This window comes from Streptomyces tritici, from assembly GCF_048500665.1.
GTDB lineage: Bacteria > Actinomycetota > Actinomycetes > Streptomycetales > Streptomycetaceae > Streptomyces > Streptomyces tritici.
In genome coordinates this window covers 5,876,063-6,323,404 of record NZ_CP183183.1, presented here as the reverse complement: position 1 = coordinate 6,323,404, position 447,342 = coordinate 5,876,063, and the positions used below count along the sequence as shown (strand labels likewise).

Here is a 447,342-nt window from a genome sequence, read left to right as displayed (position 1 = left end):
GTACACGAAGTTCCCCGTCACGCCGAACGCGTCGGTGGTGTTGTCACGCCGCACCGCCGCGACGGTGATGCCCTTGCGGGGCAGGTACCACTGTCCGCGGAGCATCCTCACCCCCAGGACGCCGAGCGTGGTGACCGTCGCGCCGAAGGGGACGACGACCAGGAGGGGGAGCGCGACGGTCGCCGGCGCCACGATCCAGACGGCCGCGGTGAGGAGGACGGCCAGGAGGGCGACGGCCCCGACCCAGCGTCTCAACTCGCGGGTCTTCCTCGTCTGCTGATCCTCGATCCGGGCGCGGACCGTGACGAGGGTGGAGCCGTCGACGGTCTCCCCGGACTCCTCGGCGCGCTCGGGCAGGGTCGCGTTGACCGCGTCGGCGAAGAACGTTGCGGACGCCTCGCTCACGCCGTCGACCCGGTGAACGGCCGGGGTCGTCCCGGCCGGGGCGGTGAGCTCCACGGCGACCGCCCTTCCCTCGGCGCGGATCCGCCGGACGGCCTGGAGCGGAATCCGCGTCTCCACGTCCGCCCGGCTCAACACCAGGGCGTCGCCTTCGAATTGGAGGAGGGCGCCGCCGGATCCACGCAGGACGGGTATGGGCGAGGTGAGAGACATGAGCGCGATCGTAGACGCTGCGTGTTCCCGCCTCTACGCACTCCGTGTCACTGCCTCTACCGGGCTGCGCGGAGATCCGAAGACGCCCCCGGCGCGGGGATCACCACTTGGAGGGTGCGTAGTCCTTCAGGAAGACACCGTACAGGTCCTCGCCGGCCTCGCCGCGGACCACCGGGTCGTAGACGCGGGCGGCGCCGTCGACCAGGTCGAGCGGGGCGTGGAACCCCTCCTCGGCGAGCCGCAGCTTGTCGAAGTGCGGGCGCTCGTCGGTGATCCAGCCGGTGTCGACGGAGGTCATGAGGATGCCGTCGGACTGGAACATCTCCTGGGCGCTGGTCCGCGTCACCATGTTCATCGCGGCCTTGGCCGCGTTGGTGTTGGGGTGCCCCGCGCCCTTGTAGCCGCGGCTGAACACGCCCTCCATGGCGGAGACGTTGACGACGTACGCGCGTCCGCTGGCGGCCTTGCGGGCCGCCTCGGCCATCATCGGGCGCAGCTTGCTGATGAGGATGAACGGCGCGGTGTAGTTGCAGAGCTGGGTCTCGAGCAGTTCGACCGGGGAGATCTGGTCGATGGTCTGCACCCAGGTGTTGGAGTCGACGACGTCGGGCACCAGGCCGCCGGCGTCGATGGCGGTGCCGTCGAGGTGCCGGGCGACGCTGGCGTTGCCGGCGACGAGGGCGAGGTCGGCGACCTTCTGCGCGTCGAGGCCGCTGGTGCCGACGGGCAGCGCGGCGAGCCCGTCGACGGCGCCGGAGTTGAAGGCGCCGATGACGTGGTGGGCGGGCAGTTCGCCGGCCGGCAGCGGGGCGCTCTCGCCCTCGACGAGGGCGGCGTACGCGGAGGGCAGGCGGCGCACGGTCTGCGTCGCGTTGTTGATGAGGATGTCCAGCGGGCCGGCGTCGGCGACCTGGTCGGCGAGGGCGACGGCCTGGCCCGGGTCGCGCAGGTCGATGCCGACGACCTCCAGGCGGTGCATCCAGTCCCCGGAGTCCTCCATCGCCTTGAAGCGGCGGATGGCGTCCTTGGGGAAGCGGGTGGTGATCATGGTGTGCGCGCCGTCGCGGAGCAGCCGCAGGGCGATGTACATGCCGATCTTGGCGCGGCCGCCGGTGAGCAGGGCGCGCTTGCCGGTGAGGTCGGCGCGGGCGTCGCGTCGGGCCCGGTTCAGGGCCGCGCAGGGCTGGCAGAGCTGGTGGTAGAAGTAGTCGACCTCGACGTAGCGGTCCTTGCAGACGTAGCAGGACCGGGGGCGCTGGAGTATGCCCGCGATCTGGCCCTCCTCGGTGACGGAGGAGGGCAGGAGACCCTCGGTCTCGTCGTCGATCCGCTGCGCGGAGCCGGTGGCGGTGGACTCGGTGACGGCCTTGTCGTGCGCGGTCTTCGCGGCCCGGCGCTCCTGCCGGCGGCGCTGCTTCACCGTCCGGTAGATGCCGGCGGTGGCGCGCCGGACGGCGATGGCGTCCGGGTGGTCGACCTCCAGCTTGTCGAGCTCGTCCAGCACGCTCAGGCAGACGGCCAGGCGCTCGGGGTCGATGCCCGGCCCGTAGTCCTGGGATTCCTCAGTCACCGTCATGGCCTTCGCGTTCCTCGATCGCTCCGCGTGCACCTCGATCCGTGCACCTTCGAAAGGGGAACTTTACGGAGCGGACGGCCCTGTCTCCAAACCCGTTCGGGGAGGGTGTTCGAACACACAGTCGCCGCAGAGGCCGCCGCCGGGACACCGGTAGTACAGGCAGCATGTGGTACGCCGCAGGGCGGGCCCCTGGACGGTGCCGGCGAGCTCGGGCTCCCGCAGCAGACCGGCGACCAGCGGCCCGGCCCGGCGGCCGGCCTCGGGCGAGACGCGCGCGATCTGCCGCAGCGCCCCGGCGAGCGCCGCCCCCGCGTTGCCCCACAGCAGCCGGGGCGCGATGCGGCCGTCGCGCCGGAGGGCGTCGTGGAGCGGGACGAGGTGACGTTCGAGGACGACGCGTCGCAGGGCCGCGACGGAGGCCTCGGCGTACGCGTCGCCGGACCACCACAGGTCGTCGGGGGCGCCGAGCGCCCCGTCCCAGTGCAGCTCCTCCGGGTCGAGCGAGGGGACGGCTCCCTCCAGGGCGGCGCAGCCCAGGGCGACCGACCAGAGCCGGGCGGCGAGACCGAGCTGCGCGGTGGAGGCGGCGACCCGCCGCTCGGAGGTCCGCAGCGAGACGGCGACGCGGTCGATCCGGGCGCCCAGCGGCCCCAGGGACCCCTCGTAGAGGCGCGCGAGGGGACGGTGGTCGCCGGCGGGGGGCGCGGTGCGCCTCAGGACGAAGAACCCACCGAGTACGGACGAGCTCACCTCGGCCACGGCTCGCCTTTCGGTCCGGGATCCCCGTCGGTCCGGGATCAGGGTGCTGCGATGATCGCACGAGGCAGTCTCGTCGAGCTGAGCCCGTCCCCGGCCGGGCCAGGCCGGGGACGTCAGTCCCGACCGAAGAGACGCCTCCTGGGCGCCGCGGCTGCAGGGCGGTCGTCGACCGGCGGCGGGACGTACTCCTGGACGTGCACCAATTCGGCCGTGCTGATCCGAGCCAGCCTCGGGCTGTAGTTGTACGTCCGGGAGCCGCCGACCTCGATCAGCCACGATCCGTCCGGGAACCGGCACACGCTCCGGCCGGCGGTGGCACCGGCCGGCAGGTACACCCCGCGGGGAACGTGTTCCATGGCCAGTTCCCGCGCACGGGTGTCGGCGGCGGCACGGTCGCCTTCCATCGGGATCGACTTGACGAGCTGCCAGTGCTGGTCGTCGCCGGTGGGAACCACCTCCTCGACGAGGACGACGTACTGCGGGGCGGCTTGCGGCGTTCGGTCATCGATCACGCACCCAAGGTAAGGCGACGCCCGGGTGCAGGGGACGAGTGGGGCGACCACAATGGGAGGGTCTCCGTCCGGTGTCGGACACCTGGATGCGGGACCGCGCGCCAATCTCTCGGCGTAGTCCCGTACTCCTCCGGCAGTACGCGGAATCGCGTGCTCAGGGTGGACGACGTGAACGTTTCTCGGAGAGATCGTTGACGACATGAGCCCCCTCCTCGCGGCCGTGCTCCTGTCACTGGTCTCCGCCGTCGCCTACGCGGCCGCGGCGATCGTGCAGGAGCGGGTCGCCGCCTCGTCCCCCGGCCACGTGTACGCCCCGTGGCACAGTCCCGCATGGTGGGGGTCGGTGGCCCTCAACTGCCTCGGCGGCCTGCTGCACGTCGCGGCGCTGGCGTACGGCCCGCTGAGCGTCGTCCAGCCGCTCGGCGCGCTGACCATCGTCTTCGCCCTGCCCATGGCGGCCCTGTGCGTCGGCCGACGGGCCGGCCGGACGGCCTGGCGGGGCGCGCTCCTGGCCACGGTCGGCCTCGCCGGGCTGCTGAGTCTCACCGGCGGAGCGCACTCCGAGGCCCCGGCGGGCGGGGAACGGCTGCTGCTCGCGGCGGTGGCCGCGGGGTTCGTCGCCGCGCTGGTCGTCGTGTCCGGGCGGATACGCCGGCCGGTCGCGCGCGGGGTGGTCGTGGCCGGCGCGGCGGGCGTCTCGTTCGGGCTGGCCTCGGTGTTCACCAAGACCGTCGCGGAGGAGTGGACGGCGGACGCGCCGCTCGCCGAGTGGCCCGCCCTGCTGGCCACGGCCGGATTCGCCGTCGCCGGGCTGCTGCTCTCCCAGGCGTCGTACCACCGGGCGGGGCTCGCCGCCCCGCTGGCGACGGTCACCGTCGTGAACCCGGTGGCCGCCGCGATCGTCGGCCTGACCCTGTTCGGCGAGTCCTTCCGGTACGGCGCGCTGGGCGCCACGCTCGCGCTGCTGGCGGGCGCGGTGGCGGCGGCCGGGCTGGTCCTGCTCACCCTCGGCCGGACGGCGGACGCCCTGGTCCCTGAGGTACGGGGGGCGGCGGAGCGGGCGGCGTGGTCGGCCAGGCCGGGGGGCTCGGGCGGATCGGATCGGTCGGATGGACCGGGCGGAGCGGACGGATCGGATGGCTCAGATCGAGACGCCGCCCCGGCGGAGGTACGCGAGCGGGTCGATGTCGGAGCCGTAGCCGGGCCCCGTGCGCACCTCGAAGTGGAGGTGCGGTCCCGAGCTGTTGCCGGTCGACCCTGAGCGGGCGATGCGCTGGCCGGCGGTGACCCGCTGGCCGTCGCGCACGTTGAGCGCGGAGAGGTGCGCGTACTGGCTGTAGCGCCCGTCGTCGTGCCGTATGACGACCTGGTACCCGTACGCGCCGGCCCACCCGGCGGAGACGACCTTGCCGTGCGCGACGGCCTTCACGGAGGTGCCGGTGGGAACCGGGAAGTCCACGCCGGTGTGGTAGCCGCTGGACCAGGCGGAGCCGGCCTTGCGGTACGGCGTGCCGATCCCGGCGTCGACGGGCGCGTGGAGGGTGTTGCTGCTGGTGCCGGTGCGCGGGGTGGTCCGGGAGACCGGCTTGGTGGCGGTGCGGGGGGTCTCGGCCTTGGGCTTCGGCTTGGGCTTGGCCGTCGGGGCGGGCTGCGGTTGCGGCTTGGTCGTCGGCTTGGGCTTGGCCTGCGGCTTCGTCTCGGTGCGCGACTGGGGAGGAACCTGCGACGGCGGGGCGGTGGCGGGCGGCGGGGCCGTCCGCAGGGTGAGGCGCTGGCCGGGCAGGATCAGATCGGGGTCGTCGCCGACGACGCTCCGGTTGGCCTGGTAGAGCCCCTGCCAGCCGCCTGCGACGCGTTCCTCCTGCGCGATGAGGGACAGCGAGTCGCCGGGCTCGACGGTGTACATCTTCCGGACGGTCGGCACGGTGGTCGGCGAGACGGGCGGGGTCTGCCGGGCCTGCGGCTTCTTGGGTGCGGCGTCGGGCGCACGGTCCCGGTCGGCCTTCGGCGCACGCTCCCGGTCGGCCTTGGGCTCGCGGCCGCGGTCGGGGGTGATCTGCGGGGCGTCGCCGCCGCGGGTGAGCCCGGCGCGTACGGAGCAGGTGGGCCAGGCGCCGGGGCCCTGCCCTTCGAGCACCTTCTCGGCGATCGCGATCTGCTGGTCGCGGGTGGCGAGGTCGGCGCGCGGCGCGTAGCGGGTGCCGCCGTACGCCTCCCAGGTGGACTGGCTGAACTGGAGCCCGCCGAAGTAGCCGTTGCCCGTGTTGATCCGCCAGTTGTTGGAGGACTCGCAGGCCGCGACCTTCTCCCACACGTCGAGCGAGGCGGCGTGGGCGTCGCCCGCGCCGATCAGCGGCAGCGCCATGCCGGCGCCGCCCGCCGTGACGGTGAGCGAGGCTCGGTTGATCCGGCTCGGCTGGTATCGGCGGTGTCGTCCGCGTACGGCCATGGGCCCCCCTTGAACGCAGCAGCAGCCGCCCAAGGTAGGGGGTGGGAACAGGCCATGACAAGAGCGCGCACGGAAGCCCAAATACCGCTTGTGTGCCCCGAGCTGACGGACCGGCGGATTTCAGCCAACGGGACTCTGGCCCCTCAGGGCCGACGACCGAGTTGCGCGACGCGTCACAGCGGCAAGGCTGGAACCAAGGGCCCCGACCATGGAGAGTGCCATGCACGACCTCGCCTCACTCGCCGACGAGCACCTGGCCAAGGCCAGGGTGGAACCCCACGGCCGCAGCGCCGAGCTGATCATGCACGACGGCAGCCTGCGACAGAGCATCATCGCGCTGGCCTCGGGCTGCGCCCTGGACGAACACAACACGCCACCCGCCGCGAGCCTCCAGGTCCTGCGGGGCAGGGTCCGCATCACGGCGGGCGACTCGTCGGAGGAGCTCGGCGTCGGGCGCCTCGGCATGCTCCCGAAGGTCCGCCACGGCCTGCTGGCCCTGGAGGACTCGGTGGTGCTGCTGACGGCGGTCAACCCGTAGCGGACGACGTCACGGAGGGCCCGCGGGCCCCGGCTGGGGCGTCGGCTCCGGTTCGGGTACGGGCGCGGGCCCCGGCGGCTGCGGGATCGGGTCGGGCGCCGGACCGGGAGGAGGAGGCCCCGGAACGGGCGCCGGCGGCTCGGGATGCGGCGGCGAGGGCGGCGGCTCCGGCGGGTTCGGCCCCGGCGGCACCGGACTGGGCGGCGGCACCGGCACGGGCGACGGCAGGGGCGGCTGGACGGGGTCGGGGTGCGGTTCGGTCATCGCGGGTCTCTCGATTCGACAAGCCGTAGACAGAAGCCTCTCCGAACCCGCCTGCCCGCACCCGCCGAGCACATGCGCGCGGCCAGACCACCGCCCGGCCGCAGCGGCAGCCGCGAGCCCCGCCTGCCGGTGCCGGCCGCCCCCATAAGGGCGGCGCTCCGCCGAGCGCTTGCGCCTACCTGCGCCCGCACGGCAGACAGAGGCGCATGCCTGAGGGGCGCGTGCCTGCGCCCACGCGCCAGGCAAGACGCACGCGTGAGGTCAGCGCCGCGCGGCTGCGGCGACCGCGGCCAGACCAGCACGGGCGCCGCCCAGCAACCGGCCGCCGGCACCGCCATGCGCATGCACCCGCCTCCGCCCACGCGGCCGACAAAAGCGCACGCGGGAGGTCAGCGGCGCGCGGCCTCGGCGGCAGCCGCGAGGCCGCTCCGGGGGCTGGCCAGTACCGGCAGGCGGGTCGTCACCCGGGTGGCCGCGTCGGCCATGGACGCCTGGGCCAGCACGATCACGTCCGCCTCGTCCTCGGGCACGGCATCGACGGCGGCGACCACCGCGGCCAGGTACCCCTCCCGGTCCCCCGCCTCGAACCGCCGCCACGCCCCGTCCACGAGCCGCGCGTCGATGCGCGGCCCGGCGGCTCCCGCGGCCTCCTCGCGGATCAGCTCGACGGTGGGTCCGAGGGTGCTCTCGACGGCGGCGAGGACCGTCACGCGCCGCGCCTGCGCGGCCCGCGCGGCCATGGGCCGGTCGACCCGGAGCACGGGGACGCCGAGCGGACCGGCCGCGGCCTCGGTGACGCCCCCGATCGTGGAGCAGGTGCAGAGCACCGCGCGAGCTCCTTCCGCGACGGCGCCCCGCAGCAGCCGCACGACGTCCTGGGCGACGGCCTCGGGCCCGCCCTCCCGCGCCCGTGCGAGCAGCTCCTCGGAGACGAGGTGCCGCAGCACGAGCCCGGGATGCTCCGCGTCCCGCAGCCCGTCGAAGACGGGCACGTGAACGGGCGAGGTGTGCAGCAGGGCGAGCACCCCGGACGTCACTCCCTAGACCTGCGCCGGCACGGCGTGCGGGCTGCGCGCCTGGTCGGTGCCAGGGACGGGCGCGGAGGCGTCCGTACCCAGCTCGACGATGCGGTTGTCCGCGTCCACGTGCACCACGCGCGGCACGAGCGACCGCGCCTCGGCGTCGTCGACCTGCGCGTAGCTGATGAGAATCACCAGGTCACCGGGGTGCACGAGGTGCGCCGCGGCCCCGTTGATCCCGATCACCCCGGACCCGCGCTCCCCCTCGATGACGTACGTCTCGAGCCGGGCCCCGTTGTCGATGTCGACGATGTGCACCAGCTCCCCCGGCAGCAGATCCGCCGCCTCCATGAGCTCGGCGTCGATCGTCACGGACCCGACGTAGTGCAGATCGGCCTGCGTGACCGTGGCACGGTGGATCTTGGACTTGAACATGGTACGCATCATCGAGGTACTCCTGGACTTAGGCTCCCTGCCTGCGTTTTTGCAGGTCAAGGGCTGTTTCCACACCCTACAACGAGTCGCGGGCCGGGCAGCATTCCCCACGTCTTCCGGACTCATGCCGACCGCTTGCCGCCTTTCCTGACACATCGTCAGGCGACCGAGAGGGCTTCACTCGCTCTCCCTGGCCCCACCGCGACGACCCCACAAGCCTACGCAGCACACACTCAGGAACCCTCGTGATCACCGTCACTCTCACGGACCGTCGCTCCCTGCTGCCCACGGCCCATAGAGGTCACAAAGGCGCAGAAGGCTTCGCGCCCGGAGGACGCCCGGCGTCCTTGGGGTCGCCGGTACCTGCCGCCAGGTCGGGCAAGCACCGGGCGCCGGGGCGCCGGGTGCGGCGGGTGACCCGATGAGATGCGGACGCCGTCCCCTCCGGGCAGAGTGGGGAAAGACCGGTTCGTACCGGAGGTGGTCCTCTGTGGTCCCGCGTGCTGGAGACGGGACGGAGTGATGCGAGGATCGTCGTGACGTCGGAGTGATCGATGTTCCGCAGACGGCCGGCCGACAACAGCGAGGACCTTCTGGTGCGGCTCGGGTCGCTGACCGCCAGGGCGCGGGAGTTGGCCGAGTCGCAGCGATCCCGTGTCGAGCTCGCCGTGGCCCTGCAGCGGGGCATGCTGCCCTCGGACCTGCCCAGTTTTCCGGGCGCCCGGCTGGCCGTCCGCTATGAGCCCGCCAACCACGGGCTCAACGTCGGCGGTGACTGGTACGACGCCTTCTCCCTGCCCGGCGGGCAGATCGGCATGTCCATCGGAGACGTGCAGGGGCACAACATCGAGGCCGCCGCCTTCATGGGACAGGTCCGCGTGGCACTGCGCGCGCTGGCCTCCGTCACCGGAGACCCGGGAGAGCTGCTCGGTCGCACCAACGACCTGCTGATCTCTCTGGGCACCGACCTCTTCGCCACCTGCACCTTCCTGCGGCTCGACCCCGCTGCCGGCACCCTGGAGTGCGCCCGGGCCGGTCACATCCCCCACATCTGGGCCACCACCGACGGCCGCTCCGGCATCGACCACAGCGAGGGCGGGCCTCCGCTCGGTGTGCTGCGCGACGTCGACTACCCGACCACGCTCCGCCGGCTCACCGCCGACGGTGTCCTCGTCCTCCTGACCGACGGCGTGGTGGAAGGGCCCTCGCTCCACGTCGACGAGGGTCTGGACCGGGTGACGCGGCTCGCCGGGATCACCGCAGTCGCCGGGCTGGACGTCGACGCGCTCGCCACCGCCGTCATGAAGCTGGCGGCCATGGTGGGGCACGAGGACGACGCGGCCGTTCTGGTCGTCGGTCATGACGGCGGTCCGGCCCGCTCGGCGGCCGAGGAGTGAGGGGGCTCGCCTCGGGCCGGGTCGGTCCTCGGACCGGCCCGGGCCCGTGTCGTACGGCGGCGCCCGACACGCAGGGGTCCTTGCCCGGTCGTCGCGGCCCGGCCGGTGTCTGATGGCTGACGTGTTGGACACTCGGCGGTTCCGGCCCTCTACGAAGGCCGCTCTGATGTCACTGGCCGTGGCGCTTTGCTACTACGCGGCCGGACGACTCGGCCTGCTGGGCAGCCTCGTCGTCGAAGGCGTGGTGGTCACCCCCATCTGGCCGCCCACCGGCGTCGCCGTCGCCGCCCTGCTGCTGCTGGGCGCGCGGGTCTGGCCCGGGATCGCCCTCGGCTCCTTCCTGGTCATCGCCTCCCTCACCACTCCGGGGCCCACCACGGTGGTCACCGTGGTGAGCAACACCGTCGCGCCGCTCTGCGCCCTCCTGCTGCTGAGACGGGCCGGCTTCCGGCGCGACATGGCGCGGCTGCGGGACGGACTCTCCCTGGTCTTCCTCGGCGGGTTCGGCGCCATGCTGATCAGCGCGACCGCGGGGGTCGGACTGCAGGTGGCGAAGGGCTCCCTGAACACGAGCGAATTCTGGCCCGCCTGGCTGGCCTGGTGGGTGGGCGACACGATGGGGGTACTGCTCGTCGCCCCGCTCCTGCTCGTCCTCGCGGGGCCGGCCGGACGGTTCCGGTTACGGCGCTGGAAGGAGGCGGTCTTTCTGGGGCTGACGACCCTGGTCCTCATGCCCATGGCCGTGCTCAGCCCGATGAGCATGCTCTTCCTCGTCTTCCCCCTGGTGATCTGGGCAGCGCTCCGCTTCCAGCTCGCCGGAAGCATGCTGTGCGCGCTCTTCGCCTCCGTGCTCACCACCTTCGAGGCGACCTCCGGGCGGGGCGCGTTCCTCCACCTGACGGACGTCGAGATCATGGTCAAGCTCCAGGCGTTCAACGGTTCCGCCGCCCTGACCGCCCTGCTTCTCGCCTCCGTCATCACGGAGCAGCATGCGACCCGCCGGTCGGTACGCCGCGCCTGCGAGGAACTGGCGGAGGTCCTGGAGCACCTCGCGGCGGGTGAGCCCTCGCCGCCCCCGCCGGGTCCACCCGGCGCCACCGAGAGCCGGGACGCCCCACCGGGCGGGCACCGGGATCCGTGACACCCGCGCGGGAGCCGACGGACGACACCTCAGCGAGCGGGGTGTTCAGGGTCCGTCTCTTCCGTGTTCTGATTCGGGTCCCCGTCGGCCGGCCGTCACCGAGGGGGCACCGAGGAGGAGCGATGATCACTTGGTCCGGTCGAGCACGTACGTGAACAGCCTGTCCAATTGCTGTGCGGCGGTGTGCATGAGGGACGCGTCGCTCAGCGCACGGCGGGCGGTGTCCAGGTGCCGGCGCGCTTCGTCGCGGGTCGCGGCCCGTCCGCCCAGTTCCTCCACGAGTGCCGCGACGTATGCGGCGGCCTCGTGGTCGAGCGGCTGGGGAGGGTCGAGCAGCGCCGCCAGTTCGCGTGCGGCCGTGCCCCCGCCTGCCAGTGCGGCGAGCATCGGGTAGGTCTTCTTGCCCCTGCGCAGGTCGGCGTGGACGGGTTTGCCGGTCACGGCGGGGTCGCCCCAGATGCCGAGGATGTCGTCCACCGCCTGAAAGGCGAGGCCAAGATGGCGGCCTGCCCGTTCGAGCGTGGTCACGGTCCGGTCGGGGGCGCCGCCGAGGACCGCCCCGAGCGCAAGGGCGCACCCCAGCAGGGCGCCCGTCTTGTGTTCGGCCATCGACCGGTACTGCTCCGGTCCGACTGCGCCGGGGCCGTGCCACGGAAGGTGTTCGAAGCGCAGGTCCTGTGCCTGGCCGGACACCAGCGCGTTCAGGGTCCGGCAGAGGCAGCGGACCGCGGCCGCCGCGTGCCGGCCCGGCGTCTCGGCCAGGGTGGCCACGGCCTGGGCGAGAAGCGCGTCGCCGGCGAGAACGGCCGGGCCGGTCCCGTACGCCTTCCACACCGCAGGCCGCTGCCGGCGCAGGGCGTCGCCGTCCATGATGTCGTCGTGGAGGAGCGAGAAGGTGTGCACGAGTTCGACGGCCACGGCGCCGGGAACGGCCTCCGCGCCATCAGCCCCGACCGCCTCCGCCCCGAGCACGGCGAGCGCCTGGCGCACTCCCTTGCCCTCGGACCCGCCGGAATCCGGAGTACCGGCCGGGTCTGACCAGCCCAGCGCGTACGCCGCCATCTCACCGGTCCACGGATGAAGGCCGCCCACCGCCTTCACCAGCGCAGGCCGGACGAGCTCACGACAACGCTCCAGGACACGGGCCGGCGCTGCGTCATCAGCGATCTCACGATCGAGCTCGCGATCACGAGAGGACCGCACCGTGGCCACGACTGCGGCGCCCGGCAAGCACACCGGCGAGGACGGTGTCGGGACGGCGCTCACCGCAGGCTCTCCGCATCGGCGGACTGAAGCGCCTCGGCCCCGACCGCCGGCAGCACGGGCCTCGCGCCGCCCTGCTCTTGGCCGTCCTGGGCCGGCAGCGGCCCCACCCCCAGTTCGGCCGCTGCCTTGTCCACCATGTCCCGGGCATGCCGCAACCCGATACGGTCCAGCGTGCAGCGCAGTTCGGCCAGGTCCGCGGCAGTGTGCGCGGCGTCGCGGCCCAGGTGGGCGGAGGCCTTGACGAGCCCCAGTCGCGACAGCGCCGTCCCGCGCGGCTCGTCCATCTCGTGGAACTCCTCAAGGGCCAGCGCGTACATCTCACGGGCCTGCTCGTAGCGGCCCGCCCGGTACAGCACGTTGCCGCGCATCTTGTGGTTGTAGGCGAGCGCACTGGACAGTCGCATCTCCCGGCAGACCTCCTCCGCCTGGGACAGCAGCGACAGGGCGCGCTCCACGTCGGCGTCGCGCACGGACACCACGTCCGCGATGCCGCGCAGCGCCCATGCCCACCCGCGCCGGTCCTCGGCTCGGGACGCCGTCTCGGCCGCCTCCTCGAACAGGGCCAGGGCCTCGTCGTATGCGCCGGTGTTGCGGTGCATCTGCGCGATGCCCTCCAGCGCCCACACCGTATGCCGGGCCTCGCCTCGGCGGCGGGCCTCGGCAAGCAGCTGCTCGTGCAGCCTCCCCACGGCCGCGTAATCGCCCTGGATGCGCCCGGTCTCGGCGAGCCCCGCCAGCGAGTAGCCGCGCACGACGACGTCACCGCCCCGCTCGCCCGTCTCGGCGGCCAGCCTCAGCAACCGGTACGCCAGCCTGAACGCACCGCGCTGCCGGGCCAACGTGCCGCCGCTCCACAGAGCCCACGCCATGGCTCCCTCGTGACCGGCCGAACGAGCCGCCCGGTAGCTCGCCTTCCACGCCCGGTCGGCCTCCTCGACGCGCCCGAGCCTGCGGCATGCCTCTGCCACGGCGAGCCCGCAGCGCGCCTCCTCCCGCCGGTCCCCGGCCCGTTCCGCCGACCGCAGCTCCTCCATGCCCCGCGCCAGCACCTCGGGCAGTGAGGCATTCACCGACAACGATTCGAGAGCGCCCTGGTACTCCGGCGCCGACGCCTTCGCCCGCCTCGTCCCACACACCTGACCTGCCATCACACCCCTCCTCGTGCCGACTCGACGATCAAGTCGACACGAGAACCAAGACGGCGACCGCGGGCGTGGGTTGCCTCTCGGTCGAGAAGTCCGCCTCCATACGGACGAGGGATCGTCCTCAAGTGCTACGCGGCTGTCGACGGCTCCTCAGCGGGATGTACGGCGGGCCCGAGCCGAAGTCCACGTCCTCAGCCGCAAGACGCTCGGCGGGACCCCGGCCGAGCAGCGCTCGTCGAACCGTGCACCACGCCTGGGCAGGCGCGGCCGGGTCAGTCGGCGTCGGTGCCGAGCAGGCCCTCGCGGAGGCGCTTCACGGTGCGGGCGAGCAGCCGTGAGACGTGCATCTGCGAGCAGCCCAGCTCCTCGCCGATCTGGGCCTGGGTCAGTTCCTCGACGAACCGCAGGTGGATGATCCGGCGGTCGCGCTCGTCGAGGTCGGCGATGAGCGGGGCCAGCGAGTGGAAGTCCTCCACCAGCTCCATGGCGGGGTCCTCGCTGCCGATGAAGTCGGCCAGCGACGCGTCGCCGTCCTCGTCCTCGCCGCTGAGGGCGGCGTCCAGCGACGAGGAGTTGTAACCGTTGGAGGCCAGCCGCGCCTCGGTGACCTCCTCCTCGGTGAGGCTCATCAGGTCGGCCAGTTCCTTGACCGTCGGCATCCGGCCGAGGCGGGTGCTGAGTTCCTCGGTCGCCTTGGCCAGCTCCACCCGTGCCTCCTGAAGCCGGCGGGGTACGTGCACCGCCCAGGAGGTGTCCCGGAAGAACCGCTTGATCTCGCCGACGATGTAAGGGACGGCGAAGGTGGTGAACTCGACCTCACGCGACAGCTCGAACCGGTCGATCGCCTTGATCAGACCGATCATGCCGACCTGGACGATGTCCTCCATCTCGTCGGCGCGGTGGCGGAACCGACCGGCGGCGTAGCGGACCAGGCTCATGTTCATCTCGATGAGGGTGTTGCGCGCGTACTGGTACTCGTGCGTCCCCTCCTCCAGCGTCGCGAGCTTCTGGAAGAAGACCTTCGACAGGGCCCTCGCGTCCTTGGGTGCGACCGCCGACGTGTCCGGGATCTGCGGCAGCGTCCCCGTTCCGGACTCGACTCCCGTGGTCGGCATCCCCATGGTCGGCATCGTGGTGACGGTCACACCTTTCCCCTTTCACGTGTGTTCCTCATCGGGACGCATGGCCTGAGGCTGTTCGCGTACCCGGACTTCTCGCTTCCACACCGACCAACTCCTCAGGTGGTTCCGGTCGGTTCCTTTCCCCCGGTCGAGGGCAGACGGACGTCGAACCGCTCGTCCGAAGGAGAGTCATGACACGGGATCCCTCGATGAGGGCCGTCGGCTGGGCGCGGTCCCTGCCGCTGGGCAGCAGCGTGAAGACGGCCCGGGACTGGACGCGCGAGCACCTGGCGGCGCTCGGCTGGGACCGCACCGCCCCCGGCGTGGCGGACTCCGTCGTGCTGACGGTCTCCGAACTCGTCACCAACGCCCATGTGCACGCCCACAGCGACGCGCAGTTGATCCTCACCTGGGACGAGGAGTGCCTGCACGTCACCGTGCACGACGCCTCGCCGCAGGTTCCCGAGCAGCGCAGCCCGGACGAGGGCGCGCTGGGCGGGCGCGGACTGCTCCTGGTCGACGCGCTCGCGGACGACGTGCGGACCCGCCCCTGTCCGCGGGGCAAGGACGTCACGGCCTGTTTCCGCCCGACCGCCCCCGGCCTTTCCGGCTGAGGGAGCCGCACTCCACGCACCGCGCTCAAAGCCTCAGGGACGCGAGCAGCGGTCCCCAGTCGATGTGGCGTTCCTCGGTGCCCTGCGGCACCAGCACGAAGGTGTCGCGCACGAAGCGGCCGAGTGCCTCCTGCTCGCACCTGACGACGGCACTCTGTCCCGCCGGCCCGAGCTGCAGGAGGAGTCCGCCGTCGGGGTCGGGACGGAAACGGATCTCGCCCTCGCCGGTGGGCTGGAGCGATCCGGTGAGGATCATCTCGCGGTCGACGCGCCACACCACCGGGTTCTGGCCGGGGAGGTGGAAGGCGATGCTCAGGGCGTGGGGGTCGCGGGAGTCGTAGCCGACGGTGGTGTCGATCGGGAACGCCGCGTCCGCGGTGAGCAGTTCCATGGCCATGGGCCGGGTGAGGACGCGCGGGGCGGGGAGTGGGGCGACGGGGTGCTGGGGCATGGGGGTCCTCCGGCTGAGGGGCTGTCAGCGAGCGGGTGCGGTCTTCGCTTGACCCGTCCCGTCCCGGTTACACCTCGTGCCGTCGCGGCGGATGTGACGATGCTGTCGTGATTCGGTGAAGGTCGTGAAGGGCCGTCAGGATCGGCGGAAGGCGTTTCGGCGTGGCGTTCGCGGTCAGTCGGATCCTCGAACGCGATCCGCTTCCGGAAGGATTCCGTCGTGCCGGTCATGCTGGTCCTGGTGTTCGGTCTCGGTGTGGCGATGGCGTGGTGGAGCGTCACGCCCATGCCCCGCGGGCCGCGGCGCGGGCCCCGGTGACGCCCCGGGGCGGTCCCGCACCGGGTTTCACGGACGGACGAACGGTCAGGCGAACGGGGACCGAATCCCTCATCCATGTGCCAGGAGGCTCACATGGACGGCTGGCGTGCGGCCGCGGCCTGTCAGGAAGTCGACCCCGATCTGTTCTTCCCGGTGGGGACCGGCTCCTCCGCCCTCGTGCAGGAGGAGGAGGCCAAGAGGGTCTGCCGGCGGTGCCCGGTGCGCGAGCCGTGCCTGCGCTCGGCGCTGGCGCAGCCGCACCCGCCGTCGGGCGTGTGGGGCGGCCTGACCGAGGCCGAGCGGCGTGCGCTGGAACGTCCGGCCCGCCGCTACCGCCTCCGGTGACCGGCCACCGGATCACGGCCCCCGGCGCCTTCCGGGGGCCGTCCCGTCGGGCCGGTGATGTGCCGGTGCGTCAGCGCGCCGACCGGTCCGGCCGGTTGGCCGTGCCGGCGTACTCCGGCAGGAGGGAGAGGCGGGCGCGGACCCGCTTCCCCTGCGGGGCGGGCTCCACGGTCAGGCTCTCGCAGACGGCGACGACGATCTCGACGCCGTGCTGACCGACGCGGCGGGGGTCGGGTCCGCGGGGCACGGGGGCGGCGGCCTCCTGGTCGAAGACCGAGATCTCCAGGGCGTCGCGGCCCAGTTCGAGGAGGAGCCGGCAGGGGCCGGCCGTGTGCCGGATCGCGTTGGTGACGAGTTCGCTGACCACCAGCTGCGCGAGCTCGACGCGCTCCGCACCGACCGGTCCGGGCAGCACGGCCGGGGCGGCGGCGAGGAAATCGGCCGTGAAGGCGCGCGCGGAGGCGATCGCCCCGCCGCGGGAGTCCTCGTCGTAGACGGCGCCCGCGGACAGCAGGGGCTCCGGGACCGCGCGCTCCGCGGTGATCGCGTCCGTCATGGCGCTGGTACTCCCCTCGTCCCGAGGTCGGCGGCTGGGCTCCTCGTACCCGTCTTTCCGCTGTTCATGGTTCCCACACCGCCCGCAACGCGGATCACCACCGGCCGACGGTGCGTCAAGGGCACGCCGGCGCGGGCGGTGTGGGCCCCCCGTGCCGTGCCTCGCCCGGTGGCGCGGCCTCCTGGCCGTGCCAGTCGAGACAGAGTACGAGGACGGCGTCCGGCGCGCCACGGGGTGTCCCGCGCAGCGCCCGTACGACGGCCCGGGGGACGTCCGCGCCCCTCCGGCGGCGTACGCCGGCGAGGGCGCGGGCGACGGGACCGTCCGGCGCCTCGTGCCGGGCGCCGGCCGCCGGCTCTCCGGTGCCGTGGGCGACGAAGACCAGCCGGTCGCCGCGCCGCAGGCGCAGGCGCTGGGGGGTGTAGACGGTGTCCTCGAACATGCCCAGGGGCAGTTGGCGGTCGAGTTCGATGCGCTCGGTCACGGTGGAGCGGACGCGCCAGAGCGTCGGCGACCCGGCGTCCACCACCTCGGCCTCGCCGGTGGTCAGGTCGAGCCGCAGCAGCAGGGCGGAGAGCGGGTGCTCGCCGCGGTACTGCCCGTAGAGCGCCTGGTCGGTGAGGCTGGCCTGGGTCACCAGGTCGAGCCCGGCCCGCCGGGCGTTGCGGATCGCCGTCAGGGCGAGGGTGCTGGCCAGGGCGGCCCGGGTGCCGGGGCCGGCGCCGTCGGCGACGACGATCACCAGGTCCCGTTCGGTGGCGCTCCAGTCCAGGAGGTGTCCTCCGGAGGTGTAGGCGGGCTCCCAGTGGGCGTGGAGGTCGAAGGCCGGTCCGGCGCAGGCGCGGCCCGGCAGGGTGTCCCACTGCATCTCCCCCGCGACGCTGAGGGCGTGTGCCCTGCGGGTGCGGCGGTACAGGTCGGTGTGGCGGTCGGCGACGCGCAGGGCGTGTCCGAGGGTCTCGGCGACCCGGGCGAGGCTCGCGGTGGTCTCCGGGGTGGACCGCTCCGCGGGCAGGACGACGACCAGGACGCCGAATCGGTCGCCGCGGACCGTGACGGGCAGGTAAACGGTCGCCGTGGGCCCGACACCACGGGAAAGATATGGTTGCTGGGTGCGGAAGACGCGGCCGGCGGGGCCCGCGTCCACGGGCGCGTGCGGCATCCCGGCAGGTGTCTGGACGGGCTCCACGGGGCGCAGGGTCGTGAAGCCGTAGTCGACGAGCAGCAGGTCGGCGGAGGTCGCGGCGTACAGGTGCGCGAGACAGGTACGGAGGGAGTCCAGGAGCAGGTGAGGTGCCGCCCCGCGCAGTGCGCCTTCCACCGTGACGTGTCGATCCACCGGATCCGTACCGCCTTCTGGAGAGATGTGGAGATGACCGGACCGTCGCGAGGCCGCTGCCCCCGGCCCCGCACGTCCGAGGAGGGTCGGCAGGCATGAACGGCAACCCCGCCCCGCCGCCACGGGAACCGCAGCGGACGGCAGAGTCCGCCCGGGAGCTCATCGAGCTGCTGGAGGTGCTGTGGGAGCGCGGCCGGGACATGGTGTCGTCGACACCCGTCTCGGCGAGTCAGCTGCGCGTGCTGTACAGCCTGGACCGGGAGGAGGGCATCAGCCTGCGCACCCTGGGCGAGCTGCTCGGCTCCGCACCGCCCTCGGTGAGCCGCATGTGCGACCGGCTGGAGGCGCTGGGCTTCGTGCAGCGACTGCCCAGTTCCGTGAGCCGCCGGCAGCTGGAGCTGCACCTGACCGTCCACGGCAAGGCGTACCTGCGGGACCTCAGGGCCCAGCGCGAGGAGGCCCTGCTCGCGGTCATCGCGGGCATGTCGCCGGCGAGCCGCAAGGCGCTGTTGCGGGGGCTCACCGGGTTCCACGAGGCCGTGGGAAGGAGCGGAGCGGCCGCCTCGTCACCCGCTCGCTCGCCGCTGAAGGACGTCAGCTCGGCCTGATCCCCGCGCGACGCCGGCTCCGGCCGGGCGCCCACCCCATGTCCTCATTGCCACCTCTGGTCGTCCTTGACGGCGTTCTTCCGTGCCCCCGCCAGGTGTTGCCCCAAGGATACAGTTGTCACACGGCAACTGTTGACGCGGTGCCGTGCCAGTCGAGGCAGACGACCAGGGCGTCGTCCTCCAGCGGGCTGCCGCCGTGGTGGACGGCGAGCTCCCGGAGCACCGCCTGCGGCACCTGCGTGGGCGGCAGCAGCCGCGTCCCCCGCAGCGCGCGGGCCAGGGCCCGGTCCCCGTACCTCTCCCCCGCCGGCGAGACGGCCGCGTACACGCCGTCGCTGCCGAACAGCAGCCGGTCGCCCGGCCGCACCGCGAACCGCTCGGGCACGTACACGGTGTCCTCGAACATGCCGAGGGGCAGCTGCGCCTCGAAGCCGATGGACTCCACCGCCTGCCCCCGCTGCCGCCACAGACGGGGCGATCCGGCGTCCACGGCCTCCACCTCGCCCGTGGCCAGGTCGAAGCAGAGCAGCAGCACCGACACGAAGGACTCGCCCCGGTACTGGGCGTACACGGCCTGGTCCGCCAGCGCTGCCTGGTCCGCCAGCGGGAGGCCGGCCCGTCGGGCGTTGCGGAGCGCGTTGATCGCGAGGTTCGTCAGCAGGGCGGCCTCGATGCCCTCGCCCATGCCGTTGGTGACCGTCAGGGTCAGCCGGCCGTCCGAGACCGACCAGTCGTAGTTGTCGCCGAAGATGGCGTAGGCGGGCTCCAGATGGGCCGCGAGGGCGAACTCGGGACGGGCGCAGGAACGGCCGGGCAGCAGCTGCCACTGCATCTCCGCCGCGAGCGTGAGCCGCGTCGCACGCCGCGCCAGGACGTACAGGTCCGTGTCGCGCTCCGCCACCAGGATCTCGTGGCCGAGCGCCTCGCAGACCTGGGCGAGCCCCGGCAGCAGCGGCCTGACGTCGGCCTGCGGGGGCAGCTCGGCCGTCAGCACCCCCAGCCGGTCCCCGCGGACGGTGACGGGCAGGTGGAGCCGAAGCGCCCCGGGCTCCCGGACCACATGCGGCTCCTGGGCGCCGAAGGCACGCCCCTGGGGACTGTCGTGGATCGGCACCGACGGTTCCGCCCCGGAGGCGTGCCCCACCAGCTGAAGCGTCCGCACACCGTAATCGGCCAGGCGGAGTTCCACCCGCAGCACCCCGCAGTGCTGCCTCAGGGCGTCCTCGGCGACCCCCACGAGCCGGTGCGGGGCCGCCCGGCGCAGCGCCTGCTCGATCTCGGCCATCTCGTGCACGGTCGTCCTCTTCCTCTTGCTCTGCCCTGGGGCCGGTCCCGTGCACGGGGGCCGCGCCACCCGTCCGCTATCTCGCGCCGCCGGCGGCGGCCAGCGCGTCCGCCACGCCGTCGTGCGGCGGGATCGTCGTCGTCACGCCGGTGATCTCCAGGATGCGGCGCACGGCCGTGGTCGGCGCGGCGAGATACAGGTCGCCGCCGTTCTCCCGCGCCCTGTTGACCGACCTGATCAGAACGTTCAGCCCCGAGGAGTCCATGAAGCCGAGGGCGGACAGGTCCAGCACGAGGCGGCGCCGCCCCTGGCCGAACTGGTCCGTCACCAGCTCCTCCAGCCGGCCGGCCGTCTCCATGTCCAGCTCGCCCGCCACGACCAGCACCGCCGTGCGGTCGTCGCGGATCTCGACGTCGACATCCAGGTTCGGTTCTCGCTCGAGCATGTTCCCTGCTTTCGATGGGGGTGGGGTCGGTCATGGCGCGGACGGGCGGATCAGGACACCTGGACACCGACCACGCACGTGTCGTCGTCCGTGTCCGACTTGCTGCGCGCCAGCAGCTGGTCCAGTCGGCGTTCGAGGCTGTCGGACGGCTGCCGGGCAACGGTGAGCAGCTGGGCGACGGAGTCCTGGACGGCGGTGTCCCGCCGCTCGACGAGCCCGTCGGTGTACATCAGCACCGTGTCGCCGGGTTCGAGCCGCAGCTCCGTCTCCTCGTACTCGGCCTCCGCGAGGGCTCCGAGCAGCAGCCCGCCCAGGAGCGGCAGGTCGAACGCCTCGTCCCCGCGGACCAGCACCGGCGGAAGGTGTCCCGCGCGGGCCCAGCGCAGCGTGCGGCTCCCGGGGTCGTAGATGCCGCACACGGCGGTGGCCGTCACACGGGCGGTGAGGTAGTGGGCGACGCTGTTGAGCCAGGACAGCAGCTGCCCCGGGCCCGCGCCCGTGACGGCGAGGCCGCGGAGGGCGTTGCGCAGCACCACCATGCCGGTGGCTGCCTCCACGCCGTGGCCGGCGACGTCCCCGACGCACAGGAGCACCTTCTTGGACGGCAGCACGACCGCGTCGTACCAGTCGCCGCCGACGAGGGACTCGGACTCGGCGGGACGGTAGCGCACGGCGACGTGGAGTCCCGGCGCGTCGAGCGGCGGCATGGCCGGCGGCATGATGGCGTGCTGGAGCTGGAGGGTGAGCCGGTTGCGTTCCTCGGCCGCCTCCTCCGTCGCCACCAGCCGGTCGCGGGTGGCCGTGAGGGCGACCTCGGTCCAGTGCTGCGCCGAGATGTCCTGGTACGCCCCCCGGACGACCTGGAGAGCGCCGTCGGTGCCCAGGGCGGGTTCGGCGGTCACCCGGATGTGCCGCGTGACGCCGTCGTGGCGGAGCATGCGGAAGGCGGTGGAGCCCACCCGCCGCTGCTCCAGCACCTTCTGGAGGAAGCGGCGGATGGTGTCGGCGTCGTCGGGGTGGGCGTGGGCGGCGAGGTCGCGCAGGGCGACCGGCGGCTCCGTCGGTCTGCGGCCGAAGAGCTCGTACAGCTGGCCGTGCCAGGTGATGTCGCCGGTGACGGCGTCCTCCTCGAAGGCGCCGACCCGGCCGAGGCGCTGGGCGTGCTGGAGGAGGCTGGCGAGGCGTGCCGACTCGTCCTCGACGCGCCAGATGAGCAGGACGCTCGCGCCGTGCCGGCTGATGCTGATGTCGGCGAACGAGGCGAGCGGCACCTGGTCCACCAGGGCCGTGAGCCGGACCCGCCGGGCGCGGAACGGCTCCCCCGTCGCGTAGACCCGCTCGATCCGTTCGAAGAGTTCGCTGCCGCCCGCCGTCGCGGGGTACGCCTCCAGGAGCAGGGCCCCGTCGACGGAGCCGCGGGGCCTGCCGGCCGGATCCTGGAAGTGCGCGTTGGCGTGCCGGATGCGGAAGTCGACGAGCTTCCCCGCCTCGTCCAGGTGGGGGGTGAGGACGAGGGCGGGGTCGTAGAGACCGTCCGAGAGTGCGGCGAGCGCCGGCGCGCCGTCCCCGCCGGGGACCGGGAACCCGCCGGGGCCGGGGAAGCCGCCGGGGGACGCCTCGGGCAGCGCCTCCAGGGTGTGGGCGCAGAGCTCGGCGAGGGCCTCGATCTGGCGCTCCACGGCCTGCGGCAGGGGGTCGAGCGGACGGGCCCAGCAGATCTCCAGGACGCCGTGGATGCGGCCGCCGGTCCCGGCGGGGACGACGACCCGGCCGCCGTCGGGATGGTGGGTGCGGCCGATCGAGGGGATGCCCGCGGCCGCCAGAGAGGCGTACCGGACGGTGCGGCGTTCGATGAGCGCCTGGCGGGCCGCGGTGGTCACCCCCGGCGGCACGTAGTGCCAGCGGGCCGCCTCGTCGAGGCCGAAGCCGGCGTGGCCGCGCAGGCTCAGCGAGGTGTCCGGGCCGGTGGTCCAGATCGCCACGGCGACGGCGCCCAGCGGTTCCAGGGCGTGCCGGAGCAGGGACTCGGCGACGGCCTGGGTGTCGCCGGCGCTGAGCGCCGCGCTCTCCGCGGTGCGCAGCCGCACGGCGACCGAGGCGGCGGGAACGGTGGCCGTGGTCTCGCCGGCGACGCTCCTCACGAACGCGTCGGCAGCCTCGGCCACCCGGTCGCGGGCCGCCTGGTTGATGATGTCCGCGGCCAGCTCCAGCCGGGACAGGCCGGCTCGGTCGGCGAGCTCCGCGAGCTGGCGGGCCGCCTGGGCGGGGCCGCAGCCCAGGCGCTCGACGATGACCCCCTTGGCGAGTTCGATCAGGGCGCGGCCCTCGGCCGCCGCGTGCGCGGCGCGCACCTCGCCGCGCAGCCGTTCCACCGTGGCGGCCAGCCGGCCGTCGGCGGGGTGCGGGACGGCGGTGCCGGGGGCCGGGGGCGCGGCGGCGTCCGTCTCGGGGAGGCCCGCGGACGTGTCTCCGCCCGGGAAGCGGGGGCCGCTCACGGCGACTCCTCGGTCGGGGCGGCCCCCGGGCCGCCGTGCGGACGGGGCCGGGGTGCGCCGGACCGGCGCTCCGGGGCCGGGCGGGGAAGGCGGGGCGGGCCCGCGGGGACGGTCACTCGGCCGCCCCGCCGTCGAGCCAGCGGCTGACGCAGGCGATGAGTTCGTCGGCGTCGACGGGCTTGGTGACGTAGTCGCTGGCGCCGGCCGCGAGGCTCTTCTCCCGGTCGCCGGGCATGGCCTTGGCGGTGACGGCGATCACGGGCAGGTCCGCGTACTGCGGCAGCTCCCTGATCCGCGCGGTCGCCGTGTAGCCGTCCATCTCCGGCATCATCACGTCCATCAGGACGAGGGCGACGTCCGGGTTCGCCAGGAGCGTGTCGATGCCCTTCCGGCCGTTCTCGGCGTGCAGCACGGTCATGCCGTGCAGCTCCAGGATGCCGCTGAGGGCGTACAGGTTGCGGGCGTCGTCGTCGACGGCGAGGACGGTCCTGCCGCGCAAGGTGCTGTCGACGACCTGGGGGGCGGGCGCCCAGTGGTCGCCGCGTACCAGGGGCACGACGTCGCCGGGCTGCTCCGCGGACAGGTGGAGGGCGATCCGCTCGCGCAGCTCGTCGAGGCTGGAGAGGAGTTCCAGCGGGCGGCGCCGGGCGAGGTCCTGGAGGGCGCCCTCCTCGTCGGCGGGGAGCCGGCGGTTGTGGTGGGCGAGGACGGGGACGGTGCGCAGCGCCTCGTCGCCGTCCATGGCGTCCAGGAAGCGCAGAGCGTCGCCGTCCGCCATGTCGACGTCGAGCACGACGCAGTGGAACGGCTGGGCGGCGAGCGCGGAGGCGGCCTCCTGGGGACCGCCGACGGGGATCAGTTCGATGTCCGCCCGGCCCGTGTGCCCGCCGTCGGCCGCGAGTTGGGTGACCGCGTTCTCGGCGACGACGGCGAGGAGCCCGCGCGGGCGCTCCTCGATCACGAGGAGGCGCCGGGTCGGCCGGGCGGCCGGGGCGCCGGGCAGCGCGAGCGAGCCGCCCCGGGCCGGGGCGGGGACGGTGGGCACCGCCGAGGGGTCCGTCGGCGGGGTGGCGGGGTCGGGCTGCTCGATGAAGTCGGTCCGGGTGACGGGGAGGTAGAGGGTGAAGGTGCTGCCCTCTCCGGGCACGCTCGTGACGGTGAGGGCGCCGCCGAGCAGATGGGCGATCTCGCGGCTGATGGAGAGGCCCAGGCCGGTACCGCCGTACTTGCGGTTCGTCGTCCCGTCGGCCTGCTGGAAGGCGCCGAAGATGGCCTCCAGGTTCTCGGGGGCGATGCCGATGCCGGTGTCGGTGACGCGGAAGGCGACGACGGGGCCGCCGCGGTGCACGGACACGGGCAGCTCGCCGTCCGAGGCCGGCTCGATGCGCAGCTCGACCCTGCCGTGCTCGGTGAACTTGACGGCGTTCGACAGCAGGTTGCGCAGCACCTGCCGGAGCCGCGTGTCGTCGGTGACGAGGTCGACGGGGACGCCGGCGGCCGTGGACACGGAGAAGGCGAGGCTCTTCTGCGAGGTGAGGGGGCGGAAGGTGGCCTCGGCGTAGTCGAGGAGCCTGCGCAGGGGCACGCGCTCCGGGTTGAGGTCCATCTTCCCGGCCTCCACCTTGGAGAGGTCGAGGATGTCGTTGATCAGCTGGAGCAGGTCGGACCCGGCCGAGTGGATGATGCCGGCGTACTCGACCTGCTTGGCCGTGAGGTTGCGGGTCGGGTTCTGCGCCAGCAGCTGGGCGAGGATCAGCAGGCTGTTGAGCGGGGTGCGCAGTTCGTGGCTCATGTTGGCCAGGAACTCCGACTTGTACGTGGAGGCCAGGGCGAGCTGGTGGGCGCGGTCCTCCAGCTCTTGGCGGGCCTGCTCGATCTGGAGGTTCTTGGCCTCGATGTCGCGGTTCTGCGTGGCGAGCAGGGCCGCCTTCTCCTCCAGCTCGGCGTTGGAGCGCTGGAGTTCTTCCTGCCGCGCCTGGAGTTCCTCGGTGCGCGAGCGGAGTTCGCCGGCCAGGCGCTGGGACTCGTCCAGGAGTTCGTCGGTTCGGGCGTTGGCGATGATGGTGCTCAGGTTGACGCCGACGGTCTCCATGAGCTGTTCCAGGAAGTCCCGGTGCACGGAGGTGAAGGGGCTGAAGGACATCAGCTCGATGACGCCGAGCACCTGCTCCTCGACGACGACCGGCAGCACCACGAGGCTGCCCCGGGACGTCCTGCCGAGACCCGAGGAGATCGCGACGTAGTCGGCGGGGACGTCGTCGGCGCCGATGGTGCGGCGGCTGCGTGCGGCCTGTCCGACGAGCGACTCGCCCAGCCGGAAGCGGACCTTGTCCCGGTCGCCGGCGGGGCGGCCGTAGGAGCCGACGAGTCGCAGTTCGACGCCGTCGGCGCCTTCCTCGGCGAGGTAGAACGCGCCGTACTGAGCGGCCACGAGCGGGGTCAGCTCGTCCATGACGAGCTCGGCGACGACGGTCAGGTCGCGGTGGCCCTGCATCAGCGCGGACATCCGGGCCAGACTGGACTTGAGCCAGTCCTGCTCCTGGTTGGCCCGCGTGGTCTCGCGCAGCGAGCCGACCATGGCGTTGATGTTGTCCTTGAGCTCGGCCACCTCGCCCGACGCGTCGACGGTGATCGAGCGGGTGAGGTCGCCCTCGGCGACGGCGCTCGCGACCTCGGCGATGGCGCGGACCTGGCGGGTGAGGTTGCCCGCCAGCTCGTTGACGTTCTCGGTCAGCCGCTTCCAGGTGCCGGACACGCCCTCGACCTCGGCCTGGCCGCCGAGCCGGCCCTCGCTGCCGACCTCGCGGGCCACGCGGGTCACCTCGGCCGCGAACGAGGACAGCTGGTCGACCATCGTGTTGATGGTCGTCTTCAGTTCCAGGATCTCGCCCCGGGCGTCGACGTCGATCTTCTTCGACAGGTCGCCGTTGGCGACGGCGGTCGTGACCTGGGCGATGTTCCGGACCTGTCCGGTCAGGTTGTTCGCCATGGAGTTGACGTTGTCGGTGAGGTCCTTCCAGGTGCCGGCCACGTTCGGCACCCTGGCCTGGCCGCCGAGCCGGCCCTCGGTACCGACCTCGCGGGCGACGCGGGTCACCTCGTCGGCGAAGGCGGACAGGGTGTCCACCATGGTGTTGATCGTGTCGGCGAGGGCGGCGACCTCGCCCTTGGCCTCCACGGTGATCCGGCGGGACAGGTCGCCGCGGGCCACGGCGGTGGCGACCTGGGCGATCGAACGCACCTGCCCGGTGAGGTTGGACGCCATCACGTTGACGTTGTCGGTCAGGTCCTTCCAGGTGCCCGAGGCGCCCCGGACGGTGGCCTGCCCGCCGAGGTTGCCCTCGGTTCCGACCTCGCGGGCCACGCGGGTCACCTCGTCGGCGAAGGCGGAGAGCTGGTCGACCATCGTGTTGATGGTGTTCTTCAGCTCCAGGATCTCGCCCCGGGCGTCCACGTCGACCTTCTTCGACAGGTCGCCGCCCGCGACGGCGGTGGCGACGTGGGCGATCGCCCGCACCTGCGCGGTGAGGTTGCCCGCCATCGAGTTGACGGAGTCGGTCAGGTCGCGCCAGGTGCCGGAGACGCCCTTCACATCGGCCTGTCCCCCGAGGATGCCCTCCGTGCCCACGTCACGGGCCATGCGCGTGACCTCGTCGGCGAAGGCCGAGAGCTGGTCGACCATCGTGTTGATGGTGTTCTTCAGCTCCAGGATCTCGCCGCGCGCGTCCACGTCGATCTTCTGGGAGAGGTCGCCCTTGGCGACGGCCGTCGCCACGTGGGCGATGTCACGGACCTGGGTGGTGAGGTTGCCGGCCATCGCGTTCACCGAGTCGGTCAGGTCGGCCCACGTGCCGGAGACGCCGGGCACGGTGGCCTGCCCGCCGAGCGTCCCTTCCGTGCCGACCTCGCGCGCCACCCGCGTCACCTCGGAGGTGAACAGGGAGAGTTGATCGACCATTCCGTTGAACACCCGGGAGATCTCGCCCATCAGCCCGTCCGCCTCGTCCGGCAGACGGGTGCCGAAGTCGCCGTCCCGCACGGCCGTGAGCCCGGCCAGCAGCTGACGGAGTTCAGGCTCGACCACCGCGGCCGGCCCGGGGTGCTCCCGGCCGGAGGAACCCCTGGTCGTCGTCTCAGACATGCACCATCCTCGTTCCCCACCAAGCTTGCTCCCACGGACCGTGCGGCCCGCGCCATGCTCCGGACGATCGCTCCCCCGGACGGTTCCGGCTGCCGCGATCGTTGCCGTACGGCAATCATGACGACACTACCGCTCCGTGATCGACAAGAGGAGGGCGGTGCCGGTCATCCGGCCGGAACCCGTCCTCTCCGGCCCTGGGGCGGAGGGCGTACGACAACGCCCCCGGGGTACGCGGGCGTCGAGCCGGGCGGTCCCCCGCCCCGACGACGAGAGGAGCAGTACGTGCTGATGGCCCACCCCGCGGTCCTGCGCGATCTCATCGAGCAGTACACGACGCTGAAGGTGCTCCAGGCGGAGAACGGCGGCGAAGAGGTACGGCGGCGTCTGGACGACCTCGCGTACACGCTGTGCGTCTCCACCGGTACGCGTGACGTGGACGCGGCGCTGATCGCGGCCCGCCATCGCCTGCCGGGCGCGCGCCCCGAGGACGACTCGGTGCTGAGCGGCTGAGCGTACTGAGCGGCGGAGCACGCCGAGCACACGGCCGAACCCGGCACTCTCCGAAGGAGGTGCCGGGCTCGGTCATGCCACGGGGGGCGGGCGAACGCCGCCGGGCCGCCTACCAGCGGTACCAGCGGCCCGTGCTGCCCTTCGGCCGGGCCACGAAGCCCAGCAGCCACAGGACGAGCACGATGACGGCGATCCACCAGAGCGCCTTGAACGCGAAGCCGGCGCCGAAGAGGAGCAGGGCGAGCAGCAGGACGAGAAGCAGGGGGACCATGCGGATCGACCTCCATGAAGACAGTGACGAAAAGACAAGATGGTGACGAAAGGCACAGGGGACGGCCGGACGGCGTGCACACGCGCACGGCCGTTCAGGGGGCGGGGAAGCCTCGCCCGCTCAGCCGCGGCGTGCGAAGTACAAGGCAACCGGCCCGAGTTCGCGCCATGCGGCCAGGCGCCCGGCCCGGCGCCCCGACCCGTACGCGAGGGCGAGCGCGGCCGCCGTGCCGGCCGCGGCACCGACCGTCACGGCCGGGTGCGTACGCGCGGCGGCCCACAGGTCGCTCCTCGCGGCGCGGGCCACGTACGCGGCCGCGCGGGCCTTCTCGGCGAAGGGCCCGGGCAGGCCGCGCCTTTCCCCGAGAGCGGCCGGCTCGTACCTCTCGTCCACGTCGGGGTCGTCCACCCGCGTCGGGCCAGGATGGTCCGGGACGACGTAAGGGCCGGTCCAGGGGAACTGCTTCCGTCCGGTGTTCTCCCAAGCACTCATGGACATCGTCTGGCCGGACTCCCCCACGCTAAACCCGGAGGACCCGAGCTCGAGACCCGTAGACCCGAGCCCGAGACCCGTAGGACCCGAGCCCGAGACCCGGAGGATCCGCGCCCGAGACCCGGAGGATCCGCGCCCGCCGGTCCCGCCGCGCCCGTTCCCCTCGAGCAAGCTTGGCCGCGCCCGTCCGGGCCGGACGGGCCGAGGCGCTCGGGCTCACCGGTATCCGCGTCACCGCGCCGGGAAAGCCGACGGTGTCGCAGGGGTGGGGCGTCGCCATCGCCACGATCAAGGAGAACCTCCCCTCCGGTGCACGCAGAGCGGTGATACGCCGGATATTCATGGGTTTGTTCTCGCCGGTTCCGGTGAGGCGTCCTGTTGTCAGATGTGTCGCGCGGAGAAGGAGCGATCCCCCGTGTCCGGTGAGAAGAAGATGAAGGCCAAGGGCGAGCAGGCCAAGGGCAAGGTCAAGGAGGCGGTCGGCCGGATGACCGACAACGAGCGTCTCGAGGCGGAAGGCCGGGCCGAGCAGGCCAAGGGCGACGCGCGTGGCGCCAAGGAGAAGGCGAAGGACGTCTTCAAGCACTGATCCGACGGACGAGGGACCTCGTCCGGCACGGAGAGGGGCGGCCCGCCATCCGGCGGGCCGCCCCTCTCCGTCGTCCGGCATGCCCCGGGTCGGCATGCCGGCGCCGGGCCTCGTGGGCGTCGGACACCGCCCCCTGCCTCGGGTCAGCTTCCGTCGGCGTAGTGGATGCGGACCCACAACGGCAGGGCGAACCAGCAGATCAGGTACCAGGCGAGGACACCGGAGACCAGCCAGGGCACGTACGGGTCGTGCGTCGCCACCCGCAGGATGAGGAACAGGGCGGCCGTCAGCGTCGCGAGCAGCAGCAGGAGGCCGGTGAAGGTGAGCCGGGAGGCCCAGACGACGGCCTGGGGCTTGACCCGCCGCCCCGACACGATCCTGTGGAAGGAGACGGGGCCGATCAGCGCACCCGTCGCCAGCGACCCGAGGACGACCGTGACCAGGTAGATCGTCTTGTCGGTCTGCTCCAAGGCGTGGAAGAGCGGGGTGAACACCACCGTGAGGAGGAACCCGAGGAGGATCTGGACGCCCGTCTGGGCGACCCGGATCTCCTGGAGGAGCTCCTGCCAGCGGCGGTCCGCCCGCTCCCCCTCCGTCTCGCCGCGCCCGTCGTGCCCACCGGTGTCGCGGTCCGGCGCTTGTGCCTTTCCGCCGTGCCGCGCCTCCTTCGGCTCGTCCTCCGCCTGCGTACCGCCGTTCCGTTCGTTCATGAAGGTCCTCCTCTAAGCACGGGGGCAGGAGCGGACCCGCCCCCCACCTGTGCCCGGTGACGCTCCGCGTATGACCGGTTCTCGGGGGGCGGTGGCGCGGGCGTGCGGGGCCTCGGAGCGGGCCCCGGCACGGCGGAAGCCCCCGTCGAGCGTGGGGGCTTCCGTCCGGCGCGGCACGGGGCGGAGTCAGGCCCGCGGCGTACCGGCCGTGCGCGGGGGCGCGGGGTGCCGCCACCGTCCGCGACGGGCGCTCTCGCCGTCGCCGGGCGGCCGCCCGCGGTCACCGGCGGCGGGACCGCCGGCCCGCCCGTCCGGCCCCTCCCGCCCCTCCTGCCCGTCCCGTCGGCGCGGCGCGTCGGGGGTCACGGCGGGAGCGTACGTGCGGCTCTCCCCGCTCCGGCCCGAGGCGCTGGGGTCCTCGGACGGGACTGCGGCCTCCGGCGGCCGCCACGGCAGCGGCACCGGAGAGCGGGTCGGGCGGCGGGGCCGGCGGACCGGTGCGGAAGGCTCCGCCACGGCGGTCCGGCCGGAGTGCGCGGGTGTGGGAACCGTCCCCGCGGGGAGCCCCCGCACGGGGATGCCGGGCACGGGGGCACCCACCGTCGGAAGGCCCGACGTAGGAATCCCCGGGGGCGGCGGCTCGTGGCGGTGCCCGTGGGTCCGGGGGGCCGCCCCCGGTCCCGTGGGGCCCCCGGAGGGGTGGGCGAGGCGGCGAGGCCGGGTCGGTCCCACCGGCGCGGCGCACGGCGCCACGCGGACGAGGACTCGGGTCGGGTTCGACATGAGCGCCTCCTGGGTGGGTTTCGCGATCCGACTGTCCGTCACCCTGCCTGCGGTTCCTGCCGATTCGGCTTACCGCTGTCTTCGGAGCCAAACCCCGCGGACGCGGAGAGATTGCTCGGCAGTCCCGCCCTCCGGGACTCGTCGCCCTCGGGCACGAACTGGGGGCACCGGCTCCCGGCGGCATGCGAGCGGCCCGCACCTCGTGGAGGTGCGGGCCGCTCGTATCGCCGACCCACGGCAGGGGGAACCCTGGATCGTCGGGCGTGAGCGTGTCCCCTCGCTCGGCATCCGCCTGCCCCGCCGACCGGGATCCATGCCCTCCGGTTTCCGGTGTCGCCCGGGGACGGGGCGGGCACCCGGTCCCTGCTCGATGCGCCGATACCGGGCGCGCGGTGTCCTCCGCTCCCCGCCTCGATATCCGGTGGCACCGCCTCCCGTCGACGTGACACGCTTCCCTCACACCGAAGGGGTGTAGCTCAGCTGGCCAGAGCGCCGGTCTCCAAAACCGGATGCCGCAGGTTCGACTCCTGTCACCCCTGCCAAAGGCACGCCGGCGCCGGATCCTCACACCGATCCGCGCCAGCCGCCCGTCTGCACGCCGCCGCGCTCCTCGATGAACGACTTGAACCGCTTGAGGTCGCCGGCCACCTTGCGCTTGACGAACCCGAGCTTGTCGCCCGTCTGTTCCGCAAGCCCCTCGGGGGCGAAGTCCATCTGGAGCATGACCTTCGTCCGGGTCGCGTCGAGACGGTGGAACGTGACGACCCCCGCCTGCCGGGCCTCGCCCTCGACCGTCGTCCACGCGACGCGTTCGTCCGGGATCTGCTCGGTGATCACGGCGTCGAACTCGCGCCGCACCCCGCCGATCTCCGTGACCCAGTGCGTGAGCGTGTCCGTACGCTGCTCGATCCGCTCCACACCGTCCATGAAGCGGGGGAACGTCTCGAACTGGGTCCACTGGTCGTAGGCGGCCCGCACCGGAACCTCGACCTCGACCGACTCCTCCACCTTGGACATGGCGACACCTTTCTCTCGGACGGGGATCGTCTCCCCGTCGGGGACGTGCTGCTGAGCTCGTGCGTACCGGGGTGGACCGGCGGCCGTCAGAGGCCGGCCCTGCCGCCCGGGAAGAGGCTGGATGTGCGGTAGTACTGGCCGATCTCCTCGCGGTACTGGCGGTCCGCGAGGTGCTTGTCGGAGACGAACTCGGGCGAGTCCTTCACCTGTTCCTTCGACAGGGCGAGGTGGAGGGTCTGCTCCTCCAGGTCGACGCGGGTCACCGCCCGCGCCGGGATGAGCACCTCCTTGCCGAAGATCCAGACGCCCGTGTCGACGACCAGGTAGGAGTCGTCCACCTCGTCGGAGTGCTTGTCCACCTTGCCGATGTGCCCGTCGGAGGCCTCGACGCGCCACCCGGTGAGATCGGTACCCGCCAGGTGGCCGCACTCGGTACTGAAGGACCACAGATGGTCGGTCATCGCTGTCACTCCTCTGTCGCTGGATTCGCGCAGGGCACGGGGCCGGACGTGCGGGCCGCCTCGGAGCCGGCCACCACGACCGTGATCGGTGACAGTGGGCGCCGGACGACGAACAGTCCCAGACCCATGGTCGGTTGCTCCTCCCTGCGGGTTGGACAGCGTCCGCGTACCCGGGCCCCCGGGGATCATTCCGCCGCCCCAGGAGAAATCGGACTGGTTCCTCCGCCTCCCGTGAGCACGCCGGAGCGGCGTCCACGGGAACGCCCGCCCGGCGCACCTCAGCTGACGTCACATCAGTTCCTGGAGGTGTGAGACGGCCGCTTGGGGCAACACGAAGGGCCAGGACACGGAGGAAGGCGCGAGCGCTCCCGGAGGCCGTTCGCCGGCCTCCTCCGCGCGTTCGACGTCCGAGGAGAGGAGAATCCCATGACCGCACTGCTGGACCGCATCAAGCGATTCGCCCGCAGCCCCCAGGGCCGTGGCGCGGCGGCGTCCCTTCGACGCGCCGCGGCCGACCCGCGCAAGCGCGCCCAGGCACGCCGCCTGTTCGGCAGGCTGCGCCACCGCTGACGCCTGCCCGCCCGCGTCGGACGGCACGTGCCCACTCGCATCGCCCTGTGCGGCGAGACGGCCCCCGAGCGCGCACCGGCGCATGATGGGAGGGTCACCAGGTCACCAGGTCACCGGTGACCGACGGCGAAGGGCGGTGCTGTGGACGGCGACACCCTCGGCGCGGTCCTGGCGGACATGCTGGCCGCGTCCCACCGGCTCGCGCCCCGTGCGATCCCCCTGCTCGTGGAGGACGCCGGGCGGCGCCTGGGGCTGACCGGGGCCCGGGTCTACGTGGCCGATCTGCAGCAGCAGGGTCTGGTGGCGCTCCCGAACCCTGAGCAGGCATCCCGGCTCGCGGCCGACGACCGGACCGCGGACCTGGAGACGCTGCCCGTCGACAACTCTCTCGCGGGACACGCGTACCGCACCGAGTCGGTGCGGCTGAGCCGGCCGGACTCCGGCGGGGAGCGTACGGGCTGGTTCCCGGTCGTGGACGGCATCGGCCGGATGGGAGTCCTGCGCGTCACCGCGCCGGAGCTCGACGCGTCGCTCCTGCACCGGTGCGAGGCCCTCGCCGGCTTGGTCGCCATGATCCTGGCCACCAAGCAGCCGTTCAGCGACGTCCTGACCCGGACCATGCGCACCCGGTCGATGAGCCTGCAGGCGGAGCTGCTGTGGGCCTTCATGCCCCCACGGACCATCGGCACGGCGGCGGTGACCTCCAGCGCCCTCCTGGAGCCCGCGTACGACATCGGCGGGGACGCGTACGACCACAGCCTGGCGGGAGAAGTCCTGCATCTGACGCTGCTGGACGCCATGGGCCACGACCTCGCGTCCGGCGGCTGCAGCGCCACGGCGCTGGCCGCCTGCCGCTCCACGAGGCAGGCCGGCGGCGGCCTCGACGACATCGCGGTCGAGATCGACCGCACGCTGGAGCGCTGGATCCCGGAACGGCTGCTGACCTGCGTGATCGGCGACCTGGACACCACCACCGGGCAACTGGAGTGGATCAACTGCGGCCACCCCGCCCCGCTGCTGATCCGCGACCGGCGCGTCGTGACCGGCGCGCTCGACAGGCCCCCGCGCCCGCCCCTGGGCCTGACCGGCTACGGCGTCGGTCCCCCACCCGTCCATACGGTCCAGCTGCAGCCCGGCGACCGGCTGCTGCTCTTCACCGACGGCGTCACCGACGCGCGCTCCGCCGCCGGAGAGCTGTTCGGGGAGCGGCGCCTGGCCGATGTCGTCGTCCGTGCCCTGACCGAGGGCCTTCCCGCCCCCGAGGCGCTGCGGCGCCTGATCCAGCACATCCTCGTCCACCAGGACCAGCGCCTCAGCGACGACGCCACCACCCTCCTCGCCGAATGGCACCCCGATCACCGGTGAACCCGCCGGCGCCCGCGCATCCGTCACCCGCGCATCCGCAGCAGGCGAGCCATCTCCGCACGGCGGCCCCGGGATCAGTCGGACGGTGACCAGCAGGCGATCACCCGTCCGCTGCCGGGAGACAGCCCCTCCCAGCCGCCGGGCACCTCGATCACCACCACTCCCGAGGTCGGGAAGCCTGCCCTCACCCGCTCCAGCAGGTCCGGAGGGCCGCTCCCGCACAGGCCGACGGCCAGCTCGTGGATCCCCGGGTTGTGGCCGACGAGGGCCACGGCACGAAGGCCCGGGCCCCGCTCCGCCAGTACGGAGACCAGCTTGCTCGGCGGCGCGTTGTAGAGGCGCTCGTCGTAGACGACGGGCGGCGGGTCGTCCAGCTCGGCGGCCGCGAGCCGCCAGGTCTGGCGGGTTCTGCGCGACGGGGAGCAGAGCACGAAGTCGGGCCTGGGGCCGCCGTCCGCGAGCCGGCGCCCGGTCCGGGGCGCGTCCTTCCTGCCCCGCTTGCTCAGCTCGCGGTCGAAATCGTCGACCGGCCGGTCCTTGCGCACCGCCTTCGCATGGCGCACCAGCAGCAGCCGCACCCCGGCCGCGCCGTCGCCGCCCGGTGACGCCGGCCGGGATCCGGGGTCCAGGGACATGACGTCTCCTTCCGCGGGCGTACGGCTCCGGGTCGTTCCGGCATGCGCCTACCCCGTCGCGGGGGCCGCACGCACCGGCCCGGCAGCGTGCGAGCCCCCCCGTCGCCCGGCGCGGGGCGTGTCAGGTCCGCTCGGCGCCGGCTCGACGGACGCCGGGCAGGTGCACCACGAGGAGCGTGAAGGCGGCCAGCGCGACGTTGCGGGCCGCGGCGTCCAGGCCGTTCCAGTCGGACGACTGCCACATGGCGAACCACTCGCCGCCGATCGCGAGGAAGCCGAGGCCGAAAAGCAGCAGGACCATCACCAGGCCCACCGTGCTCGCGGCGCGGGCGCGGTCGTACGCGTCGCGGCGCAGCCCTGTGATCCAGAACCAGGTGGCGGCGAGGAGGACCACGGCCGCCAGCGTCTCCCAGACGATGATGGCGACGTAGGCGGCGTTCTGGAGGGCGGGGGATTCGATCGCCCGCCACATCAGGTCGGGGTCCTTGAACGTGGTGTCCATGCTCAGGACGTGCTGGACGAACTGCTGGTTGGTTCCGAAGTCCGTGATGTTCCCGAAGGCGACCAGGGTCATGTAGAGCGCGACGGTCGCCGTCAGCGCGCTCGCCGCGACGGGCGGCGCGCCCATCCGGAGGAGCCAGTTCCGCTGGGCGGCGGGGGCCGTTCCCCGGGAACGAGTGCCGGAATCGGTGCCGGTCGGCCGGTGGGCCTGTGCCATGGACGTGTCCTCCCTTGGTCCCGCGGGCGGTTGGGCCGCGGCTCGTACCGTCCCTTCCCCACTTGCGCGGCCTTCCAGCCCTCCTCCTGCCGCGCCCCGCGGCGGGCCGGCGCCTTCCCCGAGTCGCGTTCGTCGGGGAAGGCGCCGGCTGCCGAGCCGGTGCCTTTCGTCAGGACGTGACCTGGACGAGGCCCTTGGCCGTCGCCTGTGCGCTGGTGCCGTCCGACGGGGTGGAGGTCAGCTGCCAGGTGTAGGCGCCGGCCGGCACCGGGGTGGCCGCGTCGGACGTGCCGTCCCAGGAGACGCGTACGGCGCTGAGGGCTTCCCCGCCCGTCCAGGTGCGCACCACCTCGCCGGTCTCGCGGTGGGTGAGGGTCACCCGCCAGGACGCGGCGGGCTTGGAGAGCCACCATGCGGCGGACCACTCGGCGGTGCCGTCCTGCACCAGGGAGCGAGGCGCCGCGGTGCGGGCGACCCGCAGCGGGGAGACCGCCTGCTGCGGTGCGGTGACGTGGACGGTGTCCTCCGTGTCGACCCAGGCGAGCTTGCCGGCGCCCGGGTCGAGGGTCCAGGTGGTGCCGCGCCCGTCTCCGCTCGCGGGCGCCTTCAGGCCGGTGACGGTGCCCAGGTCGGCGGTGGTGCCGTCACCCTGCAGCCCCGTGAGGCGCAGGTCGCCGGAGCCGTCGCGGTGCGCGAGGAAGCGGTCGCCCAGGAGGACGCCCGTCGTCGGGGCCGGGTAGGTGTGCCCGGTCGCGAGGTCGCGTACGCCCGCCGCGTCCTGGGAGGCGCAGCTCCAGTAGAACAGCGTGCCGCTGCGCTGGAGTTCGGACGGTACGCACGCGGTGCCCAGCGCGACGGTCTCGGTCACGTTGCCGGAGAGCACGTTGATCACCTTCACCGTGCCGGGGTTCTGCTGCGCCGGCTTGAGCAGCCACTTCTGCTCCAGCGCGGCGGCCTGGGCGCGCTGTTCGCGGACGACGACGTCGCGTGCGGTGTCCACGACGTACTGCCGTCCGGCCGCCTCGTACAGCACGAACTCCGGTGCCGCGTCGAGGATCCGGCCGTCCTTGCCCGGCAGCGTGAAACGGTCCACCGGGTGCTCCGGGTCGTCGCCGGTCACCAGCACGTCGGCACCCGTGTCCGCGTCCTGGACCAGGCGGGCCAGCCCTTCGTCGGTGCCGTCGGCGAAGCGCCCCGCCGCCGGGCCGGGGAAGTCGGCGAGCACCGCTCCCTTCACCGGGTCGAGTCCGGCTCCGATGCCCGTCCCGTGCAACGTCTCTTTGCCTTCAAGAGAGTTGACGTACCGGAGCCGCCCGCGGTCCAGGCTCAGCGCCTGGATCCGGCCGTCCGCCGTCTTGCTTCCCGGTACCTCGCGCAGGGGCAGGTCGAAGACGAGTCCGGAACCGTCCACGCTGAAGTGGTGGATGGCGCGCTTGCCGTCGGCGTCCTTGCCGAGCGCGACCAGCGAACCCCCGCCCTCGGTGCGCAGGAACGTCGTCTCGACGTCGCTCAGCAGCGTCCGCTCGGTCTCCGCCCCGGCGAAGGGGGTGAGGCGCAGAGGCCCGCCGTCGCCCTCGTACCAGAGCACGTTGTCGCCCACGACGAAGGACGTGACCTTGCTGTCGGCCGACTGCGTCGGGAGCGGCACGATGCGCGGGGCGGCGGACATGTTGTCGCGCGCCATGACCCGCACGCCCGGCTCCCCGCTGCGGGTGAACCAGCTGACGGTGTTCTGCGTGATCCGGAAGCTGCTCGCCTCGCCGGTCACGGGCAGCGGCTGGACGGTGCCGTTGTACGCGGTGAGGATGCCGTACCCCGGGGTGCCGTCGGCGTTGCGCCAGCCGATGAGGAGCCGGTTGTAGTGGGCGCCGAGCAGCACGGGCACGGCGCCGGTGGTGGCTCCGGCGGGGAACTGCACGACGGGGTCGTCCGCCGGGGCCCGGCCGAGCGCCACGCGCAGCTGGTACGTGCCGTCGCCCTGGTCCACGGTGGCCAGGGTCCAGCCGTTGGCGACGCGAGGATTCAGGTAACCGGCGGGCACGGTGTAGGTGTTGGTGTAGAGCGGATCCTCGATGCCGATCCGCACGATGTCCGTGCCGCCGTCCTCGCGCGGCTTCGTGTAGACGACACGGTTGTACTCGTCGTGGCCCCGGACGATCGCGTCCTCCGGCACGCCGTCGAGCTCCGGGAGGGGCTTGGTACGGCTGTTGTACGTGTTGGTCCAGAGGTAGCCACCGCCCTCGCGGTGCAGGACGCCCTGACTCCCGGTCGCCAGCAGCGTCTCGGGCCCGGAGGCGTAGGCGTCGGGAGCCGGGACGAGGACTTCGGCCGCCCCGGCAGCCTCGGCCGCATGGGCCGTGACCGGCAGGACGACGACCGGACCTGCGGCAAGAACAGCGAGAACGGCAGCCGCGGTGGCGGTACGCCGGGTCCGGCCGGCTCGGTCGGCTCCGTTGGTACGGCTGATTGTGCGCAGGTGATGAGACACCTGACCCCCCATGCGTTAACAGGCGAAGTTTCGACATCGTGCTGTGAACGCGGTTAACAGTACACTCTGCGGACGGAGTTGTGCACACAACTGATGCCTTTCTTCGATCTCGGACCGGGCAGAGCGACGGGTTCGCCACCAGCCCCCGGCGGGGGCAGAGCACAGCCCGAAGACGGACTCGCCCGTCGACGACAGCGGCATCGCTTACGTCTACGCCCTGCATCCCCACCGCGACCTGACCACCGGGTCCCCAGTGGCTCTGCCCTGACCCTTGACCGGGTGGTTGATCTGCCGTTCAACCAGCCTGCAAGCGGCCGTACCTCGACCTCTGAACCAGGTGTGCGCCAAGTAGGGTGACAGGTGGTCGAGCTGGGGGTGCATGGTGGTGGGGGCTGTGGTCAGGCGGGGCGTCCGGCTCGGGGTACGGATCGGGTCGGTGCCAGCGGCAGTTTTCGGCTCGGTGGCGCTCGTGGGTGCGGTGATGTGGCTTCGCACCGGGTTGCATGACACCCTGGCGGGTCTCTTGCGGGCCGTTGTCCTCGTGTGCGGGAGCCTGGGGGTTGGTGTCCTGCTCGGTGCGGCTACCGGTGTGGCGCTTGCTCTGTCGCCCGAATGGCTTGCCGCTCGGGCTCCGTTGCGGGGGCTGCTCGCCGGCTGTGTCGCGGGCACGATGTATCTCGGTGAAGCGGTCGTTGTGGCGGTCGCCTTTGACGGCGGCTACGGACCGATGCTTCTCACGCTCCTTTCCACGCCGGTGGTTGGTGCAGTGGCGGCGGTGCACAGCGGGGACGTCCTGGGACGTACGCACTTTCACCCGTGGTTGGCGAGTGAGGGGCGTCTTAAGGGCTGGTCACGCCGCTTCGGCCGGGTACCGGGTCCACGTGCGGAGGGGTGAGTCAGGGGCGAAGTTCGACTTCGGTTCGGCGCGGTCATTGCGCCGGCGGATGTAGGCGCCGATGGCGGCGTTCTGTTCGCTGTGGCCGCGGTGGTCGGTTCCGTTCAGGGCGAAGTAGCGCAGGGCGGCGAACTCCGACTCGATCCGGTTCAGCCACGCTCCGTACGTCGGCAGGAAGACCAGCTCGACATCGTTCGCCGCGATCAGGCAGTTGTGCTCTCGTACCTGGCTGCTGATCCCCCTCGGTCGCCCCCGCTCCATTTTGGGTCCAGGGCCTCGAACCCACGAGCGCGACTTTATCCGGACCGGAAGCCCTGGCGGGCGCGGCGAGTGGCGTGGGTGGTGACGCGGCCCGATCGCCGCGCCAGGGGCCGGCTCAGCCGCCGCGGCGGATCTGGGCGGCCTTGCGGGCCTCGGCGAGTTTGCGGGCCTCGGCGGTCTTGCGGGACTTGCCGCCGGTGCCGCGGGGGGTGGCTTTGCTGGTGCCGAGGCCGCGGAAGGGGGTGTTGGTGTTCTTGGGGCGGGCGGAGGCGGGCGCGCCGTCCAGCGGGATGCCGGTGGGAGCCTTGGCGCCGGTGATGCGGCTCAGTTCCGCCTCGCCCGAGCGCACCTTGGTGACGGTCGGCGCGATGCCGGCCTCGGCCAGCACGCGGCTCGTCTCGCGGCGCTGGCCCGACAGGACGAGCGTGACCACGCTGCCGGACTCGCCGGCGCGGGCGGTGCGGCCGGCGCGGTGGACGTAGTCCTTGGGGTCGGTGGGCGGGTCGACGTTGACCACGAGGTCGAGGTCGTCGACGTGCAGGCCACGGGCCGCGACATTGGTCGCCACCAGGGCGGTGATCTCGCCGTTCTTGAACTGCGCCAGCGTCCGGGTGCGCTGCGGCTGCGACTTGCCGCTGTGCAGGGCCGCGGCGTGCACCCCGCCGGCCCGCAGATGCCGGGTGAGCTGGTCGACGCCGTGCTTGGTGTCGAGGAACAGCAGGACGCGACCGTCGCGGGCGGCGATCTCCGTGGTGACGGCGTAGCGGTCGGGGCCGTGGACGACCAGGAGGTGGTGCTGCATCGTCGAGACCGCGCCCGCGGACGGGTCGACCGAGTGGACGACGGGGTCGTGGAGGTAGCGGCGGACCAGCTGATCGACGTCGTCGTCCAGCGTGGCCGAGAACAGCATCCGCTGACCGTCGGGGTGCACCTGGTCGAGCGCCTCGGTGACCTGCGGCAGGAATCCCATGTCGCACATCTGGTCGGCCTCGTCCAGCACGGTGATCCGCACCCGTCCCAGCCGGCAGGCGTTGCGCTCGATCAGGTCGTGCAGGCGTCCGGGGGTGGCGACGAGCACCTCGGCCCCCTCGCGCAGCGCGGCGACCTGCCGGCCGATCGACATCCCGCCGACGACCGTGGCCATCCGCAGGCGCAACGCCTCGGCGTACGGCGTCAGCGCCTGCGTGACCTGCTGGGCCAGCTCCCGGGTCGGTACGAGGACCAGCGCGAGGGGCTGCTTCGGTTCGGCGCGCCGCCCCGCCGTACGGGTGAGCAGCGGCAGGCCGAAGGCCAGCGTCTTGCCCGATCCGGTGCGCCCGCGCCCCAGGACGTCACGCCCCTCCAGGGCGTCGGGCAGAGTGGCGGCCTGGATCGGGAAGGGTTCGCGTACCCCGAGCTCGCCCAGCGTGCGCAGCACCTCCGCCGGCAGTCGCAGGTCGGCGAAGGAGACGGCCGGGGGCCGTACCGGAGTCGTGGCACCGGGCTCGGCGGGGCAGCCGTGAGCGGTGCCGGAGTCGTCGGGATGGATCATGAGCAGAACAGCCTTCCGCAGGGAAAACGTGCCGAGGAAGGCCCGGCAGACTGGAACCGGCCCTCGCACCAGCGAAGCCGAGCACGCAGGAACGCCGACCACGACGACCACGCAAACGCACGACACTAACACGGATGGCACAGCATCCGTGCCGGACGCCGGTCGTCTCCACCGCGCCCCGTCCATGGCCCGCAGACGCCGCGACACGCCCGGTGAAGGGGCACTGCATGTCCGCCGACCGGACGCCGTCACCCGCGCCGTGGGCTCCGGCCCCCGCGCCAGGTGTTAGGCAGAGAGCACCGGCCGAGCGTCCACGGTGGGCCGGCCGCCCCCTCCGCCCCCAAGGAGAGACCCGTGCCTACCCGCGCCCGCGCCCGCCGCTTCCGCGCCGGACTGTCCGCCACCGCCCTGACCGCCGCCGCACTCGGCGCGCTGCTCCCGTCCGCCCAGGCGGCGGGCGGCTCCGAGACCGGGGAGCAGCACCTGCAGCGGCAGCTCGACCGGCTGGTCGCCCAGGAGGACGGGCCGCCCGGGGCGATCGCCGTCCTCACCCGCGGTGACCGTACGCGGGTCTACACCTCCGGCGTCGGGGATCTCGCCACCGGCCGCCCGCCCCACCTCGACGACCACATGCGCATCGCCAGCATCGCGAAGGCGTTCAGCGGAGCCGTCGCCCTCCGGCTCGTCGCCCAGGGGCTGCTCTCCCTCGACGACACCATCGGCAGCCGCCTGCCCGCCCAGCCCGCGGCCTGGCACGCGGTGACGCTGCGTCAACTCCTGCAGCACACCAGCGGCCTGCCCGACTTCTCCGGCTCTCCCGAGTTCCAGCGCATCGTCCGGGCCGACCCCCGCCACGTCTTCGACTCCCGCAGCCTCCTCGGCTTCGTGGCGAACGAGCCGCTGCTCTTCGTCCCCGGCACCCTCTACGAGTACTCCAACTCCGACAACATCGCCGTCGCCCTGATGGCCGAGGCCGTCACCGGCCGCCCGTACGAGGAGCTCCTGCGGGAACTCGTGTACCGTCCCCTGGCGTTGCACCGCACCAGCCTGCCCTCGGGTCACACGCTGCCCCGCCCGTTCCTGCACGGCTACGACGTCACCCCGCCGGAGCCGCCGGAGGACATCAGCGAGGCCATCAGCGCCTCGGGGGCCTGGGCGTCCGGCGGCATCGTCTCCACCCCCAGGGACCTGGGCGCCTTCATCCGCGGGTACGGCGGCCCCGCCCTGCTGTCGCCGGAGGTCCGCGAGGAACAGTTCGCCTTCCGGCCCGGCGACTCCTCCGAGCCCGCCGGCCCCGGAACGAACGCCGCCGGGCTGGCGATCTTCCAGTACACGACGCGCTGCGGCGTGCTCTACGGCCACACCGGAAACACCCCCGGCTACACCCAGCTCGCCGCCACGACCCCGGACGGCAGCCGCTCCCTCACGTTCACCATCAACACCCAGACCAGCAAGAGCATCAAGCCCGCTCTGCTCGCCCGACTCCGCACGGTCCAGGAGGACTTCGCCTGCGCCCTCCTGAAGGACCGCCACTGAGCCGTTCCCGCTCCCTCGGCACCGGCCCCGGTCAGTTCACCGGGGCCGCTCCGCGCAGGGCGTTCCGCCGGCTTCCGTTGATCAGGTCGTTGAAACGGTCGACGGTCCAGATCATCCGCAGTCCCAGGGCGCCCATCATCACAGGGCGGGGGAACCTCGGCTTCTTCGCCCAGAGCGCCTTCAGGTCCTCGTGCCGTTCCCCGTCCACAATCAGGTCGGCGATGAGGGAGCCGACGTACGGCGCCTGGGCCAGGCCGTGGCCGTTGCAGGCGACCGAGTAGAAGACGTCGTCGCCGATCGTGCCGGCGAGCGGAAGCCACGACGAGGTGATCCCGACCCATCCGCCCCAGGCGCGCGCGGCCGCGACGTCAGCGAGGGCGGGGAAGCGCCGTTCGAAGGCGCGGGCGAGGTCGGCGACGACGGCCTCGTCCGGCTGCCTCGGGGGCAGCGGGTGGCTCGTGCCCCGCTGGAGCCGACGGACGCCGAACACGATGGTGTTGCGGGAGGTCAGGCGGTAGTTCTCCATGATGTTGTGCTGCGTCACCACGCCGGACCGGCTCGTCCATCCCAGCGCGGCCAGGCGCGCGGGGTCGATCGGCTCGGTCTCGACCTCGGTGACCCAGATCGGCGAGGAGAGCCGCTTCGGAGCGATGGCCAGTTCGCCGCCGAAGGCGTTCGTCGCGAGCACGAGCTTCTGCGCGCGTACCTCGCCTCCCGGTGTCCTGATCACGACCCCACCGCCGCCGTTCCGCGTGACGTCGGTGACGCGCGTCCGCTCGTACACCCGGGCGCTCGACGCGAGGACGGCGTCGCGGACGCCCAGGCTGAACTTGCCGGGGTTCATCGTCCCGCCGACGGACTCGCGCATGCCGCCGAGGAAGCCGCGGGGGATGCCGAGTTCGGCGCTTGTGCCCAGTTCGACCTTCGCGCCGGCCTTGCGCAGGAGCTTCGTCACGCGGCGCACCCGGCCCATCTGGCCCCGGGACACGGCGGCGCAGACGTTGCCCACCGGTTCGTAGTCGCAGTCGATGTCGAGTCGTTCGACCAGCCGCTCCAGGAAGTGGCCGGCGTTGTCCGCCATCCGGACGATGCCGGAGAACCTCCTGGGGTAGAGCAGGCTCAGGAGCTGGATGTCGCCGCCCGGGGCGCCCGCCACCTGTCCGGCGTTGCGCGAGGCGGAGCCGTGGCCGCAGAACTCGGCCTCCAGGAGCACCACGTCCCGGCCGCGTTCGGCCAGGCGCAGGGCCGTCGACATGCCCGCCAGGCCGCCGCCGACGACCGCGACCTCGCACGTGACGTCCTCGCGCAGGGCGGGCCGGACGTCGGTGGGCGGGTCGACCCACCCGCTGAAGGTGGTGTACGCGACGTTGTCCGTCTTCATCTCTCGCTGTTCCTCGTTTCGCGTCGTACGCAGCGGGGGGGCGCCGTTTCGGGCTCGGCCCGGCTCGGCTCGGCGAGTCCCGGCTCGGTCTCAGGCCAGCTCGCGCTTCAGGATCTTTCCGGTGCCGGTCATGGGCAGGCTCGGCACGATCTCGACGATGCGGGGGTACTTGTAGGCGGCCATCTGCTCCTTGCCCCAGGCGACGAGCTCCTCGGCCGTGACGGCGGCGCCCTTCTCGGGGATCACGAACGCCTTGATCTCCTCGCCGTGGCTGTCGTGCGGGACGCCGATGACCGCCGCCAGGCTCACCGCGGGATGGGTGAGCAGGACCTCCTCGATCTCGCGCGGGTAGACGTTGAACCCGCCGCGGATGATGAGGTCCTTCGCGCGGTCGACGATGTAGTAGAAGCCGTCCTCGTCGCGTCGTGCGAGGTCTCCGGTGCGGAACCATCCGTCGCGGATCGCTTCGGCCGTCGCCTCCGGGCGGTTGTAGTAGCCCTTCATGACGTTGTGGCCCCTGACCGCGATCTCGCCGACCTCGCCGGGCTCGGTGATCTCCGTCCAGTCCGGCTGGATCAGCTTCAGCTCGACGCCCCAGATCGGGACGCCGATCGAGCCCGGCCGGGAGGCGCGCCGGGGGTCGCTGAACGTGGCGACGGGCGAGGTCTCGGACAGCCCGTACCCTTCGAGCACGGTGACGCCCAGGCGTTCCTTGACCCGGCTGATGATCTCGACCGGCAGGGCCGCCCCGCCGGAGATGCCGATCCTCAGGTTCGCGGCGATCCGGTGGACGTCGATGTCGTCGGTGAGGGCGTCGAGCAGGCCCCACCACATGGTGGGGACGCCGGCGAAGAACGTGATGTCCTCGCGGTCCATCAGCTCGACCACGTCACGGGCGGCGAAGCGCGGGACGAGGTGCAGGGTCGCGGCCATTGAGAATCCCGCGTGCATCTGCACCGTCGCGCCGAAGGTGTGGAACAGCGGCAGGCACACCAGATGGCTGTCGCCGGCCGGTTCGCTGCGGAACAGCCGGTTGCAGGCCATCACGTTCATCATCGTGTTGGCATGGGAGAGTTCGGCGCCCTTGGGCCGGCCCGTCGTGCCCGACGTGTACAGGATGACCGCGGTGTCGGTCGGTTCCCGGACCACGGACTCGAACGCGGGGCTCATGCCGGCCAGGGCCTGGCCGAGCGTCTCGGTACCGGCTATCGGGCTGGGAGCCTTCGGGTCGGCGGTGATGACGAAGAAGTGCTCCACCTCCTTGACCTCGCGGTAACCGGCATGGCCTTCGGCGGCCATGGGCAGCTCCGGCGTTCCCTCGAAGCAGAAGTACGCCGAGACGTCCGCGTCGTCCAGGTGGTAGGCGATCTCGCGGGCCTTGAGCAGGACGTTGAGCGGCACCACGACCGCCCCGGCCTTGAGGATGCCGTAGTAGACGATCGGGAAGGAGGGGAGGTTGGGACAGCTCAGTGCGACCTTGTCGCCGGGCCGGACGCCTCGGGACACCAGCAGGTTGGCGACCTGGTTCGCGGCCGCGTCGACTTGACGATACGTCAGCCGGTGCGGCCCGAGGACCAGCGCGTCCCGGTCCGGGTGGGCGCGGGCGGAGTCTTCCAGGAGGAGCGAGAGGTTCAGCACGGTGGTTCTCCAGCGGCGGTGGGTTCGGTCATCGGGCGGGCCGTGTCACAGCGGAAGGTCCGGCGAGTCGACGCCGACCACGCGGTCGCCGCAGAACACGCGCACCGACTCGGCCGGGCCGTGGCCGCCGAGGCCGGCCGGGCCCCAGAAGCTCTGCGCGGAGTCGTCGCCGAGGTCGGCGATCTTCGCGCCGTTGACGCGCACCTCGCCCGCGAGCACCCGCGAGCCGATCTCGATCGCCCGCTCGACGTCGCCGCCGAAGACGTAGGCGTCGAGTCCCGACGGGTGGGCGTTCGCGAGGCGCAGCGCCTCCTCGGCGGAGTCGACGGCGTGCACGGACACGATGGGCCCGAACAGCTCCGCGGTGGCCTTCGCCGGGTCGGCCCCGGCGGCGACGGTCGGCGAGAGGAAGAACCCGTCGAGCTCCGGCAGCCGGGCCGGCTGGTGGACGGTGGCTCCCAGGGCGCGCAGCCCGTCGATCCGGCTCTGCAGGGTCGCGAAGTGCGGGGCGTTCGAGATCGGGCCGAGCTCGGTGCCCTCGTCGAGCGAGTGGCCGACGACGGTCTTGGCGAGGCGCTCGGTCAGCGCTTCGACCAGCGGCCCCACCAGGCTCCGGTGGGCGAGCACCTTGCCCGGGCCCTCGCACCATTGGCCGTTCAGCTTGGTCATGCCCTCGAAGATCCCGTCGGCGGCGACCTCGACGTCGGCGTCGTCCAGGACGAGCGCGGGGTTGTTGCCGCCGAGTTCCAGCTGAAGGACCTTGAAGTCCTCGGCGGCGGCGCGGGCGATGGCCCGGCCGGCGACCGGGCCGCCGGTGAAGGACACGATCTTGACGCGCGGGTCGCCGGTCAGCGCGGCGCCCACCTCGCCGCGGCCGTGCACGAGCTGCAGGGCGCCGGCGGGCAGTCCGGCTTCGACGAAGCACTCGACGACGATCTGGGCGCTGCCCGGGGCGTGCTCCGACGGCTTGAGGATCACCGGGCAGCCCGCCGCGACCGCGCTCACGACCTTCGCCGCGGGGATGAAGCTCGGGCCGTTCCAGGGGGTGAGGATCGCGGCCGGTCCCCACGGGACCTTGTAGAGGCGGACGTCGCGGCCGTCCGCGGCCAGCGCCCGTACGCGGGGGATGCTCCGCAGGTCCGCGGCGGTCGCCCGGATCCTGGCGGGCAGGAAGGCCGCCACCTTCCGCGTGACGCCGATCGGCACGCCGCTGGTCAGGGAGTCGGTGCGGGCGATGTCCTCGGCCCGGGTCTCCAGGAGCGCGGCGACGCGTTCGAGCGTGTCCGCGCGCTCCTGGCGGGCCTCGTCGTCCCACCGGCCGACGCCGTACGCGCGCTCGGCGTGCCGCAGCGCCCGTTCGACGTCGTCCGGGCCGGTCGTCACCATGGGGTGCACCGGTTCGCGGGTGTTGGGGTCGAGGTTCCATTGGCCCTCGACCGTTGCGCAGTCGCTCCAGGCGTCCGCGATGTAGTTCACCGGCCGGGGAATCGCCGTCTCGCCGCTCGACATGTGCGTCACCTCTGCATCCGTGTTCATCAGGCCCTCAGATCGACGACGATGCGGGTGACGTCGCCGCCGCGCATCGCCTCGAAGCCCTTGTTGATCTCGCCGAACGGGATGACCCGCGTGACCATCTCGTCGAGCAGCAGCCGCCCCTGCTGGTACAGGCGCGCGAGCTGGGTGATGTCCTGGCGCACCTGACCGGAGCCCATGTACGAGCCGATGAGGCGCTTCTCGCCGAAGAAGAAGTCCGAGGCGGGCAGCGTGAGCTGGGTTCCCTCCGGCGCGATGCCCACCAGGCAGGCGGTGCCGGTGGCCCGTACCACCGACAGGGCCGTGGCCGCGGTGCGCGCCGAGCCGACGGCCTCGAAGGCGTAGTCGACGCCGTCGCCGAGCAGGTTCCGCACCTCCGCGGCGACGTCCTCGGCGCCTCCGTTCACGACGTGGGTCGCGCCGTAGCCGCGCGCGGCCTTCAGCCGCGCCTCGTCCAGGTCGATCGCGACGACGGCCGAGGCTCCCGCGAGCCGGGCGCCCTGGACGATGGCCGACCCGACGCCGCCGCAGCCGATCACCGCGACCGTGCTCCCCGGCCGTACGCGGGCACCGCGGAAGACGGCGCCCACGCCGGTGATGACACAGCACGCCAGGAGGCAGCCCACGTGCAGCGGCACCGCGTCGTCCAGCTTGACCAGCGCGTTCTCCCGCATGAGGGTGTGCCGCGAGAACGCGCCGACGTCACCGAGCCGCTCGACCGGCCGGCCGTCGGTCAGTTGGAAGGCGGGCCGGGGGCGGCGCCGGATCTCCTCGACGCGCAGGCACTGCGTCGACCGGCCGGCCTCGCAGTTGACGCACCGGCCGCAGGACGGCGTCAGCGCGCCGACCACGCGGTCGCCCGGGCGCAGCCCGGTCACCGCGGAACCGACCGCCTCGACCACGCCGGCCACCTCGTGGCCCACCACCACCGGCAGCGGGGTCGGCACCGTTCCGGTCATGTAGTGCAGGTCGCTGTGGCAGAGACCCACGTGGGAGACCGCGACGCGCACCTCGTCCGGCTCGGGATCGTCCACCCGGATCGCCGTCAGCTCCAGCGGCTCGTTCACCGCGGTGAGCACCGCGGCCTCTGTGTCGATCACGTCCAAGTCTCCTCTGTCGTTCGAGTCGTTCGATTCGTGTACGTGCGGTGTCCGCGCGCGTCCCGGAGCTACTTGCCGGCGCCCTTCGTTGCCCAGAAGCCCTCGATGCCCGCGCTGAACACCCCGCTCTCCCAGGCGCTCCGCGCGGCCGCGTCCTCACGGGCGAAGGCCCGCTCGATCTCCTCGGGCTCCGGGCGCAGGAGCGCGAGGTGCAGCGCCGTCGTGTTGCTCTCCGGCGTCCACGCGAGGACCAGGTCGACGGCGCGGTCGACGAGTTCGTCCGGCGCGACGACCTCGTCCAGGAGCCCGATCCGCAGGGCCTCCTCGGCGCCGATCCGCGGCGAGCCGAGGACCATGCGCATCGCGTGGTTCCGGACGAGGCGGGTCAGCAGCAGGCTCGACGCGTTCGAGATCGTGATGCCTCGGCTGTTCTCCGGCTGGTAGAACTCCGTCGCCGGGGTTCCGATCCGCGCGTCGCAGCAGAGCGTGATCTCCGAAGCGCCGCCCACCGCGAGGCCGTTGACGGCCGCGACGACCGGCACCCGCGTCTCCAGGACGGCACGGGTGATGTCGTGGAAGCTCTCGAAGGCGGTGCGGACCTCCTCGTACGAGGCCGGTACGGAGCCGAGATCCTCCCCCGACGAGAACGCCCGGCCCTGCCCGGTGAGCACGATCCCGCGCACGTCGTCGCCGCAGCCGTACTCCCGGACGGCGCTCGCCAGCCGCAGCCGCGTGGCCACGTCCATGGCGTTCAGCTTCTCCGGACGGCGCAGCGTCAGCACGGCCACGCCGCGGACGACCTCGACGCCGAGGAAGTCGGTCGCCGTCGCCGCGGCGGTTCCGCGCCGGGCGCCGAGGTCGTACGTGACGCCGGGCTCGGCCGCGGCGCGCTGCTTCAGGGCCGGCTTGGACACGCGCTCGGACGGTGTGCGGGGGAAGTCGGCGACGAACTCGACGTAGCGGGGCACCTTGAAGCGGGCGAGCTGCCGGCCGGCCCGGTCGACGATCCGCGCGGCGGTCGTGCGGTCGGCCGGTACCCCGGGGGCGAGCTGGATGAACGCCTTGACCTCTTCGCCGAACGTCTCGTCGGGTTCGGCGACGACGGCGCCGGCCACGACCGCGTCGTCCCGTTCGAGCACGGCCTCGACCTCGGCGCTCGCGATGTTCTCGCCGCCGCGCCGCACCATGTCCTTGATCCGGCCGACCAGTTGGACGCCGCCGTCCGGCCGGCGGACGACGACGTCGCCGGTGTGCAGCCAGCCGTCCCGCAGCACCCGGGCGGTGTCCTCGGGACGGTTCCAGTAGCCGAGCATCATCGGCTTCCCGGAGACGATCAGCTCGCCGGGCTCGCCGTCGGGCACGTCGGCGCCCTGCGGGTCGACCACCCGGACCTGCTTCGTCGGCACCGGAAGCCCCAGGCTCCCACTGCCCACGGTGGCCACGTCGTCGACGGGGCTGAACAGGTCGACGCCGGACTCGGTCATGCCGTAGATCTCCCGCCACGGCGCGCCCCACCGTCGCTCCAGCTCGGCGTGGATGCCGACCGGAACGCCCGAACAGAGCACCAGGCGCAGGTCGTTGTCCAGGTCGTCGGGGCTTGGCGGCTGCTTGAACAGCAGCGTCGGCATGGACCCGAGGACGTAGAAGAAGGTCGCGCGATGGCGGCGGACGTCGGCGAAGAAGCCCGACGCGGAGAACCGCGGGAGCACCACCAGCGGGGCCCCGACGGTCAGGGCGACCGCGGTGTTCCACTGCGGGTCCATGTAGGAGAACGGCTGGGCCGTGAGCAGGACGTCGTCGGCGCCGAGACCGGTCACCGCCGCGCAGGTCCATGCCAGCCGCACCCAGTAGTCGTGGGTGAGCATGCACGCCTTGGGGAAGCCGGTCGTGCCCGACGTGTACTGCAGGTTCGCCAGGGTCTCGGCGGTCGCGCGCACCTCCGGAGCGGTCGCCGGGAAGGGCTCGGACCCGTCCTCGGCGACGTCGACGATGCGCAGGTCCGTCAAGTCCCCCTCTGCAGCGCTGACTTCCTTCAGCAGGCCGGCCCGCTCACCGTCGGTGAACACGACCCGGGCACCCGAGTCCCGCAGCAGGAAGGTGAGATCGGCCTTCTTGTACGAGGAGTTGATCGGTACCGCCACCGCGCCGGCCTTCAGTGCGGACAGCCACACGACGGGCCAGTGCACGATGTTCGGAAGCATGATCGCGACGCGGTCGCCGGCCCGGACGCCGTCGGTCTCGATCAGCCGGTGCGCCAGCCTGGAGGTCCAGGCGTCGATCTCGGCGAAGGTCCAGGACTCGTCCCCGAAGCGCAGGAACTCCTGATCCGGCGAGCGACGCGCGCGCTCGGCCAGCAAGCCGGTCAGCGTCGGGACGGACGGGTCGTCGCCCATTCGCTCGGGCGCCACGGCCGGTCGCGGACGGTGCGGGGCCACGGCTCCCGTTCCTTCGGGCGTTTCGTTCACGGACACGACTGCTTCCTCCGCATCGGACGTTCTCCTTGGTTCTCGGCTCAGGCGCCGGCGACGCGCGTCTGTGCGCGCTGCTCCGCTTCCGCGTCGGCGGCTTCGTTGTGGGCGTGCAGGGCGCGGTAGCCGAGGTAGTACGTGCACATCTGGAAGCCCCAGGTGCTCAGCGCGGCGATGTAGAAGAGGGTGTGCGCCGCGTCGTCGCCCGGGATGCGGACGAAGTCGTACGTCGCGGCGACGACGAAGGCGGCGGCGGTCGCGAGGCCCGTCCAGATCGCGGGACCCTTGGCCCCGATCGACCAGAGCCGCTTCGAGAAGTAGATCAGGAACAGCGTGGTCAGCACGTTGACGACGACGTAGAAGATCGCCAGCGACAGCCCCAGCCGCTCGCCGAACAGCTGCAGGACGAGCCCCACAGCGGCCGCGAAGGCGAACACTCCGATGTCGGTCGCCTTGGAGGGCTTGTACCGGTGCGTCGCGCCCATCAGGCCCATGACGAGGATCAGCGTGATGCCGACCGACCGGGAGAACGCGTCGAGGAAGTGCGCTGCGGTGTACATGGGGCTGCTCTCGTCGGCGCCCAGGAGCGCGTAGACGAGGAAGTTCGACCCGGAGGTGGCGACGATGATCCACTCGAGGCCGAGCAGGTAGTTCCCGTAGTTCCGGATGAACTTCCATCCGAAGGTGAATCCGACGGTGATCATCCAGACGTCGGCGATCAGGAAGAACAGTTCTCTGAGTGCCATGTTTTCCTCGGTTCCTGAGTCACGTCGGACCGTGGTGGCCGGGCCGGACGCGATGGAGGTGCAGGGGTCCCGTTCGAGCGGGGCGGTGGGGTGGGAGGCCGGCCGCGACTCGGCCGGTGGAGGGGTGGTGCTCGGCTTTCGCGGGCGAGCCGCCTGCCCGGCGGGCCGCCGCCAGGCGGGCCGCGGGGCCTTCGCGAGGGTCGTGCGTTCATGCTGCTGCATCATGGTCGGCCGATCAAGTCATCTGACCAATTATTTGGGGCGGAGGCGTTGCGGCCTGCGCCGATGCCGGGAATCCGCCTGTTAGCCTGATGACTGACTTGATCGATCGTCCAACTTTCTCAGGGGGCACAACGTGGCACGCGTACCGGCGGCCGAGCGGCGCAACGACCTGGTCAACGCCGCCATCCAAGTGATCGCGAGCCACGGCGTCGACGGTGCGACGACCCGCCGGATCGCCGAGGAGGCCAACGCGCCGCTGGCGACGCTGCACTACTGCTTCCAGTCCAAGGAACTGCTGTTCACCGCCGTCTTCGAGAGGCTGGCCGAGGGCTACCGCGAGGTGCTGACGGCGAACGAGGTGCCCGGCGACGTCGCCGCGTCGGCGCGCGCGATGCTCCGGGCTCTCATGGACTGGTACCTCGAGTCCTCGGAGCTCGCCTCCGCGAGCATCGAGCTGATCCGCTGGGCGCAGCGCACCAAGGACCATTCGGCCGAGGCCATGTACACCGAGGCGTACGAGGTCATGGGCTCGATCCTCCGGCGAACGGCCGCCGGACAGGACATCGCGCCCGAGACGATCGACCGGATCGGCTACGTCGTGGGAGCCCTGTCGGACGGTTTCGTCCTGCACTGGCTGACGCAGGCCGACCGCACCCGGGCCACCGAGCAGGCGGAGGTCGTCCTCGAGGTCCTCGATGCCTGGCTGGCCGCGAAGGTCGCCGCCTGATCGGGAGGACCTCCGCGAGCGGCGCCGCTCCGTCCGCCGGCTCGGCGGCGACGGCTGCCCGCAGAGGACGGACGGACCGCTGCGCGCAGAGGACGGCCCGGCCGGCGGATCCGCGTGCGTCCGCCGGCGGCCGCAGGCGCACGCACTCGGATCCCCGTCGTCACAGGCGTTTCACGGATTCCTCCACGATCCACGTCATCGTCGGATCGTCGCTCTCCATCCATTCCGGATGCCACTGGACGCCCAGGACCGGCGCGTCCGGAAGCTCCACCGCCTCGACCACACCGTCGGCCGTCCGGCCCGTCACGACGAGTCCCGCGCCGCAGCGGTCGACGGCCTGGTGGTGCCACGAGTTGGTGACCGCCCGAGGGCCGAACAGTCCCGCCACGATCGAGCCCGGCTCGAAGGTCACCAGGTGATCGGCCGTGCCGTCGGTGAGCGCGGCCTCCGGCGACAGATGCCGCACCGCACCGGGCGGGAGGTCGGCGACGAGCGTGCCGCCGAGCGCCACGTTGAGGACCTGCATGCCCCGGCACACGGCGAGCACCGGGATCCCCCGGTCGAGCGCGGCGCGCACGAGCGCGAGCTCGTACGCGTCCCGCTCGGCATCGTGGACCATCGGGTCCGTACGGGGGTCGACGTCGCGGACGACGGACGGGTCCCCGCCCCAGCACGCCGGATGCAGGTCCTGGCCGCCGGTGACGACGACGCCGGCCAGCCAGTGGCAGACCGCCTCCGGATCCGTGTCGTACGAGAGGTTCACCGGGAGACCGCCGGCCCGGGCGATCCGGATCCCGTAGTCGGACATGTAGCTGTCGGCGCAGCGGTCGCCGTACCGGGGGTCGGCGCCCCTGATCAGGTCCAGCCGTATCCGCCGGCCGGTGATGCCGACGAGCGGCCGGACGGCGGCCGGCGTCTCGACCGGCCCGCTCACGGCAGCTCGAAGTAGCGGGCGGACTCCCACGGGGAGAGCTCGGAGTACGGGTCGCCGCCCGCGGTGTGGAACTGCATCCACTCCCACCGGCGCGATCCGACCCAGTAGTCCACGAACTCGGATCCGAGGAGGTCCCGGAGGATGAGGTCCTCTTCGAGCGCGGCGGCGGCCTTGGTGATGGTGTCCGGCAGGCGCGTGATGACGCCGGGAGGCATGCACCAGGCCATGTCGGTGACCGGCTCCGGCGGTTCGATCTTGCGCTCGAGACCCGCGATCACGCCGGCCAGCACGCCGGCGAGCGCGAGGTACAGGTTCGCGTCCGCGCCCGGCACCCGGTACTCCAGCCGGGAGTACGACGGGTGTCCGCAGACCGCCCGGACCGCCGCGGTCTTGTTGCTGATGCCCCAGCTGACGGTGACCGGCGGGCCGCTGAGGTCCACCAGGCGCCGGTACGAGGTGATCTGCGGGAGCACGATCGAGCAGTTGCCCTCGAGCGTCGCGAGCAGGCCGCCGATGGCGTGGCGCATCGTCTCCGACGGCCCCTCCTCGGCGTAGAACGCGTTGACGCCGTCGCGCTGGAGGGACAGGTTGATGTGCGACGCCTGCCCGTAGCCCGCGGTGGGCTTGGCCATGAAGGTGACCGTGCGCCCGAGGTCGAACGCGACCTCGCGCATGATCTGGCGGGTCCGCGCCCACGCGTCACAGATCGCGATCGGGTCGCCGGGCGCCAGGTTGATCTCTATCTGGCCGGCGGCGTCCTCGTCGCTCCACGCCTCCCACTCGATGCCGACCGCGTCCAGCCGGTCGGCGACGGCGTTCATGTACGCCTTCCAGTCGTGGGACTTCGCGAGGTGGTAGGCCGTGCCCGCGCTGCCGCCGAGCGGCGTCAGGTCGCGGTATCCGCGGGCGCGCGCCTCGTGGACGGACTCCTCGAAGACGGTCGCCTCGATCTCGACGGCGACGGTCGCCGTGTAGCCGAGCGAGGCGAGCCGCGCGGTCATCTTGCGCGTGAGGTTGCGCGGACAGAGGGGTACGGGCGTGCCGTCCTTCAGCCAGTAGTCGCCGATCACGGCGTCGAGGCCCGGCTCCCACTCGACCAGCGTCGACATGTCGGGGCGGAAGTAGACGTCGTCCAGATGCCCGCGCCAGTCGGGGAAGGCGAAGCCCAGGGCCGGGGCGTTGCCGAGGTCGAGCCCGAACAGGAGGTCGGCGAAGGGGAATCCCGCGTCCGCGCCGGAGGCGAACTTCTTCGGCGCCACGGTCTTGCCGAGGAACGAGCCCTCGTGGTTCGTCGCCTCGAGCCGCACGGCCCGGCGCCGGGTGTCACGGCCGTCAACTTCCGTGATGGATCGGGTGATTTCAGACATCGTAACGAACCTTCCAGGACGCGCCGACCATGACCGACAGCTGAGAGAGGGTGCCCATGACGCCGAGCTGCCCGGTGGACAGCACGGCGAGCAGGTCGTCGGTTCCGGAGAACACTCCGGCGAGCGTCTCCGGGGCTCCGGCGATCAGGTACTGCGTCGTGCCCTCGCCGAGCACGACCTGCTCCAGGCCGTCGGGGCCTTCGGTGACCGCGACGAGCACGTCCGGGATCCCGGGCACAGAGCGTGCGGAGGTCCAGAAGTGCTCGGCGGCCGCCTGCCAGTCCGGCACCGGCGGCGACAGCGCGAGCAGCGCGTCCGCGGCGAGCTCGGCGTCGCCCGAGGGGGCTTCGGCGGGCGCGAACCGGGCGTTCAGGTCGACGGTGATCGTGGCGTCGGGTTCGGCGGTGACCCCGCTCGACACCTCGACGACGCCGCTGCCGAACGTGATCGTCGCCGCCTGGGGCGTGTCGTGGGACCGGATCGCCACCGTGGCGGCCGGCTTCCGCAGCACCGGGAGCGCATGACCCGCGCGGACGGAGTCCCGCAGGGTGCGGCCGATCAGCCGGACGAGGGGAGCCGCGTCGTCCTCGATCCGTACGTCGACCTCGGAGGCCGTCTCTGCTCCGGACACCGCAGGGACCGTCGTGGTTTCGGTCATCCTCCAGTCCTTTCGCCTAGGGGAGATCACGCGCGCCGGGCATCGGCCGCCGGAGATCTCGGTTGGGGGTGATCGACATGGTCAAATGACTCGATCAGATGACTAGGATGGTGAGGCACGGCATACCCCCTGTCAATGACTTGGAAGAGGTCCTTCCGTGAACGAAGCGCAACCTCCGTATTGGGATCAGCTGGACGCCGACGCCCAGGCCGTCGCCCTCGCCCTCGCCTCCGTCCTCGGGCAACCGGTGCGCGAACTGGGCGTGGAAGCGGCACGCAAGCTCCTGGCGACCACGCCGCCGGAGCAGCCCCTCACCCCCCTGGATCGGGTCGACCACCTGACCCTGCCCGCCCGGTCGGGCGAGCTCCGCGCCCGCCTCTACCACCCGGACGACTCCCCCGCGTCCGCCGGCCCGCGCCCCGCCCTGCTGTATCTGCACGGTGGCGGATTCGTGCTGGGCACCCTTGACGGGGTCGACGAGGTGTGCCGCGCGATCGCCGCCCGGTCCGGCTGGGCGGTGCTCTCGCTGGAGTACCGGCTCGCGCCCGAGAACCCGTATCCGGCGGCGCTCGACGACTGCTTCGACGCGTTCGCCTGGCTGCGCGCCTCGGCCACCGGGCTCGGCATCGATCCGCACACGATCGCCGTCGGAGGGGACTCCGCAGGCGGGAATCTCGCCGCCGCGCTCTGCCTCAAGCTGCGCGACCTGGGGCTCGACCAGCCCGTCTCCCAGGTGCTCGTCTACCCGGCGGTCGACGACTCGTTCACCACCCCGTCGTGGACCGAGTGCGCCGACGCACCCCTGCTGACCGGCGCGGACGCCCGCTGGTTCTGGGAGCAGTACGTCGGACCGGACGCCACGGAAGCCGTCGACTGCTACGCGGCCCCGATGCGCGCCGCGTCGCTTCGGAACCTCCCGCCCGCGCTGGTCCTCACCGCCGAGGTCGACCCGCTGCGCGACGACGCGGAGGCGTACGCGGCGAGGCTGCGGCGCGACGGCGTCGAGGTCGCCCTGACCCGCTGCACCGGCGTGTTCCACGGCTTCTTCACGGAGGTGGGCGTGTTCGGCAGGACGGACGAGGCGATCGGGCAGGTGGCGCACCATCTGCGCGACGTCGCCGGCGCGTGAGCGCGCCCGCTCCCGCAACTCGGTCCCGTTCCCCATTGACGACCGCTCGGACTGCTGATTAGCCTCTGTTGGTCATACGACTAAGTCATTTGACTAATACGCGGCGGCCGAGGGTGATCGTCCCCCGCCGCAGCCATCGCCGGACACCCCGCCACGCGCCAGGCGCGTTCGCGCCCGGGCGCGTCCCCTCCCCTACCCGAAGGCAGATGCATGACTGACAAGACTCCAGCCGCCGCCCCCGTCGTCGACGTCCTCTGTGTCGGTGCGGGATTCTCCGGCCTCTACGCCGCCTACAAGGTCGCCGAGAAGGGCTGGTCGTTCGCCGGATTCGAGCTCGCGCCGACGGTCGGCGGCACGTGGTACTGGAACACGTACCCCGGTGCGCGCTGCGACGTCGAGAGCGTCTACTACTCGTACTCGTTCAGCGAGGAGCTGCAGCAGGAATGGACGTGGAGCGAGCGCTTCGCGCCCCAGGCCGAGATCCTCAGCTACATCGATCATGTCGCCGACCGCTTCGACCTGCGCCGGCACTTCCGCTTCAACACCCGGGTGACCTCCGCGACCTGGCTCCCGGAGGAGCGGCTCTGGGAGGTGGCCCTCGACTCCGGTGAGACCCGCCGCGGCCGCTACCTGCTCGCCGGCTCGGGCGGCCTTTCCACACCCAAGGACTTCGACGTGCCGGGCCTGGAGAACTTCTCCGGGACCACCGTGTCGACGAGCCGGTGGAACATCCCGCTGAGCGACCTCGCGGGCAAGCGCGTCGCCGTGATCGGCACCGGATCGTCCGCGGTCCAGTGCATTCCGCTCATCGCCGAGGTCGCCGAGCACCTCACCGTGTTCCAGCGCACCCCCAACTACGTGTTCCCGGCCCGGAACGCCCCGCTGGCCCCGGAGGTCGTCGACGAGATCAAGAGCAACTACCCGGCGATCCGCGAGGAGTGTCGCCACTCCCTCGGCGGGATCCCGGACCGCATCCCGGACGCCGCGGCGTTCGACGTCTCCGACGAGGAGCGGCGCGAGCGCTACGAGCGGGCCTACGAGCGCAGCGGATTCAACGGTGTCGGCGGCGAGTTCTCCGATCTGCTGACCGACGCGCGGGCCAACGAGACCGCGGCGGAGTTCGTGCGCGAGAAGATCCGCCAGATCGTCCAGGACCCCGAGACCGCCGCCGTCCTCGAGCCCCGCTTCCACCCGCTCGGCGCGAAGCGCAGCTGTTTCGGCACCGACTACTACGAGACGTTCAACCGCCCGAACGTCTCGGTGGTCTCTTTGCGCGACGAGCCGATCGAAACCATGACGAGCGACAGCATCGTCACCGCGGGCGGCTCGTACGAGGTCGACGCCGTCGTGCTGGCGATCGGCTTCGACGCCTTCACCGGCCCGCTGTACGCGCTCAACATCTCGGGCCCGGAGTACGGCAGGCTGCAGGACGCGTGGAGCGACGGGGTCCGGACGTTTCTGGGCATCATGACCGCCGGGTTCCCGAACTTCTTCATGATCGGCGGCCCGCAGAGCCCGGCGCTGGCCAGCAATGTCGTGGTCACGATCGAGCAGGCCGTCGACTGGATCGCCGATCTGATCGGACACGCGAAAGCGGCCGGCGCCGAGGTCGTCGAGGCGACGGCCGAAGCCCAGGACGACTGGGTGAGGATCACCGAGGACACCGTCAGCCAGACGCTGTACGCGACCACCGACTCCTGGTACCGGGGTTCGAACGTCACCGGCAAGCCGACGACGTTCCTCGGCTATGTGGGCGGTGTCGGCAAGTACCGCCGGATGTGCACCCACCTCGCCAAGCAGGGCTACCCGGGCGTCACCCTCGACGGCACAACCGTCGCCCGCCGCATCGGCCGGATCGACGAGGAGATCGCATGAAGGTCGTGCACCAGCGCTACGTCGCCCACTCCGACGCGCACTACGCGGGAAACCTGGTCGACGGGGCCTTCGGGCTGAAGCTGTTCGGAGACGCCGGAACACACCTGGCGATCACCGTCGACGGCCACGAGAGCCTGTTCGCGGGGTACTCGTCGGTCGAGTTCCTCGCCCCCGTCCGGGGCGGCGACGTCGTCGAGGCCGAGGCACGCCTGGCGTCGAAGGGGACCCGCAGCCGGACCGTCGACTTCGAGCTCCGGATCATCTGCCGCTCGGTGGACGACACCGGCCGCGCCGAAGTGCTGGCGGAGCCCATCGTGGCCACCCGGGCCCGGGGAACCGCCGTCGTACCGGCCGACGCCGCGACACCGGCCCGGTGCCCCTCGGAGGCGGCGCCCATGGCCGGTCGCAGCGGAGCTGGACGACCGGCCCGGTGACCGCCGCCGCCGGGCCCCGCCGGGCCGCGGCCCGGTGGCGGGTGGCCTCATACGCTCGCACAATGCCCATATGAGGACCGACGTCGACGCGTTCCTGCGCCGCCTGGCTCAGGAGCTCCGACCGCGGACGGACGAATCGGTCGACGTACTGCTGCAGAGCGTGCGCGGCGAGCTTCCCGAGCTGTGGCAGTACGAGGACATCGCCGTCCTCGCCACCAAGGAGACGGCCGCGCACGTCACCACGTTCCTGCACATGCTCGAGCAGGGCCTCGACGCGACGGAGGTCGCCGCCCCGTCCAACTCCCTGGAGCTGGCGCGCCGTTTCGCCCGGAGCGGCGTGCCGGTGAGCACGCTCCTGCGCGCCTACCGGCTGGGCCACATCGGCCTGTTCCAGCTGATCCAGGCGGAGGTTCCCCGCCTCACCGACGACCCCGACCTGATCAACGCCGCGTCGACGCGCCTGATGACCGCGGGTTTCGCGTACGTCGACCGCACCTCCGAACGCGTCGTCCTCGCCTACCAGGAGGAACGCGACCGGCGGCTGCAGCGGCGGCTCGTCATGACCAACGACGCCGGCCGGCGGATCGGCACGACGCTCGACATCCGCCGGACCGCTCAGGAACTGGCGGACGTCGGCATCGACGACTTCGCCGACCACGTCACCGTCGACATGCTCGTCTCCGTCCTCCCCGACGACGGCACCCACCCGCCGTCGGACCCGCCGCTGCTCCGCCGCGTCGCCCAGCGGTCCGCGTCGGGCGACGCCTCTTCCCTCATCGCTCCGGACCGGACGCACACGTATCCGGCCCGGTCGGAGCAGGCGCGCGCGCTCGCCACCGGCCGGCCGGAGCTCTACAGCGCCCCGTCGGCCGACCTCCCCGCGCCTGCCGACGGCGTGCGCTCTGCGGACGGTGTCCACTCGGCCCTCCTGGTGCCCCTCCTGGCCCGCGGCGACACCCTCGGCCTGGTGCAGTTCCTCCGGGACGCGACCACGGCACCGTTCGACGAGGACGATCTGCTCATCGCCGGGGAGATCGCGGCCAGGGCGGCGGTGTACCTCGACAACGCGCGGCGGTACACCCACGAGCACACCACCGCGCTCACCCTCCAGCGCAGCCTACTGCCGCAGCACGCGGTGGAGCAGTCCGCGGTCGTCGCCGCCTCCCGCTACCTCCCCAGCGGGTCGCGCGCGGGCGTGGGCGGGGACTGGTACGACGTGATCCCCCTGTCCGGAGCCCGCGTCGCGCTCGTCGTGGGCGACGTCGTCGGCCGCGGCCTGCACGCCTCCGCCACGATGGGCCGCCTGCGCACCGCCGTGCGCGCCTTCGCCGACATCGACCTGATGCCCGACGAACTGCTCACGCACCTCGACGACGTGGTCATCCGGCTCCAGCACGAGGAGGGCCAGGAAGCGGGCGAGACCAGCGCCACGTGCCTGTACGCGGTCTACGACCCCGTCTCCCGCCTGTGCTCCCTGGCCAGCGCCGGCCACGTACTGCCGGCGGTGGCGGGTCCGCCGGCGGGTGACGACCGGGGCCTCGCCGGGGGCGACGACCGGGGCCTTCCCGGCGAGGGCGAGGGCGTCGACCGCGACGGCGACGGCAACGACCCGGCCCTTTCCGACGCCAACGACCGGGCCCCTTCCGACGACGACAACCGGCCCCTTTCCGACGGCGACGGTCCGGCACTTCCCCGCGGCGACGGCCCGGCCCTCAGATCGGTCACCTTCCCGGACATGCCGATCGGTCCTCCCCTCGGCCTCGGCGGACTGCCCTTCGAGACCACGCAGTTCACGCTGCCGGAAGGCAGCCTCCTGGCGCTGTACACCGACGGCCTCATCGCGAGCCGCACGCGGGACGTGGACGAGGCCCGGGCGACTCTGCGCGAGGTCCTGGCCACAGCACCGGAGTCGCCGGACGAGGTCTGCGACCGCCTCCTCGCCGCCCTCCTGCCCACCCGCCCCGCGGACGACGTCGCCCTCCTGGTGGCGCGCACGCTGACGCTCGACCCCGGCCACGTCGCGACGCTCGACCTCCCGTCCGACCCGGCGGCGGTCTCCGGGGCCCGCCGGTTCGCCTCCGCCACACTGACCGCCTGGGGCCTGGACGACCTCTCCTTCACCACGGAACTCGTCGTCAGCGAACTCGTGACGAACGCGATCCGCTACGGCCAAAGCCCCATCCAGCTCCGCCTGATCCGTCAATCCACGCTCACCTGCGAGGTCTTCGACGGCAGCGGTACGGCGCCCCACCTGCGCCGCGCCCGGACCTTCGACGAGGGCGGCCGCGGCCTGCTCCTCGTCGCCCAGTGCGCCCGGCGCTGGGGCACCCGGCACACGCGCGAGGGCAAGGTCATCTGGGCGGAGCTGCCGCTCCCCGCCGAGGGGTCCGCCCCGTACGACCTCTGAGCGCCGACGGCGGCCGCCGTCGGCAGAGGAGGCACCACGGCTCAGGGACCAAACTTCCTGTCCCGGGCGACAGTTGGCGGAAGCCGTACGGCAGAGTGGCCGACATGACCACCTACGACCCGATGCCGTTCCACCTCGAGACCGAGCGCCTGATCCTCCGGCCGTGGGCCGAGTCGGACGCCGCCGAGTTCAGCGCCCTCCTCGCCGAACGCGGCAACGGCACCCCGCCGGTCGAGCGCATCCGGAACTCCATCACGGAGTTCCTCTCCGAGTCGGATACCACCGGGATCGCCCTGCTGCCCATCCAGCGCCGCGAGGAAGGCGACTTCATCGGCTACTGCGGGCTGATCGTCGGCCGCTGCACCCTGGAGGAGCCGGAAATCGCGTACGAGCTGTTCCAGCGCGTCCACGGCAACGGCTACGCCACGGAAGCGGCCCGCGCGGTCGTCGACGCCGCCGCCGCGACCGGACGGAAACGACTCTGGTCGACCGTGGCGACCTGGAACACCCCGTCCCTCCGCGTCCTCGAAAAGCTCGGCTTCGAGCACGATCACGTCTCCACGGAGGAGAACGGCGAAGTCGCCTGGCTCACCCGCTCCTTGCCGTGATGCCGATCTCGCCGGGTGCTGTCGGCTGGCGAGGTCACAGGGCCGCGTGCGGGTGGCCGATGGTGGTGCCGTCAGGATTCCGCCCGAAGGCGGCCCCCAGAACGTCGGGGAGGTCCTCCTCGGCGACCGTGGTGCCGCCGGCCTCGAACGTCAACGAGTGCTCGCCGTCGTGCCGGCTCACTGCTCGGTGAGATCATCGGAGGCCCTACGGGCCCGCCCCCAGATCTCACGGACGGGACGGAGTGGGTCTGTGGCGACGCGCGAGGGGTCGTTCCACAGCATGGTCTCCCGTCCCTCGGCGCTGTACCGAGGCCAGTCCGCGCCCGGGTCGAGGTCGCGGACGAACGCCACCCAGGCGGCGTGCATCGCGTCGGCGAGCTGCTGGGGCGGGTGCTCGCCGAGGGCGGCGGTGACCCCTTCCGCGTCGAGGAGGTCGAAGGCGAACGGCAGGTCGATGCAGTGGTACGCCGCTCCCCCGAAGCCCGGTGCCCTGCCGGACCATTCGAACTGGTAGAGCCAGGTCGGCCGGCCGAGCCGAGAGCGGGCGTCCGCGATCTCCAGCGCGGGGGCGCGGAAGGTGGTGTCCGTGATCGCCTGGCCGATCAGGGCCGCCGGGGCGCCGGCCTCGGTGGCGTACGTGTCGAGGAAGAGCCGGACGCCCGCCTCGTCGAGGCCGAGGGCGGCGAGCATCGCCCGTACGTCGGCCTCGGTGGCGCCCGGCTGCGGGAGGGCGTTGAACTCGTGCGCGGTGAAGCCGGCCATGAGAGGTACGTCCGCACCGGCCTCGGCGCCGCCACACAGCGCCTCCGGCACCGCCCGGGGGATCAACTCGCCGTCGGCGAAGGGGGCCAGGGCGAGCATGGGGAGCACTCCCCCGCCGGCATCGGGGGCGGTCAACGCGTTCTGGTGGGCGAGCAGTTCGGCGTCCGTCAGGTCCTGGAGCGCCGCGGCGGTCGCCGGGACGCCGGTACGGGCGGTGAACAGACGGGTGACGGCCTCGGCCACCTCCCGCCCCTGGGGCTGCATCACGGCGCCGGACACCGAGATCGCGGCGCGGAACAGGCCGCGGGCCGCGGGCGTGGCGAGGAGGGTCTGCACGGCGCCGCCGCCCGCCGACTGGCCGGCGATCGTGACCTTGCGCGGGTCGCCCCCGAAGGCCGCGATGTTCTCCTGGACCCACTCCAGGGCGGCGATCCAGTCGAGCACGCCCCGGTTGTCGGGGGCGTCCGGCAGGTGCAGGAAGCCCTCGACGCCGAGCCGGTAGCCGAGCGAGACCACGACGACGCCGTCCCGGTTGAACGCGGCTCCGTCGTACCAGGGGCTGGCCGCGCTGCCGGCGAGGAACCCGCCCCCGTGGATCCACACCAGGACCGGATGAGCCGCCTCGGGTGACGGGTCCGGGGTGAAGACGTTGAGGTTGAGCGTGCCCGTGCCCGGGATGCTCGGCTCGGGGATGGTGGTGACCTCGAACAGCGGGCGGCGCTGTGCGGTCGGCCCGTACGACGTCGCCTCGCGCACCTCCGTCCAGGGCTCCGGCGGTACGGGGGCGGCGAACCGCAGCGGGCCGACGGGCGGTTGGGCGTACGGGATGCCCAGGAACCGTGCTCCGCCGGCGCGGCGCTCGCCGCGGACGGGGCCGGCACTCGTACGGACGACGGGCTGAGGGGACGTGGTCATGGGGCTGCCCTCCGGGCGGTCGTGCGGTTGTGGCGGTGGGGTGGGAGGCCGTCCGCGGACCCGTGGTCAGGTCGGGGTCCGCGGACGGCCGGCCTGGGTCAGGAGCGGGGAGCGTGGTGCTCGACGTACCGCTCCAGACGGGCGAGGTCCCGCTGCCCGGCACCGCTGGTGCGAACGCCGTAGGTGCGATCGGCGGTGACCGGAGCGACGGTGATGTGGCCTTTGTCGAGCAGGGCGGTGGAGTCGGCGTCCTCGACGGTCTCGGTGCACGCGCTGGCGGGCTTGTGGTCGCAGACACCGAGGACGATGTCGAAGAGGTCACCGCCCGACTCCCCCGGGGTGCGCGCCTCGTAGGCGTGCCAGACGAACTTGCCGTGGCCGATGCTCGTCCACACCGGGGGCCCGGCCTTCTGCCCGGCACTCACGTCCGGGTAGTCGACCTTGAGGGCGAACCGGTCGGTGAAGAGGCCGCGTTCGCGCAGCCCGGCGAGGAAACCGGCGGCGAAGCGGGCGTGGGCCCGGTAGTTGGCGACCGGGAAGGTCGACTGGCTCGCGTCGCCGGAGGAGGAGAAGGCGACCGCGGGCACGCCCTCGTCGAGGGCAGCGAGCGCCGCGCCGACGGTGCCGGAGTCGTTGACCTGGGCGCTCACGTTGGGGCCGGAGTTGATCCCGGTGACGACGAGGTCGGGGCCGTCCTTCCACCCGGCCTTGGCCGCGAGGCCGCCGCGCAGCGCGAACTTGACGGTGTCGCTCGGGGTGGCGCTGGGCGACTCGGGTCCGCAGGGGCCGGTGGCCAGGCAGACGCCGTGGACGGGCGACCCGGAAGGGGTGCCGGAGCAGTCGTCCTCGTACCCGGCGGGCAGTTGGGTGCGGTGGCTGAGGGAGAGCGTGCCGCCGTTGGTGACGGCGGTCCCCTTGCCGGACTGCACCTGCCAGGGCGCGAGGGTGACGACGTCGGCGCCGGCACCGCACAGGGCCTTGCGGAGCTCGTAGAGGCCCAGGCCGTCGGAGTTGTTCGGCTTGGCGGCCCGCATGGAGTCGTCGTTGGTGAGCAGCACCTTCAGTCCGGCGAGCGGCCGGGGCTGCCCAGGCTGCGCCGCCGGGGCGGCGGTGGCGTAGGCGGCGACGCCCGTGCAGGCGAGGACGGTGGTCGTGGTGAGGGTGAGGAGGGTGCGGGGGCGGGTACGGGTGCGGGTCATGGCGGCGGTCCTTCGTGCGGCTGGGGTGGTCGGGCGAGCGCATGACGGGGACCGGGGGCGGCGAGCGGGGCGGTCAGGTTGCCGCCCCCGGTGGTCTCAGAGGTCCAGCCCGGCCCCGTACGGGAAGCGCGGGTGGTCGGTGCTGTTCGGCACGTCGCTCGGGAGAAAAACGGGACGGGCGCGGTCAGCGCACCCCGCGGATCGGGACGACGGACAGGGCGCCGACGACGGTGATCAACGCGCCTGCGGCGAACAGGCCGTTGTAGCCGCCGAGGGAGGCGACCACGAGGGAGGCCAGGAACGGGCCGATGATCTGGGGGCCGGCGTTGGCGATGTTGAGGACGCCCATGTCCCGGGCCGCGTCGTCGGCGCTCGGCAGGACCAGGGTGACCAGGGCGGTGTCCACCGCCATGAAGCAGCCGAAGGACAGCCCGGTGACGACGGCGAAGGCGAGCATGCCCGTCCAGGAAGGGCTGACCACCGGGATCAGCATGCCGATCGCGGTGAGCACGCAGGAGACGGCGATGAACGGCTTGCGCCGCCCGATGCGGTCGGACAGCAGTCCGCCGACGACCGTGGCCAGCAGCATGCACACGGCGTTCACCGGGGAGAGGATCGCCACGGCCGCGGCGGGCTCGATCTCCGCGGGCAGGCTGATGTGGTCCTGCAGGATGTACAGCTGGAACAGCGTCACCATGAAGTAGCCGAGCATCATCAGGAACCGGCCGATGAACGCCCAGCGGAAGTCACCGGCCTTCAGGGCCGCGCCGAAGGCCGCGAACTGCCGGCCCAGCGGTACGGACTCCACGGCCGGAAGGCGCTGCTCGCGCACCAGCGCCGTGAACAGCACGGCCACGACGGCGATCACGGCGCCCAGGGCGAGGTAGCCCGTGCGGATGCCGTCGGGCACGAAGGACGCGGCGAGCGTGACGCCGCCGATCACGCCGAGCGGGGTGCCGATGCCGACCATGGCGGAGGCGAGGCCACGGCGCTCGACCGGGACGCGGTCGGGGACGACGGCGGTGATCGCCGCCTGGTAGACGTTCATCATCGCCTGGACGAGGCACCAGCCGATGGTGACCAGCAAGAGGGTGCGCATGGCGCCGAGGAGGGCGAGCGCGCCGAGCGCGGCCAGTCCGCCGCCCAGGATCCACGGATTGCGCCGCCGGGATCGGTCCGACAGCAGCCCGGCGAGCGGGTTGAAGAGCGTGGCGAAGACCGCGGAGACACCGGAGACGAGGCCGAGGTTGGCGACCTTGTCCGCCGGGTCCAGCAGCTCCACCTGCACGGGCAGCAGCACCTGGCCGACGCCCATGTAGACCATGAACATCGCGGTGTTCCCGACGGCCAGCATGGCCAGCAACCGGGCGAGCGCACCGCCGCCGGGTGGGGAGGCGACCTCCTGATGGAGGGCGTCGGGGGCCGTTCTTGGTACGTCGGATCTGCTCATGACGGGCTTCCTCGTGGCGGCGGGGAGCACGGGCGGCGGGACGTGGCCGCGCGGGCGCATGGGGACGTGACGGGGAGGCCGGTCGACACGTTGGTTACACGTGTCATCGCGGCGGGACACTTGTGTAGCACCGATCCGACCGGCGCGATAGACCTCGCGCACAAGCCGGAGGCGGCAGTGATGTCACGTGTCACCGACGGATCCGGCTCTCCGCGCGGGGGCGGCGCCTCACGGGAGCAGATCCCGGTCCTGGACGAGCTCGGCGGAGCTGTGAAGTGGACCGCGCCGGTCGCCCGCAGGGATCAGCCGGGCCCCCGACGACACCGCGTCAAGGCGCCGTCAGCACAGGCGCCGTCAGCACAGGCGTCGTCAGCACAGGCGTCGTCAGCACCAGCGCGTGTGGCGGCAGATGCGCCAGCCGTCGCCGGACCCACCAGAGCCTCCGGAGCCACCCGTATCGCCCGGGATCCCGTTCGGGTACAGCCTCGTGCGGTTCCGGTCGCCGGGGTACGGGTCGAGGTAGTCCGGGTCGCCGTCGTCGTCCCGGTCGGGCAGGTAGGCGTCCCTGCCCCGGTCGGGGGCGGGGCAGCCATGGTCGGGCGAGGAGAGCGCGAGGCTCACGAGGTACACCTCGTCGGTGAGGGGATCGCCGCCCGCCGGGTCCTGCCGGCACACGCGCCAGTCGTCGTACTCGCCCTCCCGGGGGAGCGTGTCGTTGAGGTACGCCGCCTTGGCGTGCACGTCGTCCTCGGGCACGCCTGCGGCCGTCACCTTCGGAACGGCGGCGCGCCACGTCAGCCCCAGGACGTCGGGCATCTTCTTCCACGGCACCGTCCGACCCTCGGCCGCGGGGCACGGTTCCTCGCGGCGTACGACACCGAAGTCCACGATCGGGTCCTCGGGCGATCCGCCGGTCACCTGGAAGCAGACCTTCCACAGCGAACGGCCCGTCACCTCCCGGTTCTGGTCCGAGGCGTCGTGGTAGATGACCGTGAAGCCCTTCCTCCGCGACTTCGGGAAGGCCACGTCCAGCGAGTCGCCCGTGAAGTCGGGCAGCGTGGGCATGGTGGCCCCGGGCGTCGCCCGAGCGGCGGTGGGGACGCGGCTCGGGCGCGTGGGCGGCTTCGCGGCCCCGGCGTTCGCCGCCCGGGCCGGGGCGTCGGCGGGCTGCTCGGGGAGCACCGCCCCGAGGAGGGCCATCGCCGCGACCGACGCGACGACTCTGCCCGATCTGGGCCATGGGTTGCGCCACCACAAGAGGATCAGAGCGACGAGGAGCGCCATCCCGCCGAGCCGGTCGTTCACCAGCCCCAGCAGGGGGACGGCGGCGACGGCTCCCACGCGTGCCGCGCCTGTCTGCCACCAGGAGCCGGGGGCAGAGGACGGAGACGGGGAGGACTCATGGCTCTGGGGGCCGGACATGGTGGCGCGGAGCCTTTCCTCCATACGAAAGCTGACGACCCGCATCGTACGCAGAGGTGGAACCCACCCTTCCGGGTGGTCCCCTCATGTGCCGCGGCGAGCAAGGCGGGTGACGGTTCCGCGCCGGTACCAGCGGGTTCGCCGGCGCGGCGCGCACTCCCGGACCAAACCAGCCCCCGCGAGGGTAGCGGCGTGGGCGCTCCCCCTCCCCTGCCTGGGGCGATGAAAGCCGACGCCCTCGACCTCCAGTGGCTCCTCCACCCGCCCCGTCCACCGGACGGCGCAGAGGCCAACTCCTCCCCTCTCAACGAACGATCGTTTCCGTTGTCAGTCTGGCCTGAACCTGACAAGATCTCGCCTTACTTTGATCGCTTGAATGTGGAAGGGCTTCCCATGACCAGGATGTGGAACCGGATTGCCACACTGCTGGCAGCGACGGCCGTGATGGTCGGCGTCTCCTTCAGCACCGGCGCGGGCACTGCTTCGGCAGCACCCCGGCTCACCTACACGACGAGCTGGTATCAGAACTACGACTCGGTCATCGTTTACCTCTACGCCGACGGCAAATACGCCGGATACGTGAACTGGCACTCCGACCCGGACAGCTTCGGCACCCCCGGAGACGCGCTGCGGGCACATGACGACACGGCGGAGGGGTGGGGCGTCGAGGGGAGGGTCATGAGCGCCCAGGTCTGGCGCGTGGCTTCGACGGCGGGACACCCGTCGCCCTACACGACCCCGTGGCAGACCGGCGACATCACCGAGGGACACCGAATGATGCTCAACGCGTGCCTGGTGAAGGGGTCGGAGGAGGTCTGCACCGGGTACGACTTCTACGTCTACGCCTAAACGCGATCGCGCACCCGGACGGCGAGGGTGCGGCAGGCCCCTGCCGGAAGGACCCGGCGGGGGCCGACTGCGTGCAGCTACTGCGTGCGGTTACTGCGTGCGTGCCGAGATCGCTCCGCGCTCCACACCGGCGCGCACCGCCTTCGCCACCTTCACGGCCCGGTCCACAAGGCGAGCCGGCGGCCGTGTCGGTGGCGGTGGCGCGCTTGTCGGCGCGGGCGACCACAGGGGCTGCGACGCCGGTGCCGGGCCGCCTCGGCGCTCGCGGGCTGAGCCGCAGCCGACCACAGTCAGCCATGACGGCGGGTGCACCGACCGGCCCACTCCTGGCCGTCGCTCAAGTCATCCCGCTCATTGGTCCGCGCCCGGTCCCGCTGCCCAGGTTCCATGCCACGACATCCAATACGCGCAGCACGCTCACGTCGTCCGGAACACATCCCCTCAGCGTCTTCCACGTCTCCGGCTGCTCGTTCAGGTCACGCGCCACGGCATCGCCGAGAAGTGGGAAGAACTGCGCCCAGGTGCGCTGGGGAGACTTCTTGATCGGATACCGATCACCGGAGCCGCAGTAGCAGGCAAAGACCTGAGTGTCGTAGAGCGGCAGGAACAACGGACGCTTGCGATGCATGATCTTCATCAGAATCGTTCCGCCCACCCCGCGGATCGGGGTCGGGCTGTCGAGCAGGCAGCCAATGCGGCGCAAGGGCTCCGCGTGCACGCCGGAGGCGACCGCATCCTGCAGCGTGAGCCTTGGCGGGATCGCCGTGAGCACTGCCTCCAGGGCCGGGCGCACTGCTTGGAGGTTCAAGACGGCATGTAGCTTCGGCGTGGCGTTCAGCAACGCCGGTGCCGGCAGGTCCCCGTCGTTGAGTTCGTTCGGCCCGCTTCCGGTGTCCATCCGGTCGTAGACCGGGAACGCATACGGTCGGCCCTTCGCGGCCACCGCAGCCGCCCGGTTCGCCTCAGCGTCGAAGTACTGCCCTATCCACTGCGTGGCTTGGTCCAGCGCCACGCTTCGTCCGCCGACACGCACGGTGTGTCCGCTCATCCACCCCTCCCCGAACTGCACACCTGGCAGGGTGCGGCAGCGACCTGCGCACGGAAGTGGCCGCCTCGATACGCCGCGGCCAGGCGTTGCCGATGGACCCTGACAATCCACGATCCCCAGAAGGCAGCAGGCTGCTGCCCTGTCCGATGCTTCCGCCACCGCATTCCATGCCGGGCAGCACAGGTCGGCCGCCATGAGCCTCCTCCCCGGCGATGGTCACCAGACCTTCACAGGCGTCGGCCGCTGGCCCGGGGGGTCGGCGGAAACACGGGGAGTGTTGCCGACTGGAGGGATCGGTCACCATGATCGCCGTCGCTGTGTTGCTGCTGCCTGTGATGGGCCTGCTGCTGTACGGAATGGACCGCATCGAGGACTGGCTGCCGGGCCGGCCGAGGACGGCCCGGCACGCCCGTGGACGTCATCTGCGCCTGGTCCACAGCACCAGCCGGCCACGGAGCACGGATCGCTCGCCCCGGCACCGCGACGCGGCCTGAGCGGGTCTTGCCGCGCCTGCCGCGCCTGCCGATACGAGCGGATGCCCTTGGGGTGGCGTAAGGCGGTCCCGGCGGGTTATCCGAGGTGTATGGCGAAGCTGCATCTTTCCGGACGTAAGGGACGCCGGGGTGACCAGGCGCAGGCTCAGGCTCAGGCGCACCCGGAGCCGGCACCCGACGAGGTCGGGCCGGGGCCCGAGGTGGAGCGGCGCGCCCCGGACACGCTGGGGAAGCTGCCGAGGCGTGCCTGGGGCAGCGCGTTCAAGGGCGCGCTTCGGGAGTTCAAGGACGACGAGCTGACCGACCGCGCGGCGGCGCTGACGTATTACGGGGTGCTGTCGCTGTTCCCGGCGCTGCTGGTGCTGGTGTCGCTGCTGGGCATCACCGGCAGGTCGACGACCGACGCGGTGCTGGCCAACCTGCAGAAACTGGCGCCCGGGCCGGCCCGCGACATCATCACCAGGGCCGTGGAGCAGCTCCAGGGCAACGCCGGCATCGGCTCGATCATGGCGGTCGTCGGCATCGTGCTGGCGGTGTGGTCGGCCTCCGGTTATGTGGCCGCGTTCATCCGCGCGTCGAACGCCGTCTACGACATGCCCGAGGGCCGCCCGGTGTGGAAGATCCTTCCCGTACGGCTGGGCCTGACCGTCGTGCTGATGGTGCTGGCCGTGGCCAGCGCGCTGATCGTGGTGTTCACGGGTGACCTGGCCCGCCGGGCCGGTACGGCACTGGGGATCGGCGACACCGCGCTGACGGTGTGGTCGATCGCGAAGTGGCCGGTGCTGGTGGTCCTGGTCACCGTCATGATCGCGATCCTGTACTGGGCGAGCCCGAACGCGAAGGTGAAGGGGTTCCGCTGGATCACGCCGGGCAGCTTCCTCGCCCTGGTGATCTGGATGATCGCCTCGGCCGGGTTCGCCTTCTACCTGGCGAACTTCGCCTCCTACAACAAGACGTACGGCACCATGGCCGGCGTCATCGTCTTCCTCATCTGGCTGTGGATCTCCAACCTGGCGATCCTGCTGGGCCTGGAGTTCGACGCGGAGACGGTGCGCCAGCGGGCCATCGCCGGGGGTCTGCCGCCGGATGCCGAGCCGTACACCCAGCCCCGTGACACCCGCACCTGGGACGAGGAGGACCGGCGCCGCCTGGACGAGACGTGACCCTGGACGAGACGTGACCAGCCGGCTGGGCGCATGCTGTGCGCTGATATCGGGGGTGTGGGGCGGGTGAGCGGCGGATATCCGCGTCTCATGAGGCTTCTGGCAGGACTGCGCGACGCTGACCGGGCGTTGAGCAGACAGGCGGCGTCCCGGGTCCCGCCGGGCGTCGGCAAGGTGCTCTCCGCGGTCGAGGAGTCGGCGGAAGGCACGAAGCTGTGGTGCGGCGCCGCCGCCGCGATGGCCTGGCGGGGCGGATGGCGGGGGCGCAAGGCGGCGGTGCGTGGTCTTGTCGCCCTGACCATGGCCCAGCTGATCTCCAACGGACTGTGCAAGCAGGTGGTCGAGCGGCCCCGGCCGCCGAAGGAGTGGTTCCCTCCTGACGAGGTCGAGGACCGCCCCGACTCCTCCTCCTTCCCCTCCGGGCACACCGCTGCCGCGGTCGCCTTCACCGTCGCCGTCGCTCCGGCGTGGCCGCTGGCCGGCGCGCTGTGCGCGGTGCCGGCCGCCATGGTGGCCTTCGAACGCGTGCAGAGCGGCGCCCACTACACCACGGACGTCGCCGCGGGCGCGGCCATCGGCCTGGCCAGCGCCTGGCTCACCCACCGCGCCCCGCGCCTGATCCTGCGCCACTGGCTGTAGCCGTACGACCTGCCGGTGACGCCGCCCCGATCCGGCGGCTGCCGTCCGGTGGCGTGTCACCAGTAGTGGCGACCCCCGGGCGGAACACAGCCGCGGCTCACCTCTCGCTCGTCCACCGCTTCAGGTGGTGCCCCGAGCTGTTCGGGGTACACGCGCTCACGCGGCGGGCCACTGCGCGGCCTCGTCGTTGACGGATCAGGACCACTACGGAGGTGATCGTCGTGTCGACCATGCAGCCGCCCCCTCCCGGCGGCGGCCCTACCCCGCACCGCTCCGACGAGCCGGTGAGCGAGCTGGTGCAACGTGCCTCGCAGCAGCTGACGGAGCTGGTGCGAGGCGAGCTGCGGCTGGCGCAGGCGGAGATGAAGGAGAAGGGCAAGCGCTACGGCAAGGGCGGCGGCCTGTTCGGCGGCGCCGGCATCGTGGGCTTCCTGATGCTGCAGACGCTGGTGGCCACCGCCATCGCCGCGCTGGCGGTGGCGCTGCCGGTGTGGGCTGCTGCGCTGATCGTCACCGCGGTGCTGGGAGTGATCGCCGCGGTGATGGCCATGAGCGGGAAGAAGCAGGTCGACCAGGCCGCGCCGCCCGCACCCGAGCAGACGGTCGAGAGCGTGAAGGCCGACGTGGCCGAGATCAAGGAGCGTGCTCAGCGATGACCCAGTCACCCCACGACAAGCCCACCGCCTCCAGCCCCGAGGAGCTGAGGGAGCAGGTCGAGCACACCCGCGAGGAGCTCGGTCAGACGGTCGAGGCGCTGTCGGCCAAGACCGACGTCAAGGCCCGCGCCCAGGAGAAGGCCGCCGAAGTCAAGGAACAGGCAGCGGCCAGGGCCGGGGAGCTGAAGGCGAAGGCCGCCGACTTGGCTCACCAGGCGCAGGAGAAGCTGCCCGACCCGGTCAGGAGCAAGACCGCCCAGGCGGCCGAGCAGGCCCGGGCGAAGGCGGCGCAGGCCGGTCATCTGTGGGAGGAGAAGGCGCCTGAGCCGGTGCGGCAGAAAACGTCCGAAGGGGTGCGCGTGGCGCGGGACAACCGTGGCGTGCTGCTGGCCGCGGCGGGAGCGGTCATCGTGGTGTGGCTGGCTTGCCGCCGCCGGAAGGGGTGATCCGGGTGAAGGCATCGAAGATCGCCTACAAGCCGATCGGCCTGACGCTCGGAACCCTCAGCGGTATGGCCGCAGGCGCGTTGTTCAAGCAGGCGTGGAAGATGATCGGCCACGACGAGGACGCCCCCGACGCCACCGACGAAAGCCGCTCCTGGCGCGAGGTGCTCGTCGCCGCCGCGCTGCAAGGCGCGATCTTCGCCGTGGTCAAAGCGGCCGTCGACCGCGCCGGCGCCACCGCCACGCGATCCTTGACCGGATCGTGGCCCGGCTGACAGCCGAAAGGGGGAGGCTGGAGAGCCGCGCCCCTGGAAGGCGTGCGCACGACGGCGCTGCGCATCCTGGACGCGCACGCCTTCCCCCGGGCCCGGCTGCGTAGGCTCACCCTGACCTGTGAAGACCTCCGCCCGGCCGAGCACGAACCGGGACGCAACTCTCCCTGGACGCCGCACGGGAGAAGCGCATCACCTCGGAGCCCGTCGGGGGACCGAATCAGCCCCGAGTGGGGAAGCGGCGACTCGCCGGCCCCGCAGGCGCCTACCGCCGCTCAGGCTGAGCTTTGTAACGCGAAAACCGTCCGTCCCTCACCTCACGCTTTACTGCTGGCACGGGTTCGCGTCAGCGCCGCGAACCCGTGCGAGCGGAGCGTGCTACTCGTCCGCCAGGTCGCGCTGCAGGCGGGCGACCAGCGCCTGCAGCCGCCGGCGCATGTCGGCCGGTTCGAGCGTCGGACTCATCGTGCCGTGAGTGGGAACGACCCGCGCGAAGTCGAAACCGTCGAGCCGCTGGAGCGAGTCGACCTGGGCGGGCCAGGAGTACCAGCACACGGACGGTTCTGCGCTGAGGTCATGACGATATGGGTCCCAGCCGAGCGAGTCACCGGTGAACAGGGTGCCATCGTCGTTCAGGTACATGACGTGGCCCTCGGTGTGCCCGGGGGTGGGGATCGCCAGCACCCCGGCGGCAACCTCGCAGGTCTCGGTACCGCTCAGGACGCGGCCTGCGAATGGCGCGGCGTCAGCGTCGGCAGCATGGATGACCACTTCTGATCCGAACGCGTCGGCATAACGCTCGGCATCGCCGACGTCGTCGCGGTGCGTCAGCAGGATCGCCGTGATCCCACCGAGCGATTCCATCCAGGCGCAGAGCGACGAGGTGAAGCGCGGCGCGTCGACGAGGAGGTTGCCCTCGGTGCGCTGCACGAGGAAGGCGTTGCCGCCTGCGGTTTCGGGCGAGTTCGAGCCCGTCCGCCAGGTGCCGGGTGCGATCTCCAAGGGGTGGTGTCGCCGCCACCTCACGCCGGATTCGGTGTGGATCGACCGGGACGGGCACACCTCGGCGGCGAGCTGTGCCTGAACGATCTCGTCTTCGGTGGTCGGCTGACGGGTCATGACGAACTGCTCGCCGCCGGTTGCCGGCCCGAACAGCGTCGGCGCGAGCGAGACCGAACCTCCGCAGCCGATACAGCGGTCATCGACGAACCAGTCTCCAGCCACGTTCTCAGGGTGACGCCGGGCTCCGCGGACCATCGCCGTTCCTCCTCTGAGTAAGGGGTCACGAGGAGGACAAAGGTAGCACGCGATGGAACACGAGTGTTCCATTAATGATCGACGGAGTCCCTTATTGGGGTCCGGTAGTACAGTGACCAGCATGAAGGAGCCTGGGCCCGAGGCTGCGGGAGCACGAACGCGCAGCCGTACACGCCGCGCCATCCTCAGCGCGGCCGCTTCCGTACTCGGCCGCGACTATCACGCCACGCTGGCGGACATCGCAGACGCCGCCGGCGTCGGCCGCACGACACTGCACCGCTACTTCTCCGACCGCACCGGGCTCATCAGCGCAGCCATCGAGGACTCCATCGCGGCGATCGATGAGTCGGTGGCCGCCGCGGCCATCGATCAGGGCTCCCCCATCGAGGCGATGCGCAGGCTGGTCACCGCGATGGTGGCGGTCGGCGACCGGCTGGTATTCCTCTTCGGCGATCCGCGCGTTCTGGAAGGCCGCGGCGCAGCAAAGACACCGGAGCCTCTCGATGACCCGGTGCTCACTCTCATCAAGCGCGGGCAAGCCGAAGGCGCCTTCGACCCGGACGTCACTCCGGCCTGGATCCAACGTGTGCTCTGGTCGCTGGTGTACACCGCATACCAGGACGCCGAGGCCTGCGGGCTGCCGAGGCACGGGATCGTCTCCACTGTCATCCGCACGCTCGAAAACGGCATTCATACGTCGAATCCGGAACACCGCCAGGCATGAGCCGCGAGCTCAGCCGTTCAAAAGGTCGGAATGATGGGCGCCCCACGTCCGCAACGGCAAGGACGTGCCGCAGCAGTCCCAGGGTCGTCAGCGTCGGTTGCCGAGAGCGGGAATCGGCGGAGTCCGGTCAGACGGGCCAGTGCGTGTGGGCCGGATCGTTGCAGATGCAGCCGGTCGAGGGGATCGACGGGTCGCGCGAGTAGCCGGGGCAGGGACACACGAGACAGGGGAAGTCGAGGCCGGGGAGCAGAACCAGCCCGGCGTCCGCCAGGCGGTCCTTCGCGATCTGCTGGAGCTCCTGCAGGCGTTGGTCCAGAACGGCGAAGTCGGCCGCGTTCTGTTCGTAAGCGAGCTTCAGCTCGTCCGAGAGTTGCTGCTGGCTCATCTTCCCTCCGCACGAAGATCGGACGGCCCTCTTTCAGTCTCCCTCCGCCGGCAGGCGCCTGCATGCCGGGACGAGGAGCAGTCCCGGTGCGCGCTGCGACGGCGCCGCCAGTCCCTTGAGCGTCCGGAGACCCTTGTCGTGTGACCTACCTCAAGGCGTCCCGTACGGACTTTTCGAGGAGCGTGAACGACTTGGGCGTACCGCCCGGCTGCGGCTTGCCCTCCTTGCGCCCCACCACCCGATAGCCGGCGTCGAGGTAGTACGCACTCAGGCGTGCGTTGGTGGCCAGGCAGTCCAGACGAACCAACGGTCGGCCCGCCTCTGCGACGCGTCGCTCCGCGACGCGCAGGAGCCGCCGCCCTGTACCGGGAGGGACTCTTCTGCGGTCCACCATCAGCCGGTGCACATAGCCGGCCGTCGGCGGTTGCGGCCCCCAGGCGTCCTCGTCCTCCCACCAGAGCTCCCAGGCCCCGACCACACCATCGGCAGCCTCGGCGAGCCACACCTCTCCGCTGTCCATGATCCGGCGGAAGTGGTCGACGCCCAGCTCACCAGGCTGCCACTGACCGGTGACGCCTTGGGCAAGCATCCAGCGGGCCGCGTCGTCGCGCAGACGCACGACGGCGGCAAGATCGGCGTCGTCAGCGACACGGAAGCGTAGATCATCCACGCCGCGATCTTCGCACAGGCGTCCACCTGCATCGAGCCGCAGAGCTTCCCCGCTTGAGCGAGTGCAACTGGCAGACACACATGGACAATTACTCGCATGCGCGCCCTCGAACCGTCCTAGGCACCGTGAACTCGACCAGGGCCCACGGACGCCTGCGGGAGTACACCTCGGCCTTGGGCCGGTCGCGGAGGGATCCTTGCTGTCCGCGAATACATCGACAGGGCTCGCGCCGAGTTGGGGGTGGTGTGAGCAGACTCAGCCCAGGGCCAGAGCGTGTCGCTGACGTCTCGCTGCGAGTTCATCAGCAGCGGCCGTGGCCAGTCCGTTACCGGTGGGCAACTTGCTCGACAGGTCCCGGGAGGCCATGGCCCACTACACGGGGCGAGGTCCAGAGGGCCGGCCTCACTCGCGACGGTCCGGTCACACCAGACGCACACCACCGCCGCGTGGGCACCTGCGGCCTCAAGAACACCGGCCGCGTCCTGGGCGGCTTCGAGCCAGTCGGGATCCGTGACCGCTACGGGCGCATCGTCCAGCAAGAGCTTGCTGTCCCAAAGGCTGAGGCCGGTGATCGTTCGGATCGCGCCTTCGAGACCCAGTACAACACCGTCGACCATCACCTGAGCCGGTCCCACCTCCAACGGCTGGCCCGGTGGACTGCTATGAGCCGCCTTCTGTCCGGCCGGCTTCTACTGCGCGTCGCTGGAGAGCCGCCGGACGGCGACCTGCCGGTTGGACCTGTCCGATCATTCCAGGCCCCCGCGCACGACCGGCACGGAGCAGATAGCCCGCCTGCTCTGGGAAGCCGCCTGAGCCAACAGCACCGCCCCTCTCGAAGGAGACCCACATGTCCTACCCCCGGTCGCTCACTCCCGAGGAGAACCTCGCCAACGCGAAGGTGCGCCTGAACCTCCCGGAGATCGTCGTCATCTGCGGCTCCACCAGGTTCATGGAGCAGATGACCGAAGCCGACTGCGAGCTCACCTTCGCCGGCCACATCGTCGTGAAGCCGGCCTGCGACATGAAGACCGAGCACCCACTGTGGGCAGACCCGGTCGTCGCAGAGCGCGTCAAGAAGCGCCTGGACGGCCTCCACCGGGCGAAGATCCGCCTCGCCGACCGCGTCCTCGTCGTCGGCGACTACATCGGCGACAGCACCCGCGCCGAGATCGCCTACGCCCGGTCCCTCGGCAAGCCGATCGACTTCACCCACCCGGCCGTCGACCCCGCCAAGAAGAGCCGATGAACGCCGACGCCGAGCGCGCCCGCGAAGTCGCCGAACTCAGACGCTTTCTGGGACATGCCGACGTACTGGCGCTGCGCCCACAAGACGTCGGATCGACGCCGATGGGTTCCCCTTCGAGTCGACGAAGGACGCGCTGTCGGCCGCCGACGACGTCCTGCCCGAGTCCACCGCTACCGGTCCGGCCCGCTCATCGCGAAAGTCGACGTGCGCTACGCGCAGCGGGCGACTCGAACGCAACCTCGACCGCTGGGCTGGCATAGTGGGGCCCAAACCCCCCCTTGTCCTGAATCACACCACGTCAGGCCGTGGACTGACCGTTGCAGCGCTCCTCGGAGGGCATGGAGTCCCATTCGGTATACGCGCCGTCGCGCGTCACCATGAACAACGGACGTGATCGGAGGGCCGGCCCGACTGGTTGCCCCCGCATCACGACACCGGGGTCATTTGGTCCTACATAGCCCTCGGGCGTGTAGCTGAAAGGCACGTCCATTGCCTCGGCACGCTCGATTGCGTCGCTCTCCAGCTCCGACATGTCTCTCCCGACCAGCGGGAGTCCGTCGTGCGCCACCTGGGGACCGTGCACGGCGTCGGCAGCAATGCAGAACAGCCCGACAGCTTGGCTCACATAGGCCGTGACGGCAGGTGGACAAGGAGCAGCCACCCCGCGGCGGTGGACCTCGACCTTCCAAGTCGGAGAGAAGACCGTGTGGTGGCGTGCACAATCGCTGACCTTCGCCCGGCCGAGTACCTCAGCCGCCTCGACGACTTCGTCGACAGTCATACCGAACCGGAGAGGTCCTACGCCGACAGTCGGTGCATAGGACCACTCGTGCCATCCGGCGGCTCCGAAATCGGCTTCGGCCTTGATCGCCATGGTCGCCCCTCTCAAGACCCGTGAGCACGTGCCGCTGCCCATCATGTCAATCTCCAACCGGCTGCGTGGTCGGCCCGGTGGGTGGCAGATGTGAGGTTCCGTCCGAGCAGCTGCGCGGAAACGGCACGGGGGAGTTCTGCGCTGAGTTCGATCAGGGTGGTCTTGCGGGCAGGGCGGGCACGGCTGCCGGGTTCGTTCAGGCGTGCGGTGAGGCGACGGGGTGAGATGGGGCGTCCCCGAGTGTGTGGTCGCCGGCCAGGCAGATGTCGATCTCGCGCTGGGTGGCCGAGGCGAGTGGGGGCGCGCGGCCGCCAGCAATCACGCGGTACGGCTGAACAGAGCCGCCGTCTTCAGCTCGCCCGGCCCGTCACGCAGTGAACCGGACCCTGAGCCGGCCGCCGCGTAGTCGTCCGACTCCGAAAGCTCAGAGGACCCCGGCCCCGGCCGGGGTCCTCTCACATGCGTGGCACGCGGAACGCCGCACCAGCATCGGCTGCACCCTCATCGGCTACCGGAGGCGCGCCAGATCAGATGACTTCTGAACCAGTACCGAGCAGGACCCACCTACACACCACCGCGTTGCGCAGTCTGGCCGCCTACGCATTCCGAGCGCGCGGCTCCGCAGACGCACCATGACCTGCGAAGGCCTCTCGGCGGAACGCTCTGCTGGGCGTGTATCGCCGCCGGGTGGTTCAGCCCTGGGTGGCGGTGCGGGCGAGGCGCTGGGCCTCCTGCCGGGTGGAGCGCGCGATCGCGTCCTCGTCGGCGGTCAGCAGCCGTCCGTTCTCGACGATCTGACGCCCGTTGACGAAGGACGCGGTGACCGGGGCGGCGGCACCGAAGACGAGGGCGGTGACCGGGTCGGCGATGGAGGCGTGGGCGAGGGTGTCCAGCTTCCAGAGCACCAGGTCGGCGAGCTTGCCGGGCTCCAGGGATCCGGTCTGGTCGGCGCGACCGAGGACCTGGGCTCCACCAAAGGTGCCGAGGCGCAGGGCCTGGCGGGCGTTGAGGGCGGCCTCGCGGTGAGCGCCGAGGCGGTTGATGAGCAGCGCGTTGCGCAGCTCGGTGTGGAGCTCGCCGGACTCGTTGGAGGCGGTGCCGTCGACGCCGAGGCCGACCGGGACGCCGGCTCGGAGCATGTCGGGGACGCGGGCGATGCCGGCGGCGAGGCGGGCGTTGGACGACGGGCAGTGCGCCACACCGGTCTTCGTGCGGGCGAAGGCGGCGATGTCGGAGTCGTTCATGTGGACGCAGTGCGCCATCCACACGTCCTCGCCGAGCCAGCCCGTCGACTCGAAGTAGTCGGTGGGGCCCGTGCCGAACAGCTCGTGGCAGAACTTCTCCTCCTCCACGGTTTCCGAGCCGTGGGTGTGCATCCGCACGCCGAGGCGGCGGGCGAGTTCGGCGCCCTGGCGGAGCAGCTCGGTGGAGACGGAGAAGGGGGAGCAGGGGGCGACGGCGATCTGGGTCATCGCGTCGAAGGCGGTGTCGTGGTGCTTCCGGACGGTCTCCTCGGTGGCGGCGAGCGCGCCCTCGGTGGTCTCGACGGCGAAGTCCGGCGGCAGGCCGCCGTCCTTCTCGCTGCGGTCCATGGAGCCGCGGGCGAGGGTGAAGCGGACGCCCATGTCGCGGGCCGCGCCGATGATGGCGCCGGACAGGTCGCCGGAGCCGTGCGGGTAGACGTAGTGGTGGTCCATGGCGGTGGTGACGCCGCCGCGGGCCATCATCGCGAGGGAGCCCTGGGCTGCCGCGTACACCATCTCCTCGTCGATGCGCGCCCAGGTGGGGTAGAGGGCGACGAGCCAGTTGAAGAGGTTGTGGTCGGTGGCGAGGCCGCGGGTGATCCACTGGTAGAAGTGGTGGTGGGTGTTGATCAGGCCCGGAGTGGCGAGGTGGCCGGTGGCGTCGATGCGGCGCGCCACGTCGGTGAGGCCCTCGGGGGCCTTGCCCCTGCCGACCGATTCGATCCTGTTGCCCGCGATGACGACGTGGCCGGAGGCGTATTCGGTGTCCTGGGCGTCGACGGTGGCGATCGCGCAGTTCTCGATCACGGTGCGCGGGGCTGCTGACGAAGGAGTCATGACGTTGTGTCCTTTTTCTTTGGGATATGACGGGAGGGCACGGCAGGACCCGGGAGGATTTGAGTGCCGCAGCCAGGTGGTTGCGGGTGCCGAGAGTGTGAAGTTCTGTCTGGACGTCGGGCTGTCGGCCCGGACGCGCCGAAGCGGGATGCCGGCGGCGTCAGCGGCTCGCAGGTCGGTCATGTGACCGGGGTGCGCCTTGGCCTGGGTGCTGTGCCGCACCGGCCGCACGGAAGTCGGAGGCAGAGAGGGGAGGTCGGCTCCCTTCGACGGGACCGACCAGCTCCCAGAAATGCTCTGGCAAGCCGCGCAGCCATCGGGCGTGTTCGTCGGCGACTTCCCGCAGTCTTGTCCCTGCGCTGCCGGCCACCACATGGCCCATGTAGCGCTCGGTGATCTGCGTGTACTCCTGCCGCAGCACGGTCTCGGATTCCGTGGGTGGCGGGCTCGGGAGCTCGGCGGAGCCGGCCTGGGCGCGCTCGGCCTGGATCCTGGCGACTCTTGCCGGTGGGAGTCCGACGCGGGCGCAGGCCGACCCGGTCGAGCGCAGGGGACTGCTCGGCCAGGGCGCCCCCGGTGCCGTTACGGACCGATGCCTCGGGCTGACCTGCTGAGCGAGGTCAGCTCGCGTCCTTCACCGGTTCCGCGGCCGCGATCGGCTTCTCCTCACCGTGCCCGGTCGGCTCCTCCGGCTCGGAGACCGTCGCGGCGCCGCGCTTTCGGCCTGCGTGATGGAAGAGGAGGTTCAGCGTGACCGCTGTCACGCAGCCCGCCGAGATGCCCGAGCTCAGAGCGGTCGCGACCTGCTCGGAGAAGGAGCGATAGAAGTCCGGGAAGGCGATCGGGAAGATCCCGAGGGCCAGGCTGACCGCCACGATGATCGCGTTGGATCCGGCACTCAGGTCCGCCTTGGCGAGCGTGCGCAGGCCCGCCACCGCCACCGAGCCGAAGAGCACCACGCCCGCACCGCCGAGCACCGGCTGCGGCACCAGCGAGACCAGCGCGCCGACCGGCGGCAGGAGCCCCATCACCACCAGGAAGACGCCGGCCAGCGCGACCACGAATCTGCTGCGGATCCTGGTCAACGCCACCAGCCCGATGTTCTGCGCGAAGGCCGAGCAGATGAAGCCGTTGAACAGCCCGCCGAACGCCGTCGCCAGCCCATCCGCGCGCAGGCCGCCCGCGATCGTGCGGTCGTCCGCGGGCCGCTCCACGACCTCACCGAGCGCGATCATGTCGGCAGTCGACTCGGTCATCGAGACCACCATCACCACCAGCATGGCGATGATCGCGGCCACCTCGAAGCGGGGCGCACCGAAAGCGAACGGGGTCGGCACCTCGAACACCGGCAGGGTGCCCAGCACGTACAGGTCGACCTTGCCGAACGGGATGGCCGCAAGGGTGCCGACCAACAGACCGAGCAGGATCGAGATGCGCTGCAGGAAGCCGCGCAGGAAGCGGTTGAAAAGCAGCACGGCGACCAGCGTGAACCCGGCGAGGCCCAGGTGGACGAGCGAACCGTAGTCCTGGGCACCGGGGTTGCCGCCTTGTGCCCAGTTTCCGGCCACCGGGAGCAAGGAGATCCCGATCAGCGCGATCACGGTGCCGCTGACCACCGGGGGGAAGAACCTGACGAGCCGACAGAACACTGGCGCGAGCAGGAAACAGAAGAGACCCGCGACGATGGTGGACCCGAAGATCAGCGGAAGCGCGGCGCCCTTCTCCGCCTCGACCACTGCGAGGACCGGTGAGACGACGGCGAAGGAGACACCGTTGACGAAAGGCAGCCGCGAACCGATGCGCCAGACGCCCAGGGTCTGCAGGAGGGTGGCGACGCCGGCGATGATCAGGCTGGCGGCGAGCAGGGTGGTGAGCTGCGCCGGGGCCAGGCCCGCCGCAGCGCCGATGATCAGGGGCGGCGCGGCCACCCCGGCGTACATGGTGGCGACGTGCTGAAGCGCGACGGTCGCCATCCGACCGGGCGGGAGCACCTCGTCGACGGGATGACGTGACGTCTTCGGCTCGACTGAGATCTGACCTTGCACCTGCTGGCCCTCCACCTCTGGCTGTGGTTTCGGGCCCGGGAACGACGACCGAGCTGCGGGACGAGCGCGGTGACGCTGGGACGACCCTGGCGGACGACGGAGTCGTCGCCCACCCGTCGGAGCTGATTGAACAGGTCCGACCCATGAGGGAATCCAGGATGCGGAATCTGGTTTCCGCGTCCAGGGGAATGTAGAAAGCGGCCTCCGTGTCGTCAATCCTTCCTGCTCGATCAACACATCCGAGGAGCGGTTCTGGAGGTTCCTCCAATGCCGACCGGACGCGGAGCCCCTTCGGGATCGGACTCTGGAGATCTTCCTGACCGCGCTCCTGACCGCGTCCGCGAGCAGGGGGTTCGCGCCGAGGAACGCAGAGGCCGGCACGCGACCTCGCCGGGCTCTGCACGAGAAGGGCTTCGTCCTCGTCGTACCCGAGCCAGGGCGAGGGAGCCCGCGCACAGATAGAGCGGCCGGAGGCCTGCGCCGGCCGCGCGCACCGCGCAGTCAGCGGCCCGGCCTCGTGATCAGCGGCCTTGGAGGCCATCCTCGTGGGAATGAGGACGCGGCCTCAGCAGCGCGCGGGTCCCGTGGCGGCGCAGCTTCACTACCCAGTAGTCCGGAGCGGCGTCCGCCGAAGCCGTCCCTACGGCTGCCGGGGCACGGGCCCCGGCACCCTCGCCGACTCGCGAGAGGCACCGTGGCGGCGCCTGCGGTGACAACTCGTACATCGACTGCGAGTCGCGACCGGAGCGGGCCGCCGCAGCCGACGACCCCGCCCGCGAATCGGGGCAGGGCTCCGCGCCTACAGCCGTCCCGGTGTTCGACCAGACGGAAGCAGCGGCCAGACGGAAGCAGCGGCCCGCCGTGCCCGCCGCTATGCGCGGTCGGGCACGTACTTGCAGCCGACTCGGCGCACCGTGATGATGCGGCCCCGGTAGGCAGCGCCGAGCTTGTGGCACGCCCGGGCGACGGGGCCTGAGCCGGCCGCCGGTTGTGCACGTCGGCTCTGCGGCACGGCTGGGGCGGGGAAGGCGCCGGCGCCGGATCCGACCGGCCGGCGCCACGTCGTCGCACGTCAGGCGGTTCCGCACGGCCCAGCAGCGCCTGAGCGGGTCGCGAAGAGAGGGAGAGAGGACGCGGAGAAGAGCAGCCGCCGCAATGCCAGCTGCGCGCGTCGAATGAGAAGGGTTCCTGGGAGGCAGAAACCTGACGAGTCGGCAGGTGGCGCCGGCGACGCTCGTGAAGTCGACGTGCGTGCGGCGTACGAGGCTGCGACGGCTGGGACGGCTGGGACGGGGACATGCTGAGGCGCACGGACAGCCCACGCCCATGCTTCCCTATTGGTTGCATAGGAAAAGGCTCCAGACCCCCTTCGCGATCACCGGTGCGAGGTGCGGGATAATGCCCTCATGCGGATCTCAGCCAGGGCGGACTACGCGGTACGGGCCGCGCTTCTCCTCGCGGGTGCCCCCGAGGGCGGGCCCCTGAAGGCGGAGGCCATCGCCGAGGCGCAGGAGATCCCGCACAAGTTCCTCGAAGGCATTCTCAACGACATGCGGCGCGGCGGACTGGTGGTCAGCCAGCGCGGCGCGAGCGGCGGCTACCGGCTGGCCAGGGCCGCCGAGGACATCTCCGTCGCCGATGTCGTGCGGGCGGTCGAGGGCCCGCTGGTCTCCGTACGCGGCGTGCGCCCGCCGGAGCTCGAGTACAACGGCCCCGCACAGGCGCTGCTGCCGCTGTGGGTCGCCCTGCGCGCGAACGTCCGCCAGATCCTGGAAGGCGTTTCACTGGCGGACATCTCCTCGGGCAAGCTGCCCGACTCCGTCCACTCCCTGGCGCAGGATCCGGCCGCCTGGACCAATCCCTGACGGGACACGCGAGGCTCCTTCTCGCCGCGCATCTCTGCACCTGAGACGCAGCCGTCCACTGTTCGGTCACCCCCTTGTCGGGCAGGCATCTCCCACCCAGTATCCCTAGTAACTCGATAGGAAAACTGGGAATTTGATCGCGGCTGTGGCGTGACAAGCGCCCGGCACCCTCAACGAACCACGGGAGTAGCGCACATGACCAAGACCGCCCGCCATCGCGCCACCGCCACACACCCGACCCCCCGGGCGTGCCAGTGAGCGGCATGCCGACGACAGCGGCCGCGCCCCTCCCGCCGTCCGCCGGCGAGCGTCGGCACGCACTCCTGCGCATCGCCCGCGACGTGGCGGACGACCTCGCCACGGACGCGATCGACCGTGATCGAGCGGGCGAGCCACCTGGCGACGAGACGGCCCGGCTGCGCGAGGCCGGCCTGCTGGCCGCCCTCACCCCGTCCTCGCCGGGCGGGGCGGACTGGCGCACCGGATGCGCCGTCATACGGGAGGTCGCCGCGGCGGACAGCTCCCTCGGCGAAGTGCTCGCCCACCATTACGCGCACGCCTGGGGCGGCCGCTTCTACGCGTCGCACCACAGCGCGACCGCCCTCGAAGAGGAGGCGGCCCGCGAGCAGTGGCTCTGGGCCGGGACCGTCCGCGTCCCCGGATCCGCCCACGACACCGGCGGACCGGACCTCACCCTGACCCCGCTCGACGCGGGCTACGTCCTGCACGGACGCCGCCCAGTGGCCACCGCGGTGACCGTCGCCGACCAGTTCCTGGTGGACGCCGTCTGCGTCGTGACGGGAGACGCGCTCGTCGTGCGGATCCCCGCCGACGCCGAGGGAGTGATCACCGAACCGGCCCCCGACCGTCTCGGCCTGCGCGCCGCCGGCGCGGGTGCGGTCGTCATGGACGGGGTCGTCGTCACCCCTCGACAAGTACTGGGACTCCGGCCACAGGACGAGGAGTCGACCGCACCCTTCACCGCACTCGCCGACCCCGCGCTCCGCCTCGCCCTGTGCCATGTCGGCCTGGGCACCGCCGAGGGCGCTCTCGCCGAAGCGCGCGACCTCGGCTTGAACAGCCGCACCTCAGGACCGCCCGGCGACGACCCCGACCTGCTCCTCACGTACGGCGAACTCGCCTCCACCGCCCAGACGGCCGCCGCCGTGGTCGAGAGGGCGACGGACGCCATGACCCTCGCTCTGAGCGCCGGAGCGGAGCTCGACCCCGAGGACCCGGCGGCCGTCGACGCGCTTGTGGCCATGGCCGAGACCGTCACGACGAGGGCGGCCCTGCACATCACCACCCGGGTCCTGGAGCTCGCGGACGCCCCTGGCCTGGACCGCTTCTGGCGCAATGCCCGCACTCTGACAGCCCACCACCCGGCCGCCCACCGCCTGCGCGCCATCGGCGACCACTTCCTGAACGGCCGTCGGCCGGCGACGGCGAGCACGGGCGTCTGTCCTGACCTGGTCTGACCCGAGCTGACCTGCGGCGTCTCAGAAAGCGAAAAGGGAGCGTCCACCATGCGAAATGCCTCTTGGGGCCGAAACTCGCCTCTGCCAGTATGCCTATCAGCCAGGTAGGAAAACTAGGGATTGCGAGAGGGGGTGGTAGCCGTGCGCACGCTGAAGCAGGCAGGCGACTCGCTCCCCTTCCTCACCTCCCGCCGGCACATCGACCTCGGCCGCACGTCCAGCGCCATCTGTCTGCCTCTCTGAGGCCGTTCACCGGTTCCGTCTCCCCGCCCCGGGGAGCACCGTCAGCGCCACCGCCGTCCGCACCCGGACCCGGACCCGGACCGAACATACGCAGACCGTGTGAGGCGCGGCCCGTCCCTGTACGGCGATCCCGTCCCTGCACGGCGGTCCGGCGTCCGCCCCGAGGGCGTCGCGCCGCGTATCCCCGCACCACCGCACTTCCGTGAAACCCATTCCGTGAAAGGACACCCTCGTGTCTGCCGCCAGACCACTCACCGCCCTGCGCACCATCGCCGCCATAGCGGCGCTTCCCCTCCTGCTCACCGCCTGCGGCTACGGCTCCGAGGCGACCAAGGACGACGAGCAGCCCAAGGTCGCGGCCGACGCCAAGAAGCTCTCCGCCGGAGAGGTGCGGATCGGGTACTTCCCCAACCTCACCCACGCCACCGCTCTCGTGGGTGTCGAGGAGGGTCTGCTCCAAAAGGAGCTCGGCGGCACCACGATCAAGCCCTCGACCTTCAACGCCGGACCGTCCGAGATCGAGGCGCTGAACGCCGGCTCGATCGACATCGGCTTCATCGGCCCCTCGCCCGCGATCAACGGCTACACCAAGTCCAAGGGCAAGAATCTGAGGATCGTCTCCGGATCCGCCTCGGGCGGTGTGAAGCTCGTGGTCAACCCGGAGAAGATCAAGACCCTGGACGACGTCAAGGGCAAGCGGATCGCGACCCCGCAGCTCGGCAACACGCAGGACGTCGCGTTCCTGCACTGGGTCTCCGAGAAGGGCTGGAAGGTCGACTCGCAGTCCGGCAAGGGTGACGTCTCCGTGCTGCGTACGGACAACAAGGTGACCCCGGACGCCTACAAGGCCGGTTCCATCGACGGGGCCTGGGTACCCGAGCCGACCGCTTCGAAGCTGGTCAGCGAGGGCGCGAAGGTACTGCTCGACGAGTCCGACCTGTGGCCGGACAAGAAGTTCGTGATCACGAACATCATCGTGCGGCAGGCGTTCCTCAAGGAGCACCCGGACGTCGTCGAAGCCGTGCTGCGCGGCACGGTGAAGACCAACGCGTGGATCACCGCCAACCCGGACAAGGCCAAGGAGTCCGTGAACGCGGCTCTGAAGAAGGAGACCGGCAAGCCGCTCTCGGCCAAGGTGATCGACGCCGCCTGGCCGTCCATCACCATCACCGACGACCCGCTCGCCGCCACCCTCCAGGCTCAGGCGAACCACGCGGTGGACGCCGGCCTGCTGAAGAAGCCCGAGCTTACGGGCATCTACGACCTCACCCTGCTGAACAAGGTGCTCAAGGCCGCGGGCAAGCCGGAGGTCGCCGACGCCGGTCTCGGCGCGAAGTAGGGCCCGAGCCCAAAGCAGCCCGAACTCCCAGGAGAGGTGACAACCATGGCCACGGCCACTCCGATCGCCGAAGCCGAGGACGAGGACCAGGATCAGAGCCGTACGGCGGTGACCCACGCCACCCGGATCGAGCACGTCTCGAAGTCCTTCGGCGGCCCCACGGGCGGACAGCTCGTCCTCGACGACATCACGCTCGATGTCGCGCCCGGCGAGTTCGTCACCCTCCTGGGGGCCTCGGGCTGCGGCAAGTCCACCCTGCTCAACCTGGTCGCCGGGCTCGACCGGCCGTCCGCGGGGTCCATCGAGACCCCGGGCGGCCGGCCGGCCCTGATGTTCCAGGAGCACGCCCTGTTCCCCTGGCTCACCGCGGGCAAGAACATCGAGCTCGCGCTGAAACTGCGCGGCGTCCCCAAGGCGGAGCGCCGCCCCGAGGCCGAGCGGCTGCTCGAACTGGTCCGGCTCGGCGGCTCGTACGGCAAGCGGGTCCACGAGCTGTCCGGCGGCATGCGCCAACGCGTGGCGCTCGCGCGGGCGCTTGCCCAGGACTCCCGACTCCTCCTGATGGACGAGCCGTTCGCGGCGCTGGACGCCATCACCCGGGACGTGCTGCACGACGAGCTGACCCGGATCTGGCGGGAGACGAACCTGTCGGTCCTGTTCGTCACCCACAACGTGCGCGAGGCCGTGCGGCTGGCCGAGCGCGTGGTGCTGCTGTCGTCCCGGCCGGGCCGGATCGCCCGCGAGTGGACGATCGACATCCCGCAGCCGCGCCGTATCGAGGACGCCGCCGTGGCGGAACTGTCCGTCGAGATCACCGAAGAACTGCGTGGGGAGATCCGCCGTCATGGCCAGCACTGAGACCACCGCCGTCAAGGGCGACGACCTCGCGGGCCTGGAGGCCGGGCTCGACGCGCTGGACAGCGTGCAGATCCGCCGCACGCCGGTGCGCGAGGTGCTGCTGAAGAAGGTCCTGCCACCGGTCCTGGCCGTCGTGCTCGTGGTGGCGGTGTGGCAGCTACTCGTGACCCTGAACGTCGCCGACGAGGGCAAGCTGCCCGCGCCGTCCGCTGTCTGGGACAGCCTGACCACAATGTGGCGTGAGGGGACACTCCTCGACATCCTGTGGACGAGCGTCTCCCGGGCCCTGCTCGGCTTCCTGCTCGCACTCGCCATCGGTACGCCGCTCGGCCTGCTCGTCGCGCGGGTGGGCGTGGTGCGCACCGCGATCGGCCCGATCCTGTCCGGTCTGCAGTCGCTGCCGTCGGTCGCCTGGGTGGCCCCGGCGGTGCTGTGGCTCGGTCTCAACGACTCCATGATGTACGCGGTGATCCTGCTCGGCGCGGTCCCCTCGATCGCCAACGGCCTGGTCGCGGGCGTCGACCAGGTACCCCCGCTCTTCCTCCGTGCGGGCAAGACCCTCGGCGCGACCGGGCTCAAGGGCGCCTGGCACATCGTCATGCCGGCCGCACTCCCCGGTTACCTGGCCGGGCTGAAGCAGGGCTGGGCGTTCTCCTGGCGCTCCCTGATGGCCGCGGAGATCATCGCCTCCTCCCCCGACCTCGGTCTGGGCCTGGGCCAGTTGTTGGAGAACGGCCGCAACAACTTCGACATGCCCGGCATCTTCCTGGCCATCATCCTGATCCTGCTCGTCGGTGTCGCCATCGACCTGTTGATCTTCAGCCCCGTGGAGCGCACGGTGCTGCGCCGCCGCGGCCTGCTGGTGAAGGGCTGAGCCCGTCCCTCAGGGACGATGCCACCAGGGCCACCGACAACGACCTCACGCCCCTGTGTACGCCGCGCTCCGCCCCATTTGGCGTTCGCCGTGGGAGCGTCGTCCGCGCGGTCGGGCTCGCCCGTCATCGCTGCTACCAGCACCCTGTCCTCGCCATGCAGGCACCCTGGTGCGGCGCACCGGAGTTGTGTTCTCCTGAACCCATGAGCCTGCTCGTGATGCGTCGACACGTGGACTACGTGCGCGTCACGACCATGGCCTGTTCCGGCTGACACCGAGGGCCCGTCCCGGCGTCCGGACACCGATGCGCCTGCCCCGAAGGGCGGCCTGCGCGCCTCTCCGACGGCCTCGTTCTGCGCCGTGGTCCGTTCCGCCTGCCCTCCCGCACCCCTTGGGGCTTCCTGCCTCTGGCCACGGGAGACGGGACCACGCACAACCCCACCGACCCCTGCACCAGGAGGAGACCCATGAGCGTCCATGACATCCCCGACGCCCGCGAAGCCGTTGCCGGCCACCATGACGGCCGTGCCACCGCCACCGACGTTCCCGATCCGGAGGTCTTCGCCGCGGAGTGGCAGGAGTGGCACCGGGACAAGGACGCCCGGCTCGCCTCGGAGCACGGCTTCCTCGCGGTCACCGGTCTGCACTGGCTGACCGCCGAGCCTCAGAACTTCCCCGGCGTGCCGGGGACCTGGTCGACCGGACCCGAAGGCGTCGTCGTGGAGCTCGCAGACGGGACGGAGTTCGTCGTCGACGGCGAGGCGGTACGCGGGCGGCACCTCTTCGGCGTCGTTCCGGAGCGCGGCGGCATCCACGCCGTGTGGGGCGACACCGTGATCGAGGTCGCCAAGCGCGGCGGCCACGACGTGGTCCGGCCGCGGCACCCCGACCACCCGCTGCGGGTCGCGTTCACGGGCACTCCCGCGTACGCGCCCGATCCGCGCTGGGTGGTCACGGGCCGCTACGAAGCCTTCGACGAGCCGCGGCCGACCACGGTCGGCGCCGCCGTCGAGGGTCTTCGGCATGTGTACGACGCACCTGGCCGCGTCGTCTTCCACTTGGACGGACAGGAGTTGAGCCTGACCGCGTTCAACGGAAACGCACCCGGGACCCTCACGGTGCTGTTCACCGACGAGACGTCGGGCGTCACCACGTACGCGGCCAACCGGCAGCTCGGGGTGGCCGCGCCCGGGCCCGACGGCACGGTGGTGCTCGACTTCAACCGCGCCACCAACCTGCCCTGCGCCTATACCGACTTCGCGACGTGCCCGCTGCCGCCGGCCGAGAACCGGCTGCCCGTCGCGATCGAGGCCGGTGAGCGGATCCCCCGCGAGCGCGGCCCGGTCGCCTGACGGGGCCTGCGGGCGGCGGCATCGGCCGGGCTTGTCGCCTCGGTATGACGGCGTCATGGCGACCCCGTGGCGATTCCGTCCGCCTCCCCTGCGGAACACCCGGCGACACCTAGCATCCGATGACGGCTCCGTGCGGGTGGTACGGGGCCGTCCCCCTCTCCGGCAAGGCAGGTTCCACATGAGTATTTCCAGCATCCTCAGCGTCGATGAGGCAGAACCGAGGCTGGCCGCGCTGAACGTGATCGACGTCCGGACCCCCGGCGAGTTCGCCTCCGGCCACCTGCCGGGCGCCGTCAACGTTCCCCTGGAGCGCGTCGAGGCCAGCCTCGCGGAGCTGCGGAGCGCCGCCGAGAGCGGACCGCTGCTCCTGGTGTGCGCCTCCGGCGCCCGCTCCGAGAAGGGCGTCGCGGTCCTGGCCTCCCACGGGATCGCGGCGGCCGGCCTCGCCGGTGGTACCCGGGCCTGGGCCGCCGCCGGTCACCGGCTCGAGCACCCGCCCGGTCCCGTACGCAGCGTCTGGGGAATGGAGCGTCAAGTCCGCTTCACCGCCGGCGTCCTGGTGCTGCTCGGCCTGGCCCTGGGTCTGCTCGTGCATCCGGCGTTCCAGCTGCTGTCGGCGGGGGTCGCCGGGGGCCTGGTGTTCTCGGCGCTCACCGACACCTGCGGCATGGCGGTGGTCCTCGGCCGGCTTCCCTTCAACCGGCGGGGCGCGGCACCTCAGGGGTGAGTCGCGCCGGCCTTTCCGGCACGGTCGTCCTCTGTGCGACGGCTCCCAGGGCCGAACCGGCCGAGCAGTACGGTGAGGAGGACCGCCGTCAGGGTGCCTGCGACGACGCCGCTGCCCAGGATCGTACGGGCCCAGGCGGGGAACCCCGCGTACAGGTCCGGGCTGAGCAGCGGCAGCAGCCCCATGGTGAGCGCGAGCGCGGCGGTCAGCGAGCCCGTGCCCGTACCGGACAGGTCGGCCCGGCGGAGCATCTCGACGCCCATCACGGCGATGACGGCGTAGACGACGAGGGCGGAGCCGCCCACGACGGCCTCGGGTATCCCGGCCAGCGCCCGGGACACGGGTGTGGCCAGGCCCAGCACGACCAGGAGCACTCCGGCCCCGGCGGTCACGAAACGGCTGCGGACCCCGGTGAGCCGGCCGATGCCGATGTTCTCGGCGCTGGTGACCATGAGGGACGTACCGAACAGTCCGCCGGCCAGAGAGACCAGGGCGTCGGCGCGGGCGACGCGCGGAACGTCCCGCTCGGGCGCCGGAGTCCGGCCGACGGTCTCGCTGTTGAGCACGGTCTGTCCGGTGATCTCGGCCAGCGTGGTGAGGCTGAACACGAGCAGCGGAAGGGCTGCGAGCACGTCGAACCGCGGGGTTCCGAAAGGCAGCAACGCGGGCAGCGCGAAACCGCTCACGGCCGCGGGGGCGAAGGCCCCGAGGCCGGTCGTCACCGCCACGGCGGATCCCACCGCCATCCCGATGAGGACGGCCGTCTGACGCCAGACGCCGCGCAGCAGCACGTACGCGGCCACGGTGGCGGCGACCGTGAGCGCGGCGAGAAGCACGGCGCGAGGCTCGCCCGTGCCGTCCGGGCCGGTGACGAGCCGGGCGGCGACCCGGATCATCGCGACCCCGATGAGCAGCACGGTCACGCCCATGACGAGGGGCGGGAAGAGCCGTACGACCCGGGCGTACAACGGCAGTACGGCCAGGAGGAGAGCCGCAGCGAGGAGGACCGCGCCGGTGGCGGTCGGCGCTCCGTGTTCCTGGGCGATCTGGAGGAAGAGCGCGGTCGCGGCGCCGCCGGGCAGCATGACGAACGGGAGACGGCCGCCGATCCGCCACACCCCGAGGGACTGGAGCAGCGCGCCCGCTCCGCAGAGCAGGAGGACGGCGCTGAGCAGCGAGGCCGTCGTCCCGGGCGGCAGCCTCAGGGTGCCGGCGACGAGGAAGACGGTGGAGACCGGGGCGGCGATCATCGCCAGGACGTGCTGGGCGGCGAGGGGCGCGAGTCGCCGCAACGGTACCCGTGCGTCGACGGCTTCGGGGGCATCGCCGGCTTCGGAGGCGTCGCCAGCTTCGGGGGCGTGGCCGGCCGTAGCGGACTGGACGGTCGTCATGCCGTCGCCTCCAGCCACGGGATGTCGGCGGCGGCGTAACGGTAGGCGCGGAAGACGGCGTTGGGCTGGGACGGGAACAGGCCCCGGACCTCGCTCTCGGCGTAGCCGGCGAAGTACGGGACGACGTACTCCCAGCACAGGTAGCCGTCCTTCGTCACCTCGAACAGGCGCCCGGACGGGGAGTCGGTGACCAGGGTGTTCCCGTTCGGCAGGCGCTGCGCGGAGCCCATGAACGGCGCGAAGAAGAACTCGCGGGCCGGGTCGTGGTACTCCCACATGACGTCCCCGCCGGCCCGGTCGATCTCGATGACGCGGGAGTACGGCACATCGTGGCCGGGCCGGAAGACGCCGTTGTCGAAGACCAGGAGCCGGCCGTCGTCCAGTTCGGTGGGGGCGTGCTGCTGGCTGACCGTGCCGGGGCGGCTGCGCCAGAGGATCTCGCCCGTGTCGCGGCTGATGACGACGACGGCGGAGACACTGCGCAGGCTGGCGAGGATGTTGCCGTCCCGCAGGGGCGTGACGCTGTTGATCAGGGGCCAGTGATCGCGGGCGTATGCCTCGTGCAGCGGGAACTCCTCGCGGTCGAGGTGCTCCGCGGCGCGCCAGGACCACAGGAGTTCGCCGTCCGGGCCGACTTCCCGGATGGTGTCGGCCCAGACCACGCCGCCTGCCGCTTCGGAGCCGGGCACACCGCCCCGTACCGCCGCCGCGTCCGCGCCCGTGAGCCGTTCGAGGGCGGTGTAGAGGATGCGGCCGTCGTCGAGGTGATGGGCGTCGTGGTGCTGGAGGGCGTCGCGGTGCTCCCGCAGCACGGTGCCGTCGGGCGCGCTCCGGAGCATGACGCCGCCCCGGTACTTGTGCCACATCGGGAAGAGGGCCTGCTCGCCCGGGAGGACGCCGTTGTAGGCGAGGGTTCCGTCGGCGAGCAGCCGGGCGTGCCTGCCGGGGCGGTAGGGCAGGTCCCAGCGGTGGACGGTACGGCCGTGGATGTCGACGAGGTAGACCTCGCCGGTGCCGGTGAGCGGGGCGAACAGGGTGTAGCCGTCGAACACGGCCGTCTCGTCGAGGGCGATCAGGCCGGTGGGACGTCGGCGGCGTGAGTTCTGGTCGATCGGGGGCACGTCGGAGCTCCTCACTCGTTTCAAACTTTCTTTGATGAGAACAACCGACTTTGACAGTAGGAGCGTGGTGTGACGGGCGTGTGTCGGGAGTACGAAACCGTCTCCGGGTTCCTGCCGCGAGCCGCGTAAGGTGCCGTGAGGCGCCGTCAGCGAGGGAGAACGGCGCCTCGGGGCGGGGAAGGGCAGGACGGATCCGTGGAGGCCGTGAACACACCTCGGGTGGGTGCCGCCGTACGCCGCCGGCGACGGGCGCTCGACCTGACGCTCGCCGACGTGGCGGGGCGCAGCGGGCTCTCCTCCCCGTTCCTCAGCCAGATCGAGAACGACCGGGCGCGCCCCAGCATGCGTTCGCTGCAGCGGATCGCGGACGCTCTCGGCACCACGGCGGTGCAGCTGCTCGCCGCCTCGGACGAGACACGCACGGTCGACGTGGTGCGCGCCGGCGACGACACCGGCCTCGACCGGGAAGCGCGCGTCCGGCCGGTGGTACGCGGTCGCCACCAGCTTCACGCGCTGGAGTTCCTCGGCGAGCACGAGGCGGACCGCGAGTTCCGGCACCGCAACGACGAGCTGATGTACGTGGCGGACGGCTCGGTGGAGGTGGAGGCCGACGGCCGGATCCACCGCCTCGGACGCGGGGACACCCTGCTGCTGTCCGGCGGTGTCCGCCACCGCTGGCGCTCCACCGAACCCGGCTCGCGGGTCCTGGTGGTCGCGATCGGCGACCACGTGGAGGTACTGGAGTCCTGACGCGGCCGTGCCGCCACCGCGCCCACCGGGCCGTGCAGCTCCCGGGTGCGGCGCTCCACCGTTGCCGCTTGCCGGTGCCGCGCGTCGGGCTGGGGTCGGCGGGGCTGAGACGTCCAGGGGCGCAGGTGACCGTTCCCTGACACAAGATGTCAGGGGACCCGTCCTAGCGTCTGCGGCATGACGAACAACGACTTCGCGTTCTTCACCGGCACCTACGACGTCGCCAACCGCTGGCGCAAGGACTTCCTCGACCCGACCGAGGGTGACGACCGCTGGGAGGAGTTTCCCGGCATCACCCGCGCCTCCTGCCACTTCGACGGCGCCGCCAGCTTCGACGAGATCGAGTTTCCGACCAAGGGCTTCGCCGGGCTGACCCTGCGGCTGTTCGACCCGGCGACCGCGCAATGGTCGCTGTACTGGGCCAGCAAGCGCACCGGCACCCTCTTCCCGCCCGTCACCGGCAGCTTCGGCGCGGACGGCACCGGCGTCTTCCACGGCGACGACGAACACGACGGCCGCAAGGTCAAGGCGCGCTTCATCTGGTCCGGCATCACCACCGACCGCGCCCACTGGGAGCAGGCGTTCTCCCTCGACAACGGGCAGACGTGGATCACCAACTGGCACATGGACTTCACGCGGCGCACCACCACGGACCGCGTCGCGTGACAGCGGCGGCAACGCCCCTCGCGGACTGGCAACGGGCCGAACGAGTGCCCCGCAAGGGGCACGACCTCGGTCGGGGCGTCCGGGCGTCCGGCGTCCGGGCGCCCGGGACGAGGCGTTGCGCGCTCGGGTCCGCTCACGGGTTGTGGAACACGACCTCGGGGTGGGCCGACGACGGACCGTCCAGCAGGGGCTGCTCGACGCCCTTCAGATGCAGGTCGAAGAAGGCCGCCACGTACGCCCGGGTGGCCTTGAGCGCCCGGTCCGCCGGGAGCGGGGCCCGCGGCACGCCGAAGTGGTCGAGGAACACGGGCGCGTCGGAGAAGGTGAAATGGTCGGAACCGGCGACGGTGAGCCAGCGCTTCCAGCCGCCGAACCGGTCCCAGGCGGCGTCCCAGGTGTGGTCCTTCCCGCCGGGCCGGTGCATCTCGTCGTCCGTGCCCAGCAGCATGAACGGCCGCCCGCCCATGCCGTCCTGCGGCAGCTCGCCGTAGAACGCCCCGTCCATGTTCACGCCCGCGCGCACCCGCCCGTCGGCCGCCATCGCCGTCGCCGCGCTCGCACCGCCGATGGAGTGACCGGCCATGCCCACCCGCTTGCGGTCGATGGTCGTCCGTGCGTACTTCCACGCCGCATGGCGTCCCGTCAGGCGGTCGAGCACGTACGAGACGTCCTGCGCACGACCCGACGTGATCCTGCTCTCCGGCACCTGTCCCTCGCTGATGGGTCCGCACGACTCGCAGCCGAGCAGGCGGCCGTCAGGGGTCCGGATGCCCAGGGACTCGTACGCGTGGTCCACCGAGGCCACGACGTAGCCGCGGCTGGCCAGGTCCTCGGCCAGGGCGGTGAGGGTGTAGCGCGAGACCGTGAAGCCCGGTGAGAGCACGACGAGCGGATACCGGCCGGGAGCGGGTCGGGCGTCGGTGCGGGAGTGCGTGCGCATCGCGGCGAGTTCCGCCGCGGGGATCGAGTCGCTCAGTCCGTAGCCGTCCAGCATGGCCTGGACCTCGTCGGTGCTCGCGTACGGCGCCGGCCGGCCCGTACCGGGGCGGGCGGCCGGATAGTGGACGGTGACCATCAGCTCCCGCCCGTCGGCACTCGGCACCCAGGGGTCGGGGCGCGAGCGGTCGACGAGGTGGAGGACGGAACGGCCCACCGCCCAGCGACCGGTCGGGCGGGGCAGCTCCGGCCCGGCCACGGCCCGCCGCACGGAGACCTCCTGCGGCGCGGCCCCGGGGAGCGGGGAGGGCGCGGCGAGCGGGCCGGCAGGTGCCGGGGAGTCGGTGGGCCTCAGGGTTCCGGAGGCGGCGGCGGGCCTCAGGGTTCCGGAGGCGGCGGCCGGGCCTGCGAGGACCAGCGGCGAAGACAGCGACAGGGTGAGTGCGGCGGCTGCGGCCGCCCTGATGAGGTGAGCCATGCCGTGCAGCTTGCCCGCCGGGTCGGTGGGCCCGCGTCAGCCCCCGGTCCCGTACCGCCTCGTCCCCAGGGATGGCCTCGCATCGACTTCCGGGCTGACATCCGCAGTTGGGAAAGGGTCGGGCGGGGCGGGTGGCGTCCGAAGCGGAGCACCGCCCCGGAGGCGTCCATGGACGACGGCCACCCCGGTCGGCGCACTGAGGGTAGAGGAGGCAGCTTGCGGATGACCTCGGTCCGCCAGGACAGCGGCGTCGTCACACATTGACCAACGGTGCCACTCTTCATGCCCTGTCAGAGCTTGCCTCCGAGCAGAACGGTGCGGTGGCCGCCGAGACGGCGCGAGAACTCCGCGACGAACTCGGGGCGCAGTCCGGGCCAGTTCCAGAACGTGAAGCCGAGATGCCCGAACGCGAAGTGGTCGTCGGCCCAGAGCCATGTGTGCACGGGAGCCGTTCGGCCGCAGGACGGACACGCGACGGGCTCGTCTTCACCCTCGGCCCAGGAACCCACTGCGTCCCTGAACCGGGCCCATCCCTCCTCGATGAGCGACCAGTACTCGTCGACGAGGGGCGTCTCCGCCGCACAGTGCGGGCAGGTGACGGCCGAGGGTTCTCCCTGCCCGGCGTCGAAGACCGTACGCCCTACGGTGACGTGCAGGCCGTTGCTCCACACATTGATCAGCTCGGGGTCCGGGTCCTCGACGGCTTCACCGTAATGCGCCCCTGGCGCGTGCCCCGCGTCAGCCCCGAGGACGCAGTCGGTACGTTCCGCCGAGACGAAGCCATCCGCGATCAGCCAATCGAGGATGCTCGCCGCGAGCCCCTGCGCCTCCTCCGGCGTGGCCTCGGTGTCGACGATCGTCTGGAACCAGTCGCCCATGATCTCCCCTCCCGTACTCGTGCCTCCGCACCGTACGTCCTGCCACCGACAATTGCGGCGGCCCACCGACATCGCGTTCGCATCGAAGCCGTCGTTCGTGGCAGGGCACGCGAACCGGGCCGGTCGGGGGCGTGGTCCGATGTTGCGGCGTCCCACGTGGGTCGAGTCCCGGGTCCGGGGTGGCGAGCAGGCCCTCGGCACTCCTTCATGCGCAATACATATACCTGCAACGCTTCTCGATGATCATCGTTACTGGTGGTCGATCCCCGTGTGCAGCCGATCGTTGCCGCGCGGACCGGCTTCCTCCCGGAGCCACAGCTCTCCGCGCGTACACAGCGCGCCCCTCGGCACCGGTTGCCCCTCTGTCAACCGCGCATCGAGGAACGTCTGTTGTCGCAAACTGCGGCCGCCGCCCGCTGCGCCGCCGGATCCGCACAGCCGCGCTGCTGACAGCGGTCTTCACGTACGCGTGGTCCATGTCGCTGCTGATGCCCGTACTCCCGCCCTCTCCACTGCGTTCCACACCTCCGGACCGGCCACGACCTGGGCGACGACCGCCTTCACCCTCGCTTCCGCTCTGGCCACCGTGCTCGCCGGCCGGCTCGGGGACCTGTACGGGCGCCGCAGAGTGCTCACCATCGTCCTCGGAACCGGCAGCGCGGGGCTCGCCCTGGCTGCAGCCGCAGACACCCTCACTGCCCTTGTGATCGGCCGGACTCTGGCCGGTATCGGCACGGCGGCCCTGCCCTTGGCTTTCGCCCTCGTCCGCAGTCTCGAATCCCCCGAGCGCGCCTCCGCCGCCATCAGCCTGCTCTCCACCGTCACCGGCCTCGGGGCGGCCGGCGGCTGGGTACTCGGGGGACCGCTGATCTCCCTCGGCGGCCCGGCGGCCCTGTCCCTGCTTCCACTCGCCCTCAGCGTGCCGGCCCTGGCCGGTGTCCGCTTCACCGTCCCGCCGGACCTTCCCCCGGCCCGGGCCGGCGACCGCAGCCTCGACCTGGCCGGTGCCATCGGGTTGGCCCTGTGGCTGACCGCGCTGCTGCTCTCCTGCGCACAAGGCGGCCGCTGGGGCTGGACCTCTCCCGCCGTCCTCGGGCTGAGCGCCGCGGGACTCCTCGGTGCAGCGGCATGGGCCCGCCACGAGCTGCGCTGCCGCCACCCGCTGATCGATCTGCGCGCGCACTGCTCGCCCGCCCTGCTCACCGCAGGCCTCTCACGGTACGTTCCGTACCGGGCCGGGACAGCGCGGCCGCTGCCGGCGTCAATGTCCTGCTTGCGGAACTTGGGGACAGCCGTAGGCAGTGAGCTGACAGCCGTGATCCTGCTACCGGACACCCCCGCCGCGATGACCGCTGCCTTCGCCCTCCCCTGCGCCGTGACGGCGCTCACCACCGCTGCTCTCCTGGTGCGGACCCGTGGCCAGGGCGCACAGCCGAAGTAACCGCGGGGGCCCTACGGCCAACGGTGCACCGGACTCCGCCGTGGCTGCGGCACGTCCAGGAAGGAGGCGATCCGAAGTAGGCCGCCGAGGCTCGTACCGGCGCGGAGCCGCCTTCCTGTCGTCTGCCTCTTGTCGCCTACCGGCGCTCGGTGATCCATGAGTCGCCGTCAGGCTCCTCCCCCGCTCACGGTCCCCCCGCGGAGGGGAGGCATTCAGTGCGTCTGGAACACCAGGTCCAGCACCTGTACGAGCCGCCGCTTCAGCGGCTCGGCGTACCGGGGGCGTACGACGGGACCGGCCGGTGTCGTCCGTACGCCGACGTCGGCCAGGAGGTACAGCATGCGCAGTGTCCTCATGGCGTTGGAGATGTGTGCCGCCGTGGTGGGCACACCGGCCGGCGGACCGGCGGCGAAGGCGGTCTCGACCGGCGTCAGCCAGCCGGTCGCCTCCGCCTCGGTCAGCTCCGGCCGGGTCAGCGTGCGCGCGACGGCCTGGGCCAGGCGGTCGTCCTCCTGCTGGCCGAAGAGCTGATCGGTCGGGGCCAGCAGCCGGTCGGCCGCGAGGGCCAGCATGGTGGTGGGGTCCACCGACGGGTGGAGACCGAACGCGCCCAGCAGGTCCGCCCCATGGGCGACCGCGTGCAGCCAGCCCAGCTCCGGGTCGTGACCCCGCAGGTCGGTCTCCGCCGGGTACCACGCGCAGAACGCGGTCAGCCACGTGCTCTCGAAGTCACCGCGTCCGACGATCATGTCGAGGACGAGGGGGGCGAAGGTCCGGGCCTGGATCTCGGGTGCCGCGAAGCGCTCCGCCATCATCGCGCCGAGCCGGGCGCGCAACGCCCCGGCGATCACGTCGCGCTGGATCCACGTCCGCAGCACGACGTACGGCGCACCGTCCCGGATCTCCGGGTCCGGGTGCCGCAGGGCGTGGGCCAGCTCGAGGGTCAGTGCGGGGATGTCCGCGTCGTCCGGTACCGCGCAACCGTTGGCGTACAGGGTCTGCCAGCGGGCCGTGTCGACCTGGGACAGGTCGTGGATCTTCGTCACCGCAGCACGTTCGACGAATGCCCTCGCGCCCGTCAATCCGTTTTCCGCACGGACACTGTGGGGCATCGGTGCGCGCCTACCGTGAGTGACCGAACGCTCCCACAGCGCCCTCCGCCCGGTCGCGAGCCACGCCACGAGCGGTGAGACTGGGGAAATGGAGCGCCCGAAGCCAGGTGGGGCCGTGAGTACCGTCGAGGAGACGATCGAAGTCGCCGTGCCGGTGAGCACCGCCTACAACCAGTGGACACAGTTCAAGAGCTTTCCGCGATTCATGTCCTCGGTGCGGAGCGTCGAGCAGATCCGGCCGAATCTCACCCGCTGGGTGATCGGGTTCGGTCCGGTGCGACACGAGTTCGAGGCCGAGGTCGTGGATCAGGTCCCGGACTCGATCGTCGTATGGCGGAGCCTCGGCCGACGTGCCGGCCACCGTGGCGAGGTGTCGTTCCGCCCGACGACGTCGGGTCGTACGGCGGTTCTCGTGCGCATCAGCGTCGCCCCCCAGGGCGTCACAGATCGCCTCGTCCATGCCTCCGGGTTCCTGCGTCGGGTGATCCGCGCCGAGCTCGGCAACTTCAAGGAGTTCATCGAGGGGCTGGGACAGGAGGGCGGGGCCTGGCGGGGCACCATCCGCGGCGGGCACGTCGAGCCCATGGAAGCGGAGCCTCCCAGAAGCCGGGTCCCCCACTGGCCGGTCGGCTGACCCGACAGAGCGGACCGACCCGACTGCTCGAGAGCACGAGGCCCGACAGAGCACGAGAGCGACAGAGCACGAGAGCGAGAGACACTCCGGATGAAGAAGCCACCGAGCCACGAGCCGGAAGAGCACCTGACCGTCACTCCGCCCAAGACGTGGGCGGCCGGCGTGCCGGCGGTGACCCATGCGCTGGAGTACTCCCTCGACGAGACCTCGGTCAGGCGAACCGGTGTGACGCTGCTGTCCATCAACCAGGTGGGCGGAATCGACTGCCCCGGCTGCGCCTGGGCGGATCCGGCCCCCGGCCACAGGCATCTGAACGAGTACTGCGAGAACGGTGCCAAGCACATCAACGACGAGGCGACGACTCGGCGCATCACCGCTGACTTCTTCCGCCGGTATCCGGTCTCCGAACTCAGCCGACGGTCCGATCTGTGGCTCAACCAGCAGGGCAGGCTCACCGAGCCGATGGTCAAGCGTCCCGATGCGGACCACTACGAGCCGATCAGCTGGCACGACGCCATCGGGCTGCTGGCGGACGAGCTCAAGGCACTGGACTCCCCCGACGAAGCGGTCTTCTACACCTCGGGCCGGGTCAGCAACGAGGCCGCGTTCGTCCTGCAGCTCTTCGCCAGGGCATTCGGCACGAACAACCTGCCCGACTGCAGCAACCTGTGCCACGAATCCAGCGGCTTCGCGCTGCACGAGACCCTGGGCACCGGCAAAGGGACGGTGAGCCTGGAGGACATCCACCACGCCGACCTGATCTTCGTGGTCGGACAGAACCCCGGAACCAACCACCCCCGTCAGCTCTCGGCACTGGAGCAGGCCAAGCTGAACGGCGCGCGCATCATCGCGGTGAACACCCTGCCGGAGGCGGGGCTGCTGCGTTTCAAGAACCCGCAGAAGGCGCGCGGGGTGATCGGCCGCGGTGTCCGGATCGCCGACCTGTTCCTCCACATCCGCAGCGGTGGCGACCTCGCGCTGTTCCAGGGCGTGAACCGGCTCCTTGTGGAGGCGGAGGACGCCCGGCCGGGCACGGTGCTCGACCACGACTTCATCCGCGCCGACACCAGCGGCTTCGAGGAGTTCGCCGAACACGCCCGAGGCGTCGCCTGGGACGACATCCTCACCGCGACGGGACTGACCCGCGACCAGATCGAGAACGTACGGGACGAGGTCCTGCGCAGTGAACGCGTCATCGTCTGCTGGGCGATGGGCGTGACACAGCAGAGGCACGGCGTCCCCACCATCAGGGAGATCGTGAACTTCCTCCTGCTGCGCGGGAATCTCGGCAAGGCGGGAGCGGGAGCCTGCCCGGTGCGCGGGCACAGCAACGTCCAGGGCGACCGCACGATGGGCGTCTGGGAGCAGATGCCGGACTCCTTCCTCGACGCCCTGCGGGACGAGTTCGGTTTCGAACCGCCTCGCACCCACGGACTCGACTCCGTGAACTCGATCAAGGCGATGCGCGAGGGCCGCATCAAGGTCTTCCTCGGCGCCGCGGGAAACTTCGTCCGGGCGGCCCCGGACAGCGAGGTCACCGAGGACGCCATGCGGAAGTGCCGCCTGACCGCGCACATCTCCACCAAGCTCAACAGGTCCCACACGGTCTGCGGCCGGACCGCGCTCATCCTGCCCGCCCTGGGCCGCACCGAGCTGGACGTCCAGGCCACGGGCGAGCAGTTCGTCACCGTGGAGAACTCGATGAGCGAGGTGCACTCCTCCCACGGACGCCTGGACCCGGCCTCCAAGGTCCTGCTCAGCGAGGTCGCCATCCTGTGCCGGCTCGCCGACCGGACCCTTGACGGCAGGACCGCCATTCCGTGGAACGAGTTCGAAGCGGACTACGGGACGATCCGCGACCGGATCTCACGCGTCGTACCGGGCTTCCAGAACTTCAATCGGCGGGTGGCCCGCCCCGGCGGCATCCGGCTGCCCAACCCCGTCAACGAAGGGGTCTACCCCACCCCGGTCGGCAAGGCCCTGTTCACCTGCAACGACTGGGAGATGCCCCAGGTCCCCGAAGGCCACCTGCTGCTGCAGACGCTGCGCTCCCACGACCAGTGGAACACCGTGCCCTACACGGAGAACGACCGATACAGGGGGATCCACGGGAGCCGCCACGTGGTCCTGGTGAGCCCTCAGGACGTGTCCCGGCTCGGGCTGTCGCAGGGTCAGCGAGTCGACCTGGTGAGCGTGTGGAACGGCACCGAACGCCGCGCGAAGGACTTCGAGGTCGTCCCGTACCCGACGACCGCCGGCTGCGCCGCCGCGTACTACCCGGAGACCAACGTCCTGCTGCCGCTGGACAGCGTGGCCGAGACCAGCAACCAGCCGACCGCCAAGAGCATCGTCGTCCGCCTGGAACCCGCCGGCGCCGGCGCGGAATGACCCGATCACGTGCCCTCCGCCGAAGGACGTGCCTCAGACCACCAGCCCCTCGCACAGCCGGCCGGCGTCCTCAGCCCTGGGCGACGCGCCAGATCCGCAGTTCCGTGGTCACGAAGGCCAGTTGCGGCAGCGCCGTCGACTTCGTCTGGATCACGAGCAGGGCGATGTCCCCGGTCGTCAGCCGGACGCAGATCGAGCTGCCGTCCGACGCCTTGGCCAACGGAAGGTCGCGCCGCGCGCCGCGGTCGAGGGCGGCGCGGCATGTCGCGTACGTGCCGCGCTGCTTGCCCGGCAGCAGGGTCATCACGCTGCTGCGGCCCTTGAGCATGCAGCCCTCCTCACAGTTGAGCCTGATGTCTCCCTTGCGGTCCTGCCGGCCCATCGGCTGGATCGGCTCGGTCAGGTCCATCGAGTTCTCGATGCCCAGCCACAGGGTGGGGTAGAGCGTGGCCTCCGGCGGTTCGGGGCTGGACGAGGCGCGCTGGGGCGTGGGCGTCGGCGTGGACGCGCGTACGTCGGGGGACGACGACCCCGGGGACGCGGCCGGGCCGGAGGTCGAGGCCGCCGCCGCGCGCCGCTCGAAGAGCCGGTCCGCCACGTCCACGACCGTTCCCACCAGCCCCGCGACGAGCAGCAGCGCCGCCGCGACGGCGACCGTCGTGATCAGCGCGGTACGGCGTCGGCGATCCCGCTGACCGCCGGGGATCGTGGGCCGCGCGAGACCCGCGGGCCCGGCAGGCTGCGGCGGGGCGAACAGCGCCTGCGTGGACACGGGGGTGGGGTGGGCCACCGGAGCCGGGATCGGTACGTCCGGGCCCCGCAGCTCCTGCCAGACGGCCGGAGCCCCGCCGCCGTCGGAGTCCGGCCCCAGCAGCCGCCGACAGCGGTCGACGACCTCCGCCGGGGTGGGCCGTGCCTCCGGATCGGCGGCCAGACAGCGGGCGATCAACGGGCGGAGCGGCTCGGGCAGTCCGGACAGGTCGGGCTCGTCGTGCACGATCCTGTACAGCACGCCGGCCGCCGAGGCGCCCTCCCCGTACAGCGGTTCCCCCAGCGCCGCGAACGCCGCCGTCTGGCCGAGCGCGAACACGTCGGTCGCCGGCGTCACATCGCCCCCGGAGGCCTGCTCGGGAGCCATGAAGGTGGGCGTCCCGATGACCGCGCCGGTGACCGTGTGCGAGGTGGCGTCAGCGGCCAGGGAGACACCGAAGTCGATCACTCGCGGTCCGTCGGGGGCCAGCAGGACGTTCGAGGGCTTGAGATCGCGGTGCACGATCCCCTCGCCGTGGATGGCCTCCAGGGCTTCGGCCACCCCCGCCAGCATCCACAGCACGGCGGGCACGGGCAGCGGGCCGTGCCGGGCGACGACCTCCGCCAGGGAGGGGCCGGGGACGTACAGCGTGGCCAGCCAGGGCAGGACTCCGTCGGCGTCGGCGTCGATCAGCTCCGCGGTGTACGCGCCCTTGACCCGCCGGGCCGCCCCGATCTCCCGGCGGAACCGCTTCCGGAAGACCGGGTCGTCAGCCAGTTCGGGCCGCACCACCTTGAGCGCCACCGGTCGTCCGCCCGGCGTGTGCGACAGATAGACCCGGCCCATGCCGCCCGCACCGAGCCGGGCCGCGAGACGGTAGCCGCCCACCAGACGCGGATCGTCCGCCCGCAACGGCTGGAACACCGAGGCCGCTTCTTCCATGGATCCCCCCAACGAATACTCGATCAACGCCCAGTTGATCACGGGCCCGCACCGACGTGCGACGGGACGGCCGCTCGGAGCCGGCCCTGCCGGCGGGCCACCCCCACCGCCTCCGCCGCGCGGGCCGTCAGGGTCCGGGGGCCGGGCACCACCCGCCGCTTGCGCCGGCCGAATAGGGATCGACCCATGGCGCAGGGTGCAGGATGAGATCCTGGCGCGAACAGCGTGTACGGGACGGAGAGTTGTGGATCAGATCGACCGGGCGCTGCTGGCCGAGCTCCAGCAGGACGCCACCCAGTCCTACGCCGCACTCGGGCAGGCCGTCGGCCTGTCCGCCGGCGCCGCCCATGAGCGGGTGCGGAAGCTGCGGGAGCGCGGCGTCATCCGGCGCACCACCGTCGACGTGGACCCGGCCGCCGTGGGCAGCGCCGTCCTGGCCTACGTGATGGTCGACTCGACGTCCTGGATGGGCGATTCGGCGCGGGACTTCGCCGCGCTCCCCGAGATCCTGGAGGCGCACGTCATCGCCGGCAGCGCCTCGGTCCTGGTGAAGGTCAGGACCGGGACCACCGAGCAACTGCAGGACGTGCTGCGCCGGATCTACGCCATCGACGGGGTCAGCGGAACACAGGCCACGGTCGTCCTGGAGACCTTCTTCGAGCGGCCGCTCTCCCCACGATCCGATGACCAGACGTGATCCCCGCCCACGCCGGTGCCCTCCCCGGAGAGACCATCAGGCCACAGAACTCGTGATCTTCGACTGCGACGGCGTCCTGGTCGGCACCGAACGTCTGGCGGTACGCCCGCAGATCGAAGCCCGGCCGGCCGCTCACCCCCGCGCGGGCAAGGTGGCCCGCGGCAAGCCCGCGCCGGATCTCTTCCTGCACACCGCCCGGCGCATGGGGAGACGAACCCGCTGCGATCCGGTCGCGCACTTCCCCCGCCCCTGGGTGTCAGTCGGCGAACCCGACGGCCTGGTGGCGGAAGTCGAACAGGTCGTCCAGGCCGCGCAGGGCCAGCCGGTCGGGGGTGGCGCGTACCGCGAGATCGCGGGCCGCCACGGCGAGCGGGTGCCGGAGAGCGCCCATGCGGCCGACCCGGCGGGCGCGGACGCGCACGGCGTCGGTGCGGGCTCGTCGGGCTGCCGTGTACGCGGCGAGGGCCGTCCCGATTCCGTCCGGGGCGTCGTCTCCGTCCCCGCCGGGCAGCAGGTGGGCGAGGACCACCGCGTCCTCGATGGCCTGACAGCCGCCCTGGCCGAGGTTGGGAGCCATCGCGTGGGCGGCATCGCCGAGCCAGGCGATCCGGCCGTGGTGCAGGCGGGGCAGCGGCGCGGCCAGCTCGTAGAGGTCGTGCCGCAGGACTTCGGCGGGGGCGAGACGATCGATGCGGTCCAGGAGGGCCGGAATCGGGTCGTGCCAGGAGCCGAAGCGACGACGTAGTTCGGCACGGGAGTCGGCGGACCGGGTACCGGCCGGAACGGCCGCCGTGGCGTAGAGGTAGAACCGGCCGTCGGACAGCGGGGTCACCCCGAACCGCTCACCGCGCCCCCAGGTCTCGCTCATGGCCTGAATCCCCAGGTCCGGGGCGTCCACAAGGGCCCGCCAGGAGGTCTCGCCCAGGTAGTGCAGTCCCGGATGCGCAGGGAAGTACGCACGGCGCAGCGGGCTGTGGATCCCGTCGGCGGCGACGACCAGATCGGCTGAAAGGTCCGGGCCGGATCTGGTACGCAGGACCGGTCGGCCCTCGGCGTCGTCGACGGCGGTCACGGCGGTGCCGTAGCGAAGTGCCTCTGCCGGCAGGGCGGCGGACAGAGCCACGGCGAGGGCCGGGCGCGGGACGGCGATCGGAGGCGTCCCGTAACGCGCCGCCAGGTCGGCGGTCGCGGTCCGGACGAGCCAGCGGCCGTCGGAGCGGCGCACCCCCATCGTCGCCGGCACGGCACTGCCTGTGGTCGGGGTGACGTCGACACCGATGGAGCGGAGAGCGCGCAGCGCGTTGGGGGCGAGGCCGATGCCGGCACCCGTGGCGGGAGGCTCGGCGGCGGTTTCGCAGACGGTCACGTGCCACCCACGGCGATGCAGTGCCACCGCAGCGGTGAGACCGCCGATTCCCGCTCCGACCACGACCACGCGACGTCTCCGCACGAAACCGATCCCTTCGTCCAGGCACCCGCTGTCGCCGGCCGGGCCACGTCCCGGCCTGCGACATCGACTGCGGCATCGTACGTACCGAGGCCGAACCAGGGCCGTCCGAGGTCGAGTTGCCGGACCCGGGCCCGCGGCGCCGGCCTCTAACGTGGCGCGCGGAGCAGTGCGGCGAGGGAGGCAGCGAGTTCCGCCGGTTCCACGGGCAGGGTCGTCACGGCGTCGGCGTGGCTCCAGGCGGCCAGCCAGGCGTCCTGCGGGCGGGCGATCAGGATGAGGACCGGTGGGCACCGAAAGACCTCGTTCTTGATCTGCCGGCACACGCCCATGCCGCCGAGGGGGACCGCCTCTCCGTCCAGCACGCACACGTCGATGCGGCCGGCGGCCAGCGACCGCAGGACGGCGGCAGGCGTGGCGCACTCGACGAACGCGACGGGCGGGACGTCGGACGCCGGCCTGCGGCCGATCGCCAGCCGAACCTGCGCCCGAGTGCCGGCGTTGCTGCTGTAGAGGAGAACTGTGGCGCTCGACGGCATCGTTTCTCCCGTCGCCGCGGTGATCGCTCGGACGGGCGGAGTCGGAAGCCGTCCGCTCGATCCTGGAACCAAGAAGTTCAAAGTTACACAGAACGGGTATCTCCGCATGTTCGGTACCAGCCGACGCCCGCCCGTTCCGTGCGGGCGGGCACGCGACGTCACGGCATCACGGTGAGAACCCGATGGCTGAATGCAAGATCCCCGACTACCGCACCGGCCACCGCGGCCGGCACTGGACCCACGCCCTGCGCTGCGCACAGAAAGGCGGAGCCGTCATCGTCACCGACGACACCGGCGAACCGGTGACCTATGCCCAGGAAGCCTCCGGACCCGGCCGCTTCCGGCCATGGATCACCGACTCGGGCTCCCGCTACGACAGCCACGACGTCCACCCCGAGTGGTGATCAGGCGACCCCGTTCGGCCGGTCCGCCGACTCGCTGGACGAGGTCCCCTCGTCCGGGGCCGACACCGCCTCCACCCGGCGATCATCGGCTCCCGGTACCGGCTCGCCCCGCGACGGCCGAGTGTGCGGGTCGGACGAGTCGCCCGACCGGGTCGGGGTAGTCGGCGGGCCGAGGCGAGAACTTCGCCTCGGCCCGCCGACCGGCTGCGGCCACGCCAGGAGTGCCAGGAGAAACGAGGAGATGAGCAGCCATGGTCATTCATGTCGACCGGGGCCTGCGGCCGCGCGTCACCGACCCGGCTCACGTCCTGCGTCAAGGGGCGCACGACCAGATCCTGGGTCTGGTGATGCTGCTGGTCGCGGTGGTGCTGTTGGTGATGCCGCTGGCGACGCAGACCGGGCCCAAGGACGCCCAGATGAACGAGATGCTGGTCGGGCTCGTCGTCGCGTTCACCGCAGGCCGCCGGATCTACCGGGGCGGCGGTGTCCTGTCCGACCTCGTCGTCGGCCTGGCCGGCGCGTGGCTGATCGTCTCCCCCTTCGTCCTCGACCTTCAGAACACCGCCGTCCACACGGTGGACCGCACGCTCGCCTTCGCGGCCGGGGGCGTGCTGGTCGTCGCGAGTCTGCTGTCCTTGCTCGTCTGGCGGATGGACCGAAGCCGCCGGACGGATCAGCCCGCGCCCCGGACGACGGCCGACAGCACGGCCGACAGAACCGCCGCCGCGCCCGCGACCAGACCCAGCACGGAAGCGACGAGGCGTCGGCGCAGGCAGGCGTAGCGCTGACGGTACTCGCGGCGCAGCTCTTCCGCGCGCCCGGCGGCGGCCTGCAGCATCCGGCGCCGTAGAGCCAGGTGTTCCTGCGCGAACACCCGGGCGATCTCCGCCTCCTCCTGAGGTCCCAGCCAGGGGAACCGGCGGGCGAACGCGGCCCCGGCCTGGGCCGCCTCGGTCCTGGCCTGGTGGGCGAGCAGGTAGCCCTCCAGCCCGGCGATCGCCGCGGCCGCCTCGTCGGCGAAGGAGCGCGGGCCGGAACCGCGCGATCCGGCCGCCGTGCCGGGGGGCAGCGGGCCGGTCGGTCCGGCCGAGTCCCGGTGGCCGCGCATCGTCACCCCTTCCGTCCCTGGTCCGGTCCCTGGACCGCCGCGCTGTCGTCGACGACGTCGCGCTGGTGGTCCCGCGCAAAGTCCAGTTCGGCCAGCGCCGGGTGGTGCAGGTCGAAGGCCGGCGACTCGGAGCGGACGCGCGGGAGGGTGAGGAAGTTGTGCCTCGGCGGAGGGCACGAGGTCGCCCACTCCAGGGAACGGCCGAAGCCCCACGGGTCGTCGACGGTGACGCGCGGAGCGGTCTTGGCCGTCTTCCAGACGTTGTAGAAGAACGGCAGGGTCGACATGCCCAGCAGGAACGCGCCGATCGAGGAGACCGTGTTCAAGGCGGTGAAGCCGTCGGCGTCGAGGTAGTCCGCGTAGCGCCGCGGCATGCCCTCGGCACCGAGCCAGTGCTGCACGAGGAACGTGCCGTGGAAGCCGATGAACAGCGTCCAGAAATGGATTTTGCCCAGGCGCTCGTCGAGCATCGTTCCGGTCATCTTCGGCCACCAGAAGTAGAACCCGGCGAACATCGCGAAGACGACCGTCCCGAAGACGACGTAGTGGAAATGCGCGACGACGAAATAGGTGTCGGTGACATGGAAGTCCATCGGCGGCGAAGCGAGGATGATGCCGGTCAGACCGCCGAAAAGGAAGGTCACCAGGAAGCCGATCGACCACAGCATCGGTGTCTCGAAGGACAGCGACCCCTTCCACATCGTGCCGATCCAGTTGAAGAACTTCACCCCCGTCGGCACCGCGATCAAGAAGGTCATGAAGGAGAAGAACGGCAGCAGCACCGCGCCGGTGGCGAACATGTGGTGCGCCCACACCGTCACCGACAGGCCGGCGATCGCGATCGTCGCGCCGATGAGCCCCACGTACCCGAAAACCGGCTTGCGCGAGAAGACCGGGTAGATCTCCGTGACGATGCCGAAGAACGGCAGCGCGATGATGTACACCTCGGGGTGACCGAAGAACCAGAACAGGTGCTGCCACAACAAGGCGCCTCCGTTCTCCGGATCGTAGATGTGCGCCCCGAACTTCCGGTCCGCCTCGAGCGCGAACAGGGCCGCCGCCAGCACGGGGAACGCCAACAGGACGAGCACGGACGTCAGCAGGACGTTCCAGGTGAAGATCGGCATGCGGAACATCGTCATGCCCGGAGCCCGCATGCAGATGATCGTGGCGATGAAGTTCACCGCCCCCAGGATCGTGCCGAACCCGCCGAGCGCGAGCCCCATGATCCACATGTCGCCGCCGACATAGGGGGTGCGCTCCCCGCCGCTGAGCGGCGTGTATGCCGTCCATCCGAAATCCGCGGTCCCCTGCGTGGTGAAGACGCCGCCGAAGGCGATCAGGCCGCCGAAGAGGAACAGCCAGTACGACAGCATGTTCAATCGCGGGAACGCCACGTCCGGAGAACCGATCTGCAACGGCATGATCGCGTTGGCGAAGCCGGCGAACGTCGGAGTGGCGAAGAGCAGCAGCATCACCGTCCCGTGCAGCGTGAACGCCTGGTTGTACTGCTCCGGCGAGACGATCTGCAGTCCCGGCCTGGCCAGTTCCGCGCGGATCACCAGCGCCAGCAGCCCTCCGAGCAGGAAGAACACGAACGACGTGATCAGGTACAGATGCCCGATCTTCTTGTGGTCGGTCGTCGTCAGCCAGTCCACGACGACTCTCCCCCACCCCCTCCGCTTCACGGGCACGAGGGTGGGCGGCTCCGTGGATGTGACCATGAAGACTCCTGTCGGGAAGCCCGGCGCCTTCGCGCCGGTGACAGGACCGTAGGCTCGCTTGCGGACGGGAACCGGGCACGGCAGCCGAGCCGTACAGGAACACACCCGAACAGCGGGCGCGCGCGGAGGGCGAGGACGAGCCGGTACGCGCGAGGACGAGCCGGTTCGCGTACGTGTGACGCAGAACCGCCCTCTGATCACAGAGGGCAGTTCCGGGTCATCAGCCTCCCGTCACCACGGTCGTCCGCGTACCGCCCTGACGTCCGGCGCTGCCTCCGGGGCCGGGGAAGTGGCCTGCTCGGCGATGGCGCGCGCGACGGCCTCCGGGTGGGTGAGCTGGGGATGGTGGCCCGCGTCGGCGAGTGCCGTCACGGTGACGTGCGGGAGGGTGTCCAGGAGCGACTGGGCCTCGGCGGTGAGCGGATCGTGGGAGCCCGCGACGATGTGGACGTGGCCCGGGTAGCGCTGGAGCTTGGCCCGGAGGTCTGCGCGCCCCTGCGCGTTCGCCGTGTCTGCCAGGAGGCGGGCCGTGGCGGCCGCGACAGCGCCGCGGCGAAGATCCGCGACAGCCGAATGAAGCGCGGTCGCATGGTCCGTGGTGCCGGTCAGCCGCTCGGCCAGCGCCACAGGAGTCGTCCGGCGGAGGTACCGGCGGGTCAGGGGCGTCCAGGTGGCGGTGCGGGGCGGAGGGGCCTGCAGGAAGAAGGGTGCGACCAGGGTGAGTCGGTCGATGGCGTCCGGGTGGGCCGCCGCGGCCTCGACGGCGGCCGCGGCGCCGAGGGAATGGCCGACCAGGTGACGGGCACCGGTCTCCGTCACCAGGGCGGTCAGCCACGACGGCCAGTCCTCCCGGCGGCCGGCGCTCATGCCCAGGCCGGGCGGATCCACCGCGCGGGCGTGCCCGAGCGCTGCCACGACCGGCGCCCAGGTGTCGGCGTTGAGCGGCAGGCCGGGCAGGATCACCGTCGGTGCGCCCGCCTCGCCCAGTTCGAACGTCCGGATCCCGGCCGGTCTGGTGAACCGCCTGTCACCTGCGGGGGCGTCGCCGAAGCGGTGGGCTGCCAGGTGGTCGGCCCAACGGCGGATCGTCGTGGCGGTGTCCGGCATGGGCAGCCGGTGTCGGGCCGCGAGAGCGTGGGCCGAGTCCGTCGGGTAGCGGTCGGTCGACAGGAACGTCAGGGTCTCCGGGTCGGCCTTGGTGAGCCGGCGGGGAAGCCGCTTCAGCAGGGGCACCGGAACCCGCGCCCGGGGGGCCTTGACGCCGTAGTGCTGCGCGATGAGCGTGAGCAGGTCGGGCAGCGCGGGCGTGTCGTCGTCCAGCGGCCAGTACGCGGCCCCCTCGGTGGCCGCGTCCATGGGCAGCAGGGTCATGAATCGGGCGAGGTAGTCGGCCGCGACCACGGGAACGAACGTGCGCGCGTTGCCCGGTAGCGCGGGGAGTGACTCCTGCCAGAGGTCTTTCACGTTCGACGCCAGTCCGAGGTACTGGTCGGACTCCCCGGTCACGCTGTCGCCGATGACGCTGGGCGGGTTGACGACGGTCCAGGGGACGCCCAACTCCGTTGCCATGGAACGGAAGACGACGTCCGCCTCGACCTTGGACGCCTCGTAGGCGCCCAGCGCCCGGTACGTTCGGCGTCGGTACGCGTCGCTCCACGGCCCGGGGGCCTGGCCGCCCACCCGGTACCCGGAGACCTGGACGAGGCGGCGCAGGTTCGGCAGGCGCGCCGCGAACGCGACGACCGCGCGGACGGTGTCCACGTTGGCGCGACGGGCCTCGTCCACCGACATCCCGAACCGGTAGGCGCCGGCGCAGTTGTAGACCTCGGTGATGTCGTCGCACGCGCCGTCGATGAGGGACGGGTCGGTGAAATCGACCCGCAGGTCGGCCGGGATCCGGTCGTGCCCACGGCCGGCCAGCCACCGAGCCAGCCGCTCGTACGACTCACGGCCGCGGTTGGCCGTGCTCACCCGAACGCCGGCCCGGCCGAGCGCGAGCACCAGGTGGCGTCCGATGAAACCGCTCGCGCCCAGCACCAGGGCGTGCCGGTCGTCCGCCCCGCTCATGCCGAGGTCTCCGGGCCCTGCCCCAGCAGGACGGCCATCGCCTGGGCGGCGCAGTGCAGCGGCTCGACGGACCGCTGGGCGCGTGAGACGATCACCGCTCCCTCCACCATGCTGACCACGGCGGTCGCGAGGGCGCGGGCGGCGGGGCCGGCGTGCCCGCGCCGCATGAGCAGTTCGCTCACCGGCGCGATCCACGATGCGAAGGCGTCGGCGCACGCGTCGCGCAGCCGTTCGCTCTGCGCACCCATCTCCAGCGTCACCACGGAGACGGGGCAGCCGAGTCGGAAGTCGCTGCTCTCGAGCATCCCGGCCAGCTCGTCGATCACTCCGCCCAGCACCACAGCTGGTGAAGCCGAGACATGCGCCGAGTCGGCGACCAGGGCGCCGAAGCGCGCGGCCGCGAGCTGGACGGCCTTCTCCCCGAGCGCCTCTTTCCCCTCGGGGAAGTGGAAGTAGAGCGACCCCTTGGGCGCGCCCGCGTGCTCCACCACCGCGTTGAGTCCCGTACCGCTGTACCCGTTGCGCTGGATCAGTTCCAGCATCGACTCCGCCAGCCGCGCGCTGGTGCGAGCCCCCTTGGTCTCCGTCATGACGAAATAATAGACCGGTCTATATATTTTGCAAGCCGCGCCGGGTACCGCCATCTGGCGCAGCACGGGGCGGGCGGCGTGGCCCGCACGTCCTTGCGAAAGGCTCACCCGTTGGTGAGTTCCTCCCCTCCCCCGGCAGCGAGATCGCGAGGCTGTCGATCACGGTGCGACGGAGTCGTCGTCGCCCGTGAGGTGCTACGAGGGGGAAGTCGTGACGCAGGGTGCCGAACGTCGCCAAGGGGTGGACGAACAGGCCGTGTTGCTGGTCGCGGGGCTCGCCGACCTGGCGGTGAGCACGCTCGGGTCGGCCCTGGGGACGGTCCGCGGACTGCTGCGCCGTTCCGACGCCGCGCAGCTCGCGGCGGACGCGGAGCAGGACCTGATGGCCCGTGGCCGCCTGGCGCTGGACCGGTACGCGGCCGTGCCGCCGGCCCATCTGGAGGTGCTGGCCCAGCACGTTCTCGCCCGACGGGCGGGCGATGACGCCTGAGCGGTGGGACGCGGCGGCGTTCAAGGCGCGGGTCGACGACGTACTGCGGGAGTTCGTGGGCACGGAGGCCGAGCAACTGACGGCCGTCGATCCCGCTCTGGAACCGGTCGCCGCACAGCTGGAGTCGGTCGTGGCGGAGGGCAAGCGGCTGCGGGCGGCGTTCTGTTACTGGGGCTGGCGGGCGACCGGGCAGCCGGACAGCGACGCCATGGTGCGGGCCGCGGCCTCCATGGAACTCGTCCACGCCGCGGCGGTCGTCCACGACGATCTGATCGACGACAGCCCTCTGCGGCACGGACGGCCGACCCCGCACGTCGCCCTGCGCTCCGCGGTGCGGCGCGGCGAGCGGGCGGGCCGCGCGGCGCGGTCGCTGGCGATGCTGGTCGGGGACCTGCTGATGTCGCTGGCGGGACAGTTGTTCGCCACCTGCGGCCTGCCCGCCGCGTACCTCGGTCGGGCGCGTCCGTTGTGGGGCGCGCTGGCCAGGGAACTGATCGCGGGCGAGTGCCTGGAGATCCTGCACACCGCCGGCGCTCCGGACACGACGGCCTCGCTGAAGGTGATCCGCTACAAGACGGCCAAGTACACCGTCGAGCAACCCTTGTTGATCGGCGGCGTCCTGGCCGGGGCCGGCGCGTCGCTGCGCGCGGGCTACAGCGCGTACGGGCTGCCTCTGGGGGAGGCGTTCCAGTTGCGGGACGATCTGCTCGGCCTGTTCGGCGATCCGCACGTCACCGGCAAGGACGGCAGCGACGACCTGCGCGGTCACCGGCCCACCGCCCTGCTCGCCGAGACGTGGAAACGGGCCGACGACGCGGAACGGGAGCGGCTGCGCGCCGTACTGGGCCGCCCCGACCCGGACGGGCGGCTGCTCCATGAGGCACGCGAGCTGATGCGGCGGCTGAAGGCACCGGACCGCGTCGAGGCCATGATCGCCCAGCGCGTCGACGAGGCGCTCGCCGCGCTGGGCGACATGCCCCTGCCCGAACCCGCCGCCACGGCTCTGCAGGCCCTGGCGCACTCGGCCACGCACCGCCGGTACTGACCCGGCAGGAGCGGCGCTGACTCACAGGACCGTCATGGCGTCCATGACGCCATGGACGCCATGGACCACCGCCACCGTCACGGACCGCCACGGATCGCCACGGACTCAAGGGAGCCACTGATGACCTCTACCGGGACGACGTACACCGACGCGTCGCTCGACAGTTTGCGGCAGGTCGGCGACGAACTCGCCGACGCGACCGTCGCCACCCTCTTCGAGCGCGGGGAAGTCGGCACGTTCAACACCCTCATGCGCTACGTGTCCACGGCCGGCGCCCCGCTCCCCGACGGGCTGCCGGACGTCGCCCGCGCGTACCTGGAGGCGACCGCGGCGCCGCCGGCCTGGGTGGACTGGGGAGAGATGGAGAAGGCCCGCCTCTTCTTCATCGACAACAACGTGCACATCTCGACCGCGCTGTCGTTCGCCTCCATGCCCGCCTGCTACCTCGTGCCGCACGTGGCGAAGCTGCTGTCGGCGACGCACTCGCTGAAGTACCCCTCCAAGCGCATGGCAGAGACGGGGCAGTTCACCGTCCACCTCATGCAGCCCGACGCGTTCGAGGCCGGCAGCCGCTTCATCCCCGCCGCGCAGAAGGTGCGCCTGCTGCACGCCTCCATCCGGCACCACCTGGCGCGCGAGAACCGGTGGGACGTCGCATCGTCGGGCACGCCGATCTGCCAGGAGGACATGATCGGCGGGCAGATGTTCTTCTCGCTGCTCGTCCTCGACAGCCTGCACCGCCTCGGCATCCACATGTCCGAGGAGGGCGCGGACGCGTACTACTACGCCTGGCGCGTGGTCGGCGCCATGCTCGGCGTGGACCAGGAAGCCGTGCCCAAGACGCTTCAGGAAGCCCGGCAGTTCCTGGACCTGTACATGATCCGGCACATGGGCCCCTCGGCGGAGGGCGCCCACCTGACGCGGCAACTCCTGGACCTCTACGAGGAGATCGTCCCCGGCACGTTCTTCGACCCGATCGTCTCCGCCCTCGTACGGCACCTCGTCGGCGACACGTGCGCCGACTGGCTGGAGGTCCCCCGGACCGCGTGGGACACCGTCGTCAAGGCCGTACCCCATCTGCTGGGCGTGCTGGAGACCATCGAGGACCGCTCGCCCCTCGGCGCCTGGGCCCTCGACCGTCTCGGCCACCTCACGACGGTCCTCGAACTGTCCTCCCTGACCCGCGGACGCGTCATGCACTACGCCATCCCCGAGCACCTGAAGAAGGACTTCGGCGTCTCCGACACGGTCCCCCGCACCCGCCGCTGGGTCCCGCCGGCCGCCACCGTGACTACGTGACGCCGAGGGCCCTGACGAGGCCGACGACGGCCGAGCGGTCCCGTTCGGGTGAAAGCGGGCACTTCAGGCGGTCGCGCGGGTAGCTCTCGGAGGACACCCGGTTCGACCTCTGGAGCTCCCATGCGCGTCCGCACTCTCCTGACCGCACTGATCATGACGGTGGCCACCCTGCCGGTCGCAGCCGCCGCCCACTCTGCCCCCGGGCAGTCCCCGGCAGCGAGGGCGGACTGCCCGCAGGGTCATATCTGCTTGTGGGAGCTCCCCGACTTCCAGGGCTTCCAGTGGGGCGGCCCGGCGGAGCCGAACGAGGAGCCGAACGGCTGTGTCGACTTCACGGAGAAGTCGCCGGGATCGGTCATCAACAACTCCGGCCGGGCCTACTACGTGTTCCGCGAAGGGACGTGCACGGACGCCGGCCGCACCATGGACCTCCCCCTGGGCGAGTCGCCCCGGTTCCCGTGGCGGGTCGGCTCCGTCTCCTGGTGTCGGGGCTGCTGACCGTACCGCCGCAACAAAGCCGAACTGAAATCGATTCCAGTACGCCAAACCTGAGGTCGCCCCCGTCCACCAGCGGGGGCGATTGACGGCAGCCCAACCCTCGACGCTAGACTCGAACCGATTCGAGTTCGATTCGACAGTCACTCGCGTCCATCTCCCCGTATCACCGCCCATCCGGCAGGAATCAGGGGGGCGTTCCGGCATTCGCGAACCCACTCGGTTCAGCGCCGCATCCCGCTGCCCGCTCCGCCTGCCCGGAGGTTTCCGTGTTCTCGCCCCCGACCTCGGCTCCGCCCGACCGCCGACCCGCCGCCCACGGCGACGAGGCCGCCGACGCCGCTGCCGCTGCCGCTCGCATCCGACGGACCTTCCTGGCCGCGAACACGGTGCTCGCCCTCATCACCCTCGTGATGTCCTGCACCCCCGCGCTCGCCGGGGTCACCGTGTACGGACGCCTCACGCTCGGCCTGGTCTGGGGTCTGATTCACATAGCGGGCTTCCTCGCCGGCGTCTGGTGGTACGAGCACAGGTCGGCACGGCCGGACGACCGCGCCGGGCACCGCCGCAGGCGGTCTCCCTCCCCTGGGGCGGAAACCTCGCACGGGACCGGGTGGTGAGCCGATGACCTCGTTCCTCCTGAGCGCGGCCTCGCTCGATCCCGTCGGATCGGCGGCCCGGGGCCCCGTGATCACGACGTTCCTGCTCTTCATCGGCGTGTGCCTGCTCTGGGCCCTCACGCTCGCGCCCCACGACGACAGCCCCGAGCAGCTCTACACCGCGGACCGGTCCCTCTCCCCGGTCCTCAACGGCTTCGCGCTGGCCGGCGAACACGTCACGCTTCTCGCCCTCTTGACCGCCTCAGGAGCTGTCGCCCTGTTCGGCTACGACGCGTTCGCCAGTGTCATCGGCACCCTCATCGCCCTCGGCATCCTGCTCCTCCTGGCCCAACGGCTGAGGGACAGCGGCCAGTTCACGCTGGGCGGCCTGTACTCCCTGCGTGCCTCCGGCCCGAAGCCCCGTGTCGCGGGAGCCGTGGTCACCCTCGCCATCACGATTCCGCTGCTCATCGTGCAGCTGCGGGCCGCCGGCATCAGCGCGGCGATGCTGATCGGTCTGTCGAGCCCCGAGGCCCAGGTGATCTGCACGGTCCTGATGGGATGCCTCGTCGCCTGCTTCGCCGCCGTGGCGGATCTGCGCGGCACGACCTTCATCCAGATCGTCAAGGTGCCCGTCACGCTCGTGACGCTCGTGGTGATCACGCTGCTGGCCCTGGGGAAGTTCTCCTGGGACCCCGGCGATCTGCTCGCGGCCGCGGTCGACCAGAGCATGGCGCCGGACGGGTACTTGAGCCCCGGGCTCTGGCCGCACACGGAAGGTCTGGGCGCGCTGAACACCACCAGCGACTACCTCGTCCTGCTCCTCGGCACGGCGATGCTGCCCCACCTGATCCTCCGCGTCGCGGCGTCCCGGAGCGGGCCGTCGGCGCGCCGGTCCACGGGCATCGCCGCCGGGCTGACGGGCGGGTTCCTCCTGCTCGTCATCGCCACCGGTTTCGCCGCCGCGGCCGTCGTCGGCAGCGAGCAGCTCGCGGCGGTGGACGCCAACGGACAGTCCGCGCCGATCCTGCTCGCCTCGCGCGTACTCGGCCAAGGCTCGACGGAACGGGTGGTGCTCATCACGGTCGTGGCGTGCGTCGCCTTCCTCGCCGTGCTGACCGCCGTGGCCAGTGTGACCTTCGCCGCCGCGGTCTCCGTCGTCCACGACCTCCTCGCCCGGACCCGGCGCCCGCTCGTCGAACGGGGCGATGCGGGCGCACTGCGGCTGACCGTCGTCGGCCTGTGCGTCGGCGGCCTGCCGTTGTCCGCCGCCGTGCACGAGCATCCCGTGGAGTTCCTGGTCACGTTCTCGTTGAGCGTCGCGGCGACGTGCGTCTTCCCCGCGCTGGTCTACTCGTTCTACTGGCCCGGCTTCGACCGCCGCGGGCTGCTGTGGTCCGTGTACGGCGGGCTGGTCCTGTGCACCGCGCTCACGGTCTTCTCCCCGACCGTCTCCGGAACCGTGTACGCGCTCTTCCCGGACATGAGCTTCGACTGGTACCCGCTGCACACCCCGGGCCTGGTCTCGATCCCGGCCGCGTTCCTCCTCGGGTGGCTCGGCAGCGGCGGGAGGCTTCACGGCCTCGGGCAGCTCGGCAGGACCGGGGCGGGGAAGCGGCCGGGGTCCTGAACGCGCCGACGGCCCCCGGGGACGGGCGCAGGTCAGACCTGCGCCCACCATCTCGAGGCGAGGACGAGGCCCTTCTTGGCCGAGCAGGCCGGTCTGTGGCCCCGGAAGGAGAACACGAGCGAGGCGGCCGTGGCCGCCGTCGCCGTCAGCGCGACGATGGCGACGCCGATCTTCCAGGAGAGGAAGAACCCGAGCAGCAGGGCCGGCGTCAGCATGATCACCAGACCGACGCCGCCCCCACGGAGGACCCGGCTCCAGGTTACCTTCTGCCGGACGCCCGCCTTTTCGGATGCGTCGCCGAGCGCGACGTGCCGGGTCGTCCCGCACACCTCGCTGTTCATCGCGATTCGTCCTCCCGTTGCCGGACCCGGAAAGGCTATTCCTGCGTCGCCTGCGCGCTCAGCATTCCCACCACGTAGAGGAACAGGTACGCGCCGATCATGTAGAAGAACACGCGCCACGCGATTCCCGGGCGTCGCGAGATGCCGACGATCAGCCTTCGGCCAGAGCCATGAGGAACCGGGTCTCCGCGTCGTCCCGTCCCGCGCGGATCCTGGGGACCGCGACGAGCGCGGACAGGGCGCGGCACCAGCCCCGCACACGGTGAGGGTCCTGGCCGGGGACCAGTTCCGCCAACTCCTCGATCCTGTCCTCCAGAACGCCGATGTCCGCAGCCCCCTCAAGCACCCAGTCGACGGCGTCGAAGTCGGGGTCACCCCACGCGGGCCGTGGATCGATCGCCACCAGGCGCCCGCCCGGACCGGACAGCACGTTGGCCGGGTGGAGGTCACCATGGACGAGGCCCACGGGCCCGTCGGCGGCGAGTTCCAGAGCGGCCGCCCGAGCCTGCCGAAGCACGGCCGCGGCGGCCGGGTCCTTCCCGTGCGCGGCAGCCAGTCTGCGGTCGGCCAGGTCGAACACGAAGTCCACGCGGTGGGAGAGCGGCCGAAGGACCGAACGCTCGCCCGGCGCGGGCATCGGTGAGGCCCGCAGGTCCCTGAGCAGGGCTCCGACCTCGGCCAGATCCCAGGCACGTTGCGCCACCTGCACTCCTGGCTCCACATGCTCCAGCAAGAGGGCGCCGACGGTCAGGTCCTCCGCCAGGAGCGTCACCATCGACGGCGTCGCCTCCCAGACCCTCAGGGCTTCCGCTTCCTCGCGGGCGATCGTGGGGTCGGGGGTGAGCTTCAGCCACACCGAGGCACCGGTGTCGCGCTTGGCGCAGCGGAAGACCCGCGAGGTGCCACCCCCGCCCGCCTCCACGACGGCCAGGTCCCAGCGGTCGGCGAGGTCGGCCACGAGCGCCGGCAGCCTCGCGCACCAGGCGAGCACCGACGCCCCGAACCGCACCACGAGCCGGTCCCGGGCCTCCCGCCCCACGTGGGCAAGGTCGCGCACCATGTCACCGCCCCTGATCGCTTCCGCCTGCCCGCATCCTAGGAGCACTCGCCCCGAAGATCACCGGCGCGTGCGCGGGGGCGTGCAGCGGGGTGGGGAAGGACTCCGGTGGGGCCGTGTGGGTGAGCTCGGGTGGGGTGGGCCGGGGGCATATGACTCCGTGAACGCCGCTCTCTCGGGAGGTCCCGTGTCACGCAACGTCCTGAAGCTCCTCTCCGCGCCCGCGCTCGCCGCCACCCTGGTCTTCACGACCGGTTCCGCCGTCGCGGCGCCCGCGGGGTACGACCGCTGTCCCCGCGGGCACTTCTGTCTCTTCAGCGAGTACGACGGCAACGGCGCGATCGCGTCGTTCCGCCTGGGCAGCCCCAACCTCGCGCTGCAGAACTTCGACGACCTGGCCGCGTCGTACGCCAACCACACCGACAGCGTCTGGTGCACGTACGGCGACTACAACTACAGCAAGGAGCAGCTCTACGGTTCCTGGGAGGCGAACACCGCGGACAGCCTGGGCGAGCTGCACAGCTTCATCAGCTCGCTCAGGAAGGGGCCGTGCTGACCTCACGGGTCATCGGCGGTGCCATTCCTCGGCCAGGAGGCGGTAGGAGTGGACTCGGGCGGCGGGGTCGTGGGTGATGGTCGTGATGATCAGCTCGTCGGCGCCGGTGGCTTCCTGGAGTCGTTCCAGGTCGTCGGCCACACGGCCGGGCGAGCCGACGAACCGGGTGTCGACGCGGTCGGCCACCAGGGCCCGGTCCGCGTCCGTCCAGGCGTGGGCGCGGGCCTCGTCCGGGGTGGGGAAGGGGATCGCGCCCTCGCCGGTGCGGATGCTGCGGACCCACAAGGCGTAGCCCGTGGCGAGTTCGCGCGCGGTCGCGTCGTCCTCGGCGACGACGACGTCGGCGGAGACGGCGACGTAGGGCTTGTCGAGGCGGTCGGAGGGCCGGAACGCGGCGCGGTAGCCGTCCGCCGCCTCCAGGACGGTGGCGGGGCTGACGTGGTAGTTGGCGACGAAGGGCAGGCCGTTGCAGCCGGCCGCCTCGGCGCTCCGGCCGCCGCTGCTGCCGAGGATCCAGACCTGTACGTCGGCGCCCTCGCCCGGTACGGCGTGGGCTTCGACGCCGTCCGCCGAGCGGTAGTCGCCGCGCAGGAGGGCGAGGATGTCGTCGACCTGCTCGCCGTAGTCCTGCGGCCGGGCGCCGGGCTGCTGCAGCAACTGCTGCTGGAGCCGGAAGCGCGGCGAGCCGAGCAGGTGGTCCGGGGAGAAGCGGGGCGGGATCCGCAGTCCGTTCGGGGCGCGCCCGTCGACGACGGGTACGGTCGTCGGCCGGAGTTCGGGCGGTCCGCCCCGGGGGCTGCCGCCCGAGCGGCCGAGGCCCAGGTCGAGGCGTCCGGGGTGGAGCGCGTCGATGAGCCCGAACTCCTCCACCGTGGACAGGGCGGTGCGGTGACCGAGCTGTACCGCCCCGGAGCCGATCCTGATCGTCGAGGTCGCGGAGGCGGTGAGCGCCAGCACGACGGCGGGAGAGGTCCCGGCGACACCCGGGTTGAGGTGGTGCTCGGCGAACCAGTAGCGCGCATACCCGAACTGCTCGGCGGCACGGGCGAGTTCGAGGGTGTGGCGCAGGGCCTCGGCGGCGGTGGAACCGGACGGTATCGGGACGAGATCGAGTACCCCGAGGGGGATGCCGGCCATGATCGGGTGCTCCCAACGGTCAGCGGGCGGTGGGCAGTGGTCAGACGTCAGAGGTCAGAGGCCAGCGGTCACGTATGGGCAGGGGCTTCGGGCGCCGACGTCGCGGCGGCCGGAGTCCAGTCGAACGCTGGGTCCGGGAGGGCGGCGCGGAGCGCGGGGGCGACGTCGGACTGGAAGAGTTCGAGCGACGCCCGGTGCCGGGCCTGCGGCAGACCGCCCGCGTCGGCGGGCAGGTGGAGCACGCTGTGGCCGAACCGCTCGTGATAGCGGTGCACCTTGTCGATCACCTGCTGCGGGCTGCCGACGAGCGCCGAACTGCGCTCGACGAAGTCCTCCAGGCCGGTGAACACCGGTTCGGCGCCCAGCTGTTGCTGCAGGGCACGCTGACTCTCGTACACCGGACGGTACGCGGCGAGCGCCTCCTGCGAGGTACGGGCGACGTACGCGCCGGCCGTCCCGGCGCCGACGACGGCCCGTGCCGGGTCGTGGCCGTAGTGCTCCCAGCGCTCCCGGTAGTGGCGGATCAGCTCGGCGTACGGCTCGATCGGGTGGGTGACGTTCGCGGAGAACAGCGGATCTCCGTACCGGGCGGCGAGATCGACCGACGCGCGGCTGGTCGCGCTCCCGTGCCAGACCCGGACCGGCTGCTGGTAGGGCCTCGGCCACACCTCCGCCTCCTCCAGCCGGGGACGGAACCGCGGGGACGCGCTCACCCTGCCCTCCCGCCAGATCCGGCGGAACAGTTCGTAGCTCTCGGCGTTGCGGTCCCACTGGTCCTCGGGGGTGACGTCGAACAGCTCGCGCTGCGCCGCCCCGTTGCCCTTGCCGATGATCAGGTCGAGACGGCCGCCGGACAGGTGGTCCAGCGTGGCGTAGTCCTCATAGGCGCGTACCGGGTCGAGCAGGCTGAGCGTGGCGACAGCGGTGAACAGGCGGATCCGGGTCGTGAGCGCGGCGATGTGGCTGAGCACGACCGGCGGCGAGGAGGAGATGAAGGGACGCTCGTGGCGCTCGCCGACGCCGAAGCCGTCGAATCCGAGCTCCTCCGCCAGGCGCGCGTTGTCGATCACCTCGCGGAAGCGTTCGTGGGTGGGCTTGAGCACGCCGGTCACGGGGGCCGGGGCGTGCACGATCAGGGTGATGGCCAGGAACTTCACGGCGCCGCCCGCCGGGCCCCCGGCCGGTGGGCGCGGCAGGCGTCGCGCGTCCGCTGCTGTACGTGCTCCGACTTCGTGGACGTCATACCTTCGCAGGCTAGGCGGGGCCGGACGGGCGGAGGTGGAGGGCGTATTGCGGTTCCATGAAACCGGCCGAGGTCTCCTGGGCGGCCCGCTTCGCCCCGTCCGCGACGTGCACGGCCCAGTCCAGGATCTGCACCGCCGCCCCCGCGGCCTCCAGCCCCTCGCAGTGGGCGTGGTGACGGCGTGTGATGCTCTCCACGTCGAGGTGCGCGCCGAAGGCGGGATGGGCGGCGAGCCGCCGGGCGTACGCCCAGAGGTGCGGGTGGCCGGCGATGCGGTGGACGGCGGCGGCGTCCAGGTGCAGGCGGTGCACGGTGTCGAGCTGGACGAGGGTCACCCACAACTGCACGTCCGCCGCCGTCAGTTCGTCGCCGAGGACGAACTCCTGGAAGGCGAGCCGCCCTTCCAGTGAGCCCAGGGTCCGGAACAGGGTGGCGAGGGCGGCGCGGCGCGACGCGGTGTCGGTGTCCGCGTCGGCCCGTCCGGCGTGCTGTGCGGCTTCGTCGATGCGGTGGGCGCAGAGGTGCGCGACCGCCTCCACCTCCGCCTCCCTGCCCTGCGGGTACAGGACGGGTCCGCCGGGCCGGTCGTCGCCGAAGTGGCGGGCGAGGTCGCGCAGGATGTCGGGGGTGTGCGTGCTGACGATCCGGCCCGTCCAGTCGTCGCTGAGCACCGGAGCCGCGGCGGGTCCTGGGTGGCGGTGCGCGCTTGCCTCGTACAGGCGGCGCAGCGCGGTGTGTCCGCCGTCGGGGCGGTCGGGCGTGGCCGGTACGAGCGTCACCGGTACGGCTTCGTCCAGGCCGAGCAGGCTGTGCGTGATGGCGATGCGCAGCCCGCGCGGGCAGGACAGCGCGAGGTGGAGGCGGTAGCGGCGCGGCACGGCGTAGTAGCCGCTGTTCGCGTCACCGCCGATCCTGCCCCGGAAGGCCGGTGTCGAACAGTGAGGGGGGACGGGGGCGGGGGGCGTGGGCGTGGCGGACATGCGTCTCCCTGGGGCTGGGTCCGGGTCCGAGTTCGGGTCCGGTTCGGGTGCGGGTGCGGTCCGGCTTGTGGTCGAGGATGTGCGGCGCGCTCAGCGGGCAGGGCAGCCTCGGCGCGCGGCGAAGACGGCGTGGGCGCCGGCCGGCACCGCCGTCAGCGGGAGAGGGGTGCCGCGCTGCAGACGCGCAGCAGGTCGATGTGGCGGCGGGAGGTCAGGAGCAGGGAAGGACGGCCCGCCCGCGCGGCGCGGTCGGCGGACGGCTCCAGACGCTGGGGGCCTTCCAGCCGCGTACGTCCTTCCGGAGACTCGGAACCCTCCCCGCGGCCGCCCCCGTATGCCGAACGCTCGCGACGCGCCAGACGCTCACGGCCGCCCGGACCCCACGAGCCCTGCGAGCCCCGCAAGCCCCACACGCTCCACGAGTCCCACGAGCCCCCGCAGCCTTCCCGTACCGCCGAAGACCTCTCCCGACAGCCCTCCATCATCCTTCCCTATCCATCCGCTAGGAATATGTACGCGAGTCTCCGGCAGCCCCCACACCCCGTCAAGAGGGCCCGCACGCCCCGCACCCCGCCATCTCACATGGTGAAAACCGGCACCTCCCGGGACCGGCCGGACCTGGCGGATGCCTTCACCCAGCGGGCGAATGCGCAGGTCAGAGGCCCATCCGGCAGGGCGTCAGGTGGCGCAACAATCCAGCAACACCGCTATCCCTATCGGATAGCTATGGTTCGAGCCATGCCGCCCACCGACCGCATCCGAGAGCACGCCGGCCACGGCGCCGCGACCACCGTCGCCGCCCAGCGCGTCCGGCGCAGGCTGCGCGCCGACCGGGCCAGGCAGCTCGCCGACCTGCTCCGCCGCCAGCTCCTCACCGGCGCCTTCCCCCACGGCGCGCTCCCCCACGAGTCGACTCTGGCCACCGACTACCGCGCGACCCGCAACACCGTCCGCCAGGCCCTCGACCTGCTGCGGGCGGAGGGGCTCGTGGAGCGCCAACCCGGCGTCGGAACGCTGGTCGTGGCCCAGAAGTATCCCCACGGACTCGACCGTCTGATGGGCCTCGCGGAAACCCTCCGCGAACACGGCCGGGTCACCAACGAGGTCCGCACCATGGGCCCCGTACCGGCCCCCGCCCCCGTCGCCGACCGCCTCCGGCTGCCCGCCGGCGCCGACGTCCTCTACATCGAACGCCTCCGCCGCCTGAACGGCCTCCCCCTCTCCCTCGACCTCACCTACGTCCCCCTGGACATCGGCACCGCCCTCCTCACCGCGGACCTGGAGCACACCGACGTCTTCCGGCTGCTGGAGGCGGCCACCGGCCTGCCGCTCGGTCACGCCGAGATCACCCTGGAGGCGGTCGACGCGGACGCCCACTCCGCCGCCGTGCTGGAGGCCCCGCAGGGCGCGGCTCTCCTGATGCTGGAACGCCTCACTCATCTCGCGGACGGCCGGCCCGTCGACCTCGAGTTCATCCGCTTCCGCGGCGACCGCATCACGATGAGCGGTCATCTGCACCGCTCGGTCTGACCTCCTCTCCCCCCAACCTGGCCGACGTCCCCGATCCGCCCGACGTCCCCGATCCGTCCGACATCCCGAAAAGCTCGACCCCTTCCCTGGAGACAGCCATGCCCTTGGCGCCCCAGCGGGCCGACGTGCCCGTGACCATCGACGAGTCGAAGTGCATCGACGGCTGCACCCTCTGCGTGGACATGTGCCCGCTGGACTCCCTCGCCATCGACGTCAGCAGCGGCAAGGCGTACATGCACGTCGACGAGTGCTGGTACTGCGGCCCGTGCGCGGCCCGCTGCCCCACCGGGGCCGTCACCGTCAACATGCCCTACCTGCTCCGTTGAAAGGCCCGAACTCCCATGAGACGCACGGCAGTCGCACTCGTCACGTCCGCTCTGCTGCTCCCCCTGTCCGCCTGCGGGGGCGCCCCCGGCGGTGCCGGCGGCTCCACGGTCACCGTCACCGTGGGGTACCAGTCGAAGACCATCAACACGGTCACCGCCGGTACCCTCCTGCGCTCCCTCGGCTTCTTCGAGAAGCAGCTGAAGGCCCTGGACGACGGTACGACGTACCGGGTCGAGTGGCAGGACTACGCCACCGGCGCCCCCATCACGGCCCAGATGACCGCCGGGAAGATCGACATCGGTTCGATGGGCGACTTCCCGCTGCTCATCAACGCGGCCCGCGGGAAGCAGCTGGGCAGGCCCACGCACCTGGTCTCGGTCACGGGCTACAACCTCAAGGGCGGCCTGAACACCGTCGTCGTCGCGCCGGACTCCCCGCTCGCCTCCCTGGAGGACCTGAAGGGCAAGAAGGTCTCCACCAGCGTCGGTTCAGCCGCCGACGGCACCCTCGTACGGGCCCTGCAGCGGGCGGGCATCGACCCGAACACCGGTGTCGAGAAGCTGAACCAGCAGCCCGCGGTGGGCGCTTCGGCGCTCGCGGCGGGCAGCGCGGACGCGCTGTCGCAGTTCGTCGCCTGGCCGGGGCTGCTCGCCCACCAGGGCAAGGCGAAGGCGCTGTACGACGGAGCGCAGCTGAACCTGCCCACGTTCCACGGCGTCACGGCCCGCGCCGACTTCGCCGAGCGGCGCCCCGCCGTGCTGGAGGCGTTCCTGAAGGCCCAGGCGCAGGCGACCGACCACCTCGCCGTCCACCCCGTGGACGCCGCCGAGCAGGTCGCGAAGGCCACCGGCCTGCCCGCCGAGGTCGTCTACCTCTACAACGGCGCGCACGGCATCGCCACCTTCGACCCGGCGATCAAGCCGCAGCTCGTCTCCGCCCTGAAGCAGGACGTGGCGATCCTCAAGGCGGCGAAGCTGACGGGCGACGTCGACGTGGACGCCTTCGTCGACGACCGGTACGTGAAGAAGGCCCTCGGCACCGGCTACGCCCGGCGGCTCGCCGCCGGACCGCCCGCCGCCGCGAGCGAGGTGTGGCCCAAGGGCGCCGCGAAGACCCTGAGTTTCGCCTCCCCCGCCCAGCTCCTGGCCCACGTGTCCCGGAACCGGGACGGCGTCCGCGCGGCCTACGTCCCCGACGCGACCACCGGCACCCTCTGGTTCGCCGACAAGGCCGTCTGGGTGGCGGACGGCGAGCGCCTGCTGCCCTTCGTCGCCCCGGCCACCGCGCGGGCGTACGTGGCCGGTCACCCCGGTGCCCGGGTCATCACGTACGCGGACGCCCTGGGTCGGGCGTCGTGAGCCGGTACCCCCGGCGCGCGGGGCGGCTCGCCCTGCGGGCGGGCTCGATCGCCGCCGCCCTCGGCCTGTGGCAGCTGCTGACCACCCTCGACGTGAACGTGTGGCTGCGCTTCTCGCAGTTCCCGACGGTGACCGACGTCGCCCGGGCCTTCGCCGGCCGGCTCTCCGGCCCCGACTACTGGACCGACCTCACCAGCAGCCTGACCCGGATCGTGACCGGCTTCCTGCTCGCCGCCGTCCTCGGCGTGGCCACCGGCGTGCTCGTGGCGCGCTCGCGGCTCGCCGAGGACCTGCTCGGCCCGGTCCTGGAGGTCGTGCGGCCCGTCCCGGCCATCGCCCTGGTGCCCGTCGCCATCCTCCTCTTCCCGTCCAACGAGCAGGGCATCGTCTTCATCACCTTCACCGCCGCCTTCTTCCCCGCGCTGGTCGCCACCCGGCACGCGGTGCGCGCGCTGACGCCCGTGTGGGAGGAGGCGGTGCGGACCATGGGCGGCGGCCGGTGGCGGATCCTGCGGTCCGTCGTCCTGCCGGGCGCGCTGCCCGGCATCCTGGGCGGCCTGTCCGTCGGGATCGGCGTGTCCTGGATCTGCGTGATCTCCGCGGAGATGATCTCCGGCCAGTACGGCGTCGGTTACCGCACCTGGCAGGACTACACGATCGTCGACTACCCGGGCGTCTTCGTCGGCATGGTCACCATCGGCCTGCTCGGCTGGCTCACCTCCACCGCCGTCGAACTGACCGGCCGCCGCCTCACCCGCTGGCTGCCGCGCACCTCGTACGTCCCCGGCGCCCGGCCGCCCCGGCCCACCAAGGACCTGCGCGCCCCATCCGCCACCGCACCCTCCGAGGCCGAGGAGGCTCGTGATGCGCACCTCGTATGAGACCGAGCCGGCCGGCCCGAACGCCGTACCGAAGTCCGTGCCGGAAACCGGGCCCGAGGGCGAGCCGCCCACCGTCCGCGAGGCCCCGCGCGGCACCCGCCTCACCCTGCGCGGCGTCGCGCTCGGCCGGCCCGACGCCCCGGCCGTGACGGGTGTCGACCTGGACGTCGCCGCCGGCGAGATCCTGACCGTCGTCGGTCCCTCCGGCTGCGGCAAGTCGACCCTGCTGCGCACCCTGGCCGGGCTGCTGCCGCCGCTGGAGGGGGCGGTGGAGCAGGACGGGCGGCCGGTGACCGGCCCGGGCGCGGACCGGGCGCTGGTCTTCCAGGAGGACGCCCTGCTGCCGTGGCGCAGCCTGCGCGCCAACGTCGAACTGCCCCTCGCGATCCATGGATTGCCCCGCGCACGGCGGCGGGAGGAGGCGGACGCCTGGCTGCGGCGGGTCGGACTCGCCGAGCGGGCGGGCCAGTTGCCGCACCGCGTCTCCGGCGGGCAGCGCCAGCGCGCCCAGTTGGCCCGCGCCCTCGCGGGACGCCCGCGGGCCGTGCTCATGGACGAGCCCTTCGGCGGCCTCGACGCCCAGACGCGGGCCGGCATGCAGGACCTGCTGGTGGAGGTGCTGCACGGCACGGGCGCGACCGTCGTCTTCGTCACCCACGACGTGGACGAGGCCCTGTTCCTCGGCGACCGCGTGGCCCTGCTCGGCGCGGGCCGGCTCGGCGCCGTACGGGACGTCCCGCGCCCGCGCGAGCGCGCCGCCCACGACGACCCGGCGCGGGCCGCGCTGCGCCGCGACATCCTCACGTCCCTCGCTTCCTGAAAGGCACCCTCGTGGACACCCCTCTGGAGATCCCGGCGCTCACCGACGCCGAGGAGCTGACCTGCGACGTCCTCGTCATCGGCGGGGGCACGGCCGGCACCATGGCCGCGCTGACCGCCGCCGAGCACGGCGCGGACGTCCTGCTGCTGGAGAAGGCCCACGTACGCCACTCCGGCGCGCTCGCCATGGGCATGGACGGCGTGAACAACGCGGTGATCCCCGGCCGTGCCGAACCGGACGACTACGTCGCCGAGATCACCCGGGCGAACGACGGCATCGTCGACCAGAGCACCGTCCGCCAGACCGCCGTCCGCGGCTTCGACATGGTGCGCCGGCTGGAGTCGTACGGGGTGAAGTTCGAGAAGGACGAGCACGGCGCGTACGCGGTGCGGCAGGTGCACCGCTCTGGCTCGTACGTGCTGCCCATGCCGGAGGGCAAGGACGTCAAGAAGGTCCTGTACCGGCAGCTGCGGCGGCGTGAGATGCGGGAAAGGATCAGGATCGAGAACCGCGTGATGCCGGTGCGCGTGCTGACGGCCGGCGGCCGGGCCGTCGGAGCGGCCGGCTTCCACACCCGTACGGGCGCGTTCGTGGTCGTCCGCGCGGGCGCGGTGATCCTCGCGACCGGGGCGGCCGGGCGGCTCGGTCTGCCCGCCTCCGGCTACCTGTACGGCACGTACGAGAACCCGACCAACGCGGGTGACGGCTACGCGATGGCGTACCACGCGGGCGCCGAGCTGACGGGCATCGAGTGCTTCCAGATCAACCCGCTGATCAAGGACTACAACGGCCCGGCCTGCGCCTACGTCGCCAATCCCTTCGGCGGCTACCAGGTCAACCGGCACGGCGAGCGCTTCGTCGACTCCGACTACTGGTCGGGGCAGATGATGGCGGAGTTCGCGGCGGAGGTGGCCTCGGACCGCGGCCCGGTGTACCTGAAGCTGAGCCATCTGCCGGAGGAGTCGCTCACGGCCCTGGAGTCGATTCTGCACTCGACCGAGCGGCCCACCCGCGGCACCTTCCACGCGGGGCGCGGCCACGACTACCGCACCCACGACGTCGAGATGCACATCTCCGAGATCGGCCTGTGCGGCGGCCATTCGGCCTCCGGGGTACGCGTGGACGCGCACGCCCGCACGACCGTCCCCCGCCTGTACGCGGCGGGCGACCTCGCCTGCGTCCCGCACAACTACATGATCGGCGCGTTCGTGTTCGGCGACCTGGCGGGCGCGGACGCCGCCCAGTACACGCCGTACGAGGGCGAACTCCCCTCCGCCCAGCTGCGCGAGGCGCACGAGCTGATCTACCGCCCGCTGCGCAACCCCGACGGACCGCCCCAGCCGCAGGTCGAGTACAAGCTGCGCCGCTTCGTGAACGACTACGTGGCCCCGCCCAAGTCCGGCGCCCGGCTGTCGCTCGCCCTGGAGGCGTTCGAGCGGATGCGCGCGGACGTCGCGGCGATGGGCGCGCGCACGCCTCACGAGCTGATGCGCTGCGCGGAGGTCTCGTTCATCCGCGACTGCGCGGAGATGGCGGCGCGGGCGTCTCTGGCCCGCACGGAGTCCCGCTGGGGCCTCTACCACGAGCGGCTCGACCACCCCGGTCGTGACGACGCGTCCTGGTTCCATCACCTCGATCTGCGCAAGTCTCCTTCCGGTGCGATGGAGTTCACGGCGCGCCCCGTCGCCCCGTACCTGGTCCCGGTCGACGGCTTCGCCCCGACCGGGGGACCCTCCCGGCACCTCGGCGAGGTCCACCCGGAGGACGTGGCAACGGCCGGCTCGCGCGAGGTGGCGCCGCTGCTGGAGTCCGCGACCGTGCCGCCGCCCGTGGCCGAGGCGGAGGCGCCGGCCTCGCCGCGCCTCCTCGAACTCCTCGCCCTCACCGAGGAGGAACCCGAACTCGCCGTGCTCACGCCCTACTTGAACGACCCTGAGCCGGCCGTCCGCCGGACCGCCGTCGCCGTCCTGACGGAGACGGCACCGCCCGGCACCGGACCGGCCCTCGCCGCGACGCTGGCGGACGACGACGCGAGCGTCCGCGCGGCGGCGGCCGCCTCGCTGCGCGAACTCGCCGAGACCCTGACTCCCGACCCGGTCCTGCGGGACCGCCTCGTCGCCGCGCTCTCCGAGGCCGACCCGGTCGCCCGGGCGGTCGCCCTGGACCTCCTGCGCGGCCTGCGCGCCGGTGACGCGGACCTGTTCGCGGCCTCCCTCACGGACGCCGACATCGCGGTGCGCATCGCAGCGGTACGGGCGCTGGTGTCGGTCGACGCCGCCGAGGAGCTCGCCCGCGCGGCACGCACCGAGCCGTCCCGCGAGGTCCGTGTCGCCATCGCCAAGGGCCTGGCCGGTACGGGCCCGGGGACCGACCCGGAGGTGCTCCGGGCGGCCCTCGCCCATCTGATCGCCGACCCCGACGCCCTGGTGCGCGGGGCCGCGTACGAGGCCCTGGGCGCGACCGGCTGCCCCGCTCCGCTGGCCGGGCGCGCCGCAGCGGCCCTGACCGACTCCGCCTGGCAGGTGCGGGCCGGCGCCGCGACCGCCTTGTCCGCGGCGGACCCGGCCGTGGCCGTCCCGGCCCTCGCGCGGGCCCTCGCCGACCCCAACGCGGACGTCCGCAAGGCCGCCGTCCTGGCCCTGACCCGGCACCGCGCCGGCGAGGACGTGCGGGAGGCGCTGACCAGGGCGACGGCGGACTCGGACGCGGACGTGAGGGCCTACGCCACGCGGGCGCTGTGAGCACGGGCGGCCGCGGGCAGGGCCGTACGGCTTGCCAGGGCGTGGGAGAACTGGTCGACGACCTGCGCCAGGGCCTCCGCCGAGCCCGGCGCGACGGTCAGCGTGCCGTCGGCGCCCACGGTGATGTCCTTGTCCAGCGTGAACCACCCCGGGACGATGTGCGCCGCGCCCATGGAGCTGAGCACCGGGCGCAGCGCGTAGTCGATGGCGAGGACGTGGGCGGTGGTGCCGCCGGTCGCCAGGGGGAGGACGGTCTTGCCGGTCAGGGCGTACTGGGGCAGCAGGTCCAGCAACGCCTTGAGCAGCCCGGAGTAGGCGGCCTTGTAGACGGGGGTGCCGATCACGACACCGTCGGCGCGCTCGAACCACTCGGCGGCCGCCACGATCGCCGGGTGCCGGAAGTCGGCGCCGAGCAGCGCCTCGGCGGGCACGGTACGGACGTCCAGCGGGATCACCTCGTGCCCCTGTGCCGTCAGCCGCCTGTCCAGGTGGCGCAGCAGGCGGGCGGTGCGGGAGGTGGCGGAGGGGCTGCCGGAGACGGACAGGACGGTGGCCATGGCGGACCTTTCGGGAGCGGGCGGGAGGGGCGTGCGGGGGCGAGGGACGGAGGGTGGGGGCTTCCGCACCGGGTCAGAGGACCTTGGAGAGGAAGGCGCGGGTGCGTGCGTGCCGGGGAGCGTCCAGGACGGCCGCGGGCGGCCCCTGTTCGACGACGACACCGCCGTCCATGAACACCACGGTGTCGGCGACCTCGCGGGCGAAGCCGATCTCGTGGGTCACGACGATCATGGTGGTTCCGGTGCGGGCCAGGTCCTTGATGACGTCGAGGACCTCGCCGACGAGTTCCGGGTCGAGCGCCGAGGTGGGCTCGTCGAAGAGCAGCACCTTCGGTTCGAGGGCGAGCGCGCGGGCGATGGCCACGCGCTGCTGCTGGCCCCCGGAGAGCTGCCGCGGGTAGGCGTCGGCCTTGTCGGCGAGGCCGACCCGGTCGAGGAGCCGGCGGGCCGTCTCCTCCGTCTCCCTGCGCCGACGGCGAAGCGCGGAGACCGGTGCCTCGACGAGGTTGTCCAGCACCGTGAGGTGCGGGAAGAGGTTGAAGTTCTGGAACACGAACCCGATCCGGGTGCGCTGTCTCAGGACGTCCTTCTCCCTCCGCTCGTACAGCTTGTCGCCGGAGCGGCGGTAGCCGATGAGCTCGCCGTCGATGCCGATCCAGCCGCTGTCGACCTTCTCCAGGTGGTTGAGTGTGCGCAGCAGCGTGGACTTCCCCGAGCCGGACGGACCGAGGATCACGGCGACCTCGCCGGTGCGGACGGTCAGGTCCACGCCGCGCAGCACGTGCAGCGGCCCGAAGCTCTTGTGGACGCCGTGGACGTCCACCATCACCTCGTTCATCGGGTCACTCCCAGAGGGTTGTTCTCCGCTCACGGGCGGTTCTGCTCGGGCGGGTTGATGCGCGAGGCGTCGATCGCCGAGGCGGACGTGCCCCACTTGTCGAGGATCCGGGCGTACGTCCCGTTCCTGATCAGCTCGTTGACGGCGGCCTGGAAGGCCCGGGTCAGCGGGGAGCCCTTATTGAAGGCGAAGCCGACGTCGAGGCGGTGGTACTCGCCGAGGAACGCGGTCCGCGCGGCGGGCTGCGCGGCCTGGTGGCGGAGCCCGTTGATGGTGGACATGACCACGTCGATCCGGCCCTGCTGCAGCGCGGTGAGGGTCGCCGCGTTCTCCGAGTAGACCTTCACCTCGTACGGCTTCTTGCCGGCCCTGGCGCACACGCCCTTCCGTGCGACCAGGGTCGCCTCGAACGTGGTGCCGGCTCCGGTCCCGATGGTCTGGCCGCAGAGTTGGGTGAGGTCGGTGACCTTGGTGGTGAGTGCGGTGCTGCCCTTCCGGACCGCGAAGCCCTGGCCGTCGTTGATGTACGTGACGAAGTCGATGGTCTTCAGGCGTTCGGTGGTCACGCCGAAGTTCCCGGTGCCGACGTCGTACTTGCCGCTGCCGAGGGCGGGCAGGATCGTCTCGAACGAGGCGTCCTGCCGCTCCAGTTCGAGGCCGAGGACCTTGGCGACGGCGTCGGCGAGGTCGATGTCCTGGCCGGCGGGCGGCCGGTCCGGGCCGTCGGGGTAGTAGGCGCCGGGCGGGAACCCGACCGAGCTCCCCACCCGCAGGGTGCCCTTCCGGCGTACGTCGGCGGGCAGCAGCGCGGCGACGGATTCCACCGTGCGCACGCCGGCGACCGGGTCGCCGGTCGGGGCGGGGGACGCGCCCGCCGCTGCCGCGCCGGGGGCGTCGCCGGAGCCGCCGGTGCCGCCGGTGCCGCAGGCGGTCAGCGTCAGGGCGGGCAGCAGCGCGAGCGCGGCCACGAGTCGCGTACGGGTGCCGGTCGCCATCAGTTCACCGCCGCGAGGGTGTGCGTCCCGCGTGCCGCCCGCTCCGCGTCGCGCTTGGCGACCTCCTCGCGGACGAGGGGGATCACGTACCGGCCGAAGTCGATGGCGTCGTCCAGCAGGTCGTAGCCCCGGGCGGAGAGGATGTCGACGCCGAGGTCGTAGTAGTCGAGGAGGGCTTGGGCGACCGTCTCGGGGGTGCCGACGAGGGCGTTGGAGTTGCCGGCGCCGCCGGTGGCGGCCGCGGTGGGCGTCCACAGGGCCCGGTCGTACCGCTCCCCCGCCTCGGCGATGGCGATCAGCCGCTGCGATCCTGTGTTCTCGGGCGCGTCGCCGCGGTGATGGCGTACGAGTCCGGACGCGCGGCGGTCGCGGATCGCGCCGACCGTGCGGTGCGCCTTCTCCCAGGCCAGTTCCTCGGTGGGGGCGATGATCGGGCGGAAGGCCACCTGGATCCGGGGCACATCGGTGCGGCCGGCGGCCTCGGCCGCGGCCTTCACGTGCTCGATCTGCTCGGCGGTCCGGGCCAGCGGCTCGCCCCAGAGGCAGTAGATGTCGGCCTCGGCACCGCTGGCGGCGTACGCGGCGGGCGACGAACCGCCGAACGACACGTTCGGGCGCGGCTGTTGGACCGGGAAGACGTCGCTGACGAAGTCGTGGAAGCGGTAGTGCTCGCCCTCGTGGTCGAAGGGCTCCCGGGTGGTCCAGATCTTCTTGACGATCCGGATGTACTCGCGGGTGCGGGCGTAGCGCTCGTCCTTGGTGAGGGTGTCGCCCTCGCGGCCCTGCTCGTGGTCGTTGCCGCCGGTGATGAAGTGCACCGTCAGCCGGCCCTCGCTGATCCGGTCGAGGGTCGCGAACGTCTTCGCGGCGAAGGTGGGATAGGAGACGTTGGGCCGGTGGGCGAGGAGGAGCTGCAGTCGGTCCAGCCGGCTCGCGACGTACGCGGCGGCCGGCGCCGGGTCCGGCGAGCCGGAGCCGTAGGCGAACAGCACCCGGTCCCAGCCGTGGTCCTCGTGGGCGCGGGCGAGGCGGAGCGTGTAGTCCTTGTCGAAGGCGGGGCCGGAGCGTGCGGTGGTTTCGGAGCCGTCGTTGGTGGCGGCGATGCCGAGGAACTCCACGGGCATGGTGGGCCTTTCCTCAAGTCCTGGAGGGGCGCAGGTGTGATGACGCCGGGGCGGGAGAACGCCTCGGGCAGGGCGTGGGCGGGCTGCGGAGGTGCGGGGCTGGGCGAGGGCGCGGCGGCAGCGCGTGTCCGGTTCCGGAGGAGGCTCCGTTACGTGGGAGGCTCCCGTTACGCAGGAGGCTCCGGTTACGGAAGCGGCTCTGCTTACGGAGGAGGAATCGGCCCGCGACGGGGTGACCGAGGGAGGGAAAGGCCGATCGGACGGCCGGCTGCCGCTTTCAGGCGCAACACGCCGCGGACCACACCCGACCGAAGTCGATGTGGTCACGGGTGACCAGACGCTGCTCGGCATTCATGCGGTCAATTGAGCATGACTTTTCGATTCCCGTCAACCTCGCGCCGAATTCCGGGCGTTGCGCAATTTCCGCGCATGGTTGACACCTGTGCGCGGCAGCCCCCTACGATCGACGGAGAACCGGTCGCGTTGAGGGACGCGACTCGTGTGATGACGCCGAATTCCCGGGCCCCCTGTCCGTACCCGTGCCCGCGCCTCCCTCTGGAGACCCTCGATGGTTTCGTCGTCCCGCCTCACCGATTCCGCGCGCCCTTCGCCGGCCCCGGGAGGCGCCAAGGCCCCGCGCCCTGCCCCCGGCCGTACGCCCGGTCATGCCCCCGCCGCCGCATCGCCGCGGATCGTGCCGCGCCGGCACCTCGGCCGTCGCCTGACCGCCGCCGCCGCGCTGCTGGTCCTCGCGATGGCGGCCCACTCCGTCGTCCGCAATCCCGCCTTCCAGTGGGACGTGGTCGGCCGGTACTTCACCACGAGCGCCGTGCTCGACGGGCTGCTGCTCACCCTCTGGCTGACCGGCGTGGTCATGGTGCTCGGCTTCCTGCTCGGCATCCCCCTGGCCGTGATGCGGCTGTCGGCCAATCCCGTGCTGCGGACGCTGAGTCGGGGCTACGTGTGGATCTTCCGGTCCACTCCGCTGCTGGTCCAGCTGCTGCTGTGGTTCAACATCGGCGCGCTGTATCCCACGCTGTCCCTCGGCATCCCCTTCGGACCCCGGTTCGTCACCGTCACGACCGTCGACCTGCTCGGTCCCACGCTGACCGCCGTCATCGGACTGACCCTGCACGAAGCCGCCTACGCGGCCGAGGTCGTCCGCGGCGGCATCCTCTCCGTGGACGCCGGCCAGAAGGAGGCCGCCCAGGCCCTCGGCATCGGCAGGTGGCGCACCCTGCGCCGGATCGTCATCCCGCAGGCGATGCGGTCCATCGTGCCCACCGCCGGGAACATGCTGATCGGCACCCTGAAGGGCACCAGCATCGTCAGCGTGCTGGCCGTGCACGACCTGCTGTACTCGGTGCAGCTGGTCTACAACCAGACGTACCAGGTCATCCCGCTGCTGATGGTCGCGACGCTCTGGTACATCGCGGTGACGACCGTGCTGGGCGCCGGGCAGTTCTACGTCGAGCGCCACTACGCACGCGGCGCGGCCCGCGCCCTCCCGCCGACGCCGGTACAGCGGCTCAGGAGTCGTCTGACGACGCTGTTCCGGGCCGTCCGCGGTCGGTGATTGTGAACGGGGCGCTTCACCGTCGTGTCGAATGGCCCGGAATGTGGGACGCATTCACGAACGCCGTTGACGTGGCCGGAATTCGCTGCAACGCTCCTGGTTGTGAGCAAGTCAGAGAACTTCGCCGCGCGTCTGCACGTCGATCTGCGACGTCAGGCCAGCGCGATCTGTGCCGTAGGCCGCCGCACCCGCTGACCGGGCCGGCCGACTCATCCGCGCTCCCTTTCCTCACTCTTTCACCGTCGAATTCCGCGCTGGGCTCTCTCGCCTCCGCCGAATTCGAGGCTCCTCGGGTTTCCCTGCGGCGGCGTTGCTGCCGCCTTTTCCGAGCCCCGGCCGCCGGCTGACGCCCGGGTGTCTGCCCGCGTGCCCGGCAGCCGCCCGCACCCCAGACGCTCCATCGATCGCGAACAGGACCCCTTCCATGGCCACGACGGCATCGAACCGACGCCAATTCCTCTCCCTGCTCGGTCTCTCCGCGATGGCCGTGAGCTGCGGCACGAGCGCGACGGGGGCCACGTCCAACCAGGGCCGGACCACGACGCTGCGCTACCAGGGCTGGGCGGGGCAGGTCACCCTGCCGGAGTTGGCCGAGGACCTCGGCTACCTCGGCGACGTGAAGCTGCAGTGGATCGGCAACACGATCAGCGGGCCCCAGGACATCCAGTCCGCGGCCACGGGCCAGGTCGACTTCGGCGGCGCGTTCAACGGCGCGGTCGTCAAACTGGCGGCGAACGGCGCCCCCATCAAGTCGGTCATCAGCTACTACGGCTCCGACCAGCACGCCTACAACGGCTTCTACGTCCTCGAGGACAGCCCCATCCGCTCGACCCGGGACCTGATAGGGAAGAAGGTCGGCATGAACACCCTCGGCGCCCACGCCGAGGCCATGCTCGACATCTATCTGCAGCGGGGCGGCCTGTCCCGGGCGGAGATCGCGAAGGTCGAGCGGCTGGTGGTGCCTCCGGTCAGCACCGAGCAGGCGCTGCGTCAGAAGCAGATCGAGGTGGCCGTGCTCGGCGGCATCCTCCGCGACAAGGCCCGGGCGGCCGGCGGCATCCGTCCGCTGTTCACCGACCATCAGCTGCTCGGCGCGTTCAGCGCCGGCACGTACGTGATGACCGACCGTTTCCTGCAGCAGAACCCCGATACCGCGCGGGCGTTCGTCACCGGCGTCGGAAGGGCCATCGAGTGGTCCCGTTCCACTCCGCGCGAGCAGGTCGTCGCCCGGATGAAGGCCATCGTCGGCAGACGCGGCCGCAACGAGGACGCCGCGCCCCTGCAGTACTGGCGGTCCTTCGGCGTCGCCGAGCGGGCGGGCCGCATCACCGGCAAGGAACTGCAGCTGTGGGCCGACTGGCTGGCCGAGCGCGGCGACATCAGGAAGGGACAGGTCACGGTGGCCGACCTGTACACCAACGCCTTCAACGCGGCCGCCTCGCCCTCCCCGGACAGGAGTTGACCGTGCCGGAGTCCACCACGCCCAAGCTCGTGCTGAAGCAGGTGCGCAAGGAGTTCACCGTCAAGGACCGCGGAGCGCACCGGACCGGGCGGCTCGCCCGGTTCACCGCCCTCGACGACATCGACCTGGAGATAGCGGCCGGCGAGTTCGTCGTCCTGGTCGGCCCCAGCGGCTGCGGGAAGTCGACCCTGCTGGACCTCCTCGGCGGCCTCGCCCGCCCCACCGGCGGGCAGATCCTGCTGGACGGCGCGCCCGTCACCGGTCCGGGGCTGGACCGGGGCATCGTGTTCCAGCAGTACGCGCTGCTGCCGTGGCGCACGGCGCAGGGCAACGTCGAGTTCGGCCTGGAGGCCATCGGCGTCCCGAGGCGGCAACGGGCCGCGCTGGCACGGGAGTTCCTGGACCTGGTCGGCCTGACGGGGTTCGAGGACCGCCACCCGCACGAGCTGTCGGGCGGGATGCGGCAGCGGGTCGCGATCGCGCGCAGCCTCGCCTACGACCCGGACGTACTCCTGATGGACGAGCCGTTCGCGGCGCTGGACGCCCAGACCCGGGAGTCGCTGCAGGACGAACTGCTGCGCATCTGGCAGCGCACCGGCAAGACCGTCGTCTTCATCACCCATGGCATCGACGAGGCCGTCTATCTGGGGCAGCGCGTCGCCGTCATGACGTCGCGCCCCGGACGCATCAAGCAGGTCGTGCCGGTCTCCCTCGGTCCGCGTACGGCGACGGACGATCTGCGCTCCAGCCCCGAGTTCGCGCGCCACCGGCACGAGATCTGGTCGCTGCTGCACGACGAGGTCGTTCGGGCCCAGCAGTTGGAGAAGGAGGAGGTTTCCGTATGAGCACCATCGCCGGCACGACCACGGACAGGGCGACGACCACGGTCGCGGCCGCGGCTGCTGCGCCTGCGGCTGCCTCGGCGGCGGTCTCGACTGCCGCGGGGGACTCGGCTGCCGCGGCGGCGTCCGGGGCGGCGTCCGGGGCGGCGTCCGGGGCGGCCGATGTCTCGGCGTCGCACCCGCGCCGGATCCCGTACCCGCACCCGGCCTCCCGCGTCCGCCGGGCGGTGCGGCGACTGCCGTACCTGCTGGTGAAGGGTGCGACGAAGTCCGTGGCGATCGTGGCGCTGCTGGTCCTGTGGGAGACGGCGCCGCGCCTCGGCCTGGTCGACCGGACGTTCCTGACGCCGTTCAGCGAGGTGGCCGCCGCCTGGTGGGGCCTGGCGGCCGACGGCCGGCTCGCCGACGACACCGGCGCCAGCCTCCTGCGCTCGTTCAGCGGCTTCGGTCTCGCCGTGGCGATCGCGGTGCCGCTCGGCCTGCTGATCGGCTGGTACCGGCCGGTCGCCGACCTGCTCGGACCGCTGCTCGAGGTCTTCCGCAACACCGCCGCCCTGGCGCTGCTGCCGGTGTTCATCCTGCTGCTGGGCATCGGCGAGACGTCGAAGATCTCGATCGTGGTGTACGCGTGCACGTGGCCGATCCTGCTCAACACCATCAGCGCCGTCCGCGACGTCGACCCGACGCTGCTGAGGCTGGCGAGGTCCATGGACCTGTCCGCGCTGCGGCTGTTCCAGAAGGTGATCCTTCCGTCGTCGGTGCCGGTGATCTTCACGGGCGTCCGGCTGGCGGGGGCGGCGTCCATCCTGGTCCTGGTCGCCGCCGAGATGATCGGCGCCAAGGCGGGCCTGGGCCATCTGATCAACGCCTCGCAGTACAACTTCGCGATCCCGCAGATGTACGCCGGCATCCTCACGATCTCGGCCATCGGCGTGGTCTTCAACCAGTTCCTGGTGACCGTGGAACGCCGTCTCAGCTCCTGGCGCGTCCCTGCGGGGGCGTGAGCGGCGCCTCGGAGCGCCTCTGCCGCAGCCTTGCCGTCCTCGTCCGTACTGCCCCCGTCCGTCGCGCCGCCCCGTCCGTTGCGCCGCCCCGTCCGTTGCGCCGCCACGTCCTTGGCGCGCCCTGCCCGTACCGCCGCCCCGGCCGTTGCGCGCCCCCCTGCGCCGTACCGCCGCCCCGTCCCCGTACCGCCCGCCCCCATTCCCGAGGTACCTCATGACCACGACGTCCCGCCCCCGTCAGCTGCACCTGAACGCCTTCCTGATGAACGCCGGCCATCACGACGCGGCCTGGCGACATCCCCGGACCCAGCCCGAACGCGTCACCGACCTGAGCTACTTCCAGCAGCTCGCGCAGACCGCCGAACGCGGCCTGCTCGACTCGGTGTTCCTCGCCGACGGCCTCGCCCTGTGGGGCAAGGTCCGGCACAACGCCCTCGGCGGCTTCGAACCGCTGACCCTGCTGTCGGCCCTGGCGGCGGTCACCGAGCACGTCGGCCTGATCGCCACCGTCTCGACGACCTTCAACGAGCCGTTCCACACGGCCCGCAAGTTCGCCTCCCTGGACCACATCAGCGGCGGCCGCGCCGGCTGGAACATCGTCACCTCCGGCACCGTGAACGAGGCCCGCAACTTCGGCCGGGACGAGCACCTGGAGCACCGGCTGCGCTACGAGCGGGCACGGGAGTTCGTCGAGGTCGCGACGAAGCTGTGGGACAGCTGGGAGGACGACGCGATCGTCCTCGACCGTGAGCGGGGCGTGTACGCCGACACCGACAAGGTGCGCGAGATCGGCCACCGCGGCGAGCACTTCGGCGTGCAGGGCCCCCTGAACGTACCGCGCACCCCACAGGGTTACCCGCTGCTGGTGCAGGCCGGTTCGTCGGAGGACGGCAAGGAGTTCGCCGCGCAGTACGCCGAGGCCGTCTTCACCGCCCAGCAGACGCTCGCCGACGGCCAGGCCTTCTACAAGGACCTCAAGTCCCGGCTGGCCCGCCACGGCCGTACCGAGGACCAGCTCCTGATCCTCCCCGGCATCGCGCCCGTCATCGGCTCGACGGAAGCCGAAGCGCGCGCGTTGGAGCAGGAACTGACGGAACTTCAGGTCCCTGAGTACGGTCTCGCCCAGCTCTCCGGGATGCTCGGCACCGACCTGACCGGCCTGCCGCTGGACGGCCCGCTGCCCGAGCTGCCCGAGGAACGGGACATCAACGGCAACAAGAGCCGCTTCACGCTCGTCGCCGAACTCGCCCGCCGCGACGGCCTCACCCTGCGCGAGATCATCGCGCGCCTCGGCGCCGGCCGCGGCCACCGCGTGTTCGCGGGCACGCCCGAGCAGGTGGCCGACCAGTTGCAGGAGTGGTTCACGCAGGGAGCCGCCGACGGCTTCAACATCATGCCGCCCCACCTGCCGGGCGGGCTGGACGACTTCGTGGACCACGTCGTACCGATCCTGCAGCGGCGCGGCCTGTTCCGTACGGAATACACCGGCCGCACGCTGCGCGAGCACTACGGCCTGCCCCGCCCCGAGAACCGCCTCGCGACAGCGGCAAGCGCCCCCGGCGCATGACGGCGCCCACCATCTCCCCCGTCCCCTCTCTGAAAGGACACTCCTGATGACCACCAGCACGAGCTTCGACATCCGCAGGATCGGCGGCCGCATCGGCGCCGAAGTGGTGGGCGTGGATCTCGCCGCCGACATCGACCCGGCCGTCGTCACCGAGATCAACGCCGCGCTCCTTGAGCACAAGGCGCTCGTCTTCCGCGGCCAGGACCTCGACGAGGCCGGCCAGCTCCGCTTCGCCTCCCTCTTCGGCGAGCTCACCACCGCGCACCCGACCGTGCCCTCCGTCGAGGGCCGGCCCGAGATCCTGCCGGTCGACGGCGACGAGGGCATCCGCGCCAACCACTGGCACACGGACGTGACGTTCGTCCGGACGCCCCCGAAGGCGTCCACGCTGCGCGGCATCGTGATCCCGCCGTACGGCGGCCACACGCTCATCGCCAACACGGCCGCCGCGTACCGCGACCTGCCCGAACCGCTGCGCGAGCTCGCGGACAAGCTGTGGGCGGTGCACACCAACGACTACGACTACGCCGCCCCGAAGACGGAGAAGGCGGCCGAGCACCGCAAGCGGTTCGTCTCGCGGAAGTACCGCACGGCCCACCCGGTCGTGCGGGTCCACCCCGAGACCGGCGAGCGCGGGCTGTTCATCGGCGGCTTCGCGCAGAGCATCGTGGGCCTCGGCCCGTCCGACTCCCGCGACCTGTTGCGCCTCTTCCAGTCGTACGTGACGCGCCCGGAGAACATCGTGCGGGTGGCCTGGACGCCCGGCGACGTCGTCCTGTTCGACAACCGCATCACGCAGCACTACGCCCCCGACGACTACGGCGACCTGCCGCGCCTGCTGCACCGGGTGACCGTCGCCGGCGACGTACCGGCAGGCGTCGACGGCAGGCTCAGCCACGTCGTCGAGGGCGACGACGCCTCGCACTACACGCCCACCGCAGCCTGACCCCCTCGCGCGCGGCTCAACGGCAGCCGCGCGCACGGGAGCGGTGCTGCTGGGTCGCCGCCACCAGGACGGCGAGGGCGACCGTACGGCTTCGCTCTCGCCGCCCCGGCGGTCGATGAGGTCCCGCTCCGGAAGCGGCGAGGCACATGTGCGGGCGGGCCGGACGTCCGCGCCGGCCGGCGAGCCGGGCCAGGAGTCGTCGCGACTCGTCAGGCACGGTGCGCCTGCGCAGCAGGCAGGACGGCGACGCGGTTCACCGAGGCGCTGCGGGACCGTCGCCCCAACGGTCCTCCTCGGCAGCAACCCGCCACGCGACCGCACCGGACGCCCCGGCCCGTCCCTTGACGGTGAGCGCCACTGCAGCGGGCGCGGACTGGATCCGATACGTCGCGGCGCCGCCGTCGCAAGCCTGCACCCGCGAGGCCACAGAGCCGACGGTCACATCGACGACACCCGTGCCGGCGCAGGCGACGACCACCTCGTACCTCGCCCCCTCCTTCAGCGGTGACGCATGCCGGACGCCATCCCGGACCGTGTCCTGCCCCCGCTCGACGAACGAATCCTCGTCACCCCGGACCCCGAAAGCCGCTGCCCGCGCCCGCTCGGCAAGCGCCTCAGAGCCACCAGGTGCCGCCTCGGGTGTACGCACCGGCCCCGCCCCGTCGCCCGTACAGCCGGACACGAAGCCGGCGGCCGCGAGAAGCACAAGCACGGCGCTCCTCCTCGAAATCACGCACCAGCTACGCATCAATCCCCCCACACACATCACGCCTCCTGGCCGAGCAGTCCTCAACGACCCTAGAGACGAGCGGCACCGGCAGACGGGCAAGTGGCAAGCTCCTGAGCAGATCTTGAGGTGGGAGCGTGGGAGGCTTCCCCCATGCCTTGGGAGATCCGCGAACACGCCGGACGTCACTACTCCGTCCTGTTCCACTACGCCCTGCCCGACGACGCCTGGGCCGTCGAGCTCAGCGAGGCGCGCCCTGCACCGGCAGAGGGGGCAGACGAAGACGCTCCGGCCGGCCACCTCCCCGGCCCGGCCTTCCTGGTGGCACTTGTCCCGGACGAGGACCCGTCCGCAGAACCGACCGTCCGCATCTACACTCCCGACGAGCGCGCCGTCCCGTACGAGATCATGCGCTGGTTCATGGACCAGGTGACCGACCAGGTGGAGCGCTGCCGCACCGGGTTCGAACAGGCTGAGCCGGAAGCGGCGACGTAACGACGCCGAACCTTAGCGACGACCGCCGAAACACCACTTGCGCTTTTCCACGGCAAGGGAAGACTCAACGCCGCCTAACCTGCGCTCCCATGGACAGCGGGTTGCCGGCGGCCATGGGTGGTGACCCGGTTGCTCGGCATGATGCGAACTCCCCGGGCGCGGCGGTGAGACGGCACAGCCATGTGAAATCACCTGAAGCCCGCCGAGGGCGGTCCCTGGAGCCGAGCCGCCCTCTGACAGCGAAGGATTGCAAAACCGGCTCATCACCAGGTTGACCGCGTCCGGATACTGCCACCATGGCCGTCACCCAACAGCTCGCCCGCGTCGCCCCCAACTACCTCGTCACCTGCCGCCGACTCGCCGACGCTTCTCCGGAAGGCGACCCGCACTGGGGCCCGCCGACAGTGGACGTACTGGACCTGGACTGGGCGCCCGCGTTGCTGGTCGGCGTCGGCACATGGGCGGGACTCGACGACGTCCACCTCTACGCACTCCGCCTGGCCACGAACGGCGACAGCGAGACGGCTCTCGACCTGGCCTTCCTCAACACTCCCCCACATGCGATCGGGCCCTTCGGTCCCGCCCCCACGTCCCTGTCCGCCGCGCAAGTGGCCCGCGTCGCAGAGCTGCTGGGGCAGATCGACATGCCCTCCCTCGTGGCCGGGCTGCCCGCCGACGGCCGCGCGGCCGCGTCCTTGATCGGTCATGGCGCCGACCTGATCGTCGGCGGGCCGGGCCCGTACGTGCTGAAGCACTTCGAGGCCCTGCGCGACTTCTACCGCGACGCTGCACGGCGCGAGCTGGTCGTCGTGCTCTGGTGGGACTGACACGCTGCGGCGTCCCGGCTCCGTCGTGTCCGGCCGCGGAGCCGGCGCGGGAATTCGGTTGGCGGGCCGCGGTGGCCGCTGCTACGTTCCCCGAGGCCGTGCGAGAGAACGAGGAGGTGGTACCCGTGAACGCTGTATCGACATGGGTGCTCCCCTCCAGGGTCACGGTCGGGCTGTAGGTCGCCCGGGAGCGCCGTCCACGCGCACTCCCGAAAGGCACGACCGTGCACTTCACTTCCGAACAGCACCTCGACGACGGCGTCCTCGCACGCGACTTCCGTCTCGGCGAGATCCCCGGCACCCTGTGGACACCCCGTTCCGTACCGGCTCCGCTGATCCTCATGGCCCACAACAACGGCCTGCCCAGAACAGAACCCCGACTGGTCGCCCGGGCCCGGCACTTCGCCGTGCGGGGCTACGCGGTGGCAGCCATCGACACCCCCGGGTGCGGTGAGCGGCCCCGCTCCGCCGCCGACGACCGGGCCCGCGCGGAACTCCGCCGGGCGATGCAGGCCGGGGAGCCGGTCGACGAGATCTTCGAGTCCCTCGTCGGTCCGCTGGTGGAAAGGGCGGTCCCGGAGTGGCAGACCGCTCTGAACGCCCTCCTCGCGCTGCCCGAGATCGACGGCCCGGTCGGTTACTCGGGTTGGACCGCCGTCGGCATTCGTCTGGCGGCGGCCGAGCCGCGCATCGCGGCCGCCTGTTTCTTCGCCGGCGGTTTCGTACCGCGTGCCCAGCGCGAGGAGGCCCGGCAGGTGACCGTTCCGCTGCTGGTCCTGTTGCAGTGGGACGACGAAGGGAACCCGCGGGAGCGGGCCCTGGACCTGTACGACGCCTTCGGCACGAAGCAGAAGACCCTGCACGCCAACTTGGGCGGGCACACCGGCACCCCATGGTTCGAACTGGAGGACACGACCCGGTTCTTCGACCGCCACCTGAAGTGACGCGAGGGCCGGCGGCAGCGGATAAGCGACCGAGGACACGCCGCAGCTCCCCCGGTCCCTCACTACCGCGGGCCCCACCGAACTGGCGGGGTCCGCGCATGGTGAACGAACTCGCGGATCACACCTGTCAGAACTTGCCCACGTGCTGAGCCGAGCGGTGGCCGAGTACGCCTCCGAGCTCCGCGCGGCCTCCGGCCCTTCCTCCCCCTGCCCGGCCACGTAAGCGTGCCAGCCCACAATGAGCGCGACCGGCCCGGGCTCCCACCCGTCGTCCTGAACCCCCGCTCCCCCTCGTCCGCATACAAGTTCCTCGCTACCGCGGATACCTCCGCCACAGTGGCCTTTCGGACCGACAGTCACGCTCGTAGTCGTGGCACCGTTCCGGGCGTTGGACCACCGCCCTGCGGGATCGCCAGGGAGAGGCCAAGGCAGCCAGTGCCGCAGCAGGCAAACGTTCGCCCTGTCGTGTGTGCAGGCTGACTCGCTCCGGTGCTCACAGGTGGTATCGGCGCGTGTGGGGGGTCTCGGCTAGGCTCAAGCATGCGATCTCGAACAGGCGACATGTGGTGGGGAACGACGATTGAGGCGCCGGACCCCAGCGGTCTGGCGAAGTTCTATGCCGAACTCCTCGATTGGCACATCGGGCACGAAGAGCCGGGAACTGCCATCGTGGCCGCTTCACCGCAAGGACCGTTCTTCGTGTTCCAGCAGGCGGAGAGCTATCGGGCTCCGGTATGGCCACCGGCCGACGGCGACCAGCGCCCTATGATGCACTTCGACTTCCAGGTCGGCGACCTGGACTCGGCAGTTGCCGAGGCGGTCGCCCTGGGCGCCACCATCGCGGAGTTCCAGCCCCGTGAAAACGTCCGGGTGCTCTTCGACCCAGCCGGCCACCCTTTCTGCCTGTGCCGCGACGACGAATAGATCTCGCCGCCGGTTGAAGCCAGAACCGCTCATGGTGCTCGCCGGCGCCGGAGACCATGACGGAGGATAGGGGCCATGTTCGTCCGTACGGAGAGCCTGTCGGCGATGGCGCAGCAGCAACCGACAGTTCGGGTTCACACCCCGATCGGGTCCGCTGTTGGGGTGTGGCACGGCGATCCACGTGAGGCCGAGGGTCGGCACCTTGTCGAATGGACTGTCGACGAGGACATCCACTGGGGCCGGAACGCATGGCCGGCCGCTGCTGCCGAGGCGAGGCTCTGGCAGGCCGGTGGCCAGGTGAACATGAGCGGGCACCTCGAACTCCTCGACGACGGTGCCGCCTGTCTCCGGATGGGGCATTGGCTGGTGCTGCTCGACGTGGTCTCGCCCGTTCCCCGCGAGAGGGAAGGCTCGTGGGTGCGGATCAGCGTCGGATCGGAGAGCGTTGCCCTTTACCCGTACAAGGTCTGACCGACACTGGTGGAACGGTGCAACTGTCAGGTGGTCGGCCCCGTGCGGAGCCGTCGCAGGTCGCGAACGAAGGCGTACAGAGCGCTGAGGAAGATCACCGCTCCGGCCACGAGCCAGAGGACCGACGCCCCAGAGCGGTGCTCACGCATGGCACCGACGAGCAGCATCACGCTGACAAGAACGCCGAAGGCCGAGATCAGAGCGCTGATGCGAGAAGTCACACAGACATCATCGACGCCGACCCCGGCCGGCGGAAGTAATCCAACCGGACCGGCCTGGTCCTGGTCCGCAGGCCGTTGTGGTCAGCCGTTGTTTCATGCGACGCCGCCGTCCCACGTGTCGAGCCAGTTGTTGCCCCTGCCGATGGCCGGGAGGAGGACGGCGTCGCCGGACTCCTGCACCCAGGACGAGGAGTTGTCGGCGTTGGCGACCTTGGCGGAGCCTCCGATTGCTCGGTGCGCGTCGCACGAGACGAGCCGGACGTCGATCGCGGGGCCGTCGTACTTGGTGAACCTGCACCAGCCGTCGATCACGTTCGTGCATCCCCGACGGGGAGACGGTGGCGGGGAACGCCGGGGCGAGGGAGCGCTGCGTCTCGATACGTTGGGGTGTGCTCGCTCGTTTGGGCTCGACGTGCGGATTTCTCGTGGTGTTCTTGGTCGATGGGTGATCGTTTGTCGCCTACGCTGTGCGGCGTTCGAACAAGTGGGCCAAGGGTGGGGATCCGGGTGGGGCGAATGGGTGGGGGTTCGCGCGATGTTGTTCGTGGAGTGACCGCGATCGGGGTGGTGATCGCGGTTGTCCTCGGCGTGGCCTGGGCGTTTCTTGGGCCCTCCGGGTACTGGCCTGGGGCGGCCATGGTGAGCGCCTGGGAGGCTCGGAGTGATAGCGAGGCACCCGAGGGCAGTGTTCATCGGGCCTGGCTCGTCGGGGACACCGTTGTACGCGCGCGTTATGACGGGGTCGTCGGGTTCGACGCCGGGTCGGGCAAAGAGGTCTGGGAGTTCGTTCCTCCGCGGCGGGGTGACGTCTGTGCTGCCGGGGAGGCGGCCGATGGTGGACGCGTGCTGGTCGCGTACACCCTGACAGTCGGCGGAAGGTGTGACGTCGTCGCCGCGATCGATCTCGGCGACGGGCGCGAACTGTGGCACGCCGCTCTTCCCCTGGCCGGTGACGGTGCGCTTGCCGTGGGCGGGGGGCTCGGGGTGGTCGTCGTTGCCGGGGGCGGGAACGAGGGCCCCTCGTTGCGGGCCTTCGATCTGCGTACCGGGGCCGCGCGCTGGACGGCCGCCGTGCCGAAGGGCTGCGCCCCCGGCCGGGCCGCCGTCGCGCCGGAGCAGGTCGTCGCCGTGCTGGCCTGCGGTGGGGAGGTGAAGCTGGCCGGGTTCAGTCCGCGTGATGGCAGGGCACGGTGGACCACCCCGCTCGACGCCCGCAACGGCGTCGCCGCCGACGCGAGCGTCTCGATCACGGCCACCGACCCGATCGTGCTGCGCGTCGACGAGGGCGACCGCGGCATCGACGGCTTCCTCGCCTTCGGGTCCGACGGCCGCCCCGGGGCGCGTATCCGGACCACCGACGACGGCTACGGCACGATCAGCCCGGAGGTCGCTGTCGACGGCAACCGGCTCTTCGCGCTCACGAACGGCGGCCCGTGGGGGCGTCTCGTCGCCTTCGATCTGACGTCCGGCGACGAGTTGTGGCAGGACGACGGGATCGGCGGCGCCGCCTACGTCGTGCAGGGGCTGCACGCGGAGGACGGCCGGGTCATGGCCATGAAGGGCTCCGCGCGGTACGGGGACCACCTGTACGTCTTCGACGCCGCCACCGGCGACGAAGAGGAGGACCGGGCCTTCCGCGACAAGGCGGGGTCCGTCGACGAGCTGCTGCCGTACAAGGACCGGATCATCGCCGTCCGTTCGGGCGGCAACACCAAGCCGTTCAGCGTGTACGAGCGGTGGTGAGGCGGGGCGTGCGGATCGCGGAGCACAGCGAGTGGGATCGGGGCCTTCCCGTGCGGTACGTCCTCGTCCAGGAGGACGAGGACGGCGTGGAGCAGGTCTGGGGGCGGTGCGCTGGCGTCGAGGGGTTGTTCGTCGAGCCGGTTCCGTTGCCTCGGGAGGTGCTGACGCTGCGGGGGTGCGTCCCGGACGGGCTTCTGCGGGATGTCGTCGCGGATGCCGACGGCGCGCCGCGCGGGCTCGGCGACGTGTGCGTGGAGGTGGGCGACGACGAGCAGCCCTTGCAGTGGTGGACGCTCGTCGACGCGGTCGTGGTGGCCGTCCAGCCCTCCCCGGCCGACCAGCCCCACCCCGCCGTCCAGCCCCACCCGGCCGACCCCGTGCGGTACGACATCGTGCTCGGTGCCGGCGTCACGCGCGAGGAGGGATCCTGGGGCGAACCGCCTGCCGCGCCGCGCTTCGAGCTCTTCGCCGGGCCGACGGCCGCGCGTGCGGGCAGCTGCCTCGCCGTGGACGGTCTGGACGCGCCCCGGCCCGACCCCGCCCCCGTGCCGCTGGAGCTGATCGGCTGCGAGGCGGCGGAGCCGCTGCTCGTCGGGACGCAGCGGCCACGCCGGTGGGCACGGGACCGGGCCGACCTCCTGGTCCTGGACCGCCATGGCGCCGTCATGGCCTCCCGTACCGTCGGGCTGGCCGTCAGCGGGGCACGTCCGTCCGTGCTCGGGGACGGGCTGGAGGACATCACGCTCACCGACGGCGGCGACGGTCGGCCCGTGCCCGCCGTCCGGCCGGTCTGGGAGCAGTGGTTCCGAGGGCCGCCGGCGGAGCCCAACCTCTGGGCCCCGTACGACTCCCGGGGCAGGCAGGAGTGGCTGGAGCTGACCACGCGCGGCTGGCGGACGCCCGCGCCGCGGCCGGACCGTACCGGCGGTGAGCACCACCTCGACGGCCGGTTCGTCACGGACGTGCCCGGCCTGCACTGTGCGATGGCCGAGGCCCTGCTCGGGCCGGGCCGCTACTTCGGCCGGGAGTGGAACGCCTTCAGGGACTGCTTGTGCGGGGGGTTCGGCGTCGCCCCGCCCTTCACCCTGGTCTGGCACGACTCCGAGGTGGCCCGCCACGCACTGGCGGACGTCGTGGAGGATCCGGAGGGCCGGCTCTCCTACTTCGAGGAGGTCGTGCGGCTCCTCGAACGGTGCGGCGTCACCGTCCTGCTCCGGTGAGCCGTCGGCACCCCCGGTCTCGCCCGCGTCGTCGCCTCAGTCTGCGTCCGTCGTCCCTCGCATGAAGACGACGGCGACGAGGGCCAGGCCCATCGCCGCGCCCACCAGTTGCACGGCGACGAACGCCGGGACGGACGCCGGGGCGATGCCGGCGAACGTGTCCGTGAACGCGCGGCCGATCGTCACCGCCGGATTGGCGAACGAGGACATTCCCGCCTTCCGTCTGCGCCTCCCGCCTCCCCCGCCCGCCTCAGGGGCAGGAGCGCTTGACGTTCGTCTGGGCGGTCAGGCGTGCCGTCTGCGCGAGAGCGGCGAACTGGCCGGCGACCTGTTCGAGGACCTCCGGGCGCAGCCGGTAGTACGTGAACCGGCCGCACGGGTCGGTCTCCACGACCCCGGCCTCGCGGAGCACCTTCAGGTGGTTGGAGAGGTTGGTCTGCCGGGCGCCGGTCTCCTCCACGAGGTGGGTGGTGCACAGCGTCTCGCGGGCGAGCAGGGTGACGATCCGGAGCCTGAGCGGGTCGGCCAGCACGCGCATCAGATCACTGTCGACTGACGTCATCATGCGCTGATACTGTCACATCACGCGCCGCTGATACCAGCCTGTGATGATCCATGTTCCCCGCCCCGCCCGAGGAAGCCCCCGATGACCGCTCCGCTCGCCTCCGTGCTCTTCGTCTGCGTCCACAACGCCGGCCGCTCCCAGATGGCCGCCGGCTTCCTGCGCCACCTCGCCGGCGACCGCGTCGAGGTCCGCTCCGCGGGCTCCCTCCCCGGCGACCGGGTCAATCCCTCGGCCGTCGCGGCGATGGCCGAGCTCGGGATCGACCTCGCCGACCAGCAGCCCAAGGTCCTCACCCCGGAGGCGGCCCAGGCGTCCGACTACATCATCACGATGGGCTGCGGCGACGCCTGCCCGTACTTCCCCGGCAAGATCTACCTCGACTGGCAGCTGGACGACCCCGCCGGCCAGGGTGTCGAGGCCGTGCGCCCCATCCGCGACGAGATCAAGACCTTCGTCGAGGGCCTGATCGCCGACATCGACGCCCGCAGGGCGTGACGCGGAGCCGGCAGCCGCACGCCACCGCGGGCGCATGACCGGCCCGAATGCGGTGAGTCGCGTACCGAGTGGGGACGAGCGGGGGCTTGTCGCGGCCTTCTTGCGGGGCCCGGCCCGCCGCGACGCCTGCAGGGAGGTACGTGCGATGACCAGCACCGTCAAGGAGATGCTCGCGACCTATCCGGCCGATCTCGGCGACATCGACCGGGCCCGGCTGAGCCGGTGCATCGAGGAGTGCGTCGCCTGCGCCCAGGCGTGCACCGCCTGCGCGGACGCCTGTCTGTCGGAGGGTGTGGTCGGGCATCTGACCAAGTGCATCCGCACCGACATGGACTGCGCGGACATCTGCAACACCACCGCCTCCGTCCTGTCGCGGCACACCGGCTACGACGCCGAGGTCACCCGCGGGATCGTGCAGGCGTGCGCCACGGCGTGCCGGGCGTGCGCCGACGAGTGCGAGTCCCACGCCGACATGCACGAGCACTGCCGGGTCTGCGCCGAAGCCTGCCGTTCCTGCGAGCAGGCATGCCGCGAGCTGCTGGACACCCTGACCTGAGAGTTTCGTCCGATTTGCTCCGGATGAGAGAAGTGTCACCGCGGGAATGAAGGGGACGATCTGGATCTTCTCCCCCCATTCGGCCTACCGTCGAAGAGATACCCCTGACGTCTCTTCGCACCGGGAGGGTGTGTGCGCCGCCGCCGTTCCACCACCGACCATGCCACCGCGGGCCCCGAGGGGCGCCGCGGTCACATACGCACGGCGGCGATCGCGGCGGGGGTCGTCGCAGCCGTCGCCGGGGGGCTGTACGTGGCGGGGCTCGTCGCCGCCGGCGACGACATCTCCGCGGGCACCCGGGTCGACGGGGTGGACATCGGCGGGCTGAGCCGTGCCGAGGCCGCCGCCCGGCTCGCCTCGGCCGCGCCCGCCGCCTGGAAGGACCCCGTACGGGTCACCGTCGGCGGCGACTCCGTCACCGTCGATCCGGCCACCGCCGGGATGACGGTCGACGTCGAGGCCACGGCGGAACGGGCGGCCGACCCCTCCCGCGATCCGATCACCGTGATCGGGCGGCTGTTCTCGTCCGGCTCGCGGGACATCGAGCCCGTCGTCTCCTTCGACGACGCGAAGCTGCGCGCGGCGGTCGCCGCGGTGGCGAAGGGCCACGACCGGACGGTCCGCGAGGCCGCCGTCGCCTTCAAGAACGGCAAGGCCGTCGTGACGCAGCCGCAGGAGGGGCAGAAGCTCGACACCGGCCGGGCGACCGACCTGCTGCGGGCCTCCTACCCCGCCACCCGCACCGGAGGCGCCAGGCCGCTCGTCCTGCCCGTCTCCGTGACGAAGCCGAAGGTGCCGGCCACCGAGGTCACCCGGTTCGTGAACGACTACGCCACCCCCGCCATGTCCGGCCCGGTCACGCTCACCTCCGGCGACAACCGGCTGCGGATATCCCCCGTCACTCTGGGCGACCACCTCACCGTCAAGGCGGCCGGCGGCCGGCTCACCCCCGCCCTCGACGCCGAGACGCTGATCCACGACCCGGCCGTCGCCGAACCGCTCGACGCCCTCAGCGGCGCGCCGGTCGAGGCGGAGCTGGGCGTCCGCGACGGCAAGGTGGTCGTGGAGCGGGACGGCCGCCCCGGCCGCGAGGTGTCCGCCGAGGCCCTGGGCCGCGCCGTCGAGCCGCTGCTGACGAAGAAGGGCGACGAGGCCCGTACCGGGCCGGTCGCCGCGAAGGAGACCAAGCCGAAGCTCACCGCGGAGTCGCTCGCCCGGCTCGGGATCACCGAGCAGATGTCCACCTTCACCGTGAACTTCCCGACCGCGCCGTACCGCACGACCAACATCGGCCGGGCCGTGGAGCTGATCAACGGGTCGGTGGTCCAGCCGGGCGCGGTGTGGAGCTTCAACCGCACCGTCGGCGAGCGGACCGAGGCCAACGGCTTCGTGGACGGCACGATGATCATGGACGGCCAGTACCGCAAGGCCCCCGGCGGCGGCGTGTCGGCCGTCGCGACCACCGTCTACAACGCGCTCTTCTTCGCCGGGGTGAAGCCGCTGGAGCACGGCGCGCACTCGTTCTACATCGAGCGCTACCCGGCGGGCCGCGAGGCGACCGTCGCCTGGGGCACGCTCGACCTGAAGTTCCGCAACGACTCCGGCAAGCCGATCTACATCAAGGCGAGTTCCACGGACTCGTCGGTGACGGTCAGCTTCCTCGGCACGAAGAAGTACGACGCGGTGAAGGCGGTCGCCGGACCGCGGACGAAGATCGTGCCGCCGAAGGAGCGCACGGACACCAGCAAGACCTGCGAGGTGCAGGAGCCGCTGGAGGGCTTCGACATCGAGGTCGACCGGGTCTTCGAGAACGACGGCGTCGAGGTGAAGCGGGAGACGTACCGCACCCACTACACCCCGCGCGACAAGGTCACCTGCGGGAAGGACGCGCCGGACGCGAAGGAAGGCACGGCGGACGCGGCGGACGCGGCGGACGCGGCGGACGCGATGGACGCCGCCGAGGCGGCGGAGGCCACGGGCCGCCCCGAGTGATCCGACGAAGCGACCGCGGGCCCGCCGGACCGCTCAGCGCCGGCCGCCGCACTCCCACTCGTGGACCTCGACGTCCGCGTACCGCCCGACGGTGAGCACCGAGCGCGCCGTCTCCGCGTCGGGGGCGCGCAGCAGCACCGCGGTGCCGAGCCAGGCCGCGCCGTCGTCGGAGAGCAGCGGGCCGTACGCGATCAGGTCGTCCCGGTCGGCCGGGAGGTCCAGGTCGACGGGCTCGCCCGCGCCGAACCCGAGCACCAGATAGCGGTCGCTGCCCTCGCGGCCGCCGGGGAACTCCCACATCGTGCGGCCCAGCAGGTTGCGCCACCGCCGCAGCAGAACGTCGCGGTACACGCCGGCCTGATGGTTCGGCTCGTCGAAGGCGAAGGCGCGGGCGGCGGCGGGGTCGGGCAGGTCGACGATGTGCACGCTGCCGGTGGGGGCGTCGCTCCCGGCGGCGAACGTCGGGCCGCGGGCGATCAGTTCCTTCTCGTACTGGTCCATGTAGGCCCAGTGCGCCTCGGTCAGCGCGGCGCGCAGCGCCTCGGAGCCGGGCCGGTCACGGTGGTGGCAGAAGAACTCCATGGGGCAAGGATCCCGTCCGGGCGGCGCGCGGGTCGAGAGGGTTTCACCCGGGCTCCTTCCCCGCGGCCTCGGGCACGTCGGGCTGCGGGTTGCGGGCGAACCAGCGGGCGACGGGTTCGGCGGTGACGCCGTGGAGGACGACGCTCAGCAGGATCGTGGCGGTCGTCACCTGCAGCACGAAGGCCGCGTCCTTCTCGGGCAGTTCGATGTACGCGAGCACGGCGAAGACGAGCCGCCCTCGATGTTCAGGGCGGCCCGTACCCGCAGCGGCACGCGCTCGTCGCGCAGGAAGCTCAGGATCGGGGCGAGGTCCATCGGCATGACGACCAGGGCGGCCACGCCGAGGAGCCACCAGCTGGTGCCGGGGAAGAGCAGGGCGCCGAACAGGGTGGCGAGAGCGAGGGAGGCGGGCAGGGCGAGAACGAGCAGCCGGACCTCGCCCACGGAGCTGCCCAGGCGTTCGTAGCCCCGGGCCTCGGTGGCGTCGGTGGCGTCGGTGGCGTCGGTGGCGTCGGTGAACAGCATGACGGCCAGGACGAGTTCGACGCACCGCTGGAAGGTGTGCGTCTCCATCTCCAGGGGGAGCACCGGGTGGTCGCCACCGGCCAGCAGCATGCCGGCCAGCACGAAGGCGATGGGCGCCGTGATGTACCAGCGGCCCATCCGGTCCGAGACCAGGGCCCACAGGAACAGCAGGGCCAGGGCGACGAGGACGACGATCACGGCCGCCCACCGCCCGGGGTCATCGCGCGGAAGTCCCCTCGTCGGCGCCCGCCCGCCCAGGCGCCCCGTCGCCGGCCGCCCGGACGAGGCCGAACATCAGCTTCACGGCCTCCTTCATCGGTCCGGCGGCGGACTCCAGGGGCCGTCCGGTGCGGACGCAGCGGTCGAGGAGTTCGGAGAGTCCGCCGGCCAGGACGACCGCCGTCTCCCGGGAGAGCGGCCGCCCGCCCGCGCGGCGCATCGCGGGGCTCCGGGAGAGCTCCCGGTAGAAGGCGGCGTACCGCTCCAGGTCGCGTTCGCGCAGGTCGGCGGCGCGGCCTCCGAGCGCCGGCAGGTCCCGCCAGACGACGACCGCCAGCGCCGGCTCGCGGGCCACCGCCGCGAGGAAGGCGTCGACGGCCCCGTCGATCTGGGCGTCCCACGGGGCCTCGTCGTCCACGGCCGCCTCCACGGCGCGGCGCAGTCCTGCCGCCCAGGACTCGGCCAGTTCGACCAGGCAGTCCTCCTTGTCGGCGAACAGCTGGTAGAACGTCCGCTTCGAGGTCCGCGCGTGGCTCACGATGTCGGTGACCTTGGCGCCCTGCAGTCCGTGCTCGCGGATCGCCTGCGCCAGTCCGTCGAGCAGCCGCTGCCGCGGGGTGGCGGCGGGCCCGGCGGGCGCCTCCGGGGCGGGCGCCTCGGAAGCACGGGGCGGCGGTGCGGGGGACGCGGTCTGCATGGACGAGCTCATTCGACGGTGCCGAGGTGGTGGTACCGGACGTTACCACGCTGGTCACACGCCCTGGCAGGCGGCGGGGACGTACGGGCGGGTCACCGCGAGCCGGTGCCGTCGGGGAGTTCCTGCTCGGACCAGATGGTCTTGCCGTCGCGGGTGTAGCGGCTGCCCCAGCGGGCGGAGAGCTGGGCGACCAGGTACAGGCCGCGGCCGCCCTCGTCGGTGAGCCGGGCCCGGCGCATCCGCGGCTGGGTGGCGCTCGGGTCGGAGACCTCGCAGGTGAGGCGGCCGGCGCGGATGAGCCGCACCTCGACGGGGCCGCCGGCGTAGCGGATGGCGTTGGTGACCAGCTCGCTGAGGATCAGCTCGGTGGTGAAGGCCAGTTCGTCCAGGCCCCAGACGGTCAGCTGCTCGGCCGCGAGGGCGCGGACCCGGGCGACGGCGGCCGGGTCGGCCTCGACGGGCCAGGCGGCGGTGTCCTCGGCCGGTACCGCGTGCGTCCGGGCGAGCAGCAGCGTCACGTCGTCGGAGCGGCGGTGCGCGGGCCGGCCGGCGACGACCTCCCGGCCGATCTCGCGCAGCGGCGCCCCGGGGACCGCGCCGGCGGTGATCAGGCGCTCGGCGAGGGCGTCCATGCCGGCGTCGATGGCCTTCTCACTGGTGTCCTCCGGGTCCCACAGGGGCACGAGCGCGTCGACCAGGCCGTCGGTGTACAGGGCGAGCAGGGTGCCGGGCTCGACGTGGATCTCGGCCGTCTCGAAGGGCACCCCGCCGACGCCGAGCGGAGGGCCCGGGTCCACGGGCACGTACGAGACGCTCGCGTCGGGGGCGCGGACGGCGGGCGGCGGGTGGCCGGCGGAGGCCATCGTGCAGCGGCGCGAGACCGGGTCGTAGACGGCGTACAGGCAGGTGGCGCCGACCGGGTCGATGCGCCGGCGTACGGGCTCGGCCTCCTCGGGGCCCGGGTCGTTGAGGTCGGCGGAGTCCAGGGAGTCGTCGGAGTCGTCGCCGCTCTCGACGCGCAGCTGGGAGACCAGGTCGTCGAGGTGGACCAGGAGTTCGTCGGGCTCCAGGTCGAGGTCGGCGAGGGTGCGCACGGCGGTGCGCAGCCGGCCCATGGTGGCGGTGGCGGCGAGGCCGTGGCCGACGACGTCGCCCACGACGAGGGCGACGCGGGCGGAAGAGAGCGGGATGACGTCGAACCAGTCGCCGCCGACGCCGGTGCCGGTGTCGGCGGGCAGGTAGACGCCCGCGGTGGTGACGGCGGCGGTGTGGAACTGCGAGGGCGGCAACAGGCTGCGCTGCAGGCCGACGGCGGAGCGGTGTTCGCGGGTGTAGCGGCGGGCGTTGTCGAGGGCGAGCCCCGCGTGCAGGGCGATCTCGCGGAGCAGGTCCAGATCCGCGGGGTCGTAGCGGGGGCCGTCCGGGCGGCGGTGGACGCTGACCCGGCCGAGGAGGCTGCCGCGGGCGCTCAGCGCGGCGGTCAGGGTGAGGGGCGGGTCGTCGGTGTCCTCGACGGTGGCCGGGTCGCACAGGATCTCGATGCCGTTGGGCGGGCGGGGGGTGCCGTCGCTGCCGACGACGGCGGTGCGGCGCAGGACGAGGCGTCCGTCGGGCCGGGGCGTGGGGTCCTCGCCGCTGAACACGGCCTCGGCGATCTCGACGACGGCGACGTCGGCGAGTCCGGGGACGAGTACGGCGGCGAGTTCCTCGCCGGTGCCGGCGACGGAGAGGGAGCCGCCGACGGCGGCGGTGGCGCGCTGCAGCAGCGCGAGGCGTTCGGTGGTCCGCCGGGGCGCGGTGATGTCGGTGAAGAGGGCGGTGACGCCGAGCACCCGGCCCGCGTGGTCCTGGAGCCGGAAGGCCGTGATGGCCATGACGGCGCCGCGGCCGGGGCTGGTGAGGGTGCGGGTGGTCTCCTCGGCGCGAATCAGCGGATTGCCGGTCAGGAGCACGTCGCGCAGCCGCCGTTCGATGGCCTCGGCGTCCTCGGCCTGGAGGAAGTCGCCGAGCCGTCCGTCGGTCAGGTCGCGCGGGACGCCGCTGTACGGCAGGAGGTGGGTGTTGGTGCGCACCAGCCGCAGGTCGGTGTCGAAGACGGCGAGGCCGACGCGGTCCTGGAGGAACAGCTCGCGGGTGAACGCCTGGTCCTGCCGCCAGCGGGCGACCGTGCCGGCGGGGGCGGCGAGCACGAAGTAGCGGCCGGGCCCGGGGGTCCCGGTGCCGGTACCCTCGTCGCCCGGAACTCCGGGCCGATCCTGGGACAGGGCCTCGTCGAGGCCCATCCCCTGCGCCCCGCCGGCGTCCAGGCCGGCGAGGGGGCACGCCTGGAAGTCGACCTTCATGCTGCCGCCGCCCCCGGTCCGCAGGACGGCCTCACCCGACCAGGTGGCCTCGGTGCGGCCGGCGACGAGGGTGGGCCAGGCGGCGGCGTCCGCGAGGAGTTCGGGGGCGTGCCGGCCGCAGACCTCGTCGGCGGTCAGCGCCAGCAGCTGCTCGGCGCCGGGCGACCAGCCGATGATGATGCCGTTCGCGTCGAGCAGGGCCCCGGCGGCGCCGTCGGTCAACAACAGTCCACCGCGGTCGTGCGAGGGCGTGCCGCCGAGGGGGTGGGCGTTCACCTCGTTCGTCACCTCCCTCGCGCGCCTGCGCGCACACCGTCACCGACCCTCGCAGCAGCCGGGACGTCTCCATCATCCCTCGGCGGACGGGCACCGCCAGTTCGCGCGCGGTTACGGCGCGACCTGCTCGGCCTGCTCCTCGGGCTCGCCCTCCTCCTGCTCCACGATGCGGCGGCCGACGACGGCCGCGGCGGCGAGGGCCGTGCCGATGAAGGCGACGGCGACGACCCAGGGCTGGTCGAGGACGTGGTCGGTGACGTGGTCCAGGGAGTAGCGGCCGGCGCCGGCGAGGCCGATCGCGGCGGCGCTGAAGCCGAGGAAGGCCGGGTACTCGAAGCCGCCGGACTGGGCGAAGAATCCGGCCGGGGCGTGCACGGAGACGGCGCCGGCCATCGCGCCGGCCGCGGCGGCGCCGGCGGCCGGGGTGGCGAGGCCCAGGGCGAGCAGCGCCCCGCCGCCCGCCTCGCCGAGGCCCGCCGCGAGGGCGCTGGGCCTGCCGGGCCTGAAGCCCATGGCCTCCATTGCCTTGGCGGTGCCCTCCAGGCCGCCGCCGCCGAACCAGCCGAACAGCTTCTGCGTGCCGTGCGCGGCCAGTACGGCGCCCGTGCCGACCCGTAGGACGAGCAGGCCGAGGTCCCGTCGGTTGAAGGAAGCCATGGGGGTCTCCGGGGGTGCGGGGTGGTGGTGCTTCGGGCTTCCACTGTCGCCGCGCCGGCCGCCGGACGGCCGCCGCTGTTAGGCCATCCGTGTCATGTTTTGCGGCGTTTGCCCGACCTTGCTTTAGTGAGGTGGCTGTGCCGCTCGACGCCACTTCTGTGGCGCCCTACGTGAACGGAAGCGGGCGAGAACCATGACGCAGACTCACGACAGGCCGCCCACGGACGCCCGGGAGGCGCCGCTGCCGGGGCCCCTGGGCATGCTGGCCAAGGGCGCCTGGCAGGTGCTGCTGGCTGCCGGCTTCGCGGCGCTGGTGCTGGGCGTGCTGGTGCTGGCCTGGCCGCGCGAGACCCTGTTCGTCGTCGCGGTGCTCTTCGGTCTGTATCTGCTGCTCAGCGGCGTGATGCAGCTGGTCGCGGCGTTCGGCACGCATGCCGCGACCTCGCTGCGGGTGCTGGCCTTCATCAGCGGCGTGGTGTCGATCCTGCTGGGCCTGTTCTGTTTCCGCGGCGAGACGCAGTCGCTGCTGCTGCTCACGCTGTGGATCGGGATCGGCTGGCTGTTCCGCGGGATCACGGAGATCATCGCGGCGGCCTCCGATCCCACGATCCCGGCCCGGGGCTGGCAGATCTTCCTGGGGGTCGTCAGCACCCTCGGCGGTGTCGTCCTGATCGCCTCGCCGGTGGAGTCCCTGGCCGTGCTGACCGTGCTCACCGGCATCTGGCTGCTGGCGCTGGGCGCGGTGGAGATCGTCACCGGGTTCATGGTGCGCTCGCGCGCCAAGCACCTGCCGTCGGGCGTCTGACGCCCCCTCCGGTTCAGCCGGAACCCGCCCCGGGCCCGGGGCGCACCGCCTCCACCTCCAGGAAGCGTCTGCGCCGCGGGCCCCGGTACAGCAGGGCCTCCCAGCCGAGCCGGTCGAGGACCGGCACCAGCGCGCCGAGCGCGGCCTCCTCCTCGTGGGCGGCCCCGCTGCCCGGCGGGCCCAGCCACTCGACGACCACCGTGCCGGGCCGCTCGCCGGCCCGGACCCGGTAGCCGGTGGCCGTGCGCGCGCCGTCCGCGTCCACGGCGGAGGGCGCGACGCCCGCCGCCTCCAGGGCGAGGGCGACGGCCCGTACGGGCTGCCGGCGCTCCCATTCGGCGGGCAGCGCCCTCGGGTCCCCGCCCGCCCGGTTCAGGGTGCGGCGGATCTGCAGCAGTCCCTCGAAGGCCGCCCGCACCTCGCGGGACCGCTGCTCGGGATCGCCGCCGCCGGCCGGGGGGCCGTCCCCGGTGGCCGCCTCGAAGGCGCCGGCGCTCACCGCAGCCGCCGGATGTCGCCCCGCACCCGGTAGAAGCCGCCGGCCGCCGCGTGCAGGGCGTCCACCGCATACCGGGTGCCCGGTTCGCGGATGGCGCGCGGGAACTGGACGTTCCACGACCGGTCGTAGCCCTCGGAGACCACCCGCACCCGGACCCGTCCTCCCTCCTGCACGCACTCGACGACGACCGTGCCGGCCGGGGCCGCGCTGACGCTGGCGACGGCCGAGGTGCTGGTCGCGGGCTCGTACGTGGGCAGGGCCGCGGCCAGCTTCACGTCCCGCGCCTCGGGCACGGTGCCGTCCTGGGCGGCGGCGATGGCCGCCTCGCTCGCGTCGACGCAGGCCAGCGTACCGTCGCTGGTGACGATGTACAGCCGCTCGTCGAGGTACTGCATGGAGAGCGCGGAGCCGCAGCCGGTGCCGAGCTTCCACAGCCGGGTGCCGTTCGCGTCGAAGCAGTACACGGACGAGGCGGAGTCGCCGGCGAAGACGAACCGGCCGCCGGGCGAGGTGGCGCAGGAGTACACCGAGGCGTCGCAGGCGTAGACCGCCTCGATTCGGCCGTCGGACTTGGCGAGCCGCTGCACCTTGCGGTGCGCGGTGCCGGCGTACACGGCGGAGTCCTCCTGCCAGCCGAAGAGCACCCCGCCCTCGAGGGCGGTGTCCCACAGCTCGCGGCCGCCGTCGGGCGCGTAGGCCGTCACGCCGAGGTGGTGGCCGTGGTAGACGGCCTTGTCGTCGGCGCGGACCATCCAGGCGTGCTCGCCGCGGCTCTTGCGGGCCCACTGGTGCTCGTCCTCGTGGTCGATGACGGTGAGCCGGCCGCCCCGGTCGGCGACGTTCAGCACGCCCTCGTGGATGTCCAGCCAGAAGATGTCCACGTCGGCGGAGATCTGGTAGGCGGCGAACGGCAGCTTGGAGGACAGGTCGTACACCTGGCCGTCGTCGCAGCCCGCGTAGATCCAGAAGTCGTCGGCGACGAGGCACTTGACGCCGTCCGGCAGGGTGAACCGGGCGTGCACCTCGCCGGTGTGGCTGAGCGTGTACACGTCTCCGGCCTGGTTGCCGACCCAGCAGCGGTCCTCGTCGACGTGGATGCCGAAGGCCGCCGAGCCCGTCCGGAACTTCCACAGCACCGGCGCGACGGCGCGCACGGTGGCGGGCGCGGAGGTGACCTGACGCCGCGTGACCGCGCGGGCGGCCCGCTGCCCCTGGACGGCCGGGGCGTAGCCCTTGCGGACCTTCTCGCCTATCTTCTTGGCCGCCGCGGCCCGTGCCTTCTCCTCCGTGGGGAAGGTCGAGGTCTGCGTCTGCCCGGCCGCGCCGATCCGTCCGTAGCGGACGGTCACCGTGGTGCCGGTGACCGTCACTTCGTAGAACTTGTGCGCGCCGCCGCCGTCCTGCGACAGCTCCAGATAGGTCTTCGTCGTCATGCCGAGAACGTTAGGGCCCAGGACTGACAATCACCGTTCAGCGCTGGCTGCGCCCGCTGGTGACGGCGTAGTACTGCAGGTCCTGCTTCTCGATCGGGTCGCGGACGGGGTACCGGGAGGAGACCGCGGTGACGGTGCGTCCGTCCCGTACGGCGGTGGCGCCGCTGGTTCCGGTGCGCAGCGGCAGCAGTCGCGCAGAGACCCCGGCGGGGGCCTCGTGGTCCGCCTTCTCGCGGCCGGTGAAGGTGCGGAGCGTGGCCGGGGCGGTGAGGAAGCTCAGCACCTCGACGGTGTCGCGCGGCGCGGCGGAGCCGTCGCGGAGCTCTATCACCTTGCTCTGCGTGCCGGCGGGCGGCAGGGCGGCGGCGAACTGGACGCGGGAGGTGAGGTAGAGGGTGTCCCGTTCGATCTCCGGCCAGGAGCCGGTCTTGAAGCGGGTCAGGTAGTAGGAGGTGAGGTCGAGGTAGGTGTGGCCGTTGTGCGCGGAGGGCGCGAAGTGGGTGCCCTCGGAGTAGTCGTTCCAGGTGGTGAGCTGCACCCAGTCGGCGCCGTTGTCGATGGCCTCGCCCCAACTGGCCCGCAGGGTCTCGGTGTTGCCGGCCTCGTCGTAGACGCCCTGGTTGGGGCGGGCGTCCTGGACGGAGACCGGCTGCATCCAGATCTTGCCGAGCCGGTGGGCCGTGCGGGTGGCGGCGGCGCTGCCGGACTGGGTGGTGTAGCTGCGGCTGCCCCATTCGGACAGGCCGTGGCTGATCGGGGCGTAGCGTTCGGCGTTCGCGTCGAAGTCGAGGAAGACGGGGACGAACGCGGTGCGGATGCCGTGCTCGCGCTCAAGTGCGCTGAGGGCCTGGCGCCACCATGCGGGGCTCTGCGCCTCGGCCTTGAACGGGGAGACGACCAGGCGTCCGTCGGGCAGCCGGTGCGCGGAGCGGTGCCGGGCGAGTTCGGCGAGTTCGCCGGCGAGGGCCTCGGGCGTGGTGTCCAGGGACGTCATGTCGGGCATGAGGACGACGCGGAAGCCGGGGTCCTCGGCGGTGGCGGCGCGCAGCAGGTTCTCGGCGCGTTCCCGGTTGCGGCCGGAGAGCGAGAGCAGGTCGAGGGTGAAGCCGTCGAGTCCGGCGTCGCGGGCGGTGCGCACCTCCTGGCGCAGGTGGGCGAGTTCCCAGTCTCCGTCCTCGCGCGGGGCGGGCAGCGGCCGGTCGCGCAGGAGTCCGCCGTAGGCGCGGTGCTTGCCCTTCTCGCCGTCCGCGGTGAGGTAGTTGCGGGCGTAGTAGTCCCGCTGCGGGGGCTCGTTGTCGAGGGAGAGCGGGTAGGGCGTGAAGTAGTGCGCGAACACCGGCTTTCCGGAGCGCCGCAGTTCGGCCGTGGAGGGCAGGTCGAAGGGCAGCGCGGTGCTGTACTCGGCGGGCCGCTCGGAGGTGGGGCGGCCGGCGGGCGCCCCGTCGCCGGGGCTGTCGGCCATGCCGCTGCCGGCCCAGGCCCCGAGGGCGAGGACGCCGAGGAGCAGGGCGGGCAGCAGCCTGCGGCGGCGTGGGGACCGGTGGGTGGCGCGGCGTCCCCCGGGAGGGGTGGCGCGGGTGTCGGACATGGCAGCAGTACAGCCGATGGACGGCGCGGGAACAACAACCGTCCGGTGCGCGGCGGGAGGGGGTGACGTGCCTAGCGCGTACCGCTTCCGAGCCGGTCGAGGCGGTGACCGGCGACGTAGTCGGCAAGGCGGTCGTTCCGCATGGCGGCCCACAATTCGGCCGACTTCTTCTTGTCGACGAGCACCACGGACTGGCCCTTGATCATGCCGGTGCCGGCGACGGGGGCGTTCATGAAGACCATGCGGCCGGGCCGCACGTCCCGGTTGTTCCACAGCAGTTCGCGCAGGTCGGCGTCGCTGAGCCGGTCGTCGACGCTGACGCTGGCGGTGAGGTCGCCGAGGAGTTCGGAGGCCTTGACGGGGTTGGTGAGGTTGCGCGGGGTCATGACCTTGGCGAGGACGGCGCGCAGGAAGTTCTGCTGGCGGTGCGTGCGGTCGAGGTCGCCGCGGGCGAGGTGCTTGCGTTCGCGTACGTAGCGCAGGCCCTGTTCGCCGTTCATGTGGCGGACCTCGCCGTCGACGGTGAGGTCGACGCCGCCGACGGCGTCGGTGAGCTTCTTGAAGCCCTCCCAGTCGATGACGGCGAGATGGTCGATCCGGACGTCGGTGAACCGCTGCACGGTGTCGATGAGCAGCGGCGGACCGCCCCAGGAGTAGGCGGCGTTGAGCTTGGCGTCGCCGTGGCCGGGGACGGGCACCCAGGAGTCGCGGGGCAGCGAGACGACGTAGGCGTTGGAGTGGTCCGCGGGCAGGTGGACGAGCATCATCGTGTCGCTGCGCTGGGCTCCGTACCGCCAGGAGGGCGCCTTGGCGTCGCGGCCGGTGGTGGGCAGTTCGGAGCGGCTGTCCACGCCGATGAGCAGGAACGTCGTACCGCCCTTGCTCGGGGCGGGCTGTTCGGCGGGCGGCACCTTCGTGGGGAAGGCGCCGGGGATGCGCTCGACCTTGCCGGTGTAGTGGTCGACGGCCCACCAGCCGGCGCCGCCGGCCATGAGGACGCCGGTGCCGAGGAGTGCGAGCGCGCCGAGGAGAACTCTTCCCGGTCGCACACGCCTTCGGGTCCGCTGCGTGGCGTCCGCCACATCCGGCGTGTCCGCCGTGCGGTCCGCCCCTTCCCCCTGATGCACTCGTGTCCCCTCCCACCGTGCCGTTCCACGTGCGGAAAACGTGAACACGACAGAAGTATCATGTGAAGGTCGGATGGCGCGTGGGCCCTCACGTCACGACATGAACACACCCCCGCCCAGTCACCACTTTCGGGTGAACAGCAGACGAGGTACGTGCGTTTGTCGTACTGTTCCGCGTTGCGACACTTGTTCTTCGGTCCGGGGGGCCGAGGGCCGTCGCCCAGGTCGACACGTGCCGGGGGGGTACATGTGGCATGCCCGTACAGCTGAGACCGCAGCTGGGGGAGCATCCGGAGAGCGGAGGACGAGCCTCGTCCGTCCGCAGCAACGCGCCAAGGCGCACTGGTATCTGCCGTTCGCACTGACCGCGGACGTGGCGGGGATCGTCCTGCCCACCGCGCTGATGTTCCACCTCAACCGGCAGCCCCACGCGGCCGGCACGGCCGCCGTGGCCGCCGCCGCCTGGCTCGCGGTCCGGGCGCTGCGCCGCCGCTACGCGGCCCGCGCGCTCGGCGAGTCACGGGGCAGCCTGCCGGTGCTGCACGACTGGCTCATCCTCATCGGCGTGCTCGCCGTGCTGCGGGCCGCCGCCGATCTGCACCACCCGCCGCTGCTCTGCCTGCTCGCGCTGCTGCCCGCGCCCGTGGTCACGCTGGTCGCGCGCAAGCTGACGTGGCATCACCTCGTGGCGGCGCGCCGCGAGGCGCAGGTCGTGACCCGGGTCCTGGTGCTCGGCGAGCCGGCCGCCGCCGGCGAGGTCGCCGAGCACCTCTCGTCCCGCACCGACCATCCGTACGTGGTCGTCGGCGTCGTCGCCATCGGCGAGGGCCAGGTCCGCACCGGCGCCCCGGTGGCCGCCCGGCTCGGGACGGCCGCGCCTCGGGCGGTCGACGGCGACGCCCGGACCGTCCTCGACGCCGTGGACCGGCTGCGCGCCGACGTGGTCCTGGTGGCGCCGGGCGCGCGGATGACCGGGCCGCGGCTGCGCCGCCTCACCTGGGTCCTGCACGACTCCGGCGTCGAACTCACGCTGGCCCCGGGCCTGGTGGAGTGCGCGGTCAAGCGCATCGAGACCGTCTCGGCGGCGGGCATGGCGCTGCTGCGGGTCGCCCCGCCGGTGCGCCACGGCGTGCAGCAGGTGCTGAAGTCCGTGACGGACCGGGTGGGTGCGGCGCTGGGGCTGCTGGTCCTGTCGCCGCTGTTCCTCGGGATCGGCGCGGCGGTGCGGCTGACCTCGCCGGGCCCGGTGTTCTACCGGCAGGTCCGGATCGGCCAGGACCGCGAGCCGTTCCTGATGTGGAAGTTCCGCACGATGTTCATCGACGCGGACGCCCGCAAGGCGGAGTTGACGCAGTCCAACGAGCACGACGGGCTGATGTTCAAGATGCGCCGCGACCCGCGCGTGACGAAGGTGGGCCGGCTCCTCCGCCGGACGTCGATGGACGAACTGCCGCAGCTGATCAACGTGTTGTGCGGGGCGATGTCACTGGTGGGCCCGCGTCCGCCGCTGCCGGAGGAGGTCGCCCGGTACGACGACGTGGAGCTGCGCCGGCTGTCGGTGCGGCCCGGCATGACCGGGCTGTGGCAGATCAGCGGCCGCTCGGACCTGTCCTGGGACGAGACCGTCGAACTGGATCTGCACTACGTCGACAACTGGTCGTTCACCAGCGACGTCGACGTCATGGCCCGTACGTTCCGCGCCGTCGTCGACGGTCGCGGAGCGTACTGACGGGCCGCCCGGATGACCTCAGCCCTGTTCCCGCCACCAGGCGTAGGTGGCCGCGATGCCGTCCCGCAGCGCGATCCGCGGCTTCCAGCCCAGGGAGCTCAGCCGGGTCACGTCGAGCAGCTTGCGCGGCGTGCCGTCGGGCCTGCTCGTGTCCCAGGCGAGCCGGCCCTCGAAGCCGGTCACCTCGGCGACCGTCTCGGCGAGTTCGCGGATCGTCAGGTCCTCGCCGCAGCCGATGTTGACCGGCTCGTCGCCGTCGTACGCGCGCAGCAGCAGGGCGCAGGCAGCGGCGAGGTCGTCGACGTGCAGGAACTCGCGGCGCGGCGTGCCGGAGCCCCAGAGCACGAGCTCGTCGAGGCCGGCCTCGCGGGCCTCGTGGAAGCGCCGGATCAGCGCGGGCAGGACGTGCGAGGTCTCCAGGTCGAAGTTGTCGCCGGGGCCGTACAGGTTCGTCGGCATGGCGGAGATGTACGAGGCGCCGTACTGCTTCCGGTACGACTGGATCTGCACGATGCCGGCGATCTTGGCCAGCGCGTACGCCTCGTTCGTCGGCTCCAGCGGGCCGGTGAGCAGCGCGTCCTCGGTGATCGGCTGGGGGGCGAGCTTCGGGTAGATGCAGGACGAGCCGAGGAACAGCAGCCGGCCGACGCCGGCGGTGTGCGCGCCGGCGATGACGCTGAGCTGGATCTGAAGGTTCTCCTCCAGGAACTGCACGGGGTAGGTGCTGTTGGCCATGATGCCGCCGACCTTGGCGGCGGCGAGCACCACCGCGTCGGGGCGGGTCTCGCGGAGGTACGCGGCGGTGGCCGCGGCGTCGCGCAGATCGAGCTCGGTGCGGCTGCGGGTGAGCACCTCGTGCCCGTCCGCGGTGAGCCTCCGGGCGACCGCGGAACCGACCAGGCCGCGGTGGCCGGCGACGAAGATCCGGGCCCGCTCGGGCAGGTACGACGTCGTTGCGCTCGTCGAATCAGTCATGGCCCGGATCATGCCAGGCCGTCACGGGCCACAGCACACCACATCCGGATTTTCTTCTTGTACCACCACACAACCGCAGGATGCGGACCGGCTGGGGGCCGGTCCGTACGGGAGGGGCATCACGCATGAGCAAGACCGCACTCATCACCGGCGTCACTGGGCAGGACGGCTCGTACCTGGCCGAACTGCTGCTGTCCAAGGGCTACACGGTGCACGGTCTCGTCCGCCGGTCGTCCAGCTTCAACACGGAGCGGATCGATCACATCTACCAGGACCCGCAGCAGGCGAACCGCTCGTTCGTGCTGCACCACGCGGACCTGTCGGACGGGGTGGCGCTGGTGAACCTGCTGCGCGACATCCGCCCCGACGAGGTGTACAACCTCGGTGCGCAGTCCCATGTGCGGGTCTCCTTCGACGCGCCGCTGTACACGGGCGACGTGACGGGCCTGGGCGCGCTGCGGCTCCTGGAGGCGATCCGCGCCAGCGGCATCGACACCCGCATCTACCAGGCGTCGTCCTCGGAGATGTTCGGCTCCACTCCCCCGCCGCAGAACGAGCAGACCCCGTTCCACCCGCGCAGCCCGTACGGCGCGGCGAAGGTCTTCGGGTACTGGACGACGGTGAACTACCGCGAGGCGTACGGGATGTTCGCGGTGAACGGCATTTTGTTCAACCACGAGTCCCCGCGCCGCGGCGAGACCTTCGTGACCCGCAAGATCACCCGCGCGGTCGCGCGGATCAAGGCGGGCCTGCAGGACAAGCTGTACCTGGGCAACCTCGACGCGGTGCGGGACTGGGGCTACGCACCCGAGTACGTGGACGCGATGTGGCGGATGCTCCAGCAGGACGAGCCGACCGACTACGTGGTGGCGACCGGGGTGCCGGCGACGGTGCGGCAGTTCGTGGAGACGGCGTTCTCGCACGCCGGTCTGGAGTGGGCGGACCATGTCCGCTACGACCCCAAGTACGAGCGCCCCAGCGAGGTGGACGCGCTGATCGGCGACGCCTCCAAGGCCCGTGACCTGCTGGGCTGGAAGGCGGAGGTGCAGGTCGAGGAGCTGGCCCGGATCATGGTGGACGCCGATGTGCGCCAGGTCCAGGACCAGCTGGCCGGTGTCACGGTGCGCATCGACCGCTGAGCCCGTCGTTCCGCTTCCGGACATCCACACGCGCACGGTACGGAATTGGTCAAGTGGCCGTATCCGGTCGTCATTTCGTCGTACAGTGCGCTTTCACCACATGGCATGGGCACTGCATCACGCCACTGCTTCACGCCACAACGACTGGGCTGAACGCCTGGGGGGAACATGCGTAGATCCTGGGGGCTGTCCGCTGCCCTCGTCCTGACCGTCGCGGCCGGAGCCGGGGGCTCGCTGGCGCCGACGGCCGCGGCGCTCACGCCGCCGGTGGCCTTCACCGCGGACGATCTGCCGACCTGGCAGACCAACGGCATCGTCTGGGCACTGGCCGAGGCGAACGACACCGTCTTCGTCGGCGGCACCTTCTCGCAGGTGCGGCCGCCCGAGGGCGGCTCCGGCACTCCGCGGAGCGCCGTCAACTTCGCCGCGATGAACGCGGCGACGGGTGCGCCCACCGACTGCACCCTGTCCTTCACCGTCGGCAGCGGCACCGCGACCGTACGGGCCCTGGCCGTCTCGCCGGACAAGAAGACGCTGTACGCGGGCGGCTACTTCGGCGCGGTCAACGGCACCCCGGTCAGCAGCCTGGCCGCCATCGACATCGCCACCTGCACCCCGAAGGCGTCGTTCACGCCGTCCTTCCCGGCCACGGTCCGCGCGCTCGCCGTCACCGACACGACCGTCTACGCGGCCGGCGACTTCGGCACCGTCGAGGGCCAGACCCGCCAGCGGTTCGCGGCGGTCACCGCCACCACCGGCGCGCTGCTGCCGTTCACCGCGAACGCCGACGAGCCGGGCCGCGCGATCGAGGTCACCCCGGACGGGCAGCACGTGCTGCTCGGCGGTGACTTCTTCTCCGTCAACGGGGCCAACTCGCACGCGCTGGCCGTCGTGAACGCCACCACCGGCGCGGTGACGAAGGCGTACCCGAGCGGCTGGATCCCCACCAACTCCGTGGTCAAGGACATCGACACGGACGCGACCGGCTTCTACACCGGCAACGAGGGCACCGGCGGCGGCGTCTTCGACGGCCGGATCGCGCTCAACCTGAGCGACTTCGAGCAGCGCTGGCGCGACACCTGCCTCGGCGCGACCCAGGCCGTCGAGTCGTACCAGGGCGTGCTGTACAGCGCCTCGCACGCGCACGACTGCTCCAGCGTGGGCGAGTTCCCCGACGGGCGCCGCTACCACCTGCTGGCCCAGCCGACCACGTCCACCGGCAAGCTCGGCTGGTTCCCCGACACCAACGACGGCGGCTCCCCGCCGGAGGTCGAGGGCATCGGCCCGCGCGTCATGGCCGTCTCCGGCACCGGCACCACCAAGTACCTGTGGGTCGGCGGCGAGTTCACCACCGTCAACGGCGCCGCGGCGCAGGGTCTGACCCGCTTCGCCACCGGCCCGGACACCGGCGCGCCGACCGTCCCGGTCGCCAGCGCCGCGGCGGTCACCCCGAACGCGGTGCAGGTCCGCTGGCGCTCCAGCCTGGACCTGGACGACAGCAAGCTGACCTACAAGGTGTACCGCAACGGCTCGGCCACCCCGATCCACACCATGGACGGCGACTCGCTGTACTGGTCGCGGCCGCAGGTCTCCTTCAAGGACACCGACGTGACGCCGGGACAGACCTACAGCTACCGGGTCACCGCCAGTGACGCGGACGGCAACACCAGCGCGCTCTCCGCGACGGCGACGGTCACCGTCCCGACCTCGGCCGAGCCGTACGCCTCCCGGGTCGTCGCCGACGGCGCGAGCCTGTACTGGCGCTTCGACGAGTCCACCACCCCGTACGCGGCGGACTCCTCCGACGGCAACAACAGCGGTCTGTACGTGAACGCCCCGACGCTGCGCCAGACCCCGGCGGCGGTCACCGGCCCGTCGACCGCGGTCCAGCTCAACGGCACCGACGAGCAGATCTACAGCGACAAGCGGCAGAACGTGACCGGCGCGTTCACGATCGAGACCTGGTTCAAGACCACCACCACCCGTGGCGGCAAGCTCATCGGCTTCGGCAACCGGACCACCCGCAACAGCAGCGACTACGACAAGCACCTGTACATGACCAACACCGGCCAGCTGGTGTTCGGCGTGTACAGCGGCGGCACCCGGACGCTGTCCACCCTCGGCTCGTACAACAACGGCGCCTGGCACCACGTGGTCGGCACCCAGGGCCCCGGCGGCATGACGCTGTACGTGGACGGCCAGAAGGTCGCCTCCAACTCCGTCTCCACGAACCAGCAGTACGCCGGGTACTGGCACGTCGGCGCGGACAACCTGAGCGGCTGGCCGCTCCGTCCGACGAGCACCTTCTTCGCCGGCCAGATCGACGAGGCCGCGGTCTACCCGAGCGCGCTGACGGCCACCCAGGTCGCCCAGCACTTCAGCCTCGCCAAGGCCCCGGCCGACACGGTCTCGGTGGTGACCGCCACGGACGACACGTACGCCAACGCGGGCGCCCCGTCCACCAACTACGCCACCTCCAGCTCCCTCGCGGTGCGCGGCACCTCCGCGTACGAGAGCTACCTGCGCTTCACGCTGCCGTCGGCCCCGGCCGGCAAGGTGCTGAAGAGCGCCCGGCTCGCGGTGAAGACCACCACGATGACCGGGGCGGGCTCGGCCGACAGCGTGTCGATCGTGCCGGTGAGCGGCGCGTGGACGGACACCACGCTGACGTACAACGACCGTCCCGCGCTCGGTTCCGGGACGCTGGGCACGCTGACCGGCGCGACCGCGGAGTCGACGGTCTACTCCGCCACCCTGGACACCGCGAAGCTGTCCGCGGCGCTCGGCGGCGCGTACAGCATGGCGCTGACCGGCACCGGCACCGACCCGCTGTGGCTGTGGTCCTCCGAGGCCGCGGCCGGGGAGGGCACCCCGCAGCTGGTGCTCACCTTCGGCGCCCCGTAGTCCCGGCGCCGCGCAGCACGCACCGACACGAATGCGGGGCCCGGCCTGCCGGGCCCCGCATTCCACGTACCACGGGAGTTCCCCATGCCTCGTCCCCTCCACCGCCGGCCGACGGCCGTCGCGGCCCTGCTGGCCGCCGCGCTCCTGACGGCCTCGGGCTGCTCGTCCGACGCCGGGAAGTCCGACGCGAAGGGCCCGCGGACCACGCACAGCCCCGCCGTCCCGGACCGGCAGATCGAGACCGAACCCACCGCGCCCGCCGCGTCCCCGTCGGCCCTGCCCAAGGACCAGGCGCTGCCCGACGGCGAGATCAAGCCGGTCACCGGCTCGTTCACGCAGAAGCAGAAGGAGTACCTGAGCGGCCGGGTGCCCAAGTCCATGGACCCGGCGGCGGTGCTGCAGACGGGCGAGGAGTCCTGCCAGCGCATCGCCCGCACCGCCAAGCGCGACAGGGACGCCGCGGTCGGCGCGATCATCGCGGGGGACGTCCCGGACGCCAAGGGCGCGATCGAGCACCTGTGCCCGGAGCAGAAGCCGCTGCTGGCCGTCGCCGCGACGGGCTTCCCCGACGGCACGGTCACGCAGCCGAAGCCGGGCGCCTACCGGGCCCTGACCACCGACCCGGCCTGCACCTGGCGGGCGCTGGGCAGCAACGGCAAGGTGCTCGCCTCCGGCCCGTCGACCGGCGCCGACGGGCCCGTGAAGGCCACGGTCCCGTCGGGCACCCGCGAGTTCGTCTCGACGAGCTGCTACGCCTGGCTGCCCGCGTAGGGCGCCGTCAGCGGCCCGAGCCGTACCGCGTCGCCGTCCCGTACACGTCGAGCAGCGTGTCGAGGACGGCATCCATCGAGAACGCCTCCGCGGCCAGCTTCCGGGCCGCCGCGGAGGCGGCCTCGTTCCCGGCCGGGTCCAGCAGGTCGAGCACGGCCGCCGCGAGTCCGTCGGCGTCCTCCACGACCCGGCCCGCGCCCGCCCCGGAAATGTCCCGGGCCAGCCCGTTGGACGTGGTGACCACGGCGGGTGTGCCCACCGACAGGGACTCCAGGACGGACATCGGGAACGGCTCGTCCACCGACGGCAGCACGTACACGTGCGCCCGGCGCAGTTCCTCCAGCATCCGCTCCGACGACAGCGGCCCCGGCCGCTCGATCCGGTCCTCCAGGCCCAGTTCGGCGATGAGCGCGTCGACGCCGGCCCGCTCCCCCTCGTCGGGGCCCGCGAGCACGAACCGCGCGTCCGGGTGCCGGCGCAGGATCTCCGGCACGGCCGCCACGAAGTCCCGCGGCCGCTTGCGGGCCTGGAGCCGGGCCGCGTACAGGACGCGCGGCGGCCCGGACGGGGCCGGGCGCGGCTCCTGGGCGGGGACGCCGTTCACGAGGCGCACGGACTGCTCCAGGACGTCGCCCACCACCGCGTCGAGGCCCTTGCGCTCGTGCCCGGTCAGGTACAGCACGGCGGAGGAGCGGCGCAGCACCCGGCGTACGGCGACGGCGTCGAGGACCTTGGCGAGCAGCCGCTCGCTGGGGTCGACCATGCCGTGCGTCTGCAGGACCAGCGGCCGGCCGGCGCGCAGCGCGGCCAGCGCGACGGGCAGGGTGACGAGGTCCCGCGCGAGGTGGACGTGGACCACGTCCGCGTCGCGGACCAGGCCGTGCGCCCCGGCGAGGAGCGCGGGCGAGGTGATGCCGCTGAAGCCGAGCGGCAGGATCGAACGGGCCTGGTGGAGGCGGGCGGGCACGCCCTCGATCTCCGTCGGCAGCGGCCCGTCGAAGCCGTCGCCGAGGGCGACGAGCCGGGCCGTGTGGCCGCGCCCGATCAGCCCCCGGCAGAGGTTGAGCGCCACCCGGACCGGGCCGCCGAAGGCGTGGGTCGGGCTGTGCAGCGTGACGGCGTGGAGGACCCTCAGCGGGCGGGCGGCGCTCATGCCGGCACCGGGAGGGGCTTGCGGCCGTCGGCGGTGTGCAGGGTCAGCTCCGGAAGGTCGCGGTGGAGGGTCGTGCCGGCCGCGACGACGGCGTGCCGGCCGACCGTGACGCCGGCGAGGACCGTGGCGCGGGCGGCGATCCAGGCGCCGTCCTCCACGGTGATCGGCGCGTTGCGGTAGCGGAAGTCGGCGGCCCGGTGGTCGTGGCTGCCGGTGCACAGCAGCGCCTCCTGCGAGACGCAGACGTGCGCGCCGAGCGTGACCGGCTCCAGGTTGAGCAGCCAGGCGCCCTCGCCGATCCAGGTGTGGTCGCCGACGGTCAGCTTCCACGGCCACAGGACGCGGACGCGGTGCCGGATCAACACCCCCTCGCCGATCGTCGCCCCGAACGCCCGCAGCAGCGCCACGCGCAGCCGGGCCGGGCAGAACCACGCCATGAACAGCGTGTTCATCACCGCGAACCAGAGCGCCTGGATCAGCTTCGAGCGGCCCTTGTCGTAGCCGGCCAGTGTGAAGGCCGGGAGATTCCGCATCAGTTCACCCCCATCGGCGCCTCCCCTGACGCCGAGGCGTTCAGACTATCGGTTGACGCAGGGTGACAGGGGGGTCGTCGGTAGACTGCGCGGGGGTGACTTCTCCGGGGGCGGGGATCACGGGAGTTCGGGGGGCTGCATGGCGACGGACGTGCGCGGGACGGCCGGGACCGGCGCGGACGGCGGCGGTACGGGGACGACGCAGCCCGTTCCGCCGATGCTGCTCGCCCCGCCGGTCAAGCCGCGCACGCTGCTCTCCCGCGCCCTGTCGATCCCGCTGGTCCTCGGCCTGACGGTGTTCATGCCGCTGCTGGTGGCGGTGCAGCCCGGCGCGGGCGTCCACGACGCCGCGTACTACCTGCAGATCGCGCTCACGATGTACGCCGGCGCGCGGCTCTCGGCGATGATCCTTACCAGTCGGCGCAAGCTGCTCCAGGGCTCGTTCTGGCTGTTCGTCTACATGGCGATGGGCGTCGCCCCGCTCGCCCAGGCCGTGCTCGGCCGGGTGCCGACGCCGGTGGTCGGCCCGCGGTCGGACCTGACCGCGGCGGTGGCGCTGATCCTGGTCGGCTGCGCCGCCTTCGACGTCGGCTCGCTGCTGGCCCGCGGCCGGCCGAACCGGGCCTCGCGCGCCGAGGAGCGCCCGGCGCTGGTGCACCGGCGCCGGCTGCAGCTGCTGGTGCTGCTCGCGTTCGCGGGCAGCGGGCTGTTCGTGGTGAAGCTGGGCGGTCCGGCGGTGTTCTTCTCCAGCCGGCAGGAGATCATCGCCGGCATCGAGGAGGCGGGCGTCTCGCAGGCCGACTCGCAGGCGGGGCAGGCGTTCCTGCGCGGTTTCGGCACCGTGCCGGCGCTGATCGCGCTGCTGGTGTACGCGCGTTGGCTGGTCACCTCGCGGTGGGCCCGTGGACGGCCGTCGGTGATCGCGGTGTTCCTGTCGCTCGTGGCGCTGAACCTGGTGGTCAACAACCCGATCTCGAACCCGCGGTACTGGTTCCTGACGGTGATGTTCGCGCTGCTGTTCACGGTCTTCCCGAGGAGCGCGGCGATGTACCGCTCGGCGCTGAGCCTCGGCGTGGTGATGGCGCTGATCGTGTTCCCGTTCTCGGACCGCTTCCGCTACGACGAGAAGAACTACAAGCCGGTCGAGACGACGTCGGTGCTGGAACCGCTGGCGATGAAGGACTACGACCAGGTCGGCATGTTCGCCAACACCATCACGTTCGTCGAGTCCGGGGCCCGGCACCGCTACGGCCGGCAGCTCGCCGGTTCGGTGCTGTTCGCGGTGCCCCGGTCGGTGTGGGCGGGCAAGCCGCGCGACACGGGCGTGATGGTCGGCCAGTGGATGGGCGCGGTGAACACGAACCTGTCCTCGCCGATCTGGGCCGAGCTGTGGATCGACTTCGGCGCGGTCGGGATGGCCGGCGGTCTGACGGTGCTCGGATACGCGGCGGCGCGGGTGGACCGCAGGTTCGCCCGGCGCGGCACCCGGCGCGCGCCGCCGGGCAGCCTGATCTCGGTCGTGGTGCCGCTGGTCGCGGGCTACTCGTTCATCCTGTTGCGGGGGCCGCTGCTGCAGGCCTCGGGCCGGGTGGCGATCGCGCTGATCTGCATCCTGCTGATCACCACCTGGCGTCAGGACAAGCGCGCGCTGCTGCGCTGAGGGTCCGCCGTCGCGGGCGCGGACTCCTCCGGGTGGGTACGGGCGACCCGCGTCCAGGCGGCGGCCGCCTTGAGCGCGGAGCCGGCCGCGAGACCCCAGGCCGCGCCGAGGACCCCGGCGACGGCGTACCCGCCGAGCATCAGGGCGACGGACAGCAGCGAGAAGACGACCTGCACGGACAGCGTGGCCTTCGGGCTGAGGACCCGCAGGGTGACCAGGGCGCAGGTGCCGAGCGCCATCACCGCGTACTGCGCTCCGCTCGCCGGGAGCAGTCCGGAGGCCGCCTGCCAGGTGGCGCCGAGCAGTTCGCGGCCGTACCGGTCGGGCAGGGCCGCGAGCGCGGCGGACCAGCCGCTCGCGACGAGGCAGAGCACGGCCCCGAGCGCGACGGCGGCCCGGATCGTGCCCCGGCGGCTCCCGGCCCTGCCGAGGAGCGGCGGGCCGAAGGTGTTGACGGAGAGGAACAGCACGTTGAGCGGGCCGAAGAGGGTCGTCGCGCCGCGCAGCGCGCCGACCGCGAGCGGCGCGGCGAACAGGCCGAGGCCGAGCACCGCGAGCTGACTGGAGCCCTGCCCGACGGCGTACTCGACGACGAAGCGCCGGCCGAGGTGGTCGCGCCGCAGCAGCCGCCGTACGTCGCCCCGGTGGCCCCGCAGGTACGGGCGGGCCAGCAGCAGGCCCAGCAGGACGGCGGGCAGGGCGGCGAACCCCCAGACGAGGACCAGCCGGGCGGCGCCGGACGACGCGGGCTGGAGGAGCAGGGCGGGCAGCACGCAGCCGAGGCGCAGCAGGTCGGCGGCGAGGGCCTTGTCCGGGCGGCGCAGCGCGGAGAACGCGTAGCGCAGCGCGTCCTGGAGGAGCGTCACGGGCAGGACGGCGCCGAGGGCGAGGAACGCCCGTCCGGTGCCGCCGCCGAGCAGGGCGCCGAAGGCGGCGAGCAGCAGGCCGGCGGTGACGGAGGCGAGGGCGGTGAAGGCGAGGGAGGAGCGGGCGGCGGCGCCGACGGCCTTGTCGTCGCCGCGTTCCAGGACGAGCGTCTGGCCGACGTGGGCCATGTTCAGGCCGAGCAGGACGCCGAAGGTGATCTGGACGAGGGCGAAGTCGGCGAAGCCGGCCGCCGTGGAGACGCGGGCGGCGACGAGCACGCAGGCGATGTTGGTGAGGCTGGACGCGGCCTGGTCGAGGACCGAGGCCGCGACCGTGACCGCGCGTCTCACCGTTCGCCCGCGTGGAAGTCCTCGGCCCGCAGCGAACGCAGCGCCACGGTGTCGGAGTTCTCGCCGCCCCAGACCCGCGGGTCGGGGCCGGCCTCGGGCTCGTACTCGTCCTGCTCCTCGGGCTGCCGCGGCCGGGCCGGCTTGCCCCGGCCGCCGCGCCGGCCCTGCGGGGCGGCGCTCTCGGCGGGGGCCGCGCCGCCCTGGGCCGGCGGCTGGGCGGGGTCCTTCGCGCCCTTGCCGGGCTTGGCGCCCTTGCCGGACTTCGCGGCCTTGGCGGCCTTCGCGCCACGCCGGCCGGACGGGGTGAACATGACGGCGCCGAGGACGGTGCCGCCCGCGCCGCCGATGAGTTCGCGGATGCGCTGGAGGTCGGCGCGGTGCACGCTGCGCGGATCGCAGACGATGAGGACGCCGTCGACCCGGTCGACCAGGGCCAGCGCGTCGGCGTAGGCGAGGACGGGCGGGGCGAGGACGACGACGGTGGAGTTCGGCGAGTCGGCCTCGGCGATCAGGCGGCTCGTCCGGGGCGAGGTGAGCGCCCGCGCCACGTTGCGGACCCGTTCGCCGGGGACCAGCCCGAAGGAGCCGGATTCGCCGGCGTCGACGGAGAGCCGGCGGCGGCCGGGCCAGCCGCTGTCGTCCGCCTCGGCGGGGGCGCTCCAGCGGGGCGCGTCGGTGGTGTTGGCGCGCAGGAGCCCGGCGAGGGACGGCGTCCGCAGGTCGGCCTCGATGAGCAGGACGTCCTTGCCGGTCTCGGCGAAGGAGGCGGCCAGGTTGGTGGCGACGGCGGCCGCGGCCTCGCTGGTGCCGCGCGGGGCGACGACGAGGAGCCGCCGGCGGTCGGCGAAGCGCTGGTCGTAGGCGAGCCGGAAGGCGACGGAGCGGAACTCCTCGCCCACGCGGGGGTCGTTGTGGTCGCCGGCCAGCAGGGTCTCGGTGGCGCCGCGCGGCAGGGTGCCGAGCACGGGGGCGCGGACGGCGCGGGCGACGTCGCCGGCGGAGCGCGGCGAGGGGTCGAACACCAGCCGGACCCAGGCGGCGAGCAGGCCGAGGGCGACGCCGACGAGCGCGCCGAGGCCGAGGCTCATGGGCAGGCTGGGGCCGTCGGAGTAGCCGGGTGCTGTGGCGGTGCGGATGACGGTGCCGGCGGACATGTCGAGCGCCTTCAGGCCGCTGACCCGGCCTTCGAGCTCGATCATGCGGTTGGCCAGGTTGGTCTTGATGCCGTACTCGGCGTCGCGGGCCGCGCCGGCGGGCATCCGGTCGACGACCTTGACCTGCTTGTCGTGCTTGAGCGCCGCCTCGTCGAGCTCGTTCTTGAGCCCGTCGAGCATCTTGGCGCGGATGGCGGTCCACTGCTTCTCGCGCAGTTCCAGGTACGCCTGGGTCATGGCGTTGGCGCGGTCGGCGGCGGCCTGCGGGTTGTCGGCGGTGTAGCTGAACTGCAGGACCTGGCTCTGCGGCGGGTTGGTGACCTGGAGGTCCTTCTGCAGCTTGCCGATGGTGCCGGTCCAGCCGAGCTTCTTCGCCGCGGCCTCGGCGACGCTGCTGCTGAGCGCGGTCTGCCGTTCGGAGCCGACGTTGAGCGTCTTGTCCTGCGAGATGCTGGGGTTGAAGGGGTCGTTGACGGGGGCGCGCAGCACCACCTGGCTGGTCGCGACGTACGTGTCGGCGTTGCTGAGGCCGAACCAGACGCCGCCGAGCAGGCCGATGCCGACGCCGGCCCCTATGACCGCGCGGTAGCGCAGCAGCTGCTTGAACTGGTCGCGCAGCAGCTCCGGTTCGTCGTCCTCCACCGCCGCTCCGTGCAAGTTGCTCACGTGCTCGGCACCCCCATGGCCTCGTCGATCAGTGCGTCGATCCGGGCCAGTCCGGCCGCCCGGGTGAGATGGGCCTCCACATGGCGGGGCCCCTGGGCGCCGAGCGCGTCGGCAGCGACCGGATCGTGCCCGAGTCTACGGACCTCGGCGAGCAGCGCGTCGGGGTCCTCGGGTGCGACGAGGACGCCGGCTCCGGAGCGGAGCACTTCCTGGGCGGTGCCGCCTTCGGCGGCAACGGAGGCGACGACGGGCCGGGCGGCCGCGAAGTAGGAGGTGAGCTTGGAGGGGACGCTCATGTCGAGCACCGAGGCGCGCTGGGTGACGGCGAGGACGTCGGCGGCGGCGAGCACGTCGGGGAACTCGTCGTCGCCGACGGGCTCCAGGAAGTCGAGGTTGGGTATGCCCGCGCCGAGCTGCTCCAGGTGGGCGCGCTGGTTGCCGTCGCCGAGCAGGACGACGCGGACGGCCGGGTCGCGGCGGGCGGCCTCGACGAGGACCTCCAGGCCCTGCTTGAGCCCCATGTTGCCGGAGTGCAGGACGACGGTCTCGTCGCCCCAGCCGAGCCGGGCGCGGGTCTTCTCGCGGGGCGTCGACGGGCTGGAGACGTGCGACCAGTTGGGCACGAGCCGGATGCGTGCGGGGTCGACGCCCATGGCGGCGACCTTGTCGACGAAGGTCTGGTGGATGACGCCGACGAGGGTGGCCCGGCGCAGCGCGTACGTCTCGGCCCGCGCGGCCAGGGCGGCGGCGCGGTCGCCGCCGCGGATGCCGCTCTGCGCGGCGGCCGCGCCCATCAGGTCCTGGACGACGGGCACGTACGGGACGCGCCAGCGGGCGGCGAGCCGGGCGCCGATGATGCCGCCGGCGAGGCTGGGCATCTGGGCGAGGACCGCGTCGGGCCGGGCCATGGCGGGCGGGGCGACGAGTCCGTGCGCGAGCACGCTCGCCTCGAACGCGGCCCGCTTCAGGGCCGTCTGGCGCGGCGGCACGGTGTGGCGGCGGCGGTGGACGACGACGCCCTCGCGCTGCTCGGTGCGGCGCCAGACGCCGGCGTAGGCGGGGTCGAGCGACCAGGAGGGGTAGTGCGGCATGCCGGCGAGCACGTGCGTCTCGTGGCCGGACGCGGCCCAGTGTTCGGCGATCTGCGTCGCGTACGGGCCGATGCCCGCGTGCTCCGGCGCGTAGTTGGTGGACACCATCAGCAGACGGCGCCGTGCCCTCGCCCCCGTGGTCCCGGTGCCGTCGTTCCCCACCGCATGCGTCACGCGTCGTGCCCTCTCCCCCGGACGTGAACCCCACCTCACCCTAATCGTTCATCCGGTCTGAACGGAATGTGCACGCTATCGTCGGTATCTCCATCGCGCTGGGGAGCGCGATCAGTTGGGGGAAGTCCATGATCGTGGGGGGAATCCATGACCGCTGACCGTCCGTATCGCGTGGGTTATGCGCCCGGCGCGTACGACCTGTTCCACATCGGCCACCTGAACATCCTGCGGCACGCCCGCAGCCGCTGCGACTATCTGGTCGCCGGTGTGGTGTCCGACGAGATGGCGGAGTTGGCGAAGGGCCGCCGGCCGATGATTCCGCTGGTGGAGCGCCTGGAGATCGTGCGCAGTGTGAAGTACGTCGACGCGGCGTTCGTGGAGACGGTGCCGGACAAGCTGGAGACCTGGAAGCAGGTCCGGTTCGACGTGCTGTTCAAGGGCGACGACTGGCGGGGCACACCGAAGGGCGACAAGCTCGAGAAGGACTTCGCGGACGTGGGCGTGGAGATCGTGTACTTCCCGTACACGGTGCACACGTCGAGCACGCAGCTGCGGCGGGCGCTCGACCTCCTGACGCAGGAGGCCGAGCCGGGGCCGGCGGGTGCGCTCAGCGAGGGGCTGCGTTCAGTTCCCGGTACCACTTCGTGAGGAAGGCCAGCAGGAACAGCGCGCTCGCGACGCCGAGCGCGCTGTAGGCCCAGCGGAACAGTCCACCCCCGCCGAGCAGCAGGAAGACCAGGCAGAACACGCCGTGGTCGACGGGGAGCAGGGCGACGGCGCGCAGCGTGGAGGGCTGCGGCGCCGGGCTGCCGGGTGCGGGCTTCGGCTTGAGCTTCTCGGTGAGCAGTCCGCCGAAGAAGGTCACGACGGTGGCGAGCTGGAAGCCGAGCGGGACCAGCAGCCAGGCGTCGTCGGTGGTGCCGAAGTGCTCGCGGCCCCGGTAGAAGGCGATGAGCACGGCCGTGTGCAGGGCGGTGAGTTTCGCGCAGTCCACGACGTGGTCGAGCCACTCCCCCACGGGGCTGCCGCCGCCGCGCAGGCGGGCGAGCTGGCCGTCGGCGGAGTCGAAGGCGAAGCCGACGGCGAGGCCGAGCCAGGCGAGGACGCCCAGGGTCCAGGAGGGGCTGCCGAGCGCGAGTCCGGCGACGGCGGAGAAGCTGAACAGGGCGCTGATGAGCGTGACCTGATTGGGAGTCAGTCCGAGCGCGTACGCTCCGGCGGCGAGGTAGCGGCCGGCGGGGCGGTTGACGAAGCGGGAGTAGAGCGAGACGCCCTTCGCCGACTTCTGTGCGGTTCTCAGCTCGGACAGTGCGGTCCCAACGGTTCCCATGGCCCCCCCGGGTCTCAGGCGTGCGGTATCGGGACATCATCGCAGCAGGCGCGGGGGTGCACGGGGTGTGACCGCCGGTTCGGGCCGAGACCCGCCTACGATGGGCGGATGAGCGGGAGCGGGAATGCGGCAGGTGCGCACGGTGTGCAGGAGCGTGCGACCGGGGAACGGCTGGATGTCGCCGCCTCCGTCCTGGCGCTCCTGGCCGACCGGACCCGGCTGGCGCTCCTCGCCGAACTGGGCCGGGGCGAGGCGGACGTGACGACCCTGACCGAGGCGTGCGGGGCGGCCCGCCCGTCGGTGAGCCAGCACCTGGCGAAGCTGCGGCTGGCGGGGCTGGTGAGCACGCGCAAGGACGGGCGGCGGGTGGTGTACGCGCTGCGCCACGGCCATCTGCGCCGGCTCGTGGACGAGGCCCTCAACGTGGCCGACCACCAGATCGGGGCGCTTCCGCCGCACGACTGAGACGCCTGACCGGCGGGGCGCCGGCCTCCCCTACATGTGCACACGTGCGCACATGTTGAGTACGATGGTGGCGTGTCCGCCCTGCTGCGCCACCGCGTCTACCGTCGCCTGTTCGCGGCGCAGGTCGTCGCCCTCACCGGCACCGGCCTGGCCACCGTCGCGCTGAGCCTGCTCGCCCACGACCTGGCCGGCGCGGACGCCGCCGCCGTCCTGGGGACCGCGCTGGCGATCAAGATGGTCGCGTACGTGACCGTCGCCCCCGCCGTCGGCGCGCTCGCGCATCGCGTACCGCGCCGCGCCCTGATGGCGGGCACGGACGTGATCCGGGCCGGGGCCGCGCTCGCGCTGCCGTTCGTCACGGAGATCTGGCACGTCTACGCCCTGATCCTGCTGCTCCAGGCCGCCTCCGCCGCGTTCACGCCCGCCTTCCAGGCGACGGTCCCGCAGGTCCTGCCCGACGAACGCGACTACACCCGGGCCCTGTCGCTGTCCCGGCTCGCCTACGACCTGGAGAGCCTGCTCAGCCCGCTGCTGGCCGCCGCGCTGCTGCTCCTGGTCCCGTACCCGTGGCTGTTCGCCGGCACGACGGCCGGGTTCCTCGGCTCGGCCGCGCTCGTGGTGTCGACGGCCCTGCCGCGCCCGAGGCCGGACGGGGCGTCCGGCGAGCCCGGGGGCGCGTACGCCGGGGCGGGCGCGGGCGTGCGGCTGTTCCTGCACACGCCGCGGCTGCGGGCGCTGCTCGCCCTCGACCTGGCGGTGGCGGCGGCCGGCTCGCTGGTGTTCGTGAACACGGTGGTGCTGGTGCGGAACCACTTCCGGCTCCCCGCCGAGGCGCTGACGCTCGCGCTCGGCGCGTACGGGGCCGGCTCCCTGGCCGCCGCCCTGCTGCTGCCGAGACTGCTGGGGCGCGCCGGCGACCGGGCGGTGATGCTCGGGGCCGCGGCCGCGCTGCCCGCGCTCCTCGCGGGGGTCGCGGCGCTCACGGCGAGCCCGCCGGGCGGCGTCACCTGGGCGGCGCTGCTCGCGGCCTGGGCGGGGCTGGGGGCGGCCTGCTCCGCCGTGCTCACGCCCGCCGGGCGGGTGATCCGGCGCTCGGCGGCGGAGGCGGACCTGTCGGCCGCGTTCGCCGCGCAGTTCTCCCTCTCGCACGCCTGCTGGCTGCTGACGTACCCGCTGGCGGGGTGGCTCGGGACGGCGGCCGGAGTGCCCGTCACCACGGCCGTGCTCGGCGGCCTGGCGCTGGCCGGCACGGGCGCGGCCGCCCTGGCGTGGCCGCGCCGCGACCCCGCCCGGCTCGACCACGTGCACGCCGACCTGCCGGCCGGGCATCCGCACCTGGCGGGGGCGCGGCCGACCGGGGCGGGCTGGCGGCACGGGCACGCGTACGTGATCGACCGGCACCACCGGCGCTGGCCGGAGGGCGCTTCGGGCTGAGCGCGTCGGGGCCGCGCCGGCGTGCGCGTACCGGGCGGCGGGGGTGGCGGGGGCGGCCGGGGCCATGCCCGGAGTGCGCCTCCCGGGCGGCGGGGGTGGCGGGGCGGCCGGCTGGGTACGGCGGGGCGGCGGGGCGCGCCCGGCTTGCGCGTCACGGGCGGCTGGGCAACGGTCGGTCGTATGGGAACGCGCGGGGAGGGTCTCCGGGACACCGGGATCCTGATCGACATCGACGGCGTCCTCACGGTGTCCTGGGAGCCGCTGCCGGGGGCCGTCGAGGCGATGACGGCGCTGCGGGACGAGGGGTACCGGCTCGCGCTGGTCACCAACAACACCTCCCGCACCCGGGCCTCGATCGCGGCGCGGCTGGCCGGGCTCGGCTTCCCGGTCGGCCCGGACGACGTGCTCACCGCGCCGGCGGCCACGGCCGCGTACCTGCGCGCCCATCACCCGGACGCCCGCTGCCTGCTGCTGACGACCGGGGACGTCACCGGCGACCTGGACGGGGTCACGCTCGTGGAGGACGGCGAGGACCCCGAGGTGGTGGTGCTCGGCGGCGCGGGCGAGGCGTTCACGTACGAGGCGCTGAACCGCGTCTTCCGGTATCTGGACGAAGGCGCGCGGCTGGTGGCCATGCACCGGAACCTGTACTGGCGCACGGCGGGCGGCCTCGACCTGGACACCGGGGCGTTCCTGCTGGGCCTGGAGCGGGCGGCCGGAGTGGAGGCGGTGGTCACCGGCAAACCGGCGGCGGCGTTCTTCGGCGCGGCCCTGGAGCGTCTGGGCGTCGGCGCGGAGCGGGCGGTGATGGTCGGGGACGACGTGGAGTCGGACGTGCTGGCCGCGCAGCGCGCCGGGATCACCGGAGTGCTGGTCCGCACCGGCAAGTTCCGCCCGGAGGCGCTGCGCGCGGCGGACGGCACGCCGGACCACGTCGTCGACTCCTTCGCGGACCTGCCCGCGCTGCTGGACGGTCTGTGATGGCCCGGGTGAGGGTGCGGGACGGCGAGCTGGTCGTCCGCCTCGCCTGGTGGGAGCGGCTGGCCGCGCGGCGCGGCGACCTCCGCGTGCCCCTCGCGGACCTCCGCCAGGCGTACATCGAACCGGACTGGTGGCGTGCGCTGCGCGGCGGGCGGGGGCGCGGGCTGTGGATCCCCGACCGCGTGGCCGTGGGCGTACGGGAGCTGCCGATGGCGCGGGACTTCACGGCCTTCCGGCCCGGCCGCCCCGTGCTCTGCCTGAACTTCCGCCCGTCGGCCGAGTTCGGGCGCATCGCGGTCCAGGACCCGCACCAGGACGACGTCCTGCGGACGCTGACCCCGTACACGACGGACCCGGGCCCGTATCCGCCCGCCGTGCGGTGATGTCTTCTGCTCGGTGAACGTGCGGTGCGCCGCCAGGAGTTCCCGTTCCGGCTGTGACATTCCGCCGTCCTGGCACGCCTTCCCGCCGGGCCTCTCACCTGCGCATACTCCAGGACCGCCGCGCCCCGGACCACGCCGGGCGCGCGCCGATCGAACGGAGTTGAGGACACTGACGACGTCGCGCACGGTCTCCGCCGCCGCCTCGGGCACCTGGACGCTCGGGGACCTCCCGGTGCACCGGATCGGTTTCGGCGCGATGCGCCTGACCGGCAGCGCCGCCTTCCACGAGGGCGTCCCGAGCGACCGCGCCCGCTCGATCGCCGTCCTGCGCCGGGCCGTCGAGCTCGGCGTGAACCACATCGACACCGCCGCGTTCTACTTCTCCCGGCTGCGCTCCGCCAACGAGCTCATCAACACGGCGCTGGCCCCGTACGGGGACGGCCTCGTGATCGCCACGAAGGTCGGGCCGGCCCGTGACGCCTCCGGCGCGTGGGCCGCGTCCGCCCGGCCCGACCAGCTGCGCGGCCAGGTCGAGGAGAACCTGCGGCAGCTCGGCCGGGACCACCTCGACCTGGTGAACCTGCGCCTCATGGGCCAGGAGTCCCTCAGCGAGCACTTCGGGGCCCTCGCGGACCTCCGCGCCGCCGGCCTCGTCCGCCACCTCGGCCTGTCGAACGCGCGCCCCGAGCACCTGGCACAGGCGCGGGCCGTCGCGCCGGTGGTGTGCGTGCAGAACCGGTACGGGCTCGACGCCCGCGAGGGCGAGGCGATGCTGCGCGCCTGCGCGGAACTGGGGATCGCGTTCGTGCCGTTCTTCTCGATCGCGGGCGCGGGCCGCGAGTCCGGCGCCGTACGGACGGAGCGCGCCGAGGTCCTGGCCGTGGCCCGCGCGCACGGGGCGTCAGCCGCGCAGGTGCGGCTCGCGTGGACCCTGGCACAGGGCGACCACGTGCTCGCCATCCCGGGCACCGGCGATCCGGACCACGTCGCCGACAACGTGGCGGCGGGCGGGCTGCGGCTGACCGAGGACGAGCTGCGGCTCCTGGACGCGATCCCGCACTCCTGACGCGGCCGTCACGGGACGAGGCGCGCCATCGCCTCGACCGGCAGCGACGGGTTCCCCGCCGCCGCCTCCGCCACGTCCTCGCCGGGGTCGGCGAGCAGGGACACCAGGACGTCCGGCGGCAGGGCCGGGTGCCCGGCGGCGGCCGGGCGGGCGCGGGGGTGGGCGAGGCAGGGGGCGAGGGCGGCCGGGGTCGCGTGCGGATGCGTGGCGATCGCCTGGAGGGCCCTGCGCGGCAGGGAGGGCAGGGCCGCCAGGTCGGTCAGGAGTTCCGGGGAGGCGTCCGGGTTGGCGGCGACGGCTGTCGCCGCCGGGCTTCCGAAGCGCCCGAGGATCGCGCGGAGTTGCGCGTCGGTGAGGCCGGGGTGCGGGGCCACCGCGCGCGCCGGCTTCGCGTCGGGGTCCGCGGCCAGCCCGTCGCGCAGATCCGCCGGGAGGTCGCGCCGGAGTGCCGCCAGGAGGCGGGTCTCCGGGGCGTCCGCGCGCGCCAGGTGCTCCAGTTCGTCCCGTGTCGCCGCCGCGACCCGCGGGAGCACGTCCGCACCCAGGCGTGTGCGGGCCGCCACGTCGGCCAGGAGGCCGAGCGGGATCCGCGGGTTGCGGGCCAGGGCGCGGCGTACCTCGGTGTACGGGTCCCGGGCGAGCAGCCGCATCGTCGGCTCGTCGATCGCCGGGTTCGCCGCCACCTCCTCGCGCACGCCCGGGATGTCGTCGGCGGCCAGCCGCGCGCCCGCCTCCGGCGGCAGGTCGTCGCGGGCGGCCAGGGCCGCGCGGCGGAACCACGACGGCGCGTCGGCGAAGCCCGCCGCGGCGGCCGCGGGCGTCGCCGGGTTCTCCAGCGCGGCGAACCGCACGGCGTCCATCGTGTACTCGTGCGTGCCGTCGCAGGACGCGCCCCCGGGCAGGTCGCAGTCCGGGCGCGGGCAGTCCGGGGCATGGACGAACGGCGTCGGCTCGCGGTCGCAGACCTCGCAGCGCTCCGCCGGTGGCAGGCCCTCCCCGGTGAGGAGCGCCGCCAGCGTCTCGGGGGGCGTCACGGGGTTGGTGGCGGCGCCGTGACGCACCTTGGCGTGCGGATGCCGCGCCAGCCGCCCCGCGAGGTCGGGTGACGTGGTCCAGATCGCCACCTCCGCCGCCACCCGGATCTCCGGGTCGGCGAGCAGCGTCTCGATCACGTCCTCCGGCATCCCGGGGCACTCCGCCAGCTTCTCGCGGCGCATCACGTCCGGGTCCCGTGCGAGCAGCCGCGCCCACGCGGCGGTCGACTCCCCCGCCCGGCCCTCCAGCAGGAGCGCGAGCGCCGCCTGGGGCCGCGTCGCCGGGTCGACGTCCGCAGCCGTCAACAACCCCCGGTACGCGAACCCCGCCGCCGTGAGGTCGTCGAACCCGGCCAGGGTCGCGACCTGTTCACGGTTCAGGTCGGTCCGGTCGCCCAACCGCCGCGCCAGCCATGCGTCCGACTCCCGCACGGCGGCCGCGATCAGCCGGTCCAGCAGCTCCGTGGGCAGCGCCGGATTCTCCGCGAGCCCCTCACGTACATGTCTCACCGGGGCATGGTGCCCCATCTCCCCCTACGACTTCACCGCCGTTTCCCGCTGCAGCGCCTCCTCGCCCTCCGTGTCCAGATGCGGAAGGGTCCGGTCCAGCCATCGCGGCGTCCACCAGGCGTGCCTGCCGAGCAGGGTCATCACGGCGGGGACGAGGAGCAGCCGGACCACGGTGGCGTCGATGAGGACGCTCACCGCGAGCCCAAGGCCGAGCATCTTGACCACGATGTTGTCCGAGACGATGAACGCCGCGAACACGCTCACCATGATCAGCGCGGCGCAGGTGATGACCCGGGCCGTGATCTCCAGGGCGTGTGCGACGCTCGCCTTCGCGTCGCCGGTGCGGAGCCACGCCTCCCGCACCCGCGAGAGCAGGAAGATCTCGTAGTCCATGCTCAGGCCGAAGACGATCGCGAACATCATCATCGGCACGTAACTCTCGATCGGCACCTTGCCGTTGACGCCGAGTGCCGGTCCTCCCCAGCCCCACTGGAAGACGGCGACGACGACGCCGTACGAGGCGGCGATGGAGAGGACGTTGAGCACCGCGGCCTTCAGCGCCACGAGCAGGCCGCGGAAGACGATCAGGATGACGAGGAAGGCCAGCGCGACGACGACCGCGATGATCAGCGGCAATCGGCTGGAGACGATGTCCAGGAAGTCGACCTGGGCCGCCGTCGTGCCCGTGACGTACGTCTTCGCCTCCGTGTCGGCGACGGCCTTCGGCAGCACGTCGTCGACGAGGTGGTCGGTGAGCTGCGTGGTCTTCGCGTCCTGGGGGGAGGCGACGGAGTACGCCGTCCCGATGAGCACGTCGCCGTCGGGCGTGGGGCGCAGCGGCGTGATGGAGGCCGCGTCCGGCACGTTCGTCAGGGACTGCTGGAGCCTGGTGGCGAGGTCGGCGCGGTCCGCGGACGGCACGGCGGTCTGGTCGACGACGAGGGTCAGCGGTCCGTTGGCCCCCGGCCCGAACGCCTCGGAGACGAGGTCGTACGCGCGCCGGTCCGTGAAGGACTCGGGATCGGCGCCGTCGCCGATGTGTCCGAGCTGGATGAAGAAGACCGGGAAGGCGAGGATCACGAGGGCGACCACCCCGCACACCAGGAACGACCAGGGGCGCCGCTCCACGCGCCGGGCGTACCGGTGCCACGTGCCGTGGGCCGGCGCGCCGGGTTCCGCGTCCGTCTCCGCGACCGGCTTGCGCACGTGGTACTTGTCGATCCGCCGGCCGGCGAGGCCCAGCATGGCCGGCACCAGGGTGAGCGCCGCGAGGACCGCCGTGACGACGGTGAACGCGGCCGCGAGCCCCAGCTTCCCGATGAACGTGACGCCCGAGACCCACAGCCCGGACAGCGCGATGACGACCGTGCAGCCGGAGACGAGGACCGCCCGGCCGCTCGTCGTGGTCGCGAGGGCCGCCGAGTCGGCGGGATCGTGCCCGTTCATGATGTTCTGCCGGTGCCGCGTGATCAGGAACAGCGCGTAGTCGATGCCGACCCCGAGTCCGATCATGGTGGCGAGGGTGGGCGAGACCGTGCCGAACGTGAACGCGGCCGCCGTCAGGCCCAGCAGGGCCAGTCCGCAGACCGCCCCGATCAACGCGGTGACCAGGGGAAGCACAGCGCCGATGACGCTGCCGAAGCCGATCAGGAGCACCACGATCGCCACCGCGAAGCCGATCGCCTCGCTGCTGCGGTCGTCGGGCTGCGGACGGGCCAGTTCGCCGAGTGAACCGCCGTACTCCACGGTCACGTCGGCGTCCCGCAGCGGCTGCACGGCGGAGTCGACCCCCGTGAGGTAGTCGTCGCCGAGCGTGGAGGGCGGGACGCCGAAACGGATGGTGATGTAGGCGGTCCTGCCGTCGGTGGACAGCGGGCCGGTGTCGGGGGTGCCGGCGGGCGGCGTCTGCGGCGCGGAGCCCGGCGGCGGCAGCGGGTTCTGGACGCTGAGCACGTCGGGCAGTTCCTGCAGCGCGGCGACGGCGGAGTCGACCGCGGCCGCCTCGTCGGTGAGGGGACCGGCGGGCCGGTCGAGCACGATCTGGGCTCCGTAGCCGCCGGCCGCGGGGTCGTGGGCCTTGAGGACGTCCAGGCCCTCCGCCGACTGCACGCCCGGCAGGGAGAAGTTGTCGGAGTACTCCCCGCCGACCGAGCGGTCGAGCGCCTGGAGGCCGCCGACGGCCGCCAGCCAGAGCACGATGACGATGACGAAGTGCCGGGCGCACCAGTGTCCGAGGCGGTACAGGGTGCTCCTGCCCGGTGAGCGGGCGTCCTTCGTGCGGAGGTCGGGTGCGGCGCTTCGTGCGTTCATGTCGTGGCCGTCTCCGTCGACGTGTCCGGCGCGTACGCGTCGTCGTACGCGCGTCCCCGAGCGGAGCGAAGTGCCCCGCGGAGTGCCCACGGCCCTCATCGCCATTGTTCGCCGGGTCGGCCGACCCGGCGACTCGGCGTCGGGGCGCGCACGAGACGACGGTGGACGGGCGCACGGCCGCGTTCGGGCGCGGGAGCGGCGTTCACGGTGACCGGCCCCGACGCGCCCGTACCGCTGGTGCCCGACGCGCGGGCGGCGGAACGGATGCTGTGGGCCGCGTCGGCTTCTGGCAGTCCGTTCGCCCGGGGGCTGCGGTTCGCTGAGGAGTGCAGGCGCCCGGCCGCCCTGGACACCTGGCGTGCCGCCCGATGAGCACGAGCCCCTGCGGGCCGGTCAGGTCCGGGTCACCGGCGCCTGGAGTTCCGTCACCCAGTCGTCGCGGTTCTCGGGGCAGTCCAGGTTGATCTCGCGGGGGTAACCGGTCGACCGGTAGCCGTGGGCGTCGATCCAGCGGGCCAGGGTCTGGGCGGTGGGGAGCACGGTGTCCATCGAGCCGCGGTGCACGATGGTCGCCGCTTCGTCGAGGGGCGGCAGGTCGAGGACCCGGAAGGGGCCGTCCTGGAGCGGGGCGGAGACCTGGACGCCGGCGTGGACGGTGATCCTGCCTCCGCCCTCCGGGGCGTCCTCGTAGGAGGCGATCCCGGGGCCCGTCGGCGTGATGCCCGCCGTCTCCAGGCGGCGGAACAGCTCGTCGTAGAGCGGCCCGATGACCGGGCCGATGTGCTCGGGCCCGAAACTCGCGGCGGTCGCGGTCAGTTCCGCCACCCGGACGGCGGGGACGTTCTTGAGGACGACGTCGTTCGTGGGCATGTGCCCCTCGCTCTCGATCGCTCGGAGCCTCGCCTCGACCTGGACCAGCCGTGCTCGCGCGGCGGCCATCGCGGTCTCCAGTTCGGCCCGCCGCAGCCGCAGCATGCCGCGCAGTTCCCCGGCGCCGACCTTCTCGTCCACGATGTCCCGGACCTGCTGGAGCGTGAAGCCGAGGTCCTTGAGCGCGATGATCCGGTTGAGGCGGGCGAGCTGGGCGGCGGTGTAGTACCGGTAGCCGCTGGCGGGGTCGACGTGGGCCGGACGCAGCAGTCCGGTCGCGTCGTAGTGACGCAGCATCCGGACCGAGACGCGGCCGTGCCGGGCGAAGTCTCCGATGGTGAACATGATGTCTCCGAGTTGACCGCCTGACACGGTGTGAGGGTCAAGAAGGGAGCCCGCGCGGGGAGGACGCCTCCCCGCGCGGGCTCCCGCCCGTGTTACTCAGGCATCAGTGTCGCTCGGGCAGGTCGCGTTCCGCGGGGAGCTGCGTCGAGCGGGGGGTGGACCTGAGGGCGGCCTTGGCGGGCTTGCCGCAGAAGGCGGCCTCCAGGGTGCCGCCGAGGGCCGTGTTCGCCTCGCCGTGGTTGGAGGTGTTGGCGAGGGCGGAGAGGCTGCGGCGGCCGTCGCGGGTCGAGAAGGCGTACGTGTAGTAGCCCTGGACGGTGCCGGTGTGGCCGTAGATCTGGGTGCCGCAGGAGAGGTTGTAGCGGCGCAGGCCCAGGCCGTAGAAGCGGGTGTTCGTGGCGTCCGTCGGCGTCACCGTCGTCATCGCGTCCAGCATGGCCGGGGACAGCAGCCGGCCGCGCATCAGGGCGCTGGTGAACTTGTTGAGGTCGGCCGGGCTGGAGATGAACGCGCCCGCGGACTGCGCCCAGGACACGGTCTGCTCCGTCGAGTCGACGAGCGGCGCGCCGGCCTCGTCGGGGTGCAGGTAGCCGCGGACGTGCAGGCCCTTGATGGTGGTGCTGGGGTGCACGTACGAGGTCTTGGTCAGGCCCAGCGGCTTGATGATGCGCTTCTGGTACGCCTCGGCCACCGGACGGCCCGTCAGCTTCTCGATGAGCATGCCGACGACGACGAAGTTGGTGTTCGAGTACTTGTACGCGACGCCGGGCTCCGTGGTGCGCGGCTTGGCGAGGGAGAGGGCGACGAGCTCCTCGTAGGCGAAGACCTTGTTCCGCACCGCCTCGAAGCCGGGGACGGTGTGCTGGAACATCTCGTCGGTGTAGTCGGCGAGTCCGCTGCGGTGCGTGAGCAGGTGGCGGACCGTGATGCGGTCGTCGGGGAGGAGTCCGGGCAGGTACCGGTTCACCGGCTGGTCCAGCTCCACTCGGCCTTCCTGCACCAGCTGGAGCAGCACCACCGCCGAGAAGGTCTTGCTGACGCTGCCGACGCGGAAGCGGGCGCCGATGTCCATGGGCGCGCCGGACACCTTGTCGCGGACGCCGACGGTGCGGCTCTTCACCCCGTCGGGGCCGGACCAGCGGGCCATGGCGCCCGGTGCGCCCTTGGCCAGGGCGGCGTCGAGCGCGGCGGCGACTCCGGCCATGTCGGGGGCGGGCGTGGGCGCCGGGGCGGGCGCGGGTGCGGGTGCGGGGGCTGCCGCGGCCGCCGGCGCCAGTCCCCCGGCCAGCGCGGCGATCACGGTGACACTCACGGCCAGACGGCGGTGCAGTGACAAGGACACGTTGACTCCTCGGTCTTCCTCGTTCATGGGAGGCGCGTTGCGGTGGTCGGCCGCAGGCACCATGGATCATGAAGGCGGAAGCGGGCGTTCGGTTCCCGACACGCGGAAAACCACCGGGCCCGCCCTCGGTCGAGGACGGGCCCGGTCGTGTTCCGTGGGGCCGATCGTGCCCCGGCGGTCACTTCGTCGTGAGCGCGGTCTCCGTGTGGATGCGGGTGAGCTTCTCGGGGTTGCGGACGTAGTAGAGGGCGGAGATGCGGCCGTCCTCGAAGTCCATCGCCATGACGCCGTCCAGCTCGCCGCCGAGGCGGACCAGCAGCGCCGGGCCGCCGTTGACGACGGTGGGCTCGAAGGCGAGCGCCGCCTCGAACTTGGCGCCCTGCGCGCCGAGGAAGCGGACCACCTTGTCGGCGCCGAGGATGGGCCGGGGCGAGGCCTGCTTGAAGCCGCCGCCGTCGGCCATGAGCACGACCTGGGGGGCCAGGACGTCGAGCAGTCCCTGCAGGTCCCCGGTCTCCACGGCGCGCTGGAAGGAGTCCAGGGCCGCCCGGCTCGCCTGCGGGTCGACCGTCTGCCGCGGCCGCCGGGCGTCGACGTGCTTGCGGGCGCGGTGGGCGATCTGGCGTACGGCGGCTGGGGTCTTGTCGACGGCGGCGGCGATCTCCTCGTAGCCGAGGTCGAAGACCTCGCGCAGCACGAACACCGCGCGCTCGGTCGGGGACAGCGTCTCCAGGACGTGCATGAGCGCCATCGACAGGTTCTCGGCGAGCTCGATGTCCTGGGCCACGTCCGGTGCGGTCAGCAGCGGCTCGGGCAGCCACTGGCCGACGTAGGACTCCTTGCGACGCGACATGCTGCGCAGCCGGTTGAGCGCCTGCCGGGTGGTGATGCGGACCAGGTACGCGCGCCGGTCGCGCACCTGGTCGAGGTCGACGGCGACCCAGCGCAGCCACGTCTCCTGGAGGACGTCCTCGGCGTCGGCGGCGGAGCCGAGCATCTCGTACGCGACGGTGAAGAGAAGGTTCCGGTGGGCGACGAACGTCTCGGTGGCCGCGTGGGCGGCGGACTCGCCGGACCGGACGGCGGCGTACTCGGGCACGTCCCCGTCCGCCGCGGCACGCTCCCGCGCCTCGTCGTCGACCGGTACCTCGGGCACCTCGGGCTCGTCCACTGCGCGTTCCCTTCTCTTCACGTGGTGTCTTTCAGCTCCGGGCCGCGGCCGGGGCCTCGGTCCGGTTCCGGGTCTGGTTCTCGGTCTCGGGGAGTGCCGCGCCCGTCCGCTCGGCGCGCCGCGCCAGCTCCTGCCGCCGGCGCTTCCCCTCCGACTTGGACTTCTTGTGCTCGCGGTACGCGCCGGGCTTGCGGGCCTCGTCCGCGAGCTGCTTGACGGTGGCCCGGCAGATGAACTCCTTGAGCTTCGCCGCGGGCGCGCCCCCGAGGTAGTACGACTTCGGGGTGTCGTCCTTGGCCGCGACCTGGAAGAGGCCGTAGCGGCGGCCGAGGCTCAGGCACTGGCCGGCGAACCCGAAGCCGACCGTCTCGGGCGCCATGCCGTCGAGGCGGCTGAGCACGGTGTCGGCGGCGAGCGCGCCCAGCGGGCCGGCGGCCTGGCAGCTCATCCGCAGCGGCATCCCGGAGGGGGCGGCCGAGTCGCCGGCCGCGACGATGCGGTCGTCGTCCACGCTGGTCAGCGTCTCGTCGGTGAGCAGGCGGCCGAGGGCGTCGGTGGTCAGTCCGCTGCGGGCGGCCAGGTCGGGGACGCCGAAGCCGACGGTCCAGACGGTCACCGCGCTCGGCAGCCGTCGGCCGTCGGCGAGCTCCACGGCGTCGCGGGTCACGGCGGTCACCTTGGCGCCGTCGCCCTCGACGACGGTCACGCCGAGTTCGGCGAGCCGGCCGGCGACGGAGCGGCGGCCGCGCGGGTGCAGGTAGGGGCCGAGCACCCCGCCGCAGACCAGGGTCACCCGGCGGCCCTGTTCGGCGAGCTCGGAGGCGGTCTCGATGCCGGTGGGCCCGGCGCCGACGACGGTGACCGGGGCCTCGGCGGGCGCCTCTTCGAGGACCGGGCGCAGCCGCTCGGCCTCCTCCAGGGCGGCGATCGGGTAGGCGTGCTCGGCCGCGCCGGGCACGCCCGGGTCGGCGCTGCCGCTGCCGACCGCGTACACGAGGTGGTCGTACGCGACGGTGTCGCCGCTCGCCAGGGTGAGGGTGCGCCGCGGGGCGTCGATGCGGTCGACGGTGTCGACGACGAGCCGGACGGCGTCGGACAGCACCTCGCGGAAGTCGACGACGGCGGCGTGGTTGCCGCCGACGAGCTGGTGCAGCCGGATCCGCTCGACGAAGGCGGGGCGCGGGTTGATCAGGGTGACGGCGAGGCCGGCGCGGCGGGTCATGCGGTTGGCGGCCATGACGCCGGCGTAGCCGCCGCCGATGACGACGACCTGGGTGCGCGCGGTGTTCTCGTTCATGGTGTCTCCTCCGGTTCCCCGGTTCGAGGGGGTGTCGGTCTCAAGACACCGGAGGACCGGCTGCTGTGACAGGCGTGACCCGGATCACAGCGGACGTTCCCCCGACCGTCTCCCGTGGCGCGTCCATGATCACGCCCCGCAGGCAGACGGTAGCCGATGATCACCCGAATGGTCGCCGGAAGGCGTTGGGTCTAGTGTCGAGGGAGAGACCAGCTGTCCGGTCAGAGGTGCGCCCGCTCCCCCGCGGCCCCTCAGCGGTGCGGGAGGACGGGGCTGCGAAAGGAGCCTCCCATGACCCGTACTCTGCGAGGCGCGATAGCGGTGGCCGCGGCAGCCGCCCTGAGCCTGGGGCTGGTGGCCACGACGGGAACGGCCCTGGCGGCGGACGACGACGCGGCGGCCGCGAAGCAGGAGATCCGGATCGGGCTGCTGCTGCCGGAGAGCAAGACCACCCGCTACGAGAAGTTCGACCGGCCGTACATCGAGCAGAAGATCAAGGAACTGGCGCCGGACGCGCAGATCGACTACTACAACGCGGCCGAGAGCGCGACCACCCAGCAGCAGCAGGTCAACACCGCGCTCGCCAAGGGCGACAAGGTGCTGATCCTGGACGCCGTGGACGCCAAGTCGATCCAGTCGTCCGTGGAGAAGGCCAACAAGGCCGGCGTGAAGGTCGTCGCGTACGACCGCCTGGCCCAGGGGCCCGTGGACGCCTATGTCTCGTACGACAACCGCAAGGTCGGCCAGCTGCAGGGCCAGGCGCTGCTCGCCGCGCTCGGCGCCAAGGCGAAGACCGGGCAGATCGTGATGCACAACGGCTCCCCCACCGACCCGAACGCCGCCGAGTTCAAGGCCGGCGCGCACTCCGTCCTCGACGGCAAGGTGAAGATCGGCAAGGAGTACGACACGCCCAACTGGGACCCGAACAACGCCAACCAGCAGATGTCCGGCGCGATCAGCGCCCTCGGCAAGGACAAGATCGTCGGCGTGTACTCCGCCAACGACGGTCTGGCCGCGGGCATCGCCACCGCCCTGAAGGCGGCCGGCATGAACGTGCCGCTCACCGGCCAGGACGCCCAACTGGACGCCATCCAGCGGATTCTGCTGGGCACGCAGACGATCACCGTCGAGAAGCCGTACAAGCCGGAGGCCGACATCGCGGCGACCATGGCCGTCAACCTCGCCGAGGGCAAGGCGATCCCGAAGAACCTGACGCCGGTCACCGTCACCAGCGGCAGCGGCGACAAGGTCCCGGCGACCCTGCTGACCCCGGTCGTGGTGCACAAGAACAACATCAAGGACACGGTCGTCAAGGACGGTCTGTACACCGTCGACGAGATCTGCACGCCGACCTACGCCGACGCCTGCGAGAAGGCCGGGCTGAAGTAGGAACCCTACGGGGCGGTCCCCGCCGAGGAGGCGGTTCCGGTGCCGGAAACACCTGTGCTGACACTGCGGGGGGTCTCCAAGAGGTTCGGCGCGGTCCAGGCGCTGGCCGGCTTCGACCTGGAGGTCCACGCCGGTGAGGTGGTCGCCCTGGTCGGCGACAACGGCGCCGGCAAGTCGACGGCCGTCAAGGCGATCGCCGGGGTGAACCCGCCCGACGAGGGCGTCATCGAGTGGCAGGGCCGGCGGGTGTCCATCCACCGCCCGCACGACGCCCAGCACCTCGGCATCGCGACCGTCTACCAGGACCTCGCGCTCTGCGACAACCTGGACGTCGTCGGCAACCTCTTCCTCGGACGGGAGCTGCGCCGCTTCGGGGTGCTCGACGAGGTCCGCATGGAACAGCGCTCGCGCGAACTGCTCGACACGCTGTCGATCCGGATCCCGTCCGTGCGCATCCCGGTCGCCTCGCTGTCCGGCGGCCAGCGCCAGACCGTGGCGATCGCCCGCTCCCTGATCGGCGACCCCAAGGTCGTGATCCTGGACGAGCCGACCGCGGCGCTGGGCGTGGAGCAGACCGCCGAGGTCCTCGACCTCGTCGAGCGGCTCCGCGAGCGCGGCCTCGGGACCATTCTCATCAGCCACAACATGGTGGACGTGATGGCCGTCGCGGACCGGATCGCGGTGCTGCGCCTCGGCCGCAACAACGGCGTCTTCGACCGGCGTTCCACCACGACGGAGGAGATCATCTCCGCCATCACCGGGGCCACGGAGAGCGCCGTCACCCGGCGCCAGGCCCGCATCCGCGAGCAGCGGGAGGTCCGCGGGGAGGAGGAGCGATGAGCGACCGCGGGGGCCCCGGCGGTCCCGACCGCTTCCCCGGAGGGCCGGACGGCGTCCCCGGAGGCGCGAACCGCGTTCCCGACGACACGGCCGCGCAGCGGCCCGCCGCGGAGGCGGTGCCCGCGGTCGACTCCCGGCTGATCGTCCGCGAGGAGGGGCTGCGCGGGTACCTGAACGAGTTCCGGCGCAAGCTGCGCAGCGGCGAGCTGGGCTCCCTGCCCGTCGTGGTCGCCGTGATCATCATCTGGACGGTGTTCGGCAGCCTGGACAGCACGTTCCTGTCCGCGCAGAACCTGTCCGACCTGAGCCAGCAGATCGTCGGCACGGGGATGATCGCCGTCGGGATCGTCTTCGTGCTGCTGCTCGGCGAGATCGACCTGTCCGTCGGCTCGGTCAGCGGTCTGTGCGCGGCGATCTTCGCCGTGCTCAACGTGCTCAACGGGATGAACGAGTGGCTGGCGCTGCTCGTGGCCGTGGCGGGCGGCGCGGCCGTCGGGCTCATCCACGGGTTCTTCTTCGCCAAGGTCGGGGTGCCCGCCTTCGTCGTGACCCTCGCCGGAAACCTCGCCTGGAACGGGCTGATGCTGCAGGTCCTGGGCACCACGGGCACGGTCAACATCCCGTCGGAGTCGGTGGTGGCCGAGCTGTACTCGAAGATCTTCGCCAGTCCGGCCGCCGCGTACGTGGCCGCCGGCGTCGGGGTCGGCCTGTTCCTGCTCGCCTCGCTGCTCGACGCCCGCCGGCGGCAGGCGGCCCGGGTGCCGTTCCGGCCGATCCCCGAGATCGTGCTGCGCACGGCGGTGCTCGCGGGGCTCGCCTTCGCCGCCGCGTACATCCTGAACCAGTACCAGGGGCTGCCGCTGGCGCTGCTGCTGTTCCTCGTCCTGCTGGTGGTGCTGGACTTCGTGCTGCGCCGCACCCGCTACGGGCGGCAGATCTTCGCGGTCGGCGGGAACATCGAGGGCGCGCGCCGGGCCGGCGTCAGCGTGCCGTTCGTGCGGATGAGCGTGTTCACGATCGCCGGCACGATGGCGGCGGTCGGCGGAATCTTCCTGGCCGGGCAGATCCAGTCCGCGAGCCAGACGTCCGGCGGCGGCAATCTGCTGATGAACGTGATCGCCGCCGCGGTCATCGGCGGCACGAGCCTGTTCGGCGGCCGGGGTTCGGTCTGGTCGGCGCTGCTGGGCGCGCTGGTGATCGGTTCGATCCAGTCCGGGATGAACATCATGGGCGTGAGCAACGCCGTCCAGTTCATGATCACCGGTTCGGTGCTGCTCGCGGCCGTGGTCGTGGACTCGCTGTCCCGGCGCAGCCAGAAGGCGGCCGGACGGGCCTGACGGCCGGCCGGGCACGACGGGATCGACGGGCCCGCCGCGCCCCTCACCGGTCGGGGTGCCACTCGGCCAGCATGATCGTCGCGTCATCGCGCAGCTTGTGGTCCTGGTGCTGGCGCAGCTTCTGGACCAGGCGGCGCAGGGCCTCGGGCGCGGTGTCGCCGGCCGCGGTGGCACGCAGGACGGTGTCGGCGAGCCGCTGCTCCCCGAAGAGGTCGCCCCCTGGCGACCGCGCCTCGGTGACCCCGTCGCTGTACAGGAGGACCCGGTCGCCGGGCTGGAGCCGCTCGTGGTGCTCGGTGGGCGGCGCCTCCAGGTGGAAGGCCCAGCCGAGCGGGAGGTCCGCGTCCCGGTCGAGGACCTGGGGCAGGACCCGGCCGTCGCGGATGAGCAGCGGCGGCGGATGGCCGCAGTTGATCCAGGTGAGCCGGCCGTCGGACTCGTCGAGGCGGGCGACGACGGCGGTCATCAGCCGGTCGGTGAACCACTCGGCGAGGATCCGGTCGATCGTCGTCACGATGTCCGTCAGCGAGCCGCCGGAACGGCGCGTCGCCCGGCAGGCGGCGAGGGCCGCGGCGCTGGCGCCCCCGGCGGCGAGGTCGTGGCCCATGGAGTCCAGCAGGGTCAGGTGCAGCGCTCCGTCGGCGAAGCTGTGGTCGAAGGCGTCGCCGCCGACATCGTAGGCCGGTTCCAGCACCGCCGAGGAGGTCACGTCGGTCGTGCCGACGGCGCGGGGCGGGAGGAACGCCCAGAGGAGCTCCGCCTGCACCGTCATGGGCTGCAGCCGCTCCCGCGCCATGAGGAGGTCGTCGTGGGCCGACTTGGAGACGATCAGCAGCGCTGCGGCGTCGGCCAGCGCCTCGCACGCCTCCAGGACCGCGTCGTCCAGGGCGGGGGCGACGACCTGCAGGACGCCGCGCCGCTCGACCCCGTCGATCACCGGCACCCACGCCACGCGGTCGTCCCGCGAGCGCTGGACCCGCTCCGTCCGGTAGGCGAGGCCCGCCAGCGAGGTGTCGATGTCGAGCGCCTGCCGCTCGCCGAGGCCCGGCTGGGGCAGCGGGAGCAGGCGGACCTGCTGCAGGTCCGTCACGTACAGGCCGGTTCTGGTCAGGCCCAGCTTGCGTCCCGCCTCGTCCACCAGTCCGGCGAGGTCCTGCCCGGACGCCTGGTGGGAGCGCCTCAGCAGTTCGGTGACCACCGCGTCGTCCATGTCCGCCGACCTCCGCGCGTACGTCCCACGGGCGGGCGACTTCCCCCGGAGGCCGCTTCCACGCGCCCCGGAACCCGTGTGGCGCAAGGAAGCGGATAGCACCGGCGCTCCCGGGTAGGCGCGAGATCATGGACACTGCCGAGAACACTCCGCTGCGTGCCGTCGCGTTGGTGTGCACGCTGACCCCGTCCCCCGCACCGTCCAGTTCGCAGCTGCTGGCCGAGCAGACCATGGCCTCTCTGGCCGAGCACGGCGTCACCGGCGAGATCGTCCGCATCGTCGACCACGACGTCCGCGCCGGCGTGCGGATCGACATGGGCGACGGCGACGCCTGGCCGGGGATCCGCGAGAAGATCATGGACGCCGACATCCTCGTGCTGGCCACGCCGATCTGGCTGGGCCATCCGTCGAGCGTCGCCCAGCGGGTGCTGGAGCGCCTGGACGCCGAGCTGTCCGAGACCGACGACGAGGGCCGGATGCTGACGTACGGCAAGGTCGCCGCGGTGTGCGTGGTCGGCAACGAGGACGGCGCCCACAAGGTGAGCGCCGATCTCTTCCAGGGGCTGAACGACGTCGGCTTCACGCTGGCCCCGAACGCGGTCTCGTACTGGGTCGGCGAGGCCATGCAGGGGACCGACTACCAGGACCTCGACAAGACGCCCGACGCGACGAGGAGCACCACCCGGACGCTGGCCGTCAACACCGTCCACCTGGCCCGCCGGCTGAAGGCGGCGCCGTACCCGCCGTCGGAGGGCTGACGAGCGGCCCGCCCGCCGTCGGTGTCAGTCGCCGTCGGCGGGCGCGTACGTCTCCAGGTACGCGGTGACGAGGCGGCGGGCCTCGGTCATCGTCGTCTCGTCGCCGCTCGGGGAGCGCTGGAAGGCGAGGTCGAAGAACCGGTCACCGGCCTCGAAGGCGTACTGCAGGACGTACAGCGGGGTGTCGGCGTCGATGAGGCGGTGCTTGACGAGCACCCGCCAGGTCCGTTCCGCGAGCGACTCGTCGAACTCGCGGGCCAGCTCCCGCAGCGTCACGGAGCGCTGCCGCCAGAGCTGCACGAAGCCGGGGTTGGCGCGGCCGTAGGCGAGCAGCGGGTCGACGATCATGTCGACGGTCTCGCGGACGGAGTGCGGCGCGCGTTCGCCGAGCCGGTCGGTGACCTGCTCGCGCAGCCGGACCATGTGGCGCTGCAGCAGTTCGGTCTCGACCTCGCCGCGGTCGCGGAAGTAGTGGTAGACGGACGCGGTCGGGATGCCGGCCCGTTCGCCGATGGCCTTGAGGGTGGCGGCCTCGTACCCCTGCTCGCCGAGAAGGGCCTCCGCGGCGTCGAGGATGGCCTTGACCCGCTCGATCCTGCGGCGCTGCACCACGGCCGGGCGGCGCTCGCTTCCCGTCCCGGGGCTAGCCACGGCGGGCCTCGGAGGATCCGCCGGACTCTGCGAACTCGATCATGATTCAGGATCGTAGCACCCGAGGGTGCGCCGAACGGGCGCGTACGGATCGCCGGACCGCGGTGCGCCCGTGCGTCAGCCGCGCCCCGTGGCCTCCGGGCCCGCGTACGTGCCGAGGTAGGCGGTGACGAGGCGGCGCGCCTCGTCGAGGGTCGCGTCGTCGCCCGTGGGCGAGGCGCGGAAGGCCAGGTCGAAGAGCCGGTTCGCGGCCTCGAGGGCGAACTCCAGCACGCGCGGCGAAGTGTCGGCGGCCAGGAGGCCGCGCTCCACGAGGACGCCGCGCAGCCGCTCCGCCTGCGCCCGGTCGAAGGCGCCGACGACGTCCTCGATGCGCTCGTCGCGTCCTCTGAACCACAGTTCGGCGCAGCTGCGGTGACGGCGCAGGTACTCCAGGACGGGGTCGGCGACGGCGTCGACGGCCTGGCCCAGGGTGCGCACCCCGGGGTCGTCCAGTGAGCCGGCGACGATCTCGTCGAGCGCGCGGACGTGCCGGGTCAGGAGTTCGATCTCGACCTGATGACGGTCGGAGAAGTAGTGGTACACGGAGGTGATCGGGATGCCCACGCGTGCGCTGATCGCCTTCAGCGTGGCCGCCTCGTAGCCGCCCTCGGTGAGCAGCGCCTCGGCGGCGTCGACGATGGCCCGTCTGCGCTCGATGCCGCGGCGTTGCGCCGACGCCCGGCCCGGCGGCCGACCCTTCCGATTCTCCTCGAACACGGTGACCGATCGTAGCAGCGGCGAGCTCACGCCTTCGTCGCCGCCCGGCGGAATCGAATCCGAGCCGGATTCGATTCGCCGTGCCCCGTACCGGACGGACCCGCCCTGCCCGACGCGCGAAGGCCCCGGCGCGAGCCGGGGCCTTCGTGTGGCGTCCTGCCGCTCAGAGCGCGCCGACGATGTCCTCGACGCGGGCCTTCGCGTCGCCGAAGAGCATCGAGGTGTTCTCCTTGAAGAACAGCGGGTTCTGCACACCGGCGTAGCCGGAGGCCATCGAGCGCTTGAAGACGATGACCTTGCCGGCCTCCCAGACGGTGAGCACCGGCATGCCGGCGATCGGGCTGCTGGGGTCCTCGGCTCCGGCCGGGTTGACCGTGTCGTTGGCGCCGATCACGAGGACGACGTCGGTCTCGGAGAAGTCGTCGTTGATCTCGTCCATCTCGAGCACGATGTCGTACGGCACCTTGGCCTCGGCGAGCAGCACGTTCATGTGGCCGGGCAGGCGGCCGGCGACCGGGTGGATGCCGAACCGTACGTCGACGCCCTTCGCGCGCAGCTTCGAGGTGAGCTCGGCGACCGGGTACTGGGCCTGGGCGACGGCCATGCCGTAGCCGGGGGTGATGACCACGGAGCGGGCGGAGGAGAGCAGTTCCGCGGCGGCCTCGGCGGTGATCTCGGTGTGCTCGCCGTAGTCGACGTCCGAGCCGGACGGGGCCTCGATGCCGAAGCCGCCGGCGATGACCGCGAAGAAGGACCGGTTCATCGCCTTGCACATGATGTAGCTGAGGTAGGCGCCGGACGAGCCGACGAGCGCACCGGTCACGATGAGCAGGTCGTTGCCGAGCAGGAAGCCCGAGGCGGCCGCGGCCCAGCCGGAGTAGCTGTTGAGCATCGAGACGACGACGGGCATGTCGCCGCCGCCGATGGAGGCCACGAGGTGCCAGCCGAGCGCGAGGGCCAGGACGGTCACGGTGACCAGCAGCCACAGCTCCGGCGTGATGACGAACCACACCGTGAGGGCGACGAACAGAGCCAGCGAACCGAGGTTCAGGACGTTCTTGCCGGGCAGCACCAGCGGCTTGGAGTCGATCTTCGCGGCAAGCTTCAGGTACGCCACTACGGACCCGGTGAAGGTCACCGCGCCGATGAACAGGCCGATGAACACCTCGGCGTGGTGGATCCCCAGGGTGCCGAGGGCGTCCAGGGCCCTGGCCTCGTGGCCGTCCGGGTCGTGCTCGACGTTGAGGAAGCCGTTCCAGCTGACCAGGACGGCGGCCAGACCGACGAAGGAGTGCAGCAGCGCGATCAGCTCGGGCATGCCGGTCATCTCGACGCCGCGGGCCCGCTGCAGGCCGATCAGCGCGCCGACCAGCATCGCGACGGCCATCAGGCCGAGGCCGGCGCTGCTGACGTCGCCGGCGATCGCGAGAACGACCGTCGCGACGAGCGCGACGCCCATGCCGAGCATGCCGAACGCGTTGCCGAGCCGGGCCGACTCGTGCTTGGAGAGTCCCGCCAGCGCGAGGATGAACAGCAGCGCGGCGACGAGGTAGGCCGCCTGGGCGGCGATGGTGGCAGACATGTCAGCTCCGGTTGAACATGGCGAGCATGCGACGCGTCACCGCGAAGCCGCCGAAGACGTTGATACTGGCCAGGAGGATCGCCACGGCCGACAGCACCGTGACCGCCGTGCTGGTGTGGCCGATCTGCAGGAGCGCGCCGACGACGATGATCCCGGAGATCGCGTTGGTCACCGACATCAGCGGCGTGTGCAGCGCGTGGTGCACGTGGCCGATCACGTAGTAGCCGATCACGATGGCGAGCACGAACACGGTCAGGTGCGGCAGCAGCGCGGCGGGGGCGAACCCGGCGGCGAGGAACAGCGCCAGCGCGGCGACGGCCACGCCGCCGAACTTCTGCTTCGCCGTCATCGGCGCCTTCTTCGGCGCGGGCTCCGCCACGGCCGCCGCGGGCGCGGGCGCGGGGGCCGCCGACACCTGCACCGGCGGGGGCGGCCAGGCCAGCTCGCCCTTGCGGACCACGGTGATCGACCGCTGCACCGGGTCGTCCCAGTCGAGGACCAGCTGGGCGTCCTTGTTGGGCGTCATCAGCTTGAGCAGGTTCACCAGGTTGGTGCCGTACAGCTGCGAGGCCTGGGCCGGCAGCCGGCCCGCGAGGTCCGTGTAACCGATGATCGTCACGCCGTTCTCCGTGACGACCTTCTCGCCCTTCACGGTGCCCTCGACGTTGCCGCCGTTGGCGGCCGCCATGTCGACGATCACCGAACCGGGCTTCATGCTCGCCACCATCTCCGCGGTGATGAGCCGCGGCGCGGGGCGTCCGGGGATCAGCGCGGTGGTGATGACGATGTCGACGTCGCGGCACTGCGCGGCGTACAGCTCGACCTCGCGCGCCTTGTAGTCGTCGCCCATCTCCTTGGCGTAGCCGGTCTTCGAGACCTCCACCTCGGGGGACTCGATCGACAGGTACTCGCCGCCCAGCGACCGGACCTGGTCGGCCACCTCCGGGCGGGGGTCGGTCGCGCGCACGATCGCGCCGAGCGAGCCCGAGGCGCCGATCGCGGCGAGACCGGCCACGCCGGCACCCGCGACCAGCACCTTCGCCGGCGGCACCTTGCCCGCGGCGGTGACCTGGCCGGTGAAGAAGCGGCCGAACTCGTGCGCGGCCTCGATGACGGCGCGGTAGCCGGCGATGTTCGCCATGGACGACAGCACGTCCATCGACTGCGCCCGGCTGATGCGCGGTACGGCGTCCATCGACAGCGCCGTGAAGGGACGGCGGCCCAGCTCCTCGACCATCGCCGGGTCGAAGGCCGGCGCGAACAGGGCGATCACCGTCGCCTCGGGCCGTACCAGGTCGAGCTGCGCCGCGCTGGGGGCGTTCACGCCCAGCACCACGTCCGCGGCCACCGCGTCGCCGATGGTCGCACCGGCGGCCTCGTAGGCGCTGTCGGTGAAGCCGGCCGCGGCACCCGCGCCCGGGTCGACGACGACGTCGTACCCCAGTTTGCGGATCTGTTCAATGGTGGCCGGCGTGGCCGAAACGCGACTCTCACCTACCCGCGCTTCCTTGAGGACTCCGACAATCACGAGTGTTCTCCGTTCGCTGCTTGAGGCCGTAACGGCGTTTCCCGACTCGGTCACACGTGCGCCCGCCATGATCCGGAGCACGCCGCTCAGCTTGACCGCACGAAGCTCTCCCTGAACAGGACCCACGCGTGAGGTATACGCAACATCCCGTGGGCCCTGTTCACCACCCGCGACTCGATACTCTTCGAAGTCCGCTGCTTCAGGTACGGCCCCGGGGCCCCGACGGCGTGCGGCCCGGCCCTCCCGGGGTTCCGGGACGGCCGGGCCGCACGCCTCGGTCCTACGACCGGCGCCGGGACCTACAGCGTCGACTTGTACAGCAGGCGGTTCGGGGTGGAGCCCACGTTGCCGCCGATCACGTTCGCGGTGCTGTTGCCGATCAGCCAGTTGTTGACGGTGGAGCTGGAGGCGTCGCCGTGGGCGGCCTTGTACAGAGCCGCGACCCCGGAGATGTGCGGGGAGGCCATCGAGGTCCCGCTCATCGTGGTCGCGCCGCCGCCGGCCGCGGCCGAGGTGATGCCGACGCCGGGGGCGTAGAGGTCGGTGCAGGAGCCCCAGTTGCTGAAGGACGCCTTCCGGCCGTAGCGGTCGGAGGCGGCGGCGGTGATGGTCCCGGGCGCGCTGGCCGGGGAGACGTCGCAGGCGTCGACGTTGTCGTTCCCCGCGGCGACGGCGAGGTGCACGCCGGAGTTCGCCAGGTTCGTCGCCGCGTTGTTCATCGCCGACGACCAGCCGCCGCCCAGCGAGGCATTGGCGACGGCCGGGCGGATCGCGTTGTTCCGGACCCAGTCGAAGCCGGAGATGATCGCCGAGTACGAACCGCTTCCGCTGCAGTCGAGCACGCGTACGCCGCGCAGCAGGACGTTCTTGGCCACGCCGTACGTGGCACCGCCGACCGTGCCGGCGACGTGCGTGCCGTGTCCGTTGCAGTCGCCGCCGTTGCCGCCGAACGCGTCGAAGACGTTGGAGGCCCGGTCGCCGAACTCGGAGTGCCGGACGTCGATGCCGGTGTCGATGATGTAGGCGCGTACGCCGGTGCCGGTGCCCGCGTACGTGTACGCGCCGTCGAGGGTGTTGCCGCGCTGGTCGACGCGGTCCAGTCCCCAGGGGGCGTTGTACTGGGTGGTGGTGGCGGTCGCCCTCTGGTCCTCCTCGATGGCCAGCACGTTCGGGTCGTCCTGGAGTCTGCGCAGCTGGGTGTCGTTCAGCTGTGCGGCGAAGCCGTCCATCACGCCGTCGTACTGGAAGCGGGACTTGAGGGCCTTGGCCTTGACGAAGCCCTCGGCGTCGGCGCCGTCCTTGAGGGTCACGATGTAGTGGCCCTTGATCGCCGTGCCGGCCTCGGCCCTGGCGACGGTGACGCGCGGGGTCGAGGGGGCGTCGGCGCCCGGGGCGGCCGCGGCGCCGGCGGTGGGCGCGAGGGCCAGCGGGACGGCCACCGCCAGGGCGGCGAAGAGGGAGAACTTCATGGGTCGTTGCCTTTCGTCGAGACGGCTCAACTCGGGGATGCGGGCAACGCGGGGGAACCCCGCGCCGCCCGGAAGACGGCTGCGCACGGGCGCGGGAAAACGAGGGGGACGTGCGGCGGGCAGGGGAACCGCAGGGCACAACACCGGGCGGGGACGGGGCACTCGACGCGCACACGGGGTCTCCGCGTGGCACCGCGCCGGTGATGGTCCGCCGTGGCGAGGAACATACGCGAGGGCGCGGCGGACGGACCATCGGTCGGAACTGGCCGGGACCGGCGTGGCCGTGTGCGGACAGGCCGGTCCACTCCCCTGGTCGTCGCGGATCCGCCGCCGTAACGTTCACGCCGTGACCGCCGGACCCCCTCCCTCCCCCGACGACGCGGCCCGCGCGGCAGCGTCCCCGGGGCACGGCCCGGAGCGGCAGGACGGTGCGGCGGCGGTCGAGGCGTACTGGGCGCTGGACCGCGGCACGGCCTCCGGCACCGGGGCCGATGCGGCCGCGCTTCCGGCGGACGTGCTGCGCTGGCTCGCCGAACACCGGCTGGTCGACCCGGCGCACGGACGCGTGTACGCGCCCGAACGCGCGCTCCGGACCCTGCTGGCGGACCAGAGCGCCGGTCTGCGCCGGCTCCAGGACGAGCTGGCCCGGAACGTCGAGGCGCTCCGGGAGGTCATGGCGCTCCTGGCCGTCCGGCCGCCCGGCCGGACCGGCGCGGACATCGAGTTCTTCGACAGCCGCGAGGTGCTGCGCCGGCGCATCGACGAACTCGACGCGCTCGGGCACCGCGAGTTCCTGGCGATGCGGAACGTCTTCCCCGACGCCGAGGTGCTCCGGCGCAGTCTCGACGCCGACCTGAAGATGCTCGCGCAGGACGTCGAGTGCCGTCTCCTGGTCACCCCGGGCGCCGCGCGGGGCGCCGGCGCCGCCCCCTACCTGGCGGCCATGATCGACGCGGGCGCGGACGTACGCGTGGCCGCGGCGCTGCCGTTGTACTTCAACGTCTACGACCGGGCCACGACCGTGCTCGCGCTCGGCGTCGATCCGCTGGCGCCGGAGCAGGACGCGATCCTGCGCCACCCGCTGGTCACCGGCTGCTTCGTGCGGATCTTCGAGCACTGCTGGGACACCGCGCAGCCCTACGGCCGCGCGCACCGCCGGGAGACCGCGGCCGGAGCGTACTCACCGCAGGAGCGCGACGTGCTGGCGATGCTCGCGACGGGCGCGAAGGACGAGGTGATCGCCCGCCGGCTCGGCGTCTCGGACCGCACGCTGCGCCGCCTGCTGAACCAGCTCGCGGAGAAGCTCGGCGCGGAGAGCCGCTTCGCGGCGGGCGCGCGGGCCGCGCAGCTGGGCCTGCTCGACCCCGGGCCGGAAACAGCCTGACCACGCGACGACCCCGGCCTCGACCCCGGCCCGGCACCTGATCGAACAGCACCTACGCTGCCGCCATGGGATACGCATTCACCTTCGAACAGCCCGCCCACGGCGGCACGTTCAGCCTGAACAACTGGCAGATGGGCTTCGTCCGGGAAATCATGCGCGAGGCCGGCGCCGCGGCCGGACAGGGCCTGGAACCGGCGCTCGGTACGCCGGGACTGGAGCCGACCGAGCAGACCGCGGACATGGCGAAGTTCCTTTCGAACGGGAACTGGCACGTCAGCGCGGAGGAGGCCGGCTTCATCGCCCTGCGCCTGCGCCTGGCCGCGAGCAAGGGCGTGATCGCCGACGTGCTGTCGTTCTTCGACGACGCGCCCGACGACGTCCGGGAGTGGGTCGCCGGCTTCGCGGACTTCAACGAACGCGCGGTCGCTCAGGGCGGCTACCGGGTGAGGTGAGCGACCGCCGCCGGGACGCCCCTCGGGGAGCACGCGCACTGCTCCCCGAGGGGCGTCTCGGTTTTCCCGGACCCAGACTTGCCGCATACCCCCGGGGGGTATATGTTGGTGATCGTCGCCCCGACCGGGACGACATCACGGCCCGATCCCTTCGGAGGAGACGTCATGAACAACCACGCCGCGCACACCGCCCACACGGCCCACGCCGCCCACGCCGCCCACGCCGCCCACGCCGCCCACGGCGGGAACCGGCCCGGCGGGCTGTCGGTCTCCGAGCACGGGTACAGCCTCGACCTCGACGCGCCGATCCTCACCGCCGGCACGCGGACGGTCGGCTTCCGGGTGATCGGTCCCGACGGGCAGGCGGTGACCGAGTTCGTCCCGGAGCACGAGAAGGAGCTGCACTTCATCGCCGTACGGCGCGACACGGCCGGGTTCCAGCACGTGCACCCGGTGCGGGACGAGAAGGGCACCTGGACCACCGATCTGGCCCTGGAGCCGGGCGACTGGAGGTTCTTCGCCGACTTCCACCCGGCCGGCCACGACGGCACCCTGACGCTGGGGATCGACGTCGCCGTCGCCGGACCGTACGACCCGCGCCCCCTCCCGGAGGCCACCCGCACCGCACGGACCGGCGAGTACACCGTCGCGCTCGTCGGCGGCCTCGTCCCCGGCGAGGCGAGCGAGCTGACCCTCACCGTCAGCCGGAACGGCCGGGCCGTCACCGACCTGGAGCCCTACCTGGCCGCGTACGGGCACCTCGTGGCCCTGCGGGTCGGCGACCTCGGCTACCTCCACGTCCACCCGGAGGGCGAGCCCGGCGACGGCGTCACCGCGCCGGGACCCGACATCGCCTTCGTGGCCGTCGCGCCCTCGGCCGGCACGTACCGCCTGTTCCTGGACTTCCAGCACGAGGGGGTCGTCCGGACGGCCGAGTTCACGGTGCGGACCACGGAGCCGGCCGCCACCCCCGCGCACGAGGACCACCACGCGCACCACGGCCACCACTGACCGCGCGAACGAGCCCCTTCCCCTCACCCCGGAAAGCGACACCGGTGTCCGAAGACCACCCCGCCTGTACGCGCGGGGCACGGCCTCCGCCCCGAGAACGTGCCCCGCCGCATGGACACGGAAGGAAACTGCCATGCGACTCTTCGCCGTCCGCGACTACCGCCACCTGTTCGGCGCCCAGGTCATCGCCCTGTTCGGCACCGGACTGACCACCGTGGCCCTCGGCCTCCTCGCCTACGATCTCGCCGGTCCCCGCGCCGGCATGGTGCTCGGCACCGCCCTGACCATCAAGATGGTCATGTACGTGGTCATCGCCCCGCTGGCCGCCGCGTACGTCGACCGGCTCCCCCGAAGAGCCTTCCTGTTCGTCCTCGACGCGATCCGCGGCGCGGTGGTCCTCGCGCTGCCGCTGGTCACCGAGGTCTGGCACATCTACGTGCTGATCGGCCTGCTCCAGGCCGCCTCCGCGGCGTTCACCCCGACGTTCCAGGCCGTCATCCCCGACATCGTCACCGACGAGGCCGCCTACACGCGCGCCCTGTCCGCCTCCCAGGTCGCCTCCACCATGGAGAGCCTGCTCAGCCCCGTCCTCGCGGCCGTCGCGCTGACGTTCATGAGCTTCGACCGGCTGTTCCTCGGGACGTCCGCCGGATTCCTCCTCTCCGCACTGCTCGTCCTGTCGACGCGCATCCCCGACGCCCGCCCCAGTGACCACACCAAGGCGTGGGACAAGGTCGCGGGCGGGATCAGGACCTTCGTCAGGACGCCGCGGCTGCGCGGCGTCATGGCGCTCAACCTCGTGGTCGCGGCGGCCGGGTCCATCGTCGTCGTCAACACCGTCAACCACGTCCGCGACGAGCTCGGCGGCTCGCAGTCGGACGTCGCCTGGATGCTCGCCGCCTCCGGCACCGGCACCCTGCTGGCCGCCCTCCTTCTGCCCCGCGTCCTCGACCGGATCGCCGCCCGCACCGTCATGACGACCGGGGCCGGAGTCCTCGTCGGCGGCACGACCGCCGCGGTGACGCTCACCGCAGCCGGCCTCGCCACATGGACCGGCACGGCGATCGTCTGGGCCGGGATCGGCGTCGGCATGGCCCTGGTCATCACCCCCACCGGCAAGGTCCTGCGCGCCTCCGTCGGACCGAACGCGATCCCCGGCGCGTTCGCGGCGCAGTTCTCCCTGTCCCACCTGGCCTGGCTGATCACCTATCCCATCGCGGGGTGGCTCGGCACGAGCGCGGGATTCACCCTCGCCTGGTCCGTCCTCGCGGTCCTCGCCGCAGCGGGAGCGGCCGGCGCCCTCCTCCTGTGGCCGCGCCACGACGCACGAGCGGTCACGACGGAACTGGTGACCCCGGCCCGGCACGATCGCTCCACCCTCACGAAGGCCGCCTGAGACAGCGCCCCTCCGATCGCTCCGATCGGGGTTGATAGTCTCCCGCGCGCCGGTACGACCGACACACCGAGGTGAACCACCATGCCCGCTCCCGCCGCCCCGCTCCGTGCCCTGCGGAACCGTTCCCTCGCGACCCTCGGCCCGGTCGCGGCCGGCGCCCTGCTCCTGGCGGCGTGCGGCGGGGGCGCCACCGGCGACGACGCCCCCGCCGGGAACTCCGCCTCCCGGGCCGCCCTGCACAGCCACATCCACGGCCTGGGCGTCGACCCCGCCGACGGCACGCTCTACGTCGCCACCCACGAGGGCGTCTTCACCCCGGACGACGCCGGGAACCCCCGCCTCGTAGGGACCCGCAAGGACGATTTCATGGGCTTCACCGTGGCCGGCGCCGGAACCTTCCTGGCCAGCGGCCACCCGGCCCCCGGCAGTGGCGAGCCCGGCAACCACGGGTTGATCCGGAGCACCGACGCCGGGAAGACCTGGAAGTCCGCCTCGCTCCAGGGCGAGGCGGACTTCCACTCCCTCGACCACGCCAAGGGCGTGATCTACGGCTACGACAGCACCGCCGGCGTGCTGCGCATGAGCGAGGACGGCAAGAGCTGGCAGGACCGCGCGCGGCTGCAGGCCCTCGACTTCGCCGTCAACCCGGCGGACCCGGACCAGGTCGCCGCCACCACGGCCGACGGCGTCGCGCGCAGCACGGACGGCGGCGCGCGCTTCGCGCCCGGCGACGGTCCCGGCATGGAGTTCCTGTCCTGGGCGGCCCCGGACGCCCTGTTCGGCGTGGACTTCACCGGCGCCCTGAGCGTCAGCACGGACGGCGGGGCGGGCTGGACGAAGACGGGCACCGTGCCGGGCGGACAGCCCCAGGCGCTGACCGCCGTCGACGCCACGCACATCCTCGCCGCCACCCAGGACGGCGTGTACGAGTCGAAGGACGGCGGCAGGACCTTCACCAAGCGCCTCTCCGTGACGAACGGCGACCACCACTGAGCGCTGCGGGAATCCGCACCGAATCGGACAACTGCCCGAACTTCCCCACGACTTGTTCACGCCATGTTGGGGACCACCTTCCGGATCACCACGGACTGTGCGCATAGGATTACCGCGTGATGACAGCCCGGCCGTGCTCGCGTGCTGCCCGTTCCCGCCCCGCGGCGGGGCCGTGGCGGGTGCTGGGCACGGTCGTGCTGCTGCTCGGCGTCCTCCTCGGACACGTGCTCCACGGGGCCGGTGACACCGGGTCCGGAACGCCGGCGCCGGTCGTCGTGGCCCAGGCCGGCGAAGCGGCCGCCGAGCACGCACCGGCGCATCCGGGTCACGAATGCTCGCCGCTGCCGGCGCAGGGCGCGTCGGCGCCGAGCGTTCCGTGTCCCGCGCAGCACTCGGGCGTGGCCTGCCGGGCCGACGCCTGTGCCGGAGCCGCCGCCGAACCCCCGGCGCGTACGGTTCCTTCGGCGTCCGGCTCCAGAACCTCGCCCGTCCTGCGGGTGTAGTCCCTTCCTCCGCCGGTCCCGGACCGGCCGAAGCGTTCTGCCACTCGACTCTCGCGGGTACCGCTCCCCCCTCCTGTCACACAGGGGGCCGAGCCGGTACGCGCCGCCCGGAGGAACCGTGCGACGCCACCCCCACAGCTCCTTGCTCGCCGCCGTCGTCGGCGCGCTGCTGCTGTCGGCGGCCTTCTGCTTCCCGCCGCTCGACGGCTCCGTCCCCGAGCACGCCCCCGTCCGGGCCGTCGCGACCGCGACGGTCGACCCCGGCCCCGGCCACTCCGAGGAACGGGTCCCCCACCACCCCCATCGCCACCACGGCGCCGACTGCGCGGCGCCCGGACTCGCGCCGCAGCCCCTCGTCGCCACGCCGTACGACGCCGCCGACGCGACGACGGTGGCCGTCGACAGCGGCTCCGAAGCGCACGGCCTCCAGGCCCCGGCAGCCGACGCATCCGGGCACGCCGTGGGCGACACCGGCCGCTCGACGCGGATCAGAGTCTGCCGGTGGCGCATCTAGGCCGTCTCGCACGCGGGCCGCGCACGCCGCGACCCGCCACCGAGCCGGTACTGGACGCGCACACCGAATCGAGAGCGGATCATGCATTCCTCGTTCACCGACCTCACCTCCCCCACGCGCTCCGCCCTGTCGGGGCTGGTGGGCAACACCCCTCTGCTCCGTGTCTCGGAGCCGCTCGCCGCCGGCGGCCGCGGTTTCTGGGCGAAGCTGGAGGGCTTCAACCCCGGCGGCATCAAGGACCGTCCGGGTCTGCACATGGTCGAGCGGGCCCGGGCCCGCGGCGACCTGCGCCCCGGCGCGCGCATCATCGAGTCCACCAGCGGCACGCTCGGCCTGGGGCTCGCCCTCGCCGGCATGGTGTACGGGCATCCGGTCACCCTGGTCACCGACCCGGGCCTGGAGCCGTCCATGACCCGGCTGCTCACGGCCTACGGCGCCCAGGTCGAGGCGGTGGCCGAGCCGCACCCCGTGGGCGGCTGGCAGCAGGCCCGCCGGGACCGCGTCGCCCGGCTCCTCGCGGAGCACCCCGGCTCCTGGTGCCCGGACCAGTACAACAACCCGGACAACACCACCGCGTACACCCCGCTGGCGCTCGAACTCGCCGCCGAACTGGGCCACATCGACGTCCTGGTGTGCAGCGTCGGCACCGGCGGGCACTCGGCCGGCGTCTCCCGCGTCCTGCGTCAGCTGTATCCCGGCATGACCGTGGTCGGCGTCGACACCATCGGCTCGACCATCTTCGGCCAGCCCGCCCGGCCCCGGCTCATGCGCGGGCTCGGCTCCAGCATCCACCCCCGCAACGTCGCCTACGAGCAGTTCGCCGAGGTGCACTGGGTGGCGCCGGGCGAGGCGGTGTGGACCTGCCGTCAGCTCGCCGCCTCCCACTACGCCACCGGCGGATGGAGCGTCGGCGCCGTCGCCCTGGTCGCCGGGTGGCTCGCCCGCACCCTGCCCGAGCCGACCCGGATCGCGGCCGTCTTCCCCGACGGCCCTCAGCGTTACGTCGGCACCGTGTACGACGACGACTACTGCGCCGCCCACGGCCTGCTCGACGGCCCACCGGCCCTCGAACCGGACCTGATCGGGCGCCTCGACGAGAAGGAGGTCACCCGCTGGACGCGGTGCACCACCGTGGTCGACCCGCTCACCCTCGGCGGCGAGAAGGAGCGGGACCGGTGAAGAGCACCTACGCCCAGTTCCGTACGTACGAGCGCAGCGTGCAGCTGCTGATGGTGAACCAGTTCACCATCAACCTCGGCTTCTACATGCTGATGCCGTACCTCGCGGCGCATCTCGCCGGACCGCTCGGGCTCGCCGGATGGCTGGTCGGACTGATCCTCGGGGTCCGCAACTTCAGCCAGCAGGGCATGTTCCTCGTCGGCGGGACGCTCGCCGACCGGCTCGGCTACAAGCCGATGATCATCGCCGGCCTCGTGTTGCGCACGGTCGGGTTCGCGACCCTCGGACTGGTGGAGTCCGTGCCCGCGCTGATCGCCGCCTCCGCCGCGACCGGCCTGGCCGGCGCCCTGTTCAACCCCGCCAGCCGCGCGTATCTCGCCCTCGACGCGGGCGAACGCCGGGTGGAGGCGTTCGCGCTGTTCAACGTGTTCTACCAGGCGGGCATCCTGCTCGGCCCCCTGGTGGGCATGGTGCTGACCGGCATCGGGTTCCGCGTCACCTGCCTCGTCGCCGCCGGCACCTTCGCCGTGCTCGGTCTGGTGCAGGTCCGCGCCCTGCCGGCCCGCCGGGCGGCCGCGACGCAGGGGAAGCCGGAAGCCGGCGTGCTCGCCGAGTGGCGGGGCATCGTCGCCAACCGCCCGTTCCTGCTCTTCTCGCTGGCCATGATCGGCTCGTACGTCATGTCGTTCCAGGTGTATCTGGCGCTCCCGCTGGAGGTGCGGCGGCTCGGCGGCGAGGGGGCGTTCGGCACGGCGGCCGTGGCCGTCCTGTTCGCCGTGTCGGGACTCGGCACGATCCTGTTCCAGACCCGGGTGACGGCCTGGTGGAAGGCACGGGCGGAGCCGGGCCGGGCGCTCACCTGGGGCGTGTGCACGATGGGGGTGGCGTTCCTGCCGCTGCTGCTCGCCACGACCCTGCCGGTGCCTGAGGGCGGGGTGGGCCGGTGGCTGCTGGCCGCCGTGCCCCCGACGCTGTCGGCGCTGCTCCTCGCGGTCGGGACGATGATCGCGTACCCCTTCGAGATGGACACCGTCGTCCGGCTCTCGGGGGACCGTCTCGTGGCCACGCACTACGGCCTCTACAACACCGTGTGCGGGGTGGGCATCACGCTCGGGAACCTGCTGACGGGCGCGGCGCTCGACGCGGCCCGCGGGGCCGGGATGCCGGCGCTGCCCTGGCTGGCGCTCATGGCGCTGGGCCTGGTGTGCACGGCGGCGCTCCACCGTCTGCACAGGTCCGGCCGGCTCGCCGCGCCTCCGGCGGCGAGGTCCGTGCCCGTCTGATCGCACGTGGGGCGGGCGTCCGTCCTGGACGCCCGCCCCCACTTGAGCCCTCAGTCGAGGAAGTGGAAGCCCGGCCTCGGGTGCATGAGGAAGTCGTGGTGGGAGATGTTCCACGCGTACGCGCCCGCCAGGGCGAACGCCACCCGGTCCCCGGCGCGCAGTCCCGGCGCGGGAATGTGCCGGGCGAGGAGGTCCTTGGGCGTGCAGAGCTGGCCGGTGAGCGTGACCGTGTCCGATCCGGCGGCGGGCCGGGGCCACGGATGCGGCCAGGCGTCCACGGGCAGCACGGAGCAGGGCTGGTCGTGGCCCTTGGTCGCCGGGGTGCGCAGGTGGTGGGTGCCGCCGCGGACGACCGCGAAGTCCTCGCCGTGGCTGCGCTTCACGTCCAGGACCTCGGTGGCGTACCAGCCGCAGTACGCGGTCAGGGCGCGGCCCGGTTCGATGCGCAGGGTCAGGTCCGGGTGGCCCTCCAGGAGCCGGGCGAGGCCCTTGCCGTAGGTGGACCAGTCGAAGCGGCGGTCGGGCGTCGTGTAGTCGACGTGCATGCCGCCGCCGACGTTGACCTCGGCGAGGGGGACGCGGTGGCGGGCGGCGAGTTGCGTGGCCCAGCCGACGACCGACTCGGCGACGCCGATCTGCTCCTCGGCCTCCAGGCCGCTGGCCAGGTGGGCGTGGACGCCCAGGAGCCGCAGGTGCGGGAGCGTGCCGTCGGTCAGGAGGGCGACGGCCGTGTCGGCGTCGGAGGGGTCGAGGCCGAACGGGGTCGGCCGGCCGCCCATCGCCAGCGAACTGCCCGCCAAGGAGGCGGCGGACAGCGGCAGGTTGAAGCGGAGCAGGACGCCCACGGGGGTGTCGGGGGCGCGACGGGCGGCCAGTTCGGCCAGGACGCGCAGGTCGTGGAGGCTCTCGACGTGGAAGCGCTCCACGCCGAGGTCCAGGGCCGTGGCGATCTCGGCCGGGGTCTTGCCCGGGCCGCCGAACGCGAGTGGCCGGCCGGGCACGGAGCGGTGCACGTGGGCGAGTTCGCCGCCGGACGACACCTCGTAGCCGTCGGCGTACGGGGAGAGCGCGGTGAGGAGCTCCGGTTCGGGGTTGGCCTTGGCGGCGTAGTACAGCTCGACGCGCTCGGGCAGCGCGGCCCGTACGGCGGCGGCGTGCTCGCGCAGCGCCGCCAGGTCGTAGACGTACGCGGGCAGGCCGTCGGCGGGCAGGTCGAGGACGAGGTCGCGCACGGCGCGGGTGGGGGCGGTCATCGGGCGTGGCTCCACACGTGGTCGGAGGCTTCGGACAGCACGTCCTCGGCGAGCGGGGAGGGCAGGCGGACGTAGCCGGCCTCGCGGTCGGCCTTGCGCTCCCAGCGGGTGAGCAGGTTGGCCTTGGCCGGCAGCGGCACGCCGGCGAGGAGCGCGGCGAGCCGGGGCGGGCAGCCGTGGCGGTCGGCGTACGCCTGGAGGGTGGCGCGGACCTCGGCCCACAGCGCGGGCTCGGTCTCCGGGTGCAGGTCGGCGACCGCGGCCAGCACCTCGGCGATGTGGTTGACGAACAGGCAGTACACGACGCGGTCCCAGCCGCGCTCCGCGTCGTACGTCATGGGGCCGGCGACCTCGGCGGGCAGCCCGGCCAGCGTGTCGGCGTGGTGCTCGGGCACCAGCTTGGTCCCCTCCAGGTCCCGGAACAGGACCTGGGCGGGCATGCCGTCGTCGTCGACGCAGACGACCACGTTCTGCAGGTGGGGCTCCAGGACCAGGCCGTGGTCGAAGTAGGCGGCCAGGACGGGCGGGACGAGCAGTCGGAGGTACGCGGCCCACCAGTCGAGCGCGCAGCCGGGGCCGGCGCCGCCGAGGAGGCGGGAGATGTGGCCGGGGCCGCTCGGGTACTCGTCCGCGACGGCGGCGGCGAGCAGCGGGGTGGTCCCGGGCAGGAGCCGGGTCGCGAGGCCCTCGCGGACGATCACGCCGAAGCCTTCGAGCAGGGCGCGGTCGGGGCTGCCGTCGGGGCCGGGCAGGGCGAGGCTGCGGTAGGCGGGCTCGCGGAGCATGGCGCTGCCGGGGAACCGCTCGGTGAGCTCATCGAGGACGGGCCCGAGCAGGCGGGTCAGGGCCACGGCTCCGGCGAGTTCGTAACTGGCGTTCTTGCGCAGGCAGTTGGTGATGCGGACGTTCAGGCTGAACTTCAGGAAGGTGTCGCCGTCGTACAGGGTGCGCACGGAGGCCGTGGCGGCGAAGGGGGCGTCGCCGGTCCCGAGGTCCAGGACGTCGCCGCGGTCGAGGGCGGCGCGCAGGGCGGGGTGGCCGCTGAGCATCTCGTACTGCCAGGGGTGCGCGGGCAGGAGCCGGTAGCCCTCCGGCACGCGCCCGTCGGCGAGGCGGTCGAGGGGGGCGGTGGCGGCCGGTTCGGCCGCTTCCTCGCTGATCAGGCTCTCCCGGACGGCGAGATGACGCAGCGGAAAGGCGGCGCCGACCTCGGGTGCGTACGCGAGCCAGGAAGCCGCGTCCCCGGTGCGGGCCTTGGGCGTGGGGTGGAAGCGGTGGCCGAAGAGCAGGGACTGCTCGGAGGCGAGGTAGCGGTCCGGGGCCGCCGCCGGGCCGCCGGCACGGGCGGGCACGCGGGCTTCGAGCGCGGCCGTGACGGCCTGGTGGCTGGAGGCGATCTGGTCGAGGAACTCCTCGTTGCGCACGCCGGTCCGCAGCGACAGCTCCTCCTGGACGTGCGCGGCGAGACGGCGCCAGTCGATGTGCTCCCAGTCCCCGTCGCGCTGCTCCTGGACGGGGCCGGTGAAGCGGTGCGCGCCGATCAGGGACGTCCGGCGGAGCTCCACCCGCAGCAGCGCGCCGCGCCGGGGCAGACGCAGCAGCAGGTGGCCGTCGCTGACGGCCGTCTGGTGCTCCGGGCCCGACACCTCGCGCAGCAGGCAGTTGAGGAGGGTGTGCGCCACGACCGTGTCGGCGTCGGGCAGTGCGGCGGGGGCGGCGGTGCGGCGGGCAGTGCCCTGGGTTCGGGGCAGCGACATCAACGGCTCCAGCGAGTGCGGAGGGGCTTCACGAGGGGGAGAGCGGTGGGGACGATCGTGGCCAGGGCCACGGCGGTGCCCGTGAGGACCGGGGCGGCCGGTCCGAAGAAGCTGTTGCCGACGGCGGCGGCGATGCCGGCCGCCACGGCGCCGGCCTTGGAGAAGAATTCGAGCGAGCCGAACATGCCGCCGGGAGCCCGGCCCTTGGCGCAGTCGGCGGCCAGCACGGACAGACAGACGAGTCCGAGGGTCAGACCGGCGCCGAGCACGAGCCGTACGGCGGTGAGGGCGGTCAGCGAGTCGGCGGCGCCGTGTCCGGCGAGGCCGAGCGCGATGCACAGGAACCCGAGGGCGAGGCCGAGCCGGGGGCGCGGGTGGAACGCCTTGTGCACCGCCATCGCGGTGACCAGGTAGCACAGGTGCGGCAGTGCGAAGAGGACGCCGGAGACGGCCGGGGACGTGCCGGGGATCCGCTCCTCGATGAGCGAGACGAGGTACGGGAACGAGATCACGGTGGAGAAGACGAAGGCGAACTCCAGGGCGTAGAGCACCCGGAGGGCGGTCGCGGGCGCCGCCTCCGCCGCAGGCTCCGGCTCCGGCTCCGTCTTCGTCTGCGTCTCCCCCGCCGGCGTGTCCTTCGGCGCCTCGGCGCGCCCGCCCCGCGACTCCGGCAGCGCGCAGATCAGCACGGCGGCGGTCAGCGGCAGCACCGCCAGCAGGGCGTACTGCCGGTGCGGGGAGAGCCACGGCGACAGCGAGCCGACGACGATCGGGGCGAAGACCAGGGCGGCGCGCGCCGCGCCCTGCATGAGGGTGAGCGCCTTCGACAGGGCGGGCCCCTCCAGGGACGCGCCCAGGTAGCCGTTGGACGCGGCGAAGGTGCCGCCGAGGATGCCCTGGAGGACGAGCGCGGCGGTGAACGCGGCGATCGAGTCGGCCCAGCCGGCGAGGAGGAACGACACGGCGAGGCCGAGCTGGGCGCGCAGCAGGAGCCGCTTGCGGCCGTAACGGTCCGCGAGGCGGCCCCAGAAGGGCGCGCCGACGGCGCCGAAGACGGTCGGGACGATGTAGAGCACGCCGGCCCAGCGGGCGGTGGGGTCGCCGAGCTCCGGCAGGATCTCGGTGAGGAAGGGCGGCAGGCCGAGGGCGGCGAAGGACGCCACGAAGTAGCAGCCGGCCACGGCGTGCACCTGGCGCCGGGCGAGGACCGGCCGGTCCGGCACGGGCGCGGCGGCGACGCCGGTTCCGCTCGGCGGAGCTGTGGTGGTGGCACTCATCGTCGGTCCGTCCTCAGGTAGTTGGGGCCGGTCGTGTAGTGCTTGTTGATGTCGGCGGCGCCCGAGCGCTCCTTGGACAGCAGCGTTCCGGCGGTGACCATGGCCTTCACCGGGAGTTCGGGCGCCTCCAGGACGTGGGCGCGCAGGACCGCGCCGGGTTCGCCGGGGCCGGTGCCGAGCCGTTCGACGGCCTCGGTGAGCCGGTCCCGTACGAGCGCGAGGAGGCGGGTGAGCGGGGCGCGGCCGTGCCGGGCGAGGCCGAAGGCGTAGGCGCCGGCGCACAGGTGCACGGTGATGGTGGTGAACAGGTCGGCGACGGCCCGGTCGTCGTCGCCGAAGATGCGGGCGTCGTCGAACGCGGCCGGGTCGGGCGCGTCCGCGCCCAGGGCGGCGTTCAGGCGGCGGGTGTTGACGCGCGGGCCGTCGTTGTCCTTGAGGAGCAGGCGGAGGCGGCTGCGGCCGTCCGCCTGCCGGTCGAGCACGAGCGAGATGTTCTGCTGGTGGGACTCCAGGGCGATGCCGTGGCCGAACAGCGTGGTCTGCCAGTCGAGCAGCAGGGCGAGGACGGCGTCGAGCAGGGCCACCGGGTCGCCGCCGTGGAACCGGTCCGCGAGGTGGTCGACGACCAGCCGGCGTCCGGGTGCCTCGGCGAGGAGCGCCGCCAGGGGGACGACGACGGCGTCGTCGAGGCCGGCCGGGTAGCGGCGGCAGAGAACGGCGAGGAGTTCGTGCCCGGCGTGGGCGTACACCGTCTCGTCGGCGTGCAGGATCGTTTCGCGGAACCGCGGCTCGCGGGCGGTGACGGTCTCCAGGAGCCGCTGGCCCGCCGCGCCGTCGACGAGGGTGCCGGGCTTGATGGTGCGCCGGTTGCGCAGGCCGAGGGTGGCGGTGGCCAGCGGCAGCTTGAGGTGCAGGGACGGTTCTTCGGCGACGGCGACGGTCCGCATGGACAGCGTCGGCACGACCTCCAGGTACGGCCGAGGGGCGAGCACGGCGCGTCCGTGCAGACCGGTGGCCCGCAGCGCCTCCTCCAGGGGCGCCCCCACGGTCAGCGGGTGGACGGGCAGGGCGAGGTGGGTGGCGGCGAGCTCCGGCAGCCCGAGGTCGGCCGGCGAGGGCCAGTGGGCGGGCAGCCGCTCGGCGCCGCCCGGCACGGTGACGGCCTCGTGGGGCACGGCGACCCAGCGCAGCGCGAACCGGGGGTGGAACTCGGGGGCGTACGCCCGTACCTGGTCGTCGTCGAGGCCGGAGCGGCCGCGCGCCGTGGGGTACACGGGGTGGTCGAGGCGGGCGGCGAGCGTGTCGAGCGCGAGCCCGCCGGCGTATCCGGTCCAGCCTGCCGGGTCGTCGCCGTACAGCTCCGCGAGCCGCGCGGCGGTCTCCTCGCGGGTCGTCTCGTGCAGGCGCATCGTGGCGAGGGTCTGCCGGCACTCCTCGGTGTACGCGTCGAAGCCGGGGTGGTCGACCGGCTCGGCCAGGTCCTTGAGGGCGGCGACGATCGTGTCGTACGCGGTGAGCGCGCTGCCGTCCCGCTCCCGGAGGAGCAGCGGGAGCCGGGCGGCGTACGTGCTCTGGAAGCCGTCCTCGGCGACGGGCAGGAGCAGGGCGTCGCCGTCGTCGGTCGCGCGGCGCAGCCACGGGCCGTCCGCACGCTCGACGAGGGTGCTCCGGCTGCGCAGTCCGACGACGTCCTCGCGCAGCAGCGCGGACAGCACCCGCAGCAGGAGGTCGCGTTCGGCGGTCTCCTGCGCGGCGGCCGTCCCGGCGAAGGCCGTCACGGAGCGATCTCCCAGCGCTGGGCGGCCAGGAAGTCCGCGACGACCCGGTCGACGGTCGCCTGGTCGGTGCCGGTGGCGCGCAGCACGCCGAGGTAGTCGCGGTTGGTGTGGTGGAGTTCGTGGCGCTCGCCGATCTCGCGCAGCGGGCGGTAGGTCAGCCGGACGCCGTCGGTCTCGAGGTCGACGGGGCCGGGGGCGGACCGAAGCGTTCCGGCGGTGTCGGCGCAGGGGTACTCCAGACGGGCGGCCCCGTCGGTGCGGGCCCCGAGGTCGGCGGGGAGCGGCTCGCCGAGGTGGGTGCGCAGGATGTGCTCGAAGAGCGGGATGTCGAGGAGCTGGGCGAGCAGCAGGTCGCACTGGTCGCCGATGGCCCGGTAGTTGACCTCGATGATCCGGGCGCGGCCCTCGTGGACGACGAACTCGGTGTGGCAGGCGCCGAAGCCGACGCCGAGGGCGTCGAGCTGGGCGAGGATCTGGCGCACGACGGGCTCGGGGTGGGCCGGTACGAAGGTCAGCCGCTCCTCGATGAAGTACGGCGGCGGGGACAGTTCGGTGTGGAAGCCGCCGAGGACGTGCCGGACGCTGCCGTCGCCGAGCGTCTCCAGGGTGTACAGCTCGCCGGCCAGGAACTCCTCGACGACCAGGGCGGCTTCGGGACGCCGGGCCTGTATCTCCTTGCAGCGCAGGAGGAGTTCGTCGCTGTCGTGGACGAGGACCACGTCCTCGCTCGCGACCCCCTCGCGCGGCTTGACCACGCACGGGTAGGGCACGTCGGCCCCCAGGAGCACGGACGGGTCCTGGCCGGCCGGGAGTTCGGCGGAGCGGACGGTGTCGGCGCCGGTCAGGGCGAGGTGGCGGCGCAGGTGCGCCTTGTCCTTCGCGCGCAGCGCCGCCCGCCAGTCCTTGGCGGGCAGGCCGAAGTACTCGGCGGCCAGCGCGGCCTGGGTCTGGAGGTGGTCGCTGTTGGTGAAGACGGCGTCGGGCCGGTGGTGGGTGGCGATCCGCGTGATGACGGCGCGGAAGTCGCGTACGTCACACTCGAGAACCTCCAGGTCCGGGTGGGCACGGCGGTGGGACTCCGGCTGCTCCGTCAGGACGGTCACGTCGAGTCCGAGCCGGGCCGCTGCGGGGAGGAACCCCTCGCTGACCGAGTCGGTGGGATTCAGGGCGAGCAGGTACAGCCGCATGGGGTGCCGGGGCCTTCCGGGGAGGGACGTGAGGGTGGTGCAGGTGTGCGGGGCACGTCCGCGCAGACACGGACCGCGACGGAGAGTTTAGGTTAGGCAACCCTAAGGAATCAACCCGGCCTCCAGGTCAACAGCCTTGACTCCACTACTTGCTGGCGTGTCGATCTCCCTCTACCCCGAGTGCCGCTAAGGTAAGCCTGACCTCACTTGCTTGACTCGCTTGCGTGCGTGAAGGAGCTTCGATGAGCAAGGCCCCGGTGTCGTGGACCGCCCCGGCGGGCACGGCCGGGCGCGACGCCCACGGCGAGGCGTCCGCTCTCACCGGTACCTACCGGCGCGTCATCGCCGTGTGCGACGCGCTCGACGCGCGGACCGTCGATCCGTACGCACCGGAACCGGCCGCCGCCCTCATGCCCGACGGGTCCGAACTGGCCGCCGACACCGGCCTGCTGGACGCCTGGCTCGACGCCTCGGCGGCGCGCATCACCGCCCGCCACGGAACCGCACCGCGCCGGCACGTCGCGGCCTCGCGGGCCCTGCACGACTACCTGTGGTCCGTCAGCCTCCTGATGAGCGGCGCCTGGTACCTGGACCGCCGGGTGCCGCGCATCGCGCCGCGCGACGTCCGCGTGGACCTGGCGACGGGAGCGATCGGCATCGTCCCCGGCCAGGACTTCGCCTGCCTGCCGGACGACCCGGCGGCGGGCGCCGCCGCGGCCCGGATCGTGGGCCACGAGGAGGAACTGCGCGCCGAACTGCGGGCCGCCGTCGTCGACCACGTACGGCCGCTGCTGGCCGCGGTCGGCCCCGTGGTGCGGCGCGGGCCGCGCGCCCTGTGGGGCATGGTCGCCGACGACCTGCTCTCCGGCGTCTGGTACCTCGGCCGGATGCTGGACCAGGAGGAGCGCGCGGTGCGCGCGGCGACCGAACTGCTCCCGACCGCGATCCCGCCCTTCCCCGGCGGCGCGGACTTCCGGCGCCTCACCGGCCGCGACGGCCGCCGGCATCCGACGCGCACGCGCCTGGGCTGCTGCCTGTACTACACGATCGAGCCGGAGCGCGCCTGCCTGACCTGCCCGCGGACCTGCGACGCCGAGCGGCTGCGCCGGATCGAGGACGAGGGCTGAGTCCCGGCGTACGACGAACGGGCCGGTGCCCGCGGCGCATTGCCGCGGGCACCGGCCCGTTCCGCTCAGGACTGCCGCTACTTCGACGGGTCGACCTTGAAGATCTTCGCCATGTCGTCGAGCACCAGGTCGGCGCCCTGGAGGGACACGGAGGTCATCCAGACGGCGTCCTCGACCTCGTGGACGTTGCCCTTCTGCACGGCGTTCAGGCGCTTCCACAGCGGGTTGGCGAGGAACTTCTTCTTGCGCTCCTCACCGCCCGAGAAGGTGGTGACGAAGATGTGGTCCGCGTCGGCCTGGCCGATCTGCTCCTCGCTGATCTCGATGTTGAACTCCTTCGGGTCCTGCTGGTTCGCCGGACGCGCGAGTCCCATGTCGGTCAGGATGATGCCGCTGAAGGTCTTCGGCAGGTAGATGCGCGTCGGACCGTCCAGGAAGCGGACCAGGGAGTACGTCTGCTTGGGGTTCTTGGCGTTGATCGCGTCGCCGATCTTCTTCGCCCGCGTGGTGTACGCGGCGAGCTTGGCGGCGGCCTTCTTCTCCTCGCCGAGCACCGTGCCCAGGAAGGTGATGTTCTCCTTCCAGATCGGGCCGGTGGTCTCCACGAAGACGGTCGGCGCGATCTTGTTGAGCTGCTCGTAGAGGTCCTCGTGACGGACCGTCGCCGAGACGATGAGGTCCGGCTTGAGGGCGGCGATCGCCTCGAGGTTCGGGCTGTCGATCGGGCCGACGTCCTTGGTGTTCTTCACCGCGTCACCGAGGTACGGGGGGAAGCCCTTCTGGTCGCGGTAGGCGCCGATGCCGCCGACGAGGGGGGCGTCCAGCGCGACGACGGCCTCGACGAGGCTGTTGTCCAGCGCCACCACGCGCTGCGGCTTCTTCTTGAGCTCGACCTTGCCCTTGTGGTGGGTGATCGTGCGGGGGTAACCCGCCTCGGACGCGGCGGCCGGCTTGTCGGCGGCGGACTTCTCGTCGCCCTTGCCGCCTCCGCAGGCGGCCACGGAGAAGGCCAGCGCGGCGGTGAGCAGGGCAGCGGCGAACCGGCCGGGCCGGCGGCGCTGAGCGAGGGTGTTCATGGTTCTCCCATACACGGACTGCGGCTAGGCAAGACGAAACTGCCGACCAAGCTGACGCTTAGGCAAGGCTTACCTATGAGGGCGCTGTGAGGATAGCGTCTCTGCGTGACCGGATCTACACGGTGGGCTGCTCGTACACACAACCGTTAGGCATGCCTTACCTTGTGCAGGTGTCTGTGAAGCCCGTCGCCGAAGGTGCGGCCGCCGCGCCCCCGTTCGCCCCGCCCCCCGACAAGAGGCCGCCACGCGGCGCGGCGCGCGCCGTCGTCGCGGTGCTGCTCATAGCCGCGGTCGCCGCCGCGGCGTGCGCCTCGCTCGCCATCGGCACCAAGTCCGTGCCGCTCTCCGACGTCCTGCACGCGATCGGCGGCGGGACGGAGGGCGACGCGGTCGTGATCCGCGAACTCCGCATGCCCCGCACGTTCCTGGGGCTCCTCGTCGGACTGGCGCTCGGCGCGGCCGGGGCCGTCGCCCAGGACATCACCCGCAACCCGCTCGGCGACCCCGGCCTCATCGGCATCAGCGCGGGCGGCTCGTTCGCCGTGGCGGTCGGCATCGGGACCTTCGGGCTCACCAGTTCGTACGAGTACATCTGGTTCGCGTTCCTCGGCGGCGCGCTCGCGGGTCTGCTCGCCTACGCGGTCGGCGGCACCGGCTACGGCGGCGCGACGCCCGCCAAGCTGGCCCTGGCCGGCGCGGCCGTCACCGTCCTCCTCGACGCCGGCACCAACACCCTCATCCTGCTCGACGTCCGCACCCTGGACCAGTACCGCTTCTGGGCCGTGGGCTCGCTCGCCGGACGCGACGCCCAACTCGGCGTGGAGCTCCTGCCGTTCATCGTCCTCGGCCTGGTCCTCGCGCTCGGGCTCAGCGGCCGGCTCAACGCCCTGGCCCTCGGCGACGACCTCGCCACCTCCCTCGGCACCAAGGTCCGCACCACTCGCCTCCTCGGTGCCGCCGCGGTGATCCTCCTGACCGGCGCCGCCGTCGCCGCGGCCGGTCCCGTCACCTTCGTCGGCCTGGTCGTCCCCCATGTCATCCGCGCGTTCACCGGGCCCGACGCCCGCTGGCTGGTGCCCTGTTCGGCCCTCGGCGGCGCCGTGCTGATGCTCACCGCCGACACCGTCGGGCGCATGGTCGCCCGTCCCGGGGAGCTGGAGGCGGGCGTGGTCACCGCGATGCTCGGCGCCCCGTTCCTCGCCGCCCTGGTCAAGCGGGGCAAGCTCAAGGAGCACACCCGATGAGCGCCCCGCACACGACCGTCCCCCGGCAGGCTTCCGCCCCGCGCACCGCCGCCGCCCGGCGCCCGTCGGCCCTGCGCGTGGAATTCGGCCCGTTCGGCGCGGCCGTGCGCCTGCGGGTGCTCCTCACCGTCCTCGCCCTGGTCCTGGTGGGCTTCGCCGGCCTGGTCGCCTCGGTGTCGCTCGGCACCTACGCCATCCCCGTCGACGAAGTCCTGGGCGTCTTCCTCGGCACCGGCGACGGCGCGGCCGACCTGGTCATCCAGCAACTGCGGCTGCCCCGCGCCCTCACCGCCCTGCTCGTCGGCGCCGCGTTCGGCCTGGCCGGCGCCGTCTACCAGGCCGTCACCCGCAATCCGCTCGCCAGCCCCGACCTCATCGGCATCTCCGCCGGCGCGGGCGTCGGCGCGGTCGGCGCCATCCTCATCGGCGGCGTCACCGCCGCGGGCGCCGGGACGTTCGGCGCGGTGCCCTTCGGCGCCCTGGCCGGCGCGCTCCTGACCTCGGCGGTCATCTACCTGCTGGCCTTCCGGGACGGCACCATCACCGGCTACCGCTTCGTCCTCGTCGGCATCGCCGCGAACGGCGCGCTCGTCGCCCTCACCCGCTGGATGCTCGCCCGCGCCGACATCGACCAGGCGTCCCGCGCCATGGTGTGGCTCACCGGCAGCCTCAACGGCCGCGGCTACGAGCACGTCCAGTGGGCCGGGCTCGCCCTGGTGGTCCTGTTGCCGCTGACCGTCGCGCTGGCCCGCCCGTACCAACTCCTGCAGTACGACGACGACACCGCCCGCAGCCTCGGCGTCCCGCTCCGGTACGCCCGCATCGCGCTGCTCGTGCTCGCCACCTGCCTCACCGCGCTCGCCACGTCGGCCGCCGGCCCGATCGCCTTCATCGCGCTGGGCGCGCCGCAGATCGCCCGGCGGATCGCGGGCACCCCGGCCGTCCCGATGATATGCAGCGCGCTCACCGGCGCCGTGCTCCTCATCCTCGCCGACCTCGCCGCGCGGACGGTCCTGGCCCCGACGGAACTGCCCGTCGGCGTGCTCACCGGCGCCGTCGGCGCCCCCTACCTGCTGCTGCTCCTCGCCCGCACCAACCGGGCCGGAAAGGGAGGCTGACATGACCTCACAGCTCACCGAAGCCGTCGCCGCCCTCAGCGGCACCGGTCTGCGCCTCGGCTACGGCGACCGCGTCGTCGCCGAGGACCTCGACCTGACCATCCCCGCGGGCAAGGTCACCGCCCTCGTCGGCCCCAACGCCTGCGGCAAGTCCACCGCCCTGCGCGCCCTCGCCCGCCTCCTGAAGCCGGCCGGCGGGACGGTTCACCTGGACGGCGAGGACATCGCCGCGCTGAGCTCCCGCGACTTCGCCCTGCGCCTCGCGCTGCTCCCCCAGACCCCCAGCGCCCCCGACGGCATCACCGTCCGCGACCTGGTGGCCCGCGGCCGCACCCCGCACCAGCGCTGGTGGCGCCAGTGGTCCTCCGCCGACGAGGCGGCCGTCGACGACGCGCTCGCGGCCACCGGCACCGCGGACCTGGCGACCCGCTCCATCGACGAGCTCTCCGGCGGCCAGCGCCAGCGCGTCTGGATCGCGATGGCCCTCGCCCAGGACACCCCGGTCCTGCTGCTCGACGAGCCGACGACGTACCTGGACCTGGCCCACCAGGTCGACGTCCTGGAACTGGTCGCGGGCCTGAACCGCACGAAGGGCCGCACGGTGGTGATGGTCCTTCACGAGCTGAACCTCGCCTGCCGCTACGCCGACCACCTGATCGCCATGCGCGACGGGCGCGTCGTCGCCGCCGGCGCCCCCTCGGACATCGTGACGCCCGACCTCGTCCAGGAGGTCTTCGGCCTGCGCGCCGCCGTCATCGACTGCCCCGTCGCCGGCACCCCCCTGGTCGTCCCGGAGGGCGGCCGCCGCACCGAACCGGTCTGAGCCCCGATTCGGCCCGCCGCCCGCCGTCACGGCGGTGGCCGTCGGGGGCCCCGCGCGGGGCCCCCGACGGCTCTGCACGTCCGCGCCGCGGTCAGTGGTCGTGCGACGTGTGACCGTCTCCCGCCGGCTCGGCGGGCGCCTCGGTCGGCTCGTCCTGCGCGGGGGGAGCCGGATCCTGCCGTGCCGGCGCCTCGCTCGTGGAGCCGTCGTGGCTGTGGCCGTCGGAGCCGAGGGTGCCGGCGAGGGCGGTCATGCCCAGCCAGGCGAGGACCGCGACGACGGCGACGACGGCCGCGAACGGGCTGACGAGGTGCCGCCAGCGGCCCTGGGAGTCCTTGGCCACGAAGGCGACGTACGACATCACCAGGCCGACGGGGGTCATCCAGGCGCTGCGCTCGGGGAACTGCTCGAAGTGCTGGATGCCTCCGCCGACCAGGCCGACGCCGAAGGACAGCAGAAGCGAGAACGCGACGAGCGAGACCGCCTGGCCCAGCGCCGGGCGCTCGTCGGCCAGCACGAACTCGTTGACGACGGTCCCGAGGAGGAACACGAAGGCGCCGACGACGCAGATGATCGTGTACAGCGACGGATCGATCGGGTAGTGGACGACGGCCCCGGCGATGAGGGCGGCGCCCATGAAGTAGAGCATCTGGCCGCTGTAGCGGGCCGGGAGCGACTTCTTGTCGAAGGCGGAGCGGCGATGTCTCGCCGGAGGGGTCTCGTGGACCTCGGGCTTCAGAGCGGTGGTCATGCGGGGTGGAGCCTTTCGGATCGTGGTGGTGGGAGGCAGGCGGACGCGGCGCCGGCACCAGGGGTGCGGGCGTCACGCCGACGCGGCTCTCAGCAGCGCAGAACCGAAAGTCGGTGGAGACACGGTGCGTCGCCGGCACGACCGAGCCAGGGGCAGATACGAGCCGCCGCCCATCGGCGGAGCACGCGGAGCAGCCGGCCGGAGCCCCCGCGCCCGAGGTCGAACGCACGCAGGGCGGCGACGACGAAGAGCAGCACCAGGCAGCTCTCGCCGACTCCGTTGTGGTCGCAGGGGGCTTCCTCGTCCGGCCCGTCCGGTGCGTCGGTGGACGCGGGGGCGCCGTGGGAGTGCCCGTGCGGGGCCACGTCCGCCGCGCCGACGACCCGATACGCGTCGGGGTGCCCGCTGTGGACGTGCTGCTGTGAGGCCAGGGCCAGCATCGCGACCACGGCGAGCACGACCGCGAGGAGCGTCGCCCGCAGCGGTGCGCCGGCGCGCCGGTCGCCACGGGGCTTGCCTGGGATCACGCTTCACGCCTCGGGGAGGGCTGGGTGGGGGACATGCCGTCGGGGCCTGCCCCGCCGGGAACGGGAGGAAGATAGCACCCGGTGCGGACGCGCCCGCGCGGCGTCCGCGGCGAGCACCGGCCGTCCGACGACGCGGGCCCGCTGACGGTGGTGGGCGGAGGCGCCGCGTCGGTCAGTGCCCGTGGCGGCGGCCGTCATGGCGGCGTCCGTGCTCGCCGTCCGGCTCCTCCCCCGCCCCGGCCGGCTCCTCCCCCGCCCCGGCCGGAGCCTCGTCCATGTTGTGGGCCGCGGGCCGCAGCCCTGCCGCGGTCACGGCGACGAGCCGGCGCACCGCCGCCTTCGACGGGAGCCCCGCCGCGGCCCCGAGGGAGTGCAGGCAGTACGCGGCGAGCTCGCCGGCGGGTACGTCGGCGCGCGCCGCGCCGCTCTCCGCGCCCTCGGCGACCAGCGGATGCGGCAGCGCCGGCCACCGGCCGACGGGTCGGTAGCCGGTGCCGCCGGCGGCGGCGCCGGCTGACTCAGGCCGCCGGGGCGAGGCCCGGAGGCGGCTCGCCCGCGCCGTCGCCCTCCCCACGGCGCGTACGCAGCTTCGCCGCGAGACCGTGGCGGGGTGCGAGCAACCAGACGACGGCGAACAGGGCGGTCAGCACCACCACGACCGAGCCGCCCGCCGCGAGGTCGTACGTGTAGCTGACGTACAGCCCGGCCAGGCTCCCCGCGCAGCCGAAGAGAGAGGCCAAGAGGGTCATCGCCCAGAGGCGTTCGGTGAGCAGCCGGGCGGTCGCGGCCGGGGTGATGAGGAGCGCGAGGACCAGGATGTTGCCGACGGCCTCCAGGGACATGACGATCGTGGCGGTCACGACCACGTAGAGCGTCAGGTCGAGCGGGAGCACCGGCAGTCCGGCGGCGCGGGCCGTCTCGCGGTCGAGGCTGACCGCCACGAGCTCCTTGCGCAGCGCGAGGACGATCGCGACGAGCACGGCGCCCATGGCTCCCACGCGCCAGATGTCGGCGGCGTCGACGGCGAGCACCTGCCCGAAGAGGAACGACGACAGATCGGTCGTCCAGCTGTCCCGCGTCGAGACGAGCACGATGCCGAGGCCGAACGCGAAGGCGAAGAAGACGCCGATGACGGTGTCCTCCTTCAGCCGCCTGTTCTGCGAGACGAAGGCGATGAGCACCGCGGTCGTCACGCCCGCGGCGGCCCCGCCGATCAGCAGGTTGCCCTCGAAGGCGTAGGCGAGCGCGACGCCGGGGAACGCCGAGTGGGCCACCGCGTCGCCGATGAAGGCCATGCCGCGCAGGACGACGTACACACCGACCACGCCGCAGACCAGGCCGACGATCGCGGCGACGGTGAAGGCGCGGCGCATGAAGGGCAGGTGCCAGGGGTCGGTGAAGAAGGCGAGCAGGTCGGTCATGCCGCCGCCTCCGCGCCGCTCGCCGCGGCCACGGCCCGGTCGAGTCCGAAGGCCCGCAGCATCTGTTCCGCGTCGGCCAGCAGCTCGGGTCCGCCCTCGGCCACGACCGTACGGTTGAGCAGGACCACCCGCGTACAGGTGCGGGCGGCGGCGGCCAGGTCGTGCGTGGTCATCAGCAGTCCTCTGCCGTCGGCCGCGAGACGGCCGAAGAGGTCGTTGAGCAGGTCCTGCGTGGGGACGTCGACTCCGGTGAACGGCTCGTCCAGGAGCAGCAGCCGCGGCTCGGCGGCGAGTGCGCGCGCCACCAGCACGCGCTGGCGCTGGCCGCCCGACAGTTCGCCGATGGGGCGGCGGCGCAGGTCGGTCAGGCCGGCCAGCTCCAGGGCCTCGTCGGCGGCGGCCCGGTCGTGCGCCCGCGGCCGGCGCAGCCAGCCGATCGTGCGGGTACGGCCGCTGAGCACCGCACCGGCCACGTCGATGGGGAAGTCCCAGGCGAACTCGTGGCGTTGCGGTACGTAGCCGACCGGGCCGCGGGCCTCGACGCTCCCCGCGGAGGGCGAGAGGAGGCCGAGCACCGCGCGCAGGAGCGTGGTCTTGCCGGCGCCGTTCGGGCCGAGCAGGCCGACCAGCTCACCGGGGGCGACGGTCAGCGAGGCGTCCCGTACCGCCGACCGTCCGCCGAGGACGACGGAGACCGCGTCGACGCCGAGCAGCCTCTCGGGGGCGCTCATGCGGTGCGCCTCCGGGTCAGGGCGACGGCGCCCGCACCGGCCGCGGCGAGGGCGACGGCCGTGCCGGCGAGCAGCAGGGTGCCCTCGGAGCCGGTGCTCGCCATGGTGCCGCCGGTGCCGGAGCCGTCACCGGTGCCGCCGGTCGTACCGCCGGAGTCGCTGCCGGTCGACGAACCCCCGTCGGAGGAACCGCCATCGGAGGAACCGCCGTCGGAGCCGCCTGTCGTGCCCTGGGTGGATCCGCCCGTGGAGCCGCCGGTGGCACCGCCGGGACGTACCTTGTTCGGGTCGCCCGCGCCCACGCTGAAGGCCAGCGTCTCGGTGTCGCTCGCGCGGCTCCCGTCGGCCAGGGTGGCCGACATCGTGAAGGTCAGCCGGTAGACGCCCTCCTTGCCGAAGGCCCAGCCGCCGTGCGCGTGGGTGTTCTGCGGTACGCCGAAGGCGTCCGGCACGCCGTCGGCGCTGTTGAAGCGGACGGTCGCGCCCGACAGTCCGTCGTAGTTGTAGAGGGCGAAGTTCCCCGGCCCGTCGGCCTTGGCGAGCGTGAACTCGACCTCGCTGTTCGTCGCGCCGGCCGCCATGTTGTCGGTGGACCAGCCGGGCCACAGCAGGCCGGGCTGCTGGACCTGGTCGAGGAGCCAGATCGGGTCGCCCGCCCTGCCGAGGAAAGCGAAGTCCTTGTTGGCCGGGATCGCCTTGCGCGCCTGGGGTTTGACGTGCAGCACCACCGACGAGGGCTCGCGCCACACGGTCCGGCCGGGCACGGTGCCGTCCTTGACGTGGATCTGGAGCCGGCCGTCGACGACGCGCGCGGCGATGTCGACATGGCCGTCGTCGAGAACCGTCCGCGCCGTCTCGACGGGCTCGGCGGCGAGGGGCCGTGCGACCCGCCTGGCTTCCGGCAGCCCGAGGGGGCCCGCGGCCGGGGCCGCCGGCGCCTCGGGGCGCCCCGGGGGCGAAGGAGCGGGCGGGGCGGGCGTGGTGGGGGCCGTGGGACCGGCGGGTTCGGCCGGGGCCGCCACGGCCGCGTCCCCGACCCGTACGGTGTGGCGCACCTCCGTCCGCAGCGGTCGTCCGTCCACTTCGGTCTCGGCCGTGAAGGTCACCGCGTACGTCCCCGGGGCGTCGAACGACCAGCGGGTGACGCCGCTCGCGCCCGTCGGCAGCGCGTGACCGTCGGGCAGGCCGTCGGCGCTGTCGAAGCGCACGGCGGGCTCCTCCCCCTCGACGCCCGTCGTGTCGCTCACCCGGAGCGTCCCGGGTCCTTCCAGCGCCGTGAGCGACCACCGCACGAGGCCGGCCGCGTCGGCGGGCGTCCCGGTGGTGTCCCACACGGGCTCGAACTCCCAGCGGTCCGTGCCGTCCGCGCCGGTCACCCGGTGCGTGTCGTCGACGTCGACGACACCGCTCGTTCCGAGGCTCAAGGCGCCGTCGGTCAGGGTGACGCGGGCCACGACCGGCGCCGTGGCGCCCGGCGCGCCGTCCGGGGGCGGGACGGTCATGGCGGTGCCGCCGAGCGCGAGGGCGCCCGCCGCCGCGAGCGCGATCCTGCTGTTGCCGATGAGCCTCATCGGGCTCCACTCCCCTCACGGCCCAGGCAGCGGGCCAGTTCGTTCGCGTTGTGGCGCATCATCGCGACGTAGTCGTGGACCTTGTCGTCGAAGGAGTCGCCGTAGATGGTGCAGATGCCGACGCCCTCGTCCTCGGCGACCCGGCGCAGGACGTCCGCGCGCGCGGCGAGGTTCGGCTCCAGGAAGACGGCCGGGACCTTCTTGGCCCGGATCGTGGCGCGCAGCGCGGCGATCTCGGCGGCGCTGGGCTCGCGGCTCGGCACCGGGACGACGAAGCCGGCGACCTCCATGCCGTACGCGTGGGCGAGGTAGCCGAAGGCGTCGTGCGTGGTGATCAGCTTGCGCTTGTCGCGCGGCACGGTGGCGAGTTTGCGGGCCACCTCGTCGTCGAGCGCGGCGAGTCGCTTCAGGTAGCGGGCGGCGTTGCGTTCGTAGGCGGCCCTGCCCTTCGGGTCGGCCTTGATGAGCTCGGCCTCGATGCGGCGGACGTACGCCTCGGCGTTGGCGACGTCCTCCCAGGCGTGCGGATCCATCTCGCCGTGCACGTGCTTGCCGATGACGGCCTGCGGCAGCACCCAGATGTCCGCGCCGGGCCGGCCGAGGAAGCGGTACGTCTCCTCCTTGGGCACCGACTCCTTGGCCCGGTCGGGGACGGAGAGGACGACCGAGCCGGCCGGATGGTGCGTGCGCCGCCCGGTCGCGGGGTCGTCGGAGCGCACCTGGACGGTGCGGGTCTGCGCGTTCACGGCGACGTCGGCGTGCCCGCCGTCCAGCACGGTCGCGCCCTGCGGGGCCGTGGCGCCGCCGACGACGAAGGTGAGGGTGCCGCTGCCGGCGGGGGTCTTCTTCCCGTCGAGGGTCTCGGTCTGCCCCTCGACGGTGAGACGGTAGGTTCCGGGGGCGCTGAAGACCCAGTTGACGTGGGTGTGGGCCTCGGGCGGCAGCGTGAAGGAGTCCTTCTCGTCGAAGCCGTCCGTGGAGTCGATGTAGCTCTGCGGGGTGCCCAGGGTGTCCGTCAGGTAGACGTGGAGCGCGCCCGGTCCTTCGAGCTTCGTGGCCGTGGTGCGCACCTGGGAGCCGTCGCCCGCGACCTCGCCCTCGACGGCCCACCCCAGCCACAGGACGTCGAGGCCCAGGTCCTCCTTGAGCTTGATGACCGAGCCGCCGTACTGCTCCAGCTTCTCGCTGATCGGCACCTTGGGCGTGGCCTTGGGCGCGTTGGTGTGGATCATCTTCATGATGCCGGGCTCCTCGAGGAGCAGCCCGTTGCTGAAGACGAGGTCGGACCGGGCGACCCGGGCGGCGTCCCCGGGGCTCGGCTCGTACGAGTGGGGGTCGCCGTGGTGCGGGACGACGGAGGTCACGTCGACCCGGTCCCCGCCGACGTTGCGCACGAGGTCGGCGATGATCGCGGTGGTCGTGGAGACGGTCAGTTCGGCCTCCTTGCCGGCCCCGACCGGTCCGGCGCCGCAGCCGGAGGCCACGAGGGCGGTCGCGAGGGCGACGGTGAGCGCGCCCACGGCGCTTCGGCGGCTCATCGGACGGCCCGCTTCCGCCGGACGATCACGACGACCGTGACGCCCGCGACGAGCGCGGCGGCCGCGAGCCCGGCCGGCAGCGCCGCACCGGCGCCGGTCGACGCCAGGCGACCACCGCCGGTGGTCGTGGGGGGAGCACCGCCGTCACCCGAGGGGAACGGGGGCGTGGGCGCGCCGGTGACGGAGGGCGTCGGCGACGGACTCGCCGTGGGCGTCGGCGGCTCGGTCGGGGTGGCGGACGGACCGCCGGTCGGAGTCGGCGTCGCGGTCGGCGTGGGCGTGCCCGAAGGGGACGGAGCACCGGTCGTCGGCGGAGGGGTGGGGGTGGGCGTGGACGGAGGAGTGGGCGTGGGACTCGGGTCCGTGCCGTCGCCCGGTACGACCGTCCCCGGATCCACGTCGTCCCCGACGACCACTGCCAGCGTCTCCCGGTCGGACACCGTCGTGCCCGAGGGCAGGGTGGCGCTCATCTCCATGGTGATGCGGTGGACGCCCTCGGCGTTGAAGATCCACAGCGGATGCGCGTGGGTGAACACGGGGAGGTCGACCGCCCCCGGCTCGGCCTTGGCGCTGTCCACGGTGACGCCGATGCGGATGCCCATGTCCGGGTCGTCGGCCCATTGGCCGAGCACGAACCGGCCCGGTCCCTCGATCTTCGGGAAGGTGACCCGTACGCCGCCGGTCACGTCCGCCGGGAGGATCTCCAGGGTGTTCCAGCCGGGCCAGAGCAGCCCGTCCTTCACCTCGAAGTCCTTGTCGACCCACAGGCTGCTGCCCGGCTCGCCGAACCCCTCGAACTGCGGGACCTCCTCGCGCGGCGGGACGACGATCTCGTGGCGCGGGTCGAAGTGCAGCAGGACGTCGGAGGGTTCGCGGACGACGGACGCGCCGGCGACGGTGCCGTCCTTGACCTTGAACTGCAGCTGCCCGTTCCGCAGCCGGGCCGTCAGGTCGAGGTGACCGCCGTTCAGGACCACGCGTTCGCCGGCGGGCGCCTCCCTCGGGGGCGTGTCGGCCGCGTGCGCCGGTGCGGTGAGCGGGGCCGCGGAGAGCAGCGAGAGCGCGACGGCGAGGGTGGCGGCGCGTACGGGACGGGGTGCGATGGGGGCCCGCATGACGGGGCGTCTCCTTCGGGCGTGAGGACGGTGGTTCACGGCCGCGCCGGGGGCGGTTCGAGAGGCGGGCACGGCCCGCCCCCGGCGCGGGGCTTGTGACGCGGGCCGGGTCAGCCGACCTGGAAGGTGTACGTCGCCGAGGACGGGCCGACCTTGGTGCCGTTGGCCAGCGTGCCGCTCACCTGGAAGGTGGCGGTGTACGAGCCGGCCTTGGTGAAGACCCAGTTGGCGTGGTCGTGCTCGGCGGCGACGACGTCCTTGGTGTTGGTGAGCGTGGCGTCACCGCTGTCGAAGTAGCGGTTGCTCTTCGGGCAGAGGCCGTTCTTGTAGACGGTGAGCTTGCCCGGTCCGCTGAGGGAGGTGAGCTTGACCTGCACCTTGTCGTTCTGGAAGACGCCGGTGGCGATGTGCTCGCCGGAGATGCCCGGCCACAGCAGGTTGGTGTTCTCGACCTGCGGCAGGCGGTACACGGTGGCGCCGGTCGCGCCGAGGTGGCTGTAGCAGGTGCCGCTCGGCACGGTGTACGCGGACGCCGGCAGCGCCTGCAGGGTGACCGCGGCGGGGTCGTACTCGACGCCCGGGGTCACCGACTCGTCGTGGACGTGCAGTTCGAGGGCGCCTGCGGCGTACTCGACGTCGAGGACGTCGACATGCCCCTTGGAGAGAGTGGTCCCGGCGGCGTGGGCGGTGGTGAGTCCCCCGAGCGCCATGGCCGCTGCGATGGATCCGGTGACGGTGAGAGTACGCGTGAAGGCACGCAAAAGAAGCCCCCCTTGGGCAATGGTTGAGTGAGCGCGAACAAGCAAGACGATAATCGTTTTCATCTCGCTCGCACAAGCGCCTTCGGGGCGGCCGGCGGAGCGGGGCTCAGCCGGTCATGTCACCTGGGGGTTCGTCGGCCGGTCAGCGGTCGGTGCGGATGCGCAGCTGCAGCCAGCAGGAGAGGCGGGTGTCCGGGTCGTCGAGGTCGAGGCCGAACAGGTCCCGGGCCCGGCGGAGCCGGTACTTGAGGGTGTTCTGGTGCACGGTGAGGCGGCGGGCGGCCTCGCCGATGTTGCCCACGGCGTCCAGCCAGGCCGTCACCGAGGCGGCGTAGTGGGTGCGCTGAGCGGCGTCGTGTTCGAGCATCGCCTCGATGCCGGGGTGGCGCAGCCGGGGTCGTCGGTCGAGTGCCTCCGCGAGGTGGGCGAGGAGCACGTGCGCGTGGACGTCCCGAAGGGCGGCGACGGCGGGCGCGTCCGGGGCCGAGGTGGTCACACGGAGCACGTCGTCGATCTCCGCGCGCAGTTCCGGCAGTTCGTCCAGGCCGGTGTCCGACCGGCCGACGGCGGCCCGCAAGGGGGCCGTGCCCGGACGGGCGGTCGCGGCGAGGGCCTGCTCGGCCAGCCGCCGGGCCGACGCCGGCTCCTCGCCGGGCAGGAGGACGTACACGGCGCGGGGGCCCGTGGCGACGGCGGCCGAGGGGCGGACGGCCGGCCAATGGCGGCCGAGGTCGGCGCCCAGGCGGGTGAGCAGGACCGGCTCCTGACCGGAGCCGCCGGCCGGGGCGAAGCCGATGAGGCCGAGAGGCGTGCCCACGGTCAGGCCGAGACGGTAGGCGGTGTCCGACGCCGGGGCGGTGCCGTCCAGGCCGGCGCGCAGCGCCTGTTCACGGGCGTGCAGTTCCAGCGCGGCGGCGCTGCGGCGGCGCAGCATGTGCAGGGCCGCGGTCAGGGCGCCCTCGAGCAGGGCCTGCTCCCCGGCGGCGGCTAGGGGGCTGCGGTCCTCGATCGCCCAGATGGTGCCGAGGGGAAGGTCCCCCGCGCGGATGGCGACGGCGGCGCGCGGCAGTTCGTCGTCCGCCAGCCCCGGCAGCCGTACGACGCCGGTGGCGGCCAGCACCTTCCGGTACTGGCGCTGCTGCCGCTCGGCCTGGGGGCGCGGCTGGTCGGGCACGCGACGGCCGAGGATGCCCTGGCGGCGCAGTTCGTCGATGCGCTGCCCCGGCCGGGTCGAGTACGCGAGGACGCGGGAGTCGAGGTCCTCGATCGCCACCGATCCGCCGATGACCGCGGCGATGGCATCGGCGAGGGCGAAGAGCTCCTCGCCCGTCGCGTCGCCTCGGTCGGCACCGTCCGCGGTTGGCGGCTTCGACAACGTCATGGCTCGATCGTAGGCGATCCCGACAAAGCCCGGACGGGCGGAGCGGCCCGAGCATGGTCCGGCCGGGCCCGACAGGGACCGGTCCCACTCCCCTCGGACCTGGAGGAAGACCATGCCCATCCCCGCCGCTCCGACCGCCCCGCCGTCGCAGGCGGCGCTGCTCGACCTGTTTCCGCCCGGAACGGCGATCGGCGACGAGGGCGCCCTGGTGATCGGCGGCTGTCCGGTCACCGATCTCGCGGAGCGCTTCGGGACTCCGGCGCTGATCATCGACGAGGCGGCGGTGCGCGCCCGGGCCCGGAGGTACGCGGACGGACTCGCCGCGCGCTGGGCGAACTCGAGGGTGGCGTTCGCGTCGAAGGCCTTTCCTTGCACGGCGGTCTACCGGCTGCTGGCCGAGGAAGGGCTGAGCATCGACGTGGCCGGCGGCGGCGAACTCGCGCTCGCCCTGGCGGGCGGTGTCGATCCCGCGCGGATCGTCGTCCACGGCAACGCCAAGACGGACGCCGAACTCCGGATGGCCGTCGAAGCCGGCGTGGGCCTGATCGTCGTCGACAACTTCGACGACATCGACCGGCTGGAGCGGCTCGTCACCAAGGAGCAGCCCGTGCTCGTACGGGTCACGCCCGGCATCCGCCCCGACACGCACGCGGCCGTCGCCACCGGCCAGGAGGGGTCGAAGTTCGGTCTCGGCCCGGCCGAGGCGCGCCGGGCCGTCGCCCGGCTGCGGGGCAGCAGCCGGCTCCGGCTCGACGGGGTGCACGTCCACATCGGGTCCCAGATCCTCGACACCGAACCGTTCGCGCGGGCCGTGGAAGCCGTGGCCGGCCTGGGCACGTTCGCCGTCTACGATCTCGGCGGCGGCCTCGGCGCCCGCTACACCTACGACGACCACCCGCCCAGCGTCGAGGAGTACCTGGACGCGCTGGTGGGCGCGGCCCGCCGCGTCCTGCCCCCCGAGGCGCAGATCATCGTCGAGCCCGGCCGGTCCATGGTGGCCGAGGCCGGAGTGACCCTCTACCGGGTGGCCACCGTCAAACCCGGTGAGCCGCCTTTCGTCGCCGTCGACGGCGGCATGGCCGACAACCTCGAAGTCGCCCTCTACGGCCAGCGGTTCGAGGCCACCGTCGCCACCCGCGTCGGCGGCGGAGACCCCTGCCACCTGGTGGGCCGGCACTGCGAGTCGGGCGACACGCTGAGCGCGGGGGTGCCGCTGCGCGCCCCCAGGCCCGGCGACCTGATCGCGGTGCCCGTCACCGGCGCGTACTGCTACTCCCTCGGCAACAACTACAACGGCGCCCTGCGGCCGCCCGTCGTCTTCTGCCGCGACGGCGAGGCCCGGGAGGTCGTCCGCCGCGAGACGTACGGCGACCTGCTCCGCCGCGACGTGACCTGAACCCAGCTCCCCGACGTGCCTTGAACACGTCTCCCCGACGTGCCCTGACCCACCTTCCCGACGTGCCCTGAACCCCACCCTCCCTCCCCCTCAGGAGCCACCATGTCCCCTCGCTCGCCGCTGCGCCGGCAACTCCTCAGACGCAAGCCCCTGCACAGCTTCACCGACGCGGGCGGCGGCGCCGGCCTGCGCCGTACCGTCGGCCCGTTCCAGCTCACGATGATCGGCATCGGCGCCACGATCGGCACCGGCATCTTCTTCGCGCTGGGCAGCGCGGTCCCCGAGGCCGGCCCCGCCGTGATCCTCTCCTTCGTCGTCGCGGCGGTCGCCGCCGCCCTCACCGCGCTGTGCTACGCCGAACTGGCCTCCGCCGTCCCGGTGTCGGGCTCCTCCTACTCCTACGCCTACGCCACACTGGGCGAGTTCGCCGCCTGGGCCGTGGGCTGGTGCCTTCTGCTGGAGTACGCCGTCTCCGGCGCGGCGATCGCCGTGAGCTGGGGCGAGTACCTCAACGACCTCACCCTGCGGCTCTTCGACGTCCGTATGCCCGACGCGATCTCGGCGCCGCCGGGCGCGGGCGGCGTCGTCAACCTGCCCGGCGTCGTCCTCGTCGGCCTGTGCTGTCTGCTGCTCGTCCGGGGAGCCAAGGAATCGGCCCTGGTCAACACCGTCATGGTGCTGGTCAAGCTCGCCGTCCTGGCGCTGTTCGTCGTCGTCGGCACCACCGCCTTCGACTCGGGGAACCTCCAGCCGTTCGCACCGCTCGGCTTCGCCGGCGTCGGCACCGCCGCCGCCACCGTGTTCTTCGCCTTCATCGGCCTCGACGCCGTCTCCACGGCCGGCGACGAGGTCCGCGACCCGAAACGCACCCTCCCCCTGGCGATCGTCGGCGCCCTGGCCGTGGTCACCACGGTGTATGTCCTGGTCGCCGTCGTGGGCGTGGGCGCCCAGCCCTGGACGGCGTTCGAAGGACAGGAAGCGGGCCTCTCCGCCATCCTCGGCGACATCACCGGAGCCCAGTGGCCCGCCGTGCTGCTCTCCGCGGGCGCGGTGCTCTCCATCGTCAGCGTCACCCTGGTCGTGCTCTACGGCCAGAGCCGCATCCTCTACACCATGGGCCGCGACGGCATGCTGCCCACCGCCTTCCGCCGGGTCAGCCCGCGCAGCGGCACTCCCGTGTTCTCCACCCTCATGACGGGCGGCTTCGTCGCCCTCCTCGCCGCGGTCTTCCCGCTCGACCTGCTCGCCGACCTCACCAGCATGGGCACCCTCGCCGCCTTCACCGTGGTCTCGCTCGGCGTCCTGATCCTGCGCCGCACCAGCCCGCACCTGGACCGCGGGTTCCGCGTCCCGGGCCATCCGGTGGTCCCGGTGCTGTCCCTCGGCGCGTGCGGTTATCTGATCTACGAGCTCCCCCTCGACACCTATCTGCTCTTCGGCGGCTGGCTCGTCCTGGCCCTGGTGGTCTACCTGCTCTACAGCCGGCACAACTCCGCGCTCGAGGCGCCGGAGGACACCGCCCTCGCGGCACCCGGCGCGGAGCGGTGAGCAATGTTAGGAATGGCGTATGAGGGAGTTTTTCCGCCGGTCCCGGCGGCGGAAGGGCCGGAACGACGACGAGGGAGAGCACCCCGCGTCGCCGCGCCGTCCAGGGAGCCGCCCGGGGCCGCCCGGGAGGGGCCCCGATACGGCCTCCCGGTCGCGGCTCCGCTCCCATCTGACCATGCGCAGCGCCGCCGGGCAGGTCTTCGCGCTGCAGATCGTGATCGTGGTGCTGCTCGTCGCGGCGGCCGTGACGTCGCTGGCGCTCCAGGCCGACCGGGACAGGACCCGGGAGGCCCGGCGCCAGTCCGTCACGGCGGCCGAGTCGTTCGCGAACGCGCCGGGCACGGCCGAGGCGCTCGCCGGCCCGGATCCGACCGCCGTGCTGCAGCCCCGGGCCGAGCTGGCCCGCAGGAGAGCGGGCGTCGACTTCATCGTCGTCATGAACACCGACGGGATCCGTTACACGTATCCCGACCCGGCCCAGATCGGGAAGAAGTTCGTCGGCACCATCGAACCGGCCCTCGAAGGCCGCACCGTCGTCGAGGAGGCGGGCGGGCCGCCCCTGCCCGGGGGCGACGGAACGGCCGTCCAGGCCGTGGTCCCCGTGACCGGCGCCGACGGCTCGGTCGTCGGCCTGGTGTCCGCCGGGATCACGACCGAGAACGTCACCGGCGTGGTCCGTCAGCAGCTGCCGCTCATCATCGGCGCCGGCGCGGCGGCGCTCGCCCTGTCCACCGCCGGGACCTGGCTGGTGTCCCGACGCCTCCGGCGGCAGACCCACGGCCTGGGCCCCGAGGAAATGACACAGATGTACGAGCACCACGACGCGGTGCTGCACGCCGTACGGGAGGGGGTGCTGATCATCGACGCCGACGGGCGGCTGCTGCTCGCCAACGACGAGGCGCGCCGGCTGCTCGACCTGCCGGCCGACGCCGAGCGGCGGCATGTGGGGCAGCTGGGCCTGGACGGCGAGACGGCCCGGCTGCTGGCCTCGGCCGAGCCGGTCATGGACGCGGTGCACCTGGCCGGGGACCGGTTGCTGGCGGTGAACAAGCGGCCCACCGCGCCCTACGGGGGCCAGACGGGCTGGGTGGTGACGCTGCGGGACACCACGGAGCTGGCGGCGGTCACCGGGCGGGCCAAGGTGTCGCGGGAGCGGCTGGCACTGCTGTACGACGCGGGGGTGCGCATCGGCGGGTCGCTGGACGTGGTGCGGACGACCCGGGAACTGGCGGAGGTCGCGGTGCCGCGGTTCGCCGACGTCGCCGTGGTGGATCTGCTGGACGCGGTGGTGTCCGGGCGGGAGCCGGCGCGCGGGACACGGCAGATGCGACGCACGGCGGTCAGCGGCGCGGACGAGGCCATGTCGCTGTACCCGGCCGGGGAGCTGCTCACCTTTCTGCCGACGACGCCGCAGATGCGCGCGCTGTCCGGGGGGCGGGCCGTGCTGGAGGCGGATCTGCGGTCGGCGCGGGGCTGGCAGGAGCAGGACCCGGAGCGCACCAGGGCGCTGGAGCACGGGCTGCATACGCTGATCTCGGCGCCGCTGCGGGCGCGGGGCATGCTGGGGGTGGTGACCTTCTGGCGGAGGGGGGATTCACCGGCCTTCGACGAGGAGGACCTGTCCTTCGCCGAGGAGCTGGCGGCCCGGGCGGCGGTGGCCGTCGACAACGCCCGCCGCTTCGCCCGCGAGCACGCCGTGGCGGTGACGCTCCAGCGCAGCCTCCTGCCGCGCGGGCTGCCGGAGCAGGACGCCCTGGACGTGGCGTGGCGGTATCTGCCGGCCGAGGCCGGAGTGGGCGGCGACTGGTTCGACGTCCTGCCCCTGCCGGGCGCCCGGGTGGCGCTGGTGGTCGGCGACGTGGTCGGCCACGGACTGCACGCGGCGGCGACCATGGGCCGGCTGCGCACCGCGGTCCACAACTTCTCCGCGCTGGACCTGCCGCCGGACGAACTGCTGGCCCACGTGGACGATCTCGTCATCCGGATCGACAGCGAGGAGCACCCCGGCGAGGACCCGGAGGTCGACGGGGGCGCCAGGGTCACGGGGGCGACCTGCCTCTACGCGATCTACGATCCGGTGTCGGGTCTGTGCACCGTGGCGCGGGCCGGACACCCGGGCCCGGCCGTGCTGTACCCGGACGGGACCGTCGCCCATCCCGAGGTGCCCGCCTCCCCTCCGCTCGGCGTGGGCGGCCACCCCTTCGAGACCGCCGAGCTGCGTCTTCCCGAAGGCTCCCAACTGGTGCTGTACACCGACGGGCTGGTGGAGAACCGCGACCGGGACCTCGACACCGGCCTGGAGCTGCTGCGGAGCGCGCTGCGCGGGCAGGCGGAGCGCACGCCCGAGGAGACGTGCCGGGCGGTGGTGGACGCGACGGTGACCACCCGCCCGTCCGACGACATCGCGCTGCTCGTGGCACGCACCCGGTTGCTCACCCCGTCGCAGGTGGCGGAATGGGAGGTGCCGTCCGACCCCGCTGCGGTGGCTCCGGTGCGTGCCCAGTGCGGGGCCCAGTTGCGGGCCTGGGGCCTGGAGGACATCGGCTTCGCGACGGAACTGATCCTCAGTGAACTGATCACGAACGCCGTCCGGTACGGGAAACCGCCCATCGGTGTGCGGCTGCTGCGCGGCCGCACCCTGGTCTGCGAGGTCTCGGACGGCTCCAACACCTCCCCGCACCTGCGCCGGGCGGCGAGCACCGACGAAGGCGGCCGGGGCCTGTTCCTGGTCGCCCAGTTCGCGCAGCGCTGGGGAACCCGCTACACGCCGCGGGGCAAGATCATCTGGGCCGAGCAAGCGCTCCACGGGCCCGTGCCCGAGGCCGCCGACGACACGCTCGCCGACGCCCTCCTCAGCCAGTTCGACGACCCGGCCTTCTGACCGGCGACGCCGGCGCGCGTCATGCGCCGGCCCGGCGCCGGCCCCGCACGCGGCGCGGGTACGGGAAGAGCCGCGGAGAGCGCTTCGCGGCGACGTCCTCGACCCAGCCGAAGGTCAGCACCAGCAGCCCGGTCAGGGGGACCGCCACCATCAGCGGGAACCACTGGCTGCTCAGCAGCCACCGGAAGTGCTCGTAGAAGAAGCCGACGGACCAGAGGGGGTCGATCAGCGGGATGGCGGCCACCAGCGCGGTCTGGTGCCAGAGATAGACGCTGACGGCGCGTGCGTTGAGCAGAGTGATCAGGCCGTTCCAGCGTTCCAGCGGCCGGGGCCACCGCTCCCAGGAGGGGCTGATGTGCAGCAGGAGGGCGACGAAGCCGAAGGACCACAGGGCCTGGGCGACCGGCCAGCTCTCGATGTCGGTGTGGACGGTCGGGTCGACCGGCCGGGTCTGGAGGTACCACCAGCCGGCCACCATGATCAGCGGCGCGACGGACGGCACGACGTACTGCGGGATCTTCCTGAGCAGACCCTCCTGGTGCGCCATGCCGAGGATCCAGCAGGAGCCGAAGGTGGCGAAGTCGCTGGTGTTCTCCCAGACCCGGCCGTAGAGGAACTCCTGGTCGATGAAGAAAGTGTTCAGGACGATCGCCAGGGCGAGGGGCGCGGACAGCGTCACCACCGGCCTCCGCCGCAGCGCCCACAGCAGCAGCGGTGACAGCAGCACGAACCAGAGGTACGCGCGGAGGTACCAGAGCGGGACGACGATCTGCACGGCCCAGCCCTGCCCCACCAGGTGGTCGAAGCCGTTCAGCGCTTCGGCGTACGGCGGAGTGCTCAGCGGCAGGATCCAGAACAGCAGCTTGCCCCACCACCATGCGGGGTGCCCCTCGGCGTCGGGCCCGTCGCCGTCGAGGATCTGGGCGGTGACCACGATCGCGCCGAACAGCCACAGCGGCGGCAGCAGGCGGCGCAGGCGCCCCCGGATGACGCCGAGGGCCGGCCGGCTGAGCGAACGGGCCATCAGCGACCCGGCCAGCGCGAACATCACGCCCATCGACGGGAAGACGAGCGGCAGCCAGAACCAGCCGAAGTTGTGGTAGAGCACCACGCGACCCAGCGCCAGGGCGCGCAGCAGGTCGAGATAGCGGTCCCGGCCGCCCTTGGACCCGGCCGGCGCCGTCGGGCCGGGCTCCGCCTCGCGCGCCGGTTCCCGTCGCGGAGCGGCGGGGACGCGCAGCCGGAGGGTGTCGTGGGTGCCCACGGACTCGAAGGACGCGGTCATGGTCAGGCCTCCACCGGTGCGGCGACCTCGCCGGTGCGCCGGAGCTTCTGCCAGCGCAGCCGGCCACCGGTCAGCGCCGTGATCGTGGACTGCAGCAGGACGATGTACATCAGCTGCCGATAGACCAGCTGCTGGATCGGCAGGCTGATCAGATGCAGGGGCTTCTCGCCGTCGAGCCGGAAGGCGTACCACGACAGCAGGGCCTGGAGCAGGATGAAGCCGCCCCAGCTGGCAAGGGTGACCGGGGCGTTCGCGAACAGCACGCCGTACAGCAGGAACATGTCGACCAGCGGCGCGAGCAGCGGGGCGACCACGCCGAACATCACGACGAGCGGCAGCCCGAGCCGGCCGAAGCGTCCGGCCGGGCCGCGGGAGGTCACGGCGCGGCGGTGCTTCCACATCGCCTGCATGCTGCCGTAGCTCCAGCGGTACCGCTGGGACCAGAGCTGCTGGAGGCTGGCGGGGGCCTCGGTCCAGGCGCGGGCGCGCTCGGCGTAGACGATGCGCCAGCCGTCGCAGAGCACCGCCATGGTGATGTCGGTGTCCTCGGCGAGGGTGTCGTCGCTCATCCCGCCGACCCGCCGCAGGGCCTCCTTGCGGAAGGCGCCGACCGCGCCGGGGATGGTCGGGATGACGTTGAGCATGTCGTACATCCGGCGGTCCAGGTTGTGGCCGAGGACGTACTCGATGTGCTGCCAGGCGCCGATCAGGCTGTCGCGGTTGCCGACCTTGGCGTTGCCCGCGACCGCGCCGATCGTCCCGTCGCCGAACGGCTGGACCAGCTCGCGCACGGTGGACGGCTCGAAGACGGTGTCGCCGTCCATCATCACGACGATGTCGTGGGACGCGGCCGCGATACCGGTGTTGAGCGCGCTGGACTTGCCGCCGTTGGCCTGGCGGATCAGCCGGACGAACGGCAGGGCCATCACCTCGACGATGTCCGCCGTGCCGTCCGTGGAGCCGTCGTCGATGACGACGACCTCGATCGGATGGTCACTGGAGGCCAGCGAGTTGAGGGTGTTCGCGATGCACTCGCGTTCGTTGTAGGCCGGGACGAGGACGGTGACCGGCTCGGTGACGGGCGGCCCCCACGCGTCCCGTCGCCGGGAGCGGCGGGCGTGGAGCGGTGCGAGGACGAGCATCAGCGCGAACCGGCCGAAGTTGAGGAAGCCGACGACCGCCAGCAGCGCGACCAGGACCGGCAGGGTGAGCACGGCGGCCTGACTGGCCCAGATGAACACCTTGCCCGCCCACAGCCGGTGGCCGTGCACCAGCACGTTGGCATCGGTGGCGCCGAGCGCCTCGGAGACGGTGGCGAAGCGGTAGCCCTCGCCCTGGAGCTTGTCGATGATCCGCTCGAGCGCGGCGAGGGTCTCGGTACGGTCGCCGCCCGCGTCGTGCAGCAGGACCAGCGCGCCCGCGCCGGGCTTGCGCGGCATCGCCGCCTCGACGATCGCGTCGACGCCGGGACGCCTCCAGTCGTCGGTGTCGCGGTCGATGAAGGCGGTGAGGTAGCCGCGGGAGCCCACGTACTTGATCACCGGGTAGTTCCAGTCGTCGAGCGCCGACGCGTCGGAGGAGTACGGCGGGCGGAACAGCGCGCTGTGGATGCCCGCGACTCCGGCCAGCGCCAGTTGCGTCTGCGCCAGCTCCCAGCTGATCCGTGTCTCGGACTGGTACACGAGGTCGGGGTGGGTGAAGGTGTGCACGCCGATCTCGTGGCCGGCGGCGACGATCTGCCGGATCAGCTCCGGGTGGCGCGTGGTCATCGCGCCGGTCACGAAGAAGACCGCGTGGACGTCGCGGGCCGCGAGCACGTCCAGGATCTTCGGGGTCCACTCCGGCGAGGGGCCGTCGTCGAAACTCAGGATCACGGTGCGATCGGGGACCCGATAGCTCACCGGGCGCTCGTTCTTGTCGCCGCGCGCGTCGATGATCGGGCCGCCCTTGAGCAGGGTCTCCGGCACGGTCGTCTTGTCGACCGAGGTCGCGATCCGGGCATCGTGGAACGCCTCGTTGGTGGCCAGGCCGCGGAGGACGAGGAGCGCGAGCAGGCAGGCCAGCAGGGACAGCGGCATGACGAAGCGCAGCGGCGGCGCAGCCAGTCGGCGCGGTCTCAGCAGGGACTGCCGACGACGCTGGTGGCGGGACAAGGGCGCTCCTGGAGACGGTGGTGCGGACGATCAGGCACGCTCGGCCGGCCCGCAGCGCTGCTCCGGGCGACACGACGGTCGCGGTGTGCCAGGGAATGTCACGGTGTTCGGCATGACGGCCGGACTTCTCGGGTGGGGTGTCGAGACCGCGCCTTCTAGGGCCAGAAGGGAGGCAGGGGTCCCCCGGTGGGCAAGTACGCGGGCTTCGGGGGAATCTCCATCGCCGGGGCGTCCGACTGCATGCCGAGCAGGCTGCCGCCCATGGCGGCCGCCAGGATCGCGCCGACCACGGAGACCGGCCAGCCGAAGCGCCGGAACAGCCGGCTGCGCAGACCCGACTGGTCGACGAACACCGGTGCCGGATCAGACTCCTGGGGACTGGATTCAGACACGCCGGACCGTGCCGGGTATGCCGGTTCACGCCCGAGGAATGGGGAGGCTTGGCGCATCTCGTGTGGCCTTTTTGTGCAGAAACGTAGGCGGCTGAAGCGTAGAGCGAACCGTATCGGACATCCCTGATCAGTTGGCGTGAGATATCCGCTTTTGACATGCTCTGATCGAATGTCGTAACCGGATCGGTATGTCGACGGGAGCGTCCCGACCCCTGAGCGGCCGGGTCGGGCACACGCCGCAGGATGGCCGAAACCCTTCGCTAGGATGACGCCTCACTTCATGTGATCAGCGCTCGACCCCCCTGCGAGGGGCGCGCCCAGCCATCGCCGCTACGCCCCCAAGGAGCCTGCGTGAGCCAGCCCCGCCGCATCTCTCGTCGCCGCGCGTGGACGGCGCTCACGCTGCCCGCCCTCCTGTGCGTACTCGCCGCGTGTTCCGCCGACCCCGCGGCCGGCGGGAACACCGACGCCGCCGGGCCCGCGCGGGACGCCTCGCCGACGCCCACCGGACCGCCGGGCACCCTGTTCGACGATTTCGCCTACACCGGCGCCGACGACCCCTCGCTCGCCGCGCACGGCTGGGCGATCCGTACCGGCGGGGGCGGCCCGGGGATCAAGAGCACCTGGAGCGCCGACGGCGCCGCCTTCCCCTCCGATCCGACGGCCGAGGGGGGCAAGGTCCTCCGACTGCGCTCGTCCACGGACGGCACCGCGCAGGGCACCACACAGGCCGAGGTCCACACCACGAGCCGGAACTTCTTCACGGGAACCTACGCCGCCCGGGTCCACTTCAGCGACAAGCCCACGAGCGGACGCGACGGCGACCACGTCGTCCAGACCTTCTTCCCGATCTCGCCCTCGGACTCCTCGGAGAACTACAGCGAACTCGACTTCGAGTACCTGCCGAACGGCGGCTGGGGTTCGAAGGGTCCGCAGCTCGACAACGTCAGCTGGTACAAGGCCGACCCGCCGGACCGGGTCCACAACACCCTCGAACGGCGCCTCGCGGGCTGGCACACCCTGATGATCACCGCCATGGACGGAAAGGTCACCTACTCCCTGGACGGCAAGGACCTGTTCACCAGCTCCGGCAAGTACGTCCCGCGCGAGCAGATGGACATCCACTTCAGCAACTGGCTCATCGACCTTCCCTTCGCGGGCGGCCCGCGCACCTGGGACATGAAGGTCGACTGGGTCTACTACAAGGCCGACGAGGCCGTATCGCCGACGGACGTCCAGAAGACGGTGGCCGGCTTCCACAGCACCGGCACCGACTACATCGACACCGTCCCGAAGCCCTGACCCACCCGCGGAGCGCACCTCGACCCGGCCGAAGTCCCCGGGCCGTCCTCCGGCCAGGGTGTCGTGCGCAGGTGCTCCGAGTACCGTGATCCTGTGGATCAGGAGACGAGCTTCCCACCCCGCCCACTCCGAGGGGTGCGTGCCGTGTACGCCCGGCAGGCGGGGTGCCCGTCGGACTTCGCGGACGTCACCGTGGACTTCGAGCCGTGGGAAGAGGGCGTCGCCTTCGAAACGCCTGCCGACCTGGCCGTCCGCGGTGACGCGACCCCGGAGGAGGCGGCCGAGTTCCAGGCCGCGGTCGCCGACGGCATACGCCTGGAGCTGGCCGCGTTGGAGACCGGGACCACGGTGGCGGTGGCCGTCGTTCTTCGCGCCATGGGAATCCACGCGGTGGACTCCCACCCGAGGGCGTTCCACCACGCAGGGCGGCTCGCCGTCCGCAACGCCCTCGCCCTCATCCACCCCCCGGCCAGGCCCAAAAGACGACGCCCGTCGCCGCGGAGCTGAGCGAAGGGGCACCGGCCCCAGAACGAGCTCGAGGCCGTATCGGATGCTTCCGATACGGCCTCTGACCTGCCTAAACGCAAGTCGGGACGACAGGATTTGAACCTGCGACCCCTTGACCCCCAGTCAAGTGCGCTACCAAGCTGCGCCACGTCCCGGTGCTCGTGCTCGTCGGGTTTCCCCGGCGGCTGCGTGCAGGAGAACATTACCGCACTTCGCGTTCGGGCACGTCGCAGGGGTGCGGGGGACAATGGGGGTGTGAGTGGAGAGCCGGTGGGCGGGCGTCGGGACCGAGACGCGGAGGGGCGGGCGCGCAGTGCGCGGCCCCGGGACGGGCTGGGGCGGCCGTTGCCGTACGGGGCCGAGGGCGTCGCCCGGCAGCCCGAGGGGGTGAGTCGTACGCCGGCGCAGACCGTGCGGGAGGCGCAGCGGCTGCTGGACGCGGGGATGCCGTTCCACGCGCACGAGGTGTTCGAGGACGCGTGGAAGTCCGGGCCCGCCGGTGAGCGGGACCTGTGGCAGGGGCTGGCGCAGCTCGCCGTGGGGCTGACGCACGCGGCGCGCGGCAACGCGACGGGCGGGGCCCGGCTGCTGCGGCGCGGTGCGGAGCGGATCGCGGGGTGGCCGGAGGCCCGGCCGTACGGGATCGACCTCCGCGGACTCGCCTCGTGGGCGCGGGAGTTGGCCGAGCGGGTGGACGGCGAGGCGGCCGTGGACGCGGCCGCAGAGGCCCCGCGGCTGCGGGGCGACCTGCCCTAGTCCTCCTGGAGCAGGACGACTTCCAGGGTTCTGGGGCCGTGCACGCCTTCTACCCGGTCGAGTTCGATGTCGCTGGTGGCGGACGGGCCGGAGATCCACGTCAGGGGGCGGGTCGGGTCGAGGCGCGGCAGGGCCTGGGGGACGGAGGCGACCAGTTGGGCCGGAGTGCGTACGACGCAGATGTGGTGGTCCGGGATCAGCGTGATGCGGCGCCGGCCCTGGTCCGGGCCGCCGTCGAGGACGAGCGTGCCGGTCTCGGCGATCGCCAGCGCGCAGCCGGTGACCACGCTGTCCGCCGCGTCCAGCTGGGCGGGAGTGGTGGCGGACCGGTCGTGGATCCTCGTCGCGTCGACGGCCGCCAGCCAGTGCGGCGGGAGGGCCGGGGGAACCAGGATGTTCTGCGCCCCGCGTGCGGCGAGCAGGCGCATGAGCAGGTCGCTGATCCCCGCCTCGTCCGTGCGGTGCACCACCGCGCGGTACTCCGTCAGGTTGCGGTGCAGAAGGTCGACGAGGGCCGCCGGGTCGTCTTCCGGTACGTGGGCGGGCAGGTACGAGCGGTCAGGCTCCGGGGCCGGGGGCGCGTCGGCCACCGCGGCACGGATGCGGGCCAGGATGCGGTCGCGGCTGCTCATGTGCGGTTCCTCTTCCACCAGTCCCGGAAGGACTCCGCCGGCACTTCCGGCAGTTCGCGGCTGTCGGTCCAGGCCGAGGCCCCCGGCAGCCGCTTCGGGTGCAGCCGGCGGGTGCGCGTCGCGAGACGCTCGACGGCGGCCAGGGCCCCGGGGCTGTTCAGGACCGCGCCCGCCGCCTTCATCGCCGCGCGCTCCAGGCGGTGGCCGCCCCCCTCGGCGACGCGTTCGCGCAGGTGCACGAGGACCTCGGGGATGTCGATGGCCACCGGGCAGACCTCGTAGCACGCGCCGCACAACGAGGAGGCGTACGGCAGGGAGGCGTCGATCTCGCTCTCGGTGCCCCGCAGTTGGGGGCTGAGGATCGCGCCGATGGGGCCGGGGTAGACCGAGCCGTACGCGTGGCCCCCGGCCCGCTCGTACACCGGGCAGACGTTGAGGCAGGCGGAGCAGCGGATGCAGCGCAGCGCCTGGCGGCCGACCTCGTCGGCGAGGGTGGCGGTGCGGCCGTTGTCGAGGAGGACGAGGTGGAAGTTCGTCGGTCCGTCCCCGTCGGTGGTGCCCGTCCACATGGTGGTGTACGGGTTCATCCGCTCGGCCGTCGAGGAGCGCGGGAGGGTCTGGAGGAAGACTTCCAGGTCCCGCCAGGTGGGGATCGTCTTCTCGATGCCGACGACGGAGATCAGGGTCTCGGGCAGCGTGAGGCACATCCGGCCGTTGCCCTCCGACTCCAGGACGACGAGGGTGCCGGTCTCGGCGACCATGAAGTTCGCCCCGGAGACGGCGACCTTGGCGCGGAGGAACTTCTCCCTCAGGTGCAGCCGGGCCGCTTCGGCGAGGTCGGCGGGCGTGTCGGTGAGGCCGTCGGGGGCGGGGCGGCCCCACCGCCCCATCTCGGCCCGGAAGATGTCGCGGATCTCGCCGCGGTTGCGGTGGATGGCGGGCACGAGGATGTGCGAGGGGCGGTCGTGGCCCAACTGGACGATGAGCTCGGCGAGATCGGTCTCGTACGCGGCGATGCCCGCGGCTTCCAGGGCCTCGTTGAGGCCGATCTCCTGCGTGGCCATCGACTTGACCTTGACGACCTCGGTCTCGCCGGTGGCCCGGACGAGGCCGGTGACGATCCGGTTCGCCTCGTCGGCGTCGGCCGCCCAGTGCACGGTGCCGCCTGCGGCGGTCACCGCCGCCTCCAACTGCACGAGGTGGCGGTCGAGATGGCGCAGGGTGTGGTCCTTGATCCGCCGGCCCGCCTCGCGCAGGCGGTCCCAGTCGGCGAGTTCGGCGACCGCCGCGGCGCGCTTGTCGCGGATGGTGTGCGTGGCGTGCCGCAGGTTGGCGCGCAGGGTCGCGTCGCCGACGGCGGCCTTCGCCGCGACGGGAAACGCGGGCATGCCGAGGAAGGTTCCGCTCATCGCCAGGGCTCCGTCTCCGTGCTCGCGAGGATCTCGGCCAGGTGGAGGGCGCGCAGCGGCGCGTCCTGGCGGCGCAGGAGGCCGCCGAGGTGCATCAGGCAGGAGTTGTCCGCGCCGCACAGCACCTCCGCCCCGGTGCCGGCGGCGTGGGCGAGCTTGTCGCGGCCCATGGCGGCGGACACCGCGGGGTTCTTCACGGCGAAGGTCCCGCCGAAGCCGCAGCATTCCTCCGCGCCGGGCAGTTCCACCAGGTCCAGGCCCTTGACCGCGCGCAGGAGGCGGAGCGGCCGGTCGCCGAGGCCGAGCAGGCGCAGGCCGTGGCAGGAGGGGTGGTACGTGACGGTGTGCGGGAAGTACGCGCCGACGTCGGTCACCCCCAGGACGTCCACCAGGAACTCGGTCAGCTCGTACACGCGGGGCCCGAGGGCGGCCGCCTCGGGGCCGAAGCCGGAGTAGTGGGCCCGGACCATGGCGGCGCAGGACCCGGAGGGCGTGACGACGTGCTCGTACCCCTGGAACGCCTCGGCGAGACGCCGGGCGAGCGGCGCGGCCTGCTCGCTGTATCCCGTGTTGTACTGCGGCTGGCCGCAGCAGGTCTGGCCGGCCGGGAAGTCGACCTCGACCCCCAGCCGTTCCAGGATGCGGACGGTGGCCACCCCCGTGGCGGGATACAGCGCGTCGTTGACGCAGGTGACGAAGAGTGCGGCACGCATGGGCGCAGGATACGCCCGGGTGGCCTCACCGCCGCGGGTCTCACCAGGCGAGAGGGAGTTCCTGGGGCGAGCGATGGATCAACGTCGGCCGCATCACCACTTCTCCCTCCGCCAGCCGCAGTCCGGGCAGTCGGCGGCTGAACAGTTCGAGGGTGAGGCGGAGTTGGCCCCGGGCCAGCTGGGAGCCGGGGCAGCCGTGGGCGCCGTGACCGAAGGCGATGTGCCGGGACGGCGGACGGGTGATGTCGAAGACGTCGGGGTCGGCGTGGCGGGCCTCGTCGCGGTTGGCGGAACCGTACGCGACGAACACCGTGGCACCGGCGGGCAGTTCGGTGCCGGCGAGGTTGACGGGGCGGGTCGTGGTGCGGCGGAACCCCTGGACGGCGGTGTCGAAGCGGGCGGCCTCCTCCACCGCCCCGGGTATCAGCTCGGGCCGCGCGCAGAGCAGCTTCCACTGCGCCGCGTCGTCGCGGAGCAGGTGGTAGAGGGTGGTCCCGATGAGGGCGGTGGTGGTGAGGTGGCCGGCGATGAGGAAGTTCTGCAGGTTGGAGACGAGTTCGGCCCGCTGGTCGTCGGTGAGCGGGGCGTCGCCGGGGGCGAGGGCGGCGACCATCGCGGAGCACAGGTCGTCGCGGGGTTCGGCGCGGCGGGCGCGGGCGTAGCGGTCGAGCAGGTGCTGCAGGGCGACGACGTCCTCGGCCGCGGCGACCTGCTCGGCCTCGCTCAAGGGGCGGAACAGCAGCTGTTCGGCGCGGTGGCCGCCGTGCACGGCGGCGGGCACGTCCGCCGGGTCGAAGCCGATGAGCCGGCCGATCACCGCGCCGGGGAGCCGGCGGGCGTACGAGGCCATCAGCTCGGTGCGGCCGTCGGCGGCGAAGCCGTCGAGCAGGGCCTCGGCCCGCGCGGCGGCGTACGGGAGCAGGGCGCCGACGCGCGAGGCGGAGAGCCCCCTGTTCAGCGGGGCGCGGTGGCGGCGGTGGGCGGGGCCGTCGGTGGAGACGACGGCGGGACGCTTGGGGAAGCCGCGGGCGAGCACGCCGAAGGCGGCGGGCGCGGGCATGACGTCGGGCCGCAGGGCCTGCGCGGAGGAGAAGTCGTCCGGTCGGAGCAGGACTTCGCGCACGTCGGCGTCGCGGGCGACGAGCCAGGCGTCCAGTTCGGGGACGAAGGTCAGTCCCTCGGTGCGGCGGGCGCGGGCGTAGAGGGGGTAGGGGTCGCGGTACAGGTCGTCGAGCCGCTGCTGCGGTGAGGACTGTTCCTGCGCTGCGGCTTGTTTCTGCGCTGCTGCGTCCACGCTCGCCTCCGGAGGGGAAGGTGCGGTGCCTGGCCGTGCGGTGCGGTGTGTGCCGTGGATTGCGGTGCGGCTCGGACATCGTGACCGGGGAGGGCCGGGCGTGACTACGGGCCGAAGGAGGAAGTTTCCACGACGATCGGCCCGCCGCGAGCCCGCAGGGGGGGTGTCACGAGGCGAGGCGGGTGACGGGAGCCCGGTCGGTGACGGAGACGCGGTCGGTGACGCAGGCGAGGCGAGGCCGCCGACGCGGCCGCCGCGGCGGTGGAGCAGCGGCTGTCCGACGCGTTCGGCCCTTAGGAGCGGGAACTGCTGCGGGCGTTGCTCGACCGTAGCGTGACGGCCCTGACGGACAATACCCCGGCGACGCGCGACGCCCACGAGGACCGCCCGGACACGCCCTCCGACGCGTGACCGCCCGCCCGGCCAGGCGTCTGTGCGGCCGAGGTGCCGTCAGGCGGCCGCGGGCGCGAAACGGTGCAACTCGTCGTCGCCGGGCTGGATGACGCCGTAGCTGTTCTCCGGCACCTCGTTCCAGGCGCCGGGCAGGTCGCCGAGCGGTTCGGAGACGACGAGGCGGGTCTCGTCGGAGACCTCGCGCAGAAACGCGAGGTCGGGGTGGAGCCGTCGCAGGGCGTCGACCCGGCTGCTGTAGAACAGCGAGCGAGAGGCGCGTGCGCTGGAGTAGCGGAACACCCAGACGCGCTCGCCGTCGGTGAGGGCGATCGTCATCTGCAGGGGGAACTCGACGCCGTGTTCCCGCCCGACGCGTTCCACGACGCCGGCCATCGTGGCGACGGCGGCGGGCGGATCCTGCTCCAGACCGAAGGTGAGGGTCAGGTAGAACATCACCTCGGAGTCGGTCGTGCCCTCCATGTCGGAGTAGAGGCCGGGGTCGACGAGCAGGCTGAGGTCACGGCGCATGCGGGGGAAGTCGGCGATCGCGCCGTTGTGCATGAACATCCAGCGGCCGTACCGGAAGGGGTGGCAGTTCGACTGCTGCACGGCCGTCCCGGTCGAGGCCCGGATGTGGGCGAAGAACAACGGGGACCGGACGTGCCCCGCCAGTTCCCGCAGGTTGCGGTTGCTCCAGGCGGGACCGACCTCCCGGAGCAGCGCCGGAGTGTCGTTGGCCGCCGAGTACCAGCCCACGCCGAACCCGTCGCCGTTGGTGGTCTCCACGCCGAGCTTGGAGTGCAGGCTCTGGTCGATCAGGGAGTGGGCGGGCTGATAGAGGATGGTGTCGAGCAGCACCGGCGTGCCCCAGTAGGCGAGCCATCGACACATGCGTCATCACCTGGGCCCCTGCCCGATCCACGGGTCTCGTCGACATCTCGTCCCAGCCCTCCCATTGTCGGTGCCCTCGCCACAGGTCGCCACATCAGCGGCTCCGGCAGCGACCGGTGGCGGGGGCACGTCCCGTCCCCCGTCAGACCTGACGGAACATCAGGGCCGTACCGAGGGCCGCTGCGGCCGGGACGAAGAGGTCCCCTCGGGCGGTCTCCCGCAGGGGCAGCCCGTTCTCCACGAGCAGCGCACGCACCCGCGTGACGTCGGGGACGCCAACCGCGCATGCGACGAGCGCCGGCAGTACGGGCGGCTCTGCGCCGGGACCGGGCGATTACGGGCGTGACCCGCTCGCCCTCGGGGCGGACTCCCCGTCGAGGCCCAGGTGGCCGGCGAGCTCCGAGAGGGCAGCGCCGAGGGGAAGGGCGATGCGGGTCTGGGCGTACTGGTCGCCTCGGGTGGCGTCCCGGTTGATGATCAGAACGGGTGTACCGGCCTCGGCGGCCTGACGGACGAACCGGAGCCCTGACATCACCGTCAGGGACGATCCGAGGACGAGCAGCGCCGACGCCTCCCTGACCAGCGCGCGGCAGTGCTCGACGCGCGCCGGGGGTACGGCCTCGCCGAAGAAGACCACATCGGGCTTGAGGATGCCGCCGCACACGGCGCAGGGAACGACGTGGAAGCCGGCGACCTGGTCGTCGGTGAGGTCGGCGTCGCCGTCGGGGTTGAGCGCGGCGGCGACCGGGGCGAAGCCCTGGTTGGCCTGCTCCAGCCGCTGCGCCAGCTCGCTGCGCGCGAGGGAGTCGCCGCAGGTCAGGCAGACGACGCGGCTGAGGCTTCCGTGGAGTTCCACGACGTCGGTGCTGCCGGCGGCCTGGTGGAGATTGTCGACGTTCTGGGTGATCACCCCCGCCACCAGGCCGTGTCTCTCGAAGGCGGCGACGGCCCGGTGGCCGGCGTTGGGGCGGGCGCGGCCGAAGGTGCGCCAGCCGAGGTGGGAACGCGCCCAGTACCGGCGGCGGGCCCGGGCGCTGCCGACGAACTCCTGGTACGTCATGGGGGTGTGCCGGCTCAGGCTGCCCCCCTCGCCCCGGTAGTCCGGGATGCCGGACTCCGTGGAGATCCCGGCCCCGCTCAGTACCACGACGCCCCCGGCGCGCAGCAGGACGGCGGCCGGTTCCAGGTCGGTGGTGGCCGGTGGCAGGTCGGCCGGCGGGGTCCAGCTCAACGTCGGACGCATGCGCATGACGTCAGGGTACGAAACCGGGGCCCCGGCCTCCCCCGGGCGACACCACCGGCCGCCGGCCCGTCACCCCGCGTCACACAAGCGGCGCGGGGCGCGTGCGCGTGCCGCCTGGGCCGTGCGCGTGCCGCCGGGACGTGCCCGGCGGCGAGCGAGCGACGGAGGCCGTCTGAGTGCAGCGCTCTCAGCGCGGCCTCCTCAGCACGACCCTCTCAGCACAGACGGCCGGCGTAGTAGGCCTTGACGATGGAGTCGCCCAGTCCGAGGTACAGGGTCTCGTTGGGTCCGACGCAGTGGTAGGTGTCGTCGACGTACCGCCGCTCGGCATGGACGAGCACCGTGCTGCCGTCGCTCGTGCAGTGCGTGTAGTAGTGCCTCACTCCCCACCAGATGCTGCTCTCCGACCAGTGCCCGCATCCGCCCGCCGCGGCGGGGCCGGCGGCGGCGAACAGGGCCGATCCGGCGAGGACCGCTCCTGCGGACAGGGTTCCGAGAACCCGCTTTGCTGACCGGAGCATGACATTCTCCTTGCTGTCTGGGTAGGGCGTCGTTGCCGGGGCCGGTCGGCGGCTCACCGGACGCTGGAGAACGTAGCCCGCCCTACGGCGAGCGGCCGCGGTGCGCCGCGGCTCGCGTCCGAAACCCGGGTGCCCCTGTCCGCTTTCCTGGGATGGACCGGCCAGCTCCGAGTTGTCTGCACGGGACTTGAGCGGGTAGGCGCAGCCCATGAGCGTTTCCAAGACCGGCGTCCTCGTCCTCGACAGCACCGACCCCGAGCCCCTCGCCCGCTTCTACGCCGCGCTGCTCGACGCCACCGTCGAGCCGAGCACCGACGGCTCCGACCTGTTCCTGCTCTCCGGCGCTGCCGGAGTCGTCCTCGGCGTCCACCGCGACCCCGGCCACGCACCGCCGAGCTGGCCCCGACCGGACGACTCCCAGCAGTCCCATCTGTGGATCCTCGTGGCGCCCGACGCGCTCGACGAGGCCGAGCGCGAAGCCGTCTCCCTGGGCGCGCGTCCGCTGACCGCCGAGCAGAACGGCACCCGGACGGACCGGCGCACCGACGTACGCCGCTACATGGACCCGGCCGGGCACACCTTCGTCCTGGCCCCCGCGCACGGCGTTTCGCCGTGACCGCGAGGGGCAGCCGCGCCCTGTGCCGCATCGGCCGCACGAAACGGCCCCCCGAACCGGCCGTACCCAGCGGCCCCTGAACCGGCCGCACGAACCCTCCGCACGAGGCAGGAGAGACCATGGCCCACCACGAGCGCCGCCGCACACTCCCCGCGAACACCCCGCCCCGGACCACGCCCTCCGAAGCCGTCGGCGAAAGCGGCGACGAGGAGGCGCGCCGGGAGGCCGAGGAGGCGGAACGAGGCCGCCGGGGCGACATCGACACCGACGACGAGGGACGCGGACGCAAGCGAGGTACGAGCGCCGAGCGCCGGGCACCTGGCCCCGTCCACGAGGAGCAGCGCCGCCCGCTCGGCCGGCGGGGCGACGCCGAGCAGGACTAGGACCTGCCGGGCCGGGGCCGGGACGCCGCCCTCGCGGGGGGACGGGCAGGCGGCCGGCTCCGGCTCTGCGCGTCAAAGCGTGGTGCCCACCTTAGGCCGATATTCTGGCGAAATGACCGAGTCTGGACGGCGGCGGCTGCCTCGGCGCTACGACCGGGGGACGCTCGTACGGCTGTCGCCGGTCATCCTGACGGCCGTGATCGCCGGACTGGCCTACGCCACTCCTCCGGAAATGGCCTTCAGCCGTCTCCTGCCCGCGGCGCCCGCCCTGGCCGCCGCCATGTGGCCGGTGCTCCCCACCGTCCTGCTCGGCACGGTCTGCCTCATGCTCATGATCGGCCTCAGCCTGGTCTTCCCCGGTCTGGGCACGTGGTGGACGGCCGCGGGGATCATCGCGGTCACGGTGGCGGCCGCGTACGGAAGCCACCTCCGGCTCCAGAGGGAGCGCACCCTCTTTCAGGTACGGCTCGTCGCCGACGCGGCGCAGCAGGTGGTGCTCAGCCCGATGCCACGCCGCTTCCGCAACGTCGAGATCGAGTCGCTGTACCTCGCGGCCGCGGCGGAGGCCCGCATCGGCGGCGACTTCTACGAGGTGGTCGACACGCCGTACGGGGTCCGGCTGCTCATCGGTGACGTGCGGGGCAAGGGCCTGCCGGCGGTCGGGGCGGCCGCGGCGATCGTCAACGCCTTCCGGGAGGCGGCGTACGGCGAGGCCGACCTGGCGGAGGTCGCGCGCCGGCTGGATGCCAGCAGCGCCCGCTACAACGCCGCCTTTCCTCCCGACGGGCCGATGGAGCGCTTCGCCACCGCGCTCGTCGCGGAGATCCCGCACGGGGGCGGACGCATCGACATCCTCAACTGCGGGCACCCGCCGCCCCTGCTCCTGAACGGCGGGACACTCCGCGCGCTCGAACCCTCCACCCCCTCGCCGCTCCTCAGCCTCGCGGAGCTGATCGGCGAGCACTACAGCGTCGACACCTTCGCCTTCTCCCCCGGCGACCTGCTGCTGGTCTACACCGACGGCATCATCGAGGCGCGCGGCCGGGACGGCGAGTTCTTCTCCCTGGCGGCTTGGATGCGCCGACAGCCCTCGACGCCGCCCCGCGACCTGCTCTCGGCGCTCCACCGCGACCTCCTCCGCTACAGCCGAGGCCGTCTGGACGACGACATCGCCGCCCTCGCCGTACGCCTGACGGACTGACGGGGTGACGGGGTGACGGGGTGACGAAGAAGCGGAGCCCTGACGTATGTGAAGCTCCGTCCATGGACTGGAGCAGCGAGACCCCTTCGTGGCAGGACGTCGTACAGGCCCTTCGGAAGGCCGCGGAGGCGGAGGAGAGCGTACGCGTGGGTGAGGGGCTGAGCGACGAGGAGTTGAACGGCTGGGGTGTTCCGATACCCGGACCGGTCCGGGAGATCTGCCGACGGGCCGGCGTGCTCCAGGTCGACGGCCACGGCGCGTTCGGAGCCGCGTACCCCGCCCGGGCCGTCGGCGGCGGGGCCGCGTGGCGGTGCGGCGAGCCCGGCTCGTACCGCGTCGTCCACACGAACGCGTGGGCGGAGACCTACTACGTGGACGTCGACCCGACGACGGGCGCGTGGGGCCCGGTGTACGCGTTCGGGGAGGCCCACGGCGCCGAGCTGGTCGCGCCGTCGCTCCCGCACTGGCTGGTGACCGTGGCGGGGCTGGTGCGGTACGCCGCGCGGGACGCGGAGCACTTCGACGACTTCTCCACGGCCTTCGGGAACTGGTTCTCCGGAGACTTCGCCGACGCCGGCGACGAGTTCCCCGAGGACGCCCCGGAGGCCCTGGCGCGCGCGGCCGAACCGGCGACCGCCGAGACCCTGACCGTCCACCACGCGCGCACCTCAGGCGATCCGGCGCTTGCGGACGCCGGCTCCCGACTCCCCGAGGGCGCCCTCCTGGCCGACCTCCGAGGGGCGTCCGGGCCCACGCGGATCCCGTTCGGCCGTCACCCCCAGTGGCCCGGTGGCACCCCCGCCTATCGCCGCTTCCACGGCGGCACGATCCTCGCCGCGGTCCCCCAGCCCTGACCGCCGGCGGCCGACGGGGGCCGAGGGGGGGCCGACGCGGGGCCCACGGGAGGCGGCCTGGGAACATGGTGGTCATGGACCACGCGTTGAAGATCCTGGAACGGGAGTTCCGTTCGGAGCCGGGGAGTTTCCTGCTGCGACTGCGGTGCGAGCTCGTCTGGGACCGGGGTTCCTTCTCCGAGCTGGAGAGGGCCATGCGCGCCGTCTGCGCAGGCATGCGGGAGGCCGAGGAGCTTCCCCGATGGCTGGCGGAGGGGTATTACCACGTGGCCACGGACGTTCCCTCGTGGACGGCGCACCCCGGCTTCCCCCGGCCGGAGCCCGCGGAGTACTACGCCGCGTGCATCGAGCGGCTGACGGATCTGGCGGACTGGTTCTTCCGCGGGGAGCACGTCTACATCGAGCCGCACACCTGGCCGGAGCTGTAGCGGTCCCAGGCTCGCTCTGCCGTCGGGTGTGCCTCGACCTCCGCACGTCAGGTGTCCCTCGACCTCCGCGCCAGGGCGCGTTCGAGCACCGTGGTGTGGCTGTGGGAGGGGTCTTTGGCGGCTGTGAGGAGGGTGAGCGGGCCGGCGTCGGCGAGTTCGCGCAGGCGGTCGAGCGCGGCGGCGGCCTCGGGGGCGGCGAGCTCCTCCTCGTAGCGCCGGCAGAACTCCTCGTACTGCCCCTCCGTGCCGTGGTACCAGCGGCGCAGTTCCGTCGACGGGGTGAGGGTCTTGGGCCACTCGTCGATGTGCGCGTCGGTCTTCTTCAGGCCGCGGGGCCAGAGCCGGTCCACGAGGACGCGGGTGCCGTCGTCCGGCTCCGGCGGGTCGTAGATCCGGCGGACGCGGACGTCGGGCGTTCCCCCGGAGTTGCGCGGCATGGCACCAGGGTGCAGGGGCGGCCGGGCGGGCGCACGCGGACGCGCCCGCCGGCTCATCGCCCGTCGAGCTTGAGGGCGGGCAGGAGCACGGCGTCGAGGAAGGCGGTCATGGTCTCCGGCAGGTCCGCGAACCGCTCCTCCAAGAGCCGCTCGACCCGGAGCATGCCCAGCAGACAGGGCGCGACGAAGACGGTCGCCGGGTTGTCGGCGGCGAGTTCGCCGCGCTCCACGCCCCGCGCGAGCATCGCGTCCACGGCGTCGATCTCCGGCTGGATGACGGTGGCGTAGAACGCCTCGCGGAGGTCGGGGTGGCGTACGTACGCCTGGCTCACCGCCTCCATCAGCTCGGCGTCGCGGTCGCGCCGGGCGGAGGCCACGCGGGCGACCTCGCGGAGGTCGCCGAGGAGGCTGCCGGTGTCGATGCCGGTGAAGAAGGAGCAGCGGTTCTTGGCGAGGGCGGCGGTGACGAGCTGCGGCTTGCTCTTCCACTGCCGGTAGAGCGTGGCCTTGCCGCATTTGGTGCGGGCGGCGACGCCCTCCATGGTCACGGCGTCGTATCCGCCCTCGCGGAGCAGGTCGAGCACCCCCTCGAACAGCTCGGACTCCCGCTCCGGCGTGATCTTGCTGCGGCGGGCCGCGGCGGTCGCGGCACCGGTGGACGCGGCGCGCGAGGCGGACGACGCGCGCGCGGCGGTCTCGGCCTGGGGGGTCATCGCTGCCTCCCGGAGGGATGGGGTTCGGTGCACGGACGGCGGGTGGGTCGCACCGGTGAGTGCACCGGCGAGAGGGGTGGGTGCACGGACGAGAGTAGGCGGCGCACCATCGAGACGCAAACGTATCGAGACGTTTGCGTCTCGATGAATCCGGATCTACGCTTCCTCCGTTCGCGCCGATTTCGCCGGCCGGACGGGCAAGCGCACGAAGGGCCGCGTCATGGGTGCCGAGACGGACACGGGAGAAGCCGAGGACTCCGGCATACCCGGGACACGGCCCCGGAGCCGGCCGTGCGGGACGCCTCCCCGCCGCGCGTACACCCCCGCCCCCTCCCGTACCGCCGAGGCCGTCCGATGAGCGGCGGCGGCACAGTGGCGGCCGTACTCCTCTCGCTCGTCTCCGCCGTCGGGTACGCGCTCGCCGCCGTGGCGCAGGCGCGCCTCGCGGCGGGCTCGGCGCCGGGGCGGGGCTCGCTCCGAGCGCTGCTGCGGCACGGCGGGTGGTGGGCGGCGGTCGGGCTGAACGCGGCGGGCGCGCTCGCGCACGTGGGGGCGCTGCACTACGGGCCCCTGACCCTGGTCCAGCCGCTGGGCGCACTGACGCTGGTGGCAGCCCTGCCGCTCGGGGCGTACGGGGCCCGGCGCCGGGTGACGCGCGGCGAGTGGCGCGGGGCGTTGTGGACGCTGGCCGGACTGGTCGGCCTGGTCGCGGTGACGGGCCCGGCGACGCCGGGCGACGCGCTCGGCATCGACGAGTCGCTGGTGGTCGCCGCGGCGACGGCCTCGTTCGTCGCCCTGCTCACCGCGGGCCGGCGGTCCGGACACGGTGCCGGGCTCCGGCACGCGACCGGCTCGGGGGTCGCGTCGGGCGTCGCCTCGGCCCTGACACAGACGCTCACGGCGGCCCTGGCGCTGGAGCTCCCCGGCGGGCCGGCGCCCTGGTGGCAGACCGCCCTGCTCGCGGTGCTGATCTCCGGCTTCGCGGTCGGCGGGCTGCTGCTCTCCCAGACCGCGTACCGCGCCGGCCTCGCGGCGCCGCTGGCCGTGGTGAACCTGGCGAACCCGGCGGCGGCCGCGGTCATCGGCGTCGCCCTGCTGGGCGAGTCGTTCCGCGGCGGCGCGTGGGGCTGGCTCGCCGCCGCGGCGGCCTCGGCCGTCGCCGCCCGCGGCGTCGTCCTCCTCACCGCGGCCCCGCTCCCGGCCTCCCCCGCCCGGGATGCCGCCGACGACACCACGGCCCCCGCCGACCCCGTCCCGGCGAACGCCACGGGCTGAGCCGGAAACGCTCACCTCAGCAGGTTCAGGTCCCGCCGGCTCATGCCGAACAGGACGTTCGGCTGGTCGTACCTGAAGGGGTACCCGACGATGAACGCGGCGGCGATGAGCACGCCGTTGGGCAGGTAGACGCCCGTCGCCCGCTCGATCGTGTGCTTCACACCGTAGCTGCCGGCGGTGGGCGTCTTGATCGGCGTGATGTGGTCGCGCAGCCAGAGGGCCGTCTCGACGACCAGGTCCTCATGGCGCCGCAGACGCTCGCGCTCGACGGCGAGTTCGGCCCGCCGCTGCGGGGCGGGCAGGCGAGGGGAGTCGAAAACGCCGATGCCGAAGGCGCCGAGCTTCGGGTGCTCCTCCATCACTTCCGCCAGGGTCGGCCAGTACAGCTGGCGGCGGCGGGCGTTCAGGTACGTCGTTCCGGTGGCGGCCTGGAAAGCGCGGATCCACAGCTTCTGACGGTGGTTCTGGGTCATCGCATGCTCCTCGCGGGGCTGCCCACGTTCACCCCCGCGGACATTTCTGGATGACCTGGCGGGACGTACGGGGCGCGATTCGGAGAACCTTGTCTTCGCCGCCACGGCCGACGTGGGCCACCGTGACTCGGAGCGGGCAGGCGCTGACTGCCGGGAGCAGCATACCGCCGGCAGACCCCCGAGTCCCGGACTTCTGTCGCCACTGCTGCACTCCCCGCCGCGACCGCCGGGACGGGCGTGGCGGATGTGCTGAAGCGCGGCGTCAGCTCCCGCCGCCGGTCGCGCCTGCCGAGCGGCGGCCGAGGATGGGTTCGGCGACGAGGCGGGCCGTGGGGCAGAGGGTCTGGCCGTGGTGGGCGAAGAGGTCGTCGCGGGAGTCGTAGTGGCCGAGGTCGGCGACCACGTGGGCGGCCAGGTCGCAGCCGGCGGCGTCGGCCGGGCAGGCCGTGGCGCCGTCCCAGTCGATCGCGGTGCGGGACAGCGCCTCGAACAGGGTCTCCGGGCCCGCGTTGGTGAAGCCCCCGCCGGGTCGGGCGCTCAACTCGTCGAGGCCGCCGAAGAGTTCCGACACCGGCAGCCAGCCGTCGCCGAGCCGGAACTCCGGCCAGGCGAGCACGACGTGGTCCGGGACGAGCCGCCGCATGCGCGGGAACCGCGGGTACCAGAGCGCGCCGTCCACGAGCAGCCCGCGGACCCTCGTGGCGACGCCGCCCGTCCGCGCCACCGCCTCCAGCACGGCGAGGCGCTGGCTGCACGAGCCGCGGCCGCGCCGCAGGACCTCGGAGACCGGGCGCTCGTCCTGGACGGAGTACACCGGCCGTACGGTCGCGGAGATCCGGCGGTGGGCCCGGCGCAGCAGCTCCGCCCGAAGCTCCTCCGGCCAGGGCCGCGTACCCACGGCGGGCGCGGCGGCCTCCACGCAGCGCACCAGCTCGCCGACCCGCGGGTGGGCCAGGTCGAGGATCGGCGTGGGCCGTGTGCCGCCGGTCGCGTCCCCGGACGACGGCGCCGCCGTGGACACCCGGCGACGCGGCCGGAGCATCGAGCTCGTCATGGCGGCCATTGTCCCTGCCCGGCCGGACCACCCCGCAGCGGGTCCCCGCCACCGGTTCCCCGCCCCCGAGAAGACCCCAGGGGATGTCCGAAATGTCGAGCCGGGCAGCACAGGCGTCCGCTACGTGAGTCCTTCGAGACGGCGAGCATCCTTGATCGCGCTGATCCTGGCAGCCGTCACCGGGGTCCACTCCTGCCTCTCTCCAGCGGCACGGAGGGCTTCTCCGACCTCGCCGAGCTTCACGGAGGACAACACGCCCGCCCGCTCGATCAGGTCGCCCCGGGTCACGGTGGTCAGCCATGTGCACGGAGTCAAGCCCGGACGCGGCAACGCGAACCGCAGCACACCCTCGAAGGGCAGCCCTTCCGGGGCTCCTACGGCCACTTCGACGCCCAGACCGCCGAGGTCGACGCCCGCCGGCGCAACGACCTGCATCGCCTGGAACCCGGATGACTCCTCGTCCGACAGCAGCACGACCGGGCGTCGCTCGTCGAAGTCGACCCACCAGACTTCACCGCGTTGCACGTGTCCTCCTGGCACGAGACGGCGGGCGAACGCTGCGTGCCCGCGTCCCAGCGTAGACCCTGACCGCCGGCAGGAGGCGTTCGAGGTCCTGACGTCCCGGACAGCGGGGGCGGTTCGCGCGGGACAAGCCTCGCGGGTCGCGAACGAAACGGCTCAGTCGCGCACGGGCACCGGGTGGCCGTGGCCCGAATGCTCCAGCTGCCTGAGGCCCTTGATCGCGCCGACGCCCGAGGGGTGCATGTCCCCGTACAGCGCGTGGTACGCGCCCGGCCGCACCGAGTACATCTCGTGCCAGATCCCGATCGCGCCGTCGCTCGTGTCGTACCGCGCCCAGAACGCCTCCTCCGCGGGGCGGTGGCCGCGGTCCCCGTCGCCGGCGAAGGCGCGGATGTCGCCCGTGCGCCGCCAGTACTGGACGATGGTGACCTCGCCGAAGTCCGGGCCGAGGAGGAGCCGGTAGCCGAGGAGGCCGCTGTCGGGGTCCTCGGTCAGCTCCTTGAGCATCGCGGGCATCGCGGCCACCACCGGCCACCAATGGCGCACCTTGCGCAGCCGGTTGATGCGGGCGCCGATCAGGAAGACCGCCACCGGCTCGCTGTTCTCGGCCATGACGAGGCCGGGGCGCACGCGGCGGCGCTCCGCCCGGCCCTCCGGGCCGCCTCGGCGCCACGCGGGGGTCGCCGCGAAGCGTATGAACTGCCAGAAGCCGTACCGTGCCATGGTCCGTCCCCCTTCACGCGGGGCCGGCGACTGCCCGCCACCCCTCGTAGATAGCTGCACTATCCTTGTCGAGGGAGAGTAGAACCGTTCGACAGCCCTGTCGACCCTCGGAACGGAGAATCTTCTTTGCGCCTCTCGGAGTTGAGCCACCGGAGCGGGGTTTCGGTGGCGACCGTGAAGTACTACCTGCGCGAGGGACTGCTCCCCCCGGGAACGCCCGTCACCGCCCGCCAGTCGGAGTACGGCGAGGAGCACCTGCGGCGGCTGCGGCTGATCCGCGCGCTGCTCACGGTCGGCGGGATGACGATCAGCCAGGCGCGCGACGTGCTCGCCGTGGCGGAGGATCCGGCCTTCAGCCGGCACGAGCAACTCGGCATCGCCCAGTACATGCTGCCGCCCCGGGTCGAGACGCCGGAGGAGGACGACCCCCAGCACCCGGAGTGGGAGGCGACGCACCGGGAGCTGCGCGGGCTCCTGGCCGAGCTGGACTGGCGGGTGTACGACGAGGCCCCGGCGATCAACACGCTCACCCGGGCCGTGGTCACCCTGCGCACGCTCGGCTATCCGTTCCCGCTGGACTCCGTGCGCCAGTACGCGGAGGCGCTGCATCCCATGGCGGAGGTGGAGGCCGGCCTGATCGAGCAGGACTACCCGGACCTGGAGGAGGCGATCGAGGCGATGGTCGCGTACACGATGCTCAACGAACCGATCCTGCTCGCGCTGCGGCGGCTCGCGCACGAGGACGTCACGGCCCGCCTGTACGGGAGGGGGCCGGGGTCGGAGGCAGTGGCCGGCCCAGACGCGACCCCGGACGCGGCCCCGACCCCGGAGCCGTAGTCGGCCGGCCCTCCCCGGCGACGCGCCCTGCGGGGGCCGACCCCGGGTGCCGACGAGCCGCTTTCGTCATCTTGACGAAAAGAGTCCCTTCGGCATATCGTCATGTCGACGACAACTCGACCCGACGAGTCCTGGGGGACCCATGGCCGACATCACGCGCCGCGCCGGCTGGCGGCACCTGCGCTCCGCGCCCACCGCGCACATCCGGCACCACCGGCGCGGCAAGCTGGTGCACGACGGGACCGGACTCAGCTTCTGGTACCGCTCGTTGACCGCGGCGCTCTCCGAAGTGCCGGTCAACGACCGGGAGCTGACCATGGCGTTCCACGCCCGTACGGCCGACTTCCAGGACGTGAGCGTGCAGTCCACCGTCACGTACCGGATCAGCGAGCCGGAGGCGGCCGCGACGCGCCTGGACTTCTCGATCGACCCGGACACGGGCGCGTGGCGCGGCGCGCCGCTGGAGCAGATCTCCACGCTGCTCACCGAGACCGCCCAGCAGCACGCGCTGGACGTGCTGGCCCGTACGCCGCTGGCCGCCGCGCTGGTCGACGGCGTCGCCGCCGTACGGGACCGGATCGCCGCCGGGCTCGCCGAGGAGCCGCGGCTGCCGGCCACCGGGATCGAGGTCGTGGCGGTGCGCGTGGTGGCGATCCGGCCGGAGCCGGAGGTGGAGCGGGCGCTGCGGACGCCGGCCCGCGAGCAGATCCAGCAGGAGGCGGACCGGGCGACGTACGAGCGGCGCGCGGTGGCGGTCGAGCGGGAACGCGCCATCGCCGAGAACGAGTTGGCGAGCAAGATCGAGCTGGCCCGGCAGGAGGAGCGGCTGGTCGACCAGCGCGGCACGAACGCCCGGCGCGAGGCCGAGGAGAGCGCGGCCGCGGACGCGGTGCGGGCCGAGGCGGAAGCCGGACGCAAGGTGCGGCTCGCCCGGGCCGAGGCCGAGGCGGCGCGCGAGGTCGGCGAGGCGCGGGCGCAGGCACAGGCGGCCTGGCTGCGGGTGCACGGCGAGGTGGACGCGTCGACGCTGCACGCGCTGGCGGCGACCCGCGCGGCGGAGAACCTGCCGCGGATCGACAGCCTGACGCTGTCGCCGGACGTGCTGACGGGCCTGCTCGCGAAGCTCGGCGGCGGCGCCGGCGGGAACGGCGGCGCGGGCGGCGGGGGCCGGGCGTGAGCCTCGCGCCGCGGGCGGTGCTCGTCCACCGCACGACGGAGTACGAGGAGTTGCTCGCCCGGCACGGGACGCACGGGCAGGCGGCGTTCTTCCTGTCCAGCCGAGGCCGGGACATCGAGGAGGTGAGGGAGCGGCACGAGCGCACGGGGCGCGCGCTGGCCGCGGTGGCGGCGGCCGTGCCGCTGCAGTGGCGGCAGAGCCGGGTGGAGCGTGCGGATCTGGACAGGTTCCTGTTCGGTCCGGAGGACGTGGTGGTCGTGGTCGGCCAGGACGGTCTGGTGGCGAACGCCGCGAAGTACCTGGACGGCCAGCCGGTGATCGGCATCGACACGGACCCGGGGCGGAACCCGGGGGTGCTCGTGCGGCACCGGGCCGCGGACGCGGCGCGGCTGCTGCCGTCGACGACGGCGGGGCGAGCGGTCGTGGACGAGCTGACCATGGTGGAGGCGGTGACGGACGACGCGCAGCGGCTGGTGGCGCTGAACGAGATCTACGTGGGGCCGCCGGGGCACCAGACGGCGCGGTACCGGCTGGGGCCGGACGACGGGCGGACGGCGCCGGAGGCGCAGGCGTCGTCGGGGGTGCTGGTGGGGACGGGCACGGGCGCGACGGGCTGGCTGCGCTCGCTCTGGCAGCAGAGCGGCAGCGCCCTCGCCCTTCCGGGTCCGGCGGATCCCCGGCTGATCTGGTTCGTCCGCGAGGCGTGGCCGTCGCCCGCGACGGGAACCTCGCGGGTCGAGGGACTCCTGAGCCGGTCGGAGGGTCTGCGGCTGACGGTGGAGTCGGACCGGCTGGTGGCCTTCGGCGACGGAATGGAGTCCGACGCCCTGGAACTGACCTGGGGTCAGTCGGTACGCGTGGGGGTGGCGGCGACCGCGCTGCGACTCCTGGACTGAACGCCCGCGGCGGCACCGGCAGAGGCCGCACGTGGGCAGCTCCCGTGCTCGCGCGGGGGCGTGGCCGGAACCGTGCTGTGGGAGCCGGGGCCCGGTGCGCGCGTCGGTAGGATTCGGGCGGATCCGACCGTACCGGCGCGCGCGGATGGTGCGTCGCCGTGCCCGCCCGCGCCCGGAGGCCCACGATGACGCAGTCCGCCCTGGAGGTCACCCGCGCGCGCCTGGCGGACTGGGAACTGGTGCGGAAGTGGGCGGTGGCGGAGGGCTGGAACCCGGGCCTCGACGACGCGCGGGCGTTCTTCGCGCAGGACCCGGAGGGCTTCTTCCTGGGACGGCTCGACGGGGAGCCGGTCTCGGCGATCTCGGTGGTCAACTACAGCGAGGCGTACGCCTTCCTGGGCTTCTACCTGGTCCGACCGGACCTGCGCGGCCAGGGCCACGGCCTGGCGACCTGGCGCGCCGCGCTGGCGCACGCCGGGGACCGGACGGTGGGCCTCGACGGGGTGCCGGACCAGCAGGACAACTACCGCCGCTCCGGCTTCGTCCTGGCGCACCGCACCGCCCGCTGGGTCGGCGAGCCGCCCACGTCGGCGGAGCCCGCGCCGGACGTCGTCCCCGCGGCCGAGGTCGACGCGGCGGCGCTGGCCGCGTACGACGGCGCCTGCCACCCGGCGGAGCGCCCGCGCTTCCTCGACCGCTGGGTCGGTACGCCCGGTCACCGCGCCCTGGCCCGTGTGACCGACGGCCGCCTCACCGGGTACGGCGTGGTCCGCCCGGCGGAGGACGAGGCCCGCATCGGCCCCCTGTTCGCGGACACTCCCGCCGACGCCGCCGCCCTCCTGGACGCCCTCGCGGCCGAGGCGCGCGCCCTCGGCTCCCCGCGCGTCGCGATCGACGTCCCGGAGCCCAACGAGCCCGCCACCACGCTGGCCGCCTCCCGCGGTCTCACCCCCACCTTCGCCACGGCCCGCATGTACACCGGCCCCACCCGCCCCGTGGCCCACGCCCGCATCTACGGCATCACCACCCTCGAACTGGGCTGACCACCCCTGCCCCTTCCCGCGGGCATCCCCCTCCCCCGCCCCCACCCCCTCGGGGGGCGACAAGGGTTTTCCCCGTATCGGGTTCATCCGCGGTTTCCCTACTGTCTGCCGCACCGGCAGATCCCCTCCTCCGGCCTGCACCTGTCAGGTGCATGCAGCTGGTGGGGGTCGTCCGGGGGCGGCCTTGACCCGGGCCGTCGTGCCGGCGGCGGCGCAGGGCCCCCCAAGCCCAGGGAATCGTGGACCGCGACCCCCACTCCCGCACCACGGTTCCCGCGCCGCCCGCCAAGGCTCCGCAAACGTCGTAGCTGAAAGGGCAACACACCTTGAACGGTTCCAGGCGGAGACTCATATCCGTCGTGGTCGCGAGCGCCGCTGTGCTGGGCGCCGCCGCCACCTCCACCGTGGCGCTGGCCGCCGCCCCGGCCCCGAAGCCGGTTCCGGCTTCGCAGGCCATGACCGCCCTTCCCTCCGCTCCGGTCGAGAAGGTCATCGTCACCTACAAGGCGAAGACCGCCGAGGCCGGTTCCAACGCCGCCGCGAAGAGCGACGCGGCGGCCAAGGGCGCCGCGACCGGTGAGGCGCTCTCGTTCGAGCGCCGGCTCGCCGGTGGCGGCGCCCTTGTCGACCTGGGCGACAGCGCCACGAAGCAGGACGTGAACGAGGTCATGGCGGCCTTCCGCGCCGACCCGTCCGTCGCCTCCGTGGAACCGGACATCCGCGCCTACGCGATGGCCGTGACCCCGAACGACACCGACTACGCCAAGCAGTGGGACCTCTTCGAGGCCACCGGCGGCATGAACGTTCCGCCGGCCTGGGACAAGACCACCGGCTCGGGCGTCACCGTCGCGGTCATCGACACCGGCTACGCGGCCCACTCGGACCTGGCGTCCAACGTCGTCTCCGGCTACGACTTCATCTCGTCCTCCGCCGACGCCCGCGACGGCAACGGCCGTGACGCGGACGCGAAGGACGAGGGCGACTGGAACGCGACCGACGGCGAGTGCGGCACCGGCTCCCGCGCGTCGAACTCCTCCTGGCACGGCACCCACGTGGCCGGCACCATCGGCGCGGTCACCCACAACACCAAGGGCATCGCCGGCATCGCGTACAACGCGAAGATCCAGCCGGTCCGCGTCCTCGGCAAGTGCGGCGGTTCCTCCGCGGACATCGCCGACGCCATCACCTGGGCGTCCGGCGGCTCCGTCCCGGGCGTTCCGGCCAACCCCACCCCGGCCAAGGTCATCAACCTGAGCCTGGGCGGCGCCAGCTCCACCTGCCCGAGCGTCTACCAGACCGCGATCAACGGCGCCGTCAGCCGCGGCACCACCGTCGTCGTGGCGGCCGGCAACAGCAACGCCAACACCTCCGGTTTCACCCCCGCCAACTGCTCGAACGTCATCACCGTGGCGTCCACGAGCCGTGAGGGCAACCGCTCGTACTACTCGAACTACGGCACCATCGTCGACGTCTCGGCCCCCGGCGGCGAGACCCGCCGCGCCACCGACACGCCCGGCACGGTGACCACCCCTGAGAACGGCATCTACTCCACGCTGAACTCGGGCACGACGACCCAGTCGCTCGAGAACTACAAGCCCTACCAGGGCACTTCGATGGCCGCGCCGCACATCGCCGGCCTCGCCGCCCTGCTCGAGTCGGCCAAGAGCACCCTGACCCCGGCCGACATCGAGTCGGCGATCAAGGCCAACGCGCGGCCGCTGCCCGGCACCTGCTCCGGCGGCTGCGGCACGGGCATCGCGGACGCCGCGAAGACCGTGGAGGCCGTCACCGGCACGACCACGCCGCCGACCGGCAACGTCTTCACCAACGCGACGAACGTGACGATCGCGGACAACACCACCGTGTCCTCCTCGATCGCGGTCACCGGTCAGACCGGCAACGCGCCGGCCACCCTCAAGGTCGCCGTCGACATCAAGCACACCTACCGCGGTGACCTGGTCATCGACCTGGTCGCCCCGGACGGCACCGTCCGCAACCTGAAGGCCTCGTCCTCCTCGGACGGCGCCGACAACGTGCTGACGACCTACACCGTCGACGCCTCCAGCGAGGTCGCCAACGGCACCTGGAAGCTTCAGGTCCGCGATGTGTACTCGGGTGACACCGGCTACATCGACTCGTGGAGCCTGACCTTCTGAGCACCTCCTGACCCACCCCCCACAACCGCAACACCGCTGGTCAGGGGCGCGTTGGTGGTCTAAACCATTGGCGCGCCCCCCAGTTGGGAGCGGAGCCCGCTGTCCGAATGACGGACAGCGGGCCTTTACTGTGCCCCTGACCTCCGTATCCTCTGCGCAACACGGGCAGGGGGCCCGAGTGCGCCGGAGGGTGGTGGGAACGTGACGACGACGTCGTCCTACCGCGCTGCGCCGGTGGGCCGGGAGGAACTCCTCGGCCGACTGGACCACGTGCTGCACTCCCGCGGCCGCGCCCTGCTCACCGGCCCCGCCGGCGTCGGCAAGACCGAGGTGGCGCTGGCCGCCGCGGCCCGTGCCGAGTCCCGCGGCGAGACCGTGATCTGGCTGGCCACTCTCCCCTCCGACCGGGACATACCGGGCGCTTCGGCGGCCGCGCTCGTCGCCTCCGTCGGCCGGCCCGACGTCCTGGACCGGCTCCCGGGCCCCCAGCGCGGCGCCGTCGCCGTCCTGTGCCGCGAGGCCCCGGTCCCCGAGGACGGATGGGACCCGATCGCGCTCCGGCTCGGTCTCGCCCAGCTGCTGCGCGAGCTCGCCGCCGACGGGCCGGTCCTGCTGGTCCTGGACGGCGTGGAGCGCATCGACCCGGACAGCGCCGACCTGCTGCGCTTCGCCCTGCACCTCGCGCCGCCCGCGCTGCGCGTGATCGCCGTCGAGACCCCCGCCTGCCACACGCCGGACGCCCCGCAGCTGTGGGTGCCGTCCGAGGCGGACGTACTGCTCGTACCGCCGCTGCAGGCGGACGAGATCGCCGAACTGCTGATCCACCACCGGCTGCCGTCCCGGATGGCCGGCCGGATCCACAAAGCCAGCGGCGGCAATCCGCGGCTCGCGCTCGCCGTGGGCCGCTCGCTCGCCGACGCCCGCACGCCCGTGCACCACGCCGAGGCGCTCACGCTCTCCGGCCGGGCCCGCGACCTCGCCCGCCAGCTCCTCGGCGCGGCCCCGCCGCCCGTTCGCGAGACGCTGCTGCTGGCCGCGCTGGCCCTGCGGCCCTCGACCGCGCTGATCCGCCGGGCCGGCCGGCCGACGGCCGAGGCCGACCTCATCGCCGCCGAGCGCGCCGCGCTGGTGTCCCTCGGCGAGGACGGCAGCGTCGCGTTCACCGCGGGCGTCCTGCCCTCCACCCTCGTCCACGACGCCTGCTGGGCCGAGCGCAGCGCCGGCCACGCGGCGCTGGCCGAGGTGGTCGACGACCCCGTCGAGGCCGTACGGCACCGGGCGCTCGCCGCCGACGCGCCCGACGCGGCCCTGGCGGCCGCCCTCGGCGTCGCCGCGGAGACCGCCCGGCGCCGCGGCAACAGCGCGCTGGCCGCCGAACTCGCCCTGCTCGCCGCCGAGTCCACGCCCGTCGAGCACGGGCCGCGGCGCATCGCGCGGCTCGTCGACGCCGCCGAGGAGGCGGCCCGCGCCGCCCGCGCCGATCTGGCCGTGCGCGCCGCCGCGGACCTGCTGGCCCGCGACGCCGAGCCGCCGGACCGGGTCCGGGCGCGGCTCGCGGTCCTGGACACCGCCGGCCAGGGGCTGACCGGGCTCGACGAGATGTACGTGCACGCCATGGAGGACTCCGACGGCGACCCGGCGCTGCGCTCGGCGGTGCTGCTGCGGCTGGCCGTCAAGTACGTGCTGGCGGACGGCGATCCGGTGCGCTCGCGGGCCGCGGCCGTCGAGTCGGCCGCGCTCGCCGCGTCGATCGGCGACCCTCGGACGGCCGCCCGCGCCCTGACCGTGCAGGCGCGCATGGACCGGGTGCTGGGCTCGCCCGACGCGGAGACGGTCCTCGCGCAGGCGCGCGCCCTGGAGATGTCCGAGCGGCCGCTCGGGATCCGCAACGCCGCACAGATCCTGACGATCCGTCACGCCCTGTTCGACGCGCGGCTCACCGACGCCCGCGACGCGCTCAACGCGCTGCTGCCGCTGGTGCAGCGGCGCGGGCCGGTCGAGGACGCGATCGAACTCTTCAGCACGCTCGCCGAGATCGAGTCCCGCAACGGCATGTGCGCGGCCTCGCTCGCGCACGCCGGGCAGGCCCTCGCACTGACCCTGGAGGCCGGCCTGTCCCCCGGGCCGGCCTGGTACGGGCTCGCCCTCGCGGAGACCGCGGGCGGCAGCTTCAGCCGCGCGGCGAGCTACGCCCGGCGCAGCGTGCAGGCGTCCGAGGAGGAGGGCGATCACGTGTTCCTCTCCCGGAGCCTGTACGCCCTCGGCCGGGTGCAGCTGGTGAACGGCGACGTCGCCTCCGCCCTGGAGACGCTGAACCGGGTCCGGACCGAGGAGCGCGCCCAGGCGACGGTCGACCCGTCGATGCTGCGCTGGCACGAGGAGCTGGCGGAGGCGCTGGTCGCGGGCGACCAGCCGGACGCCGCGGAGGAGTTGCTGGCGGAGGTGCGGCCGGTGGCGGAGCGCCTGGGCCGTACGGCGGTGCTGCTCGGCCTGGACCGGGCGGAGGGCCTGCGGCTGGCCGCCGTGGGCTGCGCCGACGAGGCGGCGGAGCTGCTGGCGGCGACCGCGGAGCGGTTCGACGCGGCCGGGCTGCCGCTGGAGCGGGGCCGGGCACTGGTGGCCCTGGCCCGGGTGGAGCGGCGCCGGCGGCGCAGGTCGGCGGCGCAGAGCGCGCTGCAGACGGCGGCGGCGGTGTTCGAGCGGGCGGGCGCGACGCCGTGGCTGGCGCTGGCGGCGGAGACCCCGTCGGCCCGGACGCCGGCCGAGCAGGCCCCGGCGGGCGAGCTGGCGCTGGCGTCCCTGACAGAGGCGGAGCAGCGTCTGGCGCTGCTGGTCGGCCAGGGGGCCAGCAACCAGGAGGCGGCGGCGAAGCTGTTCCTGAGCGTGAAGACGGTCGAGGCCCGGCTGACCCGGATCTACCAGAAGCTCGACGTCCGCTCCCGCGCCCAGCTGGCCACCGCCCTCGGCGCGGCCCGGGGCCACGCGGTGCTCTGAGTCCGGGGCCACGCCGTGCTCCGAGTCCGGGGCCACGCGGTACTCCGAGGCCGGGCCACCCGGTACTCCGAGCCCCGGGCGCGACGCGGTGCTCCAAGGCCGGGGGCGACCGTGGCGGGCGAGCCCAGGGCCGCACGGGGCTCAGAGGCCCTTGAGGCTCCCCGGGCGCGGCTGATCGGGTGGCCTCGGGCCGGGGGTCGCGCGGGGGGCCGGGAGGCGCGGTAAGACCGTTCGTATGAACAGTTCCGAGCCCGCGGGGCCCCTCGCCGACCGCCTCGGGTACGACGAGGCCTTCCTCGGGCCGGCCGTGCCGCTGCCGATGCCCGCGCGGGCGGGCGTCGAGACGGTGGTCCTGCCGTACACGCACTTCAGCGTGGCGCTGCGGCCGGACCGGCGGCTGGCCGTCGCCGCCGCCGTCGGCGTCGACGGCCGCGCCATGGTGGAGGAGGCCCCCGCCGAGGAGGCGTGGCGGGACGAGCCGCGGGTGTCCGCCGGGGCCCAGGCCGGCGACGAGCTGTACCGGAACAACAGCCTGGACCGCGCCCGGCTGGTGGCGGGCCACCTCGCGGCCTGGGGGCCGGCGGATCTCGCGCACCGGGCCGCGGCCGACACCTTCCACTCCCCCAACGGCGTCCCGCGCGCCGACGTGGTCAACCAGGACCTGCGGCTCTGGCAGGGCCTGGAGCACCATCTGCTCGACCATCCGGCCGTGTTCGACCGCCGCCTCGTCCTGCTCACCGGTCCGGTGCTGCACGATTCGGACCCGCCGTACCGGGGCGTCCAGGTCCCGCTGCGGTTCTGGAAGGTGGCCGCGTTCATGCTGGACGGCGCGCTGGCGGCGAGCGCGTACGTGCTCGACCAGAGCCCGGACCTGGTCCGGGACGCGGACCGCGCGCTGCTCGGCGCGACGGCGGGGGCGCCGCCGCCGCTGGGCCCGTTCCGGCTGTATCAGGTGCCGGTCTCGGACGTGGCCGAGCTGACGGAGCTGGAGTTCGGGCCGCTGCCCGACGTGGACCTGATGCCGCTGCCGCGCGCGCCCGAGGACCGCTGGCGGCGGCTCGAGTCGTACGAGGGCATCGTGATCGAACCCTGAGTTTGCGGGGCGTTCCGGCCGGTGGAAGCATGGAAGCCACAGAACCGTCGGGCAGGTGCGGTATGCCGCTCACCGATACGGAATGGGACCTGGTCACCACGTGGGTACGGGACCATCTCCTCGACACTCCCGATCCCCGGGCCCGGCTCACCACCTTCGGGTTTCCCGCCGGGTTCGTCGGCGCACTCCCCCTCACCCCGGACACCGGCGGCAACGCGACCGCGCTGGTCAGGGCCGCGCGTCAGGACATCACGCAGCAGCGGCGGCTGCTCGACGTGCTCGCCGGCCTGGACGCGCTGCGCGTCCCGGAGCGGGAGGCCGAGGTGCGGACGCTGCTGGCGGGCCTGCGGGAGGACGAGGCCGAACGCGAGGCGGCGCACGAACCGTTCGAGGCGGTGGTGCTCCGGGGCGGCGCGGAGGTGTTCCTCGACCGGGCCGGACTGCGCGCCCGGCTGCGGGAGTTCGTCGCCGACGCGGAGAAGACCGTGCTGGTCGTGGACGGCGCGCCGCACAGCGGCCGCTCGTACACGTACGGCTTCCTGCGGCACCTCGGCCAGCATCTCGGGTTCAGGCCCGTGCGGGTGACGCTGTCGCGCCACTCCACGGCCCGCAAGGTCCTGGAGCGGTTCGACGAGGTCCTCACCGAACCGGGTGCCGCGCCGGACCCGTTGTGGGAGCGGGCGGAGTGCAACGACCCGGTCGCGGCGATCGACGACGCGGTGCACACGGTGGTCCGCAAGGCGAGCGCCGGGCGGGAGCGGTACTGGCTGGTCCTCGACGAGTGCGACAAGCTCGACGCCGACTCCGACGTCTGGGACTGCATCGGCAGACTGGCCCTGGCCGTCTACGAGTACACGCCGGTCCGCCCCCGGTCGGTGCCCCGGCTCGTGCTGCTCGGCTACTCCGAGCTGGCCCGGCAACTTCCGTACGAGATACGGAAGAACGAGCTGCGCGACACCGCCCTGCCGGTCGGCGGGGACGAGATCCGGGAGTTCTTCGTGAAGCTGCTCGGACCGGCGGGCGCGGGCGTGGACGTGGACGTGGACGCGCTCGTCGCCGCGGTCCTCGAAGCGGCCGGAGCACCCGACGGCGACGCCGGGTTCATGCGCCGCGTCTGCACCGCGGCGGAGACCGCCGTACGGCTGCACCGCGCGCTCGGCCCCGTGCCCGAACTCCCGGCGCTGCTGCGCACGGAGCTGGCCGCGGCCGGGACGCCGGCCCGTGCTCCCGTCGCCGACCTGCGGCTCGCGTACCGGCGGGCGGCTTGTCTGCTCGGGGAGTTCGACCCGGAGCGGCTGCGGCTGCCGGACGGCTCACCCGCCGGTCCGGAGGCGGCGCTCGCGCTGGTGGAGGACTGCACGGCGGAGGCGCTGCCGGACCGCGAACTGTGGTCCCTGCGGCGCGACGTGCGCGAGGCGACGCTGCGCGGGCTGGACGGGCCGGAGAGCGCCCGGCGTCATCTGGCCGCCAGCATCGGGCAGTTCCCCGACAGCGCGGGGCCCGAGCGCCGCGCCCTGGACTATCTGTCCGGGGTGCCGCCGCTCCTGGACTCCCTGGACGTGGACGAGCTGACCGCCACCCTGCAGGCCGTGACCTGGCTGTCACAGGTCCCCGGGGTGCCCCGCCTGCCCGACACCGCCGAGCTGCACCGCCGGCTCCAGCGGGCCCGGCTGCTGCAGCCGCTGCGCCGGCTGGCGCCGGGGGACGTGTTCCACGGCCGGTCGCGGGAGCTGAAGCTGCTGCACGACTACCTCGCGCTGCCGCCCGAGCCGGCCGAGCCGCCCGTCGTCGTGCACGGCATCGCGGGCGTGGGCAAGAGCACCCTGCTGGCGCGGTTCCTCCTCGACGCGCTCGACGCGGCTCCGTTCCCGTTCGCCTTCGTCGACTTCGGCCGGCCCACGCTCTCCGTGCACGAACCGGTCACCGTGATCGGCGAGGTGGCCCGTCAGCTCGGCGTGCAGTACCCGGAGCACCGGGCCGGGTTCGAGGAGCTGGCCGCGGTGTGCGAGGCCGAGGCGGCCGAACAGCGGGGCTCGCGCGCCCAGATGGATCAGCTGTACCGGCTGTCGGCGACCCGCGCCTCGTCGGCGCGGCAGTACTCGCGGGAGTTCCACACCCGGGCCGCGGACCGCGACGCGGAGCTCGCGGACCGGGTCGCCCGTCTGGTCGCGAAGGCCGCCGCCCCGGCCGGCGGCGGGGCGCCCCCGCCGCTGGTCGTCGCCGTCGACTCGTTCGAGGAGGCCCAGTACCGCGGCTCGCCGATCCTCGGCCGGATGTGGGTGATCTGGGGGACGCTGCGCAAGGCGTACCCGCGGCTGCGGTTCGTCGTCTCGGGCCGCGCGCCGGTCGGGCACCCGGCCACCGTCCTCGAACCGCTGGCCGTGCCGCTGGGCGACCTCGACCGGGAGGCGTCGATCGCGGTGCTGACCTCGCTGGGCGTGGCCGCCGGGGAGGCGGCCGAGCTGTACGAGCTGGTCGGCGGCCATCCGCTGAGCCTGCGCCTCGCGCAGCGCGCCGCCGCGCACTACGGTTCGGTCGCCGCACTGGGCGAGGAGGTCGGCAGCGTGCCCACCCGGCGGCGGCAGCGGGACCGGGCCGTCGAGCAGGAACTCATCCAGGGCACCCTGTACGAGCGGATCCTGCACCACGTCGCGGCGCCCGATCTGCGCCGGCTGGTGCTGGCGGGGCTCGCGTTGCGCAGGATCACCCCGGAGCTGCTGCGCGAGGTGCTCGCCGAGCCGGCCGGGGTTCCGGTGGCCTCCGACCGCGAGGCGCGGGATTTGATCGGCCGGCTGGGGCGGCTGGACCTGATGGAGGACGCCGGCCCCGGCGCCGTACGGCACCGGGCCGATCTGCGGCGGATCCTGCTGCGGCTGTCGGACAGCGCCCGGACGGATCTGATGCGGGCCGTGGGGCAGCGCGCCGTCGCGTACTACGCGGCGCGGGAGGGCGCGGAGGCGCGGGCCGAGGAGATCTACCACCGGCTGCGGCTGGACGAGGACCCGCGCCGGGTGGAGCGCCGCTGGACGCCCGCGGTCAAGGGCTTCCTGGCGGGCGCGGAGCGCGATCTGACGGGCCGGGCGGCCGCGTTCCTGCTGGGCGTGCACGGCGGTCACGCGCCGGACGCGGTGCTCGCGGAGGCCGAACAGGCGGACTGGGAGCGGCTGGTGGCGCGGGAGGTGGAGGATCTGCTCGCGCTGAACTTCGTGGACGCCGCGCGAGCCCGGCTGGCCGAGCGGCAGCCGTGGACGCCGGGCAGCCGGCTGTTCCCGCTGCTGGTGGAGACGCTGGCGCGGGCCGGCCGGGCGGCGGACGCGCGGGACACGGCGGAGCGGGCCGTGGACGGGGCGCGGGCGGCGGGCCGGCCGGAGACCCAGCTGGAGCTGCTGCGGCTGGCGGCGCGGCTCGCGGAGGACGCGCAGGACCATGTGACGGCCGACAGCGATCTGCGGGAGGCGGAGGCGGTGGCCCGCGGTCTGGGCCTGGAGTTCGAGGAGACCGGGGCGCTGATCGCCCGGATCCGGCTGGCGGCCGCGGCCGGCTGGAACGCCGGTCCCCTGGCCGACCGGCTGGCGCGGTGGCTGCGCGGTCTGTCCGACGAGCGGCTCGCCGAGCATCCCGGTCTGGTGCGTCAGGCGGCCGCCGAGATCGCGTCGCGCGACCCGGCGCTGCTGGGGCGGGTGGTGCGCGTGGTGGGTCTGCCGCGGGTCGACGACGCCGCCCTGTACGCGCTGGCGGAGCGCCTGGAGCGGGCGACGGCCGACCGGCCCGGGCTGCACGCGGCGGTGCTGCGGGCGCTGGACGCGGCGGGCGTGGCGGCCGGGCCGGAGCCGGGGGCGTACCCGGTGCTGCGGGACGCGCTCGGCGAGGCGCGGCGGCTGGGCACGCTGGACGAGCTGGCCGGGCAGCTGCTGACGCTGCACGACCCGTCGGGCGCGATCCTGGCCGGGGTGACGGCCCTGGCGGGCGCGGGTTCGTCGTTCTACGGGCCCGAGACGGTGTCCTCGTCCGGCTCGTGGGGGCGGCTGCCGAAGGTGCTGTCGGACGCGACCGTCGGGCCGGCGGCGGAGCCGTTCCTGCCGCCGGAGGACCTGGAGCTGGTGGTCGCGGCCGCGGAGCGGGCGGGGCTGGGCGACGCGCGGCGGCGGGACGCGCTGCTGGCCGGGTTCCATCCCCTGTACGCGCGGGCGCTGGCGGAGACGGGCGGCTCGCCGCGGGCGGTGCTGACGAAGATGAACGAGGACGGCCGGCTGGTCAACGGTTCGGTGCCGCTGCAGATCTGGCTGCGCAACGCGGTCTCGGCGACCCGCGAGCCGGGCCCGCTGGCGGTGCTGGCGCAGGCCCTGGACGAGGTGGCCCGCACGGCGGGCGGCGAGCCGGACATCATGGAGGACCTGCCCGATCTGGCGGAGGACGCGGAGCCCGGGGAGGTCAAGGAGCGGATCATCCTGCGCGACGACACCGTTCCGTTCGGCTTCCTGCACGGCGGGCACCGGGCGGGCGCGGCGGTGGCGCTGGTGAAGGTGCGGCCGTACCGGTCGGGCGAGCCGCTGCCCGCCAACGCGCCGCACGTCGGCACCGGTTGGCTGATCACGCCGGAGCTGTTCGTCACCAACCACCATGTGATCAAGGCGCGGGAGCGGCGCCGGGGCGAGCCGCGGCCGGTGGTGGCCCCGGAGGACCTGGAGCTCCAGGCCGCGCACGCCGTCTGCCAGTTCGACTTCGAGGAGGGACTGCAGCCGTCGGCGGCGGAGGTCGCCGCCCTGGTCGCCTGCGACGAGAAGCTGGACTACGCGGTGCTGCGGCTGCGCGAGCCGCAGGTCCGCGACCCCCTGCGGATCGCGCCGGCGCCGCTGACGGTGCTGCGGACCGATCCGCCGGTGCCGGTCAACATCATCCAGCACCCGGCCGGGGAGCGGAAACGGGTGGCCCTGCGCAACAACATCGTCTCGGAGGGCGGCGAGCCCGATCTGCGGTACTACACCGACACCCGCGAGGGCTCGTCGGGTTCGCCGGTGCTCACCGACGACTGGCGGGTGGTGGCCCTGCACCGCGGCAGCCATCACGTGAAGGACGTCGAGTTCCAGGGCAAGAGCACCGCGTTCGTGAACGTCGGCACCCAGCTGAGCAGCATCCTGGCCCATCTGCGGACCGGGGCTCCTGAGGTGCACGCGGAGATCATGCGGTTCCAGGCGGGACTGGCCGCCGCCGCGCGGGGAGGGGGGTAGGCGGGCGGCCCGCGGTGGGCGGCCGCCGGACGGACGGACGGGCGGCCCGGCGCGGTCCGGGCCCGAGACGCGGAGGTGGCACCGGTCATGCACACGGGTTCGCCGGTCGCGACCGCCCCCGAGCAGGTCCTGGGCGACCTGGCCGAGGTGGCCGCGCGCGTACGCAGGAACCTGGAGGCGGAGCTGTCGGAGTCGGCCGAGGTGCCGGCCGGCGAGGCGGCCCCGGCGGTGGAGATCGCGAACTTCGCCCACGAGGAGCGCGCGAGGGTCCTGGAGGCCGGGGTCACCGGTCTGGAGAAGCTGGCCGCGGGCCGGGCGGACGAGGTCGGCGACGACGAGTACTTCGGGGTGGAGGCGATCGTCCTCCTGGAGGGCCGGCCGGCGATCCTCGTGCAGGGCCGGGACTTCGCCCCGCAGGAGGGCGAATGGGCGCTGCTGGACGCGCACCGGGACGGGATCCGGGAGTCGATCGCCCGAGTGGGCCGGGTCGAGGTGCGCGGGCATCCGCGGCTCGACTGGGTCGGAACGGCGTTCCTGGTCGGTCCCGACACGGTGATGACGAACCGTCATGTGGCGGTGGAGTTCGCCCGCTCGGACGGCGTCGGGTGGACGTTCCAGCAGGGCATGACGGCGCAGGTGGATCCCGGCGAGGAGCTGCCGCTCGTCCCGGCGGACGCCCGGATCGACCTGCTGACGTACGAGGTCACGGAGATCGTCGGGGTGCACGAGGACGTGGACCTGGCGGTGCTGCGGGTCGCCCCGCCGAACGACGGCGGCCCGCTGCCGACGCCGCTGGCGGTGGCCGCGGACGCCCCGGCGGACGTCCCGGGGCATCCGGTGTACGTGGTCGGGTACCCGGCCTGGGACGGGCGGCGCAACGAGCCCGAGTCGATGCGCCGGATCTTCATGGACGTGTACGACGTCAAACGCCTCCAGCCGGGCCGGGCGACCCGGTTCACCCCGGGCGACCTGGTGATGGGCCACGACTGCTCGACGCTCGGCGGCAACAGCGGCTCGCCCGTCTTCGGCCTGACCGACCACCGCGTCCTCGCCCTGCACTTCGGCGGACGCTACCGCACCGGCAACGTGTCGGTCCCCCTGTGGGAACTGGTGGACGACCCCCTGCTGGCCCGGGCCGGGGTCAACTGGGTGTGAACGCGGGCTCGTTGACGTTCAGTCGCGCCGGACGGCCACGGCGTGCGCGAGCGCGGCGGCGCCGGCCAGCAGCACGGCGGCCCCGGCCAGGAGCCCGAGGGCGCCCGGCAGCAGCGCGGCCGAGTCCGGCGAGGCGGACATCAGGCGCAGCAGCCGGTTCACGGGCGGCAGACCGGGCACGAACAGTGCGGTCATGACCAGCGCGAGGGCGGCCACGAGCGCGTACCCCTGCCGCCGGAACACCGGCCGTGCGCACAGGACCCCGATCGCGACGCCGGTCAGGGCGGTGGTCAGCTGGGCGACCGCGCCGAGGGCGAGGTCGGCGGGCCCGGGGTCGTACGAGCCGGCCCACAGTGGAAAGATCAGGCCGACGACGCTCAGGGCCAGACAGCTGAGCAGCACGGTCGCCAGCGAGCCGAGCAGCACGCGCAGCGGACGGCCGGCGCTCACGGCGAGCACGGCGCGCTGGGACGGCTCGTCCAGACTGGACAGCGCGACGGCCAGCCAGGCGGAGGCGACGAACAGCGCGGCGGCGGAGGAGGCGTACGCGGGCGGCAGGGGGCCGCTGCCGCCGACGGTCAGCACGGCCGTCAGGCCGGTGAAGAGGAACAGCGGGGCGAGGTAGCGCTGGCTGTGGAGGGCGAGCGCGAAGGTGTAGCGGACGAGAGCGGTCACGCGGGGCCTCCCGTACGGCCGGGTCCGGCGGGTTCGCGCGTCACCTCGGCCACGGACCAGCCGTGGTCGAGGGCGGTGCGCAACAGGGCGTCGGCGTGGGCCCGTTCGACCCGGAGGCGGGTCCGCGCGCCGTCCTCGGGGGTCGTGGCGCGGACGCCGGGCAGCGTCGTCCAGTCGACCGGTTCGGGCAGGCGGCCGGTGTCGGGGTGGGTGAGCACGACCTCGGCCGCCGGGACGCCCGGGACCGGCGGGTCGACGCGCGGGACCGGTGGGTCCGAGGGCCGGACGCGGCCGTTCTCGACGGTGTAGGCGCGGGAGGCGTGCGCCGCGGTCACCGCCTCGCGGTGGTCGGTGAACGCCACCGCTCCGCCGGCCCGCGCGACCTCCGCCAGGATTTCGGCGAGCACGCCGTGCGCGGAGACGTCGAGTCCCGACCAGGGCTCGTCGAGCACGAGCAGGCCCGGGGGAACGAGCAGCGCCTGCGCCAGGGCGACCTTCTGGGCGTTGCCCTTGGACAGGGTGCGCAGCGGGGCGTCGGCACCGCCGACGAGGGCGAGCCGGTCGAGCAGCGCCCCGGCGCGGGCGGCGGCCTCGGCGGTGCGCAGGCCCCGGACGCGCCCCAGGTGCGTGAGGTAGGCGCGCGGGGACATCCGGCCCTCGGGCGCGAACCGGTCGGGCACGTAGCCGACGACGGCCGGGCGTCCGGTGACCGTGCCGCCGGTGGGCCGGCTCACGCCGGCGAGGATGCGCAGCAGCGTCGACTTTCCGGAGCCGTTGCCGCCGCGGAACGCCACGGCCGTGCCGGGCGGCACGTCCGCGTGCACCTCGCGCAGCACCCAGCCGCCGCGCCCGTACCGTTTGCTCACCGCTTCCAGCCGCACGCCCCGCTCGCCTCCCCGCCTCCCCGGACGGCGTCAGCCTACGTGGGCCGGCGGCGGGCGGGGCGGGAGAGGTCGGACCAGCGGGCGGCGAGGAGGAGGGCGATGTCGTCGGGGCGGTCGGCGGCCTGCCGGGCCTCGCGGATGAGGTCGTCGGCGGTCTCGGTGAGCGGGGCGAGGCCGTGCTCGGCGAGGGAGGCGCGCAGCCGCTCGATGCCCTCGTCGATGTCCGCGCCGGGCCGTTCGACGAGTCCGTCGGTGAACAGGGCGAGCACCGCGCCGGGTTCGAGGGACAGCCGGGTGACGGGGTAGGTGGCGTCGCCGGCGACGCCGAGGACGATCCCGCCGTCGAGTTCGAGGACCTCGGTGCGTCCGTCGGGGTGGCGCAGCAGCGGCGGCGGGTGCCCGGCGCGCACGGCGGAGGCGACGCCGGTCTCGGGGTCGAGGACGACGTGGCAGAGGCTGGCGAACTGGCCCGCGTCGAGGTCGATGAGGAGCTTGTTGGTGCCCTGCACGACGTCCTGCGGGGCTTGCCCGCCGAGGGTGAACGCGCGGACCGCGCTGCGCAGTTGGCCCATGGTCGCGGCGGCGGCCACGCCGTGGCCCTGGACGTCGCCGATGACCAGGGCGAGCCGGCCGCCGCCGGCGTCGATGACGTCGTACCAGTCGCCGCCGACGTCCATGCCCTGGGTGCCGGCGAGGTAGCGGCCCACGGTGTCGACCTTGTCGCGGACGGGCAGCCGGTTGGGCAGCAGGGCGTCCTGCAGTCCGCGGGCGAGCGCCGCCTCGGAGTCGTACCGCCGGGCCCGCTCCAGGGCCTGGGCGATCAGCCCGGCGAGGGCGGTGAGCACGGTGCGCTCCTCGGGGCTGAAGCCGCGCGGCCGGTCGAAGCCGAGGATGCAGGAGCCGACGGGCCGGCCGGAGGCGATCAGGGGCAGGAAGGCGCGCGCGCCGACGTGGGTGTCGAGCGGGATGTCCGGGTAGGCGCGGGCGAGTTGCTCCATCGACTCAAAGAAGATCGGACGTCCGCTGGTGAGCGTCTCGACGCCCGGCAGCCGGGCGTCCAGGCCGACGCCGTCGAAGCGCTCCAGGAAGCCCTGCGGGAAGCCGGTCTCCCAGGCGAGGTAGAGGTGGCGGTCGCTCAGCAGGTAGATCGCCAGTTGCCGGCCGCCGAAGGCGGGCAGCAGCTCCTCGGTGACCACCGCCGATACCTGACGCGCCGTCACGGCCTCGGTGAGCGCGATCGCGAGGGCCACCGGCCGGTACAGCGAGGCCGCCCGGTCGGCGGGCGAGCCGATGCCGGGGGCGGGACTGGTGACCGAACCGGGCCGGTAGTCCGGCTGTTCGCCCTCGACGAGGACGACCGTCACCCCGTCGTGACCGGGGTACAGCGACACGGACAGCCACTCGTCGGGGGCGGGGCCGGCCAGGAAGTGCGCGGAGTCGCCGGAGATCAGCGCCGACCGCAGGTACTCCTCGTACGCCGGGTGCCCGAACCACGGCACGGCCTCCCGCAGCAGCCGGCCGACCATCCGGCTGCGGGGCAGCCGCAGCAGGTCCTCGCCGTGCCGGTTGACGTACATGATCCGGCCGAGCCGGTCGATGGCGACGACGGCCCGGGGGACGCGTTCGGTGGCGTCGGAGCCGATGGGGACGGTGCCCAGGTCGACCAGGAAGCCGCTCATGCGCGTGCCGACGCCGTCCGGCGGGTCGGGCCGGGCCGACACCTCCAGGAGGTGCGAGCGGCCGTCGGGCCCGAGCAGCCGCATCCGGCGGGCGGCGATGCCCCCGGAGTCGGCGGCCTGCCGGGCCAGCGCCCACAGTGCGTACGCGTCCTCCGGCGCGAGCCGCTCGGCCAGCGCCTCGACGGTGCCGGCGAAGGTCCCGGGGGCCATCCCGAGGATCGAGCAGAGGCCGTCGTCGGCGGAGACGGCGCCCGAGGTGAGGTCCCAGTCGAAGGTGCCGACGCGGACCGCCGGGGTGGTCAGCGACGGCAGCTGCACGCACACCGGTTCGGTGTCCCAGCGGACCCGGCGGCCGTCGGCGGCGAGTTCGGCGAGCGCCGCGCCGAGCTGCTCGCCGGCGTCGGTCGTGCTCTGCCGGTCGGCCGGGGTGACCGGCGTCCCGGGCGTGGCGGGCCGCAGCACGACGAGCACGCCGAACTGCTCGCGCCCGTGGGCCACGGGCGCGTACAGCGAGCCGAACGGGAAGGGGAGACTCGCCATCAGCTGCGGGAAGCGCCGCATGGCCTCCTCGGCGTCCGCCAGGTACACGGGCTGTCCGGTGCGGTACACCTCGGCGACCGGGAAGGGCCGGTTGACGTGCATCCGCCACCACGGCCGGAACAGGCCGCCGGGCAACCCGGCGAGCAGCGCGAGCCGCAGCAGCCCCTCGGTGCCGGAGCGCAGATAGACGGCGCCCGCGGTACCGCCGACGGACTCGACGGCCCGGACCGTCGCCCCGGCGAGCTCCATCGGCAGCCCGCCCGGGACGAGCCCGTCGGCATGCGCGCTCCCTGGGGCCGTCCCGGCTCGGTCCGCCAGGCGTTCGGCCGAGGGGGCGGGCCCGGCCGCGCCGGACCAGGTCACACAGACAGGATGCGCCCGCGCGGCGCGGCGGCGCATCTTGTACGCGGCGGTCGCCGGCGCCGGGACGGGTTGGCGCGATCCCGCCCGTGCGCGCGGGTGCGGTCCCTACGGTGGAGCCGTCACGGCGAACCTCCGTCGGTTCGAGCCGGACGTCCACGAGATCCACCTGCCCGCGCCCGCCACGGCGCTCGCGTTCACCGAGCCGTACCCGACCGTCGTCATGAACGGCGGTCTCCACGTCTTCCGGCTCGGCCTCTGAACCGCCGAGGGCGTCAGCACGGCACCCCCGTGGCACCACGTGGTGCCATGCGGTGCCACCAGGGCTTGCATTGGCATCACCTTGATGCCACTATGGCGTTATGGACCTGACCCCCTACGTCGACCACCTCCGCCACGAGCTCGCCGTCGCCGCGAACGCCGGCGGGGACGAAGCCCGGGCCCTGGCCGAGCGGCTCACCGCTCCGCTGGAATCGGCCGCGCGGCTGACGATCCTCAACGCGCTGTCCGCCGCCTCGGACGAGATCACCCGGGAGCTGGCGCCGGGTTCGGTGGACGTCCGGCTCCGGGGGCTGGACCCCGAGTTCGTCGTGACGCCGGCTCCGGTGCCGGAGCCCGCCGAGGCCGCGCCGCCCGCCCCGCCGGCGGCGCCGGCCACTGCACCGCTCGACACCGACGAGGGCGGCACCGCCCGCATCAACCTCCGCCTCCCCGCCCACCTCAAGGCCCGCGCCGAGGAGGCCGCCGGCCAGGAGGGGCTGTCGGTGAACGCCTGGCTCGTACGCGCCGTGGCGCGCGCCGTCGAGTCCGGGGAGCCGGCCCGGCAGCCCACGACCCCCGCCCGCACCGTCAAACACGGGCAGAGCTACACCGGCTGGGTCCGGTAGACCCGTCGCACACCTCCCCCACCTGCGGAAACATCCCACCGAGTCACGAGGACGGGACACCCATGCCTTCTTTCGACACACCCCGAGCCATCACCGCGGTCCTGGAGTTCGACGCCGGCACCGCCCGGATCGTCGCCGGCGAGCGCGGCACCACGGTCGTCGAGGTGCTGCCCCGCGACGCGCACGCGGACGCGGACGTCAAGGCCGCCGAACAGACCAAGGTCGAGTACGCCAACGGCACGCTCACCGTCAAGGGCCCCAAGAAGCGCTCGCTGTTCGGGCGTACGGGCTCGATCGAGGTGACGGTCGAACTGCCCGCCGGCTCGGACGTGCAGGCCACCTGCCCGATGGCGGACGTCCTGTGCTCCGGTCCGCTCGGCGACTGCCGGATCAGACTCTCCATGGGCGACATCCGGCTCGCCGAGGCCGGCACCGTGGAGCTGCGCACCTCGCACGGCGACGTCAGCGTCGAGCACGCCTCCGGCGACGCCGAGATCCAGGCGTTCGGCCGGGTCGAGGTCGGCGCGGTCGACGGCTCCGCGAGCGTGAAGAACGGCAACGGGGACACCGAGATCGGCGAGGTCGCCGGGCCGCTGAAGCTGAACGCCTCCAACGGCCGCATCCTCGTCGGCGTGGCGCACGCGGGCGCGGAGGCGAAGGCCGCCAACGGGCACATCCGCCTCGGCGAGGTCCCCCGCGGCCGGGTCGACCTGCGCACCTCGACCGGCGACATCGAGGTCGGCATCCCCGAGGCCACCGCCGCCTGGCTCGACCTGCACACCGGCTTCGGCCGCGTCGAGAACTCGCTCGGCCCCTCCGAGGGCCCCGGCGGCGCCACCGACACCGTCGAGGTGCAGGCCCGCACCAGCGTCGGGGACATCCTGATCCGCCGCGCCTGACCCTCTCCGCCGCGCCTGGCCCTCTCCGCCGCGCCCGGCCCCCTCCCCCGCGCCCGACCCTCTCCGCCCGCGCCCGACCCCCTTCCGCCGCGCCTGACCCTCTCCGCCGCGCCCGAGCCCCACGTGAGCCGGCCCCGGCTCCCTCGCACCCGAACACCACCGGCCGGGTCTCCGTCCGGTGCGCCCACCCGGGCCACGACGAGCCGCCGGGGGCCGCCGTGCCCCCGGCCGGGCTCCCCCGTCTCCTCTTCCTCCTCTTCCATCGACCGCACCCTCGCACGGAGGTTCATCAGTCATGCCCATGACAGAAACAGCGACCAGCGCCCCGCCCGCCATCACCGCCACCGGCCTGCGCAAGGCGTACGGCGACAAGGTCGTCCTGAACGGCGTCGACCTGCACATCCCCGAAGGCACCGTCTTCGCCCTGCTCGGCCCCAACGGCGCCGGCAAGACGACCACCGTGGAGATCCTCTCCACCCTCGTCCCCGCCGACGGCGGCCAGGCGCGGGTGGCGGGGCGCGACCTGGTGCGCGAGGCCGCCGGCGTACGCGACGCCATCGGCGTCACCGGGCAGTTCGCCGCCGTGGACAACCTGCTCACCGCCGAGGAGAACCTGCTCCTGATGGCGGACCTGGGGCACCTGCCCCGTCGGGAGGGCCGGCGGCGGGCCGCCGCGCTCCTGGAGCGGTTCGAGCTCACGGAGGCCGCCGCGAAGCCGGTCTCCACGTACTCCGGCGGCATGCGGCGCAAGCTCGATCTGGCGATGACGCTGGTGGGCGACCCCCGGATCATCTTCCTCGACGAGCCGACCACCGGCCTCGACCCGCGCAGCCGGCGGACCATGTGGGAGATCATCCGCGGGCTCGTCGACGAGCAGGGCGTCACCGTCTTCCTCACCACGCAGTACCTGGAGGAGGCCGACCGGCTCGCCGACCGGATCGCCGTCCTCGACCGCGGCAGGATCGTCGCCGAGGGCACCGCCGACGAGCTCAAGCGGCTGATCCCCGGCGGCCACATCCGGCTGTCCTTCTCCGGGACCGACCGACTCGACGCGGCCGCCGCCCGGTTCGCGGGCTCCGTACGCGACGACGAGGCGCTGAGCCTGCGCATCGCGAGCGACGGCGGCATCGCCACCCTCCGCGCCGTGCTCGACGTCCTGGACGCCGAGGGGCTGCCGGCGGAGTCGCTGACCCTGCACACGCCCGACCTCGACGACGTCTTCCTCACCCTGACCGGCCGCTCCGACTCCCCGAAGGACTCCTCGCGATGACCACGAACTCCTACGCCCTGCGCGACTCGATGACGATGCTGCGGCGCAACCTCAAGCACGCGCAGCGCTATCCGGCCATGACGGTGTCCACGGTCGTCATGCCGGTGATGATGCTCCTGCTGTTCAACTACGCCTTCGGCGGCGCCCTCGGCGCGGGCATCGCCCCCGGCGCGCAGGGCGGTTCGGGCGGCGCGTACATCGACTACGTCGCCCCCGGCATCATCCTCATGGCCGCCACGGCGGGCGCGGTGGCGACCGCGGTGGGCGTGTGCGTCGACATGACCGAGGGGATCGTCAACCGGTTCCGGACCATGTCCATCTCCCGCGCCTCGTTCCTCACCGGCCATGTCGTCGGCAGCGTGATCCAGACGCTGCTGGCCATCGCGCTCGTCGTCGCCGTGGCGCTCGCCATCGGCTTCCGGCCGAACGCCACGTTCGTCGAGTGGCTCGCGGCGGCCGGTCTGCTCGCCGGGCTCACCCTGGCGCTGACCTGGCTGTCGGCCGGCGTCGGCCTCATCGCGAAGACGCCGGAGTCGGCGAGCAACATCCCGCTGCCGGCGACCTTCCTGCCGTTCCTCGGCAGCGCGATCGTGCCGACCGACTCCATGCCGACGGGCCTGCGCTGGTTCGCCGAGTACCAGCCCTTCACCCCGGTCATCGAGACCCTGCGCGGACTGCTGATGGGCACGCCGATCGGTTCGAGCGGCTGGCTGGCCCTCGCCTGGTGCGCCGGTCTCACGGTCGTCGGCTACCTCTGGGCCCGCCGCGCCTTCGGCCGCACCGCCGCCCGGTGACCTCGGTGCGCGACCACGACACCGACCCCGTACGCCCGTCACCCGGTCCCGAATCCGAGCGTCCCTCACCCGATCCCGTACTCCCCTTACCCATGGAGGACTCCATGCCGTACGACCACCACGACGCCGAGCCCGTCGTCCTGCCGACCGCGCGGGCCGCCGGCTGCCCCTTCGACCCGGCCGCCGGGCTCGACCGGCTCCGCGAGGAACGGCCGCTGCGCCGGATGGCGTACCCCGACGGGCACGTGGGCTGGCTGGCCACGGGCCACGCGGAGTGCCGGGCGATCCTCGCCGACCCGCGGTTCAGCTCGCGGTACGAGCTGATGCACCATCCGCTGCCCGGCGCCCCCGAGGGCCCGCTCCCGCCCGCCCCGCCCGGGGACATGACGGGCATGGACGCGCCCGAGCACACCCGCTACCGGCGGCTCCTGATGGGCCGGTTCACCGTGCGCCGGATGCGGCTGCTGACCGAGCGGGTCGAGGAGATCACGGCGGACCGCCTGGACGCGCTGGCGGCGCGGGGGCCGGGCGCGGACCTGGTCCCGGTGTTCGCGCAGCCCGTGCCCGCCCTGCTGATCTGCGAACTGCTCGGCGTGCCGTACGCCGACCGGGAGACGTTTCAGCGGCAGGCCTTGACGCTCATGTCGGCGCAGGCCGCGCCGGAGGAGCGCGAGGCGGCCATGACGGGCCTGATGGAGTACATGCACGGCCTGGTCCTGGCCAAGCGGGCGGAGCCGACCGACGATCTGCTGAGCGACCTCGTACGGGACTCGGGGCTGGACGACCGGGAACTGAGCGGGCTCGGGGCCTTCCTGCTCGCCGCGGGCCTCGACACGACGGCCAACATGCTGGCGCACGGCACGTTCGCGCTGCTGAGCGACCCGGAGCAGGCGGCGGCGGTGCGCGCCGAGCCGGAGCTCGCCGCCGGGGCGGTCGAGGAGCTGATGCGGTACCTCACGGTCGCGCACACGACGGTGCGCTCGGCGCTGGAGGACGTGGAGGTGGGCGGGCAGCTCGTGCGCGCCGGGGAGTCGGTGACGCTGGCGCTCGACGCGGCCAACCGGGACCCGCGGCGGTTCGACGATCCGGACTCCCTGGACGTGCGCCGGGCGGCGACGGGGCATCTGGGCTTCGGGCACGGCGTCCACCAGTGTCTGGGGCAGCAGTTGGCCCGGGTGGAGCTGACGGTCGCGCTGCCGGCGCTGCTGCGGCGGTTCCCGACGCTGCGTCTGGCCCTGGCGCCGGAGGACGTTCCGCTGCGGACGGACATGAACATCTACGGCGTCCACAGCCTGCCGGTCACCTGGGACGAGGACTGACGCCATGGACGCGAAGGACTCCCCGCGGCTGTCCGTCGACCGCGGCCGCTGCCAGGGCGCCGGCATGTGCGCCCTGACCGCCCCGGCGGTCTTCGACCAGGACGACGACGGGCTCGTCGTGCTGCTCGCCGCCGCCCAGGCCACGGCCCACCGGCAGTCCGTCCGTACGGCGGCGCAGGTGTGTCCCTCCGGGGCCATCACGGTCCGGGAGCCCGGCGGCTCCGCCGTCACCGAACGGCACTGAGCGGCGACGGGCCGCGACGACCGCGGATCTGCACACCGATTGCGCAGAGGCCACACCGCCTCCCGAGGTTCCCCCCGGTCCTGCACGAGCCGGCGACCCGCACCTGGCGCTCTCTGAGCGGAATGTCGCATTCCGTCTCCTTGCGGGAGCCCCCGCCCGGCGATCACCCCGGGGGAACTCGTGAAGAAGGTGCCGCCAAGCCATGGACGCGCGTGCACCCCGAGGCAATTCCGCACACGGATGCGCCCGTTGAGGGCTCCGTTCGATTGGCTGGGCGGCCCGCGCCCGTGCTTTGATCCAGACCTCCCCGGAAGCTCCCCCTCCGGACCGGTGCCATCGGTCCGGTGCCAGGCATCCGTGGCTTGTTCGGTACGTCCCCATTTGAAGGGAAACTTCATGAACCCCCAGATCGAGACCATGGAGATCTCCGACGCCGACCTGGACAACGTGTCCGGTGGCCTCGGTGGCGGCGTCGTCGCCCACAGCACCGTCGCCCTCGACGGCATCGCTCCGGCCGTGACCCCGCTCGTCGGCTCCCTCGTCGCCCAGGTGGAGGGCGTCACCGGCCTGAACACCGCTCCGGCCGCCGGCCTGGTCAACGCCACCATCGCGGGCGTCTGACCGAGTCTCGCGTCGCATGCCCCGGAGCCGCTGAACCGGCTCCGGGGCATGCCCGCTTCCGTCGGAGAGTTCCATGCAGTTCCGCCAACAGGCCCTCGCCAAGCTCCAGTCCGGCGACGAGATCGACCTGCCGGTCCGCTTCGCCCGCCCCCAGGGCTGGCCCGTGCTGCTCGTCACCGTCCTCGCGATGACCGCCGCCACGGTCTGGGCCGTCACCGGCACCGTCTCCTCCACGCTGACCGCCCCCGGGCTGCTCACCCACGGGCAGGGCGGGTACGTCCTGCAGAGCCCCGTCGCCGGGCAGGTCACCGAGGTCCTGGCGAAGGAGGGCGACCGCGTGGCCGCCGGCGCACCGCTCCTCGAACTGCGCACCCCCCGGGGCACGGGCACCGTCCGCACCCTCGAAGCGGGCCGGCTCACCGCCCTCGCCGCCGGCATCGGCGCCGTCGTCACCGTCGGCGCGGACGTCGCGGCCGTCGAACGGGTCGAGGGCGCCGAGGATCCGCTGAAGGCCGTGCTCTACCTGACCGCCCAGGACGCCGCGAACGTCCCCGTCGGCGCTTCCGTCGACCTCACCGTCCAGTCCGTCCCGCGGCAGAAGTACGGGGTGCTGCGCGGCCGCGTCGAGTCGGTGGCCCGCACCGCCCAGTCGCGGCAGCAGCTCGCGGCCTTCCTCGGCGGCGGGCAGGCGGCCGAGCAGTTCCTCCGGCAGGGCCGGACCCTGCCGGTCCTCGTCCGCCTCGACCGCGCGCCGGACTCCGCCTCCGGCTACGCCTGGTCGACCGCCGGCGGACCGCCGCACCGGCTCGTGTCGATGACCCCGCTCACCGCTGTCGTCCGCCTGGCCGAGCAGCGCCCGATCGACTGGCTGCTGCCGTGACCGCCCAGCGCCGGCTGCCGCCGGCCGACCGCCGTCGCCGCCGCGCCGAACCGCCCGCGCCGCAGCGCTCCGCGGGCCGGCGCCGCCCCGACCGCCGGCAGCCGCGCGCGCAGCGGCCCGCCCGGTACAAGCCCGTGCGCACCCCCACGGTCCTGCAGATGGAGGCCGTCGAGTGCGGGGCCGCCGCACTGGCGATGGTGCTCGCGCACTTCGGCCGCCATGTCCCGCTGGAGGAGCTGCGGATCGCCTGCGGCGTGTCCCGCGACGGCTCGCGCGCCAGCAACGTGCTGAAGGCCGCGCGGAGTTACGGGCTGCAGGCCAAGGGCATGCAGATGGAGCCGGCCGCGCTGGCCGGGGTGCGGCCGCCCGCCATCCTGTTCTGGGAGTTCAACCACTACGTCGTGTACGACGGCACGGGCCGCCGCTTCGGCCGCCGCGGCGTGCACATCAACGACCCGGACAAGGGCCGCCGGTTCGTGCCGGCCGAGGACTTCGACACCAGCTTCACCGGGGTCGCCCTGGTCTTCGAGCCCACCGACGACTTCCGTCCCGGCGGCCGCCGGCCGGGCATGCTCCAGGCGCTGCCGGCCCGGCTGCGCGGCACCACCGGCACCCTGCTCGCCACGCTGCTCGCGAGCCTGCTGCTCGTGGCGGTCGGCGCGGCGCTGCCCGCGCTCAGCCGGACGTACATCGACCTGTTCCTGATCGGCGGTCAGGCCTCGCTGCTCGGCCCGCTGTTCGCCTCGATGGGCGCGCTCGTGGCGCTCACCGCGGTGCTGACCTGGCTGCAGCAGGCGAATCTGCTGCGCGGCCGGATCATCTCCTCCACGCTGAGCAGCGCCCGGTTCCTGCGCCATCTGATGCGGCTGCCCGTGGGGTTCTTCGCCCAGCGCAGTCCCGCCGACCTGGTGCAGCGGCTGCAGTCCAACGACGCCGTCGCCGAGACCCTCGCCCGGGACCTGACGGCCGCCGCCGTCGACGGGATCGTGGTCCTGCTGTACGCGGTGCTGCTGTGGACGTACGACCCCCAGCTCACGCTGGTGGGCGTGGGCATCGCGCTGCTGAACGTGGTCGCGATGCGGATCGTGGTCCGGCTGCGGGCCACCGGCACGCAGAAGCTGCGCGCCGACAGCGCCCGCCTGACGAACACCTCGTACACCGGCCTGCAGCTGATCGAGACGATGAAGGCGACCGGAGGCGAGCAGGGCTTCTTCCGCCGCTGGGCGGGCCAGCACGCCACCACCCTCGACGTGCAGCAGCGGCTCGGCGTGCCGAGCGCGGTGCTCGCGGTCGTCGCGCCGACGCTCGCCACGGCCAACAGCGCCCTGATCCTGTGGATCGGCGGACTGCGGGCGGTCGAGGGCCATCTGTCGATCGGTCTGCTCGTCGCGTTCCAGGCGCTGGTGGCGCGCTTCAGCGCGCCGATCACCCGGCTCAACGGCGTCGCGGGCCGGATCCAGGACTTCGCCGCGGACCTGGCCCGGCTGAAGGACGTCGAGAACTTCCCGGTCGACCCGGTGTACTGGGGTCCGGACCCGGAGTCCGACACCCGCCGGCTCAAGGGCCATGTGAGCCTGGAGAACATCACCTTCGGCTACAGCCCCCTCGACAAGCCGCTGCTCAGCGGCTTCTCGCTGAGCGTCGGCCCCGGTCAGCAGATCGCCCTGGTCGGCGGCTCGGGCAGCGGCAAGTCGACGGTGTCCCGGCTCATCTCGGGGCTCTACAGCCCCTGGGAGGGCGTGATCCGCATCGACGGGCAGCGGCTCGACGACATCCCGCGCGGCACGCTCGCCGCGTCGGTCTCCTTCGTCGACCAGGACGTGTTCCTCTTCGAGGGCACCGTCCGCGACAACGTGGCGCTGTGGGACCCGTCGATCCCGGACGAGGCGGTCACCGCCGCCCTGCGGGACGCGGCGCTCCTGGACGTGATCTCCCGTCGGCCCGACGGCATCCACGGCCGCGTCGAGCAGGACGGCCGCAACTTCTCCGGCGGGCAGCGCCAACGCCTGGAGATCGCCCGGGCGCTGGTGCGGCGGCCGAGCGTGCTGGTCCTCGACGAGGTGACCAGCGCCCTGGACGCGGAGACCGAACGCACCATCATCGACAACCTGCGGCGACGCGGCTGCGCCTGCGTGGTCATCGCGCACCGGCTGAGCACCGTCCGCGACAGCGACGAGATCCTGGTGCTGGACCACGGCACGGTCGTCGAGCGCGGCCGGCACGAGGACCTGGTCGCGGCCGGGGGCGCGTACGCCGAGCTGGTCAAGGAGCACTGACGTGTCGTACCCGCCCGACTCCGCGTACGCCGCCGATCCCGCGTACGGCGCGTACCCGGCCGACCCCGCGTACGGCACCGCGCCCGCCCACGCCGCCGGCCCCGCCCACGGCGCGTACGTGCCCGAGGCCGGTGCCGCGGACCCGGTCGTGCACGCCCTCGGCGGGCTCGGCACCCCGGTCGACTGCGCCGGGCTGCGCACCCTGCCGCTGGAGGGGCCGCACGTGCTGTGGCTGGTGGTCGGCGGCGCGCTCGACCTGTTCGCGGTGGACGCCGTCGAGCAGGGCGCCTGGCACTTCCTCGGCCGGCTGGAGACCGGGACGCTGCTGCTCGGCCCGGTCGAGGGGCCCCGGCACACCCTGCTCGGCCGGCCCTCGCAGGACTGCCTGGTGCGCCGGATCGCCCTGCGCGAGCTGCACCGGCCGGAGTTCGACACCGGGTACGACACGGGGTACGAGAGCTACGGCGCGTACGACGAGTGGGGCGTCTGGCACGCGTACGGGTACCCGCCGCATCAGGCGCAGCCCCCTGCCGAGTCCGGTCCGCTGGAGCACGCCTTCGCGCTGGGCGTGGGCCGCGGCCTCGGGGTGCTGTTCGAGGCCCCGCTGGACGGCCGCACCGGCGCCGACGACGCGACGGCCGGCGACGACGACGTGCTGTGGATGGACGTCGAGCCGGGCAGCGTGCGGTACGGGGCGGAGATCGGCGCGGAGGCCGCGGCCGACCTGCTCGTCGACGGCGCGATGTGGCAGCGCATGGTCAACCAGCAGTACCGGCTGCTGTCCGCGGTCGACCGCTGGATCGAACGCCTCGACCGCGCCCATGAGGACCGCGCGGCCGAGGGGATCAGGGCGGGAGAGGCCGTCCGCGCCCGCGCGGACCGGGCGCTCCTGGCCTCGATCGGCCGGCCCGACCGGTCCAGGCGCGGTGACGGGCGCTCGACGGGACCGGACGCGGCCGGCGACCGGGCGGCGGACGACGGGACGTACGCCGTCTGCCGCCTGGTCGCCGCGGCGAGCGGCATCCCGCTCCCCGAGACCCCGCGCGGCGGCGAGGAGAACGACCGGGTCTCCCCGGTCGAGCGGATCGCCGTGGCGGCGCGCCTGCGCACCCGCGAGGTCCGGCTCGACGGCCGCTGGTGGCGGCAGGACTGCGGCCCGCTGGTCGGCCACCGGGCCAGGTCCGGCGCGCCGGTGGCGCTGCTGTGGCGGCGGGGCCGGTACGAGGCGGTCAACGCGGCCACCGGGCGGCGGATCCCGATCGACGAGGACAACGCCGGGGAGTTCGAGGACCGGGCGGTGATGTTCTACCGGCCGCTGCCGCAGGGGCCGGTGACGCCGTGGCGGCTGCTCCGGTTCAGCCTGCGGGGCACCCGCGCGGACCTGCGGAACCTGTTCCTCGGCGGCCTGGTGACGGTGGGTCTGGGCGCGCTGGTGCCGATCGCCACGGGGCGGGTGCTCGGCGAGTACGTGCCGAACGCGCGCACCGACCTGATCGTGCAGGTGTCCGTCGGCGTGCTGCTCGCCGGCCTGGTCACGGCCGCGTTCATGCTGCTGCAGAACCTCACGATCCTGCGCATGGAGGGCCGGATCGAGGCGGCGCTGCAGCCCGCCGTGTGGGACCGGCTGCTGCGGCTGCCGACGCGGTTCTTCACCGGCCGCTCCACGGGCGAGCTGGCGAGCGCGGCGATGGGCATCAGCGCCGTGCGCCAGGTGCTGTCCGGTCTGGGGCCGGTCGTCGTGCAGGCGTGCACGGTCGGCGCGATGAACGTCGTCCTGCTGTTCGCGTACAGCGGCTCGCTGGCGCTCGTGGCGCTGGCGATGCTGGTCGTCGTGGGCGCGGTGTTCCTGGGCATGAGGCTGTGGCAGCTGCGCTGGCAGCGGCGGCTCGTGGAGCTCGGGAACAAGCTGAACAACCAGGCGTACCAGACCCTGCGCGGGCTGCCGAAGCTGCGGGTCGCCGCGGCGGAGAGCTTCGCGTACGCGGCCTGGGCAGGGGAGTTCGCGAAGTCGCGGGAGCTGCAGCAGAGGGCCGGGCGGATCCGGAACCTGAGCACGGTGCTCGACGCGGTGTGTCTGCCGCTGTGTTCGGTGACGATGTTCGTGCTGCTCGCGGGCCCGGCGGAGGGCACGCTGTCGGCGTCCGGCTTCCTCACCTTCAGCACCGCCCTGACGATGCTGCTGACCTCCGTCACCCAGGTCACCGGGGCGTTGGTCTCCGCGGCCGCGGCGCTGCCGCTGTTCGAGCAGGTCAGGCCGCTGCTCGACGAGGAACCCGAGGTGCGCGGCACGGGGGCCCGGCCGGGGACGCTGACGGGGGAGATCGAGGCCCGCAATCTGTCGTTCCGGTACGCCGAGGACGGGCCGCTGGTCCTGGACGACGTGTCGCTGGAGGTCCGGCCGGGCGAGTTCGTGGCGGTCGTCGGCCCGAGCGGCTGCGGCAAGTCGACGCTGCTGCGGCTGCTGATCGGCTTCGACCGGCCCACGTCCGGGAGCGTGCTGTACGACGGTCAGGACCTGGCCGCGCTCGACCGGGCGGAGGTGCGCCGGCAGTGCGGGGTGGTGCTGCAGAACGCCCAGCCACTGTCCGGTTCGATCATGGACTGCATCCGCGGCACGGAGGCGTACACGCCGGAGGAGGTCATGGAGGCGGCCGCGATGGCGGGGCTCGCCGAGGACATCCAGCGGATGCCGATGGGGCTGCACACGATGATCTCCGGCGGCGGGGCGATCTCGGGCGGGCAGCGGCAGCGGCTGATGATCGCGCAGGCGCTGGTGCGCCGGCCGCGCATCCTGTTCTTCGACGAGGCCACCAGCGCCCTCGACAACGAGACGCAGCGCGTGGTCATGGACAGCACCCGCAAGCTCAGCGCGAGCCGGCTGGTGATCGCGCACCGGCTGTCGACGGTCATGGACGCCGACCGGGTGATCGTGATGGCGGAGGGCCGCGTCGTGGAGCAGGGCCCGCCGGCCGCCCTCCTCGCGAACCCGGGCGGCGCCCTGCACGAACTGGTCCGCCGCCAGCTGAAGTGAGCCGGGGCCGGCTCGGCCCCGGTGCGCCTCAGCCGCGCGGGATACTGAGCGCGCCGCCGCGGTAGAAGCCCTCGCGCTCCTCGACGACGAACGGGGCCATCGCCTCGCGGCGTTCGCGCTCCGCGTCGGAGGACCGCCAGCCCTCGCAGGCGTCCTGGGAGTCCCAGACGGACACGCCGGTGATCTCCTCGCCGTCCTCGGACCAGTACGCGAACGCGTGCAGCATTCCGTCCGGATGGATCCCCGGCCGCCAGGCGCGCTCGAACTCGGCCAGGGTGCCGGGCTTGATACGGCGGGTCGTGACCCAGACAAAGTGCTGCTCCATCGCGGCCTCCTCGTGTGTACGCCCCCTCCTCACCGACCACGGTAGGCCCGCGGGCGGGTTTCCGCCTCGGAAGCCGGCGCCGGCCGCGACCGTCCTCGTACGTTCCTCCGAGGGTCCCCGCAGACGCCATGGAGCGTCCGCCGAATTTGTTGCAGGTGCCAGCTTGATCACCCTAATGTGGCGCACATGCAGTCCTACACCATCGGACAGGCCGCGCAGCTGCTCGGCGTCAGTCCCGACACCGCGCGCCGCTGGGCGGACGCGGGACGGGTCGCGACGCATCGTGACGAGAGCGGGCGGCGGCTCATCGACGGCCGTGACCTGGCCGCGTTCTCGGTCCAGCTCGCCCAGGGCGGGGACGACGAGGAGACCTCGTACACCTCCGCGCGCAACGCGTTCCCGGGGATCGTCACCGCGATCAAGCTCGGCGACGTCGCGGCCCAGGTCGAGATCCAGGCCGGACCGCACCGGCTCGTGTCGCTCCTGACCAGGGAGGCCGTGGAGGAGCTGGGGCTCGAGGTCGGCATGCGGGCCACCGCCCGCGTGAAGTCGACGAACGTCCACATCGACCGCACCTGACTCCAGGAGACCCTCCCCATGTCCCTCACCCGACGCGGCGCCGCCGCCGCGCTGGCCGCCGCCCTGCTGGTCCCGCTCGCCGCCTGCGGCGCCGACGGCACGAAGGACGCCGGCGGCGCGAAGGCGTCCGGCTCCGCCGTGCGGCTCACCGTGCTCGCCGCCGCCTCGCTCACCGACGTGTTCACGAAGGCGGGCGCGGCCTACGAGAAGGCCCACCCGGGCACGAGGATCACGTTCTCCTTCGCCGGCTCGCAGGAGCTGGTCGCCCAGGTCGCGCAGGGCTCCCCCGCCGACGTCCTGGTCACGGCGGACACCGAGAGCATGGGCAAGGTGAAGGGCGACACCGGCACGCCGGCCGTGATCGCGAAGAACCGGCTGGTCATCGCCACCGCCGAGGGCAACCCGCACAGGATCGGGGCGCTGAAGGACCTCGCCGACACCGGGCTCAAGGTCGTGCTCGCCGCGCCGGAGGTGCCGGCCGGCAAGTACAGCAGGAAGATCCTCGACGCCCAGAAGATCACCGTGAAGCCGGTCTCCGAGGAGCCGAACGTCCGCGCGGTGCTCAGCAAGGTCGAGCTCGGCGAGGCCGACGCGGGGCTCGTCTACAGGACGGACGCCGCGAGCGCGGCCGGCAAGGTCGACGCGGTCGAGATCCCGGACGCGCAGAACGCCGTCGCCTCGTACCCGGCGGCCACGCTGAAGGGCTCGAAGAACACCGAGGCCGCGGCCGCCTTCGTGGCCTGGCTGTCCTCGCCGGAGGGCCGGAAGGTCCTCCAGGACGCCGGCTTCCAGAAGCCGTAGGAGCCGTCCATGTCACGCCCCGGTGCCCGTCCGCCGCTCGTCCTGGCGCTGCCCGCGCTGCTGGCCGTGGCGCTGCTGACACTGCCGCTGATCGGTGTCCTCGCGCGGACCGAGTGGGGGGAGCTGGGCGCGCACCTGGGCGCGCCGGGCACCGTCGAGGCGCTGCGGCTCTCCCTGGTGGTGTCGTTCTGGGCGCTGGGGCTGTCGCTGGTGCTGGGTGTGCCGCTGGCCTGGCTGCTGGCCCGGGTGCCGTTCCCGGGCAAGGCGGTGGTGCGCTCGCTGGTGCTGCTGCCGATGGTGCTGCCGCCGACGGTCGGCGGCGTGGCGCTGCTGCTCGCGTTCGGCCGGCGCGGACTGCTCGGTCCGTGGCTGGAGTCGACCTTCGGCGTCACCTTCCCGTTCCACACCTCCGGCGCGGTGCTGGCGGCCACGTTCGTCGCCATGCCGTTCCTGGTGATCAGCCTGGAGGGCGCGCTGGGCGGGCTCCGGCCGGGGTACGAGGAGACCGCCGCCTCGCTCGGCGCCTCGCCGGTACGGGTCTTCCTCACCGTCACGCTGCCGATGGTGGCCCCGGGACTGATCGCGGGCGCGGCGCTCACCTGGGCGCGGGCGCTCGGCGAGTTCGGGGCCACCATCACCTTCGCCGGGAACTTGCCGGGCACCACGCAGACCCTGCCCCTGCAGGTGTACCTGCTGCTCCAGGAGCGCCCGGCGGCGGCGACCTCCGTCTCGCTGCTGCTGCTCGCCATCGCCATGGCCGTCCTGGTCGCCCTGCGCGGCCGCTGGACGGGAGCACCGGCGGACCGGCCGCGCCCGCCCCGAACGCCGGCCGACCCGGCCGCGGAGGACGCCGCTGCCGTACGGGCCCCCACGCCGCCCGCCGCGGGTGAGGCGCAGGTCACGGCGCCCACGGAACTCTGGCCGCTGCACGCGGACGTCACCGGCTTCACCCGACTCACCCTCGACGCCGCGGCCGGGGCCACCATCGCCGTCGTCGGGCCCAACGGCGCGGGCAAGACGACGCTGCTGCGGGCCCTGCTCGGGCTCACGCCCCGCGCCCACGCGCGGCTCCGGCTCGGGGACACCGACGTCACCGCGCTGCCGCCGCACCGCCGGCGCGTCGCCTGGGTGCCGCAGGACGGGGCGCTGTTCCCGCACCTGTCGGCCCTGGCCAACACGGCGTACGGGCTCCGGGCCCAGGGCATGCCCCGGGCGGAGGCCCGGCGGGCGGCCCAGGAATGGCTGGACCGGCTCGGGGTCGGTCATCTGGGGCACCGGCGCCCTGCCCAGCTCTCGGGCGGTCAGGCCCAGCGGGTCGCCCTGGCCCGGGCGCTGGCCGCGCGGCCCAGGCTGCTGGTCCTGGACGAACCGCTCGCGGCCCTGGACCAGACGACCCGCGCGCACGTACGGCACACCCTGCGCGCCCACCTCGCCGGGTTCGGCGGGGTCTGTCTGATCGTCACCCACGACCCGGTGGAGGCCGTCTCGCTCGCCGACCGGGTCCTCGTGCTCGACGACGGGCGGGCGCTCCAGGACGCCTCGCCCGCCGAGGTGGCCCGGCACCCCCGCTCCCCGTGGGTGGCCCGGATGCTGGGCCGCAACGCCTGGCCGGGCACGGCCACCGCCGAGGGGCTGGCGCTCGCCGGGGGCGGGACGCTGGTCGCCGCCGACCCGCTGCCCGAGGGCACGGAGGCGCTCGCGGTGATCGCGCCGGAGGCGGTGTCCGTGCACCGCGAGAAGCCGGGCGGCAGCCCGCGCAACAACTGGCCGGGCACGGTCCGGGAGATCACGGCGAGCGGGAGCCGGCTGCGGCTGCTGATCACCTCCGACCAGGTGCCGGACCTGGTCGCCGAGATCACTCCGCAGGCCGCCGCCGAGCTGGGACTCGCCGACGGGACGCCGGTGTGGACGAGCGTGAAGGCGACGGAGGCGACGGTGGTGGCGCTCTGAACGGGCCCCGCGCGGCGGGCCGTTCAGTTGATGGGGGCGTCGTGCCGGTGCGCGCAGCGGCGGCCGGTGAGCAGCCGGCGGATCTGCTCGCCGGCCTCGGCCCCGTCGCGGACCGGGGCGCCGAACAGGAACCGCAGGTCGCAGTGGCCGCGTTCGTACTCACAGCGCAGGGTGAGCCCGTACCGGTCGACGGCGAGCGGCGCGACCCGGAGGACGCCGGGCGGGACCTGCGGGCCCGCGAGCAGGAGCAGTTCGGCGACCAGGTCCTCGTGCGCGTCGGCGAGGTGCGTGAGCATCGCGGCCTCCTCGACGGCGAGGGCGTCCGGCTCGGCGACGGCGTACGCGTCGAGCGCGACGTCCTCGGCGCCGGCCGGGGTGCGCAGGGTGACCCGGGCCAGGTCGAGCCGGACCGGCCCGCCGGAGGCGTCCGCCTCGGCGGGAGTGAGCCATCCGGAGAGGGTCACCCTGGCCCGGACCCGTTCGCGCATCGCGGTCGGCGCGATGTCGGTGAAGTCCAGCAGGGCGGCGAGGCCGCCGAGGGGCGCTGTGGCGACCCGGACCGCCAACGGGCTGTCGGCCGGCGGGTGGAGGGAGATCCGGCCGCCGGGGCCGACGGAGAGCATCCCGATCAGGTCGTAGCTCTGGCCCTGGGTGGTCAGGGACAGGGACTCCGCCTGGGCCAGCACGGAGCGGACCCGCTCGGCGGCGGTCGGCTCGGACGGCGCGGGATCGGGGGCAGCACTCACGGCGACTCCTCACGGGACGATCGGACTTAGGTAAGCCTAACCTAATACTCCTTTCCCGCTCCAGTGCGCGTCGCCGTGTCGTCCATCCGGCCGCCGATCGGGTCGGGGACCGGGGTGTCGATCGGATCGTCGATCGTGTCGTCGAGGAAGCCGCCCGACTGGTGCTGCCAGAGCTTCGCGTACGCCCCGTCCGCGGCGAGCAGTTCCTTGTGCGTGCCCTGCTCGACGATCCGGCCCCGGTCGAGGACGATCAGCCGGTCCATGCCGGCGACCGTGCTCAGCCGGTGCGCCACGACCAGCGCGGTCCGCCCCTCCATCAGCCGCCACAGGGCGTCCTGGACGAGGAGTTCGCTCTCCGAGTCCAGGGCGCTGGTCGCCTCGTCGAGCAGCAGGATCGGCGCGTCGCGCAGGATCGCCCGCGCCAGGGCGACGCGCTGGCGCTGCCCGCCGGACAGCTTCACCCCACGTTCGCCGACCATGGTGTCGAAGCCCTCCGGCAGCGTGTCGGCGAACTCGGTCACGTGCGCCGCCTCCGCCGCCCGCCGGATCTCGGCGTCCGTGGCGCCCGGCCGGGCGAACGCGATGTTCTCCCGCAGGGTGCGGTGGAACATCGCCGGGTCCTGCGGCACGTAGGCGAGTTGGCTACGCAGGTCGGCCTGGCGCATCCGGCTGATGTCCTGGCCGCCGATCAGGATCCGGCCGCCGTCGACGTCCGTCATCCGCAGCAGCAGCCGGGTCAGCGTCGTCTTGCCGCCGCCGGAGCGGCCGACCAGACCGAGCTTCGACCCGCTGGGCACGTCCAGGTCGAGGCCCTCGAACAGCGGTTTCGCGGCGCCCCCGTGCGCGAAGTCCACCCGCTCGAACCGCACCGCGGCCGACCGGACCGCGAGCGGTTCGGGGGACGGCGGGTCGACCACCGTCGGCGGGGTCGCGAGCAGTTCGGTGAACTGCGCGGCCTCCGTCATCGAGCTCTCGAGCCGCCGGTAGATCTGGTTGAACTCGAACATGATCCGGGTGGCGTTGGCGTAGTACGTGAAGGCCACGATGACCGCCTCCACGCCGTGCTGCCCCGCGCCCAGGGACAGCGCGAGCACCAGACCCAGCACATTGGTGAGCACGGACATCGGCGCCACGAGCGTGTCGATGCGCAGATTGCCGTAGTCCCACGACCGCAGCGTGAGACGGCGCGACTCCGCGACGCGCGACCGGTGTTCGGCCGCCTCGCGGTCCTCGGCGGCGAACGAGCGGACGGTGTCCATGTTCATCAGGCTGTCGGCGACGTGGCCGGACACCCGGGCGATCGCCCGCTCCCGCTCGGCGACCAGCGCCTGCCGGCGCCGGATGAGCGGGAGCACCCCCACGGCCGTGATCACGATGAGCAGCAGCAGTCCGACGACGAGCAGCGGGTCGTACTGCCACAGCACCACCGAGGCGAAGGCCAGCGGCACCAGACTGCCCATCAGGGAGAACGTCAGGGTGTCGACGAACTCCTCGAAGCGGGAGGCGAAGCTGAGGACCCGCTTGGTCAGCGAGCCCGCGAAGTTGTCGTGGAAGAACGCCGCGTCCTTGGCGAACAGTTCGTCCATGCCGACGATGTAGAGGTGCTCGATGCCCCGGGCGTCGACCCGGTTCAGGCAGTGCAGACCGACGCGCCACAGCGCCTCGCCGAGGAGCAGCACACCGGCGAAGCCGAGGACGTACGGCAGCAGCCGGTCGAGCCCGGCCCCCTTGCCGTCGGCGAGGTCGCCGACGAGCTTGGCGACGACGAGCGGGGAGAGGTAGTTGATGCAGACGTTGCCGAGCGCGGGCAGCAGCAGGGCCGGCAAGGTGAGCCGGCGCATGCGGAACAGTTCGCGCCCGTAGTAGCGGAGAGCGAGGAGGACCGAGCCGCTGCTCGGTAAGCCCTCGGACGGTTCAGACAATTCCAACCCAACCCTCTGTTGTGGTACCAGCGGTGAGGAAAGGGAGTGTCCCGTAACGGGAAGTCCGCCGTCCAAGCGTTTTCCGGCCCGCTCAGTCCCCCTGGGACGGGGTGAGGCCCTGGGCTGCGGACCAGGCCGCGACCTGGGCGCGGGAGGTGAAGCCGAGCTTGCCCAGGATGTGGTCGACATGGGTCTCGGCCGTACGGGTGGACACCACCAGGCGGGCGGCGATCTCCTTGTTGGACAGGCCCTCGGCCAGCAGGGCCGCCACCTGGCGCTCGCGCGGGGTCAGCGGTGTCGACCCGTCGGCGGCGCGCGGGGCGCGGCGCGGCGGCTTCTTCGGCTCCTCCAGGGCGAAGGCGACCGCGGCCCGCGCCGTCATGCCGTTGCCCTGCGCGAAAGCCGCCTCGTACCGCTCGTCGCCGAGGGCCGCGCGGACCTCGGCGAGGTGCCGGTGGTGGGCGGCGGCCATGGGGGCGTAGCCGTCCAGGGTGGCGCCCATGGGGTGCCACACCGCGGCGGCGGCGCCGAACAGGGTCGCGGCCCGGACGTGACGGTCCTGCCGCGCGGCGACCCAGCCGAGCAGGTCGACGAGGAAGGCCGTGCCGAGCTGGCTCTCCATCCGGCCGTGGACCGCCAGCGCCTCCTTCGCCGCCGCCTCGGCGCGGCCCAGGTCGTGGTCCAGCTCCAGGAAGGCGAGCGACCACAGCGCCCAGGAGCGCCAGTACGCCTCCCCGCGCTCCGCCGCCCGGTCGAGGCACTCCTCGATGCGGGCCAGTCCCCTCGCCCGGTCGCCGCGCAGCCCCTCGGACAGGCCCAGCATGGACAGCGCGAACAGTTCGCCGCGCGGGCGTCCGGCGCGGAAACCGTCCAGCGCCGCGCCGAGGAGTTCCGCGGCCCGGTCCAGCTCGCCGGCGAACAGGGCCGCCATGCCCCGGACATGCGCGACGAACGCGGCCTGGCCGCGGCCGCCGACGGTGCCGAGCAGCGCCTCCGCCTCGTCGAGCAGCGGCCGCGCGGACGCGGCGTCGCTCTGCAGCAGCGCGTACCAGGCGTCGAGGCAGAGGGCGGAGACGCGTTCGCGACTGGGGGCGGGGGCGGCGGCCAGCGCCCGGTCGAGCCAGTAGCGGGCCTCGGTGTTGAGCCCGCGGATGCTCCAGTACTCGTCGATGCCGGTGGCCATGCGCAGGGCGACGACGGCCTCCTCCGGGCGGGCGAGGCAGTGGGCGAGCGCGGCCCGGAGGTTGGCGCGCTCGTGCTCCAGGCGGTCGAGCCAGTGCTCCTGCCCGGGGCCGATCCACTCCGCGTCGAACCGGCCGATCAGGTCGGCGTACCAGTCGCGGTGCCGGCGGCGCACGGCCTCCTCCTCGCCGGACTCCGCGAGCCGTTCGAGCCCGTACTCGCGCAGCGTCTCCAGCATCCGGTAGCGGACCTCGCCGCGGTGCTCCTCGCGGATCAGGACCGACTTGTCGACGAGGGAGTGCACCAGGTCCGGGACCGCCTCGGGGCCGACGCCGTCCCCGGCGCCCACGTGCTCGACGGCGGCGAGGTCGAAGCCGCCGGAGAAGACCGCGGCCCGGGCCCACAGCAGCTGCTCGGGCCGGGAGCACAGGTCGTGGCTCCAGTCGATGAGGGCGCGCAGCGTGCGCTGCCGGGTGGGGGCGCTGCGCGGGCCGGTGGTGAGCAGCCGGTAGCGCTCGGAGAGCCGTTCCTCCAGGCTGCCCAGCGACAGCGTGCGCAGCCAGACGGCCGCCAGCTCGATGGCCAGGGGGATGCCGTCGAGGTCGCGGCACAGCCGGGCCACCACGTCGGGGGCGGCGCCGTCGGTGACCTCGAAGCCGGGCAGGACGGCGCGGGCCCGTTCGACGAACAGCGTCACCGCGTCGTACTGGCCCAGCTCCCCGGCCGAGAGCGGGCGGCCGGGACCGGGCACCGGCAGCGGCGGGACGAGGAGGGTGCTCTCGCCGTAGACGCCGAGCGACTGGCGGCTGGTCGCCAGGACCGTGAGCCGGGGGCAGGAGCGCAGCAGGAGGGCGACGAAGTCCGCGCACCGCTCGACCAGGTGCTCGCAGTTGTCGAGGATGAGCAGGACCTCGCGGGGGCCGAGGTGGTCCACGACCAGCTCGACGGGGTCGAGGGACGGCTCGGCGCGCAGGTGCAGCCGCTCGGCGGTGGTGTGGGCGAGGAGAGAGGGGTCGCTGAGGTCGGCGAGCTCGACCAGCCGGACGCCGTCGCGGAAGTTCCGGCGCGCGCGTTCGGCCACGCGCAGGGCCAGGCGGGTCTTGCCGACGCCTCCGGGGCCGGTGAGGGTCAGCAGCCGGGCGGAGGCCAGCAGGCGCAGCGCCTCGGTGATCTCGCGGCGCCGGCCGACGAAGCTGGTGACGTCGGCCGGCAGGTCCCCGGCCGTGCCCGGCCCGCTTGCTGCAGCCACCCGGCGTCCCACCTCCCGATGGACGTCGGCCGGCCCGGACCCCGTCCGTGCGAGGCGTCTCCGCCGAGCTGCGTACCGGCCCGGCCCCGCAGGGGGCGTGCGCCGGTTCCGGCCGGCTGGACCGGCCTGGACGGACCCGGACCGGCCCGTTTCGAGCCGTTCCCGACATTTCGAGAATACGTAGTCCTCTCCGTAGTTTCTCCGTCCCCCCTGCCGTCCGCCCCCGGCACGGTGGATGCGTGTTCGAGCGTCTTCGGGTGCGGTCCCGCGCCCACATCGGCCGGCCCGGCCCGGGGCGGGCCGGCCTCCGCGCGCTGCTGGATCCGCGCAGCGTGGCCGGCCGGACACTCCTGGTCGAGCTGGTCATCGTGCTGGTGCTCGTGGCCGCCGGGGCGACCGCGCTGGTGCTCCAGGCCCGGTCCAGCACCGTGAACGACGCCCGGCGGGTGACCCGCGGCGTCGCCGAGTCCTTCGCCCACGCGCCCGGCCTGGTCGGGGCGCTGGACGGGCCGGACCCGTCGGCGGCGCTGCAGCCCCGGGCGGAGGCGGTGCGCAGGGCGACCGGCGTGGACTCCGTGGTCGTCTTCACGACCGACTCCGTGCAGCTCACCTCGCCGTACCCGGAGTACGTCGGCCGTCCCTACACCCCGCCTCCGTACGTGGCCGAGCGGGTGCTGCCCGAGCTGCATGCCGGGCGGACGGTCACCTTCGAGCTGCGCGAACCCGCCTACCACTCGATCGCGACGGCCGTCCCGGTGTTCGGCCCGGACGGCACGCCCAGGGGCGCGGTCTCCGTCCACATCACCGTCGCGACGGTCGACTCGGTCGTCGGCGCGGACCTGCCGGTGCTGCTCGGCGGGGCGGCCGCCGCCGTGACGCTGGCCGTGGTCGCGACCCTGCTGGCGAGCCGCCGGCTGCGGCGGCAGACGCGCGGACTCGGGCCGACCGAGCTGGCCCGGATGTACGACCACCACGACGCCGTGCTGCACGCGGTCCGCGAGGGCGTGGTGATCACCGACGGGGACGGCCGGGTCCTGCTCGCCAACGACGAGGCCCGGCGGCTCCTCGGACTCCCGGCCGACGTCGAGCGGCGGCCCGTGGCCGCACTGGGGCTGGACCCGGAGACCGCGGCCCTGCTCTCCTCCGCCGGCGAGCTGACCGACGGCATCCACCAGGTCGGCGACCGGACGCTGGCCGTGAACCGGCGGCCCACCGCGCCCTTCGGCGGGCTGCCGGGCAGTGTGGTGACCCTGCGCGACTCGACCGAGCTGGCGGGCCGGGTCGAGGCCGCGGGGCGGCGCAGCCGGCTGCTGTACGAGGCGGGGATGCGGATCGGCGACACCCTGGACATGACCCGGACCTGCGAGGAGCTCGCCGAGGTGGCGCTCGGCGGGTTCGCGGACACCGTGACGGTGGACCTGGCGGAGGCGGTGACCCGTGGCGAGGAGCCCGACGGGGCCGCGCGGCTGCTGCTGCGCACGGCGCGGCGCGGCGGGGCCGCGGGGCCGCCCGGCGTGGGCCGCCCGGTGCTGGTGGCCGACGGCTCGCCGCGGGCGCGCTGCCTCGACGAGGGCCGCGCCGTCCTGGCCGGCGGGTCCGGCGCGGGATCGGCGGTCGTCGCCCCACTGCGGGTGCGCGACGGGGTGCTGGGCCTCGTCGAGTTCCGGCGGTCGCCGGACAGCGCGCCGTACGCGCACGAGGACCTGCTGCTCGCCGAGGAGCTGGCCGCCCGCGCGGCGGTGTCGGTCGACAACGCGCGCCGGTACACCCGCGAGCACGGCACGGCCGAGGCCCTGCAGCACAACCTGCTGCCGCGCATCGTGCCCCGGCGGACCGCGCTGGAGGTGGCGCACCGCTATCTGCCGGCCCGCGCGGGGGTCGGCGGTGACTGGTACGACGTGATCCCGCTGCCCGGCTTCCGTACCGCCCTGGTCGTCGGCGACGTCGTCGGGCACGGCATCAACGCGGCCGTCGCCATGGGACGGCTGCGCACCGCCATCCGTACGTTCGCGGCGCTGGACCTGCCGCCGGAGGAGATGCTGGGCCGCCTGGACGAGCTGGTCGCGCAGACGGACGAGGAGTGCGGCGGCCACCAGATCACCGGCTCGACCTGCGCGTACGCGGTGTACGACCCGGTCTCAGGGATCTGCACCCTGGCCCGCGCCGGGCACCTCGGCCCGGCGCTGGTCGGCCCGGACGGCGGGGTCGAGTACCCCGAGACGGCGCTCGCGCCGCCGCTCGGCGTCGGCGGCCACCCCTTCGAGTCCACCGAGCTCAAGCTGGAGGAGGGCTCGCAGCTGGTGCTGTTCACCGACGGCCTGCTCGGGAACCGCGAGCGGGACGTCGACCGGGGCCTGGAGCGGCTGCGCGCCGCGCTGGCCGGCGACGGCCGGCGCGGCCCGGAGGAGACCTGCCGGGCGCTGCCCGTCCCGCATCCGGCGGACGACGTGGCCGTGCTGGTCGCCCGGACCGGACGGCTGGCGCCGGACCAGGTCGCGGAGTGGGACGTCCCGACGGACCCGGCCGCCGTGGCGCGGGTCCGGTCGGCGTGCGCGCGCCGGCTGTCGGAGTGGGGCCTCGACGAGCTCGCCTTCACCGTCGAGCTGATCCTGAGCGAGCTGATCACCAACGCCATCCGCTACGGCACCGCGCCCGTGCGCGTCCGGCTGCTGCGGGACACCAGCCTGTTCTGCGAGGTGTCCGACGGCAGCAGCACCGCGCCCCACCTGCGCTGGGCGGCCACCGAGGACGAGGGCGGCCGCGGCATCTTCCTCGTCGCGCAGCTCGCCCACCGCTGGGGCACCCGCTGCACCCAGGACGGCAAGGTCATCTGGTGCGAGCTGCCCCTCACCGAGGACGCCGGCTGAACCGTCCGGCCCGCCGTTCAGGCAGATCACAGATCACCCGAACGCCGCATTCCCTCCGACGGAGGAACTCGTTAGGCGGGGTGCGACAGGGGAGAGCCTGTTCTATGACGAATTTGGACCATCTGTGGGCGGTGCGCGACGCGCATGGCAACCCGCCCGGAACGAGGCGCACATGTACGAAGGAAGCCTTCCGCTCGAAGATTTCCTCGACACCATGGACCGACTGCAGGCGGATTTCGAACGCCGCCTGAAAGGCATCGAACACAAGGCATCGCTGAAGCAGTCGCGAATGCAGAAACGATCCACCTCGCCGGCGGCCGGCCCTCACGAGAGCAGCCGCCGCCCCCTCGGCATCGAAGCGATCTGGACGACGGCCCGCCGCACGCCGACGACGGCGGCCGAGTCCCCCTGGGAAGAAACGTTCACTTCGAGTCGCCGACCGGATCCCGCCCCCGCTGACGCCACCGAACGACTCCACGCCTGACGAGACCGGCCTCCGCCCCTTCCGCCGGAGCGGCGAGGGGACGGAGGCCGGGCGGCCGGGGGCGGAGGCCGGGCGACGAGCGCGGAGACCGGGCGCGCTCAGGCGTCGCGGCCCCCGCCTCCCGGGCCGTCGGCGAACAGGACGGCGTGCGCGTCGCGCAGGAGGCCGGGAGCCAGCCGGCGGTGCACGGCGGCCAGCGGCGGCCAGACGCGCGCCGCCGCACGCCGGCGATAGCGGAGGACCGTCGCCAGCGACACCCGGTCGTCGTCGACCTCCACGACGAGGTGGCCGGTCAGCATCCAGGAGCGGGCTTCGAGCCGGACGCGGCCGTCACACCGCTCGGCGATCCGCCACCCCGCCACGTGCCCCGCCGAGCCTGTCCCCCGCCGCAGCCGCAGGCCGAGCAGCCCGCGCCAGATGAACTGGCCCTGGCGCCCGGCGACTTCCTCGAACAGGGCGCGGGCCCACTGCTCGGGCGACCGCGCCGACGCCCCCGCCGCGGTGAGCGTGAAGACATCGGCGTAACCGGATCCCTCCGGCGCGAGCGCGGTGATCCCGGCAGGCACAGAGGTCTCTTGACGGACAGTCGACTGCCGTACCGAGCGCTCCTGGGCCCCCGCGACCCCCGCCCTCTTTCTCCGCCAGTCGCGGCCGATCATGCGCATGAGCGCGGGATAGACGACCAGGTACCGGAACGGCGCGACCGCCGCCATGTACGCGCGGCCGAGCAGCCCGTTCGGCTTCACGAGCACCGTCATCTCGCCGCGGTGGCCGCCGGTTCCGTCCGGGACCCAGCCGACGTGGAGGACGGTGTGCACGGTCCTGTTCGCGCTCTCGGCCGCCCACTCGGTGTCCGTCAGGAAGACGGAACGGAAGGGCATCGACGCGAGGTCCGGGCCGCGCGGGCCCGCGCGGAGGTCCTCGGGGAGCCGGGTCCGCAGCGTCGGCACCCGCGCGCCGACGCCCTCGCCGTCCCGGTCCCAGCCGAGAAGCCGCCCCAGCCGCAGCCGGATCGTGTACAGGACGCGGGCGGGCCCCGAGAACGGATTGGGCCCGTCGTCCTCCACGAACCAGTCGACCAGCAGCGGGAGTTCGCCGGGGCCGCCGGGCGTCGGCAGCGCCCACACGTCCTCGACGCGGAAGTCCGGCGCGAGGGCGTGGATGCGCCAGGGCCGGGACGCGTGCGCGGTCTTCGCGAGCCTCACCGCTCCTCCCCCGGCCGGTCCGCGAGGCGGACGCCGAGCACGCCGGCCACCGCCCGTTCGGCGAGCGTCTCGTCGTACGGCTCCCGGCCCGCCAGCGAGACGACGACGCCCTCCAAGGCGCCGACGAAGGCGAGCGCAAGCGTGCGGCCCGGTGGGCCGGGCGGGATCGCCCCGGCCGCGCGGCCGGCCTCGACGAGCTGCTCGCAGTCGGTGACCAGGGCGTCGTAGCTCTGCTCCACCGCGCGCCCGACGGGATGGTCCCGACCGCTGAACTCCAGCCGCAGCGCGAGGGCCATGCGGGCGATGTCGCGCCGGCAGAAGACGGCGTGCCCGCGCGCCATGGCGAGCAGCGCCGCGACGGGCTCCGCCTCGCGCGCCACGAGGGCGCCCACCTCCCGCTCCCAGGTTTCCAGCACCCAGTCGAGGGCGGCGAGGGCCAGTTCCTCCTTGCCCTTGAACTGGTGGTACAGCGCGCCGCGGGTGTATCCGGCGTCGGTGGCGACCTGTTCCAGGACGAGATTGCCGTAGCCGTACCGGGACAGGCCCCGGGCGGCGGACTCCAGCAGCGCGCTGCGCGACCGCGCACGGCGCTCGGCCTGGCGGGACCGGGCGCCGGCGGTCGCGGGCGGGTTCGCCTCTAAGTTACGTACATGCATGTACGCATGTTAGTCACGGCGAGCATCCCACGCGCCAGGGGGTGCGGACACAACAGCCGCAGGGATGCGGGGCGTTACGACGTCTCGTCGTCCCGGTCGTCGGCCTCGACGCCCTTCAGGGGCTCGCCGGCGCCCGTGCCCTCGTGCTGGTAGCCCTCGCGGCTGCTCGCCGTGCCGGGCACCTTGCGCTTCTTCGCCTGGTGCTCGGAGCCCGAGGAGGCTCCGGGATCCTGCTCGTCGCGGGCCCGCGCGAACGGGTCCTTGCGCTCGTTCATCTTCGGGTCCTTCCGTTCCACACCCGGCGGTTCCGCCCGCCGGCGAGGGCGACGCCCTCACCGGCGGGGGACCCGAGTCGCTCACCTGTTGCCGCGTTCTCCCTTCGGTCCCTTGCCGCGTTCCGTGCGCGGTCCCGAGCTGCTCCAGCCCTCGTCCTCCTGCAGGGCCTCACCGGCCTGCTCGTTCGCCTTCGCGTCCGGGGTTCCCGAGCGCTCGGCGTCCTTGCGCAGCCGGGCTCTGCGGGTGTCGTACTTCTTGCTTCCCGGCTCCGGCACCGCACTCACCCACCTTCCGTCGATGCCTCTCCGTGCCCGGTGCCCGCGGTGGTCGCGGCCCCGGTACCGGCTTCCTCGCCCATGCCCGGGGCGACGGCTCCGCGGTCGTCCAGGCCCAGCGCCACCTTCGTCCAGCCGGCCTCCCGGCGGTCGAAGGCGCCGTACGCGTCGATGGCGTCCGCCGCTCCGGACCAGCGCGTGACCAGCGGCGTGGGGTCGAGCGCGCCGGAGCCGACGAGGGAGACCAGGCGGGGCACGTACCGCCGGTGGTTGCAGTTGCCCGTCTTCAGCGTGAGGTTCTTCATGAACGCCTCGCCGAACGGATAGTGCTGCACCTGCGGCGGATAGACGCCGACCGTGCCGACGGTCCCGGCCTTGGCCGCCATCTGGACCGACCAGCGGGCCGCGAGGGTCGGCGCGTCGCCGGCCACCCACGTGTCGCCGTCCGGGTTCCGCTCCGGCGCGGCCTCGTCGCGTTCGTGGTCGAACTGCTCCGCCCGGTCGCGCAGCGCCTCGGCGGCCGGTCCGCGCGCGGGCCGCTGCGCGTCCACGCCGACGGCGTCGATGACGCGGTCCACGCCGATCCCGCCGGTGAGCTCGCGTACCGCCTCGACCGGGTCCTCGGTGTTGAAGTCCACGGTCTCCGCGTGCTGGCGGCGGGCGAGTTCCAGTCGGTCGGGGATCCCGTCGACGACGATGATCCGGCCGGCGCCCTGGAGCCGCGCGCACGCCACGGCGGCCTGGCCGACGGGTCCCGCCCCCACGATCGCGACGGTGTCCCCGTCGCCCACCTCGGCCAGCCTCGCGCCGAACCAGGCGGTCGGGTAGATGTCGGACAGCAGGATGGCCTGGCCGTCGTCGACGGTGTCGGGCAGCGGCACGGGGCCCACGTGCGCGAAGGGCACGCGGGCGTACTCCGCCTGCAGCCCGTCCAGGCCGCCCGCCGCCTCGGGGCCGCCGAAGAAGACGGTGCCGGCCTGCGGGCCGCCGGGGTTCGCGTTGTCGCACTGGGCGTAGTAGCCGGCCCGGCAGTAGCTGCACGTGCCGCACGCCACCGTCGACGGCACGACGACGCGGTCTCCGGCCCGCAGGTTCCGTACGCCGGGGCCCACCTCCTCGACGACGCCGACGGCCTCGTGGCCGAGGATCCGGCCCTCCTTCATGCCGGGCATCGTGCCGCGGACGAAGTGGATGTCGGTGCCGCAGATGGCGGAGGTGGTGAGGCGCACGATCGCGTCGTACCGGTCCTGGATCTCGGGCTCCGGCACGTCGTCCAGGCGGATGTCGCCGACGCCATGCCACACGACCGCTTTCATGGCCGCGTCAGCCTGCCATGCGCGAGCGCAGGAGCTGCTTGCCGAGTTCCGCGCCCTTGCGGCTGTCGGCCTGCGCCTTGCGGAAGAGTTCCGCGACCTCGGAGTCGCCGTCGCGCTCCGCGTCCTCGATGTAGGTCTCCAGCCGCAGGGCGTTGGACAGACAGCTCTCGACGTACCAGAGCAGGTTGTAGTCCTTGTCCTTCGTGCCGGTGATGCCGCCGGTCTCGGTGTTGCCGGTCATGGTGTCGTCCTCTCCGGTCGGGGGTTGCCGTTATGTGCCATTGGTCCGCCGCTACCCGATGCCCCCACCTGTATGCGGATCTCTTGCCCGGTCCGCCTATGCCGGGCGCGGCGGTGGGTAGGCGCGGGTCGGCACGACCTGTACGGCACCACGGAGGAGGAACCGGTGACTGTTCCCGAGGAGAACCGGCACAAGAACGATGCGGTGGACGAGGCCGCGAGCCCGGGGCGCACCCCGCCCGCGGAGCGGAAGGACCAGGGCCGGCCGGAGCGGAATCAGCGGCCGGCGGAGCCCCGTCAGGAGGAACCGGCGCCCTCGATGCGGCGCGCCCTGGAGGACGCCGGCGTGAAGCCGGACGACTACGCGGACTGACGGACCGCGAAAACAGTCAGGGGCCGTTTCAGATTCCTCTGAAACGGCCCCTGACCTGCGACTCTTTCGAGTCGGGACGACAGGATTTGAACCTGCGACCCCTTGACCCCCAGTCAAGTGCGCTACCAAGCTGCGCCACGTCCCGATACCCGTCTGACCTGGGGTTTCCCCTGGTCGAACGCGCAGAAGAACAATACCGCACTTCCACCCGTGGTCACGAACCGCTTTCCGCCGGTTGACCTCAAGCTTGCTTGAGGTTGCACGGTGTGACGCATGACGAACACGACGACGCACACGACCGCCCTCGCGCGGCTCGAGCGCCTCATGGCGCTGATGACCGGGGACGAGAAGCACTCCCCCGCGGCGACCTCGACGCTCGACGCGCTGTGGGTGCTGTACGACCGGGTGCTCCGGGTCGCGCCCGACACCGTGGACGATCCGGAACGGGACCGGTTCCTGCTGTCCAAGGGCCACGGGCCCATGGCGTACTACGCGGTGCTCGCCGCGCGCGGCTTCGTGCCCGAGGAATGGCTGCCGGGCTTCGGCTCGTACGATTCGCCGCTCGGCCACCACCCCGACCGGACGCTGGTCCCGGGCGTCGAGATCGGCAGCGGCTCGCTCGGCCACGGGCTGCCGCTCGCGGTCGGCACCGTGCTCGGGCTGCGGGCCCAGGGGCTCGCCGACCCGCGCGTGTGGGTGCTGATCGGGGACGCCGAGCTGGACGAGGGCAGCAACCACGAGGCCCTCGCCTACGCGGGGCCGGCCGGTCTGGAGCAGCTGCACACGCTGGTGATCGACAACAGCTCGGCGACCTACGGCTGGCCCGGCGGGATCGCCTCGCGGTTCGAGGCGGCCGGCTGGTCCGCCGAGACCGTGGACGGCCGGGACCACGGAGCCCTGTACGCCGCCTTCACCGCCCCGCACCCGGGCCGTCCACGGGCGGTCGTCGCCCGCGTCGAGCCGAAGAACTGACCCCGCCCCTCCCCGCCCCCTCTCACGAAGGATCGTCACGCCGCCATGGACACGATGCGCGACCGTTTCATCTCGACCACCTCCCGGCTCCTCGACCAGGACCCCAGGCTTGCCGTCGTGCTCGCCGAGATCAGCGCGGCCGGTTTCGAGCCCGCGGCCCGGCGCCACCCCGACCGGGTGATCAACGTCGGCATCCGCGAGCAGCTGCTGATCGGCACCGGGGCCGGCCTCGCCCTGACCGGGCTGCGGCCGGTGATGCACACCTTCGCCAGCTTCCTCGTCGAGCGGCCCTTCGAGCAGATCAAGCTGGACTTCGGCCACCAGGGCGTGCACGGGGTCCTGGTCAGCGCCTCCGCCTCGTACGACTGGCCGGCCGGCGGGTTCACGCACATGTCGCCGGGCGACGTGGCGCTGATGGACACCCTCGACGGGTGGACCGTGCACGTGCCGGGGCACCCGGACGAGGCCGAGGCGCTGCTGCGGCGGGCCGTGGCCGCGGACGACTCCGTGTACGTACGGCTCTCCGAGCAGTCCAACGCGGAGGCGCGGCCGGTCACCGGCGAGGGGTTCCTGCGGCTGCGCGAGGGCCGCGGCGGCGTGGTGGTCGCGGTGGGCCCGCTCCTGGACAACGTGCTCGCCGCGACCGAGGGGCTGGACGTGACCGTGCTGTACGCGACGACGGTCCGCCCCTTCGACGGCGCGGCGCTGCGGCGGGCCGTCGCGGACGGGGCGCGGGCGGACGTGGTGCTGGTGGAGCCGTACCTGGCGGGGACGTCCACGGGCGCCGCGAACGACGCCCTGGCGGACGTGCCGCACCGCGTGCTGGGGCTGGGCGTGTCCCGCCGCGAGCTGCGCAGGTACGGCACGATCCCGGAGCACGTCGCGGCCCACGGCCTCGACCCGGCGGGTCTGCGGGCGCGGATCACCGGCTTCCTGGGCTGAGGAGCCCACGAGGAGAAGGGGCCTCACTCCCCCGGCGGGACGCCCAGGTCCGGGTGGGCGGCGGCCAGGCGGCGCGGGGCCGCCTGCCGCCAGGAGTCGGCGAGGATCGCGTGCAGCTCCTCGTCGTCCTCCAGGGCGGCGAGGCGCACCCGTACCCAGGCGTAGCCGTCGTCGTGGCCCTCGCGGAGGAAGAACTTGTCGGGTTCGGCGGCGAGGAGTACGGCGCGGTCCTCCTGGGGGCACTTGATCCCCATCACGCGGTCGTCGTCGTCCAGCGAGGCGAAGATCTTGCCGCCGGCGCCGACCCGGAAGGTCGGCTTCCCCCAGGCGGGCTTCTCGACGGCCTCGGGCAGGGAGAGCGCGATTCTGCGGACATCGTCGGCTGTGGCCATGCTGCGACCGTACTCCCGCGGGCGCGCCGCGCCGGCGAGGTCGTCCCCGCGCCCGCCGACTGGCCGGAATCGGACCCTCCGGTCCCGGCCACCGGGAGAGCTCCGGCTGAGGCAATCACTCCGCTTGTTCCCGCTGTTTGCAGGGGCATCGCCCGCACCCACCGATGGCGGAAAGCCACGCCGGGCGGAGTACTGCACAGAGGCCACCCAACACACCGAGAACGCCAGGAACATGGACACATGCAAACGCCGGTTCCCCGGCTTTCGGACAACTTCGTCGGCGCTGTTGATCGGGCTCTCAAAGATCAACACCATGAAGTGTCGGCCGCGCGACCGCCCGGACGGACGCCGCAGGAAGGGCTCTACATGGACGGCTACTTCACCAGCCAGCTGCACGACCGGCTCCGGGAGGCCGTCCGTGCGTTCGCCGAGCGGGAAGTGCGGCCGCGGATACCGGAGATGGAGAAGAGCCGCACCGTCCACCACGAGCTCTCCCGGCGCATCGCCGAGCAGGGCTGGCTGGGCGCGACCGTCGGCCGCGAGTACGGCGGCATGGGCGCCGGACACCTCGCCAAGACCGTGATCATCGAGGAGCTGTCCCGGGTCAGCGGGGCGATGGGCGCCATGGTGCAGGCCTCGCAGCTCGGCACCGCGAAGATCGTCCACTTCGGCAGCGACGAGCAGCGCAAGACCTGGCTCCCGGCCGTCGCGGCCGGCACCTGCCTGCCGACCATCGCGGTCACCGAGCCCGAGTCCGGCGGGCACGTCCTCGGCATGACGGCGAGCGCGGTCCGCGACGGCGACGACTACGTCCTCAACGGCCGCAAGGTCTACGTCGGCAACAGCCATGTCGGCGATCTGCACGGCGTCGTGGTCCGCACCGGCCCCGGGTCCAAGGGGCTGACCGCCTTCCTCGTCGAGTCGGACCGCCCCGGCTTCCGCACCGGCCCCCAGCAGCCCGCGATGGGCCTGCACGGCTTCAGCTTCGGCGAGCTGATCTTCGAGGACTGCCGGGTGCCCGCCGCCAACCGGCTCGGCGAGGAGGGCGACGGCCTGGCCGTCGCGTACTCCTCCAGCGTGCTGTACGGGCGGGCCAACCTCACCGCCGTCTCGCTGGGCATCCACCAGGCCATCCTGGAGGAGACCACCCGTTTCGCCTCCGAGCGCGTCCGCTACGGGCGGCCGCTGCACGAACTACCCTCGGTGAAGCTGAAGCTGGGCCAGATGCAGTCCCGGCTGATGACCGCCCGGCTGGCCGCGTACCACGCCGTGCACCTGCTCGACCGGGGCCTCGACTGCGACGCCGAGCTCATGAACGCGAAGCTGATCAACGTCGAGTCGGCCCTCGACTCCGCGCGCACCGCCATGGAGATCCACGCCGGCGCCGGGCTGTTCACCGACCGCCCGATCGAGCGCTATCTCCGGGACGCGCACCACATCTTCGCCCCCGCCGGCACCTCCGACGTCCAGCTGCTGCGGCTGGCCGAGGTCGCCCTCGGCACCGCCAAGGGCAGCTGGTCGGAGCGGCTCGCCGACGTGGTCCGCGCCGAGCCCGTCCCGGCGGGCTGACCGGCGCGGGCCGACCGCCGCGGGCGCGGGCCGGGCCGTGCGGACCGGCCCGGCTTCTTCGGGTCGCGCCGTCCTCGCCGGATCACGTCGTCCCGGCCAGATCACGACGTCCCCGCTAGATCACCCCGTCCTCGCGGCGGTGGATCTGCTCCACCAGCTCCGCCGCCATCGCCTTGATGGTCTCCAGGCCGGCCCGCCCCCACGGGCGCGGCTCGGTGTCCACCACGCAGATCGTGCCGAGGGCCACGCCGGTGCGGTCGATCAGCGGGGCGCCCAGGTACGAGCGGATGCCGATCTCGTCCACCACCGGGTTCCCGGCGAACCGCGGATAGTCGCAGACGTCCTCCAGGACCAGGGCCTTGCGCCGCACCACCACGTGCGGGCAGTAGCCGTGGTCGCGGTTCATGTACCGGCTGACCGCGCCCGCGCCGGCCCCCGCGGCCGCGCCGACCGGGTCGGCGCCCGCCCCCACCCCGTCCGGGGTGTGCAGCCCGGCGAAGAACTGCCGGTTCTCGTCGATGAAGTTGACCATCGTGTACGGCGCTCGGGTCAGCTCCGCGAGCCGGTCGGCGAACCGGTCGAACACCGGGTCCGGCTGCTCCCCGATGCCCAGCTGGCGCAACCGGCGCACCCGGTGGGGCGCCTCCTGGTCGATGGGGGTCAGCAGCAGGTGGGCGGTGGGGTCGTAGCTCATGAGGGTGCTCCGTAGCTCGGCGTCGGGGCCGGGGTGGTGGTGAGCAGGTGCTGGACGAGGGTGAGGAGGGTCTGGATGCCGGAGCTGGAGATCCGGGCGTCGCAGAGCACGACCGGCACCGCCGGGTTCAGGTCGAGCGCGGCCCGGATCTCCTCGGGCTCGTAGCGGTACGCCCCGTCGAACTCGTTGACCGCCACGACGAAGGTGATCCCGCGCCTTTCGAAGAAGTCCACGGCGGAGAAGCAGTCCTCCAGGCGGCGGGTGTCGGCGAGGACCACCGCGCCGAGCGCGCCCTCGGACAGTTCGTCCCACATGAACCAGAAGCGCTCCTGGCCGGGCGTGCCGAACAGGTACAGGACGTGCCGGGCGTCGAGGGTGATGCGGCCGAAGTCCATGGCGACCGTGGTGGTCGTCTTGGACTCGACGCCGACGAGGCTGTCGGTGGCCGCGCTGACCTGGGTCAGCAGCTCCTCGGTGCTGAGCGGCTCGATCTCGCTGACCGCGCCCACGAAGGTCGTCTTGCCCACCCCGAAGCCACCCGCCACCAGGATCTTCAGGGCCGTGGGGAACCGGTCGGCGGTCGGGGGAGCGTCGTGGCGCTCAGAGCCGTCGTCGTAGGCCATCGAGCACTGCCTCCAGCAGGGAACGGTCGGTGGGTTGGGCGTGGAAGCGGGGCGCACGGGCGGTGAGCGCCCCGCAGTCCACGAGATCGGACAGCAGGACCTTGGTGACGACCGCGGGCAGTTTGAGGTGCGCCGCGATCTCCGCCACCGAGGTCGGCCCCTCGCACAGCCCCAGGGCGAGGGTGTGTTCGGGGCCGAGGTGCGACTGCGGGGCCGTACCGGTCGCCCTCACCATCGACAGCAGGTCGAGGGTGGTGGTGGGCCGGGTCCGGCCGCCGCTGACGGTGTACGGACGGATGAGCCGTCCCGCCGCGTCGTCGAGCCAGGGTCCGTCCTGGGCCGGCGGCACGCTCACTGCGCGAGGCCGCCGGGGGCGGCGGCCGTCTGCCTCGCGGGCGTGACGAGGTACGGCCGCACGCTCTTGACCAGCATCGCCATCTCGTAGCCGAGGACGGCGGCGTCGGCCTCGCGGCCGGCGAGGACGGCGAGGCAGGTGCCGGAGCCGGCGGTGGAGACGAACAGCAGGGTGGAGTCGAGTTCGACGACGACCTGGCGGACCTCGCCGCCGTCGCCGAACCGGGCGCCGGCGCTGCGTCCGAGCGAGTACAGGCCGGAGGCCAGGGCGGCCATGTGATCGGCGGCGTCGGCGTCCAGGCCGTGCACCGACTTCACCAGGCCGTCGGAGGAGAGCAGGACGGCGTTGCGGGTGTAGGGGACGCGCTGGACCAGCCCGCTCAGGAGCCAGTCGAGATCCGAGGAATGGCCGTTCGGCGCATTGCTCGCCATGGTGCATCTACTCCTTGTCGGTGGGCCGGGGGGCCGGCTGTGCCTCGGCGAGTCCGATGCCCCGCTGGAAGGCGGCCATCAGACCGGGGTCGTGCAGGGTGGGCTCCTCGTCGCGGCGGGCCGCGGGCTCGTCGCGCAGCTGCGGGACGAGGTGTTCCTGGGCGCGGCGCCTGGGGAGCTGCGGACGGCCCGGCGGCTCGGCGGGAGCGGCGGGGGCGGGAGCGGAGAAGGCCGGCCGCGCGGCGGGGGCGGGTGCTTCGTACGGGGCGGGCTCGGGGGGCTCGTACACGCGGGGCGCCGGCACGGGGGCGGGCGGTTCGTACGCAGTGGGGCCGGGTGCCGCCGGGGCCGTGGTCGCGGCCGGGGCGGCCGGGGACTCGTACGCGGGGACGGCCGGGGCGGTGCGCTGTGGTGTGTGCGCGGCGGCGTCGTCCGGGTCGCGTCCGAGCAGGCCCTGCGGCAGCACCAGGACGGCCTGGATGCCGCCGTAGATGTTCGACTGCAGGCGGACGGCGATGCCGTGCCGGCGGGCGAGCGCGGAGACCACGAAGAGCCCGATGCGGCCGTCCTGCAGCAGGTGGGCCACGTTGACCTGGTCGGGGTCGGCGAGCAGCGCGTTCATCTTGTTCTGCTCGGCGACGGGCATGCCCAGGCCGCGGTCCTCGACCTCGATGGCGAGACCGGCGGTGACCCGCTGGGCGCGCAGCAGCACGGTGGTGTGCGGCGCGGAGAACACCGTGGCGTTCTCGACGAGTTCGGCGAGCAGGTGGATGACGTCGGCGACGGCGTGGCCGCGCAGGGTGCCCTCGATCGGCGGTACCAGCTTCACCCGCGGGTACTGCTCGACCTCGGCGATCGAGGAGCGCAGGACCTCGGTGAGGGTGACCGGGTTGGACCACTGACGGCGGGAGATCGCGCCGCCGAGCACGGCGAGGTTCTCGGCGTGGCGGCGGATGCGGGTGGCCAGGTGGTCGACGTGGAAGAGGCCCTTGAGCAGCTCGGGGTCCTCGACCTCGTTCTCCAGCTCGTCGAGGAGCTGGATCTCGCGGTGCACGAGGGACTGCAGGCGCCGGGCGAGGTTCACGAAGACCTCGACCTTCTGCTCGTCGCCGACGCTGCTGGAGAGCCTGGACGCCTGGACGACGGCGGAGAGGGCCGCCTCGTGGGAGCGGTGGAGCTCCTCGGCGAGCTGGTCGAAGGCGTCGCCGCCGAGGGGTTCGGGGAGGGGGGCGGGCCGGTCCGGGACGCCTTCGCCGCGGCGCAGTCCCTCGACGGTCATGAGCAGTTCGCCCTGCCGCTGGGCGGCGGTGCGGCGGAGGGTCTCGGCCCGGGCGTGCACGGTCCGGGCGACGCGCTCGGCGCCGAGGACGGCCGCCACGACGGCGGCGACGGCGAGGGCCGCGGAGCCGCCGAGCGCGGCCCACAGGCCGGGCGTGGGGGCGGTGCCGGTGGAGCGCAGGGTGAACAGGACGGCGGCGGCCCCGCCGAGCGCGACGGCGACGGCGGGCAGGACGGAGGTCCGCAGGAGCAGCGGGCGTAACCGGGGTTCCGGTACGGGCTGCGCCGGCCTGGGCCGGCCCGCGGCGGGGGGCCGGGGGCCCGTCCGGCCGTGCCGTCCGCCCTCGCGGCGGTCAGGCCGCGCGGCGGGTGCGCGAAGTTGAGACATGGGTGTCCTTGGGGGGCAGCGGTCGGCTGCGGGGTGAGGGTGTGTCGGGGGGTGTGCTGAGGGGTGCGATGAGACGTTCGACAGGGCTTTCGATGATCATCGGGGACACACTGTAATCGTCAACCGTTCATGTGCGGTGCGCAGTTGGCAAACTCGTCACAGCGAGCATTCCACTCTGCCAGGAGCTCATGCACCCGCGCGGGAAAGCCCTCGGCCGAAAATCGCCGTCAGCCCGGCGAGCACCCTGGGCGGAATCAGGCGCCGGCCGCTCTGGCTGCGGGAACAACAGGGACCGGAGGGTTCCGGATTGGTCCGGGACACGTGGCTTGTACCCCTCTACGGCGCGCCCGGGAGCCGTACCGCTCACCGCCGCCCGTACGGCCCCACACTGGCCGAATCCGCGTTCGTACCGGTTGCGAACGGGAACGGCGCCCGGGCCGGCCCGCTCGGGGCCGGTCCGGACGCCGTGTCCGTACGGTGGTGCTCAGTGCTGCCCGGTCGTGATCGGGTGTGATCAGACCAGGTCGAAGCGGTCCAGCTGCATGACCTTGTCCCAAGCGGCGACGAAGTCCTGGACGAACTTCTCCTTGGCGTCGTCGCTCGCGTAGACCTCGGCCAGCGCCCGCAGCTCGGAGTTCGAGCCGAAGACGAGGTCGGCGCGGGTGCCGGTCCACTTGACCTCGCCGGTGGCCGCGTCACGGCCCTCGAACGTGGTCTGGTCGGCGGAGGTGCCCTTCCACGTCGTGCCCAGGTCGAGCAGGTTGACGAAGAAGTCGTTCGTCAGGGTGCCGGGGTTCTCGGTGAACACACCGTGCTGCGAGCCCTGGTGGTTGGCGCCCAGGACGCGCAGGCCGCCGACGAGGACGGTCATCTCGGGGGCGCTGAGGTTGAGCAGGTTCGCCTTGTCGATCAGCAGGTACTCGGCCGGCAGGCGGTTGCCCTTGCCGAGGTAGTTGCGGAAGCCGTCGGCCTTGGGCTCCAGGGCGGCGAAGGACTCGACGTCCGTCTGCTCCTGCGTGGCGTCGACGCGGCCCGGGGTGAACGGGACCTCGATGTCGAAGCCGGCGTCCTTGGCGGCCTTCTCGACGCCCGCCGCGCCCGCGAGGACGATCAGGTCGGCCAGCGAGAGGTGCTTGGCGGACTGGGCGGCGTTGAAGGACTCCTGGATCCGCTCCAGGGTGCGCAGCACGTCCGCCAGCTCGGTCGGCTGGTTGACCTCCCAGCCGCTCTGCGGCTGCAGGCGGATGCGGGCGCCGTTGGCGCCGCCGCGCTTGTCGCTGCCGCGGAAGGTGGAGGCCGAGGCCCAGGCGGTGGAGACCAGCTGGGAGACCGTGAGGCCGGAGGCGAGGACCTGCTCCTTGAGGGAGGCGATGTCCGCGGCGTCGATCAGCTCGCCGGTGCGGGCCGGCAGCGGGTCCTGCCAGAGCAGCGTCTCGGACGGGACCTCGGGACCGAGGTACCGCACGACCGGGCCGAGGTCACGGTGGGTCAGCTTGAACCAGGCGCGGGCGAAGGCGTCCGCGAACTGGTCGGGGTTCTCCAGGAAGCGGCGGGAGATCTGCTCGTAGACCGGGTCGAAGCGCAGCGCCAGGTCGGTGGTGAGCATGGTCGGCAGGTGCTTCTTGGTCGCGTCGTACGCGTCCGGGATGGTCGCCTCGGCGTCCTTGGCGACCCACTGCTTGGCGCCGGCCGGGCTGGTGGTCAGCTCGTACTCGAAGTTGAACAGGTTCTCGAAGAAGTTGTTGCTCCAGCGCGTGGGCGTGGTGGTCCAGGTGACCTCCAGGCCGGACGTGATGGCGTCCGCGCCCTTGCCGCTGGCGTAGCTGCTCTTCCAGCCGAAGCCCTGGTCCTCCATGGTGGCGGCCTCGGGGTCGGCGCCCACGTGGTCCGCCGGGCCGGCGCCGTGGGCCTTGCCGAAGGTGTGACCGCCTGCGATGAGGGCGACGGTCTCCTCGTCGTTCATCGCCATCCGGCGGAAGGTCTCGCGGATGTCGCGGGCCGCGGCGATCGGGTCCGGGTTGCCGTTGGGGCCCTCCGGGTTGACGTAGATGAGGCCCATCTGGACCGCGCCGAGGGGCTCCTCCAGCTCGCGGTCGCCGGTGTAGCGGCCGTCGGCGAGCCAGGTGGTCTCCGGGCCCCAGTACACGTCCTCGTCCGGCTCCCACACGTCGGCGCGGCCGCCGGCGAAGCCGAAGGTCTCGAAGCCCATGGACTCCAGGGCCACGTTGCCGGCGAGGATCATGAGGTCGGCCCAGGAGAGGTTCTGGCCGTACTTCTTCTTCACCGGCCACAGCAGGCGGCGGGCCTTGTCCAGGTTGGCGTTGTCCGGCCAGCTGTTCAGCGGGGCGAAGCGCTGCTGGCCCGCGCCGGCGCCGCCGCGGCCGTCGCTGATCCGGTAGGTGCCGGCGCTGTGCCAGGCCATGCGGATCATGAACGGGCCGTAGTGGCCGAAGTCGGCCGGCCACCAGTCCTGCGAGGTGGTGAGCACCTCGGCGATGTCCTGCTTGACGGCGGCCAGGTCCAGGGACTGGAAGGCCGCGGCGTAGTCGAAGTCCTCGCCGAGCGGGTTGGCGACGGCCGGGTTCTTGGCCAGGATCTTGAGGTTGAGCCGCTCCGGCCACCACTGGCGGTTCCCGCCACCCTGCGTCGGGTGCGGGGCGCGGCCGTGGGCGACCGGGCAGCGGCCCTCGGTCGGTGCGTCGACGGTGGGTGCGTCCTGGTTCTCAGGCATGGGAATCCTTCCGGATGAGACGGATCACGGTGGCGGTCGCCCTTCCCTTGGCTGTTGCCGGAATAGATCCTACGATGGACTTTGTCCAAGTCAATGCAAAGACCAGACCCGTACGAATTCACTTGTCGGACGCTGCACAGAAAGTGTCGGACGCTGCACAGTGAGGCTGATGTCATGAGCGACCTGCTCGAACGGCTGCGCGCCCGCGGCTGGCGGCTGACCGCGCAGCGCCGGGTCGTCGCCGAGGTCCTCGACGGGGACCACGTCCACCTCACGGCGGACGAGGTGCACGCCCGCGCCACCGCGCGGCTGCCCGAGGTCTCGCGGGCGACGGTGTACAACACGCTCGGCGAGCTGGTCGCGCTCGGCGAGGTCGTCGAGGTGTCCACGGACGGCCGCGCCAAGCGGTACGACCCCAACGCGCACCGCGCCCACCAGCACCTGGTCTGCTCGGGCTGCGGCCTGATCCGCGACGTCCACCCCACGGGCGACCCGCTGGCCGACCTGCCCTCGGCCGAGCGCTTCGGCTTCGCCGTGGCCGCCGCCGAGGTCACGTACCGCGGGCTCTGCCCGGGCTGCGCCGCGAAAGCCTGAGCACGCCGCCAGGGCTTGAGCGCGCCGCGAAGGCCTGCCGCGCCACGAAGGCCCACACCGCGCCGCGGGGTCCGCGGCGCGGTGCGGGAGTTCCTGGCCCCAAGGGCGCGGGCCTCAGCCGTCGACGGCCTCCAGGACCTCGCCGAGGTCGACGAACTTGAAGTTCGTCGCCGGGCGGTCGCCGTCACCGGGGCTGTCATGGCCGTCCTGGACGACGAGCAGACCGTTCGGGTACTTCGTGCCGAGCGGCGCGTTCAGCGCGGCCGCGCCGTCGCACTCCTCGGAGCCGTCGAGCGCGGGACCGGCCGCGGCGACGCGGAAGCCGCCCTCGTACTCGTTGTCGTCCCCGAGCTCGCGGTCGTAGGCGACGAAGGTGTCGTCGCCCTGGCTGGAGGCCAGCAGATAGCCGTCGCCGTCCGGCTCGGTGACCAGGGTGAGGCCCTCGACGTCCGCGGTGAGCCGCGTCCCGCCGAAGCCGGGGTCGGCGCCGGGGGCGCACTCCTCGGTCTCCTCGTCGTACACGCCGGGCACGCCGTACTCGCGGACCTTGTCGATCAGCTTCGGCGTGCCGGTCAGGTCGGCGCGCAGCCGCCAGATGCCCACGTCCTCCTGGCCGGCGTACAGGACGCCGTTCGCCGGGTCGACCACCATGCCCTCGACCTGCGGCAGTTCGCCGGGCTCGGCGCAGGGCGACCAGGAACCGCCGTCGGGCAGACGGAAGGTGGAGGGCAGGTCCAGGGTGCGGATCGTGCGGTACGTGACCGTGCCGCCCTGGGCGGGGAGCAGTTCGAGCAGGGCGATGCGGGTGCGCTCGCGCTGGGAGACCAGAGCGTACGAGCGGCCCGTGGCGCGGTCGGTCCAGGTGGCGAGGCCGTAGGCGGTGCGCTGTTCGTTGATCTCCACCTGGTCCTTGGAGAACACGGCGGGCGCGGCCGGGTCGGTGACGTCGGTGAGCGGGCCGCCGGGGCGGTCGCGGTCGATGCGGTAGAAGCGGAGCCGGTCGTGGCCGCGGTCGCTGGTGACCGCGAGGTCGGCGCGGCCCGTGGTCAGGCGCAGCCCGTGGACGAGGTCCACGTTGTTGAACCGCCCGGGGGCGTCGTCCTCGGCGGCCGGCGGCGGGGCGGCGATCGACTGCACGGTCCTGGCGTCGAGGTCGTACACCCGCAGGCCGCCCTCCTTGGCCGTGGCGACGACCAGGCTGCGGCCGGGGTCGGCGGGGTTGCGCCAGATCGCGGGGTCGTCCGCGTCGGCGTTGCCGCCCGCGTCGTCGTCGTACAGCACGGCGGTCTCGGCGCGCGGCTGCACGGCGGGCGGGGTGGCGGCGGCCTCCCGGTCGCCGGCGTGGGCCGGTGCGCCGAGGGCGGTGGCCACGAGGGCGGCGCCGGCGACGGGAACGACGAGGCGGGCAACTCTGCGAGTCGTCACGCGGGTTCTCCTCCGTAGGGGGTGGACGGACCGAGCGTGAGCGTGATGCCCGTGCGTGTCGGCAGGGCGGCCGAGGGGCGAAGGGCAGCCTGCGCCCCGGGTGTACAGCGCGTGAACAGACCGCCCCATACCGTGAGTTGACGGGGCGTCGGGAGCAACGGCGAAGGCCGGCCCGGCGCGCGTGGCGCCGGGCCGGCCCCTGCCGTGCGGGTGCGGGCGGTCAGTCCGTGCCGGACTCCATCGCGGCCCGGTCGAGGGCCTCGTCCTCGGCGGAGACCTCGCCGCGGGAGGCGATGGCCTCGGCGCCGCCCTCCGGCATGGAGCCGATGAGGCCGGTGGCGGCGGCCTGGGCCGCGCCGATGGCGGGGCCGCCGGCGCCGATCAGGCCGAGGCCGGCGTACTGCTCCAGCTTGGCGCGCGAGTCGGCGATGTCGAGGTTGCGCATGGTGAGCTGGCCGATCCGGTCCGTCGGACCGAACGCGGAGTCCTCGGTGCGCTCCATGGACAGCTTGTCCGGGTGGTAGCTGAACGCCGGGCCCTGCGTGTCGAGGATCGTGTAGTCCTCGCCGCGCCGCAGCCGCAGGGTGACCTCGCCGGTCACGGCCGCGCCGACCCAGCGCTGCAGCGACTCGCGGATCATGAGGGACTGCGGGTCGAGCCAGCGGCCCTCGTACATGAGGCGGCCGAGCCGGCGGCCCTCGTTGTGGTACTGGGCGAGGGTGTCCTCGTTGTGGATCGCGTTGACGAGGCGCTCGTACGCCGCGTGCAGCAGCGCCATGCCGGGGGCCTCGTAGATGCCCCGACTCTTGGCCTCGATGATCCGGTTCTCGATCTGGTCGGACATGCCCATGCCGTGGCGGCCGCCGATGGCGTTGGCCTCCATCACCAGCTCGACGGCGGAGGGGAACTCCTTGCCGTTGATGGTGACCGGCCGGCCCTGCTCGAAGCCGATGGTGACGTCCTCGGTCGGGATCTCGACCGAGGGGTCCCAGAACTTCACGCCCATGATCGGCTCGACGGTCTCCAGGGAGACGTCGAGGTGCTCCAGGGTCTTGGCCTCGTGGGTGGCGCCCCAGATGTTGGCGTCGGTGGAGTACGCCTTCTCGGTGCTGTCGCGGTACGGGAGGCCGTGGGCGACCAGCCACTCGGACATCTCCTTGCGGCCGCCGAGCTCGGTCACGAAGTGCGCGTCCAGCCAGGGCTTGTAGATCCGCAGGTGCGGGTTGGCCAGCAGGCCGTAGCGGTAGAACCGCTCGATGTCGTTGCCCTTGTAGGTCGAGCCGTCGCCCCAGATCTGGACGTCGTCCTCGAGCATCGCGCGGACCAGCAGGGTGCCGGTGACCGCGCGGCCGAGCGGGGTGGTGTTGAAGTAGGCGCGCCCGCCGGAGCGGATGTGGAACGCCCCGCAGGTGAGCGCGGCCAGGCCCTCCTCCACCAGGGCGGCGCGGCAGTCGACCAGACGCGCGATCTCGGCGCCGTAGGTCTTGGCACGGCCCGGCACGGAGGCGATGTCGGGCTCGTCGTACTGGCCGATGTCGGCGGTGTAGGTGCACGGGACGGCGCCCTTGTCGCGCATCCACGCGACGGCGACCGACGTGTCGAGGCCGCCCGAGAAGGCGATGCCGACGCGCTCGCCGACCGGAAGAGAGGTGAGGACCTTGGACATAGGAAGAGTATGCATGAAGATGCATGACCATGCAATATCGAGCCGCGACGTACGGTCGGCCTCCTCGCAGGGGCCGGGCCCGCGGGCGGCGCTGTGCCCGCGGGTGCCGCAGCGGGGCGGCCGTGTTGCCGACAGCCCCGGCTGAGGGCCTGCGGCGTGTCGGCGAGCCGGCGAGCCGGCGGGGGCGCCGGGCCCGCCGGGCTCCTCACGGCCGGCCGAGCGTGAGCATCGCGTCGGCGACCTCGTCGGCCGCCGTGTCGGGGATCGCCGTGGCGGCCTCGTCGAGGACGAGCAGCCGGGCCCCGGGGATCTCGCGGGCGAGCGCCTCGCCGTTGCCGACGGGGAAGAACCGGTTGCGGCGGCCGTGGACGACGAGCGTGGGGACCTCGATCGCGGGCAGGCGCTCGCGCCAGCGGGGTGCGCAGTCGAGCCGGGCGAACACCATGCCCAGCTGGTTGGCCGTCTGGACCGGGGCCGCGGTGCCGGGCGTCCGGTCCCAGATGCGCGCGGCGGTGGCGCGCGCGGCGACGGGGTCGTCGCCGAGGATCTCCGCCCCGGCGGCGACGAAGTCCGCCACCGCCTCGCGGTCGGTCCAGTCGGGCATCGGACGCGCGAACAGCCGGCCCATCGTCGCCCCGTCGTGGTCGGGGAGGTCGTCGTCGGGCGGGCCGGGGGCGACGGGGCGGGTGCCGGCCAGGGTGAGCGCGCAGAACGCGCCCGGGTGGTCGAGCGCGGCCACCTGGGCCACCATCCCGCCGACGCCGATGCCCGCGAGGTGCGCGGGCCCGCCGCCGAGCGCGTCGACGAGGCCCGCCGCGTCGGCCGCGAGGTCGCGCAGGGTGTACGCGGGCGCCTCCGGGTCCGCCGTGGTCGACTCCCCGCTGTCGCGCAGGTCGTAGCGCACGACGCGCCGGCCGCCGGCGGCGAGGCGCGCGCACAGCGCGTCGGGCCAGGAGAGCATCGTCGTGCCGCCCGCGAGCAGGACGAGCGGCGCGTCCTCGTCGCCGAACGACTCGACGCCCAGGGCGATCTCTTTCACGGGGACAGAGGTCATCGGATCACCCGGTGAGGTCGTAGGTGAGGTGCGTGGCCGTGGAGGTCACGATCACGTCGCGCTGCACCAGGGTGCGCGGCGCCGCTCCGGTGAACAGCGATGTCCCGGAGCCCAGGACGACCGGCGAGAGGTGCAGCGTCAGCACGTCGACCAGTCCGGCGTCGAGTGCCGAGCCGATCGTCGCGGCGCCGCCCATGAGGACGACGTCGAGGTCCCGGCCGCTGTCCGCCGACGCCGCCTCGGCGCGCTCGCGCGCGGTCGCGACGGCGTCGGGCAGACCGGTGGTGACGAACGTCCAGTCGAGGTCGGCCGTCCGCACCGACTCCGGCGGCGCGCTCGTCACGACGACGAACGCGGGCCTGCCGACCTCGCCGGCGCCGTAGCCGGAGGTGTCGTCCCAGCCGTGCGGCCCGTCGACCACGTCGAAGAGGCGCCGGCCGAGGACGACCGCGCCCGAGCGGGCGGTCGCCTCGCGCAGGACCCGGCGGTCCTCGGGGTCGTCGGAGAACGCCCAGGTGTGCAGGGCCTCGCCGCCGGTGCCCAGACCGTTGTCCGGCCCGGGGTCGGGACCGGTGACGAAGCCGTCGAGAGAGACGGAGATGTCGGCGATGATGCGTGTCATACCAGGGCAGACCGTGTCCGGCCGCGGAACTCATCGCTGCCGCGGGGCCCGACTGCGCGGCGGCTCCCGCCGTTCGGCGGCCCCCGGGGCGTCAGTCGCTGCGGGCCTGCCCAGTTCCTCGATCGGCACGGGGTCCTGCTCCCCGCCGTGCCCGGCGGCGATCGCGCGGTCGGCCACGCCTCGAACAGCTTCGGCAGCTCGGCGTCGACCCCCCAGCGCCCCGCTCTCCTCGATCAGGTGGGCCTCCTCGATCAGGTGGGCGCTCGCCCGCGCGCCGGCCTCCAGGGCCCCGCCGGGAACGAGCCGCCGTCGTCACGACGCGACCCCTTGACGCCCCTCCTCCGCCCTCCCATACTGGCGGCCAAATCGATTTGGCCAAATCGATTTGGCTCTCCGTCCAGGGCCGGATCGCGGCTGAACCCTCAGCGTGTCGAACGCCGAACGGAGCTCGAACGTGTCCCGTCCCCGCCCCACCCTCCCCGGTCCGGACCAGCCACCCGCACCGGACACCGCACCCCCGTCCCCCGAGGCCCAGACGGCCCCCGGGACCGCCCCCGACACCCCCTCCCCCGTCCACCCCGTCGACGAGTCCCGCCCCCTCGGCCGGATCCTGCTCTTCGGCGTCCAGCACGTCCTCGTCATGGCCGCCACGCCGATCTCGGCGATCTTCCTGATGAGCGCGGCCCTGCGCCTCGACCCCGGCCTGACCGTGAACCTGCTCTCCGCGGCGTTCGTGCTCTCCGGCGTCGGCTCACTCGTCCAGTCGCTCGGACCGTGGAAGTTCGGGCCCCGGCTGCCGTTCGTGATGCTGCCGGGCGGCGCCCCGCTCGTCCTGTTCATCGCCATCGCCGAGCAGCACGGCCTGCCCACGGCGGTCGGGGCCGTGCTCCTCACCGCCGCCTTCTACTTCCTCGTCCTGCCCCTCTTCTCGCGGCTGCTCGCCTTCTTCCCGGCCCTCGTCATCGGCACGATGATCGTCATCGTCGGCGTCAACCTGGTGAAGGTCGGAGCCGTCCTGGTCACCGGCCGGCCCGGCGAGCCCGGTTTCGCCGACCCGGTGAACCTCGGGCTCGGCATGGCGACGATCGGCTGCACCGTCGTCTTCTACCTGCTGTTCACCGGCGTCCTGCGCCAACTCGCCGTCATGCTCGGACTGCTCGCCGGCACGGCGATCGCGGCCGTGCTCGGCCACATGGACCTGTCCAAGGCCGCCGACGGCGGACTGGTCAGCCTGCCGGAGCTGATGCCGTTCGGCTCACCGCAGTTCAATCTGCTCGCCGCGCTCCCGCTGATGCTCTACAGCCTCGCCTCCATGGCGGAGGCCACCGGCCAGACGGTCATCAACGCCGAGGCCGTCGGCAAGGAGATCGACCGGCGCACCGCCGTGCCGCGGACGATCCGCGGCGACGCGGTCACGTCCCTGTTCGGCGGGTTCTTCGGGCTGCCGCTGATGGTGACGAGCGGCGAGAACATCGGCATCGTCCGCGTCACCGGCGTCCGCAGCCGCTACGTCACCGCCGCCGCCGGCGTCGTCCTCATCGTGATCGGCTTCCTCGCCCCCGTCACCCGGGCGATCAGCGTCATCCCCGCGGCGGTCATCGGCGGCACCGCGATGGTGGTGTTCGCGGTCATCACCGTCCTCGGCGTGCAGATGCTCGGCCGTTCCGACCTGGACAAGCACACCAGCACCTTCATCTGCGCCGTCGCCCTGGCCCTGGGGCTGCTGCCCATCCTCGTCCCGGGCGTGTACGCGGGATTCTCGCCGAACCTGCGCATCCTCCTCGAAAGCGGCGTCGCCGTCGGCGCGTTCGTCGCGGCCGTCCTCAACATCCTGTTCCACCACGTCAGGCCGGGCGTCGTCGCCCGTCTGGCCGGCACCCGCACGGAAGGCGACCGATGAACCCGCTCACCCGCGAACTCCTGGACGGGCCGGGCCCGCTGCTCCTCGTACCGGACGCGGTCCTGCTCCCGGAAGGGCCCGCCGACGGCTTCGCGGTCGTCGTCGCCGACGGCGCGTTCCTGGCCGTCGGCCCCGCGGAGGAGCTCCGGCGCGCGCACCCGCACCTCGACGGCGTCGAACTGCCCGGCCACCTCCTCATGCCCGGCTTCGTGGACGCCCACCATCACCTGACGCAGAGCTTCGGCTCCGCGCTCGCGTTCGGCGAACCCTCCGAGATCTTCCGGCGGGTGTGGGTGCCCCTCGAAGGCGCGCTCGACGAGGAGTCGGCGTACGTGGCCGCCAAACTGGCCGCGCTCGAAGCGCTGCGCGGCGGGTTCACCACCGTCGCCGACGCGGGGACCCGCGCGGACGTCGACGTCGAGGTGGTCGCGTCCGCCGCGCGCGACGCCGGGGTCCGCTGCGTCCTCGGGCTGGTCTGCAACGACGCCGACGGCGACGAGGACGGCCCCGCCGTCCTGGCCCGCGCCGAGAAGCACCTCGCCCGCTACGAGGACGACCCGCTGGTCCACGCCTCCCTCGCCGTCTCCATCCCCGAGGCCGCCACGGAGGAGACGCTGCGGCGCACCGCCCGGCTCGCCGCCGAGGCCGGAGCCGTCGTCCAGATCCACCTCAACGAGCACCTGGCGGGCGTCGAACGCTCCCTCGTACGCCACGGTCTGCGCCCGCTGGAGCACCTGCACGCGATCGGCGCGCTCGGCCCGCAGCTGCTCGCCGCGCACGCCACGCTGCTCACCCCGCGCGAGCTGACCCTGCTCGCCGACACCGGGACCGCCGTCAGCTACAACCCGGTGGCCAGCGCCTGGAAGGGCAACGCCGTCGCGCCGGCCACGGCCATGGCCGAGCGTGGCGTCCGCTTCGGTCTCGGCACCGACGGAACGCGCGGCGACGGGTTCCGGCTCGCCGACGCGGCCGAGTTCGCCCAGCGGATCGCCTACGGGCTCGCCACGGGCGACTCGTCGTGCGGCGCGGGCTGGACCTGGCTGGAGCACGCCACGCGCGGCGGCGCGGACGCGGTCGGACTGGGGGCCCGTACCGGTGTCGTCGCGGAGGGCCTGGCGGCCGACTTCCTCCTCGTCGACCTCACCACCCCCGAACTGGCCCTGTCCTGGGACGTCCCGTGGGAGCTGGTGCGGCGCGGCAACCGCGACCAGATCACCGCCGTGTTCACCGCGGGCCGGCTGCGACTGTGGCAGGGCCGGCCCACCGCCTGGGACGGGGCCGCGCTCGTGCGGCGGGCGGCCGAACTGGCCGCCGCGGCCGTGGGCCGCGCGACCATCGTCCGCGCGCACCCGACGTCGACGGCGGCACGCGCGGGGAGGACGCCCGTACCCGGGGGCGCGGCGGGGGCCGGCGGCTGCGGACGGAGCACCGCACCGTGAGCACCACCACCCTGATCGTCCTCGGTCTCACCGTGGCGGTAGCCGCGTTCGTGCAGGGCAGCAGCGGGCTCGGTTTCGCGCTGATCGTCGCCCCGGTGGCCGGGATCCTCGATCCCGGCCTGGTGCCGGTGTTCGTCCTGGCGTCGATGATCCCGCTCAACGCGTACGTGGCCTGGCGCGAGCGCGCCTCGCTCGACCTGCGCGGGGCGGGCTGGATCACCGCGGCCCGCCTCGCCGCCACGCCCGCCGGGCTGGCGCTGCTCTGGCTGATCCCGGAACGCAGCCTCGGCGTCTTCGTGGGCGTCGCCACCGTCCTGGCGGCGGTGGCGAGCCTCGCCGCCCCCGCGTTCACCCCCGGACGGGCGGCGTACGTCGGCGCGGGCGCGGTCACCGGACTGACGGAGACGGCCACCGGCGTCGGCGGTCCGCCGCTCGCGCTGGTCTACCAGCACCGGTCGCCGGCCGAACTGCGCTCGACCGTGGCCGCCTGCTTCCTGGTCGGCGAAGTCGCCTCGCTGGCGCTGCTGTTCGGTACCGGCAAGGCGCATCCGGAGGAACTGGGATGGGCGGCGGCGGTGCTGCCCGCGATCGCGCTCGGCGCGTGGGCGAGCCGCCTGGTGCACCGCCGGGTGAACGCGAGCGCGATGCGCCGCTTCGTGCTCGGGTTCGCGCTGGTGTCGGGGGTGGGCCTGATCCTCGGGATGTGAGCGCACCGCGGCCGGACCGGTGGTGGCCCCTCAGCCTCGGCGGGCCCCCGGGGAGGCCCCCCGCAGCGAAGAGGCCCGGGGGATCACGCGGGGCGGCGGGACGACCGTGGTCGACTCGGCGGGCAGCTCACCGCGCAGACGGCCGAGAAGCAGCTCGACCGCGGCGGACGCCGCCCGGTCGAGGCCCAGATCGACGGCGGTCAGCGGCGGTTCGCAGGTGCGGGCGCGGAGCCCGTCGTACCGGGTGACGACCATGACGTCGTCCGGTACGGTCCGCCCGCTGTCCCGGATCGCCCGGACCGCGCCGACGGCGAAGGCGTCGACCAGGGCGCAGACGGCGTCGATCTCCGGGTGCCGGGCGAGGAGTTCGGCGCAGCGGTCGTAGCCGGCCTGTTCGCCGCCGGCCTCGGCCGCGGTCGCCACGATCGGGGTCCAGCCGCGTGCGGCGGCGACGCGTTCGTACGCGGCGCGCGCGTCGACCGAGGAGTGCCGCTCCCCCGCCCCGATGATCAGCGCGGGCCGCCGGGCGCCCTGTTCGTGGAGATGGGCGAGCAGCAGTTCGGTGACGAGTTCGCCGCGGAGGTCGACGTACGGCGCGGGCTCCGCCGCGGACACGGGCCGGCCGAGGGCCACGTACGGCAGGCCGCGCTCCTTGAGGTGCGCCACCGCCGCGTCGTGGACGTCGGGTTCGACGACGATCGCGCCGTCGATGTCGACGGAGTGCAGCCCCGAGCCGGACTGCACGGGTGGCACGAGGACGAGCGCGTAGCCGTGCAGCAGCGCGCTCTCCGCGGCGGCCGCGGCGATCTCCATGTAGAAGCCGAGCCGCGAGGGCCCCGCGGCCACGGCGAACGGCATGGACGAGGCGAGCGCGATGGCCTTCGCCTGGCCCCGGCGCAGCCGCTGCGCCCTCAGGTTGGGCCGGTAACCGAGGTCGGCGGCCACCTGCTTGATCCGTTCCCGGGTGCGCGGGTCGACCTTCCCGATGCCGTTGAGCGCGTGGGACACGGTCGTCCGTGACACCCCGGCGGCGCTCGCGACGTCGGCGATCGTGGGCGGCCTCGTGCCGGACCCGGAAGAGGGCATCTGCCGTCGCTCCTCACACACGCGGAACAGGTGGAACAGGAACAGGTGGAACACCATCTTCGCCGACGCGCGCCCCGTCCCCCTCGCGGTCGTGGGTTCCGGCCAATTCCCCCTCGCTTTTTGGGCTCTCCATCGGCAGACGCATTGCGTTGGCCCCGCACGGCACTTTGCTGGATTAGCATCCTTCTTGACCATCTGTTGACCAGCCGTTGGGTTGGGCCATACGTATGAGCCACCGGGAGGGACCGGCGTGTTACGAGGCGTGACGACGTCGAGCGCTCCGGTGCTCCCCGCCGCCACCGGAGCCGCCCGGGTGCCGAGAGGCTCGCGAGCCCAAGCCCCGGACCGGCTTCAGGTGTTCCGCTGCTGACGCAGCAGTGCAGTCCCCCCACGACGTCGCCCTGCACACCCGACGCGCCCCCGCGGCGCGCCAGGAGGAATCACCACGCCATGCAGCCCCCGCGCGCCTTACCCCATCTGCGTCAGGACTTCCTCGCCTCCCTCGTCGTCTTTCTCGTCGCCGTGCCGCTGTGCGTCGGCGTGGCGGTCGCCTCCGGCGTCCCGGCCGAACTCGGGCTGGTCACCGGCATCGTGGGCGGCCTCGTCACGGGCTTCCTGCCCGGCAGCAGCCTGCAGGTGTCCGGACCGGCCGCCGGTCTGACCGTGATCGTCTTCGAAGCGGTCACCGCGTTCGGCGTGGGCACGCTCGGGGTGATCGTGCTGTGCGCCGGTCTGCTCCAGCTCGCCATGGGCTTCTCCGGCATCGGCCGCTGGTTCCGGGCCATCTCCGTCTCCGTCGTCGAGGGCATGCTCTGCGGAATCGGCCTGGTGATCATCGCCGGCCAGCTCTACGCGGCGGCGGGCCTGAAGGCCCCGGACACCGGCATCGGGAAGATCACGGGCCTGCCCGGGGCGCTCGCCGACGCACTCGGGAGCCCGGAGGCCCTGGCCTCGCTCGCGATCGGCACGGGCACGATCGCGGTCCTCGTGCTCTGGAAGAAACTGCCGAAGCCGGTGCGGACCGTGCCCGGCGCCCTCGCCGCGGTGGTCCTCGCGACGGCCGTCTCGCTCGGCCTCGGCCTGCCGGTCGCCACCGTCGAGGTGGAGGGTCTGCTCGGCGTCGTCCAGCCGCCCGGCTCCGACGCCTTCGCCGCGCTGGCCGGCCCGGCCGTCTGGGGAACGATCATCGCGTTCGCGCTGATCGCCTCCGCGGAGAGCCTGTTCAGCGCGGCGGCCGTGGACCGGCTGCACGACGGGCCGCGCACCGACTACGACAAGGAGATGATCGCGCAGGGCGCGGGCAACACGGTCTGCGGTCTGCTCGGCGCGCTGCCGATGACCGCGGTGATCGTCCGCAGTTCCGCCAATGTCGCCGCGGGCGCCAGGACCAAGGCGTCGCGGGTGCTGCACGGCGTGTGGCTGCTGCTGTTCGCCGCCGCGCTGCCGTCCGCCCTCGCGCTGATCCCGCTCCCCGCCCTCGCCGGCATCCTCGTCCACGCGGGCTGGAAGCTGATCCCGTTCCGACAGCTCGCGGGGCTGTGGCGGGGTCACCGGGGCGAGGCGGTGATCCTGGTGGTGACCGCGGCGGCCATCGTGCTGGTCAACATGTTCGAGGGCGTCCTGATCGGCCTCGGCCTGGCGGTCGTCAAGGCCGCCTGGGAAGCGTCGCACATCAAGCTGGAGGTCGTCGACAAGGGCGCCGGCCCCCTCCAGGCGTACCTGACGGGCAACGCCACCTTCCTGCGGCTGCCGAAGATACTCGACAGCCTGGAGTCCCTGCCGCAGGACCGGCCGGTCGAGCTGGACCTGTCAGGACTGCACCACCTCGACCACGCCTGCCGTACGGCGCTGGAGAGCTGGGCGGAACGGCACAGCGCGACCGGCGTCGAGCCGGTGAGACTCACCGCCGCCGTCCGCGGGGGCGACCGTTGATCCGCGGCCGGCGGCAGGCCCGCCGGGCGGCACCGTCACAGCAGCCGGCGGCCGGGCCGGCAGCGTCACAGCAGTTGGTGGCCGGCGACGTCGCCGTCCGGATCGTCGGCCAGCACGACGTCCGCCGTGATCCGCTTCCCCACCGGCTCCCGGTGCACGGAGAAGCTCTGGCAGACCGCCATCACGATCTCCAGGCCGTGCTGCCCGACCCGCCCGGGGTCGGCCGGCAGGACCGCCGGCAGGGTCGTACTGCTGTCCCACACACTCGCCCGGACCGCCCCGCCCTCGATCTCCAGCGTCAGCAGACACGGCCCGGGGGCGTACTTGCGGGCATTGGTCACCAGCTCACTGACCACGAGCTGGACCATGGCCATCGCACGACCGGACACCGGAAGACCGTGCACGCTCTGCACCTCGGTGAGGAACGAGCGGGCCAGGTCACGGGCCTCCGCGATCTCCTCGCTCCCCTCGAAGGCCGCGGACGTGAAAAGGGGACCGCCGGCCGGCCGTCGGCGGTCCGTTCCCTCCGCCGCGGCCTGGTCCGTGCGGTCCGCCTCACTCTCCGACTCCGACCAGCCACTCACCACCCCGACCGCCTACCCCCGAATCGGCGTTCGACGCCCCCTTCCCCCACCCACGTGCTCGGGCACGTGGCAGATAAGGTGATCACATGCCCAGAACTTCGCCTGCCGTCGCTCTCGAGTCCCTGCTCTCCGGCAACCGCCGCTTCGTCTCGGGCACGCCGGAGCACCCCAACCAGGACGCCGCCCGCCGCAAGGAGCTGGCCCCGGGACAGGACCCGTTCGCCGTCATCGTCGGCTGTTCCGACTCGCGTCTCGCCGCCGAGATCATCTTCGACCAGGGGCTCGGCGACCTGTTCGTCGTCCGTACCGCCGGTCACGTCGTCGGGGCCGAGGTCCTCGGCAGCGTCGAGTACGCGACCAGCGTGCTCGGCGCGCGCCTCGTCGTGGTCCTCGGGCACGACTCCTGCGGCGCGGTCGCCGCGGCCCGCGCGGCCGTGGAGGACGGCTTCGCGGCCGGAGGCTACGTACGGGACGTGGTGGAGCGGGTGACGCCCAGCATCCTCGCGGCCCGTTCCGCCGGTCTCACCGCGGACAGCGACATCATCGACGAGCACATCCGGCACACCGTGGACCTGCTCCTGGACCGGTCCCGGCTGCTGTCCGAGCAGGTCAAGGAGGGCGAGGTCGCCGTCGTCGGGCTGGGCTACGCGCTCGCCGAGGGAAGCGCCCGACTCGTCACCACGCGCGGCGACGTCCCCGAGGCCGTCCCGGCGCCGTGACGCGCTGCCTGCCGGCGGTCTCCGGGCCGCCGGCGGGCCGCCCGTACCGAAAGCCGCACGGCCGCCCACAGCCGCATGGCCGCCGCACTTCATGATCCAGATAGGCTGGCGTCGCTGTGGTCCCACCCGTCGCCGGCCGTCCGCTCGGCGATGCGGGCCGCCGTCCCGCGCGTGCACACGTCTCACGGCATGAGGAAGAAACGCTGGTGCTGATAGCGAACCGGTATCACCTGCGCGATCGCATCGGGCAGGGTGCCATGGGAGAGGTCTGGCGGGCCCACGACGAGACCCTGGACAAGCCCGTCGCGGTCAAGCTCATGCTCCCGCAGAATTCCGACCCCACCGCCGCCGCGCGCTTCCGCCTGGAGGCCCGGACCGCGGGGCGCCTCCACCACCCCCACGTCGTCGGGGTGCTGGACTTCGGCACGCACGAGGACCGCCTCTTCCTGGTGATGGAACTCGTCGACGGCGACAGCCTCGCGGGCCTGCTCACGGGCAGCGCGCCCCTGCCGGCCGAACGCGTGGTCCGCCTCGCGGCCCAGGCCGCCGCCGGACTCGCCGCCGCCCACGGGCAGGGCATCGTGCACCGCGACATCAAGCCCGCCAACCTGCTCCTGGACGCCGACGGCACCCTCAAGATCGGCGACTTCGGCATCGCCCGCTTCCTCGACGATCCCGGCGCCGCCCTCACGGCCACCGGCCAGATCGTCGGCACCAGCCTCTACCTCGCCCCGGAACGCGCCCTCGGCCGGCCCGCGGGCCCGGCCTCCGACGTGTACTCGCTCGGCTGCGTGCTCTACCAACTGCTCACCGGGCGCCCGCCGTTCCGGGCCGACTCCGCGCTCGCCGTCCTGCACCAGCACCTCGACGCGGCCCCCGTGCCGCCCGGCGAGCTCGGCATCGTCCTCCCGCCCGCTCTGGAGACCTACCTGCTCGGCCTCCTCGCCAAGCAGCCCGAGGACCGCCCCACCGCCCAGCAGGCAGCCCACTGGTTCGCCGGCGGCGAGTGGAGCAGGCGCGCGCAGCCGCTCCCCGTACCGGAGCCGACCGTGCCCGCGCCCGGCCCCGCGACGACCTACGCGCTCCCGTCCGTCACGCCTGCGCCGACGGCCCGCCGCGCCGCACGGCAGCCGGCCGTGCGCCGACCGTGGGCCCGCCATCGAAGGGTCACGATCGCCCTCACGTCCCTCGGCGCCTTCCTGGCCGCGGTGCTGCTGGGCATGAACTGGTTCTCCCCCGACACCAGTTCCGCCGAGGCCCCGCAACCCGTCCCGCCGGCCGCCTCGGCCGACCCGGCCGCGGACCGCGACGGCGGGGACGACTGACGCGATACCGGCGGGGACGGGCGGACGCGGTACCGGCGGCGGTCACGGGCGGACGCGGTACCGGCGGGGACGGCTGACGCGACCGGCGGCGGTCACGGGCGGACGCGGTACCGGCGGTCACGGGCCGACGGGGTCCAGCGTCTTGGCGCGGGGCCGTGAGGCGGCCGGCAGCGTCGGATAGTCGGTGTAACCGGACTCGCCGCCCGTGTACATCAGGCCCTCGTCCCGTACCTGGTTGATCGGCGCACCGAGGCGCAGTCGGTCGACCAGGTCGGGGTTGGCGAGGAACGGGCGGCCGAGTGCGATCAGGTCGGCGCCTGCGGCGAGGAGCCGTTCGCCCGCGAGCCTGCCGCCGTCGGCCGGCAACGGCCGACCCCACCCGAGGACCGGGTTGGCGATCAGGGTGCCCGGCCAGGCCCGGCGGATCTCCTGGAAGAGCGGCTGGTCCGGGTCCGCGAAGACGACGTGCAGATAGGCGAGGCCCACGTCGGCCAGGGCGGGGACGAGCGCCCGGTAGATCTCCTCGGTGTCGCCTTCCTCCATCCCGTTGAAGGTGACTCCGGGCGAGATCCGCACGCCGACCCGCTCGGGGCCGATCGCGTCGGCGACGGCCCGGACCACCTCGACCGTGAACCGGATGCGGCCGGCCACGGAGCCGCCGTAGGCGTCGGTGCGGCGGTTCGTGCCCTGCGCCAGGAACTGGTGCAGCAGGTGGCCGTTGGCGGCGTGCACCTCGACGCCCGCGAAGCCGGCGTCGACGGCGTTGCGGGCGGCGGCGGCGAAGTCGGCCACGGTGGCGTGGATGTCGTCGGTCGTCATCTCGCGGGGCACCACCGCCTCCTGATGCCCGGTCGGCGTGTGGATCGTCTCCGGGAGCGGAACGGGCGAGGGCGCGACCGGCGTCAGCCCGCTGGTGTCGGGATGCCCGACCCGGCCGCCGTGCTGCAGCTGCAGGAACATCCGGCCGCCGGCGGCGCGCACGGCGTCGGTGACGCGTCGCCATCCGGCGACGTGGGCGTCGTTGTGGATGGCGGTGATGTTCGGGTAGGTCTGCCCCACGGCGTTGGGCGTCGACGCCTCGGCGATGATCAGCCCCGCCGAGGCCCGCTGGGCGTAGTAGGTCGCCATGATCGGTTGCGGGACACCGTCGGCGGTGGCGCGGTTGCGGGTCAGGGGCGCCATCACCAGCCGGTTCGGCAGGCGCAGGGCGCCGAGGGTGGTGGGCTCGAAGAGGCGGGAGTCGACCGCTGCGTTCGTCATGCGAGTACGGTAGAAGTTGACACTGGTGTCAGGTTCAAGTCCGGTTTCGGCAGGCGGGGTGGGGAATGCGGATCGGTGAACTCGCGCGGCGCAGTGGTGTCAGCGAGCGTTCGCTGCGCTATTACGAGGCGCAGGGGCTGTTGCGGGCGGAGCGCACCCCGGGCGGTCAACGGCACTACGGCGAGTGGGCCGTTGACCGGGTCATCCGTGTCCAGGCCCTCTACGCCGCGGGGCTGAACAGTAAGAAGATCGCAGAGCTGCTCCCCTGCATGCAGGACGCGGACGGGGCCCCGAGCGAGATCGCCACGCCAAGACTGGTCGACGAACTCACCGCGGAGCGCGAGCGCATCGATCGTATGATCCTCGACCTGCTCCGCTCCCGCGACGTCCTGGACGAGGTCATCGCGACGGCCACGGCCGGCGTACCCGCCCCGTCCGGCTCCCCGACGCCGCGGCAGCACTGAGGCGACGCCGAAGCGGCACGGAAACGGGACTACGGTCGCCATATCACGCCCCTGGGCCGGATTCAATTCCTCCGCTTACTCGGTGTGTCTGGATATGATCGCTCCGCATCTCCGGCCACAACCGGTTCGGGCGTTCCCCCGCGGTCCCCACCCAGGACCGCGCGCCCGGTCCGGCAGCCGGCCCGTCCCCATGCACCGCCGCTCCCCGAGGATTGATGTCTCCCATAGAACCCGAAGGCGCGCCCGCGCCGTCGACGGCTCGTCGACGGCGCACCGTGCGCCTGCGCACGCTGCTCATCTGGCTGGCGGTCGTCCCCACCCTGGCCATGGGAACGCACGTGGCCGTGACCGTCGCCCAACTCCTCGAACGGTCCCGGCACCTGCACGCCGACGTGGCGGCCGGTGAACGGTACGGCGCTCCCCTGAACACGCTCATGGCCGATCTGCAGGCCGAGCGGAGGGCGACCGCGGCCCGGTGGGCCGGCGCGTCCGTGTCCGAGGACGAGCTGGCGGACCTGCGCGCGTCCACGGACCGCTCGGCGGCCGCGTTCCGCGCCCTCGTTCCCGCCGGCCCCGCGGAGGCGGAGACGGAGGCCGGACACGGCGAGGCCGGGCACGACGAGGCCGGACACGGCGAGAACGGGCACGACGAGCCGGGGGACCGTCATCTCCAGGAGGTGGCGAGCGCCCTCGGCGACCTGGCCGCGTACCGCGAGCGTGCCGACACCCGCAGCAGCAGCGCCCACGGCGCGATCGCCTACTACACCCGGGTGATCGACCAGATCATCCGCGTGTACCAGGATGCCTTCAGCCACGGCGAGGACGGGGAGCTGGCCGCCGAGAGCCGCCCGATGGTCGCTCTGTTCTCCGCCTACGAGATGGTGGCCCGCGAGGACACGGTCATCGCGCTCGCCGGCCCCTCCAGGGAGCTCAGCTCCACCACGTTCGCCGAGTTCGCCAACGCCGTCGGAGCGCAGCGGTACCTGTACGACACGTGGGTCGCGCCGTACCTGCCGGCCGAGGAGCAGGCGGCCTACGCGCGGGTGACGGGCTCGGCCGCCTGGCGCACCAAGACCGGGATCGAGGACGCCATGCTCTCCGAGCACCGGGACTTCGACTCCGGAGGCGGCGTGCGGCTGCCCCGCGAGATCGGCGGCTGGCAGGCCGCGCACAAGGAGTTCGCCCCGCGCCTCGCCGAACTGAACGCCGAGCGCTCGCGGGCGGTCGTCGCCCGTGCCGAGGCCAAGGCCGGCGAGCTCGAGACCGAGGTCACCCGGCTGATCGCGGCCAGCAGCGGAGCGCTGCTGCTCGTCGTGCTCGTCGTCGTCCTCACCACCCGCACGGTGCTGCGCCGCCTGCGCGGCCTGCACGAGCGCACGGTGACCGTCGCCGACCACACCCTTCCGGACGTCGTCGACCGGCTGCAGCGCGGCCAGACCCTGCCCGCCGACGCGCTGCCGACGGCCGGCGGGGAGCAGGACGAAGTGGGGCGCATCAGCGACGCCTTCGCCCGGGTGGTCGCCGTGTCCGTCGACGGACACCGGCAACTCGCGGCCGAACGCCAGGGCTTCGGCATGTTCGCGGCCGGCATCGCCTCGCGCACCGGCAACCTCGTCAGCCGCCAGCTGAGCCTGACCGAGGACATCCAGGACGCCTTCGGCCACGACGAGGCGCTCCTCGCTCAGCTGATGAAATCCGACCAGTTGACGGTGGGCATGCGGCGACAGATCGAGAATCTGCTCATCCTGGCGGACGGCGAGATCCCCGACCCGCACACCGAGCCCATGCGCATCGCCGACCTGCTGCGCGAGGCGGCGGCGGAGGTCGAGGAGTTCCGGCGGATCGAGCGCCAGGCCCTGGACGAGATCAGCGTGGAGCCGCGCGTGATCAGCCAGATCAGCCACCTCCTGGCGGAACTGCTCGACAACGCGACCCGGTTCTCCCCGCCGAGGTCGAAGGTCGTCATCCGCGCCGAGGCCGTGGCCGACGGGCTGTCCGTCGAGATCGAGGACCGCGGGCCGCGGGTGTCGGCCGAGCGCTACGCGGAGATGAACGCCCGGCTGCACTCGGCCCCGCCGTACTCCGTCCTCGCGGAGAACGCCCACCGGCTCGGCCTCTTCGTGGTCGGCCACCTCGCCGACCAGCTGGGGGCCACGGTCACGCTGCGCCGCTCGGTCTTCGGCGGCACGTCGGCGGTGGTGATCCTGCCCGAGGACCTGCTGATCCGGACCGAGGGCGTACGGACCGAAGGCGTACGGACCGAAGGCGTACGGACCGAGGGCGTACGGACCGAGGGCGTACGGACGGACGGCCTGCGGGCCGAGGACGTACGGACCGAAGGCGTACGGGAGTCCGTGCGCACGTCGTCGTCGTACGAGCCCGCACCGTCCGCCGCACCGGCCGCACCCGCCCCGCAGGCCGTCGCCGCCCCGCGTCCGCCGGAGCAGCGCAAGCCGGAGCTGGTCCTGCACACGAGCTCCGGACTGCCGGCCCGCCGGGCCCCCGAGCGGCCGGCGACGGCGGCGGCCCCCGCCGCGGACGGCTCCGGGCGCCCGGCGCTCCCCGAGCGCGTGCCGCAGACCCACATCGCCGAGCAACTCCGCGCACCCCGCGCGCCCGAGGAGACCGTCGTACAGGACGAGGCGACCCCCGAGGAGGTCGCCGACGCCTGGGCGGACTACGAACACGGGACCCAGACAGTCGAAGAAGAGCTCCGACGGGATCAGCCATGACGACATCAGCCAGCGACATGATCTACAGCGTCCTGGACAACAACCTCAGCAGGATCGCCGGCGTCCAGGGCGCCGTGCTCCTGTCCAACGACGGCATCATGCTCAGCGCCTATCTCCTCGAGCGGGACCGCGCCGAGCGCATCGCCGCCGCCTCCTCCGGAGTCGCGGCCACCATGAAGGCGATCTCCCGGGAGGTCGACGGCGGACGGGTCATCCGGCAGCTGGTCGAGATGGACGAGAGCTACCTGTGCATCGTCGGCTGCGGCGAGGGCAGCACGCTCATCGTGGTGACCTCGCGCAAGGCGCGCCTCGGCGAGCTGGGCGGCGAGGCCGTACGGACGGCGCAGGCCCTCGGCGAGTGGCTGGGCACCCCCGAGCGCACCCAGGCGCCGAGTTCCTGATGCCGGACGAGCCGGACCGGCCGGACCAGCCCGACGAGCCGCAGCGCCGAAGTCGACGCCGTACGCGGCTGTACGCCCTGACCGACGGCCGTACAGCCGCGCCCCACACCGTCCTCACCATGGACACCACCATCACGGCGGCGACGCCTCCGGAGGCCCACGGCGGCCTGCCCAGCGAGTGGCAGGCCGTCCTCGCCCTGTGCGCGCCGCCGGGCGGAAGGGCGGTCGCCGAGATCGCCGCCCGGATGGGGATCCGCCTCACTCCGATGACGCTTCTGCTCGGCGAGCTCGCCGACCGCGGGCTGATCCACCACCGGCCGCCCCTGGAGGCGGCCGCGACCACCAATGTGCACCTGCTCATGAGAATCAGGGACAACCTTGCCCGGATATGACTCCCCTGCCGATGAAGCGGCCCCCGTCAAGATCCTCGTCGCCGGCGGGTTCGGCGTCGGCAAGACGACCCTGGTCGAGACGGTCTCCGAGATCGAGCCGCTCCGCACGGAGGAGCGTCTGACGGCCGCGGGGGTCGGCGTCGACGACCTCGACGGCATCGAGTCCAAGACGGTCACGACGGTGGCGATGGACTTCGGACGGATCACGCTCACCGACGCGGGCGTCGTGCTCTACCTGTTCGGCACGCCGGGCCAGGAGCGTTTCTGGTTCATGTGGGACGACCTGCTGAACGGGGCGCTCGGGGCGATCGTGCTGGTCGACACGCGCCGGCTCGACCGCAGCTTCCCGGCCATCGACTTCTTCGAGAACCGCGGTCTGCCGTTCGTCGTCGGCGCGAACTGCTTCCACGGCGAACAGCCCTACACCGCCGAGGAGATCAGGGCCGCGCTGCACCTGCGCGACCCGCGGACCCCCATCCTCATGCTCGACGCCCGCTCCCGCGCCGATGTGCGAGGGGCGCTGCTCTCGCTGCTCGACATGCTGATCGCCGAGGCGGACGGGGTGGCGGCGACCGTCTGACCGCGGGAGCCGGGGCCGTCGGCCCGCTCGGCCGTCAGCTGTCGGCCCGCTCGGCCGTCAGCTGTCGGCCCCCCTCCGCCCTCAGCCGTCGGCCCCGGCCGGCCTGCCGCCTCCCCTGGCCCACAGGGAACGGACATGGCCCAGATGCCGGGTCATGCACGCCTCGGCGCCCTCGGCGTCGCCGGCCAGCAGGAGACCGAGCAGTTCCAGGTGCTCCTCGGCGGACGGGACGAGGTCACCGCGGGCGTCGAGCGCGGTGAGGCCGTACAGGCGGGTCCGCTTGCGCAGGTCGCCCACGGTCTCGACGAGCCGTTCGTTGCCCGCGAGGCCGAGGAGTCCGAGGTGGAAGCGCCGGTCGGCCTCCAGGTAGCCGATGAGGTCGTGCCGTTGGGCGGCCCGCACGATCTCCTCGGCGTCGGGGCGCAGCGCCTCCAGTTCCTCGCGGGCGGCGGTGCGGGCGACCCGGCCGACGATCGGGATCTCGATGAGCGCGCGGATCTCGGTGTACTGGTCGAGGTCGCGCTCGTCGACCTCGGTGACGCGGAACCCCTTGTTGCGCACGGGTTCGACCAGGCCCTCACGCGCCAGGTCGAGCATCGCCTCGCGGACGGGGGTGGCGGAGATCCCGAAGTCCTCGGCCAGGGCCGGCGCGGAGTACACCGCTCCGGGCCGCAGCTCCCCCGCGATGAGGGCGGCGCGCAGGGCGTGGGCGACCTGGTCGCGCAGCCGCTCCCGTGCGGCGTTGAGGTCACGGCGGGTCAAGTGCCCCATGGTCGCGCTCCTTTCGACGGTCCGAGCTCGCCTTGGACACGGATCCATAACGGCATTCCCGACGCCTTGTCAGTGCAATTTCACATTACTATGTTACAGGTCACATTCCAGCCCTGCCCTCGCGGCTGTTCCGGCTGTTCCGGCTGTTCCGACTGCACTCGGAGTGACACCACTGATGGACAAGCGCACGTGCACCACTCTGGCCACGGCCCTGACGGCGGCCCTCGCCCTCGGCGTCACCGCGTGTTCCGGCGGGAACCGGGCCGACGACGCCCGGGACCGGAAGAACCCCGTCACCGGCAACAACGGCGCGGTGGTCGGCGGGACCCCGCAGAAGGGCGGCACCCTGACCGTCCTGTCCAACCAGGACTTCACCCACCTCGACCCGGCCCGCAACTGGGTGATGGGCGACATGGACTTCGGCACCCGGCTCCTTTACCGCACCCTCGTCACGTACAAGGCCGAACCGGGCGCGAAGGGCGGCGAGTTGGTCCCCGACCTCGCCGAGGACCTCGGCACCTCCTCCAACGGGGCCCGGACCTGGACCTTCCGGCTGAAGAAGGGCCTGAAGTACGAGGACGGCACGCCCATCACCTCACGGGACGTCAAGTACAACGTGGAGCGGTCCTTCTCGCCCGACCTGCCCGGCGGCCCCGACTACGCCGCCCGCTACCTGACCGGCGCCGAGGGCTACCAGGGCCCCGCCGGGGGGAAGCACCTCGACTCGGTGAAGACGCCCGACGACCACACGATCGTCTTCGAACTGCGCAAGCCATTCGCCGAGTTCCCGTACGCCACCGTGCTGCCCACCTTCGCCCCCGTGCCGCGGGCGCAGGACAAGGGCCCCCAGTACGACAACCGGCCCTTCTCCTCCGGCCCGTACAAGATCGAGAGCTACGCCCGCGACAAACAGCTCGTCCTGGTCCGCAACACCCACTGGGACCCGGCGAGCGACCGGGTCCGCAAGGCGTACCCGGACCGGGTCGTCGTGAGGATGGGGCTGAAGGGGAACCAGATCGACGACCGGCTCATCGCCAGTTCCGGCGCGGACGCGTCGGCGGTGTCCTGGGCAAAGCTGCGCCCCGAGTCCACTCCGAAGGTGCTCACCAGGGCCGACGTCAAGGCGCGGCTGCTCGCCGAGTCGACCAACTGCACCGAGATGGTGCAGATGCACACCGGCCGCGCCCCCTTCGACGACGTCAGGGTCCGCCGGGCCGTGCAGTACGCACTCGACCGGGAGGCCGTCCTCACCGCCTCCGGCGGACCCGCGCTCAACGACCCGGCCACGGCCCTCATGCCCGGCTCCCTCTTCGACGGCGGCAAGCAGCCCGACACCCTCGGGATACCGCTGACCGGCGACGTCGCCAAGGCGAAGCAGCTCCTGGAGGAGGCCGGCAGGCCCGGCGGCTTCGCCACGAGCATCACCGTCTCCAACGGCGACAAGGGCGTCGCCGAGGCCGTCCAGCAGTCCCTGGGCCGCGCGGGCATCAAGGTCACCATCGAGACCGTCGACCCGTCCGCGTTCTACGACACGATCGGGGACACCAAGAACCGCACCGACCTCGTCTACACCGGCTGGTGCCCGGACTACCCGTCCGGCTCCACCTTCCTGCCGTTCGTCTTCGACGGCCGCTACATCAAGGAGAAGGGCAACTCCGGCAACCACTCCCTGTTCCGCGACGAGCCGACCATGAAGCGGATGGACGAGATCGCCGCCCTGCCCGACGCGGACCGGGCGGACAAGGCGTGGCAGGAGCTCGACGGGCAGATCCTCGCCAAGGCCCCGACCGCGCCCGCCGTGGTCGAGCGCATGCCGCTGCTGCTCGGCACCAACATCGCCGGCGCCTTCGGGCACACCTCCTTCGGCGGTCAGATCGACTACGCGACGATCGGCCTCAAGGACGCTGCGAAGAGCGGGAACTGAGGGGTCGTCACCCATGTCCACCGACTCCACCGCCTCCACCCGTTCACCCCACTCCACCCGCTCCCCCGATTCGACCGACTCCCCGCCCGTGCGCGCGGGCAGCGGCCCCTGGCGACTCGCCCGGGCGGAACTGCGCCGCCGTCCCTCCGTGAAGGTGTCCCTCGCGGTGGTCACGCTCTTCGTGGTCATGGCCGCGGCCGCCCCGCTGCTCAGCGCCCTGGGCGGCTGGGGGCCCGAGGAGTTCGACAAGAGCGCCGTCGATCCGTACCTGGGCGGCCTGCCGATCGGCCCGCTCGGCGGCGTCTCGGCCGAGCACTGGCTGGGCGTCGAACCCGTCACCGGCCGCGACCTGTTCGCCCGGGTGGTGCACGGCGCCCAGGTCTCCCTGTTCATCGCCTTCGCCGCGACGGCCATCGTGGTCGTCGCGGGGACGGCGGCGGGGATCGCGGCCGGCTACTTCGGCGGCCGCACCGACTCCGTGCTCTCCCGCCTGATGGACCTGACCATGTCCTTCCCCTCCCTCATCTTCATGATCGCAATGATGTCGGTGGCCCGGGACGTCAACCGGATCGTGCTGATGACCGCCGTCATCGGCCTCTTCGGCTGGCCCGGCATCGCCCGCGTCGTCCGCGGCCAGACCCTCTCGCTCAAGCACCGCGAGTACGTCGACGCCGCCCGCGTCGCCGGCTCCGGCCCCTGGCGGATCCTCACCCGGGACATCCTCCCGGGCGTCGCCGGGCCGGTCATCGCGTACACGACCCTGATCGTCCCCGGCATGATCGCCACCGAGGCGGCCCTCAGCTATCTCGGCGTCGGCGTCCGTCCGCCCACCCCGTCATGGGGGCAGATGATCGCCGAGAGCGTCGCCTTCTACGACACCGACCCCATGTACTTCGTCGTCCCGAGCCTCTGTCTCTTCCTCACGGTGCTCGCGTTCACCCTGCTCGGCGACGCGCTGCGCGACATCCTCGACCCGAGGGGCAGCCGCACATGATCCTCGACCTCAGGGGCAGCCGCACATGATCCTCTATCTCGCCCGGCGGCTGCTCGGCGTCGCCGGCGTCCTCGTCGCCATCGCCGCCGTCACCTTCACCATCTTCTACGTCCTGCCCTCCGACCCCGCCGCCGCGGCCTGCGGCAAGGCGTGCAGCGCCGAGCGGCTGGAGGCGATCCGCGCCCACATGGGCCTGGACCAGCCGCTGTGGCGGCAGTTCGCCGACTTCACCACCGGCATCTTCACCGGGCGCACCATGGGCAGCGGCCCGTACGCCCTGCACTGCGACTTCCCGTGCCTCGGCTACTCGTACGAGAACAGCCAGAGCGTGTGGGACCTGTTGCTCGACCGGCTCCCGGTCTCCGCCTCGCTCGCCCTCGGCGCCGCCGCGATCTGGCTGCTCCTCGGGCTCTCGGCGGGCGTCGCGGCGGCCCTGCGGAAGGACACCCTCACCGACCGCGTCCTCATGGTCGGCGCGGTCGCCGCCGCGTCCCTGCCCGTCTACTTCACCTCGCTCGTGCTGATCTACGGACTCATCCGGGTCGCGGGACTGCTGCCCTATCCGCAGTACACCCCGCTCGGCTCCGATCCGCTCGGCTGGGCCTCGAACCTGCTGCTCCCGTGGCTGGCGCTGGCGGTCCTGTACGCCGCCATGTACGCGCGGCAGAGCCGCAGTTCGATGATCGAGACCATGGCGGAGCCGTACATCCGCACCGCCCGCGCCAAGGGGCTCCCGCGCCGCACGGTCGTCGTCAAGCACGGGCTGCGCGCCGGGATGACCCCGATCCTCACCATCTTCGGCATGGACCTCGGCGGCCTCCTGGCGGGCGCCGTCATCACCGAGTCCCTCTTCGGACTGCCCGGCGTCGGCCGGCTCTTCTACGGTGCGCTGTCGACCGGCGACCAGCCGGTCATCCTCGGCGTCACCCTGCTCGCCGCCGCCTTCATCGTCGTCGCCAACCTGGCCGTCGACCTGCTGTACGCCGTCGTCGACCCGCGAGTGAGGTACTGATGGCCGCCGTGTTGTCCGTGCGGGACCTCAGCGTCAGCTTCCCCACCCCGCGCGGCCCCGTCCGGGCCGTGGACGCGCTCTCGTTCGACGTCCCGCGGGGCCGTACGCTCGGCATCGTCGGCGAGTCCGGCTCCGGCAAGTCCGTCACCTCGCTCGCCGTCATGGGCCTGCACTCCGGCGCCGAGGTCACCGGCTCCGTCACCCTCGACGGCCGCGAACTCGTCGGACTGCCCGAGCGCGAGCTGAACCGGCTGCGCGGCAGGCGGATGGCGATGATCTTCCAGGACCCGCTGTCCAGCCTCCACCCGTACTACACGGTCGGCGAGCAGATCGCCGAGCACCACCGCGTCCACTACGGCAGCGGCCGCAGGGCCGCGCGGGAGCGGGCCGTCGAGGCGCTCGCCGAGGTCGGCATCCCCGAACCGCGGCGCCGGGCCGGCGAGTACCCGCACCAGTTCTCCGGCGGCATGCGTCAACGCGTCATGATCGCCATGGCGCTGGTCTGCGAACCGGACCTCCTCATCGCGGACGAGCCCACCACCGCCCTGGACGTCACCGTCCAGGCGCAGATCCTGGAACTGCTCGCCCGGATCCAGGAGCAACGCGGTCTCGCCGTCGTGATGATCACGCACGACCTGGGCGTCGTCGCCCGCGTCGCCCACGACGTCCTGGTGATGTACGGCGGCCGGGCCGCCGAACAGGCCCCGGTGGACGCCCTGTTCGCCGCCCCGGCCCATCCGTACACACGCGGGCTGCTCGACTCCCTGCCACGGCTCGACGACCCGGACGACCTGCCGCTGCGCGCGATCCCCGGCAGCCCGCCGTCCCTGCTCTCCCCCGCCCCGGGCTGCGCCTTCGCCCCGCGCTGCCCGCGAGCCGCCGCGGCCCCGGAGGAGGAACGCGCCCGCTGCGAGGCGGAACGCCCCGTACTCCACGGCCCGGACGGCCACCCGACCGCCTGCCACTTCCCCGCATACGAAGGCGTCACCCCGTGATCAAGACCGAACCACTGCTCTCCGTAAGGAACTTGACGACCACGTTCCCGGGCCGGCGGCGCGCCGCCCCCATCCGGGCCGTCGACGGCGTCGGCTTCGACATCGCGGCCGGCGAGACGCTGGGCCTGGTGGGCGAGTCCGGCTGCGGCAAGTCGACCACCGGCCGCACGATCGTACGGCTCCTGGAGCCGTCCGCGGGGTCCGTCGTGTACGACGGCCGCGACATCGCCCACCTGTCGCAGCGCGAGCTGAAGCCGCTCCGCAAGGACCTCCAGATGGTCTTCCAGGACCCCCACTCCTCGCTGAACCCCCGTCAGACCGTGGCCCGGATCATCTCCGACCCCCTGCTGGTGCACGGCAGTTCCGCGTCCGAGGCCCGGGCGCGGGCGGCGGAGCTGATGGACCTGGTCGGCCTGATCCCGGAACACCTCGACCGCTACCCGCACGAGTTCTCCGGCGGCCAGGCGCAGCGCATCGGCATCGCACGCGCCCTGGCCACCGGCCCCCGGCTCGTCGTGGCCGACGAACCGGTCTCCGCCCTGGACGTCTCCGTCCAGGCCCAGATCGTCAACCTGATGGAACGCCTCCAGCGCGAACTCGGCCTCGCGTACCTGTTCATCGCCCACGACCTGTCCGTGGTGAAACGGGTCTGCGACCGGGTCGCGGTGATGTACCTGGGCCGCATCGTGGAAATCGGCGACAGGACAAGCGTCTACGAGGCGCCCGCGCACCCTTACACCCAGGCACTCCTCTCAGCCGTCCCCCTCCCCGACCCGGCCGCCGAACGCACCCGCGAACGCATCACCCTCCACGGCGACCCCCCGAGCCCGGCCTCTCCCCCACCCGGCTGCCCCTTCCACCCCCGCTGCCCCAAGGCCCAGAGCATCTGCCACACGGACCCACCCCCCTTGCGCACCACCACCCCCGACACCCCCCACCAAGCGGCCTGCCACTTCCCCGAAACCCCCTGACGGCCCGGCACGTGCACCCCGGGCCGAATGGGCCCGGGGCGCCATCGCGCGGCCCTACTCGGTCCGCAACGCCGCGGCGGTTCGCGCCCCGGCGGCCCAGCCGGCGGGCAGGAGCGCGCCCAGGGCGGCGATGAGCAGGCCGCCGAGCGCGAGCGGGAGCAGTTGGGCCGCGTGGTAGACGGCGATGACGGAACCGGGAAGGCGGAGCCCCACGCTGTCGCCCATCGCGGGGACGACCCAGCCGTGCAGGGCCACGCCGAGCGGCACGCCCAGGGCGCCGGCGACCAGTCCGGTGACGACGACCGAGGTGACGACCATGGCGAGGGTCTGCCGTGGGGTCATGCCGAGCGCCTTGTGGACACCGATCTCCCGGACGCGCTCCCGGGTGTCGAGCAGCACGCCGTTGAGCACGCCGAGTGCGGCGACGGCGACGAGCATCAGAGTGAGGAGGGCGGACAGCGCGTTGAGGGTGACGACCATGTCGCTGCCGCCGTCGAGCCCGCCGGTCCGAGCGGCGACCCCCAGCGGTGCGAGCTCCTTGTTCAGCGCGTCGAGGTAGCCGGTCACGTCGGTGCCTGGCTTCACCGCGATGTGATGACTCGTCTCTGCCAGGTCGGCACGTGCGGCCGTGAGGGTCGCGGCGTCGGTGAAGACCTGCATGCCGTCGTTGCGGGGCTCGAGGACCTCGCCGACGATCCGGACGGTGACCGGCTCGGCCAGGCCGTTCAGGGTGACGGTGTCACCGACGCGAGTGCCCGTGGCGGCCAGGAAGGGGGTCGGGACCACCGCCTCGCCGGGCCTGTCGATCCAGCGGCCCGAGACCATCGTGTAGCCGCCCCAGGAAGCGTCGCCGGTGAATGCGATCACGTGGGTGGTGCCGGTCGTGCCGGGCACGGTCGCCCGTACCGTCGCGGCGCTGTAGTGCTTCCCGGTTCCGGCGGCGGCCTCGACGGCCGCGGCCACGGCCGCGGGATCGGCCATGGGCCGCCGCTCGGTCTCCGGGCCCTGGGGTCCGAAGTCCGGCACGGGCGGGGGCACGACGACATCGGCGGCATCGTGGGCCCTCGCCTTCATCACCTGGCCCAGCGAGGCGCCCATCCCCACGGTGAACGTGACGGGGACGGCGCCGAACAGGATCGCCGTGCCCATGGCCAGCGCGCGGGCGGGCCGCGCGAAGGGCCGGGCCAGACCGAGGGCGACCGGCTGCGGCAACGGCAGCCGTCCCGCCAGGCGAGCCGCGCGGCGGCCGCGTCCGGCCGAAGCGGTACGCCCCATGGCCAGCGCGTCGACCGTGCGCAGCCGGCCGGCCCGCCAGGCACTCGCCCACGCGGTCGCCGCCACCAGGCCGAGCACCCCGGCGATCACCGCGAGGTCGACCCACGGGGCGACGGCCAGGGACGAGGTGCCGTACACCTCCTCGGTCTCGGCCAGTACGGGCACGGCGAGCAGGTGGCCGGCGAGCACGCCGAGGGCCGTGCCCGCGGCGGCCGGGATCAGCGCCTGGCCCACGTAGGCCCTCACGACCTGGGACGGGGTGAGACCGACGGCCTTGAGGATGCCGATGCGGCGCGTTCCCGTACCGACGGCCGAGGCGACGACGTTGCCCACGATGAGCACCGACATGACCAGGCCCAGGGCCCCGAAGGCGATGAGGAACGGGACATAGACCGCGCTGTCCTCCTCGGCGCTCTTCTTGACGGTGAGCCATGACTGTTCGCCGACGGCCGCTCCCGGCGGCAGGGACCCCGTCACGGCCTCGCCGCCCGTGGTGATCCGCGCGGCGGTGGCCGCGTCGGTGAAGCGGTACAGCATCTGGTAGCCGCTGCTGCCGGGCACGGTGAGCGCGGGCAACTGGGCCGGAACCACCCAGGCGTCCGCGGTGTGCGTGACCGAACGGGCCAGACCCACCACCGTCAGCGTCGGACCGCCGGGCGGACCGGGGAAGGCGATTCTCGTCCCCAGGACCGGGACGAGCGAGGAGTCGACGGACAGCGCGACCTCGCCGGTGCGCGTGGGCCACCGCCCGTCGAGAAGCGCCACCTCGTCCACCCCGCGGCCGGGATCGCCCCGGCCGACCACGGTCACCGGCCATCCGGGGCCCGCCCCGTCCGCCCGCGGCGTGACCGTCGTCGTACGAAACGGCCCGGCCGCCTGGCTCACCCCTTCGGCGTCCCTGGTCCGGGACAGCTGCTCGGCACTCACCTTGTCCGGGTCGAACTGCACGGACAGATGCGCGCCGTGCTGCCTGGCGAAGGCGTCGTCGAAGGGCGCGCCGGACACCACGAGCAGCGTTCCGCCGAGGACGGAGGCGGCCACCGCCATCAGCGCGGCGAGACCGATCACGAGCGTCTGCACCCGGCGCCGGCTCACCCCCGAGCGCACCACGTGGCCGAGCGCGCTCATCGGACGGCCTGCGGTGCGACGGCCTGCGACCGGACGTCCTCGGTGATCCGGCCGTCGGCGATCCGCACCGTACGGTGCGTGCAGGACCGGGCCACAGCCAGGTCGTGGGTGACGACGACGAGGGTCTGGCCCTCGGCATGGAGGTCGGCGAGCAGCCTGCTGACGTCCTGTCCGGCGGCCGTGTCCAGGGCCCCGGTCGGTTCGTCGGCCAGGAGCAGCGCGGGCCGGTTCATCAACGCCCGGGCCACCGCGACGCGCTGCCGCTCACCGCCGGACAGCCGCCCCGGGTGGGCGCGGGCGTGACGGTCCACGCCGAGACCCTCCAGGAGCTCCGCCGCCCGCCGGCGTGCCTCGCCCTGGGCCATGCCCGCGAGACGCGCGGGCAGGACGACGTTGTCGATGACGGTCAGGTCGTCGAGCAGGTGGAAGAACTGGAAGACCATGCCGACCTTCGACCGCCGGTACAGCGCCGCTCCGGCTTCGCCCAGCCGGTCCACCCGCACCCCGTCCACGGTGACGGTTCCCGTGTCGGGGCGGTCCAGGCCCGCGATCAGATTGAGAAGGGTGGACTTGCCGCTGCCGGAAGGGCCGAGGACGGCGACGGCCTCGCCGGGCTGCACGGTCAGCGACACCTCGTGCAGAGCGGGCGGGCCGTCGTCGTATCGGCGGCTCACCTCGCGCAGTTCGATCACCGGCACGGTCATGAAGGACTCCTTGGATACGGCGAGTTGGCTGCGTGAACGCTAGGAGCGGCTCCGGGCCGCGCACGTCGCCCGACCGAACCCATTGCGGTACCGCGCTTGGATGAACCCCGGAAGCCTCATCCTTGCGATGTAGGCGGGGGGTGTAGTGGGGGCGGTGGAAATGACCGCCTGGACGGACTTCGCGGCTGCGCGCGACGGCGACAATGAACCGGTGACGGAACTGGGTACGAGGCTGGAGGGGCTGCGGGAAGCCGCCCGCCGGGCGCTTCTCGACTCCGGGCTCCCGAGCGGTCCACCTCTGCGGCCGACCCGGCGTGCCTGGCAGTTCGACGCGCTGGTGGCGCTGGTCCTCGGAATCACCACCGTCTACTACGGCATCGACAACGCGGGTGTCGTGGTCGTGCGGGAGATCGCACCGGGCGTCCGGCACGTCATGCCGCGCCCGTCCGGCCCCGGCGGCCTGGCCTTCATGGTGACCCTCGCGGTCATCGCCTCGGGCGCCTTGGCGCTGCGCCGCCGCTACCCGCTCGCCGTGCTGTGCGTCGTGACGGCCGCGACCCTGGCCACCCCGCAGAGCGTCATGCGGCTGACCTTCTACGCGTTCGTGATCGCGGTGTACAGCGCCGCCGTGTACAGCCCGTACCGGGTGGCGACCCTGGCGGCGCTGCCGCTGTCGGTCATCCTGGTCGGCACCACGGGGAGCTCGGTGACACCGATCGTCCCCAACGAGTACATCGCCCTGCTGATCCTGGTCCCGATGGCCGTGGCCGCCGTCGGCGTGCGGACCTGGAAACTCCGGACCGACGAGGGCCGCGCGCGGCTCTCCGCCCTGGAACGCGAACAGGCCGAGGCGCTGCGCCGGGCCGTCGAGCACGAACGGGCCAGGATCGCCCGCGAACTGCACGACGTCGTCACGCACAACGTCAGCGTGATGATCATCCAGGCGGGCGCGGCCCGTACGATCATGAAGTCCTCCCCCGAGCAGGCCGGCGAGGCGCTGCTCGCCGTCGAGGCGGGCGGGCGGGCGGCCATGACCGAACTGCGCCACGTCATGGGACTGCTCACCATGCCCGACGACGGCGAGGGGACGGACGCAGAAGCGGACCTGGCCGACACGGCGGCGGAGCTGGCCCCGCAACCGGGCCTGGACCAGCTGGAGACGCTGGTCGGACGGGTCCGGGACACCGGCCTGCCGGTCGGCCTGACCGTGACCGGCTCGCCCCGTCCCCTCCCGCCCGGACTCGAACTCGCCGCCTACCGCGTGGTCCAGGAAGCCCTGACCAACACCGTGAAGCATGCCTCCGGCGCCACCGCCGCCGTGACCGTCGAATACGGTCCGGAACGGCTCCGCGTGGAGGTCACCGACACGGGCGGAGACCGGGGTGCGGGCGCGGCCGCGGGAAGCGGCCGGGGCCTGATCGGCCTGCGCGAGCGACTCTCCGTCTACGGCGGAACCCTGAACACGGGCCGTCGCCTGACCGGCGGCTACCGTGTGGAGGCGCTGATCCCCTTGGAGGCACCGTGACCGAGCCGCTGCGCGTGCTCCTCGCCGACGACCAGACCCTGGTCCGCACGGGATTCCGCATGATCCTCGGCGCCGACGGCATCGACGTCGTCGCCGAGGCGACCGACGGAGCCGAAGCGGTCGAAGCGGTGCGCCGCACCCGTCCCGACGTGGTGCTGATGGACGTCCGCATGCCCGAGATGGACGGCCTGGAGGCCACCCGCCGCATCCTCACCGGCGCCCCCGGCGAACCCCGCGTCATCATCCTGACCACCTTCGACCTGGACCGGTACGTCTACGCGGCCCTGTCCGCCGGTGCCAGCGGCTTCCTCCTCAAGGACGTCACGCCCGAGCACCTGACCGCCGCCGTCCGCACGGTCCGTACCGGCGACGCCCTCCTCGCGCCCACCATCACCCGCCGACTCGTCCAGCGGTTCGCCCACCGCGACGGCGACACCGCGACTCTCCACCGCGACCTGGCCTCGCTCACCCCGCGCGAACTGGAGGTCCTCGGCCTGCTGGCCCGAGGCCTGAGCAACGCCGAACTCGCCACCCGCCTCCACTTGGCCGAGGCGACCGTCAAGACGCACGTCGCCCGCATCCTCGCCAAACTCGGCCTCCGCGACCGCGTCCAGGCCGTCATCGCCGCCTACGAAACAGGCCTGATCACCGCAGGCACCCACGAGCCGGTGCAACCGCCCGCCGAGCGGGCATAGGGCGGCGCGGAGACTCGACGTTCGGTGAGGCTCTTCCCCCTGACGTCAGCGGTCGCCGGCGAGGTCGAGGTCGCCGCTGCGGGGCTCGGTCGCGGCGTCCGTGGGGCGGGGGTGGCGCCAGGGGCGGGCGATCGGGTGGGAGACCGGCTGCCACCACGGGTCGTCCGGGACCTTGCCCGCCGGCTCGAAGGGCTGGCCCGGGCGCGGCAGGGCCACCGGCTGGCCGGCTTCGTCGGCGGCGTCCTTCGTCCACTCGCCCGGTTCCGCCCAGGCGTGCGGGGCCAGGTTGAAGGTGGCCCAGTGGATGGGGAGCAGGAGGCCGTGCGGGCGGCCGCCCTGGAGGTCGAGGTGGGCGCGGACGCCCTCCGCCGGGGTCATGTGGATGTCCGGCCAGAACTCCGAGTACGCGCCGATCTGGATCATGGTCACGTCGAAGGGGCCGTACGCCGCGCCGATGTCCTGGAAGCCGGGGAAGTAGCCGGTGTCGCCGCTGTGGTAGATCCGGTGCGTGGGGCCGGTCACGGCCCAGGAGGCCCACAGGGTGTGCTGCTGGTTGCGCAGGCCGCGGCCGCAGAAGTGGCGGGCCGGGGTCGCGGTGAGGGTCAGCTCGCCGACGGCCGTCGACTCGTGCCAGTCGAGCTCGCGCAGCCGGCTCGCCGGGACGCCCCAGCGCTCCAGGTGGGCGCCGACGCCGAGCGGGACCACGAACAGCGTGTCCGTGCCCGCCAGCGCCTTGATCGTGGGCAGGTCGAGGTGGTCGTAGTGGTCGTGGGAGATGACCACCGCGTCGACCGGGCCCAGCGCGGCGAGCGGGGCCGGGGCCGGGTGCAGCCGCTTCGGGCCGACGAACGCGAAGGGTGAGCAGCGCTCGCCCCAGACCGGGTCGAAGAGGACCCGGTGTCCGTCGATCTCGGCGAGGACGCTGGAGTGCCCCATCCAGGTGATCCGCAGCCCGGAGGCCGGGGGCGCGGCCAGGTCGGCGAGCGTGGTGGGGTGCACGGGGATCGTCCCGGTGGGCGCGCGGCGGACCCGCGACTCCTTGCGGAAGTAGATCTTCGCGAACTCGACGGTCGAGCCGGAGGGTCGGTGACGCGCGGCCACGGGGTTCTGGAACACACCGTCCGCGAAGTTCGGCGAACGGCGGATCCGGTCCATCCGTGCCCCCGCGGGATCGGCGCCGAAGGCCTCGGGCCGCAGCGAGCGCAGCCGGTCGCGCAGGGAGGGTGCGGAGTCAGCGCCGGTCACGGCACCTCCTGGGGTTCGGGATTCCATTATGGCCGGGCGGCGCGGGAAGCGGCCCGGGCGGCGCCCGCCGCGTACGACCGCCACCTGGGACAAGGTCGCGGGGGCCTGGGGAATTCCTGGCGGGGCAGGGCGCAGGCCGTCTTTCCGCAGGCCGGCGGGGCGGAAGGCAAGCGGCAAGCGGCAAAATCCCTGAGCCCTCGGCGGTGCTCAGTCCCTAGGATCGCGGGGTGGACGCGTACGAACAGCTGATGCACAGGCTTGAAGCGGCATGGACGACGCCGAGCAGCGCGGACACGCGGCAGCGTGCGTCGTGGGCTGAGGAGCTGAGCGACCTGCTGGAGTGGGGCTCGCTGCGGGACGGTGACGCCGAGCGAGTCGTCGGCCGGCTTGTTCAGGTGGCGGTGACCGACGGGGATCACGGGGTGCGGGAGTCCGCCTTGCACGCTGTGTCGAGTGCGGCGGGCCCGTACCAGATGCCGTACGCGGTCGTCGCACCGCTGGCCGCCCATGTCGATGCCGGTGTGCGCAGGGAAGCGGAGGAGGCGATCGCGGAGCTCCGCGACATCAGAAGCTGATCACCACGTCCTACTGCTTCCCGCTGCCTTGCGACGCGTGGATGATCATGACCGTGTCATGTGCTGTGTAGGGTGACGGCGTGGCGAGAGTCCGGTTGAGTGTGGCGGAGCGGCGGGAGGAGCTGCTGCGGGCCACGGTGGCGCAGATCGAGAGGCGGGGCTTCGCCGCTGTGCGGATCGCGGATGTGGCCGCCGAGCTCGGGGTGAGCAACGCGCTCGTGCTCTACCACTTCTCCACGAAGGAGAAGCTGCTGGCCGAGGCCTTCGCCCACGCCGCCGAGAGCGACCTCGCCCACCTGCGCAAGCTGCTCGGCCGACGCACCTCGGCCACCCGTCGGCTGCGCGCGGCGGTGCGCTGGTACGCGCCCACCGGGCAGGCCAAGGGCTGGCGGCTGTGGATCGACGGCTGGGCGGCTGCCCTGCGCGAACCCACCCTGCGGGAGGTCGCCGGGGACCTGGACCAGCGGTGGAAGGCGGAGCTGACCGCCGTGATCGCCGAGGGCGCCGCGGCCGGCGAGTTCGCCTGCCCGGACCCCGCCGCCGCGGCCTGGCGGCTGACCGCCTTCCTCGACGGGCTCGCCGTGCAGATGACCTCGTACGCCGGCTCCCTCTCCCGCGCCGCGATGCTGGAGTGGGCCGACCAGGCCCTCGCCCGCGAGCTGGGCCTGCCGGAGCCGGACACTCACTGACCCGATCCGCCGGATCAGGTCTCCACCAGCGGCCGGTACTGCTCCACCGGCACGTCGAAGGTCCAGGCGACGCCGGCCCGTGCGGTCCGGGTGTCCGGGGGGACGCGCAGCCAGTACGTGCGGTACGTGCCGTCCGGCTCGGGCGTGGAGTTGACGACCTCGACCATCGCCACGTCCTCGTCGTCCGGCAGCTCGATCCGCCACAGCACGCCGGTCTCGTCCCGGTTCACGGGGCGGGCGCCGGACTCGGCGAGGAAGCGGTCGTAGCCGTAGAACTCCAGCATCACGCGCCGCAGTTCCGCGTTCTCCTCGGTGCGTATCCGCTCCGGGGTGAGGCCGGCCAGCTGCTCGGGGAAGTCGGACGGGACGGGCATGCCGCGCCATGCGTACAGGGCGAAGCCGTCCGCGAAGGCGAGCGCCGGACCGTCGCCCCGGTCGAGCCGCCCCGCCTCGTCCCGGTGCAGTTCCACGGGGCGCTCGCAGACCACGGCGACGCGCTCGTACGGCCACCACCAGCCGGCGTGCGCCGCCACCTCGGCGACTCCGGCGAGCCGGTCGCCGCGCCCGTCGAAGGCGGCGAGCCAGGCCGCGTCGTGCTGGCCCAGCACCGCGTCGAGCAGCAGCAGCCGCGCCTCGTCCGGGCCCGGCGTGTCCGCCCCGTGGCCGGTCAGGATGCCCGCGCGGATGCGTTCCGTGAGCGCGCGGGTGGTCTCCCACAGCCGCGCGCCGGTCGCGGACCAGTGGGCGGCCCAGCCGGCGGGGCCCAGCTCGTCGTGGACGCGGCGCCGCTCCTCCGCCCAGGGGCGGGTGCGCACCTCGTCCCGTACCGAACGTCCCTTGTCCGTCAGCTCCTTCACCAGGGCCACGGCCGCGCGCGGCGAGTCCGCCCAGCGGATCTCCGACGGCTCGGCGAGTCCGGCGAGGCGGTAGGCGAGCCGGACGCCCGCCTCGGCGGCGGCCCGGTCGGCGGGCCCGGTCGCGGCGGCGATCGCCCGCCACCGGTCCACGCTCAGCAGTGTGTCGTTCATCCCTCGACTCCCCCTGTCAGTCCGCGACGACGCGGTACGCGCCCGGGACGTACTCCCGCTGCCGCACCACCCGGTACCAGCCCTTCGGCAGCACGATCGGGGCGTGCTCCTCGTGCACCAGGCGCCCGCCCTCGGGCAGTTCGAGCAGCAGCGGTCCCCACGGCCCCGGCTCCGTCACCAGCCGGCCCGGTCCCGGTATCGCGTGCGCGTGCCCCGTCACCTCGCCGAGCGCCAGCACGAGCCGCCCGCGCGCGTCCCGCGGCTCCCCCTGCGCCCGCTTCACGTGCGCCGGCACGGCGTCCTCCGCCGCGGGCACGAGCAGCACGTCTCCCTGCCGGTACATGGCTCTCCCCCTCCCGTCCGGCAGCACGGCACCCCGGACACACGTACGACGCTACGGGCAGGGTCTGACAACGCGTCTTTCGCCGGTCCGGACGTCGCTAGGATCAGCGCTCTCATGAGGGATGCGACAGGAATATCAGGCCGTCCCGCCGACGGACACAAGTTCGCGCTGACCTCCGACGAGGACGACAGCGACTTCTGGGGATCCGGTCACGGGGCCGAGGGGTTCTTCACGCCGCTGCCGGACGAGGAGGGCGCCCGCCGAGTTCGCCTCACAGGCTGCCTCCCGCAGGGTGGCCTGCTGAGGAGCGTCGACCGCGTCGGCAGTCGGCGTGCCGTGGCGGGGAACGCCTGGTTCGCGCTGCTCGACAACGGCGGGACCACCATGGGGTCCTACTTCGTCAACGATGTCACCGTCATCGACGTCGGACCCTCGGCCCCCGGTCTCGGTCTCGGTCTCGGTCTCGTCGACCTCACCGTGTCGCTGTGGTGCGAGGACGCCCTGGCCGGGTCGGAAAAGGTGTGGGACCTGATCAGGACGGGTCGCCTGGACCGCACCGGCATGTGGCACGAACTCACCCCGGAGGACAGGCGGGCGTGGCTGTCGGTGGCTCTGTGGTCGCGGCAGTACCAGCGCCGGGGAAGGCCCGACGAACCCGCAGGCCAGGTGTTCGTCCTGGACGGTCGGCACATCGTCGACCGGGACACCTTCTACTGCGCGATCGGCGAAGCCGTGAACGGGCCGTGCGGGTACTTCGGTTGGAACCTCGACGCCCTGGACGACTGCCTGAGAGGCGGCTGGGGCGCCACCCCTCCGTTCACCCTGCACTGGGACTTCTCGACCGAGGCCCGAGCACAGTTGGCGGGGAGCGTGTCCACGGGAGACGGCGACGCTTCGCTGTTCGACGTGCTCCTGGAGATCTTCGAGGAACGGGGCGTGGACGTCATCCTCCGGTGACTGCCGGTCGCGGGTGACGGGGGATGCGCGGGCCGATCGCTCCCCGCTGACCCCCGGCGCGCGTTGTCGCAGGGGCTTGGTACAACTGCTCGGGTCAGCCGCGTCAATGCCGTCCGCCGGGGAGCCGGTGTCTGGAGCACAGTCATGACCATTGGGTCGCATCTGGAGGAGCTGCGGGGGCTGCCCGTGTTCGAGTTCCCCGAGCCCGGCGGTACGGTTCCGCTGCCCGAGCCGGAGGCGGTGGCCTGGCGGCTGTCCGGGCCGACGTACCGGGACGGCGACGAGGAGGACTGGCCCGAGATCTTCGACCGGTTCCTGGCGACGGTCGACACCCGCCGGGTCCGCTCGCTGGTCGTCGGCGGCTGGGAGGACGCGTACGAGACCGACTCCTCGGCGATCGTCGCGCGCCTGATCGGCGCGAACAACAGGCTCACCGGCCTGGAGGCGCTCTTCATCGGCGACATGACGTTCGAGGACTGCGAGATCTCGTGGATCCAGCAGAGCGACGTGACGCCGCTGCTCGCCGCCTACCCCGGGCTGCGCAGCCTCGGGGTGCGGGGCGGGAGCAACCTCGCGTTCCCGCCCGTCTCGCACGCCTCCCTGGAGCACCTGGTCGTCGAGTCCGGCGGTCTCGGCGCGGACGTCGTGCGCGGCATCGCCGGCAGCGACCTGCCCGCCCTGAAGGACCTGGAACTGTGGCTCGGCACCGACCAGTACGGCGCGGACAGCGTGCCGGGCGACCTGGCGCCCCTGCTCGCCGGTACGCACGTCCCGGCCCTGCGCCGGCTCGCCCTGCGCAACAGCGTCATCCAGGACGAGATCGCCGAGGCCGTCTCGGGCGCCCCGGTCGTCGCCCGCCTGGAGCACGTGGACCTGTCGATGGGCACGCTCGGCGACATGGGCGCGGTGGCGCTGCTCGGCGGGCAGCCGCTCACGCACCTCGCCTCGCTGGACCTCTCGCACCACTACCTGTCCGAGGAGATGCAGGAGCGGATCCTCGCCGAACTCGCCCCGCACGGCGTCAAGGTCCTGATGGACGAGGCGCAGGAGGAGGAGGACTGGGGCGGCGGCGAGATGCACCGGTACGTCTCGGTCGGCGAATGACCGCCGCCCCGCGCCTCGTCGTCGTCGGCCACCCGGAGCACCGCCGCGTCGCGTACTTCCGCGCCGCGGTCCGGGCCGCCGGGCTGCCGGAGGCTCGGGTCGTGTCCTGGCTGGACGCGGTGCGGGGCACGGCGCGCTTCGCCGCGGGCGAGTCCGTACGGCTCGACTCGCCGGGCGAGGAGCCGGAGGTCGACCGGTTGCTGCGCGGGGTCACGGATCCGACCCGCGTGGAGGGCAGCGGCCGCTGGTACGCGCGGTTCACCGCGGCGGTCGCCGGTCTGGCCGCCTCGGCGGCCACGGCCGGCGCGGAGCTCGTCGACGATCCGGCCGAGCCGGCGGTGCTGTTCGACAAGCGGCTCACCCACGGCCGCCTGCGCGCGGCCGGCGTGCCCGTGCCCGATTCGCCGACCTCGGGGCCCGGTGCGCCCGTGCTCACGGGCTGGGCGGACGTACGGGCGCGGATGGCAGAGACCGGTATGCGGCGGGTGTTCGTGAAGCTCGCCCACGGCTCCTCCGCCTCCGGCGTGCTCGCGGTGGAGACGAACGGCGCCGGCCGCGTCCACGCCACCACCTCGGTCGAACGAGCCCCGGACGGACGGCTGTTCAATTCGTTGCGGGTGCGCCGCTACACCTCCGAGTCCGAGGTCGCCGCGATCGTCGACGCGCTCGCGCCCGACGGCCTGCACCTGGAGCGCTGGCTGCCCAAGGCGGCGCAGGGCGGCCGCAGCGCCGATCTGCGGGTGGTGGTGATCGACGGCCGGGCCACGCACGCCCTCGTCCGTACGAGCCGCTCGCCGCTCACCAACCTCCATCTGGGCGGCGCCCGGGGCGATCTGGACGCGGTCCGGACCGCCGTCGCCGCGGCCGGCGGCAGTTGGCCGGAGGTGCTCGGGGTGTGCGAGCGGGCCGCCGCCGCGTTCCCCGGCACCCGCTGCGTGGGCGTGGACCTGCTGCCCGCGACCGGCTGGCGGCGCTTCGCCGTCGGCGAGGTCAACGCCTTCGGCGACCTGCTGCCCGGGCTCACCGGCCTGCCCGGCAGCGGCGCCGAGGGCCTCGACACGTACGCGGCCCAGGTCGCCGCCCTGCTCCGTACCGGCCGTACCTCCCAGAAACGCCCGCCCGAGAACCGCACACCCCAGCGCCCCCCGCACCGCACCACCACAGGAACCACCCACCCATGACCGCACCAGCACCAGCACCAGCACCCGACATGAACGAGCTCGTGGGCAGCCACGACCTCCTGCTCGTCACGCTCGACACCCTCCGGTACGACGTGGCCGCCGAGCTCGCCGCGGCGGGCCGCATACCGAACCTCGCCCGGCATCTGCCCGGCGGCGCGTGGGAGCGGCGGCACGCCCCCGGCAGCTTCACCTACGCCTCCCACCAGGCGATGTTCGCCGGCTTCCTGCCCACCCCGGCCTCCCCCGGCCCGCATCCGAGGCTCTTCGCCGCCCGGTTCGCGGGCAGCGAGACCACCGCCGGCGGCACGTTCGTGTACGACACGCCGGACCTGGTCTCCGGTCTCGCGGCCGAGGGCTACCGCACGGTGTGCATCGGCGGTGTCGGCTTCTTCAACAAGCAGGGCGCGCTGGGCTCGGTGCTGCCCGGCCTGTTCCAGGAGAGCCACTGGGAGCCGGAGTTCGGCGTCGCCTCGCCCGCCTCCTTCGAGGCGCAGGTGGCCCGCGCGGAACAGGTCGTGGCCGGACTGCCGCGGGAGCGGCGGCTGTTCCTCTTCGTGAACGTGGCCGCGCTGCACCAGCCGAACTGGTTCCATCTGCCGGGCGCGACCCGGGAGTCGGGCGACTCCCGGGCCAGCCACGCGGCCGCGCTGGAGTACGTGGACCGGCACATCTGCCGCCTGTTCGCGGCGATGAGCAGCCGTCGCCGCTGCTTCGCGATCGTCTGCTCCGACCACGGCACGGCGTACGGCGAGGACGGCCACACCGGGCACCGCGTCGGCCACGAGACCGTGTGGACGGTGCCGTACGCGCAGTTCTTCCTGGACTCCCTGGAGGGACCGGCATGACGTCGACCGGCATGACGTCGACCGGCATGACGGACCAGGACCTGTCCCCCCGCCCGTACCAGAGCTACGTCTACGCCTACCCGCACAAGACGGCCTACCGGAAGCTCACCGACCGCCCCCGCCTGGCGGACGAGTGGGCCGGCGAGCCGAAGGACGCGCTCTCCCTCTACGCCCACATTCCGTTCTGCGAGGTCCGCTGCGGCTTCTGCAACCTGTTCACCCGGATCGGCGCCCCCGACGAGCTCACCACCCGGTACCTCGACGCGCTCGACCGGCAGGCGACGGCGGTCCGCGAGGCGCTGGGCGACGCCGAGCCCGTCCGGTTCGCCACGGCCGCGTTCGGCGGCGGCACCCCGACCTTCCTGACGGCCGCCGAACTGGAGCGGCTCTGCGACATCGCCGAGCAGCGGATGGGCGCCGATCTGCGCGCGGTGCCGCTGTCGGTGGAGTCCTCCCCCGCGACGGCGACCGCGGACCGGCTCGCGGTCCTCGTGGACCGGGGCGCGACCCGGCTGAGCCTGGGCGTGCAGAGCTTCGTCGAGGAGGAGGCGCGGGCGGCGGTGCGGCCGCAGCGCCGCTCCGACGTGGAGGCGGCGCTCGGCCGCATCCGGGACAGCGGGGTGCCGGTCCTCAACATCGACCTCATCTACGGCATCGACGGCCAGACGGAGCGGAGCTGGCGGCGGTCGCTGGACGCGGCGCTCGCCTGGCGGCCCGAGGAGCTGTACCTCTACCCGCTCTACGTCCGCCCGCTGACCCCGCTCCAGAAACGCGCGCACGCCTCCGACCGGGAGTGGGACGAGCAGCGGCTGCGGCTGTACCGGCACGGCCGCGACCACCTCCTCGCCCACGGCTACGAGCAGGTGTCCATGCGGATGTTCCGGCGTGCGGACGCCCCGCCGCAGGGCCCGGACGACTACGCCTGCCAGACGGACGGCATGATCGGGCTCGGCTGCGGCGCCCGCTCGTACACCTCCCGGCTCCACTACTCCTTCGACTACGCCGTCGGCATGGGCGAGATACGCACGATCATCGACGCGTACACCGCGACGGAGGACTTCTCCCGCGCCGAGGTCGGCCGCCGGGTCGACAAGAGCGAGGCGCGCCGCCGCCATCTGCTGCAGTCCCTGCTCCAGGCGGAGGGCCTGCGGCTGGAGGAGTACACGGAGCGGTTCGGGTCCTCGCCGTTCGCGGACTTCCCGGCCGAGCTGGCCCGGTTCGAGGACCGGGGCTGGCTGGACGGGGACGCCCCGGCGGGCCGGCTGCGGCTGTCGGCGCAGGGGCTGGCGTACTCGGACGGGCTCGGCCCCGAGCTGTTCTCGCCGGCGGTGCGGGCGGCCATGGCCGCGTACGAGCCGAAGTAGGGGCCGGGCATGGACCTGACGATCCTCTACCGCGGCCCGCTGTCCTCCTGCGACTACGACTGTCCGTACTGCCCGTTCGCCAAGCGCCGCGACAGCCGGGAGCAGCTGCGCGCGGACCGGGCCGCGCTGGAGCGGTTCACGGCCTGGGCGGAGGCGGCGGGACGGGACGGGGACCGGCTGAAGATCCTTTTCACGCCGTGGGGCGAGGGCCTGGTCCGTTCCTGGTACCGGCGCGCCCTCGTCGAGCTGTCGCGGCTGCCGCACGTGGAGCGGGTGGCGATCCAGACGAACCTGAGCTGCCGCACGGAGTGGCTGGCGCAGGCGGACCTGGAGTCGGCGGCGCTGTGGTGCACGTACCACCCGGGCCAGACGCCGTACGACCGCTTCCTGGCCAAGTGCCGCGACCTCGCGGACCGGGGCGTCCGGTTCAGCGTGGGCGTGGTCGGGCTGCCGGAGCACCTGGAGGAGGCCCGCCGGTTGCGCGCCGCGCTGCCGGACCACGTGTACCTGTGGGTGAACGCGGCGGAGGGGCGCACGTACACGGACGCGGAGGCCGGTCGGTGGACGGCCCTGGACCCGCTGTTCCCGTACAGCCGGTCGCCGCATCCCTCGGCCGGGCTGCCCTGCCGGACCGGCGAGTCGGTGGTCTCGGTGGACGGCGACGGCACGGTCCGGCGCTGCCATTTCGTCCGGGCCGAGCTGGGCAACCTGTACGACGGCTCGTACCGGGCGGCGCTGCGCCCCCGGGCCTGCCCGCTCGCGCGGTGCGACTGCCACATCGGGTACGTGCACCTGGAGACGCTGCCGCTGTACGACGTGTTCGCCGGCGGGGTCCTGGAACGGATCCCCGCCGGACATATCCCCGCCGGTCACATCCCCGCCGGACACCGGCCGCCCGTGGCCTGACCGCTGAAGCAGTCCGCCCCTGACCGCTACAGCGGCAGCAGGTCGGGCCGCTTGGCGGTCACGTGGTCGCCGGAGCTCTCCCCGCGCAGCCGGCGGCCGATCCAGGGGACCAGGTACTCGCGCGCCCACTGGATGTCGTCGCGGGTGACCTCCAGCGCGCCGCGCGGCGGCAGCGGCGGCCAGGGCTGGTCCGGGTCGGCCGGCACCGGCAGGCCGAGGACCTGGGCGGCGCGCAGCGCGACGCGGGTGTGCCCCTCGGGCGACAGGTGCAGCCGGTCGTCGTCCCAGGCCCGCCTGTCCTGCACGGACTTGAGCGACCACAGGTCCAGGACGGGGCAGCCGTACCGGTCGGCGACGGCGCGCACGTGGGCGGTGTAGGTGGCGATCTTGCCGCGCAGGTGCTTGAGCACCGGCACGCCCCGGGTGTCGAAGCCGGTGGTCACCATGACCGTGCCGACGGCGGAGGTGAGGTCGGCGACGGCGCGCTCGAAGCGTTCGGCCACGTCGTCGGGGTCGCTGCCGGGCCGGATGATGTCGTTGCCGCCGGCGCAGAACGTCACCAGGTCGGGGGCGAGCTCCTTGGCGCGCGGGACCTGTTCCGCCACGATCTGGTCGAGGAGCCTGCCGCGCACGGCGAGGTTCGCGTACCGGAACGCGTCGGGCTCGGGAAGCTGGTCGGCGAGCAGGACCGCGAGCCGGTCCGCCCAGCCGACGAAGGTCCCGTCGGGGGCGGGGTCGCCCACCCCCTCGGTGAAGCTGTCGCCGATCGCCGCGTACGACCCGAATGCGTCAATGTCTCTGGATCTCGAATCGTCTGCCACGGGACTGTATCTTTCCGTCCCGGTTGTGACCTACGCGACCGTAAGGAGGGGTTGACGCGGGGTGAGATACGCCACCGGTCAAGATCTTCCCAACTCGGAATAGGCCGGAGTACGCGGAGGCACGCCGAAGCACGCCGGAGGCCCGGCACGTGAGGTACGTGCCGGACCTCCGGGAGCCGCTGTCGGAGCGGTCGTCAGATCGAGACGCCGTGGCTGCGCAGGTAGGCCAGCGGGTCGACGTCCGAGCCGTAGCTCGGGCCGGTGCGGATCTCGAAGTGCAGGTGCGGGCCGCTGGAGTTGCCGGTCGAGCCGGACAGGCCGATCTGCTGGCCGCCGCGCACGGACTCGCCGGCCGAGACGGCGAGCGAGGAGAGGTGCGCGTACTGCGAGTAGGTGCCGTCCGCGTGCTGGATGACGACCTCGTTGCCGTACGCGCCGCCCCAGCCGGCGGAGACCACGGTGCCTGCGCCGACGGCGCGGACGTTGGTGCCGGAGGCGGCGATGAAGTCGACGCCGGTGTGGTAGCCGGAGGACCACATGGCGCCGGAGGCGCGGTACGGGGTGGAGACGCCGCCGTCGACCGGGGCGACCCAGCCGGACGCGGCTGCCGGGGCGGCGGTGCGCTCGGCGCTGCGGGAGCTGCGGGTCTCCTCGGCGGCCTTGGCCTTCGGGGCGGGCTTCGGCGCGGCCTTGCGCTCGGCCTTGGCGGCCGGCTTGGGCGCGGCGGCCTTGGCGGCGGGCTTGGCCGTGGACTTGGCGCCGAGGGTGAGCTTCATGCCCGGCAGGATCAGGGCCGGGTCGTCGCCGACGACCTGGCGGTTGTCGGCGTACAGCTTCTTCCAGCCGCCGGCGACGTCGTGCTCGTCGGCGATCTTGGAGAGGCAGTCGCCGCGGACGACCGAGTAGATCTTCGCCTTGGCCTTGGCCTTCGCCTTGACGACGGCGGTCTGCGGGGCGGCGGCCGGCTGGGCGGCGGCCACGGTGGCGACGCGCTCGGCGGCGGCCGGGGCGGCCTGCTCCGCGGCGTGCGCGCCGGTGGCGCCGAACAGCGGCAGGGCGACGACCGCGCCGCCCGCGCCGGCGGCGACGAAGCCGCGGGTCAGCGAATTGACCTTGGGACGGCGATGCTTACCCTTCGGGGGCATGGCGAATTCCTCTCCGTCGCCTGCGAGGTGAGCTGTCGGGTTCGGACTGGAGTTGTCCGGCCGCGCGCTGCGCGACTTCACCCCGAGCCGTCCTCCGGAGAGGAACGGCGTGTTACCTGGGTCCCCCGCTCCTGCCGTACGTGGGTGGGTGCGGAAATCCGGACGGTGGCAGGATTCGGCGGTCCGACCGGAGTGAGCGTGACGCTAGACGAGCCGAGTCGGCGGGAACAAGCCGCGCATTCCCCTGTGCATTCCTCGCCGGGGAATTCCGTTCGGAATTCCGGTCACCCTCCGTGGACGACGGATCTTCGTTTTCCTTTCCGGGCACGGCATTTGGAAAAGATGATCAGGCACGGACGGTCACGGTTATGACGCTGCTCACGCCCCGAAACCCATCTCCCCTGCAATCAGGGCGCGTTATCCCCAATCCCCCAATTCGGACAGACAGCGCATTACCGTCCAGGGGGGTGCGGCGCGAGGGACGGACCCTGGATGATTGCCCCGGGAACCGATCTCTTCCGGGAACCGACCCCTCTCCGCCACCGAGCACCAGGAGTACCCGTGACGCAGCAGACGCCGCAGGCCCCGCCGACCGAACCCGAGCTGACGGGGGTTCGCAACTTCCGTGACGTGGGCGGTCTGCCGACCGTGGACGGCCGGACCGTGGCCGCGGGCCGGCTCTTCCGCAGCGGACACCTCGCGCACGCCACCGAGGAGGACGCGGCGTTCCTGACGACCCTCGGACTGCACACGATCTTCGACTTCCGCAACGAGGCGGACCGGAAGTTCGAGGGCCTGGACGTCGAGCTGCCCGGCGTGCGCAACGTCCACATACCCCTGAACGACCCCGCAGACGGCAAGGAGTTCTGGAAGCTGGTGCGCTCGGGCGACCTCGCCCAGCTGCGGGAGATCCTCGGGCACGGCAGAGCGGCCGCCCGAATGTCCGATTCATACCGGAAGATGATTGTGCAGCGGACGGCCGAGCACAGCCGGATCGTGCACGCCCTGGCCGAGGACAGCGTCCCGGCTCTGATGCACTGCGCGGCGGGCAAGGACCGCGCCGGCCTGTCGATCGCGGTGTCGCTGCTCGCCGTCGGCGTCGAGCGCGAGGCCATAGAGGCCGACTACGTGAAGTCGAACGCGCCGCACCGCCGCTACAAGGTGCACCGCAGCTCCAGCGCCCCGGACGGGACGTCGCCCGAGGTCATGGAGCTGCTGAGCCCCCTGTTCGACGCCCGCCCGGAGTACCTGCGGGCCGCGTTCGCGCAGATGGAGGAGACGTACGGCTCGGTCGAGGGCTACCTCACCGAGGGGCTGAAGCTCTCGGCCGAGACCCGGGAGCGGCTGCGCGCCCGGCTGCTCACCGAGGCGTGACCGCCGTACGAGCCGCCCCCTACTGCTGGCCGCCCAGCGCGAAGAGCAGGTACAGGAAGCCCGCGAAGAGGTGGCCGGCGATCAGGTAGGCGAACAGGCGCAGCACCAGGCCCTTGGGGAACCTGCCGCCGCCGCGCTCCTCACCGGTGACGGCAGTCGACTTGTCGGACATGTCGGGAACCTCCGTGGGATTCAACGCCGGTGCGGGCTCGGGTCGCCGAGGCACAGCTCGGCGGCGGGGCTCTGCAGCAGCGTGTGGACGAACAGCAGGTCCGCGCCGTCGCGGGTGGCGGCGCCGATGCGGTGCGGGGTGAGCGAGTCGAAGTGCGCGCTGTCCCCCGGGTCGAGTACGTGCACGGCGTCGCCGAGGGCGAGCCGCACCCGGCCGTGCAGGACGTGGATCCACTCCTCGCCGGGGTGGACCCGCACGATGTCGGCCCGGGTGGCGTGCGGGACGTGCACCCGCAGCGCCTGGAGCGCCCGGCCGGCCCCGCCCGCCTGGTGGTACACCCAGCCGTCGGCCTCGACCGGCTCGGACCGGCCGGCCCGGACGATGGGGTCGTGTTCCGGGGGAACCTCGCCCAGGAGCGCGGAGACCGTCGTACCGTAGATGCGGGCGAGGGCCAGCAGCATCGGCAGCGAGGGCTGCCGGCGGCCCGTCTCGAGCCGGGACAGATGGGCCGGCGAGAGGCCGGCCCGCTGGGCGGCGGCCTCCAGGGTCAGTCCCCTGCGCCGGCGCAGTCCGCGCAGCTGCGGGGCGACGTCGGGCAGGGCCTCCGGGGCGGGCTCCCCGGGCAGGTGCTCGTGCTCCATGCCCCCATTCCGCCAGGATCTTGCCCCTGGGGCAACTTTCTTGCCTCAGGGGCAAAAAGCCGCGGGGACACCTCCCGGGCCGCGCCCTCAGCGCTGCGCCACCGCCTGCTTGACCAGCGTCTTCCCGAAGTCCCACATCAGTCCCCCGCCGGCGTGCGCCTCGTCCATGACCGCCGTGAAGGCCGTGACGAACCGGTCGACGTCGGCCTCGTCGAGGACCAGCGGCGGGATCAGCTTGATCACCTCCAGCCGGTCTCCGGACACCTGGGTGAGGATCCGGTGCCGCTGGAGCAGCGGGACGACGACCATCTGGGCGAAGAGCCCCTTCCGCGCCGCCTGGAGCATGGTCCAGCGGCTGCGCAGGCCCATGGACGAGGGCCGACCGAACTCGATGCCGATCATCAGCCCCCGGCCGCGGATCTCGTGCAGCAGCTCGTAGCGCGGCACCAGCTCCTCCAGCCGTGCCTTCAGCAGCCCGCCGACCCGCCGGACGTGCGCGACCGTGCCCTCCTGCTCCATCACGGACAGCACGGCGAGCCCGGCCGCCATGGCCTGGGCGTTGCCGCCGAAGCTGGCGGAGTGGACGAGGACCCGGTCCATCGACGAGTAGACCTTCTTGAAGATCCAGTCCCGGCCGAGGGTCGCGCCGACCGGCACGTACCCGCCGGACAGGGCCTTCGCCACGCAGACCAGGTCCGGTTCGACGCCCTCCTCGTGCTGGTACGCGTAGAAGTCGCCGGTCCGGCCGAGACCGGTCTGCACCTCGTCGGCGATCAGCAGCGCCTGGTGCCGGCGCAGCAGCTCCTGCGCGGCGCGCAGATAGCCGGGCGGGGCCTCGTGCACGCCCTTGCCCTGGATCGGCTCGACGATCAGCGCCGCCACGTCGCCGCGCCGCAGCTCGCGCTCCAGGGCGTCGAGGTCGCCGAGCGGGACCGCCGTGTCGGGCAGCAGCGGCGCGAAGCCGTCGCGGAAGCCGCGCTCGCCGTTGACGGAGAGCGATCCGGTGGTCAGTCCGTGGAAGGCGTGGTCGCAGTACAGCACCCTGGGCCGGCCGGTGGCGTACCGGGCGAACTTCAGGGCGGTCTCGACGGCCTCGGTGCCGCTGTTGCCGAAGAAGACCCGGTCCAGGTGCGGGCTGTGGCCGAGCAGCCGCTCGGCGAGCAGTCCCGGCAGCGGCGGGCAGTCGAACCGGGTCAGGTCGGCGAGCTGCGCGTCCAGGACGTCGTGGAGGGCCTTGCGGACCACCGGGTGGTGCCGGCCGAGGCCCATCACGCCGAAGCCGGCCAGCATGTCGAGGTGGTCGTTGCCCTCGGCGTCCCAGAAGTGCGCGCCCTCGGCCCGTTCGTAGACCCGGTCGAAGCCGATGGTGTGCAGCATCCGCGGCAGCTGGTGGTTGAGGTGCTTCGCGTGCAGCTCGTACCGCTCCGCGCCGCGCTCGGCGAGCAGCCGCCGCAGGTCGAAACCGCCGCTCCCACCGGGCTCGGCGGGCTCGCCGGTCCCGGCCGGCTCGCCGGTCGGTTCGTACGTCATGCCGGGTCCTCCTTGCCTGCGCGTGCCTCCCGGCCCGCGAGCGCGGCCCCGACCCGGCCGGCGATCTCCACGGGGGTGAGGCCGATCTCGGCCAGGACCTCCTTGCGGGAGGCGTGGGCGAGGAACTGCCCGGGGATGCCGAAGGTGCGCAGCGGCACGTCCACCCCGGCGTCCCGCAGCGCCTGGCCGACGGCGGCGCCGACGCCGCCGGTGCGGCAGTTGTCCTCGACGACCGCGACCAGCCGGTGCCCGGCGGCCAGCGGCGGCAGCGCCGGATCGACCGGCTTGACCCAGCGCGGGTCGACGACCGCGCAGCGCACGCCGGTGCCGGCGAGCAGCTCCGCCGCGCCGAGGCAGACGCCGGCCATCGCGCCGACGGCGACGAACAGCACCTCGGCGGCCTCGTCCCGGCGCAGGACGTCCATGCCGCCGATCCGGCCGAGCGCGGGCAGCGGCGCGCCGACGGCCTCCTTGGGGAAGCGCAGCAGCGTGGGGGCGTCGTCGACGTCGAGGGCCTCGCGCAGCTGGGCACGCAGCTGGTCGGCGTCGCGCGGGGCGGCGATCCTCAGGCCGGGCACGACCTGGAGGAGCGAGAGGTCCCACATGCCGTTGTGGGAGGGCCCGTCGTTGCCGGTGACGCCGGCCCGGTCCAGGACGAAGGTGACGCCGCACCTGTGCAGGGCCACGTCCATCAGGACCTGGTCGAAGGCGCGGTTGAGGAAGGTCGCGTAGACGGCGACGACCGGGTGGAGGCCGCCGGTGGCGAGGCCGGCCGCGGACACGGCGGCGTGCTGCTCGGCGATCCCGACGTCGAAGACCCGCTCGGGGAAGCGGGCGGCGAACTTCGTCAGGCCGACGGGGTGCAGCATGGCCGCCGTGAGGGCGACCACGTCGGGCCGTTCCTCCCCGGCCTCGGCGAGCGCGTCGCCGAAGACGGAGGTCCAGGACGGCCCGGCCGGCGGGCTCAGCGGCAGGCAGGTCCGCGGGTCCATCGCGCCGACCGCGTGGAACCGGTCGGCCTCGTCCTCCAGGGCGGGCCGGTAGCCGCGTCCCTTCTCGGTAATGCAGTGGACGAGGACGGGGCCGGTGAACCCCTTGGCGCGGCGCAGCGCGGATTCGACTGCCTCGATGTCGTGGCCGTCGACCGGTCCGACGTACTTCAGGCCGAGGTCCTCGAAGAGCCCCTGGGGCGCGAAGGCGTCCTTGAAGCCCTTCTTCGCGCCGTGCAGCGAGTCGTACAGCGGCCGGCCGACGACCGGGGTGCGTTCCAGGACGTCCTTGCCCCAGGACAGCAGCCGCTCGTAGCCGTCGGCGGTGCGCAGGGCCGCGAGGTGGCGGGCGAGCCCGCCGATGGTCGGCGCGTACGAGCGCTCGTTGTCGTTGACGACGATGACGAGCGGGCGGTCCTTGGCGGCGGCGATGTTGTTCAGGGCCTCCCAGGCCATGCCGCCGGTGAGCGCGCCGTCGCCGATGACGGCGACCACGTGGTGCGGGCGGCCGAGCAGCCGGCCGGCCTTGGCGAGGCCGTCGGCCCAGCCGAGGACGGTGGAGGCGTGCGAGTTCTCGATGACGTCGTGCTCGGACTCCTCGCGGGAGGGGTAGCCGGACAGGCCGCCCTTGCCGCGCAGCTTGGAGAAGTCCTGGCGGCCGGTGAGCAGTTTGTGCACGTAGCTCTGGTGGCCGGTGTCCCACAGGACCTTGTCCCGCGGGGAGTCGAAGACCCGGTGCAGGGCGAGGGAGAGCTCCACCACCCCCAGGTTGGGCCCCAGGTGGCCACCGGTCCTGGCCACCGCCTCGATGAGGAACGCGCGGATCTCCTCGGCGAGTTCGCCGAGTTGCGGGGCGGTGAGCGGCCTGAGGTCGCGCGGTCCCCTGATGGTCTCCAGAATCGTCATGCTCGGCCCCCTGTCGGATCCGGTCCGGCCCCCGCCCCGCCCGGCGCGCCGGTGCCCGCCGTGCCCGCGCTCACGACGTCACCCCCGGTTCTGGGAGACGGTCTCGCGGGCGGCGCGCAGGGACTCCTTGAGCGAGCCCATGGTGGCGAGGACGGCGGTGGGTTCGTAACCGCAGTGCGCCATGCAGTTGGCGCAGCGCGGGTCCTTGCCGCGCCCGTACGCGTCCCAGTCGGTGTCCTCGACGAGCTCGCGGTACGTGGGGACGTAGCCGTCGCTCATCAGGTAGCAGGGGCGCTGCCAGCCGAACAGGGAGTAGTTGGGGATCGCCCAGGCCGTGCAGGGGAAGTCGGCCTTGCCCTCCAGGAAGTCGAGGAAGAGCGGGGAGTGGTTGAGCCGCCAGCGGCGCCGGTTGCCGCCCGCGAAGGCCTTGCGGAACAGTTCCCGGGTCTGCTCGACGCCGAGGAAGTGCTCCTGGTCGGGGGCCTTCTCGTAGGCGTAGGCTGGCGAGATCATCATCTCGTCGACCTGGAGGTCGTCGTTGAGGTAGTTCAGCACCTCGATGACGGTCTGGGGGGTGTCGGTGTTGAAGAACGTCGAGTTGGTGGTCACCCGGAAACCGTGCCGCTTGGCCTCCTTGATCGCGGCGACCGCCTCGTCGAACACTCCTTCCTTGGCGACGGACTCGTCGTGCCGCTCGCGCAGCCCGTCGATGTGCACCGCGAAGGCGAAGTACGGGGAGGGGGTGAAGTTCTCCAGCTTCTTGCGCAGCAGCAGCGCATTGGTGCAAAGGAAGACGTACTTCTTGCGGGACACCAACTGGCGCACGATCTCGTGGATCTGAGGATGCATCAGCGGCTCGCCGCCCGCGATGGAGACCATGGGCGCGCCGGACTCGAGCACCGCGCCGACCGCCTGGGCGACGGGCATGCGCTGCTTGAGGACGCCCGCCGGGTGCTGGATCTTCCCGCAGCCCTCGCACTTCAGGTTGCAGGCGTACAGCGGCTCCAGTTCCACGATCAGCGGGAACTTGTCCCGCTTCCGGAGCTTCTGTTCGACGAGGTAGGTCCCGACGCGGAACGACTGACGGAGCGGCATGGCCATACTCGCTCACCTCCTGGGGAGCAGCAAAGAACGGTGCCATTCGAAGAATGCGGGCAGGACGGCACGAAGAACACGGAAGGCTGATATTCCCCCGCGTACCGTGCCGATCCGGACCAGCTCGTGCTCTGGAGCGTCCACGACCACCCGGACGGCCGCAACCGGACGCGGTCCGGCGGCCAGCGCGGTGTGCAGCGTGGCGGCGGACTCCATGTCGACCGCGATCGCGCCGCCGGCCAGCAGCTCGGCGCGCTCCTGGCCGCGTACGACGTGGTCGGAGCCGGTCAGCGGGCCGGTGTGCACGGTGCGCTCGGGCAGCGTCCGCACCAGCGCCTTGACCAGCAGCTCCGTGGCCGTGCAGGGCGTGGTGCCGGCCGGGCCCCGGGTCTCCTCGGCGACGACCAGGTCCCCGGGGTGCATCCCGGGGGCGAGGCCGGCACAGAAGCCGGAGGCGAGCACGGCGGCGTCGCGCCAGGGCTCCCGGTCCAGATGCCGGGCGACGGCGCGACGGGCGTGGACCGGGCCCATGCCGGTGCGCAGCACGGTCACCGGGCCGGCCGCGCCGCCGAGGCCGCCGCTGCGCAGGGCGAGCTGCTCGATGCCGAGCGCGCAGGCGATCAGCAGCGGCGGCGCGGAACCGGCCGGTACGGCGGCGGGCTCCGGTCCGCGGGGCATCAGCCCTCCCCGGCGTGGGCGGGCAGTCCGGCGGGTACGGGTTCGCCGTTGAGGTACCGGCCGAGCGCGGTGAGCGGGAAGACCTGCCGGTACAGGTGGTAATTGATGGAGAAGTCCCAGGGGAAGCCGGTGCCGGTGTAGTACGGCTCGTCCCAGGTGCCGTCCGCGCGCTGCGTCCGGGCGAGCCAGGCGACGCCGCGGCGGACCGCCTCGGTGTCCCGTTCCCCGGCGGCCAGCAGCGAGATCAGCGCCCAGGCGGTCTGCGAGGCGGTGGAGACGCCGCGGCCGATCCAGCCGCGGTCCCGGTACGAGCGGAGGTCCTCGCCCCAGCCGCCGTCCTCGTTCTGCACGGACTCCACCCAGGCGACGGCCCGGCGGAGCGCGGGGTGCGTCCCGGGCAGCCCGGCCGCGGCGAGCGCGGGGACCACGGAGGCGGTGCCGTACAGGTAGTTGACTCCCCAGCGGCCGAACCAGCCGCCGCAGACGTCCTGTTCGGCGAGGAGCCACTCGATGCCCCGGCGTGCGCTGGGGTGGTGGGCCTTGCCCTCGTAGCCGAGCACCTCGACGACGTGCGCGGTGACGTCGGCGGACGGCGGGTCGATCACCTCGCCGAAGTCGCAGAACGGCAGCCGGTTGGGGAAGGGGCTGGTGTTGTCGGCGTCGAAGGCGCCCCAGGCGCCGTTGCGCGACTGCATGCCGACGGTCCAGCGGGCGGCGCGGCGGACGGCGGCCTCGACGCGGGCGGGCTCGGGGTGCTTCACCCGGCGCAGGGCGAGGATCACCTCGGCCGTGTCGTCGATGTCCGGGTAGGTGTCGTTGTGGAACTCGAACGCCCAGCCGCCGGGGTCGAGCCGGGGCCGGCGGACGGCCCAGTCGCCCTTCTTCAGGACCTCCTCGCCGAGCATCCAGTCGACCGCCTTCACCAGGGCGGGGTGGTCGGGGGCGAGGCCGGCGTCGGCGAGCGCGATGGTGGCCAGGCAGGTGTCCCAGACCGGCGACTGGCAGGCCTCGATCATGCGGGAGCCGTCCTCGCGCCACACCGCGAACCGGTCGAGCGACTCCAGCCCGGCCCGGATCACCGGGTGCCGGAGGTCGTGGCCGAGGAGGTGCAGGGCGATCAGCGAGTACACGGCCGGGGGCTGGATGCCGCCCCAGCAGCCGTCGTTCTCCTGCCGTTCGACGATCCAGCGGGCGGCGGCGTTCATCGCCGCCCGGCGCAGCCGGCGCGGTGCGAAGCGGTGGTAGACGTGCAGCGCCTTGTCGATCCGCTGGAAGATCCCGTCCCAACTGCCGGCCGGGGCGAGCGGCTTGGGCGGGTTGGGCCGGGCCGGGTCGGTGTGCAGCTCGGTGAGCGCGAAGGGCGCGGGGCGCACGGGGCGCAGCGCGGAGACCACGCTGAGCGGCACGATGGTCTGCCGCGCCCAGCAGCCGAAGTCATAGATGTTCAGCGGGAACCAGGAGGGCAGGAAGATCAGCTCGGGCGGCACCTCGGGCAGGTCGTCCCACTTCCACCAGCCGAACAGGGCGAGCCAGATCCGGGTGAAGACCCGTGCGCCGGCGATGCCGCCGTGGGCGCGGATCCAGGCGGCGGCCCGCGCCATGTGCGGGTCCTCGGGGCGGTCCCCGGCGAGCCGGAGCGCCACGTACGCCTCGACGGTGGTGGACAGTTCGCCCGGTCCGCCGTGGAAGGTGGCCCAGGTGCCGTCCTCGCGCTGTTCTCCGCGGATGTACAGGGCGGCGGCGCGGGTGGTCCTCTCGTCCCCGATGCCCAGGAACTGACGGAGCAGCAGGTCCTCGGCGTCCATGGTGACGTTGGTCTCCAGGTCGCCCTTCCACCAGCCGGCGGCGTCCTGGCGGGCGAGGAGGTCGTCGATCGCGCGGCGCGCGGCGCGTGCCGCGGCGTCACGGACGTCGCCCGGTACGGGTGGTGCGTCGGTCGTTCGGCCGGCCTCGGCAGCACGGGGGTCCACGGCCCCGGCGCTTCCGTCGGTCGTCGCTGTCATGGCGTCCCCTTCGTGCAGTCGGTTGCTTCTGCTTCTTCGGGTCTGCCGTCGGCCGGCGCCGGGTGGCGCCGGCCGGCGACCGCGCACTCATATCTGGGTGATGATGATCATCTCTTCCGTACGACGACGAAGTCGGCGAGCGCGACGAGCTGTTCGCGCACCCGCTCGGGCATGTCCACCTCGTGCAGGGCCTCGACGGCGACGGCGTGCTGGCGGCGGGCCTCCTGGGAGGTCCACTCGCGGCCTCCGGCCTCCTCGATGAGGGCGGCGCGGGCGGCGAACTCGGCCTCGGAGAACGAGTCGAAGTCGGTGCTCTTCGCGTCGGCGGCGAGCAGCGTCCCGAGCCGCTCGGACGCCGGGCCGCCGGCAGCGAGGGCGGCCACCACCGGCAGCGACTTCTTGCGCTGGCGCAGGTCGCTCCAGGTCTGCTTGCCGGTGGACTCCGGGTCGCCCCAGATGCCGAGCAGGTCGTCCACGGCCTGGAAGGCCAGGCCCAGGTGGTAGCCGTACTCCTCCAGCTTGTCGGCGGTGCGGTCGTCGGCGCCGCCGAGCACCGCGCCGATGGAGACGGCGCAGGCCAGCAGCGCGCCGGTCTTGTTGCCCTCCATCGTCAGGCACTCCTCGACCGTCACCCGCTCGCGGTGCTCGTAGGAGATGTCCTGCGCCTGCCCGTCGATCAGCTTGCGGGTGGCGGTGGTGAGCCGGCGGGTGGCGCGGCCGGCCTCGACGGTGCCGAGTTCGAGCAGCAGCTCGTTGGCGAGCGCGAACAGCGCGTCGCCGACGAGGATCGCCTGCGCGGGGCCGTGCACCTTCCAGACGGTGTCGCGGTGCCGGCGCTGCTCGTCGCCGTCCATCAGGTCGTCGTGCAGCAGCGAGAAGTTGTGCACCAGCTCGACCGCGACGGCGCCGGGGATGCCGACCTCCGCCGGTGCGCCGGCCGCCTCGGCGGAGATCAGCGCGAGCGCGGGGCGCACGGCCTTGCCGCTGTCGGCGTCCGTGGGGTTGCCGTGCGCGTCGATCCAGCCGAAGTGGTAGGCGGCGACGGTGTCCATGGGCGGGGCGAGGCGGTCGACGGCCGCCCGCAGCACGGGGGTGGACAGGGTCCGCCCCCGCTCCAGAAGTGCGGTCACGTCCGCGGTGTCGACAACCGGGTTGCCCGGGCGCACAGTCGGCACGGTCTCTCCTCTTGTTCCGGTACTCACGCTCATACCGCCTCCTGCAGCGGGTGTTCATGGCGGCGGCCGAGGTCCGAGAGCGCCGCGCCGGCGGCGCTGAAGCCGCTGCGCACGGCACCCTCCATGGTTGCGGGCCAGCCGGTGTCCGTCCACGCGCCGGCCAGTGCGAGGCCGGGTGCGGACGTACGGGCGCCGGGGCGGAGCCGACCGACGCCCGGGGTGGGCGCGAACGTGGCCGTCCGCTCCCGGGTGACGAAGAAGTCCCGTACGCCGGCGCCGCGGGCGGCCGGCAACAGGCGTTCCAGCTCCGGAAGATACCGTTCCCGCAGGGTGGCCACGGGTTCGTCGATCTCGGCCTGCGCGGCGGACTGCGAGACGGCCAGGTATTGGCCGCCCGCCCGTCGCCCGCCACCACCCTTGTTCGAGGGCCCTTCGGGCCCGCCCCCCGACAGCAGCCCCGAGGAGTCGGTCCGGTCGAAGACCCACTGCACCGGCGAGCCGAGCGTGGTGAAGAAGGGCCGCCTGAGCACCTTGCGGTCGTAGACGACGTGGAGGTTGAGGATCGGCGCGGTGCCGATGTCGAGCAGCCGGTCGGGGTCGTCGAGGGCGCCCTCGGGCAGCAGGCCGTGCGCCTCGCGCTGCGGGACGGCGAGGACGACGGCGTCGGCGTCGTACGTCTCGCTCTCGGTGCGGACGGTCCAGCGGCCGTCGTCGGTGCGGGCGATCCGCTCCGCCTTGGTGCGCAGTTCGGTGCGGACGCCGCGGGCGTCGAGGGCCTTGCGGGCGCGGGTGTCGTGGAGTTCGCCGAGGGGCACGTGGGCCCAGCCGATGTCGGCGGCGCCCGGCTCGGAGAGCAGCCCGGTCTTGAAGACCATCGCGGCCAGGCCCATGGACGCTTCGGGGGCGGGGGCGTTGAGGGTGGGGATCCCGACGAGGTCCCACAGGGCCTCGACGGCGCGCCGCGACTGGCCGTGCCGGCCGAGCCAGGTGGCGAAATCGATGCCGTCCAGGGCCGGGTCGGCGGGGTCGAGCTTCCGCAGCGCGAGCGCGGCCCGGGCCACGCCGAGCCGTTCGGCCGGCGACAGGTGCGGGTACGTGGCGAGGCTGCCGGCGAGGTGCAGCGGCACCGGCAGGGCGGTGCGGCGCAGCCGGCCGAGCCGGGGGCCGCGGGGGTGGGCGACGTCGAGGACGGGCACGTCCAGCCGCTTCTGCAGCGGGGCGAGCCGGGCTCCCTCGACCTGGTCGAGGAACCAGCGGTAGGCGGTGCAGCAGCGCAGGTAGACGTGCTGGCCATTGTCGACGGTCAGCTCGCCGCGCCGGAAGGAGAACGCCAGCCCGCCGAGCCGGGGCCGGCCTTCGAGCAGCGTGACCCGCGCCCCGGAGTCGGCGAGCCGCAGGGCGGCGGTGATCCCGGCGAGCCCCCCGCCGACGACGACGGCATGCGGCCGCGCTCCGCCGGACGACCACGCGGCATCCGGCCGGGAGTCGCCTGCCGGGCGCATGCCGGACGGCTGCGAGCCGTTCACCGACACCACGACGGCCGGCCGCGAGCCACCGCCCGATCCCGGCGCGGACGACCGCGAGCCGTTCACCGACGCCGCCGCGGACGGCCGGGAATCGCCGGCCGGGCCCGCGGCAGCAGGCCGGGAGCCGTTCACCGTTGCCGCCACGGACGCCCGCCGGTCATCCGCCGGTCCCGGCGCGGACGACCGCGAGCCGTTCACCGACGCCGCCGCGGGGACGGGGGTGTTCTCGTCGTTCATGCGGTGCCTTCCCCTCGGTCCGGCGTCGAGGGGGACGTGGCGGAGTCCGGGCGGGGCGTCCCGCCGTCGGTCCACGGTCCCGCGGCCGCGCGCACGCGGGCGCGGGGTTCGCCGAATCGGCTCACTTGTTCCACCGACCTCACACGCGCCTCCTCACGGTGCGCCGGGAGACGTGCCGGGCGTCCAGGCCGGACAGGCCGCGCACGGCGACGTACGCCTTCTCCGGGCCGGGCAGCGAGACCCGGCCGCGCAGCACCGCGCCGGGTTCGCGCTCGATCCGGTCGAGCAGCCGGCGGTAGATCCCGGCCATGGCCGCCACGCAGGCCCCGCTGCGCCGGTCGAGCAGCGGCAGCAGCCGGTAGCCCTCGGCGAACAGGGCGCGGGCGCGCCGGACTTCGTAGTGCACGAGACCGGCGAAGTCGGCCCCCGCCGGCGGCGCGGCGGCGGGGAAGCCGTCGGTGCAGCCGAACTTGGCGAGGTCGTCGGCGGGCAGGTAGACCCGCCCGTTGCCGGCGTCCTCGCGGACGTCCCGCAGGATGTTGGTGAGCTGGAGCGCGAGCCCCAGCGTGTCGGCGTACTCAGGGGCGCGCTCGGCGCCGGGCGCGCCGGGCTGGGTGCCGAAGACGCCCAGCGAGAGCCGGCCGATGGCGCCCGCGACGCAGCGGCAGTAGACCTTGAGGTGGTCCCAGGTCTCGTACGTCTCGCCGCGCACGTCCATGAGGACGCCGTCGATGAGCTCGTCGAGGCCCTCCAGCGGGATCGGGAAGCGCTCGGCGGCGTCGGCGAGGGCGACGGCCACCGGGTCGGTGTCGTCCTGCTCGACCACGCCCTTGCGGATCCGCTCCAGGACCCCGCGGGTGGCTTCCAGGCGCTCGCGCTTGGCCTCGGGCGGGAGGTCGCCGTCACCGATGTCGTCGACCCGCCGGGAGAAGGCGTACAGGGCCGACATGGCCTGGCGCTTCTCCGTCGGCAGCAGCCGGATCCCGTACGCGAAGTTGCGGGCCTGCTGTCCGGTGACGGTCTCGCAGTAGCTGTAGGCGGCCCGCACCGGCGCGGACAGCTCGCTGTGCTGCTCCACGGCCGGGCTCACCTCTCTCTCCGCGCCCCGAGCAGGACCCGGGCCACCGCGCGGGCCAGCACCGGACGGCTCGCCCGGGGCGGGCCGGCCAGGACGTCGAAGCCGGCCGCGCCGATCGCGTCCAGGGCTGCGTGCCCGCCGCCGGCGAAGCCGGCCAGCAGCAGCCGGAGCCGGCCGTGCACGCTGCCGATCAGCGGGGCCCCTTCGTCGAGCAGGTCGCGGGCGCGGGCGGCCTCGAAGGCGATCAGGCTGCGCACGGAGGCGTTCGCGGTGGGCCGGGCCAGGTCGTCCTCGGTGACGTGGAAGCGCTTGAGGTCCTCGGCGGGCAGGTAGATCCGGTCCCGGCCGAGATCCTCGGCGACGTCCTGGAGGTGCTCGACGAGCTGCAGGGCGGTGCAGATCGCGTCGGAGCGGCGCAGCCGCTCGGGGGTGGCGGTGCCGGTGAGGGCGAGCACCAGCCGGCCGACGGGGTTGGCGGAGAGCGCGCAGTAGGCGGCGAGGTCGTCGTACGTCTCGTAACGGCGGACGATCTGGTCCTGCCGGTTCGCCTCGATCAGGCCGAGGAACGGGCCGGGGGTGAGGGAGCGGCGCCGTACGGTCGGCTGGAGGGCCCGGAGCAACGGGTGCTGCGGGGTGCCCTCGAAGACCCGCATGAGGTCGGCCTCGAAGGCGTCGAGCAGGGCCACCGGGTCGTCGGCGTACTCGGGGTCGACGCCGAGGTGGCGGGCGTCGTCGCCGCCGAGGGCGAGGTCGCCGTCGCCGATGTCGTCGACGAGACGGGCGTAGCCGTAGACGGCCATGAGGTCGTCGCGCCAGGCGCGGGGCAGGAAGAACGGGGCCACGGGGAAGTTCTCGTGCGCCGCCTTGGCGAGTGTGGTGCGCGTGGAGGCGTCGGGGCGCACCTGCCCGGCTCCCGTCACTGCGGGCTTCCCGACGCGGGGACGGCCATACCCTCGCAGAGCTGGAGATCATCCGTCATTGCCGTCACATCTCCGTTCTACACTGCCGACCCAATACATCCTATTTCGGACACGCCGCCGGTCCTCGCCGTGAAGCGGCACCCCGCGGGGCACCTCGGGACGTATCACCTCACTTGCCGTGAATCAGCACCGCTACAGCTTACGTTGTACAACGCGGGACGCCTCGTCGGGGTGCACGACGCAGCAGGTCGGGGGCACGGGGTCGTGCCAACCGCCCCGTCCACGGCGGAACTTGACGCGCACACGGCCGCCGTTACCCGTTCGTGACCGCCCGTCGGCCGGTCACGGCCCCTCAGCCGGCCCGCACTCCGGAGAGCACCATCGCCAGCGTCCGCTCCACGACCCCGTCCCGGCGCGGGGCCGGCAACCGCCGCAGCGGGCCGTCCACCAGCAGCAGGGACAGCCCGTGGACGGCGGACCAGGCCGCCGCCCGGACGTCCGGAGCGGGCCGCCGGGGCACCGGGCCGGCCGCGGCCAGGGCCGCCAGGGCCTCGTCGAGCAGGGCGAACGCCCGTACCTCGGGCTCCTCGGCCGGCTCCCCCGCCTCCGGGAGCCAGCCCATGGCGCACGGCGGGCGCGGGGTGCAGAAGGCCGCCCGGTACAGCCCCGGCTCGGCGAGCGCGAAGGCGACGTAGCCGCGGACCAGGGCGGCGAGCCGGCGCTCGGCCGCGAGGACCGGGTCGTCCGAGCCGGGATCCCGGCCGGCGGCGCGCTCCATGGCCTCGGCGAGCGCCTCCTGCGCGTGGCGCTTCACGGCGCCGAGGAGCTCGCCCTGCCCGTCGAAGTGACGGTAGGCCGCGGTGGGCGAGACACCGACCCGGCGGGCCGCCTCACGCAGCACGACCCGCTCGGGGCCGCCGTCCGCGGCGAGGTCGACGGCGGCGTCGACCAGCGCGTTCCGCAGATCGCCGTGGTGATAGGACTTGCCCGCCGGGTTCGCAGCCATGGGCTCATCCTGCCCGATGTTGACCGCATGAACATTCCGGTCATGGTGTCACCATCCGGTGCGTCACCCGTGCGGGGAGCGGCGTGCGCGGGCCCCCGCCGGTTCGCTCCCGGCGGGGGCCCGCGGCGCGCTACTTCCCCGTCTCGCGCTCGTACGCCTTGAGCACCTCTTCGGTGGGCCCGTCCATCAGCAGCTCGCCCTTCTCCAGCCACAGGACGCGGTTGCAGGTGTCCCGGATGGACTTGTTGCTGTGGCTGACCAGGAAGACCGTGCCGGCCTCCTTGCGCAGCTCGCGGATGCGCTCCTCCGAGCGGATCCGGAACTTGCTGTCGCCGGTGGCCAGCGCCTCGTCGATCATGAGGACGTCGTGGTCCTTGGCGGCCGCGATGGAGAAGCGGAGCCGGGCGCCCATGCCGGAGGAGTACGTCCGCATCGGCAGGGTGATGAAGTCGCCCTTCTCGTTGATGCCGGAGAAGTCGACGATGCCCTGGTAGCGGGCCTTGATCTCCTCCTTGCTCATGCCCATCGCCAGACCGCCGAGGATCACGTTCCGCTCACCGGTCAGGTCGTTCATCAGGGCCGCGTTGACGCCGAGCAGCGAGGGCTGGCCGTCGGTGTAGACCTTGCCGCTCTCGGTGGGCAGCAGACCGGCGATGGCCCGCAGCAGCGTCGACTTGCCGGAACCGTTGGTCCCGATCAGGCCGATGGCCTCGCCGCGGTACGCGGTGAAGGACACGCCGCGCACGGCGTGCACCTTGCGGACGCCCCGCTCCTCGCGCTTGCCGCGGCCGATCATCCGGCTGAGCGCGGCGGTGGCGCTGCCCTTGCCGCCCGCGCCCCCGTTGACCCGGTAGACGATGTGGACGTCGTCCGCGATGACGGTGGGAACCCGTCCCTGGTTGCTGTCAGCCACGGCCGTACCTCTCCTCGGCCTTCCAGAAGTACACGAAGCCGACCACGCCGACCACCACGGACCAGGCCAGGGCGGCGAACCAGACGTGGGACGGCAGGTTCTCCGAGCCGTATCCGTCGATCAGGGCGAAGCGGACCAGGTCCATGAAGACCGCCGCCGGGTTGTACATGAGGATGTCCGCGATCCAGGCCGGCTTGTCCTGCAGCATGATCGGGATCGAGAACATGACGCCGGAGGCGTACATCCACGTCCGCATGATGAAGGGCATCAGCTGCGCCAGGTCGGGCGTCTTCGAGCCCATCCGCGCCATGATCAGCGCGAGCCCGGTGTTGAACACGAACTGCAGCGCCAGCGCCGGCAGCACCAGCAGCCAGCTCAGGCTCGGGTAGCTGCCGAAGCCGACGGCCACCGCGACCAGCACGATCATCGAGAACAGCAGCTGCTGGAGCTGCTGCAGCGCGAACGAGATGGGCAGCGAGGCGCGCGGGAAGTGCAGCGCCCGGACCAGGCCCAGGTTGTTGGAGATCGCGCGGACACCCGCCATCACCGAGGACTGGGTGAACGTGAACACGAACACGCCGGTCACCAGGAAGGGGATGTACACCTCCTTGGGCATGCCCCGGCTGGCGTTCAGGATCAGCCCGAAGATCAGGTAGTAGACCAGCGCGTTGAGCAGCGGCGTCACCACCTGCCACAGCTGCCCCAGCTTGGCCTGGCTGTACTGGGCCGTCAGCTTCGCCTGGGAGAACGCCAGGATGAAGTGGCGCCGGCCCCAGAGCTGGCGGACGTACTCGGACAGGCTCGGCCGGGCACCGCTCACCGCGAGGCCGTACTTGGCGGCCAGCTCCGCCGGGGAGAGGCCGTCGTCGGCGGACGGCGGGACGGTCGTCACGATCGCACCGTCGTGGGTTGTGTCACTCACAGGAGGAAACTTTCGTGTTCAAGATGCGCGCGTGTCAGATGACGGGAGGGCGGCCCAGTCTGGTCAACCGCCACACCGTACGCCACTTCATGGGACGGCGGGGACCGCACGGGGTGGTCCAGCCCGCCTTGAAACCGCCGAACCACGCCTTCAGCCCGGCCGCCGACGGCCTCCGGGCCAGGGTCAGCAGCAGCCAGATGCCGAGGTACAGCGGGATCAGGGGGGCGGGCAGGTTCCGCCGTGCCAGCCAGACCCGGTTCCGCGCCACGTTGAAGTGGTACGAGGCGTGCCGGGAGGGCGGCGTGGTGGGGTGGTGCAGCACCATGTCGGAGCGGTAGTCGATCATCCAGCCGGCGTCCAGCGCCCGCCAGGCGAGATCGGTCTCCTCGTGGGCGTAGAAGAACTCGGCCGGCAGCCCGCCGACCTCGGCCATGACCTTGGTCCGCACCGCGTTGGCGCCGCCGAGGAAGGTGGTCACCCGCGAGGAGCGCATCGGGTCCGAGGCGCGCAGCCGGGGCACGTGCCGCCGCTGGGTGAGGCCGGTCTCCGGGTCGGCGATCCGGAAGCTGACGATGCCCAGCTTCGGGTCGGCGGTGAACGCCTGGCGGACCAGCTCGGCGGTGTCGGTGTTGGGCAGCAGGCCGTCGTCGTCGAGGAAGAGCAGCACGTCCACGTCGGTGCCGCCGGGGCCGAAGGCCTCGATGCCGACGTTGCGGCCGCCGGGGATGCCGAGGTTCTCGGGCAGGTCGATGGTCCGCACGCCCTCGGGCACACCGGTGACGGGCGCGCCGTTGCCGACGACGACGACCTCGATCGGCTCGCCCTCCTGGCGGGCCACCGAGTCGAGCAGGGCGCGCAGGTCGTCGGGGCGGTTGCCCATGGTGATGACGACGGCGCCGAGCTTCAGCGGCTTGCTCGCGGTCTGCTTGCTCATCGTCGTGGCCCTCACTTCAGCCTGCTCGACGCCAGGACCGACACCAGGTGCAGGACGGTCTGGAGCAGCGCGATGCCGGCCAGGACCGCCACGCCCAGGCGGGAGAAGTACAGGTCGCCGCGCACCTGGTCGGCGATCGCGAGGACCAGGATCAGCAGGGACGCCTCGATGCCCAGGATCAGCCGGTGGAACTTCAGCGCGGCCGCGGCGCGCCGGGCCAGGGCCATGCCCGAGGAGCGGATCTCCGAGGCGGCCTCCTTGACCGGCGCCATCCCGGCCTGGTGGCGGGCGACGCCGACGAGGTCGGTCTCGGCCTTGATGAGGATCGCGCCGAGCGCGGCGAGGGTGCCGAGGAAGGCCCACAGCCAGTCGATCCGGCCCGAGCCCCACAGGTCCGCGGCGCGCAGGCCGAAGCCGGTGAGCACGGCCGCGTCGCACAGGTACGCGCCGACCCGGTCCAGGTACACGCCGGAGAGCGAGTACTGCTTCTTCCAGCGGGCGACCTCGCCGTCGACGCAGTCGAGCAGCAGGTACAGCTGGACCGCGACGACGCCGAGCACCGCGCCCCAGATCCCCGGGATCAGCAGCGCCGGCGCGGCGAGCACGCCGCAGACGGTCATCACGTAGGTCAGCTGGTTCGGCGTGACCTTGGTGGTGACCAGGAGGCGGGTGATGCGCAGCGAGATCTCGCGCATGTACAGGCGGCCGCCCCAGTGCTCTCCGCTGCGCCGGTCCTTCACACCCGCCGGGTGCACGACCGGGCGGAGTTCAGCTACGGATGGTCTTGGCATAGTCGGCGTACGCGTCCCTGATCTGGTCGTCGGTGAGGTCGAGGTGCTCGAGGATGGTGAAGCGTCCGGGGCGGGTCCGCGGCGCGTACCCGACGGCGGCGACGAACTCGTCCACGGAGAAGCCGATCTCCTCGGGCAGGACGGGCAGGCCGTGCCGGCGGAGCACCTCGGCGAACAGGCCGGAATCCTCCGCGGCCCCGCGCAGGTGCATCGCGAAGGCGGCGCCGAGGCCGACCTGCTCGCCGTGCGCGGCGGAGCGCTCGGGATACAGCAGGTCGAAGGCGTGGCTGATCTCGTGGCAGGCGCCGGACGAGGGCCGGGAGTCGCCGGAGATCGACATGGCGATGCCGGAGAGCACCAGGCCCTCGGACAGGACGGTGAGGAACTCGTCGTCGCCGACGCCGCCGGGGTGCCGGAGCACCGCCTCGCCGGCGGTGCGGGCCATGGCGGCGGCGAGGCCGTCCACCGGCTCCCCGTTGACCTGGTGGGACAGCTCCCAGTCGGCGATGGCGGAGATGTTGGAGATCGCGTCGCCGATGCCGGAGCGGATGAACCGGGCCGGGGCGTTCCGGATGACGTCGAGGTCGATCACCATCGCGATCGGGGTGGGCACGCCGTAGGAGCCGCGCCCGTTGTCGTTGTCCAGGATGGACACCGGGGAGCACAGCCCGTCGTGCGACAGGTTGGTCGCGACGGCGACCATGGGCAGGCCGACGCGGGCCGCGGCGTACTTGGCGACGTCGATGATCTTGCCGCCGCCGAGGCCGACCACGGCGTCGTACCGCTTGCCCTTGATGTCGTCGGCCAGTTTGACGGCGGAGTCGATGGTTCCGTCGCAGACCTCGTACCAGTCGGCGCCGGGCAGGTCGGGGGCGAGCCGCTCGCGCAGCTTCTGGCCCGAGCCGCCGCTGACGGCGAAGGCCAGCGTGCCGGAGGCGGAGATCCGCTGGTCGGCCAGGAGGCCGGCCAGGCCGTTCATCGCGCCCCGGCGGATGTCGACGACGACCGGCGAGGGGATGAGCCGGGTCAGTACTGGCACGCGATCTCACGGCCCTTCGCGAGGTCGTCGTGGTTGTCGATCTCGACCCACGACACTTCGCCGATGGGGGCCACGTCGATGGTGAAGCCGCGGTCGACGAGCTCCTGGTAGCCGTCCTCGTAGTAGAGGTCGGGGTCGCGCTCGAAGGTGACCTTCAGGGCGTCGGCGAGCTGCTCGGCGGCCTCGGGCTCGATCAGGGTGACGCCGATGTACTCGCCGGTCGCGGTGGCCGGGTCCATCAGCTTGGTGATCCGCCGCACGCCCTGCCCGTCGGCGGTGATGACCTTCATCTCCTCGTCGGCGAGCTTCTTCACCGTGTCGAGGGCGAGGATGATCTTCTGGCCGTCGCCGCGGGCGGCGAGCAGGGTCTTCTCGACGGAGACCGGGTGCACGGTGTCGCCGTTGGCGAGGATCACGCCCTGCTTCAGGACGTCACGGGCGCACCAGAGGGAGTAGGCGTTGTTCCACTCCTCGGCCTTGTCGTTGTCGATCAGGGTGATCTTGAGGCCGTACTTCGCCTCCAGCGCCTCCCTGCGCGCGTACACGGCCTCCTTGCGGTAGCCGACGACGATCGCGACCTCGGTGAGGCCGACCTCGGCGAAGTTGCCGAGGGTGAGGTCGAGGACGGTGGTGTCGCCGTCGACAGGCACGAGGGCCTTCGGGAGCGTGTCGGTGTAGGGACGCAGACGCCGTCCTGCACCGGCTGCCAGTACGAGGCCGATCATGCGGTTTCTCCTTCGTCGTGTACGGCGGGTGCTCCGGAGGACACCCAGAAGCGGATGGACTCCACGAGCACCACGAGCGCCACGGCTGCCGCGAGGGCGGCGAGCGCCTTGGTGAAGTCGTCGCCGGAGGCCGCCGTGAGGGCGGCGAGCACGGTAACCAGGAGCGTGCGGCCCTCGTGGCCCCCGACGGTGCGCACCAGCCACGCGGGCGGGGCGCCGGTGCCGCCGCGGATGCGGTACACCGTGTCGTAGTGATGGTAGGCGACGGCCGCGACCAGCCCGAATGCCGCGGGAACGGCGTGCGGGACGCCGGAGCGGGCGGCGAGGAGGAGGACGACGCCGTACTCCGCGGCCCGCAGGACCGGGGGGACCGTCCAGTCGAGGGCGCCCTTCAGCGGGCGGGCGACGGCGCAGCCGGAGAGCAGCGCGTATCCGCCCGCGGCGGCGACCGTCCAGCCGCTGCCGACCGGCTGGGTCCAGGCGACGGCGAGCAGCAGCGCGGCGCCGAGGACGGCGGTGACCAGGGGCGGCAGCGGGAAGCGGCGGCCGGCCAGGCGGGCGGCGAGCTCGGCGAACGGGCCGGTGTCGGTGAGGTCGTACAGGGCGCGGGCGGCGCGGTCGGTGCGCCGGGCCTTGCGGGTGACGGAGCGCAGCACGCGTCCGGCGGTGGTGTAGCAGGCGGCGAACGAGCAGCCGATGATGAGCGCCCAGAAGACGGTGCGCGGGGTGGTGGCGGCGGTGAGCACCGCGATCATGGCCCAGCGCTCGCCGATGGGGAGCACGATCATGCGGCGGGCCCAGACGGTCCAGCCGACGCTGTCGAGCTTGTCGGAGAGCGCGGCGGTGGGGCTCGTGTTGGCGGTGGCGTCGTGGTTGGCCTCGTTGAACGAGAAGTCCACGACGTGGCGGCAGGTCATCAGGACCATCGCGCCGAGCGCCAGGGCCCAGACGTCGTCGCCGGAGCGGGCCGCGCCGAGGGCGAGACCGGCGTAGAAGGAGTACTCCTTGGCCCGGTCGAAGGTGGCGTCGAGCCAGGCGCCCATCGTCGAGTACTGCAGCGAGTAGCGGGCCAGCTGCCCGTCGGTGCAGTCGAGGACGAAGGAGACGAGCAGCAGCAGCCCGGCGGCGACGTAGCCGGCGCGGTCGCCGGTGGCGGCGCAGCCGGCCGCGAGCAGCGCGGTGAGCAGCGAGGCGGTGGTGACCTGGTTGGGGGTCAGTCCGCGGCGGGCGCACCAGCGGGCGATGTAGCGCGAGTACGGGCTGATGAAGAAGGTGGTGAAGAAGCCGTCGTGGGCCTTGACCGCGTTGCGCAGCCGGACCGCCTCGTCGTCGACCTCGGCGACGGCGGCGCGGGCCCGGTGCCGGCTCTCGGCGTCGCCGGGCACGGTCGCGACGAGGGAACCCAGCTCGGGGCGGTGCACGGCCACGCCGTCGGCGGCGAGCGCCTCGGCGAGCGCGTCCGGGCCGGCCGGGGCGGCGGCGAGGGCCCGCTCCAGGGCGGGCCGGGCCTCGGGCTGCGCGGTGAGCGCGCCGGGCGCGGCGGCGGCGGGGAACCGCGGGTCGGTGAGCGCCAGCCGCAGGGCGTGCAGGTGTCCGACGAACCGGGGGTCGACGAGGGCGACCCGGCGCCCGGCCGGCACGGCGGCGAGCAGCGCCGCGGTCTCCTCCGGGGCGGTGGCGACCCGCACGTCGAAGCCGAGGGACCTCAGATCGCCGTCGAGCGACGATCCGGGGACCGGCGGGCCGGTGAGGATGGCGGTCGACAGACGACTCACTCCTTGGAGCTGACAGGGCTGATGGCACGGCGGCCCGGCCCGTGACCCGGGCGGCGGCACGTCGGCTGAGGCTATCGGATGAACGAAAGCGCGAGTTCACCGAGGTTTTGCGCGCAGGTCCGCCGCCGGACGTCCCGGTCCGGCCGCTCCGCGCCGCCTGCGCGGAGATCATCATGAGCGATGCCCGCCTCCGCCCACAAACCGCGCCCGGGGCCTCCCCTAGGGTGGGCGTCATGACGTGGCTCATCACGGGTGGAGCGGGCTATATCGGGGCCCATGTGGCGCGCGCCATGGCCGACGCGGGCGAGCGGGTCGTCGTGCTCGACGATCTGTCGTCGGGCGTGCCCGGCCGGCTGCCCGCGGGGGTGCCGCTGGTGCGGGGGTCGGCGGCCGACCGGGCGCTGGTCGGCAAGGCGCTCGCGGAGCACGCGGTGACGGGTGTGGTGCATCTCGCGGCGAAGAAGCAGGTCGGCGAGTCCGTGGCGCGGCCGCTGCACTACTACCGGGAGAACGTGCACGGGCTTGCGGAGCTCCTGGAAGCCGTGGTCGCGGCCGGGGTGCCGCGGTTCCTGTTCTCCTCGTCGGCGGCGGTGTACGGCGTCCCGGACGTGGAGCTGATCACCGAGGAGACGCCCGCCGAGCCGATCAACCCGTACGGGGAGACCAAGCTCGCCGGCGAGTGGCTCGTGCGCGCGGCGGGCCGGGCGCACGGGATGGCGACGGCTTGCCTGCGGTACTTCAACGTGGCGGGGGCGGCCCGGCCGGAGCTGGCGGACACCGGGTTGTCCAACATCGTCCCGATGTTCTTCGACCGGATCGGCCGGGGCGAGGCCCCGCGGATCTTCGGCGCGGACTACCCGACACCGGACGGCACCTGCGTCCGCGACTACATCCACGTCGCCGATCTGGCGGACGCGCATCTCGCGGTCGCGCGCCGGCTGGCGGAGCGCAGCGGCGCCGGGGACGGGGAGCTGACGCTGAACATCGGGCGCGGCCGGGGCGTCTCGGTCCGCGAGCTGGCGGACGTGGTCGCCGACGTGACGGGATTCACCGGCGCCCCGGTGGTCGAGGGACGCCGGCCGGGCGACGCGGCGCGGGCGGTGGCCTCGGTGGACCGGGTGACGAAGGAGCTGGGCTGGACGGCCACCCGGGACGTCCGCGCGATGGTCGCCTCGGCCTGGGAGGGCTGGCGGCTGCTGCACCCCGGGGCGGCCCCGAGGCGGCCCGTGAGCTGATCGCCCGATCGGGTGAAGGATCTCTGACCTGCGGACATAACCGCAGGTCAGGGCACATGACAACGGTGTTCAGTGCCGTGTTGCAGATACCCCCCACCCGTAGTTCACTGGGCCACTCGGGGGCACACGAGCGACACGACCGGGAGGCCATGTCATGGGGGCTGGACACGACCACGGGCACAGCCACGGCGGCCCGCCGCCCACGGGGACGGCGGCGGCCGCGTACCGGGGACGACTGCGGATCGCGTTCGCCATCACGCTCTCCGTGATGGTGCTGCAGATCGTCGGCGGCGTCCTCGCGGACTCGCTGGCCCTGATCGCGGACGCGGCCCACATGGCGACCGACGCCATCGGCCTGGCCATGGCGCTGGTCGCGATCCACTTCGCCAACCGGCCGCCCTCGGAGCGGCGCACCTTCGGCTTCGCCCGCGCGGAGATCCTGGCCGCGCTCGCGAACTGTCTGCTGCTGCTCGTCGTGGGCGGCTACGTGCTGTACGAGGCGGTCCAGCGGTTCATCGAGCCCGCCGAGACCAGGGGCGGACTGGCGATGGCCTTCGCCGCCGCGGGCCTCGTGGCCAATGTGATCTCCCTGTCGCTGCTGGTGCGCGGCCAGCAGGAGAGCCTGAACGTGCGCGGCGCCTATCTGGAGGTGCTCGCCGACACGCTCGGCTCGGTCACGGTGCTGGTCTCCGCCGGCATCATCCTGGCGACCGGCTGGCAGTACGCGGACCCGATCGCCTCGATCGTGATCGGCCTCATGATCGTGCCGCGCACGCTGAAGCTGCTGCGCGAGACCCTCGACGTGCTCCTGGAGGCGGCTCCCAAGGGCGTCGACATGGCCGAGGTGCGCGCCCACATCCTGGCCCTGCCGGGCGTGCAGGACGTGCACGACCTGCACGCCTGGACGATCACCTCGGGGATGCCGGTGCTCTCGGCGCACGTGGTGGTCGACCAGGAGGCCCTGGACTCGGTGGGGCACGAGAAGATGCTGCACGACCTGCAGGGCTGCCTGGGCGACCACTTCGACGTGGAGCACTGCACCTTCCAGCTGGAGCCCGTGGGGCACGCCGCCCACGAGGCCAGGCTCTGTCACTGACGACCCGCGGAGGTTCCCTTGTCCGACACCCTCTGGCACACCCGCCCGGAGACCGACGCGGACGCGGCCGCGGTCCACGCCGTCAACGCGGCGGCCTTCGAGACCCCGGCCGAGGCCGAGCTGGTCGACGCCCTGCGGGAGGATCCCGACGCCTGGCTGCCGGGACTGTCGTACGTGGCCGAGGCCCCGGACGGCACGGTCGCCGGGTACGCGCTGATCACCCGCTGCACGGTCGGCGGGTCGCCGGCCGCCGCACTGGCCCCGGTGGCCGTGGCGCCCGCCCATCAGCGGCAGGGCGCCGGGGACGCGGTCGTCCGCGCGGTGCTCGACGCGGCGCGCCGGAGCGGGGAGCGGCTGGTGCTGGTCCTCGGCCACCCGGAGTACTACCCGAGGTTCGGTTTCGTCCGGGCCTCCGAGTACGGGATCCGGCCGGGTTTCGAGGTCCCGGACGAGGCCATGATGGCGCTGGTCCTGGAGGATTCCGCTGCGGTGCCCACGGGCATGATCCACTATCCGGCGGCCTTCGGGGTATGACGCCCCGTCCGCGCCCGTCGCACGTGTGGGTGCACGCCGTGTACTCCGGTGCGGCGGGCGCGGGCATGTCCGGCCGCCGGAGTCGGGTCGCGCCGCCTGGGTGCGGCAGACTGAATGCGCCCCACCGGGCCGAGGACCAATGCGAAGGATGGGTATGCCGACCACATCAGCCGCCGCGGCGACCAGCGCGTCGAACGGCGTCCAGCCGAACGGCACGGAGCCGTCGATCATGCTCGAACTGGTCGACGAGGACGGCCGCACGATCGGTACCGCCGAGAAGCTCTCCGCGCACCAGGCCCCCGGCCGGCTGCACCGGGCGTTCTCCGTCTTCCTCTTCGACGAGTCGGGCCGGCTGCTGCTGCAGCGCCGCGCGCTGGGGAAGTACCACTCCCCCGGCGTCTGGTCGAACACCTGCTGCGGGCACCCCTACCCGGGCGAGGCGCCGTTCGCGGCGGCGGCCCGACGGGTGTCCGAGGAGCTGGGCGTCTCGCCCTCGCTGATGGCGGAGGCCGGCACGGTCCGCTACAACCACCCGGACCCGGCGTCGGGCCTGGTGGAGCAGGAGTACAACCACCTGTTCGTGGGGCTGGTGCGCGGTCCGCTGCGGCCGGACCCGGAGGAGATCGAGGACACCGCCTACGTGACGCCGGCCGAGCTGACCGAGCGGCACGCGGCGGCGCCGTTCTCGGCCTGGTTCATGACCGTGCTCGACGCCGCGCGCCCGGCGATCAGGGAACTGACGGGTCCGTCCGGGGGCTGGTGATCCCGGCCGCCGTCCCTTGCCCCGGCAGTCCCGGGGCGAGGGGCAGCGCAGCCCAGATGATCTTGCCGCCGCTCGCGGTGTGCTCCACGTCGCAGGCGCCGCCCGCCTCCCGGGCGATCTCGCGCACCAGCAGCAGTCCGCGGCCGCCGGTCTGCGCGTAGTCGGCCTCCAGCGCCTTGGGGCGGTACGGGTGGTTGTCCTCGACGGACACCCGGATCCACTCGGCGCCGATCGCGACCTCGACGGCGACCTCCGGGGAGAGCAGCGCGGCGTGCTTGACGGCGTTGGTGACCAGCTCCGAGACGATGAGAAGCAGGCCCTGCACGATGTCCTCGTGCGCCGGGACGCCCTGCCGGCCGATGAGGTCGCGGACCGCGCGCCGGGCCTGCGGCACGGAGACGTCGACCGCGGGAGCGGTGAAGCGCCAGACGCCCTCGTAGGACGGCGGGCGGGCAGGAACGCTCCCGCGGCTCTCCATGGTCCGGTTCCCGCCCTCGTGCTCGATTGTCGCCACGAGGTCGAGTCTTGACATCCCAGCGGGGAGGTCCGGCCTACTGACCAGAAGTCGACATGTATCGACCGGAATCTGATCGGTTGATTATGACTGCGTCAGTTGTTCGACTGCGTCTGATCTCCCGGTGACGGATTCGCGTGGCGCATCACGGTTTCGAAGCGGGCGTGAGAGAAGGCCCACCTTCCTGATCGTCCGTGCGGGCCCCCGGATAGCATCCGGCCCATGAACCCCGAGGAGCCGCAGCTCACGCACACGGTCGAGGACGGTGTGGCGACCGTCGTCATCACCCATCCCGCCAAGCGCAACGCCATGACGGCCGGGATGTGGCGCGCCCTTCCGGACCTGCTCGGGCGGCTCGCCGGCGATCCGGCGGTACGGGCGCTGGTGCTCACCGGCGCCGGGGACACCTTCTGCGCCGGGGCGGACATCTCCACCCTGCGCGAGCCCGGCGACGAGCAGCAGTCCCTGTCGGTACGGGCCGAGGAGGCGCTGGCCGCCTTCCCGAAGCCCACGCTGGCCGCGATCCGCGGCTACTGCGTCGGCGGCGGCAGCCAGCTGGCCGCCGCCTGCGATCTGCGGTTCGCCGAGGAGGGCGCGCGGTTCGGGGTCACCCCGGCGAAGCTGGGCATCGTGTACGCCTCCTCCTCGACCCGGAGGCTCGCCGCGCTGGTCGGCCCGGCGGCCGCCAAGTACCTGCTGTTCTCGGGCGAGTTGATCGACGCCGAGCGGGCGCTGCGGACCGGACTGGTCGACGAGGTGCACCCGGTGGGCGCGCTCGGCAAGCGGGTCGCCGAGTTCACCCGCGTGCTCGCCTCCCGCTCCCTGCTCACGCAGGCCGCAGCCAAGGAGTTCGCCGACGGGCGGACCGACCGGGACGAGCACTGGGCGGCCGAGGCGCGCGGCAGCGGCGACACGGCCGAGGGCGTCGCGGCGTTCCTGGAGCGCCGCCCGCCGCGCTTCACCTACGGCCTCTGAGTCAGCCCACGGAGGCGATGTCCCGGCCGCGCCACCGGGCGACGATGCCGGCCGGGGCCTTGTCCGGCGAGCCCGCGTCGTAGGGGGGCTGCGGGTCGTACTCGACCATCAGCTGGACGGTCTGCGCGGCCTCGTCGCCGGCGATCCGGCCGATCAGGTGCAGGGCCATGTCGATGCCGGAGGAGACCCCGGCGGCCGTGACGTACTTGCCGTCGAACACGACCCGCTCGCCGGTGGGTTCGGCGCCGAGCGCCCGCAGCTCCTCGTACGCGAGCCAGTGCGTGGTGGCCCGGCGGCCCTCCAGCAGACCGGCCGCGCCCAGGAGCAGGGAGCCGGTGCAGACGGAGGTCGTCCAGGTGCTGGTCCGGTCGGCGGTGCGCAGCCACCGCAGGATCTCCTGGTCGCCCATGACCTCGCGGGAGGCCGGGCCGCCGGGCACGAGGACGATGTCGGGATGCGGGACGTCGGCGAGGGCCTTGTCCGCGACCAGGCCCAGGCTGCGCTGGTCGTTGCGGACCGGGCCGGGCTCCTTGGCCACGAAGACGGTCTCGGCTCCGGGGAGGCGGGCGAGGAGTTCGTAGGGGCCGATGGCGTCGAGGCTGGTGAGGCCCTCGTAGAGGAGGACGGCGATCTGCATGGGGTTCCTTTCGGCGGGGCGGGTGCGTCGGGTTCACGTGGTGGGCAGAGGGGCGCGGAAGCGGCGGCGGTAGTCGGCGGGCGTGGTGCCGAGCGCCTTGACGAAGGCGCGGCGCATGGCCTCGGGGGTGCCGTAGCCGGCGGCGCGGGCGACCTCCTGGACGCCGTGGGCGGTCTCCTCCAGGAGGCGGCGGGCGTGTTCGAGCCGGACCCGGTCGACGTACTTGCCGGGAGTCGTTCCGGTCTCGGCGTGGAAGGCCCGGGCGAAGTGCCGGGGCGAGAGCCGGGCGCGGGCGGCGAGGGCCTCGACGGAGAGGTCCGCCTCGGGGTGCTCGCTGATCCAGTGCTGGACGTCCCGCAGCGGGGCGCGGCGGGCGGTCTGCGCGCTGAGCTGGGCGCTGAACTGGGCCTGGTTCCCGGGGCGGCGCAGGAAGACGACGAGATGACGGGCGACGGTGAGCGCCGCGTCGTGCCCGTGGTCCTCCTCGACGAGGGCGAGCGCGAGGTCGATGCCGGCGGTGACCCCGGCGGAGGTGGACAGCTCCCGGTCGCGGACGTAGATCGGCTCGGGGTCGACCCGGACACCGGGGTGCCGGCGGGCTAGGTGGTCGCAGACGCTCCAGTGGGTCGTGACGCGCCGGCCGTCGAGCAGTCCGGCCTCGGCGAGCGGCAGCGCCCCGGTGCACACCGAGACCAGCCGCTCGGCCCGCGGGGCGTGGACGCGCAGCCAGTCGATCAGCGCCGGGTCGGGCGTCCGGGTGCCCTCGCCGCCGGGGACGACCAGGGTGTGCGGGGGCCCGTCGGCGACCGCCTCGGCGAGCGAGGCGTCGGGCAGCAGCCGCAGGCCGCTCTGCCCCCGTACCGGGCCGCCGTCGAGCGAGGCGGTGCGGACGGGGTAGGCGTCCGGGTCGCCGAGGTGGCGGGCGGCGCCGGCGAACACCTCCACGGGTCCGCTGACGTCCAGGCTCTGCACCCCGTCGAACAGGACGACGAGGACGGGTCGCGAGGTCATGCCCCCATCGTTCGGCACGGCGAGTGACGTCCGCAATGACGAACAACCCACCTTTCCTGCCATGCCCCGGCCCGGGGTTCCGTCGATACCGACCAGTCGGTAACGTTCCGGCCATGGGTACCTCTCTGCCGCCCCGCGCCGTACGCCGCTGCGCCGGGGCCCTCAATTCGCTGCACGCGACGCTGTTCTTCTCGCCGGACCTGGACCGGGAGTTCACGGCCCTCGGGTTCACCGACCCGAACCAGATGCGGCTCGCCGCGCGGGTCGCCCCGCTCGGCGCGGTCGGGCCGGGCGTCGTGGCCGCGACGTTCTACAACTACAACCACGCGCTGCTCGCGCAGCACTTCCCGGCGGTGTGGAGCACCGCCTCCCCCGCCGAGGTGCTCGACGCCCGGCTGCGGGTCGTGGACGCGACGCTGCGCCGGCTGCTCGGCGAGGAGACGCTCGCCTCCGACGGGCTCGCCGAGGCCGCCGAGCTGGCGCTGCGCGCCGCCGAGGGCTGCACCCGGCACGCCCGCCCGCTCTACGCCGGCAACGCCGACCTGCCCGTGCCCGAGGCTCCGCACCTGCGGTTCTGGCACGCCACCACGCTGCTGCGCGAGCACCGCGGCGACGCCCACCTCGCGGCGCTGCTCTCCGCCGGGCTCGACCCGGTCGAGGCCCTCGTCAGCCACACCGCCACCGGCAAGGGCATGTCCCCGCGCTGGGTGCTCTCCAGCCGCGGCTGGCGGCGCGCCGACTGGGAGGCCGCCGCGGAACGGCTGCGCGAGCGCGGGCTGCTCGACGCCGAGGGCGAGCTGACCGAGGCCGGCGTGGCGCTGCGCGAGGAGATCGAGGAGCACACCGACCGGCTGGACGCGGCCCCGTACGAGCACCTCGGCGCCGACGGCGTCGAGCGGCTGAGCGAGCTGGGCCGGGGCTTCCTGATCACGGCGGCCGGCGCGGGCGCGTTCCCGGCCGACCTCGTCGGCAAGGGCTGAGCTGTTCGACTGCCGCCGAGCGGCGGGGCGCATGCGGTGTTCCGGCGGCCGACCCGGCAGAATGCACGGGCAAGCTGGAGGCACGAGAAGGCGAGTCGGGACACCGTGACGACGTCCATCGAAGCAAGGATCGCCGAGGAGCTCGGCGTACGCGAGCGGCAGGTGAGGGCGGCCGTCGAGCTGCTCGACGGCGGGTCGACCGTGCCGTTCATCGCGCGCTACCGCAAGGAAGCGACCGAGATGCTCGACGACGCGCAGCTGCGCACGCTGGAGGAGCGGCTGCGCTATCTGCGGGAGCTGGAGGACCGGCGGACCGCGATCCTCGACTCCGTGCGCGAGCAGGGCAAGCTCACGGACGAGCTGGAGGCGCAGATCCGGGCCGCCGACACCAAGGCGCGCCTGGAGGACATCTACCTGCCGTTCAAGCCGAAGCGGCGGACCAAGGCGCAGATCGCCCGCGAGGCGGGGCTCGCGCCGCTGGCCGAGGGGCTGCTCGCCGACCCGTCGGCCGAACCGCTCGCGGCGGCCGCCGCGTTCGTCGACGCGGACAAGGGCGTCGCGGACGCCGCCGCCGCGCTGGAGGGCGCGCGGGCCATCCTCACGGAGACGTTCTCCGAGGACGCCGACCTGATCGGCGAGCTGCGCGAGCGGATGTGGAGCCGGGGCCGGCTCGTCGCCAAGGTGCGGGAGGGCAAGGAGGAGGCGGGCGCGAAGTTCGCCGACTACTTCGACTTCGCCGAGCCGTTCACCGCGCTGCCCTCGCACCGCGTGCTCGCGATGCTGCGCGGCGAGAAGGAGGACGTGCTCGCCCTGGAGCTGGAGCCGGAGGAGCCGACCGACGGCCCCTCGACGTACGAGCCGATCGTCGCGCACCGCTTCGGCATCGCCGACCGGGGCCGCGCGGCCGACAAGTGGCTGCTCGACACGGTCCGCTGGGCCTGGCGCACCCGGATCCTGGTGCACCTCGGCATCGACCTGCGGCTGCGGCTGCGCACGGCGGCCGAGGACGAGGCGGTACGGGTCTTCGCGGCGAACCTGCGCGACCTGCTGCTCGCCGCCCCGGCCGGCACCCGGGCGACGCTGGGCCTGGATCCCGGCTTCCGCACCGGCGTGAAGGTCGCCGTGGTCGACGCGACCGGCAAGGTCGTCGCCACCGACACGATCCACCCGCACGTCCCGGCGAACAGGTGGGACGAGTCGCTGGCGAAGCTGGCCCGGCTCGCGAAGGAGCACGCGGTCGAGCTCGTCGCCATCGGCAACGGCACCGCCTCCCGCGAGACGGACAAGCTGGCCGGCGAACTCATCGCGAAGCACCCCGAGTTGAACCTCACCAAGGTGATGGTGTCCGAGGCGGGCGCGTCGGTGTACTCGGCGTCGGCGTTCGCCTCGCAGGAACTCCCGGACCTCGACGTGTCGTTGCGCGGCGCGGTGTCCATCGCGCGGCGGCTGCAGGACCCGCTGGCCGAACTGGTGAAGATCGACCCGAAGTCGATCGGCGTCGGCCAGTACCAGCACGACCTGTCCGAGGTGAAGCTGTCCCGCTCGCTCGACGCGGTCGTCGAGGACTGTGTGAACGGCGTCGGCGTCGACGTCAACACCGCGTCCGCGCCGCTGCTTTCGCGGGTGTCCGGCATCGGCGCGGGCCTGGCGGAGAACATCGTCGCGCACCGCGACGCCAACGGCCCGTTCCGCTCGCGGAAGGCGCTGAAGGACGTGGCGCGGCTCGGCCCGAAGGCGTACGAGCAGTGCGCGGGCTTCCTGCGCATCCGCGGCGGCGACGACCCGCTGGACGCGTCGAGCGTGCACCCCGAGGCGTACCCGGTGGTGCGGCGGATGGTGAAGACGGCGGGCGGCGAGGTCGCCTCCCTGATCGGCAACACGGCGGTGCTGCGCTCGCTGCGGCCGGACGACTTCGTGGACGAGACCTTCGGTCTGCCGACGGTCACGGACATCCTGAAGGAGCTGGAGAAGCCGGGCCGCGACCCGCGCCCGGCGTTCCGGACCGCGACCTTCAAGGAGGGCGTCGAGAAGATCGGCGACCTCGCGCCCGGGATGGTGCTGGAGGGCGTGGTCACGAACGTGGCCGCGTTCGGCGCGTTCGTCGACGTCGGCGTCCACCAGGACGGTCTGGTGCACGTCTCCGCGATGTCGAAGAACTTCGTCAAGGACCCGCGCGAGGTCGTCAAGCCCGGCGACGTGGTGAAGGTGAAGGTCCTCGACGTCGACATCCCGCGCAAGCGGATCTCCCTGACGCTGCGGCTGGACGACGAGGCGGCGGCGGAGACCGGCGCGGGCGCGCCCAAGCGGGAGCGCGGCGGACGCCCGCCGCAGCAGCGCCGCGGCGGCGGCAATGGCGGCGGCGGAGGCACGGGCGGCCGGGGCGGCGACCGGGACCGCGGGCGCGCGCAGGCCCCCGCCCCGTCGAACAGTGCCATGGCCGACGCCCTGCGCAAGGCGGGCCTCCTGGGCGGCGGCGAGGGCGGCAAGCGCCGCCGCTGACGCTCGTACACGCCGACGGGCCCGGCCACCTCGCGGCCGGGCCCGTCGGCGTACGCGACGCCGGTGTCTATCCCGCGAAGCGGAGGGCCCAGTCGGCGGAGCCGGCCACCGCCGGGTCCTCGTCCTTCAGCAGGGGCTGGAGCAGGGCGCGTGCGCGGTCCGGCTCGGCGGCCACCAGGCCGGCGATCTCGGTCCCCAGGCCGTCCTGGTCGTCGCCGAGGTCGACCGCCGAGGCGCGGACCAGCACCGGCAGGGTGTCCGTGCCGCCGAGCGCGCCGATCATGCCGCCCAGCACCTCGCGGGCGTAGTAGTTCCCCGCGTTCAGGGCGTGGGTGAGGGCCGCTTCGAGGGCGGGCAGCAGCGTCTCGTCGCCCGTCTCCGTGATCTCGTCGGCCAGGTCGATCGTCTCGTCCACGTCCGCCTCGAGATCGTCGAGCATCCCGACCAGCCGGTCGATCCTCGGGTCCGTCGCGTTCATCAGTGCTCGATCACCTTTCCGGCCGCGACCTCGAGGCGGCGCGTCGTGCGGACGGCGTCCAGCATCCGGCGGTCGTGGGTGACCAGGAGCAGGGTGCCGCTGTACGAGTCCAGGGCGGACTCGAGCTGTTCGATGGCCGGCAGGTCCAGGTGGTTCGTCGGCTCGTCGAGGACCAGCAGGTTCACCCCCCGGCCCTGGAGCAGGGCGAGGGCGGCGCGGGTCCGCTCGCCCGGGGAGAGCGTGGTGGCCGGGCGCAGGACGTGCTCGGCCTTGAGGCCGAACTTCGCGAGCAGGGTGCGCACCTCGGCGGGCTCGGTCTCCGGCACGGCCGCGCAGAACGCGTCGAGCAGGGACTCCGAACCGTGGAAGAGCGCCCGCGCCTGGTCGACCTCGCCGACCACGACGCCCGAACCCAGCGACGCCGCGCCGGAGTCCAGCGGGAGCCGGCCGAGGAGCGCGGCGAGCAGGGTCGACTTGCCGGATCCGTTCGCGCCGGTGATCGCGACCCGGTCCGCCCAGTCGACCTGGAGCGACGCCGGCCCGAAGCGGAAGTCGCCGCGGCGGACCTCGGCCTCGCGGAGCGTCGCCACGACGGAACCGGAGCGGGGCGCGGCGGCGATCTCCATCCGCAGCTCCCACTCCTTGCGGGGCTCCTCCACGACGTCCAGGCGCTCGATGGCGCGCTGCGTCTGGCGGGCCTTGGCGGCCTGCTTCTCGCTGGCCTCGCTGCGGAACTTGCGGCCGATCTTGTCGTTGTCGGTGGCCTTGCGACGGGCGTTCTTGACGCCCTTGTCCATCCAGGACCGCTGCATCTGCGCGCGGCCCTCCAGGGCGGACCTCTTGTCCGCGTACTCCTCGTACTCCTCGCGGGCGTGCCGGCGCGCGGTCTCCCGCTCCTCCAGGTACGCCTCGTAGCCGCCGCCGTAGAGCGTGATCCGCTGCTGCGCGAGGTCGAGTTCGAGGACCTTGGTGACGGTGCGGGCGAGGAACTCGCGGTCGTGGCTGATCACGACGGTGCCGGCGCGCAGGCCCCGTACGAAGGACTCCAGCCGCTCCAGGCCGTCGAGGTCCAGGTCGTTGGTCGGCTCGTCGAGGAGGAAGACGTCGTACCGGGACAGGAGCAGCGAGGCGAGGCCGGCGCGGGCGGCCTGGCCGCCGGAGAGCGAGGTCATCGGCTGGTCGAGCCCGACGGTGAGTCCGAGCGACTCGGCGACCTCCTCCGCGCGCTCGTCGAGGTCGGCGCCGCCGAGGTCCAGCCAGCGCTCCAGGCTCACCGCGTACGCGTCGTCCGCGCCGGGCACGCCGTCGGCGAGGCCCTGCGCGGCGTCGTCCATGGCGGTCTGCGCGGCGGCGACGCCGGTGCGGCGGGCGAGGAAGTCCCGCACGGTCTCCCCCGGCCGCCGCTCCGGCTCCTGCGGGAGGTGACCGACGGTCGCGGTCGGCGGCGAGAGCGTCACCCCGCCGTCCTCGGGCGTGTCGAGGCCGGCGAGCAGGCGCAGCAGCGTGGACTTCCCGGCTCCGTTGACGCCGACGAGGCCGATCACGTCGCCGGTTCCGACGACGAGGTCGAGTCCGGTGAACAGGGAGCGCTCGCCGTGGCCGGCGGCGAGGTTCTTGGCGACGAGGGTTGCAGTCATCAGATGAGGAATCCTAGGTCACCCCGCGCTCCGTGCGCGGTCCCGGGCTCCGGAGACGGGTCCGGGCTCCGTACGCGGTCCCGGACTCCGTACGCGGCCGCCCGCCCCGTACGGAGACGGGACGGGCGGCGGGGCGGTACGGGGTGGTACGCGGCGGTGCGGCGTCCTACCAGCGCGGCTTGGACAGGTCGCGGTCCCCGTCGATACAGGCCCTCATCAGGCGCTCGGTCCCGTCGGCCGTCGCGCGGGCCTTGGTGGCGGCGGCGCGCTTGCCGGCCCGGTCCAGCTCCGCGGCCTCGGCGCGCAGCCGCCGGATGTCGGCCTGCATCTGCGGGATGTCACAGGTGACCCTGCCGACGGTGTCGAGGCGCTCGGTGCGCACCGAGGACGCGGTGAGGCGGTCCGTGCCGATCAGCACGGTGCCGGCCACGAGCGTGGACACGGCGAAGGTCGTCAGAAAGCGACGCATGGGTGGTGCTCCAACTTCCGGGTCCCCCGGACCCGTTACGGTGTGGTCAATACCGATCGGTAACTCTAACTCATCGTGATCATGGGCTCAGCGCAGCTCGCTGGAGCCGCCCGGACCGATGCGCAGCTCGAAGTCCCCGTCGTACTTCTCGTGTCCGGCGATCACCGCGAGCTCCACCACCTCGACGCCGACTTCGCCCCGGACGATCAGCGGGTCCTTGCGCAGGTCACGCATCAGGGCGACGCACATGCCGATCATCACCAGCGCGAACGGCGCGGCGACGAGGATGGTCAGGTTCTGCAGTCCGGCGAGCGCGTCGCCCTGCCCGTCGCCGATGAGCAGCATGATCGCGGCCACCGCGCCCGTCACCACGCCCCAGAAGACGACGACCGGCCGGGTCGGCTCGAAGGAGCCGCGCTGGGAGAGGGTGCCCATGACGATCGACGCCGCGTCCGCGCCGGAGACGAAGAAGATCCCGACGAGCACCATCACCAGCAGGCTCATCACCGTCGGGAGGGGGAACTGCTGGAGCAGGCCGAACAGTTGCCCCTCGGGGGTGTCCTCCTGGGCCAGCGCCCCGCTCTCCCGCAGCTTCATCGCCGAGCCGCCGAACACGGCGAACCAGACCAGGCTGACGGCGCTGGGCACGAGGATGACGCCGCCGACGAACTGGCGGATGGTCCGGCCGCGGCTGATGCGCGCGATGAACATGCCGACGAACGGCGTCCAGGAGATCCACCAGGCCCAGTAGAAGACCGTCCAGCTGCCCAGCCAGTCCGCCACGTTCTCGCCGCCGGCCGCCTCGGAGCGGCCGGCGAGCTGCGGCAGGCCGTCGAGGTACGCCCCGAGGGAGGTGGGCAGCAGGTCGAGCACGACGATGGTCGGCCCGGCGACGAAGACGAACACGGCGAGCAGCACCGCCAGCACCATGTTGGTGTTGGAGAGCCACTGGATGCCCTTCTCCACGCCGGAGACCGCGGAGAGCACGAAACCCACGGTCAGGGTGGCGATGACGGCGACGAGGAGCCCGGTGCTCACCTTCTCCATCCAGCCCAGCTCCTGGACGCCGCTGCCGATCTGCAGCGCGCCGAGGCCGAGCGAGGCGGCGGAGCCGAAGAGGGTGGCGAAGATGGCCAGGATGTCGATGATCCGGCCGCTCGCGCCGTACGCGTGCCGTTCGCCGATCAGCGGGACGAACACGGCGCTGATGGTCTGCCGGCGGCGGCGCCGGAAGGTGGAGTACGCGATGGCCAGGCCCACCACGGCGTAGATCGCCCAGGGGTGCAGGGTCCAGTGGAACAGGGTGGTGGCCATCGCGGTCTGCATCCGCTCGGCGGAGTCGGCGGGGTGGGTGCCGGGCGGCGGGGTGCCGTAGTGCGCGAGCGGTTCGCTGACTCCGTAGAACATCAGGCCGATGCCCATGCCGGCGCTGAACATCATGGCGATCCAGGACACCGTGCGGAACTCGGGCCCCTCGGTCTCCTGGCCGAGGGTGATCCGGCCGTACCGGCTGATCGCCAGCCACAGGGCGAAGACCACGAACCCGGAGGCCGCGAGCATGAACGCCCAGCCGCCGTTGTGGATCAGTCCGGTGAGCAGGGTGGTGGAGACGTCCTCCAGGCTCTCCGTGGCGATCGCGCCCCAGAGCACGAAGGCGACGGTGAGCACCGCGGTGACCCCGAACACGATCCGGTCGGTGCGGGCGCGGTGGTGGTGCTCGGGACCGGCGGGGAGGTCCGCCGTCACCGGCAGTCCTCCCCGCTCTCCCTCCGGGGACCGCGGCGGTCCCGGCTGATCGTCCGTCACGAAGGGGCACCTTTCGCAGGGGTTGCGGAGCGCGAAATTCCGCGCTCCGTAACGCCTAGCACACGCGGTGCCGGACTCCCGGTATCAACAGGCGTCGACCGCCTGGCCCGTGGCGATCCGGTAGGCCGCCCGCGGGTCGAGCAGCAGCGGGACGAGCGCCCGTTGCGACTGCCGCAGCGGGACGTACGCGCCGTCGCCCGAGGTGCGGACGGTCAGTCCGTGCAGCGCCAGTTCGTCGCCGGCCTGCGCGTACTGCGCCGGGTCGAGGCGGTAGCCGCACGGCGGGTCCGGCAGGATCTCGCCCGGTTCCGCCGGATCGTTGTCGGTGCCGCCGAGATACACCGGGCCGCGGTCCGCGAGGCCGGCCAGCCGGGCGGCGGAGGTGGCCGCCTCGATCGCGCCGCGCCGCTCGTCGACGTACGCGAACGCGCCGTCGAGCGCGGCGAGCTGGCTCGCCACCCGGCGGCGGTGGTTGAGCGCCGGGTCCGTCCGCTCGGCCTCGGTCAGGGGTCCGACGCGGGTCTCCACCAGCAGTCCGACGGCGTGCTTGATGCCGGCGGTGTTGCGCAGGATGCGTTCCTGTCCGTCGCCGGCGACCTGCCGGATCGTCTCCCCAGTGTGCGGATCGGTCCACAGTCCGTAGACGCCGGTGCTGTACCCGGCCGCGCCGGCGGCGGGCCGGACGTACCGCTCGGAGAGGGTGTGCGCCTCGTCGTGGACGTGCGGGTCGGTGTTGAGGTTGCGCGGCCACAGGGCGAGCAGGTCCTTGTCGTAGTACGGCGAGGTGCCGCCGTACTCGTGCAGGTCGTAGATCACGTCCGGCCGGCGGTCGCGGATCACGGCGGCCAGCGCCCGGGCCTCGGCGGTCCGCAGGGCGAGGTGGTCGCGGTTGACGTCGACGCCGTCGGCGTTGCCGCGGGTGTCGGCGGCCCGGCCGTCGGGGTTGGCGGTGGGGACGACGAGGACGGTGGTCCGGGCGAGGAAGCGCAGCGTCGCCGGGTCGGAGGCGTACGCGAGGTCCCGCACCGTGCCGAGGCACGCCTCGCGGCCGGAGGGTTCGTCGCCGTGCTGGCTGCAGATCAGCAGCACGGTGTTCGCGGCGTCGCCGCGGCCGACGGTGACGAGCCGGAGCGGCCGGCCCTGGCCGGTGGCGCCGATCGTGCGGGCGGAGACCCGGTCGCTGCCGCGGTCGACGGCGGCGAGGAAGTCCCGTTCCTCGGCCTCGGTGGTCCAGCGGGCTCCCCCGCTGGTCTCGAACCCCGTGCGCGGCGGCGCGGTGTCCGGCGCGTCGGCGGCCCGCGCGGGCGCGATGAGCAGCGAGCCGCCGAGCGCGGCGGCCGTCGCCGCGAGCAGGAGGCTTCGGGTCGTACGGGCGGTCATCGGGCGGCCCCTTCCGGGAGCGGGCGGTCGGCGCGCGGTCCGGCGACGCCGCGCAGCAGCGGCGCGTCGGGGGTCGCGCGGAGGGCGGGCGGGGCCCCGGCCGTCGCCTCCGCGAACGCCTCGGCCCCGCCGACCAGCGGCAGCCGGGCGGAGCTGCGGGCGAGGTCGAGCGTGACGGTCGGCGTGGTCGACGGGGGGTCGAGCAGGTCCCGGTCCGTACCGCCGATGATCAGCGCGAGCCGGTGACCGGCCGGGACGACGTGGTCGGCGGCGGCCAGCTTCAGGGTGAACGGGTACGCCCGGCCGGGCGTCAGGGGGCGTCCCTCCCCCGGGTCGGCCCAGGTGCCGAGGTCCGCCCAGCCGCGCGAGACGATCGTGTACTGGACCTGCGCGGTGCGGGCCCGGGTCTCCTTGAAGCAGGCGCTGTCGCCGGGCGTGCTCGCGCCCCAGCAGGTGCGCTCGGGAAGGGTGGTGATGCCCTCGCCGGCAGCGGCGTAGTCGCGGATGGTGTCCGGGCCGAGGTCGACGAGGACGGCCGACAGGTGCGCGCTGGTGGTGCTCGGGGTGGCGGTGACGGTCACCGTGGAGGGCCCGGACAGGCGCAGGTCGCGGCGGAGCGGGACGGTGACGAAGCCGGCCTTGGCGGGCGTCGGACGGTCGATCGCGGCAGCCCAGTCGGTCTCGCCGAGGGCCGGGTCGTCGGTGAAGGTCTCGGTGGCCCCGGCCGGGGCGGGGCCCGCTGTGAGGGTGCCGACGCCGGGTGCGGCGCCGGTGCCGGGGCGCAGGGTGGTCGCGGCGGCGGCGCGCGGCGGCCAGACGCGGTCGGTGGTCCACCGGTCGGGGGCGCGTTCGATGTCGGCCATGGGCTCGCGGTCGATGCCGTTGTCGAGGCCGAGCAGTTCGTGGTCGAACCAGCGGTGCAGGGTGCGGACCCAGTCGGCGCGGCGGAAGTCGAACGGGTCGACGTGCCCGGTCCGGGAGAGCCAGATCTTGCGCTGGACGCCGTGGGCGGCGAGGGCGTCCCACCACTGACCGAACTGGCCGGCGCGGACGTTGAGGTCCTGCTGCCCGTGGACGACGAAGACGCTGGCCTTCACGCGGGAGGCGTCCGGGACGTGGTTCCGCTCGCTCCAGGCGCGGGTCCAGTCGCCGCTGTACGGGGTGCCGGCGGTGATCCGCTCCTGGACGGCGCCGCAACGCGCCCGCGCCTCGGGGCTGTTGACGTACCCGGAGAGCCAGCTCGGGTTGGCGTCGTAGAGCGGTGCGCCCTGGGAGTGGAAGTAGTCGTACCAGGACGAGATCGCGCCGATCGGCACGATGGTCCTCAGGCCCTCGACGCCGGTGGCGGCCACGCCGTTGGCGATGGTGCCGTCCCAGCTCTTGCCGATCATGCCGACGTCCCCGGTGGACCAGCGCGTGGCGTGGGCGCGTTCGCCGCCGGTGCGGGTGGTGTAGCCGCGGGCCCGGCCGTTGAGCCAGTCGATCACCGCCTTGGCGGACCGCACGTCGGAGCGGCCGCCGACGTCGTCGCAGCCGTCCGAGCGATTGGTTCCGGCCAGGTCGACGGCCACGAAGGCGTAGCCGCGGGGCACGAAGTAGTTGTCGTAGTACAGCGGGAACTGGACGGGGTTCCCGGCCTCGTCGTACGTCTTCTTCTGGCTCTCGTTGCCGCGCCCGCAGCAGGCGTAGTACGGGCTGGCGTCCATGATGACCGGGATCTTCCGCCCGGCCGCGGCGGGTTCGCGGGGCCTGATGATGTCGGCGGCGACGCGGTCGGTGCGGCCGTCGCCGTCGCCGTCGAGGCCGGTGTCCACCCAGACGGACTCGCGGACGGCGTCGGCGTACGAGTGGACGGGCCGCGACTCGCGGGCGTCCGGGGCGTCGGCGACGGCCCGGGCCGCGCCGGCGGGCACGACGAGGGAGGTCAGGAGGGCGGCGGCGGCCGTCGCGAGGGTGATGCGCGAGGAACGGGGTCTACGGGTGCTCCGGACACGTATCGGCATGGGCACGGAACGTACTCCCGTGAACTCCTGAGCAAAAGAGTGCGGTCATGTGCCGTCGTGTGCACGGTGGTTCATGACGGCCGAATGGCGATCGTGTGACGGGAGGGCCTGTGGACATGACGCCACCGAGGGGCGCTGAATAGTGTCGATAAGGACTGACGACCACTCACACGTCTTACAAGACAGGAGCTCTGGCGTGCATCGCAGACTTGTCGTTCCGAGCGCACTCGCGGCCTCCGCCCTGCTGGCGATCCCGGCATTCGCGGCGAGCTACGGGCCCGGCGCCCCGGGCATCGGCGACGCGTACTACCCGGCCAGCGGAAACGGGGGCTACGACGTCTCCCACTACGACCTGCGGCTCAAGTACCAGCCCGCCACCGACCTGTTGGAGGGCACGGCCACCCTCGTCGCCACCGCCACGCAGAACCTCTCCCGCTTCAACCTGGACCTCGGCCTGCGGGCGAGCGAGGTCCGGGTGAACGGCCGCAAGGCGGCCTTCGCCGCCTCGGGCGACCACGAGCTGGAGGTCACCCCGGCCACGCCGCTCGCGAAGAACACGCCGGTCACGGTGGTCGTGCGGTACGCGGGCAAGCCCTCCGAGCTGAAGATCGGCGGCTGGACGGCCTGGCACCGCACCCCCGACGGCGGTGTGGCCGCCCAGGAGCCGGACTCCGCGGTCTGGTGGTTCCCGTCCAACGACCACCCCCGCGACAAGGCCACCTTCGACGTGTCGGTCTCCGTCCCGGACGGCACCCAGGCCATCAGCAACGGCGTCCTGCAGTCGCAGTCCTCGCGGCTCGGCTGGACGCGCTACAACTGGCGCTCCAACAAGTCGCAGGCGACGTATCTGGCCACGCTGGCCGTCGGCAGGTTCGACATCACCACCGACAAGACCGCGAACGGCCTGCCGGTGCTCAACGCCTACAGCAAGGACCTCGGCGACAACGCGGGCGCGGCGCGCGCCTCGCTGGAGCGGACCACCGAGGTCGCGGAGTGGCTGGAGGGCGTCTTCGGCCCGTACCCGTTCAACGCGCTCGGCGGCTACGTGCCCAACGTGACCAGCGGCTACGCGCTGGAGACGCAGACCCGGCCGTTCTACAGCCCGCGGCAGTTCAACAACGGCGCCAACGTGTCCGTCGTCGTGCACGAGCTGGCGCACCAGTGGTACGGCGACAGCGTCTCCGTGGACGAGTGGAAGGACATCTGGATCAACGAGGGCTTCGCCCGGTACAGCCAGTGGCTGTGGTCCGAGAAGGAAGGCGAGGGCACGACGCAGGAGCTGGCGGACTACGCCTACGCGGTCCGGGCCGCCGAGGACCCGTTCTGGACGGTGAAGCCGGGCGACCCGGGTCCGGACAACCAGTTCCACATCGCCGTGTACGACCGGGGCGCGCTGGCCCTGCAGGCGCTGCGCAACGAGATCGGCGACGAGGACTTCTTCGCGATCCTGAAGGGCTGGCCGACCGAGCGGGCGCACGGCAACGCCAAGGTCGGGGACTTCGTCGCGTACGCGGAGCGGGTCTCGGGCAAGCCGCTCGCGGGGCTCTTCGACACGTGGCTCTACCAGCCGGTGAAGCCGGCGGCCGGCACGGACGGCATCGGCGCGGCGGGCGTGGGCGCCGAGGGCGCGCAGGCCCGGACGGCGGACGCCGGGGCGCGGACCGCCGCGCCGGCGCAGCCGAGGTCCTGGAAGAAGATCGCGGCGACGAACGGCGTCCACGAGCACGGCCACGAGCGGGACGGAGGCCGGGAGCAGGAGCACGGTCACGCCCGCTGACGGCGTGCGCCGGCGCGCCGGGACCGCTCGTGCCCGCGGTCCCGGCGCGCTGCGCGTGTCTCAGGCCGGCCGCCTGCGCGGGGTCGGGCTGCTCCGGGCCTGTCGCCGGGCTTCCCGGCGGGCCTGTCGCCGGGCGTCCCGGCGGGCGCGGCGCGCGAGGGGCAGGTAGCGCAGCCGCTCGGGCAGGACGGGCACGACGGCCCGGACCACACGGGCGAACCGCCGCAGCGCCCGTTCCTGCGCGTCGGTCCACTCCAGGCCGATCGCGGCGCGGGCCTCCGGCGGCATCAGGCCGACGGTGAGGAAGGCCCGTAGGCGCAGGAAGCGCGGCAGGATCACCGGCCACAGCAGGCGCAGCAGCATCCGGAGCGCCCGGGGACCGCGGTCGAGGGCGGGCAGCCGCGTGTCCGTGGCGGTCAGCTCACGGACGACGGCGTTGGCCTCCAGTTCCTCGTCGAGGATCCGCCGGTAGTACGGCCAGAACTCCTCGATCGTCGGGGGCATGTCCCGGTCCCGGAGGCCGAGGACCCGTCCGACCTGGAGCCACTCGGCGTACAGCTGCCGTTCCTGGGCCTCGGTGAGGGGCCGGGCGAGGTGGCGCAGGCCGTGGCGGTAGACGGGGAAGCCGGTGGCGTGGACCCAGGCGTAGGTCTCCGGGGCGAGCGCGCGGTACGGGCGGCCGCGGGTGTCGGTGCCCTGGATGCCGCGGTGCAGCCGCCGCAGCCGGCGGCCCTCCTCGGCGGCGGCCTCGCCGCCGTACACCCAGAGCTGGAGGGAGCGCAGCGAGCGCTCGCCGCGGCCCCAGGGGTCGGTGCGGAAGACGGAGTGCTCGTCGACGCCGGCGCCGACGGCGGGGTGGGCGACCTGCAGGGTCAGGGCGGCGGGCAGCATCAGCAGCGCGCGGACGTCGCCGGCGACCGTCCACAGGACGCCGCCGGGCGGGGGCGGCGCGGGGTCGGCGGCGCGCGCCACGGCGGTCCTGTCGGTGTGGGTCATCGGGTTCCTCCGGGTCCGGTGCTCCCGTGGACGCCCCCGGTCCCAGGCTGCCACACGCCGGGAGGGGCGGGGGCCCGTGGCCCCCGCCCCTCCCGGTGCGGTGCTGTGTGTCGCGCGTGCGGCGCCCCGTGCGGGGCGGCGCGGTGTCAGGAACGCTCGGCGGCGACCGGCTCGCCGACGACCCGGCCGGCGAGGGTGCGGGCCCAGGTGTCGACCTCGGCGTTCAGCTCGCGCTCGGCGGCGGCGCGCTCCTCGGCGATGCGCTCGTGGCCGGCGGCCAGGATGGCGTCGCGCTCGCGGGCGCCCTCCTCGCGGGCGGCGGCGATGGCGGCGGCGCCCTCCTCCTGGGCGCGGGAGCGGATGCGCGCGGCCTCGTGGCGGGCCTCGGCGAGCTCGGCCTCGTACTGGGCGCGGACGTCGGCGGCCTCGGCGCGCAGGTCCTCGGCGTGCTCGTTGCCGCCGTCGATGGCCTTCTCACGCTCGGCGATGGTCTTGCTGATCTTCGGCAGGACGGCCTTCGCAAGGATCAGGAAGGTCAGGCCGAACAGCACGACACCGAGGATGAGCTCCACGGTGACGGGGTTGAGCGGACCGAGGTCGATGTCGAAGATCGTCGAGTTCTGCGCGAGGGTCATGCGCGCATCCTACCCGCTCCCTCAGGGGGCTCCGGCACCCCCTCGGAGGGCCCCCGCCGGCCCCTCCGCGCGCGCCCCGACAGCCCCTCGACGGGCGCCCCGGCGGCCCCTCGACCGGGAGAGTTGTCGTGTTCGTGTCGAGTCTGCAAGATTCCCGCCGTCCTGTGGCTACCGGAAGGTAACTGGGGCTGCTTTGATGTGCCGCGCCGTACCCGAATCCCCCCACACTCCACGGGAGTTCACGTGCCGCTCAGCCCGCTCCGCCGCGCCTGTGGCGCCGCCGTCTCGCTCGCCGTCGCCGCCGCGACCGTGGTCGCCGCCGCGCCGGCCGCCCCGGCCGCCGAGACCGCCGCGACGCCGAGCCTGAAGGTGCTCACGTACAACGTGTTCCTGTTCAGCAAGAGCCTGTACCCGAACTGGGGACAGGACCACCGGGCCGCCGCCATCCCGGCCGCGCCCTTCTTCCAGGGCAACGACGTGGTCGTGCTCCAGGAGGCCTTCGACAACTCCAGCTCGGACGCCCTGAAGGCCAAGGCCGCCGCCCGGTACCCGTACCAGACCCCCGTCATGGGCCGCAGCCGGACCGGCTGGGACGCGACCTCCGGCGCCTACTCCTCCACCACGCCGGAGGACGGCGGCGTGACGATCCTCAGCAAGTGGCCGATCGTCCGCAAGGAGCAGTACGTCTACAAGGACGCCTGCGGCGCGGACTGGTACTCCAACAAGGGCTTCGTCTACACGGTGCTCGACGTCAACGGCACGAAGGTGCACGTCGTCGGCACGCACGCGCAGTCCACCGACCCGGGCTGCTCGGCGGGCGAGGCGGCGCAGACGCGCAGCCGCCAGTTCAAGGCGATGGACGCCTTCCTGGACGCCAAGAACATCCCGGCGAACGAGCAGGTCGTCGTGGCCGGCGACCTGAACGTGGACTCCCGCACCCCGGAGTACGCGACGATGCTCGCCGACGCCGGCCTGGCGGGCGCGGACGCCCGCACCGGGCACCCGTACTCCTTCGACACGCAGGAGAACTCCATCGCGGCGGACCGCTACCCGACGGACCCGCGCGAGGACCTCGACTACGTGCTGCACCGCGCGGGTCACGCCCGTCCGGCCGGCTGGACCAACAACGTGATCCTCGAGAGCACCACGCCGTGGACGGTCTCCAGCTGGGGCACGACGTACACGTACGACAACCTGTCCGACCACTACCCGGTCGTGGCCTCCGGCAGCTGACCGGCATCACGCCCATGTGAGGGGGCCGGGGCCCGTGCGGGCTCCCGGCCCCTGGCGTACCTTCGGGACGCGCACCGCAGGGGTGACACCGGGGAGGGGTCATGGAGAACGGGTCCGTCGTCGAGTTCGAGGGCACCCTCGGGCGCACCCCCTTCCGGGTGCTGCGCACCGGCGACCGGCGCGAGCTGACCATCGGCGACCGGTCGGTCGTGCTCACTCCCGACACCCGGCTGCGGCACCGCAACCGCTGGGTGTGCATGGAGATACGGGTCACCGAGCCCGGCCGCCCGGACTTCGTGCACCGCTACAGCCTCGGGCTGCTCCAGTGGGCCGCCCTCCGCGAACCGGACTACCTCACGGCGGAGCTCGGCGACCCGGGCCTGGAGCTGGTGGCGGCGCTCGGCGGCACGACGGACTGGGTCACCATCGACGCCGGGGAGGACCGGGACCCGTCCGGCCCCGGCCCGTCGGACATGCCCTAGCCGTACAGGGTGTGGACGTACAGCGCGACGATCCCGGCGACGCACAGGAGGACCACCCAGGAGCCGAAGCTCGTGTGCCGGGCCTTCCTCGGGCGGGGGACGCGTGCCGCCCGCCCGGCACGCGGGGCCCGCTCGCGGCCGCCCCGGGAGGACTCGGCACTGCGCGGGCGCGGGACGCGCGGCTCGTCGGCGGCCGCGGTGACGTCCGCCAGCAGGCGGCGGCAGACGGCCGCCAGCTCCGTGGTGGGCGCGGTCAGGTCGACGACGACCTCGGAACGGGCCGGGGCGGTCGTGCCGCCGTCCAGGATGCGCCCGGCGCGCAGCAGGGCGCGGTCCTTGCCGCCGGTCGGCGCGAGGCTGATCCAGCGGCGGACGTGCTCCCCGCGGATCACGACGCCGCCGCCGCGCTCCCGGTAGACCGTGTGCTCCCGCCACAGGAGACCGGCCAACTCCCCCGCCGTCTCCTTCAGTTGCGCGTACATACCCCTCCTCGTCCCGCCCCCGGATTCGAACAGGCACGTGACTCTAGCGGCAGCCGCCGACAGCGCGCCGCGGGGGTCAGCCGCCGTGGTCGTAGACCGTCACGGCCACGCCCCGGGCGACGAGCCGCTCCTCGATCAGCGGCTCGACGCGCGACCACTTCCCGCCGGCCAGGCCGCAGCCGATCCGCGGCATGTGCACGGACGCGCCCAGCTCGACGGCCTGGTCGGCGAGCGCGGCCAGGGCGGTGTCGATGGCCTCGTACCGCACGGGGACGCCCGTGCTCCGGCCGGTCCGTATCCCCCGCTGCCCCACCATGTTGGCCACCCACAGATACGGCTCCACCTGCACGAACTGCACCGCGCCCAGTCCGAAGCCGTTCCCCGCCCGCTCCCGGTGCCACCGCCGGAACGCGGCCTCCGGCTCCCGCCAGCGCCGCGAGAGCGCGACGACGAAGCCCTTCCCCCAGCCGCCCAGGTCGTTGCAGACGTGCGCGATGATCCTGACGCCCTTGCCCTGCGGCGCGGTGGCGTCCCCCCGTACGTACGTGATCCCCGTCATGGCTCCACCGTACGGAGCCCCACCGACAACGCTCCCACGCTTTTACAACGTCGATGAGACAGCAATACTGTTTCACTCAAGGGCTACGGAGAGCGAGGCGCCTGGGATGGCTACCGGGACCGAGGGGCGGGCGGCGGGGCCGACGTACACCGTCGACGAGCTGGCGGCGCGGGCCGGGGTGACCGTGCGGACCGTGCGGTTCTACGGGACCCGCGGACTGCTGCCGCCGCCGGTGATCGGACCCCGGCGGGTCGGGCACTACGGGCCCGAGCACCTGTCCCGGCTCGCGCTGATCGAGGAGCTCCAGCAGCGGGGCATGACCCTGGCGGCCATCGAACGGTACCTGGAGCAGCTGCCGGCGGACCTGAGCGTCCAGGATCTGGCCATCCACCGGGCCCTCGTCGCTTCTTGGGCGCCGGAGTCCGCCGAGGAGGTCGACCGCGGCGAGCTGGAGCGCCGCGCCGGGCGGCAGTTGTCCGACGCGGACGTGGACCGGCTCGCCGCGATGGGCGTCCTCGACCCCGGCCCTGAGCCGGGCGCGTACCGGCTGGACGGGACGCTGCTGCGGCTCGGCGTCGAGCTGCTGGACGTGCCCATCCCGCACGAGACGATCCTCGCCTCCCGCACGGTGCTCCTGGACCACGCCCGCCAGGCCGCGCAGGAGCTGTCGCGGCTGTTCCGCGAGGAGGTGTGGAACCCGTACCGGGAGCGGGAGGGGGACGCCGACCACGTGGCCGCGATGAAGTCCCTCTCCGCGCACATGCAGCCCATCGTCGTCCAGGCGCTGGTCACGGCCTTCCAGCGCTCGTTGCGGGAGGAGCTGCGGTCGGCCTTCGGCGACGAGGGCCGAGGCCGCGAGAGCTGAGCCGGGGGACGGTCAGTCGAGCGGCTGCGGCCGGGTGCCGGGCGTCAGCCCGACCCAGACCGTATCGCTCTCCCGGATCACGTAGATCGGGTCCTCGTGCACGTTCCAGGTCAGCGGCACCACGTGGTACCGGCCGTCGCGTTCGAGCAGCAGGCGCAGGCCGGTGTACCGGTAACGGTGGAGCAGTCCTTCCGGCAGGGGCTCGGCCTTCACCTCGCCGGTCGGCAGGGCCAGCGGATGCCGGCTGAGCACGACCACGCCCGTCCAGTCGACGACATGCCGGGCACGGGCCGCCGCGTCACGCTGGGCTGTGTGGACGGTGAGCTGGGTCAGCCCCCAGAAGCCGAACAGCCCCGCCGCGAAGACCGGCAGGGCCCGGCGGCGGAACCCCTGGGGCCGGTGGCCCTCGGCGTCCCGGAACTGGCCGAGGAGCAGCCCGGCGGCCACGATCAGCGGCGCGACCCAGCCGTGGGGCTGGATCTCCGTCCACAGCGCCAGCAGCACGAGGCCGAGCACCACGACCGGGAGGCTCAGCCGGTGCGCCACGACCTCCGCCCGGGCGGGGGCCTGCGCACCCGCGCCGGACCGGGCCCGCAGCCGCGGGGCCGCCACCAGCAGGACGAGCACCCCGGCGGCGACGAGCACCTCCAGCTTGAGCATGTGCAGGCTCTGGGTGACGAGTTCGCCGAAGCCGAGGTCCAGCGCGCTGAGCGAGAGGTGGAAGTACGCGTAGTACGTGCTGGTGTACATCGCGCCGAGGTAGAACATCAGGGCGGCGATGAACGTCCCCTGCGCGATCACCGCCTTCAGGAGCCCGGTGGGGCTGCCGAGCTCGCTCCCCCGGGGCGGCTCGCCCTCCCGGGGTTCCGTCACGTGGGGTCGGCAGGCGGGTCCGTCTGACCGCCCGGTGTCTGCCCGCCGGGGTTCTGGGGCGGCGGCGTGGTGAGGGTCGGGGCGCTGGTCGGGCCTTGGGGCGTCTTCCTGCCGGTCGGCGGGGGCGCCACGGGCGGGACCGAGGGCGGACCGGTCGTCTGGTTCTGCTGCGGGTTGTACGGGTCTCCCGGCGGCGGCGCGGAGCTCGTCGTGACGGAAGGCGACGGGGACGGCGACGGCGACGGACCCGGGTCCCCCTCGTCGTCCCCGCACCCGGTGAGCACCGCCGCCGCGAGGGCGCCGAGCAGGGCGACCAGCGCGATCCGTGTCCGGCGGGCCGTGCCCGCCTGCTGTCCCCGTGCCGTGTCCTGCCGCATCCGCGACCTCCTTGATCGCCAGCGAGCGTAGGGGCCGGACGGGCGGAGTGCCCGGAGCCGCAGCGGCGGTTCCGGGCCCTCCGCCCGATCGGACGAGGCGGCGGGGGCCGGCCGGGTCGGTCCGTGGAGGCCGGGGGTCAGTCCGTGAAGGTCTCGCCCCGCTCCGCCTTCTCCACCAGTAGCGCCGGCGGCAGGAACCGGTCGCCGTACGTGGCGGCCAGCTCGCGGGCGCGGGCGACGAAGCCCGGCAGGCCGCCCTCGTAGCCGTTGATGTACTGGAGCACGCCACCCGTCCACGCCGGGAAGCCGATGCCCATGATGGAGCCGATGTTGGCGTCGGCGACCGAGGTGAGGACGCCCTCCTCCAGGCAGCGCACGGTGTCCAGCGCCTCCGAGAAGAGCATCCGCTCCTTCATGTCCTCGAAGGGGATCTCCGCCGCGTCCGGCTTGGCGAAGTGCTCGCGCAGCCCCGGCCACAGCGCGGTCCGCTTGCCGTTCTCGTCGTAGTCGTAGAAGCCGGCGCCGCCGCTGCGGCCGGTGCGGCCGAACTCGTCGACCATCCGGTCGATGACCGCGTCCGAGGGGTGCCCGGGCCAGGTGCCGCCCGCCTCCTCGATCGCCCGCCGCGTCTCGTTGCGGATCTTGCGGGGCAGGGTGAGGGTCAGCTCGTCCATCAGCGAGAGGACCTTCGCCGGGTAGCCGGCCTGCGCCGCCGCCTGCTCGACCGACGCGGGCTCGACGCCCTCGCCGACCATCGCGACGCCCTCGTTGATGAACTGGCCGATGACCCGGGAGGTGAAGAAGCCGCGCGAGTCGTTCACCACGATCGGGGTCTTCTTGATCTGCCGGACCAGGTCGAAGGCGCGCGCCAGCGCCTCGTCGCCGGTCCGCTCGCCCTTGATGATCTCGACGAGCGGCATCTTGTCGACGGGCGAGAAGAAGTGCAGGCCGATGAAGTCGGCCGGGCGGGCCACGCCCTCGGCGAGCGCGGTGATCGGCAGCGTCGAGGTGTTGGAGCAGAGCAGCGCGTCCGGCTCGACGAGGTCCTGGATCTCCTGGAAGACCTTGTGCTTGAGCTCCGGGTTCTCGAAGACCGCCTCGATCACCGCGTCGCAGCCGGCCACGTCGGCCGGGTCGGCGGTGGGGGTGATCAGGGCCAGCAGCGCGTCGGCCTTCTCCTGGGTGGTGCGGCCGCGCGAGACGGCCTTGGCGCAGAGCTGCTCCGAGTACGCCTTGCCCTTCGCCGCGGCCTCGGCGCTGACGTCCTTGAGGACGACCTCGATGCCGGCGCGGGCGCAGGAGTACGCGATGCCGGCGCCCATCATGCCCGCGCCGAGGACGGCGACCTTGCGGACGGTGCGCGGCTCGACGCCCTGGGGGCGGCTGGCGCCGGAGTTGACGGCCTGGAGGTCGAAGAAGAACGCCTGGATCATGTTCTTCGCCGTCTGGCCGGTGACCAGCTCGGTGAAGTAGCGGGACTCGATGGTCAGCGCGGTCTCGAAGTCCACCTGCGAGCCCTCGACGGCCGCGGCGAGGATGTTCCGCGGGGCCGGGTACGGCGCGCCGTTCAGCTGCTTCTTCAGGTTGGCGGGGAAGGCCGGCAGGTTGGCGGCGAAGCGCGGGTTGGACGGGGTGCCGCCGGGGATCTTGTAGCCGGGGACGTCCCAGGGCTGCTTCGACTCGGGGTTGGCGTCGATGAAGGCGCGGGCCTTGGCGAGCATCTCCTCGGGGGTGGCGGCCAGTTCGTGGACGAGGCCGTTCTCCAGGGCGCGCTTCGGGGTGTACTGGGTGCCCTGGACGAGCACCTTGAGCAGCGCGTCGGCGATGCCCATGAGGCGGACGGTACGGGCGACGCCGCCGCCGCCCGGGAGCAGGCCGAGGGTGACCTCGGGCAGGCCGATCTTGGAGCCGGGCGCGTCGAGGGCGACGCGGTGGTGGCTGGCCAGGGCGATCTCGTAACCGCCGCCCAGGGCCGCGCCGTTGATGGCGGCGACGACGGGCTTGCCGAGGGTCTCGATGCGGCGCAGCGAGCGCTTGATGCCCATGGCGGCGTCGAAGATCTGCTGGGCGTCCTCGGGGCCGGCCTTGACCATGTCCTTGAGGTCGCCGCCGGCGAAGAAGGTCTTCTTGGCGGAGGTGTAGATGATGCCGCGGATCGCGTCCTGCTCGGCCTCGGCGCGGTCGGCGATCGCGGCGATGGAGTCCTTGAACGCCTGGTTCATGGTGTTCGCGGACTGGTCGGGGTCGTCGAGGACGAGGGTGACGATCCCGGTCTCGTCCTGTTCCCAGCGGATGGTGGTGCTCGGCTTGGCGGTCATTGCTGCTTCTCCGTAAGGGGGGTTCGAACAGGGACGGGACGTCAGACGCGTTCGACGATCGTGGCGATGCCCATGCCGCCGCCCACGCAGAGCGTGGCGAGGCCGTAGCGCTTGTCCTGGCGCTCCAGCTCGTCGATGAGGGTGCCGAGGATCATCGCGCCCGTGGCGCCGAGCGGGTGGCCGAGGGCGATCGCGCCGCCGTTGACGTTGACCTTGTCGAGGCTGATGCCCATGTCCTTGACGAAGCGCAGGACGACGCCGGCGAAGGCCTCGTTGATCTCGACCAGGTCGATGTCGTCCATGGTGAGCCCGGCCTTGGCAAGGACCTTGCGGGTGGCCGGGGCGGGGCCGGTGAGCATGATGGTCGGCTCGGAGCCGGAGACCGCGGCGGCCACGATCCGGGCGCGCGGGGTGAGCCCGTACCGCTCGCCGACGGCCTTCGAGCCGATGGCGACGAGGGAGGCGCCGTCGACGATGCCGGAGGAGTTGCCGGCGTGGTGGACGTGGTCGATCTTCTCCACCCAGTGGTACTTCTGCAGCGCCACTGCGTCGAAACCGCCGAGCTCGCCGATGTCCGCGAAGGACGGCTTCAGCTTGGCGAGCGAGTCGGCGGTGGTGCCGGGGCGCATGAACTCGTCGTGGTCGAGGACGACCAGGCCGCTGCGGTCGCGGACCGGGACGACGGAACGGTCGAAGCGGCCGTCCTTCCAGGCCGCGGCGGCGCGCTCCTGGGACAGGGCGGCGTACTCGTCGACGTCGCGGCGGGAGAAGCCCTCGATGGTGGCGATCAGGTCGGCGCCGATGCCCTGCGGGACGAAGTTGGTGTCGAAGTTGGTCATCGGGTCGGCGAACCAGGCGCCGCCGTCGGAGGCCATGGGGACGCGGGACATGGACTCCACGCCGCCGGCGAGGACCAGGTCCTCCCAGCCGGAGCGGACCTTCATCGCGGCCATGTTGACCGCTTCGAGGCCGGAGGCGCAGAAGCGGTTCTCCTGGACGCCGGCGACCGTGTCCGGCAGGCCCGCGGCGATGGCCGCGATCCGGGCGATGTCGGAGCCCTGGTCGCCGACCGGGCCGACGACGCCGAGGACGATGTCGTCGATGGCCGCCGGGTCGAGGTCCGGGTAGCGGTCGCGGATCTCGTCGATGAGGCCGACGACCAGGTCGATCGGCTTGGTGCCGTGCAGGGAGCCGGTGGCCTTGCCGCGGCCGCGCGGGGTGCGGATCGCGTCGTACACGTACGCTTCGGTGCTCACGGGACGCCTTTCGGGAGGCTGGGAGGGTGCTTTCGGAAGGAGGCGGTGGGGTCTCAGGAGAGCAGCGAGCGGCCGATGATCTCCTTCATGATCTCGGTCGTGCCGCCGTAGATGGTCTGGATCCGGCCGTCGGTGAAGGCGCGGGCGACCGGGTACTCCATCATGTAGCCGTAACCGCCGTGGAGCTGGAGGCAGCGGTCGGCGACGCGCTTCTGCAGCTCGGTGGCCCACCATTTGGCCATCGAGGCGTGCACGTGGTCGAGCGCGCCGTTCGCGTGGTCCTCGATGCAGCGGTCGAGGAAGGCGCGGGTGACGGCGCACTCGGTGGCCATCTCCGCGATCTCGAAGCGGATGTGCTGGAGCTTGGCGAGCGGCCGGCCGAAGGCCTCGCGCTCCTTGACGTACGCGGTGGTGAGTTCGAGCAGGTGCTCGGCGGCGGCGATGCCGGCGACCGCGATGGCCATGCGCTCCTGGGCGAGGTTGGTCATCAGGTGGACGAACGCGCCGTCGAGCTCGCCGAGCAGGTTCTCCTTGGGGACGCGGACGTCGTGGAAGAACAGTTCGGCGGTGTCCTGGGACTTCTGGCCGATCTTGTCGAGGTTGCGGCCGCGCTCGAAGCCTTCCATCCCGCGCTCGACGACCAGCAGCGACAGGCCGTGCGCCCCGCCCTCGGGGGTGGTCTTGGCGACGACGATCACGAGGTCGGCGAGGATGCCGTTGGAGATGAAGGTCTTGGAGCCGTTGAGCACCCAGTGGTCGCCGCGGTCCTCGGCGCCGGTGCGGATGCCCTGGAGGTCGGAGCCGGCGCCGGGCTCGGTCATGGCGATGGCGGTGATCGTCTCGCCGCTGCAGAAGCCGGGGAGCCAGCGGGCCTTCTGCTCGTCGGTGGCCAGCGAGGTCAGGTACGGGCCGATGATGTCGTTGTGCAGTCCGATCGCGAGGCCGGGCGCGCCGGCCCGGGTGAACTCCTCGGCGAGGACGGCGCTGTAGCGGAAGTCGGGGTTGCCGCCGCCCCCGTACTCCTCGTCGACGGCGAGGCCGAGCAGTCCCTGGCGGCCGGCGGCGCGCCAGACCTCGCGCGAGACGATGCCGTCCTTCTCCCACTGCTCGTAGTGGGGCAGCACCTCCTTGGCGAGGAAGGTGCGGACGGTCTCGCGGAACGCCTCGTGGTCGGCGGTGAAGATCTGACGCTTCATGCGGTGGACTCCTGGGGAGCGGCGGGGTCGGCGAGCGAGGGCAGGTCCCAGTCGCGGGCGACGGCGGCGGTGTCCGCGCCGGGCAGCGCGGGGCCGCGGCGGACGGCGGCGGGGGTGGCGGAGAAGCGCGGCGCGGGCGCGGGCTGGGTGAGCCCGGAGTACTCCACGAAGGTGCCGCGGGCGGCCAGGTGCGGGTGGGCGGGGGCCTCGCGGAGCGACAGGACGGGGGCGACGCAGGCGTCGCTGCCCTCGAAGACGGCGGTCCACTCCGCGCGGGTACGGGTGCGGAAGCGCGCGGCGACGGCGTCCTTCAGCTCGCCCCAGCGGGAGAGGTCGTTGCGCGCGGCGGCGACGTCCTCGATGCCGAGCAGCCGGACGAACTCCGCGTAGAACTGCTGCTCCAGGGCCCCGACCGCCATGTGGCCGCCGTCGGAGGTCTCGTACACGCCGTAGAAGGGGCAGCCGCCGTCGAGCAGGTTCACCCCGCGCCGGTCCTGCCAGCCGCCGGCGGCGAGCATGCCGTGGATCATGCTGGTCAGATGGGCGGTGCCGTCCACGATGGCGGCGTCGACGACCTGGCCCTCGCCGTGGGCGCGGGCGTGGGTCAGCGCGGCGAGGACGCCGACGACCAGGTAGAGCGAGCCGCCCGCGTAGTCGCCGACCAGGTTGGCCGGGACGGTCGGCGGGCCGTCCGGGTCGGGGCCGATCATGTTGAGCGCGCCGGTGACGGCGATGTAGCCGATGTCGTGGCCGGCGGTCGGGGCGAGCGGGCCGTCCTGTCCCCAGCCGGTCATGCGGCCGTAGACGAGCCGCGGGTTGCGCGCGAGGCACGCCTCGGGGCCGACGCCGAGGCGTTCGGCGACGCCGGGGCGGTAGCCCTCGACGAGGACGTCCGCCCGCTCGACGAGGTCGAGCACGGTCTCGGGGCCGCCCTCGGCCTTGAGGTCGACGAGGACGGAGCGCTTGTTGCGGTTGGTCAGGTCGTACGCGGGGTCGATGCCGAGCCCCGGGCCGCCGGGCCGGTCGACGCGGACGACGTCGGCGCCGAGATCGGCGAGGAGCATCGCGGCGAACGGGCCGGGGCCGATGCCCGCCAGCTCGACCACGCGCACCCCGGAGAGCGGCCCGCCGCCGCCGTTCCCTGTCCCTGCCATCAGGCCCCCAGGCTTTGTGACACAACTGCTGTAACACCAATGATGCTAGGAACACGTTCCACTCCGCACAAGGGTCTGCGCCGGGCGAGCGCTCGGAAATCCGCCGCGACGGCCGGGAGGCGCCCCGGACGCGGGCCCACCCGACGACCGCCGGTAACCCAGGCGCTAGGCTCCGCCTCCGATCGACCGCGCGGGCGGGTCGCAGGGGAAGGCGAGGGCCGGATGGACATAGGGGACGGGACGTCGGCGGAGCGCGGCGGACGCGCGTACGACGTGGTGCTCTTCGGGGCGACGGGGTTCGTCGGCGCGCTCACCGCCGAGTACCTGGCCGAGCACGCGCCCGAGGGTCTGCGCTGGGCGCTCGCCGGGCGCAGCCTCGGCAGGCTGGAGGCGGTGCGCGAGCGGCTCGCCGCGGTGTGGCCGCGCTGCGCGGACCTGCCGCTGCTGACGGCCGACGCCGAGGACGCCGCCTCGATGCGCGAGCTGGCCGGTTCCACGCGGGTGCTCGCCACGACGGTCGGTCCCTACGTCTGGTACGGCGACGGCCTGGTGGCCGCCTGCGCCGAGGCCGGCACGGACTATCTGGACCTGACCGGCGAGGCGGAGTTCGTGGACCGGACGTACGTCCTGCACGACGCGCGGGCCCGGGAGACCGGGGCCCGGATCGTGCACGCCTGCGGCTTCGACTCGGTCCCGCACGACCTGGGCGTGTACTTCACGGTGGGGCAGCTGCCGGAGGGCGTGCCGCTGACCGTCGACGGCTTCGTCCGGGCCGGGGCGCTGTTCTCCGGCGGCACCTTCGCCTCCGCGCTCACCGCCTTCGGGCGCGGCCGGCGGATCCTGCGCGCCGCGCACGAGCGGCGGCTGCACGAGCCGCGGCTCGTGGGCCGGCGGGCCCGGTCGCCGCTCGGCGGGCCCCGGTTCAGCACCGAGACCGGCACCTGGGCGCTGCCGCTGCCCACCCTGGACCCGCAGGTCGTGGCGCGCTCGGCCCGGGCGCTCGACCGGTACGGCCCGGACTTCCGCTACCGCCACTACGCCTCGGTGAAGACGCTGCCGATGGCGCTCGGCGGGGTCGCCGCCGTCGGCACGGGCGTGGCCGCAGCCCAACTGCCGCCGGTGCGACGGTGGCTGATGAGCCGTTACGAGCCGGGCCAGGGGCCGAGCGCGGAGCGCCGGGCGCGCAGCTGGTTCACCGTGCGCTTCGTCGGCGAGGGCGGCGGCCGCCGGGTCTTCACCGAGGTCTCGGGCGGCGACCCGGGGTACGACGAGACGGCGAAGATGCTCGCCGAGTCCGCGCTCTGCCTCGCCCTCGACCCGCTGCAGAAGACGGCGGGGCAGGTGACGACGGCGGTCGCGATGGGCGACGCGCTCATCGCCCGGCTGAGCGCGGCGGGCATCCGCTTCCGCGTGGCCGACGCCCGCTGAGGCGGGCGCTCGGCGGGGGCGCGCGATCGGGGCACTCGGACGGGGCGCTCGGCCGGGCCGCTCGGCCGGGGCACCTCGGCCGGGGCGCTCGGTTGGGGCGCTCGATCGGGGCGTTCGGCCGGACCGCTCGGCCGGGGCACCTCGGCCGGGCCGCTCGGTTGGGGCGCTCGACCAGGGCGCCCGGTCCGGGCGCTCAGCCCGGGCGTTCAGTCGGTGTGCAGCTGCTTCGGGGGCCACGCCCCGTCGGCGAGCTGGCGGGCCCAGTAGTACGGGTTCACCTCGGCGAGGGTGCGGGCCTGCCAGCCGGCCGGGTCCTCGGGGTCGGGGACCGCGACCTCCACGTCCGGTCCCCACAGGGCCAGCCGCTCCTGGCAGATGCCGCAGGGCGGGAACACGATGGTCCGCCCGTCCTGCGGGTCCCGGAAGACGCACACGGAGGCGGTGATCCGCGCGTCGAGCGTGTACGCCTGGCAGATCGCCCCGGTCTCGTGGCAGAGGGTCACCGCGCCGTTGAGGTTGTCGAGGCCGACGCTGGTGAGGATGCGGCCGTCGTCGAGAGAGACGGCGGCGGCGCCGCCGGGCTCGTCGGCCGGCCAGCGCCGCTCCATCTGGGCGACCGCGGCGTCCACGAGGACCTGATCGAGTTTCATGAGGCCTTCCTCACCAGGCAGAACGGGTGACCGGCCGGGTCGGCGTAGATCCGCCAGGAGCGGGCGCCGCCGAAGTCCTCCAGCAGGGTCGCGCCGAGCGTCAGCACCTCGGCGTGGGCGGCGTCGAGATCGGCGACGTCCACGTCGAGGTGCGACTGCTGCGGCCGGGCGGGGTCGCCCCAGACCGGCGGCCGGTGGTCGGCCACCCGCTGGAAGCACAGCACGGGCCCGTCGGCGGTGTGCAGGGTCGACCAGTCGTCGCCGAGCGCCCAGCGCGGGTCCGGGCGGTCGACCTCGCCGCCGATCAGTCCCCGGTAGAACAGGGCCAGTTCACGCGCATCGGCGCAGTCGAGCACCACGCACTGCAAGGAGCCGATCATCCGCACTCCGTCTCCGGTCGGAAGGTCACAGGGTTCACAGCATCACAGGTTCACAGCGTCACAGGGCCATCGCCCAGACCGCCACGATGTAGATCATCGCCAGCAGCCAGCCCGCGGCGAGCACGCCGGCGACGGCGAGGACGGACATCATGGCGCGCTCGGCACGGCGCAGCGGAGCCGGGGCGGCCGGCATGTGGGTCGTCATGGTGATCACCCTGCCCTGCCCCACTGACAACGCACATCCGTACGGGTACTCAGATACGCCCGCCCAGCGCCTCCTTGAGCGCCGCGCGGCACAGCGCGTCGGCGCGCCGGGTCGTCTCGGGGATCCGGTAGCGCGGGCTGAGCCGCAGCGCGTGGGCGCAGGCGGTGTCCAGGCCGACGCGGTGGCCCGCCGAGACGAACACCGGCTTGACCCCGTGGCGGGTGCGCAGCGCCCGGCCGACGACCTCGCGGCCCTCCTCGTCGTCGGCGACCAGCTCGCTGAAGTCGCCGCGCGCCGGGCCGGGTTGCTCGTACGTGAAGGTGAACGGGTTCTTCGCGACGCCCATCGAGGGCAGCCCGGTCAGCACGCCGAGGTGGCTGGCGAGTCCGAAGCGGCGCGGGTGGGCGCGCCCGTACCCGTCGCAGACCAGCAGGCCGGGCTCGACGGAGAGGGCCTCCAGGGCGGCCAGGACGGTCGGCACCTCGCGGAAGGCCAGGAGGCCGGGCACGTACGGGAACGAGACCCGGCCGACCGCGGTGGCCTCCTCGACGACCTCCAGGGTGGCCGCGTCGAGCACGACGGCCGCCGCGGCGACGAGGTCGCGCTCGTCGTCGTACGCGACGTCGAGCCCGGTCACGTGCCCCGTGCCGGGCGGCGGGCCGGGCTCGTCCCGCACGACCCGGCCCCGGAGTTCGTCCTGCAGGGCCCGCGCGGCGGCCTCGTCGACGGGCCAGTCCGGGGGCGTCTCGATGATCCTCATGATGATCGCCAGCCTACGACCGGGTCCGTTCCCCGGACAGCCCCGTCCCCGGCGGGCGGCGCGGGATAGCCTGCGACGCATGTTCGTACTGGAATTGACCTACACCGACGACGTCGCGCGGGCCGACGCGCTCATGGACGCGCACATCGCGTGGCTGGACGCGCAGTACGCCGCCGGCGTCTTCATCGCCTCGGGGCGCAAGAACCCGCGCGACGGCGGGGTGATCCTGGCCGTCGGGGACGACCGCGCGCAGATCGAGAAGATCGCCGCGGCCGACCCCTTCAGCGTCGACGGGGTGTGCACGTACCGGATCACGGAGTTCTACGCGACGAAGACCGCGCCCGAACTCGCCCCCTTCCGGGAGCAGCTCCCCTCCTGAGCCGACGGCCCGCCTACCGCAGGCGGGCGATCCGGCCCTTCTCCCCGGAGGCCCAGCAGCCGCCGTCGGGCGTGCAGTCGACGGTGTCGTACGAGCCGGTGTCGACGGTCCGCCAGGTGCGGCCGCCGTCCGTCGTCAGGTCAGTGCCGGTCGGGCCGACCGCGAGCGCGGCGGACCGGCTGTGCGGCAGCCAGGCCACGCCCGAGCGGTACGCGGGCGGGGGCGCGGTCGCGGGCCGCCAGCTCAGGCCGCCGTCGCCGGTGACCGCGGCCGCCCGCGGCGACGCCTGGTCGGGCCGGTAGTCGCCGCCGACCGCGAGCCCATGGCCGCGGTCGCGGAAGGCGAGTCCGAAGACGCCGCGGGCCGGGTCGCCGGCCGGCAGTCCGGACTCGGCGACCGTCCAGGTCAGGCCCCGGTCGCCGGAGTGCAGCACGCGCGCGGTCGCGGCGCCGCCGGTGGCCATCCAGACGTCCTTGGGGCCGGCCGACACCAGACACTGGCCGCTCGCGGCGAAGCCGGCCTCGCCCGGCAGCGCGGCCGGCATCCCGGCGTCGGGCAGCACCTGCCAGGAACGGCCGCCGTCCCGGGTCGACAGGATGCGGAACCGGCCGTCGACCGGGTCGCTCATGGCGAGGCCGTGCCGGTGGTCGAAGAAGGTCATGCAGTCGTAGAAGGCGCGCGGGTCGGTGTTGCGGAACGACTCGGTCCAGGTCGCCCCGCCGTCCTCGGTGCGGAAGACCCGGGACGCCTCGCCCTCGCCGATCGCGAGCACCACCGCGCGCCGGGCGTCGAAGGCCTCGACGTCGCGGAACTGCAGCTCCGCGGCGCCCGGCGGCGAGACGTTCCGCCAGGTCGCGCCGCCGTCGGTGGTGCGCAGCACGGTGCCCTTCGAGCCGGCCGCCCAGGCGGTGTCCCGGCTCACCGCGGCGAGCCCGCGGAACCGCGCGTCCGTGCCCGTGGGCGTCAGCTCCCAGCCGGGGGCAGCCCCGGCCCCCTCCGGCTCCCCCGCCCGCGCCGGGACGGCGAGCACGGCGGCCAGGGCCGCCCCGCCCAGTACCGCCGCCATCAGGCGTCTCGTCCTGCTCCGGTTTCCCTTGTTCCCCTTGTTCCCCATGGACGTCATGGCGCGGGAAGCTAGTGCACCCGGCGGGCCCCGTCCAGACCGCCTCGGCCGGGGCGGTGACACAGCTCACGTGGGGTAGGGATGCACGCCCGGGCCGGATTTCCCGTCCTCCCGGATGTCGGGGGGCGTCCGCCGGAGCCATGCGTGAGGAGCAGGCCTTGTCCACTGTCATCGAACAGCCCGTGGAGGCCCGACTGGTCGCCTCCGCGCCCTGCATGGAGTCCGTTCCCGCGACCCTGCGCTACGACCGCGAGGACCCGTACGCCGTCAGCATGGCGTTCCCGCCGCCGGCGACCCTGGAGGGCGTCGAGGTGTCCTGGGCGTTCTCCCGGGAGCTGCTGGCCCAGGGCATGGAGGCTCCGGCCGGCGTCGGCGACGTCCGCGTGCGCCCCTTCGGGTACGACCGCACCGTGGTGGAGCTGCACGCGCCGGAGGGCGTCGCGGTGGTGCACATCCGCACCTCGGAGGTGCGGCGCTTCCTCGACCGCGCGCAGCTGCTCGTACCGGCCGGGCGCGAGCACCAGTACCTCGACTGGGACGGGGCGCTGGGCCGTCTCCTGGACGAGTAGCACGTGACCTGCGTCTCTTTCGGACGCGGACGAGCTGGGGACATAACAGAACGTAACCGGACAGGGCGCGGGCCGGGCTTGGCCGCCCGCTTACGGCCCCTTTAACCTACGGTCTCGTAACCTACGAACCCGTAGGTAATCCCGCATGCACCCCCGACGCGTGCCTCCCCTCCCCAGGAGTACCCGTGACGCTCACCTCTCCCCACCTCGGCAGCTCTGAAGGGTGGACGGATGCCCGGCTGCTGTACGCGCTGGAAGAGGTGGTCGAGACAGAACTCAACCGGCATCTGAAGGTCACCAAGGACTGGATGCCGCACGAGTACGTCCCATGGTCGGACGGCCGGAACTTCCCCGGCTTCTTCGAGGACGGCGAGCCCTGGGACCCGTCCCAGTCGAAGGTCACCGACATCGGCAAGATCGCCCTCGTCGTCAACCTGCTGACCGAGGACAACCTGCCGAGCTACCACCACGAAATAGCGTCTCTGTTCGGCCGCGACGGCGCCTGGGGCACGTGGGTGCACCGGTGGACCGCCGAGGAGGGCCGGCACGGCATCGTGATGCGCGACTACCTGCTGGCCTCGCGCGCCGTCGACCCGGACAAGCTGGAGCAGTTCCGGATGGCGCACATGAGCGAGGGCTTCGAGTCGGACAACCGGCACTCGATGCTGCACTCGGTGGCGTACGTGTCCTTCCAGGAGCTGGCCACCCGCATCTCGCACCGCAACACCGGCCACCAGTCGGGCGACCCGGTCTGCGACCGGATGCTGGCGCGCATCGCCACCGACGAGAACCTGCACATGGTCTTCTACCGCAACCTGCTGCGCGCGGCCTTCGAGCTCGCTCCGGACCTCACGATGCAGGCCGTGCGGGACGTCGTCGTCAACTTCCGTATGCCCGGCCACGGCATGCCCGGTTTCGAGCGGGCGGCGGCACAGATGGCGATCGGCGAGATCTACAACATGCGGATCCACCACGACGACGTGCTGCAGCCCGTGCTCCGCTTCCTCAAGGTGCTGGAGATCGACGGCCTGGGCCCGGAGGGCCTGAAGGCGCAGGACGAGCTCGGTCTGTACATGAACGGGCTGGACTCCGAGGCGCGGAAGTTCGACGAGAAGCTCGCCGCCCGCAAGGCCCGGATGGCGGCCCGCGCGGCCGGCTGAGCCGTGCGGCCGGGTGACGGCCCGGCCACGGGCGGCGGCGCCGTCCGTCACCCGTCGGTGTGAGCGGGGTTTCTCCGCTCAGCCGATGATCTGCCACTGTGGTCCGCCATGGATCTCCAGGTGGACACCGACCAGTTGGGCCGCTTCTCGCGCGTCCTGCGCGAGTCCCTGACGTCGCTCGGCGCCGCGCGCCGGGCGCTGGAGCAGGCCCGCGCGGACCAGCTCGGCACCCCGGAGCTGGACGCGGCCTGCGACCGCTTCCAGGAGCGCTGGAAGCACGGGGCGGACCTGCTGGGCGCGCGGATCACCGCCGTGCAGGAGGGCGTGTCCCTCAGCCGCGAGGGCTACGTCCAGCTGAACCGGGCCCTGGCCGACGCGTTCCGCACGGTGGGCGGCGGCCGTGGCTGAGGCCGCGTACCCGCACCTGGGCTGGGACCCGGCGCCCGGCAGCCCCGCGGAGATCGCCGCGCTGCGGGCCCGGCTGACGGCCTCGGCGGCCTCGCTGGGCACCGCGCAGCGCCTCGTCGACCGGCTGCTCTCGGAGAGCGCGTACTGGACCGGCGAGGCCGCCGACTCCTTCCGCGCCGCGCTCGACGGAGACCTGCCCCGGTACCTGAAGAACGCGCACCGCTCCCTGACCAAGGCGGCCGGGCGGCTCGGCGCGTGGCACGACGATCTCGTGGGCCTCCAGGCCGCCGCCCGCCGGTACGACACGCGGGCCGGCCTGCAGACGACCGCCGTCCGCGCCGCGGAGGCCCGCTGGACGGCCGCCGCCCGCAACCCCGAGACGCCCGAGGCCGACCTCCGGGCGGCCGTCGCCGCCGTGAACCGGGCCCGCACCGCGCTCGCCGCCACCCGCGCGCAGGCCCGCGAGCTGGAGGAGAGCCACCGCACCACCGCGGCCCGGATCGCGCGGGAACTCGACGCGGCCACCGACCGCCTGGCCCCCAAGGAGCCGGGCGCGCTCGACAAGGCCCTCGGCTGGCTGGACGACAACCTCGGCGACGTGCTCGGCGCGACGTCCGCGACCCTCGGGCTCGTCGCGCTGTTCGCCGGCCCGCTCGCGGTGCCGCTGCTGTTCGTGGCGGCCGGGGCGAGCGTCGGGGCGCTGCTGCTGCACGCCCGCGACCCGAAGCTCCGGGCCGGTCTCGCGGCGGGCCCCGGCGACGCCCGCTTCTGGACCTCGACCGCCACGCTCACCGGCGACGCCGTGGGCACCCTTCCGGGCGTCGGCGCCGTCGCGAAGGGAGCCGCCGCCACGGCCGCGGCGGCCCGCGAGGGCGGGGCGGCCGTCGGACTCGGCGGCCACGCGAGCCGGTTCACCGGCGAGACCGGGACGGCCATGCACGCCTTCGCCGACGGCGGGACGCCGGTCGCGCAGTGGGTGGCCACGCGGACCGGCCGGCCCGGCGCCGCGCCGGTGGTCGACATCGGCTCGGCCACGGCCGGCGCGGCGGCCTCCGGTACGGGTCTGGTGGCCGGCGAGGACGACGTGACGGCCCGCTCCGCCGCCTCCGCGGTGGAGGGCGCACGGTCGGTCCCCGAGACCGTCAACCACGTCAGGACCGGCGCCGAGCTGTTCCGCAGCGCCCCTTAGGAGACGCCCACCGTGCTCTGGTTCCGCCTGCCGCCAGGCTATTTCCCGGTCGACCTGGAGGACCTCGACGCCTGGGAGGAACGCCTGGAGGCGGCGACGGCCGCCCTCGGGACGGAGTCCGCCGAGACGGCGGCGCTGCGCCGGCTGCTCGGCTCCCTGCCCGGACACGGCGTCACATACGCGGCGTTCGGGCTGCACCCCTCGGAGACGGGCGGCCTGTGCGTGTCGGTGCTGACCGTGGCCGAGGTCGACACGCGCGCGCCCGGCCCGGCCGCCGCGGCCGCCCGCTGCGCGCTGGCCCTGGCGCACGCCGGCGCCGGGCACGTACGCGAGCGGACCCTCGTGCACCTCGCCTGCGGCACACCCGCCGCGCTGGTCTCGGCGCTGCTGCCCGAGGGGGCCTTCCAGGCGCGCCTGGCCGTCGCCCGGCCCGCCGGACCCGGTGTCGTGCTCGTGGACCTCACGACGCCGGCGGCCGAACAGGCCCCGGAGTACACCGACATCCTGCTGGCGATCGGTCAGACCCTCGCGTTCACCGACCCGGACGCGGCGGAGCCGGTCGCCGCCCCGCCGCGGCCGAGCCGTCTGCACGGCCTGAGGTGAGGCCGGGGCGCCCCCGTGACGCCCCGCCCTCCGCTCAGCCCCGGTCCTGGTCGCGGCGCAGCAGCAGCCGCTCCTTCTCCGAGAGCCCGCCCCACACGCCGAACCGCTCGTCGTTGCGCAGCGCGTACTCCAGGCAGGCCAGACGGCCCTCGCAGGCCGAGCACAGCAGCTTGGCCTCGCGGGTCGAGGACCCCGGGGCCGGGAAGAAGAACTCCGGGCCGGCCTGCGCGCAGAGGGCGTCCTCGCGCCAGGACATGTCGGGCTCGGTGGAGGCGTCGGCTTCGATGGTGTTCGTGTACATGGAGGACACGCTCCCCCACGGCCATAAACACGTCGTCAACGTTCCATCAACGCGGCGCGCCACGTGATGTCTCGCCATCGGCGCCTTGCCCACACTGCCCGTCCCGGGCGATGATCACACCCATGACGACCAGAAAGGCCGATGCGGCCTAGCCCCCCGGTCCCGCTCTCCTCGGACCGCGCTCCGCCGGCCGGCCGTCCACCGCCGCCGGTCCGGACCCTTCACGAGGAGACCAAGAACCTTGCAGCTCACCCCACTCGTCCCGTACGCCCGCCTGCCCCGCGCGTACCACGGGCACCACATCGTGACCAGCACCGTCGACGCCTTCGGCCGCGCCCACTGGCTGCTCGCCGAGCGCGAACCGGCGGCCGAGCCGTACGACGCCGTCGTGGTGACGGTGTACGACGACGCGCACACGGCCACCTGGCTGCACGGCCTGACATCGCGGCATGCCGACCTGGCCGTCCTGCCCGACGGCGGCTTCGTCACCGCCGCCCCGCGCAGCCGGCCGGACGAAGCGCACGTGCAGGTCTTCGACGCGCTCGGCCGCGTGTCCCGGACGTTCCGGGTCGGGGACGGCGTCGAGCATCTGCTCGCCGACGAGTCCGGAGCCCTGTGGGTCGGCCACTTCGACGAGGGCGTCTACGGCGACGATCCCCTCAGCTGGCCCGGTCTGCGGCGCTGGGACGTCACCGGTGAACCCCTGTGGACGTACGACCACCGGGACTCCGGCGAGATCAGCGACTGCTACGCCCTGAACGTCCACCGGACCCACGCCTGGGCGTGCGCGTACCGGCACTTCGACCTGCTCGAGATCCGGCCCGGCAGGAGGCCGGTCGCCCACGCCAACCCGGTCCGGGGGGCCAACGCCCTTGCCGTGCACGGCGACCGGGTCGCGTTCTTCGGCGGGTACGGCGACGAGCACGACCGGCTGGTCGCCGCCCGGCTGTCCGGCGGCGCGGTGCACCCGCAGGTCACCGGGCGGCTCACCCGGCCCGACGGCAGCCCCGTCGGCCGGCGGCGGGTCGTCTCGCGCGGGCCCCGGATCCACGTGCAGGAACGGCCGGGGACGGAGTGGTACGTCTTCGAGCTCGGCGCCTGACGCGGGGGAGTCCGACAAGCACAGCATTGCTGCGTTCCGGTGGTGTGCGGCAGGGCCCGGAACCGGGGGCCCGTCCCCCGGGGTCTCCCCTGGCACCAACAGCCCCAGGGAGTGGCCATGACGCACACCACCTTCGACACCGCCCTCGGCAGCCTCGACGCGTTCGCCGGTCTGGACGACTACCTGCTCCCCGCCCCCGAGGCGCGGGACCGGCTGCCGTACGCGCTCTCCCCCGCCGACCAGCACCGCGTGGACCTGCACAGCGCGCTCACCGCCGCCGGCATCCCGCCGCGCGCCGGGGACACCTCGGCGATCGACGTGCTGTCGCTGCTCGACGCCACGACCGTGTCCGCGGTCATCCGCTGGGTCGAGTGCGGTTCCGGACGGGACCGCAACGGCTGGTGAACCGCCGCAGCCCTCAGCCCCCTTCGGGTTCCTGCTCCTTCTTCGCCCGGCTCGGCTGCACCCGCTTCGGCTCGCCCGGCATCTTCGGGTACTCCGGCGGGTACGGCAGGTCGCCGAGGCCGTGCTCGGCCTCGTCCCGCCGGGCGAGTTCGAGCAGGGACTCCAGGCCGAAGCGGTGGTCGTCCATGTCGGCGTGGACGTCGCCGACCTCGGCGTACCGGGCCGGCATCGTACGGATGTCGAAGTCCTCCGGGACCACGTCGTCGACCTCCTCCCAGCGCAGCGGCGCGGAGACCGGGGCGTGCGGCTTGGGGCGCACCGAGTACGCGGAGGCGATCGTGCGGTCGCGGGCGGTCTGGTTGTAGTCCACGAAGATCCGCTCGCCGCGCTCCTCCTTCCACCACTTGATGGTGACCCGGTCCGGCATCCGCCGTTCCAGCTCGCGCCCGCAGGCGATGGCGGCGCGCCGGACCTGGGTGAAGGTCCAGCGCGGCTCGATGGGCACGAACACGTGCAGGCCGCGGCCGCCGGAGGTCTTGGGCCAGCCGCGCAGCCCGTGCTCGTCGAGGACCGCCCGCAGTTCGTGGGCGGCCCGCACCGCGTCGGCGTAGTCGGTGCCGGGCTGCGGATCGAGGTCGAGGCGCAGTTCGTCCGGGTGGTCGGTGTCGTCGCGCCGCACCGGCCACGGGTGGAAGGTCACCGCGCCGAGGTTGGCGGCCCACAGCACGGCCGCCGGCTCGGTGGGGCACATCTCGTCGGCGGACCGGCCGCTGGGGAACGTGATGTGCGCGGTGGGGATCCAGTCCGGCAGGTACTTGGGCGCCCGCTTCTGGAAGAACGACTCGCCGGTCACCCCGTCGGGGTAACGCTCCAGGGTGGTGGGCCGGTTCCGCAGCGCCCGGGTGATCCCGTCGCCGACGGCGAGGTAGTAGCGGACCATGTCGAGCTTCGTGTAACCGGGCTCCGGGAAGTACACCTTCTCGGGGTTGGAGACGCGTACGGTCCGGTCCCCGACCTCCAGCTCCACCGCTCCCGCCTTGGCTGCCATGCCCGTCAGCGTAGGGCCGGCCGACAAGCGGCGCATTTCGTGCGCATACCGGAGAATCGGCCCATGGATCTGCCCGTGATGCCGCCGGTGAAGCCGATGCTCGCCAAGTCCGTGAAGAAGATCCCGCCGGGGATGCAGTACGAGGCGAAGTGGGACGGCTTCCGGGCCATCGTGCACCGCGACGGCCCGGACGTGGTGCTCGGCAGCCGTACCGGCAAGCCGCTGACCAGGTACTTCCCCGAGCTGGTCGAGGCGCTGCGGGAGCGGCTGCCGGAGCGGATCGTGCTGGACGGGGAGATCGTCATCGAGCACGGCGGGCGGCTCGACTTCGACCGGCTGACCGAGCGGATCCACCCCGCCGACTCCCGGGTGCGGACCCTCGCGGAGCGGAATCCGGCCCGGTTCGTCGCCTTCGACCTGCTGGCGTTGGGCGACGAGTCGCTGCTCGGCACCCCGCTGGGCGAGCGGCGCGCGCGGCTGGAGTCGGTTCTGCGGGGCGTGCGGCCGCCGGTGCACCTGGCCCCGGCGACCACCGACCCGGAGGTCGCCGAGCGGTGGTTCGAGCAGTACGAGGGCGCGGGGCTCGACGGGGTGATCGCCAAGCCTCTGGACCTGCCGTACCGGCCGGACGAGCGCGTCATGTACAAGGTCAAGCACGAGCGGACCGCGGACGTGGTGGTGGCCGGGTACCGCCACCACAAGAGCGGTCCGGTGGTGGGCTCGCTGCTGCTCGGCCTGTACGACGACGCCGGCGCCCTGCAGCACGTCGGTGTGTGCGCGGCGTTCACCGCGAAGCGGCGCGCCGAGCTGGTGGCGGAGCTGGAGCCGCTGCGGATGGACCCGCCGGACGGCCATCCGTGGGCGGCGTGGGCGGACGAGGCCGCGCACGCCGGGGCGCGGCTGCCCGGCGCGCCGAGCCGCTGGTCGGGCAAGAAGGACCTGTCGTGGGTGGCGCTGCGGCCGGAGCGGGTCTGCGAGGTGGGGTACGACCACATGGAGGGCGACCGGTTCCGGCACACCGCCCAGTTCAAGCGGTGGCGGCCGGACCGGACGCCGGAGTCGTGCGGCTACGCGCAGCTGGAGGAGCCGGTGTCGTACGACCTGTCGGAGGTCTTCGCGTCCTGAACCGGCTCGCGCCGGGGCGGGACGGACGGCACCGGCAGGACGAGCCGCCCGTAAGCGTGGTCCGGCACCGCCGGGCGGTGCGGCGCGACGGGCGCGACCCTGGTGTAGGGGGCGCCCTGCGGGGGACGCGGGTCGGGCTCGCCCTTGTTGGGCCACAGGGCCATGGCGCGCTCGGCCTGGGCGGTGATGGTGAGGGAAGGGTTGACGCCGAGGTTCGCGGAGACGGCCGAGCCGTCGACGACGGAGATGCCGGGGTGTCCGTAGAGCCGGTGGTAGGGGTCGACGACGCCGGAGCCGGGGTCCGCGCCGATGGGGCAGCCGCCGAGGAAGTGCGCGGTGAGCGGCTTGTTCATCAGCTCGCCGAGGTTGGTGCCGGGGAAGCCGTTGATCCGCTCGGCGAGCAGCCGGGCCGCGGCCCAGCCCTCGGGGATGTGCACGGGGTTGGGCGCGCCGTGGCCCTGGTCGGCGGTGATCCGGCCGCGTCGGAGCCTGGTGGTCAGGGAGTTGTCGTGGGTCTGCATGACCAGGCCGATGATGGTCCGCTCGGACCAGCGCCGGGTGGTCGCGGTGCGGGCGACCAGGACGGGGTGACGCAGGAACGCCGCGGTGGCGGCGCGCCACTTGGGCCGGTCGAGGCGGTACTGGGGGACGCAGATCAGCGCCATGAGGTTGGAGCCCTTGCCGTACCGGACGTTCTCGATGTGGGTGGTGGCGTCCGGGTGGATGGACGAGGTGATGGCCACGCCCCGGGTGAAGTCCGGTTCGCCGCCGCGCACCTTGCGGTAGCGACGGGGCCAGGTCGACGCCCCCACGAGAGCTTCGGAGTTGGTGCGGGTGAGCACGCCGAGCCGGTCGGGGATCCGGGGCAGGGATCCGTCGCGTCTCATGGTGTGCAGCAGGGTCTGGGTGCCGTACGTGCCGGCGGCGAGGACGACGCGGGCGCAGCGCAGCACGCGGCGGCGGGACTTACGGCGGCCGCCTCGCGTGGGCCGGGTGACCACCTCGAAGCCGCCGCGGCCGTCCTCCCGCACCGCGACGACGGTGGTCAGGGGGTGCACCTCGGCGCCCGCCCGCTGCGCGAGGTACAGGTAGTTCTCGTTGAGGGTGTTCTTCGCGCCGTACCGGCAGCCCGTCATGCACGCGCCGCACTCGGTGCAGGCCCGGCGCGCGGGCCCCGCGCCGCCGAAGTACGGGTCGGGGACCTCGGTGCCGGGCGCGGCCCGCACCGAGCCGTCGGCGTCGTCGCCGTCCCCGTAGAACACCCCGACGGGCGTGCGGCGGAAGGTGTCCTCGACGCCCAAGGCCCCGGCGACGGCGCGCAGATGCTCGTCTTCCTCCGTGACGGTCGGGTTGGTGCGGACCCCGAGCATGCGGCGGGCCTGGTCGTAGTACGGGGCGAGTTCGGCGCGCCAGTCGGTGATGTCCTTCCACTGCGGGTCCTGGAAGAACGCGGCGGGCGGCACGTACAGGGTGTTGGCGTAGTTGAGGGAGCCGCCGCCGACGCCCGCGCCGGCCAGCACCATGACGTTGCCGAGCAGGTGGATGCGCTGGATGCCGTACAGGCCGAGCCGGGGCGCCCAGAGGTAGTCGCGCAGGTTCATGGAGGTGCGGGGCAGTTCGTCGCGGGTGAAGCGGCGGCCGGCTTCGAGGACGGCGACGCGGTAGCCCTTCTCGGTGAGCCGGAGGGCGGAGACCGAACCGCCGAAGCCGGAGCCGACGACGATGACGTCGTAGTCGTACGCGGCCGGCCGGGGCCCGCTCGTCGTCTCCGGCTCACTCATAGAGGGCCTCGATCTCGGCCGCGTACGCGGTGGCGACGGCGTGCCGTTTGACCTTGAGGGACGGGGTGAGCATCCCGTTCTCCTCGGTGAACTCGCCGGGGACGATACGGAAGCGGCGGATCGACTCGGCGCGGGAGACGGCCTTGTTGGCGTGGTCGACGGCCTTCTGGATGTCGGCGATCAGCTCGGGGTCGCGGCAGAGGTCGGCGAGCGGGGTGTCCTTGGGGCGTTTGCGGACGGCGAGCCAGTGCTCCATCGCCTCGGGTTCGAGGGTCACGAGCGCGGCGACGTGACTGCGGTTGTCGCCGACGACCAGGCATTGTCCGACGGGCGGGCGGCTGCGCAGCCGGTCCTCCAGGACGGCCGGGGAGACGTTCTTGCCGCCCGAGGTGACGATGATGTCCTTCTTGCGGCCGGTGATGACGAGGTAGCCGTCGTCGTCGAGGGCGCCGAGGTCGCCGGTGGCGAACCAGCCGTCGTCGTCCAGGACTTCGGCGGTGGCGGCCTCGTTGTTCCAGTACGCGCGGAAGACGATGCCGCCCTTGATCAGCACCTCGCCGTCGTCGGCGATCCGTATGGCGGTGCCGGGGACGGGGCGGCCGACGGTGCCGGGGCGGGGCTGGAGCGGCGGGCTGACGGTGGCGGCGGCGGTGGTCTCGGTGAGCCCGTAGCCCTCGTAGATCAGGATGCCGGCGGCGTAGAAGAACAGGCTGAGGCGGCGGTCGAGCGGCGATCCGCCGCTGATGGCGTACCGCAGCCGGCCGCCGAGTTCCTTGCGGACCCGGCGGTAGACCAGCAGGTCGTACAGGGCCCAGGCGAGGGTGAGGCCGAGGCCGGGCCGGGGGCCCTTGCCGAGGAAGTGGCCGAGGGCGGCCTCGCCGAAGCGGACGGCTATGGCGTCGGCGCGGGCGAAGGAGGCGCCGCGGCCGAGCTTCTCGGCGGTGGCGCGGCCGGTGTCGTGGATCTTCTCGAAGAGGTAGGGCACGCCGACGACGAAGGTGGGCCGGAACGCCCGGAGTTCGGGGCGGAGTTCGTCGGGTTTGATGCTGGGGAAGTGTCCGAGTTCGATGCGTGCCATCAGGCAGGCGATCTGGATGGTGCGGCCGAGGATGTGGGCGAGCGGCAGGAACAGCAGGGTGGAGGCGGTCTGTCCGGTGATCGCCTTGAAGACCGGGTGGAGCAGTTCGACGGTGTTGGCGGCCTCGGCGTGCAGGTTGCCGTGGGTGAGCACGCAGCCCTTGGGCCGGCCGGTGGTGCCGGAGGTGTAGCAGACGGTGGCGAGGGAGTCGGCGGTGAGCGCGGTGCGCCGCTTGGTGAGTTCCTCGTCCGTGACGTCCTCGCCGAGGAGGCGGAGCCGAGGGAGCGCGCCGGCGTCGATCTGCCAGAGGGCGACGCCCCCGTCGCCGGGGAGGCCCACGGCGGCGTCCTCGACGGCGGCGGTGTGCTCGGCGGTCTCGGTGACGACGTGGCGGGCGCCGGAGTCCTCCAGGATCCAGGCGATCTGCTCGGCGGAGGAGGTGGGGTAGACGGGGACGGTCTGCCCGCCGGCCGCCCAGACCGCGAAGTCGAGCACGCACCACTCGTAGCCGGTGCGGGCCATCAGGGCGACGCGGCCGCCGGCTTCGAGTCCGGAGGCGATGAGGCCCTTGGCGGTGGCGGCGACGTCGGCCGCGAACGCGGCGGCGGTGACCGGCCGCCAGGCGCCGTGCTCCCTGCGCCGCAGGACGACGCTGTCGGGGGCCTCGGCGGCGTTGGTGAAGGGGATGTCGGCGGGGGTGCCGGTCGCGGGCGGCGGGACGAGGGGCGCGCTGCGCGCCTCGCGCACCACACCGTTCTCGCGGACCAGCTCGACCTGGTGACGGGCGGCGAGTTCACCGTGCCGGGCGGCCTGCCGCAGATCCTTGCGTACGCCCATGGGTGGCTCCTGTTCGCGGCGTGCGGGCGGGGAGTGAGCGGGACCTCTGGACTTACCGAGCAGTCAACTTACTCGTACGTAAGAAAAATTCAACGGGTCGCGCACGACGGCGTGCGCATCCTCCTGCGCATCACCTGGCGCACCCTCTTGCGCATCCGCACGGGAGCGCCATACTTACCTGAAAGTAAACTTACTCCAGAGTAAAGAATGGAGTCGCCGTGACGGACGACATCGGTGCCCAGCTCGCCTCGCTCGACTTCGCCGCCGTCTCCCCCGCCGAGTTCGCCCGGCTGGTCAAGGGCCTGTCGGACCGGCAGATCAAGGAGCTCGCCGCCGACGCGGCGCTGCGCGAGCGGGTCCTGCGCGAGGTGTTCGGCCGGATGCGGCAGCAGTTCCGGCCCGAGGCCGCGGGCACGCTGGACGCCCTGATCCGCTGGAAGATCACCGGCGCGAGCGACGCGGTGTACGAGACGCGCATCGCCGAAGGCCGCTGCGAGGTCACCGAGGGCCGCTCCGAGGCCGAGCCGCGCACCACCCTCGTCCTGGCCGACGCGGACTTCCTCAAGCTGGTCTCCGGCAACGCGAACCCGGTGACCATGTTCATGATGCGCAAGCTGAAGATCGCCGGCGACGTGGCCCTGGCGTCCGGTCTGACCCGCTACTTCGACATCCCCAAGGCCTGAGGAGCGCCCCGGACATGAGCGGTTTCTCCCTCGGACTCACCGAGGAGCAGCGTGATCTGCGCGAATGGGTGCGCGGCTTCGCCCGCGAGGTGGTGCGGCCGGCCGCGGCGGAGTGGGACGAGCGCGAGGAGACGCCCTGGCCGGTGATCAAGGAGGCGGCGCGGATCGGCCTGTACGGCTTCGAGTCGCTCGCCGACATGTACGGCGACCCGACCGGGCTCTCCGTGCAGATCGCCAACGAGGAGCTGTTCTGGGGCGACGCGGGCATCGGCATGGCGATCTTCGGGACGCACTTGGCGGTCGCCGGGATCTTCGCCTCGGGAACCCCGGACCAGCTGGCGGAGTGGGTGCCCCAGTGCTTCGGCGACGCGACCGATCCCCGGCTCGCGGCCTTCTGCGTCTCCGAGCCCGAGGCCGGTTCCGACGTCGCGGCGATGCGCACCCGGGCGCGTTACGACGAGGCGAAGGACGAGTGGGTGCTGAGCGGCCAGAAGGCGTGGATCACCAACGGCGGCATCGCCGACGTCCACGTCGTGGTCGCCTCCGTCGCGCCGGAACTCGGCGCGCGCGGCCAGGCCGGCTTCGTGGTGCCGCCGGGCACGCCGGGCCTCACCGGCAACCGCAAGATCAGGAAGCTGGGCCTGCGGGCCTCGCACACCGCGGACGTCTTCCTCGACGACGTACGGGTCCCCGGGCACTGCCTCCTCGGCGGCAAGGACCGCCTCGACGCCCGGCTCGCCCGGGCCCGCGAGGGCGGCCGCGCCAAGGGCCAGGCCGCCATGGCCGCCTTCGAGGTGAGCCGCCCGACCGTGGGGGCCCAGGCCCTCGGGATCGCCCGCGCCGCGTACGAGTACGCCCTCGAGTACGCGGGGCAGCGCGTCGCGTTCGGCCGCCCGATCGTCGAGAACCAGTCGATCGCCTTCGCCCTGGCCGACCTTCGCACCGAGATCGAGGCGGTCCGTCTGCTCATCTGGCAGGCCGCCTGGATGGCCCGCAACGACCGCCCCTTCGACGCGGCCCAGGGGTCCATGTCCAAGCTCCGCGCCGGGGAACTCGCCGTCACCGCCACGGAGAAGGCCGTGCAGATCCTCGGGGGCGCGGGCTACAGCCGCGAGCACCCCGTGGAGCGCATGTACCGCGACGCGAAGATCTACACGATCTTCGAGGGTACGAGCGAGATCCAGCGCCTGGTCATCGCGCGTGCCCTCACGGGCCGCCACATCCGCTGACGGCCCGGCTCCGAGGGCCTCAGGCTCCTGAGCGGGCGGTGGGCACGGCGGCCGCCTTCGGCGCGTCCTCGGTCGCGGCCTCGGCGGGCTCCGCCCCGGCCGCCGCGTCGTCCGCCGCGTCGTCCTCGTCCGGGCCGTCGAGCAGCCGACGGCCCAGCCGCCCGCTGGTCCGGCCGAGCCAGAGCAGGAGCGCCGTCGGCGCGAACACGGAGTCCGCGGCGACCATGACCAGGGAGAAGTACGGGAGGCCCATCAGCACGGCGATCCCGATGTGCTCGCCGATCAGCAGCACCAGCAGCACGTTCTTCGCCTTCCGCCGCAGCAGCGCGAACGGGAACGCGACCTGGACGATCACCGTGCCGTACGTCATGGCCAGCACCAGCACGCTGCTGGACGTCAGCGCCTCGCTGAGCATCGGCCAGGACGTCAGGAACTCCTGGTGCAGGGCGTAGTGGACGGCCGTGCCCTGCTGCCAGGTGGAGCCGGGGATCTTGTACCAGCCGGCGCAGGCGTACACGATGCAGATCTGGAAGGCGATCACCACGAGCGCCCCGTTGTGCACGAGGTGCGCGATCCGGTCGCAGACGGAGCGCGGCACGCCGGGGGCGTACGCGGACACCGCCCACCACACGGCCTGCGCCAGCCACAGCACCCCGAGCGTCACGCCCCACGAGACGGTGAGCCGGCCCGTCGCGGCGAGGAACACGAGCGCCGCGCCGGACAACGCCCCGAGGACGAGCCCCGTGCGGTCACGCCGGGGCGCGCCGCTCTCCGCGGCCCGCCGCGCGCGGCGGGCGTCCAGCGACCACACCTGGGCGCAGCGGGTGAACACCAGGTACAGGGCGAGGATGTGCAGCAGCCGGTCGCCGGCGTTGGTGAGGAACTCGTTGCGGTGCTGGAAGGACAGGATCCCGAGCACCATCACGACCGAGGCCGTGCGGGTCCGCCAGCCGAGGAGGACCGCCGCCGCGGCCGCGACGGCCAGCAGGTAGAAGACCTCGTAGTACGCCCGGCCCTGCCACCACAGCAGGGCGTCGAACGCGTCCGGGTTCGCCCACCACCGGGCCATGGCCCAGCTCCAGGGCGCGTCCGGCCCAGTCATCTCCAGGCGGTCCGGCCAGTGGCGGACGAGGTAGAAGAGCCAGACCCCGGAGAGGCCGATCCGCAGGACCGCCGTCTGGTACGGGGCGTAGGACGTGGCGGCGGCCCGGTCGATCAGCCGCTCGGCGCTCCGCGTCAGGCGGGTGGTGCGTGCGGGGGGCGTCGTCGTGCTCATCGTCCGGTCACCGTTCCCTCCAGGTCGTCACGGGTGACCGTGAGCCAGCCGTACGCGCGGGACTTCCACACGTCGCTCACCGTGCGGCCGGTCCACTCGGGGGGCTGGATCGCCTGGGTGAGCTCGCGGAACTGGACGCGCTGCGCGGAACGCCCGCCGAGCACCGGCCGGAGCCGTTCGAGGGCGAGCCGCTTGAGGTTCTGCTCGGTGAGCCGGCCCAGCTTGCCGACGGGACGGCCGGAACGGTCGTGCGAGCGCTTGAAGTTCTTCCAGCCCTGACGGAACTGCTCCATCGTCATGCTGGGGACCAGGGTGCCGCGCACGGTCCGCAGGTCGTAGGCCGTCATGTCCACCCACTGCGTGACCGACGTACGGCCGTCCGCGCCGCGCAGCTCGGCGCGGGCCAGGACGCGGGAGTTGGTGAGCAGGGGGTTGGGGGCGAAGACGGCCCAGTTCTGGGCGAGTTCGGGGAACATGTAGGCGTCGATGGTGCTCTTGTGCCGGGTGCTGACGGCGTTCTTCGGCGCCACGTGGAAGAAGACCATGCCGGCGTGGAACAACACCGCGAGGGCCACGGCGACGGCGGCCGTGGCGACGATCAGCCGCGCCAGGCGCGGTTCGGCGGCCGGGTCGGACGTGGCGGTCACTCCCTCCGCCGCGTCAGCGGCCTCGGCGGTACCGGGCTCCGTCCCGGCCGTCTCCGGCTCCGTCCCGGCCGTCTCCGGCTCCGTCCCGGCGGTGCCGGCTATGTCCCCGCCGTCCGCCCCCGCCTCAGCCGCGGCCCCCGCTTCGGCCCCGGCCTCGGTCCCCGCCTCGGCTCCCGCTTCGGCCCGCATGCCGTCCCCCTCCGTTCGTCCCCGATCGCGCGGGCCCGATGATACGTGCCCCGGGGCAACGTGAGATGGGACACACCCCCTCGCGCCCCTCCCCCGGCCCGCGGCCCATTCCCGCAGGTACCGACGCCGTGCCGGCCGGCCGGGCGCCCGCCGACCCGGAGCCGTTGCCCGGCGATGACATTTCCGTCGCGGAACGCGGACGGGGATCCGGTACGTATGGGAGGAGGAGACCCCACCCCGACCTCCGACTCGCACCCAAAAGGAAAGCCCCGTGATCACCTCGCCGTTGGTACCCGTCCCGATCCCCGACCGCGTCGCCGCCCTCATCGGGTCCTGCCTGCCGCAGCACGTGCTGCAGGCGGAGTTCGACGCGGTCTGCGCCGCCCGTGAGGTGAACCGGTTCCGGGGACCGCTGTGCGCGGAGGACCGGGCGGACCGGGAGCACGCGCTGGCCGCGCTGGCCCGGGCCAACAAGGTGCTGGCCAAGCACCACCCGCTGCTGCCGGTGCGCCCCGGCCAGTAGCCGACGAGAGGCCCGACCGTACACCGGTTCGGACCTCTCCGCATGCGACGCGGGCCGCCCGGTGTGAGGGTGCGAAGGTGACCACCACCAGCGCAGCGGCCCCCGCACCGCCGGCGGCCGAGCCACCCGTACTCGACCAGCGCCGCCGCAACATCGTCTTCGGCACGATCATGCTGGGCGTGCTGCTCGCGGCGCTGGACCAGACGATCGTCGGCACCGCACTGCCCACGATCGTCGCGGACCTCGGCGGCGGCGCCCACATGTCGTGGGTGGTCACCGCGTACCTGCTGGCCGAGACCGTCTCGACCGCGCTGGTCGGCAAGTTCGGCGACCTGTTCGGCCGCAAGGTGATCTTCCAGATCTCGGCGGTCGTCTTCATCACCGGCTCGTTCCTCTGCGGTCTCGCCTCCAACATGACGCTGCTGATCGTCTGGCGCGGGCTGCAGGGGCTGGGTGCCGGCGGGCTGATGGTCACGTCCATGGCCCTGATCGCGGACGTGATCCCGCTGCGCGACCGCGGCAAGTACCAGGGCGCGATCGGCGCGGTCTTCGGCGTCTCCACGGTCATCGGCCCGCTGCTCGGCGGGCTGTTCACCGACCATCTGACGTGGCGCTGGGCCTTCTACGTCAACGTCCCGATCGCGATCCTGGTCGTCATCGCGGCCGCCCGTTCGATCCCCGCCGTCCGCTCCGCGAGCCGTCCGGTGATCGACTACGCGGGCATCGGCCTGGTCGCGGCCGGCGCGAGCGCGCTGATCCTGGCGACCAGCTGGGGCGGCAACGAGTACGCCTGGGGCTCCGGCGTCATCCTCGGGCTGTTCGCGGGCGGGGTGCTCGCCCTGGGACTGTTCTGCTGGGTGGAGACCCGCGCGGTCGAACCGATGCTGCCCATGCGGCTGTTCCGCAATCCGGTCTTCACGGTCTGCTCGGTGCTGAGCTTCGTCGTCGGCTTCGCGATGCTCGGGGCGATGACGTTCCTGCCGACCTATCTCCAGTACGTCGACGGCGACTCGGCCACGGTCTCCGGCATCCGTACGCTGCCGATGGTCGTCGGCCTGCTGATCGCCTCGGTGTTCAGCGGCAACGTGGTCAGCAAGACCGGCCAGTACCGGGTGTTCCCGATCGTGGGCTGCCTGGTCATGGGCGCCGGGCTGTTCCTGCTGTCGCTGATGGGCCCGGACACGGGCACGTGGCCGGAGTCCCTGTACATGTTCGTGCTCGGGGTCGGCATCGGCCTGTGCATGCAGGTGCTCACCATCGCCGTCCAGAACACCGTCGACTACGCGGATCTCGGCACGGCCACCTCCGGCGTCACGTTCTTCCGCACGCTCGGCAGCTCGTTCGGCACGGCCGTCTTCGGCACGATCTACGCCAACTCCCTGGAGCCGAACCTCACCGAGGGCGTCGCCGAGGCGGCCCGGGTCGCCGGCGCCCCCGACCCCGCCGCCCTCGCCCGGGCCGCGCAGAGCCCGGAGGGGCTGCGCGACCTGCCGCCCGAACAGGCCGCGCCGCTGGTCCAGGCGTACGCCGACACGCTCCAGACCGTCTTCCTGTGGACCGTGCCGGTCGCCGCCGTCGGCTTCGTCGTCGCGCTGTTCCTGAAGCAGGTCGCCCTGCGCGACACCGTCCGCGAGGCCGCGCCGGACATGGGCGAGGGCTTCGCCTCCCCGACGACCAGCGGCGACTCGGCGAAGCTGCTCGAACTGGCGGTGGCCCGGATCCTGCGCCACACCGGCTTCGACACCGCCCGCCGCATCGTCGAGTCCTCGGACACCCGGCTCGACATCGCCGGCGCGTGGGCGGTGATGCAGGTCGAGCTGTACACGCGGCTCGTCGGCCACGCCAGCCTCGGCCTGATCTCGGCCGGCCGCCGCGTCCCGCCCGAGGTCCTGCTCCCGGTCTTCGACCGGATGGTCGACGAGGGCTTCCTGGAGCGCGAGGGCAACCTGCTCTCGCACACCCGGGCAGGCCGGCGCGAGGCCGAGGTGATCACCCGCGCCTGGGGCGAGTGGCTCACCGCCCAGGTCGAACGCGAACGAGGCCGCCCCAGCGGCCCGGAACTCCGCGCCGCCACCGACGCCATCGCCAAGCGCCTGGTCGCGGAAGACCTCACCCAGGGCCTCCCCCGACACCGCGAACCGGCGGGCGCGACGGCGGTCTGACACGGGAGCGGGCGGGGTTCCGGTCAGTCCAGGAAGTCGCCGTCCACGTACACCCACGCGCCCTCGTGGCGTTCGAAGCGGCTGCGTTCGTGGAGGGTGCCGGCCTGGCCTCCGTGGGTGTAGCCGGCCGTGAAGGTGACCGTGCCCTGCTGATGGAAGGGCGTGCCGTCGGTCGTCTCCTGGATCTCCAGGCCCGTCCAGCGCATGCCCGGGTCGAAGTCCACCTCCGCGGGGCGGGTCCGCGGGGCCCAGGTGCGCAGGAGGTACGCCTCGTCGCGGACGACGAAGGCGGCGTACCGGGAGCGCATCAGCCGTTCGGCGGTCGGGGCCTGCGCGGCGCCGGAGTGGAAGCGGCCGCAGCACTCCCCGTACGGCGCGGGGAGCCCGCAGGGGCAGGGCGAGGCGGCGGTGACGGCGGGGGCCGTGGTGCGGGGGGTGCGTGAGGTTCGACGTGCCATGGGGTCATTGTCCCGTGGGGCCGGGCGGCCGGTTCGCGCCAAGGTGCGGTTTGGGCCCGCGCGGTGCTTCCGGGGGGTGAGGGGCGGCCGTATATTCCTGCGCCGGACGCGACAGTTACCGCCGGTA

At 73.1% G+C, this 447,342-nt stretch carries 415 protein-coding genes, 3 tRNA genes, 1 pseudogene and 1 riboswitch (1 of these 420 running past the window's edge); of the genes and pseudogenes, 197 read left to right on the top strand and 222 right to left on the bottom strand.

Going from position 1 to position 447,342, the window contains the following annotated elements:
• The 4 genes from ACNJ93_RS29015 to ACNJ93_RS29000 all read right to left on the bottom strand — a co-directional run.
• Positions 1–615: the 5' portion of a hypothetical protein gene (locus ACNJ93_RS29015; protein ID WP_418960418.1), read on the bottom strand. 243 nt of this gene lie to the left of the window's left edge; only the first 615 of its 858 coding nucleotides appear in the window; the start codon lies at positions 613–615; its stop codon lies off the left edge, out of view.
• A 100-nt stretch (positions 616–715) separates the two neighbouring features.
• Positions 716–2,191, bottom strand: coding sequence for an SDR family NAD(P)-dependent oxidoreductase (locus tag ACNJ93_RS29010; RefSeq protein ID WP_418960417.1), 1,476 nt, complete (start codon positions 2,189–2,191; stop codon positions 716–718).
• 63 nt (positions 2,192–2,254) lie between these two features.
• The gene (locus tag ACNJ93_RS29005) at positions 2,255–2,950 is read right to left on the bottom strand and encodes a (2Fe-2S)-binding protein (protein ID WP_418960416.1); all 696 of its coding nucleotides are present in this window, start codon (positions 2,948–2,950) and stop codon (positions 2,255–2,257) included.
• 113 nt (positions 2,951–3,063) lie between these two features.
• Positions 3,064–3,462 carry a hypothetical protein gene (locus ACNJ93_RS29000; protein WP_418960415.1) on the bottom strand — a complete coding sequence of 133 codons (399 nt, stop codon included), beginning with the start codon at positions 3,460–3,462 and terminating at the stop codon, positions 3,064–3,066.
• A 199-nt stretch (positions 3,463–3,661) separates the two neighbouring features.
• Between ACNJ93_RS29000 and ACNJ93_RS28995 the strand changes: the two genes are divergently transcribed.
• On the top strand, positions 3,662–4,723 hold the full coding sequence (locus ACNJ93_RS28995) for a DMT family transporter (RefSeq protein ID WP_418960414.1): 1,062 nt from the start codon (positions 3,662–3,664) through the stop codon (positions 4,721–4,723).
• Here ACNJ93_RS28995 and ACNJ93_RS28990 read toward each other — a convergent pair.
• Entirely contained in the window at positions 4,604–5,911 is a 1,308-nt protein-coding gene (locus tag ACNJ93_RS28990) for a transglycosylase family protein (RefSeq protein ID WP_418960413.1), read from the bottom strand. The genes ACNJ93_RS28995 and ACNJ93_RS28990 overlap by 120 nt on opposite strands.
• 220 nt (positions 5,912–6,131) lie before the next feature.
• Here ACNJ93_RS28990 and ACNJ93_RS28985 point away from each other — a divergent pair, with 220 nt between their 5' ends.
• Positions 6,132–6,449 carry a cupin gene (locus ACNJ93_RS28985; protein WP_418961566.1) on the top strand — a complete coding sequence of 106 codons (318 nt, stop codon included), beginning with the start codon at positions 6,132–6,134 and terminating at the stop codon, positions 6,447–6,449.
• A 653-nt stretch (positions 6,450–7,102) separates the two neighbouring features.
• On the opposite strand, the gene ACNJ93_RS28980 is transcribed toward ACNJ93_RS28985, so the two are convergent.
• Both ACNJ93_RS28980 and panD read right to left on the bottom strand, forming a co-directional pair.
• The gene (locus ACNJ93_RS28980; protein WP_418961565.1) at positions 7,103–7,738 is read right to left on the bottom strand and encodes an aspartate/glutamate racemase family protein; all 636 of its coding nucleotides are present in this window, start codon (positions 7,736–7,738) and stop codon (positions 7,103–7,105) included.
• A 15-nt stretch (positions 7,739–7,753) separates the two neighbouring features.
• Positions 7,754–8,179 carry an aspartate 1-decarboxylase gene (panD, locus tag ACNJ93_RS28975; protein ID WP_418960412.1) on the bottom strand — a complete coding sequence of 142 codons (426 nt, stop codon included), beginning with the start codon at positions 8,177–8,179 and terminating at the stop codon, positions 7,754–7,756.
• A 542-nt stretch (positions 8,180–8,721) separates the two neighbouring features.
• Here panD and ACNJ93_RS28970 point away from each other — a divergent pair.
• On the top strand, positions 8,722–9,564 hold the full coding sequence (locus ACNJ93_RS28970; RefSeq protein ID WP_418960411.1) for a PP2C family protein-serine/threonine phosphatase: 843 nt from the start codon (positions 8,722–8,724) through the stop codon (positions 9,562–9,564).
• A gap of 166 nt (positions 9,565–9,730) precedes the next feature.
• Positions 9,731–10,705, top strand: coding sequence for an MASE1 domain-containing protein (locus tag ACNJ93_RS28965; protein ID WP_418960410.1), 975 nt, complete (start codon positions 9,731–9,733; stop codon positions 10,703–10,705).
• 126 nt (positions 10,706–10,831) lie between these two features.
• Here ACNJ93_RS28965 and ACNJ93_RS28960 read toward each other — a convergent pair whose 3' ends face one another.
• From ACNJ93_RS28960 to ACNJ93_RS28950, 3 genes are all read right to left on the bottom strand, one after another.
• Positions 10,832–11,908, bottom strand: a complete 1,077-nt coding sequence (locus tag ACNJ93_RS28960; RefSeq protein WP_418961564.1) for a polyprenyl synthetase family protein — start codon at positions 11,906–11,908, stop codon at positions 10,832–10,834.
• Positions 11,909–11,967: 59 nt separating this feature from the next.
• Positions 11,968–13,119, bottom strand: a complete 1,152-nt coding sequence (locus ACNJ93_RS28955) for a tetratricopeptide repeat protein (protein ID WP_418960409.1) — start codon at positions 13,117–13,119, stop codon at positions 11,968–11,970.
• Between the two features lie 269 nt (positions 13,120–13,388).
• Positions 13,389–14,231 carry an RNA polymerase sigma factor SigF gene (locus ACNJ93_RS28950; RefSeq protein WP_418961563.1) on the bottom strand — a complete coding sequence of 281 codons (843 nt, stop codon included), beginning with the start codon at positions 14,229–14,231 and terminating at the stop codon, positions 13,389–13,391.
• Between the two features lie 197 nt (positions 14,232–14,428).
• Between ACNJ93_RS28950 and ACNJ93_RS28945 the strand changes: the two genes are divergently transcribed.
• On the top strand, positions 14,429–14,851 hold the full coding sequence (locus ACNJ93_RS28945; RefSeq protein WP_418960408.1) for an ATP-binding protein: 423 nt from the start codon (positions 14,429–14,431) through the stop codon (positions 14,849–14,851).
• Between the two features lie 25 nt (positions 14,852–14,876).
• On the opposite strand, the gene ACNJ93_RS28940 is transcribed toward ACNJ93_RS28945, so the two are convergent.
• Complete coding sequence (locus ACNJ93_RS28940) at positions 14,877–15,302, bottom strand: SsgA family sporulation/cell division regulator (RefSeq protein ID WP_418960407.1); 426 nt, start codon at positions 15,300–15,302, stop codon at positions 14,877–14,879.
• A 411-nt stretch (positions 15,303–15,713) separates the two neighbouring features.
• Here ACNJ93_RS28940 and ACNJ93_RS28935 point away from each other — a divergent pair, with 411 nt between their 5' ends.
• Positions 15,714–15,965: a WhiB family transcriptional regulator gene (locus ACNJ93_RS28935; protein ID WP_418960406.1), complete on the top strand. Its 252-nt coding sequence runs from the start codon at positions 15,714–15,716 to the stop codon at positions 15,963–15,965.
• Between the two features lie 70 nt (positions 15,966–16,035).
• Here ACNJ93_RS28935 and ACNJ93_RS28930 read toward each other — a convergent pair whose 3' ends face one another.
• Together ACNJ93_RS28930 and ACNJ93_RS28925 are read right to left on the bottom strand one after the other, a co-directional pair.
• Complete coding sequence (locus tag ACNJ93_RS28930) at positions 16,036–16,521, bottom strand: ATP-binding protein (protein WP_418960405.1); 486 nt, start codon at positions 16,519–16,521, stop codon at positions 16,036–16,038.
• Between the two features lie 115 nt (positions 16,522–16,636).
• Positions 16,637–17,860 (bottom strand): PP2C family protein-serine/threonine phosphatase, encoded by a 1,224-nt coding sequence (locus ACNJ93_RS28925; RefSeq protein ID WP_418960404.1) that lies wholly within the window; start codon positions 17,858–17,860, stop codon positions 16,637–16,639.
• A 95-nt stretch (positions 17,861–17,955) separates the two neighbouring features.
• Between ACNJ93_RS28925 and ACNJ93_RS28920 the strand changes: the two genes are divergently transcribed.
• Positions 17,956–18,468 carry a MarR family winged helix-turn-helix transcriptional regulator gene (locus tag ACNJ93_RS28920; RefSeq protein WP_418960403.1) on the top strand — a complete coding sequence of 171 codons (513 nt, stop codon included), beginning with the start codon at positions 17,956–17,958 and terminating at the stop codon, positions 18,466–18,468.
• A gap of 118 nt (positions 18,469–18,586) precedes the next feature.
• Here the strand turns inward: ACNJ93_RS28920 and ACNJ93_RS28915 are convergent, their stop codons facing one another.
• The 4 genes from ACNJ93_RS28915 to ACNJ93_RS28900 all read right to left on the bottom strand — a co-directional run bounded on the left by ACNJ93_RS28915 (position 18,587) and on the right by ACNJ93_RS28900 (position 26,834).
• Entirely contained in the window at positions 18,587–19,762 is a 1,176-nt protein-coding gene (locus ACNJ93_RS28915) for a PP2C family protein-serine/threonine phosphatase (RefSeq protein ID WP_418960402.1), read from the bottom strand.
• 67 nt (positions 19,763–19,829) lie between these two features.
• A complete protein-coding gene (locus ACNJ93_RS28910; RefSeq protein WP_418960401.1) occupies positions 19,830–20,198 on the bottom strand; it encodes an STAS domain-containing protein in 369 nt (122 codons plus the stop codon).
• 50 nt (positions 20,199–20,248) lie between these two features.
• Positions 20,249–22,693 (bottom strand): SpoIIE family protein phosphatase, encoded by a 2,445-nt coding sequence (locus ACNJ93_RS28905; RefSeq protein ID WP_418960400.1) that lies wholly within the window; start codon positions 22,691–22,693, stop codon positions 20,249–20,251.
• Positions 22,694–22,805: 112 nt separating this feature from the next.
• Positions 22,806–26,834, bottom strand: a complete 4,029-nt coding sequence (locus ACNJ93_RS28900; RefSeq protein WP_418960399.1) for a HAMP domain-containing protein — start codon at positions 26,832–26,834, stop codon at positions 22,806–22,808.
• Between the two features lie 282 nt (positions 26,835–27,116).
• On the opposite strand from ACNJ93_RS28900, the gene ACNJ93_RS28895 reads away from it, so the two are divergent.
• Complete coding sequence (locus ACNJ93_RS28895) at positions 27,117–27,344, top strand: DUF5133 domain-containing protein (protein WP_418960398.1); 228 nt, start codon at positions 27,117–27,119, stop codon at positions 27,342–27,344.
• Positions 27,345–27,453: 109 nt separating this feature from the next.
• Here ACNJ93_RS28895 and ACNJ93_RS28890 read toward each other — a convergent pair whose 3' ends face one another.
• Positions 27,454–27,615: a DUF5670 family protein gene (locus ACNJ93_RS28890; RefSeq protein WP_418960397.1), complete on the bottom strand. Its 162-nt coding sequence runs from the start codon at positions 27,613–27,615 to the stop codon at positions 27,454–27,456.
• A gap of 120 nt (positions 27,616–27,735) precedes the next feature.
• Positions 27,736–28,107, bottom strand: coding sequence for a hypothetical protein (locus ACNJ93_RS28885; RefSeq protein WP_418960396.1), 372 nt, complete (start codon positions 28,105–28,107; stop codon positions 27,736–27,738).
• A 433-nt stretch (positions 28,108–28,540) separates the two neighbouring features.
• Between ACNJ93_RS28885 and ACNJ93_RS28880 the strand changes: the two genes are divergently transcribed.
• Positions 28,541–28,696 (top strand): CsbD family protein, encoded by a 156-nt coding sequence (locus ACNJ93_RS28880; RefSeq protein ID WP_418961562.1) that lies wholly within the window; start codon positions 28,541–28,543, stop codon positions 28,694–28,696.
• Between the two features lie 143 nt (positions 28,697–28,839).
• Here ACNJ93_RS28880 and ACNJ93_RS28875 read toward each other — a convergent pair whose 3' ends face one another.
• On the bottom strand, positions 28,840–29,406 hold the full coding sequence (locus ACNJ93_RS28875) for a DUF6328 family protein (RefSeq protein WP_418960395.1): 567 nt from the start codon (positions 29,404–29,406) through the stop codon (positions 28,840–28,842).
• 1,248 nt (positions 29,407–30,654) lie between these two features.
• Between ACNJ93_RS28875 and ACNJ93_RS28870 the strand changes: the two genes are divergently transcribed.
• Positions 30,655–30,731: transfer RNA gene (locus tag ACNJ93_RS28870), tRNA-Trp, on the top strand.
• Positions 30,732–30,753: 22 nt separating this feature from the next.
• Here ACNJ93_RS28870 and ACNJ93_RS28865 read toward each other — a convergent pair.
• Both ACNJ93_RS28865 and ACNJ93_RS28860 read right to left on the bottom strand, forming a co-directional pair.
• Positions 30,754–31,206 carry an SRPBCC family protein gene (locus tag ACNJ93_RS28865; protein WP_398032378.1) on the bottom strand — a complete coding sequence of 151 codons (453 nt, stop codon included), beginning with the start codon at positions 31,204–31,206 and terminating at the stop codon, positions 30,754–30,756.
• Between the two features lie 86 nt (positions 31,207–31,292).
• Entirely contained in the window at positions 31,293–31,667 is a 375-nt protein-coding gene (locus ACNJ93_RS28860; RefSeq protein ID WP_418960394.1) for a PRC-barrel domain containing protein, read from the bottom strand.
• Between the two features lie 426 nt (positions 31,668–32,093).
• Here ACNJ93_RS28860 and ACNJ93_RS28855 point away from each other — a divergent pair, with 426 nt between their 5' ends.
• Entirely contained in the window at positions 32,094–32,237 is a 144-nt protein-coding gene (locus tag ACNJ93_RS28855; protein ID WP_418960393.1) for a hypothetical protein, read from the top strand.
• A 141-nt stretch (positions 32,238–32,378) separates the two neighbouring features.
• The gene (locus ACNJ93_RS28850) at positions 32,379–33,602 is read left to right on the top strand and encodes a PP2C family protein-serine/threonine phosphatase (RefSeq protein WP_418960392.1); all 1,224 of its coding nucleotides are present in this window, start codon (positions 32,379–32,381) and stop codon (positions 33,600–33,602) included.
• Positions 33,603–33,676: 74 nt separating this feature from the next.
• Here ACNJ93_RS28850 and ACNJ93_RS28845 read toward each other — a convergent pair whose 3' ends face one another.
• The 5 genes from ACNJ93_RS28845 to ACNJ93_RS28825 form a co-directional block, all read right to left on the bottom strand.
• Entirely contained in the window at positions 33,677–34,237 is a 561-nt protein-coding gene (locus ACNJ93_RS28845) for a SixA phosphatase family protein (protein ID WP_418960391.1), read from the bottom strand.
• A 121-nt stretch (positions 34,238–34,358) separates the two neighbouring features.
• Positions 34,359–34,865 (bottom strand): DUF2165 domain-containing protein, encoded by a 507-nt coding sequence (locus tag ACNJ93_RS28840; protein ID WP_418961561.1) that lies wholly within the window; start codon positions 34,863–34,865, stop codon positions 34,359–34,361.
• 259 nt (positions 34,866–35,124) lie between these two features.
• Positions 35,125–37,443, bottom strand: a complete 2,319-nt coding sequence (locus tag ACNJ93_RS28835; protein WP_418960390.1) for a FlgD immunoglobulin-like domain containing protein — start codon at positions 37,441–37,443, stop codon at positions 35,125–35,127.
• An 850-nt stretch (positions 37,444–38,293) separates the two neighbouring features.
• Positions 38,294–38,599, bottom strand: a complete 306-nt coding sequence (locus ACNJ93_RS28830) for a hypothetical protein (protein WP_418960389.1) — start codon at positions 38,597–38,599, stop codon at positions 38,294–38,296.
• A gap of 115 nt (positions 38,600–38,714) precedes the next feature.
• Positions 38,715–40,130: a DEAD/DEAH box helicase gene (locus ACNJ93_RS28825; protein ID WP_418960388.1), complete on the bottom strand. Its 1,416-nt coding sequence runs from the start codon at positions 40,128–40,130 to the stop codon at positions 38,715–38,717.
• 354 nt (positions 40,131–40,484) lie between these two features.
• On the opposite strand from ACNJ93_RS28825, the gene ACNJ93_RS28820 reads away from it, so the two are divergent.
• The gene (locus tag ACNJ93_RS28820) at positions 40,485–41,666 is read left to right on the top strand and encodes a serine hydrolase domain-containing protein (protein WP_418960387.1); all 1,182 of its coding nucleotides are present in this window, start codon (positions 40,485–40,487) and stop codon (positions 41,664–41,666) included.
• 31 nt (positions 41,667–41,697) lie between these two features.
• Here the strand turns inward: ACNJ93_RS28820 and ACNJ93_RS28815 are convergent, their stop codons facing one another.
• From ACNJ93_RS28815 to ACNJ93_RS28790, 6 genes are all read right to left on the bottom strand, one after another.
• Entirely contained in the window at positions 41,698–43,047 is a 1,350-nt protein-coding gene (locus tag ACNJ93_RS28815) for an NAD(P)/FAD-dependent oxidoreductase (protein WP_418960386.1), read from the bottom strand.
• Between the two features lie 90 nt (positions 43,048–43,137).
• On the bottom strand, positions 43,138–44,685 hold the full coding sequence (locus ACNJ93_RS28810) for a long-chain-fatty-acid--CoA ligase (protein WP_418960385.1): 1,548 nt from the start codon (positions 44,683–44,685) through the stop codon (positions 43,138–43,140).
• A gap of 45 nt (positions 44,686–44,730) precedes the next feature.
• Positions 44,731–46,221, bottom strand: coding sequence for an aldehyde dehydrogenase family protein (locus ACNJ93_RS28805; protein WP_418960384.1), 1,491 nt, complete (start codon positions 46,219–46,221; stop codon positions 44,731–44,733).
• A complete protein-coding gene (locus tag ACNJ93_RS28800) occupies positions 46,221–47,318 on the bottom strand; it encodes a Zn-dependent alcohol dehydrogenase (RefSeq protein ID WP_418960383.1) in 1,098 nt (365 codons plus the stop codon). The genes ACNJ93_RS28805 and ACNJ93_RS28800 overlap by 1 nt, the downstream gene beginning before the upstream one ends.
• Before the next feature lie 68 nt (positions 47,319–47,386).
• Positions 47,387–49,726 (bottom strand): AMP-binding protein, encoded by a 2,340-nt coding sequence (locus ACNJ93_RS28795; RefSeq protein ID WP_418960382.1) that lies wholly within the window; start codon positions 49,724–49,726, stop codon positions 47,387–47,389.
• A 104-nt stretch (positions 49,727–49,830) separates the two neighbouring features.
• Positions 49,831–50,532, bottom strand: a complete 702-nt coding sequence (locus ACNJ93_RS28790) for a transporter (RefSeq protein ID WP_418960381.1) — start codon at positions 50,530–50,532, stop codon at positions 49,831–49,833.
• 355 nt (positions 50,533–50,887) lie between these two features.
• Between ACNJ93_RS28790 and ACNJ93_RS28785 the strand changes: the two genes are divergently transcribed.
• A complete protein-coding gene (locus tag ACNJ93_RS28785; RefSeq protein ID WP_418960380.1) occupies positions 50,888–51,481 on the top strand; it encodes a TetR/AcrR family transcriptional regulator in 594 nt (197 codons plus the stop codon).
• Positions 51,482–51,641: 160 nt separating this feature from the next.
• Here ACNJ93_RS28785 and ACNJ93_RS28780 read toward each other — a convergent pair whose 3' ends face one another.
• From ACNJ93_RS28780 to ACNJ93_RS28770, 3 genes are read right to left on the bottom strand one after another with little or no spacing between them, the layout of a single operon-like run.
• Positions 51,642–52,415 carry a gamma-glutamyl-gamma-aminobutyrate hydrolase family protein gene (locus ACNJ93_RS28780; protein ID WP_418960379.1) on the bottom strand — a complete coding sequence of 258 codons (774 nt, stop codon included), beginning with the start codon at positions 52,413–52,415 and terminating at the stop codon, positions 51,642–51,644.
• Positions 52,412–53,782, bottom strand: a complete 1,371-nt coding sequence (locus tag ACNJ93_RS28775; RefSeq protein ID WP_418960378.1) for a glutamine synthetase family protein — start codon at positions 53,780–53,782, stop codon at positions 52,412–52,414. Before ACNJ93_RS28775 ends, ACNJ93_RS28780 begins: the two co-directional genes overlap by 4 nt.
• Entirely contained in the window at positions 53,775–54,440 is a 666-nt protein-coding gene (locus ACNJ93_RS28770; protein WP_418960377.1) for a hypothetical protein, read from the bottom strand. Before ACNJ93_RS28770 ends, ACNJ93_RS28775 begins: the two co-directional genes overlap by 8 nt.
• A gap of 157 nt (positions 54,441–54,597) precedes the next feature.
• On the opposite strand from ACNJ93_RS28770, the gene ACNJ93_RS28765 reads away from it, so the two are divergent.
• The 5 genes from ACNJ93_RS28765 (at position 54,598) to ACNJ93_RS28745 (ending at position 60,893) form a co-directional block, all read left to right on the top strand.
• Positions 54,598–55,569 (top strand): alpha/beta hydrolase, encoded by a 972-nt coding sequence (locus ACNJ93_RS28765; protein ID WP_418960376.1) that lies wholly within the window; start codon positions 54,598–54,600, stop codon positions 55,567–55,569.
• A 210-nt stretch (positions 55,570–55,779) separates the two neighbouring features.
• Positions 55,780–57,444 (top strand): flavin-containing monooxygenase, encoded by a 1,665-nt coding sequence (locus ACNJ93_RS28760; RefSeq protein ID WP_418960375.1) that lies wholly within the window; start codon positions 55,780–55,782, stop codon positions 57,442–57,444.
• Positions 57,441–57,878, top strand: a complete 438-nt coding sequence (locus ACNJ93_RS28755) for a hotdog domain-containing protein (protein WP_418960374.1) — start codon at positions 57,441–57,443, stop codon at positions 57,876–57,878. The genes ACNJ93_RS28760 and ACNJ93_RS28755 overlap by 4 nt, the downstream gene beginning before the upstream one ends.
• Positions 57,879–57,948: 70 nt before the next feature.
• Positions 57,949–60,285, top strand: a complete 2,337-nt coding sequence (locus ACNJ93_RS28750; RefSeq protein ID WP_418960373.1) for an ATP-binding SpoIIE family protein phosphatase — start codon at positions 57,949–57,951, stop codon at positions 60,283–60,285.
• Positions 60,286–60,389: 104 nt separating this feature from the next.
• Complete coding sequence (locus tag ACNJ93_RS28745; RefSeq protein ID WP_418960372.1) at positions 60,390–60,893, top strand: GNAT family N-acetyltransferase; 504 nt, start codon at positions 60,390–60,392, stop codon at positions 60,891–60,893.
• Between the two features lie 34 nt (positions 60,894–60,927).
• Here the strand turns inward: ACNJ93_RS28745 and ACNJ93_RS28740 are convergent, their stop codons facing one another.
• The 5 genes from ACNJ93_RS28740 to ACNJ93_RS28720 form a co-directional block, all read right to left on the bottom strand.
• Positions 60,928–61,074, bottom strand: a complete 147-nt coding sequence (locus tag ACNJ93_RS28740) for a hypothetical protein (protein ID WP_418960371.1) — start codon at positions 61,072–61,074, stop codon at positions 60,928–60,930.
• Positions 61,071–62,570 carry a carboxylesterase/lipase family protein gene (locus tag ACNJ93_RS28735; RefSeq protein WP_418960370.1) on the bottom strand — a complete coding sequence of 500 codons (1,500 nt, stop codon included), beginning with the start codon at positions 62,568–62,570 and terminating at the stop codon, positions 61,071–61,073. Before ACNJ93_RS28735 ends, ACNJ93_RS28740 begins: the two co-directional genes overlap by 4 nt.
• A gap of 98 nt (positions 62,571–62,668) precedes the next feature.
• Positions 62,669–63,769, bottom strand: coding sequence for a 5'/3'-nucleotidase SurE (gene surE / locus ACNJ93_RS28730; RefSeq protein ID WP_418960369.1), 1,101 nt, complete (start codon positions 63,767–63,769; stop codon positions 62,669–62,671).
• A gap of 184 nt (positions 63,770–63,953) precedes the next feature.
• Complete coding sequence (locus ACNJ93_RS28725; protein WP_418960368.1) at positions 63,954–65,219, bottom strand: MFS transporter; 1,266 nt, start codon at positions 65,217–65,219, stop codon at positions 63,954–63,956.
• Positions 65,220–65,603: 384 nt separating this feature from the next.
• On the bottom strand, positions 65,604–66,560 hold the full coding sequence (locus ACNJ93_RS28720) for a PASTA domain-containing protein (RefSeq protein ID WP_418960367.1): 957 nt from the start codon (positions 66,558–66,560) through the stop codon (positions 65,604–65,606).
• A gap of 303 nt (positions 66,561–66,863) precedes the next feature.
• On the opposite strand from ACNJ93_RS28720, the gene ACNJ93_RS28715 reads away from it, so the two are divergent.
• On the top strand, positions 66,864–67,490 hold the full coding sequence (locus tag ACNJ93_RS28715) for a hypothetical protein (RefSeq protein WP_418960366.1): 627 nt from the start codon (positions 66,864–66,866) through the stop codon (positions 67,488–67,490).
• A gap of 337 nt (positions 67,491–67,827) precedes the next feature.
• Here ACNJ93_RS28715 and ACNJ93_RS28710 read toward each other — a convergent pair whose 3' ends face one another.
• Complete coding sequence (locus ACNJ93_RS28710) at positions 67,828–68,538, bottom strand: DUF6308 family protein (protein ID WP_418960365.1); 711 nt, start codon at positions 68,536–68,538, stop codon at positions 67,828–67,830.
• Between the two features lie 302 nt (positions 68,539–68,840).
• On the opposite strand from ACNJ93_RS28710, the gene ACNJ93_RS28705 reads away from it, so the two are divergent.
• The 6 genes from ACNJ93_RS28705 to ACNJ93_RS28680 all read left to right on the top strand — a co-directional run bounded on the left by ACNJ93_RS28705 (position 68,841) and on the right by ACNJ93_RS28680 (position 72,208).
• Positions 68,841–69,032, top strand: a complete 192-nt coding sequence (locus ACNJ93_RS28705) for a hypothetical protein (protein ID WP_418960364.1) — start codon at positions 68,841–68,843, stop codon at positions 69,030–69,032.
• 89 nt (positions 69,033–69,121) lie between these two features.
• Positions 69,122–70,195, top strand: a complete 1,074-nt coding sequence (locus ACNJ93_RS28700) for a YihY/virulence factor BrkB family protein (RefSeq protein WP_418960363.1) — start codon at positions 69,122–69,124, stop codon at positions 70,193–70,195.
• A 90-nt stretch (positions 70,196–70,285) separates the two neighbouring features.
• Positions 70,286–70,834, top strand: coding sequence for a phosphatase PAP2 family protein (locus ACNJ93_RS28695; RefSeq protein WP_418960362.1), 549 nt, complete (start codon positions 70,286–70,288; stop codon positions 70,832–70,834).
• A gap of 230 nt (positions 70,835–71,064) precedes the next feature.
• On the top strand, positions 71,065–71,490 hold the full coding sequence (locus ACNJ93_RS28690; RefSeq protein WP_418961560.1) for a phage holin family protein: 426 nt from the start codon (positions 71,065–71,067) through the stop codon (positions 71,488–71,490).
• Positions 71,487–71,936: a DUF3618 domain-containing protein gene (locus ACNJ93_RS28685; protein ID WP_418960361.1), complete on the top strand. Its 450-nt coding sequence runs from the start codon at positions 71,487–71,489 to the stop codon at positions 71,934–71,936. Before ACNJ93_RS28690 ends, ACNJ93_RS28685 begins: the two co-directional genes overlap by 4 nt.
• A 5-nt stretch (positions 71,937–71,941) precedes the next feature.
• Positions 71,942–72,208: a DUF4235 domain-containing protein gene (locus ACNJ93_RS28680; protein WP_418960360.1), complete on the top strand. Its 267-nt coding sequence runs from the start codon at positions 71,942–71,944 to the stop codon at positions 72,206–72,208.
• A gap of 375 nt (positions 72,209–72,583) precedes the next feature.
• Here the strand turns inward: ACNJ93_RS28680 and ACNJ93_RS28675 are convergent, their stop codons facing one another.
• Positions 72,584–73,429, bottom strand: coding sequence for a 4Fe-4S domain-containing protein (locus ACNJ93_RS28675; protein WP_418960359.1), 846 nt, complete (start codon positions 73,427–73,429; stop codon positions 72,584–72,586).
• A 154-nt stretch (positions 73,430–73,583) separates the two neighbouring features.
• Here ACNJ93_RS28675 and ACNJ93_RS28670 point away from each other — a divergent pair, with 154 nt between their 5' ends.
• Positions 73,584–74,186, top strand: a complete 603-nt coding sequence (locus tag ACNJ93_RS28670; RefSeq protein WP_418960358.1) for a TetR/AcrR family transcriptional regulator — start codon at positions 73,584–73,586, stop codon at positions 74,184–74,186.
• 127 nt (positions 74,187–74,313) lie between these two features.
• Here the strand turns inward: ACNJ93_RS28670 and ACNJ93_RS28665 are convergent, their stop codons facing one another.
• Both ACNJ93_RS28665 and ACNJ93_RS28660 read right to left on the bottom strand, forming a co-directional pair.
• Complete coding sequence (locus ACNJ93_RS28665) at positions 74,314–74,571, bottom strand: hypothetical protein (RefSeq protein WP_418960357.1); 258 nt, start codon at positions 74,569–74,571, stop codon at positions 74,314–74,316.
• Between the two features lie 145 nt (positions 74,572–74,716).
• Positions 74,717–75,241 (bottom strand): GNAT family N-acetyltransferase, encoded by a 525-nt coding sequence (locus ACNJ93_RS28660; protein WP_418960356.1) that lies wholly within the window; start codon positions 75,239–75,241, stop codon positions 74,717–74,719.
• A gap of 847 nt (positions 75,242–76,088) precedes the next feature.
• Here ACNJ93_RS28660 and ACNJ93_RS28655 point away from each other — a divergent pair.
• Positions 76,089–76,487, top strand: a complete 399-nt coding sequence (locus ACNJ93_RS28655; RefSeq protein WP_418960355.1) for a hypothetical protein — start codon at positions 76,089–76,091, stop codon at positions 76,485–76,487.
• Between the two features lie 298 nt (positions 76,488–76,785).
• Here the strand turns inward: ACNJ93_RS28655 and ACNJ93_RS28650 are convergent, their stop codons facing one another.
• The 3 genes from ACNJ93_RS28650 to ACNJ93_RS28640 all read right to left on the bottom strand — a co-directional run bounded on the left by ACNJ93_RS28650 (position 76,786) and on the right by ACNJ93_RS28640 (position 81,415).
• Positions 76,786–77,361, bottom strand: a complete 576-nt coding sequence (locus tag ACNJ93_RS28650; protein WP_418960354.1) for a hypothetical protein — start codon at positions 77,359–77,361, stop codon at positions 76,786–76,788.
• 692 nt (positions 77,362–78,053) lie between these two features.
• Positions 78,054–79,442 (bottom strand): 8-oxoguanine deaminase, encoded by a 1,389-nt coding sequence (locus ACNJ93_RS28645; RefSeq protein WP_418960353.1) that lies wholly within the window; start codon positions 79,440–79,442, stop codon positions 78,054–78,056.
• 620 nt (positions 79,443–80,062) lie between these two features.
• Positions 80,063–81,415 (bottom strand): nucleobase:cation symporter-2 family protein, encoded by a 1,353-nt coding sequence (locus ACNJ93_RS28640; RefSeq protein ID WP_418961559.1) that lies wholly within the window; start codon positions 81,413–81,415, stop codon positions 80,063–80,065.
• Between the two features lie 1,478 nt (positions 81,416–82,893).
• On the opposite strand from ACNJ93_RS28640, the gene ACNJ93_RS28635 reads away from it, so the two are divergent.
• From ACNJ93_RS28635 to ACNJ93_RS28600, 8 genes are all read left to right on the top strand, one after another.
• Positions 82,894–83,352, top strand: a complete 459-nt coding sequence (locus tag ACNJ93_RS28635; RefSeq protein ID WP_418960352.1) for an RrF2 family transcriptional regulator — start codon at positions 82,894–82,896, stop codon at positions 83,350–83,352.
• Positions 83,353–83,615: 263 nt separating this feature from the next.
• On the top strand, positions 83,616–84,830 hold the full coding sequence (locus ACNJ93_RS28630; RefSeq protein WP_418960351.1) for an acyl-CoA dehydrogenase: 1,215 nt from the start codon (positions 83,616–83,618) through the stop codon (positions 84,828–84,830).
• A 141-nt stretch (positions 84,831–84,971) separates the two neighbouring features.
• A complete protein-coding gene (locus ACNJ93_RS28625; protein ID WP_418960350.1) occupies positions 84,972–85,073 on the top strand; it encodes a putative leader peptide in 102 nt (33 codons plus the stop codon).
• Between the two features lie 232 nt (positions 85,074–85,305).
• Positions 85,306–86,412, top strand: coding sequence for an aliphatic sulfonate ABC transporter substrate-binding protein (locus tag ACNJ93_RS28620; protein WP_418960349.1), 1,107 nt, complete (start codon positions 85,306–85,308; stop codon positions 86,410–86,412).
• A gap of 45 nt (positions 86,413–86,457) precedes the next feature.
• Complete coding sequence (locus ACNJ93_RS28615) at positions 86,458–87,270, top strand: ABC transporter ATP-binding protein (RefSeq protein ID WP_418960348.1); 813 nt, start codon at positions 86,458–86,460, stop codon at positions 87,268–87,270.
• Complete coding sequence (locus ACNJ93_RS28610) at positions 87,257–88,144, top strand: ABC transporter permease (protein ID WP_418960347.1); 888 nt, start codon at positions 87,257–87,259, stop codon at positions 88,142–88,144. The genes ACNJ93_RS28615 and ACNJ93_RS28610 overlap by 14 nt, the downstream gene beginning before the upstream one ends.
• Before the next feature lie 467 nt (positions 88,145–88,611).
• Positions 88,612–89,496, top strand: a complete 885-nt coding sequence (locus tag ACNJ93_RS28605) for a DUF1684 domain-containing protein (protein ID WP_418960346.1) — start codon at positions 88,612–88,614, stop codon at positions 89,494–89,496.
• 178 nt (positions 89,497–89,674) lie between these two features.
• Positions 89,675–90,223: a rhodanese-like domain-containing protein gene (locus ACNJ93_RS28600; RefSeq protein WP_418960345.1), complete on the top strand. Its 549-nt coding sequence runs from the start codon at positions 89,675–89,677 to the stop codon at positions 90,221–90,223.
• Here ACNJ93_RS28600 and ACNJ93_RS28595 read toward each other — a convergent pair.
• Together ACNJ93_RS28595 and ACNJ93_RS28590 are read right to left on the bottom strand one after the other, a co-directional pair.
• Positions 90,214–91,614 carry a uracil-xanthine permease family protein gene (locus ACNJ93_RS28595; protein WP_418960344.1) on the bottom strand — a complete coding sequence of 467 codons (1,401 nt, stop codon included), beginning with the start codon at positions 91,612–91,614 and terminating at the stop codon, positions 90,214–90,216. The genes ACNJ93_RS28600 and ACNJ93_RS28595 overlap by 10 nt on opposite strands.
• Positions 91,611–92,735 carry an arylsulfotransferase family protein gene (locus tag ACNJ93_RS28590; protein WP_418960343.1) on the bottom strand — a complete coding sequence of 375 codons (1,125 nt, stop codon included), beginning with the start codon at positions 92,733–92,735 and terminating at the stop codon, positions 91,611–91,613. The genes ACNJ93_RS28595 and ACNJ93_RS28590 overlap by 4 nt, the downstream gene beginning before the upstream one ends.
• 204 nt (positions 92,736–92,939) lie before the next feature.
• Between ACNJ93_RS28590 and ACNJ93_RS28585 the strand changes: the two genes are divergently transcribed.
• Positions 92,940–93,485 carry a helix-turn-helix domain-containing protein gene (locus ACNJ93_RS28585; protein ID WP_418960342.1) on the top strand — a complete coding sequence of 182 codons (546 nt, stop codon included), beginning with the start codon at positions 92,940–92,942 and terminating at the stop codon, positions 93,483–93,485.
• 177 nt (positions 93,486–93,662) lie between these two features.
• The gene (locus ACNJ93_RS28580) at positions 93,663–94,151 is read left to right on the top strand and encodes a hypothetical protein (protein WP_418960341.1); all 489 of its coding nucleotides are present in this window, start codon (positions 93,663–93,665) and stop codon (positions 94,149–94,151) included.
• 133 nt (positions 94,152–94,284) lie between these two features.
• On the opposite strand, the gene ACNJ93_RS28575 is transcribed toward ACNJ93_RS28580, so the two are convergent.
• Together ACNJ93_RS28575 and ACNJ93_RS28570 are read right to left on the bottom strand one after the other, a co-directional pair.
• Positions 94,285–95,565: an alpha/beta hydrolase family protein gene (locus tag ACNJ93_RS28575; RefSeq protein WP_418960340.1), complete on the bottom strand. Its 1,281-nt coding sequence runs from the start codon at positions 95,563–95,565 to the stop codon at positions 94,285–94,287.
• Between the two features lie 290 nt (positions 95,566–95,855).
• Positions 95,856–96,443, bottom strand: coding sequence for a hypothetical protein (locus tag ACNJ93_RS28570; protein ID WP_418960339.1), 588 nt, complete (start codon positions 96,441–96,443; stop codon positions 95,856–95,858).
• Between the two features lie 469 nt (positions 96,444–96,912).
• Here ACNJ93_RS28570 and ACNJ93_RS28565 point away from each other — a divergent pair, with 469 nt between their 5' ends.
• Positions 96,913–97,884: an MFS transporter gene (locus tag ACNJ93_RS28565; protein ID WP_418960338.1), complete on the top strand. Its 972-nt coding sequence runs from the start codon at positions 96,913–96,915 to the stop codon at positions 97,882–97,884.
• 212 nt (positions 97,885–98,096) lie between these two features.
• Here ACNJ93_RS28565 and ACNJ93_RS28560 read toward each other — a convergent pair whose 3' ends face one another.
• Positions 98,097–98,930 (bottom strand): DUF2785 domain-containing protein, encoded by an 834-nt coding sequence (locus tag ACNJ93_RS28560; RefSeq protein WP_418960337.1) that lies wholly within the window; start codon positions 98,928–98,930, stop codon positions 98,097–98,099.
• Positions 98,931–99,111: 181 nt separating this feature from the next.
• On the opposite strand from ACNJ93_RS28560, the gene ACNJ93_RS28555 reads away from it, so the two are divergent.
• Together ACNJ93_RS28555 and ACNJ93_RS28550 are read left to right on the top strand one after the other, a co-directional pair.
• Positions 99,112–99,630 (top strand): SRPBCC family protein, encoded by a 519-nt coding sequence (locus ACNJ93_RS28555; protein ID WP_418960336.1) that lies wholly within the window; start codon positions 99,112–99,114, stop codon positions 99,628–99,630.
• 90 nt (positions 99,631–99,720) lie between these two features.
• A complete protein-coding gene (locus ACNJ93_RS28550; protein WP_418960335.1) occupies positions 99,721–102,018 on the top strand; it encodes an FdhF/YdeP family oxidoreductase in 2,298 nt (765 codons plus the stop codon).
• A gap of 70 nt (positions 102,019–102,088) precedes the next feature.
• Here ACNJ93_RS28550 and ACNJ93_RS28545 read toward each other — a convergent pair whose 3' ends face one another.
• A complete protein-coding gene (locus ACNJ93_RS28545) occupies positions 102,089–103,711 on the bottom strand; it encodes a protein kinase domain-containing protein (protein ID WP_418960334.1) in 1,623 nt (540 codons plus the stop codon).
• Between the two features lie 244 nt (positions 103,712–103,955).
• Here ACNJ93_RS28545 and ACNJ93_RS28540 point away from each other — a divergent pair, with 244 nt between their 5' ends.
• A complete protein-coding gene (locus tag ACNJ93_RS28540; protein WP_418960333.1) occupies positions 103,956–104,408 on the top strand; it encodes an Lrp/AsnC family transcriptional regulator in 453 nt (150 codons plus the stop codon).
• Between the two features lie 256 nt (positions 104,409–104,664).
• Here ACNJ93_RS28540 and ACNJ93_RS28535 read toward each other — a convergent pair whose 3' ends face one another.
• Together ACNJ93_RS28535 and ACNJ93_RS28530 are read right to left on the bottom strand one after the other, a co-directional pair.
• The gene (locus ACNJ93_RS28535; RefSeq protein ID WP_418961558.1) at positions 104,665–105,837 is read right to left on the bottom strand and encodes an FAD-dependent monooxygenase; all 1,173 of its coding nucleotides are present in this window, start codon (positions 105,835–105,837) and stop codon (positions 104,665–104,667) included.
• 167 nt (positions 105,838–106,004) lie between these two features.
• A complete protein-coding gene (locus ACNJ93_RS28530) occupies positions 106,005–106,394 on the bottom strand; it encodes a hypothetical protein (RefSeq protein WP_418960332.1) in 390 nt (129 codons plus the stop codon).
• 182 nt (positions 106,395–106,576) lie between these two features.
• On the opposite strand from ACNJ93_RS28530, the gene ACNJ93_RS28525 reads away from it, so the two are divergent.
• Together ACNJ93_RS28525 and ACNJ93_RS28520 are read left to right on the top strand one after the other, a co-directional pair.
• Positions 106,577–106,798, top strand: a complete 222-nt coding sequence (locus tag ACNJ93_RS28525; RefSeq protein WP_418960331.1) for a hypothetical protein — start codon at positions 106,577–106,579, stop codon at positions 106,796–106,798.
• Positions 106,799–107,049: 251 nt separating this feature from the next.
• Complete coding sequence (locus tag ACNJ93_RS28520; RefSeq protein WP_418960330.1) at positions 107,050–107,580, top strand: SPW repeat domain-containing protein; 531 nt, start codon at positions 107,050–107,052, stop codon at positions 107,578–107,580.
• Here ACNJ93_RS28520 and ACNJ93_RS28515 read toward each other — a convergent pair.
• The 4 genes from ACNJ93_RS28515 to ACNJ93_RS28500 form a co-directional block, all read right to left on the bottom strand.
• Complete coding sequence (locus ACNJ93_RS28515; protein WP_418960329.1) at positions 107,472–107,906, bottom strand: hypothetical protein; 435 nt, start codon at positions 107,904–107,906, stop codon at positions 107,472–107,474. The genes ACNJ93_RS28520 and ACNJ93_RS28515 overlap by 109 nt on opposite strands.
• Before the next feature lie 2 nt (positions 107,907–107,908).
• The gene (gene ctaD, locus ACNJ93_RS28510) at positions 107,909–109,630 is read right to left on the bottom strand and encodes a cytochrome c oxidase subunit I (protein ID WP_418960328.1); all 1,722 of its coding nucleotides are present in this window, start codon (positions 109,628–109,630) and stop codon (positions 107,909–107,911) included.
• A 231-nt stretch (positions 109,631–109,861) separates the two neighbouring features.
• Entirely contained in the window at positions 109,862–111,697 is a 1,836-nt protein-coding gene (locus ACNJ93_RS28505; RefSeq protein WP_418960327.1) for an alpha/beta fold hydrolase, read from the bottom strand.
• The gene (locus ACNJ93_RS28500) at positions 111,694–112,395 is read right to left on the bottom strand and encodes a TetR/AcrR family transcriptional regulator (protein WP_418960326.1); all 702 of its coding nucleotides are present in this window, start codon (positions 112,393–112,395) and stop codon (positions 111,694–111,696) included. The genes ACNJ93_RS28505 and ACNJ93_RS28500 overlap by 4 nt, the downstream gene beginning before the upstream one ends.
• A 103-nt stretch (positions 112,396–112,498) precedes the next feature.
• Here ACNJ93_RS28500 and ACNJ93_RS28495 point away from each other — a divergent pair, with 103 nt between their 5' ends.
• The 6 genes from ACNJ93_RS28495 to ACNJ93_RS28470 all read left to right on the top strand — a co-directional run bounded on the left by ACNJ93_RS28495 (position 112,499) and on the right by ACNJ93_RS28470 (position 117,845).
• A complete protein-coding gene (locus tag ACNJ93_RS28495; RefSeq protein WP_418960325.1) occupies positions 112,499–112,777 on the top strand; it encodes a polyprenyl synthetase in 279 nt (92 codons plus the stop codon).
• Positions 112,767–113,822 (top strand): polyprenyl synthetase family protein, encoded by a 1,056-nt coding sequence (locus ACNJ93_RS28490; protein ID WP_418960324.1) that lies wholly within the window; start codon positions 112,767–112,769, stop codon positions 113,820–113,822. The genes ACNJ93_RS28495 and ACNJ93_RS28490 overlap by 11 nt, the downstream gene beginning before the upstream one ends.
• Positions 113,823–113,942: 120 nt before the next feature.
• On the top strand, positions 113,943–115,121 hold the full coding sequence (locus tag ACNJ93_RS28485; RefSeq protein WP_418960323.1) for an oxygenase MpaB family protein: 1,179 nt from the start codon (positions 113,943–113,945) through the stop codon (positions 115,119–115,121).
• Between the two features lie 120 nt (positions 115,122–115,241).
• Positions 115,242–115,619: a peptidase inhibitor family I36 protein gene (locus ACNJ93_RS28480; RefSeq protein ID WP_418960322.1), complete on the top strand. Its 378-nt coding sequence runs from the start codon at positions 115,242–115,244 to the stop codon at positions 115,617–115,619.
• A gap of 266 nt (positions 115,620–115,885) precedes the next feature.
• Positions 115,886–116,236 carry a hypothetical protein gene (locus tag ACNJ93_RS28475; RefSeq protein WP_418960321.1) on the top strand — a complete coding sequence of 117 codons (351 nt, stop codon included), beginning with the start codon at positions 115,886–115,888 and terminating at the stop codon, positions 116,234–116,236.
• Between the two features lie 4 nt (positions 116,237–116,240).
• The gene (locus tag ACNJ93_RS28470) at positions 116,241–117,845 is read left to right on the top strand and encodes a sodium:solute symporter family transporter (RefSeq protein WP_418960320.1); all 1,605 of its coding nucleotides are present in this window, start codon (positions 116,241–116,243) and stop codon (positions 117,843–117,845) included.
• Positions 117,846–117,877: 32 nt separating this feature from the next.
• Here ACNJ93_RS28470 and ACNJ93_RS28465 read toward each other — a convergent pair whose 3' ends face one another.
• Together ACNJ93_RS28465 and ACNJ93_RS28460 are read right to left on the bottom strand one after the other, a co-directional pair.
• Positions 117,878–118,186, bottom strand: a complete 309-nt coding sequence (locus ACNJ93_RS28465; RefSeq protein ID WP_418960319.1) for a hypothetical protein — start codon at positions 118,184–118,186, stop codon at positions 117,878–117,880.
• 151 nt (positions 118,187–118,337) lie between these two features.
• Complete coding sequence (locus ACNJ93_RS28460; RefSeq protein WP_418960318.1) at positions 118,338–119,246, bottom strand: aminoglycoside phosphotransferase family protein; 909 nt, start codon at positions 119,244–119,246, stop codon at positions 118,338–118,340.
• Between the two features lie 184 nt (positions 119,247–119,430).
• On the opposite strand from ACNJ93_RS28460, the gene ACNJ93_RS28455 reads away from it, so the two are divergent.
• A complete protein-coding gene (locus ACNJ93_RS28455) occupies positions 119,431–119,799 on the top strand; it encodes a peptidase inhibitor family I36 protein (RefSeq protein WP_418960317.1) in 369 nt (122 codons plus the stop codon).
• 9 nt (positions 119,800–119,808) lie between these two features.
• Here the strand turns inward: ACNJ93_RS28455 and ACNJ93_RS28450 are convergent, their stop codons facing one another.
• The 3 genes from ACNJ93_RS28450 to ACNJ93_RS28440 form a co-directional block, all read right to left on the bottom strand.
• A complete protein-coding gene (locus ACNJ93_RS28450; protein WP_418960316.1) occupies positions 119,809–120,936 on the bottom strand; it encodes an LLM class flavin-dependent oxidoreductase in 1,128 nt (375 codons plus the stop codon).
• 68 nt (positions 120,937–121,004) lie between these two features.
• Positions 121,005–122,093, bottom strand: a complete 1,089-nt coding sequence (locus tag ACNJ93_RS28445; protein ID WP_418960315.1) for an LLM class flavin-dependent oxidoreductase — start codon at positions 122,091–122,093, stop codon at positions 121,005–121,007.
• A gap of 97 nt (positions 122,094–122,190) precedes the next feature.
• On the bottom strand, positions 122,191–123,159 hold the full coding sequence (locus tag ACNJ93_RS28440) for a glutathione S-transferase C-terminal domain-containing protein (RefSeq protein ID WP_418960314.1): 969 nt from the start codon (positions 123,157–123,159) through the stop codon (positions 122,191–122,193).
• A gap of 738 nt (positions 123,160–123,897) precedes the next feature.
• Here ACNJ93_RS28440 and ACNJ93_RS28435 point away from each other — a divergent pair.
• The 6 genes from ACNJ93_RS28435 (at position 123,898) to ACNJ93_RS28410 (ending at position 130,816) form a co-directional block, all read left to right on the top strand.
• The gene (locus ACNJ93_RS28435) at positions 123,898–124,689 is read left to right on the top strand and encodes a GntR family transcriptional regulator (protein WP_418960313.1); all 792 of its coding nucleotides are present in this window, start codon (positions 123,898–123,900) and stop codon (positions 124,687–124,689) included.
• Between the two features lie 98 nt (positions 124,690–124,787).
• Positions 124,788–125,015 carry a 4Fe-4S dicluster domain-containing protein gene (locus ACNJ93_RS28430; RefSeq protein ID WP_055491243.1) on the top strand — a complete coding sequence of 76 codons (228 nt, stop codon included), beginning with the start codon at positions 124,788–124,790 and terminating at the stop codon, positions 125,013–125,015.
• A gap of 15 nt (positions 125,016–125,030) precedes the next feature.
• Positions 125,031–126,374 carry an ABC transporter substrate-binding protein gene (locus tag ACNJ93_RS28425; RefSeq protein WP_418960312.1) on the top strand — a complete coding sequence of 448 codons (1,344 nt, stop codon included), beginning with the start codon at positions 125,031–125,033 and terminating at the stop codon, positions 126,372–126,374.
• Positions 126,371–127,255, top strand: coding sequence for an ABC transporter permease (locus tag ACNJ93_RS28420; RefSeq protein WP_418960311.1), 885 nt, complete (start codon positions 126,371–126,373; stop codon positions 127,253–127,255). The genes ACNJ93_RS28425 and ACNJ93_RS28420 overlap by 4 nt, the downstream gene beginning before the upstream one ends.
• Positions 127,239–128,075: an ABC transporter ATP-binding protein gene (locus ACNJ93_RS28415; protein ID WP_418960310.1), complete on the top strand. Its 837-nt coding sequence runs from the start codon at positions 127,239–127,241 to the stop codon at positions 128,073–128,075. The genes ACNJ93_RS28420 and ACNJ93_RS28415 overlap by 17 nt, the downstream gene beginning before the upstream one ends.
• Positions 128,076–128,086: 11 nt before the next feature.
• Positions 128,087–130,816, top strand: coding sequence for a fumarate reductase/succinate dehydrogenase flavoprotein subunit (locus ACNJ93_RS28410; protein ID WP_418960309.1), 2,730 nt, complete (start codon positions 128,087–128,089; stop codon positions 130,814–130,816).
• Here ACNJ93_RS28410 and ssuE read toward each other — a convergent pair.
• The 4 genes from ssuE to ACNJ93_RS28390 all read right to left on the bottom strand — a co-directional run bounded on the left by ssuE (position 130,795) and on the right by ACNJ93_RS28390 (position 134,330).
• Complete coding sequence (ssuE, locus tag ACNJ93_RS28405; RefSeq protein WP_418960308.1) at positions 130,795–131,373, bottom strand: NADPH-dependent FMN reductase; 579 nt, start codon at positions 131,371–131,373, stop codon at positions 130,795–130,797. The genes ACNJ93_RS28410 and ssuE overlap by 22 nt on opposite strands.
• Before the next feature lie 73 nt (positions 131,374–131,446).
• Positions 131,447–132,211, bottom strand: a complete 765-nt coding sequence (locus ACNJ93_RS28400) for an amino acid ABC transporter ATP-binding protein (RefSeq protein WP_418960307.1) — start codon at positions 132,209–132,211, stop codon at positions 131,447–131,449.
• Positions 132,212–132,240: 29 nt separating this feature from the next.
• Positions 132,241–133,206: an ABC transporter substrate-binding protein gene (locus ACNJ93_RS28395; protein ID WP_418960306.1), complete on the bottom strand. Its 966-nt coding sequence runs from the start codon at positions 133,204–133,206 to the stop codon at positions 132,241–132,243.
• On the bottom strand, positions 133,206–134,330 hold the full coding sequence (locus ACNJ93_RS28390) for an LLM class flavin-dependent oxidoreductase (protein ID WP_418960305.1): 1,125 nt from the start codon (positions 134,328–134,330) through the stop codon (positions 133,206–133,208). Before ACNJ93_RS28390 ends, ACNJ93_RS28395 begins: the two co-directional genes overlap by 1 nt.
• 568 nt (positions 134,331–134,898) lie before the next feature.
• On the opposite strand from ACNJ93_RS28390, the gene ACNJ93_RS28385 reads away from it, so the two are divergent.
• The 7 genes from ACNJ93_RS28385 to ACNJ93_RS28355 all read left to right on the top strand — a co-directional run bounded on the left by ACNJ93_RS28385 (position 134,899) and on the right by ACNJ93_RS28355 (position 141,727).
• A complete protein-coding gene (locus tag ACNJ93_RS28385) occupies positions 134,899–135,906 on the top strand; it encodes an amino acid ABC transporter permease (RefSeq protein WP_418960304.1) in 1,008 nt (335 codons plus the stop codon).
• Between the two features lie 24 nt (positions 135,907–135,930).
• Positions 135,931–136,101, top strand: coding sequence for a putative leader peptide (locus ACNJ93_RS28380; protein WP_418960303.1), 171 nt, complete (start codon positions 135,931–135,933; stop codon positions 136,099–136,101).
• Positions 136,102–136,330: 229 nt separating this feature from the next.
• The gene (locus ACNJ93_RS28375; RefSeq protein WP_418960302.1) at positions 136,331–137,368 is read left to right on the top strand and encodes an ABC transporter substrate-binding protein; all 1,038 of its coding nucleotides are present in this window, start codon (positions 136,331–136,333) and stop codon (positions 137,366–137,368) included.
• A 2-nt stretch (positions 137,369–137,370) separates the two neighbouring features.
• Entirely contained in the window at positions 137,371–138,213 is an 843-nt protein-coding gene (locus ACNJ93_RS28370; RefSeq protein WP_418960301.1) for an ABC transporter ATP-binding protein, read from the top strand.
• Entirely contained in the window at positions 138,210–139,214 is a 1,005-nt protein-coding gene (locus ACNJ93_RS28365) for an ABC transporter permease (RefSeq protein WP_418960300.1), read from the top strand. The genes ACNJ93_RS28370 and ACNJ93_RS28365 overlap by 4 nt, the downstream gene beginning before the upstream one ends.
• A gap of 214 nt (positions 139,215–139,428) precedes the next feature.
• The gene (locus ACNJ93_RS28360) at positions 139,429–140,781 is read left to right on the top strand and encodes an LLM class flavin-dependent oxidoreductase (protein ID WP_418960299.1); all 1,353 of its coding nucleotides are present in this window, start codon (positions 139,429–139,431) and stop codon (positions 140,779–140,781) included.
• 46 nt (positions 140,782–140,827) lie between these two features.
• The gene (locus ACNJ93_RS28355; protein WP_418960298.1) at positions 140,828–141,727 is read left to right on the top strand and encodes a TauD/TfdA dioxygenase family protein; all 900 of its coding nucleotides are present in this window, start codon (positions 140,828–140,830) and stop codon (positions 141,725–141,727) included.
• Positions 141,728–141,980: 253 nt separating this feature from the next.
• On the opposite strand, the gene ACNJ93_RS28350 is transcribed toward ACNJ93_RS28355, so the two are convergent.
• Positions 141,981–142,439: a hypothetical protein gene (locus ACNJ93_RS28350; protein WP_418960297.1), complete on the bottom strand. Its 459-nt coding sequence runs from the start codon at positions 142,437–142,439 to the stop codon at positions 141,981–141,983.
• 168 nt (positions 142,440–142,607) lie between these two features.
• Here ACNJ93_RS28350 and ACNJ93_RS28345 point away from each other — a divergent pair, with 168 nt between their 5' ends.
• The 5 genes from ACNJ93_RS28345 to ACNJ93_RS28325 all read left to right on the top strand — a co-directional run bounded on the left by ACNJ93_RS28345 (position 142,608) and on the right by ACNJ93_RS28325 (position 146,115).
• Positions 142,608–142,949 carry a hypothetical protein gene (locus ACNJ93_RS28345; protein ID WP_418960296.1) on the top strand — a complete coding sequence of 114 codons (342 nt, stop codon included), beginning with the start codon at positions 142,608–142,610 and terminating at the stop codon, positions 142,947–142,949.
• A 296-nt stretch (positions 142,950–143,245) separates the two neighbouring features.
• Positions 143,246–143,776, top strand: coding sequence for a DUF1877 domain-containing protein (locus tag ACNJ93_RS28340; RefSeq protein WP_418960295.1), 531 nt, complete (start codon positions 143,246–143,248; stop codon positions 143,774–143,776).
• Between the two features lie 224 nt (positions 143,777–144,000).
• On the top strand, positions 144,001–144,720 hold the full coding sequence (locus ACNJ93_RS28335; RefSeq protein WP_418960294.1) for a dienelactone hydrolase family protein: 720 nt from the start codon (positions 144,001–144,003) through the stop codon (positions 144,718–144,720).
• A 540-nt stretch (positions 144,721–145,260) separates the two neighbouring features.
• Positions 145,261–145,644: a VOC family protein gene (locus ACNJ93_RS28330; RefSeq protein ID WP_418960293.1), complete on the top strand. Its 384-nt coding sequence runs from the start codon at positions 145,261–145,263 to the stop codon at positions 145,642–145,644.
• Between the two features lie 75 nt (positions 145,645–145,719).
• Complete coding sequence (locus tag ACNJ93_RS28325; RefSeq protein WP_418960292.1) at positions 145,720–146,115, top strand: hypothetical protein; 396 nt, start codon at positions 145,720–145,722, stop codon at positions 146,113–146,115.
• A gap of 26 nt (positions 146,116–146,141) precedes the next feature.
• Here the strand turns inward: ACNJ93_RS28325 and ACNJ93_RS28320 are convergent, their stop codons facing one another.
• Together ACNJ93_RS28320 and ACNJ93_RS28315 are read right to left on the bottom strand one after the other, a co-directional pair.
• Positions 146,142–146,336, bottom strand: a complete 195-nt coding sequence (locus tag ACNJ93_RS28320) for a hypothetical protein (protein ID WP_418960291.1) — start codon at positions 146,334–146,336, stop codon at positions 146,142–146,144.
• A 93-nt stretch (positions 146,337–146,429) separates the two neighbouring features.
• Positions 146,430–146,648: a hypothetical protein gene (locus ACNJ93_RS28315; protein WP_418960290.1), complete on the bottom strand. Its 219-nt coding sequence runs from the start codon at positions 146,646–146,648 to the stop codon at positions 146,430–146,432.
• A 129-nt stretch (positions 146,649–146,777) separates the two neighbouring features.
• Here ACNJ93_RS28315 and ACNJ93_RS28310 point away from each other — a divergent pair, with 129 nt between their 5' ends.
• Both ACNJ93_RS28310 and ACNJ93_RS28305 read left to right on the top strand, forming a co-directional pair.
• Complete coding sequence (locus ACNJ93_RS28310) at positions 146,778–148,079, top strand: PQQ-binding-like beta-propeller repeat protein (protein WP_418960289.1); 1,302 nt, start codon at positions 146,778–146,780, stop codon at positions 148,077–148,079.
• 8 nt (positions 148,080–148,087) lie between these two features.
• Positions 148,088–149,299, top strand: coding sequence for a barstar family protein (locus ACNJ93_RS28305; protein ID WP_418960288.1), 1,212 nt, complete (start codon positions 148,088–148,090; stop codon positions 149,297–149,299).
• Between the two features lie 36 nt (positions 149,300–149,335).
• Here the strand turns inward: ACNJ93_RS28305 and ACNJ93_RS28300 are convergent.
• Positions 149,336–149,506 (bottom strand): annotated as a pseudogene (locus ACNJ93_RS28300) (aquaporin family protein); the annotation flags it as partial.
• A gap of 43 nt (positions 149,507–149,549) precedes the next feature.
• Complete coding sequence (locus tag ACNJ93_RS28295) at positions 149,550–149,864, bottom strand: ArsR/SmtB family transcription factor (protein WP_418960287.1); 315 nt, start codon at positions 149,862–149,864, stop codon at positions 149,550–149,552.
• A gap of 81 nt (positions 149,865–149,945) precedes the next feature.
• On the opposite strand from ACNJ93_RS28295, the gene ACNJ93_RS28290 reads away from it, so the two are divergent.
• From ACNJ93_RS28290 to ACNJ93_RS28280, 3 genes are all read left to right on the top strand, one after another.
• Positions 149,946–150,359, top strand: coding sequence for an arsenate reductase ArsC (locus ACNJ93_RS28290; RefSeq protein WP_418960286.1), 414 nt, complete (start codon positions 149,946–149,948; stop codon positions 150,357–150,359).
• A 145-nt stretch (positions 150,360–150,504) separates the two neighbouring features.
• Positions 150,505–150,915, top strand: coding sequence for a four-helix bundle copper-binding protein (locus ACNJ93_RS28285; protein ID WP_418960285.1), 411 nt, complete (start codon positions 150,505–150,507; stop codon positions 150,913–150,915).
• A gap of 132 nt (positions 150,916–151,047) precedes the next feature.
• Positions 151,048–152,907 carry a VanW family protein gene (locus ACNJ93_RS28280; RefSeq protein WP_418960284.1) on the top strand — a complete coding sequence of 620 codons (1,860 nt, stop codon included), beginning with the start codon at positions 151,048–151,050 and terminating at the stop codon, positions 152,905–152,907.
• Between the two features lie 33 nt (positions 152,908–152,940).
• Here ACNJ93_RS28280 and ACNJ93_RS28275 read toward each other — a convergent pair whose 3' ends face one another.
• From ACNJ93_RS28275 to ACNJ93_RS28250, 6 genes are all read right to left on the bottom strand, one after another.
• The gene (locus tag ACNJ93_RS28275) at positions 152,941–153,489 is read right to left on the bottom strand and encodes a YciI family protein (RefSeq protein ID WP_418960283.1); all 549 of its coding nucleotides are present in this window, start codon (positions 153,487–153,489) and stop codon (positions 152,941–152,943) included.
• Between the two features lie 43 nt (positions 153,490–153,532).
• Positions 153,533–153,667 carry a hypothetical protein gene (locus ACNJ93_RS28270; protein ID WP_418960282.1) on the bottom strand — a complete coding sequence of 45 codons (135 nt, stop codon included), beginning with the start codon at positions 153,665–153,667 and terminating at the stop codon, positions 153,533–153,535.
• The gene (locus tag ACNJ93_RS28265; RefSeq protein WP_418960281.1) at positions 153,655–154,212 is read right to left on the bottom strand and encodes a hypothetical protein; all 558 of its coding nucleotides are present in this window, start codon (positions 154,210–154,212) and stop codon (positions 153,655–153,657) included. Before ACNJ93_RS28265 ends, ACNJ93_RS28270 begins: the two co-directional genes overlap by 13 nt.
• Positions 154,213–154,231: 19 nt before the next feature.
• A complete protein-coding gene (locus tag ACNJ93_RS28260) occupies positions 154,232–154,930 on the bottom strand; it encodes a TetR/AcrR family transcriptional regulator (protein WP_418960280.1) in 699 nt (232 codons plus the stop codon).
• Between the two features lie 92 nt (positions 154,931–155,022).
• Positions 155,023–157,548, bottom strand: a complete 2,526-nt coding sequence (locus tag ACNJ93_RS28255) for a SpoIIE family protein phosphatase (protein WP_418960279.1) — start codon at positions 157,546–157,548, stop codon at positions 155,023–155,025.
• Positions 157,549–157,659: 111 nt separating this feature from the next.
• Positions 157,660–158,205 (bottom strand): DoxX family membrane protein, encoded by a 546-nt coding sequence (locus ACNJ93_RS28250; RefSeq protein ID WP_418960278.1) that lies wholly within the window; start codon positions 158,203–158,205, stop codon positions 157,660–157,662.
• Positions 158,206–158,398: 193 nt separating this feature from the next.
• Between ACNJ93_RS28250 and ACNJ93_RS28245 the strand changes: the two genes are divergently transcribed.
• Entirely contained in the window at positions 158,399–159,010 is a 612-nt protein-coding gene (locus tag ACNJ93_RS28245; protein WP_418960277.1) for an HdeD family acid-resistance protein, read from the top strand.
• A 13-nt stretch (positions 159,011–159,023) separates the two neighbouring features.
• Here the strand turns inward: ACNJ93_RS28245 and ACNJ93_RS28240 are convergent, their stop codons facing one another.
• The 4 genes from ACNJ93_RS28240 to ACNJ93_RS28225 form a co-directional block, all read right to left on the bottom strand.
• Positions 159,024–159,509, bottom strand: a complete 486-nt coding sequence (locus ACNJ93_RS28240) for a hypothetical protein (protein WP_418960276.1) — start codon at positions 159,507–159,509, stop codon at positions 159,024–159,026.
• Complete coding sequence (locus ACNJ93_RS28235) at positions 159,506–160,942, bottom strand: WGR domain-containing protein (RefSeq protein WP_418960275.1); 1,437 nt, start codon at positions 160,940–160,942, stop codon at positions 159,506–159,508. The genes ACNJ93_RS28240 and ACNJ93_RS28235 overlap by 4 nt, the downstream gene beginning before the upstream one ends.
• A 37-nt stretch (positions 160,943–160,979) precedes the next feature.
• A complete protein-coding gene (locus ACNJ93_RS28230) occupies positions 160,980–162,530 on the bottom strand; it encodes a glycoside hydrolase family 71 protein (RefSeq protein WP_418960274.1) in 1,551 nt (516 codons plus the stop codon).
• Positions 162,531–162,601: 71 nt separating this feature from the next.
• Entirely contained in the window at positions 162,602–163,579 is a 978-nt protein-coding gene (locus ACNJ93_RS28225; RefSeq protein ID WP_418960273.1) for an LCP family protein, read from the bottom strand.
• Between the two features lie 325 nt (positions 163,580–163,904).
• On the opposite strand from ACNJ93_RS28225, the gene ACNJ93_RS28220 reads away from it, so the two are divergent.
• On the top strand, positions 163,905–165,386 hold the full coding sequence (locus ACNJ93_RS28220; RefSeq protein WP_418960272.1) for a sugar transferase: 1,482 nt from the start codon (positions 163,905–163,907) through the stop codon (positions 165,384–165,386).
• 18 nt (positions 165,387–165,404) lie between these two features.
• Here ACNJ93_RS28220 and ACNJ93_RS28215 read toward each other — a convergent pair whose 3' ends face one another.
• On the bottom strand, positions 165,405–166,373 hold the full coding sequence (locus ACNJ93_RS28215; protein WP_418960271.1) for a GDP-L-fucose synthase family protein: 969 nt from the start codon (positions 166,371–166,373) through the stop codon (positions 165,405–165,407).
• Between the two features lie 113 nt (positions 166,374–166,486).
• On the opposite strand from ACNJ93_RS28215, the gene gmd reads away from it, so the two are divergent.
• The 3 genes from gmd (at position 166,487) to ACNJ93_RS28200 (ending at position 171,175) form a co-directional block, all read left to right on the top strand.
• Complete coding sequence (gene gmd, locus ACNJ93_RS28210; protein WP_418960270.1) at positions 166,487–167,500, top strand: GDP-mannose 4,6-dehydratase; 1,014 nt, start codon at positions 166,487–166,489, stop codon at positions 167,498–167,500.
• Between the two features lie 168 nt (positions 167,501–167,668).
• A complete protein-coding gene (locus ACNJ93_RS28205) occupies positions 167,669–170,404 on the top strand; it encodes a LamG-like jellyroll fold domain-containing protein (RefSeq protein ID WP_418960269.1) in 2,736 nt (911 codons plus the stop codon).
• 84 nt (positions 170,405–170,488) lie between these two features.
• Positions 170,489–171,175: a hypothetical protein gene (locus ACNJ93_RS28200; protein ID WP_418960268.1), complete on the top strand. Its 687-nt coding sequence runs from the start codon at positions 170,489–170,491 to the stop codon at positions 171,173–171,175.
• Between the two features lie 7 nt (positions 171,176–171,182).
• Here the strand turns inward: ACNJ93_RS28200 and ACNJ93_RS28195 are convergent, their stop codons facing one another.
• Positions 171,183–172,310, bottom strand: coding sequence for a glycosyltransferase (locus ACNJ93_RS28195; RefSeq protein ID WP_418961557.1), 1,128 nt, complete (start codon positions 172,308–172,310; stop codon positions 171,183–171,185).
• Between the two features lie 14 nt (positions 172,311–172,324).
• Entirely contained in the window at positions 172,325–172,861 is a 537-nt protein-coding gene (locus tag ACNJ93_RS28190; RefSeq protein WP_418960267.1) for a WcaF family extracellular polysaccharide biosynthesis acetyltransferase, read from the bottom strand.
• 139 nt (positions 172,862–173,000) lie between these two features.
• Here ACNJ93_RS28190 and ACNJ93_RS28185 point away from each other — a divergent pair, with 139 nt between their 5' ends.
• Positions 173,001–174,521: a hypothetical protein gene (locus ACNJ93_RS28185; protein WP_418960266.1), complete on the top strand. Its 1,521-nt coding sequence runs from the start codon at positions 173,001–173,003 to the stop codon at positions 174,519–174,521.
• Here the strand turns inward: ACNJ93_RS28185 and ACNJ93_RS28180 are convergent.
• From ACNJ93_RS28180 to ACNJ93_RS28170, 3 genes are read right to left on the bottom strand one after another with little or no spacing between them, the layout of a single operon-like run.
• On the bottom strand, positions 174,494–175,738 hold the full coding sequence (locus ACNJ93_RS28180) for a hypothetical protein (protein WP_418960265.1): 1,245 nt from the start codon (positions 175,736–175,738) through the stop codon (positions 174,494–174,496). The two genes, ACNJ93_RS28185 and ACNJ93_RS28180, sit on opposite strands and share 28 nt — an antisense overlap.
• Positions 175,735–177,558 carry a lipopolysaccharide biosynthesis protein gene (locus ACNJ93_RS28175; protein WP_418960264.1) on the bottom strand — a complete coding sequence of 608 codons (1,824 nt, stop codon included), beginning with the start codon at positions 177,556–177,558 and terminating at the stop codon, positions 175,735–175,737. The genes ACNJ93_RS28180 and ACNJ93_RS28175 overlap by 4 nt, the downstream gene beginning before the upstream one ends.
• Positions 177,555–178,757 (bottom strand): glycosyltransferase family 4 protein, encoded by a 1,203-nt coding sequence (locus ACNJ93_RS28170; RefSeq protein ID WP_418961556.1) that lies wholly within the window; start codon positions 178,755–178,757, stop codon positions 177,555–177,557. The genes ACNJ93_RS28175 and ACNJ93_RS28170 overlap by 4 nt, the downstream gene beginning before the upstream one ends.
• Positions 178,758–178,970: 213 nt before the next feature.
• Between ACNJ93_RS28170 and ACNJ93_RS28165 the strand changes: the two genes are divergently transcribed.
• Positions 178,971–179,471: an adenylyltransferase/cytidyltransferase family protein gene (locus ACNJ93_RS28165; protein ID WP_418960263.1), complete on the top strand. Its 501-nt coding sequence runs from the start codon at positions 178,971–178,973 to the stop codon at positions 179,469–179,471.
• Here ACNJ93_RS28165 and ACNJ93_RS28160 read toward each other — a convergent pair.
• Positions 179,431–180,153: a CDP-alcohol phosphatidyltransferase family protein gene (locus ACNJ93_RS28160; protein ID WP_418960262.1), complete on the bottom strand. Its 723-nt coding sequence runs from the start codon at positions 180,151–180,153 to the stop codon at positions 179,431–179,433. The two genes, ACNJ93_RS28165 and ACNJ93_RS28160, sit on opposite strands and share 41 nt — an antisense overlap.
• A 108-nt stretch (positions 180,154–180,261) precedes the next feature.
• Here ACNJ93_RS28160 and ACNJ93_RS28155 point away from each other — a divergent pair, with 108 nt between their 5' ends.
• From ACNJ93_RS28155 to ACNJ93_RS28135, 5 genes are all read left to right on the top strand, one after another.
• A complete protein-coding gene (locus tag ACNJ93_RS28155; RefSeq protein WP_418960261.1) occupies positions 180,262–180,618 on the top strand; it encodes an ArsR/SmtB family transcription factor in 357 nt (118 codons plus the stop codon).
• 72 nt (positions 180,619–180,690) lie between these two features.
• Entirely contained in the window at positions 180,691–182,052 is a 1,362-nt protein-coding gene (locus tag ACNJ93_RS28150; RefSeq protein WP_418960260.1) for an MFS transporter, read from the top strand.
• A gap of 180 nt (positions 182,053–182,232) precedes the next feature.
• The gene (locus tag ACNJ93_RS28145; RefSeq protein WP_418960259.1) at positions 182,233–183,033 is read left to right on the top strand and encodes a TIGR01458 family HAD-type hydrolase; all 801 of its coding nucleotides are present in this window, start codon (positions 182,233–182,235) and stop codon (positions 183,031–183,033) included.
• A complete protein-coding gene (locus ACNJ93_RS28140) occupies positions 183,033–183,416 on the top strand; it encodes a hypothetical protein (protein ID WP_418960258.1) in 384 nt (127 codons plus the stop codon). Before ACNJ93_RS28145 ends, ACNJ93_RS28140 begins: the two co-directional genes overlap by 1 nt.
• Before the next feature lie 160 nt (positions 183,417–183,576).
• Positions 183,577–184,482, top strand: coding sequence for an aldo/keto reductase (locus tag ACNJ93_RS28135; protein ID WP_418960257.1), 906 nt, complete (start codon positions 183,577–183,579; stop codon positions 184,480–184,482).
• 8 nt (positions 184,483–184,490) lie between these two features.
• Here the strand turns inward: ACNJ93_RS28135 and ACNJ93_RS28130 are convergent, their stop codons facing one another.
• The 6 genes from ACNJ93_RS28130 to ACNJ93_RS28105 all read right to left on the bottom strand — a co-directional run bounded on the left by ACNJ93_RS28130 (position 184,491) and on the right by ACNJ93_RS28105 (position 193,361).
• Complete coding sequence (locus ACNJ93_RS28130) at positions 184,491–186,026, bottom strand: hypothetical protein (protein ID WP_418960256.1); 1,536 nt, start codon at positions 186,024–186,026, stop codon at positions 184,491–184,493.
• A gap of 24 nt (positions 186,027–186,050) precedes the next feature.
• The gene (locus ACNJ93_RS28125; RefSeq protein ID WP_418960255.1) at positions 186,051–188,336 is read right to left on the bottom strand and encodes an MMPL family transporter; all 2,286 of its coding nucleotides are present in this window, start codon (positions 188,334–188,336) and stop codon (positions 186,051–186,053) included.
• A 393-nt stretch (positions 188,337–188,729) separates the two neighbouring features.
• Entirely contained in the window at positions 188,730–189,551 is an 822-nt protein-coding gene (locus ACNJ93_RS28120; RefSeq protein WP_418960254.1) for a MerR family transcriptional regulator, read from the bottom strand.
• Between the two features lie 103 nt (positions 189,552–189,654).
• Entirely contained in the window at positions 189,655–190,893 is a 1,239-nt protein-coding gene (locus tag ACNJ93_RS28115; RefSeq protein ID WP_418960253.1) for a serine hydrolase domain-containing protein, read from the bottom strand.
• A gap of 178 nt (positions 190,894–191,071) precedes the next feature.
• Positions 191,072–191,992, bottom strand: coding sequence for an RNA polymerase sigma-70 factor (locus tag ACNJ93_RS28110; RefSeq protein WP_418961555.1), 921 nt, complete (start codon positions 191,990–191,992; stop codon positions 191,072–191,074).
• Between the two features lie 103 nt (positions 191,993–192,095).
• On the bottom strand, positions 192,096–193,361 hold the full coding sequence (locus ACNJ93_RS28105) for an NAD(P)/FAD-dependent oxidoreductase (protein WP_418960252.1): 1,266 nt from the start codon (positions 193,359–193,361) through the stop codon (positions 192,096–192,098).
• A 291-nt stretch (positions 193,362–193,652) separates the two neighbouring features.
• Here ACNJ93_RS28105 and ACNJ93_RS28100 point away from each other — a divergent pair, with 291 nt between their 5' ends.
• The 3 genes from ACNJ93_RS28100 to ACNJ93_RS28090 are packed head-to-tail and all read left to right on the top strand — an operon-like array spanning position 193,653 to position 196,927.
• Positions 193,653–194,750, top strand: a complete 1,098-nt coding sequence (locus ACNJ93_RS28100; RefSeq protein WP_418960251.1) for a substrate-binding domain-containing protein — start codon at positions 193,653–193,655, stop codon at positions 194,748–194,750.
• A gap of 39 nt (positions 194,751–194,789) precedes the next feature.
• Entirely contained in the window at positions 194,790–195,590 is an 801-nt protein-coding gene (locus ACNJ93_RS28095; protein WP_418960250.1) for an ATP-binding cassette domain-containing protein, read from the top strand.
• Positions 195,587–196,927 carry a sugar ABC transporter permease gene (locus ACNJ93_RS28090; RefSeq protein WP_418960249.1) on the top strand — a complete coding sequence of 447 codons (1,341 nt, stop codon included), beginning with the start codon at positions 195,587–195,589 and terminating at the stop codon, positions 196,925–196,927. The genes ACNJ93_RS28095 and ACNJ93_RS28090 overlap by 4 nt, the downstream gene beginning before the upstream one ends.
• 43 nt (positions 196,928–196,970) lie before the next feature.
• On the opposite strand, the gene ACNJ93_RS28085 is transcribed toward ACNJ93_RS28090, so the two are convergent.
• Positions 196,971–198,137: a PP2C family protein-serine/threonine phosphatase gene (locus ACNJ93_RS28085; RefSeq protein ID WP_418960248.1), complete on the bottom strand. Its 1,167-nt coding sequence runs from the start codon at positions 198,135–198,137 to the stop codon at positions 196,971–196,973.
• A gap of 128 nt (positions 198,138–198,265) precedes the next feature.
• Between ACNJ93_RS28085 and ACNJ93_RS28080 the strand changes: the two genes are divergently transcribed.
• Positions 198,266–198,895, top strand: coding sequence for a flavodoxin family protein (locus ACNJ93_RS28080; RefSeq protein WP_418960247.1), 630 nt, complete (start codon positions 198,266–198,268; stop codon positions 198,893–198,895).
• Between the two features lie 24 nt (positions 198,896–198,919).
• On the opposite strand, the gene ACNJ93_RS28075 is transcribed toward ACNJ93_RS28080, so the two are convergent.
• The 5 genes from ACNJ93_RS28075 to ACNJ93_RS28055 form a co-directional block, all read right to left on the bottom strand.
• On the bottom strand, positions 198,920–199,546 hold the full coding sequence (locus ACNJ93_RS28075) for a TetR/AcrR family transcriptional regulator (RefSeq protein ID WP_418960246.1): 627 nt from the start codon (positions 199,544–199,546) through the stop codon (positions 198,920–198,922).
• 117 nt (positions 199,547–199,663) lie between these two features.
• Positions 199,664–200,305, bottom strand: coding sequence for a TetR/AcrR family transcriptional regulator (locus tag ACNJ93_RS28070; protein ID WP_418960245.1), 642 nt, complete (start codon positions 200,303–200,305; stop codon positions 199,664–199,666).
• A 163-nt stretch (positions 200,306–200,468) separates the two neighbouring features.
• On the bottom strand, positions 200,469–201,887 hold the full coding sequence (gene pntB / locus ACNJ93_RS28065) for a Re/Si-specific NAD(P)(+) transhydrogenase subunit beta (RefSeq protein WP_418960244.1): 1,419 nt from the start codon (positions 201,885–201,887) through the stop codon (positions 200,469–200,471).
• A 1-nt stretch (position 201,888) separates the two neighbouring features.
• Positions 201,889–203,415: a Re/Si-specific NAD(P)(+) transhydrogenase subunit alpha gene (locus ACNJ93_RS28060; RefSeq protein ID WP_418960243.1), complete on the bottom strand. Its 1,527-nt coding sequence runs from the start codon at positions 203,413–203,415 to the stop codon at positions 201,889–201,891.
• Positions 203,416–203,714: 299 nt separating this feature from the next.
• Complete coding sequence (locus tag ACNJ93_RS28055; protein WP_418960242.1) at positions 203,715–204,884, bottom strand: S8 family peptidase; 1,170 nt, start codon at positions 204,882–204,884, stop codon at positions 203,715–203,717.
• Between the two features lie 346 nt (positions 204,885–205,230).
• Here ACNJ93_RS28055 and ACNJ93_RS28050 point away from each other — a divergent pair, with 346 nt between their 5' ends.
• From ACNJ93_RS28050 to ACNJ93_RS28010, 9 genes are all read left to right on the top strand, one after another.
• Positions 205,231–206,268: a LuxR C-terminal-related transcriptional regulator gene (locus tag ACNJ93_RS28050; protein WP_418960241.1), complete on the top strand. Its 1,038-nt coding sequence runs from the start codon at positions 205,231–205,233 to the stop codon at positions 206,266–206,268.
• Positions 206,269–206,333: 65 nt separating this feature from the next.
• Positions 206,334–206,720 carry a hypothetical protein gene (locus ACNJ93_RS28045; RefSeq protein WP_418960240.1) on the top strand — a complete coding sequence of 129 codons (387 nt, stop codon included), beginning with the start codon at positions 206,334–206,336 and terminating at the stop codon, positions 206,718–206,720.
• Positions 206,721–206,885: 165 nt separating this feature from the next.
• Positions 206,886–207,731, top strand: coding sequence for a hypothetical protein (locus tag ACNJ93_RS28040; protein WP_418960239.1), 846 nt, complete (start codon positions 206,886–206,888; stop codon positions 207,729–207,731).
• Between the two features lie 133 nt (positions 207,732–207,864).
• Positions 207,865–209,127 carry an MFS transporter gene (locus tag ACNJ93_RS28035; RefSeq protein ID WP_418960238.1) on the top strand — a complete coding sequence of 421 codons (1,263 nt, stop codon included), beginning with the start codon at positions 207,865–207,867 and terminating at the stop codon, positions 209,125–209,127.
• Positions 209,128–209,208: 81 nt separating this feature from the next.
• Complete coding sequence (locus ACNJ93_RS28030) at positions 209,209–210,120, top strand: F510_1955 family glycosylhydrolase (protein WP_418960237.1); 912 nt, start codon at positions 209,209–209,211, stop codon at positions 210,118–210,120.
• 119 nt (positions 210,121–210,239) lie between these two features.
• Positions 210,240–210,623, top strand: a complete 384-nt coding sequence (locus tag ACNJ93_RS28025) for a hypothetical protein (RefSeq protein ID WP_418960236.1) — start codon at positions 210,240–210,242, stop codon at positions 210,621–210,623.
• Between the two features lie 118 nt (positions 210,624–210,741).
• On the top strand, positions 210,742–211,137 hold the full coding sequence (locus ACNJ93_RS28020) for a hypothetical protein (protein WP_418960235.1): 396 nt from the start codon (positions 210,742–210,744) through the stop codon (positions 211,135–211,137).
• Between the two features lie 81 nt (positions 211,138–211,218).
• A complete protein-coding gene (locus ACNJ93_RS28015; RefSeq protein ID WP_418960234.1) occupies positions 211,219–212,316 on the top strand; it encodes a PLP-dependent cysteine synthase family protein in 1,098 nt (365 codons plus the stop codon).
• 50 nt (positions 212,317–212,366) lie between these two features.
• On the top strand, positions 212,367–213,599 hold the full coding sequence (locus tag ACNJ93_RS28010) for an MFS transporter (protein WP_418961554.1): 1,233 nt from the start codon (positions 212,367–212,369) through the stop codon (positions 213,597–213,599).
• A 50-nt stretch (positions 213,600–213,649) separates the two neighbouring features.
• Here the strand turns inward: ACNJ93_RS28010 and ACNJ93_RS28005 are convergent, their stop codons facing one another.
• From ACNJ93_RS28005 to ACNJ93_RS27985, 5 genes are read right to left on the bottom strand one after another with little or no spacing between them, the layout of a single operon-like run.
• Positions 213,650–214,852, bottom strand: coding sequence for a type III PLP-dependent enzyme (locus ACNJ93_RS28005; RefSeq protein ID WP_418960233.1), 1,203 nt, complete (start codon positions 214,850–214,852; stop codon positions 213,650–213,652).
• Positions 214,849–216,609, bottom strand: coding sequence for an IucA/IucC family protein (locus ACNJ93_RS28000; RefSeq protein ID WP_418960232.1), 1,761 nt, complete (start codon positions 216,607–216,609; stop codon positions 214,849–214,851). Before ACNJ93_RS28000 ends, ACNJ93_RS28005 begins: the two co-directional genes overlap by 4 nt.
• Positions 216,609–217,886, bottom strand: a complete 1,278-nt coding sequence (locus tag ACNJ93_RS27995) for an MFS transporter (RefSeq protein ID WP_418960231.1) — start codon at positions 217,884–217,886, stop codon at positions 216,609–216,611. Before ACNJ93_RS27995 ends, ACNJ93_RS28000 begins: the two co-directional genes overlap by 1 nt.
• A complete protein-coding gene (locus tag ACNJ93_RS27990) occupies positions 217,883–219,664 on the bottom strand; it encodes an IucA/IucC family protein (protein ID WP_418960230.1) in 1,782 nt (593 codons plus the stop codon). The genes ACNJ93_RS27995 and ACNJ93_RS27990 overlap by 4 nt, the downstream gene beginning before the upstream one ends.
• Positions 219,661–220,851: an ATP-grasp domain-containing protein gene (locus ACNJ93_RS27985; RefSeq protein ID WP_418960229.1), complete on the bottom strand. Its 1,191-nt coding sequence runs from the start codon at positions 220,849–220,851 to the stop codon at positions 219,661–219,663. The genes ACNJ93_RS27990 and ACNJ93_RS27985 overlap by 4 nt, the downstream gene beginning before the upstream one ends.
• Before the next feature lie 242 nt (positions 220,852–221,093).
• Here ACNJ93_RS27985 and ACNJ93_RS27980 point away from each other — a divergent pair, with 242 nt between their 5' ends.
• Entirely contained in the window at positions 221,094–221,978 is an 885-nt protein-coding gene (locus ACNJ93_RS27980) for a (2Fe-2S)-binding protein (RefSeq protein WP_418960228.1), read from the top strand.
• A 77-nt stretch (positions 221,979–222,055) separates the two neighbouring features.
• Here the strand turns inward: ACNJ93_RS27980 and ACNJ93_RS27975 are convergent, their stop codons facing one another.
• On the bottom strand, positions 222,056–223,054 hold the full coding sequence (locus ACNJ93_RS27975) for an ABC transporter substrate-binding protein (protein WP_418960227.1): 999 nt from the start codon (positions 223,052–223,054) through the stop codon (positions 222,056–222,058).
• Positions 223,055–223,224: 170 nt separating this feature from the next.
• On the opposite strand from ACNJ93_RS27975, the gene ACNJ93_RS27970 reads away from it, so the two are divergent.
• From ACNJ93_RS27970 to ACNJ93_RS27960, 3 genes are read left to right on the top strand one after another with little or no spacing between them, the layout of a single operon-like run.
• A complete protein-coding gene (locus tag ACNJ93_RS27970; protein WP_418960226.1) occupies positions 223,225–224,298 on the top strand; it encodes a FecCD family ABC transporter permease in 1,074 nt (357 codons plus the stop codon).
• Positions 224,295–225,416: a FecCD family ABC transporter permease gene (locus ACNJ93_RS27965; RefSeq protein ID WP_418960225.1), complete on the top strand. Its 1,122-nt coding sequence runs from the start codon at positions 224,295–224,297 to the stop codon at positions 225,414–225,416. Before ACNJ93_RS27970 ends, ACNJ93_RS27965 begins: the two co-directional genes overlap by 4 nt.
• A 1-nt stretch (position 225,417) precedes the next feature.
• The gene (locus ACNJ93_RS27960) at positions 225,418–226,239 is read left to right on the top strand and encodes an ABC transporter ATP-binding protein (RefSeq protein ID WP_418960224.1); all 822 of its coding nucleotides are present in this window, start codon (positions 225,418–225,420) and stop codon (positions 226,237–226,239) included.
• A 91-nt stretch (positions 226,240–226,330) separates the two neighbouring features.
• Here the strand turns inward: ACNJ93_RS27960 and ACNJ93_RS27955 are convergent, their stop codons facing one another.
• From ACNJ93_RS27955 to ACNJ93_RS27910, 10 genes are all read right to left on the bottom strand, one after another.
• On the bottom strand, positions 226,331–226,990 hold the full coding sequence (locus ACNJ93_RS27955; RefSeq protein ID WP_418960223.1) for a hypothetical protein: 660 nt from the start codon (positions 226,988–226,990) through the stop codon (positions 226,331–226,333).
• Between the two features lie 89 nt (positions 226,991–227,079).
• Positions 227,080–227,517, bottom strand: coding sequence for a hypothetical protein (locus ACNJ93_RS27950; protein ID WP_418960222.1), 438 nt, complete (start codon positions 227,515–227,517; stop codon positions 227,080–227,082).
• 172 nt (positions 227,518–227,689) lie between these two features.
• Positions 227,690–228,091, bottom strand: coding sequence for a hypothetical protein (locus ACNJ93_RS27945; RefSeq protein WP_418960221.1), 402 nt, complete (start codon positions 228,089–228,091; stop codon positions 227,690–227,692).
• Positions 228,036–228,938, bottom strand: a complete 903-nt coding sequence (locus ACNJ93_RS27940) for an anchored repeat-type ABC transporter permease subunit (protein WP_418960220.1) — start codon at positions 228,936–228,938, stop codon at positions 228,036–228,038. Before ACNJ93_RS27940 ends, ACNJ93_RS27945 begins: the two co-directional genes overlap by 56 nt.
• On the bottom strand, positions 228,935–229,669 hold the full coding sequence (locus tag ACNJ93_RS27935; protein ID WP_418960219.1) for an anchored repeat-type ABC transporter ATP-binding subunit: 735 nt from the start codon (positions 229,667–229,669) through the stop codon (positions 228,935–228,937). The genes ACNJ93_RS27940 and ACNJ93_RS27935 overlap by 4 nt, the downstream gene beginning before the upstream one ends.
• Positions 229,666–231,240 carry a TIGR03773 family transporter-associated surface protein gene (locus tag ACNJ93_RS27930; RefSeq protein ID WP_418960218.1) on the bottom strand — a complete coding sequence of 525 codons (1,575 nt, stop codon included), beginning with the start codon at positions 231,238–231,240 and terminating at the stop codon, positions 229,666–229,668. The genes ACNJ93_RS27935 and ACNJ93_RS27930 overlap by 4 nt, the downstream gene beginning before the upstream one ends.
• Positions 231,237–232,778, bottom strand: coding sequence for an anchored repeat ABC transporter, substrate-binding protein (locus ACNJ93_RS27925; RefSeq protein WP_418960217.1), 1,542 nt, complete (start codon positions 232,776–232,778; stop codon positions 231,237–231,239). Before ACNJ93_RS27925 ends, ACNJ93_RS27930 begins: the two co-directional genes overlap by 4 nt.
• Positions 232,775–233,893, bottom strand: coding sequence for a choice-of-anchor M domain-containing protein (locus ACNJ93_RS27920; RefSeq protein ID WP_418960216.1), 1,119 nt, complete (start codon positions 233,891–233,893; stop codon positions 232,775–232,777). Before ACNJ93_RS27920 ends, ACNJ93_RS27925 begins: the two co-directional genes overlap by 4 nt.
• Before the next feature lie 110 nt (positions 233,894–234,003).
• Complete coding sequence (locus ACNJ93_RS27915; protein WP_418960215.1) at positions 234,004–234,603, bottom strand: choice-of-anchor M domain-containing protein; 600 nt, start codon at positions 234,601–234,603, stop codon at positions 234,004–234,006.
• Between the two features lie 193 nt (positions 234,604–234,796).
• Positions 234,797–236,035 carry a PucR family transcriptional regulator gene (locus ACNJ93_RS27910; RefSeq protein ID WP_418960214.1) on the bottom strand — a complete coding sequence of 413 codons (1,239 nt, stop codon included), beginning with the start codon at positions 236,033–236,035 and terminating at the stop codon, positions 234,797–234,799.
• Positions 236,036–236,147: 112 nt separating this feature from the next.
• On the opposite strand from ACNJ93_RS27910, the gene lysA reads away from it, so the two are divergent.
• The 3 genes from lysA to ACNJ93_RS27895 all read left to right on the top strand — a co-directional run bounded on the left by lysA (position 236,148) and on the right by ACNJ93_RS27895 (position 241,860).
• A complete protein-coding gene (gene lysA, locus ACNJ93_RS27905) occupies positions 236,148–237,431 on the top strand; it encodes a diaminopimelate decarboxylase (RefSeq protein ID WP_418960213.1) in 1,284 nt (427 codons plus the stop codon).
• A 102-nt stretch (positions 237,432–237,533) separates the two neighbouring features.
• Entirely contained in the window at positions 237,534–238,979 is a 1,446-nt protein-coding gene (locus ACNJ93_RS27900) for an APC family permease (RefSeq protein ID WP_418960212.1), read from the top strand.
• A gap of 175 nt (positions 238,980–239,154) precedes the next feature.
• Positions 239,155–241,860, top strand: a complete 2,706-nt coding sequence (locus tag ACNJ93_RS27895; protein ID WP_418960211.1) for a SpoIIE family protein phosphatase — start codon at positions 239,155–239,157, stop codon at positions 241,858–241,860.
• A 19-nt stretch (positions 241,861–241,879) separates the two neighbouring features.
• Here the strand turns inward: ACNJ93_RS27895 and ACNJ93_RS27890 are convergent, their stop codons facing one another.
• The 3 genes from ACNJ93_RS27890 to ACNJ93_RS27880 all read right to left on the bottom strand — a co-directional run bounded on the left by ACNJ93_RS27890 (position 241,880) and on the right by ACNJ93_RS27880 (position 245,690).
• On the bottom strand, positions 241,880–243,145 hold the full coding sequence (locus ACNJ93_RS27890; protein WP_418960210.1) for an acyltransferase family protein: 1,266 nt from the start codon (positions 243,143–243,145) through the stop codon (positions 241,880–241,882).
• A gap of 2 nt (positions 243,146–243,147) precedes the next feature.
• Positions 243,148–245,223, bottom strand: a complete 2,076-nt coding sequence (locus ACNJ93_RS27885) for a bifunctional polysaccharide deacetylase/glycosyltransferase family 2 protein (protein WP_418961553.1) — start codon at positions 245,221–245,223, stop codon at positions 243,148–243,150.
• 230 nt (positions 245,224–245,453) lie between these two features.
• The gene (locus ACNJ93_RS27880) at positions 245,454–245,690 is read right to left on the bottom strand and encodes a hypothetical protein (RefSeq protein ID WP_418960209.1); all 237 of its coding nucleotides are present in this window, start codon (positions 245,688–245,690) and stop codon (positions 245,454–245,456) included.
• Positions 245,691–246,041: 351 nt separating this feature from the next.
• Between ACNJ93_RS27880 and ACNJ93_RS27875 the strand changes: the two genes are divergently transcribed.
• Both ACNJ93_RS27875 and ACNJ93_RS27870 read left to right on the top strand, forming a co-directional pair.
• A complete protein-coding gene (locus ACNJ93_RS27875; RefSeq protein ID WP_418960208.1) occupies positions 246,042–246,992 on the top strand; it encodes a glycoside hydrolase family 16 protein in 951 nt (316 codons plus the stop codon).
• A gap of 144 nt (positions 246,993–247,136) precedes the next feature.
• On the top strand, positions 247,137–247,499 hold the full coding sequence (locus tag ACNJ93_RS27870; RefSeq protein ID WP_418960207.1) for a hypothetical protein: 363 nt from the start codon (positions 247,137–247,139) through the stop codon (positions 247,497–247,499).
• A gap of 81 nt (positions 247,500–247,580) precedes the next feature.
• Here the strand turns inward: ACNJ93_RS27870 and ACNJ93_RS27865 are convergent.
• Positions 247,581–247,654: transfer RNA gene (locus tag ACNJ93_RS27865), tRNA-Pro, on the bottom strand.
• Between the two features lie 232 nt (positions 247,655–247,886).
• Here ACNJ93_RS27865 and ACNJ93_RS27860 point away from each other — a divergent pair.
• Positions 247,887–248,255 (top strand): DUF309 domain-containing protein, encoded by a 369-nt coding sequence (locus tag ACNJ93_RS27860; RefSeq protein ID WP_418960206.1) that lies wholly within the window; start codon positions 247,887–247,889, stop codon positions 248,253–248,255.
• On the opposite strand, the gene ACNJ93_RS27855 is transcribed toward ACNJ93_RS27860, so the two are convergent.
• From ACNJ93_RS27855 to ACNJ93_RS27825, 7 genes are all read right to left on the bottom strand, one after another.
• Complete coding sequence (locus ACNJ93_RS27855; protein ID WP_418960205.1) at positions 248,252–248,887, bottom strand: LutC/YkgG family protein; 636 nt, start codon at positions 248,885–248,887, stop codon at positions 248,252–248,254. The genes ACNJ93_RS27860 and ACNJ93_RS27855 overlap by 4 nt on opposite strands.
• Positions 248,884–250,296, bottom strand: coding sequence for a lactate utilization protein B (locus ACNJ93_RS27850; RefSeq protein ID WP_418960204.1), 1,413 nt, complete (start codon positions 250,294–250,296; stop codon positions 248,884–248,886). The genes ACNJ93_RS27855 and ACNJ93_RS27850 overlap by 4 nt, the downstream gene beginning before the upstream one ends.
• Entirely contained in the window at positions 250,293–251,009 is a 717-nt protein-coding gene (locus ACNJ93_RS27845; RefSeq protein WP_418960203.1) for a (Fe-S)-binding protein, read from the bottom strand. Before ACNJ93_RS27845 ends, ACNJ93_RS27850 begins: the two co-directional genes overlap by 4 nt.
• Positions 251,010–251,049: 40 nt before the next feature.
• Positions 251,050–252,303 carry a cytochrome P450 gene (locus ACNJ93_RS27840; protein ID WP_418960202.1) on the bottom strand — a complete coding sequence of 418 codons (1,254 nt, stop codon included), beginning with the start codon at positions 252,301–252,303 and terminating at the stop codon, positions 251,050–251,052.
• A 450-nt stretch (positions 252,304–252,753) separates the two neighbouring features.
• The gene (locus tag ACNJ93_RS27835; protein WP_418960201.1) at positions 252,754–253,587 is read right to left on the bottom strand and encodes a class II glutamine amidotransferase; all 834 of its coding nucleotides are present in this window, start codon (positions 253,585–253,587) and stop codon (positions 252,754–252,756) included.
• A gap of 334 nt (positions 253,588–253,921) precedes the next feature.
• Complete coding sequence (locus ACNJ93_RS27830) at positions 253,922–254,836, bottom strand: NAD-dependent protein deacetylase (RefSeq protein WP_418960200.1); 915 nt, start codon at positions 254,834–254,836, stop codon at positions 253,922–253,924.
• 209 nt (positions 254,837–255,045) lie between these two features.
• Positions 255,046–255,351 (bottom strand): DUF6355 family natural product biosynthesis protein, encoded by a 306-nt coding sequence (locus ACNJ93_RS27825; RefSeq protein ID WP_418960199.1) that lies wholly within the window; start codon positions 255,349–255,351, stop codon positions 255,046–255,048.
• Between the two features lie 208 nt (positions 255,352–255,559).
• Here ACNJ93_RS27825 and ACNJ93_RS27820 point away from each other — a divergent pair, with 208 nt between their 5' ends.
• The 5 genes from ACNJ93_RS27820 to ACNJ93_RS27800 all read left to right on the top strand — a co-directional run bounded on the left by ACNJ93_RS27820 (position 255,560) and on the right by ACNJ93_RS27800 (position 258,833).
• Complete coding sequence (locus ACNJ93_RS27820) at positions 255,560–255,967, top strand: VOC family protein (protein WP_418960198.1); 408 nt, start codon at positions 255,560–255,562, stop codon at positions 255,965–255,967.
• 119 nt (positions 255,968–256,086) lie between these two features.
• On the top strand, positions 256,087–256,350 hold the full coding sequence (locus ACNJ93_RS27815; RefSeq protein WP_418960197.1) for a hypothetical protein: 264 nt from the start codon (positions 256,087–256,089) through the stop codon (positions 256,348–256,350).
• 112 nt (positions 256,351–256,462) lie between these two features.
• Positions 256,463–257,551: a PP2C family protein-serine/threonine phosphatase gene (locus ACNJ93_RS27810; RefSeq protein WP_418960196.1), complete on the top strand. Its 1,089-nt coding sequence runs from the start codon at positions 256,463–256,465 to the stop codon at positions 257,549–257,551.
• A gap of 62 nt (positions 257,552–257,613) precedes the next feature.
• Positions 257,614–258,405 (top strand): hypothetical protein, encoded by a 792-nt coding sequence (locus ACNJ93_RS27805; protein ID WP_418960195.1) that lies wholly within the window; start codon positions 257,614–257,616, stop codon positions 258,403–258,405.
• Positions 258,406–258,479: 74 nt separating this feature from the next.
• A complete protein-coding gene (locus tag ACNJ93_RS27800) occupies positions 258,480–258,833 on the top strand; it encodes a hypothetical protein (protein ID WP_418960194.1) in 354 nt (117 codons plus the stop codon).
• 47 nt (positions 258,834–258,880) lie between these two features.
• Here ACNJ93_RS27800 and ACNJ93_RS27795 read toward each other — a convergent pair whose 3' ends face one another.
• Positions 258,881–259,270, bottom strand: a complete 390-nt coding sequence (locus ACNJ93_RS27795) for a DUF488 domain-containing protein (protein ID WP_418960193.1) — start codon at positions 259,268–259,270, stop codon at positions 258,881–258,883.
• A gap of 53 nt (positions 259,271–259,323) precedes the next feature.
• Positions 259,324–259,983 carry a TetR/AcrR family transcriptional regulator gene (locus ACNJ93_RS27790; protein ID WP_418960192.1) on the bottom strand — a complete coding sequence of 220 codons (660 nt, stop codon included), beginning with the start codon at positions 259,981–259,983 and terminating at the stop codon, positions 259,324–259,326.
• A gap of 372 nt (positions 259,984–260,355) precedes the next feature.
• On the opposite strand from ACNJ93_RS27790, the gene ACNJ93_RS27785 reads away from it, so the two are divergent.
• Positions 260,356–261,258, top strand: a complete 903-nt coding sequence (locus tag ACNJ93_RS27785; protein WP_418960191.1) for a DMT family transporter — start codon at positions 260,356–260,358, stop codon at positions 261,256–261,258.
• Positions 261,259–261,269: 11 nt separating this feature from the next.
• On the opposite strand, the gene ACNJ93_RS27780 is transcribed toward ACNJ93_RS27785, so the two are convergent.
• From ACNJ93_RS27780 to ACNJ93_RS27765, 4 genes are all read right to left on the bottom strand, one after another.
• Positions 261,270–261,731: a hypothetical protein gene (locus ACNJ93_RS27780; RefSeq protein WP_418960190.1), complete on the bottom strand. Its 462-nt coding sequence runs from the start codon at positions 261,729–261,731 to the stop codon at positions 261,270–261,272.
• Between the two features lie 262 nt (positions 261,732–261,993).
• A complete protein-coding gene (locus ACNJ93_RS27775; protein ID WP_418960189.1) occupies positions 261,994–262,785 on the bottom strand; it encodes a transglutaminase domain-containing protein in 792 nt (263 codons plus the stop codon).
• A 120-nt stretch (positions 262,786–262,905) separates the two neighbouring features.
• Entirely contained in the window at positions 262,906–263,310 is a 405-nt protein-coding gene (locus tag ACNJ93_RS27770; protein WP_418960188.1) for a type II toxin-antitoxin system PemK/MazF family toxin, read from the bottom strand.
• Positions 263,311–263,463: 153 nt separating this feature from the next.
• On the bottom strand, positions 263,464–264,030 hold the full coding sequence (locus tag ACNJ93_RS27765; protein ID WP_418960187.1) for a monooxygenase family protein: 567 nt from the start codon (positions 264,028–264,030) through the stop codon (positions 263,464–263,466).
• Between the two features lie 126 nt (positions 264,031–264,156).
• Here ACNJ93_RS27765 and ACNJ93_RS27760 point away from each other — a divergent pair, with 126 nt between their 5' ends.
• From ACNJ93_RS27760 to ACNJ93_RS27720, 9 genes are all read left to right on the top strand, one after another.
• A complete protein-coding gene (locus tag ACNJ93_RS27760; RefSeq protein ID WP_418960186.1) occupies positions 264,157–264,867 on the top strand; it encodes a MerR family transcriptional regulator in 711 nt (236 codons plus the stop codon).
• A 142-nt stretch (positions 264,868–265,009) separates the two neighbouring features.
• Positions 265,010–266,044 (top strand): SPFH domain-containing protein, encoded by a 1,035-nt coding sequence (locus tag ACNJ93_RS27755; protein ID WP_418960185.1) that lies wholly within the window; start codon positions 265,010–265,012, stop codon positions 266,042–266,044.
• Complete coding sequence (locus tag ACNJ93_RS27750) at positions 266,041–266,940, top strand: hypothetical protein (protein WP_418960184.1); 900 nt, start codon at positions 266,041–266,043, stop codon at positions 266,938–266,940. The genes ACNJ93_RS27755 and ACNJ93_RS27750 overlap by 4 nt, the downstream gene beginning before the upstream one ends.
• 185 nt (positions 266,941–267,125) lie before the next feature.
• Positions 267,126–267,983 carry a GNAT family N-acetyltransferase gene (locus ACNJ93_RS27745; protein ID WP_418960183.1) on the top strand — a complete coding sequence of 286 codons (858 nt, stop codon included), beginning with the start codon at positions 267,126–267,128 and terminating at the stop codon, positions 267,981–267,983.
• A gap of 455 nt (positions 267,984–268,438) precedes the next feature.
• Positions 268,439–270,139 carry a S8 family peptidase gene (locus ACNJ93_RS27740; RefSeq protein WP_418961552.1) on the top strand — a complete coding sequence of 567 codons (1,701 nt, stop codon included), beginning with the start codon at positions 268,439–268,441 and terminating at the stop codon, positions 270,137–270,139.
• Positions 270,140–270,340: 201 nt separating this feature from the next.
• The gene (locus ACNJ93_RS27735; protein WP_418960182.1) at positions 270,341–273,133 is read left to right on the top strand and encodes an AAA family ATPase; all 2,793 of its coding nucleotides are present in this window, start codon (positions 270,341–270,343) and stop codon (positions 273,131–273,133) included.
• 235 nt (positions 273,134–273,368) lie between these two features.
• Positions 273,369–274,226 carry a DNA/RNA non-specific endonuclease gene (locus ACNJ93_RS27730; RefSeq protein ID WP_418960181.1) on the top strand — a complete coding sequence of 286 codons (858 nt, stop codon included), beginning with the start codon at positions 273,369–273,371 and terminating at the stop codon, positions 274,224–274,226.
• A 62-nt stretch (positions 274,227–274,288) separates the two neighbouring features.
• Entirely contained in the window at positions 274,289–279,454 is a 5,166-nt protein-coding gene (locus ACNJ93_RS27725) for a trypsin-like peptidase domain-containing protein (protein ID WP_418960180.1), read from the top strand.
• A gap of 87 nt (positions 279,455–279,541) precedes the next feature.
• The gene (locus tag ACNJ93_RS27720) at positions 279,542–280,609 is read left to right on the top strand and encodes a trypsin-like serine peptidase (protein ID WP_418960179.1); all 1,068 of its coding nucleotides are present in this window, start codon (positions 279,542–279,544) and stop codon (positions 280,607–280,609) included.
• 18 nt (positions 280,610–280,627) lie between these two features.
• On the opposite strand, the gene ACNJ93_RS27715 is transcribed toward ACNJ93_RS27720, so the two are convergent.
• From ACNJ93_RS27715 to ACNJ93_RS27705, 3 genes are read right to left on the bottom strand one after another with little or no spacing between them, the layout of a single operon-like run.
• Positions 280,628–281,284: a hypothetical protein gene (locus tag ACNJ93_RS27715; RefSeq protein ID WP_418960178.1), complete on the bottom strand. Its 657-nt coding sequence runs from the start codon at positions 281,282–281,284 to the stop codon at positions 280,628–280,630.
• Positions 281,281–282,165 (bottom strand): ABC transporter ATP-binding protein, encoded by an 885-nt coding sequence (locus ACNJ93_RS27710; RefSeq protein WP_418960177.1) that lies wholly within the window; start codon positions 282,163–282,165, stop codon positions 281,281–281,283. The genes ACNJ93_RS27715 and ACNJ93_RS27710 overlap by 4 nt, the downstream gene beginning before the upstream one ends.
• A gap of 38 nt (positions 282,166–282,203) precedes the next feature.
• Entirely contained in the window at positions 282,204–284,786 is a 2,583-nt protein-coding gene (locus ACNJ93_RS27705) for a SpoIIE family protein phosphatase (RefSeq protein ID WP_418960176.1), read from the bottom strand.
• A gap of 1 nt (position 284,787) precedes the next feature.
• Here ACNJ93_RS27705 and ACNJ93_RS27700 point away from each other — a divergent pair, with 1 nt between their 5' ends.
• The 11 genes from ACNJ93_RS27700 to ACNJ93_RS27650 all read left to right on the top strand — a co-directional run bounded on the left by ACNJ93_RS27700 (position 284,788) and on the right by ACNJ93_RS27650 (position 296,968).
• A complete protein-coding gene (locus ACNJ93_RS27700; RefSeq protein ID WP_418960175.1) occupies positions 284,788–285,009 on the top strand; it encodes a hypothetical protein in 222 nt (73 codons plus the stop codon).
• Positions 285,010–285,109: 100 nt separating this feature from the next.
• On the top strand, positions 285,110–285,634 hold the full coding sequence (locus tag ACNJ93_RS27695; protein WP_418960174.1) for a toxin-antitoxin system HicB family antitoxin: 525 nt from the start codon (positions 285,110–285,112) through the stop codon (positions 285,632–285,634).
• Positions 285,635–285,696: 62 nt separating this feature from the next.
• Positions 285,697–286,533, top strand: a complete 837-nt coding sequence (locus tag ACNJ93_RS27690) for a DUF4097 family beta strand repeat-containing protein (protein WP_418960173.1) — start codon at positions 285,697–285,699, stop codon at positions 286,531–286,533.
• Between the two features lie 295 nt (positions 286,534–286,828).
• Positions 286,829–287,803 carry an ATP-binding cassette domain-containing protein gene (locus ACNJ93_RS27685; RefSeq protein ID WP_418960172.1) on the top strand — a complete coding sequence of 325 codons (975 nt, stop codon included), beginning with the start codon at positions 286,829–286,831 and terminating at the stop codon, positions 287,801–287,803.
• The gene (locus tag ACNJ93_RS27680; RefSeq protein WP_418960171.1) at positions 287,800–288,597 is read left to right on the top strand and encodes an ABC transporter permease; all 798 of its coding nucleotides are present in this window, start codon (positions 287,800–287,802) and stop codon (positions 288,595–288,597) included. Before ACNJ93_RS27685 ends, ACNJ93_RS27680 begins: the two co-directional genes overlap by 4 nt.
• Positions 288,598–288,701: 104 nt before the next feature.
• Positions 288,702–289,916 (top strand): cytochrome P450, encoded by a 1,215-nt coding sequence (locus ACNJ93_RS27675; RefSeq protein ID WP_418960170.1) that lies wholly within the window; start codon positions 288,702–288,704, stop codon positions 289,914–289,916.
• A gap of 4 nt (positions 289,917–289,920) precedes the next feature.
• On the top strand, positions 289,921–290,160 hold the full coding sequence (locus tag ACNJ93_RS27670) for a ferredoxin (RefSeq protein WP_418960169.1): 240 nt from the start codon (positions 289,921–289,923) through the stop codon (positions 290,158–290,160).
• Positions 290,161–290,556: 396 nt separating this feature from the next.
• Positions 290,557–290,781: a type A2 lantipeptide gene (locus ACNJ93_RS27665; RefSeq protein WP_418960168.1), complete on the top strand. Its 225-nt coding sequence runs from the start codon at positions 290,557–290,559 to the stop codon at positions 290,779–290,781.
• 73 nt (positions 290,782–290,854) lie between these two features.
• Positions 290,855–291,661 (top strand): HlyD family efflux transporter periplasmic adaptor subunit, encoded by an 807-nt coding sequence (locus ACNJ93_RS27660; protein ID WP_418960167.1) that lies wholly within the window; start codon positions 290,855–290,857, stop codon positions 291,659–291,661.
• On the top strand, positions 291,658–293,937 hold the full coding sequence (locus tag ACNJ93_RS27655; protein WP_418960166.1) for an NHLP family bacteriocin export ABC transporter peptidase/permease/ATPase subunit: 2,280 nt from the start codon (positions 291,658–291,660) through the stop codon (positions 293,935–293,937). The genes ACNJ93_RS27660 and ACNJ93_RS27655 overlap by 4 nt, the downstream gene beginning before the upstream one ends.
• A 118-nt stretch (positions 293,938–294,055) precedes the next feature.
• Positions 294,056–296,968, top strand: a complete 2,913-nt coding sequence (locus tag ACNJ93_RS27650; protein ID WP_418961551.1) for an NHLP bacteriocin export ABC transporter permease/ATPase subunit — start codon at positions 294,056–294,058, stop codon at positions 296,966–296,968.
• A gap of 28 nt (positions 296,969–296,996) precedes the next feature.
• Here the strand turns inward: ACNJ93_RS27650 and ACNJ93_RS27645 are convergent, their stop codons facing one another.
• The gene (locus tag ACNJ93_RS27645) at positions 296,997–297,293 is read right to left on the bottom strand and encodes a putative quinol monooxygenase (RefSeq protein WP_418960165.1); all 297 of its coding nucleotides are present in this window, start codon (positions 297,291–297,293) and stop codon (positions 296,997–296,999) included.
• Positions 297,294–297,479: 186 nt separating this feature from the next.
• On the opposite strand from ACNJ93_RS27645, the gene ACNJ93_RS27640 reads away from it, so the two are divergent.
• The 3 genes from ACNJ93_RS27640 to ACNJ93_RS27630 are packed head-to-tail and all read left to right on the top strand — an operon-like array spanning position 297,480 to position 300,623.
• The gene (locus ACNJ93_RS27640) at positions 297,480–297,872 is read left to right on the top strand and encodes a TOBE domain-containing protein (protein WP_418960164.1); all 393 of its coding nucleotides are present in this window, start codon (positions 297,480–297,482) and stop codon (positions 297,870–297,872) included.
• A gap of 18 nt (positions 297,873–297,890) precedes the next feature.
• Positions 297,891–298,673, top strand: a complete 783-nt coding sequence (gene modA / locus ACNJ93_RS27635; RefSeq protein WP_418960163.1) for a molybdate ABC transporter substrate-binding protein — start codon at positions 297,891–297,893, stop codon at positions 298,671–298,673.
• 9 nt (positions 298,674–298,682) lie between these two features.
• Entirely contained in the window at positions 298,683–300,623 is a 1,941-nt protein-coding gene (locus ACNJ93_RS27630; RefSeq protein WP_418960162.1) for an ABC transporter permease, read from the top strand.
• Positions 300,624–300,646: 23 nt separating this feature from the next.
• Here the strand turns inward: ACNJ93_RS27630 and ACNJ93_RS27625 are convergent, their stop codons facing one another.
• The 3 genes from ACNJ93_RS27625 to ACNJ93_RS27615 all read right to left on the bottom strand — a co-directional run bounded on the left by ACNJ93_RS27625 (position 300,647) and on the right by ACNJ93_RS27615 (position 305,722).
• Entirely contained in the window at positions 300,647–301,369 is a 723-nt protein-coding gene (locus ACNJ93_RS27625; protein ID WP_418960161.1) for a DUF2470 domain-containing protein, read from the bottom strand.
• 41 nt (positions 301,370–301,410) lie between these two features.
• Complete coding sequence (locus ACNJ93_RS27620; RefSeq protein WP_418961550.1) at positions 301,411–303,210, bottom strand: ABC transporter ATP-binding protein; 1,800 nt, start codon at positions 303,208–303,210, stop codon at positions 301,411–301,413.
• Positions 303,211–303,382: 172 nt separating this feature from the next.
• A complete protein-coding gene (locus ACNJ93_RS27615; protein ID WP_418960160.1) occupies positions 303,383–305,722 on the bottom strand; it encodes an ATP-binding protein in 2,340 nt (779 codons plus the stop codon).
• Between the two features lie 239 nt (positions 305,723–305,961).
• Between ACNJ93_RS27615 and ACNJ93_RS27610 the strand changes: the two genes are divergently transcribed.
• The gene (locus tag ACNJ93_RS27610) at positions 305,962–308,589 is read left to right on the top strand and encodes a SpoIIE family protein phosphatase (RefSeq protein ID WP_418960159.1); all 2,628 of its coding nucleotides are present in this window, start codon (positions 305,962–305,964) and stop codon (positions 308,587–308,589) included.
• A gap of 172 nt (positions 308,590–308,761) precedes the next feature.
• A complete protein-coding gene (locus ACNJ93_RS27605; protein ID WP_418960158.1) occupies positions 308,762–309,073 on the top strand; it encodes a hypothetical protein in 312 nt (103 codons plus the stop codon).
• Positions 309,074–309,171: 98 nt separating this feature from the next.
• On the opposite strand, the gene ACNJ93_RS27600 is transcribed toward ACNJ93_RS27605, so the two are convergent.
• The 6 genes from ACNJ93_RS27600 to ACNJ93_RS27575 all read right to left on the bottom strand — a co-directional run bounded on the left by ACNJ93_RS27600 (position 309,172) and on the right by ACNJ93_RS27575 (position 313,042).
• Positions 309,172–310,278, bottom strand: coding sequence for a DUF2867 domain-containing protein (locus ACNJ93_RS27600; protein WP_418960157.1), 1,107 nt, complete (start codon positions 310,276–310,278; stop codon positions 309,172–309,174).
• Positions 310,275–310,934: a TetR/AcrR family transcriptional regulator gene (locus ACNJ93_RS27595; protein WP_418960156.1), complete on the bottom strand. Its 660-nt coding sequence runs from the start codon at positions 310,932–310,934 to the stop codon at positions 310,275–310,277. Before ACNJ93_RS27595 ends, ACNJ93_RS27600 begins: the two co-directional genes overlap by 4 nt.
• A gap of 74 nt (positions 310,935–311,008) precedes the next feature.
• A complete protein-coding gene (locus ACNJ93_RS27590; RefSeq protein ID WP_418960155.1) occupies positions 311,009–311,209 on the bottom strand; it encodes a hypothetical protein in 201 nt (66 codons plus the stop codon).
• Positions 311,210–311,290: 81 nt separating this feature from the next.
• The gene (locus tag ACNJ93_RS27585; protein WP_418960154.1) at positions 311,291–311,485 is read right to left on the bottom strand and encodes a hypothetical protein; all 195 of its coding nucleotides are present in this window, start codon (positions 311,483–311,485) and stop codon (positions 311,291–311,293) included.
• 5 nt (positions 311,486–311,490) lie between these two features.
• On the bottom strand, positions 311,491–312,801 hold the full coding sequence (locus ACNJ93_RS27580) for a zinc-dependent alcohol dehydrogenase (protein ID WP_418960153.1): 1,311 nt from the start codon (positions 312,799–312,801) through the stop codon (positions 311,491–311,493).
• A gap of 7 nt (positions 312,802–312,808) precedes the next feature.
• Positions 312,809–313,042 carry a hypothetical protein gene (locus ACNJ93_RS27575; RefSeq protein WP_418960152.1) on the bottom strand — a complete coding sequence of 78 codons (234 nt, stop codon included), beginning with the start codon at positions 313,040–313,042 and terminating at the stop codon, positions 312,809–312,811.
• A gap of 165 nt (positions 313,043–313,207) precedes the next feature.
• Here ACNJ93_RS27575 and ACNJ93_RS27570 point away from each other — a divergent pair, with 165 nt between their 5' ends.
• Entirely contained in the window at positions 313,208–313,414 is a 207-nt protein-coding gene (locus ACNJ93_RS27570; protein WP_418960151.1) for a hypothetical protein, read from the top strand.
• A gap of 71 nt (positions 313,415–313,485) precedes the next feature.
• Here ACNJ93_RS27570 and ACNJ93_RS27565 read toward each other — a convergent pair.
• A tRNA-Pro gene (locus tag ACNJ93_RS27565) sits at positions 313,486–313,559 on the bottom strand.
• Positions 313,560–313,687: 128 nt separating this feature from the next.
• Between ACNJ93_RS27565 and ACNJ93_RS27560 the strand changes: the two genes are divergently transcribed.
• Together ACNJ93_RS27560 and ACNJ93_RS27555 are read left to right on the top strand one after the other, a co-directional pair.
• A complete protein-coding gene (locus ACNJ93_RS27560; protein WP_418960150.1) occupies positions 313,688–314,386 on the top strand; it encodes a transketolase in 699 nt (232 codons plus the stop codon).
• A 45-nt stretch (positions 314,387–314,431) separates the two neighbouring features.
• Complete coding sequence (locus ACNJ93_RS27555) at positions 314,432–315,328, top strand: transketolase family protein (RefSeq protein WP_418960149.1); 897 nt, start codon at positions 314,432–314,434, stop codon at positions 315,326–315,328.
• A gap of 23 nt (positions 315,329–315,351) precedes the next feature.
• Here ACNJ93_RS27555 and ACNJ93_RS27550 read toward each other — a convergent pair whose 3' ends face one another.
• Entirely contained in the window at positions 315,352–315,720 is a 369-nt protein-coding gene (locus ACNJ93_RS27550) for an MmcQ/YjbR family DNA-binding protein (RefSeq protein WP_418960148.1), read from the bottom strand.
• Between the two features lie 366 nt (positions 315,721–316,086).
• Here ACNJ93_RS27550 and ACNJ93_RS27545 point away from each other — a divergent pair, with 366 nt between their 5' ends.
• Positions 316,087–317,289: an acyl-CoA dehydrogenase family protein gene (locus ACNJ93_RS27545; protein ID WP_418960147.1), complete on the top strand. Its 1,203-nt coding sequence runs from the start codon at positions 316,087–316,089 to the stop codon at positions 317,287–317,289.
• A 115-nt stretch (positions 317,290–317,404) separates the two neighbouring features.
• Here the strand turns inward: ACNJ93_RS27545 and ACNJ93_RS27540 are convergent, their stop codons facing one another.
• The 6 genes from ACNJ93_RS27540 to katG all read right to left on the bottom strand — a co-directional run bounded on the left by ACNJ93_RS27540 (position 317,405) and on the right by katG (position 323,789).
• A complete protein-coding gene (locus ACNJ93_RS27540) occupies positions 317,405–317,983 on the bottom strand; it encodes a GAF domain-containing protein (RefSeq protein WP_418960146.1) in 579 nt (192 codons plus the stop codon).
• Positions 317,980–318,606, bottom strand: a complete 627-nt coding sequence (locus tag ACNJ93_RS27535) for a GTP-binding protein (protein ID WP_418960145.1) — start codon at positions 318,604–318,606, stop codon at positions 317,980–317,982. Before ACNJ93_RS27535 ends, ACNJ93_RS27540 begins: the two co-directional genes overlap by 4 nt.
• Positions 318,584–318,955: a DUF742 domain-containing protein gene (locus ACNJ93_RS27530; RefSeq protein WP_418961549.1), complete on the bottom strand. Its 372-nt coding sequence runs from the start codon at positions 318,953–318,955 to the stop codon at positions 318,584–318,586. Before ACNJ93_RS27530 ends, ACNJ93_RS27535 begins: the two co-directional genes overlap by 23 nt.
• A 2-nt stretch (positions 318,956–318,957) precedes the next feature.
• Positions 318,958–319,392 carry a roadblock/LC7 domain-containing protein gene (locus ACNJ93_RS27525; RefSeq protein ID WP_393650159.1) on the bottom strand — a complete coding sequence of 145 codons (435 nt, stop codon included), beginning with the start codon at positions 319,390–319,392 and terminating at the stop codon, positions 318,958–318,960.
• A gap of 7 nt (positions 319,393–319,399) precedes the next feature.
• A complete protein-coding gene (locus ACNJ93_RS27520) occupies positions 319,400–321,058 on the bottom strand; it encodes a sensor histidine kinase (RefSeq protein ID WP_418960144.1) in 1,659 nt (552 codons plus the stop codon).
• A gap of 514 nt (positions 321,059–321,572) precedes the next feature.
• A complete protein-coding gene (gene katG / locus ACNJ93_RS27515) occupies positions 321,573–323,789 on the bottom strand; it encodes a catalase/peroxidase HPI (RefSeq protein ID WP_418960143.1) in 2,217 nt (738 codons plus the stop codon).
• Positions 323,790–323,963: 174 nt separating this feature from the next.
• Here katG and ACNJ93_RS27510 point away from each other — a divergent pair, with 174 nt between their 5' ends.
• A complete protein-coding gene (locus ACNJ93_RS27510) occupies positions 323,964–324,383 on the top strand; it encodes a Fur family transcriptional regulator (protein WP_418960142.1) in 420 nt (139 codons plus the stop codon).
• 114 nt (positions 324,384–324,497) lie between these two features.
• Here ACNJ93_RS27510 and ACNJ93_RS27505 read toward each other — a convergent pair whose 3' ends face one another.
• The 4 genes from ACNJ93_RS27505 to ACNJ93_RS27490 all read right to left on the bottom strand — a co-directional run bounded on the left by ACNJ93_RS27505 (position 324,498) and on the right by ACNJ93_RS27490 (position 329,150).
• On the bottom strand, positions 324,498–325,808 hold the full coding sequence (locus ACNJ93_RS27505) for a phytase (RefSeq protein ID WP_418960141.1): 1,311 nt from the start codon (positions 325,806–325,808) through the stop codon (positions 324,498–324,500).
• A 220-nt stretch (positions 325,809–326,028) separates the two neighbouring features.
• On the bottom strand, positions 326,029–327,474 hold the full coding sequence (argG, locus tag ACNJ93_RS27500) for an argininosuccinate synthase (RefSeq protein WP_418960140.1): 1,446 nt from the start codon (positions 327,472–327,474) through the stop codon (positions 326,029–326,031).
• A 205-nt stretch (positions 327,475–327,679) separates the two neighbouring features.
• On the bottom strand, positions 327,680–328,528 hold the full coding sequence (locus tag ACNJ93_RS27495) for an alpha/beta fold hydrolase (protein ID WP_418960139.1): 849 nt from the start codon (positions 328,526–328,528) through the stop codon (positions 327,680–327,682).
• 4 nt (positions 328,529–328,532) lie between these two features.
• A complete protein-coding gene (locus tag ACNJ93_RS27490; RefSeq protein WP_418960138.1) occupies positions 328,533–329,150 on the bottom strand; it encodes a dihydrofolate reductase family protein in 618 nt (205 codons plus the stop codon).
• A gap of 607 nt (positions 329,151–329,757) precedes the next feature.
• On the opposite strand from ACNJ93_RS27490, the gene ACNJ93_RS27485 reads away from it, so the two are divergent.
• Genes ACNJ93_RS27485 through ACNJ93_RS27475 form a run of 3 tightly spaced genes read left to right on the top strand, consistent with a single transcriptional unit; the run spans position 329,758 to position 333,196 of the window.
• Complete coding sequence (locus ACNJ93_RS27485) at positions 329,758–331,050, top strand: uracil-xanthine permease family protein (RefSeq protein WP_418961548.1); 1,293 nt, start codon at positions 329,758–329,760, stop codon at positions 331,048–331,050.
• Positions 331,047–332,489: an amidohydrolase family protein gene (locus ACNJ93_RS27480; protein ID WP_418960137.1), complete on the top strand. Its 1,443-nt coding sequence runs from the start codon at positions 331,047–331,049 to the stop codon at positions 332,487–332,489. The genes ACNJ93_RS27485 and ACNJ93_RS27480 overlap by 4 nt, the downstream gene beginning before the upstream one ends.
• A complete protein-coding gene (locus ACNJ93_RS27475) occupies positions 332,486–333,196 on the top strand; it encodes a TSUP family transporter (protein ID WP_418960136.1) in 711 nt (236 codons plus the stop codon). Before ACNJ93_RS27480 ends, ACNJ93_RS27475 begins: the two co-directional genes overlap by 4 nt.
• Positions 333,197–333,226: 30 nt before the next feature.
• Here ACNJ93_RS27475 and ACNJ93_RS27470 read toward each other — a convergent pair whose 3' ends face one another.
• On the bottom strand, positions 333,227–334,282 hold the full coding sequence (locus ACNJ93_RS27470) for a LacI family DNA-binding transcriptional regulator (RefSeq protein WP_418960135.1): 1,056 nt from the start codon (positions 334,280–334,282) through the stop codon (positions 333,227–333,229).
• Positions 334,283–334,732: 450 nt separating this feature from the next.
• Between ACNJ93_RS27470 and ACNJ93_RS27465 the strand changes: the two genes are divergently transcribed.
• Positions 334,733–336,214, top strand: a complete 1,482-nt coding sequence (locus tag ACNJ93_RS27465; RefSeq protein ID WP_418960134.1) for a SulP family inorganic anion transporter — start codon at positions 334,733–334,735, stop codon at positions 336,212–336,214.
• Between the two features lie 65 nt (positions 336,215–336,279).
• Here ACNJ93_RS27465 and ACNJ93_RS27460 read toward each other — a convergent pair whose 3' ends face one another.
• Positions 336,280–336,669 carry an ATP-binding protein gene (locus tag ACNJ93_RS27460; RefSeq protein WP_418961547.1) on the bottom strand — a complete coding sequence of 130 codons (390 nt, stop codon included), beginning with the start codon at positions 336,667–336,669 and terminating at the stop codon, positions 336,280–336,282.
• A gap of 215 nt (positions 336,670–336,884) precedes the next feature.
• Here ACNJ93_RS27460 and ACNJ93_RS27455 point away from each other — a divergent pair, with 215 nt between their 5' ends.
• Positions 336,885–337,517 (top strand): carbonic anhydrase, encoded by a 633-nt coding sequence (locus ACNJ93_RS27455; protein ID WP_418960133.1) that lies wholly within the window; start codon positions 336,885–336,887, stop codon positions 337,515–337,517.
• Between the two features lie 206 nt (positions 337,518–337,723).
• Entirely contained in the window at positions 337,724–338,842 is a 1,119-nt protein-coding gene (locus tag ACNJ93_RS27450; RefSeq protein WP_418960132.1) for a serine/threonine-protein kinase, read from the top strand.
• A 117-nt stretch (positions 338,843–338,959) separates the two neighbouring features.
• Here the strand turns inward: ACNJ93_RS27450 and ACNJ93_RS27445 are convergent, their stop codons facing one another.
• On the bottom strand, positions 338,960–340,102 hold the full coding sequence (locus tag ACNJ93_RS27445; protein ID WP_418960131.1) for an alkene reductase: 1,143 nt from the start codon (positions 340,100–340,102) through the stop codon (positions 338,960–338,962).
• A gap of 65 nt (positions 340,103–340,167) precedes the next feature.
• Here ACNJ93_RS27445 and ACNJ93_RS27440 point away from each other — a divergent pair, with 65 nt between their 5' ends.
• The 5 genes from ACNJ93_RS27440 to ACNJ93_RS27420 all read left to right on the top strand — a co-directional run bounded on the left by ACNJ93_RS27440 (position 340,168) and on the right by ACNJ93_RS27420 (position 344,671).
• The gene (locus ACNJ93_RS27440; protein ID WP_418960130.1) at positions 340,168–340,566 is read left to right on the top strand and encodes a MerR family transcriptional regulator; all 399 of its coding nucleotides are present in this window, start codon (positions 340,168–340,170) and stop codon (positions 340,564–340,566) included.
• Between the two features lie 215 nt (positions 340,567–340,781).
• Entirely contained in the window at positions 340,782–343,298 is a 2,517-nt protein-coding gene (locus tag ACNJ93_RS27435) for a nitrate- and nitrite sensing domain-containing protein (RefSeq protein WP_418960129.1), read from the top strand.
• A complete protein-coding gene (locus ACNJ93_RS27430; RefSeq protein WP_418960128.1) occupies positions 343,295–343,699 on the top strand; it encodes a roadblock/LC7 domain-containing protein in 405 nt (134 codons plus the stop codon). The genes ACNJ93_RS27435 and ACNJ93_RS27430 overlap by 4 nt, the downstream gene beginning before the upstream one ends.
• The gene (locus ACNJ93_RS27425; protein WP_418960127.1) at positions 343,699–344,091 is read left to right on the top strand and encodes a DUF742 domain-containing protein; all 393 of its coding nucleotides are present in this window, start codon (positions 343,699–343,701) and stop codon (positions 344,089–344,091) included. Before ACNJ93_RS27430 ends, ACNJ93_RS27425 begins: the two co-directional genes overlap by 1 nt.
• On the top strand, positions 344,078–344,671 hold the full coding sequence (locus ACNJ93_RS27420) for a GTP-binding protein (RefSeq protein WP_418960126.1): 594 nt from the start codon (positions 344,078–344,080) through the stop codon (positions 344,669–344,671). The genes ACNJ93_RS27425 and ACNJ93_RS27420 overlap by 14 nt, the downstream gene beginning before the upstream one ends.
• A gap of 81 nt (positions 344,672–344,752) precedes the next feature.
• On the opposite strand, the gene ACNJ93_RS27415 is transcribed toward ACNJ93_RS27420, so the two are convergent.
• Positions 344,753–345,442: a GntR family transcriptional regulator gene (locus ACNJ93_RS27415; protein WP_418960125.1), complete on the bottom strand. Its 690-nt coding sequence runs from the start codon at positions 345,440–345,442 to the stop codon at positions 344,753–344,755.
• Between the two features lie 175 nt (positions 345,443–345,617).
• On the opposite strand from ACNJ93_RS27415, the gene ACNJ93_RS27410 reads away from it, so the two are divergent.
• The 5 genes from ACNJ93_RS27410 to ACNJ93_RS27390 are packed head-to-tail and all read left to right on the top strand — an operon-like array spanning position 345,618 to position 351,338.
• Complete coding sequence (locus ACNJ93_RS27410; RefSeq protein WP_418960124.1) at positions 345,618–347,366, top strand: ABC transporter substrate-binding protein; 1,749 nt, start codon at positions 345,618–345,620, stop codon at positions 347,364–347,366.
• 13 nt (positions 347,367–347,379) lie between these two features.
• Entirely contained in the window at positions 347,380–348,360 is a 981-nt protein-coding gene (locus ACNJ93_RS27405; RefSeq protein ID WP_418960123.1) for an ABC transporter permease, read from the top strand.
• Between the two features lie 25 nt (positions 348,361–348,385).
• Entirely contained in the window at positions 348,386–349,372 is a 987-nt protein-coding gene (locus ACNJ93_RS27400; protein WP_418960122.1) for an ABC transporter permease, read from the top strand.
• The gene (locus ACNJ93_RS27395) at positions 349,372–350,367 is read left to right on the top strand and encodes an ABC transporter ATP-binding protein (protein WP_418960121.1); all 996 of its coding nucleotides are present in this window, start codon (positions 349,372–349,374) and stop codon (positions 350,365–350,367) included. Before ACNJ93_RS27400 ends, ACNJ93_RS27395 begins: the two co-directional genes overlap by 1 nt.
• Positions 350,367–351,338: an ABC transporter ATP-binding protein gene (locus ACNJ93_RS27390; RefSeq protein WP_418961546.1), complete on the top strand. Its 972-nt coding sequence runs from the start codon at positions 350,367–350,369 to the stop codon at positions 351,336–351,338. Before ACNJ93_RS27395 ends, ACNJ93_RS27390 begins: the two co-directional genes overlap by 1 nt.
• Positions 351,339–351,392: 54 nt before the next feature.
• Here the strand turns inward: ACNJ93_RS27390 and ACNJ93_RS27385 are convergent, their stop codons facing one another.
• Positions 351,393–353,741, bottom strand: coding sequence for an ABC transporter permease (locus tag ACNJ93_RS27385; RefSeq protein WP_418960120.1), 2,349 nt, complete (start codon positions 353,739–353,741; stop codon positions 351,393–351,395).
• Positions 353,738–354,445, bottom strand: a complete 708-nt coding sequence (locus tag ACNJ93_RS27380) for an ABC transporter ATP-binding protein (protein ID WP_418960119.1) — start codon at positions 354,443–354,445, stop codon at positions 353,738–353,740. The genes ACNJ93_RS27385 and ACNJ93_RS27380 overlap by 4 nt, the downstream gene beginning before the upstream one ends.
• A gap of 241 nt (positions 354,446–354,686) precedes the next feature.
• Here ACNJ93_RS27380 and ACNJ93_RS27375 point away from each other — a divergent pair, with 241 nt between their 5' ends.
• On the top strand, positions 354,687–355,970 hold the full coding sequence (locus ACNJ93_RS27375) for a sensor histidine kinase (protein WP_418961545.1): 1,284 nt from the start codon (positions 354,687–354,689) through the stop codon (positions 355,968–355,970).
• Complete coding sequence (locus ACNJ93_RS27370) at positions 355,967–356,665, top strand: response regulator (protein WP_418960118.1); 699 nt, start codon at positions 355,967–355,969, stop codon at positions 356,663–356,665. The genes ACNJ93_RS27375 and ACNJ93_RS27370 overlap by 4 nt, the downstream gene beginning before the upstream one ends.
• Positions 356,666–356,710: 45 nt before the next feature.
• On the opposite strand, the gene ACNJ93_RS27365 is transcribed toward ACNJ93_RS27370, so the two are convergent.
• Positions 356,711–357,910 (bottom strand): MBL fold metallo-hydrolase, encoded by a 1,200-nt coding sequence (locus tag ACNJ93_RS27365; protein WP_418960117.1) that lies wholly within the window; start codon positions 357,908–357,910, stop codon positions 356,711–356,713.
• A gap of 227 nt (positions 357,911–358,137) precedes the next feature.
• Between ACNJ93_RS27365 and ACNJ93_RS27360 the strand changes: the two genes are divergently transcribed.
• On the top strand, positions 358,138–358,485 hold the full coding sequence (locus ACNJ93_RS27360; RefSeq protein WP_418960116.1) for a hypothetical protein: 348 nt from the start codon (positions 358,138–358,140) through the stop codon (positions 358,483–358,485).
• An 80-nt stretch (positions 358,486–358,565) separates the two neighbouring features.
• Complete coding sequence (locus ACNJ93_RS27355) at positions 358,566–359,174, top strand: TetR/AcrR family transcriptional regulator (RefSeq protein WP_418960115.1); 609 nt, start codon at positions 358,566–358,568, stop codon at positions 359,172–359,174.
• Between the two features lie 14 nt (positions 359,175–359,188).
• On the opposite strand, the gene ACNJ93_RS27350 is transcribed toward ACNJ93_RS27355, so the two are convergent.
• Positions 359,189–360,202, bottom strand: coding sequence for a DUF6745 domain-containing protein (locus ACNJ93_RS27350; RefSeq protein WP_418960114.1), 1,014 nt, complete (start codon positions 360,200–360,202; stop codon positions 359,189–359,191).
• Between the two features lie 16 nt (positions 360,203–360,218).
• The gene (locus tag ACNJ93_RS27345; protein WP_418960113.1) at positions 360,219–360,545 is read right to left on the bottom strand and encodes a hypothetical protein; all 327 of its coding nucleotides are present in this window, start codon (positions 360,543–360,545) and stop codon (positions 360,219–360,221) included.
• A 114-nt stretch (positions 360,546–360,659) separates the two neighbouring features.
• Here ACNJ93_RS27345 and ACNJ93_RS27340 point away from each other — a divergent pair, with 114 nt between their 5' ends.
• The 6 genes from ACNJ93_RS27340 to ACNJ93_RS27315 all read left to right on the top strand — a co-directional run bounded on the left by ACNJ93_RS27340 (position 360,660) and on the right by ACNJ93_RS27315 (position 366,902).
• Positions 360,660–361,502 (top strand): barstar family protein, encoded by an 843-nt coding sequence (locus ACNJ93_RS27340; RefSeq protein ID WP_418960112.1) that lies wholly within the window; start codon positions 360,660–360,662, stop codon positions 361,500–361,502.
• Between the two features lie 144 nt (positions 361,503–361,646).
• Positions 361,647–362,606 (top strand): STM4015 family protein, encoded by a 960-nt coding sequence (locus tag ACNJ93_RS27335; RefSeq protein WP_418960111.1) that lies wholly within the window; start codon positions 361,647–361,649, stop codon positions 362,604–362,606.
• Positions 362,603–363,787 carry an STM4014 family protein gene (locus ACNJ93_RS27330; RefSeq protein WP_418960110.1) on the top strand — a complete coding sequence of 395 codons (1,185 nt, stop codon included), beginning with the start codon at positions 362,603–362,605 and terminating at the stop codon, positions 363,785–363,787. The genes ACNJ93_RS27335 and ACNJ93_RS27330 overlap by 4 nt, the downstream gene beginning before the upstream one ends.
• 29 nt (positions 363,788–363,816) lie before the next feature.
• Complete coding sequence (locus ACNJ93_RS27325; protein ID WP_418960109.1) at positions 363,817–364,632, top strand: STM4013/SEN3800 family hydrolase; 816 nt, start codon at positions 363,817–363,819, stop codon at positions 364,630–364,632.
• An 11-nt stretch (positions 364,633–364,643) separates the two neighbouring features.
• Complete coding sequence (locus tag ACNJ93_RS27320) at positions 364,644–365,996, top strand: STM4012 family radical SAM protein (RefSeq protein WP_418961544.1); 1,353 nt, start codon at positions 364,644–364,646, stop codon at positions 365,994–365,996.
• Between the two features lie 9 nt (positions 365,997–366,005).
• Complete coding sequence (locus tag ACNJ93_RS27315) at positions 366,006–366,902, top strand: STM4011 family radical SAM protein (RefSeq protein ID WP_418960108.1); 897 nt, start codon at positions 366,006–366,008, stop codon at positions 366,900–366,902.
• A 26-nt stretch (positions 366,903–366,928) separates the two neighbouring features.
• On the opposite strand, the gene ACNJ93_RS27310 is transcribed toward ACNJ93_RS27315, so the two are convergent.
• Both ACNJ93_RS27310 and ACNJ93_RS27305 read right to left on the bottom strand, forming a co-directional pair.
• Complete coding sequence (locus ACNJ93_RS27310) at positions 366,929–367,723, bottom strand: SGNH/GDSL hydrolase family protein (protein ID WP_418960107.1); 795 nt, start codon at positions 367,721–367,723, stop codon at positions 366,929–366,931.
• A gap of 194 nt (positions 367,724–367,917) precedes the next feature.
• Entirely contained in the window at positions 367,918–368,868 is a 951-nt protein-coding gene (locus ACNJ93_RS27305; protein ID WP_418960106.1) for a M23 family metallopeptidase, read from the bottom strand.
• Positions 368,869–368,872: 4 nt separating this feature from the next.
• Positions 368,873–369,025, bottom strand: a riboswitch (cyclic di-AMP (ydaO/yuaA leader).
• A gap of 404 nt (positions 369,026–369,429) precedes the next feature.
• Between ACNJ93_RS27305 and ACNJ93_RS27300 the strand changes: the two genes are divergently transcribed.
• Entirely contained in the window at positions 369,430–370,242 is an 813-nt protein-coding gene (locus tag ACNJ93_RS27300) for a tyrosine-protein phosphatase (protein ID WP_418960105.1), read from the top strand.
• Positions 370,243–370,261: 19 nt separating this feature from the next.
• On the opposite strand, the gene ACNJ93_RS27295 is transcribed toward ACNJ93_RS27300, so the two are convergent.
• The 19 genes from ACNJ93_RS27295 to ACNJ93_RS27205 form a co-directional block, all read right to left on the bottom strand.
• Positions 370,262–370,414, bottom strand: a complete 153-nt coding sequence (locus tag ACNJ93_RS27295) for a DUF6126 family protein (RefSeq protein ID WP_418960104.1) — start codon at positions 370,412–370,414, stop codon at positions 370,262–370,264.
• Positions 370,415–370,434: 20 nt separating this feature from the next.
• Positions 370,435–371,055 carry a helix-turn-helix domain-containing protein gene (locus tag ACNJ93_RS27290; RefSeq protein ID WP_418960103.1) on the bottom strand — a complete coding sequence of 207 codons (621 nt, stop codon included), beginning with the start codon at positions 371,053–371,055 and terminating at the stop codon, positions 370,435–370,437.
• An 87-nt stretch (positions 371,056–371,142) separates the two neighbouring features.
• Positions 371,143–372,585: an aspartate aminotransferase family protein gene (locus ACNJ93_RS27285; RefSeq protein WP_418960102.1), complete on the bottom strand. Its 1,443-nt coding sequence runs from the start codon at positions 372,583–372,585 to the stop codon at positions 371,143–371,145.
• Entirely contained in the window at positions 372,582–374,480 is a 1,899-nt protein-coding gene (dxs, locus tag ACNJ93_RS27280; protein WP_418960101.1) for a 1-deoxy-D-xylulose-5-phosphate synthase, read from the bottom strand. Before dxs ends, ACNJ93_RS27285 begins: the two co-directional genes overlap by 4 nt.
• Before the next feature lie 78 nt (positions 374,481–374,558).
• Positions 374,559–375,581: an adenosyl-hopene transferase HpnH gene (gene hpnH / locus ACNJ93_RS27275; protein WP_418960100.1), complete on the bottom strand. Its 1,023-nt coding sequence runs from the start codon at positions 375,579–375,581 to the stop codon at positions 374,559–374,561.
• A gap of 6 nt (positions 375,582–375,587) precedes the next feature.
• The gene (locus ACNJ93_RS27270; RefSeq protein WP_418960099.1) at positions 375,588–376,253 is read right to left on the bottom strand and encodes a 1-hydroxy-2-methyl-2-butenyl 4-diphosphate reductase; all 666 of its coding nucleotides are present in this window, start codon (positions 376,251–376,253) and stop codon (positions 375,588–375,590) included.
• On the bottom strand, positions 376,253–378,256 hold the full coding sequence (gene shc, locus ACNJ93_RS27265) for a squalene--hopene cyclase (RefSeq protein WP_418960098.1): 2,004 nt from the start codon (positions 378,254–378,256) through the stop codon (positions 376,253–376,255). Before shc ends, ACNJ93_RS27270 begins: the two co-directional genes overlap by 1 nt.
• 107 nt (positions 378,257–378,363) lie before the next feature.
• Positions 378,364–379,464: a polyprenyl synthetase family protein gene (locus ACNJ93_RS27260; protein WP_418960097.1), complete on the bottom strand. Its 1,101-nt coding sequence runs from the start codon at positions 379,462–379,464 to the stop codon at positions 378,364–378,366.
• A complete protein-coding gene (hpnE, locus tag ACNJ93_RS27255) occupies positions 379,461–380,933 on the bottom strand; it encodes a hydroxysqualene dehydroxylase HpnE (RefSeq protein ID WP_418961543.1) in 1,473 nt (490 codons plus the stop codon). The genes ACNJ93_RS27260 and hpnE overlap by 4 nt, the downstream gene beginning before the upstream one ends.
• Positions 380,934–381,333: 400 nt before the next feature.
• The gene (gene hpnD, locus ACNJ93_RS27250) at positions 381,334–382,284 is read right to left on the bottom strand and encodes a presqualene diphosphate synthase HpnD (RefSeq protein WP_418960096.1); all 951 of its coding nucleotides are present in this window, start codon (positions 382,282–382,284) and stop codon (positions 381,334–381,336) included.
• On the bottom strand, positions 382,281–383,192 hold the full coding sequence (hpnC, locus tag ACNJ93_RS27245) for a squalene synthase HpnC (RefSeq protein ID WP_418960095.1): 912 nt from the start codon (positions 383,190–383,192) through the stop codon (positions 382,281–382,283). The genes hpnD and hpnC overlap by 4 nt, the downstream gene beginning before the upstream one ends.
• A 352-nt stretch (positions 383,193–383,544) precedes the next feature.
• Positions 383,545–384,198, bottom strand: a complete 654-nt coding sequence (locus tag ACNJ93_RS27240) for a TetR/AcrR family transcriptional regulator (RefSeq protein ID WP_418960094.1) — start codon at positions 384,196–384,198, stop codon at positions 383,545–383,547.
• Between the two features lie 130 nt (positions 384,199–384,328).
• Positions 384,329–385,111 (bottom strand): ABC transporter ATP-binding protein, encoded by a 783-nt coding sequence (locus tag ACNJ93_RS27235; protein WP_418960093.1) that lies wholly within the window; start codon positions 385,109–385,111, stop codon positions 384,329–384,331.
• On the bottom strand, positions 385,104–386,033 hold the full coding sequence (locus ACNJ93_RS27230; protein WP_418960092.1) for an ABC transporter permease: 930 nt from the start codon (positions 386,031–386,033) through the stop codon (positions 385,104–385,106). The genes ACNJ93_RS27235 and ACNJ93_RS27230 overlap by 8 nt, the downstream gene beginning before the upstream one ends.
• 34 nt (positions 386,034–386,067) lie before the next feature.
• Positions 386,068–386,940: a glycosyltransferase family 2 protein gene (locus ACNJ93_RS27225; RefSeq protein WP_418961542.1), complete on the bottom strand. Its 873-nt coding sequence runs from the start codon at positions 386,938–386,940 to the stop codon at positions 386,068–386,070.
• Positions 386,941–386,978: 38 nt separating this feature from the next.
• Positions 386,979–387,758, bottom strand: coding sequence for a CDP-alcohol phosphatidyltransferase family protein (locus ACNJ93_RS27220; RefSeq protein ID WP_418960091.1), 780 nt, complete (start codon positions 387,756–387,758; stop codon positions 386,979–386,981).
• Positions 387,736–388,797, bottom strand: coding sequence for an iron-containing alcohol dehydrogenase family protein (locus tag ACNJ93_RS27215; protein WP_418960090.1), 1,062 nt, complete (start codon positions 388,795–388,797; stop codon positions 387,736–387,738). Before ACNJ93_RS27215 ends, ACNJ93_RS27220 begins: the two co-directional genes overlap by 23 nt.
• Positions 388,785–389,522, bottom strand: coding sequence for a sugar phosphate nucleotidyltransferase (locus tag ACNJ93_RS27210; RefSeq protein ID WP_418960089.1), 738 nt, complete (start codon positions 389,520–389,522; stop codon positions 388,785–388,787). Before ACNJ93_RS27210 ends, ACNJ93_RS27215 begins: the two co-directional genes overlap by 13 nt.
• Positions 389,519–391,288, bottom strand: coding sequence for a DUF5941 domain-containing protein (locus ACNJ93_RS27205; RefSeq protein WP_418961541.1), 1,770 nt, complete (start codon positions 391,286–391,288; stop codon positions 389,519–389,521). The genes ACNJ93_RS27210 and ACNJ93_RS27205 overlap by 4 nt, the downstream gene beginning before the upstream one ends.
• Positions 391,289–391,530: 242 nt before the next feature.
• Between ACNJ93_RS27205 and galE the strand changes: the two genes are divergently transcribed.
• The 4 genes from galE (at position 391,531) to idi (ending at position 394,925) form a co-directional block, all read left to right on the top strand.
• Entirely contained in the window at positions 391,531–392,532 is a 1,002-nt protein-coding gene (gene galE, locus ACNJ93_RS27200; RefSeq protein WP_418960088.1) for a UDP-glucose 4-epimerase GalE, read from the top strand.
• A gap of 154 nt (positions 392,533–392,686) precedes the next feature.
• Positions 392,687–393,628, top strand: coding sequence for a cation diffusion facilitator family transporter (locus ACNJ93_RS27195; protein WP_418960087.1), 942 nt, complete (start codon positions 392,687–392,689; stop codon positions 393,626–393,628).
• An 18-nt stretch (positions 393,629–393,646) separates the two neighbouring features.
• Positions 393,647–394,162, top strand: a complete 516-nt coding sequence (locus ACNJ93_RS27190; RefSeq protein WP_418960086.1) for a GNAT family N-acetyltransferase — start codon at positions 393,647–393,649, stop codon at positions 394,160–394,162.
• Positions 394,163–394,316: 154 nt separating this feature from the next.
• Entirely contained in the window at positions 394,317–394,925 is a 609-nt protein-coding gene (gene idi, locus ACNJ93_RS27185; RefSeq protein ID WP_418960085.1) for an isopentenyl-diphosphate Delta-isomerase, read from the top strand.
• Here idi and ACNJ93_RS27180 read toward each other — a convergent pair.
• A complete protein-coding gene (locus tag ACNJ93_RS27180) occupies positions 394,891–395,403 on the bottom strand; it encodes an ATP-binding protein (RefSeq protein ID WP_418961540.1) in 513 nt (170 codons plus the stop codon). The two genes, idi and ACNJ93_RS27180, sit on opposite strands and share 35 nt — an antisense overlap.
• Before the next feature lie 258 nt (positions 395,404–395,661).
• Here ACNJ93_RS27180 and ACNJ93_RS27175 point away from each other — a divergent pair, with 258 nt between their 5' ends.
• Positions 395,662–396,414 (top strand): enoyl-CoA hydratase/isomerase family protein, encoded by a 753-nt coding sequence (locus ACNJ93_RS27175; RefSeq protein ID WP_418960084.1) that lies wholly within the window; start codon positions 395,662–395,664, stop codon positions 396,412–396,414.
• A 1-nt stretch (position 396,415) separates the two neighbouring features.
• Here the strand turns inward: ACNJ93_RS27175 and ACNJ93_RS27170 are convergent, their stop codons facing one another.
• Together ACNJ93_RS27170 and ACNJ93_RS27165 are read right to left on the bottom strand one after the other, a co-directional pair.
• Entirely contained in the window at positions 396,416–397,051 is a 636-nt protein-coding gene (locus ACNJ93_RS27170) for a DJ-1/PfpI family protein (RefSeq protein WP_418960083.1), read from the bottom strand.
• Between the two features lie 33 nt (positions 397,052–397,084).
• Positions 397,085–398,062, bottom strand: coding sequence for a GlxA family transcriptional regulator (locus ACNJ93_RS27165; protein ID WP_418960082.1), 978 nt, complete (start codon positions 398,060–398,062; stop codon positions 397,085–397,087).
• Between the two features lie 113 nt (positions 398,063–398,175).
• Between ACNJ93_RS27165 and ACNJ93_RS27160 the strand changes: the two genes are divergently transcribed.
• Both ACNJ93_RS27160 and ACNJ93_RS27155 read left to right on the top strand, forming a co-directional pair.
• The gene (locus ACNJ93_RS27160) at positions 398,176–399,042 is read left to right on the top strand and encodes an SCO6745 family protein (protein WP_418960081.1); all 867 of its coding nucleotides are present in this window, start codon (positions 398,176–398,178) and stop codon (positions 399,040–399,042) included.
• A 105-nt stretch (positions 399,043–399,147) separates the two neighbouring features.
• A complete protein-coding gene (locus tag ACNJ93_RS27155) occupies positions 399,148–401,541 on the top strand; it encodes a Tex family protein (protein WP_418960080.1) in 2,394 nt (797 codons plus the stop codon).
• 67 nt (positions 401,542–401,608) lie between these two features.
• On the opposite strand, the gene ACNJ93_RS27150 is transcribed toward ACNJ93_RS27155, so the two are convergent.
• From ACNJ93_RS27150 to ACNJ93_RS27125, 6 genes are all read right to left on the bottom strand, one after another.
• Positions 401,609–402,019, bottom strand: coding sequence for a hypothetical protein (locus ACNJ93_RS27150; RefSeq protein WP_418960079.1), 411 nt, complete (start codon positions 402,017–402,019; stop codon positions 401,609–401,611).
• A complete protein-coding gene (abc-f, locus tag ACNJ93_RS27145) occupies positions 402,019–403,656 on the bottom strand; it encodes a ribosomal protection-like ABC-F family protein (protein ID WP_418960078.1) in 1,638 nt (545 codons plus the stop codon). The genes ACNJ93_RS27150 and abc-f overlap by 1 nt, the downstream gene beginning before the upstream one ends.
• Before the next feature lie 166 nt (positions 403,657–403,822).
• Entirely contained in the window at positions 403,823–404,125 is a 303-nt protein-coding gene (locus ACNJ93_RS27140) for a hypothetical protein (protein WP_418960077.1), read from the bottom strand.
• Positions 404,126–404,212: 87 nt separating this feature from the next.
• The gene (locus ACNJ93_RS27135) at positions 404,213–405,931 is read right to left on the bottom strand and encodes a BCCT family transporter (RefSeq protein ID WP_418960076.1); all 1,719 of its coding nucleotides are present in this window, start codon (positions 405,929–405,931) and stop codon (positions 404,213–404,215) included.
• 84 nt (positions 405,932–406,015) lie between these two features.
• On the bottom strand, positions 406,016–407,311 hold the full coding sequence (locus tag ACNJ93_RS27130) for a M14 family metallopeptidase (RefSeq protein WP_418960075.1): 1,296 nt from the start codon (positions 407,309–407,311) through the stop codon (positions 406,016–406,018).
• Positions 407,308–409,314 (bottom strand): Xaa-Pro dipeptidyl-peptidase, encoded by a 2,007-nt coding sequence (locus tag ACNJ93_RS27125; RefSeq protein WP_418960074.1) that lies wholly within the window; start codon positions 409,312–409,314, stop codon positions 407,308–407,310. Before ACNJ93_RS27125 ends, ACNJ93_RS27130 begins: the two co-directional genes overlap by 4 nt.
• A 196-nt stretch (positions 409,315–409,510) precedes the next feature.
• Here ACNJ93_RS27125 and ACNJ93_RS27120 point away from each other — a divergent pair, with 196 nt between their 5' ends.
• Entirely contained in the window at positions 409,511–411,091 is a 1,581-nt protein-coding gene (locus tag ACNJ93_RS27120) for a M1 family metallopeptidase (RefSeq protein WP_418960073.1), read from the top strand.
• A 60-nt stretch (positions 411,092–411,151) separates the two neighbouring features.
• Here ACNJ93_RS27120 and ACNJ93_RS27115 read toward each other — a convergent pair whose 3' ends face one another.
• Positions 411,152–412,087, bottom strand: a complete 936-nt coding sequence (locus ACNJ93_RS27115; RefSeq protein ID WP_418960072.1) for an oxygenase MpaB family protein — start codon at positions 412,085–412,087, stop codon at positions 411,152–411,154.
• A 146-nt stretch (positions 412,088–412,233) separates the two neighbouring features.
• Positions 412,234–412,722, bottom strand: coding sequence for a hypothetical protein (locus tag ACNJ93_RS27110; protein ID WP_418960071.1), 489 nt, complete (start codon positions 412,720–412,722; stop codon positions 412,234–412,236).
• A gap of 243 nt (positions 412,723–412,965) precedes the next feature.
• Between ACNJ93_RS27110 and sph the strand changes: the two genes are divergently transcribed.
• Together sph and ACNJ93_RS27100 are read left to right on the top strand one after the other, a co-directional pair.
• Positions 412,966–413,955 carry a sphingomyelin phosphodiesterase gene (sph, locus tag ACNJ93_RS27105; RefSeq protein WP_418960070.1) on the top strand — a complete coding sequence of 330 codons (990 nt, stop codon included), beginning with the start codon at positions 412,966–412,968 and terminating at the stop codon, positions 413,953–413,955.
• A gap of 101 nt (positions 413,956–414,056) precedes the next feature.
• Positions 414,057–414,437: a hypothetical protein gene (locus ACNJ93_RS27100; RefSeq protein WP_418960069.1), complete on the top strand. Its 381-nt coding sequence runs from the start codon at positions 414,057–414,059 to the stop codon at positions 414,435–414,437.
• Here the strand turns inward: ACNJ93_RS27100 and ACNJ93_RS27095 are convergent.
• Both ACNJ93_RS27095 and ACNJ93_RS27090 read right to left on the bottom strand, forming a co-directional pair.
• Positions 414,434–414,919, bottom strand: coding sequence for a hypothetical protein (locus ACNJ93_RS27095; RefSeq protein ID WP_418960068.1), 486 nt, complete (start codon positions 414,917–414,919; stop codon positions 414,434–414,436). The two genes, ACNJ93_RS27100 and ACNJ93_RS27095, sit on opposite strands and share 4 nt — an antisense overlap.
• 76 nt (positions 414,920–414,995) lie before the next feature.
• Positions 414,996–415,478, bottom strand: a complete 483-nt coding sequence (locus ACNJ93_RS27090; protein ID WP_418960067.1) for a macro domain-containing protein — start codon at positions 415,476–415,478, stop codon at positions 414,996–414,998.
• Positions 415,479–415,584: 106 nt separating this feature from the next.
• On the opposite strand from ACNJ93_RS27090, the gene ACNJ93_RS27085 reads away from it, so the two are divergent.
• Complete coding sequence (locus ACNJ93_RS27085; RefSeq protein WP_418960066.1) at positions 415,585–416,343, top strand: MerR family transcriptional regulator; 759 nt, start codon at positions 415,585–415,587, stop codon at positions 416,341–416,343.
• A gap of 12 nt (positions 416,344–416,355) precedes the next feature.
• On the opposite strand, the gene ACNJ93_RS27080 is transcribed toward ACNJ93_RS27085, so the two are convergent.
• From ACNJ93_RS27080 to ACNJ93_RS27055, 6 genes are all read right to left on the bottom strand, one after another.
• On the bottom strand, positions 416,356–417,216 hold the full coding sequence (locus tag ACNJ93_RS27080) for a hypothetical protein (RefSeq protein WP_418960065.1): 861 nt from the start codon (positions 417,214–417,216) through the stop codon (positions 416,356–416,358).
• A complete protein-coding gene (locus ACNJ93_RS27075; RefSeq protein ID WP_418960064.1) occupies positions 417,213–417,593 on the bottom strand; it encodes a hypothetical protein in 381 nt (126 codons plus the stop codon). The genes ACNJ93_RS27080 and ACNJ93_RS27075 overlap by 4 nt, the downstream gene beginning before the upstream one ends.
• Positions 417,594–417,730: 137 nt before the next feature.
• A complete protein-coding gene (locus ACNJ93_RS27070; RefSeq protein ID WP_418960063.1) occupies positions 417,731–419,911 on the bottom strand; it encodes a 3-hydroxyacyl-CoA dehydrogenase NAD-binding domain-containing protein in 2,181 nt (726 codons plus the stop codon).
• Positions 419,912–419,952: 41 nt separating this feature from the next.
• Complete coding sequence (locus ACNJ93_RS27065) at positions 419,953–421,167, bottom strand: acetyl-CoA C-acetyltransferase (RefSeq protein WP_418960062.1); 1,215 nt, start codon at positions 421,165–421,167, stop codon at positions 419,953–419,955.
• A 53-nt stretch (positions 421,168–421,220) separates the two neighbouring features.
• A complete protein-coding gene (locus tag ACNJ93_RS27060; protein WP_418960061.1) occupies positions 421,221–422,363 on the bottom strand; it encodes an acyl-CoA dehydrogenase family protein in 1,143 nt (380 codons plus the stop codon).
• Positions 422,360–423,517, bottom strand: coding sequence for a CaiB/BaiF CoA transferase family protein (locus tag ACNJ93_RS27055; protein ID WP_418960060.1), 1,158 nt, complete (start codon positions 423,515–423,517; stop codon positions 422,360–422,362). The genes ACNJ93_RS27060 and ACNJ93_RS27055 overlap by 4 nt, the downstream gene beginning before the upstream one ends.
• Before the next feature lie 222 nt (positions 423,518–423,739).
• On the opposite strand from ACNJ93_RS27055, the gene ACNJ93_RS27050 reads away from it, so the two are divergent.
• Positions 423,740–424,945: a saccharopine dehydrogenase family protein gene (locus tag ACNJ93_RS27050; protein ID WP_418960059.1), complete on the top strand. Its 1,206-nt coding sequence runs from the start codon at positions 423,740–423,742 to the stop codon at positions 424,943–424,945.
• 206 nt (positions 424,946–425,151) lie between these two features.
• Here the strand turns inward: ACNJ93_RS27050 and ACNJ93_RS27045 are convergent, their stop codons facing one another.
• The 4 genes from ACNJ93_RS27045 to ACNJ93_RS27030 are packed head-to-tail and all read right to left on the bottom strand — an operon-like array spanning position 425,152 to position 426,940.
• Positions 425,152–425,595, bottom strand: coding sequence for a cytidine deaminase (locus tag ACNJ93_RS27045; RefSeq protein ID WP_418960058.1), 444 nt, complete (start codon positions 425,593–425,595; stop codon positions 425,152–425,154).
• On the bottom strand, positions 425,592–425,975 hold the full coding sequence (locus ACNJ93_RS27040; protein ID WP_418960057.1) for a VOC family protein: 384 nt from the start codon (positions 425,973–425,975) through the stop codon (positions 425,592–425,594). The genes ACNJ93_RS27045 and ACNJ93_RS27040 overlap by 4 nt, the downstream gene beginning before the upstream one ends.
• Before the next feature lie 58 nt (positions 425,976–426,033).
• Positions 426,034–426,180: a morphogenic membrane protein MmpA gene (gene mmpA, locus ACNJ93_RS27035; RefSeq protein WP_418960056.1), complete on the bottom strand. Its 147-nt coding sequence runs from the start codon at positions 426,178–426,180 to the stop codon at positions 426,034–426,036.
• Positions 426,181–426,229: 49 nt separating this feature from the next.
• Positions 426,230–426,940: an endonuclease V gene (locus tag ACNJ93_RS27030; RefSeq protein ID WP_418960055.1), complete on the bottom strand. Its 711-nt coding sequence runs from the start codon at positions 426,938–426,940 to the stop codon at positions 426,230–426,232.
• Positions 426,941–427,019: 79 nt separating this feature from the next.
• Between ACNJ93_RS27030 and ACNJ93_RS27025 the strand changes: the two genes are divergently transcribed.
• Positions 427,020–427,319, top strand: coding sequence for a YciI family protein (locus ACNJ93_RS27025; RefSeq protein ID WP_418960054.1), 300 nt, complete (start codon positions 427,020–427,022; stop codon positions 427,317–427,319).
• Between the two features lie 13 nt (positions 427,320–427,332).
• Here the strand turns inward: ACNJ93_RS27025 and ACNJ93_RS27020 are convergent, their stop codons facing one another.
• Positions 427,333–428,385: a WD40/YVTN/BNR-like repeat-containing protein gene (locus ACNJ93_RS27020; protein ID WP_418960053.1), complete on the bottom strand. Its 1,053-nt coding sequence runs from the start codon at positions 428,383–428,385 to the stop codon at positions 427,333–427,335.
• A gap of 215 nt (positions 428,386–428,600) precedes the next feature.
• On the opposite strand from ACNJ93_RS27020, the gene ACNJ93_RS27015 reads away from it, so the two are divergent.
• The 5 genes from ACNJ93_RS27015 to ACNJ93_RS26995 all read left to right on the top strand — a co-directional run bounded on the left by ACNJ93_RS27015 (position 428,601) and on the right by ACNJ93_RS26995 (position 432,371).
• Positions 428,601–429,011 carry an SsgA family sporulation/cell division regulator gene (locus tag ACNJ93_RS27015; protein WP_418960052.1) on the top strand — a complete coding sequence of 137 codons (411 nt, stop codon included), beginning with the start codon at positions 428,601–428,603 and terminating at the stop codon, positions 429,009–429,011.
• 185 nt (positions 429,012–429,196) lie between these two features.
• Positions 429,197–430,171 carry an acyl-ACP desaturase gene (locus ACNJ93_RS27010; protein ID WP_418960051.1) on the top strand — a complete coding sequence of 325 codons (975 nt, stop codon included), beginning with the start codon at positions 429,197–429,199 and terminating at the stop codon, positions 430,169–430,171.
• 108 nt (positions 430,172–430,279) lie between these two features.
• The gene (locus tag ACNJ93_RS27005) at positions 430,280–430,579 is read left to right on the top strand and encodes a hypothetical protein (protein ID WP_418960050.1); all 300 of its coding nucleotides are present in this window, start codon (positions 430,280–430,282) and stop codon (positions 430,577–430,579) included.
• Positions 430,572–431,768, top strand: a complete 1,197-nt coding sequence (locus tag ACNJ93_RS27000) for a hypothetical protein (RefSeq protein WP_418960049.1) — start codon at positions 430,572–430,574, stop codon at positions 431,766–431,768. Before ACNJ93_RS27005 ends, ACNJ93_RS27000 begins: the two co-directional genes overlap by 8 nt.
• Positions 431,769–431,780: 12 nt before the next feature.
• Positions 431,781–432,371 (top strand): hypothetical protein, encoded by a 591-nt coding sequence (locus ACNJ93_RS26995; RefSeq protein ID WP_418960048.1) that lies wholly within the window; start codon positions 431,781–431,783, stop codon positions 432,369–432,371.
• A gap of 34 nt (positions 432,372–432,405) precedes the next feature.
• Here the strand turns inward: ACNJ93_RS26995 and ACNJ93_RS26990 are convergent, their stop codons facing one another.
• On the bottom strand, positions 432,406–432,672 hold the full coding sequence (locus ACNJ93_RS26990) for a WhiB family transcriptional regulator (RefSeq protein WP_418960047.1): 267 nt from the start codon (positions 432,670–432,672) through the stop codon (positions 432,406–432,408).
• 241 nt (positions 432,673–432,913) lie between these two features.
• Between ACNJ93_RS26990 and ACNJ93_RS26985 the strand changes: the two genes are divergently transcribed.
• A complete protein-coding gene (locus ACNJ93_RS26985; RefSeq protein ID WP_418960046.1) occupies positions 432,914–433,774 on the top strand; it encodes a hypothetical protein in 861 nt (286 codons plus the stop codon).
• Between the two features lie 117 nt (positions 433,775–433,891).
• Entirely contained in the window at positions 433,892–434,179 is a 288-nt protein-coding gene (locus ACNJ93_RS26980; protein ID WP_418960045.1) for a hypothetical protein, read from the top strand.
• A gap of 13 nt (positions 434,180–434,192) precedes the next feature.
• Here ACNJ93_RS26980 and ligD read toward each other — a convergent pair whose 3' ends face one another.
• Entirely contained in the window at positions 434,193–435,227 is a 1,035-nt protein-coding gene (gene ligD, locus ACNJ93_RS26975; protein WP_418960044.1) for a non-homologous end-joining DNA ligase, read from the bottom strand.
• Between the two features lie 63 nt (positions 435,228–435,290).
• On the opposite strand from ligD, the gene ACNJ93_RS26970 reads away from it, so the two are divergent.
• Positions 435,291–436,352, top strand: a complete 1,062-nt coding sequence (locus ACNJ93_RS26970) for an ATP-dependent DNA ligase (RefSeq protein WP_418960043.1) — start codon at positions 435,291–435,293, stop codon at positions 436,350–436,352.
• On the opposite strand, the gene ACNJ93_RS26965 is transcribed toward ACNJ93_RS26970, so the two are convergent.
• Together ACNJ93_RS26965 and ACNJ93_RS26960 are read right to left on the bottom strand one after the other, a co-directional pair.
• Positions 436,295–438,133: a GMC oxidoreductase gene (locus ACNJ93_RS26965; protein WP_418960042.1), complete on the bottom strand. Its 1,839-nt coding sequence runs from the start codon at positions 438,131–438,133 to the stop codon at positions 436,295–436,297. The two genes, ACNJ93_RS26970 and ACNJ93_RS26965, sit on opposite strands and share 58 nt — an antisense overlap.
• Positions 438,126–440,048 carry an AMP-dependent synthetase/ligase gene (locus ACNJ93_RS26960; RefSeq protein WP_418960041.1) on the bottom strand — a complete coding sequence of 641 codons (1,923 nt, stop codon included), beginning with the start codon at positions 440,046–440,048 and terminating at the stop codon, positions 438,126–438,128. Before ACNJ93_RS26960 ends, ACNJ93_RS26965 begins: the two co-directional genes overlap by 8 nt.
• Positions 440,049–440,266: 218 nt before the next feature.
• On the opposite strand from ACNJ93_RS26960, the gene ACNJ93_RS26955 reads away from it, so the two are divergent.
• The gene (locus tag ACNJ93_RS26955) at positions 440,267–440,731 is read left to right on the top strand and encodes an SCP2 sterol-binding domain-containing protein (RefSeq protein ID WP_418960040.1); all 465 of its coding nucleotides are present in this window, start codon (positions 440,267–440,269) and stop codon (positions 440,729–440,731) included.
• Between the two features lie 14 nt (positions 440,732–440,745).
• Positions 440,746–441,960 carry an acyl-CoA dehydrogenase family protein gene (locus ACNJ93_RS26950; RefSeq protein ID WP_418960039.1) on the top strand — a complete coding sequence of 405 codons (1,215 nt, stop codon included), beginning with the start codon at positions 440,746–440,748 and terminating at the stop codon, positions 441,958–441,960.
• 19 nt (positions 441,961–441,979) lie between these two features.
• Here ACNJ93_RS26950 and ACNJ93_RS26945 read toward each other — a convergent pair whose 3' ends face one another.
• Positions 441,980–443,236 carry an HTTM domain-containing protein gene (locus tag ACNJ93_RS26945; protein ID WP_418960038.1) on the bottom strand — a complete coding sequence of 419 codons (1,257 nt, stop codon included), beginning with the start codon at positions 443,234–443,236 and terminating at the stop codon, positions 441,980–441,982.
• Positions 443,233–444,072 (bottom strand): DUF5819 family protein, encoded by an 840-nt coding sequence (locus tag ACNJ93_RS26940; RefSeq protein WP_418960037.1) that lies wholly within the window; start codon positions 444,070–444,072, stop codon positions 443,233–443,235. Before ACNJ93_RS26940 ends, ACNJ93_RS26945 begins: the two co-directional genes overlap by 4 nt.
• A gap of 271 nt (positions 444,073–444,343) precedes the next feature.
• Between ACNJ93_RS26940 and ACNJ93_RS26935 the strand changes: the two genes are divergently transcribed.
• Together ACNJ93_RS26935 and ACNJ93_RS26930 are read left to right on the top strand one after the other, a co-directional pair.
• The gene (locus ACNJ93_RS26935; RefSeq protein WP_418960036.1) at positions 444,344–444,595 is read left to right on the top strand and encodes a hypothetical protein; all 252 of its coding nucleotides are present in this window, start codon (positions 444,344–444,346) and stop codon (positions 444,593–444,595) included.
• Positions 444,596–444,672: 77 nt separating this feature from the next.
• Positions 444,673–446,757 carry an MDR family MFS transporter gene (locus ACNJ93_RS26930; RefSeq protein WP_418960035.1) on the top strand — a complete coding sequence of 695 codons (2,085 nt, stop codon included), beginning with the start codon at positions 444,673–444,675 and terminating at the stop codon, positions 446,755–446,757.
• 23 nt (positions 446,758–446,780) lie between these two features.
• Here the strand turns inward: ACNJ93_RS26930 and ACNJ93_RS26925 are convergent, their stop codons facing one another.
• Positions 446,781–447,215: a YchJ family protein gene (locus ACNJ93_RS26925; protein ID WP_418960034.1), complete on the bottom strand. Its 435-nt coding sequence runs from the start codon at positions 447,213–447,215 to the stop codon at positions 446,781–446,783.
• Positions 447,216–447,342 lie beyond the last annotated feature (127 nt).

What these genes read in the sequence shown, in the direction of transcription:
- ACNJ93_RS28290 (WP_418960286.1), top strand. Translation starts at nt 149,946, where the DNA reads ATGACCGCTCCGCTCGCCTCCGTGCTCTTCGTCTGCGTCCACAACGCC.
- panD (WP_418960412.1), bottom strand. Translation starts at nt 8,179, where the DNA reads ATGATGCGTACCATGTTCAAGTCCAAGATCCACCGTGCCACGGTCACG.
- ACNJ93_RS27895 (WP_418960211.1), top strand. Translation starts at nt 239,155, where the DNA reads ATGCGCAGCGCCGCCGGGCAGGTCTTCGCGCTGCAGATCGTGATCGTG.
- idi (WP_418960085.1), top strand. Translation starts at nt 394,317, where the DNA reads ATGCCGACCACATCAGCCGCCGCGGCGACCAGCGCGTCGAACGGCGTC.
- ACNJ93_RS27425 (WP_418960127.1), top strand. Translation starts at nt 343,699, where the DNA reads ATGCCGGACGAGCCGGACCGGCCGGACCAGCCCGACGAGCCGCAGCGC.
- ACNJ93_RS28440 (WP_418960314.1), bottom strand. Translation starts at nt 123,159, where the DNA reads ATGTCCGCCACGCCCACGCCCCCCGCCCCCGTCCCCCCTCACTGTTCG.
- ACNJ93_RS27665 (WP_418960168.1), top strand. Translation starts at nt 290,557, where the DNA reads ATGAACCCCCAGATCGAGACCATGGAGATCTCCGACGCCGACCTGGAC.
- ACNJ93_RS28950 (WP_418961563.1), bottom strand. Translation starts at nt 14,231, where the DNA reads ATGCCGACCACGGGAGTCGAGTCCGGAACGGGGACGCTGCCGCAGATC.
- ACNJ93_RS28755 (WP_418960374.1), top strand. Translation starts at nt 57,441, where the DNA reads ATGAAGGTCGTGCACCAGCGCTACGTCGCCCACTCCGACGCGCACTAC.
- lysA (WP_418960213.1), top strand. Translation starts at nt 236,148, where the DNA reads ATGCCCATCCCCGCCGCTCCGACCGCCCCGCCGTCGCAGGCGGCGCTG.
- ACNJ93_RS28770 (WP_418960377.1), bottom strand. Translation starts at nt 54,440, where the DNA reads ATGACCGAAACCACGACGGTCCCTGCGGTGTCCGGAGCAGAGACGGCC.
- ctaD (WP_418960328.1), bottom strand. Translation starts at nt 109,630, where the DNA reads ATGGTCACATCCACGGAGCCGCCCACCCTCGTGCCCGTGAAGCGGAGG.
- ACNJ93_RS27595 (WP_418960156.1), bottom strand. Translation starts at nt 310,934, where the DNA reads ATGCATGTACGTAACTTAGAGGCGAACCCGCCCGCGACCGCCGGCGCC.
- ACNJ93_RS27620 (WP_418961550.1), bottom strand. Translation starts at nt 303,210, where the DNA reads ATGCGCCGGCTCACCTTGCCGGCCCTGCTGCTGCCCGCGCTCGGCAAC.
- ACNJ93_RS28885 (WP_418960396.1), bottom strand. Translation starts at nt 28,107, where the DNA reads ATGAGTGCTTGGGAGAACACCGGACGGAAGCAGTTCCCCTGGACCGGC.
- ACNJ93_RS28390 (WP_418960305.1), bottom strand. Translation starts at nt 134,330, where the DNA reads ATGCCCGTGGAGTTCCTCGGCATCGCCGCCACCAACGACGGCTCCGAA.
- ACNJ93_RS27985 (WP_418960229.1), bottom strand. Translation starts at nt 220,851, where the DNA reads ATGCGGCTGTACCTGCTCGCCCTGAATCCCACCGACTCGGTCAGCGAG.
- ACNJ93_RS27085 (WP_418960066.1), top strand. Translation starts at nt 415,585, where the DNA reads ATGGCTACCGGGACCGAGGGGCGGGCGGCGGGGCCGACGTACACCGTC.
- ACNJ93_RS27640 (WP_418960164.1), top strand. Translation starts at nt 297,480, where the DNA reads ATGCAGTCCTACACCATCGGACAGGCCGCGCAGCTGCTCGGCGTCAGT.
- ACNJ93_RS28920 (WP_418960403.1), top strand. Translation starts at nt 17,956, where the DNA reads ATGAACGGCAACCCCGCCCCGCCGCCACGGGAACCGCAGCGGACGGCA.
- ACNJ93_RS28310 (WP_418960289.1), top strand. Translation starts at nt 146,778, where the DNA reads ATGGGTGATCGTTTGTCGCCTACGCTGTGCGGCGTTCGAACAAGTGGG.
- ACNJ93_RS27405 (WP_418960123.1), top strand. Translation starts at nt 347,380, where the DNA reads ATGTCCACCGACTCCACCGCCTCCACCCGTTCACCCCACTCCACCCGC.
- ACNJ93_RS27810 (WP_418960196.1), top strand. Translation starts at nt 256,463, where the DNA reads ATGACCGAGTCTGGACGGCGGCGGCTGCCTCGGCGCTACGACCGGGGG.
- ACNJ93_RS28605 (WP_418960346.1), top strand. Translation starts at nt 88,612, where the DNA reads ATGAGCGTCCATGACATCCCCGACGCCCGCGAAGCCGTTGCCGGCCAC.
- ACNJ93_RS28125 (WP_418960255.1), bottom strand. Translation starts at nt 188,336, where the DNA reads ATGAACGCACGAAGCGCCGCACCCGACCTCCGCACGAAGGACGCCCGC.
- katG (WP_418960143.1), bottom strand. Translation starts at nt 323,789, where the DNA reads ATGCCTGAGAACCAGGACGCACCCACCGTCGACGCACCGACCGAGGGC.
- ACNJ93_RS27890 (WP_418960210.1), bottom strand. Translation starts at nt 243,145, where the DNA reads ATGACCGCGTCCTTCGAGTCCGTGGGCACCCACGACACCCTCCGGCTG.
- ACNJ93_RS28385 (WP_418960304.1), top strand. Translation starts at nt 134,899, where the DNA reads ATGGTTTCGTCGTCCCGCCTCACCGATTCCGCGCGCCCTTCGCCGGCC.
- ACNJ93_RS28465 (WP_418960319.1), bottom strand. Translation starts at nt 118,186, where the DNA reads ATGAACAGCGAGGTGTGCGGGACGACCCGGCACGTCGCGCTCGGCGAC.
- ACNJ93_RS28515 (WP_418960329.1), bottom strand. Translation starts at nt 107,906, where the DNA reads ATGCGCGGCCACCGGGACTCGGCCGGACCGACCGGCCCGCTGCCCCCC.
- ACNJ93_RS28275 (WP_418960283.1), bottom strand. Translation starts at nt 153,489, where the DNA reads ATGGAGTTCTTCTGCCACCACCGTGACCGGCCCGGCTCCGAGGCGCTG.
- ACNJ93_RS27545 (WP_418960147.1), top strand. Translation starts at nt 316,087, where the DNA reads ATGGACGGCTACTTCACCAGCCAGCTGCACGACCGGCTCCGGGAGGCC.
- ACNJ93_RS28430 (WP_055491243.1), top strand. Translation starts at nt 124,788, where the DNA reads ATGCCCTTGGCGCCCCAGCGGGCCGACGTGCCCGTGACCATCGACGAG.
- ACNJ93_RS28760 (WP_418960375.1), top strand. Translation starts at nt 55,780, where the DNA reads ATGACTGACAAGACTCCAGCCGCCGCCCCCGTCGTCGACGTCCTCTGT.
- ACNJ93_RS27325 (WP_418960109.1), top strand. Translation starts at nt 363,817, where the DNA reads ATGAACGAGCTCGTGGGCAGCCACGACCTCCTGCTCGTCACGCTCGAC.
- ACNJ93_RS27320 (WP_418961544.1), top strand. Translation starts at nt 364,644, where the DNA reads ATGACGTCGACCGGCATGACGGACCAGGACCTGTCCCCCCGCCCGTAC.
- ACNJ93_RS27480 (WP_418960137.1), top strand. Translation starts at nt 331,047, where the DNA reads ATGAACCCGCTCACCCGCGAACTCCTGGACGGGCCGGGCCCGCTGCTC.
- ACNJ93_RS27410 (WP_418960124.1), top strand. Translation starts at nt 345,618, where the DNA reads ATGGACAAGCGCACGTGCACCACTCTGGCCACGGCCCTGACGGCGGCC.
- ACNJ93_RS28145 (WP_418960259.1), top strand. Translation starts at nt 182,233, where the DNA reads ATGGGAACGCGCGGGGAGGGTCTCCGGGACACCGGGATCCTGATCGAC.
- ACNJ93_RS27720 (WP_418960179.1), top strand. Translation starts at nt 279,542, where the DNA reads ATGCACACGGGTTCGCCGGTCGCGACCGCCCCCGAGCAGGTCCTGGGC.
- ACNJ93_RS27435 (WP_418960129.1), top strand. Translation starts at nt 340,782, where the DNA reads ATGTCTCCCATAGAACCCGAAGGCGCGCCCGCGCCGTCGACGGCTCGT.
- ACNJ93_RS27510 (WP_418960142.1), top strand. Translation starts at nt 323,964, where the DNA reads ATGAGCGACCTGCTCGAACGGCTGCGCGCCCGCGGCTGGCGGCTGACC.
- ACNJ93_RS27130 (WP_418960075.1), bottom strand. Translation starts at nt 407,311, where the DNA reads ATGACCGCCCGTACGACCCGAAGCCTCCTGCTCGCGGCGACGGCCGCC.
- ACNJ93_RS27395 (WP_418960121.1), top strand. Translation starts at nt 349,372, where the DNA reads ATGGCCGCCGTGTTGTCCGTGCGGGACCTCAGCGTCAGCTTCCCCACC.
- ACNJ93_RS27335 (WP_418960111.1), top strand. Translation starts at nt 361,647, where the DNA reads ATGACCATTGGGTCGCATCTGGAGGAGCTGCGGGGGCTGCCCGTGTTC.
- ACNJ93_RS26970 (WP_418960043.1), top strand. Translation starts at nt 435,291, where the DNA reads ATGGATCTGCCCGTGATGCCGCCGGTGAAGCCGATGCTCGCCAAGTCC.
- ACNJ93_RS27690 (WP_418960173.1), top strand. Translation starts at nt 285,697, where the DNA reads ATGCCTTCTTTCGACACACCCCGAGCCATCACCGCGGTCCTGGAGTTC.
- ACNJ93_RS28825 (WP_418960388.1), bottom strand. Translation starts at nt 40,130, where the DNA reads ATGATCCATCCCGACGACTCCGGCACCGCTCACGGCTGCCCCGCCGAG.
- gmd (WP_418960270.1), top strand. Translation starts at nt 166,487, where the DNA reads ATGAGCAAGACCGCACTCATCACCGGCGTCACTGGGCAGGACGGCTCG.
- ACNJ93_RS27725 (WP_418960180.1), top strand. Translation starts at nt 274,289, where the DNA reads ATGCCGCTCACCGATACGGAATGGGACCTGGTCACCACGTGGGTACGG.
- ACNJ93_RS27995 (WP_418960231.1), bottom strand. Translation starts at nt 217,886, where the DNA reads ATGAGTGCCACCACCACAGCTCCGCCGAGCGGAACCGGCGTCGCCGCC.
- ACNJ93_RS27340 (WP_418960112.1), top strand. Translation starts at nt 360,660, where the DNA reads ATGAGGGATGCGACAGGAATATCAGGCCGTCCCGCCGACGGACACAAG.
- ACNJ93_RS27525 (WP_393650159.1), bottom strand. Translation starts at nt 319,392, where the DNA reads ATGGCGAGCAATGCGCCGAACGGCCATTCCTCGGATCTCGACTGGCTC.
- ACNJ93_RS28375 (WP_418960302.1), top strand. Translation starts at nt 136,331, where the DNA reads ATGGCCACGACGGCATCGAACCGACGCCAATTCCTCTCCCTGCTCGGT.
- ACNJ93_RS27705 (WP_418960176.1), bottom strand. Translation starts at nt 284,786, where the DNA reads ATGCGCCGCCGCGCCGCGCGGGCGCATCCTGTCTGTGTGACCTGGTCC.
- ACNJ93_RS26940 (WP_418960037.1), bottom strand. Translation starts at nt 444,072, where the DNA reads ATGCGGGCCGAAGCGGGAGCCGAGGCGGGGACCGAGGCCGGGGCCGAA.
- ACNJ93_RS28875 (WP_418960395.1), bottom strand. Translation starts at nt 29,406, where the DNA reads ATGAACGAACGGAACGGCGGTACGCAGGCGGAGGACGAGCCGAAGGAG.
- ACNJ93_RS28935 (WP_418960406.1), top strand. Translation starts at nt 15,714, where the DNA reads ATGGACGGCTGGCGTGCGGCCGCGGCCTGTCAGGAAGTCGACCCCGAT.
- ACNJ93_RS28345 (WP_418960296.1), top strand. Translation starts at nt 142,608, where the DNA reads ATGCCTTGGGAGATCCGCGAACACGCCGGACGTCACTACTCCGTCCTG.
- ACNJ93_RS28520 (WP_418960330.1), top strand. Translation starts at nt 107,050, where the DNA reads ATGGTCATTCATGTCGACCGGGGCCTGCGGCCGCGCGTCACCGACCCG.
- ACNJ93_RS27960 (WP_418960224.1), top strand. Translation starts at nt 225,418, where the DNA reads ATGACCTCACAGCTCACCGAAGCCGTCGCCGCCCTCAGCGGCACCGGT.
- ACNJ93_RS28600 (WP_418960345.1), top strand. Translation starts at nt 89,675, where the DNA reads ATGAGTATTTCCAGCATCCTCAGCGTCGATGAGGCAGAACCGAGGCTG.
- ACNJ93_RS27555 (WP_418960149.1), top strand. Translation starts at nt 314,432, where the DNA reads ATGGACACGATGCGCGACCGTTTCATCTCGACCACCTCCCGGCTCCTC.
- shc (WP_418960098.1), bottom strand. Translation starts at nt 378,256, where the DNA reads ATGACAGCGACGACCGACGGAAGCGCCGGGGCCGTGGACCCCCGTGCT.
- ACNJ93_RS27805 (WP_418960195.1), top strand. Translation starts at nt 257,614, where the DNA reads ATGGACTGGAGCAGCGAGACCCCTTCGTGGCAGGACGTCGTACAGGCC.
- ACNJ93_RS27210 (WP_418960089.1), bottom strand. Translation starts at nt 389,522, where the DNA reads ATGATCGGCCTCGTACTGGCAGCCGGTGCAGGACGGCGTCTGCGTCCC.
- ACNJ93_RS28665 (WP_418960357.1), bottom strand. Translation starts at nt 74,571, where the DNA reads ATGAGCCAGCAGCAACTCTCGGACGAGCTGAAGCTCGCTTACGAACAG.
- ACNJ93_RS28040 (WP_418960239.1), top strand. Translation starts at nt 206,886, where the DNA reads ATGAACAACCACGCCGCGCACACCGCCCACACGGCCCACGCCGCCCAC.
- argG (WP_418960140.1), bottom strand. Translation starts at nt 327,474, where the DNA reads ATGTCCAAGGTCCTCACCTCTCTTCCGGTCGGCGAGCGCGTCGGCATC.
- ACNJ93_RS28155 (WP_418960261.1), top strand. Translation starts at nt 180,262, where the DNA reads ATGAGCGGGAGCGGGAATGCGGCAGGTGCGCACGGTGTGCAGGAGCGT.
- ACNJ93_RS27195 (WP_418960087.1), top strand. Translation starts at nt 392,687, where the DNA reads ATGGGGGCTGGACACGACCACGGGCACAGCCACGGCGGCCCGCCGCCC.
- ACNJ93_RS27305 (WP_418960106.1), bottom strand. Translation starts at nt 368,868, where the DNA reads ATGCCCCCGAAGGGTAAGCATCGCCGTCCCAAGGTCAATTCGCTGACC.
- ACNJ93_RS27045 (WP_418960058.1), bottom strand. Translation starts at nt 425,595, where the DNA reads ATGAAACTCGATCAGGTCCTCGTGGACGCCGCGGTCGCCCAGATGGAG.
- ACNJ93_RS28990 (WP_418960413.1), bottom strand. Translation starts at nt 5,911, where the DNA reads ATGGCCGTACGCGGACGACACCGCCGATACCAGCCGAGCCGGATCAAC.
- ACNJ93_RS28910 (WP_418960401.1), bottom strand. Translation starts at nt 20,198, where the DNA reads ATGCTCGAGCGAGAACCGAACCTGGATGTCGACGTCGAGATCCGCGAC.
- ACNJ93_RS27935 (WP_418960219.1), bottom strand. Translation starts at nt 229,669, where the DNA reads ATGAGCGCCCCCGAGAGGCTGCTCGGCGTCGACGCGGTCTCCGTCGTC.
- ACNJ93_RS28705 (WP_418960364.1), top strand. Translation starts at nt 68,841, where the DNA reads ATGATCGCCGTCGCTGTGTTGCTGCTGCCTGTGATGGGCCTGCTGCTG.
- ACNJ93_RS27090 (WP_418960067.1), bottom strand. Translation starts at nt 415,478, where the DNA reads ATGACGGGGATCACGTACGTACGGGGGGACGCCACCGCGCCGCAGGGC.
- ACNJ93_RS28775 (WP_418960378.1), bottom strand. Translation starts at nt 53,782, where the DNA reads ATGTCTGAAATCACCCGATCCATCACGGAAGTTGACGGCCGTGACACC.
- ACNJ93_RS27815 (WP_418960197.1), top strand. Translation starts at nt 256,087, where the DNA reads ATGGCCCACCACGAGCGCCGCCGCACACTCCCCGCGAACACCCCGCCC.
- ACNJ93_RS28085 (WP_418960248.1), bottom strand. Translation starts at nt 198,137, where the DNA reads ATGGACGACGCGGTGGTCACCGAACTGCTGAGGCGCTCCCACCAGGCG.
- dxs (WP_418960101.1), bottom strand. Translation starts at nt 374,480, where the DNA reads ATGACGATTCTGGAGACCATCAGGGGACCGCGCGACCTCAGGCCGCTC.
- ACNJ93_RS28715 (WP_418960366.1), top strand. Translation starts at nt 66,864, where the DNA reads ATGAAAGCCGACGCCCTCGACCTCCAGTGGCTCCTCCACCCGCCCCGT.
- hpnE (WP_418961543.1), bottom strand. Translation starts at nt 380,933, where the DNA reads ATGCGCCCGGCAGGCGACTCCCGGCCGGATGCCGCGTGGTCGTCCGGC.
- ACNJ93_RS27730 (WP_418960181.1), top strand. Translation starts at nt 273,369, where the DNA reads ATGAACAGTTCCGAGCCCGCGGGGCCCCTCGCCGACCGCCTCGGGTAC.
- ACNJ93_RS28580 (WP_418960341.1), top strand. Translation starts at nt 93,663, where the DNA reads ATGACGAACAACGACTTCGCGTTCTTCACCGGCACCTACGACGTCGCC.
- ACNJ93_RS27150 (WP_418960079.1), bottom strand. Translation starts at nt 402,019, where the DNA reads ATGAACGCGACGGACCCGAGGATCGACCGGCTGGTCGGGATGCTCGAC.
- ACNJ93_RS28890 (WP_418960397.1), bottom strand. Translation starts at nt 27,615, where the DNA reads ATGGTCCCCCTGCTTCTCGTCCTGCTGCTCGCCCTGCTCCTCTTCGGC.
- ACNJ93_RS28010 (WP_418961554.1), top strand. Translation starts at nt 212,367, where the DNA reads ATGGTGAACCAGTTCACCATCAACCTCGGCTTCTACATGCTGATGCCG.
- ACNJ93_RS28415 (WP_418960310.1), top strand. Translation starts at nt 127,239, where the DNA reads ATGCGCACCTCGTATGAGACCGAGCCGGCCGGCCCGAACGCCGTACCG.
- ACNJ93_RS28080 (WP_418960247.1), top strand. Translation starts at nt 198,266, where the DNA reads ATGGACACTGCCGAGAACACTCCGCTGCGTGCCGTCGCGTTGGTGTGC.
- ACNJ93_RS27925 (WP_418960217.1), bottom strand. Translation starts at nt 232,778, where the DNA reads ATGAGCCGCCGAAGCGCCGTGGGCGCGCTCACCGTCGCCCTCGCGACC.
- ACNJ93_RS28545 (WP_418960334.1), bottom strand. Translation starts at nt 103,711, where the DNA reads ATGGAAGAAGCGGCCTCGGTGTTCCAGCCGTTGCGGGCGGACGATCCG.
- ACNJ93_RS28190 (WP_418960267.1), bottom strand. Translation starts at nt 172,861, where the DNA reads ATGCGGAATCTCCCGGCCTTCACACTGGCCGGCTACGACAAGGGCCGC.
- ACNJ93_RS28530 (WP_418960332.1), bottom strand. Translation starts at nt 106,394, where the DNA reads ATGCCGTCGAGCGCCACAGTTCTCCTCTACAGCAGCAACGCCGGCACT.
- ACNJ93_RS28365 (WP_418960300.1), top strand. Translation starts at nt 138,210, where the DNA reads ATGAGCACCATCGCCGGCACGACCACGGACAGGGCGACGACCACGGTC.
- ACNJ93_RS27540 (WP_418960146.1), bottom strand. Translation starts at nt 317,983, where the DNA reads ATGAGCTACGACCCCACCGCCCACCTGCTGCTGACCCCCATCGACCAG.
- ACNJ93_RS28865 (WP_398032378.1), bottom strand. Translation starts at nt 31,206, where the DNA reads ATGTCCAAGGTGGAGGAGTCGGTCGAGGTCGAGGTTCCGGTGCGGGCC.
- ACNJ93_RS27490 (WP_418960138.1), bottom strand. Translation starts at nt 329,150, where the DNA reads ATGACACGCATCATCGCCGACATCTCCGTCTCTCTCGACGGCTTCGTC.
- surE (WP_418960369.1), bottom strand. Translation starts at nt 63,769, where the DNA reads ATGACCCGCACCCGTACCCGCCCCCGCACCCTCCTCACCCTCACCACG.
- ACNJ93_RS28655 (WP_418960355.1), top strand. Translation starts at nt 76,089, where the DNA reads ATGTCCTACCCCCGGTCGCTCACTCCCGAGGAGAACCTCGCCAACGCG.
- ACNJ93_RS27605 (WP_418960158.1), top strand. Translation starts at nt 308,762, where the DNA reads ATGTACGAAGGAAGCCTTCCGCTCGAAGATTTCCTCGACACCATGGAC.
- ACNJ93_RS28360 (WP_418960299.1), top strand. Translation starts at nt 139,429, where the DNA reads ATGACCACGACGTCCCGCCCCCGTCAGCTGCACCTGAACGCCTTCCTG.
- ACNJ93_RS27915 (WP_418960215.1), bottom strand. Translation starts at nt 234,603, where the DNA reads ATGGCGCTCGGGGGACTCACCACCGCCCACGCCGCCGGGACCACTCTC.
- ACNJ93_RS28985 (WP_418961566.1), top strand. Translation starts at nt 6,132, where the DNA reads ATGCACGACCTCGCCTCACTCGCCGACGAGCACCTGGCCAAGGCCAGG.
- ACNJ93_RS27260 (WP_418960097.1), bottom strand. Translation starts at nt 379,464, where the DNA reads ATGAGCGTGAGTACCGGAACAAGAGGAGAGACCGTGCCGACTGTGCGC.
- ACNJ93_RS28750 (WP_418960373.1), top strand. Translation starts at nt 57,949, where the DNA reads ATGAGGACCGACGTCGACGCGTTCCTGCGCCGCCTGGCTCAGGAGCTC.
- ACNJ93_RS28205 (WP_418960269.1), top strand. Translation starts at nt 167,669, where the DNA reads ATGCGTAGATCCTGGGGGCTGTCCGCTGCCCTCGTCCTGACCGTCGCG.
- ACNJ93_RS28615 (WP_418960348.1), top strand. Translation starts at nt 86,458, where the DNA reads ATGGCCACGGCCACTCCGATCGCCGAAGCCGAGGACGAGGACCAGGAT.
- ACNJ93_RS28610 (WP_418960347.1), top strand. Translation starts at nt 87,257, where the DNA reads ATGGCCAGCACTGAGACCACCGCCGTCAAGGGCGACGACCTCGCGGGC.
- ACNJ93_RS27445 (WP_418960131.1), bottom strand. Translation starts at nt 340,102, where the DNA reads ATGACGAACGCAGCGGTCGACTCCCGCCTCTTCGAGCCCACCACCCTC.
- ACNJ93_RS28015 (WP_418960234.1), top strand. Translation starts at nt 211,219, where the DNA reads ATGCATTCCTCGTTCACCGACCTCACCTCCCCCACGCGCTCCGCCCTG.
- ACNJ93_RS27400 (WP_418960122.1), top strand. Translation starts at nt 348,386, where the DNA reads ATGATCCTCTATCTCGCCCGGCGGCTGCTCGGCGTCGCCGGCGTCCTC.
- ACNJ93_RS28640 (WP_418961559.1), bottom strand. Translation starts at nt 81,415, where the DNA reads ATGGCGACCGTCGCGCTTCAGCACGTCGCCACCATGTACGCCGGGGTG.
- ACNJ93_RS27845 (WP_418960203.1), bottom strand. Translation starts at nt 251,009, where the DNA reads ATGCGTGCCGCACTCTTCGTCACCTGCGTCAACGACGCGCTGTATCCC.
- ACNJ93_RS28745 (WP_418960372.1), top strand. Translation starts at nt 60,390, where the DNA reads ATGACCACCTACGACCCGATGCCGTTCCACCTCGAGACCGAGCGCCTG.
- ACNJ93_RS28805 (WP_418960384.1), bottom strand. Translation starts at nt 46,221, where the DNA reads ATGAACACGGATGCAGAGGTGACGCACATGTCGAGCGGCGAGACGGCG.
- ACNJ93_RS27495 (WP_418960139.1), bottom strand. Translation starts at nt 328,528, where the DNA reads ATGACCTCTGTCCCCGTGAAAGAGATCGCCCTGGGCGTCGAGTCGTTC.
- ACNJ93_RS27685 (WP_418960172.1), top strand. Translation starts at nt 286,829, where the DNA reads ATGCCCATGACAGAAACAGCGACCAGCGCCCCGCCCGCCATCACCGCC.
- ACNJ93_RS28685 (WP_418960361.1), top strand. Translation starts at nt 71,487, where the DNA reads ATGACCCAGTCACCCCACGACAAGCCCACCGCCTCCAGCCCCGAGGAG.
- ACNJ93_RS27755 (WP_418960185.1), top strand. Translation starts at nt 265,010, where the DNA reads ATGGCCGACATCACGCGCCGCGCCGGCTGGCGGCACCTGCGCTCCGCG.
- hpnH (WP_418960100.1), bottom strand. Translation starts at nt 375,581, where the DNA reads ATGGCCATGCCGCTCCGTCAGTCGTTCCGCGTCGGGACCTACCTCGTC.
- ACNJ93_RS27285 (WP_418960102.1), bottom strand. Translation starts at nt 372,585, where the DNA reads ATGACGTACGAACCGACCGGCGAGCCGGCCGGGACCGGCGAGCCCGCC.
- ACNJ93_RS28970 (WP_418960411.1), top strand. Translation starts at nt 8,722, where the DNA reads ATGTTCCGCAGACGGCCGGCCGACAACAGCGAGGACCTTCTGGTGCGG.
- ACNJ93_RS27775 (WP_418960189.1), bottom strand. Translation starts at nt 262,785, where the DNA reads ATGACGAGCTCGATGCTCCGGCCGCGTCGCCGGGTGTCCACGGCGGCG.
- ACNJ93_RS27040 (WP_418960057.1), bottom strand. Translation starts at nt 425,975, where the DNA reads ATGATCGGCTCCTTGCAGTGCGTGGTGCTCGACTGCGCCGATGCGCGT.
- ACNJ93_RS28285 (WP_418960285.1), top strand. Translation starts at nt 150,505, where the DNA reads ATGACCAGCACCGTCAAGGAGATGCTCGCGACCTATCCGGCCGATCTC.
- ACNJ93_RS27975 (WP_418960227.1), bottom strand. Translation starts at nt 223,054, where the DNA reads ATGAACACCCTCGCTCAGCGCCGCCGGCCCGGCCGGTTCGCCGCTGCC.
- ACNJ93_RS27055 (WP_418960060.1), bottom strand. Translation starts at nt 423,517, where the DNA reads ATGGCAGGGACAGGGAACGGCGGCGGCGGGCCGCTCTCCGGGGTGCGC.
- ACNJ93_RS27550 (WP_418960148.1), bottom strand. Translation starts at nt 315,720, where the DNA reads ATGGCCACAGCCGACGATGTCCGCAGAATCGCGCTCTCCCTGCCCGAG.
- ACNJ93_RS27180 (WP_418961540.1), bottom strand. Translation starts at nt 395,403, where the DNA reads ATGGAGAGCCGCGGGAGCGTTCCTGCCCGCCCGCCGTCCTACGAGGGC.
- ACNJ93_RS28035 (WP_418960238.1), top strand. Translation starts at nt 207,865, where the DNA reads ATGCGACTCTTCGCCGTCCGCGACTACCGCCACCTGTTCGGCGCCCAG.
- ACNJ93_RS28550 (WP_418960335.1), top strand. Translation starts at nt 99,721, where the DNA reads ATGAAGAAGCCACCGAGCCACGAGCCGGAAGAGCACCTGACCGTCACT.
- ACNJ93_RS28325 (WP_418960292.1), top strand. Translation starts at nt 145,720, where the DNA reads ATGTTCGTCCGTACGGAGAGCCTGTCGGCGATGGCGCAGCAGCAACCG.
- ACNJ93_RS28215 (WP_418960271.1), bottom strand. Translation starts at nt 166,373, where the DNA reads ATGATCCGGGCCATGACTGATTCGACGAGCGCAACGACGTCGTACCTG.
- ACNJ93_RS28840 (WP_418961561.1), bottom strand. Translation starts at nt 34,865, where the DNA reads ATGGGCGCGCCGCCCGTCGCGGCGAGCGCGCTGACGGCGACCGTCGCG.
- ACNJ93_RS27465 (WP_418960134.1), top strand. Translation starts at nt 334,733, where the DNA reads ATGCAGCCCCCGCGCGCCTTACCCCATCTGCGTCAGGACTTCCTCGCC.
- ACNJ93_RS28200 (WP_418960268.1), top strand. Translation starts at nt 170,489, where the DNA reads ATGCCTCGTCCCCTCCACCGCCGGCCGACGGCCGTCGCGGCCCTGCTG.
- ACNJ93_RS28815 (WP_418960386.1), bottom strand. Translation starts at nt 43,047, where the DNA reads ATGAAGACGGACAACGTCGCGTACACCACCTTCAGCGGGTGGGTCGAC.
- ACNJ93_RS27385 (WP_418960120.1), bottom strand. Translation starts at nt 353,741, where the DNA reads ATGAGCGCGCTCGGCCACGTGGTGCGCTCGGGGGTGAGCCGGCGCCGG.
- ACNJ93_RS27680 (WP_418960171.1), top strand. Translation starts at nt 287,800, where the DNA reads ATGACCACGAACTCCTACGCCCTGCGCGACTCGATGACGATGCTGCGG.
- ACNJ93_RS27835 (WP_418960201.1), bottom strand. Translation starts at nt 253,587, where the DNA reads ATGTGTCGATGGCTCGCCTACTGGGGCACGCCGGTGCTGCTCGACACC.
- ACNJ93_RS27830 (WP_418960200.1), bottom strand. Translation starts at nt 254,836, where the DNA reads ATGCGCATGCGTCCGACGTTGAGCTGGACCCCGCCGGCCGACCTGCCA.
- ACNJ93_RS28710 (WP_418960365.1), bottom strand. Translation starts at nt 68,538, where the DNA reads ATGAGCGGACACACCGTGCGTGTCGGCGGACGAAGCGTGGCGCTGGAC.
- ACNJ93_RS27590 (WP_418960155.1), bottom strand. Translation starts at nt 311,209, where the DNA reads ATGAACGAGCGCAAGGACCCGTTCGCGCGGGCCCGCGACGAGCAGGAT.
- ACNJ93_RS28030 (WP_418960237.1), top strand. Translation starts at nt 209,209, where the DNA reads ATGCCCGCTCCCGCCGCCCCGCTCCGTGCCCTGCGGAACCGTTCCCTC.
- ACNJ93_RS28100 (WP_418960251.1), top strand. Translation starts at nt 193,653, where the DNA reads ATGACCCGTACTCTGCGAGGCGCGATAGCGGTGGCCGCGGCAGCCGCC.
- ACNJ93_RS28650 (WP_418960354.1), bottom strand. Translation starts at nt 77,361, where the DNA reads ATGGCGATCAAGGCCGAAGCCGATTTCGGAGCCGCCGGATGGCACGAG.
- ACNJ93_RS27765 (WP_418960187.1), bottom strand. Translation starts at nt 264,030, where the DNA reads ATGGCACGGTACGGCTTCTGGCAGTTCATACGCTTCGCGGCGACCCCC.
- modA (WP_418960163.1), top strand. Translation starts at nt 297,891, where the DNA reads ATGTCCCTCACCCGACGCGGCGCCGCCGCCGCGCTGGCCGCCGCCCTG.
- ACNJ93_RS28860 (WP_418960394.1), bottom strand. Translation starts at nt 31,667, where the DNA reads ATGACCGACCATCTGTGGTCCTTCAGTACCGAGTGCGGCCACCTGGCG.
- ACNJ93_RS28525 (WP_418960331.1), top strand. Translation starts at nt 106,577, where the DNA reads ATGGCTGAATGCAAGATCCCCGACTACCGCACCGGCCACCGCGGCCGG.
- ACNJ93_RS27910 (WP_418960214.1), bottom strand. Translation starts at nt 236,035, where the DNA reads ATGACGTTGTCGAAGCCGCCAACCGCGGACGGTGCCGACCGAGGCGAC.
- ACNJ93_RS27025 (WP_418960054.1), top strand. Translation starts at nt 427,020, where the DNA reads ATGTTCGTACTGGAATTGACCTACACCGACGACGTCGCGCGGGCCGAC.
- ssuE (WP_418960308.1), bottom strand. Translation starts at nt 131,373, where the DNA reads ATGGCCACCGTCCTGTCCGTCTCCGGCAGCCCCTCCGCCACCTCCCGC.
- ACNJ93_RS26980 (WP_418960045.1), top strand. Translation starts at nt 433,892, where the DNA reads ATGACGCACACCACCTTCGACACCGCCCTCGGCAGCCTCGACGCGTTC.
- ACNJ93_RS28450 (WP_418960316.1), bottom strand. Translation starts at nt 120,936, where the DNA reads ATGGCCGGCATCCCCCTCGGGGTACTCGATCTCGTCCCGATACCGTCC.
- ACNJ93_RS27660 (WP_418960167.1), top strand. Translation starts at nt 290,855, where the DNA reads ATGCAGTTCCGCCAACAGGCCCTCGCCAAGCTCCAGTCCGGCGACGAG.
- ACNJ93_RS27220 (WP_418960091.1), bottom strand. Translation starts at nt 387,758, where the DNA reads ATGCCAAGACCATCCGTAGCTGAACTCCGCCCGGTCGTGCACCCGGCG.
- ACNJ93_RS27060 (WP_418960061.1), bottom strand. Translation starts at nt 422,363, where the DNA reads ATGAAGCGTCAGATCTTCACCGCCGACCACGAGGCGTTCCGCGAGACC.
- ACNJ93_RS28725 (WP_418960368.1), bottom strand. Translation starts at nt 65,219, where the DNA reads ATGAGCAGATCCGACGTACCAAGAACGGCCCCCGACGCCCTCCATCAG.
- ACNJ93_RS28105 (WP_418960252.1), bottom strand. Translation starts at nt 193,361, where the DNA reads ATGAACGAGAACACCGCGCGCACCCAGGTCGTCGTCATCGGCGGCGGC.
- galE (WP_418960088.1), top strand. Translation starts at nt 391,531, where the DNA reads ATGACGTGGCTCATCACGGGTGGAGCGGGCTATATCGGGGCCCATGTG.
- ACNJ93_RS28930 (WP_418960405.1), bottom strand. Translation starts at nt 16,521, where the DNA reads ATGACGGACGCGATCACCGCGGAGCGCGCGGTCCCGGAGCCCCTGCTG.
- ACNJ93_RS27645 (WP_418960165.1), bottom strand. Translation starts at nt 297,293, where the DNA reads ATGGAGCAGCACTTTGTCTGGGTCACGACCCGCCGTATCAAGCCCGGC.
- ACNJ93_RS27315 (WP_418960108.1), top strand. Translation starts at nt 366,006, where the DNA reads ATGGACCTGACGATCCTCTACCGCGGCCCGCTGTCCTCCTGCGACTAC.
- ACNJ93_RS27800 (WP_418960194.1), top strand. Translation starts at nt 258,480, where the DNA reads ATGGACCACGCGTTGAAGATCCTGGAACGGGAGTTCCGTTCGGAGCCG.
- ACNJ93_RS28695 (WP_418960362.1), top strand. Translation starts at nt 70,286, where the DNA reads ATGAGGCTTCTGGCAGGACTGCGCGACGCTGACCGGGCGTTGAGCAGA.
- ACNJ93_RS27020 (WP_418960053.1), bottom strand. Translation starts at nt 428,385, where the DNA reads ATGGCGGCGGTACTGGGCGGGGCGGCCCTGGCCGCCGTGCTCGCCGTC.
- ACNJ93_RS28260 (WP_418960280.1), bottom strand. Translation starts at nt 154,930, where the DNA reads ATGCAGACCGCGTCCCCCGCACCGCCGCCCCGTGCTTCCGAGGCGCCC.
- ACNJ93_RS28690 (WP_418961560.1), top strand. Translation starts at nt 71,065, where the DNA reads ATGCAGCCGCCCCCTCCCGGCGGCGGCCCTACCCCGCACCGCTCCGAC.
- ACNJ93_RS28485 (WP_418960323.1), top strand. Translation starts at nt 113,943, where the DNA reads ATGACCTCTACCGGGACGACGTACACCGACGCGTCGCTCGACAGTTTG.
- ACNJ93_RS26965 (WP_418960042.1), bottom strand. Translation starts at nt 438,133, where the DNA reads ATGAGTGAGCCGGAGACGACGAGCGGGCCCCGGCCGGCCGCGTACGAC.
- ACNJ93_RS28735 (WP_418960370.1), bottom strand. Translation starts at nt 62,570, where the DNA reads ATGACCACGTCCCCTCAGCCCGTCGTCCGTACGAGTGCCGGCCCCGTC.
- ACNJ93_RS27005 (WP_418960050.1), top strand. Translation starts at nt 430,280, where the DNA reads ATGGATCTCCAGGTGGACACCGACCAGTTGGGCCGCTTCTCGCGCGTC.
- ACNJ93_RS27175 (WP_418960084.1), top strand. Translation starts at nt 395,662, where the DNA reads ATGAACCCCGAGGAGCCGCAGCTCACGCACACGGTCGAGGACGGTGTG.
- ACNJ93_RS27795 (WP_418960193.1), bottom strand. Translation starts at nt 259,270, where the DNA reads ATGCCGCGCAACTCCGGGGGAACGCCCGACGTCCGCGTCCGCCGGATC.
- ACNJ93_RS27075 (WP_418960064.1), bottom strand. Translation starts at nt 417,593, where the DNA reads ATGCGGCAGGACACGGCACGGGGACAGCAGGCGGGCACGGCCCGCCGG.
- ACNJ93_RS28435 (WP_418960313.1), top strand. Translation starts at nt 123,898, where the DNA reads ATGCCGCCCACCGACCGCATCCGAGAGCACGCCGGCCACGGCGCCGCG.
- ACNJ93_RS28995 (WP_418960414.1), top strand. Translation starts at nt 3,662, where the DNA reads ATGAGCCCCCTCCTCGCGGCCGTGCTCCTGTCACTGGTCTCCGCCGTC.
- ACNJ93_RS27940 (WP_418960220.1), bottom strand. Translation starts at nt 228,938, where the DNA reads ATGACCGACCTGCTCGCCTTCTTCACCGACCCCTGGCACCTGCCCTTC.
- ACNJ93_RS28090 (WP_418960249.1), top strand. Translation starts at nt 195,587, where the DNA reads ATGAGCGACCGCGGGGGCCCCGGCGGTCCCGACCGCTTCCCCGGAGGG.
- ACNJ93_RS28395 (WP_418960306.1), bottom strand. Translation starts at nt 133,206, where the DNA reads ATGGCGACCGGCACCCGTACGCGACTCGTGGCCGCGCTCGCGCTGCTG.
- ACNJ93_RS28220 (WP_418960272.1), top strand. Translation starts at nt 163,905, where the DNA reads ATGTGGCATGCCCGTACAGCTGAGACCGCAGCTGGGGGAGCATCCGGA.
- ACNJ93_RS28005 (WP_418960233.1), bottom strand. Translation starts at nt 214,852, where the DNA reads ATGACCGCCCCCACCCGCGCCGTGCGCGACCTCGTCCTCGACCTGCCC.
- ACNJ93_RS27295 (WP_418960104.1), bottom strand. Translation starts at nt 370,414, where the DNA reads ATGTCCGACAAGTCGACTGCCGTCACCGGTGAGGAGCGCGGCGGCGGC.
- ACNJ93_RS28235 (WP_418960275.1), bottom strand. Translation starts at nt 160,942, where the DNA reads ATGACGACGAAGACCTATCTGGAGCTGTCGCAGGACGGCGGCGGCGCG.
- ACNJ93_RS27675 (WP_418960170.1), top strand. Translation starts at nt 288,702, where the DNA reads ATGCCGTACGACCACCACGACGCCGAGCCCGTCGTCCTGCCGACCGCG.
- ACNJ93_RS27745 (WP_418960183.1), top strand. Translation starts at nt 267,126, where the DNA reads ATGACGCAGTCCGCCCTGGAGGTCACCCGCGCGCGCCTGGCGGACTGG.
- ACNJ93_RS27955 (WP_418960223.1), bottom strand. Translation starts at nt 226,990, where the DNA reads ATGACCACCGCTCTGAAGCCCGAGGTCCACGAGACCCCTCCGGCGAGA.
- ACNJ93_RS27885 (WP_418961553.1), bottom strand. Translation starts at nt 245,223, where the DNA reads ATGCCGCTGTCCCTGCTGGCCTGCCTGCTCGCGCTCCTCGTCCTCCGC.
- ACNJ93_RS28575 (WP_418960340.1), bottom strand. Translation starts at nt 95,565, where the DNA reads ATGGCTCACCTCATCAGGGCGGCCGCAGCCGCCGCACTCACCCTGTCG.
- ACNJ93_RS28630 (WP_418960351.1), top strand. Translation starts at nt 83,616, where the DNA reads ATGCCGACGACAGCGGCCGCGCCCCTCCCGCCGTCCGCCGGCGAGCGT.
- ACNJ93_RS27455 (WP_418960133.1), top strand. Translation starts at nt 336,885, where the DNA reads ATGCCCAGAACTTCGCCTGCCGTCGCTCTCGAGTCCCTGCTCTCCGGC.
- ACNJ93_RS28480 (WP_418960322.1), top strand. Translation starts at nt 115,242, where the DNA reads ATGCGCGTCCGCACTCTCCTGACCGCACTGATCATGACGGTGGCCACC.
- ACNJ93_RS28940 (WP_418960407.1), bottom strand. Translation starts at nt 15,302, where the DNA reads ATGCCCCAGCACCCCGTCGCCCCACTCCCCGCCCCGCGCGTCCTCACC.
- ligD (WP_418960044.1), bottom strand. Translation starts at nt 435,227, where the DNA reads ATGGCAGCCAAGGCGGGAGCGGTGGAGCTGGAGGTCGGGGACCGGACC.
- mmpA (WP_418960056.1), bottom strand. Translation starts at nt 426,180, where the DNA reads ATGACGACCCACATGCCGGCCGCCCCGGCTCCGCTGCGCCGTGCCGAG.
- ACNJ93_RS27440 (WP_418960130.1), top strand. Translation starts at nt 340,168, where the DNA reads ATGCGGATCGGTGAACTCGCGCGGCGCAGTGGTGTCAGCGAGCGTTCG.
- ACNJ93_RS27430 (WP_418960128.1), top strand. Translation starts at nt 343,295, where the DNA reads ATGACGACATCAGCCAGCGACATGATCTACAGCGTCCTGGACAACAAC.
- ACNJ93_RS27965 (WP_418960225.1), top strand. Translation starts at nt 224,295, where the DNA reads ATGAGCGCCCCGCACACGACCGTCCCCCGGCAGGCTTCCGCCCCGCGC.
- ACNJ93_RS28165 (WP_418960263.1), top strand. Translation starts at nt 178,971, where the DNA reads ATGACCGCTGACCGTCCGTATCGCGTGGGTTATGCGCCCGGCGCGTAC.
- ACNJ93_RS27330 (WP_418960110.1), top strand. Translation starts at nt 362,603, where the DNA reads ATGACCGCCGCCCCGCGCCTCGTCGTCGTCGGCCACCCGGAGCACCGC.
- ACNJ93_RS28845 (WP_418960391.1), bottom strand. Translation starts at nt 34,237, where the DNA reads ATGTCCCTGGACCCCGGATCCCGGCCGGCGTCACCGGGCGGCGACGGC.
- ACNJ93_RS27980 (WP_418960228.1), top strand. Translation starts at nt 221,094, where the DNA reads ATGAGCAAGGCCCCGGTGTCGTGGACCGCCCCGGCGGGCACGGCCGGG.
- ACNJ93_RS27670 (WP_418960169.1), top strand. Translation starts at nt 289,921, where the DNA reads ATGGACGCGAAGGACTCCCCGCGGCTGTCCGTCGACCGCGGCCGCTGC.
- ACNJ93_RS27580 (WP_418960153.1), bottom strand. Translation starts at nt 312,801, where the DNA reads ATGAAAGCGGTCGTGTGGCATGGCGTCGGCGACATCCGCCTGGACGAC.
- ACNJ93_RS28635 (WP_418960352.1), top strand. Translation starts at nt 82,894, where the DNA reads ATGCGGATCTCAGCCAGGGCGGACTACGCGGTACGGGCCGCGCTTCTC.
- ACNJ93_RS27030 (WP_418960055.1), bottom strand. Translation starts at nt 426,940, where the DNA reads ATGAGGATCATCGAGACGCCCCCGGACTGGCCCGTCGACGAGGCCGCC.
- ACNJ93_RS28670 (WP_418960358.1), top strand. Translation starts at nt 73,584, where the DNA reads ATGAAGGAGCCTGGGCCCGAGGCTGCGGGAGCACGAACGCGCAGCCGT.
- ACNJ93_RS27165 (WP_418960082.1), bottom strand. Translation starts at nt 398,062, where the DNA reads ATGACCTCGCGACCCGTCCTCGTCGTCCTGTTCGACGGGGTGCAGAGC.
- ACNJ93_RS28955 (WP_418960409.1), bottom strand. Translation starts at nt 13,119, where the DNA reads ATGGCAGGTCAGGTGTGTGGGACGAGGCGGGCGAAGGCGTCGGCGCCG.
- ACNJ93_RS27290 (WP_418960103.1), bottom strand. Translation starts at nt 371,055, where the DNA reads ATGGAGCACGAGCACCTGCCCGGGGAGCCCGCCCCGGAGGCCCTGCCC.
- ACNJ93_RS27790 (WP_418960192.1), bottom strand. Translation starts at nt 259,983, where the DNA reads ATGACCCCCCAGGCCGAGACCGCCGCGCGCGCGTCGTCCGCCTCGCGC.
- ACNJ93_RS28490 (WP_418960324.1), top strand. Translation starts at nt 112,767, where the DNA reads ATGACGCCTGAGCGGTGGGACGCGGCGGCGTTCAAGGCGCGGGTCGAC.
- ACNJ93_RS28170 (WP_418961556.1), bottom strand. Translation starts at nt 178,757, where the DNA reads ATGGTGTCCACCAACTACGCGCCGGAGCACGCGGGCATCGGCCCGTAC.
- ACNJ93_RS28140 (WP_418960258.1), top strand. Translation starts at nt 183,033, where the DNA reads ATGGCCCGGGTGAGGGTGCGGGACGGCGAGCTGGTCGTCCGCCTCGCC.
- ACNJ93_RS26925 (WP_418960034.1), bottom strand. Translation starts at nt 447,215, where the DNA reads ATGGCACGTCGAACCTCACGCACCCCCCGCACCACGGCCCCCGCCGTC.
- ACNJ93_RS27270 (WP_418960099.1), bottom strand. Translation starts at nt 376,253, where the DNA reads ATGCCCCGCGGACCGGAGCCCGCCGCCGTACCGGCCGGTTCCGCGCCG.
- ACNJ93_RS28000 (WP_418960232.1), bottom strand. Translation starts at nt 216,609, where the DNA reads ATGTCGCTGCCCCGAACCCAGGGCACTGCCCGCCGCACCGCCGCCCCC.
- ACNJ93_RS27820 (WP_418960198.1), top strand. Translation starts at nt 255,560, where the DNA reads ATGAGCGTTTCCAAGACCGGCGTCCTCGTCCTCGACAGCACCGACCCC.
- ACNJ93_RS28700 (WP_418960363.1), top strand. Translation starts at nt 69,122, where the DNA reads ATGGCGAAGCTGCATCTTTCCGGACGTAAGGGACGCCGGGGTGACCAG.
- ACNJ93_RS28245 (WP_418960277.1), top strand. Translation starts at nt 158,399, where the DNA reads ATGACGCAGACTCACGACAGGCCGCCCACGGACGCCCGGGAGGCGCCG.
- ACNJ93_RS27740 (WP_418961552.1), top strand. Translation starts at nt 268,439, where the DNA reads ATGACCGCCCTTCCCTCCGCTCCGGTCGAGAAGGTCATCGTCACCTAC.
- ACNJ93_RS28645 (WP_418960353.1), bottom strand. Translation starts at nt 79,442, where the DNA reads ATGACTCCTTCGTCAGCAGCCCCGCGCACCGTGATCGAGAACTGCGCG.
- ACNJ93_RS28945 (WP_418960408.1), top strand. Translation starts at nt 14,429, where the DNA reads ATGACACGGGATCCCTCGATGAGGGCCGTCGGCTGGGCGCGGTCCCTG.
- ACNJ93_RS28460 (WP_418960318.1), bottom strand. Translation starts at nt 119,246, where the DNA reads ATGGTGCGCGACCTTGCCCACGTGGGGCGGGAGGCCCGGGACCGGCTC.
- ACNJ93_RS27535 (WP_418960145.1), bottom strand. Translation starts at nt 318,606, where the DNA reads ATGGCCTACGACGACGGCTCTGAGCGCCACGACGCTCCCCCGACCGCC.
- ACNJ93_RS27140 (WP_418960077.1), bottom strand. Translation starts at nt 404,125, where the DNA reads ATGCGTCGCTTTCTGACGACCTTCGCCGTGTCCACGCTCGTGGCCGGC.
- ACNJ93_RS28965 (WP_418960410.1), top strand. Translation starts at nt 9,731, where the DNA reads ATGTCACTGGCCGTGGCGCTTTGCTACTACGCGGCCGGACGACTCGGC.
- ACNJ93_RS28045 (WP_418960240.1), top strand. Translation starts at nt 206,334, where the DNA reads ATGGGATACGCATTCACCTTCGAACAGCCCGCCCACGGCGGCACGTTC.
- ACNJ93_RS28790 (WP_418960381.1), bottom strand. Translation starts at nt 50,532, where the DNA reads ATGGCACTCAGAGAACTGTTCTTCCTGATCGCCGACGTCTGGATGATC.
- ACNJ93_RS29010 (WP_418960417.1), bottom strand. Translation starts at nt 2,191, where the DNA reads ATGACGGTGACTGAGGAATCCCAGGACTACGGGCCGGGCATCGACCCC.
- ACNJ93_RS28505 (WP_418960327.1), bottom strand. Translation starts at nt 111,697, where the DNA reads ATGAGCGGGGCGGACGACCGGCACGCCCTGGTGCTGGGCGCGAGCGGT.
- ACNJ93_RS28355 (WP_418960298.1), top strand. Translation starts at nt 140,828, where the DNA reads ATGACCACCAGCACGAGCTTCGACATCCGCAGGATCGGCGGCCGCATC.
- pntB (WP_418960244.1), bottom strand. Translation starts at nt 201,887, where the DNA reads ATGTCTGCCACCATCGCCGCCCAGGCGGCCTACCTCGTCGCCGCGCTG.
- abc-f (WP_418960078.1), bottom strand. Translation starts at nt 403,656, where the DNA reads ATGACTGCAACCCTCGTCGCCAAGAACCTCGCCGCCGGCCACGGCGAG.
- ACNJ93_RS28330 (WP_418960293.1), top strand. Translation starts at nt 145,261, where the DNA reads ATGCGATCTCGAACAGGCGACATGTGGTGGGGAACGACGATTGAGGCG.
- ACNJ93_RS27100 (WP_418960069.1), top strand. Translation starts at nt 414,057, where the DNA reads ATGGAGAACGGGTCCGTCGTCGAGTTCGAGGGCACCCTCGGGCGCACC.
- ACNJ93_RS27240 (WP_418960094.1), bottom strand. Translation starts at nt 384,198, where the DNA reads ATGGCTGCGAACCCGGCGGGCAAGTCCTATCACCACGGCGATCTGCGG.
- ACNJ93_RS26960 (WP_418960041.1), bottom strand. Translation starts at nt 440,048, where the DNA reads ATGGGCGTACGCAAGGATCTGCGGCAGGCCGCCCGGCACGGTGAACTC.
- ACNJ93_RS28855 (WP_418960393.1), top strand. Translation starts at nt 32,094, where the DNA reads ATGACCGCACTGCTGGACCGCATCAAGCGATTCGCCCGCAGCCCCCAG.
- ACNJ93_RS27520 (WP_418960144.1), bottom strand. Translation starts at nt 321,058, where the DNA reads ATGTCTCAACTTCGCGCACCCGCCGCGCGGCCTGACCGCCGCGAGGGC.
- ACNJ93_RS28400 (WP_418960307.1), bottom strand. Translation starts at nt 132,211, where the DNA reads ATGAACGAGGTGATGGTGGACGTCCACGGCGTCCACAAGAGCTTCGGG.
- ACNJ93_RS28470 (WP_418960320.1), top strand. Translation starts at nt 116,241, where the DNA reads ATGACCTCGTTCCTCCTGAGCGCGGCCTCGCTCGATCCCGTCGGATCG.
- ACNJ93_RS27050 (WP_418960059.1), top strand. Translation starts at nt 423,740, where the DNA reads ATGGACATAGGGGACGGGACGTCGGCGGAGCGCGGCGGACGCGCGTAC.
- ACNJ93_RS27920 (WP_418960216.1), bottom strand. Translation starts at nt 233,893, where the DNA reads ATGCGGGCCCCCATCGCACCCCGTCCCGTACGCGCCGCCACCCTCGCC.
- ACNJ93_RS27850 (WP_418960204.1), bottom strand. Translation starts at nt 250,296, where the DNA reads ATGAGCGGAACCTTCCTCGGCATGCCCGCGTTTCCCGTCGCGGCGAAG.
- ACNJ93_RS27780 (WP_418960190.1), bottom strand. Translation starts at nt 261,731, where the DNA reads ATGACCCAGAACCACCGTCAGAAGCTGTGGATCCGCGCTTTCCAGGCC.
- ACNJ93_RS27900 (WP_418960212.1), top strand. Translation starts at nt 237,534, where the DNA reads ATGTCCCCTCGCTCGCCGCTGCGCCGGCAACTCCTCAGACGCAAGCCC.
- ACNJ93_RS28055 (WP_418960242.1), bottom strand. Translation starts at nt 204,884, where the DNA reads ATGAAGTTCTCCCTCTTCGCCGCCCTGGCGGTGGCCGTCCCGCTGGCC.
- ACNJ93_RS27855 (WP_418960205.1), bottom strand. Translation starts at nt 248,887, where the DNA reads ATGAGCAGCCGCGACCGCATCCTGGCCCGCATCCGTGCCGCGGTGGCC.
- ACNJ93_RS28160 (WP_418960262.1), bottom strand. Translation starts at nt 180,153, where the DNA reads ATGGGAACCGTTGGGACCGCACTGTCCGAGCTGAGAACCGCACAGAAG.
- ACNJ93_RS28595 (WP_418960344.1), bottom strand. Translation starts at nt 91,614, where the DNA reads ATGACGACCGTCCAGTCCGCTACGGCCGGCCACGCCCCCGAAGCTGGC.
- ACNJ93_RS26945 (WP_418960038.1), bottom strand. Translation starts at nt 443,236, where the DNA reads ATGAGCACGACGACGCCCCCCGCACGCACCACCCGCCTGACGCGGAGC.
- ACNJ93_RS28230 (WP_418960274.1), bottom strand. Translation starts at nt 162,530, where the DNA reads ATGTCCGACACCCGCGCCACCCCTCCCGGGGGACGCCGCGCCACCCAC.
- ACNJ93_RS28025 (WP_418960236.1), top strand. Translation starts at nt 210,240, where the DNA reads ATGACAGCCCGGCCGTGCTCGCGTGCTGCCCGTTCCCGCCCCGCGGCG.
- ACNJ93_RS27125 (WP_418960074.1), bottom strand. Translation starts at nt 409,314, where the DNA reads ATGCCGATACGTGTCCGGAGCACCCGTAGACCCCGTTCCTCGCGCATC.
- ACNJ93_RS27380 (WP_418960119.1), bottom strand. Translation starts at nt 354,445, where the DNA reads ATGACCGTGCCGGTGATCGAACTGCGCGAGGTGAGCCGCCGATACGAC.
- ACNJ93_RS27345 (WP_418960113.1), bottom strand. Translation starts at nt 360,545, where the DNA reads ATGTACCGGCAGGGAGACGTGCTGCTCGTGCCCGCGGCGGAGGACGCC.
- ACNJ93_RS28295 (WP_418960287.1), bottom strand. Translation starts at nt 149,864, where the DNA reads ATGATGACGTCAGTCGACAGTGATCTGATGCGCGTGCTGGCCGACCCG.
- ACNJ93_RS27115 (WP_418960072.1), bottom strand. Translation starts at nt 412,087, where the DNA reads ATGACCCACACCGACAGGACCGCCGTGGCGCGCGCCGCCGACCCCGCG.
- ACNJ93_RS28570 (WP_418960339.1), bottom strand. Translation starts at nt 96,443, where the DNA reads ATGGGCGACTGGTTCCAGACGATCGTCGACACCGAGGCCACGCCGGAG.
- ACNJ93_RS28830 (WP_418960389.1), bottom strand. Translation starts at nt 38,599, where the DNA reads ATGGAGCGGGGGCGACCGAGGGGGATCAGCAGCCAGGTACGAGAGCAC.
- ACNJ93_RS28880 (WP_418961562.1), top strand. Translation starts at nt 28,541, where the DNA reads ATGAAGGCCAAGGGCGAGCAGGCCAAGGGCAAGGTCAAGGAGGCGGTC.
- ACNJ93_RS28120 (WP_418960254.1), bottom strand. Translation starts at nt 189,551, where the DNA reads ATGTTCACCATCGGAGACTTCGCCCGGCACGGCCGCGTCTCGGTCCGG.
- ACNJ93_RS27560 (WP_418960150.1), top strand. Translation starts at nt 313,688, where the DNA reads ATGACGAACACGACGACGCACACGACCGCCCTCGCGCGGCTCGAGCGC.
- ACNJ93_RS27930 (WP_418960218.1), bottom strand. Translation starts at nt 231,240, where the DNA reads ATGAGGCTCATCGGCAACAGCAGGATCGCGCTCGCGGCGGCGGGCGCC.
- ACNJ93_RS27470 (WP_418960135.1), bottom strand. Translation starts at nt 334,282, where the DNA reads ATGCCCTCTTCCGGGTCCGGCACGAGGCCGCCCACGATCGCCGACGTC.
- ACNJ93_RS27110 (WP_418960071.1), bottom strand. Translation starts at nt 412,722, where the DNA reads ATGACCCTCGCGCAGAACTCGACGATCTTCGACATCGACCTCGGTCCG.
- ACNJ93_RS28425 (WP_418960312.1), top strand. Translation starts at nt 125,031, where the DNA reads ATGAGACGCACGGCAGTCGCACTCGTCACGTCCGCTCTGCTGCTCCCC.
- ACNJ93_RS27630 (WP_418960162.1), top strand. Translation starts at nt 298,683, where the DNA reads ATGTCACGCCCCGGTGCCCGTCCGCCGCTCGTCCTGGCGCTGCCCGCG.
- ACNJ93_RS28250 (WP_418960278.1), bottom strand. Translation starts at nt 158,205, where the DNA reads ATGGCTTCCTTCAACCGACGGGACCTCGGCCTGCTCGTCCTACGGGTC.
- ACNJ93_RS28900 (WP_418960399.1), bottom strand. Translation starts at nt 26,834, where the DNA reads ATGTCTGAGACGACGACCAGGGGTTCCTCCGGCCGGGAGCACCCCGGG.
- ACNJ93_RS27825 (WP_418960199.1), bottom strand. Translation starts at nt 255,351, where the DNA reads ATGCTCCGGTCAGCAAAGCGGGTTCTCGGAACCCTGTCCGCAGGAGCG.
- ACNJ93_RS27695 (WP_418960174.1), top strand. Translation starts at nt 285,110, where the DNA reads ATGGACCTGACCCCCTACGTCGACCACCTCCGCCACGAGCTCGCCGTC.
- ACNJ93_RS26990 (WP_418960047.1), bottom strand. Translation starts at nt 432,672, where the DNA reads ATGTACACGAACACCATCGAAGCCGACGCCTCCACCGAGCCCGACATG.
- ACNJ93_RS28185 (WP_418960266.1), top strand. Translation starts at nt 173,001, where the DNA reads ATGGCGACGGACGTGCGCGGGACGGCCGGGACCGGCGCGGACGGCGGC.
- ACNJ93_RS27070 (WP_418960063.1), bottom strand. Translation starts at nt 419,911, where the DNA reads ATGACCGCCAAGCCGAGCACCACCATCCGCTGGGAACAGGACGAGACC.
- ACNJ93_RS26950 (WP_418960039.1), top strand. Translation starts at nt 440,746, where the DNA reads ATGAGCGGTTTCTCCCTCGGACTCACCGAGGAGCAGCGTGATCTGCGC.
- ACNJ93_RS27350 (WP_418960114.1), bottom strand. Translation starts at nt 360,202, where the DNA reads ATGAACGACACACTGCTGAGCGTGGACCGGTGGCGGGCGATCGCCGCC.
- ACNJ93_RS27170 (WP_418960083.1), bottom strand. Translation starts at nt 397,051, where the DNA reads ATGCAGATCGCCGTCCTCCTCTACGAGGGCCTCACCAGCCTCGACGCC.
- ACNJ93_RS27575 (WP_418960152.1), bottom strand. Translation starts at nt 313,042, where the DNA reads ATGACCGGCAACACCGAGACCGGCGGCATCACCGGCACGAAGGACAAG.
- ACNJ93_RS28340 (WP_418960295.1), top strand. Translation starts at nt 143,246, where the DNA reads ATGGCCGTCACCCAACAGCTCGCCCGCGTCGCCCCCAACTACCTCGTC.
- ACNJ93_RS27095 (WP_418960068.1), bottom strand. Translation starts at nt 414,919, where the DNA reads ATGTACGCGCAACTGAAGGAGACGGCGGGGGAGTTGGCCGGTCTCCTG.
- ACNJ93_RS27415 (WP_418960125.1), bottom strand. Translation starts at nt 345,442, where the DNA reads ATGGGGCACTTGACCCGCCGTGACCTCAACGCCGCACGGGAGCGGCTG.
- ACNJ93_RS27160 (WP_418960081.1), top strand. Translation starts at nt 398,176, where the DNA reads ATGGGTACCTCTCTGCCGCCCCGCGCCGTACGCCGCTGCGCCGGGGCC.